This window comes from Citrobacter sp. C6_1, assembly GCF_014596835.2.
Taxonomy (GTDB): domain Bacteria; phylum Pseudomonadota; class Gammaproteobacteria; order Enterobacterales; family Enterobacteriaceae; genus Citrobacter; species Citrobacter pasteurii.
This window is the reverse complement of record NZ_CP115031.1, coordinates 1,264,678-1,726,050: the sequence shown is the minus strand read 5'-3', so window position 1 is coordinate 1,726,050 and position 461,373 is coordinate 1,264,678. Positions and strand designations below refer to the sequence as shown.

Sequence of the window (461,373 nt, the reverse complement as noted above, 5' to 3'; positions counted from 1 at the left end):
TTCGCTCACGGACCTTCATGCGCAGAACCCAGAAAGATTTGCCGTCATCATCTAATGCAATATTGAGACGCAACCCGGATAACGCAGGATCAAATGCGTATAACTGTTGGCGAAACGCATCAACGTTACTTTGCGGTACACTGATTTGTGCGTTAATGCCTTCCCGTGCAAGATATACGCGGCCAAACACATTCAGCGTAGTGAACAGTTGATACAGTGCATCACGCGTTTGCTGAGGATCAGCGATGGTGAAATATTTATAGAATGAAATCGTCGTGCGCGGCTCGGATTCCGCCAGCATTTTAGCTTTGAGCGCGTCATTCGAAATGCGGTTGTGTAACACTGGCATGGTGTACGTATCCTGCAATCAGTAAAAATGAAAAGCGGCCGGCATGATAAAGCAAACTTCGCCAATTTACATCCACACATTTTACGCTACATTTCATACTTCACGATAAAAATGCAACAACAATTGATGATTTAATCACCGTTCTCCCGTCGTAAATTTTAGATACGCGCAAAAAAATGCGACAATACAGGGAATTGGTCGTTAGAAGACAGGATAGACATGACGAATTTACCCAAGTTTTCGGCTGCGCTACTGCATCCGCGTTATTGGTTAACCTGGCTGGGAATTGGCATCCTTTGGTTAATCGTACAGTTACCCTACCCAGTGCTCTATAAATTGGGATGCGCATTAGGCCGTCTGGCGTTACGTTTGATGAAACGTCGGGCAAAGATTGTTTCCCGCAATCTGGAACTGTGCTTCCCGCAAATGAGCGAGCAGGAACGCCAGCAGATGATGGTAAAAAACTTTGAGTCTGTCGGTATGGGCGTAATGGAAACCGGCATGGCCTGGTTTTGGTCCGACAGGCGAATATCACGCTGGACTGAAGTTATCGGAATGGAGCATATCCGGGACGTTCAGGCACAAAAGCGTGGGATCCTGTTAGTTGGTCTGCACTTTTTGACCCTCGAGTTGGGTGCACGCCAGTTTGGCTTACAAGAGCCGGGAATTGGTGTGTATCGTCCTAACGACAATCCTCTGCTCGACTGGCTACAAACCTGGGGGCGTATGCGCTCCAATAAATCAATGCTCGATCGTAAAGACCTGAAAGGGATGATTAAAGCGTTGAAGAAAGGTGAAGTGGTCTGGTACGCGCCGGATCACGACTACGGCCCTCGCGCCAGCGTATTTGTGCCTTTGTTCGCCGTTGAACAGGCTGCGACGACGTCCGGAACATGGATGCTGTCACGAATGTCGAATGCCTGCCTGGTGCCATTTGTTCCCCGCCGCAAACCTGACGGTAAGGGGTATCAATTGATCATGCTGCCACCTGAGTGTTCACCACCGCTGGACAATGCTGAAACAACGGCGGCCTGGATGAATAAAATCGTTGAAAAATGCATTATGATGGCCCCCGAGCAATACATGTGGTTACATCGCCGCTTCAAGACACGCCCTGAAGGTTCCCCGTCTCTGTACTGAGTCTTTGTTGCAGTCCTGTGGCTGCAACAACTTCTCTCCCCTTTTAGGTTTAACTGCTATCCGCATTGCAGCAACTATCAACCAGGCGCATAATTAGCCTGCTTATTTATATTTACTCGATAGCGCAAACAGCGCATCACACTGCGGATCGCTATGTCACCCTCTGATGTCCCCATAAACTGGAAACGCAACCTTACCGTTGCCTGGCTGGGCTGTTTTTTAACCGGCGCAGCATTTAGCCTGGTCATGCCATTTTTACCCCTTTACGTCGAGAGTCTTGGCGTGACGGGTCACAGTGCCCTGAATATGTGGTCAGGGCTGGTATTCAGTATCACCTTCCTGTTTTCCGCGATTGCCTCACCTTTCTGGGGCGGACTGGCCGATCGTAAAGGCCGGAAAATCATGCTGTTACGCTCGGCGTTGGGCATGGCCATCGTCATGCTGCTGATGGGGCTGGCACAAAATATCTGGCAATTCTTGATCCTGCGCGCCCTGCTGGGTTTGCTCGGTGGATTTATTCCTAATGCCAACGCACTGATCGCAACCCAGGTGCCACGCAATAAAAGCGGCTGGGCGTTGGGGACACTTTCCACCGGCGGCGTCAGCGGTGCTTTACTTGGACCACTGGCGGGTGGGTTACTTGCCGATCAGTATGGTCTGCGCCCTGTATTTTTCATCACAGCCCTGGTGCTGTTGATCTGTTTTATTCTGACACTCTTTTTTATCCGTGAACACTTCCAGACAGTGAGCAAGAAAGAGATGTTGCACGTTCGCGAAGTTGTAACGTCGTTAAAGAATCCAAAGCTGGTGCTGAGCTTGTTTGTCACTACCCTGATAATTCAGGTTGCAACCGGCTCCATTGCGCCAATCCTGACGCTGTATGTACGGGAGCTTGCGGGTAATGTCGGCAATATCGCGTTTATCAGTGGGATGATTGCCTCTGTACCCGGTGTTGCGGCCTTAATCAGTGCACCAAAGCTCGGCAAATTGGGTGACAGGATTGGTCCGGAGAAGATCCTGATCGTTGCATTGGTTATCTCCGTACTGCTGCTGATCCCAATGTCATTCGTCCAGACACCCTGGCAGCTAGGCGTGCTGCGTTTTTTACTGGGTGCCGCTGATGGTGCATTGCTGCCTGCCGTACAGACCTTGCTGGTGTATAACTCAACCAACCAAATCGCCGGGCGTATTTTTAGTTACAACCAGTCGTTTCGTGATATCGGCAACGTTACAGGGCCGTTAATGGGAGCTGCTATATCGGCAAATTATGGCTTCCGTGCCGTCTTCTGCGTCACCGCTGGTGTTGTGTTATTTAACGCGATCTACTCATGGAACAGTCTGCGCCGCCGCCGGGGATCTCAGATCCTGGGATGATTTGGTGTATTCATTCTCAACGGGCCCCCAACATATCAATTGGATTAATGTAGGAGGATACGCAGAGTGAGCTCCGTGACAATTCTGATCGTACTGGCTACACACCTTTTTTAAACGTCATGACACTCAATAACGCTTAATATTATTCTAGCTGTTATAGTAAACTACTTTATTTCTACCTGAATTTTTCGCTTCATACAGCGCAGCATCAGCATATGATACGACTTTGTCAGCAGAATAATCATCAGATTTACTACAATATACACCGATGCTGATTGTCATTTTCTCTTTCAAGCCATATATATTGGGCACCGCTGTTTCAGTTTCAACATTTTTTCTTATTCTTTCCGCAACAAACATTACTTCAGCGTTATCTTTACACTTAATCAGGATCCCAAACTCTTCCCCACCAATTCTCGCAAAAATGTCTGAGTCTCTGATCGATTTATTGACAATATCAACAATGCTTTTTATAACGCGGTCGCCTTCCTGATGGCCATAAGTATCATTGATGCGTTTGAATTTATCTATATCCAGTATCATTATACAAACAGCACCTTTTACTAAAGATGATTTCAGTGCCTTATAGAATAACTTCCGGTTATATATCTTAGTCATCGCATCTTTTATTGCTGAATCCTTCTCTCTCTTAAGAATAATGAACATGTTGTACATTAATATAGATATGATACATAAGGTGCTGATAACTTCGATTCCCCTACTGACATACCAAATATACATACTATATTCATCCAGACTTAACAGAAGAACATTCGTCAGGATTGCAGAGCAACACAGTAACGCGATGCTTTTCCATAAGATACCATGCATTTTGGTTTTCACTGCCAGATACAACAAAACCATTCCCCATGCAATAATCAGTGAATATATATAGCCAATATGCCAGTGCACCGTTTTATTGTCAGCTTTGAGACTGGTAATTTCAATCGTGACATCAGCGTTATAACTGGACAAATTATGCGAAAGGGATGCAATTGCCAGCATAATCAACAAGGCTATAATTATGTAACATGGTTCTCTTTCTTTAGTCTCAATAACTGTGGAAGTCGCTTTATAAGATTTCAATGATACAAAAAACAATGCAATAAAACTAACTTGCCTAAAATAATAGAAGATAGCGATATCATTTGTGCGTTTTTCTATCAAAACGCTATCATTAATTAAATCCTGAACGATATATATAGTTTCTATAAAATAGATATCATTACTAAGAAATGCCATTCCTAGTATCATCAGGTATGTTAGATCTTTCCTGCAAAGGTATTGAAAAAGCATAAAAAGAAAAATTATGCCGTACAGAAAAAACAACCCAACGATGATTATCAAATATGTTGTTTGAGGTACACTCTGCACTTCTAGCTGATACTGAGAAAGACACATGCCAGCAATAAAATAGCTGACTAAGCAAGTAATGTAAAAGTTCATCAACCTGCTATTGTTTGAATTACTATTATCCATAACAGCCCTGACAAGAATCCTATTTCGCATTTTATATATTAAGTCATTACTTTTTGCAAATTAATAATTTATCATTTTTTAATAATGACAATCTTATTTATAACGCATGTTATTATTCATTAAATATTATGGATGCTCTCTTATACTTCGCTATATATATAATATAGTCACCACATGCTTAATGATTAACAATATCATTTATGGATATCTAACTTAAACAAACATCGATACTTTCAGACGTAATACTCACACGCGTCATTTTTATACTTACCCTTTAATTTCAACTAGTTAAAATAAAAAATTTTGTATGAATTATAATTGTTTCACCCGCCATAAAGTATGGTTTGCAGTCTATTTAATCACCCCGTTTAAACTATAACATCCTCACCCATGGTGCTCCTGTCATAACGGCTTGAGTTTAATACACTCCAACCGATTCTTAAAAACTTAAGGTTTGCTGTTCATGAATCGTATTGGCGGTAGGGTTCCCCCGTTTTTTTTGTTGTTCCAGGAAGCACCACAACCGTATGGTTATGGTAAGAAACACCCGATGCTTCAAGCCGTTGCATACCTGAAACTTCGCGATAAACGAATGCTTTGACAGTTCTCACCACACCACCTATATCTTTTTATTAAGCCAATCACCCATGCGATCAGGATGCGAATATGAATGCCTTATACCCCACCCTTGAAGAAGCCATTGATGCAGCCCGTGAAGAGTTTCTGGCTGAGAATTCAGGCCTTGAATCTGACGAAGCCAGTGTCCAGCAGCTGAACGTACAAAAGTACGTGCTACAGGATGGCGATATCATGTGGCAAGCTGAGTTTTTTGCCGACGAAGATGATGGCGAAGGCGAATGTTTGCCCATGCTGAGCGGTGAAGCGGCACAAAGCGTTTTTGATGGCGACTATGATGAGATTGATATTCGTCAGGAATGGCAGGAGGAAAATACGCTCCACGAATGGGATGAGGGTGAATTTCAACTGGAGCCTCCCCTTGACACAGAAGAAGGCCAGACCGCAGCCGATGAATGGGATGAACGATAGTTACTCGTAAGGCCCATGGTGTATATCGAGCGGTAATAGCAACGTATCAAACACCAGCGAAAACGGCAGATCCAGGAGGGTGACATAACGCCACGCAGAGTCCCGGACATCCCATTGCACGCCTGGATAGTATTGATTTCCGTGTCCTTGTCCGGGGATCGTCCGGCTAATAATGCTGCCGCATCCGCTCAGAAGAAAGACCATCATTCCCACAGCGAGTATTCGCACTGGATACCTCATGACTTTTATATTCAGTATAAAAAAATACCGGCTCCAGGCCGGTATTTTTACGTTTCACACGCTTATTTTTTCCTGAGCGCCAGTGGGTTCAGGGAGATCCCCTGATAATAATTAACCCATGAAGAATACTTATCTGGTGAATTCCAGACGCGATAATGTAAACGCGCCATAGTCACCGGATCGCTCAACAGAACCAGGCGGCGATCGCGATTCAGTTTCTCCGGCGTTTCATTCAGCGCCTGCTCGACATGACGATCACGTGCGATTTCAAGCACGTTACTCGCACGATGGCGCGCGGTAGCCATTGCCGTTGCCAGCGCGTTAAACGACGGGTTAAACACAGCGTGCATGAAACCGTCATCCAGCGAACGATTACGGTTCAGCTCCAGATAGTTATCCGTGTCCACCAGCACCTTCGGCGGAGAATACTCTTCCGGGATCAGGAACAGTTTCCAGCGTTTGGTACGTAACCCAACCGTTGAACGACTGGAAATGACGGAAACAAACGGCGACAGGATTAGTGAAAAGACAATCGGAGCCAGCCAGAACAGGAAACGCAGATCCAGCCAGGCCATCCCTACTGCCCACACCAGGCCCAGCAACAGCTGAGATCCGTGACGCATAAACGCCTCACCCCACGGAGTGGAGTCGTCATCGCGTTGCGGCGAATTCCACACCACTTCCCATCCGAGGAAGGCACTGACCACGAAAACGGTGTGGAACAGCATACGCACCGGCGCCAGCAGCACGGAGAACAGAACCTCCAGCAGCAGCGACAACGTGACGCGAATAAATCCACCGTACTCTTTCGTGCCTTTGCACCAGATAAGCAAAATACTCAGCAGCTTCGGCAGGAACAACAGCACCATCGTTGAGGCAAACAACGCGATAGCCAGCTCAGGACGCCACTGCGGCCAGACCGGGAACAACTGACGTGGTTGCAGGAAGTACTGCGGTTCCGTCAACGCATGGACCACCTGCAATGCGGTCGACAACGCGAGGAACATAAACCATAACGGTGCTGACAGATAGGACATCACACCGGTCAGGAACACCGCGCGATGAACCGGGTGCATCCCTTTAACCAGGAACAGACGGAAGTTCATCAGGTTACCGTGGCACCAGCGACGGTCACGCTTGAGCTCATCCAGCAGGTTCGGTGGCAGCTCTTCATAAGAGCCCGGCAGATCGTAAGCAATCCACACGCCCCAGCCCGCACGACGCATCAATGCCGCTTCCACGAAGTCATGGGAGAGGATCGATCCCGCAAACGAGCCTTCGCCTGGCAGCGGTGCAAGCGCACAGTGTTCAATGAACGGTTTCACACGAATAATCGCGTTATGACCCCAGTAGTGCGACTCACCCAACTGCCAGAAGTGAAGTCCGGCGGTAAACAGCGGACCATAAACGCGGGTAGCAAACTGCTGGCAGCGCGCGTACAGGGTGTCCATACCGGACGCTTTTGGCGAAGACTGGATAATCCCGGCATTCGGGTTCGCTTCCATCAGGCGTACCAGACCGGTCAGACAATCTCCGCTCATCACGGAATCAGCGTCCAGCACCACCATATAGCTGTACTGGTTGCCCCAGCGGCGGCAGAAGTCATCAATGTTACCGCTTTTACGCTTCACACGGCGACGACGACGACGGTAGAAAATCTGTCCTTCGCCCTGCACTTCGGCAATCAGCTCCATCCACGCCTTTTGTTCCGCAACGCAGATATCGGGATTGTAGCTGTCACTCAGAATGTAAACATCGAAATGCTCCGCATTCCCCGTGGCTTTAACCGACTCCCACGTAGCGCGCAGGCCCGCGAATACGCGGTCAACGTCCTCGTTACAGATAGGCATGATTAGCGCAGTGCGGTGCTCAGGATTCAGCGGCTCATCCCCTACCGTTGAGGCAGAGATACTGTACTTGTCACGCCCAATCAGCAACTGCAGGAAGCCCATCAGCGCGGTCCAGAAACCGGCTGATACCCAACAAAAAAGCACGGCAAACAGAATGAGGATACCGGTCTGCAGCACATAAGGCAGCAACTGCATAAAGGAAACCCACAGGTTCTGCCCCATCATATCTGCTGGATTAATGAATGCCCATCCCTGATAAGGAAGGATCGTTTTCATATACCAGGTCGCTACGACCGTTTGCGCCAGCGTTAAGATCAACAGCGTATAACGGCGGATCGTGCCGACGGTACGCCATTTCTGCTCACTTTCTTGTTCTTCTTTCGTCAAACGAGAAAGATAACGCGGTGTGACATCGCGCCCGCGCAGGCGATCCCAAAAACGGCCAACCGGGTTAGTACGCCAGGGATCGGGAAACATTGAAGTACGTGTCGCTTTCGGCATTGCCTGCAGCTGGTCACGCCCTTCATCATCCTTTATCAACTGATCTTTGGCCAGAGAGTCTGGCCAGGCTTGCTCAAGGCGAGCTTTTACAGACCCCTGCGGTGAGTCATCTTCGCGCGAGTAAGTACGGTGCTCGGCATCCAGCGCCTGATGAACGGCGCGAATGTCAGTTTTCGGCAGTGCCGCTTTTTCGATATCCGAAAGCGGCATTGCGTCAATATACTCAGTTGTCTTATTCATTGGCAGGTAACTGGTAGCTCCAGGTTTCACTCAACGGCTGATCGGCATTGGCCAACGCAGCACGCATTTCAGTGGTTTTCTTCGCATCTTTCACTTTCACGCGCAGCATCAAACGCCACCCTTTCGTAACCGGGTTGTAGCGCACGGTGCTTTCCACGATTTCACCGTTGTCACCAATGCTGGTTTGCGCGGTAATCGGGGTGTCCTGCGGCAGCTTTTTCATTTCGGTGCCGGTGAAATCCACCACAAACGCGATAGTGCCGTCAGGCTGACGAATGAGATTGGATTGTTTGACATCCCCTGTGGAACGGCGAGTCTGCTGCACCCAGGCATTTTCTGGCGCATGAAGCTTATCTTCATCACGCGTAAACGTCAGGGTGTACTTAAAGTTCATCTCTTTACCTGCTTCCGGCAGTTGATCCGGCGTCCAGTAGGCAACGATGTTATCGTTTGTTTCGTCGTTAGTAGGGATCTCAACTAATTCAATTTTGCCTTTACCCCAGTCGCCTTTTGGCGTGATCCAGGCACTTGGGCGCAGGTCATAACGGTCGTCGATATCTTCGAAACGGGAGAACTGACGTCCACGTTGCAACAGGCCGAATCCTTGCGGGTTTTCCATCGCAAAGCTGCTCACCGCGAGATGTTTCGGGTTATTCAGCGGACGCCAAATCCACTCGCCGTTACCTGCATGGATAGACAATCCGTTTGAGTCGTGCAGTTCCGGACGATAATTTGTCGTCGGAGATGGCTGGTTCGGGCCGAACAGGAACATACTGGTTAACGGAGCTACGCCCAGTTTGCCCACTTTATCGCGCAGATAGACTTTGGACTGAACATCCACAACCGTGTCACGGCCTGGAATAATCACAAAGCGATACGCCCCGGTTGCACGCGGGGAGTCAAGCAGGGCATAAATGGTTAAACGTTTGTCAGTCGGTTTTGGACGTTCGATCCAAAACTCACGGAAGCGGGGAAACTCTTCACCAGAAGGCAGTGCGGTATCTATCGCGAGACCGCGCGCAGACAGACCATAGACCTGGCCTGCACCAAGTACGCGGAAATAGCTGGCGCCGAGCATGCTGACGATTTCATCGTTTTTGTCTTTGCTGTTGAGCGGATACAGCACCTTAAACCCGGCGAACCCGAGATCTTTTACGGTGTCTTTATCGTGCTGCACATCGCCAAAATTAAAATAATCCGGGCTGTATTTGATTTTTTTTACCGCAGTCGCGGTAACTTCGTTGATCTTGACCGGCGTGTCGAAGTACATACCCTGGTGGTAGAATTCGAGCTTAAATGGGGTCTTGAGATTGCTCCAGTATGCTTTGTCGCGATTAAACTGGATCTGCTGATAATCCGCATATTTCATGTCGCGGAAAACGGAGGGCAAGTTACTTTTTGGCGCCTCGTAGCCTTTATCGGCTAAGGATTGAGCTTGCTTTGCAACATCATCAATACTGAACGCCCAGCTCGATGATGTATACAGCGTTAACATTACTGCTGCACCCAACCAACGCATTTTCATCATTTGTAGTTTATGTTTCATAATTAGTAAGCACTTCCCCCTTTGTGTGCTTATATTGATCCGATCCATTTTAATGGATAATCGGGTATTCCGACAACTGAATCCCTGTATTGTTCGTATGCTGGCTCATGGTTTAAGCAGGTTCGCCTGCCTGTTTTCACTTTGAGTGCTTATCCTGGAGACAGGTTGTTGGACTTCGTGTAGGGTTGCCTTCGAATGTAACCATAATTCGTCTTAGGGATAAGACGAAAAGTCTGAGAATACGTAACTGTCTATGAGCTCTGTATCTCCACCGCGTGAATATTTTCTGGATTCCATCCGTGCCTGGCTGATGTTGTTGGGGATTCCCTTCCATATCTCGCTGATCTACTCCACGCATACCTGGCATGTGAACAGCGTAGAACCGTCATGGATATTGACCCTGTTTAACGATTTCATACATGCATTTCGCATGCAGGTCTTCTTTGTTATTTCGGGTTATTTTTCATACATGCTGTTTTTGCGCTACCCCTTAAAGCGGTGGTGGAAAGTGCGTGTTGAACGCGTGGGGATCCCTATGCTGACCGCCATCCCACTACTCACGCTGCCGCAATTTATCATGCTGCAATATGTGAAAGGCAAAGCCGACAGTTGGCATACTCTTAGTGGATACGATAAATACAACGCGCTGGCATGGGAGCTGATTTCTCATCTGTGGTTTTTACTCGTCCTTGTCGTTTTAACAACCGTGAGTATGTGGGTGTTTAGCCAAATGAAACACCGGTTGACGAGCCCCGATGGCGTCAGCACTTCCACGATATCGATGACAAAACTGACGTTGATCTTTTTGTTGCTTGGCGTCGGATACGCCGCCGTCAGAAGAACAATTTTTATCGTCTACCCGTCTATTCTCAGCGATGGCATGTTTAATTTTATCGTCATGCAAACGCTGTTCTATGTGCCGTTCTTTATGCTCGGCGCGCTGGCGTTTATCAATCCGCAGCTGAAAGCACTGTTCACAACGCCCTCGCGCAGCTGCACGTTAGGCGCAGCATTCGCTTTTGTGGCTTATCTGCTCAATCAACGCTATGGAAACGGCGATGCCTGGATGTATGAAACCGAATACGTAATAACGATGGTGATGGGACTGTGGATGGTTAACGTCGTTTTCTCGCTCGGCCACCGTTTATTGAATTTCCAGTCAGCCCGCGTCACCTATTTTGTCAATGCATCACTGTTTATCTATCTGGTGCATCATCCGTTGACGCTGTTTTTCGGTGCCTATATCACACCTCACATTACATCAAATCTGCTGGGTTTTCTCTGTGGGCTGCTGTTTGTTGTCGGGATTGCGGTAATATTGTACGAAATCCACTTGCGGATACCGGTGCTGAAGTTCCTCTTTTCAGGGAAACCCATCGTTAAGCAGGATAAAAACAAGGCCATTGCCGGATAGCAGGCCTGTCATTGCATGGTTCAGAGCAGCCATTCAATCGGTAATACAGAGGCCAGCCTCACCAGACCCCGCTTCCAGAATCCTGTGGCGGGTTCTTTTTTCACTACCCGCTCACTGCTGCCAGGACAATCTACCCAGTTTATCCGGCCCCAGCGGTCCAGGCGTAATTGCCAGGCCACATCACGCTGGCTTTGCATAAAGCGTTTATGAATCAATGACGCCAGAACTTCACTCTCAATCACAAATCCCATTTCCGTATTGAGCAACGTTGAGCGCGGATCGAAATTAAGCGAGCCGATGAAAACTTTGCGGCCATCAATGCTGAAGGTTTTCGCATGCAGACTAGAGCCTGAATTGCCGGTCAACCCGCGATCGTGTACCACCGCACCGCGATCGCGGGTTGGTTTTAGCTCATACAGTTCTACACCATAGCGCAGCAATTTTTTCCGCCAGCGCGCATATCCTGCATGCACAATTGCCACATCATTCGCGGCCAGCGAGTTAGTTAAAATAGCAATCTTTACCCCTTTTCGAACCAGGCGCAGGAGCTGTGCGACTCCGGCACGTGTCGGCACAAAGTAAGCGGAAATTATATCAATACGCTCAGTGGGTGAGCCCATGACGTCAAACAAACGTTGCGGTAATAGCGAGTGACGCGGCGCTTTCCCCTCTCCTTTTGCCGGATCGTCACTGAGCAGGCGCGTTTTGGCCCAAATCAGCGACAGTGAACCCTGATCAAGATGCGTCATAAACTGGCTGGTCTCCAGTTTGTGCAAATAGCGTCGGGTAATATCGTCGTTATACCACGATTCAGGCAGTTCAATGCGTTGAGTCGTTTCTGGCTCAGACAACTCCAGGACTCTTTGTAACGTTGAAACTGACTGACATTGCCAGTATCGCTCAAAATCATCCGCAACCTCTTTCACCACCGGACCGATGGCCATCACGTCAAGATCGGAAAACAACGGTTCTTCACCCGCACCGAAATAGGCATCGCCGATATTACGCCCGCCAACCAGCGTCACTACACCGTCCGCGGTATAACTTTTATTGTGCATGCGGCGATTGAGCCGGGCGAAATCGGTTAAATACCCCAACGCGCGAAGGATGCGAAATGAGAAGGGATTAAACAGGCGGACTTCAATATTCGGATGGTTATCCAGCAGACGCAGCGTGTCATCAAGGCCCGGCGTGTTGTTATCATCCAACAGCAAGCGAACCCGTACCCCGCGTTTCGCCGCGGCCAGCAGAACAGAAAACAGCAGCAGCCCGGACATGTCGTTCTCCCAGATGTAATACTGCACATCCAGCGTTCGTTCCGCCATTTCTGTCAGCCGATAACGGGCTGCGAAAGCATCCAGACTGTCATCCAGTGCCAGAATGCCGCACTGGTTCGGATGGCTTGCGCACAATGGGGTAATGGCACGCTCAAGTCGCGTCATATCAGGCCGTGTTATCATCGCCTTGTTGGGTGAGTAATCTCTTGTATAACCCGGCATTTTCCTCATCAAAACACACGAAGTAGATTTGATCAGGTAGCGCACGGCGGGTGATAAATTTCAGCACCGTATTCACCGCTATCTCCGCCGCCGCCGCACGTGGATATCCGTAGGCTCCGGTGCTAATAGCCGGGAACGCAATGGATTGATAGCCATTGGCCAGTGCCAGTTGTAATGAATTGCGATAGGCCTCTTCAAGGCGTTCTGCTTCATGATGATCGCCGCCCTGCCAGACGGGCCCAACAGTGTGGATCACCGCTTTGGCGGGGAGATTTCCCGCCAGGGTAATAACCGCATGACCGGTTGGGCATTCGCCCTGTTGCTGTAATACCTGTTTGCAGGCCTCCAACAGCGCAGGTCCAGCGGCGCGATGAATCGCTCCATCAACGCCACCGCCGCCCAGCAACGAGGAGTTGGCCGCATTGACAATCACATCAACGGCGATTGCCGTAATGTCGCCCTGTAAAACATGAACACGCGATTGCATAAGTTCCCCCTGACAAAACACTCTCTGTTAAGTGTACAGCAGGGTTTTCTATGAAATCTCACTTTTTAACCATACAGGTGCATATCTACGCCAGAACGATTCATTTATATTCAATATTAAGAATCGCCAGATTTTTCTGTTCATTAAGGTACTGCATTCTCATACTGGCAATTTGCTGGAGGCTTTCAGGAGCCATCGCTATCTGTTGTGTGTTATAGCGACTACTCCGTAACTTACCATCACGTATACATGACACTTCAATCTGTTGTTGTTGCGAGTTCACTTCACAAGGCGATTCAACTATTGCGCCACGAAAATGGATAATCCCGCCAGGTGTGATTTGCTGCGCCGTTGCGGGGAACATAAAAAAAGAAGTAACACATAAACTGGTACTTAAAATACGTTTTAATAAGGTGCTCATAAGGGTTCCTCAATGATAAACCATCCTTGAGGGATCAAAGTGATCCTTCACCGCTGTGATTAACGACCAAATAAAAACGTTTTCACGTCTCTATATTCATAGAACAGCACCGCTTTCCCAGCCACACCCTTAAAGCAAATACAGCAAAAAATCATGAGCGATTGCTTGAATCAGGCCACTGCTGGGACAGATGCAATGACTGCCCATCCGAAACGGTAACGACAATGTTGACCGTATCTTCAGGTGAAATATTAAAGCTCAGTTTTGTTAATTCAATCGGCCGATTAGCAGGGATCGACAGGCTTGTTTTCTGTTGTGTTTGGCTTTGCCCCCCCGCCCCTTTACGTATGGCAAGAATTTGTACCTGGCACACGCAGGGTTGCGATAATGTCACCTGCGGAATAATGGTATACATCTCACCTTGCTGGGCTGTATTAAAAGTTATTTGATTTGAAAGCGCGGCAATGAGTAATAGCGTATGCATAATATGCTCCCGAAAAAAAACAGGGCTTTCGCCCTGTTTATTATCAGTTATAAAACTGAATTAGTGCTGGTTAGCTGTCGCATTGTTGCCATAACCAACCTGCTGAATCAGAACATTCGAGTCAGATGCAGTCTGATTAACCACCGCACCGTTACGACCACCGAACTGAGTTACACTGATGTCAGCATTTTTTGCATTCCACTGATTGATATCAGCGCTGTTCTGGAAGCCAGTCTGTTTCAGGCTAATGGTACTGTCATCAGCACCTTGCCCGACGGTAGCACCGTTACCATGTCCGTGTTGCGTGATGGTCACATCTGATTTACGTGCATCACTTTGCAGCGCATTCGCAACGTTACTTGACCCATATTGGTAAATACTCAATGAAGAGTCCGGGCCATAATTACTGCCACCGTGATGGTGACCATTGCTGTTCAATTGCGGAACAAGGCCTGCCAGAGCACTGCCAGAAACTACGATTGCTGCGAATGCTGCCACTTTTAAAAGTTTCATGGTAAAACCCCCATCGGATTGATTTAAACGTCGTTTACGGATTAGCGTTGAGTAACGCGAATTGCCATTTGCGACTGTCTCTGCACCACAACTGCTGTTTTTTGTGTACCGTACTGGGTAATATTTGCTTTATTACCAGAACCTTTCTGGATAATCATCGCTGTATTACCGTAAGAACTTTGTTTAATACTCGCATCATTAGAGCTGCCTGTTTGATCAATATATGCAAAATTATATGATCCTGTCTGATCTGTTCTCGCCCGGTTACCTGAACCTTCTTGCGAAATGACCGACAATAACTTGCTGCCCTCCTGGCGGGTATTTGCACTGTTAGCAGTGCCAACCTGACCAATAATGGCTGCCTGATTAAATGAAGACTTACTTAATTCATTTACCGCAAAGTTATATTCTGAATTAGCTAAATCATAACTGGTTGCGGATGCAATCCCAGGCACACCCAGTATTGTCAACATCATAAATAACAACTTGTTTTTCATGCTGTCACCCTGGACCTGGTCGTACATGAAGTTAAATTAATTACCACTCAAATTGTTGTTAACATGACTTACATTTGTTAACGCCACGTTACGATGAAGAGTATGTCCGTTGAAACATTTTAAATAACTCACCCGCGAGTGGTATTTTGATATCCAGATTCACACCAAAGTACTAATTAACAGTGAATAACACCGCTACAGGTATAGGTTTTATTTTTATTTCGCCATCAGGAATGAATTTCTATGCAGTCACTGAAAAAGTGCATTTTCCACGATTTCAGGGCTTCGCAGCACCGTGTCGCGATGGTCACCGATGCAAGTCGTGACAAAGGTCAGTTTTTTCCGCTTAAAATTGTCCAACGTAAAGTGGGACAAATAATTTAGAATTCATTAGAAATCTAAAACTCGCCAATCGTTAATTAAAACATTAAAAATCAATATGTTATTATAATTTGTATGATTTTTTAAATCTATGCAGTAACGGTAAAATGTACAACTTTCCTATCAAATCTAAACTCCAACAAAACCTAAAAATCACATTTTAATATATAATTTTACATTCTGTTACATGTTTAACACTTGCTTTAAGATTTGTAATAGCTAGATTGAAATCAGTTGAAGTCCATTTGTTTTAATATTTTCACCCCTTTGGGTCGATATTTTATTTCTACACAGCAGTGCAACATCTGTCAGTACTTCTGGTGCCTCTATTTTAGTAGAGACAGCTGTCAGGTGTGCGACTAAAAAGTGGAGTTTCATCATGTTTAATGAAGTCCATAGCATTCATGGTCATACATTATTGTTGATCACGAAACCTTCTTTGCAGGCAACTGCATTATTACAACATTTAAAACAATCACTGGCGCTAACCGGAAAACTACATAATATTCAACGTTCTCTGGATGATATTTCCTCTAGCTGCATTGTTTTACTGGATATGATGGAGGCAGATAAAAAACTGATCCATTACTGGCAAGATAATTTGAGCAGAAAAAACAACAATATAAAGACGTTATTGTTGAATACCCCTGATGACTACCCTTATCGGGATATCGAAAACTGGCCACATATCAATGGCGTGTTTTACGCAACTGAAGATGAACAGCGTGTTGTTAGCGGCTTGCAGGGTGTCTTACGCGGTGAATGTTACTTCACGCAAAAGCTTGCCAGTTATCTGATCACGCATTCTGGAAATTATCGTTATAACAGCACGGAATCGGCGCTGCTGACACACCGTGAAAAAGAAATACTTAATAAATTGCGTATCGGCGCCTCAAATATTGAAATCGCTCGCTCACTATTTATTAGTGAAAATACGGTAAAAACACATCTTTATAATCTTTTCAAAAAGATAGCTGTCAAAAATCGTACGCAGGCGGTCTCATGGGCCAATGATAACCTCAGGCGATAAAGCCATGAAACGCTATTTGACCTGGATTGTGGCAGCAAATTTATTCTTTGCTGCCGGGAATTTGCACGCGACTACAAGCGTAGAGGTGGAGGTTCCCGGACTGTTAACTGACCACACTGTCTCTTCAATCGGGCATGATTTTTATCGTGCATTTAGTGACAAGTGGGAAAGTGAGTACACAGGAAATTTAACTATCAATGAAAGACCCAGTGCGCGTTGGGGAAGTTGGATCACCATAACGGTCAATCAGGACGTTATCTTCCAGACTTTTTTATTCCCCACGAAAAGAGACTTCGACAAAATTGTCGTCTTCGCATTGGCACAAACTGAGGAAGCATTAAATCGCCGGCAAATAGATCAAACTCTATTAAGCACGAGCGATTTAGCGCGCGATGAATTCTAAAACATGATTTTGTCCGGAGGCTTTCATGCGTGTCAAACATGCAGTGGTTTTGCTCATGCTAATTTCACCATTAAGTTGGGCCGGAAACATGACGTTCCAGTTCCGAAACCCAAACTTTGGTGGCAACCCGAATAACGGGGCTTTTTTGTTGAACAGCGCTCAGGCGCAGAACTCCTATAAAGATCCGAGCTATAGCGATTACGGAATTGAAACACCGTCAGCGCTGGATAACTTTACTCAGGCGATTCAGTCACAAATTCTCGGCGGCCTGCTCACCAACATTAATACCGGTAAGCCGGGAAGAATGGTGACCAATGATTTTATCATTGATATCGCTAACCGGGACGGGCAGTTGCAATTGAATGTTACCGACAGGAAATCGGGAAAAACATCAACGATCGAAGTGTCGGGTTTACAAACACAGTCAACCGATTTCTAAGCTATAGCCACGAAAGGAAAAAATCATGCAGCGCTTACTTATAATGGTTGCAGTATTTTTACTCAGCGGATGCTTAACGTCCCCACCGCAAGAAGCCGCTAAACCGACATTAATGCCTCGCGCCCAAAGTTACAAAGACTTGACGCATCTCCCGATGCCTACGGGTAAAATCTTTGTATCGGTTTACAATATCCAGGATGAAACGGGTCAGTTTAAACCTTATCCGGCAAGTAACTTCTCCACTGCCGTACCGCAAAGTGCCACGGCAATGCTGGTTACCGCACTGAAAGATTCGCGTTGGTTCATCCCGCTGGAGCGTCAGGGATTACAGAACTTACTGAACGAACGGAAAATCATCCGTGCGGCACAGGAAAACGGCACGGTTGCCATTAACAACCGAATTCCGCTGCAATCATTAACCGCAGCTAACGTGATGGTGGAAGGTTCAATCATCGGCTATGAAAGCAACGTTAAATCAGGTGGTGTCGGCGCGCGTTATTTCGGTATTGGTGCCGATACGCAATATCAACTCGACCAGATAGCGGTAAACCTGCGCGTAGTTAACGTCAGTACCGGTGAGATCCTTTCTTCGGTCAACACCAGTAAAACCATCCTGTCTTATGAAGTGCAGGCAGGGGTATTCCGTTTCATTGACTACCAACGGCTTCTGGAAGGGGAAATTGGTTATACCTCTAACGAACCGGTCATGCTTTGCCTGATGTCAGCCATTGAAACTGGCGTTATCTTCCTGATAAATGACGGTATCGATCGCGGCTTGTGGGACTTGCAGGATAAGAAACAAGTTGATAACGACATTCTGGTTAAATATCGACATATGTCGGTACCTCCAGCGTCCTGATACTAAAGAGAGAATAAAAAGCGTGAGGGAACCCTCACGCTTTTTTTATTTACTGGTCAGCGTGGATGAAGCCGGGTTTTCGCGACGAGACGCCAGCCACAATCCGCTGTTTTTCATTGCATAGCCGAATACCAGACCCAGCGCCAGAGACGGCAGAACCAACTGCCAGTCGCCCTGTCCTGCAAATGTTGCGCATGCGCCAATAAACGTGCCCGGCACAAATGAAAGCAGCCATTGCTTTGCCTGGATACACATCATAAATGCGACAATTCCCGTTATGACATAGCCAAGGATGTCCATATGCGGGGCAAGTGCACTACCATTAATAATCACCAACGCCCACACCACACCGCTTAGCAGCGTACACGCCGAGATCCACAGCCCTTTCAGTCCACCTTGTGGGCAGGCAAAATAGGCTGTACAGCCCAGGAAGCCAGCCCAACTGAGTAAACCAAGAGAAACGGCCACCCATCCCCAGAGTCCGGAGAGAATGCCCGTTGTGATTGCAATAGAGAGAAGTATGTTCATGCCGCGCATCTTAGCAGAAAAACGGCATGGTAATGAGATCGTGCACACAATTTATGCAAGATGATAAATTGCGTTGCAGTATATAGTGACTTAGATCACATTTACTCGTCTGTATCTTCCTGCAATTCATCCCACATTGCGCTAATTGCATCGCGCGTCAGCGGCGCCATAGTTCGCCAGAAAGCGGTATTCGCATGCGCCTCAACTTTACCAAGGAACGTGTCGCACCAGGGAAGCAGGTAGTCAACAAACAAGGTTTCCAGTGCTTCACTCTCATCTTCTGCGGACTGGTCTTCAAGCCAGGATGCCGCCAGCAACAAGGTACCAATATGATCGGCTGGTGTATCCGCCAGCGGCATTCCACGCGCAGACAAGAATGCACGAACATCCGCTTCCTTCGCCCCTTCTACCCAGGCGCTACGATAAGGCGGCACTGAACACTCTTTCCCGACAAACAGCGCGTTGTAATCCGCAGCAAGCTGGGGCATATCACAGCTTTTCTGCAAACGGGCCAACAGCTCATCCTGTTCCAGTGGCCAGTTAGCAGACAGTTTACCTTCGCTAATCAAGGTAAACAGGGGAACCAGTAAAGGGTCCTGCGGTTGGCGGTAAAACAGCGAGCCCAGTACACGGCACAGGATAGAAAACTCGTTCATTGATATATTCCAGTTAGTAACAATTAAAGTTCAGCAAATTCCGCGATAGGCTCCATGCCCCGCGATTCCAGAAACGACAGCAAGCGTTTTGGTGAAACGTTCAGAATTCGGTCTTCCGGGAAGCCCACATCATCCAGAATCTTACGGCATTCACCGAACTCTCCCAACGTGAATGCGGTATGGGAATCTGAACCCAGGGCCACCCAGCCACCTGCATCACGTACTGCCGCAGCCACAGCGCGACAGTTATCTTCACTGCCCTTACGCGAATGCAAAAACGAGGAATTATTGATTTCCAGCGCGACCTGGTATTTTGCCGCCGCCTGTGCAATTGCGGTGATATCGACGGGATATTTGGGATTTCCAGGATGGCTGATAATATGCACATTGCCACTCGCCATCGTGGCGATCATCGCCTGAGTATTGGTCTCTTTATCGTGAGGGGCAAAAACCGGCTCATGGAAGCCCGCAATAATCAGATCGAGTGAGTCAAACATCGGCCCTGAGCAGTCGATTTCCCCTTCAATATTCTTGATGTTCGCTTCTATCCCTCGCAGGATCCCCACGCCGTTCACCACGCGCGGCCAAATACGCATGTTAATAAAATGCCAGTGGTGTGGCGCATCCGCCATGTCCGGTCCATGATCGGTGATGGCAAACAGCTTGATACCTTTTCGATGAGCTTCAGCGATGTAATCACTCAGGGTGCTGTAGGCGTGGGTGCTGGCAACGGTATGCATATGCAGGTCAACGGGATACATAACTCTCTCCTGTAGTCGTTTTCCGTCAAGGATAGCAGGTATCGCCGCCATTAATACCCTAAATAATTCGGGTTGTATTTAGTCGAAACCCGGCGCTGGCCGGGTTGACATTGTTATCAGTAACCCCGAACACGATCGACCTGACCGGTAACCGCTTTTCCACTTTCCAGGCTCAGGATTGTACGAGAAATATAATCCACCGCTTCCGCTGGGCGCGTTACCGCAGCAATGTGCGGCGTCATCGCCACACGCGGGTGTTTCCACAATGGGTTGTCTTCCGGTAGCGGTTCTCGGCTATAGACATCCAGCATAGCACCTTTCAGTTTTCCGCTATCCAGTGATGCCAGAAGATCGTCTTCATTGAGATGAACACCACGCGCCAGGTTCAGCACATAGGCTCCATCCTGTAATTGATTCAACAGTCCGGCATTAATAATGCCTACCGTTTCTGCCGTATTGGGCAGAAGATTAATCAGCACACGCGTCTGGCTTAAAAATGCACTCAACTCTTCCGTGCCCGCAAAACTTTCCACCCCAGGCCAGGATTTACGGGTACGACTCCAACAGCGCAGTGGGAATCCCCATGCCTGCAGGCTCTCTGCCACTTTAGCCCCTAATACACCGGCCCCCATGATGCCGATGGTAAATTCATCACGGGTATACTCTTGCAACGGCTGCCACTTCGCCTGGGATTTTAATGCCTGATAGTCATCAAAGCGGCGGAACCAGTGCAACACCTGACTCACTGCATACTCCTGCATTTGCAGACCCATACCGGTATCTTCCAGACGGAAAAGTGGAATCGAGGTATCCAGCATCTCCGGGTGTGCTTTAAGCTTACTGAGGATGGAGTCCACTCCGGCTCCCAATGCAAAGACAGCTTTTAACTTTCGCCCTGCCAGCATTTCAACCGGCGGATGCCAGACCAGCGCATAGTCGGCATGGGCATTATCACCTGCTTTCCACTCGCGAACGTTAGCACCAGGGATGGCTTTCGTCAGCGCCTTTACCCACCAGGCCGTATCAAATGTAGGGTGATAGAAAATTATTTCCATATTGTCTCCTGAACATTGTTATGCGGAACATTCTCGCACTTATTATCACCATTTTCCGAGGGAACATCAGATTAGCAAATTTCAGGGTGCTGGCAAAAAAAACAATTCCCGCTCATTTAAGCCCCATGTTGCTTGAAGTTTGTGTAAATGCACGTTTTTTTGAAAAAGTAGATTGACGCCGGGGCGGTATTTCCCCTACATTAGCGCCCGTTCCAGCAGTACAGGAACAACAATATGGTGAGGTGTCCGAGTGGCTGAAGGAGCACGCCTGGAAAGTGTGTATACGGCAACGTATCCGGGGTTCGAATCCCCGCCTCACCGCCATATTTTGAGAAGAGCTCGTACGCAAGTACGGGCTTTTTTTTGCCTGTTTCACAGCCTGGCGGGGATGAGAAGCCCGGAGCGGGGTTCGACAACTGGCACAGCCAGTTGGACAGACTGCGAATGCAGTGAGCAGGCTGCCCGAAGGGCGAGCAACGCGAGTCAATCCCCGCCTCACCGCCATATTTTGAGAAGAGCTCGTACGCAAGTACGGGCTTTTTTCGCCACTGACCCATACAGGCTATCCCCCCCTCAGAACCCGTCGATGGGTCTTCGCTTTCAGCAAGTTCCTACGCCATAAACGCATTCCTGACATACACTAGTTAAAACGATAAAAGTGAGGCAACAGGATGATAGCATTCCCGGCCAGCTTACTGATCCTGAATGGAAAAAGTGCTGATAACCTTCCCCTGCGTGACGCTATTGCTCAACTGCGCAATGAGAGTGTCGAAATCCATGTTCGCGTGACCTGGGAAAAAGGCGATGCGCAACGTTACGTTGATGAAGCGCTCCGCTTGGGCGTGGCAACGGTGATTGCCGGCGGTGGTGACGGTACCATCAACGAAGTATCCACTGCGCTGATCCACTGTCAGGGGGAGAATGTTCCGGCACTTGGGATTTTGCCATTGGGAACGGCAAATGATTTTGCTACCAGCGTTGGCATTCCTGAAGCGCTGGACAAGGCATTAAAGCTGGCTATTGCCGGGAACGCGGTAGAGATTGATATGGCGCAGGTCAACGATAAAACCTGCTTTATCAATATGGCGACCGGAGGGTTCGGTACGCGGATCACCAGCGAAACACCGGAGAAACTCAAAGCCGCCCTGGGCGGTGTGTCGTACTTTATTCACGGGTTAATGCGCATGGATACGCTGAAGCCAGACAGTTGCGAAATTCGCGGCGAAAACTTTCACTGGCAGGGGGATGCGCTGGTGATTGGTATTGGCAACGGGCGTCAGGCCGGTGGCGGACAGCAACTTTGCCCGACAGCGCTCATTAATGACGGTCTGCTGCAACTGCGAATCTTTACCGGAGAGGAGCTGATTCCGGCACTGCTATCGGCGATAACTCAGTCCGAAGACAATCCGAATATCATTGATGGCACATCATCATGGTTTGATATCCGTGCGCCACATGAAATTACCTTCAATCTGGATGGTGAACCGCTCAGCGGGCAAGAGTTTCATGTTGAAATCCTGCCTGCAGCCCTGCGCTGCAGGCTACCGCCGGGTTGCCCATTATTGCGCTAATCCGACGGCACTCTACTGACATCAGGCAATCGTGACTTTGTTATCCAGATAAACATCCTGGACGGCATTAATCAGCTTCACGCCGTCAGCCATGGTTTTCTTGAACGCTTTACGTCCAAGAATTAACCCCATCCCACCGGCACGCTTGTTAATCACCGCAGTACGCACCGCATCGCTGAGATCGGTTTCTCCGCCGGCCGCACCACCGGAGTTAATGAGTCCGGCGCGACCCATATAGCAATTCGCCAGTTGATAACGCACCAGGTCAATCGGGTTATCACTGGTCAGCTTGCTATAGACACGATCGTCGGTATAGCCGAAGTTAACCGCTTTATACCCGCCGTTGTTTTCCGCCATTTTCTGTTTAACGATATCCGCGCCGATAGTCGCCGCCAGATGGTTTGCCTGCCCGGTCAAATCAGCCGAAACATGATAATCCACACCGTCTTTCTTAAACGCAGAGTTGCGCAAATAGGCCCACAGTACCGTCACCATGCCCAGCTCATGGGCGCGCTCAAAGGCCGCAGAGATCTCTTCAATCTGGCGGCGCGACTCCTCTGAACCGAAATAAATGGTTGCCCCTACCGCTACCGCGCCCATATTGAACGCCTGTTCTACGCTGGCATACAGCGTCTGGTCGAACGTATTGGGGTAGCTCAGCGTTTCGTTGTGGTTAATCTTCACGAGGAACGGAATGCGGTGCGCGTAGCGACGGGAAACAGACGCCAGCACGCCATAGGTCGATGCCACGCAGTTACACCCTGCTTCGATAGCCAGCTCCACAATATTCTTAGGATCAAAATACAGCGGGTTAGCGGCAAACGATGCCCCAGCGGAGTGCTCCACGCCCTGGTCCACCGGTAGAATCGACAGATAACCGGTCCCGGCGAGCCGTCCGGTGTTGTACAGCGTCTGCATATTACGCAGCACGGCGGGTGGACGGTTATTGTCAACCATCACGCGGTCGACGTAATCATGTCCTGGCAGGTAAAGTTGGTCAGAAGGAATGGTCATACAACGATGCTGTAAAAGGTTGTCGGCATCTTTGCCAAGCAACTGCGCAATATCAGTCATAGCTATGCTCCCGTAAGTTCCGATTTGATCTCGGAAGTGGATTGTCCTGACCCGCCTGATGGCGGGCAGCAATAAGCCTGGTACTGACTGCGCATTTTTTCCATCTTTAGCGCACTTTTCAGCGATTTCCGCTGGCTCGATTCAGGCATCAAAAAATGATACAGCGGTCAAACTTAGACCACAAAGGTATTTAAAAGGTATTATCAAGTGGTACTATCCAGACGTACCTTACCTGTCATGAAGGATTTAAAGATGAAAACTACAGTTAAGCTGTCGTTCATGATGTTTGTGGAGTGGTTTATCTGGGGCGCCTGGTTTGTGCCGCTTTGGCTCTGGCTGAGTAAAAGCGGCTTTACTGCCGGTGAAATTGGCTGGTCTTATGCCTGCACCGCCATTGCCGCGATCCTCTCACCGATCTTCGTCGGTTCGATCACTGACCGCTTTTTCTCTGCGCAAAAAGTACTGGCAGTGCTGATGTTTCTCGGCGCGATTTTGATGTATTTTGCAGCGCAACAGACGACGTTCGGCGGATTCTTTCCGCTATTGCTGGCGTATTCACTCACCTATATGCCGACGATTGCACTAACCAACAGTATCGCCTTCGCCAACGTCCCGGATGTCGAACGTGATTTTCCACGCATTCGCGTAATGGGCACGATCGGCTGGATTGCATCCGGCCTGGCTTGTGGGTTCTTACCGCAAATGCTCGGCTATAACGACATTTCACCGACCAACATTCCACTGCTCATTACAGCCGCGAGTTCCGCGTTACTGGGTATCTTCGCTTTCTTTTTACCGGATACGCCGCCGAAAAGTACCGGCAAGATGGATTTCAAAGTCATGCTGGGTCTGGATGCCCTGATCCTGCTGCGTGATAAGAACTTCCTGGTCTTTTTCTTCTGCTCTTTTCTGTTTGCCATGCCGCTGGCGTTTTACTACATCTTCGCCAACGGGTACCTGACAGAAGTTGGGATGAAAAATGCGACCGGCTGGATGACGCTGGGCCAGTTCTCTGAAATTTTCTTTATGCTGGCACTGCCGTTCTTCACCAAACGCTTTGGCATTAAAAAGGTATTGCTGCTTGGTCTTATCACTGCCGCGATCCGCTACGGATTTTTTGTTTACGGCGGCGCGGAAGAATATTTCACCTACGCCCTGCTATTTCTCGGCATTCTGCTACATGGCGTTAGCTACGACTTCTACTACGTTACGGCCTACATCTATGTCGATAAAAAAGCGCCAGTGCACATGCGTACCGCTGCGCAGGGGTTAATCACTCTCTGCTGTCAGGGATTTGGCAGCCTGCTCGGCTACCGCCTGGGTGGGGTGATGATGGAAAAAATGTTTGCTTATAAAGAGCCGGTTAATGGACTCACCTTTAACTGGGCTGGCATGTGGGGATTTGGTGCGATCATGATCGCCGTTATCGCCGTGCTGTTTATGATTTTCTTTCGCGAGTCAGACAAAGAAATTACCGCCATTAAGGTGGACGACCGCGATATCGCATTGCAACAAGGGGAAATTAAATGAAAGCAGAACGTATTCTCGGTGCTCTTTATGGGCAGGCGTTAGGGGATGCGATGGGTATGCCGTCGGAACTGTGGCCAAGAACCCGGGTTAAAGCCCATTTCGGTTGGATCGACCGTTTTTTGCCAGGTCCGGCGGAAAATAATGCCGCCTGCTACTTTAACCAGGCGGAGTTTACTGATGACACGTCTATGGCGCTGTGTCTGGCAGATGCCCTTCTCGAGTGCAACGGAGAAATTGTTCCGGACGTTATTGGCCGCAATATCCTCGCCTGGGCTGAACGTTTTGATGCTTTCAATAAAAACGTGCTGGGTCCCACCTCAAAAATTGCGCTCAATGCCATCCGCGACGGTAAGCCCGTTGCTGAGCTGGAAAACAACGGTGTCACCAATGGAGCGGCTATGCGCGTGTCGCCGCTGGGATGCCTGCTGCCCGCCCACGATGTTGATGTGTTTGTTGATGATGTGGCATTGGCCTCCAGCCCGACGCATAAATCGGATCTGGCTATCGCCGGTGCGGTCGTGGTCGCATGGGCGGTATCACGCGCTATTGATGGCGGAAAATGGTCAGAGATTGTCGACGCACTGCCTGCCATTGCCCGGCATGCCCAACAAAAACGGATCACCACCTTTAGCGCATCACTCTCTGCACGCCTTGAACTGGCGCTGAAAATCGTCCGTAATGCCGACGGCATTGAGTCTGCCAGTGAACAGCTGTATCAGGTGGTCGGAGCCGGAACCAGTACTATTGAATCCGTGCCTTGCGCCATCGCGATGGTCGAACTGGCACAAACCGATCCTAACCGCTGCGCCATTCTGTGCGCGAACCTCGGCGGCGACACTGACACCATCGGAGCAATGGCAACCGCTATTTGTGGTGCGCTACACGGCGTAAGCGCGATTAATCCGACGTTAAAACAGGAGCTGGATGCGGTGAATAAGCTCGATTTCACCCGCTATGCCAGTGCGCTAGTGCGACTGCGCGAGCTACGGGAGGCGCTATGAGTGCTACGCGTCTGCAAACGCTTCTCCCACAGTTGCACAGCCAGCGACCGGTAACGGTAGTCGGTGCGGCGGTTATTGATGTGATTGCCGATGCGTATGCTCTTCCCTGGCGCGGCTGTGATATTGAACTCAAACAGCAAGGGGTGAACGTGGGCGGTTGTGCGCTCAACATCGCCGTGGCGCTTAAGCGTTTAGGTATCGACGCCAGTAATGCTTTACCGCTGGGTCAGGGCGTATGGGCCGATATTATCCGCAAGCGCATGGCGAAAGAAGGATTGCACAGCCTGATCGATAATGCCGAGGGCGATAACGGCTGGTGTCTGGCATTGGTCGAGCCGGACGGTGAACGCACATTTATGTCCTTTAGCGGCGTCGAAAATCAGTGGAATGCTGACTGGCTGGCACAGCTAACTATCCCGCGCCACAGCCTGCTTTATCTCTCGGGCTATCAGTTAGCCTCTGGATGCGGTGAACTGCTGGTGCAGTGGCTGGAAAGTCTGGATGAAGTGACGCCATTTATCGATTTTGGTCCACGCATCGGTGACATATCCGAGGCCTTGATGAACCGCATTATGGCCTGCCGCCCGCTGGTATCACTCAATCGCCAGGAGGCGGAAATTGCCGCCGAGCGGTTTGCATTAAGTTACGACATAGCGGGTTTTGGTGCCGCATGGCTGAAGCGCTTTGCCACACCCGTGGTGGTGCGTCACGATAAAGATGGGGCATGGTATTTTACTGAGCACACATCCGGTTGCGTACCCGCCTTTCCGACCACAGTCGTTGATACCATCGGTGCGGGAGACAGTCACGCAGGCGGCATGCTGGCTGGGCTGGCATCAGGTTGGTCGCTGGGCGATGCCGTCCTGCTTGGCAATGCGGTAGCATCCTGGGTGGTGGGTCACCGCGGTGGCGACTGCGCCCCCTCACGCGAGGCGTTACTCCTCGCACACAAAGACGTATAGGTCGCTTCGACAGTAACTGATACTGTATTCAATAGGCCGTTGCTGCTGATCAAGCGCTACCTGCTTGATCACCAGTACCGGCACTTTGCTGTCCATCTGGATATGCGACTGGAACTCGGCGTCCGGCATCCGCGCACTGACGCGTGAGCGTGTGCGCTGTGGAAAGATATGTTGGCTGCGGAAATAGTCGTACAGTGAAACGCCAATGGCATCTACGTCATGGATAAGATGCGCGGGTACCCATGATTCTTCAATAGACACAGCATCTTCATCAACATAGCGAATTCGCTTAAGCAAGAAGACCTCACTGCCGACAGCAATGGCCAACTGCTGAGCTACCTCTTCCGGGCAGGGCACCACACGTTTATTCACCCACAGCGTATCCGGCTTTTTACCGCGCAACACCACCTGTTGTGAAAAACCGCGCGCTTCTTTGAGCGAATACTCGAAGATGTTATTGATTTGCGTCCCGTAGCCACGCGCACGCGTCACCACCCCCTCTTCCTCCAGCGCCTGCATCGCTTTCCGCACCGTAATGCGTGAAACGCCAGTCAACTGGCTGAGATCGCGCTCGCCAGGCAGGATATTGCCATGCTCCAGGATCCCACTGCGCACAGCGTTCTTAACCGTTTGAGCGAATTTCATATACAGCGGCGTGTTGTCCGCCGCTGAAATACGTTCATTCAGTTGCGCGATAAGCTGGGTATGCGCTTGTTCCATTTATCTTTTTCCTGGCAGCCGTTTCTGCAGCCAGTATACCATTTCTGCTCATCACCACCACGCGTGGAAATGATGCACCGGACCAATCCCCTCGCCCACTTCCAGCGTATCCGCCTGCGCCAACGCCGCAGAGAGCCACAACTTAGCCTCCTGTACCGTATCAGCCCAGTTAACATGACGTGGACGCAGTGCCGCCAGCGCTGCCGACAGCGTACAACCGGTGCCATGGGTATTTTTGGTCATCACCCTTGGCGCGGTAAAACGCTGTTCGCCATCACGGGTAAAGAGCCAGTCAGGGCTTTGCTCATCATCAAGATGCCCTCCTTTCATTAATACCGCCTCACAGCCCAGCGCTCGCAGCGCCCGTCCCTGTTCTAACATTTCCTGCTCCGTTCGGGCATGCGATGCCCCGAGCAACGCCGCCGCCTCCGGTAGATTAGGGGTAATAATCGACACTTGCGGTAACAGACGGGTACGCAGCGTTTCAACCGCAGAGGCAGACAACAGCGGATCGCCGCTTTTTGCCAGCATTACCGTATCCAGTACGACGTTTTGTACCCGGTGACGCTGTAAACGTTCGGCAACGGCTTCGACAATGTCGGTTTCTGCCAGCATACCGATTTTGGTGGTATCGATGCGCACATCGCTGAACACCGAGTCCAGCTGTGCAGCAACAAAGTCAGGTTCAATGCGATACACCGACTGCACCCCGCGCGTATTTTGTGCCACCAACGCGGTAATAACTGAGCAGCCGTATGCGCCAAGCGCCGAGAAGGTTTTTAAATCGGCCTGAATACCCGCGCCACCGCTTGGATCGGTTCCGGCGATCGTTAATGCGTTAATCCGTTTCATGCTTGCTCCTGGGCGTTCAGGTTATAGAGAGCGTCGAGAAATGCCGGAACAAAACTTCCCGGTCCCGTCGATTGTTCAGTGGCGCGTTGTCCGGCTTGCTTCATCCAGCTACAGGCAGAAGCAACATTATTCAACCGGTCGCCCTCCAGGGCGCAACTGGCTGCGACTACCGCTGACAGTGCGCATCCGGTCCCCACTACCCGTGTCATCAGCGGATCGCCACCATGAATACTCACCGTCCGCTGACCATCTGTGACGAAATCCACTTCTCCGGTAACCGCGACAATGGTTCCAACCTGGCGTGCCAGTGTTTGTGCTGCCGGAATCGCAGCCAATGCGGTGTCGGTGGTATCCACCCCGCGCCCACCGGCGTTCATCCCGGCCAGGGCGAGTATTTCTGACGCGTTGCCACGAATTGCAGCCGGGCGCAGCGCAAGTATGTCCAGGCAAAAGCGACGACGAAAATCCAGTGCGCCAACGGCAACAGGATCCAGCGTCCAGGGGGTTTTCGCCTGCTGCGCCTGTTCGACCGCCGCGCGCATGGCAATGGCGCGGCTCTCGGTCAGCGTACCCACGTTAATCAGCAGCGCACTGGCGATAGCCGCAAACTGGCTGGCTTCTTCAGGTTCGATCACCATCGCGGGCGATGCGCCAAGTGCGAGTAACGTATTGGCGGTGAAGCTTTGCACAACCTCGTTGGTCATACAGTGCGTGAGTGGGGAAAGCGTTCTAAATTGCTGTAAGGTGTGAGCTGCAAGGGCGCGGCTGTGCCGGTCAGGCTGCATGATTCAACTCCTGTCCGCGTGAAGAAGGGACACGAGCAGTGTCAGACTTCCCTACGCTGGCATTATCCAGATCAGGTGGTACGGGTATTTCTCAGCCTTCACGCGGAAGGGCACCCCGAGTCATGTACTTCAAAATCAAAAACTTGCGATTAACGTTCCGTTAATCCCTAATCAGGATCATGCCAGCGGAAAGCCTAAGACACAACCCCTTTGCAATCGATGTTTTCGGCTAAAAACCATCATGTGTCCCAGTTTGTGTCCCAAAATGTATCCCACAGGCTTTTATAACTGTAGGTGAATTTCAGATACAAAAAAGGCCGGGTTACCCCAGCCTCATTTGGTTTTGATTTTTCGTTGTCGCTGTTCATTCAGGTAAAACTTCACGGCGCTGTCGAATCCGTAGGTTTGAATCCGGTCCAACAGGCTTGACCTGCTACACCCAAGCCTGCGTGCTAATGCAGACATGTTGATGATCGAATCATCGCCTTTACCGTCCAGAATCCACTGTATCAGCGGCATGTTGCCAGTACTAATCAAAGCTAATTTCATGTTGTTTATCTCCTTTCCTTTGCCTCGCCAGCAGCGGGGGCAATGCGCCCCCAAAATCCGCTGTATTACGCTGCGTCGTTCGTGAGTCTGGTCACAAAGTCTGGACGGTACACCACAGGCAAAATTGAGCTTTCCGCGAATAGCTCAACGTTCTTAAACTTGTCCTGCACACTCCAGATACGGAAATCAACTGGATCAGCAAAGGCCAGATCAAGATTTCGGCTGGTTGCAGTTGCTACATAACCGAAAGGCAATGCGATTTCAGAAGATAGCGGCTTGCTGAAGCGGGGAACCAGGAAGGATTCATCCGGGCCAATTCCATAAAGTGCCTGATCAGTGACTTCCACTACGCGAACATTCTCGATGATGAATGTTGAGAATGCCGGAAGCACTTCTTTGTTAAACAGCACATCGCGATCAAGCACACCAAACTGGACATTCTGACGGATATCAGGGTGATATTTGATGCCCCGATAGACGTTGCTACCAGTAAACAGGATAAAGCCGTCAAGCTGACCAGCCAGACCCCCCATACGCACTTTAGCAGCAGTCACAGCGTCATCCAGGCTGCGAAGCGGGTCACCGGAGCTAACGTTGGTTTTGATCGTTCCGGTCGCCTGTTGGTAACCAAATTCATCTTCCCACGAAATAATCGGTTGCTGGGTGTAAGTTGCTTCAACAGTATTTCGGAAAAGTGCGTCAGCGAAAATCTTTTCCCTGGTACGCATGTACTTATCATGCATTGCGAGAGCAGAAGCTGTCACAGCGTCCATCACAGACATTTGCAGGTCTGAACCTGGTTTGCGGTAAGGTTGCACATCTGCCGCTGTAATACGGTCCTGATAAGCGTAAAGCGGCGCTTCAATCAGGTGATTGCTGGCACTACGCTTGGGAATAGCTGACCACTCGGAACCATAACGATTGACAGAGCTTGCCACCTTCTGGGCAACTTCATCAATGATATCAAGGCTCACCTTTGGACTCATGGAAGTCTGGCGGTCACTGAAAACGTTAAGCGTTGAGAGCAGTGTGTTTTTTGCTTCCACGTTTACAAAAGTGTTGGTGTAATCAGCAAAGCTGAAATTGGTTGATAATCCCATTTGTTTTCTCCTTATTATTCTGCGTCCGGTGCGCTGGCACGGATTGCGCCCGTTTTAGTTAGTGCAGCAACAGCATTAGCGCCAGCGGTCGCGCCCATAACAGCAATGATGGTGTCCTGTTTGATGTACACACCGCGATCAGCAACGATGACATGAGCATCATCTGCCGCCCTGTGGTGGCTCAGAACCAGCAGGCAATCATCCCCAGAGACATATGTAGTCCCGGCACTGGTAATGCAGCTACCCGGCTGCACTTCTACTGCCAAATCGACAGTAATTGTCTTGCGGTCAAAGTTTGGATCGACTGCATACGCGATCACCGAATTGTAAGAACGTTCTGTTGTTCCCATTTTCATATAATTAACTCCCGTTAAATTTCACATAGCTATGTAAACAAAAGGCCAGCGCCTGCTTGAGCCATAAACGGCGACAGGGCCAGCCTTTCGAATAGGGTTTTAGCACCCGCTAATTGCGGGCAGGAATGAGGAAGTGGCAACGCTCCAAAGAATGGGCAAGGAGACCCAAAAACGCTGCCACCTGATGTTGTTTAGTGTCCAACGTGACAGCCCGACGAGGAGGACGGGACTTTGGCAAACCCCGATCCAGGACCGGAGAATTTTGGTGCAGATTAATCCTGCTTTTCTGAATACAACAAGCGGCTATGGCTTAACCTTCCCGTGAGAGGCGGCGTATTGGTTGTATTTAGAAAAGGGCCGCGTGGTGAACACCAAGGCCCGTTAGGGTGAACGTTACCGTTCATCTTGATTCCTGTTTCGGCATTTGAAACCGGAGAATCAAGACCAGACCACACAGCCGCTTTGATATAATAAGGAGAAGGAAAAACAATTGGCAGTAGTAATTCCCTATGTAACTATTTTATCATGAATAATTAACTTTCACAACAAAGACTCGACGATATTGTCGGAAAATCAGATGGTTACCGTTAAATCTGACAACGTTATTGGGGAACCCCAAGAATGAGGTTTGTGTTATAAACATTATTCTCTCGGATTTTTGCATCAATAAGACCTTTCACAGCCCCGTCATTGATATTGATGTCAACATCCTGATGAAGGCTGAGGTCTGCTGTCCCCGTAACACTGACAGGGATCGGCCCTCGCGTCACATCCGCAATTGTGGGGATTGAGAATGTTGGTTTAAGCAATGGTTGCGGTTGTTGGCCCTGATAGTTCAGACCTGGAAAATTCAACGCTAACCCGTCCCAGGCAGTGCCTGTGCCAATACTGTTAGGCGAAGAGCTGTCAAGCCACGGATAAATCTGCTTAAGGGTCTGGCCTACAGTGCGAGGGTCGAAGCCTATATTCTCTTTTACCCACTCGGCGGCGGCATTGCCTCCCTCGTCTACTGTGGTGTTGTAAACAGCATCCGGTAACGTAGCCCCTTTGCGTAACTCAGCACCAATGCTGTTGACCCAGGCTAAGATATTGGTGGTCAACTCACCTAACGACTGTCCAAGATGGTCAGCGATAGGGATCAGCCCCGTCATGCTCTGTCGTAGAGTGTCCGTGTTGGTAGCATATTGTCCCAGCCCCTCAACGAATGAGGCGCTGAAGTGGTCAGCGAGGCTGGTTTGTACTCGGTTGTACTCAGCACCTAATGCTGCCAGTTTGTCGAGATTGGCCTGCTGTGCATCGGACAGGGACCAGCCCTCAGAGGCCAGTTGCTGCATGCGGTCAATAACCCCCCGCCCTTCATCATCAAACACCCCGAGGAAGACGGAACCATCATTCACGGCTTCGGCCAGGTGACGAACCGCGTTATCAGTCCATTTGAAAGTCTTCTGCAACTGTTTCAGGTACAGTATGAATTCAGGAAAATTCATGGTCTGAATCTCGCCAATCACTTTCTGGGCGACCTTCTGGTTCCCGTTAGTGGATTTCAGCACGTTATTAATGATATCGGCAAACTCACCACCGCCAGAGAAAGTTACTTCACCTGTTTTTTTGTTGCGTTTGAAAGAGCCAGTATTCAGCAATTCTCCAGCTTTTTCTGTCGTATCCTTGTTCAGCTCAGCCAGTTTATCAGCGCTGAGCGAATAACCCGCCCTGCTCATAGATAAATCCTGGATAGCTGCGAACTCTAATTGCCCCAGACCATATTGCTCTAGTTTTTTAATATCACGAGAGCGCTCAAGGCTTCCCTGAAGCGTCTGACCAACACGAGCAACTCCCATGCTGCCAATCAATGTTGCTCCACCGACTGCACCTCCGGCAACAATCCCGCCACCAATACCACGTCGCCCTGTCAGCCCTTCTGCACGCACACGACCAGCACGAATGCCAGCGGCTTTCTGTTCTTTGGTGATACGCTGTTGCAGTCGAGCCTGCTTGCGTAATTCTGAGGTTATACGGGCCATTTCGAAGCGGGTTTCTTCTACCGTGTAGCGCTCTTCTTTCTGGGCTTTAAGTGCCTCTTTTGCTGCACTGATGGCTTTATAACGGGTTGCAACGTCAGCGCCGTTCACATTTGCCAGAGTCAGAGCGCTACGGCGCAAACTGTTGTAATAAGTCACCTCACGTTTGAGCGCTGTTTCTTTCTTTTCTTCAAGGGCAATACGGCGTTTCGCCGCTACAATATCATCGGAGATACGTTTATGGCCCCGATTCATAGCTGCTGTCTGTGCTGTTGCTAATCCCGGCTCTGGTACTGTGCCCCCCATATTGGGGTTATACATTACCGCACGACTGGCTACCGCTGCCCGAATCCTCTCACTAATACGGCTCAGACGGAGGTCCTGACGTGCACGGGCCTCATCCTGAGTCAGCGCCTGCTCTGCATTCTTCGCAGACAATGCCGCCATTTTTTTATTGTGGGCCAGTTCCTGATTGGCAATTTTTGCCTGCACTTGTGCCTGTTTTTGTTGCTCCGCAACCAGACGTTGTTGCTGCTTTATTCTGGTTGTATGGGCCTTTGCCGCTGCTAAAGCAGCCTTGCCTTCACTCTGGGCTGTGCGTTTCTTCGCCGCCTCCAGCGCTTTAGCGGGCTTCTCCTGGGCTGCTTTCAGGCTCTTAATGGCCTTGAGTGCCTTGCCGTAGGCAGTTTGGTCAACTTTAAACGTAATCTCGTTTACGGTCTTAGTCACTATAATGTTAGCCATTCTTGCCTCCTTTGGAGGTTTGACGCTTGGTCAAAACACTTTGTGCCATTAAACCCCCTGCGGTTTGATAATATGCCCATAACGTTCCGGATCATCAGCAACCAGTCTTCGACAAGCGACCTTTGCTCTTTCGAGCGCATCAGGATCGATATCATGAGGTTTGAAAACTCCAGCATCAGCCCCCAACATCTTGATAATTTTTGTTTTGTTGCTTTTTTTATCAGTCGCTTTATTAACTGGTGAGTTTGTAGGAGCTTTGAGTTGTTCCAACCCGTTATCGGGTTTGCCTTCGGCAAATCTCCCTCGGAGATATTCAGGATTTTTCCTAAGAAATTCAGAGGTGACGCTCTTCAGATTGTCCCGCGCTTTTTGGAGTTCGTATTCCTCCGGTGTCATATTTTTCATAGCGGCAAACAGAGCATTTTTAATGCTGTCCAGTGTCATTGTGGTGTCTCCAAAGCAAATTATGGAACAAGCCAATCCCGGACAACAGACAATGGGCGACCATTGCCAATACGGGGATCAGCGATAAGTATTCAAGATAGCGGCCTAATGCATCGCAGGGCGATTAACGGCAACCGTTAACCCGCTGGCGGGTGTCAGTGCAGGCGGGGCGCTTTCTGCTTGCGGTGTGCGTGACGGCTGAGCGTTTTTCTGTACTCAATAACCAACGGGGCAGTTTCCTCCGGAAAACGGGCCAAAATCTCAGCGTGTGGGATACCTTCATCAGACAGGTAGCGCACAACTGTAAACAGCGGCAATTGCAGATCAGCGCAGATTTTTTCGAGCATCGCGCCGGATTCGAAATACTGACGTATAGTGACCCCGGTTGTGCGCTGGCTGGTATGTTTCACTCTTCGGAAACGTGGATTCCAGGTCTTAGCTAATTCAGCAACAAATTCAGGATCGAGTCTGAGGATTAGGGCAACTCTGCCAGAAGTCATGCCGTGCACAAGAAGAGTCTTTGCGGTTTTAAGGATCGATTCATCCCTGCGTCGATTTTTGAAAAGACGCTTTAGTTTATCGCTTTTCACGGTTTGAAAGCCGTGATCTGTCTGGCTGTCACCAGCTACTTGCTCACACAATTCAATCCTCCATCATCAAAAAGGAATTGATTCCATTGAGAAATCTTCCTCTGAATAATCAGACACAGGTTCAGATTTTGAAAATCCAGATCGCTGTTCAGCTACAGGTGCGGCAGGTTTCACCACGCCAGACTCCAACACATCAGGCTTTTGTTCATTCTTACCGCTTTTAACTTTCTGATTTTTTGCGATGGTAACAACAGCCTCACCTTGCTGTGATTTTCCCGCATTAAGTTCAGTCAAAATGATGTCAGGATCTTTTACGGTATAGTCAGTGTAAGAAATTTCTTTGCTTCCAGGTTTGCGGAATAAGGTTGCAGTAATCCACCCCATTTTCACCAAAAGTTTGACCTTCTTCTGAACGGTTGAAAGGCCCATGCAACAGCAATCCGCAATGTACTGTTGGGAAGGACGGATCTCCCCTGTCGCCTTCTTCCACCCAAGCAGATGACTGTAGACAGCCATGATCTCAGGGCTGTTTTGTACACCATTAAAGCGCTTGATACGGGCGACAGGTATCGACCAGTAAGAAAAAGTGTCGATGGTAATCGGTTTGTCTTCATTCGGCTGCGGTAAAGATTCGTAGAGCTTATTTTCTGTTGTCTCGGCTATCATTAAATCCTCGCTGGTTTTCTGTTTTTTTATTCTTTTCAATGATTTTTGCCGCTGTTTGCAGCAATTCACTACACAGCTTAGCCATGGGCATATCGCGGTGGTTAGCCTCTTTCAGCAACGCACGATAGGTGTCATCCGGGAATGAAATATTCATGCGCTTTTTCTCCCTGTTGGGTTGTGTGGTTGCTCGTTGTTTAATTGCCCGTGTACTTTCCGAATGTGTTTCGCCAGGTTCTGGCACATATTCCGGATCATCTTTGGCACGGGAATCCCCTGGCGGTCTGATTCTTCACGTAAAATTGCATATGTTTCATCGTCTAGTGAAATTTTCATCTCAAAATTCCCTCCGAATGCATAAAAGTCATCGCTCCTGCTATCGCGGATGGCGATCAGGAGTAAGAAGCCGTGTTTGCGGCGATTTCGTTTGGTGGCGTTGCTGCCAACGGAGTAAAGCAGAGAATGGTTATTCGGTTGTGGTCAGTTCGGGAATGTCTTTTCCGGTAATGCCTTCGAGTTCACCGCCAGACTCAATCATCTTAAGCAGAAGGATCTGCTCATTCATCAGGCCGATGCCATGAGAGGCGTAATAAACACGCCAGGCAGAAAGAACAGGCTCTATGATTTCCATAACATCACGGCCTTTTGCCAACTCATGGCTGTAAGGCTTCAGGATATCCCGGATGATTTTTGCATTCTTAGCCTGCTGGCGCAGACTTTTGATGATATTCATAGCTTCACGAGTTGCCGGGTATAGTTTGTCTGCTTTCTTGGAGCCGCCAACGCGGGTTCTGAAACTGCGAAGATTTACTAACGAAGTGATTTTGTTGTCGATTGCAGAAACAATCTCTGAGGCGGTAGCGTTCGAAAAATTGAAAAGGACGGGCTTTGTCATCTAATCTCCTGTGTTGTTTTAATGTTTCCTTTTCTCAAGGTATGAATATATTATGTCATAAATCACACTTTTTGTCAAGTTTCTTGTTGCATCATAAATAAAAGTATGCTATGAACCATTTGAGCTAGGCCGCATAATTCCACAAAGCAACATACAATGTCATTAGCAATTTGTGCTGAACGTGAGAATTTGTATTGCATTCTTATTTTAGGTGGTAAATAATTCACGGTTGCATAAAGCCATACAATGCGTTCTAAGCGATTCTGGTCCGTAGGCAGTGCCTATGGGTTACCTCTACCGCTTAAACGTCGTGTAGCGTGTCTGATGCGCTCTGTGAGCCTCCTGTTATCTAGTCTTGATTGTCCGTTGTCAATCAACGGTCACAACAATCAAGATGAATCGGGGATTCACCGCATAGCGGCTTTGTGAAGTCTGAGGGGGAGCGCCGCCCACCAAGGGGAGTTACGTCGCGTTTCTAGCTCCTCTGCGCTGTGCTCGATCCACATAGGCGAACAGGTTCGCATTTCCCACACAGAGTGTGAACAGTCGAAGCTGTTCACGATGCCGTAGCCTTTGGGTTACCCGAATCCATGATTGGGATGACCACACACAGAAACAGGCTGTAAGCCTGTTGATGAGTTGGTTATCACAGAATGGTAATGAGGGTTAGGAGGTCACAAGATGCCGTGTCTGTTTACGTCATCGAAGTTGAGCTTCTTACCACACAGATATGTGTAAACAGGCGAAGCCAGTGAGCGGAGCGATACAAGGCCCGTATGGGTGAACCGTCGGTTCATGGCATCGCCACCAGATTACTGATATCACTCAATAAACACCACAACCAAGAATGACCAAGTCATTCCCTGCCCTTGACCTTAAATCTTTTAAAGATCTTATAGGTGTTTTTATTATTGATTTTATAATGCTCTTATACCACGTCTAATAGAAGACACCCTCCCCTCTAATAGAAGACACGCATCTTCCAGTAGAAGACACCCTCTCCTCTGACAGAAGACACCTTGCCATGTTCAACCACTCGGCTACGCACTAACCAAAACAGAAAGCAAGTGTTTTTATAAAGATCTTTTGATCTTAGATCTTTCAAGGATCTTTATTATTTAGGTCTTTATTATATCGTAGGTCAAATTTGTCACCCCTCCCCCTTCAAATTTGTCAGGGGTAGGCTACTTCTTGACCAGTTCATCTTTTGGGATGTGCGCCTCGCCAAGCTGTAAATAAATGCCGGAAAATTCAACTTTAATCGCTAGTATTTCGCCGTAAATGCAGCCTTGCGTCACTGGCTCGCCTGTGGGATGTGGTGAGCGATATGGTGTAAGGTATACAATGAAGCCAGTAGTGGCAGGGCCTCGGCAGTTCTGCCATTGATGGTGTGGCTAAACACAATCACCGATCCACCCTTCCATACCGAAAAAATAAATTTTCTTCGCAAAAACAACTCAAAACCCTCCATTTATAGGCCTGTGAGAGCCTCTCAGCGGGGCGCTGTGCTATCAGTGAGTCAGTGGAGATAACGCCGCTACAGGCTTCTGGTAAAGCATACGGGGCTATTGGTGGGACTGCTTGCGCTAGTGTGGGAAAAGGTACGAACGGTGACGGCCTGGCCGGGAGAAAATCGCCCGTTGGTGGATGATGTTGTGGACTGGTGACGGGTATGAGAACTCACCTCTAACTTACACAATATGAAAGTGTAAATTAGCAAGTCATTGATTTTTCTAGAATGTGTTGTGGATGAACATCAAAGAAGCGTCTACACGCTGTCTTATGCACCTTCTATGCAGGTTCTATGCATCTGTGTTGTGTTTGCAAAGAGTTACCTTGCGATATTTTGAAATAATGGTTCATTTTTATTGACACACTCTCAGCCACGCCTAACACATCAGCCTATGCGCTGAGATATTTTCCGACACTGGAACCTGAAGAGTAACCCCAACTTTTGTTTCAATACGGGCAGGAGTGGGTTAAATCACATATAAAAACCCCTTTACAATGATCATGTTATGATCAAAACTCACCTTGTAACTTACATAACGAGATAACAGCGAGGGACGAAATGAAGAGAGTCGAGCCAGTCAGAGACAAAGAGAAGATCGCCGAGGTTGAGTCTCTGCTACGTAAACACAATACAAGCCCGATTTACGGTGATTTGTGGGTATTCCTGAACCAGACAGCAGCGCGAGTTGGTGATGCCCTCAGGTTACGTTATGCCGATTTTAACCACATAGAAGGGAATGTGTTAAATCTGAAGGAGCAGAAAACTGGTAAGACGCGCTCTATCATGCTAACAGCGAAAGCGCTCGAACTTGTAGCACAGCGCCGTGCTGATAATCCTGGTCATGAATACTTATTTGAAGTGGACAGCAACCGAGCCAAGGGCAAACCAATCAGTCGTGTGACGGTCTCTGCCAAGTTTAAAGAGGCCGGGGATATGCTAAATCTTCGCATTGCCGCCCACAGCCCACGCAAGAACTTAGGCTATCACGCTCTGAAACGTGGTGTAAGCCTGCCAACACTCACTAAGCTGTACGGGCATTCATCGCAGGCAGTCACATTGGCGTATTGTGGGATTATGGAAAAAGATATCGAAGACGTATTCCAGACTATCGACTACTGATGACTGTTTACGATTTTGCTATGCAAATCGCAACGCGACTATTGAGACGACTACTTTGAAGAAAATTTTACTTTTTGTGCTGGTCCTGCTGCCGCTGGCGGCTCATGCAGGAAGAATAACCATGAGCAACCCAGAAGAACAGGAATTACAGGGAGGGAAACGGCTTTGCACTTATGAAAACAGTACTTATCTGTTTACGCTGGTAACTCGATCTCAGTCCTGCCAATACTCGAAGACGTTCGACACAGAGGATAACGAAAAGTGAGATGCAATATTTATCAATGTTACCAGTAACTTGAAGTCTTCATGCTCACTTCAAGTAGATTAGTTCTAAACTCAATCAAATTTTCATTTTTTTTCTCTATTATTGACATCCCCGCCAGGCCTTATAAGACGCGCCCTTAGCGATTCCTACCCTTTTGCAACCTCAATTCAACCTCAAAATCAACTCTTGTGCTGAAAAGAATCCCTATTAGAATATTGAACATATAGGGGAAATAACTTTAAACACCCCCTATATGTAGTGGCTACGTACAAAACGCAGCCACAAAAAACGGATTCACTGATGTGAATCCGTTCTATGAAGCATGACCAATAGTGAGTCGCCAAACTCCTATGAATCTCTGCCTTGCCTTCATTTCTGACGTTTTGATTGTGCCAGGCAAAGAGGACCATGTAAACCTTAAAATCGACGCTCGAAAGGATCATTGCATGAGTATTTGCAAACAATCACACCGTTACAACACGCTTTTCATTAGCTTACCACACGATCAAGGTGGTGAAGGTCGCCATAAATGTTGCGGATGCGCTTATGACCAAGGCTACCAAGCTGGTTTGACCCGAACAGGCCAATTATGGGTAGACTTAGCCGCCTTACCCGATAGTCAAGCGGGGACCGTTCGCCATAAAAGCCCTCAAGCAGCGTTTGCTGATGGCTACCGTGACGGGGTACGTGATTCCTACCGCCAGGTCGGCTAAAATATGAGCTGGTCACGAGGAGGGAGACCTCCTCGCGACCTGTAATTGAAACAGCATTTCAAAGCAAATATTCTTCTAAACATCTTAGAGCACAGCATAAGGTTAATAATGAAAAGGAAATTACAGGTTTTCGTATCCAGCACTTTTACTGACCTGATTGAGGAAAGACAAGCAGCGGTAAGCGCAATCCTTAAAGCTGGGCACATTCCCGCAGGCATGGAGTTGTTTACCGCTGCTGATCGATCACAAATGGATATAATAAAAAATTGGATCGATGAATCAGATGTGTATATGTTAATACTTGGTGGACGCTATGGTTCAATAGAACCGACGTCAGGAAAAAGCTACACAGAGTTAGAATATGACTATGCGGTTGAAAAAGGTAAGGCTTTGTTTGCAGTAGTAATCAAGGAAGAAGCACTAAAGCGAAAAGTTAAAGAGCACGGCACTGATTTTATAGAATTAAATGAGCCTAAATCTTTAGCTCAATTTAAAAGCAAAGTTCTATCCAACATTTCATCATTCTTTGAAGATGTGAAAGATATTAGATTATGTGTACATGAAAGCCTTACTGATTTTAACTCCAATAGGAGCCTAAAGGGTTGGATTTCTGCTGATGAAATTATCGACTCACGTGAACTTGCTGACGAAATAGCCAAACTCAGCGAAGAAAACAGAGAATTAAAAGAGGAAATTCAATCACTAAACCAAAAATTACAATCCAAAAATGCTATTCCCTCAAAGGGAAATTCACTTAAAGAAATCGTTGATACGCTTAGGTCAAAAAAAATTACTGTCCCCGCAAACGCATCTGGACAAAAAAAAGATGTCGAAATGGATCTTGCGTCGATACTTGTCGGCACGAGGAATTATATTATAAATGGTATTACAAATGCCTCTACTGTGAGCGATGGGGAAGTGTTTTTATATCAGCATGTATGCCCAATCCTCAAAATTTATGGATTAGTAGAGAATGAAAAAGTTGCAGGTGTTCGTTATCGTCGTTATGGAATTACAGAAAAAGGCCTCGATTTGTTAGCTTACATGGATAAAGAGAAAAATTAAATTTTATAATAAATAAGCCACAAACTTTGAATTTTATTGGAAGCCAGGTTTCCTCAACCTGGTTTAGATTCCCAGTTTAGGCCATCTATTACATAACAAACTGCGGAAAGTGGGAAAGTATGTAGATAGCGCTGGGTTATACCTGAACCGCTTTTCTCATGCCCTACGATCTGTTGCAGGTGCGCCAAGTTGCCAACCCAACCAGCTAAACAGGTTGATATCATTGTGTGCCGGAAGCTATGCACCAGTCGGCGCTGTCCATAATCATCAAGGTACGGAATACCAAGCTGATCACGGACATCAGCCAAAACCTTGCCGATTTTAGGCATGTTCTTACCCGACACAGGCGAGAAAATCTTCTCTTTCCATTGACGGTTAACGAAATCAAGGAAACCCCACTCGATTAGTTTTGGATGGATCACTACCTGTCTAGTCGCGTTCTCAGTTTTCCCCTGCCCTCCTTCCGCGATCAGGAGATAGTGCCGCTGGCTATCTTCATCAAATTTGATCTGTGATTTCTCCAGCTTTGCGATCTCCCCTCTTCTTGCTCCTGTATACGCCAACAACAGGGTGCTCCACTTCTGCCAGCCATCAGGCTGTTTTAGTGCCCAGCCCACAAATTTTCTCATTTCTGCTGCACTGTATGCTCCAAATCTCGCTTTCGACGGTGCGGCTACTACTCCATCAGTCGGAGACTTCTCCAAGATGTCTTTATTGTCGGTCAGGAAGGTTTTGAACAGCGATTTGTAAATCTTCAAATGCTTGTGGATAGACTCAGCACCCACCAAATTTTCAGACGGCACATCATCACACTCGATCAGTTGCTGAACCGTCATTGAACGGTAAGGCTGTACAACACGCTTAGGCAAGTTTTCAACAACCTCCATTACCTGTTTAATGTCTTGCTTGGTAATCGTGGTTACATCTTTAGATGCACCAAGGACAATAAACAGCACTTCCATAAAGCGTTCATTGGACTGTGAGATTGCCTTCGTCCAGTTTTGAGCTTTCTCCTTTTTGTACATATTCCACGCGCCAGCCAGCGTTAACACTTCTTTTGGTTCGGTCTGCTCTTCTCGCATTGTAACGATGGTTGAGGCGACCACCTCTCGATATTCCTGCACAGCCAGCGGTTGGTGTTTACTGAAGTTGTCATTAAGAAATTGCTGCATTAACCAGTTTTCGTTCTGTTGCTTTAGATGGCAACTGAATTCAGACAGGCGATCCGCAAACAAGCACGGGTTGATGCTTCCACGTTGAACCAGCGGAATTACAGGAAAAGCAAAAGACATCAGCAAATGTGCCTGGGCGTAGCTGTCAGTCTCCAGAGACTTGCGAAAATATCTATTACCCGGCAGGCGAAAGCGAACGTAATAAATCCCGTTGCGAGTGATGGTGTAACGTATGGTTTTGTGTCCCATTTCGTGAGCCTCAATGTGATCGGCTAAACAAAACGGTTCGAAAATCGCAGATAAGTCTTTGATTCTTATCTTGGATAATCGCCAGGACTACGCTGGCATTATCCAGATCAGGTGGTACGGGTATTTCTCAGCCTTCACCAGGAAGGGCACCCCGAGTCGTTTGGTTACATTTCTCTTAATTTTTGTCAGCTTAGGTTAAGTTGCTCGCCGATGCAAGTTTACCCGTGGTGACGTCACTTATACACGCTGTACCCCACCGAGTACCCCATTTTGTACCTCATACTAATTAAGGAATAGCTCCCAACTTCATTTTGAAACACCAATAGTTGCTCGATTTATTTGGAACCAAGAATCCAACATTGTAATGTTTAAAAACAACTGTATCTGATGGGGAAAATATACACCAGTATAGTTTGGAGAACTTTTTATATATAGCAAGGCAACGGATGTGATAAGTGCTTTATAAAAGCATTTATCTTTACTCTATTTCATTGACAGAAAATGAAACGAATTAATTCTATGTGCTACAATGTGTAGTGCAGAAAAAAACCTGTGTTAACAACAAAAAAAATAAAAGGTGGTTTATATGAAAATGAAAGAATATTATGAAGAGATTTCTCTATTAAAATTTAAAGAATTAGAAGATGAACATGATTATATGGTAGCCATAGGTGATTTCCTAACAGAGTTATCAAACATAGCCGATCATTGTGAAAGGAATAAGTCACAAATTAACAAAGAGCAGAACAAGCAATACAAACCCTCTTATCAACAGGCCACATCTCAATCATTAAATACCTCAGCCTGCTAATTTTTGCATAGAAGATAGCGAAGTGAAATTTACGATGCTTTCGAAAATAATTACGAAACTGACTGTAGCTTTTGAGGCGGTAAAACGGCTTATTTCACTTGTTTATACACATTCTCTTGCAGTTGTCGCAACTCAAAAATACTAATAACTAAAACAACGAAAGGCCAGACACTGGAATGGCTGACCTTTCTACATTAATCAATATGGAGCGTGTACAAATGATTAATCCCACACCTATTTATAATAAATTTAAGTATGTCTCCGCCCCTTGTGGTTCAGGTAAAACTACTGCTATATGCAATATAATCAATAACAGTACTGAAAAATATATTTTAGTACAGAACACTCAAGAACTTATTAAGCAGACAGCAAAGCAAATCAATAATTGCGAGTATATAATTACAGATACAGTACCAAAAGATGAAAGTGTTATTAGTTCAGTTATTAACTTTTTTTCATCTGGTAGTAATAAAACATTACTCATAACAGATAAAACGTTTTTCAAAATTCCTCCTGAATTGTTATCTGACTGTAATATTTATATTGACGACGTTACTAATTTTCACTCTTTTCAGAATATTAATGAGGGTGATACTAATATAAAAAATGCAATTCTTAATTCATTAATACACAATGTACTGACATTAGATGATAAAAATATGTATATTGCGGCAGAAAGAAAACCAGAAATACAAGGGGAAGTACTGAAGAATATTTTGAACCAGCTACCAGCAATTAACGAAAATGATATGTTCATCATGAATAATGAGTACTTTACCGATGCGAAAAAGGAACAGCTTAATATTACCGCATGGAAAGATCTCAGTAAGTACAAAGACGTATCAATCACCTTTCTCGGAGCTAATTTCGAAAATTCATTGATCTATAAAGGCAATAAAGAACTCTTTGAAAGTACTGAACTTGGAGGATTACTGACACGAAAAACAGCTCTCAAAGACAGATTAAAGGTTTATTACTTCTCAAAAAATCAAAAACTATCGAAGACATGGAAGACTAATAACCCTGATAAAGTACAAAAAATATACTCATTTATTGATGAGAAACTTGAGGGGCAGGATTTCTACTGGACGAAGAACAAAAGCGATTCTCAGAGCCTTAAGAACGGCACAGAGATAAGCCCGGATGCCAGAGGATTTAACCAGTACCAACACTTGCTCACGTGCGTCTGGCTCGCTTGTATGCGTCCCTCTGAAACAGAGGCTAAACAGTGCGAATTGTTCTTTGAGATTGACGGCGAGGCGATACATGTTGCGAGGGAGTACGAAAGTTTACACCAGTTCGTACTACGAGGAATTTCAAGGGATTTTGACAGTACTGAAACACAGAGTGTTTATGTTTTTGATGAATGGCAAGCCAGATCTCTTACAGATAATATTGAGTATATAGATATCGGTATTGATGATGATGAGCAGAGGCAGAGAGGCAGGCCACAAGGTTCAAAGAATAAGCAAAAGCGTTTCACCCTTAATGATAAGCACGCTAAGCGTTTTCGCCGCTGGAAAGGCCACAACCCAGGGCTTGAGTTAGAAGCGTTCAAGGTGTTTCTTGACAGTGGTGATACACCTCTCACTCCCGAAGAGCAAAAAGCTATGTGGAACAAATACGAAAAGGAAGTACAAAAAAGCAAAAGATGATGTCCATAACACCATCATAAAAATACATAAATGTCCGAAAAATAATACCTTAAAATATTATAGGTAATAAATTTCGGACATAACAACGAGCGAAAGCGAATTAACTACCTGAAAGTAGGAGCGGCGAAGCAAGCGAACTGTTTCGGGTAGTTAGTGAGAGTGCTCACGCAGTGAGTACTTGATAGCTATCCCATTGTTTACATAGATAAAACAATTAAACAGTACCCGCTTTGCGTGTACTGTTCGCTGGATTAGGTTCTACTGCTTCGTTCCTTTCAGTCACTGGCAGAGCGAACCAATCGCGTTTTTCTGTTCTGTCATTCAGTACATAACTGATTGCTATTTAATTACTTATTATACTACTGATTCCTTTGTGTACTTAGTGGGGGATCTGCGGTTTCAGTTACTGGAAAAGCACTATCAGTACTGACCAGAGCGAAGCGACCCCGATCCGATCTGTCCCCCTTCATGATGGTGTTTCGGACAAAACGCACAGGAAGCCCCTGAATGCGATGTTCATTACTGACACACATGAATGACCAAAACCCTACAAAACGCCGTAGCTACGCTTTAAGAGCGTTTGCGTGATGGTATCGCTAATACTCCCTGTATTGAAATCAGATACATAACCCCTTTCATGGATGACGAATCCTCTTGATCGATTTTACCTATTGATTTGTATTGAATTAATAGCTATTGATAGATTATAGCGATCAATAAGTTATTAATCGATCGTTTTTATCGATCAATTATTGATATGCGTGCTACTCTTGAGCACCTGAACACGGACGGCTTTAAGTCCGTACTTTTGACCTGAGAGAAGATAATGGGAGTGACAAAACAGTGAGAGTGGTACAACTGCTAATCTATAAATTTTGGGGGATTCCTTTTTAAGGGATCTACCTAAAGGCAAACGAATTATTGTCGATAATACAAATAGAACGAACCATCGATTTGGAAAATTATTAAAGGATAATTGCGGTGAGTAAATATTTAAAAATAGGAATTTATGGCATTTGGGGAGTGTTTTTATTCCTTGCGTCAATGGAGAAATTTGGTGATCTTTTCGCAGTCGGTACAGGCTTCTGGTCGGTAATCATGCTTTCCGTCGCTGGATTGTGCCAGCTACTGGCAAGTACTGCCGCGATAGGCTGGGCTGTTTTGGGTTATGGTACGCTTAAAGCGAAGTTCTTACCCTATAAACTCGTTAATAATTATACGGTTCCTGTAGTGATCATTGTGCTTGCATTCGTGGCAAGTTCTGCCCGATCCTCAAGCGATGAAGCCAGAGCACAAAAACTTGGTTTTAAAGATAGTAAAGAGTTTTCTATCGCTCGTGAAAATCACATTACAAATACTGATGACTACGCGAAATTTGTAGAAGAACAACGAGTTAAAGCGGCGGAAAAGAAGGTTCAAGATGCGTTAGTAGCAGCTGAGAAAGCTAATCAGGATATAGTAAAGAAATACATTTCAATATTTGATGAGGATAAAAGAGAACAAGCTAAAAAAACGATTAGCAGAGATTTAGAAGAAAATTCAGTATTAACAGAGTCAATACTTACTGAAATTAAATCCTACCCCAATAACTCAGTTGATAGAACAGTAGGACAACGCACATACTTAGATATTGGCGTTAGTATGAAAGAATACATGTCAGCTATCGAGCAATCTAATTGTAGGCAAAGGCTTAACAATTCTTTATTTCCTTTAAATGAATGGAACAAATCTCAATTTAATTTATTGAACGAAAGATTTAATGCTATGAGAAATGGAGTTGATATGGATAAGATTCAGCTTGGCAAAGAATTGCAATACGAAAGAGATAAAATCACCATGCAGTACTTTTATGAAAAAAATAAATATCAAAAATCATTTAATGAGTGTGTTTTCAGTCTGTTGTCTTCTATACCCAATCGTCTTTCAAGACCTGATGCCAGACCAGCTCCCGTAACTGATTATATTCCTGAAGGTATTAAATGCATGAGAAAACCCGAAGGAAATATAAAATCGTGTTATTAAGCCCATTTAAATATAATGTACTGTTCTTTAATAAGGAATTAAAGTGAAAAAGACTTCTGTTGCAATGCTGTTATTGTTGAGTACTTCCTTTCATTTACAGGCTGCTGTACCTGATGGAAAAACAGTAACCCCCTTTGCTATTGATAATGAGGTTATTTGTTTGAAAGAAATTCAGAAACAAATGACGCCTTTCCTTAAACAGTTTGAACAGGAAAACGGTGTTAAGTACAAATTCAATGTTAAATCTGGTTTATCGTACAAGGATACTGTAGGGCTACGGTTACAGATCAACCGTGTGGATTCGGGGTTGAATGACAGGGTCGCCGATCTTGATTACTACTGGCTACAGGAGCGGGGAAGTATGTGCCAGCCAGCGTATATGGTACTTGATCGTTCTTAGTGAATACGGTGTTAAACAAGGCCGTGAAAGCGGCCTTTCAGCACAAGAAATGCTCGCAGTATTACAGAAAAAGACTCATACTTCTCCAATAACATAAGATATTTTTATATCGCGATATGCACGAAGGATTAGATATGAACCGGAAGCAATTCATCCAGTCACTCGGGGCTACTTGCAATAACTGGACTTGGAGTTGGTCGTTTGTTAATCATGAAAAGAAAATGGTCATTTTTGGGTCATGGGATGTTGAGAGTGATCAAGAGAGGTCTGTTATTCTCCGGGAGCGTTGGGAGTACAACTCAAATAACAAAAGGCAACCGGGCTATACACAGGCATTGGAGCACATCCGCTTAGCTCATGAAGGCTATGAATTGTTCACCTTCAACATGGTTTTCTCTGAACATCCAGATAACCCTGAAGTCGCAGTAATCAAAGATTTTGAGCGAAAATTGAACAAGCGTTATCTACGAAAAGAAGGGGAAATATGGTACGCAGATTTTATGCCTAATCCATTCCCTGATGAAATCCCTTCAGGAGAGTGTTTTGTTGAAGGTGCGAAAACGCAGGTAACAGTCAACTACTACGAGCGTGATCCCAAAGCTCGCCATGCTTGCATCCAGCATCACGGCACAACCTGTAAATGTTGCGGGTTTGACTTTGAGAAGGTCTATGGTGAACATGGTCGAGGATTCATTCATGTGCACCACATAAAGCCCTTGCATACGATTGGTGAAAATTACGTTGTCGATCCAGTGACTGACATGATTCCCCTTTGCCCAAACTGCCACGCAATGGTTCATCGTGGTAGTGAAACACTGAAAGTTGAAGAACTGAAAAAGAAAATGAGATTCTGGAGTTAGTAATGGATTTATCGCAATTGAGTTGCGTTGAGTTGATGCAACTAAATCAACTGACACTTGACGAGCTGGAACGAAGAGATGTGATCAGAACTCGTAACAATCCTGTCTGTGAGTACACCGAATGGCTGGTTGCTGAGAAAATGCAGATGGAGTTAGCTCCTCCGAGCACTAAAGGGTACGATGCAACAACTTCAGAAGGTCGAAAAATACAGATTAAATCCAGGAAAAATAACCTCAGGAATAAATCATTAGTACTTGGAATTATCAGGAATTATGAACTTAATCAGTTCAATGAACTCATCGCCGTAATATACAATCATGATTTCTCAATTCGTTACGCTATTTCCATACCACATGAATTAGTGAAGGAATATGGATTTTATAATAAACATCAAAATGGCTATACTTTAAGAATAAGCAATTTATTACTAAAAGACCCACGCGTAACAGACCTCATTGAGTTTTTTGAACCAGACACAGCACGTTCAAGTAAAGAGAACACGGTAAAACCAGATTCAAACATTATCCGTGATGTACAAACAATAGGAATGCAGACTTTTATTGAATACTATCAATGTGTTGAAAGTGGAATGGATGCAACCAATCTTGTTAAGAAAATGGTGACTGAACATCCAGAATGGAAGGAAAGTACTGCAAGAACAAAGGCATCTTCAATGCGACGAGTATTTAAAAATGATAGTAACATTGAAGCACTTAAAATCATCTATGAGTCAAATCACTCAGCAATTACTGATGAGATTAAGAGTAAACTGAGTACACTTTGGAGTAAATGAACAAAGTTTGACTTATATTTTGACATAACAAGTGAATAAAACTGGATTTCCATGACGGATTCGTGCCGCACGTCAATCGCTTTTTCGTCCTCGCTAAAAGTACTGGCCTTTAGGTCGCAAAATAATTAAAAGCCAGGCCTCCCGATTTTTGGCAAAAAATCTAAAGGGATCGTTTACTCAGATAAAAGTACAGTTAGAATTTTTCTGCACGATTTAAAATCTCGCTCGTCTGATCAGGTTCAACCCCGCCGACCAAATGCTGTGTACTCAGAACTCAGTACTGAACTTTTCACTAACCCTACATTGACTAAAAAACGAACGATCGAAAATCTCTTTTGGGTACTCCCCAACGATACTCCGTTTTCCTGCATCGCCAAGTATCATTTAGATGTTTATTGCACTTAAATGATACTGTATCCTTCAGTTAATTCAAATGATACTTTCAGAGAGCGAGGGCAAGGAAATGATTTTTGGTTATGCTCGTGTTTCCGACCGGAGCCAGAATCTTGATCGCCAATTGGCAGTACTGGAACCTGTTTGCAATAAAATAGTGACAGAGAAAGAATCTGGCAAGTCCACCAGCGATAGACCTGAATTGTTGAATCTGCTTTCACACCTCCGCGAAGGTGACACTCTCGTCGCCCACAGCATTGACCGCCTGGCACGCAATACTCGCGATTTGCTGGAAATGATTGATAACCTGGTTGCTCGTGGGATCACTGTTCAGTTCCTTGCTAACTCAATGAGCTTTGATAACTCGCCACAATCACGCCTTATCCTAACCATGATGGGAGCCGTTGCAGAGTTTGAGCGAGGAATGATCGCTTCACGCCGCAACGAGGGGATCGCCCTTGCCAAAGAAGCCCGGAAGTACAAGGGCAAGCAAAAGAACCAAGAACTACATAAGAAAATTATTGATATGTTGCAGGCAGGGAAGAATACCCCTGATGAAATCGCGAAACTATGCGATTGCGGCAGGGCTACAGTATTTCGCGTAAAAAAAGAAATGCTCGCTGGTATTAGCGTCATTGAACGCTGATATAGTGGATGGAGGTAAAGAATAAAAGCTTACCATTTTGTAATGTTCGAATCCTCCCGATATCCTTGGTGAGGCTGTTAATAATGTGACATAACTGGCACTTTCTTAAAGGTGATTGCTCAGCCGAGCATCGGACTTGATATAAAATGAGACATCACCATCCGCCCTTACTGGATCGTCATACTCCATTTTTTAGCATACCTATCGCTATATAAATAATTTTTCGCACTGATTTTCTCGGTGAATTTCCCTCAAAAAAGATCTCTGTATTAGCTAATTTACTCGCTATGCATTGTTGCGGGAGAGAATATATAATTAACTCTATTATGAAGAGTCGAAATTCCAAAGATAGATATAGTTGATTATAAACCCACCCCATTTATGATAATGTCTTTTGTTTCCAGTAACTACTTTTTGGTATTTCCATAGAGGAAATAACTTATAAATTTACTTTAGCAATTTTAGATATATGACCTTTATCGTTCAAAAAAAAATGGATATATTCCAATTTAATTACTGTGAACGTGAAAGAAACCTACTCATAGTTTCCTGTATGGTCTGCGACTGAACACAATATTGACGTAGCAATCTCCTTCTATTGTCTAAACTGACCACATCAAAGCCTTTAGCTTTGATAGCTTCATCAATTGAATGAGAGAAGTCTTTGAAATTCAATACATTACTATAGTACATCATTACAAACTTAAGATCTTCAGATGAAAGAAACATAAATTTATCCAATAATGTCGTATAAACATCAGTCTTAATAGAATATGCAGATGTAATTATAAATTCGGCTTCATCCTCATTGATTTCATCAAGTTTAAAACATCTCTGATAATCTCTAAACTTGATGTACTCATCGCTCATAGGAAGCATTGAAATCATATTCCTTTGGGCTTCTGCACCTATTAAATATAGCAACCTATTATTCTGTTCTATTTGCGTTTTATATTCATGATAGTTCTGATAAAAAATACCAGAAATAAAAATTACAAGTGTTATTGTATTAGTCCATATCACAGAGGAATAAAGTAATCTCTTATTTTTCTTTGCCATTACAACTCTCTCTTTAACTATAATATAATGTCATTATAATTTTAACTTTATTAACATTCAACAAAAATCATTTGAATTATCATTTTAGAACGCACACTTAATATTATAATTAATTGAAGTCATGCCTACTTAGTTATTTTTATGGAATTCACATAACCTATTCACTTTGAACGCATCATGCCTGAAAAAGATTAATCCAATTACTAAAATGGATACTTTACAACATTTTCATTCTCATCAAGAAGAAAAAAGTGTTCGTTATTAGAAAAACATCTCTCATTTGAAGAATTCATAATCATTGTATTTAAATCGGCAATTTCTTTTTGCGTAGCATTATGGACTGGCATTAATTTCATTTCTTTACTTCCAAATAAAAATGTATTCTTATTCAAAGGTGCCAATATCATTGTTCCTTTAGTAGCTAACCCAAATACTTCACGTGTATTATGCGTTAAAAAAAGTGGGGCATCACTGGTGATAGTATTAATTCCATCTGGTGACTTAATAAGAGAATAATTAAACATAGGGAAATAGCCTGCGGCAATTTCAGTTTGTTTAAGTTCGTACTCTATGATGTCATCTATATTGTAGTTCGCTACAGAGACATCTAATTTAACTCCTCTTTGCGTAAGGTCTTTTTTCATTGACTCTATTATTTTTTGTTCTTGTTTTAAAGGTGTTTCGATATTATTTCTATGCTGTGGGGTTCTCAAAAATAAAGATGATAACAACCAGATTAAACCTTCATCTTTGGAGTTAATTTCTTTGACCATATCTATAGTCTCTAAAAACTCACCAATACGTGGTTCGACCGTATTACCATACCATTCTTCAATAAATAATGGTCGCGTATTCTCTTCTAATTTATAATAATTATTGCTTACACAGGCATCATTAGGATTTGTACCATGTTTGAACCCAGGCTTATTTTTTGGAAACGCCCAAAATAAAGATGTTCTTTTCCCCTCATTGGTAAATCCTTTCAAATAACACGCTGGTACATAATGGTGTTTCTTAGATTGACTCATACAACTGAACTCCTTGTATAATATTTTTACCGAAAGTTAGATTTATTTTAAAACACGATAAAATGCAGCTTATTCATGCTACATAGCTTAAATCCATCTAATCCCATCAATTACATAACAAATTGACGATAGAGGGAAGGTATGCAAATAGCGTTTTGTGATCCCTCCGCTTTTTTCATGACCTACCGTTTGTTGCAAATGCAAGATGTTAGTTACCCATCCAGACATCGCAGCAGAACAAACAGAATGGCGAATACTATGCAAAAGCCTCCGCTGTCCAAAATCGTCTAAGTACGAAATGCCAAGCTGATCACGCACATCAGCAAATTCTTTACCGATCTTAGTCATATTAGTACCTGCCACTTCTGAAAAAATCCGTTCTTTCCACTGGCGATCAACGTATTCCATGAAACCCCATTCGATCAGCTTGGTGTGGATTACTACTTGCCGGGTGGCATTTTCTGTTTTCCCCTGCCCTCCTTCTGCAAGAAGGAAGTAATATCGCTGGCTATCCTCATCAAATTTAATCTGTGATTTTTCCAGTTTTGCGATTTCGCCTCTTCTGGCTCCGGTGTATGCCAACAACAATGTAATCCACTTCAGCCAGCCATCTGGCTGCTTGTGTGCCCATTCTACAAACTTCTTCATCTCCGCCGAATTGTATGCACCAAATCTTGCTTTAGATGGTGCAGCCACTACACCATCAGTTGGTGACTTCATCAAAATTTCTTTGTTTTCTGTGAGAAAGGTCTTGAACAGCGATTTGTAGACTTTAAGATGCTTATGGATAGCCTCAACACCAACAAGCTCATCAGGTGGCACGTCATCACAATCTATCAACTGCTGAACATTCATCGAGCGATATGGTTGGACAACACGCTTAGGTAAATTCTCAACAACTTCCATCACCTGTCTAATGTCCTGTTTAGTGATCGCTGTTACATCCGTATTTTGCCCCAACACTACAAACAATACTTCAATGTAACGTTCATTTGCCATTGAGATCGATTTAGTCCAATTACGCCCCTTTTCGGCTTTGTACATAACCCAAGCATCAGAGAGAGTTAACACGTTTTCCGGCTCGGCTTGTGCCGATGGTCCCTCGATTTCAACGGGAAGAACAATCGGTAGGCTGGGTAACAATGGAACTTTCACAACCCTACGTTCTGACAAAATCAGGTTTGACACAAACTCATCAAGCATCGAGATCGGAGTTGCTAATGATTTAATAAAAGGAACATGTGGAGTGATGCGAACCATCAAAGCAGAGGCTTCGCGATAACTATCGGTAAGAAGAGATTTTTTAAACATCCTGCCATTTGAAAGCCGGATCTGTAGATAGTAGTTACCGTTTCGTTGAAACGTGTATGGTAGGGTTTTGTACCTCATAATTATGCTCTTTTTGTACCTTAGGTGCATTACACACGGACAAAAAGAAATGTAACCATATGAATACTAATCAGAATTTTGGCAACCTACGCTGGCATTATCCAGATCAGGTGGTACGGGTATTTCTCAGCCTTCACCAGGAAGGGCACCCCGAGTCGTTGAAACACAAATATGATATTCAGGTTTCGGCAACAGGATACTGCCTGCGCTTAACGATGTAAATTGGCGCGGAACAGGCTTTGACGGTGAAACCGCTGGTCACGGTTGCTAGATTTCTGTACTTTCATTTACACTTTTTACGAAATAACTGGCGTGATCACAAAAAAATGCTTGTCAGACATCCGGTATGCCAGGAATGATACACGACTGATTTTGACGACCCGAATAAGTAGAGAGGATGGGTATGAAGAATAAAATGTTGCTGGGTGCACTCCTGCTCGCGAGCAGCGTCGTCTGGGCCGCGCCGGCCGCAACAGCCGCCCCCACCGGTATCGATAAGTATGAGCTGAGCAGCTTTATTGCTGACTTCACCCACTTCAAACCCGGTGACAAGGTTCCACCACTGTATCTCACCGAAGAATACACCATTAAGCAGTGGAATCTGCGCAACCTGCCCGCGCCGACGCCAGGCACCCACTGGACCTACATGGGCGGCGCGTATGTGCTGGTCAATGATGCCGACGCTACTATCATTAAAGCCTATGACGGCGAGATTTTTTATCACCGGTGAAAAAGATAACGCGCTTTCAACTAAGTGAGAGCGCTTATTAAAAATTATAACCATCTAAAAGTATTAATAATATTCCACTACTACTTTCACAAGACTTCTTACACTTCCCGAATGAAAATCATCGCTATACACCACGTATTTTCCATATAAAACAAGGTCCATTTTTTGCTCAATCGAACTAATTTCATTAAAACTCAAAAGATTATAGCTCTTACTACTACCACTATCGAAATATATCTTGTTAGCGCCATCTAATGAAATCTCAAATCCGACATCACCCGCACCTGTAGCATTTCGCGCATCTTCGTTTTTAAGAATACTACCAACTGCATTGCTTGACTCAAAATGATATCGAAACGAATCAGATGACACCCCTGTAGTACACTTAAAAGCAACCTCACCGGCCGTCTTTTCTAACCTAAAGAAACTCTGCGGTGTACCTCTCAGGTCATTAATAGATATATCTGGCGCACTAAGCACTCCATCTAAAAATTTGCATGTTTTAATTATTAATTTCACATCAGGATTTATTTTAAAAACATACTTATGGCCTTTATTTGATGTAGCGCCAATACCTGTACTTTCTCTAGGTTCAAACCTAATTTCAAAACCATCGGACAAATTTGCAGCATTTATGGAGTTTTGATTATTAGCAGAAATAACATCAAACGTGAATTTTAGGTTTTGCTTGTTAATTTCATTTATATCTTGAGCTTTATAGTTCGTTTCATAAAAATTGATTTTATATTCTACAGTATTTGGTGAGCTAGGGTAGTTTGCTTTTAGATAAATAAATCGCCCTCCCCCAACATCATATTTAAAGTAAGGTGAAGTTGGGTATTTAATGTCAAAAGTTGTTTCAACGCCCCAACCAAATATATTCCTGCACATTGGTTTTTTCGTGAATCCAAAGTTTTGCAAAACAAGTTCATTTCCATTCATTGTCGAAATAGATAACACCTCGTTTCTTTCTACACTTTCGATTCCGCCATCAGGAATATAGCAATTGGCAATGGAGTTAAAACTAAAAAAAACAACAAGTAAAAAAAATAATCTCATGATTTATCCCTCACCGACAAATATAAACTTTACTTTCATCAATCGTTTTGCCGAAAGTGATTGAGCATGAAAGTCCCTGTTGTTTATCAATCGCCACGTTTATCTCCGGTGGCATTTCATTGGTACGGATAAAAAGCTGGCTTCCCTGACCGACCACACCAATATTGTGCCCGTGGATATCCTCAACTTCATAACCAAACGTCAGCGGTGAACCATCAGGGCGCTGCGCCCGGATATACCAAGGTTTACGTTGGTCGGTATCAAACGTTGCCAGCACAACCGCTCCCCGGTACGGCGCTGCGCTACGGCGATTACCTTGCAGGTCGGTTTCACTCTTGGCATTAGACACATCCAACGTCAAGTGGTTTTCACGATAAGGCGTTAAGCCGTCGTAGACCACCACGCCATTGCGGTTGGTGGTACGGTATTTCTGCCCATTCACATATGCCCCTTCCAGACCCGGCGCATGCATCACGGTAAACGTTTCTGATAGCCGATTGGCTAAATTCACGCCACCAGACCAGGCCACAAGGCCGCCTGAAATACTGCCGCCAGTTTGTGTATATTTAGACGACTGACTGTAGCTGCCGTTAAGCGTCGCGACCGGCGCATTCCACGTCAGATTACCGCCCGCCGTTGTTTCGCTGTTCTGACGTTGATGACTCAGATTCACCCCATAGTTAAACTGATCGCGACTGCCTGCCGTTCCGGAAAGCCCGGTATTGTTAGACGCAAAACCATCATCATCAAAGGTCGTGGAATTAGACACGTACAGATGTCGGCGCGGAGCGCTAATATCATCTCCCCAATCGAAAGGTATAGAGATAAAGACGTTAAAACGCTTATCTTCGTGGTGATCTTCGTCATAGGTCTGGCTGGCTGAAAAGGTGTAGCTAATTCGCTGCCAGCTATTGGAATAACTCACCTGGTAATCTTTACTGCTGCCGCCACGCCCCCAGTAATCGCGCCACAGGGTACTGAGCGAAAACGAACCCCAACCTTGCGGCAGAGACTGGCTGACGTTAGCCGAAAAACTGTTCTTACGACCAAAATCGTTTTGATAATAGTCCGCGATATCGTACACATCATTTTCATCACGATGATAGCTGTTTTTATTGTTTGCCCAGACGTGATCGTTAAACGTGCGATAGTCTTTGGAAGAGTAGCGATACGCCGCCAGGCCAAAACGGGTGGCGGTTTGTGCCAGATATTTGTTATAGGCAATTTGGTAGCTCTGCCCATCAAACACGTCACCATTGTCCTGTTTACTATGGGACTGGGTTGCATCGAGGGAAATTGCGCCAATGCGCGTATTCCAGCCGGTCCCCACAGTGAAAGCATTGTAGTTGTTCGCCAGCATGGAACCGCCGTACAGCGTTAACAGATTATTCAGCCCGTATTGATAGCTCATCTGCGCAAAATCGGTCTGGTTGCTGGCGCCTTCGATATGGCTACGTCCAGCGGCAAAATCATATTTTGAAACACCCGGTTGCAGCATGTTGGGCACCGCTGCATACGGTACCAGAAAAGTGGTTACTGAACCGTCAGCCTCTTTGATACTGACATCAAGATCTGAGCCGCCACCTGCCAATTGTAAATCGGCGATGGAAAACGGTCCTGGAGGAACCTCTTTTTGGTAAACCACAAAGCCGTTCTGCTCAATGGTGACCAGCGCGTTACTCTGTGCAATCCCCTGCACTAACGGCGTGAAATTTTGTTTAGAACTTGGCAACATCTGCATATCGCGATACAGCCGCACGCCACGAAAGCGCACCGCATCAAAAATATCTGATGAGGTATACATATCCCCGGCACGCAGCGTGCCCAGAATTTGCGGTATGCCACGTTCCAGATACAGGGTATTACTTTTCCATTCACCGCTGCTGTCATCGGTTTTGTTATAACTGGCATCGGAATGCAACTGCCAGCCCAGCAGATTTAACCCACTGGTAAAACGTGCATAGGTACTTTTACTGTTACCCGAATCCTTATAATCGCTGTAATACTGGCTGGCATAGTACGAGGTATAGAAGGCATTGATGCCACGATCCCAGTTTTCCGGAGGAACATAGCCATTCTCAAGCTCATCGACATACGCCTGCGGTACGCTGAGATCAAGACGAAACGTGCCGATATTCCAGGCGTAACTGCCCCCTTGCACCGCCTGCTTCAAGGTTGGGCATTCATTTTTCTTGTCCAAAGCTTGCGTGCTTATTCCCAGACGCGTTAATGCGTCACGGGATAAACAAGTGTCATCCGGATTATCCTTAACGGTTATTTCATACTTACCACGCCACTGCTTATTGACGTAGATATCAATATCATATTGGCCTGGCAGTGGTTGGTTATCATCGAGGCGAAAATTTGAGACCTTTTCGCCTTTCATACCGCCCATCATAAAGTGGGTGTCAAACGTCTCTTCTGCGGCCTGGGCGTCAATGCCAACCAACAACAGCAGTATTGCCGAAGCAAGCGGAGTCATCCTTAACATAATCGGCTCCTGTTATTTTAGGCTGACGTTATCGCTGATATAATTGCCGTGATCATCAATAATGGTCAATTTATACTGGCTGGCGTTGCTATTCTTCAATGCCACTTTTTCACTGGAGAGCGGAGCAAGCATAATACTTTCATTGTTGATTTTGACATTATTAGCTTTAACTTCTGTCACCGTGACCCAGTTAGCTGCATCATTTCTGATAGAATAACCATTACCACTGCGTGTTAACGACAGTTTATGGAAAGTATTTTTATTAACAGCCGCTATACCTTTAGGACGATAAAATAATTTAATACGATTCTGCATCGCGAACTTCAATACATTTTTCCCAGTGTTGTCAGGGTTATTTGGTGGAATATCCAGTACATTAAGATAAAACAAGCTTTCTTTGTTATTGGGCAACATATTCGGCATTTTTTTAATTTTCAACTGCTGACCAGAGTCCGCAGCTATCTTAGCCACCGGAGGAGTCAGCATAAATGGTACGTGAATTTTTTCCGGTGGCAATGAGCTGTCACCGTCATCAATCCATGACTGTACCAGTGCAGAGCGTTCACCCTGGTTCATCAATTGTACCAGGACTTCTTTCTTTTCTGCTGGGTAAATAACACGAGTGCCATAGATCACAATGCCAGCATGGACGGGTTGCACAGATACGATTAATAAAGCGCTTAGAATCCATTTCATGTTGCGTTCGTCCTTTAAAAAAACAGCCGGTGAACACACCGGCATAGAAATTTATTCTGCAGAAACGGAAATAGTTAAAACTGATGATATTTCCCCTGCAACAACGGGTGTTGCTGTATTTAATCTAGCGTACTGCGCTGAAAATCCCAGAGTATATTCCACCCCTGAAGAATCATCTTTAGTTGCGGTAATAATATCTTTGACATTAGTTTCCTGATCATTAGTAATCGACTTATTACCTAATTTCAATTTAACACCAACGCCCTTAGACGCATCAACTTCACCGTTTACTTCTTTTTTATTTTTAAGTACACCCTCTGTAGTAAATTCTCCATTAGAAATTCTTATTGTATTTAATTTTGTACCTGCGGGACATATTATTTTCATTGGTGTTGAATCAGATACTTCAGTACCAACAACTGCACCTGCAGACAATCCAGAAAAACGTGAAGCATCAATTTCCGGCAATGTGATAACACTTGAATTCATGTTGTCTGCAAAATGGCAAGAACTATTAATAATAGTACCTTCGATTGTTAACGTCCCTTCTTCCCCAGCAGCAAAAGCCCCGGCACTCATAAACACAGCAGACAGTACAGCAGCAGAAATAATTGAGCGTTTCATAATATCTTCCTTAATAAAGTAATTTCTATTTATTACCAGGGGTCGGCCCTTGAAATTAAATTCGCACAGCATAAACGTTACCGCAATGTAAACATGTTGTTTTTTTGATTTAAAACAAGTTACAAATAGCAATATAATTGCAACAAATGAATATCATAGATATTATTATCGACTTTAATAAATTAACGTAATTAATCGTTAGATATCATTATTCAGGCCAAAAAAAAGCCCCCATCTCTCATTAAAATGATGGGGGCCTACTATGCAGTACGCTTTTTTAATCGTAGCGATTTAATACTATCTGTCGCGAAGAATCCCCAGGAACAGCGACGATACGGGTCACAACGCCTTGTGCTGGAGCAGTCATCACATTGTTGATATCTGCACTATGCACAGTCTGACCACACCGCTGTTGCACAGTACTAGCCACGACATCAGTGCTACAGGTGGGTTCAACTATCTTGCCGGTAATGGTCAAGGTCGCGGTATCAGAAGCAAAAGCAGACGTGCTAATTCCATAAGCCAGTGTGATAATTCCCAAGAATAAACTAATTTTCATGTGTTCATTATTCCTGTAATGGGTCAGAAACAGCATGCAGGCTGCTTGTCCGTTGAATTATGAGATAACTTCCCTGCTAAAACCAATTGAAATTGTAGATTAATGAGATTGGTATGATCAATTTGAATGATGCATTAAGGGGAATCATTAGGAAAAGGACGCGGATTATAATGGCATGATGAATAATATTGGGCTGTTTGCTCACTCAATATATTCACCGCATCAATATATAATTGATACGGTGAATAAGTACAACACCTTTCGCATCAGAAAAAATTACACTGCACGGAAGGCAATCTCGCCTGGAATCACTTCACCCTGCCAGTAGAGCTGGGCGGCAACACGGCCGGCCAAATCGCGGTAAATCGCGGTGAATTCACTGTCAGGACGACTGATAACCGTCGGCATACCGCGGTCGAGATCTTCACGCAAGGAAATATGCAGCGGCATCTGTCCCAGCAGTTGGGTGTGATATTGCTCAGCCAGCTTTTGTGCGCCACCCGTGCCGAAAATCGGTTCATGATGACCGCAGTTGCTACAAATATGCATGCTCATATTTTCAACAATGCCCAGCACAGGTACTTCCACTTTTTCGAACATCACGATGCCTTTTTTCGCATCGATAAGCGCGATGTCCTGCGGCGTCGTGACCACTACCGCGCCCGTTACCGGAATGTTCTGCGCCAGCGTCAGCTGAATGTCACCGGTGCCCGGCGGCATATCCAGAACCAGATAATCAAGATCCGGCCATAAGGTCTCTTGCAGCATTTGTAACAACGCTTTGCTGGCCATTGGACCACGCCACACCATCGCATTGTCATCGGTTACCAGATACCCAATGGAATTGGTTGCCAGGCCATGGGACATAATCGGCGCCATATGGGTGCCGTCTGGCGAGGTTGGACGCTGATTTTCCGCACCGAGCATGGTCGGAATGGACGGGCCATAAATGTCAGCATCCAGGATGCCCACTTTCGCCCCTTCGGCTGCCAGCGCCAGCGCCAGGTTCACCGCAGTAGAGGATTTACCCACACCACCTTTGCCGGAACTCACGGCAATGATGTTTTTCACACCATTAATACCCGGCTGGTTTTTCACACGCTTCAGCGTCGCAATGTTATGCGACAGCTTCCAGTCAATAGCTTTAGCACCAGTAATACGCAGTAAATCGGCACTACATTGCTCTTTTAATGCCTCAAACGCGCTGTGCCAGACGAATGGCATGACCAGCTCAACGTGCAACGTGTCGTCCATCCAGGCGACATGATGCAACGCTTTCAGCGTCGTCAGATTATGCTTCAGGGTTGAATGCTGAAAATTCGCCAGCGTCCCGGCGACCATGGCGCGCAGGGTCTCTGGTGATTTGGCCTGGGATTGTGCGTTCATCCCGACTCCTTTTTGTTGTTCTGAAAGTACAATAGTCACCAGGTAGTTTACTCCAACCGCAACAATTATTCATTTACGGATAAATGCCCTTATCGCTTGGCGCAGTAATTACCATTTTGGTACTATCAAAGCCCTTTTCACTACAAAAGAAGTAATTGCCCACTATGACTCAAGTCGCGAAGAAAATTCTGGTAACGTGCGCGCTGCCGTACGCCAACGGCTCAATCCACCTCGGCCATATGCTGGAGCACATCCAGGCTGATGTCTGGGTCCGTTACCAGCGAATGCGCGGCCACCAGGTTAACTTCATCTGCGCGGACGACGCACACGGTACGCCAATCATGCTGAAAGCACAGCAGCTTGGGATCACGCCAGAGCAGATGATCGGTGAAATGAGTCAGGAGCATCAGACTGATTTTGCAGGTTTTGACATCAGCTATGACAACTACCACTCAACGCACAGCGAAGAGAACCGTGAGCTGTCTGAACTGATTTATACGCGCCTGAAGGAGAATGGTTTTATAAAGAACCGCACCATCTCCCAGCTCTACGATCCGGAAAAAGGCATGTTCCTGCCGGATCGTTTCGTTAAAGGCACCTGCCCGAAATGTAAGTCTCCGGACCAGTACGGCGATAACTGTGAAGTGTGCGGCGCAACCTACAGCCCGACCGAACTTATCGAGCCGAAATCCGTCGTTTCCGGTGCCACACCGGTAATGCGTGACTCCGAGCACTTTTTCTTTGACCTGCCGTCGTTCAGCGAAATGCTGCAGGCGTGGACGCGCAGCGGCGCGTTGCAGGAGCAAGTGGCGAACAAAATGCAGGAATGGTTTGAATCTGGCCTGCAGCAGTGGGATATCTCCCGCGACGCACCATACTTCGGCTTTGAAATCCCGAACGCACCGGGCAAATATTTCTACGTCTGGCTGGATGCGCCAATCGGCTACATGGGTTCCTTCAAGAACCTGTGCGACAAGCGCGGTGATACCACAAGCTTTGACGAATACTGGAAGAAAGACTCCGATGCTGAGCTGTATCACTTCATCGGTAAAGATATCGTCTACTTCCACAGCCTGTTCTGGCCTGCCATGCTCGAAGGCAGCAACTTCCGCAAACCGACTAACCTGTTCGTTCACGGGTATGTGACGGTGAACGGCGCGAAGATGTCCAAGTCTCGCGGTACCTTCATTAAAGCCAGCACCTGGCTGAAACACTTTGATGCCGACAGTTTGCGTTACTACTACACGGCGAAGCTTTCTTCGCGTATTGATGATATCGACCTGAACCTGGAAGATTTTGTCCAGCGCGTCAATGCTGATATCGTCAACAAAGTGGTCAACCTGGCGTCCCGTAACGCGGGCTTTATCAGTAAGCGTTTTGACGGCGTACTGGCGGCTGAACTGGCCGATCCGGCGCTGTACAAAACCTTTACCGACGCCGCAGCGGTGATTGGCGAAGCGTGGGAAAGCCGTGAATTCGGTAAAGCAATCCGCGAAATCATGGCGCTGGCCGATGTGGCTAACCGCTACGTTGACGAACAGGCTCCGTGGGTCGTGGCTAAACAGGAAGGCCGTGACGCCGACCTGCAGGCAATTTGCTCCATGGGTATTAACCTGTTCCGCGTCCTGATGACGTACCTGAAACCAGTACTGCCGACGCTTGCTGAACGTGTTGAGGCATTCCTGAACAGCGACCTGACCTGGGATGCCATTGAGCAACCGCTGCTCGGTCACAAGGTCAACACCTTTAAGGCGCTCTACAACCGTATCGACATGAAACAGGTTGAAGCGCTGGTGGAAGCGTCCAAAGAAGAAGTGAAAGCCGCAGCCGCACCGGTGACCGGCCCGCTGGCGGATGACCCTATCCAGGACACCATCACCTTTGACGATTTCGCCAAAATCGATCTGCGCGTGGCGCTGATTGAGAACGCCGAGTTCGTGGAAGGTTCCGACAAACTGCTGCGCCTGACGCTGGATCTCGGCGGTGAGAAGCGTAACGTCTTCTCCGGTATTCGCTCTGCTTACCCGGATCCGCAAGCCCTGATTGGCCGACAGACCATTATGGTGGCGAACCTGGCTCCGCGTAAGATGCGCTTCGGTATCTCTGAAGGGATGGTGATGGCAGCAGGCCCTGGCGGAAAAGACATCTTCCTGTTAAGCCCGGATGACGGTGCGAAACCTGGTCAGCAGGTGAAATAACAAAAAAGCCGGAGATTATCTCCGGCTTTTCTTTTGCTTTTACTCCGGCTGGCGGTTTCGCCTTACCCGGTCTTCAAATCCCGTAGACTTTGCAAGCACAGCGCCGCTGGGCAACCATCACGACTTCGCGTTATGTACTCGCGCAGTTAAACCGCGCAAGAAATAGCGCAAGAATTGATCGCCACATTCGCGATAGTTCTTATGGTCCGGTGCACGCATCATCGCGGTGATTTCCGGCATCGATACACGAAATTTCTGTTCGGTCATGATGGCCAGAATATCATCGGTTTTCAGTGAAAACGCGATACGCAGTTTTTTCAGCACCGTATTGTTGTTAACACGACGTTCAATCGCCAGTTCCGGCGCAGAATCATCTTTGCCACGCAGATGGTAGATAAGACCGTTCAGGAAACCAGAGAGGATGATATCCGGGCAGCGAACAAACCCGTCCTCATCTTCTTTTGTCATCCAGGTGTCGAAACCTGCAGAGGTGGATTCCATCTCAGCAAGCGCAAGAATGCGCACCATATCGTTATTATTCGCTTTCAGGGTGTAGCGCAGGCTACGAAGAATATCGTTACTTAGCATAGAGCCTTCAACTGTCGGTGATGCAATGGCGCGCAGTGTACCAGTTTTACAGGCCAATCGCCTCTTTTAGACTTTTGAGGTACCGACGGCTCACCGGGACAGTCAGTCCGTTACGTAAAATCAGCTCAGCCTGACCGTTATCTTCCAGACGGATCTCCTGCAAATGGGCCATGTTGACCAGGTATTGTCGGTGGCAACGCAGCAGCGGAGTACGGCTCTCCAGCGTTCTGAGCGTCAGCTCGGTGAATCCTTCTTTGCCATCGCTACTGGTCACATAAACGCCGCTCATACGACTGCTGACAAACGCCACATCATCCATTTGCAGCAGATAGATTCGGCTATGACCGCTACATGGAATGAATTTAAGCGCCTGCTGATGTTCCGGCAGTAACGACACATCCTGCTTTGTTCGCTCCTGACGTAAACGGATCAGCGTTTTCTCCAGCCGCGTTTCTTCAATCGGCTTAAGCAGATAATCAAAAGCATGTTCTTCAAAGGCTTTCACTGCATATTCGTCAAAAGCGGTGAGAAAAACGATATACGGGCGATGCTCGGGATCCAGCATACCCACCATTTCCAGCCCGCTGATACGCGGCATCTGGATATCGAGGAACAGCACATCCGGGCGCAGCTTATGCACTGCACCAATGGCCTCTACCGCATTCGAACACTCCCCGACTATCTCGATGTCGCTTTGCTCCTGTAACAGGATCCGCAGGTTCTCCCGCGCTAGCGGTTCATCATCGACAATCAGCACTTTGATCATGCCAGTTCCTCCAGGGGAAGTCGTAAAGTAATTCGGGTAAAGAGCTCAGGCTCACAGGCTACGCTGATGCCAAAATCATCGCCAAACCGTTCCCGCAGGCGTTTGTCCACCAGACTCATTCCAAGCCCGCTGGACTCAGTCGTGGGCTGATACAGTCCGGCATTATCTTCAATATCCAGCATCAGATACTGTCCTTCCTGGCGAGCAGTGATGGAGACTTCTCCGGTATCAAGTAGCTGGGAAGTGCCATGCTTAATCGCATTCTCGACTATCGGTTGCAGAGTAAACGCAGGCAATTGCTGATGCGCAAGCGCTTCCGGGACCGTTAACGTCACCTGCAGACGGGACTGGAATCGTGCCTTTTCAATTTGTAGATAGGCATTTACGTGTTCGATTTCATCAGCCAGCGTCACAATTTCCGACGGGCGTTTTAAATTCTTACGAAAGAAAGTCGAGAGATATTGCACCAGTTGGCTGGCCTGCTCGCTGTCACGACGGATCACGGCTTTAATCGTATTCAACGCGTTAAACAGAAAATGGGGATTAACCTGAGCGTGCAGAAGTTTGATTTCTGACTGCGTCAGCATCGCTTTTTGTCGCTCATATTGTCCGGCCAGGATTTGCGCGGAAAGCAACTGGGCGATCCCTTCTCCCAGCGTGCGGTTAATTGAGCTAAAGAGACGGTTTTTGGCTTCATACAGTTTAATCGTCCCCATCACCCGCTGGTTTTCACCCCGCAACGGGATCACCAGCGTCGACCCTAATTTGCATTGCGGATGCAGTGAACAGCGATAAGGCACTTCGTTACCGTCGGCATACACGACTTCTCCGGTTTCAATCGCCCGTTGGGTGTATGAAGAGGATATGGGCTTGCCTGGCAGATGGTGGTCATCACCAATGCCGGTAAACGCCAGCAACTTCTCGCGATCAGTAATCGCCACCGCACCGATATCCAGCTCTTCATACAGCACCTGAGCGACCTTCATGCTGTTAACCTCGTTAAATCCCTGTCGCAGAATCCCCTCCGTAGAGGCGGCAACTTTTAGCGCAGTGGCAGAAAACGCCGAGGTGTATTTTTCAAACATCGCGCGTTTGTCGAGCAGAATACGCATAAACAACGCAGCGCCAACGGTATTGGTCACCATCATCGGCGCGGCAATGTTACTGACCAGGTGCAAGGCATCCTCAAAGGGACGTGCAATCAGCAAAATGATCAGCATCTGCACCAGTTCGGCGACAAAGGTAATCGCGCCAGCCGTCAGCGGACTAAACACTTTATCAGTACGACCACGTCGGGTAAGTACACTGTGTACCAGTCCCCCAAGCAGGCCTTCCACGATGGTCGAAATCATACAACTGAGCGCCGTCATGCCCCCCATCGAATAGCGATGAAGACCGCCGGTCAGGCCAACCAGTCCCCCAACAACTGGACCGCCAAGCAGACCGCCCATCACCGCGCCGATGGCGCGAGTATTCGCAATGGAGTCTTCAATATGCAGCCCAAAGTAGGTGCCCATAATGCAAAAGATGGAGAAGGTGACGTAACACAGAAGTTTGTGCGGCAGTCGGATAGTGACCTGCATCAGCGGGATAAACAGACGCGTCTTGCTCATTAGCCACGCGATAACGAGAAACACGCACATCTGCTGAAGCAGCAGCAACACCAGATTAAACTCGTACATACCCGCCAACCACACATTTCTTAAAAGCGCGTAACATACATGGGCTGCGCGTAACTTTCTTTGAACTGTTGCAAAAAAACAGGAATTTGTGAGAACGATCACTCGAAAGCGCGAGTATGGCGACAATCTCACCCTTGCTCTGATCAAAAAACAGACAAAACTACCTGGTTCGCAAAAGAGCGTCTAAAGTAAAACTGGGACCTCGCGAGCAAGAGTGAGACAACGATGGCGCTTTACACGATAGGTGAAGTGGCTTTGCTTTGTGATATCAACCCTGTCACTTTACGTGCATGGCAGAGGCGTTACGGATTACTAAAACCTCAGCGTACAGACGGGGGGCATCGCCTGTTTAACGATGCGGACATTGACAGGATCCGTGAGATAAAACGCTGGATAAATAATGGCGTTCAGGTCAGTAAAGTTAAAATGTTACTCAGCAATGAGAACATTGATGTGCATAACGGCTGGCGTGAGCAGCAAGAAACGCTATTGAGCTATTTGCAACGTAACAATTTGCACAGCCTCAGGTTGTGGATCAAAGAGCGTGGTCAGGATTACCCTGCACAAACGCTCAATACACATTTGTTTATTCCCTTGCGCCGACGTCTGCAATGTCAGCAGCCCATTCTCCAGGCGCTATTGGGGATCCTTGACGGTGTACTCATCAATTATATTGCGATTTGTCTTGCTTCGGCGCGTAAAAAACAGGGTAAAGATGCCCTGGTAGTCGGCTGGAATATCCACGATACCACCCGTTTATGGCTGGAAGGCTGGGTCGCCAGCCAGCAAGGATGGCGTGTTGATATACTGGCCCACTCGCTCAATCAGCTACGGCCCGAGCTGTTTGAAGGGCGCACCCTGCTCGTCTGGTGTGGAGAGAACCAAACCCCTGCACAACACCAACAACTGGATGAATGGCGCGCGTTGGGTCATGATATTTATCCACTCGGTATTTAATATTTTATTAACAAACGTGTACAATCCTTGAATTCACATAAGGAGTACAAAATGAGCGCAGCTAAAATCGGTGTTATAACCCTCTTCCTGCTGATGGCTATCGGTGGTATCGGCGGCGTGATGCTGGCAGGTTATACCTTTATTTTACGTGCCGGGTAAGGTAGTACGCTAATCGCTCAAACCCGCGATCGACAATGACTGCGGCCAATGCGACCAGCAGCGCCCCCTGGATCACATAGGCGGTATTAAACCCGCTTAACCCGATGATAATCGGTGTTCCTAACGTATTCGCACCAACGGTAGAGGCAATCGTTGCGGTGCCAATATTAATAATCACTGACGTGCGAATCCCGGCCAGAATAACCGGTGCCGCGAGCGGAAGTTCGACTTTGCGTAGCCGCTGCCCATGACTCATGCCCATCCCGCCGGCGATATCTATTACGCTGGCAGAGATCCCTCCCAGCCCTGCCAGCGTTGCCTGTAAGATCGGTAACACCCCATACAGGATCAGCGCGATAATCGCAGGCTCCGGGCCAAAACCCATCACCGGTACGGCGATCGCCAGCACCGCAACCGGCGGAAAAGTTTGCCCCACCGCGGCAATCGTTTCGACCAAAGGTCTGAACTCTACTCCCCATGAACGGGTTACCGCTACACCTGCCCCAACCCCAATAATGACAGCAATCAGGCTTGAAATGCCCACCAGAGTGAAATGCGCCAGCGCCAGCGCCATAAAACTCTCTTGCTGATAAACAGGACGCGGCAATTGGGGAAACAACGCGCTGAACAGTGCCTGGCTGTGGGGCAATCCCACCAGCAACACCAGGAACAGCGCAATGAGCCACAGCAGAGGATCAAACAGATGTTTCACTGTGCGGTGTCTCCGAAAGCAGATCGTGAAAATGGAGCGTACCACGGGCCACGCCCTGGGCATTAACCACCGGCAACACATCACAGCCACGGGCGACAAAAACAGATAACGCATCACGTAACGTCATCTCATCCACTAACGGCTCACCGGCCAACTGTTCACCACGACGGGTAAAATCCCCCACTGTGCGCAGTGACAGCAGTCTTACACCCAGTTCACTGTGGCCAAAAAAGGTCCGCACGAAATCATTCACTGGTGCCGTCAACATCGACAGCGGCGTGCCCTGCTGCACCACCTTGCCCGCATCCATTAACACCAGGTGCTCCGCCAGTCTCAGCGCTTCATCGATATCATGCGTCACTAACACGATGGTACGACCCAACAGACGGTGGATACGGGTCATCTCCTGCTGTAGCGCACTGCGTGTTACCGGGTCCAGCGCGCCAAAAGGTTCGTCCATCAGCAGAACCTGAGGGTCAGCCGCCAGCGCGCGTGCCACACCGACCCGCTGCTGTTGGCCGCCGGAAAGCTGATGCGGATAGCGGTGACGCAAATCCGCTTCCAGCCCCAGCAACGCCATCAGTTCTTCTGTTCGGTCATCAATACGCGCACGTGACCACTTTTGCAGCTGTGGTACGGTGGCAATGTTCTGCGCGACAGTCCAATGTGGAAATAAGCCAATCGACTGGATGGCATAGCCCATACGTCGTCTTAATTCCAGCACCGGCAGGCTACGGATCTCTTCCCCGGCAAAACGGATCTGCCCACTATCATGCTCGACCAGCCGGTTGATCATTTTCAACGTGGTGGACTTCCCCGAACCGGAGGTCCCGATTAATACCGAAAAACTACCTTCGCCTAAATGCAGATTGAGATCGCTCACGGCCTGTTGCTGGTTATAGGTTTTATTGACATGGCTAAATTCAATCATCGTTTGTCACCTTCAGCAGTGCTAAGCCTAAATCAAACAGCGCATCAATCAGCACTGCCAGTACCACCACCGGAATCACGCCCAGTAGCACTAAATCAACGGCGCTACTGAGCAGTCCCTGAAAAACCAGCGCGCCAAATCCGCCAGCCCCAATCAATGCGGCAATGACCGCCATCCCCACCGTCTGTACCATCACCACCCGCAAACTGCGCAGGAAAACGGGTAGCGCTAACGGAAGTTGCACCGAAAGAAAACGCTGACATGGGCTCATCCCCATAGCCCGCGCACTTTCCAGCACATCGCGCGGAACCTGATTCAGCCCGGCCACCACGCCACGAACCAATGGCAATAAGGCATACAGCACCAGCGCAATCAGCGCAGGCGTCAGGCCCGTTCCCGCTACGCCGAGCGAGCTAAGCCACGGGAAATGCTTAACCAGTCCAGCAAGCGGCGCAATCAACAAACCAAACAACGCGACGGAGGGGATCGTCTGGATGATATTCAGCACAGCAAATATTGGCCCCTGACGCGAAGCAGAAAAAGTGCACCAGATGCCCAGCGGCACGCCAATACACAGCGCAGGCACCACAGTACCGAACAGAATAGTCAGGTGCTGCGCCAGAGCATCATCAAACACATCCTGGCGGTTAGCATATTCTTTGAGCAAAGAAAGATCGTTAAGGGTACCGGACAGCAGCAGCGCCACTGGCACAGTGACAATTTGCGCATGCAGTACCCAGCGCCACAGTGGCTGAGTGGTAATACGTCGAATGGCGTCACTGCCAGCCAGCAACAACACCCCTGACCCAAGCCAGAAACCGCTCCCCAGGCTGGTTCTGGCGACAGAAGTTCCTGTCTGAGCCAGATGCGTTGCCGCTTTCCCGGCCATAAACAACGCCGCTATCACCAGTAACTGGACAACAACCAGCGTCAAAACACTGCCGGATTTACCGGGTATGATGCATAAAACCACGAGCAGTAAAAGTGTCGCCGCCAGTCCCCACGCCATGTTGGGCCAGACCTCCCAGAGTTGACGACCTTCACCGGAAACCAGACGATTAGGGGCATAACTGATGAAAGGAAGCGCTGCCGCCGCGAAGGTGAGAAACACCAGCAGCAACAGCACCCGATTGATTGAGATTTTCGACAAAACACCCATCCGCTGCAAAGGCCGTTACTTCACCCATCCTTTTTGCTTCAGGTAATCTGCAGCAACTTTTTTCGCATCCAGTCCCTCCACGGCAATGCTGGCATTCAGCTGTTGCAGCGTTTTTTCATCCAGACTGGCAAAGACCGGCTGTAGCCATTCCCCCATTTGCGGGTAGTCCTTCAGCACCGATTCACGCACGACGGGCGCAGGCGCATAAATGGGCTGGACGCCTTTTGGATCGCTCAATGTTTGCAAACCGAGCGCCGCAACCGGGCCGTCGGTGCCGTAGGCCATCGCCGCATTGACCCCTGAAGTCTGCTGCGCCGCAGCTTTAATTGTCACCGCAGTATCGCCCCCTGCCAGTGACAACAATTGGTTCTGATTGAGCTTGAAGTCATACGCTTTTTCAAATGCGGGCAGCGCATCTGCACGTTCAATAAACTCAGCAGAGGCCGCCAGTTTGAACGTCCCCCCCTCTTTCAGGTAGCGGCCTAAATCCGCAAGAGAGACAAGTTTGTTTTTTTCAGCGATATCCTGACGTACTGCAATAGTCCAGGTATTGTTGGCGGGAGCAGGCGTTAGCCAAACCAGTTTATTTTGCTCAGCGTCCAGTTTTTTCACTTTCTCGAAACCTGCCTGCGCATTTTTCCAGGCGGGGTCGTTTTCATCTTTAAAAAAGAATGCGCCATTGCCGGTATATTCCGGATAAATATCCAGCTCACCGGAAGTGATGGCCCCACGCACCACGGGCGTAGTGCCCAGTTGTACTTTATTGACAGTTTTCACGCCGTGGCTTTCAAGCACCTGCAAAATAATATTGCCGAGCAGCGCCCCTTCGGTATCTATTTTTGAACCGACCGTGACGGGTGACGCGGCCTGTAAGGGCAAGCTTATCGTCGCTAACAGCGCCAGCGAACCCACCCATACCTTTGAGATTATCATGCTGCTCTCCTCATCCTTTTGCTGCCCTTTTCAGAGACTTGAGGAAAAAGCATAGTTGAAAAATCCAGTCTTAACCTGGCTATTGGGGGGTAACACTGAGAGTTATTAGCGGTAAGGCGAGAACAAAATAAAAAAAATCCGGCAAACCCAACGTGAATTTACCGGATGATAGGATTTCGCAGGCCTGATAAGCGTAGCGCTATCAGGCACTGTGCGTGGTTTATTCAGCCATTACAGCAGTTCAAACTCGCCCTGCTTCACTCTGGCGGAGTCTACGCCGATAAAGACGTTAAATTTGCCCGGCTCCGCATCGTATTTCATATGCTGGTTCCAGAACTTCAGCGCGTCAATATCAATGGGGAAGCTAACGGTCTGGGTTTCACCTGGCTTGAGGTTCACTTTCTCAAAACCTTTCAGCTGTTTTACCGGACGACTCATTGAGGCCGTCACATCCTGTAAATACATCTGAATGACTGTCGCGCCTTCACGCTTACCGGTGTTGGTTACCTGCACGCTGGCAGTCACTGTTCCGTCACGTTTCATTGTCGGTGCAGAGAGCTTCACATCAGACACGGTAAACGTGGTGTAGCTCAGACCATAGCCAAAGGGATACAACGGGCCATTCGCTTCATCAAAGTAGCGCGACGTATATTTGTTCGGCTTATCGGCGTTATACGGGCGACCAGTATTAAGATGGCTGTAATAGACCGGGATCTGCCCCACCGATCGTGGGAAAGACATCGGCAGCTTACCTGACGGGTTATAATCGCCAAACAGCACATCGGCAATGGCGTTACCGCCTTCGGTGCCGGCAAACCAGGTCTCGAGGATCGCATCAGCCTGCTGATCTTCTTTCACCAATGCCAGTGGACGACCGTTCATCAGCACCAGCACCAGCGGTTTACCGGTCGCTTTCAGCGCAGCAATCAGATCACGCTGGCTTTGCGGGATAGTGATATCGGTTCGACTAGAGGCTTCATGCGCCATCCCCTGCGCTTCACCCACTACCGCAACAACCACGTCAGACTGCTTCGCCGCATTAACGGCTTCATCAATCATTGCCTGCGGCGAGCGCGGGTCAACCTTCACCGCCTCTTCATACAGGTTGAGGAAATCGACAATGCCTTTGTCGTTGGTGATATTCGCCCCTTTGGCGTACACCACTTTACCCTGCTCGCCGAGGGCATTTTTAATCCCCGTCAGCACCGTTACCGACTGATCGGCAACACCGGCAGCGGACCAACTGCCCATCACATCACGCTTGCTGTCGGCCAATGGACCGACGACTGCCACGGTGGCGGATTTTTTCAGCGGCAATGTTTCCAGACGGTTTTTCAGCAGCACCAGGCTTTCTCGCGCCACTTCACGCGCCTCTTTGCGGTGCAAACGGCTTTCCGCGTTGGTGTCCTGTGGGTCAGATTCTTTGGCCCCCAGATGACTGTACGGGTCGTTAAACAGCCCCATATCATATTTCACGTTCAGCACGTGGCGCGCGGCATCGTCGAGTTCCGCCATCGTAACCTTACCCGACTTAATCAGTCCCGGTAGATACTTGCTGTAGTATTCATCGCTCATGCTCATGTTAATACCGGACGTGATCGCCACGCGCACAGCATCTTCGGGGTCGGACGCGGTTCCATGTTTAATCAATTCTTTAATTGCGCCGTGATCGGAAACCGTTATGCCTTTAAAGCCCCACTTATCGCGCAACACGTCTTTGAGCAGCCAGGCGTCAGAGGTGGCAGGCGTCCCATTCAGTGAGTTAAGCCCCACCATCACCGCACCGCTACCGGCATCCAGTCCGGCCTTGTAGGGCGGCATATAGTCGTTGAATAAACGCTGCGGACTCATATCCACAGTGTTGTACTCTTTTCCGCCCTCAACGGCGCCATAAGCAGCGAAGTGCTTGACGCTGGTCATCACTGAATACCTGTCGGCCGGGCTTTTCCCCTGCATCGCTTCCACCATGGTTTTGCCCATGATGGCAGTTAAATACGTATCTTCACCAAAACCTTCGGACGCACGGCCCCAACGCGGATCGCGGGAGACATCGACCATCGGCGCCCAGGTCATGTTCAGACCATCGTCTGCAGCTTCATACGCAGAAATCCGACCAACGGTTCTGACCGCATCAAGGTTAAAAGAGGATGCCAGGCCAAGGCTTATCGGAAACACGGTGCGTTGACCATGCAGCACGTCATAGGCGAAAAAGAGAGGGATTTTCAGGCGGCTAAGTTCCATGACCTGATCCTGCATCTTACGGATATCCTGGCGCGTGACGGTGTTAAAAATTGCCCCAACCTGCCCGTCTTTGATCATCTCGCGGATGGCTTCTTTCGGGTTATCAGGCCCGACGCTTATCAAGCGTAGTTGCCCAATTTTCTCATCCACAGTCATCTGTTTGAGTAAATCGGTCACAAACACATCCCGCGCTTCAGGCGTCAGTGGATGGTTACCAAACAAGGTGTCCGCCAGCGCTGGTTGCAACGCCAGGCCCACCGCGACACCTACAGAACATAGCCATTTCATGTTGATTCTCTCTTAATTTCTACCCGACGAGGCAGCGAAAATATAACAAAAACCGCAGCTTGCCGTAAGCCTAAACGGGAGTGGGGAAGAAAGCTAAGGATATTCTCTGAATTTTCAAAACCAGCATGAATCAGTGGGATACAACACAGAGACAATGCGAATGAGAAAGCGTATTGTCATACATAGCGCTATGCTTGTTCCTGATATTGAGTCCCACCACAAGGAGTGGAGAATGTCTTCCATTACAACAACTGATAATAAAGCGTTTCTGACTGAATTGACCCGACTGGTCGGCCATTCACACCTGCTCACCGAAGCGGCCAAAACTGCCCGTTATCGTAAAGGCTTTCGCTCGGGTCAGGGCGATGCGCTCGCCGTCGTTTTCCCTGGCTCGCTATTAGAACTGTGGCGTGTCCTCAACGCCTGCGTCTCGGCTGACAAAATAATTCTGATGCAAGCCGCCAATACCGGTCTGACCGAAGGCTCCACGCCTAGCGGCAATGATTACGATCGCGACATCGTCATCATCAGCACCCTGCGCCTCGATAAGCTGCACGTCATCGGCAACGGTGAACAGGTGCTGGCTTATCCCGGTACGACACTTTATTCGCTGGAAAAGGCGCTCAAACCTTTTGGCCGTGAACCGCATTCGGTGATCGGCTCTTCCTGTATCGGTGCTTCCGTGATCGGCGGTATCTGCAACAACTCTGGCGGCTCGCTGGTACAACGCGGTCCGGCATACACAGAAATGTCGCTGTTTGCGCGTATTGACGAACAAGGTAAATTGCAGTTGGTCAACCATCTGGGTATCGAGCTGGGTCAGACACCAGAGCAGATCCTGAGCAAACTTGATGACGAGCAGATCAAAGATGATGATGTCCAGCACGATGGGCGTCATGCACACGATCATGATTACATCACCCGCGTCAGAGATATTGAGGCCGATACGCCGGCACGCTATAACGCAGACCCTGAGCGTCTGTTTGAATCTTCTGGTTGCGCCGGAAAGCTTGCAGTGTTCGCCGTGCGCCTGGATACCTTTGAAGCAGAGAAAAACCAGCAGGTCTTTTATATCGGTACCAACCAGCCAGAAGTGCTGACGGAAATCCGTCGTCATATTCTGGCCAAATTTGAACATCTGCCGGTCGCGGGTGAATATATGCACCGCGATATCTATGACATCGCCGAAACCTATGGCAAAGATACGTTTCTGATGATCGACAAACTCGGCACTGACAAAATGCCGTTTTTCTTTACGCTGAAAGGCCGCACCGATGCGATGCTGGAAAAAGTGAAAATTTTCCGCCCACACTTTACCGACCGGGCAATGCAGAAGTTCGGCCATTTATTCCCCAGCCATTTACCGGCACGGATGAAAAGCTGGCGTGATAAATACGAACATCATCTGCTGTTAAAAATGGCCGGTGGCGGCGTAGCAGAAGCACAGAGCTGGCTGACTGAGTTTTTCAAAACCGCCGAAGGTGATTTCTTTGCCTGTACGCCGGAAGAAGGTAGCAAGGCATTTTTGCACCGCTTCGCAGCGGCGGGCGCGGCCATTCGATATCAGGCCGTCCATGCGGATGAAGTGGAAGATATTCTGGCGCTGGATATTGCGCTGCGTCGTAACGATACCGAATGGTATGAGCACCTGCCGCCGGAAATAGACAGCAAGCTGGTGCACAAACTCTATTACGGCCACTTTATGTGCTATGTCTTCCATCAGGATTACATCGTGAAGAAAGGTGTGGATGCTCACGAACTGAAAGAGCAAATGCTGGTGTTACTGCGTGAGCGCGGGGCACAATACCCTGCAGAACATAACGTGGGGCATCTGTATAAAGCACCAGAAACATTGACGCGTTTTTATCGCGAGAACGACCCGACCAACAGTATGAATCCAGGTATTGGCAAAACCAGTAAGCAGAAGTACTGGAAAGAATCGTAGGCCCGATAAGCGTAAGCGCCATCGGGCACGTTGCCGGGGGCGCTTCGCTTGCCCGGCCTACGGTTTAATCGTTTTGCGCCGTTTGCTCGCCCGTCGCTGTACCTGCCGCCGCCATCTGTGCGGCTTTTTGCTTTTTATAGCTCAGCGCCGCGGCCGGAACAGGCATCACCTTGCCGGTTTCGATCCAGGTGCGTAAACGACTGGCATCAGCAAAGTGGGTATATTTGCCAAAGGCATCCATGACCACCAGCGCTACCGGCTTGTTATTAATGACCGTACGCATCACCAGGCAGTGACCAGCGGCATTAGTAAACCCAGTTTTGGTGAGCTGAATGTTCCAGTTATCGCGGTATACCAGATGGTTGGTGTTACGGAACGGCAACGTATACGCCGGGTTGGCAAATGTCGCCATGTCTTCACGCGTCGTACTCAACTGACCAATCAGCGGATACTGCTTGCTGGCAATCAGCAGTTTAGTTAAATCACGCGCCGTCGAGACGTTATGAATCGATAACCCGGTCGGTTCCACAAAGCGCGTCTGGGTCATTCCCAACGACTTCGCCTTCGCATTCATCGCCTTGATAAATGCGTTATAACCGCCCGGATAGTGGTGCGCCAGGCTTGCCGCTGCGCGGTTTTCTGAGGACATCAGCGCCAGTAGCAGCATATTCTTACGACTGATCTCACTGTTCAGACGCACACGAGAGTAGATGCCTTTCATTTCCGGCGTCTGGCTGATATCAACTTTCAGTTTTTCATCCAGCGGCAGTCGTGCATCAAGCACCACCATCGCCGTCATTAATTTGGTAATCGACGCAATCGGACGCACGAGGTCCGGGTGGTTCGAATAGATAACTTTGTTGGTATTCAGATCAACAATCATCGCACTACCAGAAGCAATCTCAGGTTGAGATGCCGCTGCAGTAGTCGCCGTTTTCGCTACGGCTTGGGGTGCAAAAGGAACGGCCAGCACCAGGGCAAGACTTAATAATGAAACTCGGAATTTCAGCATGATGAGGTTTCTGATAATGGTTCACGCACGTCACAACGCACACCGCCTGAAATAAGGATTATCTCAGGCTAGCTCTGGCATCATAGCGATCCGGCAGGTTTGCCGCTACAGAAGAATCATCTCGAAATGCTGCGTTGCTGGCTTTTACGCCAACAACGCGGCACAGACAGGTTGTACACCTAGAACAATCGGTACCCGTAGCCCCACAGGATCACCGTAATCGCCAGCAGAACCTCCAGCACCAGCACGCCAATCGCCAGCGTTGAACTGGAAAAGCTCAGCCCTTCTTCTTTAGTGATATTCAGGAACGTTGGAATACCGAGATAGAGTAAATAGCCGGTGTAAAACAGCGCGATGGTTCCCACGAGCGCACACAGCCAGACCAGCGGATACAGCGCCACCAGCCCGCTTAAAAACAGCGGCGTGGCAACATATCCGGCAAAGACCATACAATGTGCCAGCGACGGGCGTCGCGAGTAATTACGCGCCATCCACCAGATAACTCTGCCCATGATAGCCACACCTGCCAGCATCACGCCGTAAAACAGAATTGCCATCGCAAATCCGGTAAACAGGGATAACTTCAGTATATTGCCGTCGCCAAAATTCCAGCCAATTTGCGTGGTGCCAATAAACGCACAAATCACCGGGATTGCCGCCATCAGCAGTACATGGTGGGTATAGTGATGCGAAACACTTTCGTTTTCGCTGTTGATCACGTGCATTTCACGATCGGGATGGGAAAACAGCCCCCAGACATGGTTCATACCGCCCCCTTCTTGTCAGCTCCGGACCTCAACACTTCAAGTATAATTCAGCTTTTGATTATTTTATGTACACATGAAAAATACCGATACGCTGAGTTGCTGCTTTTCCGGCATGAACAATTCACTGGGTGTATGCTATGGAGCGTGGAGGTCATACAACGTATGGATATAACGCATTATGTTGAGCAATACGGCTATGCGGCGCTGATTATTGGCAGCCTTGCCGAAGGCGAAACCATTACCTTGCTAGGCGGTGTTGCTGCGCACCAGGGAATTCTTAAATTTCCGCTGGTGGTGCTCTCCGTCGCATTGGGTGGGATGATTGGCGATCAATTACTCTTTTTACTTGGGCGTCGTTATGGCGGCAAAATCTTACGTCGTTTCTCGCGTCATCGGGCAAAAATCCACTACGCGCAGAAGATGATCCAACGGCGTCCCTACCTGTTTGTGGTCGGCACGCGCTTTATGTACGGTTTTCGCGTCATTGGCCCGTTGCTGATTGGGGCCAGCCACCTGCCACCGAAGATTTTCATCCCACTGAATATCCTGGGGGCGTTTGTCTGGGCATTGCTGTTTACCACGCTCGGCTATGTGGGCGGTGAAGTGATTGCCCCATGGTTGCATAGCCTCGACCAGCATATTAAACATGCGGTGTGGTTGGTTCTGGTTATCGGCGTTGTGGTGGCTGCCCGCTGGTGGATGAAACAGCGAAGTAAACGCAAAGAACATGCAAATTGACCCGACAGAGACTTCTGCCGGGTCAGACTATCAGGAGGCGCGGTAACCGCCGCCCAGTGCGCTGGTCAGCTGTATAGAAGCATCCAGCCACTGTCCCTGTAGAACCAGACCATTAAGCTGTTCGCGTAACGCCGGAATTTTGGCCTCGCTAACCCGGGAACCCGCAATGATACCGGCGCTATATCGTGCCTGCGCAAGCCCCACAACGCGCTGTGCGTCATGTTCAATTTGCTGCTGATGCTGGTTCTTCTGCGCCAGCGTTTCTACCTGTGATGCCGCACGAGCAACGTCATTCACCGCATCGACCACTGTCTTGTTGTAATTTGCCACCGTCAGGTTGCTCTGCGCTTTCGTGATATCGAGATTCGCATTCAGTCTGCCGCTATCAAAAATAGGCAGTGTCAGCCCAGCCGTCACCCCCATCTGCTGCGCGGAATGGCGGAATAAATCACTCAGATGCAGCGCATCCTGCTGTAAAAACGCCATCAGGTTAACGTCCGGATAGAATGCCGCTTTTGCCGCATCAATGCTGCTCAGCGATGACTCGATGTACCAGTGTGCGGCCTGTAAATCAGGGCGGCGGGCCAGCAGCGAATAACCAAGCTGGGACGGTAGCTGGCTTTCTACCGCTGGTAGCGTCGTCGCTTTAAGCTTCATGACGGAAGATTGCGAGTTGGTCAGTGCGCTCAGCCGCGCCTCTATCACCTTCATTTTGCCGCTGACATCGTTCAGCTGCTGCTCCGTTCTACTGGAGTCAATATCCGTTTCAACACCTTCGACAGAAGAGGTAATCCCGTTTTGATACAGTTGACGATCGACGGTGATGACGTTCTGCTGCTCGTTTTTAATCTGCGTCAGCACAGTTTTAAGCGCCGCCTGCGTCTGCCACTCCCAGTACAGACGCGATACGCCGCTCGCCAGTAACTGGCGAGTTTGCTCACGTTCAGCCTCACGCGCTTTCACCTCACCAATACGCGCCGCCACTTCAGCCCGGTTTTTACCCCACAGATCCAGGTTCCAGCCTGCGGTTAAACCAAAGGTTCCATTGGTGTACCACGGCCCGGTAGTGCCTGCCGCAGGATCGGTAATGGCAAACGGTCCCATTAAACCTTCTGCCGACATTCTTTGACGTTCAACGTCTGCGGAAAAATCAACTTCTGGACCATCCTGCGCCTCAACCGCTTTAGCCTGCGCTTCTGCCAGTTGAATGCGCTGTTCTGCTACCTGCATGTCTGGAGAATTCTTGAGGGTGCTGTCAATCAACGCATTCAGCTGTGGATCGTGATACGCCTTCCACCATTGGCTATCCGGCCAACCATTTTTTAATGCCGCAGGCAACGCGGAATCAACGTTCACAGCGGGCGTCTGCTGTGACAGCGATTGACGATTGTCATGCATGGGTGCACAACCAACCATCAAAATAAGCAGCGGCAAACATGCCGTTGCAACAAGAACAGAATTACGATTCATGGGAATATACAGGTTAGAAAAGATGCACAGAGAGTACGACTTACCACATTCTCTTTTTTAGTTACGCGTGGCAATACATCTTTTGAAATAAAATCACATGATTAAAAAACATATACATAACAAATTGTTCTGTAAAAATAATTCAACTGAGTTATAAAATACCGCGCAGTTTTCCTGGCCGCTTAATCACTATCAGCAGGAAGGCGAGCGCATCAGTAACTGGTTTGCTGAAGGCGTCAAAAAACAACATCGTAAGCTGGCAACCTGGATTAACGCCCTGGTTACCACCGGATTTGAGATTGTTTGTTTGGATTAATGGGGTCTATCGGCTGAACAAATTGCCGCCAACCCGGCGCTGGACGAAGAAAAAGAACGCCCGATGATATTTCTGCTCAGCGTACGTAAGCCTGTGTAATCCTGATGCCTGATGGCGCTGCGCTGATCAGGCCTACGAATTACGCGTCCGTTCCGTAGGCCGGATAAGGCGGGTACGCCGCCATCCGGCAATAAATCAGGCAGCACTTGTGATGGACTGAATCGCGCGTGCAATATCTGGTGAATTATTCAAAGCCCGAATTTCCTGAAACAGTTCTGTCGCTTCAACATATTCTTTACGAAGATAGCCCAGCCACTGTTTGATACGCGCCACATGATACAGCCCGGTATCACCCTGTTTTTCCAGTCGGGTATATTTTTGCAGTAACGTCACGACTTCAGGCCATGGCATACGTGGTTCGTTATATTTCACCACGCGACTCAAATTCGGAATATTAAGCGCACCACGCCCGATCATCACGGCATCGCAGCCGCTGATGGCCATACAGTCCTGTGCGCTTTGCCAGTCCCAGATCTCACCATTCGCGATAATCGGGATATTGAGACGCTGGCGAATCTCACCAATAGCCTGCCAGTTAATGTGCTCGGCCTTATAGCCCTGCTCTTTGGTTCGACCGTGCACCACCAACTCGCTGGCACCAGCCTGCTGGACGGCATCAGCGATTTCGAACTGCCTGTCACTGCTGTCCCAGCCCAGACGCACTTTTACCGTCACCGGTAAATGAGCCGGAACCGCATCACGCATGGCCTTCGCGCCACGGTAAATCAGCTCAGGGTCCTTCAGTAACGTTGCGCCGCCGCCGCTGCCGTTCACCAGCTTCGACGGACAGCCACAGTTTAGATCGACACCATACGAACCCAGCTCAACCGCGCGGGCTGCATTTTCTGCCAGCCACTGCGGATACTGCCCCAGCAGTTGTATACGCACAGGGGTACCAGATGTTGTGCGGCTGGCGTTAAGCAGTTCAGGGCAAATGCGGTGAAAGACTTTTACCGGTAGTAGTTGATCTACCACGCGAACAAATTCGGTGATACAGAGATCATAATCATTCACTTCAGTCAGCAGCTCGCGCACCAGTGAGTCGAGCACGCCTTCCATCGGCGCCAGTAAAACACGCATATTGTTACCCGCAAAAAAGAGAGGCGCTATGGTAACGTCTCTATGCAGGAGATTAAAGCGTCTCAGCGCCGGGCACAGATTTGGTTATGCTGATTAGGGGCATTGCCTGATGTTCCTGATATCTATTTCCACTATGCTTAGAATTCATGATGTGATCGGTAGCACGTTTTAAAGTTTAATTGTATGATGAATCAGTCTCGTCAAGGGTTTCAATTATGAGCAAGTCACTGAACATTATCTGGCAATATTTACGCGCATTCGTCCTCATTTATGCCTGCCTCTATGCAGGTATTTTTCTTGCATCACTGCTGCCTATAACGATTCCAGGCAGCATTATCGGCATGCTGATTCTGTTTGTATTGCTGGCATTACAGATCTTACCGGCAAAATGGGTAAACCCAGGTTGCTACGTACTGATTCGTTATATGGCCCTGCTGTTTGTCCCGATTGGCGTGGGGATCATGCAGTACTTTGACTTGCTACGCGCACAATTTGGTCCGGTCGTGGTGTCCTGCACCATCAGTACACTGGTCGTATTCCTGGTAGTGAGTTGGAGTTCGCACATTGTTCACGGCGAACGCAAAATCGTTGGCCAAAAAGGGTCTAAACAATGATGTCGTATATCTGGTGGTCGTTACCCCTCACCCTGGCGGTATTTTTTGCTGCACGTAAGCTGGCAGCGCGATTTAAAATGCCGCTATTGAACCCGTTGCTGGTCGCCATGGTGGTGATTATTCCCTTTCTGATGCTGACCGGTATCCCCTACGATCACTACTTCAAAGGCAGCGAGGTGCTGAACGATTTACTGCAACCTGCTGTCGTCGCTCTGGCCTATCCGTTATATGAACAGCTGCACCAAATCCGTGCCCGCTGGAAATCCATTATCGCCATCTGTTTTGCCGGCAGTGTCGTGGCCATGGTCACGGGCACATCCATTGCCCTGCTGATGGGGGCTTCACCAGAGATTGCCGCCTCTATTATGCCTAAATCCGTAACCACGCCTATCGCTATGGCTGTGGGTGGCAGTATTGGTGGTATTCCGGCAATCAGCGCAGTGTGCGTCATTTTTGTCGGTATCCTCGGTGCCGTATTTGGCCATACCCTGCTCAATGCAATGCGTATCCGTACTAAGGCGGCTCGTGGGCTGGCCATGGGCACCGCTTCGCACGCCCTGGGCACGGCACGCTGTGCAGAGCTGGACTACCAGGAAGGCGCGTTTAGCTCTCTGGCGCTGGTTATTTGCGGGATTATTACCTCATTGGTTGCCCCCTTCCTGTTCCCGGTTATCCTGGCAGTGGTTGGCTAATCAGCATTTTTAAGCTGTTTATTTGCGATGCGTTGCACATTTTTCATTTAAGTTTCATCAGTTGCATACACAATGAGATTTGGATCACATATAAAGCCCTATCAGGCCCGTAAACTATGGTTCCATTACATTGTTATGAGGCAACGCCATGCATCCACGTTTTCAAACTGCTTTTGCCCAACTCGCGGATAACTTGCAATCAGCCCTGGCCCCTATTCTGGCGGATGTACATTTCCCCGCCATGCTGACGGCTGAGCAGGTATCTTTGCTGAAACGCGAATCGGGACTGGACGAAGACGCGCTGGCATTCGCTCTGCTGCCTTTAGCTGCGGCCTGCGCGCGTACTCCGCTGTCCAACTTCAACGTCGGCGCAATCTCACGAGGTATCAGCGGAACCTGGTATTTCGGTGGGAATATGGAGTTTCTTGGTGCCACAATGCAGCAAACCGTTCACGCCGAGCAGAGCGCTATTAGCCATGCCTGGTTACGTGGCGAAAAAGGACTCGCCGCGATTACCGTCAACTACACCCCTTGCGGGCACTGCCGTCAGTTTATGAATGAGCTGAACAGCGGGCTGGATTTACGTATTCATCTGCCTGGGCGTGAACCACACGCACTACGCGACTATCTGCCGGACGCTTTTGGGCCAAAAGATCTCGACATCAAAACGCTGTTGATGGATGACCAGGATCACGGCTTCGCGCTGCAAGGCGATGCGCTGACCCAGGCGGCGATTGCCGCCGCCAACAGATGCCATATGCCGTACAGCAAATCCCCAAGCGGCGTGGCGCTGGAGTGTAAAGATGGTCAGATTTTCAGCGGCAGTTATGCTGAAAACGCCGCCTTCAATCCAACGCTGCCACCGTTGCAGGGTGCATTAAACCTGTTGAGTCTGAACGGTTACGACTATCCGGACATTCAACGTGCGGTGCTGGCAGAAAAAGCGGATGCGGCGCTTATCCAGTGGGACGCGACGTCTGCCACCCTGAACGCGCTGGGCTGCGATAATATCGAGCGCGCACTACTCGGTTAATGGTCTCAATAACGCCAGTTTGTAGGCCGGATAAGGTGTTTACACCGCCATCCGGCAATACACAGAATGCCTAAAATCCCTTCAATCAGACTGCTGTTTCTTGCGCTCCGTCGTTGGGTACAGTAGCCTGATTGAAATTCCATCCAAATAACGAGTTTTCTGCATGTTAAAGCGCGTGTTTTACAGCCTGTTAGTCTTGTTTGGCTTGCTGCTGTTGACTGTGCTTGGACTCGACAGGTGGATGAGCTGGAAGACGGCTCCCTACATCTACGACGAACTGCAGGATTTGCCCTACCGCCAGGTGGGTGTGGTTCTCGGTACAGCGAAGTATTACCGCACCGGCGTCATCAACCAGTATTACCGCTACCGCATTCAGGGTGCATTGAACGCCTATAACAGCGGAAAAGTAAACTATCTGCTGCTGAGCGGCGACAACGCGCAGCAAAGCTACAACGAACCGATGACGATGCGTAAAGACTTGATTGCCGCAGGCGTCGATCCGGCTGACATTGTGCTTGATTACGCCGGGTTTCGTACGCTCGACTCCATCGTGCGTACCCGCAAGGTATTTGATACCAACGATTTCATCATCATTACTCAGCGATTCCACTGTGAACGCGCCTTATTTATTGCGCTGCATATGGGGATTCAGGCCCAGTGCTATGCGGTACCTTCGCCAAAAGATATGCTCACCGTGCGGGTACGTGAATTTGGTGCCCGTTTTGGCGCACTCGCCGATCTCTACCTTTTCAAACGCGAACCGCGCTTTTTAGGCCCCCTGGTGCCAATTCCTGGTATGCATCAGGTACCGGACGATGCGCAGGGATATCCGGCAGTCACGCCTGAACAATTACTCGAATTACAAAAGAAACAAGGAAAATAAGCATGGATGTACAAACCCTTTTCGTCGTGTTGGCCTTTTTGCTCATTCCCGTGTTTTGTTTCCGTGAAGCCTGGAAAGGTTGGCGTACTGGCGCGGTAGATAAAATTAAGAAGAATGCGCGTGAGCCGGTTTATGCCTACCGGAATGAAGCCCCATTACAGTTCTGGTCTTATGTATTGGTTTATGCCGGATGCGGATGTTTATCTTTTGGTATGGTTATTTATTTAGTCTTTTATCGCTAAAGAGATTACCGTTATATTAGCATTTGAGAATAGCTAATATTATGATAATGGTTACTATTCCAGCATAAGGGATTAATGCTGCCTGTCAGCATTTCCTTCAAACTATCTTCTATTTGTGAATCCTTTCACAGAATACTCTTCCTGCAGTGCTTAGCCTTAAGAATAGCCTTTCATTTTTTATATTTTGTTATTAACGGTTTGCCTTAATTTACTCAAGCATTAAGGAAGAAAATATGCCACAACAAAATTATCTGGATGAGCTCACGTCGGCTTTTACCCCTTTATTAGCAATAAAAGAGGCTTCCCGCTGTTTATTATGTCACGATGCCCCTTGTAGTCAGGATTGCCCGGCGCAAACCGACCCCGGGAAATTTATTCGTTCCATTTATTTCCGCAATTTTAAAGGCGCGGCCGAAACTATCCGGGAAAATAATGCGCTCGGTGCGGTGTGCGCCCGGGTATGCCCAACCGAAAAATTATGCCAGCGCGGATGTACGCGTTCAGGAATTGATAAACCAATCGATATTGCGCGTCTGCAGCGCTTTATTACCGATTTTGAACAGCAGACGGCAATGAAAATCTATCAGCCCGCAACAAAAACGCAGGGCAAGGTCGCCATCATCGGTGCAGGCCCGGCCGGATTACAGGCCAGTGTAACGCTGAGTAATCTTGGCTATGACGTCACCCTCTTCGAAAAGCAGGCTCAGCCTGGTGGCTGGTTACGCTATGGTATTCCAGAGTTTCGTCTGCCGCAGACGGTTTTGGATCATGAGATTGCCCGTATTGTGGAAATGGGCGTGACCATCAGGTGCAATTGCGAAGTTGGCCATACTCTTTCCATTGAGCAACTCAAAGCGGAATATCGCGCGGTACTGATTACCGTAGGGATGTCTTACGGTTCAACGTTACCTCTGTTTGAGAGAGCGAATCACGTTGAAATTGCCGTCGATTTCCTGCAACGTGCCCGACAAGCCAGCGGCGATATTACCGTCGCAAAAAGTGCATTGATCATCGGCGGCGGCGACGTGGCGATGGATGTCGCCAGTACATTGAAGCTGTTGGGCTGCCCGTCAGTCACCTGTGTTGCGCGTGAAGAACTGGCTGATTTCCCGGCCAGCGACAAAGAATTCAACAGCACCCAGGCATTAGGGGTATCAATTATTGACGGTTTCACGCCGGTGGCGGTTAACGGAAATCGGGTTTCCTTTAAACACGTACACTTGCCAGGAGAACTCTCGCTTGAAGCCGAACACATTATTCTCGCCGTTGGCCAACATGCTCAGCTTGATAATTTCGCCGCGTTAAAGCCCCAGCGCAATCTTATCGATACGCAGAACTACCAAACCGCCGATCCTGTCCTGTTTGCTGCGGGCGATATTGTTGAGGGCGACAAAACGGTTGTTTACGCCGTGAAAACCGGAAAAGAAGCGGCTCAGGCCATTCATCACTATTTAGAGGGAGCTTGCTCATGTTAACGAAAGATCTTTCTATTACCTTTTGCGGCGTCAAATTTCCCAACCCGTTCTGCCTCTCTTCTTCTCCGGTAGGCAACTGTTATGAAATGTGCGCCAAAGCCTATGATAGCGGCTGGGGCGGCATTGTTTTTAAAACGATCGGGTTCTTTATTGCCAATGAAGTCTCCCCCCGCTTTGACCATCTGACCAAAGAAGATACCGGCTTTATTGGCTTCAAAAACATGGAGCAAATTGCCGAGCATCCGCTGGAGGAGAATCTGGCCGCAATACGCCGCCTGAAACAGGACTACCCGGACAAGGTTCTGATTGCGTCGATCATGGGGGAAAATGAACAACAATGGCAGGAACTGGCTCGCCTGGTTGAAGAAGCGGGTGCCGACATGATCGAGTGTAACTTCTCGTGCCCGCAAATGACCTCGCATGCTATGGGCAGCGATGTCGGGCAAAGCCCTGAGCTGGTTGAAAAATATTGTCGGGCAGTCAAACGCGGCTCTTCCCTGCCAATGCTGGCTAAAATGACACCGAATATTGGTGATATGTGTGAGGTGGCGCTGGCGGCAAAACGCGGAGGTGCGGACGGTATCGCGACCATCAATACGGTTAAATCCATCACTAATATCGACCTGAACCGGAAAATCGGGATGCCGGTCGTCAACGGTAAATCCAGTATCTCCGGCTACTCCGGCAAGGCCGTTAAACCTATTGCCCTGCGTTTTATCCAACAATTGCGCACGCACTCCGAACTGCACGATTTCCCAATTAGCGGCATCGGGGGAATTGAAACCTGGGAAGATGCCGCCGAATTTTTACTGTTAGGCGCTGCCACGCTGCAGGTGACCACCGGGATCATGCAGTATGGCTATCGGATTGTGGAGGACATGGCAAGCGGGCTGTCGCATTACCTCGCCGATCAAGGATTTGACTCGCTGGAGGAGATGGTCGGTCTCGCCAACGCCAATATCATCCCTGCAGAAGAACTTGATCGTAGCTACATCGTCTATCCGCATATCAATCTCGAAAAATGTGTGGGCTGTGGTCGCTGCTACATCTCCTGCTATGACGGTGGGCATCAGGCGATGGAGTGGAATGAGGAGACCCGTACACCACACTGCGACACGGAAAAATGTGTGGGATGCTTGTTGTGCGGCCACGTTTGCCCGGTAGCCTGTATCGATCTGGGTGAGGTGAAATTTAAACCCGGTGAGAAAGAACATGCGTTAACGTTGTAACGCTGACAAAAAAGCCCGGTGCAGATTGCGCTGTGCCGGGCTTTTTGCGTTATACGATCACTTCTTACGCGCGTACTTCAGGGAGTCCAGCGCGACCGCGAAGATGATGATGCCGCCCTTGATAATATACTGCCAGTAAGGGTTCACACCGATATAGGTCAGACCGTAGTTGATGACGGTGAAGATAATCACACCGGTCACCACGCCAAACACGGTACCTACCCCGCCGCTGAACGACACGCCGCCCACCACGCACGCCGCAATCGCATCCAGCTCATACATAAAGCCGAGGTTGTTGGTCGCCGAACCGATACGCCCGGCTTCGAGCAAACCACCAAAAGCATAGAACACGCCAGACAACGCATAGATAATCAGCAGGTTCAGCGCAACGTTTACCCCGGACACTTTCGCCGCCTCCGGGTTTCCACCGATAGCGAAAATGTTTTTACCGAAGCGGGTTTTGTTCCACAGAACCCATACAAAGGCCACGGCAATCAGCGCGTAGAAGGTAATGTAGGAGAGCCGGAAACTGCCCAGCGCAATAAAGCCCTGCGCAAAGGTTGAGAATCCGCTGTCAAAGCCTGATATCGGCGATGCGCCAACGAAGTCGTAGTACAGGGAGTTGATCCCGTAAACGATAATCATCGTACCGAGGGTGGTAATAAATGGCGTCACATTCAGGTAAGCAATGATGATACCGTTTACCAGACCGATGACAGCACCGATAACGCAGACAATCAACACGACCACAATAATTGGCATCGTCGCCATTTCTGGAAACACCTTGTTGGCATTCTCCATCGACTGCAGCAAGGTTGCCGCCACGACCGCCGCCAAACCAACCTGGCGCCCTGCTGACAGGTCGGTCCCTTGGGTAACAATCAGCCCGGCAACACCCAGTGCGATAATAATACGCACCGAGGATTGCGTCAGAATATTACTCAGGTTCAGTAAACTTAAGAAAGTGGGATCCTGGAAAATAATAATCGCCAGCAAAACCAAAAGAACAACGTAAATTCCGCCTTCTTTCAGGTAAGTAAGAAAACTTTTCTTATTTAACGCACTCATGAGGAGCCCCTAATCTTAAAGGTGCAAAGACGCAAGACGGAGGATTTCGTTTTGCGTTGTCGTTTTAGTGTCAACAATTCCGGCAACGAGACCATTACTCATCACCAGAATACGATCGGTAATACCCAATAGTTCCGGCATTTCAGAGGAAATAATAATAATCCCCTTATCCTTTTTCGCGAGTTCAGCAATCAACTGATAAATTTCAAATTTCGCGCCAACATCGATACCACGTGTAGGTTCATCCAGCATCAGAATTTCTGGCTGCGTTAATAACCAGCGGCCGATAACCACCTTTTGCTGATTACCACCGGACAGTGAACCGATTTGTGTACGATGGCCTGGCGTTTTCACCCTCATCGAGTCAATTACCCACTGGGTATCACTCTTCATACGGGAATTATCCAGCAGACCGACTTTATTTTTATAGTTTTGGATATTGGAGATTAACGAGTTAAAACCAATATCCAGATAGGCATAAATACCGGTTGAGCGACGCTCTTCGGTGACCAGCGCAAAACCATGATTGATGGCCTCATTTGCGCTGTGGTTATTAATTTTTTTGCCGTGTAGCGTAATCGTACCCGATGATTTCTCACGAATACCAAACAGCGTTTCAACGATATCAGTACGTTTAGCGCCGACCAGACCAGCAATCCCGAGAATTTCCCCTTTGTGCAAATCAAACGAGACATCACGAATTGACGGCTGACGCAGCGAGGTCAGGTTACGCACTTGCAGAATCACTTCACCGGGTTTGTTTTCTTTATCCGGAAAACGTTGGTTCAGTGAACGCCCTACCATCATGGCGATAATCTTATCCATATCCAGCCCTTCCAGCGGCTGGGTCGCAATCCACTGGCCATCGCGCAGCACGGTAATTTCATCACACAGTTGAAAGATTTCTTCCATTTTGTGAGAAATATACACAATACCGCATCCACGCTCTTTCAGCTTACGGATGATGGTAAACAGATGATTAACTTCTTTCTCGGTTAATGATGACGTTGGTTCATCCATGATGACGATTTTGGCGTCATAGGAGAACGCTTTCGCAATTTCAATCATCTGCATTTGTGAAACGGATAATGTGCCGACGCGCGCGCGTGGATCGATATCAATATCCAGCTCATCAAATATCGCTTTGGTATCGCGGTACATTTTTTCCTGATCGACAAACATACCTTTGGTGGGATAGCGTCCCAACCACATGTTGTCCATCACAGAACGTTGTAATACCAGGTTTAATTCCTGGTGTACCATCGAAATACCATTCTCAAGCGCTTCTTTAGCAGAATGAAAATCGATTTCTTTACCCTGAAATAGAATACTGCCGGAATCTTTTTGATAGATCCCAAAAAGACATTTTAATAATGTTGATTTCCCCGCGCCATTCTCCCCCATTAAGGCATGAATCGAATGTGGGCGGACTTTTAAATTAACATTATCAAGAGCCTTAACGCCGGGGAAGGACTTGTTGATGCCGGTCATTTCCAACAAGTATTCGCCTGACGACTGAGTATGTGTGCTGACCATAATTATACCTTGTTGGCCTTGCAGAGTGCGTTATTAAGGGCGCAATGAAATTGCGCCCACAGACGGAGTATTTACTTATTGGTAAACTCGGCCAGATTATCTTTATCGACACCTACGTACGGAACGCGAACAATCTTGTTCTCAATTTTCCAGTTGGTGCCATCTGCCGCACCTTTGCCATCAGCCAGGTTTTTCGCCAGATCAAAAGTGGCTTTCGCCTGGTTATTCGCATCGTTCAGCACGGTACCAGCCATAGCGCCAGATTTCACCAGCGCCAGTGCTTCAGGCAGGGCATCCACGCCAAATACCGGTACGCTGGTTTTATTGTGTGCCTTCAGCGCTTCAACTGCGCCCATTGCCATCGCATCGTTGTTGGCGATAACGACTTCGATTTTGTTCGCGTTCGGACCGGACATCCACGCATCCATCTTATCTTTCGCCTGGGCGGTATCCCACATTGCAGTATCTAACTGCAGTTGCTCAGTTTTAATGCCTTTGTCGTTCAGCTCTTTGATCACGTAGGTCGTACGTGCTTCGGCATCCGGGTGTCCCGGTTCGCCTTTCAGCAGAACAAACTGAATTTTGCCGTCTTTGTTCAGATCCCAGTTCGGGTTAGCGGCCCAGTGCTTGGCAATCAAATCACCCTGAATAATCCCGGACTCTTTAGAGTCAGTGCCGACATAATAGGCTTTGTCATAGCTGTCCAGCGCTTTACGGGAAGGCTCTTTGTTGAAGAACACAATCGGTACGTTCTGCCCGCGTGCTTTTTCAATGACCGTGCCTGCTGCTGCCGGGTCAACCAAGTTAATCGCCAGTGCTTTAACGCCTTTTGCCAGCAGCACATCAATCTGATCGTTCTGTTTGGACTGATCGTTTTGCGAGTCATTCATCAGCAGCTGTACATCCGGCGCCGCTTTGGCATCTTTTTCAATAGCCTTACGTACTACTGACATAAAGTTATCGTCATATTTATAGATAGTCACACCAATGCGGGTATCAGCAGCGTGCGCAGCCGCGCCGAATAACATGCTTGCCATTACAGCAGACAGGGTCAACACCTTCTTATTCATGGTATCTCCGGTTTTATTATGCAGGGTAGTGCTTGAGATAAATGCTCGGCAGGCAGAACGTTACTGAAGTGTTACTGAACGCCGAAGCTCACTTTTAAAAATATTTCTTCCGTGTCTGGCAACGCTCCAAAAACAGGCTTTAATTTTTGTTTAAGACGCCTATACCTCGATGAAAGTGATTATTCACCGTTACATAGTAGTTACAGCGCAGCAAACAGTGTCATCATAGCTATCGCATTGTTAAGATACTGTGAATTTACTCACATATTGAAAGCGGTTACATAGCCCGACATTATCAGTTAGTGATCGGTGCCGCATTCTGCCGCAAAGCCACAGAATGGCGCCGTACCAGCGTCGGCATAAAGCAATGTGTTGCGTCAGGATCCAGCGTTCCCGCCGCGCCTTGTAGCGCAAGCTCAGTGGCCATTTTTGCCATAGAAGCAATAGGATAGCGCACCGTTGTCAGTTGTGGGTCGGTGTAACGTGCGATAGGAATATCGTCGAAACCAATGATAGACAGATGTAATGGAATGGCGATGCCGTTGTCTTTTAGCGCCGTTAGCGCGCCAGCGGCCATATTGTCGTTGTACGCGAAGACTGCCGTAAGTTGCAGGTTACGTCCCAGCAGTTCCACCATTGCGGACTCTCCGCCCTGCATATCCGGTGAACCGGTACCTATCCAACTGTCGGCCGGGGTAACTCCCTGTTCTTTCATGGCACTTAGCCACCCCTCTTTACGCATGGCATCGTCCTCGATGCGGTGGCTTGACGCCAGATAACCGATACGTTGATGCCCATTATTCAGCAACATGCGGGTCGCCATTTTAGCCCCGCTGATGTTATCCAGACAGACGCAACGGTGGGCGTAACCCGGGACCAGGCGGTTGATCAGCACCATACCGGGGATCTGATCCATAAACTCGGCCAGCTCGCGATCGCTCAACGCTTTCGAGTGAACAATCAGTGCGTTACAACGCTGACGAATCAGCACCTCAATGGCATGACGCTCTTTTTCAGCTTCGTGGTAGCTGTTGCCAATCAGGACGTACTTCTGATGCTGCTGGGCAACCAGGTCCACGGCTTTGACCAGCGCGCCAAAAAATGCATCTGAAACATCCATCACCACAACGCCAATCGTCTCGCTCACCTGCGTCGCCAGCGCTTGCGCGTTGGCATTCGGTCGATAGCCCAACAGAGTGACTGCCTTCATTACCGCTTCACGCGTATCGGGACTCACCAGCGCGCTGTTGTTCAGTACGCGGGAAACAGTCGCGACAGAAACGCCAGACTGTCGTGCCACATCACGGATGGTTACCATATTCACTACCCTGTTTAAGATGCGGTTACCCGCAGACACCCCAGGCTGTGTATTTTGTCAGCACAACGACACGGACTGCGTGAGTGATGTCACAGGAATGAAAGCGCTTACATCCATTTTGTTAATGAATGTGACCCAGATCGTTATCTGGATGTTCGCGGTAATGATGTCCCTGACGCACGCAGGGTTAATTGACGCCATAGCCATTCTACCGGGCCTTGCCGGTAAAAATGCAACCAAATGACGGAGAAAAGCAGGTTTACAGCCCAGACCGGAATGACGAAATACAGCAACTCCAGCCGGTCGAATTTCATAAATAAGCCTGCCTGGTAAAACAGCGTGGTGCAAATTAAGGTTTGTAACAAATAGTTGGTTAGCGCCATGCGCCCCACGCAGGCGATGGCAATGACCCATTTTAAACGGCTAAGCTGCGGCCAGAAACCGAACATCAGCGCAGCGTAACCAATGGTCTGCAACGGCGCGCCCAGCTCTCGCGGAGCTTGTAACAGGAAAGCACACCAGCGGTAGGCCCAGTCCAGATGCCACTGAGCGATGACAGCAGGCAGGTTAATCGCCATCCCAATAATGACCAATAACGCGCCGGTACGTCGATAGTGTTGCAAACTGTACTGCCCTTTCAGCCAACCGCTGCGCATTAATGCTGCGCCGAGCAGCATCATCCCTGCCAGCTGCCAGCCGTACTGCGCACCCAACGCCAGCAAGCTATTGGACATCATATCCACGCGATTGCTGACCGCTTCCATTCCGCCGTTCACCTTCCAGTATTTTTCATACAGCAACGCAGAAGCATCTGGTGTCCAGGCGCGACTGGTCTCACTTCCGGAGATAAATCCCAGCAGCAGCAGTACGCCAACTCCCACCAGATAGAGCAACACGCCGGTATTAAACAGACTTTTGACCGAAGGGGCATCGCGAACCAGCCGCCAGCAAATCAGCCCAATCAGGCCATACGCCAGCAGGATATCGCCATCCCAGAACAGTAAACCGTGAATAAACCCCAGCAGAACCAGCAAAGTGAGTCGTGACTGGATCCAACGTTTGCCTCTCGGTAGCAGCATCTGCAGACCCGCGCCAAATAGCAGCGCAAACAGCGTGAGGAATTTTACCTGCGCAAAGAGATCGAGCAGCGCCCAGGTCCAGGCGTCGGATAAGGTGATGTTGCCATACCACGCGGGATTGAGGTATGCCGCCTTTGGCAGGCCAAAGGCGCTAATATTGAGAAGCAGGATGCCGAGGATGGCGACGCCACGAATAAAATCCAGCGTGACATTACGCTCCATGACCCCTGCCCTGATCAGTTGTGGTGACGCACGGCGCGCAGGAATTCCTGACGCGTATTCTGGCTGGACTTAAACAATCCGCCAAGCGAGGTAGTGGTGGTGGCGCTGGTCGCATCACGGATACCACGCGCTTTCACGCAGTAATGCACCGCATCAATCGACACTGCCACATTGTTCGTCCCGAGCAGCGTTTGCAGCGCGGTAAGAATTTGCTGGGTCAGCCGTTCCTGGACCTGCGGGCGCTGAGCGAAGAACTGTACAATGCGGTTAATCTTCGACAGACCGATGACCGAATCTTTCGGAATGTACGCCACCGTCGCCTTGCCATCGATAGTGACAAAGTGGTGCTCGCAGGTGCTGGTCAGCGTGATATCGCGAACCGTGACCATCTCATCAACCTTCATCTTATTTTCAATGACGGTGATTTTCGGGAAGTTGGCGTAATCCAGGCCGGAGAAAATCTCATCGACATACATTTTAGCGATGCGATGTGGCGTTTCCATCAGACTGTCATCGCTCAAATCAAGATTGAGCAATTGCATAATCTCGGTCATATGACCGGAGATCAGACGTTTGCGCGTTTCGTTATCCATCTCTTGCACGGGCGGGCGTAGTGGTGTTTCAAGACCACGCGCGACCAGCGCTTCATGAACCAGGGCCGCTTCTTTACTGAGTGATGACATTTCTTTTTCTCCTGCAGGTGGGGCGCCTCTGCCCTGCGTGGGGCAAAGTTTTTAGGCTGTGTCACAGCCAGAACATTGTGCGTGAGGCGGCGCACATAATCCAGTATTCACCGCGATAATTATTGAAATTGGTGCAGCCTTTTAGCACACAGATTTCATACGTCGTTCAACCGGGTGAATTCGAGTGTTAATGTAAAGTTATATAGATGATGAAGTATGTTTGCTCAATGCGGAAGTGAAAGTTACTCACAGTGCAATGAATAATCTGTATTATGGTGAGTTCGCAAACACATACAGGTTCAACACAACAAGGAGCCACGCATGGAAATGCTTGAAGAGCACCGCTGTTTTGAAGGCTGGCAGCAACGCTGGCGTCATGACTCCACCACGCTAAATTGCACCATGACCTTCAGTATTTTTCTTCCACCCCCCCGGGATAACACCCCGCCTCCGGTGCTGTACTGGCTGTCGGGTTTGACCTGCAATGATGAAAACTTCACCACTAAAGCCGGAGCACAACGCATCGCGGCTGAACTGGGCATCGTTTTGGTGATGCCTGATACCAGCCCGCGTGGGGAACAGGTCGCTAATGATGAAGGCTACGATTTAGGCCAGGGTGCCGGATTTTATCTCAATGCCACGCAACAACCGTGGGCAACGCATTTTCACATGTATGACTATCTGCGTGACGAACTGCCGGCACTCATTCAGTCACAGTTTAACGTCAGCGATCGCTGCGCCATCAGCGGACACTCTATGGGGGGGCATGGTGCACTGATCATGGCACTGAAAAACCCAGGCAAATACACCAGCGTTTCTGCCTTCGCCCCCATCGTCAATCCCTGTCGCGTACCGTGGGGTGAGAAAGCCTTTAGCGCCTACCTGGGTGAGGATAAATCACGATGGGCGGAATGGGACAGCTGTGCGCTGATGCTGGCCAGCAAACCCGAAGATGCGATCCCAACGCTGATTGATCAGGGGGATAGCGATCAGTTTCTCGCCGATCAGCTGCAGCCTGCAGTGCTGGCGGAAACAGCCCGTCAAACCGCATGGCCAATGACGTTACGCATTCAGCCTGGTTACGATCACAGCTATTACTTTATTGCGTCGTTTATTGAGGATCACCTGCGCTTCCATGCCCAGTATTTGCTGAAGTGATCACCAGTAAAGCGTCTTTTCTATTGCCGCGCTGTAACTCACCTCTTCGGATTGCGGCGCGGCCGCTTTACGATTTAAATCGGCCGCCTGTTGGCGGACCTGTAATCGTCCCGAATTGTCACCTCCCTCGTAGCCTTCGTTAAAATTGCGCATCTCAGACTCAAACAGAATCGCATCCAGATGGTGCAGTTTACTCAGTGCCCGCAACAGGGAATTAAGTGTATCCAGATTCAGGCCGCCGCCTTTTTCGATGCGTTTAATGGTCGCAATCCCCACCTGTGCACGGTCGGCAAGCTGCTGCTGCGTGAGCGCCAGAGAAATTCGCGTTTCCCTGATGCGAGCGCATAATGACAAGATGATTTCATCATTATTCATGGTGTGATATTTCATGCCGCCCTCCCGGTTTTTTGGGCTGAATTTTCCCCAGGCAGCCGTGATACGTTTCACGGTACTTCGCACTCATGTCTTTACCCGTTTCATACATCGCTGCAATCACCTCATCGAGCGAAACACATGGTTCACTGATGCGACTCATCGCCATCGTTGCGGCGTTAATCGCTTTTACTGACGAAATCGCATTTCGTTCGACACAAGGAATTTGCACCTGACCGCCAACCGGATCGCAGGTCAGTCCGAGATGGTGCTCCATGGCAATTTCTGCGGCACTTAACACCTGGCCGACGGAAGCGCCCATCAGCTCTGCTAATCCGGCTGCAGCCATCGAACTTGCCACGCCGATCTCTCCCTGACACCCGACCTCAGAACCTAAAATGGATGCGTTTTGCTTGAACAGTAGCGCGATGGCTCCCGCGGTGAGGAAAAAGCGGATAACCGACGCGTTATCCAGTTTGCAGACAAACTTATCGTACCAACTGAGAACCGCTGGAATGATACCGCTTGCTCCATTGGTCGGCGCGGTCACCACCCGTCCCCCGGCGGCGTTTTCCTCGCTGACGGCAATCGCAAACGCATTCACCCAGTTGATGTTGGTGAGAAAATCGTTAGCAGAGGGTCTGGTTGCCAGTGATTTATGCAAAGAGCAGGCCCGGCGCGGTACTTGATACGCGCCAGGCAGCAGCCCTTCAGTATGCAGACCACGTTGGACTGCCTGCTGCATCACCGCCCAAATCCGCGCAAAATAATCATGCAAAGCCGCCTGTGAATGCATCTGTAACTCATTTTTCATCATTAATGCCGCAACGGATAATCCATTGCGCTGGCACAGTTCCTGCAACTGAGTCGCATTTTGAAAAGCAAAAGGAAATACGTTTACTCGCGCTGACTTCGCGAGCGCAGGCTCACCCGGTTTACAAACCTGTCCGGAGCCAGTTGAAAACCATGTTTCTTCATACAACGTAAAATAATCATCCCTGGCGCGAAACGTCATCGCATAGGGATGGCCGGAATGTGGTTGTTGATTCGACTTAATAGCGACCGTCACGGCAACTGAAGGTGAAAGCGCCAAAGTGCCGTCCTGTTCAGCTCGTTTAATGGCTTCCATCTGCTGGCGTAAATCAACTTCATCCGGCTGATTGCCTAGCAACCCCAGATAAAGTGCAATATCAACGTTATGGCACTTGCGGCTTAATGAGAGCGCGCCATACAACTCGACCTCAATTTTTCGCGTCAGTGGCAAGATCTCCTGCTGCTTTAATTGTGAAATGAAGTTAAACGCGGCACGCATTGGCCCTACGGTTCTTGAACTGGAAGGTCCAATGACGACTTTAAAAATATCAACACAACTTTCCATTTTTATACCCATCCCTGTCAGTCACAACAGAATATACCGCCAGTGGCAACAGACCGTGACTTGTATATCAAAAACGATACCTTTCAGACTATGTTTATTTGTTGGTATAAAAAACAATACTATTTTATCTTTTTTTTAACCTTCACATCTGTGATAAAGCTGGATTCAATCGTCACTCTTCATTAATACAATAACCTCAGTTTACAGGAGTGACATTATGGCAATTATTTATTTCATCAGTTCAAAAGAGCCTGAAAAACTTCAGGCGTGGCTGTACGATACGGTTCTAAACACTAATCAATTTCAGTACACACTGGAAAACTTATATACCACCACTATTAATAAACCGTATCTGAAATTATCTCTACCCGATAAGATATTCACGGATGACATATATAGGAAACTGAGGACGACATCACTCATTCAGCAATTTGATTTCTTCCTAAAACCGCAAATCACTCCAACGAACGGTATCATTGCCTTTGACATGGATTCGACCTTTATTGAGGAAGAAGGTGTCGATGAGATCGCTCGGGCGCTGGGCATCACTGAACAGATCAGGGAACTGACACAGCAGGCGATGGAAGGAAAACTGGATTTCAATAGCAGCTTTACCCGTCGTATCGGTATGTTAAAAGGGACGCATATCGATGTAATTAATGGCGTATGCGATCGGATGACTGCCTCGCCAGGTATCACCACCATTTTGCCATTACTCAAACAGAAAGGGTTTAAAACAGCCATCATTTCTGGCGGATTAGATATTTTCACTCAACGATTACAGCAAAAATATCAGCTGGACTATGTATTTTCGAATACCGTAGAAGTCAGAAATCACGTGCTGACGGATAATATTTCCATGCCGATCATGAACGCAGAAAATAAACAAAAAACGCTAGCTACATTTGCCGACACGCTGCAGATCCCTCAGCAGAACATTATTGCCTGCGGTGATGGCGCTAACGATATCCCCATGCTTATGTATGCAGGCACGGGTATTGCCTGGAAAGCAAAACCAGCGGTCAGAGATTTAATCGCTAATCAGATTAATTTTCATGGATTCGAGTCGCTTCTGTTCTATATCGAAAATGAATTATAACCTCACGAGCACTGCCTGAAGGGAAACTCATATGAGCTTGAAATCATTTATTTTCAGCCAGGCTGACAAGCCGGTTGTAAAAGAAAAAAAAGAGATTGATCATACTTACAAAAAATTCCGTATAGAGATTATTACCTCCGTCTTTATCTCTTACGCCGTCTTTTATTTAACACGTAAAAACTTCTCAGCAGCCATGCCAGCCATGTTGTCAGATACCGCTCTGACCGCAGAAGATTTTGCCATCATGTCTTCACTGTTTTACATCCTGTATGGCTCAATGAAGTTTGTTGGCGGCATGCTGGTTGACAAAATCAATCCGAAAGCCATGACCGGCCCGGTGCTTATTGGCGTTGGGATCGTTAATATTCTGTTTGGTTTTTCCGACAGCGTTGCCGCGTTTTATGTGTTGTACAGCCTGAATGCTATCCTCCAGGGCACCAGTTTTCCGCCAATGGCAAAGATCATGGCATCCTGGTTTTCCAAGAATGAACGCGGACGTTGGTGGGCGGTCGTTGAAGCGGCGCATAATATTGGCGGCAGTCTCGCCCCACTGCTGACAAGTTTCGCGATTGTCTGGAGCGGTAGCTGGAAAATGGGTTTTTATGTACCGGGCGCGATCTCCTTGCTGATGGGAATCATTGCGCTCTGTACGATTAAAGACCGTCCCGGGACCTTAGGTTTGCCTAACGTTGGCGAATGGCGTAAGGATCCAACAGAGCTTGCCCAAGTGAAAGCCAGCCCGGTAAATCTCTCCTTTTGGCAGATTTTCGTTAAATATATCCTGATTAACCCGCTAGTGTGGATTATTATCGTTGGTGATATGTCCGTTTATATTGCCCGTACGATCCTCAACGACTGGCCGCAAATTTACTATTCTCAGATGCATGGCTGGAGTCTGATTAAAGCCAATTCCATTATCTCGTGGTTTGAAGCCGGTGGCCTCGCCGGTGGGTTACTGGCGGGTTACTTATCTGACTTTATGTTTAAAAGTAACCGCTGGATGACAGGTTTAATATTCGCATTAATGCTGTGCGTGTGTATTACCTTAATCCCACTGGTTCAGGATACCTCATATACCATTACGGCCATTCTCTTCACCATTATGGGTTTCGCCCTGTACGGCCCGCATATGCTTTTTGCCGTAGGTTGTCTGGATGTCACTCACAAAGATGCAGCGGGATCGATAACCGGTTTCCGGGGATATTCAGCTATGTCGGCGCCGCGTTAGCGGGTGTACCGGTGATCTTAGTGAAGAACAACTGGGAGTGGTCTGGTGTCTATTTGTATGCCGTGCTCGCAATCCTGTTAACCACCCTTTCACTGGCCTTGCTGGCTAAATTCCATCGGCTATAAGCCAGTTATGACATGGTAGCGGTGGTTTCGCCGCTACCATAAAGATGCGGTAGGTCCCGCCCTCTTCATTTCTCCATCTTTTCTTCACTTTTTCTCCTTTTTTATTTCATCGCTATCTCATTGACCCTAAAAGCTTTTTCTTGTTCTTTATATCAAACACAAATGATTTCTATTATCATTTGTGTTTACAAATATTCATACTTTTGTACAATCCCCCCGCTTCTTTACTGAAAAGAGTCCTTAAAAGACAAATACATACAATTGTCATGGCCTTTCACATGACACGCAGTTAGATTCATTTAAATGGAATGATACAAATGACTATACCTCACGTTAAGGCTGTAGCCGCCGCAGTATGCGTCGCGAGTCTCCCATCACTCGTCTATGCCGCCGACCAGGATACCGTGGTCGTCACCGCCACCGGGTTTGAGCAAAAAATTCAGGATGCCCCCGCCTCCATTTCGGTTATTACCAAGCAGCAGATCGAAGATAAAGCCTATCGCGATGTGACCGATGCACTGAAAGACGTCCCAGGTGTTGTTGTGACCGGCGGCGGTAGCAGCAGTGATATCAGCATCCGCGGTATGGCCTCACAATACACGCTGTTCCTGGTCAACGGTAAACGCATCAGTACGCGCGGCACACGCCCGAACAGCGACAACGCGGGTATTGAGCAAGGCTGGCTGCCGCCGCTGGAATCGATCGAGCGTATTGAAGTCATCCGCGGCCCGATGTCGTCTCTGTACGGCTCTGACGCTATGGGCGGCGTGATTAACGTGATCACCAAAAAAGTCTCGAATACTAAAGCCTGGACCGGCTCCCTGCATGGTGATGCCACCCTCCAGGAAGATCGGGACTCCGGTGACCTTTACCAGACCAATGCATACGCGTCCGGCCCCCTGATCGACGGGCTACTCGGCGCAAAAGTGACCGGGCTGTTCTCCCATCGCGGAGAAGATAAGATAGTCAATGGTTACAATGAACAACGCCTGCGCAACGGCGGACTCACCCTCAACTTCACCCCGGATGATAAAAATGACATCGACTTCGATGTCGCGCATGAACTACAGGATCGCAACAGCACTCCGGGCGAATCGATGGCGGCAGAAAACTGCCGTAACGGTGTTTGTAAGCCAAACAGCAAAAGCTACAACCGTTATGAACACACGACGTATTCATTAACCCACAGCGGTTATTACGACGATTTCAACAGCACCAGCTATGTTCAGCAGGAAGAGACCAAAAACCCTGGTCGTCAGATGAAATCCTACAATACGATCTTCAATAACCAGAACCAGGTCTTCCTCGGGGCGCACACCCTGACAGTTGGCGGGCAATACCGTTATGAAAAACTGCGCGATAACGGCAACCAACTGCAAGCAGCTGACGGTCTGAACAAGCTGACTCGCTGGAGTTGGGCATTGTTTGCCGAAGATGAATGGGCGGTTACCGATACTTTCACGCTGACCGGTGGTCTGCGTATGGATAAAGATGAAAACTACGGTGACAACTGGACGCCGCGCGGCTATGGCGTATGGCACCTGAGCGATCAGTGGACCTTAAAAGGGGGTGTTTCTGCGGGCTATCGTGCACCGGATCTGCGCCAGTCTTCTGCCAGTTGGGGACAGGTCACCGGTGGCGGTCGTCTGAACGGAATCATTGTCGGCAACCCGGATCTGAAACCAGAAAAAAGCCTGAGCGAAGAGATCGGTTTACTGTGGGATAACGGCAACGACCTCAATGCGGGTGTCACGCTGTTCAATACTGACTTCAAAAACAAAATCACCGAAGTTCGTCGCTGTAACAGCAGCGCCGATCCAGCTTGTACTATTGGCAACACTCATTACGACTTTGTCAGCGATCGGGTTAACGTTGATAAAGCCAATATGCGCGGCGTCGAATCCACCTTCGGTTGGAAGATGACCTCCGACATCAACTGGACAGCGAACTATACCTACACTGAATCTGAGCAGAAAAGCGGCCAGTTCTCGGGTCAGCCGTTAAACAAAATGCCGAAGCATATGTTCAACACCACGCTGGACTGGCAGGCGACCCAGGATCTCGGTTTCTGGAGCCGCCTGAATCTGCGTGGCAAAACATCAGAATACCTGAGCCGTACTTCCATGGCGCAAGGCACGCCGTCCTATACGCAGGTCGATATCGGTATGCGTTACTATGCGACCAAAGATGTACTGCTTACTGCTGGCGTGTATAACGTGCTGGATAAACAGATTGATTACGATACCTATGACACCGTGCTTGATGGTCGTCGCTACACTGTTGGCCTGACTTACAACTTCTAAGTCTGACGCAATAAAAAACCCCGGCACTCATCATGCCGGGGTTTTTTATTGCTTTTTTATACTGTTATTTCTTCACGCGACCCGGGAATTTCATTTCGCTGTAACGAACGAAACGGGTTCCTTTGGTCAGCTTATAGCCAAACCAGATGATCAGGAACAGCGGGATACCAATGTAGGTTGCCATTACGCCGCCCCAGTCAATGGTATCTTTCAGGAACGCTTCGTAGTTTTGCCCCAGGGTGATTATCAAGCACAGGACAAAGGCAAAGATCGGCCCCAGAGGGAAGAAGCCTGAACGATACGGCAGATCCTTAATATCATGGCCCTGCAACACGTAACCACGGCGGAAACGATAGTGGCTAATTGCAATTCCCAGCCAGGCGATAAAGCCCGTCATCCCGGAGGTGTTCAACAGCCACAGGTACACAGTCTGGTTACCAAACATGGATGTCAGGAAGCACAGACCTGCCACGACAGTCGTCGCATACAGCGCGTTACGCGGTACGCCGCCACGAGACAGTTTAGAGAAGATACGCGGCGCTTTACCGTCACATGCCAGGGTGTAGAGCATACGTGTTGATGCATACATCCCGGAGTTACCCGCCGACAGCACCGCCGTCAGGATAACGGCGTTCATCACCGCCGCCGCAGACAGCAGACCCGCGTGCTGGAATACCAGCGTGAACGGGCTGACGCTGATGTCTTTTACATCATTGCGCAGCAGGCTCGGATCGGTATACGGGATAATCAGGCTGATAATCAAAATCGCGAACACATAGAACAGCAGGATTCGCCAGAATACCTGGCGCACCGCGCGTGGAATGTTCTTCTCTGGATCTTCAGATTCGCCCGCGGCGATACCAATCAACTCGGTCCCCTGGAAGGAGAAGCCGACGATCATCGCCACACCAATCATGGCGGCAAAACCGCCAGCAAAGGGTGCATCACCTGTAGTCCAGTTACTCCAACCCACCGGTTGAGCACCTTTGAAGATACCGATAATCATCATTACGCCAACCACGATGAAGATAATCACAGTGGTGACTTTGATCAGTGAGAACCAATACTCCGCTTCGCCAAATCCACGTACCGAGATGTAGTTCAGCAGGAAGATAACGCCAAGGAACAGCGCACTCCAGATCCAACCAGGCGTATCCGGGAACCACCAGCTCATTACCAATTGTGCGGCCACCAGGTCCACGGCGATAGTCACCGCCCAGTTGTACCAGTAGTTCCAGCCGAGCGCGAAGCCAAAGCCTTCTTCTACATAGTTCTGACCGTAGGTAGAGAACGAACCGGAAACCGGCATGTAGGCAGCCAGCTCACCAAGACTGGTCATCAGGAAGTACACCATCAGGCCAATCAGAATATAGGAAAACAGCGCGCCGCCAGGACCCGCCGCAGAAATGGTTGCACCAGATGCAACGAAAAGACCCGTACCGATGGAACCACCAATAGCGATCATCGTCAGGTGACGCGCCTTCAGTTCACGGCGTAGCGTGGGCGCTTCTGTGGTTTTAGTTTCGGAAACCATGTGAAAATGCTATCCATCCAAAAAATGAGGCGCGATTGTAGCAGACGAAATGGCATTCTTCCGGCACAAATGCGCTGTTATAAGAGACCTTCATGACTGGCCGCGGATTATAAGTAAAGCAGAAAATGGGCAACGTATGACGATTGCCCTCAGTTGACGATGGGGTGTTCATTGCAGGTGCGACGCACCAGCGTCTTATTCAACCTGCTCTACCTGGTCGCTATAACGTAAAAAACGTAGCAGCGAGTTTGAAAGATGTTTTTGCCGATGATGGACGCGCCAAAGCGTGCGAACCAGACGTGGCAACGGCACCGGAACTTCGCTTAACGTTCCTGCCTGCAGTTGTTCTGCAATAACCCGACGCGACAAGCAACTGATCCCGAGACCATGGCGGACAGCATGTTTAATAGCCTCAGAGTTACCCAACTCCATTGCCATCTGAAATCTCGGTAGATGAGACAACAACAGGTAATCCACCAGCTCGCGAGTACCGGACCCACGTTCGCGCAGGATCCAGGGCGAAGCCGCAAGTTGCTCCAGCGTCACGGAGCCAGTGGTTAGCGGCGATGACGGCGCAGCAAATACCACCAGTTCATCTTCCAGCCACGGTTCAGAGATGATCTCCGTACTGTGACAGGGTCCTTCAATCAGCCCGATGTCGACCCGAAAATCCAGCACGGCATTGATAACATCCTGGCTGTTGCCCACGCTGAGTTCCAGCGGCAAATCGGGAAAATCCCGCCGGTAACCGGCAATCATGGCAGGTAAAATATAGTTGCCGATGGTGCTACTGGCATAGACGCGAATCGCGCCATTATCTTCACGAAAAAGCTGTTCGATTTCTGTCGTTTGCTCAAGCAAGGCCAACGCACGCGGATAGAGTAAGCGCCCGTGCTCATTGACGACCAGCCGCTTGCCGACGCGGTCAAACAATTGCACGCCAAGTTGCCCCTCTAAATCGGTAAGCGCAGCACTCACCGCTGACTGCGACAATGACAACATGACAGATGCCTGAGTCGTCGAGCCGCTTTTCAGTACCTCAGCAAACACTTCAAGTTGTCGCAGGGTGATATGCATAGTCGTTTTCCACCGGGTAGCCCGTGCTTACCACTTATAAAGATTAATTATAAATATATAATCAATTTTATTTTTAAGCCACTTCACCTTACAATTTTTGCCAAGAAATCATTCAAATTGTTCAGGAGGGGTTATGACTGAACTCGCCCTACAGAATCATCGTCGTACAGTGTGGCATTTTATTCCGGGGCTTGCCCTGAGCGCAGTTATCACCGGGGCCGCCTTATGGGGAGGTTCCATTCCCGCCGTCGCAGGTGCCGGGTTCAGCGCGCTCACCTTAGCCATCTTATTCGGGATGGTTATCGGCAACACCGTGTATCCACAAATCTGGAAAAGCTGTGACGGTGGTGTGCTGTTTGCTAAACAACATCTATTGCGTCTGGGGATTATCCTCTATGGTTTCCGCCTCACCTTCGCCCAAATAGCCGACGTTGGTGTCAGCGGTATCGTCATTGATGTCCTGACGCTCAGCAGCACCTTTATGCTGGCCTGCTTCCTCGGACAGAAAGTATTTGGTCTGGACCGCCACACCAGTTGGCTGATTGGCGCGGGGAGCAGCATTTGTGGTGCCGCCGCGGTATTAGCCACCGAGCCGGTGGTGAAAGCAGAAGCCAGTAAGGTCACGGTCGCCGTTGCTACCGTGGTTATCTTCGGAACCATTGCTATCTTCCTGTACCCGGCAATGTACCCGCTACTGGCGCACTGGTTTAGCCCGGAAACCTACGGGATTTATATTGGCTCCACGATGCATGAAGTCGCACAGGTTGTTGCTGCCGGGCATGCAATCACCCCGGAAGCTGAAAACGCAGCCGTCATTGCGAAAATGCTGCGCGTCATGATGCTGGCTCCGTTCCTCATCATCCTGGCAGCACGTGTTAAACAACTGTCTCCGGCGACCAGTGGAGAGAAAAGTAAAATCACTATTCCGTGGTTTGCCATCCTGTTTATTGTGGTCGCGATTTTTAACTCGTTCCACCTGCTGCCGCAGTCAGTGGTGAACATGCTGGTTACGCTGGACACCGTGCTGCTGGCAATGGCGATGGCCGCACTGGGGTTAACCACTCACGTGAGTGCGCTGAAAAAAGCCGGTGCAAAACCTCTGCTGATGGCACTGGTGCTGTTTGTCTGGCTGATTGTGGGCGGTGGCGCGATTAACGTTGCCATCCACGCGCTGATGGCATAAACGAGCACGACTCACCTCCATTAACCCGCTATACTTCCTCCTTTTGCATTTGAGTATGGCGGGTTTAATTTATGAAATATATTGGAGCGCACGTAAGCGCCGCTGGCGGTCTGGCTAACGCCGCTATTCGAGCCGCAGAAATCGAAGCGACCGCATTCGCCCTGTTCACCAAGAATCAGCGTCAGTGGCGTGCCGCGCCGCTGACCACCGAAATCATTGATGATTTCAAATCCGCCTGCGAGAAGTATCACTATACTTCCGCGCAAATCCTGCCTCACGACAGCTATCTGATAAACCTCGGTCATCCGGTCAGCGATGCGCTGGAAAAATCACGTGATGCATTTATCGATGAAATGCAGCGCTGCGAACAGCTTGGCTTATCCCTGCTGAACTTTCACCCGGGCAGCCATTTGATGCAGATCCCGGAAGATGAATGTCTGGCGCGCATTGCCGAATCGATCAATATCGCCCTCGCCCAGACCCAGGGCGTTACGGCGGTAATTGAAAATACCGCCGGACAGGGCAGCAACCTTGGCTTTAAGTTTGAGCACCTGGCCGCCATTATCGACGGCGTAGAAGATAAATCCCGTGTCGGCGTCTGTATTGATACCTGCCACGCCTTCGCGGCCGGTTACGATTTGCGTTCCGTTGAGGAATGCGAAAAGACGTTTGCGGAATTTGAACGTATTGTCGGTTTCAAATATCTGCGCGGTATGCACCTGAACGACGCCAAGAGCACGTTTGGCAGCCGCGTTGACCGTCACCACAGCTTAGGTGAAGGCAATATTGGCCACGACGCATTCCGATGGATTATGCAGGACAATCGTTTTGACGGCATTCCGCTGGTGCTGGAAACCATTAATCCAGATATCTGGGCAGAAGAGATTGCCTGGCTGAAAGCCCAGCAAACAGAAAAAGCGGTGGCCTAATCATGAACGACAGGGAAAAGCAGATCCTTAAGATCCTGCGCCGCAATCCGTTGATTCAGCAGAATGAAATCGCCGATATTTTGCAGATCAGCCGTTCACGCGTCGCTGCGCATATTATGGATTTAATGCGTAAAGGCATGATCAAAGGTAAAGGTTATATCCTTACCGAACAGGATTATTGCGTGGTTGTCGGAGCTATCAACATGGATATCCGGGGTGTTGCAGACATCCATTATCCTCAGGCCGCCTCGAACCCTGGCAGCATTCATTGCTCAGCAGGCGGTGTAGGGCGTAACATCGCCCACAACCTGGCGCTGCTGGGTCGCGACGTACATTTAATCTCCGCTGTTGGCAGCGATTTCTATGGCGAAACGCTGCTGGAACAGACCCGTCAGGCTGGTGTTAACGTTTCCAGTTGCATTCGTCTGCATGGACATAACACCTCCACCTATTTGTCGATCGCGAATCAGCAGGAAGAGACCGTACTGGCGATTAATGATACCCACATTCTGCAACAGCTAACGCCGCAGTTGCTGAACGGTTCACGGGATCTTATCCGCCATTCCGGCGTCGTGCTGGCGGATTGCAATCTGACAGCTGAAGCCATCGAGTGGGTATTTACTATTGCTGATGACATTCCGGTATTTATTGATACCGTTTCAGAGTTCAAAGCGGCAAAAATGAAGACCTGGTTTACACGTATTCATACGCTAAAACCCACGCAGAAAGAGCTGGGCATTTTATGGGGTAAGCCTGTCCAGTCGGATGCGGATCGCGTGCAGGCCGTCAACGACCTCCATCAGCAGGGAGTAAAACGCATCTTTGTGTGTCTGGAAGACGAATCCGTTTTTTGCAGCGAAAAGGACGGAGAGCAATTTTTACTGACATCGCCGAAGCATACGGTGATAGACAGTTTCGGCGCCGATGACGCATTTATGGCGGGATTGTTATACAGCTTTCTGGAAGGCAGTGAGTTCCGCGAAAGCGCGCAGTTTGCAATGGCCTGTGCAGCATTATCACGCGCCAGCGTCAGTATTAACAACCCAACGCTCTCCGCTGATAACGCACTGTATTTACTGCAAACAGCTTGAATGTCTGCCGGATAGCGCTACGCTTATCCGGCCTACACACTTTATTTTATGCCAGTCCGATAAAGAAACCGGCTATTGTAGCACTCATCAGGTTTGACAGCGTTGCCGCAGCCAGTGCTCTCATCCCAAGCTGTGCGATTTCCGGCGCACGCTGTGGCGCAATGGCTGAAAACGCACCGACGACAACACCAATCGAACCAAAGTTTGCAAAACCACACAGCGCAAACGAAATAATCGCAATAGTCTTCACATCCAACGTCCCACCCGTTTGCAGGTACGGAGAGAAATTGAGATAAGCGACAAACTCATTAATCGCCAGCTTCTGCCCGATCAGGCTACCTGCCAGCGTCGCATCGCTCCAGTCCACGCCCATAATCCACGCCAGCGGAGCCAGAATGTAGCCAAAAATGCCTTCCAGGGTCGCGTGACCGAAGCCAAACCAACCGCCAACGCCACCAATAATGCCGTTAATCAGCGCGATAATGGCGACAAATGCCATGACTACTGTCGCCACACCAGCGGCGATCTTCAGCCCGGTCATCGCCCCACTGGCCGCCGCTTCGATGATGCTTTTCGGTGGCGTTTCAGTAAATGACAGGTTTTCAAAGGTGACGCGAGATTCTTCCGTTGCCGGACTCAGCATACGCGCGAACAAAATACCGCCAGGAATTGCCATCAACGATGCCGCCAGCAAATAGTCGATCGGGACGCCCATTCCGGCGTAACCAATCATCATGGAGCCAGCAATCGAGGCCATTCCGCTACAAATAGCGGTAAACAGCTCATTGCGATTCAGGCGGTCAATAAACGGTTTCACGATTGCCGGGATCTCGTTTTGCCCGAGGAAAATCGTGGTTACTGCGACAAATGACTCGATCTTACTGATGTTCAACGCTTTCTGGAAAATACCGCCGAGGATGCGGATCAACAACCCCATCACGCCAATGTAGTAGAGCAGACTGATGAGTGCGGTCACAAAAATGATGGCCGGGAGCACCCGGAAGGCGAAGATAAACCCGGCCCCGTCAAACAGCACATCCATTTTTGGCCCAACGAGGGAGCCAAAGATAAATGCGCTACCCGCGTCACTATATGACATCACCTTGTGGACGCCGAGCGCGGCCTGTTCAACCAGCCATTTCCCCGGCGGGAAATACAACATGATACCGCCAATGGCGATTTGCAAAACCAACGCTGCGCCAACGGTACGCAGGCTAATCCGTTTTTTATTTACTGACAGCAGAAACGCGATGGCCAGTAATACCACCATACCCACAACACTTCTCATTATATCCATAATGAAATCCCTTCATGCCAGGAAACCCGGCGCTAACGCCAGGTTTTGGTAGGTTTGATATTCACGGGCGACCGCTTTCTGCCCGGAAATTTGGTCAGGCGAGGCGTTGGTATTCCTTCGCAATCTCGCAAGCCAGTACGGCGTTGTTGAACACCAACTGAATGTTAGATTTCAGACTGTCGCCTCCGGTCAGTTCCGCAACCCGTGCCAGAAGGAACGGCGTGCTATCTTTGCCCACAACGCCCTGCTCTTCAGCTTCCTTCACTGCCCGATCGATTGCCGCGTTAATTTTTTCCTCTGCCATGGCAAACTGTTCAGGGATGGGATTTGCGACAACCAGGCCGCCGTTCAGGCCGGTTTGCCATTTCACCGCCATCGCGCGGGCAATCTCTTTTGCGCTGTCCAGACGGATGCTGACCTCAAACGGACTGGTACGGCAGAAAAATGCCGGTAACGCTTGGGTTTGATAACCAATTAACGGCACACCAAAGGTTTCTAAATATTCAGTTGTTAAACCGAGATCCAGAATAGATTTCGCCCCGGCACAAATAACCGTGACATTGGTATGTGCCAGTTCTTGCAGGTCTGCGGAAATATCAAACGTATGTTCAGCCCCACGATGAACGCCACCAATTCCCCCGGTCGCAAATACTTTAATTCCCGCCAGCGCGGCAATAATCATGGTAGAAGCAACAGTCGTGGCCCCATTTTTCCCTGCCGCGACCACAAATGGTAAATCTCGGCGGCTAACTTTAGCCACGTTATGCCCTTCACGTCCTAAAAGTTCAATTTCATCTTTACTTAAACCTACTTTCATTATTCCGCCGATAATGGCAATAGTCGCAGGCACAGCACCATGTTTGCGAATAGTTTCTTCTACTTCAATCGCTGTCTGCGCATTTTGTGGAAATGGCATGCCATGGGAAATAATGGTTGACTCAAGTGCAACAATGGGTTTTTTACTGTTTAATGCTTCCTGAACTTCTGGAGATATTTGTAATAATTCAGAGGAAAGAGTTAATTCAGACATTCTGTGTTCTCCACTATTGAGCTAACATTCGCAACAGACAAATCAGGGTTATTGGTATATTCACAGGCCAGTGCCATAGATGAGCACCCCTGCGCAAATCGAACCGAATCAATAAAGGGCAGACCGTCGACCCAGCAGGAAGCCAGTCCCGCCATCATGGCATCACCAGCCCCCGTGACATTAATGACGTGAGTTTTAATGGGCAGCGACCAACCGCTACTCCCCGAGATATCACTGTAATAAACGCCGTCGCCGCCCATGCTGAGCACCAGCCGGTTTAGGCCGCGCTCATGAAACCACGTGGCAACTTTGCCAACATCTTCTCGCCCGGAAAGTGCAATCCCACTCAGGGTTTCAGCTTCAAGTCGATTAGGCTTTAAGGTGTGGATTTTGCAGAGCTGCTCGCGAATTTTAACGCACTTCCATGCCGATACCGGGTCAACAAACACCGGTACCTCACCCGCGTTTTCCAACACCCATGTCAGCGCGTCTTCACTGATATTACAGTCAGCGACAATGACTTTTGCTGCACGAATAAAATCACGATGTTGCGACAAAAAAGCCGCTGAAATGTGGTCAGTAATACTCATATCATTAATGGCAACCAGCATCTCACCGGTATTATCAAGCAGCGACAAATAACTTGATGTATTTTCTCCAGCAACAATCAGGCATTTTTCGACATGAACACCAGATTGATTAGTTTGCGCCAGCAGTGATTGTCCATAGAAATCGTTACCAACGGCAGTCAGTAACCATGAATCTTTCCCCAGCAGCGCCAAATTATGAGCGATATTGCGTCCCACGCCGCCTGGCGTAAATTTTATTTTCCCCGGATTCGAGTCCGCATAATTTAGAGAAGCATGCGAATACCCGGCCACATCCATATTGGCCGAGCCAATGGTTACTATGTATTCCTTTTCACGCATAGCACGTCCCCTGGCAATATAATTACCACTAATGAGTTCGTCAAAAATAACCTTTACCACAGCAAAGATTATTAGAGCACATGTTCACTATCAAACATATGTTCATGTTAGCCAGGTTTTTTGTAAAGTAAATCCATCAGCAAGATCTAAAGCAAATAGATATGAACAGAGTCACAATTTTTTATAGATACAGTTTGCAAGGAAGAGAAAAAATGAGAGGAAGAACACAAATTGAGCAAACTAAAAAAATAACCTCCGAATAACCGGAGACTTTACAGATGCGCCAGGCAGACTGGCGTGTATTAACTGAGCGAAACCAGATCCTCTGGCATATGGTTGTACAAAATCCGCCAGAAGTGCTCAGCCGTTTTATTCAGGCGGGTATCCATCCGGTAAATATAGGCCTGAATAGGCACCATCAGTTCCGGCGTCTGCAGACAAACCAGACGCTTGTCACGCAGTTCGTTTACGATAGTCCACACCGGCAGCCAGGCGATACCATGCCCATCTAGTGCCATATTTTTCAATAACTCACTCATCGAAGACATAAACAGCGTACGAGCAGAAATACCGCCCACTTCCGCCAGATGACGGTTTACCAATCTTCCCATGTAGGATGTACTGGTATAGTTCAGAATCGGCACCTGCGGCTGATAGATATCAAATAACGCCTCCCCCTGCGCGTCAGCTGCACAGACGGGATACAGCTCAGACTCAAAAACCTTCAAACCGCAGAATGGCGACTGCATTAAGTCTTCATCCCGAAAAGAGATAATAAAATCACTTTTCCCCTCGCGCAGAGTATTCACCGCCTGAACAACATCGATAGCTTCGACGTGCCAGACAAATTCTTCACCCCAGGCTGCCATTGAGTGCACTAATCTGGGCAACATCGTCAGCGACAGAGAATGTGCCGCCGCTATTTTGATATTGGGTACCCCAAGCAGGTTGTGCCCACTTAGCTCATCCAGATTGCATTCCAGCTGTTGCAGCAGACTACGGGTTTGCGAATGGAATAGCTTGCCCTCCTCCGTGAGTTGCAGTGGACTCGTCGTGCGATCAAAAAGCTGTACCCCCACGGCGGATTCGAGCGCTTTGATCCGCCGGCTAAATGCCGGTTGGGAGATGTTACGTTCCTCAGCCGCCTGGGAAAAATGACGGCACGCTTCCAGCGTCAGAAAGTCATATAACCATTTTGTCTCAATATTTTTCATGCGTATCACACGGATGTTTAAATATGCCAATTAACCTGTAGCATCATGCCTGAATATTTCCGCATATGATAATCCTCATCAACACCTGGTGATTCGTTTTTTGCATAAAGCCTTCGTTTTAAACATTAACAGGATCCTCTGCCCACTGGTTACGATCGCTTACCCACGCCGGATTGTCGGGTCTCTGGCTAAATACAGGACTACCGGGATTGTAGAAGAAACCACAATCATGCAGTTTTTGCATTGAACCCAACATTATTGCATTTCTCCTCGCGTCTCACTGCTGTTAAACATGATCAGCAGACACAATCCAGATCTGAATATTAATTATCGGTAAGTCGAGGTATATATCGTGAAAGGTTTAATTGGCGTACTGGGTGGTATGGGACCAGCTGCAACCGTCGATCTCTTTAATAAATTCGTCACATTTACCGCAGTACAACGTGACCAGGAACATATCCCATTAATTATATCCTCTATTCCTGACATTCCTGACCGAACCGACGCGTTAATGCATCATGGAAATTCCCCACTCCCGGCAATGCGCGATTATATGCATAAACTCGAAGATGCTGGCGCGGAGTGTATTGTGATCCCCTGTAATACCGCCCATTTTTGGTTTAAAGAATTAAAAGAGTGCTGTCACACAGAGCTGCTCAGCATTGTTGAAACAACCATCAGCGAGGTCAGGAACTGCGGAAAATCGCGTATCGGTTTACTTGCCACCAACGCCACGTTGTACATGGGTCTCTATCAAAAGGGCATAGAATCTCTTGGTTTAACCTGTGTCAGCCCTGACCCGGCCGGTCAGGAAAAGGTGATGGAAAGTATCTATTGCTTAAAAGCCGGTGATGTTAAGCGGGCGCAAACGCTGATGAATGAACAGGCAGAAGCACTCTTCTCACGCGGTGCACAGGTCATCGTGTTGGGATGCACTGAAGTTCCCGTCATTCTTGCTGAGGCAGTCAAAATGTCACCCGAAAAATATATTGATTCAACCGGTTCGTTGGTTCGCGCCGGTATTAAATGGTACGAGAAACGCGTTGGTAAAAATCATCTTTTAGCGCAGCAAAAATGAAATTCAGGTTAATTATCGCATCAAGCAAATACCTATATTAATAACGAATCACTCTCAGGCGGAGGCCATTATGATTTGGCTGGAAATTATCGTAGTGTTGGGCGCAATATTTTTTGGTATCCGCCTCGGCGGTATTGGTATTGGTTTATGTGGCGGGCTGGGGCTGGCTATTTTAACGCTGGGATTTGGGTTGCAAATTGGTTCGCCGCCCGTTGACGTGATTCTCATTATTATGACGGTGGTCGTGGCTGCCTCAGCACTACAGGCCGCAGGTGGTATGGATTATCTGGTACGCGTTGCCGGGAATTTTATGCGGCGTAACCCTAAATATATCAATATCATTGCGCCCATTATTACCTGGGCGATGACCATTATGGCGGGGACCGGATTTATTGTTTTTTCTACCCTACCGGTCATTGCCGAGGTAGCAAAAGAGTCCGGTATCCGCCCCTCACGCACGCTAGCAGGATCCGTCGTCGCCTCGCAGGTGGCAATATCCGGCTCGCCGATCAGCGCTGCGATGGCCGCAATGTTGACCATCATGGAAGGAAACGGCGTCAGCTTTATCCAGGTCATGGCGGTATGCCTGCCCGCCTCATTCGTTGCCGCAATGGTGGCCGCATTAATAGCTTCACGCCAGGGATGCGAGCTACAGGATGATGAAGTGTATCTGCAACGCCTGCAAAAAGGTCTGGTGCGTAAATATGAAAGCCAGAGTAGTACGACGCCGGGTGCTGTGCTTTCCGTTGCCTTGTTTATGCTGGCAACGGTCGTCATCGTCATCCTTGCCGCCTGCCCTCAGCTACGTCCGGGATTCGACGTCGGTAGTCCGATGAATACGCGGGATATTATTATTATCTGCATGTTATCTGCCGCTTGCCTGATGGTGGTGTTATGCAAAACATCAACAGATGCGATTGTTCTGACATCCACTTTTCGGGCAGGGATGAGTTCGTTGGCGGTGATTCTGGGGATTGTTACGTTGGGCACAACCTTCATTGACGCCCATTTAACAGGGATAAAGGATATCGCGGGTGACATTCTACGGGCTTATCCGATGCTGTTGGCACTGGTGCTGTTTGGGACCTGCGCACTGCTCTATTCGCAGGGAGCCACCACGCCGCTGATTATCCCGCTTGCCGTCGCGCTTGGTGTACCCACCTGGGCCATTCTGGCGTCCTATGTGGCAGTGACGGGGGTGTTTGTTCTACCCACATACCCCACTTCACTGGCGGCAATGGAGTTCGACACTACCGGGACAACGCGCGTGGGCAAGTATGTATTAAACCATCCGTTTATGTTGCCAGGACTTGGTGGGATCATCGCTGGCGTTGCCTTTGGTTTTATCATCGCGCCAATGATTGCCTGAACCGTTTTTCACATCTCCAGGCGGCGGTTAATGGATAAAAAAAGGGGCAGAGAAATCTCTGCCCCCGATGTCAGCATTAAATCATGCCGCTTTTGCCACAACATCTGCTTCCGGGCGCTTCAGCACCGCATAGGAGAGACCGGCTACCAGCGTGCCAGCAACAATCGCCAGCAGGTAACCAAGTACAGGGGTAATGGCGCCAGGGATCAACAGTACAAACAGTCCGCCGTGTGGCGCCATCAACTTCGCACCCACAGCCATTGAGATTGCTCCCGTCACCGCGCCACCGACGATACAGCATGGCAGAACACGCATCGGATCGCGTGCCGCGAACGGAATTGCACCTTCGGTGATAAAGCATAAACCCAGAACCAGCGCCGCTTTGCCACCTTCTTGTTGTGCTTTGTCGAACTTGCGACGCGCAACCAGCGTTGCCAGACCCAGCGCCAACGGTGGCACCATACCTGCCGCCATAATGGCTGCCATCGGTGCATAAGTTTGCGTACTCAGCAGACCCACCCCGAAAGCGTAGGCCGCTTTGTTCACTGGACCGCCCATGTCGGTACACATCATGCCGCCAAGAATAGCGCCAAGCAGAACCGCATTCGCCGTCCCCATGGTTTGCAGCCAGTGAGTCAGGCCTTCCAGAATACCCGCAACCGGTTTACCAATCAGGTAAATCATTGCCAGACCAACGACCAGGCTCGAAAGGAGCGGAATAATCAGAATCGGTTTCAGCGCTTCCATACTCTGTGGGAGTTTCAGCTTCGTGCTGATGAGCTTCGCCACATAACCGGCAAGGAAACCGGCGATAATCCCACCGATAAAGCCAGAACCGGTACTCACTGCCAGCATACCGCCGATAAGACCCGGCGTCAGACCAGGACGGTCAGCGATAGAAAACGCGATATAACCTGCCAGAACGGGCACCATCAGAGCAAAGGCTGAGCCCCCACCAATCTGCATCAGTGCTGCCGCCAGCGTACCCTGCTCTTTGAATGCTTCAATACCAAAGGCGAATGACAGCGCAATACACAGACCACCCGCCACCACCATCGGCAGCATGTAAGACACACCGGTCAACAGGTGACGATACGCGCCCGCACCCTCTTTTTTTCCTTCTGTAGCAGCAGTCTGATTCTTCCCGGCAGGCTGATACGGGGTCGCTTCATCCAGCGCTTTATCCAGTTCCTGCTTCGTTTTCTTCAGCGCCAGACCCGTAGACGTGCGATACATCGGTTTTCCAGCAAATTTCGCCAGATCAACCTCAATATCAGCCGCCACAATCACCAGATCAGCCTCGGCAACCTCTTCCGGCGTAATGGCATTACCTGCTCCTACTGAGCCACGGGTTTCCACTTTCACCCACCAGCCGCGTTTTTTCGCTTCGGTTTCAATAGCTTCAGCAGCCATAAACGTATGTGCGACGCCTGTCGGACAGGCTGTCACTGCCACCACACGTTTTGGACCATTGCTTGCTGCTGGCGTTGCCACAACCGGCGCACTATATGGCTGCGCATGACCTTTTGCTTCACTGAGAAAAAGCTCGGGATGCGCAACCGCACGACCGATGTCACCCAGCCAGACCTTTTTGCCGTTCAGCGAATTGTCGACAGGTAGCGTATCGCCCAGGACAATCGCCAGTTCTGCATCATTTGGATTGTCGATGATCTCCAGATGCGCTTTCTGTGCCGCCGCTCCAAGCAGGGTTTTCGCCATATAGGCGCGAGCCTGGCCGAGATTAGCGTCAATAATCAGCAGCGTTTTCATTATGCCTCTCCTGCTGTCAGTTAAACGGTTTTAAGTCGACACGCGCCATCATTGCGGCCAACTGAGGACGATCGGTAATACCCACATTGCTTTGGCTTACCGCCAGGGCGGCAACTGCCGTCGCCAGACGCAGGGTATGTTCGCTGGATTCACGCATCAGCAAGCCATAAATCAGACCGCCAACCATCGAATCCCCCGCACCTACAGTGCTGACCACCTCAACTGACGGTGGCTTAGCAATCCATTCACCCGAAGCGTTGACCCACAACGCGCCTTCCGCACCGAGTGAAATCACCACGTGCGCAATGCCTTGCTCACGCAGAGCATGTGCCGCATCAATAACATCTTTCATTTCTGGCAGCTTACGGCCAGCCCAGATTTCCAGTTCACGACGGTTTGGTTTCACCAGCCACGGAGCTGCCTTCAGGCCAGCGACCAGCGCTTCACGACTACTATCAAAGATAATGCATGGGCACTGACTGCGCAGGCGCGTCATCCAGTCAGTGAATGCTTCAGGGCTCACGCCGGTCGGCAAGCTGCCGCTGACACACACCATATCGAACTGACCCAGCCAGCTCAGTGAGTCATTCACAAAGCGTTCCCAGTCAGCCGGTGTGACTTCAAAACCAGAAAAATTGAAGTCAGAAACTTCACCATCTTTTTCAGTCAGCTTGACGTTAATTCGGGTACGCCCCTGCACCACCTGAAAACGGTTAGCGATGCCCAGCTCACTGAACAACTGCTGAAAACCATCCTGGTTGTCCTTACCCAGAAAGCCGCCAACCGTCACGTCAATCCCCAGGTCTTTAAGCACTTTTGCGACGTTAATCCCTTTTCCCGCCGCATGCAGACCGGTCGTTTTCACCAGATTGACTTCACCGCGTTCAATTTCCGGGCAAAAACCGACCAGATCGTAAGCCGGGTTCAGGGTGATAGTTGCAACACGTCTGCTCATTATGCGCCCTCCCCAAGACCTGCCGCGATGGCATCGCCAATGGCTTTCAGCGCCTGTTCAGCATCTTCACCCTGTGCGGTAAAGCGCAGGTGGTGTCCTTTTTTCACGCCCAATGCCACAACTTTCATCAAACTGCGTCCATTTGCCGGTTTTCCGGTTCCATCAAGATTTGTCACGGTTATTTCACTATTAAATTGTTTAATCGTATTCACCAGCATGGTGCCCGGACGGGCGTGTAAACCATGCTCATTACGCACTACAAACTCGGCACTCAGTACATCATCAGTTAATGCATCATCGCTGGTCAGCAGCGCCAACACCGTTGCAGCATCTGCCTTCAGCAAACGGTCAGCTTTATTGCTCAGCAACAGATCGCCAAGACGCTTCAGCACTGCAACGGGCTGGTCATCATTCATCGCGACAGTCACCAGCAGCGCAGCGGCTTCGCCCTGAACGTCAAATGCGCTTGCCGCACGACTGACCGCGACGGCGCTGCGCACATTGCCTTCAGCACAATCATTCAGCCAGATGCCCTGACCAAGATTCATTGGTTGCTCGTTAATCGCTCTGGCCACAAAGGTGGCATCTACTGCACCGGCTTCTTTCAGACGCGCGGCGTTCAGCGCCTGCAGCGTCACCAGCGAAGTGGCGACGACGTCCAATGACAGCGTTTCGTTATCAAGCTTCAGCTGTTCGCTCTGCTTTTCGCCCATCAGCAATGCACGTAATTCTTCTGCCGTGGTGGCAGATTTCAGCTGTTCTGCAACCGAGTCATCACTCAATACATGGGTCAGCTGACGCAACAACCCAAGGTGCTCATCTGAGCTGGCTGCAATGCCGATTGCCACATACGCAACCTGACCTTCGCCCCACGTCACACCCTGCGGAAACTGAAACACCTGCACCCCGGTTTTCAGCACCTGATCGCGTGTGTCTGTCGTACCGTGAGGAATGGCAATACCATTGCCGAGAAACGTCGATGTTTGTTGTTCGCGCGCCAGCATGCCATTGACATAGCCGTCCGCAACGTTGCCCGCTTGCACCAGGGCTGCGGCAACCTGGCGAATAGCCTCTTCTTTGTTCCCGGCCTGTTCGCCCGGGTGAATATCCTGAACAGATAACTGGAACATGATTCTCCTCTCCTGCTGAATTGAAACGATTCAGCTAACATGAGAAAAAAGGCGTCACCCGACTCCATTAGTTAAGGCAAGATGACGCTGAAACGTTTCAAGGAGTCTGGATCTTTCTGCTTCAGCACGCAAGTAAAGTTAACAATTAACTTGCTGAATTTAGATGTACCGCACATTTTCTCGGCGTTTCTTTGAAACAAGCTGACACAAAAACGTGTTCAGCTACTCAACTTCAGCATCGTCAGCATGTGGACTTCTCAGACTGAAATGACATTTTGATTTTCCATACCGATTTTGATTTAGTGCCCTGTTTATTTTCTGGCGAGCAGCGTAAACTCCGCCTCTCTTCACTCCACTGATAGCTAAACATGCATAACACCCCCGTAGCCGCCACACCCAAGGCGTTTGATTTAACGTCTTCGGCGTTCCTGCTTGTCGCTTTTCTCACGGGTATCGCCGGGGCATTACAGACACCCACGCTCAGCCTTTTTCTGACCAATGAGGTCCATGCTCGTCCGGGAATGGTGGGTTTCTTTTTTACCGGTAGCGCCGTCATCGGCATTTTGGTAAGCCAGTTTCTGGCCGGACGCTCTGACAAAAAAGGCGATCGTAAAAACCTGATCGTTTTTTGCTGTGTGCTGGGTATGCTGGCCTGCGTGTTGTTTGCCTGGAACCGTAACTATTTTATTTTGCTGTTTGTCGGCGTATTTCTCAGTAGCTTTGGCTCCACCGCCAACCCGCAAATGTTCGCGCTTGCTCGTGAACATGCCGATCGCACGGGCCGGGAAGCCGTCATGTTCAGCTCGATTTTACGTGCTCAGGTTTCACTGGCCTGGGTGATTGGCCCACCATTGGCCTACGCGCTGGCCATGGGGTTCAGCTTTACGGTGATGTATCTCAGCGCCGCGGTGGCATTTATTGTCTGCGGCGTGATGGTCTGGTTTTTCTTACCGTCAATGAACAAAAGCGTACCTCTCGCAACAGGGGCGGTTGAAGCTCCACGCCGTAATCGTCGTGATACGCTGCTGCTTTTTGCTATCTGCACATTAATGTGGGGCACCAACAGCCTCTATATCATTAATATGCCGCTGTTTATCATCAACGAACTGCATCTGCCTGAAAAACTCGCCGGTATCATGATGGGCACCGCAGCAGGACTGGAAATTCCAACCATGCTGATTGCGGGATATTTTGCCAAACGTCTGGGCAAACGTCTGTTGATGAGAATCGCCGCCATCGCCGGGTTCTTTTTTTATGCAGGCATGCTGTTGGCACATTCACCGGCGGTTTTGCTCGGCTTACAGTTGCTGAACGCGATTTACATCGGCATCCTCGGCGGGATTGGCATGCTTTATTTTCAGGATTTAATGCCGGGACAGGCGGGATCGGCCACAACGTTGTACACCAATACCATTCGCGTCGGCTGGATTATTGCCGGGTCGTTGGCGGGTATTGCCGCAGAAATCTGGAATTACCACGCCGTATTCTGGTTTGCGCTGGTAATGATCGTCGCGACGGTTGTGTGCCTGGTGCGCATCAAAGACGTTTAAGGCGCAGTCAACGCTTCCAGCTCAATAAGATACAGCATAGCCTGGTGTGTCGTTTTACCGCACATTTCCGCACTGGGTTGCAAACCGGCACACACTTTTGGGCGCAACGGAGACGCAAAAATTTTGCAACGCAGGGATTCATCTAACTGAACGCACGGCGTATTGGCGGGCTTGCCATCAGGCATGCCCGGGATCGGGCTGGAGATAGAAGGTGCGGTGCAACATGCGCCACAATCCGGACGGCATTCCATACAGTATTCTCTTTAGCATAACCATCGGATTGTGCGGGAAGCGCACAGTACCACCTTTTTTGCACCAGCAAAAGTGTGAATTCCGCTTGCCTGAATGCCCCGGCGCGAGTAGTTTGACGCGATATTTTAGACACTCCTCACTACAGGATTTTTTCGATGCCAAGAGCGAACGAAATTAAAAAAGGTATGGTACTGAACTACAACGGCAAGCTGCTGATTGTAAAAGATATCGATATTCAATCACCGTCCGCACGTGGTGCAGCTACGCTGTACAAAATGCGTTTTTCTGATGTCCGTACCGGTCTGAAAGTTGAAGAGCGCTTCAAAGGCGACGATATCGTGGATACCGTCACTCTGAGCCGCCGCGGGGTTGATTTCTCCTACGTTGATGGCAACGAATATGTCTTTATGGATAAAGAAGACTATACCCCGTATACCTTCACCAAAGACCAGATTGAAGAAGAGCTGCTGTTCATCCCGGAAGGCGGGATGCCGGACATGCAGGTACTGACCTGGGACGGCCAACTGCTGGCGCTTGAACTGCCTCAGACCGTAGACCTGGAAATCGTTGAAACCTCACCGGGCATTAAAGGTGCTTCAGCGAGTGCGCGTAACAAACCAGCAACCCTGAGCACCGGTCTGGTGATCCAGGTTCCTGAGTATCTGAGTGCGGGTGAGAAAATCCGCATTCATATCGAAGAACGCCGCTATATGGGACGCGCAGACTAATACCGCTGCCACACATTGACGATCAGGGACAGCACGAGCTGTCCCTTTGTCATTTTCAGCGTTGACTACTGAGATAAAAATCATCTATCAACAGTGATTCCAGATACTGCTCATCTTCCCGTATAAAACCCACAATTACGCTAACCGCCCGCGCATAAAATCCCTTCTCATCACGCTGCAGGCAGCTATCACGGAACAAGGGTGCCCAACACATAATGTGATGATGCAAAAAGTAATATTGTGCAGATAGCGTTTCCTCTTTGGCCACCATTCTCGCCATCAAAGCCAGCTGTATAGCGATATGATCGGAAGGCTCATTTTCCTGCGCAGCCAGCCCGTGTTCAACCAACAGTACATTCATTTGTCGACGTTCTTCGGCCGCTGTTGTGTGCGGATAATGTCCCGCATACGGAGAAACACCGCCAGGCGGCGCCAGCAGAAATAACGTTGCAAAATCTGCGGCCAGCTCCAGTTGTCGGCTTTCACGACGCAGAACCTGCGTCAGGCTACGCTCCAGTTTTTTGACATCCAGCGAAAGCCCGGGGATACCCGCCAGCGACGCAAGCCACTGTCGGGTATCCTCGCTTTCAAGACGGGCGAGTTGTTTCTGCTCCAGCTCACGAAACAGCAATTGTGAAAACCACTGGTAGACCGCGGCGCGTTGCTGGAAAATAAGGTTATGCAGCATTGTCCCCCTCCTCTTTCACTGTCTCCGGCCCACCAAATCCCGTGACCGGTGGAACATGTTGCTGATAGCGTTCGACATCCACCAGCACGGTATGCGCTGAAGGCCCTTGCGCCAGTTGAGACGTACCAATATCCGCGCTCAGAACATTAGGATCGCCATAGGTACATAGCGTCCCGACTTTCCCACCTTCCAGTGGGGAATACCATGCCCCTTCATGAATGCGGATCACGCCAGGGGTAAAATCAGGGCTAATCACCACTCCCGCCAGCACCTGACCGCGCGCGTTAAAGACCCGCGCAATATCCCCGGCTTTTAACCCCCGCGCGGCAGCATCTTGCTCGCTGATGTAAAGCGGTTCTCTTCCCGCTACCGCATACGTGCTGCGAAACGCATCACTTGAGCACAACTGGGAGTGCAGGCGTTTATCCGGGTGACAGGATTGCAGGTGTAGTGGATATTTATCTTTCCTGCCCTGATGGCTACGTTCAAACGGCTCCATCCACACCGGATGCCCGGGGCAATCGTCATACTGAAAACCGGCAATCGTTTTGCTGTAAATTTCAATCAGACCTGATGGTGTGCCCAGGGGATTAAGATCGGGCTGATCGCGAAATTCGCCATGACGCACCCACGGTTGTCCCGCGGGATATTCAACATACCCTTCACCTTTCCAGAACGTGTCAAAGTCTGGCAACGTAACACCGAGCGAGGCACCCGTTTTGACCCCTTCGTCATAGAGCGCTTGTACCCACTGCATTTCATCGCGGTTTTCCCGGTATACCGACTCCTTGTTAAAACGTTTACAGAGTCCGGCAAATACGTCGAAATCATGCCGCGCTTCATATTGCGGTTTGACGACCTGATGTAGCGCCATCAGTCCCTTATTTGAATGGGTGCCAAACTGCTCAATATCGTTGCGTTCAAAGCGTGTGGTAACAGGCAGGACGATATCGGCAAAACGACAGGATGCGGTCCATTGGTGATCTAACACCACCACGGTCTCCAGTTTCTTCCACGCCTCGATCATGCGGTTGCGATCCTGCTGGGCGTGGAACGGGTTAGCCGCGCTGAAGATCGCCATTTTGATGTCAGGGTAGATTAACGTCTCACCGTTAAACGCAATCTTTTTGCCCGGCTCCAGCAGGCAATCAACAATACGTGAGGTAGGAATATGCTCGGATACGCCGCGAAAATCTGGTTTATACTTCGCCTCTGGCGGATTGTTAATGCTCCCCAGACCAGAAAGTACCGGCCCGGCTGACGTCACCGTCCCTCCGCCGTTGTAGTGCCAGCCAAACCCCACACCGCCGCCCGGTAACCCGATTTGACCGACCATACTGGCCAGCACCACCAGCATCCAGGGATACTGTTCGCCGTGGTGCATACGCTGTACGCACCAACCGCCCATAAACTGCGTCCGGCCTTTCACCAGCAGCCGGGCAAAATCACGGATCTGATCCGCGGTCAGCCCACAGATTTCAGCAGCCCACTCGGCGTTTTTCGGCTGCTTGTCTGTATCTCCCATCAGGTAGGGTAAAAACTGCTCGAAGCCGACGGTGTAGTCGTTAATGAATGCCGTGTCGTACAGTTTTTCTTCATACAGGGTATGTGCGAGCGCCAGCAGTAACGCAACATCAGTCTGTGGTCGTAACGCCAGCTGTTCACACCCCAGAAAATTTTGCGATTTGCTCCGCACCGGATCAACGCTGATGACGCGCATTTTGCCCTGGGCGACGGCCTCTTTGATCTGCTGCCAGTAGCCAAACGCGTCGTGATCGGGAACCAGAAACTCGATCTGTAGATTCTTGATCGGATCGCAGCCCCACAGTACGATGGTATTGCTGTTCTCGATAACTAACGGCAGCGAGGTTTGCTGTTCATAGACTTCAAGCGAGCCAATAACATGCGGCAAAATCACCTGCGCTGCAGCCGCTGAATAGTCGCCTACGGTCGTCACATAGCTACCATGCAGGCCGAGCCCTCTGTCCATTGCACCGCCAGCCTTGTGGTATTTGCCCACCATTTGCCAATCCGCTAGCCCGGTAAAGACGCCGGATGAACCGTAGGTTTTTTGCACCCGCTCAAGTTCTTCATAAAACAGGTCCAGCGCCTGATCCCAGCTAACCCGCACAAAACGATTATCTCCCCGCTGGCTACGATCCGACTTCTCACGCTTGCGCAACCAGTCCAGTCGAACCATCGGATAGCGAACCCGTGAAGGGTTGTAGACGATTTCACGTACCGCATTGAGCATATCGCACGGGTATTTGTCATATTTGAACGGGCGCGTTTCCGTCCACTCGCCGTTAACCACTTTGGCTTCAAAAGCACCATAGTGTGAGCCGGACTGGATCCATTGTTCGGGGTTTTCCCCCGCCGCCCATACTTTTGATATCAGTGGATTAGGCGCCAGCGCACTGGCAGCGCCAACCGCCAGCATTCCGGTCAGAAAACGACGACGGGACGGATTAAAATCATGAATATCCATATCTTATCCTTATTATTTGTTGGGTTCAGACACATCGCTGGCGTGGGTCTGGAGGTATTTCAACAAAGTACGTTCTTCCACCGGATTGAGTCGATAATACGTCGACATCGCTTTCAGTCCGGCAATCCAGCCATTGGCGGTGTATCGGGTAGCCGGCGGCGTGCTGTGACAGGCGCTACACGTCGATTGCAGCATCTGATCTGAGTACTCCCACACCGGAGTAATGCTATCGATGAGTCCCTGCGCGGAGGTCCATGCGGTCACGCTCACCTGCTGCCATTCCTGATGCGAACCTGGGTCAGTCTGGGTTTGCAGGACTTTGACGTTTTCCAGCAGTGAAGCATCCAGAACCGCGGAGAATATGCGTTTGCCCATATACTGGGTGAGCACCCGCCCACGCCCCTTGCTTTCACGCCAGCCTGTTACTTCCAACTGGACGTTGCTCCCCTCTTTTTGCAGCACCTTGACCTGGGTCGCCGGAAATAACAGCGCTTTCCCTGCTGGTGCCCCTGCCGTGGCTGTCAGTGTTTTTTCGCTTAACGAAAACAGCGTCGTCGCAGTTGATAGTTTTTCTGCCTGCTGTTGTAGCTGCTTGTAGCGATCGCGAAAACCACTGCTCATGTCCGGTTTGTGGTGCGCGATCCCTTTGTGACAGTCAATGCAGTTGCTGTCCTTCGCCGCTGCCGCCGTCATTTGCGCCGCGGCATTGGCGGATTGTTTTCCATGATCCATCGCTTCATAGCTGTGACACGATTTACAGGCTGCCGAGTTGTTGGCGCTCATCCGCGCCCACTCTCTCTGGGCGAGCTCAGCCCGTTTAGCATTGAACTTTTCCGGGGTATCAATAGAAGGTGAGATAAAGGTGTGGTAGAGATCGTTAAGGGCTTCGGTTTTACGCATCAACGTCGGGACGACTCCCGGGGGAATGTGGCAATCCTTACACTCCGCTCGCACGCCAGAGGCATTACGAAAATGCACGCTGGTTTTATACTCATCTCCTGATGTGCGCATCGAGTGGCACGATAAACAAAACTCCGTAGTGCTGGTGTAATGGACTCCTTGCCATGTTCCCCAAATAACAATGGCCATTACGACTGCGCCACCTAACGCCCACCAAAGCGCGTTCTTTTTTATCCACGACATACCTGCCTCCATTTTTTTAATAGCGTCACGCTAAGGGATATTAAAAAGCAAAAATAGAGACAGCGATTTCAGATTATAGGAACAGCCTTAACTCTATGAGGCGTGTCAAAATAGCAATATGTTGAAACGTGTAATATGCCGTTATTGTTTAAACAAGGAAATTCCTCATGCTGACGCTGTCTCTCAACAGGGAAAGTCGCACCCCGCTACAATTGCAGATCTTTCAATTCTACTTTCAGGCAATTCAGCAAGGCGATTTGCTTTGCGGGGATAAACTGCCCTCTATCCGCGAGCAGGCGCAGACGTTAAACGTGGCCAAAATCACGGTGGTGATGGCGTATGAAAAACTGATGGCGGCCGGTTTTATTAAGAGCAGGCAGGGTATCGGCTATGAGGTCACATTTACGGCACCTATGCGTAGTCCCCCGGCACACGTGCCATCTGTGGAAGGCTCACCACCGATAAAGCCTAAGCCCGCCGGTGTTTCTACCGATGTTTACGCTGAAATGGGGCGTGAGTGCTATTGCCGGGTGGGCGTCCCTGACCCCAATGCGTTTCCCTGGTCAAGCTGGCGTAAATGGAATAATGCCCCCAGCGTACTTAAAGAGCAGTTACTGACCCGGTACCATTCACCAAATGGATTATTTTCATTGCGTGAGCAAATTGTCAGATACCTTAATTTATCCCGTGGCATTAATACCAGCGCACAAAATATCATCATTACTGATGGAATTCAGGAAGGATTATCACTGCTCAGTCAAATATTCATTATTCATCATGCACTAAGCCAGAATAAAAAATGTCACGTGGTCGCCGAATCACCTTGTTATTCTGGCGCATGGCATCTGTTTAATTATTATGGTGCCGATATTACGTCTATTGCCGTGGATAATCACGGGCTGTGCACCGATAATTTACCCGAAGTTGAAACCCAGCTTTGTTATGTGACACCCGCTCATCAGTATCCCATGGGCAGTGTTCTGTCACTTGAACGACGTAAGTCATTACTCACGTGGGCACAGCGAGTGGGTGCCTGGATTATTGAAGACGATTACGACGCCGTATTTACGTATGGCGAGAATCCCCTTCCGGCACTGAAAGCCATGGATTACCACAACCGGGTTATCTACATGGGGACCTTCTCAAAAACGCTGGGACCGGGGGCACGTCTCGGTTACCTCGTTTGCCCTGATGAACTGCTGCCCGCCATTCAAAATATGAAAGCGCTGAACAACAATGGTAGCCAGTGGTTATTGCAGCAGTTTTTAGCCGAGTTAATGCAAAACCAGGTGTTTTATACCCATCTCGGCAAGCTAGCCTGCAACTACGCAGCACGCCTCGCATTACTGCGTGATGGCTTATCAACCCTGTTCCCTGAAGGAAAGATCGATGGTGCCACGGCAGGGTTACATCTCTCATTGCGCCTTAACTGGTCGCCTGACGTCATCGCAAAACTACGTCAGCGCTGTCTGCGGGCAGGGGTACGCTTTGATACATTACAGGAAATTGAAAACGGCTCAGAAACAGCCTGGCGGCAAAAAAATTCCGATGCGGTGATGTTCTTTGGTTTTGGCGGGCTGCAGGTGCCGCACCTCAGAAAGGTATTAAACGTACTGGAACAGGAAAGGTGTGCGTTATTACAGCAATAACAACGCACCTGAGTATTGCCAGAGGACGGGACAAGCGCCATCCGGCAATTTATCGCCTGGTGTTGAGCGAATTACAGCAGATCGCGGAACTGCGTTTTTTTCAGCGCCAGCTCCACGCCGCGAACTTCTGCCAGCCCTTTCAGGCGACCAATCGCGGAGTAGCCCGGATTCGTTTTCTTGTGCAGATCATCAAGCATCTGATGCCCATGATCCGGGCGCATTGGGATCGGACGCAAATCACCCACTTTCTTACGGCGTTGCTCTTCACTCAAAATGGCTGCCACCACCGATACCATATCCACATCGCCCTGCAAGTGTGCGCCTTCGTGGAAGGTTTTCGGGTTTTCTTCACGGCAGGTTGAACGCAAGTGTGTGAAGTGAATACGATCGCCAAAGGTCTCAATCATTTTTACCAGATCGTTATCGGCGCGCACGCCGTACGAACCGGTACACATAGTGAAACCGTTATTGATACTATCAACTGTTTCTTTCAGCCATTGCATATCTTCAATGGTCGACACGATACGTGGCAGACCGAGGATTGGCCGTGGCGGATCGTCAGGATGCACTGCCAGACGTACGCCAACTTCCTCAGCAACAGGCACAATCGCCCGCAGGAATACCGCCATATTATTGCGCAGATCGTCTTTGCTGATGCCGTCATATTCAGCAAGACGCGCGCGGAACTGATCCAGCGTATATCCCTCTTCGGCACCAGGCAGGCCAGCGATAATGTTGCGGGTCAGCTTTTCAATGTCGGCAGCGGTCATTGCATTGAAGTAATCCAACGCCTGACGCTGCTCTTCAGCGGTGTAATCGGCTTCTGCACCCGGACGTTGCAGAATGTGCAATTCAAAAGCCGCGAACGCAATCTGGTCAAAACGCAGTGCTTTGGATCCATCCGGTAACTGATATTCAAGGTCGGTACGCGTCCAGTCGAGGATCGGCATGAAGTTGTAGCACACAGTATCAATACCGCAGGTCGCCAGGTTACGAATACTTTGCTGGTAGTTTGCAATCCACGTCTGATATTGGCCGGATTGTGTTTTGATATCTTCGTGGACGGGGATGCTTTCCACCACCGACCAGGTCAGCCCTTTTTCGGCCAGAATCGCCTGGCGCTTTTGAATTTCTTCTACGGGCCACACTTCACCGTTTGGAATGTGGTGCAAGGCGGTCACAACACCCGTTGCGCCAGCCTGCCGCACATCATCAAGCGATACTGGATCGTTTGGTCCGTACCAACGCCAGGTTTGTTCCATTGCTTCACCTCACAAGTTGTTATACCAAATTAACCGACTTTTATGACGACTACCATACAGGCATCCGCTATACGATCAACACATCGCCCATCATTGATTGATCCAGCTCACATTACCCGGATAAATGAGGCACACCAATTCAATTTGTTGTCATATAACTTTATACTGCCATTGTTAATTAATGGTTAATCAGGTGTATTTAATGAAGACTATTGCCTCAGCGTCTCTTGCGGAAAATGTCGTGATGCCTCAGTACGATCGCCAACAGCTAAAAACGCGGATCGTACATTTTGGTTTCGGTGCATTTCATCGTGCCCATCAGGCGTTATTGACCGACCGGGTGCTAAATTCGCAGGGCGGAGACTGGGGAATTTGTGAGATCAGCCTGTTCAGCGGCGACCGGTTGATGAGCCAGCTACGCGAACAGGATCATTTATTTACCGTGCTGGAAAAAGGTGCGGCCGGCAACCAGCCGATTATCGTCGGAGCCGTCAACGAGTGCCTGAATGCAAAGCTGGATTCACTGGCGGCTATTATCGAAAAATTTTGCGAGCCTCAGGTCGCGATTGTCTCGTTAACCATTACGGAAAAAGGCTACTGTATTGATCCTGCCACGGGGTCACTCGATATCGCTAACCCGCGCATTATTCACGATCTGCAAGTACCGCATGAACCCCATTCTGCACCGGGTATTATTGTTGAGGCACTACACCGCCGACGTCAACGTGGGCTGCAACCGTTTACCGTCCTCTCCTGTGATAACATCCCGGACAACGGTCATGTGGTAAAAAACGCCGTACTGGGAATGGCGGAGAAACGCTCACCTGAACTGGCTAACTGGATTCGAGAGCACGTCAGTTTCCCGGGAACCATGGTAGACCGGATTGTCCCGGCAGCGACTGAAGAATCACTGGATGAAATTGCCCGCGAATTAGGCGTGGCAGACCCTTGCGCAATCAGCTGCGAGCCGTTTATTCAGTGGGTCATTGAAGACCATTTTGTCAGCGGCCGTCCGCAATGGGAAATGGCCGGTGTACAGATGGTTGATGACGTTTTGCCGTGGGAGCAAATGAAACTGCGGATGCTGAACGGTAGCCATTCGTTTCTCGCTTACCTCGGTTATCTGGCGGGATTCCAGCATATCAGCGACTGTATGCAGGACAGCGCATTTCGCGAAGCGGCTCATCGCCTGATGCTCAGCGAACAAGCCCCGACGCTGCGCATCACCAACGTTGATTTAGACCAGTATGCCGACAGCCTGCTGGAACGCTTTGCCAATCCGGCGCTGAAACATAAAACCTGGCAAATCGCGATGGATGGCAGCCAAAAATTACCCCAACGTATGCTGGACGGGATTCGCGTTCATTTAGCACGCCAAAGCGAGTGGCCGCTGCTGGCGCTCGGCATTGCGGGCTGGATGCGCTACGTAAGCGGGATTGATGATTCAGGTGAAATTATCGATATTCGTGACCCGATGAGTGACAAAATCCGCACTATCGTCGAACAGAGTACGGAATCAGAACGCGTCAGCGCGCTGCTTTCACTGCACGAAATCTTTGCCACTGACCTCGCACAGAACCCACGCTTCGTCGATACCGTAGAAAGAGCCTGGCAACGTATCGCCCAATACGGTGCACATCAGGCGGTCATCGAGACGTTAAAAAGTTAACGATTTCTGTCATTAAACAGGACGAAGTTCGTCTTCGTCCTCTCTGCGCTTCTCTTTTCCCCCGTTTTTCGCCAGGATTGTTAAAAGCCATCACGGTAATTTATGAATCTGGAGTAAACGTGACTAAAACCAATCTCATCACGGGTTTTCTTGGCAGTGGCAAAACCACATCTATTCTTCATCTATTGGCCAACAAAGATCCCGCAGAGAAGTGGGCCGTTCTGGTCAATGAGTTTGGCGAAGTGGGTATCGACGGCGCGCTGCTCGCCGACAGCGGCGCAATGCTCAAAGAGATCCCCGGCGGCTGTATGTGCTGCGTTAATGGTTTGCCCATGCAGGTTGGTCTCAATACGCTGTTACGTCAGGGAAAACCGGATCGACTGCTGATTGAGCCCACCGGTCTCGGGCATCCCAAACAAATTCTGGATTTACTCACCGCGCCGGTTTACGAACCGTGGATCGACTTGCGCGCAACGATCTGTATCCTTGATCCGCGCCTGTTGCTGAATGAAAAAAGCGTCACGAATGAGAATTTCCGCGATCAGTTGGCCTCTGCCGATATTATCGTTGCCAATAAATCCGATCGTGCCACGACAGAAAGCGAAACTGCTCTGCAAACCTGGTGGCAGCACTACGGCGGTAACCGCCAGTTAGTTTATGCCGATCATGGACAGATCGACGGACACTTACTGGATTTGCCCCGACTGAATCTGACGGAGCTTCCCTCCAGTGCGGCACATACTCACCAGCATGCTGATAAAAAAGGGCTGGCAGCACTAAGCCTGCCTGCGCAGCAACGCTGGCGTCGCAGTCTGAACAGCGGTCAGGGGCATCAGGCCTGCGGCTGGATTTTTGACGCTGACACGGTGTTCGATACCATCGGCCTGCTGGAATGGTCACGTCTCGCCCCTGTCGGCCGCGTGAAGGGAGTGATGCGTATTAAAGAGGGGCTGGTGCGTATCAATCGTCAGGGTGAGGACTGGCATATTGAGACCCAAAACGTCGCCCCTCCAGATAGCCGCATTGAACTCATCTCCGATACCGAGACCGACTGGAATGCATTACAGAGTGCATTGTTGAGGCTTCGTTTAGACGCTGGCGCGTAAGGTTGCCTCCGTTTTATGGCAATGGTAGACGACGATGAAAACCCGATACCCACTAATACTCCTGCTTAATATTGCTGGTCTGGCGCTGTTTTTGTCCTGGTACCTTCCACACGGTCATGGGCTCTGGTTTTCTCTTGATTCGGGCATCTTCCACTTCTTCAATCATAAGCTGGTTGAGAGCCCGCTGTTCCTGTGGATTGTCGCGGTCACCAATAACCGGGCATTTGACGGCTGTTCATTATTGGCGATGGGCGCATTAATGCTGAGTTTTTGGTTAAAAGAAACGCAGGAAGGTCGTCGTCGTATTGTGGCGATTGGGCTGGTGATGCTGCTTACAGCGGTGATATTAAACCAACTGGGCCAGGCGCTTATTCCGGTTAAGCGCGCCAGCCCCACCCTCACGTTCGATAATATTAATCGCGTCAGCGAGCTGCTGCATATTTCAACAAAAGATGCGTCCAGAGACAGTTTTCCTGGCGATCACGGTATGATGCTGCTTATTTTTTCCGCATTTATGCTACGTTATTTCGGAAAAGTCGCAGGAATAATCGGCCTTATTATCACTGTGGTTTTTGCCTTTCCACGCGTAATGATCGGCGCACATTGGCTCACAGATATCGTGGTAGGTTCAATGACCGTCGTATTGATTGGCTTGCCCTGGTGGTTAATGACGCCATTAAGCGACCGCCTGGTTACGCTGTTTATTCATTATCTTCCCGGCAAAAATAAACAATTTTTAAACAAATAACGCAAAGTAATTAACATCATCAGGAATGCTTCTGATTTCCTGATGATATCTGCCAGGAAATTATCCTTCTGACTGTCATTCTCCTGTCATATTATTCCTGTTTAAAATGAATGAATTGCGTGTTTTTCACTCTATCTGTTCTTAATTTAGCCAATGCAGTTTATTCACTTTCTGTATCACTTTTTCTTATAAGAAATCACATAAAATCACTCGCAATGACCGGAGCGATCGGGTAATCTCAGACTCGTTTTGCCTCGCAGGATAATTGTTCACTATAAGAATAAATTTGTGCGTTCTGCCACAGATTTGACCTTAAAGAATTGTCTCATCATGCGTTGGTAATTAGTCTCGTCACGTTTGGCATTTTTTATAACGATATTTATCGTTAAGGACTTCAAGGGAAAACAAACAAAATGGTCAAATCTCAACCGATTTTGAGATATATCTTGCGGGGGATACCCGCGATAGCAGTTGCGGTTCTGCTTTCTGCATGTAGCACATCGAACACCGCGAAGAATATGCATTCTGAGACGCATGCTGTGGGTAATGGAGATAACTCTTCACTGCAAGCCTCTCAGGATGAATTTGAAAGTATGGTACGTAATATCGATGTTAAATCACGTATTATGGATCAATACGCTGACTGGAAAGGCGTGCGTTACCGCCTTGGCGGCAGCACTAAAAAAGGCATTGATTGCTCAAGCTTCGTACAGCGTACATTCCGCGAGCAATTTGGTTTAGAGCTTCCGCGCTCAACCTACGAGCAACAGGAAACGGGCAAATCCGTTTCGCGCACTAATCTGCGCACAGGCGATCTGGTTCTGTTCCGTGCGGGTTCCACCGGCCGTCACGTCGGTATCTATATCGGCAATAACCAGTTTGTACATGCCTCGACCAGCAGTGGCGTTATCATTTCCAGCATGAACGAGCCTTACTGGAAAAAACGTTACAACGAAGCTCGCCGGGTCCTGAGCCGCAGTTAATTTCGTTTGGCAGCTATCCCTTGGCTATCCTGATGAGACTTATCAAAAGCACTGCTTCGGCAGTGCTTTTTGCGTTGCGCTATATTTAAGAAAAATCTCACCATACGAATCAATCCAGGTTATAGTTTTACAGATCAAGCAGTTTAATAATAAGCAAATACCCCAGGTAAACATAAGGAACTATGTTCAGACGTCCCTCATCTTCCAGTCGAAATGTCCTTTTTACCTGTATTTTTACGGGGGTAGTCGTCGCGGTACTTGTCAGCACCCTGCAGTTTGTTGCCACCTGGCACAAACGAGATGTTAAGTACGAAACGCTTCTTTCCGATATCGATTCTTACATCAGCAGTTACCTCTCAGACCTCAAAAGCACAACAGATTCCCTGCAGCCGCTGGTCTCATACAATTGCCAACAAGTTGCCGCCAGGCTGACCGCCAGCGCAGCGTTTAACCTCAATGTACGCGCTTTTTTATTGGTAAAAGATGGTATTGCTTTCTGCTCCTCCGCAACTGGCGCGATGGACTCGCCTATTCTGTCGCTGGTTCCGAAGCTGGATCTCAAGCAAAATATCGATGTGGAATTACTGTCCGGTACCCCGATGATGCCGGACAATCCAGCGATCATGATTTGGCAGCGGAATCCTTCATTTAAGAATAGTGGCGTGTTTTCCTCACTGAATATCAATCTGGCGCCTTACCTGCTCTATACCGCCCGAGAAGATGATTTTGACGGTCTTGCAATTATTGTTGGTGATACCGCTATCACGACATTTTCATCCCAACTGATGGACGTTTCCGCGCTTCCGGAAACCACCTGGCGCCAGACAACGCTGAAAGGGATCCCGATGAAGATCCGGCTATACGCGCAAGAGTGGACGTACACTGACGTCTGGTATGCCGTCATGTTGGGATGTATGGCCGGGATCATGACCGGGTTGCTTTTGTGGTACTACAACTACGCCGTTCGTTTACGCCCGGGAAAGGATATTCTCAACGCTATCAAGCACGATCAGTTTTATGTGGTCTACCAACCGGTCGTTGAAATGCAGACGCTGGAAGTAAAAGGCGTAGAAGTATTGTTACGCTGGCGCCACCCGACAACAGGTGAGATCCCGCCAGATGCGTTTATTCACTACGCTGAATCACAGCAAATGATCGTGCCGCTGACGCAGCATCTGTTCAAACTGGTGGCCCGTGATGCCCCCGCATTAAAAAAAGTGTTACCGCAAGGCGCAAAGCTCGGGCTCAACATCGCCCCAACGCACCTGCATGGTGAGAGCTTTAAAGACGATATTCAGCGCCTGAACGCCTCCCTGCCACCACACCATTTCCAGGTTGTACTCGAAATCACCGAACGCGATATGCTCAATCAGCATGAAGCATCAAAGTTATTTGAATGGCTACACGCTGCCGGATTCGAAATTGCCATTGATGATTTCGGCACCGGCCATAGCGCACTCATTTATCTGGAACGCTTTACCGTTGACTATCTGAAAATCGACCGAGGATTTATCAACGCTATTGGGACAGAAACGCTAACGTCTCCGGTACTGGATGCGGTGTTGACACTGTCTAAGCGTCTTAATATGCTGACGGTTGCCGAAGGGGTAGAAACGCCTGAGCAAGCCCGATGGCTGCGCGATCGCGGGGTTCATTTCTTCCAGGGATACTGGATCAGTCGCCCATTAGTGCTTGATGATTTTGTACGTTGGATGGCGCAATCCGATAAGCCAACGTGGTGATCGCACCAGGCGATTTATATATTTTCATTCGCCATCCCAACCGCTATTTCTCAGGCAAGAAGCCTGTCGGGTTGTGACAGGACAAGGAAACCTCTGTGATATGATTCCTCGCGTACTGCTTCTGTTTATCGCCCTTATCGGGTTTAACGTTCATGCCCAATCCATCAAAGAAAGCTACGCCTTTGCCGTGTTGGGCGACCCCAAGTACGCGTTTAATTTTAATCACTTTGATTATGTTAACCCCGCGGCCCCTAAAGGCGGGCAGCTCACCCTCTCTGCCCTTGGTACCTTCGACAACTTCAACCGCTACTCGATGCGCGGCAACCCTGGCGCACGCACCGAAACGCTCTACGATACGCTGTTTACCACCTCGGATGACGAACCCGGCAGCTACTACCCGCTCATCGCTGACAGAGCGCGTTACGCCGATGATTACTCGTGGGTAGAAATCGCGATTAATCCGCGGGCCCGTTTTCACGATGGTTCACCCATTACCGCACGCGATGTCGAATTCACCTTCCATAAATTTATGACCGAAGGCGTACCGCAGTTTCGTCTGGTCTACAAAGGAACAACGGTAAAGGCAATTGCCCCGTTAACAGTGCGAATTGAACTCGCCAAACCGGGTAAAGAGGATATGCTCAGCCTGTTTTCCTTACCCGTTATGCCCGAAAAGTACTGGAAAGATCACAAGCTCAGCGACCCCTTGTCATCTCCACCACTTGCCAGCGGCCCTTATCGCATCAGTCAATGGAAAATGGGCCAGTACATTGTTTATTCGCGCGTTAAAGATTATTGGGCGGCAAACCTGCCCGTCAATCGCGGGCGCTGGAACTTTGATACCCTCCGCTACGATTACTATTTAGATGATAACGTCGCTTTTGAAGCATTTAAGGCTGGAGCGTTCGACCTGCGACTTGAAAACGATGCAAAAAATTGGGCAACCCGTTATACCGGTAAGAATTTCGCCAATCATTACATTGTCAAAGACCAACAAAAGAATGAGTCCGCGCAGGACACTCGATGGTTAGCCTTTAATATTCAACGTCCAATGTTTAGTGACCGACGTGTACGGGAAGCGATTACGCTGGCCTTCGATTTCGAATGGATGAATAAGGCCCTGTTTTATAATGCCTGGAGTCGGACAAACAGCTATTTCCAGAACACCGAGTATGCAGCCAGAGGTTATCCCGATGCGGATGAACTGGTGATCCTCGCGCCATTGAAAAAAGAGCTGCCACCGGAAGTCTTCAGTCAAATCTATCAACCACCGATGTCGGAAGGCGATGGCTACGATCGTGAAAACCTGTTGAAAGCCGATACGTTACTCCAACAGGCGGGATGGATACTAAAAGGGCAACAACGGATAAATATCACCAGCGGTAAACCGCTGACCTTCGAGTTATTACTCCCGGCAGGCAGCAACAGCCAGTGGGTATTGCCATTCCAGCACAACCTGCAACGGTTAGGTATTACGATGAATATCCGCCAGGTCGATAACTCGCAAATCACTAACCGTTTGCGCAGCCGTGACTATGACATGATGCCCAGGCTCTATCGCGCAATGCCGTGGCCAAGCTCAGACCTGCAAATTCTGTGGGCCTCTGAATATATAGACTCCAGCTATAACGCGCCCGGTGTGCAAAGCCCGGTCATTGATAAACTGATTAGCCAGATCATTGCCGCACAAGGGAATAAAGCCAAACTGATCCCGTTGGGGCGGGCACTGGACCGGGTATTAACCTGGAACTACTACATGTTGCCGATGTGGTACATGGCAGAAGATCGTATCGCCTGGTGGGATAAGTTTTCGCATCCGGCTATCCGCCCGATTTATACCATTGGCATCGACAACTGGTGGTATGACGTCAACAAAGCGGCGAAACTGCCCGCAGCCAGACGGCAGGGAGAATAAATGGGTGCTTATCTGATTCGACGTCTGCTGCTGGTGATCCCCACGCTCTGGGCCATCATTACTATCAACTTTTTTATCGTACAGATAGCACCTGGCGGTCCTGTTGAGCAGGCCGTCGCCGCCATTGAGTTCGGACAAAGCGGTGCGTTGCCCGGTGCGGGCAGCGAAGGTGTTCGCGCCAGCCACGCGCAAACCGGCGTTGGGAATATCAGCGACAGTAACTACCGTGGCGGTCGGGGCCTTGACCCGGAGGTTATTGCGGAAATTACCCGTCGCTACGGATTCGATAAACCCATTCATGAACGCTATTTCAAGATGCTCTGGGACTATATCCGTTTTGATTTTGGCGACAGTCTGTTCCGCAGCGCCTCTGTTCTTACGCTAATCAAAGACAGCCTCCCGGTGTCCGTTACCCTGGGGCTGTGGAGTACGCTTATCATCTATCTGGTGTCGATACCGCTTGGGATCCGCAAAGCGGTTCACAATGGCAGCCGGTTTGATGTCTGGAGCAGCGCATTTATTATTATTGGCTATGCCATTCCGGCCTTTCTGTTTGCCATTTTGCTGATCGTTTTTTTTGCCGGGGGCAGCTATTACGACCTGTTCCCGCTACGTGGGCTCGTGTCCGCTAACTTTGACGCCCTGCCATGGTATCAAAAAATTACCGATTATCTGTGGCACATTACTCTGCCAGTGCTGGCAACCGTGGTGGGTGGGTTCGCCGCGCTGACCATGCTGACTAAAAACTCATTTCTGGATGAGGTACGTAAGCAATATGTCGTTACTGCGCGTGCCAAAGGCGTTAGTGAGAAAAATATTCTATGGAAGCATGTGTTCCGCAATGCCATGTTGCTGGTAATCGCAGGATTTCCCGCCACATTTATCAGTATGTTTTTCACCGGTTCACTGCTGATTGAAGTGATGTTTTCACTTAATGGTCTGGGATTACTGGGGTATGAATCTACCGTATCGCGCGACTACCCGGTGATGTTCGGCACACTCTACATCTTCACCCTGATCGGCCTGTTGCTCAATATCCTCAGTGATATCAGCTATACGTTGGTCGATCCTCGTATTGATTTTGAGGGACGCTAATGTCGCGATTAAGCCCCGTCAATCAGGCCCGCTGGGCGCGTTTTCGTCATAACCGCCGCGGCTACTGGTCATTATGGATTTTTTTGGTGTTGTTTGGCCTGAGCATGTGTTCCGAGCTGATCGCTAATGATAAGCCGCTGTTGGTACGCTATGACGACAGCTGGTATTTCCCTCTGGTTAAAAACTACAGTGAGAGCGATTTCGGCGGCCCGTTAGCAACAAAGGCTGATTATCAGGATCCGTGGCTGCAACACCGTCTGGAGAGCCGGGGTTGGATACTATGGGCCCCCATCCGGTTCGGCGCTACCAGCATCAACTTTGCCACCGATAAGCCCTTCCCCTCTCCCCCCTCTGCGCAAAACTGGCTGGGTACTGACGCAAATGGTGGTGACGTGCTGGCGCGTATCCTTTACGGCACCCGCATCTCAATTCTGTTTGGCTTGATGCTGACCCTGTGTTCCAGCGTCATGGGGGTGATGGCCGGCGCGCTACAGGGCTATTATGGCGGTAAGGTAGACCTGTGGGGACAACGGTTCATCGAAGTGTGGTCCGGTATGCCAACGCTGTTTCTGATTATTTTGCTATCCAGCGTCGTTCAACCTAACTTCTGGTGGCTATTAGCTATCACCGTGCTGTTTGGCTGGATGAGCCTGGTTGGCGTGGTACGCGCGGAATTTCTGCGCACCCGAAACTTTGATTACATTCGCGCAGCGCAAGCGCTCGGGGTTAGCGATCGCAGTATTATTCTGCGCCATATGCTACCGAATGCGATGGTTGCCGCCCTGACCTTTTTACCGTTTATTTTATGCGCCTCGATAACGACCCTTACCTCGCTGGATTTTCTTGGGTTTGGCTTACCGCTTGGCTCGCCATCGCTGGGAGAACTCCTGTTACAGGGTAAAAACAACCTGCAGGCGCCGTGGCTTGGCATCACCGCGTTCATCTCCGTTGCCCTGCTATTATCGCTACTGATCTTTATTGGTGAAGCGGTACGCGACGCATTTGATCCCAATAAGGCGATTTAAGATGACACAACCTCTGTTAGCTATTGAGAATTTATCAGTCGGTTTTCGTCAACAAGATAGCGTACGCACTGTAGTCAATACACTCTCTTTGCGCGTTGATGCCGGGCAAACGCTGGCGCTGGTGGGTGAATCCGGTTCAGGTAAAAGCGTCACCGCGCTTTCGGTGTTGCGTCTGTTACCCACGCCGCCCGCGGTGTACCTCTCCGGTGATATCCGCTTTCACGGTGCATCATTACTTCACGCTAACGAGCAGACGCTTCGCGGTGTACGGGGAAATAAAATCGCCATGATTTTCCAGGAACCAATGGTGTCGTTGAACCCATTGCATAACCTTGAAAAACAGCTCTATGAAGTCCTGTCTTTGCATAGGGGAATGCGTCGGGAAGCCGCACGGGCAGAAATTCTGACCTGTCTGGATCGTGTAGGCATTCGCCATGCAGCGAAACGCCTTACAGATTATCCGCACCAGCTTTCCGGCGGTGAGCGCCAGCGCGTAATGATTGCTATGGCGCTGTTAACCCGCCCGGAGCTGCTAATTGCCGACGAACCCACAACCGCGCTGGATGTCTCTGTGCAGGCGCAAATTTTGCAACTGCTGCGGGAGTTGCAGCGTGAGCTGAACATGGGATTGCTGTTTATCACTCATAATCTCAGCATCGTGAGAAAGCTGGCCGATTCCATTGCCGTCATGCAGAACGGTCAATGCGTTGAACAAAACCGTGCCGAGCCACTGCTTGCCGCGCCAACCCATTCCTACACACAGAAACTGTTAAATAGCGAACCCTCCGGCGATCCAGTCCCTTTACCCGCCGGACAGCCGCCATTACTGGAAGTGAATGGGCTCAGGGTCGCCTTTCCTGTACGCAAAGGTATCCTCAAGCGCGTGGTGGATCATAACGTGGTGGTTAACAACGTCAGTTTTACCCTCAGACCCGGTGAAACTCTGGGACTGGTGGGCGAATCAGGATCCGGGAAAAGTACCACCGGTCTGGCGTTGCTGCGATTAATCACATCACAAGGCAGTATTGTGTTCGATGGTCTGGCGCTGCATACCTTAAATCGTCGCCAACTGTTGCCAATACGCCACCGCATTCAGGTGGTCTTTCAGGATCCCAACTCTTCACTGAATCCGCGTTTGAGCGTATTACAAATTATTGAAGAGGGATTGCGCGTTCACCAGCCAACGCTTTCCGCTGAACAGCGTGAAGCGCAGGTAAAAGCAGTGATGGCTGAAGTCGGACTCGATAGCGAAACCCGCCATCGTTATCCTGCAGAGTTTTCCGGTGGTCAACGCCAGCGCATAGCCATTGCCAGGGCATTGATTCTGAAACCCTCGCTGATCATTCTGGATGAGCCGACATCCTCGCTCGACAGAACCGTACAGGCGCAAATCCTCACGCTGTTAAAGTCCTTACAGGAAAAGCATCGCCTGGCTTATATTTTTATCAGCCATGATTTACACGTTGTACGTGCGCTATGCCATCAGGTAATTGTGTTGCGGCAGGGAGAAGTCGTGGAACAGGGGCAATGCGAGCACGTATTTAACGCGCCACAACGGGCCTATACGCGTCAGTTGCTCGCGCTAAGCTGACGCTCAAAACGGATTGTTGTTTGAAAACGGTTCTGCGATGGCCACGCCGAAATTTTTCAGCCTGCAGGTCGCGGCAAACTCATCCTGGCGATTCACAAACAGGCACGGTTCCCCTTCACATTCCAGTACGGAACAAGGAACTTCAATATCGCTAAGTGCCTGGCTGAGTTTATGCATGACTGACCACGCACTGTCACCATCAGGGCTAAGCAATTTGAGGGCCACCAGGCTGTTCTCATTGCTCTGACCGTTGTGCGGAATCGGTTCAACCTTTGAACCTGCGAAACCCACCGACCAACGATAGCACTGCGGCAGACGATGAACGATTGAGAGTTGTAATGTCATCACTTTCTTTCCCTGGAAGCACAATCACTTCACAATTATTTTACATCAATATTAACACATCATTGACAATACGTCTTTAGACAGTTGGTAAACGTTTACACCCAGTCTTTATGCCGCTTTCCGAATCCACTATTTAAATTTATTCAACGGTTCAGGCATGTTTCCGCGCTATATGTACTCGTTTCTGCGATCTAACTCAACCTTTTTAACTACAATGATGTGACTTTTTACATAAATTGATTTTACATAAAATAAACATAAGCGGGGAAAATGATAGATTTGCGGTTGATATACATCAACTCCGGAGGCCTTATGCCCCCCAGGTTGTGTAATAGATCACCGTTTTTTGGCGCGACTGGCGTAGAGATAGAAGAGAATTGAGCTGGTGGCGCAAAATGCAATCGACCAAATCATTGGCCAGGCTGAGTTAAAGGTTGCCAGAGATAACAGCGCCCCAACAATCGCGCCGATGCCAAAACGAAACGTCCCCGCCAACGATGAGGCCGTCCCGGCCATGTGTGGAAACTCATCCAGAATGACCGCCATCGCATTTGATGACACCATCGACACACAGCCTACAAACGCCGCAACACCGACAACCAGTGCCCAGAATCCAATCCCGAATAGCGCGCTGAATACCATCCAGCCCGCCATCACAAACTGGATCCACAGGCCAGTACGGAACATATTTAGTGCACCAACCCGCCGAACAAAGCGGCTGTTGATGATGGTCATCACGAACAGGAACACAATATTCAGCGCGAAGTAATAGCCGAAATTCTGCGGTGAAACGTGGTTGATCTCAATGTAGACAAAAGGTCCGGCGCTCAGGAATGAGAACATCCCGGCAAAGCTGAACCCACTGGCCAGCATGTAACTCAGGACGCGCTTGTGGCGAAACAGCGAGGCAAAGTTGCCCAGAGTAGTACGCAAGCGAAACGGCTGACGACGCTCAACGGGCAAGGTCTCTTTGATCAGCGTAAGGATCATCACCGACGCCAGAATAGCCGCCACGGCGAGGATCCAAAAGATGTAGTGCCAGCTCAGCCACACCAACACCCAGCCACCGATAATCGGCGCCATTAATGGCGCAATTGTCGTCACCAGCATGACGAATGACATCATGCGCGAAAACTCTTCTTTCGGATAGATATCACGCATCAGGGCGTTGATAACCACGCTCGCCGCCGCGGCCGCCAGGCCGTGGAAGAAACGCATCACGATCAGTTGATCGATGGTTTGCGCCAGCGCGCAGGCCACTGCCGCCGCCGCAAACACCAGCGTCCCGCCCAGTATCACCGGTTTACGCCCGATGCTGTCGGCCATCGGACCATAGATCAACTGCCCCACCGCGAACCCCAGAATATAGGTACTGAGGGTCATTTGCGCGCTACCTGCTGGCACACCAAACTGTTCAGAGATAACTGGCAGCGCCGGAAGATACATATCAATCGACAACGGCATCAACATGGCTAACAAGCCAAGGATAAAGACAATGGCAATTGACGAGTTCTGCCGGGTGGTCACATTTAGCTCCTGAAATTAACGCGGGGTTAAGTTAACGCTGGCGATTTCTTCTTCGGTCAAAAGACGGTATTCACCCGGTGCCAGATCATCATCAAGCCTGATGTCACCAATCCGTTCGCGGTGCAGTTCCACAACGTGGTTACCCACGGCGGCAAACATACGTTTAACCTGATGATAGCGCCCTTCGCTGATGGTCAAGCGCACCTGAGTTGGCGTAATGACTTCCAGCACGGCCGGTTTGGTCAGGTCTTTCTCATTATGCAACTGTACACCATGGGCAAACTGTTCAGCGGTATCATCTGCCACCGGCGATTCCAGCGTCACCAGATAGGTTTTCTCACAATGGTGGCGTGGCGAAGTGATCCGATGCGACCACTGTCCGTCATCGGTCATCAGCACCAGTCCGGTGGTGTCGATATCCAGACGCCCTGCCGCATGCAGTTTGTGCGCGACAGGCTCATCAAGAAAATAGAGCACCGTCGGGTGATCCGGGTCATCCGTGGAGCAAACATAGCCCTGAGGCTTATTCAGCATAAAATAGCGTGGGCCAGTCTGTTGAACCAGAGAATTGCCGTCATATTCAACGTCATGTTCTGGCAGCAGCTTAAAAGCGCTATTTCTGACGATTTCGCCGTCGACGGTAACACGGTTACCACGGATCTCACGCCCGGCAATAGCGCGGCTGACGCCGAGTTGCTGAGCGATAAATTTATCAAGTCGCATGAGTGTGATTTTGCCTGTAACAATACGGAAATCGGGCGTTATGCCCGAAAAGTGGAGCCGTTTTCCGCTCAGTATAACGAGCTAACAACTTCCCTCAAGGGAAAAAGATTCGTGGCATACTATACGCGAGACTGTTACATATTGTGAGCCCATGATTTTTACTCTTCGTCCTTACCAAAAAGAAGCCGTGGATGCCACGCTCAACCATTTTCGCCATCACCGCACTCCGGCAGTTATCGTCCTCCCCACAGGCGCAGGCAAAAGCCTGGTGATTGCTGAACTGGCGCGGGTTGCACGTGGGCGCGTATTGGTGCTGGCGCACGTCAAAGAGCTGGTCGCGCAAAATCATGCCAAGTACTGCGCTCTGGGGCTGGAAGCCGATATTTATGCGGCAGGTCTGAAGCGTAAAGAGAGCCACGGGAAAGTGGTATTTGGCAGCGTACAGTCGGTGGCGCGTAATCTGGATGCCTTTCAGGGAGAATTCTCCCTGCTTATCGTCGATGAATGCCATCGCATTGGCGATGATGAAGAGAGTCAGTATCAGCAAATCCTCACTCACCTGACCAACGTAAATCCCCACTTACGACTGCTCGGGCTTACCGCCACGCCTTTTCGTTTGGGCAAAGGCTGGATTTATCATTTCCATTATCACGGAATGGTACGCGGCGATGAAAAAGCGTTATTTCGCGATTGCATTTATGAATTGCCGCTGCGCTACATGATTAAGCACGGTTATCTGACGCCGCCGGAACGCCTCGATATGCCGGTCGTACAATATGATTTCAGCCGCCTGCAGGCGCAGAGTAATGGCCTGTTCAGTGAAGCCGACCTTAATAAGGAGCTGAAAAAACAACAACGCATAACACCGCATATCATCAGTCAGATTGTCGAGTTTGCTCAGACGCGCAAAGGGGTAATGATTTTCGCCGCTACCGTTGAGCACGCCAAAGAGATTGTCGGCCTGCTGCCCGCTGATGATGCCGCGCTTATCACCGGAGAGACACCGGGATCGGAACGTGATGTATTAATCGAAGACTTCAAAGCGCAGCGCTTTCGCTATCTGGTGAATGTGTCGGTCCTGACCACTGGCTTCGATGCCCCGCACGTCGACCTTATCGCCATTCTGCGCCCGACCGAGTCAGTTAGCCTTTACCAACAAATTGTCGGTCGTGGGTTGCGCCTGGCGCCGGGGAAAACCGACTGTCTGATCCTCGATTACGCTGGCAACCCGCACGATCTGTACGCCCCGGAAGTGGGTGCGCCGAAAGGAAAAAGTGACAACGTTCCGGTACAGGTGTTCTGTCCTGCCTGCGGCTTTGCCAACACCTTCTGGGGCAAAACAACGGCCGACGGCACGCTGATTGAGCACTTTGGCCGCCGCTGTCAGGGATGGTTTGAAGATGATGACGGCCATCGCGAACAGTGCGATTTTCGTTTCCGTTTTAAAAACTGCCCGCAGTGCAACGCGGAAAATGACATCGCCGCCCGCCGCTGCCGCGAGTGCGACACAGTACTGGTTGACCCGGATGACATGCTGAAAGCCGCGCTCAGGCTTAAAGATGCGCTGGTTCTGCGCTGCAGCGGGATGGCGCTACAAAATGGTCAGGATGAAAAAGGCGAATGGCTAAAAATTACCTATTACGATGAAGATGGCGCCGACGTCAGCGAACGCTTTCGCCTGCATACTCCCGCGCAGCGTACAGCCTTCGAGCAACTGTTTATTCGCCCGCACACCCGAACGCCTGGCATTCCCTTACGCTGGATAACCGCCGCTGATATCCTCGCCCAGCAGGCACTGTTACGTCATCCTGATTTCGTGGTGGCGCGCATGAAAGGTCAGTACTGGCAGGTGCGTGAAAAGGTCTTTGATTACGAAGGTCGTTTCCGGCGGGCACATGAATTACGCGGTTAATCGTACTTTTGATTGATGTACCAGCCGTTTGAGTATAGAATCTCGCCCGCTTTTGCATACGCAAAGCAGATCACTTACCTGTTGCTGGGTCGCCTGTAGCAGGAATTATTAAAGAGAGATTTAAATGTTTACTATCAACGCTGAAGTACGTAAAGAGCAGGGTAAGGGTGCGAGCCGCCGCCTGCGTGCCGCTAACAAGTTCCCGGCAATCATCTACGGTGGCGCAGAAGCCCCGGTTGCTATCGAACTGGATCACGATGCAGTTATGAACATGCAAGCTAAAGCTGAATTCTACAGCGAAGTTCTGACCATCGTTGTTGACGGTAAAGAAGTTAAAGTTAAAGCTCAGGCTGTACAGCGTCACCCGTTCAAGCCGAAGCTGTCTCACATCGACTTCGTTCGCGCGTAATCGCAAACAAGTTGAAGAAAAACCCCGCCAAGGCGGGGTTTTTTTATGGGATTTTGTAATCGATACTGATGGTTCTCGTCGACCGGATAAGGCGTTTACGCTCTCACCCGGCAAACGGTTTTATTTCCCGCCCGACGTGCGACGCTGCAGCTGGTCACGCAGGTTCGGTGGCGTACCTTTGATGGTCAAAGTATCTGTAGCCGGATCCCAGAAAATACGTTCACCCAGTAGCATGGCGTCGAAGTTGATGGTTAACCCACCGCCGCTGCCGGCAAATTTGGTTAACTGACGCAGCGTACTGCGATCCGCAGGGAAGCTCTCTTCCAGCTCGTAACCTTTATCAGCGGTAAATTCGCTGAAGCTAACTTCACTGACGCCGGAAAGCTCTTTGGACAGCGACTCCAGCTCGATCTCTTCACCGGCTTGTAGCTGTTCATTGCAGTAGCTGTACACCTGCTGACGCACGTTCTGGCGTTCAGCTTTATCGAGCTGCGCCTCGGCAGTAAAGTCATCGACCGCCTGCAGCAGGCCACGGTTTTGCGCTTTGGCATTCAGACCTTCGCTGGCGCCGAGGAAATCCATAAAGAAATCGGCAACTTTACGCCCGACCCGCCCTTTCAGGAACGTCAAATAGCGCGTGGACTCCGGGTTGGTTTCCCACTCGGTTAAATCAATACGCGCGACGATATCCGCATGATTGATATCCAGATAGTGCGTCGGGTTGATATCCAGATTTTCATTGACGCGCATGCTGCTTAAATTGTTCAGCACGGCGACCAGCAGATACTCTACCGCCAGATAACGGTAATGGCAGAACAGGACAATACCGCCGTCAGCAAAAGGATATTTCGCCAGCTCGTCCCGCAAACGCCCGGTCGCAGCACGACTAAAAGCCAGAAAATCCTCTTCACCCTGGCGCTGTAAGCGCAGCGTTTGCGCCAGCTCGCTCTCTTCGCTAAACAGGCCATAGGCTTTATTCTTGGCGCTATACACCCGGTGCAACTCAGCCATCATCTCGACAACCGTCGCTGTCGGTTCCAGTAATGAATCGCGCAAGACCAGCTCAAGATTCTGCTCGTCACGTTTGATAAGCTGGTGCAGGGCAATCTGGTTGATATCCAGACTCATGATAAACTCTCCTTTTAGACCGGGCGGTATTCAACCACCTGCCGGGCAGTGACGCAATAGAAGATAAAAAAGCAGAAAAAAAACTGTCTCTACGGTAATATGTTGCCCTTTCATGAACAGACTGATTTCGATTTATGCCACAAATTTCCCGCTATAGTGACGAACACGTTGAACAATTACTGAATGAGATGCTCAACGTACTGGAAAAACATAAGGCACCAACCGATCTTTCCCTGATGGTTTTGGGAAATATGGTGACTAACCTTATCAATACAAGCATCGCACCGGCCCAGCGCCAGGCGATTGCGAACTCTTTTGCCCGCGCATTGCAGTCTTCGGTAAACGACGACCAAGCGCACTAAGAGCCTGCTCCGGGGAAACGAACAACAGTTTATGGTAACTCATCGTCAGCGCTACCGTGAGAAAGTCTCCCAGATGGTTAGCTGGGGGCACTGGTTTGCCTTGTTCAACATTCTGTTGGCCATGGTACTCGGTAGCCGTTACCTGTTTGTCGCCGACTGGCCGACAACGCTTGCAGGGCGTGTTTATTCTTACCTGAGCGTTGTCGGGCATTTTAGCTTCCTGGTGTTTGCCACCTATCTGCTAATCCTGTTTCCTCTGACGTTTATCGTCATGTCCCAGAGGCTGATGCGATTCTTATCAGCGATTCTGGCGACAGCAGGCATGACGCTGTTGTTGATCGACAGCGAAGTGTTCACCCGCTTCCACCTGCATCTCAACCCCATCGTCTGGGAGCTGGTCATTAACCCTGACCAGAATGAAGCGGCCCGCGACTGGCAACTGATGTTTATCAGCGTGCCAATCATTCTGCTAATCGAAATGCTGTTTGCGACCTGGAGCTGGCAGAAACTGCGCAGCCTGACGCGTCGCCGCCATTTTGCCAAACCGTTAGCCGCATTCTTCTTCATTTGCTTTATCGCCTCGCACGTGATGTATATCTGGGCAGATGCCAATTTCTATCGCCCGGTTACCATGCAGCGCGCAAACCTGCCGCTCTCCTATCCGATGACGGCGCGTAAGTTCCTGGAAAAACATGGTCTGCTGGATGCGCAAGAGTATCAGCGTCGCCTGATCGAACAGGGGAATCCGGAAGCAGTTTCCGTGCAGTACCCGCTTAGCGAACTGCGCTATCGCGATATGGGCACCGGCCAGAACGTCCTGCTGATCACCGTTGACGGTCTGAACTACTCGCGCTTTGAACAGCAGATGCCTGCACTGGCAGAATTTGCCGGGCAGAACATCTCCTTTACGCGTCACATGAGCTCCGGCAACACCACGGATAACGGTATTTTCGGCCTGTTCTACGGCGTCTCACCAAGCTACATGGATGGCATTTTATCGACCCGAACGCCTGCGGCGCTGATTTCCGCGCTGAACCAGCAGGGTTATCAGTTAGGGCTATTCTCCTCGGATGGCTTTACCAGCCCGCTTTATCGCCAGGCGCTACTGTCAGATTTCTCGATGCCAAGCGTACAAACGCAATCTGACGAACAAACCGCAAGCCAGTGGATTAACTGGCTGGGACGCTACGCGCAAGAAGATAACCGCTGGTTCTCGTGGGTCTCCTTTAACGGGACGAACCTTGATGACAGCAACCAGAAGAATTTTGCCAAACGCTACGCCAGCGCGGCGCAAGATGTGGATGCCAACATCAACCGTATTCTCAGCGCACTGCGTGATTCCGGGAAGCTGAACAATACGGTGGTCATTATTACCGCAGGTCGGGGCGTGCCGCTGACGCAGGAAGAGAATAACTTTGCCTGGTCACGTGGCCATCTACAGGTGCCTCTGGTTATTCACTGGCCGGGAACACCTGCGCAGCGTATTAATAGTCTGACCGATCATACTGACCTGATGACAACACTGATGCAGCGCCTGCTCCACGTCAGTACCCCAGCAAGCGAGTACTCACAGGGTCAGGATTTGTTTAATGCAACACGCCGCCATTACTGGGTCACGGCAGCTGACAGCAGCACCATGGCCATTACCACACCAGAGATGACGCTGGTGCTTAATAACAACGGTAATTACCAGACCTATAATTTACGCGGCGAGAAAATTAAAGATCAGAAACCGCAGCTAAGTTTGCTGCTGCAAGTGCTGACGGATGAGAAACGATTTATCGCTAACTGATTAATTATAAATCAGTTAGCAGTCCATCCTCTTGCATTCGTGGTGGAAAGCAGTAGTATTAGCAGCCATAAGTGTCGGCACGTAGCGCAGCCTGGTAGCGCACCGTCATGGGGTGTCGGGGGTCGGAGGTTCAAATCCTCTCGTGCCGACCAAAATTCCCCAAAAAAACCAACCTTCTACGGTTGGTTTTTTTATGCCTGAGATTTAGCAATCCCTATTATTACCCCGGCCTTCAGCACAGGTTTTACTACTTACCCATGCACAAATTGGGGTAAAATTTATCCTCTCATCAGCGTATTGAATCTGGACGATTGATGCGCTGAAAACAATAATGATACTAATAAAAACTCAGGAGAATAGTATGCCTGAAGCAACGCCTTTTCGGGTGCTGATTGTTGATGACCACCCACTCATGCGGCGAGGAATCAGTCAATTACTGCAGCTGGATAGCGCATTTGACGTAGTTGCCGAAGCCGGCGACGGTGCGAGCGCTATCGATTTGGCAAACCGTCTGGACATTGATGTGATCCTGCTCGATCTCAATATGAAAGGCATGAGCGGACTGGACACCCTGAATGCGCTGCGCCGGGATGGCGTCACAGCGCAAATTATTATTCTTACCGTTTCGGATGCCGCCAGCGATGTGTATGCCTTAATTGATGCCGGCGCGGATGGCTATTTACTTAAAGACAGCGATCCTGAAGTCCTGCTGGAAGCCATTCGCGCTGGCGCAAAAGGAGGTAAAGCCTTTAGCCAACGCGTCAGCGATTATCTGCGGGAACGGGAACTGTTTGGCGCCGAGGAAGATCCGTTCAGCGTACTCACCGAACGCGAGCTGGACGTGTTACATGAACTGGCTCAGGGATTATCGAATAAACAGATTGCATCCGTACTGAATATTTCCGAGCAAACGGTGAAAGTGCATATCCGCAACCTGTTGCGAAAACTTAACGTCCGCTCTCGCGTTGCCGCCACCATCCTGTTTTTACAAACACGCGGCATGCAGTAATCAGATATTGCCCGATGGCGCTACGCTTATCGGGCCTACAAGTCACGTGCATCAGTAGGCCGGATAAGACGCTTTGCGTCGCCATCCGGCATCTTCCACTCTTACTTCTCCTGCGGCGTTAGCTGCTCCATCGCCTGTTTGATGCTGCGCTCAATTACCGCCCGACGGGTATCATTGGCGGGCAATAATTTCAGCATCATCTCCCACGCCGCAACCGCCTCGCCGAAGCGTTGCTGTTCGAAAGCATTAAACGCGTACATGCTGAGAATCCGCACGTTGGCATGTTCGCCGCGCACCAACTGGCGTAGCAGCTCCCCTCCCCGACGGTTATCATCTGGATCGGAAGAACGGGTCAGCGCTTCCGCGTAGCCCAGCGCGGCATCGCTGTTTTTCGGATCCAGTCGGTAGGCATTGGCATACGCTTCAGTCGCCGTACTGGCATTACCGAGAACCATGCCTACGCGCCCAAGCATGATCCAGCCTTCAACGTTCCCGGCATCGGTTTGCAGCCGAGTGCGTAATCCCAACGCCAGACGCGCCATATCCTCTTCATTCAGCGGTTCAGCCTTTGGATCTAACGCCCGCTCCAGCAACGCCGGAGCCTGTGCAGTCGCCTGCTGCCAGACCTTAACCTGCTTATAACTGCCGGTTTGGTAATAGCTCACCGCACCCACCACCAGCGCCACGATAACGCCGGGTATAAAGAGTCCTAATCCACCGCGTTTGCCGTCGGGGGTAATATCATCAGGAAATTCTTCCTGCTTCACCCGGACACGTCGGCGTGAACGGGCAAAAATAATCCAACCCCCCAGACCAATTGCCACAACGGGCATCACCCACAGCAGCACGGTCAGCGGCGTCAACGGCGGATCGTAAGTCACGAAGTTGCCGTAGCGCGCCACCATGTAATCGACAATTTCTTTCTGGCTTTTTCCTTCCTGCATCAGTTCGTAAACCTTCTGACGCAGATCGGTGGCAATCATTGAGTTAGAGTCAGCAATGCTGTTGTTCTGACATTTAGGACAACGCAGTTGTTCGGTAAGCTGGCGGAACTGCTGCTCCTGCGCTTCGTCCTTAAACTGCATCACGTCGATAGTCGCCAGAGCGGATCCCGAGATAACCAGCATCAGCAGGCCCAGTAAAAATCTCATTGCGCAGCCTCCTTACTGTACTTGTCCCATAACGGTTTGATCTCGCTTGCCCACACCCTGGCGTTTAAATCACCAGCATGGCGGTAGCGAATAATGCCTTTCCCGTCGATCAGGAACGTTTCCGGCGCGCCGTACACCCCAAGATCCAGACCAAGCATCCCGTCGCCGTCAAACAGGCTCAGCGCATATGGATTGCCCAGCTCTTTCAGCCAGACAATGGCTTTCTGACGATCGTCTTTATAGTTCAACCCAACGACCCGCACGCCTTGTGCCGACAGCTGGTTCAGATACTGGTGCTCAGCGCGACAGGTCGGACACCAGGTCGCCCAGACGTTCAGCAATACCGGTTTGCCCTGCGTCAGCACATCGGCCTGATAATGCTGGCCCGGATTTTCCAGCGATTCGAGGCGGAATGTTGGAACGGGTTTGCCAATCAGCGCCGATTCCAGATTCGTCGGGTCGTCCCCCTGCGCGTTACGCGCTAACTGCCACAGCAGCGCCGCCGCAATGATGAGAAAAATAATAAACGGGATTAACAGTGCGTTGCGCTTCATACAGCCTCCGACGCGTTTTTTTGCACCGCAGCGCGAGGACGCATGCGCTGGCGATAGCGTGGATCAAACAGGCAGAACAACCCGCCCAGCGCCATCAGCAACCCTCCGGCCCAAATCCAGCGAATAAACGGTTTATAGTACAGACGCACTGCCCACGCGCCGTTGTCCAGCTCTTCACCTAATGCCGCGTACAGGTCACGCGTCAGTCCGCCATCGATCGCCGCTTCGGTCATCATTGAACTGGTGCTGTTGTAAAAGCGTTTTTCCGCATGCAGCGTTGCTTCCGGCTTGCCGTCACGGGTAACACCAATCACGGCCACGCCCCCCCGGTAGTTAGGTCCGGTAATATCTTTTACTTCGCGGAAAGTGAACTGATAATCATGGATGCTGACGCTATCGCCCGCCTTCATGCGCACATCACGTTCAACGCTGTAGTTCTGGCTAAAGGCAATACCGACGATGGTAACAGCCAGTCCTACGTGACCTGAAACCATGCCCCAGTAGCTCGGCGTCAACTTCGTGCCGCGCGAAATACGCAGGAACGCTTCGGACATCGCCAGCACAAAAATCCAGCACGCCATCGCCATACCCACGACGGTCATCGCCGCAACGCGATCCTCAAACAGCCACGGTAGCAGCACGGACAGTACCAGCGTGGTAACAAACGCGACAATCAGTAGCGTTTTCAGCTTACGCGGTCGGTCACGTCCCCAGCGCACCAGTGGCCCAATCCCCAGCAATAGCGCAAACGGCGCCATCAGCCAGGTAAACATAGTGTTGAAGAACGGCTCGCCAATCGAAATACTGCCCAGTCCCAGCTGTTTGTGCACCAATGGCAGCAGCGTACCCAACAGCACCACCAGCATCGCAGCAATCAGCAGCACGTTATTACCCAGCAACAGCGATTCACGCGACCACAGCGCGTTATTCACCCGCGAGCGAACCTTGTGACCGCGCACTGCAAACAGCAGCAGGGAACCACCGATAACCAGTACCATAAAGGCAAGAATGAACATCCCGCGTGACGGGTCAGAGGCGAAAGCGTGCACCGAAACCAGTACCCCCGAACGCACCAGGAACGTCCCCAGTAAACAGAGCGAGAAGGCACAGATTGACAGCAGTAACGTCCAGGCTTTAAAGCTGGCGCGTTGTTCGGTCACTGACAGCGAGTGCATCAGCGCAGTCCCCACCAGCCACGGCATAAACGATGCGTTCTCTACCGGATCCCAGAACCACCAACCGCCCCAGCCCAGTTCGTAGTATGCCCAGGCAGAACCGAGCACAATACCCAGCGTCAGAAACACCCACGCCGCCAGCGTCCACGGACGCGAAAAACGGGCGAAGGTGCTGTCCAGTCGGCCGCTCATCAACGCGGAAATGGCAAAGGCAAACGCCACGGAGAAACCGACATAACCCATGTACAGCAACGGCGGATGGAAGATCAGCCCCGGATCCTGCAACAGCGGATTCAGGTCGCGGCCTTCAATAGGAAAATCTGGCAACGTGCGGGCAAACGGATTGGAAGTAAACAGGATAAACAGCAGGAAGCCAACGCTGACCATGCCCATCACCGCCAGTACGCGGGCGACGATATCCAGCGGCATCCGCTGGCTGAACAGCGCCACCGCGAACGTCCAGCCGCTCATCAGCAACACCCACAGCAACAATGAGCCTTCATGCGCGCCCCATGTCGCGGCGACGCGATACCAGACCGGAAGCTGGGTATTGGAGTTGCTGGCGACATAGATCACGGTAAAGTCATTGACCACAAATGCGTTTACCAGCACCAGAAACGCACCCATCACACAGATAAACAACACCCAGGCAAAGGGGCGCGCAGAGGCCATCATCCGGACATCGCCACGCGCTACGCCCCACAGCGGATAGACCGACAGCAGTAATGCAACGCCAAGCGCAAGACACAACAGCCCATTGCCAATTTCAGGCATCATGACGTTTTATCCTTATAAACACTTTCCGGGCGACGGTGGTTCTCCTGCATCGCTTTTTCGACTTCCGGCGGGGTGTAATTTTCATCATGTTTGGCCAGAACCTCTTTGGCCTGCACATGATTCCCCTGATCCAGCTCTCCCTGAACAACGACGCCCTGCCCTTCACGGAACAGGTCCGGCAGGATACCTTCATAAGTCACATCCACCACGCCTTCGGCGTCATAGATGCTGAAGTTAACTTTCAGCGACTGCGGGTCGCGCTTCACACTACCCGGCATAACCATTCCGCCAACGCGCAGGCGTTGACCGACTTCCGGCATCTGCTGAGTTTCACGCTTGCCGTAGAGTATTTCTCCCGGCGTATAGAACAAATCGATATTGGAACGCAGCGCATAGAGCACCAACGTGATGGTCAAAGCCAGACCCGCCAGCACCGCACAGGCTACCCATAGCCGATTTTTACGTCGAATATTCACGCCGCCTCCCGTTGCACTTGCGCTGCACGCATGCGGGCTTCCCGCGCCCGTTGTTGCGCCACCCCGCGCAAAATCGCGCGATGCTGTAGTGCAGAATGCAGCACCAGCACCACCAACGGAATTACGCTCATGGCCACAGCCAGCCAGACATATAAGGCGTAACCGCCCATCGCGAAAAAATCACTCCATGATGCAAATGCAGGGGTCATTGGCGGCCTCTTTTTAAGATCAGTTCGCTCACCCACGGGCGGCGTTTTTCCATCATCAAAATCAGGTTACGCATGCGCATCAGCGCCAGCGTGACAAACAGGAGCAGATAGCCGACGATCGCCAGACGCAGCGGCGCGCGCATTGCCGGATCAATACTTTGCTGCATGCGGGTCGACCCCTGGTGCAACGTGTTCCACCACTCGACCGAGTAGTGAATAATCGGTAAGTTGACCACGCCAATTAGCACCAGAATGCCGGCAGCGCGCCCCGCCAGACGGCGGTCATCAAAGGCATGCCACAGCGCAATGGCACCAACGTAGAGAAACAGCAGCACCAGTTCAGAGGTGAGACGGGCATCCCAGACCCACCAAGTTCCCCACATCGGTTTGCCCCATGCGGAACCCGTCACCAGCGCAATAAAGGTGAACACTGCACCAATGGGCGCCATCGCAGCCAGCGCCAGATTAGCCATTTTCATCTGCCAGACCAGGCCGATAAATGCGGCAACCGCCATTGATGCGTAAATGCCCATCGACCAGATTGCCGCCGGGACATGCAGATAGATGATGCGATAGCTCTGCCCCTGCTGATAATCCGCTGGCGCGAAGCCAAATCCCCAAACCCATCCTGTTACCAGTACCACTGCGCTGGCAATCGCCAGCCATGGAATAAACCAGCCACAGACCTGATAGAGACGTGGGGGCATCGCCAGTTGATGAAGTGTTTTCCACATAGTTCAGTCACCAGACTCAGTAAATTAGTAAATGTCCGTTTTACCGGAGGGCGGCTTCGCCTTGTCCGGCCTACAAGTCATATCTGCGCTATTGCACGCTGATACGTAACGCTGCAGCCGTGGCAAACGGGCTTAGCGTGGCACTACCTACCAGCAACGCGCCCAGAATCGCCATGTACCCCTCAACGGGTAAGTGCATGGAAGCTGCATCCATCGCGGCGGTCGCAAAAATCAACAATGGAATGGTTAACGGGAGTACCAGCACGCTCAACAGCACACCACCGCGCTTTAAACCCACCGTCAACCCCACGCCCGGTGCGCCGAGAAAACCCAGCGTCGGCGTTCCAAGCAGCAACGTCAGCGCCATAATTTGCCAACCATACATATCCATACCCAGCAGCAATGCCACCAGCGGCGAGAGGATCAGCAGCGGCAAACCGGTCACAACCCAGTGCGCCATCACCTTCGCCAACACCACTGCCGGTAGCGGCAATGGCAGCAGCATCAATTGTTCGAGGCTGCCATCCTGCAAGTCATCCCGGAATAAACGTTCCAGCGCCAGTAATGAGGCCAGCAATGCGGCAACCCAGATAATGCCCGGTGCAATACGCGCCAGCAGCTGCGGCTCCGGCCCAATGCTGAGCGGGAACAGTGTTATGACGATCAGGAAGAACCATAACGGATTGGCGATCTCTGCACTATGACGGAACGCAACCCGCAGTTCTAAACGGAAGATTTGCCACATCATTGCGTTGCCCTCTCGCTGGTCAGCGCAATACGTCGCACTTTATCGGTCTCAACACCCAGAGGCTGGTGCGTGGTAAGGATCACAATACCACCCTGCTCTGCATGCTGTGCCATGCGCTGAGTCAGTCGCTCAACGCCGTGCACATCAATTGCCGTAAAGGGTTCATCGAGGATCCACAGTCGCGCGCGGGTCAGCCAGAGGCGGGCCAGTGCCACGCGCCGCTGTTGTCCGGCGGAGAGTTGGTTAACCGGAATATCTTCATATCCGGCAAGCCCTGCCTGCGCCAGCGCCGCCAGACAATCGCCATCGTGATGGAAAAACCGTAGATTCTCCAACGCCGAAAGCCGGGTTTTTATCCCCGGCTGATGTCCGATCCACAGTAGTTCCTGATGGTAACTGTCCCGCACCTGGTGCAGCGATTTCCCTTGCCAGCAAACCTCTCCGGCATCAGGACGAGCCAGCCCGGTAAGCAACCGCAGCAGGGTGGTTTTCCCTGCGCCATTACTCCCGGTAATTTGTACCCATTCACCTGCATTGACGCGAAATGACAGATCGCTAAACAGAATTCTGTCATCTCGCTCGCAGAGCAGTTCTCTGGCCTCAAGCATCCTGATTATTTACATCCTGTTAAAAGCCCGGTTTGACTTCGCGCATATCTGGCAGTTTGTGTGCTATCCCTTTATGACAGTCAATACAGGTTTGCCCTTCTTTCACGGCCTGGTCATGCATTTTAGCCGCTACGCCTTTCTGGGCGGTTAAATCCATAAACTCGAAGTTGTGACAGTTCCGACACTCTTGCGAATTATTGTCTTTCATACGCCGCCATTCATTTTGCGCCATCGATAAACGGTGGTCTTCAAATTTTTGCGGTGTATCTATCAACCCCAGTGCTTTCGCGTACAGCTCCTTGCTGGCCTTGATTTTGCGGATCATTTTCGGCCCCCACTCATGAGGGACGTGGCAATCAGGGCAAGTCGCGCGCACACCGCTGCGGTTGTTGTAGTGTACGGTTTCCATGTATTCCTGGTATACCGTGTTGCGCATTTCGTGACAGCTAATGCAGAACTCTTCAGTATTGGCCTTTTCCATACCGGTATTAAAACCGCCCCAGAAAATAATGCCGCCCACAAAGCCGATTAACAACAGCGTGCCGAGCGCCAGACGGCTGGGGCGACGCCACCATTGCCAGACGCGCTTAATCCAGCCTGGTTTACGGTTAGAATTTTCCATAATGACCTCTTATTTCCCGTAACCTTTCGAGGGGGTGAAGGTATTTTCAACAATCGGCGCAGCGTCAGCCTGCGGAACGTGACATTGCAGGCAGAAATAACGACGCGGCGCGACTTCAGCCAGTACCTTGCCGTTGCTGTCCATAAAGTGCGTCGGGCTGATGCGCGGCGCACCGGTGGTGCGATAGCTTTCCACACCGTGGCATTGCAGGCAGCGGTTAGTGTTAGTCGTCACCTGATACCCTTCAACGCTGTGCGGAACCATCGGCGGCTGATTCACATAATTCAGCGGCATACGCTCCTGCTCTTTCGGCATGCGAATTGCCCCTTCCTGTGTCCCTGAGACTTCCGGTGACTGGCTCAGATCCACTCCGTTTGCAGCCCAAACGGCCCCACTGACTAGCAAGGCCAGCGCGGCGGTCCATTGACTCAGCGCTTTAATCAGGTCATGGCTTTTCATTGTTTCGCTCCCGAACTCCATCGCATTTACACTTCATCCTTTAAGCTGCCTCTTTGTTAGCTGCGCTCCGAAACCCCAGTCACATAGTTACTATGCTCCTGGGGAATTTCTCGCTTGCCGCCGCGATGCATCTCAAATGATTTTGTGTATCGTTATTGTAAAAACATCCTCAGAACAGACATCCACACAGCGACCGCAGGCCATGCAATCGCGACTGGTTACCTGCACCGGACTTTGCTCATCCAGCACCGGCGCACGTAGCACATGCGGTTCCGGGCAAACATGAAAACAATCCATACAGCGGTTACATCTGTTACGTTCTTTTGCCGAGACGGTTAATGCACCTTTACTGCCCACTATGCTATACAGCGCACCCAGTGGGCAGAGATGCCCGCACCAGCCATGCTCAACAACCAGTAAATCAAATAAAAACAGCGCGAGGATCAGCAACGCTCCGCTACCGAATCCCATTACCAGACTACGTCCCAGCAGAGAGACCGGGTTTATCCACTCCCACAGCAGCGTACCGGTCAGCGCAGAACCGACCAGAATGACCACCAGCAGGACGTACCGTATATAGCGCGGCAGGGTCGCGGACTGATTCAGGTCAAACCTTCTGCGCAGCCAACTGGCTAAATCGGTAACCGGGTTCATTGGGCAAACCCAACTGCAAAACAGTCGCTTACCTGCCAGGGCATACAGCACCGTGATGATGGCGGCGCCTGTTAACGCGACTGTTGCTGGCAGGTGCCCGCTGGCCAGGCTTTGCAGGGTAATGAGTGGATCGGTTAACGGAATGGTATCCAGCAACAGGCTACTGCTGTAATTACCATGCAGGATCCACACGCCCAGCCACGGACCGCTGAGGAACATCGCCAGGATCAAAAACTGACTCAGACGACGCAGCACCAGCCAGCGATGGCTCCGCCACCACCCTTTTTTCGCCTGCGCTTCACGCCCGGCATCACGTTTACGATTTGCCATTGTTCCCCTCCAGCCAACCGAAGCGGTAATGGTGTCCTAACTCCCCTTTCGCCAGCGACAGCGGCAGCACTTTTATTGCAGGCTGCTCCAGTACGCAGACTTTTTCGCATTTCCCACAGCCGGTACAGGCATCGCTGTGCACGGTCGGAATAAACCTCGCGTGCTTGCCGGTACGCATGTTGCGGTCCAGCTCCAGGGTGATAGCCTCATCGATTTTCGGGCACTCGCGATAGCAAACGTCGCAGCGTAACCCCTGATAGTTGAGGCAGTTTTCGTGATCCAGCAGTACCGCCAGTCCCATGCGTGAATCGTCAATAGACTCAATCTCCCTGTCCAACGCGCCGCTGGGGCAGACTTTGGCGCACGGAATGTCTTCACACATCTCGCAGGGGATGTCGCGAGCGACAAAATAGGGTGTTCCGGCCGCCAGCCCGGAGGCCAACGTTGCCAATTTCAGCGTGTCGTATGGGCAAGCCTGGACGCACTGGCCACAGCGCACGCAGGCGCTGGCAAATGCGTCCTCACTCAGAGCCCCAGGCGGGCGCAGCCGCACGCCGGTTGCTCGTGCGGTTTGCTGTTGCAACCCCAGCGCCACGCCAACGACGGCCAGCCCGCCTGCTGCGCGAACCATATCGCGCAGGAAGCGGCGGCGGCCATTTTGGGGTTTTGCTGACCGGGTCATAACGCGTTACACCTTCGCCAGTTTCACAGCGCACTTCTTGAAATCCGTCTCTTTAGAGAGCGGATCCGTCGCATCCAGCGTCAGGTTGTTCACCAACTGTGCGGCGTCGAAGAACGGCATGTACACCAGCCCCTGCGGCGGACGGTTGCGGCCGCGTGTTTCAACAATCGAAATCACTTCACCACGACGGGATACCACTTTGACCTTGTCGCCACGGCGCAGATCGCGCGCTTTCGCGTCCAGCGGATGGATAAACAGCACCGCCTCCGGGAACGCACGGTGCAGTTCCGGCACGCGGCGCGTCATGCTGCCGGTGTGCCAGTGTTCCAGCACGCGACCGGTGGAGAGCCACAGGTCATATTCTTTATCCGGCGCTTCAGCAGCAGGCTCAAACGGCAGCGCGAAGATGACCGCTTTGCCGTCCGGTTTGCCGTAGAACTTGTAGCTTTCTCCAACCTTCACGTACGGATCGTTGCCTTCGCTGTAGCGCCACTGAGTCTCCTTACCGTCGACCACCGGCCAGCGTAACCCGCGCGCCTTGTGGTAATCATCAAACGGTGCAAGATCGTGTCCGTGTCCGCGACCAAACCAGGCATACTCTTCGAACAGACCTTTTTGCAGGTAGAAACCGAGTTCGCGAGATTCATCGTTCAGTTGATCTTCAGCCAGTTCGCTGACCGGGAATTTCGTTACCGCTGGCGTGGCGAACAGCACGTCATACAACGTCTTACCGCGCAGCTCGGGTTTCTTCGCCAGCAGTTCCTCCGGCCACACTTCTTCCGTTTTGAATCGGCGGGCAAACTGCACCATCTGCCACAGATCAGATTTCGCTTCACCCGGTGCTTTAATCTGCTGACGCCAGAACTGAGTACGGCGCTCGGCGTTACCGTAAGCCCCTTCTTTCTCTACCCACATCGCTGTTGGCAGGATCAGGTCGGCCGCCAGAGCACTGACCGTCGGGTACGGATCGGAAACGATGATAAAGTTGCGCGGATCGCGCCAGCCAGGCATACGCTCTTCGTTGATGTTCGGCCCAGCCTGCATGTTGTTGTTACACATCACCCAGTAGACATTGAGCTTGCCATCTTTCAGTGCGCGGTCCTGCGCCACAGCATGCAGACCGATTTTCGCCGGAATTGTCCCCGCCGGAATGTTCCAGTGTTTTTCGCAGATATCGCGGTGTTTCTCGTTCGTCACCACCATGTCCGCAGGCAGACGGTGAGAGAAGGTCCCGACTTCACGCGCGGTACCACAAGCGGAAGGCTGACCCGTCAGCGAGAATGGGCCGCAGCCTGGTTGAGAAATTTTACCGGTCAGCAGGTGCAGGTTATAGACCAGGTTGTTAGCCCATACGCCACGGGTATGCTGGTTAAAGCCCATCGTCCAGTAGGAGATGACTTTTTTCTTCGGATCGGCATACAGCTGCGCCAACTGTTCCAGTTGATCTTTTGGTACGCCGGTCATTTCGGCGGTTTTGTCCAGTGTATACTCGGCAACGAAGGCTTTGTAGTCCTCAAAGCTCATCGGTTCAGAGGCATCGGAACCTGGATTTTTCGCCGCTTTTTCCAGCGGATGGGTAGGACGCAGACCGTAGCCGATATCCGTCGCCCCTTTACGCAGATTAACGTGCTTGCTAAAGAAGTCCTGGTTTATCGCATTGTTTTGAATGATATAGTTTGCGATGTAGTTGAGGATCACCAGGTCGCTTTGCGGCGTAAAGACGATGCCGTTATCCGCCAGCTCAAAGCTACGATGCTGGAAGGTAGAGAGAACGGCGACGTTGACGTTAGGATCGGACAGACGACGGTTGGTAATACGCGACCACAGGATCGGGTGCATTTCCGCCATATTTGCGCCCCACAGGACGAAAGCATCCGCATGCTCGATATCGTCATAACAGCCCATCGGCTCATCCATCCCAAAGGTACGCATAAAGCCCACAACGGCTGACGCCATGCAGTGACGCGCGTTCGGATCGATGTTGTTCGAGCGGAAACCGGCTTTGAACAGTTTTGCGGCAGCGTAGCCTTCCCAGATGGTCCACTGACCGGAGCCAAACATACCAATAGCGTCTGGCCCTTTCTCTTTCAGAGAGGCTTTAAATTTCTCTTCCATCACATCAAAGGCCTGATCCCAGCTAATCGGGGTGAATTCGCCTTCTTTGTGATATTTGCCGTCTTTCATGCGCAGCATCGGCTGCGTTAAACGGTCTTTTCCGTACATGATTTTCGGCAGGAAGTAACCTTTGATGCAGTTAAGCCCACGGTTAACCGGCGCATCCGGGTCACCCTGACATGCCACAACACGCCCTTGTTGAGTGCCTACCAATACGCCACAACCGGTACCGCAAAAACGGCACGGGGCTTTATCCCATTTGATGGCTTCTTGCTGACCGACTACCGCACGGGCTACGCCCGGCACGCTTAACCCGGCAGCCGCCGCAGCGGCCGCAACGGCGTTAGCTTTCATAAAGCTACGACGACTGAGTTTCATGGTGTTTCCTCACCTTGCTCATCCTGCTGGTGATAAACCAGCGACACCGCCAGCACGCCCGCAACGTTGCGCACTGACTCAATTGTTTTCATTAGCGTTTCACTATGCTCAGCTTCTACCACCACAATCAGCTGACCGCTTTCCACATCGCTGAGAGCAACTTCGCAACCCGGAAACGGACGTAACTGCGTGGCGATATCGCTGATGTACTGACTTTTGGCCTGAACGACCAGGCTGCAGACCTGCCAGTTAGTGTCCATGGTTGTACTCCGCATTAATGGCTGATACCGGACAGATAGCGACACACGCGCCGCATCCGTTACATGCCTGGTTGTCGAGCTGTGGCTGATAAATACCGGACAGCGTGGGACGAAAGGTAATGGCCATGGGTTCACAGCTATCCTGACAGCGATGGCATTCAACGGACTGATGCGCGAGACAGTTGTCACCGATCGAAAAATTCAGATCCCATGCCCTGGTGTGGCGCGGAAGAAAAAGTGATTCGGGACAGGCTTCTGCGCAGGCATAGCAAAAGCTGCACTCGCCATGTTTGAAATTTACGCTCGGGTAACCACCCTGGCCTCGCTGCAGGATGTCGGTTTCACACGCCTGGATGCAGGCGTCACAACGGAGGCAATGAGCCAGAAAGTGAGAGTCTTCCTTGCTCCACGGCGGACGAATCCCATTGCTGGCTTTACGCCAACTGCCTGTCAACATGCCTCGACGGGATAAATCAACCATGACATTGTCCTTCCATAATGACGCTCTCCCTGAGCGGGTTGAACGACAATAAAAAACGCACTATTTATGAGTAGTTATTTTTAGCCGTAAGATATTTCAGGATGTGTTTGAGGTGCATACCCCAATTGGGGTAAATGCTGTTGCCGGATCAAAAGAGTGTTGAGTTGGCGGGAAAAAGTGCGCTTTTGTTCACATTTCAATGAGTTATATAATCAATTATATAACGAAAAAATTAAACAGAGAATAATCTCATTATTCAGATAATTCATGGTGTTTATAGCTACATAAATTATAAACCTTCAATTAATACACTTAAAATATAAGTAAATTTAGATTAATGGACGATATGAATATGCTACCCTGCCCTTGATACGTTCATAAGACAGAAGAAAGGAAATACTGTGAACAATAAGATGAAGACAATTGTCCCTGCCGTACTCCTTGCCGCCTTCGCCAGCACCTCTGTGTGGGCGACAACCACCGATGCCAGCGCTCAGCCGCTGGAAAAAGTCGCCCCTTATCCTAAAGCGGACAAGGGAATGAAGCGTCAGGTTATTCAGCTTACTCCTGAGAAAGATGAATCTACTCTCAAAGTAGAACTGCTGATCGGACAAACGCTGGAAGTTGACTGCAACCAACACCGCCTGGGCGGAGACCTGGACAGCAAAACGCTGGAAGGTTGGGGATATGACTACTATGTCTTTGACAAAGTTACGTCTCCGGTCTCAACCATGATGGCTTGCCCGGACGGTAAGAAAGAGAAGAAATTCATCACCGCGTATCTGGGTGATGACGGTATGCTGCGTTACAACAGCAAGTTGCCGATTGTGGTCTACACCCCGGAAAACGTGGAGGTGAAATACCGCATCTGGAAAGCAGAAGATAAGATTCAGGACGCCGTCGTGCGATAAGTGAGAATGTGCCGGATGGCGGCGTAGCGCCTCATCCGGCATTTTATTTACAGCGCGATATCCGCCACGGCTTTCTGCTCAGGTTGCGGTTGTGCCTGAGGTTTCAGCTGTGGTTTCGGCGCTTCATCAGCGACCTGCGGCTTATCATATTTCAGCCCCAGAACGTCACTGGTGTACTGCAGCTCTTGTTCCGTAGCCTCAACGTTACCGTTCAGCTTCGTGCCATAAGACGGAATAATCGTTTTCAGCTTCGCCTGCCACTCAGGGCTGGCTACTTTATCTTTAAACACTTTTTCCATCAGATGCAGCATGATCGGCGCCGCGGTTGACGCTCCCGGAGAAGCCCCCAGCAGTGCAGCAATGGTTCCCTCTTTATCGCTGACCACTTCGGTTCCCAGACGCAGAACGCCGCCCTTCTCAGCATCGCTTTTGATGATCTGCACGCGCTGACCCGCTTGCCACAAACGCCAGTCTTCTTTCTTCGCCTCTGGATAGTACTCCTGCAGAGCAGCAAAACGATCGTCGTCGCTGAGCATCACCTGGCTTACCAGATATTTCACCAGATCGAAGTTATCCAGACCAACATTCACCATCGGCATAAAGTTCGACGTGGTGGTAGAACTGAGCAGATCCCACAATGAACCATTTTTCAGGAACTTGGTGGAGAAGGTCGCGAACGGCCCAAACAGCACCACGCGTTTACCATCGAGGATACGGGTATCGATGTGCGGCACGGACATCGGCGGCGCGCCGACTGATGCCTGACCATACACTTTCGCCAGATGGCGATTTACCACGTCCGGATTGTCCGCAACCAGGAACTGCCCACCAACCGGGAATCCGGCATAGCCTTTCGCTTCCGGAATGTCGGTTTCCTGCAGCAGTTTCAGTGCTGCACCACCGGCACCAATGAAGACAAACTTCGCCTTAATATCGTGTTCCGCTTCGTTGTTTTTCAGATCGGCAACCGTGACGGTCCAGCTATTATCCGCGTTACGCTTAAAGCCGCGAACTTCGGTGTTCAGTTGCAGAGCAAAATTAGATTTTTTCTGCAACGATGCAATCAGCTGGCGCGTAATTTCACCGTAGTTCACGTCAGTACCGATCTCGGTACGCGTTGCCGCAACTTTCTGTTTCGGATCGCGACCTTCCATAACCAGAGGCGCCCATTCTTTAATCTGCGCGTGATCTTCAGAGTAGCGCATACCGCGGAACAGGGTGCTTTGCTGGAGTGCCGTGTAACGGGCACGCAGGAAATTCACGTTCTCGTCGCCCCAGACAAAGCTCATATGGGGAACAGTGGTGATAAACGAGCGGGGTTCATGCATCACGCCGTTGTTGACCTGATACGCCCAGAACTGGCGGGAAATCTGGAAGGCTTCGTTAATGTCGACTGCCTTTTCAATACTGATGCTACCGTCAGCCTTTTTAGGCGTGTAGTTCAGTTCCATCAGTGCGGAGTGGCCTGTTCCGGCGTTGTTCCAGCCGTTTGAACTCTCCTGAGCAACGCCATCCAGTCGCTCTACCATGGTCATTGACCATTGCGGCTCCAGCTCCTGCAAATAGGTTCCCAGTGTGGCGCTCATAATGCCGCCGCCAATCAACAGTACATCCGTTTCCTGCTCTTCCGCCGCTTTCGCTTTTGCTGCCATTGAGACAACATTCAGCCCTAGGGCCATGGTGAAGAGCATGGCAGTCACTTTTTTCATAATGTTAATGCCTTACTTTTAGTATCGCTTTTTGCTTTTTATGCAGGTGAAAATCGAGCGGCATCAACGGTAACACTTAAGTAAAAATAATTAAATATTGTTTATAAATTATATTTAAATTTTAAAAATGTTATTGATACGTTGATTCTTTATGTGGTTATTGACAATCATTTCTGGAAACCTCCCCGTCAGACGGGTACTATGCTGCGCTTTGCTATTCACTGCACGGATGCCTGTCGGTCTGCTGTCATCAGGCCTTTTCTGACCTGAGAGTAACTATGTCTGCAACACACTCTTCCCCTGCCGCGATGGCAGAACACACCACCCGCATCGTGTTACGCCAACCCCACCTGCTGGTTCGTGAAACGCTGGCTGGTGTGGTAACCGCCCTGGCGCTGATCCCGGAAGTGATTTCGTTTTCAGTTATCGCCGGCGTGGACCCTAAGATCAGCCTGATAGCCTCGGTAGTACTGTGCCTGGCGATGTCCTTTTTAGGTGGGCGTCCGGCAATGGTTACCGCCGCTGCAGGATCGGTTGCATTAGTCATTGGCCCGATGGTGCATCAACACGGCGTGCAGTACATCCTGCCTGCGGTAGTGCTGGCCGGGATTATTCAGATCCTGTTTGGTGTGTCAGGAATGGCACGTTTGATGCGGTTCATCCCCACGGCTGTGATGACCGGTTTCGTCAACGCGCTGGGTATTTTGATTTTCTTTGCTCAGGTCCCGCACTTCTGGGGGAAAAGCCCGTTAATCTGGGGGCTGTTCGTCCTGACGCTGCTGATTATGCTGTGGGTTCCGCGGTTTATCAAAGCCATCCCCGCGCCGCTTATCGCCATTGTGCTGCTGACGGTGTTCACTGTCGCCAGCGGGCAACTGTTACCGACCGTCGGTGACGAAGGTTCAATGAGCGGCGGTCTGCCGGGCTTGACGCAGTTACTCGTACCACTCAACCTGCAAACGTTAGCCATTATCTGGCCCTACGCGCTGAGCATCGCTTTTGTTGGATTGATGGAATCGCTATTAACTGCCCGACTGGTTGACGACCTGACGGTCACCCCGTCGAATAAAAACCGCGAAAGCACCGGACTGGGCGTAGCCAATATCCTGACCGGTTTTTATGGCGGCATCGCCGGATGCGCGATGATCGGTCAAACGATTGTCAACATTGAGATGGGGAAAGCCCGCAGCCGTGTTTCCACGTTTGCCGCCGGGCTGGTCTTGCTGCTGCTCGTCACCGCACTCAGCGAGGTGATGGCAAAGATACCGATGTCAGTACTGGCGGGAATTATGGTGATTGTGGCGGTAAAAACGTTTAGCTGGCACAGCATCCGCCCCACGACGCTGACCAACATGCCGGTCGCCGAAACGCTGGCAATGTTGGCTACCGTCGCCGCGACAGTCTCTACCGGCAACCTGGCGATTGGCGTGGTTGCCGGCGTGATCACGATGTTGATACTGCCGCGCATCGTCAGAGGGAAACGGGCGTCTACATCAAAAACAGCGTCGCCAGACCCAGAAAAATAAAGAATCCGCCGGTGTCGGTGATAGCGGTAATCATGACGCTGGAGCCGACCGCCGGATCGCGCCCCAGCTTGACCATCGTCATCGGAATGATAACGCCCATTAGCGCCGCCATCAGCAGATTGAGCATCATCGCCAGGGTCATCACGCCGCCCAGCGCCATATCATCGTACAGCCACCAGGTGATGCCGCCCATGATTCCGCCCCAGACAAGGCCGTTGATCAGCGCCACCCCCATTTCACGCAGGATCAGAAACGTCAGGTTGCCAGGCTGAATATTCTGCAACGCCAGCGCCCGGACGATCATGGTGATGGTCTGATTACCCGTATTACCACCAATCCCTGCCACAATGGGCATCAGCGAGGCCAGCGCCACCAGTTGTGAAATGGTGTGCTCGAAACCGTCGATTACCCGCGAGGCGATAAAGGCGGTACAGAGATTAATTGCCAGCCACGCCCAACGGGTTTTTACCGCTTTGGTGACCGGAGCGAATACGTCCTCTTCGGCACTTAAGCCCCCCATTCGACGCAGATCGGTATCGGTTTCTTCATAAACCACGTCGACGATCTCATCGACGGTTAAGCGTCCCATCAGCTTGCCGGAAGGGTCAACCACCGCAGCACTGACCAGGTTGTCACGTTCAAACGTACGCGCAGCGTTCTCGGCGATATCTTCCGGAGAAAATGTCAGCGGATCATCCTCCATCACTTCGCTGACTTTGCGCTGCACGTCATTGAGCAGAATACAGGTTAGCGTCAGTTCACCCACCAGAACTTTATTGCGATCGGTTACGAAGAGTTTATCGGTGTTCTCCGGCATTTTTCCCAGCCGCCGCAAGTACCGCTGCACCACTTCCAGCGTCACGTCCGGACGAACGGTGATGACTTCGAACTCCATAATCGCACCAACGCGATTCTTCTCGTAGTGCAGCACCTGACGTACGCGCGCCCGCTCTTCAGCAGGCAATGATGCCAGCAGTCGACCGGTAAGGTTACGGGGTAAATGCTGTACCAGATAAATCTGTTCGTCGATGTCGAGATATTGCAGCGCATCCAGTAGCTCGCGGTCGCTCATCTCGTCGATCAGGTCATCCCACACATTTTCTGATGCTTCAAGCAGGACGTTGCCGCGTTTTTCACTTTCGACCAGTCGCCACAGGGCGTGACGCTCTTCGGAGGGCAGTGCTTCAAGGGTATCGGCCAGATCGGGTGGCGGCAGATGCGCCACCAGTGCCCCTACCTCAGCAATATCGTCGGCTAACGTACCGACGTCATATTGCTCAGCCAGGGTAAGCTTACCCAATAATGTTGAAATAATGGCTTTATCAGTGGTCAGTAGCCAGATAAGACGAGCACGTTCCTCGTCACGTAGCCTGGCGCTGTTTTTGTTTATTACGGACATTAATCATAAATCCATGATATGAAATACCATCAATCATGATGCCGAATTATGTAAATAACAATAAACGATGCCGCCGGATGAATAAAAAACCGGCGGCTTACGGAGATCAGGCGGTACGGGCTACCGCATCACGCGAGGCGGCGTCGCGCTCATCACCCAGCAGCTCGGTTAGCTGGCCGTTGCGCATCTCGAGCAGCCTGTCGGCATGGATAAAGTAGTGATCGTCATGACTAATGGCGAAAATGGTTTTGCCCATCTCCTGCATCAGCGGCAACAATACCTGGTAGAATTCACGCCGGAAATGCGGATCCTGATCGGCGCCCCATTCATCCAGCAGAATAATGTCGCGCTCCTCCGCTAAAGCCAGCAACAGCGCCACACGCTTTTTCTGCCCTTTCGACAGCTTCAGGTTGAGAATGCGCCCGTCGTTCAGCTCCAGCTTGTGCACCATTTGCAGATGTTCCAGCCACTTTGCTACCAGCACCGGAGAAGCCTCTCTGCCTTCGGGTCCCAGCAATTTGTCAAACAGCCAGACGTCGGTAAACACCGCAGAGAACAGCTTGCGGTAGTCCTCCGGTTTTTCGACAGCAACCGCCTTGCCATCCAGTAAAATCTCACCAGACTGCGGCTGGTACAACCCGGTCAGCAACATCGCCAGCGTGGATTTACCGCTGCCGTTACCACCAATCAGGAAGATCAGTTCACCACGACGAATGGTCAGATTCACTGGCCCAACGGAGAACGTATTATCCTGATAGTGGAAAACCACGTCGCGTAACTCCAGCGTTTGCCAGTTCGGAAATGCGGTTGGCCGCGGGAATTCTGCCTTGAAGGGGGCCAGGGAGAACTTATTCAGCTTGTTGAACGCCACCTGCGCAGTCAGCAGCGTTGGCAGCGCGCCGACGGCAGAGAGCAGCGGCGTGCGCAGGAATAGCAACGTCAGCGAATAGGTTGCCGCCACGGCGGTATCCGCCCAGCCCAGACTGTTGGCCATCCAGAATACCAGGCCAATGGCTCCCAGCATCATAATATTCGACCAGTTGACCGCGCTCAGGTGGAAGGTATCAGCACGAATAATATGGTGGCGGTATTCTTTGGCATCCGGGACGTACAGCTGGTTAAAGATATGCTCAGCACGTTCTCGGTTGAGCGTCAGCTCTTTGCGCCCTTCCAGCACCGACTGGTAGTCGTTGTACAGCTTGTCTTCGGTTTCACGCAGGGTCGCCATGTGTTTATACACCCGCGCCACCAGCACAAATCCGCCCCAGATAGTGATTGCCATCCAGATTGCCGTCACCAGCAGCATTTTCGTCGACAGCATCGCCAGATACGCCGCCGACCCGACGGTCAAAATAATCCCCTGCACCAGTTCAGGCAGGCGGACAAAGGCAATGGTAATGTTACGGATATCGCTGGTTAAACCGGCCAGTAACGAGGCGCTACCGATTTGCTCGATACGCTCGACGTGGGTGTCCAGAATACGTTTGATAAATTCGCTACGCAGACGGTAGACAAAGTGGTGTCCCAGCGTGGTGAGCGCCAGCTGTGAACCGAGGGTGACGACCATCAGTAACAGCAGCAGGCCAAGAAACTCCGGGAGCACCATCAGCGTGGTGTCGACCGTTTCAATCAGGCGCTGATTAATAAACGCAATCAGCCCAATCCCCAGCGCGGCACTGACAAGGCTGAGCGCCATGACGCTGATAAATGGCCAGCGATACTGCCGCCAGACAAGAAGTAAAAGTTCCATGCAAACAACCCGGACAAGTAATAACAGCCCGCAGTTTAAACATCTCTTCGCTGACAGCAATAATAATTCTTATTTTTATTCTTTTTTACCTGCTTGGCGAAACGTCAGGTTATAACGACAATCTCCCGTCAATGGATGATACCCCGTCTTAAGCGGCTGGACGCCGTGATAAAACAGCCGCGAGTTTCCCCCCCATACCACCACATCACCATGCTCCAGCAATACTCGCTTTAAGGGATCGTTGCGCCGTAAGCCGCCAAACTGAAAAATCGCCGGCAGGCCCAGCGATACCGAAACGATAGGCGCTCGCAGGTCAGGCTCATCTTTATCCTGATGTAAAGACAGTTTTGCCCCCGGCGTATAGCGATTAATAAGGCAAGCATCCGGTTGAAAATCAGGATAGCCTGCGGCCGTTGCCGCCTGTTGGCACTGCTCAGCAAAGACCTCGGGTAATGGCGGCCAGTGAGCGCCAGTTAATGGATCGACCGGTGAATAGAGGTAGCCATGTTGATCCGTTGTCCAGCCCAGATGGCCGCAATTCGTCATGGCTACCGACATCGTATAACCGCCAGGGGTGACCATCTGGCGAAACGGCGACTGTCTGGCTGTCGCCGCGATTGCCCGCAGTAAAGCGGGGGCGGATTCAAATGCAAAACGCCGCAAAATCACCGCACCTGACGCCAGCGGCTCGTGCCAGGGTTTCTCATCTGCAAAGAGATCGAGCATTATGTTTCCTCACGGGTGGCTTCACGTTGCAACAGTTGCGCCTTGCGTGTTATTCCCCAACGATAGCCAGAAAGCGCACCATCGCCGCGAATTACGCGGTGACACGGGATCACAATGGCCAGTTTGTTCGCCGCACAGGCGCTGGCTACGGCACGCACCGCCTTCGGCTTACCGATAGTGCTGGCCAGTTGCTGATAACTCACCGTCTCACCACAAGGGATTGCCCGCAGCGCTTGCCATACCTGCTGCTGAAAGGCGGTTCCCTGAATATCCAGCGGCAGTGACAGTGCAGTATTGCGCGTGTTAATCACGGCGATCACTTCACGCACATGTTGTTGAAACTCCGCATCGGCGGGCTCGTCACGTGCCGTCGGAAACAGTTCCTGCAATTCTGCTATCAGCGTAGCATCGTCGTCGCCCAGCAAGATCGCGCAGATACCTCGTTCACTTTCCGCTACCAGGCAGCGACCCAGAGCGCAATCTGCGAGGGTATAGCGCACAGAAACATTACCGCCGCCTTTACGAAATTGCCTGGCGGTCATGCCTAACGCCTGATCCGCTTTGCGGTAATAGCTGCTGCTGTCGGGGAATCCGGCGTCAAGAATCGCCTGCGTTACCGGTGCGCCTTTTGCCAGCGCGTCACGCAGGCGACGGGCACGCCACGACTGTTGCCAGGCTTTGGGGGTCATCCCAGTGGTTGCTTTGAACAGGCGATGCAGGTGAAACGGGCTCATCGCAACATGCTGCGCAAGAGCCTCCAGTGTGAGGGGGGACTCTCGCTCCAGCAACTGACAGGCGTGGGCTATTTTGCCCAGCCGCTGCTGTTGCGCGCTATCTTTGTCCGGCTGGCAACGTTTGCAGGGACGAAACCCTGCCGCCTGTGCCTGCTCTGCATCCGCGAAGAAACTGACATTTTTACGCAGCGCATGTTTTGCCCGACAGGACGGTCGACAGAAAATGCCGGTAGTCTGAACAGCAAAAACAAACTGACCGTCAGCATCCGCGTCACGGTCCAGCACAGACTGCCAGCGTTCATCATCAGTTATATGTAAGAGATTTGTCATGATGGACTCCTTTGTTAAGCATAGCGCTTAGCCTCAGTGTGTCCGCATTGTGGGTTATAAAAACCCGCAATCTTGCTTTTTAATTTTTTTCGCTGACCAGGAAGCTTTTAAATTGCGGCGACATCCAGGTTTTAAACCCTTCGCCTTCTTTAACAATCATATACACCGCCAACCCTTCGCGACGCACGACCTCTTTGGCTTTTTGCGGGCCAAGCACCATTAGCCCGGTATCCCAACCGTCAGCCTCCAGCGCCGTAGGTGCAATCACCGTCACAGAGACCAGATTGTGTTCGATCGGACGGCCGGTTTGCGGATCGATAACATGGGACAGACGTTTTCCGTCCAGTTCGTAATAGTTGCGATAGCTACCGGAGGTGCTGATGCCATGTCCATTGATATCGACAATCGCCTGGACCGCGTTTTCACGATCGGTCGGTTTCTGTATTGCCACACGCCACGGTTGCCCCTCGGCATTCATTCCACGGCTGCTCAGAGCACCACCAACAGAAACCAGATAGCGGGCGATCCCTTCCTGTTCCATCAATCGCGCCAGATGATCAGCCGCATACCCTTCCCCCACGGTGGAGAGATCAACGTACAGCGCCGGCAGATCTTTCTGCAAATAATTCTGGTGCGCCTCATTAACAACCTTCAGATGTGAAAGCCCGGTTTGCGCTTTTGCCGCATCAATTCTTGCCTGTACAGGAGTATGCAGCGGTTGCTGCTGTGGACCAAAGCCCCACAGGTTCACCAACGGACCGACGGTGATGTCCATCGCGCCGTCGGTTTTTGCGCCAATACGTAACGCCGATGTCACAATATCCGCCAGCGCATCATTCACCGGCCACGGTGACAGGCTTTTTGACAGGTTAAAACGCATCAGCGCAGAATCGTTCTTATAGGTAGAAAGCAGTTGATCATCAGCATCGAGCTGAGTCTGGATCTTCGCCTGCAACTCTCCGGCACGTTTGGCATCCACGCCAACCACACTGACCCGCCAGAAAGTGCCCATTGTTTTGCCTTCCAGGACTGTCGCGGTTGATGGCGCGGTCTGGGTTGATTTCGGAGCCTCATCGCACCCGACAAAAAAGAGTGTTACAGCCACGAGCGCTGCACGATAAAAAATCATATCCATACGTGATTACCCTTATGAAAACGGGCGCAAGAGTACACCAAAAAAGAGTGTTTGTACGTCAGAAAAACGGCATTAAAAAAGGCCCCGTAGGGCCTTTGATAGAAATAGATACAGATTAGAACTGGTAAACCAGACCCAGTGCTACGATATCATCGGTAGAGATACCTGCATTACGGGTGAACTGGTTGTCATCCAACAGGTTGATTTTGTAATCAACATAGGTAGACATGTTTTTGTTGAAGTAGTAGGTCGCGCCAACATCAACATATTTCAGGATATCCTGGTCGCCATAGCCGTTGTCCAGATCTTTACCTTTGGACTGCAGGTAAGCCACGGACGGACGCAGACCGAAGTCGAACTGGTACTGCGCAACAGCTTCAACGTTCTGTGCTTTGTTAGCCCAGCCCAGTTTACCTGCACGCGTTGCGTTGTAGGTCTGGGTGTACTGTGCTGCCAGGTACACATTGTTCGCGTCGTATTTCAGACCGCCGGTGTAGGTTTCAGCACGATCGCCGGTACCGAAGTTCAGCTTGTTCTGCTCATCAGTACGTTTGGAGCTGGTGACCGCGGTACCCAGGGAGAAGCCTTCGCCGATATCATAAGTGATAGATCCGCCAACGCCGTCACCGTTCTGATTCAGTGCGTCACGACCGTTGCCAGTCACGCCGGTCATGCCTTCACCTTCCGGACTACCGTTTTTACCCTGGTACTGCAGGGCAAAGTTCAGACCATCAACCAGACCGAAGAAATCAGTGTTACGGTAGGTTGCAAAGCCGTTACCACGCTGCTGCATGAAGTTGTCAGAACCGTAGGTATCGCCGCCGAATTCCGGCAGAACGTCGGTCCAGGACGTGACGTCATACACCACGCCGTAGTTACGACCGTAGTCGAAAGAACCTGCATCAGCGAATTTCAGACCGGCAAACGCGACACGCGTCCAGGCATTGTTTTCGTTTTCAGAGGAGTTACCCATGATCTGGTATTCCCACTGGCCGTAACCGGTCAGTTGGTCGTTAACCTGGGTTTCACCTTTGAAGCCGATACGCATATAGGTCTGATCACCATCTTTAGTAGAGTCATCAGAGAAATAGTGCAGACCGTCGACTTTACCGTACAGATCTAATTTGTTGCCGTCTTTGTTGTAAATTTCAGCCGCATTTGCTGCGCCTGCTACCAGCAGAGCCGGTACCAGGAGGGACAGTACTTTAACTTTCATGTTATTAACCCTCTGTTATATGCCTTTATTGCTTTTTTATGCCACTGCTCACTGGCTAACCCTCATTAACCAGTCGGCAACTTCATTCTCCGCAAAAATACAGAATAATCCAACACGAATATGATACTAATACTTTAAAGATGTTTCATTTATCGATGTAGATGTTTCAAAATATTAACAAAAGGGAACTTTTTTTAATTAATAAAATGGTGATAATAAGCACGAATAGTCAAGAATCATTACAAAATATATATAAATCAATAAATTACGCAAAACACAACCATAGCACTGAATGATAAAACAAAATCTTCACTCACAACTAAAATAGACTCGCTATCATCATTAACTTTATTTATTACCGTCATTCATTTATGAATGTCTGTTTACCCCTATTTCAGCCGAATGCTCTGCGTTCGGTTTTTTTTTACCCTTCTTTACACAAACATCACCGTTCTGTGCTACCAATGAAAAACTATAACGACTATTAACTATCTCACCTGTTCACCATCACATATAAATCAGGTAAATAATTTCTTGTTATTTAATGCTAAATCTGTAGGTTTCATACCTCTATTTGTACTGATAGTGACCGGCTGTACACGTTTGCATTGCCTGCCTGGCAACGATACACAGCAATAAAAAACGCAGCTCAGCAGATGTTGCGTAAGTATGGCAATTCATACATTACCCTTTATACTGCCCCTTCATCTTTAGCGTAGTTTTAACAGGTCATAAACACGAATGAGTCAGTCTGACACAACGGCTTCTACCCGATTCTCCCTGCTTCCGGGAAGTATTACCCGTTTCTTCTTATTACTCATCGTTGTGCTGTTGGTGATGATGGGCGTGATGGTCCAGAGCGCGGTCAACACCTGGCTAAAAGATAAGAGCTATCAGATTGTCGATATCACCCACGCAATTCATAAAAGGGTGGATACCTGGCGATACGTGACCTGGCAAATCTATGACAATATTGCAGCGACAACCAACTCATCGACTGCCGACGGGTTACAGGAAACCCGACTCAAGCAAGATGTCTACTATCTTGAAAAACCCCGTAGAAAGACCGAGGCGCTGATTTTCGGCTCGCATGATAGTTCTACGCTGGAGATGACCCAACGCATCTCCACCTATCTGGATACGCTGTGGGGCGCGGAAAATGTTCCGTGGTCAATGTATTACCTAAATGGTCAGGACAATAGCCTGATCCTTATCTCAACGTTGCCGCTGAAAGATCTCACCTCCGGCTTTAAAGAATCGACAATTGGCAATATTGTCGATTCGCGCCGCGCTGAAATGTTACAACAGGCCAATGCGCTCGATGAGCGTGAAAGCTTCTCATCCCTTCGCCGACTGGTCTGGCAAAACGGCCATTACTTCACGTTACGCACAACCTTTAATCAGCCAGGGCATCTGGCAACCGTGGTCGCGTTTGACCTGCCGATTAATGATTTGATCCCGCCGGGCATGCAGTTGGACAGTTTTCACCTGGAGCCTGATGCCACGTCTACGGCTGAGCATCTCAGTGAAAAAGAGTCGCCTGACAGCGTCAGCATCAACTTTAACAATAGCAAGATTGAGATCTCCTCAGCGCTAAATTCAACGGATATGCGACTGGTCTGGCAGGTTCCCTTTGGTTCATTACTGCTTGATACGCTGCAAAGCATTCTGCTGCCGCTGTTACTGAACATCGCTCTGCTGGCGCTGGCGCTGTTTGGCTATACCACTTTCCGCCACCTCCCTGCCCGCTCAAACGAAGTGGTGCCAAACCTTGCCGCAAATAATGAACTCCGGGTGCTTCGTGCAATCAATGAAGAAATTGTTTCACTGCTGCCGCTGGGGTTATTGGTTCACGACCAGGAATCCAACCGCACAGTTATCAGCAATAAAATTGCCGACCACCTGCTGCCACATTTAAATCTGCAAAATATCACCAGCATGGCGGAGCAGCATCAGGGGGTCATCCAGGCCACAATCAATAATGAATTGTATGAGATCAGGCTGTTCCGCAGCCAGATCTCAGCCCGCACGCAGATCTTTATCATTCGCGACCAGGACCGCGAAGTGCTGGTTAATAAAAAGCTGAAACAAGCGCAGCGACTGTATGAGAAAAACCAACAGGCTCGCGCCGCCTTTATGCAAAACATTGGTCGCGCACTGAAAGATCCTGCCAAAACGCTGGCCATCAATGCTGCCGCACTCAATACGCCCGACAGCCACAAACTGGCAAACCAGGCAGACGTTCTGGTACGTATGGTCGATGAGATTCAGTTGGCCAGTATTCTGGAAAGCGATGACTGGAAAAGTGAATCAACGCTGTTTTCCGTGCAGGCGTTAATTGACGACGTGGTACCTGAAGTGCTACCCGCCATCAAGCGTAAAGGGTTACAGCTGCTGATTAAAAATCACCTGAGCGCCAATGATGAGCGCCGCGGCGACCGCGATGCCCTACGTCGTATTTTGCTGCTGCTAATCCAATATGCCGTGACCACAACGCAGATTGGCAAAATTACGCTGGACGTCGACCAGGATGAGTCGGAGGCAGAGCGTCTGACCCTCCGTATTCTGGATACCGGGGAAGGCGTCGCGCTGAATGAAATTGATAACCTGCACTTTCCGTTCAGTAATGACACGCAGAGCGATCGATATGGCAAAGCGAATCCACTCACGTTCTGGTTGTGCGATCAGCTAGCGCGCAAACTGGGTGGACATCTGAATATTAAAGCGCGGGAAGAACTTGGAACGCGTTATATCGTCCATGTTAAGATGCCGCTGCATGACCAACATGCTGATAATGAAGAACGGCTGTTGGATGACGTCTGTGTGATGGTTGACGTCACCTCAAATGACGTACGCAGCATTGTATTGCGTCAGCTGGAAAACTGGGGAGCAACCTGCATCACGCCCGATGAGCGACTGAATAGTCAAGAATATGATCTCTTTATCACTGATAATCCGTCTAATCTTACTGCCTCGGGCTTGCTTTTAAGCGATGATGAGTCTGGCGTGCGAAAAATTGGCCCCGGTCAGCTGCGCGTCAACTTTAATATGAGCAATACTATGCAGGAAGCTGTTCTGGAGCTAATAGAAGAACAACTGGCGCAAGAAGAGATCCAGGAACTCCCCCTCGGCGGTGATGAAAACGCCGAACTTCATGCCAGTGGTTACTATGCACTCTTTGTAGACACAGTACCGGATGATGTTAAGAGGTTGTATACTGAGGCAGCAACCAGCGATTTCGCTGCGTTAGCCCAAACAGCCCATCGCCTGAAAGGAGTGTTTGCCATGCTTAATCTGGTACCCGGCAAGCAGTTATGTGAAGCGCTGGAACATCTTATTCAAGAGAAAGATGCTCCAGGTATAGAAAAGTACATCAGCGACATTGACGTTTACGTCAAGAGCTTGCTGTAGCAAGGTAGCCCAATACATGAACACTATGAACGTAATTATTGCCGATGACCATCCGATTGTACTGTTCGGTATTCGTAAATCACTTGAACAAATCGAGTGGGTGAACGTTGTCGGCGAATTTGAAGACTCCACTGCACTGATCAACAATTTGCCTAAATTAGATGCTCATGTGTTGATTACCGATCTCTCAATGCCGGGAGATAAATATGGTGATGGGATCACGTTAATTAAATATATCAAACGCCATTTCCCGAGCCTGTCGATCATCGTTTTGACCATGAACAACAACCCGGCCATCCTGAGCGCGGTACTGGATCTCGACATTGAAGGGATCGTGCTGAAACAAGGTGCGCCAACTGACCTGCCTAAGGCGCTGGCGGCGCTGCAAAAAGGTAAGAAATTCACCCCGGAAAGCGTCTCTCGCCTGCTGGAAAAAATCAGCGCCAGCGGTTATGGCGACAAACGCCTGTCACCGAAAGAAAGTGAAGTTCTGCGCCTGTTTGCCGAAGGTTTCCTGGTGACTGAAATCGCTAAAAAGCTCAATCGCAGTATTAAAACCATCAGTAGCCAGAAAAAATCTGCAATGATGAAACTCGGCGTGGAAAACGATATCGCCCTGCTGAATTATCTGTCATCTGTGACGTTAAGCCCGTCAGACAAAGAGTAATTCGGTTTCATATCATCTGCCTGATGGCACCGCGTTTATCTGGCCTACGAACAATACAGCGTTGTGTATGTTCTGTAGGCCGGATAAAGCACACAGCGCTACCCTTCCTCTTTTATCCCCGCGTTTTTCTCACGCGATCCGCATAGACCGTTAGCGTCTGCTTCAGCACGTCTAACGTTACTGGCTTGGATAAGCAACTGTCCATTCCCGACTCCAGACAACGCTGCTTCTCTTCCGCCAGAGCATTGGCCGTCACACCGATCACCGGCAGCGTTAACCCCAGTTGGCGAATGCGCTGCGTCAAACGATAGCCATCCATATTCGGCATGTTGACGTCACTCAGCACGATATCAATATGGTTTTTACTCAACACATTGAGCGCGTCCACACCGTCGTTGGCGGTTTTACACTGATACCCCAACGATCCCAACTGATCGGCCAGTAAACGACGGTTAATCGGATGATCGTCAACCACCAGAATCATCATGTCATCGTTTGTGGCTCCCACTTTGTCCGGAGCTGGCAACGCGGTGGAAAGCTCTTCACTGCCCAGTTCAACGCTGTAGATATGCGCCAGCAGCGCTGGCAACTCGTGCGGTGATGCCACACTGTGCACCCACTCGCCAGGCGTTCTTTCCAGCGGAATACCAATGTGGCGACGACAGAAAATCACCGTGGCTCGTCCCTGCCACGCCTGATCCAACACATCATCAGCAATCAATACATCATTTGCATCAGGTTGCTGCCCCTCATAACGCAGCACCGTCATCCCGGTACGCGTGAGGCTGGATTCGATAAAGTGATAGAGTGACGCGTTTCGCACCGCCAGCCAGCAGCGGGTACTGGCAAGACCGTCCACACTTTTATTCTGTGGATACTGAGCACCATACAGCGGTATCCGCAGCGTAAACTGGCTCCCCATCCCCGGTTCAGAATCAACGGAAATATCCCCGTCCATCATGCTGATCAGTTTTTCACAGATAGCCAGACCCAACCCGGTCCCCTGGAAATTACGCTGCACACCCGTCCCCACCTGGAAGAAGGGATCGAACAGACGAACGACTTCTTTGGCCGGGATCCCCACGCCAGTATCACGCACACGAATGCTGAGGTAGTCGCCGCTGCACTGAACATGCAACACAATACAGCCGGTATCAGTGAATTTAATCGCATTACTCAACAGGTTAGAAATGACCTGCTGTAAGCGCATCGGATCGCCATTTAATGCCACTGGCACATCCGGTTCAATGAAACAGTACAATCCCAGTTGCTTGCGTACCACCAGCGGCAGATAGTTGGCCGTAATATGGCTCATCACTTCCCGCGGTGAAAATTCACGCGGTTCAATCTTCAACTGTTCGGATTCAATTTTCGAGAAATCGAGAATATCACTGATAATCTTCAATAACAGGCTGGAGGAGTTATTCATCGCCGTCACCAGGCGATCCACTCCGCTGGGCAGTTCTTTCGTTTGCAGCAGGTCAAGGTTGCCGATAATGCCATACAGGGGCGTGCGTAATTCATGACTCACCGTCGCAAGGAACATTGATTTTGACTGGCTGGCCTGTTCCGCCGCCTGCGCCATCTCCTGTAACGACTCTTCCATTTTCACACGAGCACTCACATCGACCAGGACGCATATCGCTACGTTCTCATTGCGATAACGTGAATGCACAAAGCTGATTTGCAGATTGGTATTATTGCTGGTCAACACATCGACGAAATTAACCTGCTGGCCGCAGATAATTTGCGTCAACCGTTGCCTGTCTTCATGCGTCAGCATGTTGAGATAGGTATGCGCCAGCTCGTTGCTCAGAATATTAATGCCATCAATTGTGCGCAGAATACAAATACCGACCGGTGCAGAAGCCACAATTTTACGGTTAAACTGTTCATGCTCTTCCAGGCGCTGGGCATCGCTTTCCGCTGGAATAAAAATACGCCGCTCATACATGCGCGTCAGCATAAACAACGCTGCACCTACCAGCACATTCAGCAGAACCGCATTCAGGATCATCATGCGTATCCGCTCCAGCACCAGATCGACCGGCACGGAGTACACAATACTGAGCGATGATGGCGGCAGGTTTTTCTTCAACACCAGATTACGAAAGCCCGGCGTGTAGCCAAACCACGAGCGCTCCTGCATCCAGCGCGGTTCAGACTGAATATTGCCTTCAGGACCGGTGAGTGAAATCAGCGCATGACCATTTTCATCAAGGATTGTCACCCCCATCGGCAAACTGCCCGGCGTGAAGAAGTTCTCCATACGAATCGGCTGTTCCACACCCAGCAACGCCTGCAGACGATTGGCAAGATAGACCGGCGTCAGTGCATAAAAATACCCCACCCCCGGACGCGGTCCCTGGCTTATCCAGAACAGGTTATTGCCGTTTTCTTCCTGCGGTGCATTGCGATACTTAATGATGCGCTCATGCAGCGCTTTCAGCGCCTCGTCACGTTCGACAGGCATATCCCGCAGACCAAAATTGGCCATACAGAGGTTATCGCTGCCGATCAGGAACACACGGTTCAAATCATAAGCCGCTGAGAAATTGTCGCGCCAGTAGCGCATAAACCACGCCAATGACTCCAACGAGCCACGCCAGGCATTACCCATCACCGCACAGTCGGAATCAGCAAACAGCGGTTCAAAATTCGGCACCACGGTTTTATCATCCCGTGCCCGCAATGACATCACGCCGTTTTCTGCCGTTAATCGGTTTTCAGCAATGTATTTCAGCTCTTTTATTACGTCAGAAGTACGCTGAATGTAGCGTTGGGCCTGATCGGAGCTGAGATTAAACTCCTGACGGATCTCAGACTCTCGCTGGTGCAGCGCATTCACAATGTAGAACACCGAAGCAAAAGCAATCAGACACCAGACCAGTAAGGCCAGCGCTCTGAACAGGTAGCGTGAGACTTTTAGAGTTGAATGAACGGAAGCAAGGTATTTCAAAGGGGCGAAGCTCCGCCTCAGGGTATCAATAGAGTGTGGTTAAGGTAGCGGTAAATGTCTTTTGTCGCAATGCCAATAAAAAAGGGCCGGATTTCTCCGACCCTTCTCATCACAACTTAATTACTCTTCTGCGTCATCTGCCGCATCATCGTCGCTCTCAGCTTCAGGAGCGATATCCTCGTCCCCTTCCGCAGCGCTGCCGTCGATGGAGTCGAGCTCTTCATCATCAACCGGTTCAGCAACACGTTGCAGGCCGACTACGTTTTCATCTTCCGCCGTGCGGATGAGGATCACGCCCTGGGTGTTACGCCCTACCACGCTGATTTCCGACACGCGTGTACGCACCAGCGTACCGGCATCGGTGATCATCATGATCTGGTCGGTATCCTCAACCTGCACTGCGCCCACAACGGAACCGTTGCGTTCGGTGACTTTGATGGAGATAACGCCCTGCGTCGCACGAGACTTCGTCGGATACTCTTCCGCTGCGGTACGCTTACCGTAGCCGTTCTGCGTCACGGTCAGGATGGCACCTTCACCGCGCGGAACAATCAGAGAAACAACTTTATCTTCCCCGGCCAGCTTGATACCACGTACACCGGTCGCGGTACGCCCCATCGCACGAACGGCGTCTTCTTTGAAGCGCACCACTTTACCGGCAGCAGAGAACAGCATGACTTCATCGGAACCGGACGTCAGGTCAACGCCAATCAGTTCGTCGCCTTCGTTCAGATTAACCGCAATGATACCGGCTGAACGCGGACGGCTGAACTCGGTCAGCGCCGTTTTCTTCACGGTACCGCTGGCGGTCGCCATAAAGACGTTCACGCCCTCTTCGTACTCGCGTACTGGCAGAATCGCGGTGATACGTTCGTTGGCTTCCAGCGGCAGCAGGTTGACGATTGGACGTCCACGCGCGCCACGGCTCGCTTCCGGTAGCTGATAAACCTTCATCCAGTACAAACGACCACGGCTGGAGAAGCAGAGGATCGTGTCATGGGTGTTGGCCACCAGCAGGCGGTCGATAAAGTCTTCTTCTTTAATGCGTGCTGCTGATTTACCTTTCCCGCCACGACGCTGTGCTTCGTAGTCGGTTAACGGCTGATATTTCACGTAGCCCTGATGAGACAAGGTCACGACAACATCTTCCTGGCTAATCAGATCTTCGATGTTGATGTCAGCGCTGTTCGCGGTGATTTCGGTACGACGTGCGTCGCCGAACTGCTCACGAACCAGCTCCATCTCTTCACGGATAACTTCCATCAGACGATCGGCACTGCCCAGAATGTGCAGCAGTTCAGCGATCTGCTCCAGCAGCTCTTTGTATTCGTCGAGCAGTTTTTCATGCTCAAGGCCGGTCAGTTTCTGCAGACGCAGATCCAGAATCGCCTGGGCCTGCTGTTCAGTCAGATAGTACTGACCGTCACGCACGCCAAATTCTGGCTCCAGCCACTCAGGACGCGCGGCATCATCACCGGCACGTTCCAGCATGGCAGAGACGTTACCCAGTTCCCAGGAACGAGCAACCAGCGCCGCTTTCGCTTCAGCTGGGGTCGGTGCACGACGGATCAGTTCGATGATCGGATCGATGTTGGCAAGAGCAATCGCCAGCGCTTCGAGGATGTGTGCACGGTCGCGGGCTTTACGCAGTTCAAAAATAGTACGGCGGGTAACCACTTCACGACGGTGACGAACAAATGCAGCGATAATCTCTTTCAGGTTCATGATCTTCGGCTGACCATGGTGCAGCGCAACCATGTTGATACCGAAAGAAACCTGCAGTTGGGTCTGGGAGTAGAGGTTGTTCAGCACCACTTCCCCGACCGCATCGCGTTTGACTTCAATCACGATGCGCATCCCGTCTTTGTCAGACTCGTCACGCAGCGCGCTGATGCCTTCAACGCGTTTGTCTTTTACCAGCTCGGCGATTTTCTCGATCAGGCGTGCTTTGTTCACCTGATACGGAATTTCATGCACGATGATGGTTTCACGGCCAGTTTTCGCGTCAGCTTCAACTTCTGCACGTGCGCGAATGTATACCTTGCCGCGACCGGTACGGTAAGCTTCTTCGATACCACGACGACCATTGATGATCGCTGCGGTCGGGAAGTCCGGACCCGGAATATGTTCCATCAGCCCTTCAATGCTGATGTTTTCATCGTCAATATATGCCAGACAGCCGTTGATCACTTCCGTCAGGTTGTGCGGCGGAATATTGGTTGCCATACCTACCGCGATACCGGACGAACCGTTCACCAGCAGGTTAGGAATTTTGGTTGGCATAACGTCTGGAATGCGTTCAGTGCCGTCGTAGTTATCGACGAAATCAACCGTTTCTTTTTCCAGGTCAGCCATCAGCTCGTGGGCGATTTTCGACATACGGATTTCCGTATAACGCATCGCAGCTGCGGAGTCGCCATCGACAGAACCAAAGTTACCCTGACCATCCACCAGCATGTAACGCAAGGAGAATGGCTGCGCCATACGAACAATGGTGTCGTAAACGGCGGTATCACCATGAGGGTGGTATTTACCGATTACGTCACCAACGACACGGGCAGATTTTTTATAGGCTTTATTCCAGTCGTTGCCCAATACGTTCATGGCGTAAAGTACGCGACGGTGTACCGGCTTCAGGCCATCTCGGACGTCCGGCAGCGCACGGCCAACAATGACCGACATCGCATAATCCAGATAGGAGCTCTTCAGCTCTTCCTCAATGTTGACCGGTGTAATTTCTCTCGCAAGGTCGCTCATCTAACCGCTATCCCTCTACTGTATCCCGGATTCAAAGGTCGCAAATTATAACACATACGTGAAGATTCAGGTAAATGGATTCCCCCAGACAGAGGCTTTATTCATCCCGTCAGGCTGATATACTCGTTTGCATCGCAAATTTAGGAGTAGAAGCCCCAATGAATGCCGAAAAACCCCCGGTAACTCACAACGTTGACCATGAAGAAATTGCCAAATTTGAAGCAGTCGCGTCGCGCTGGTGGGATCTTGAGGGTGAATTTAAGCCTCTGCACCGCATAAACCCGCTGCGTCTGGGCTATATCGCCGAACGGTCAGGTGGTCTGTTTGGTAAAAAGGTACTCGACGTCGGCTGCGGCGGCGGGATTCTGGCAGAAAGCATGGCGCGTGAAGGCGCAACGGTCACCGGCCTGGATATGGGGTTTGAACCCTTACAGGTGGCAAAACTGCATGCGCTGGAAAGTGGCATTCATGTTGAGTATGTGCAGGAGACTGTCGAAGAACACGCCGAGAAATATGCGCACCAGTATGACGTCGTCACCTGTATGGAAATGCTGGAACACGTACCAGACCCGCAGTCGGTGGTCAGAGCCTGCGCCAGACTGGTCAAACCCGGCGGCGAAGTATTTTTCTCCACGCTCAACCGTAACGGTAAATCCTGGTTGATGGCCGTGGTCGGCGCGGAATATATTCTGCGCATGGTGCCTAAAGGTACGCACGATGTGAAAAAATTTATTAAGCCGGCTGAATTGTTACAGTGGGTTGACCAGACTGTGCTGAAAGAGCGTCACATGACTGGTCTGCATTACAACCCCATTACCAACACCTTCAAACTGGGCCCCGGCGTGGATGTGAACTATATGGTGCATACCACCGCCAAAAGCGAATAAGCCGGCGCTCATGGCCTGATGACGCTCGATTGTAGGCCGGATAAAGCGCACCAGCGCCGCCATCCGGCACGACTCCGGGCTTTAACGCCTGATGGCGCTTCGCTTATCAGCCTACGTGATTACGCATCGCCTACTGATCCTGAGTAGGCGCCTTAGGGCAATATTTGTGCCAGATCATAAGAACTTTCTTTGCCTTAGATGAAGAAATCAGCACTCGATCAAATTTTCTATTTTTTTTCTCAATTATTGACATCCCCGCCAGGCCTTATAAGACGCGCACTTAGCGATTCTTACCCTTTTGCAACCTCAATTTAACCTCAAAATCAACTCTTGTGCTGAAAAGAATCCCTACTAGAATACTCACCATATAGCGTCTATTTTATCAAACAACCCCTACATATAGTATTTATCCACAGACTTAGTCACAACATGACTCTGTGGATAATATGGGGGATATTTTTTCTTTCACGGACAGGTAAAAAACCACATGAATCAGAGTCTGCTGGTGACAAAGCGTGATGGTAGTACAGAGCGCATCAATCTCGACAAAATCCATCGAGTTCTGGATTGGGCGGCAGAAGGACTGAATAACGTATCGATTTCACAGGTCGAGTTGCGCTCCCACATTCAGTTTTATGACGGTATCAAGACTTCCGATATCCATGAAACAATCATCAAAGCAGCTGCAGACCTGATCTCCCGCGACGCGCCGGATTATCAGTACCTGGCTGCTCGCCTGGCAATTTTCCACCTGCGTAAAAAAGCCTACGGCGAGTTTGAGCCGCCAAAACTGTTCGACCATGTGGTGAAAATGGTTGAAATGGGCAAATACGATAATCATCTGCTGGAAGACTACACGGAAGAAGAGTTCAAGCAGATGGACTCGTTCATCGTGCACGATCGTGATATGACCTTCTCTTATGCTGCGGTGAAGCAGTTAGAGGGCAAATATCTGGTGCAAAACCGTGTGACCGGTGAGATTTATGAAAGCGCACAGTTCCTCTACATTCTGGTCGCTGCCTGCCTGTTTTCTAACTACCCGCGTGAAACCCGTCTGGAATACGTTAAACGTTTCTACGACGCCGTTTCTACGTTTAAAATTTCGCTGCCAACCCCCATCATGTCCGGCGTGCGCACCCCAACCCGTCAGTTCAGTTCCTGTGTACTGATCGAGTGCGGCGACAGCCTGGATTCAATCAACGCCACGTCCAGCGCGATTGTGAAATACGTTTCTCAGCGTGCCGGTATCGGCATTAACGCCGGTCGCATCCGTGCGCTGGGTAGCCCGATTCGCGGCGGTGAAGCGTTCCACACTGGCTGTATTCCGTTCTACAAGCATTTCCAGACTGCGGTGAAATCCTGCTCTCAGGGTGGCGTACGCGGCGGTGCAGCCACGCTGTTCTACCCAATGTGGCACCTGGAAGTTGAAAGCCTGCTGGTGCTGAAAAACAACCGTGGCGTAGAAGGCAACCGCGTCCGTCACATGGACTACGGCGTACAAATCAACAAGCTGATGTATACCCGCCTGCTGAAAGGTGGTGACATCACGCTGTTCAGCCCGTCCGATGTTCCGGGCCTGTACGACGCATTCTTCGCCGATCAGGACGAGTTTGAACGCCTGTACACAAAATATGAAAACGACGACAGCATCCGCAAACAGCGCGTGAAAGCGGTTGAGCTGTTCTCGCTGATGATGCAGGAACGTGCCTCTACTGGTCGCATTTACATTCAGAACGTTGACCACTGCAACACCCACAGCCCGTTTGATCCGGCTGTCGCACCGGTACGCCAGTCCAACCTGTGTCTGGAAATCGCACTGCCGACCAAACCGTTGACCGATGTGAACGACGAGAACGGTGAAATCGCGCTGTGTACGTTGTCCGCATTCAACCTTGGTGCTATCGACAGCCTGGACGAACTGGAAGAGCTGGCCGTACTGGCGGTACGTGCGTTGGATGCGCTGCTCGATTACCAGGATTATCCGATTCCGGCCGCCAAACGCGGTGCGATGGGGCGTCGTACGCTGGGTATTGGCGTAATCAACTACGCCTACTGGCTGGCGAAAAACGGTAAGCGTTACTCTGACGGCAGCGCGAATAACCTGACCCACAAAACCTTTGAAGCCATTCAGTATTACCTGCTGAAAGCCTCTAACGAGCTGGCAAAAGAGCAAGGCGCATGCCCATGGTTCAACGAAACCACCTATGCGCAGGGTATTTTGCCGATCGATACTTATAAGAAAGATCTGGATGCCATTGCCAACGAGCCGTTGCACCTGGACTGGGAGCAACTGCGTGAGTCCATTAAGACCCACGGTCTGCGTAACTCCACGCTGTCCGCGCTGATGCCGTCGGAGACCTCTTCACAGATCTCCAACGCCACCAACGGTATTGAACCACCGCGCGGTTACGTGAGCATCAAAGCATCGAAAGATGGAATTCTGCGTCAGGTCGTGCCGGACTACGAACACCTGCACGACGCATATGAACTGCTGTGGGAAATGCCGAACAACGACGGCTACCTGCAGCTGGTAGGTATCATGCAGAAATTTATCGATCAGTCGATTTCTGCCAACACCAACTACGATCCGTCGCGCTTCCCGTCCGGAAAAGTACCGATGCAGCAGTTGCTGAAAGACCTGCTCACCGCCTACAAATTTGGTGTCAAAACGCTGTATTATCAGAACACCCGTGACGGTGCGGAAGATTCTCAGGACGATTTGGTGCCATCCATTCAGGATGATGGCTGCGAAAGCGGCGCATGTAAGATCTGATGAATGATGCCGGGTGGCGCTACGCTTACCCGGCCTACGATTGCACGGTTTGTAGGCCGGACAAGGTGCTTGCACCGCCTCCGGCACTCATCCCACAAAGGATTCACATCAATGGCATACACCACTTTTTCACAGACGAAAAATGACCAGCTTCTGGAACCGATGTTTTTCGGCCAGCCGGTGAACGTCGCCCGCTACGATCAGCAAAAATATGACATCTTCGAAAAACTGATCGAAAAGCAGCTCTCTTTCTTCTGGCGTCCGGAAGAAGTCGACGTTTCACGTGACCGCATTGACTTCCAGGCACTGCCGGAACATGAAAAACATATTTTTATCAGCAACCTGAAGTATCAGACGCTGCTGGACTCTATTCAGGGACGTAGCCCGAACGTGGCGCTACTGCCGCTGATTTCTATCCCTGAGCTGGAAACCTGGGTGGAAACGTGGGCATTTTCCGAAACTATCCACTCCCGCTCTTACACCCACATCATTCGTAACATCGTGAACGATCCCGCGGTGGTGTTCGACGATATCGTCACCAACGAACAGATCCAGAAACGCGCGGAAGGCATTTCCAGCTACTACGATGAGTTGATCGAGATGACCAGCTACTGGCATCTGCTGGGCGAAGGCACGCATACGGTCAATGGTAAAACGGTTGTCGTCAACCTACGTGAACTGAAGAAAAAACTGTATCTGTGCCTGATGAGCGTTAACGCGCTGGAAGCGATTCGCTTCTACGTCAGCTTTGCCTGCTCTTTCGCTTTTGCGGAACGCGAACTGATGGAAGGCAATGCAAAAATCATTCGTCTGATTGCCCGTGATGAAGCCCTGCATCTGACCGGCACCCAGCATATGCTGAACCTGCTGCGCAGCGGCGTGGACGATCCGGAAATGGCGGAAATCGCCGAAGAGTGTAAACAAGAGTGCTATGACCTGTTTGTACAGGCCGCGCTGCAGGAAAAAGAGTGGGCGGATTATCTGTTCCGTGACGGCTCGATGATCGGCCTGAATAAAGACATTCTGTGCCAGTACGTTGAGTACATCACCAACATCCGTATGCAGGCTGTTGGCCTTGACTTGCCATTCCAGACACGCTCGAACCCGATCCCGTGGATCAATACCTGGCTGGTATCCGATAACGTCCAGGTTGCACCGCAGGAAGTCGAAGTCAGCTCTTACCTGGTCGGCCAAATCGACGCCGAAGTTGATACCGACGACCTGAGTAATTTCCAGCTCTGATGGGCCGCGTTACTCTGCGCATCTCTGGCACACAACTGCTGTGCCAGGATGAACACCCTTCCCTGCTCGCCGCGCTCGAATCGCACAACGTTGAAGTCGAGTATCAGTGCCGTGCAGGTTACTGCGGTTCCTGCCGTACCCGCCTGGTGGCGGGACAGGTTGACTGGATTGCCGAACCTCTGGCCTTTATTCAGCCGGGTGAGATATTGCCCTGCTGTTGCCGGGCAAACGGGGATATTGAAATAGAGCTGTAACGCAAGGCGGGAAAAAAATTGTTACTGGCAAAAGAGCCGCCGATAGACGGCAGCCCTTTATTTCTCCTGCAGGCATGTAGGAAAACGTTGACAGCAGACGGCCTTATCTAGCAGTTAATCACGTTTCGTCCAATAATGCCTGTGACCGGAGGTGCATCACAGGCCTTATGCCATTACTCTTTATTCAGGAATTTCACTGCTTTGTCGGGGAAGTCGGTGAACAGCCCGTCAACACCCGCTTTGTTATAAAGAATGTCATACAGCTGGTTTACGTCAGTGGTGTAATCCGGCAGTTGATCGGCGCGAACGGTATAAGGATGCACCACCATCTTATTCTGATGTGCGTCCTGCACCATGCCAGTTAACGAGATATTGCCCTTCTTCGACTTCTCATCAATCAGCATGTGGTAGTCCGGCCCAATGCCGTCCGCATACGCCGCCACCTGCTTCATGGCACCCGGTTTGAACATCCAGTCGTAGTTGTAATTCACCCAACTGCCGTCCGGCTTTTTCTCCTGAGTTTCATTCCAGTCTGTATATGCAATCAACTGTACCAGATTGAGATCCATCCCCATCTTCGGTTCCAGTTCATTCTTAATGCGCTTTAACTCTGCGACATCAAAACACTGCAGATAGACCTTGTCGTTCTTGTCGGTGTACCCGTACTTTTTCAGCACTTCCAGCGTCTTAGCGGCGATATCCTTCCCTTCCTGGTGATGGAACCACGGCGCTTTCATTTCCGGGTAAATACCGATATTTTTACCGGTTGAATGATTTAATCCCTGAACAAATTCAATTTCTTCTTCGAAAGTGTGCACACGGAAATCAGATTTACCCATCGGGAAACGCCCTGGATATGTCTGTACCTTTTTGCCATTTTCGATATCGAAACCTTCGGTAAATTTCAGCGATTTGATCTCATCCAGCGTAAAGTCGATGGCATAGTAACGCCCATCTTTACGCGCACGATCCGGGAAGCGCTCAGCAACATCGGTGACGCGGTCAAGATAGTGGTCATGCAGGACAACCAGATGATCATCCTTAGTCATCACCAAATCCTGCTCCAGAAAATCCGCGCCCTGAGCATAAGCCATCGCTTTCGCAGGCAGCGTATGCTCCGGTAAATATCCGCTGGCGCCACGGTGCGCAATGACAATTTTATCTGCGGCAACCGCCGCACTGCTCACAACCATACCTGCCAGCATCAGCGCCACGCTGAGACTTTTCAATGTGGTTTTCATCTATTAGCCCCCGTTACGCTTGAGCAGCATCTCTTCGTGATGGCGTTTTTCACCAATCATGACGACTACCAACAGAATAACCGCCAGCACGCTACCGCCAATCATCACCATAAAGCCGCCGTCCCAGCCGAAGAAGTCAACGGTGTAACCGACAATGGCGCTCGCAGCCACAGAACCACCGAGATAACCGAACAGTCCGGTGAAGCCTGCCGCCGTCCCCGCCGCTTTTTTCGGTGCCAGTTCCAGCGCATGCAGACCGATCAACATGACCGGGCCGTAGATCAGGAAGCCGATGATAATCATACAAGCCATATCCACGTTCGGATTGCCTGCCGGGTTCATCCAGTAAACGACCGTCGCGATGGTGACCAGCGTCATAAAGAACACGCCGGTGGCGCCACGGTTACCGCGGAAGACTTTATCCGACATCCAGCCGCACAGCAGCGTCCCCGGGATACCGGCATACTCGTACAGGAAGTAAGCCCAGGACGATTTATCCAGTGCAAAATGCTTCACTTCTTTCAGATAGGTCGGTGACCAGTCCAGGATACCGTAACGCAGCAGATAGACGAACACGTTGGCGATAGCGATATACCACAACAGTTTGTTCGGCAGTACGTATTGCATGAAGATCTGCTTCGCAGTCAGCTCTTCTTCCGCTTTTTCATTGTAATCATCCGGATAGTCGTTCTTGTACTCTTCGATAGGCGGCAGGCCACAGGATTGCGGCGTATCACGCATCATCGCAAAGGCAAACAGCGCGACGACGATCGCACCGAAAGCAGGCATGTACAGCGCCGCTTTCCAGTCGTTAAACCAGGCCATACCCAGCAGGAACAGCAGCGGAGGCAGACCGCCACCCACGTTATGCGCACAGTTCCAAACGGAAACGATGCCGCCACGCTCTTTCTGCGACCACCAGTGCACCATGGTACGACCACACGGCGGCCACCCCATCCCCTGGAACCATCCGCAGAGGAACAGCAACACAAACATTACCGCGATGCTCGATGTCGCCCACGGCACAAAGCCCATAAACAACATCACTGCCGCAGCCAGTATCAGACCCGCTGGCAGGAAAACGCGCGGATTCGAGCGATCCGAAACGGACCCCATGATGAATTTCGAAAATCCGTAAGCAATGGAGATACCGGACAACGCAAAACCCAGATCGCCACGCGAGAACCCCTGCTCAACCAGATACGGCATCGCAAGGGCAAAGTTCTTACGTACCAGATAGTACGCGGCATAACCAAAAAATATCCCCAGAAAAATCTGCCAACGTAATCGACGATATGTCGGATCGATCTCCGCTGCAGGTAAACGCGCCGTGTGTGACGCTGGTTTAAAAATGCTCAACATAGTGTAGCCTCCGTGGCCGTCTTTCATTCGAAGTAAACACTGCAGTTCGTCATTACTACCCTACCGCTCCCAGTGTGGCCGCGATGTTAAGGAAAGATACATAACAAAAATGTGAAACGCAGCACATATTGTTACAGATTTATGACAAATGTTCATAAAGGCGCACGGAATCACGTTTCATTTTCGAATTATGAGCGATTATGCGCGAAATCAAACAATCCATGTTTTTTATGTGGCTAAATGATAAAAAACGAACTGTGAGGAAAAACAATGAAAACTCGCGACTCGCAAACAAGTGACGTGATTATCATTGGTGGAGGAGCAACAGGTGCAGGGATCGCACGCGACTGTGCCCTGCGCGGATTGCGCGTCATCTTAGTAGAACGCCACGATATCGCGACAGGCGCGACGGGCCGTAACCACGGCCTGCTGCACAGCGGAGCACGTTACGCCGTTACTGACGCTGAATCTGCCCGCGAATGCATTAGCGAAAACCAAATTCTGAAACGTATCGCCCGCCATTGTGTTGAGCCGACGGACGGTCTGTTTATTACGCTGCCGGAAGATGAACTCTCTTTCCAGGCCACTTTTATACGTGCCTGTGAAGATGCAGGCATCCGCGCAGAAGCGATTGACCCTCATCAGGCACGTATTATCGAACCTTCCGTGAATCCACAGCTGATTGGTGCGGTAAAAGTGCCGGACGGCACGGTTGATCCTTTCCGCTTAACCGCCGCCAACATGCTGGATGCACGAGAGCACGGTGCGATTATCTTAACAGCCCATGAAGTGACAGGACTGATTCGCGAAGGCGCGACGGTTTGCGGCGTTAACGTGCGCAATCATCTGACGGGCGAAATGCAGTCCCTGCATGCACCGGTTGTCGTCAACGCCGCCGGGATCTGGGGTCAACGCATTGCAGAATATGCCGATCTGAGCATCCGTATGTTCCCGGCCAAAGGTTCGTTGCTGATTATGGATCATCGCATTAACCAGCATGTCATCAACCGCTGCCGTAAACCGTCTGACGCCGATATTCTGGTGCCAGGCGATACCATCTCATTGATCGGTACCACCTCGCAGCACATTGATTACGATGATATCGACAGCAACCGCGTCACCGCAGAAGAAGTCGACATTCTGCTGCGTGAAGGCGAGAAACTGGCGCCGATTATGGCGAAAACGCGCATTTTACGCGCCTACTCCGGCGTACGTCCGCTGGTGGCCAGCGACGACGATCCCACCGGTCGTAACGTCAGCCGTGGGATTGTACTGTTCGATCACGCAGAGCGTGACGGACTGGAAGGGTTTATCACCATTACCGGCGGCAAACTGATGACCTACCGCCTGATGGCGGAATGGGCCACCGATGCTGTTTGCCGTAAGCTGGGCAATACCCAGCCTTGCACAACCGCAGACACCGCGTTGCCTGGCTCACAGGAATCTACCGAGCATACGCTTAAACGCGTTATTTCGTTACCTGCGCCGCTACGCGGTTCGGCTGTCTATCGCCATGGGGATCGTACCCCAGCGTGGCTGAGCGAAGGCCGTCAACATCGCAGCCTGGTCTGTGAATGCGAAGCGGTCACCGCAGGCGAAGTGCAATACGCCGTCGAGAATCTAACCGTCAACAGTCTGCTCGATTTACGTCGCCGTACCCGCGTCGGAATGGGGACCTGCCAGGGCGAATTGTGTGCCTGTCGTGCTGCAGGTTTGCTGCAACGTTTTAATGTCACTACCGCAGCACAATCCATTACTCAGCTTTCCGACTTCCTCAACGAACGCTGGAAAGGTGTGCAGCCTATCGCCTGGGGAGATGCACTGCGCGAAAGCGAATTCACTCGCTGGGTTTATCAAGGGTTGTGTGGTCTGGAAAAGGAGCACCAGGATGAAATTTGATACCGTCATTATCGGCGGCGGCCTCGCTGGACTGCTATGCGGCCTGCAACTGCAAAAAAGCGGACTGCGCTGCACGATTGTTACCCGCGGCCAAAGCGCTCTGCACTTTTCCTCCGGCTCACTGGATTTGCTCAGCAACCTGCCTGATGGTCAGCCGGTAACCGACATTGAAGCGGGGTTGAATGCGCTGCGTACTCAGGCACCAGGTCATCCTTATAGCACCATCGGCACGCAGACCGTACTGGCACTGGCGCAGCAGGCGCAGGATCTGTTGGAAGAGTGCGGAACACATTTGCACGGTAAGGTTCATCAGGCTCATCAACGTGTAACACCGTTGGGAACCCTGCGTTCAACCTGGCTTAGTTCAGCAGAGGTGCCGGTCTGGCCGTTATCAGCGCAACGTGTCTGTGTGGTGGGAATTAGCGGCTTACTGGATTTCCAGGCGCACCTTGCCGCGGCCTCACTGCGCCAGCGTAACCTCAGCGTCGAAACGGCTGAAATCGATTTGCCAGAACTGGATGTCCTGCGTGATAACCCAACCGAGTTTCGCGCCGTCAACATTGCTCGTCTGTTAGATAACGAAGATAAATGGTCGCTGCTCTATGACGCCCTGCTGCCAATCGCAAAAACCTGCGACATGATAATTATGCCAGCCTGTTTCGGCCTGGCTGACGATCGGCTCTGGAAGTGGCTCAACGACCGCCTGCCCTGCTCACTGATGTTATTACCAACTTTACCGCCGTCAGTGCTGGGCATGCGCCTGCATAACAAATTGCAGCGCCAGTTTGTACGCCAGGGTGGGGTGTGGATGCCAGGTGATGAAGTGAAAAAAATCACCTGTCAGGATAGCGTTGTCAGCGAAATCTGGACCCGCAACCATGCCGATATTCCTTTGCGGCCACGTTTCGCCGTGCTCGCCAGCGGCAGTTTCTTTAGCAGCGGACTGGTTGCCACGCGCGAAGCCGTTCATGAGCCGATTCTCGGTCTGGATGTGCACCAAACCGCCACACGTGCGCAGTGGTATCAGCGTGACGTCTTTGATCCACAACCGTGGCAACAGTTTGGCGTAACCACCGATGCTGAACTGCGTCCATCGCTTGCAGGAAAAACAGTAGAGAATATGTTTGCCATCGGATCGGTACTTGGCGGTTTTGACTCTATCGCCCAGGGTTGCGGAGGCGGAGTGTGCGCAGTGAGCGCTTTACACGCCGCACATCATATTGCGAAACGTGCAGGAGGCCAGCAATGAGCGACACACGTTTTGAAAGTTGTATCAAATGCACAGTGTGCACCACTGCCTGCCCGGTAAGCCGTGTCAACCCTGGTTACCCTGGCCCTAAACAAGCCGGCCCTGACGGTGAACGTCTGCGTTTGAAAGATGGTGCGTTATATGACGATGCGCTGAAATATTGCATCAACTGCAAACGCTGTGAAGTGGCCTGCCCTTCGGATGTCAAAATTGGCGATATCATTCAACGCGCGCGTGCCAAATACGACACGACGCGTCCGTCGATACGTAACTTTGTCTTAAGCCATACCGATTTGATGGGCAGTGTTTCTACGCCGTTCGCACCCATCGTGAACACCGCGACTTCACTGAAACCGGTGCGCCAGCTTCTTGATTATGCACTAAAAATCGATCATCGCCGTACGCTGCCAAAGTACTCCTTCGGTACCTTCCGCCGCTGGTATCGCAGCATAGCCGCACAGCAGGTGCAGTATCAGGATCAAGTCGCATTTTTCCACGGTTGCTTTGTGAACTACAACCATCCGCAACTCGGTAAAGATCTGATAAAAGTGCTGAACGCGATGGGTACCGGCGTACAACTGCTGAGTAAAGAGAAATGCTGTGGCGTACCACTGATCGCCAACGGTTTCACCGATAAAGCCCGTAAGCAGGCGGTAAGTAATGTGGCTTCACTGCGAGAAGCGATTGACGGAAAAGGCATCCCGGTTATTGCCACCTCTTCAACCTGTACCTTTGCGCTACGTGATGAATACCCTGAAGTGCTGGATGTCGACAACTCAGGTCTGCGCGACCATATTGAACTGGCTACACGCTGGCTGTGGCGCAAGCTGGACGAAGGGAAAACGTTGCCGCTGAAAACGCTGCCGCTAAAAGTGGTCTATCACACACCATGTCATATGGAGAAAATGGGCTGGACGCTCTACACGCTGGAACTGCTGCGACAAATTCCTGGACTTGAACTGACAGTGCTGGATTCACAATGCTGCGGCATTGCCGGAACTTACGGATTCAAAAAGGAAAACTATCCGACGTCACAGTCAATTGGCGCACCGCTATTCCGCCAGATTGAAGAAAGCGGCGCGGATATCGTCGTGACCGACTGTGAAACGTGTAAATGGCAGATTGAGATGTCGACAAGTAAGCGTTGCGAACATCCTATTACCCTGCTCGCCAAAGCGTTGGGGTAACTCAGTTGCCCGGTGGTGTTTGCTACCGGGCATTTTTGCGCATCCAGTTCCGCTTATTTGAATACGTTGCAGTCGGGCGTATTTATCTCTGATTCACCCACGCAAAGAATCAATTTCTCATATGCAGCGCTTGTGAAAAGTGGATACCGTCACGCCATCTTCTCTTTCTGGTGACGGACTACCATGGCTATACCCACCACATCCACACCGCATGATGCGGTTTTTAAAAAGATAATTTCTTATCCTGAGATGGCCCGGGATTTTCTGGAGATTCACCTCCCCGTCACATTACGTGAGATATGCAATTTGCAAACGCTGAAGCTGGAGTCCACCAGTTTTATCGAACAGGATCTCCGCGCGTACTACTCCGACGTATTGTGGTCGCTAAAAACCCACGAAGGTGATGGCTATATCTATTGTGTCATCGAACATCAGAGTACAGCTGTGCAGCACATGGCATTCCGCCTGATGCGCTATGCCACCGCTGCGATGCAGCACCATCTTGATGTCGGGAATAAAACGCTGCCGCTGGTGATCCCCATGTTGTTTTATCACGGTCAACAAAGCCCCTATCCCTGGTCACTCAACTGGCTGGATGAATTTGACAACCCACAACTGGCGCGACAACTTTATTCGGAAGCTTTTCCGCTGGTCGACATTACCGTGATTCCTGACGATGAAATCGCGCAACATCGGCGTGTTGCGTTGCTTGAGTTGATGCAAAAACATATCCGCGATCGCGATTTGATGGGATTAGTGGACCGACTGGTCTCGTTATTAGTTACAAGCACCGCTAATGACAGCCAGCTACAGACGCTATTTAATTATCTGCTACGGTACGGCGACGTTTCTCACGTCAACGAATTTATCCATAAAGTTGCCGAACGTTCCCCTCATAACAAGGAGAGGCTGATGACAATCGCAGAGAGACTCAGACAAGAAGGCCACCACGATGGGCTGCAACAAGGGTTACAACAAGGATTGGAACAAGGAGTACAAAAAGGTATGCAAGAAGAAGCAACAAGGATCGCTCGCATGATGCTGGAACAAGGGATTGATCGTGATTTGGTTCAGTTAATTACCGGGTTATTGCCAGACGATGTCACCGCGTGAGTCAGACAGGGAAGGTTTGTAACCTTCCCTGCCACTAATCAAACCGTCAGGGATTCTACCACGTCTATCCAGCCGTGTTCCCCGGCGATATCCTGACCATTTAGCCAACGCCGCAGCATATTAAGCGCCATCATTGCGCAAACTTCCTGACGAACAGCCAAACTATAGCGATTTGCATTGAGTCGCACCCGCAAGGCATGCGTGCCGTCAGGTGTTGCCAGTGCGAAGTTAATATGTTCGTTTTCGAAACCCGATACCGCCAGCGCCAGTTCGGCATAATGGTTGCCGCGTCGCTCGGTTATCCAGTGAGCCGTTTGCGCCAGCGTTTCTTCCTGAGATGGCACTACCTCGCTCGCTAACAACGGGGCACTGGCGCGAGACAGCTGCAGAGCAATTAAGCCTCCGGTAAATTGCTCGCTCAGCGTCAGACTGTACTGGCGCTCCTGGAGCTTACGGGCAATTTGCACAGGTAACCCTTCGGTACCTTCAAAAATCATATTCTGGCCGGCAACACGTTTCACCTCTGGCCATAGCGCCAGCATCGCTTCACGTTGGGAATCGGGTCCGGTTAACTTCAGCTCGATAATCGGCATCGACGAGCGATACCCCATTGTCACCCCGGGCGGTAAAACCAAAGAGTCCAGGCTCTGCGCCAGATCGCTTTCAGAACGACCAAAAGTCGTTAAGCGCAGGCATAGCGGGGGTTGAGAGAGAGAAAAACGTTCGCGCAGGCGCGGCAGGATCTCATGTTCAACCATGACTTTAAATTCTGACGGCACACCCGGCGTAAAGAACATCAGGCAGCGATTAAGCTTTACGGCGAACCCGCAGGCAGTTCCGACCGGATTATTAATGAACTCCGCGCTGGCCGGAAGCTCAGCCTGTTTGCGATTGCTCGGTGCCATGACGCGTCCCCGCTCACGGAAAAAACGCGCCATTTCGGCCAGCCACGCTTCATGCAGTACCAGCCCTTCACCTTTTGCCGTTGCCGCCGCCAGTGCGCTCAAATCATCGCTGGTCGGCCCTAAGCCGCCATTGACGATCAGTACATCAGCATGTTCGCTACGCTCACGCAGAATAGCGACCAAATCGTTCAGATTGTCGCCAACCGTATTGCGGCGTGTTAACGGTAATCCCTGATTAAAGAAAAAATCTGCCAGCCAAGCGGCATTGGTGTCGACGATTTGTCCGTGCAACACTTCATCCCCGGTGGATAGCATCTCCACGTTTAACATCGTGTTCTCCTGCTTTTATGATGAAAACACTATAACGCATGGAGGGGGGAAGGCGCGACTGAAGGCCGCGCCGGAAAAATCAGAAACTCGCGTTAACCCCAACGTACGGGCCATCCGCAATCGCGTTATCGCGGTTGCCGTCTTTGCCCGCCAGATTCAGGTAACGATAACCGGCTTCGATGCTCAGCGGACGCATAATGGTCAGGCGCGCACCGGCATTCGCCTCTTCATAGCTGTCGATCCCGCTGGAGAGTGAATCCGGGGAGTAGTAGTATTCACCAAACAGACGGATGCTGTCGCCAATCGGCCACTGCAAACCGCCACCGACCGCCGCAGCGTAACCCTCATCACCATCATTCGGGTTAGTATAAATGCCTTTACCACCAACCGTTGCCAGCAGTGGACCGAGTGGAATATTCAGACCCAGCCCCAGACCAGCCGCATCGCCGTCGTCATCGTTATGCATCCAGTTGCCGCTAACGGCAAGACCCGTGGTTTCAGTGCCCATACCGAAGCCAAGGTTGGTGTAATCTTCGCCCGCCTGGCCGCTAATGCTAATTGCGCTCGCCGACGCAGAAACAAACAGCATTCCGGCAAAACCCAACAGTAAACTTTTTTTCATTTTCTATCCTTTCCAGCAAGAATCAAAACATAGCCCCAAAACCGAGGGATTGTACTGCCAGATGGCGAGGAATCAATGAGCTAAAAAAGCGATGCAATACCATATTGTAACTAAATACTACTCAGAAAATTTAGATAAGGTTAAATTTTTGTATGAAATCTATCGCTGAGCGTCTCTGAATGCCATTTTCAACAACTATCAATTTTTCCCCAGCCACACGGGCTTAATCGTCGATGAAGCGTTTTTTCTTCAACCTGCAAAAGGTAAGATAGGTGGATGATGGAATTCTCAATCTCCCCTGGAAGGACTTGACCTATGCGCCAAAGAACAATTGTTTGCCCATTAATTCAAAACGATGGCTGCTATTTACTGTGTAAAATGGCTGACGACCGCGGCGTGTTTCCCGGTCAGTGGGCGCTATCTGGCGGGGGTGTTGAGCCGGGTGAGCGCATCGAAGAGGCTTTGCGTCGGGAAGTGAGGGAAGAGCTGGGTGAACAACTGGTATTATCAGAAATTACTCCGTGGACCTTCAGCGATGATATTCGCACCAAAACCTATGCCGATGGCAGTCAGGAAGAGATTTATATGATTTATCTCATCTTCGATTGTGTGGCAACTAATCGTGAAGTGAACATTAACGAAGAGTTTCAGGACTTCGCATGGGTTAAAGCGGAAGATCTTGGCACCTACGACTTAAATATCGCCACGCGTAACACGTTGACCTTGAAAGGGTTACTGTAAATCCCACGAATTTAAACGTAATATAAACAATGTTCACATTAGCGGTATTGTTCTCAACATTCAGCAACAGAGACCAATGCCGCCATAACGGCTAAAAACACTTTATATTCAAACAAATAAATCACTTCTCCCTGTTTTTATCTTTATACCACAAACCTTAAACTCTTAAGGATAAATTAACCTTCGGCCATTAACCTTTATAACCTGATGAAATAATTAACGACGCCCCTGTTTAGTCCTAAAAATAAAACTTCGGTAGCGTTAAATGGCTTGAAGGAATAATGATGTCTGACTTTTTGCCTTTCTCTCGCCCGGCAATAGGTGCTGCAGAGCTTGCCGCGGTGAAAGCGGTGCTGGACTCTGGATGGATAACCACTGGCCCGAAAAATCAACAGTTGGAAGAAGCCTTCTGCCAGCTGACGGGAAATCAACACGCCGTCGCCGTCTGTTCCGCCACTGCAGGTATGCACATCACGCTAATGGCGCTGAACATAGGTGCAGGCGATGAGGTCATTACGCCGTCAATGACGTGGGTTTCTACCCTCAATATGATTGTCCTGCTGGGCGCAACACCCGTGATGATCGATATTGACCGCGATACGCTGATGGTCACACCGGAGCAAATTGAAGCCGCTATCACGCCACGCACCAAGGCCATTATTCCCGTACATTACGCTGGCGCCCCAGCCGATCTTGATGCCATTTACGCCATCGGTGAACGCTATGGAATCCCTGTCATTGAAGACGCAGCGCACGCCGTCGGAACGTTATACAAGGGTCGTCATGTCGGTGCTCGTGGTACCGCAATCTTTTCCTTTCACGCTATCAAGAATGTGACCTGTGCCGAGGGTGGACTGATTGTTACTGACGACAGCCAACTCGCTCAACGGCTTCGCAGCCTGAAATTTCACGGCCTGGGTGTAGATGCGTATGACCGTCAAACCTATGGTCGCGCGCCGCAAGCTGAAGTTCTCGCACCGGGATACAAGTACAACCTGACTGACATCAACGCCGCCATCGCTCTGGTGCAGTTGAACAAACTGGATCGCCTGAACGCACGCCGTGCGCGAATTGCGCAGCAGTATCAACAGGCGCTGGCCGATACGCCGTTTCAACCGCTCGCCCTGCCTCAGTGGTCGTATGTGCACGCCTGGCATTTGTTCATCATTCGCGTGGATGAAGCCCGCTGTGGGCTAAGCAGAGATGCTCTGATGGAAGCACTAAAGGCCAGAAATATTGGCACAGGCCTGCATTTTCGCGCGGCCCACACGCAGAAATATTATCGCGAACGTTTCACCGATCTTTCTCTGCCTAATACCGAATGGAATAGCGCACGCATTTGTTCACTGCCGCTATTTCCCGACATGACCGACGATGACACACAACGCGTCATTACGGCACTTCGCCAGATTGCAGGACAATAAGCATGTTTGAAGCCTCACCGATTAGTAAAGTCTCGGTGGTCATTCCCGTTTTTAACGAACAGGAAAGCCTGCCAGAATTAATCAGGCGCACCAGCGCCGCCTGCGAAAAACTGGATACTGAATATGAAATCCTGCTCATTGATGACGGTAGCAGTGACAATTCGGCTCAACTGATGATGGACGCCTCCCAGGCACCGAACAGCCATATTGTCTCTATTCTGTTGAATCGAAACTATGGGCAACACTCGGCGATTATGGCCGGTTTCAGCCACGTCACTGGCGACCTGATCATCACGTTGGATGCTGATTTACAAAACCCACCAGAGGAGATCACGCGGCTGGTTGCCACGGCAAAAGAAGGCTTCGATGTCGTCGGTACGGTGCGTCAGAACCGCCAGGACAGCCGCTTTCGTAAGACCGCCTCACGGATGATCAACCATCTGATTCAGCGCACGACCGGTAAAGCCATGGGCGATTATGGCTGCATGCTCCGCGCTTATCGCCGTCACATCGTCGATGCCATGTTGCATTGCCAGGAGCGCAGCACCTTTATTCCGATCCTGGCTAACATCTTTGCCCGCCGCGCCACGGAAATCCCGGTACACCATGCCGAGCGTGAATTTGGCGACTCTAAGTACAGTTTCATGCGTCTGATAAACCTGATGTATGACCTGGTAACCTGCCTGACCACCACGCCATTGCGTATGTTGAGCCTGCTGGGCAGCATCATTGCCGCCACAGGGTTTACCCTGTCAGTCCTGCTTGTTGTTCTTCGCCTGACGCTCGGCCCGCAGTGGGCTGCAGAAGGTGTGTTTATGCTGTTTGCCGTGCTGTTTACCTTTATCGGCGCGCAATTCATTGGCATGGGATTACTCGGCGAATATATCGGTCGCATCTATAACGATGTCCGCGCACGCCCTCGCTATTTTGTTCAACACGTTATCCGTCCACAAACCACGCAGTCAACTGAGGAAAACCGCGCATGAAAGCCGTCGTATTTGCTTATCACGATATGGGTTGTCAGGGAGTCCAGGCCCTGTTGGATGCGGGTTATGACATCGCTGCTATTTTTACGCACGCTGATAACCCAGGTGAAAAAGCGTTTTTTGGCTCAGTTTCCCGCCTCGCTGCCAGCGCAGGTATTCCGGTGTACGCTCCGGACGAGGTCAATCATCCGCTGTGGATCGAGCGGATCGGGCAGCTCGCCCCCGATATGATCTTCTCATTCTACTATCGCCATTTACTCAGCGATGAGATCCTGCGTCTTGCGCCTGCGGGTGCCTTTAATCTGCACGGCTCATTACTGCCCAAATATCGTGGCCGTGCACCGCTGAACTGGGTATTAGTCAATGGCGAAACCGAAACAGGCGTGACGCTTCATCGCATGGTCAAGCGCGCAGATGCCGGTGCCATCGTCGCCCAACAGCGCATAACCATTTCCCCCGATGACGTAGCGTTAACCCTGCACCATAAATTATGCCAGTCTGCCCGCGAGGTACTGGCGCAGGCGCTGCCAGCCATCAAAGCCGGTGATTTTCAGGAGTACCCACAACAGGAAGCCGACGCCACCTGTTTTGGTCGCCGCACGCCGGAAGACAGTTTCCTCGACTGGAACAATCCCTGCGCACAACTGCATAACATGGTTCGCGCCGTGTCCGATCCATGGCCGGGTGCATTTAGCTATGCCGGTACGCAAAAATTCACCATCTGGTCATCGCGCCAGAGTGCAAATACATCTGCAGCGCTGCCGGGAACGGTTATCTCCGTATCACCCTTGCTGATTGCCTGTGCCGATGGCGCACTCGAAATCATTACCGGGCAAGCGGGTGATGGCATTACTATGCAGGGCTCACAGCTGGCACAAGTTTTGGGTCTGGTTGCGGGTTCTCGCCTCAACAGCCAGCCCGTTTCCGCCAGCAAACGTCGTACCCGCGTTTTGATCCTTGGCGTTAACGGTTTCATTGGCAACCACCTGACCGAACGCCTGCTACGCGAAGATAACTACGAAATCTACGGGCTTGATATTGGCAGCGATGCGATTGAGCGTTTTCTGCAACACCCACGATTCCATTTTGTGGAAGGTGATATCAGCATTCACTCCGAATGGATTGAATATCATGTGAAAAAATGCGACGTTGTGCTGCCACTGGTCGCCATTGCCACGCCGATCGAATATACCCGCAACCCGCTGCGCGTCTTCGAACTCGATTTTGAAGAAAATCTGAAAATTATTCGTTACTGTGTCAAATACCGCAAACGCATCATTTTCCCGTCAACATCTGAAGTCTACGGTATGTGTACCGATAAAGACTTCGATGAAGACAGCTCCAACCTGATCGTCGGCCCGGTTAATAAACCGCGCTGGATCTACTCGGTCTCTAAACAACTGCTGGATCGCGTCATTTGGGCATTCGGTGAAAAAGAAGGGCTACGTTTCACCTTATTCCGTCCGTTTAACTGGATGGGACCGCGTCTGGACAGCCTGAACGCCGCACGTATCGGCAGCTCACGCGCCATTACCCAACTGATCCTGAATCTGGTGGAAGGCTCCCCCATCAAGCTGATTGAAGGCGGCAAGCAGAAGCGTTGCTTTACCGACATTCGTGACGGTATCGAAGCTCTGTTCCGTATCATTGAAAACGAAGGCGGGCGCTGTGACGGCGAGATCATCAATATCGGTAACCCGGATAACGAAGCAAGTATTCAGGAACTGGCTGAAATGCTCCTTTCCTGCTTCGAAAAACATCCATTGCGCCAACACTTCCCGCCGTTTGCTGGTTTCCGCGACGTTGAGAGTAGCAGCTACTATGGCAAAGGCTACCAGGACGTTGAGCACCGCAAACCCAGTATTCGTAACGCCAAACGTTGCCTGAACTGGGAACCAACAATCGAGATGCAAGAAACGGTTGAAGAGACGCTGGACTTCTTCTTACGCAGTGTGGACATCACGGAACACACATTATGACCAAAGTGGGCTTGCGCATAGATGTCGATACATTCAGAGGGACACGCGAAGGCGTGCCCCGCCTGCTGGAGACATTGAACCGGCATAACGTTCGGGCAAGTTTCTTTTTTAGCGTCGGGCCCGACAACATGGGACGCCATCTCTGGCGTCTGGTGAAGCCGCAATTTTTGTGGAAGATGCTGCGCTCAAACGCAGCCTCACTCTACGGGTGGGACATTTTACTGGCCGGCACCGCCTGGCCTGGAAAAGAAATTGGCCTGGCCAATGCGGCCATCATTTCGCAAGCTGCCCGGTATCACGAAACAGGCTTACACGCCTGGGATCATCATGCCTGGCAATCACGAAGTGGCAATTGGAACGATAAACAGCTGATTGATGATATTTCGCGAGGCATTAATGCGCTCGAAACAATCATCGGCCAACCGGTTACCTGCTCTGCCGTTGCTGGTTGGCGTGCCGACTCACGCGTCGTCGATGCGAAAGAAACATTCCATCTGCGCTATAACAGCGATTGCAGGGGAACATCGTTATTCCGTCCTGTACTTGAAACTGGAGAAATGGGGACGCCACAAATTCCGGTCACGCTACCGACATGGGATGAAGTAGTTGGTCAGGAGGTGCAGGCAGCGGACTTCAACGACTATATTCTCTCCTGCATTCAGAGGGACAAAGGCACCCCGGTCTACACGATTCACGCAGAGGTGGAAGGCATTGCTTTTCATCAGAATTTTGACGAGCTGCTGACTCGCGCTGCCGACATGGGAATTATATTTTGCCCGCTCGGCGACCTGTTACCTGACAATGTCAGTTCGCTGCCGACAGGGCAGATCGTGCGTGGAAAAATACCCGGCAGAGAGGGATGGCTCGGCTGCCAACAACCGGTGAGTGCGACACAATGAAACCTGCTGCCCGCTACACTCTGGCCTGTATCGCGTTTATTGCGCTGTATTTTATTCTCCCCATCAACAGCCGCCTGCTCTGGCAGCCTGATGAAACGCGCTATGCTGAAATCAGCCGGGAAATGCTGACGTCTGGCGACTGGATCGTGCCGCACTTTTTAGGGCTGCGTTATTTTGAAAAACCCATTGCCGGATACTGGTTAAACAGCATCGGACAATGGTTGTTTGGCGCTAATAATTTTGGCGTCAGAGCGGGGGCCATTTTTGCCACCTTACTGACGGCACTCCTGGTCGCCCGGCTTGCCATGCGGTTATGGCAAGACAAGCGTACCGCCATTCTCTCTTCAGTTATCTTTTTAACGTTTTTCTCGGTTTACAGCATCGGCACCTACGCGGTACTTGATCCCATTATCGCGCTGTGGCTAATGGCAGGCATGTGCTGTTTTTGGGAGGGAATGCAGGCCACCACCAGAACACGTAAAGTTGTCGCCTTTTTGCTGTTAGGATTCACCTGCGGCATGGGCGTGATGACCAAGGGTTTTCTGGCGCTTGCCGTTCCTGTGCTCAGCGTACTGCCGTGGGTTTTCATGCAAAAGCGTTGGAAAGATCTCATTATCTACGGTCTACTGGCAGTGGTCGGCTGCGTGGTAATTGTGCTGCCATGGGGAGTTGCGATAGCCCAGCGTGAACCGGATTTCTGGCATTACTTCTTCTGGGTTGAACATATTCAACGCTTCGCACAGGATGATGCCCAACACAAGGCTCCCATCTGGTACTACATTCCGGTATTCGTGGCTGGCGCATTACCGTGGCTCGGGCTGCTCCCCGGCGCGCTGCGTACGGGCTGGCGTGAGCGGGATGTTCCGCGCAGCGCACAGTACCTGTTAAGCTGGATTGTCATGCCAATCCTGTTTTTCAGCATCGCCAAAGGAAAACTACCGACCTATATTCTCTCCTGCTTCGCGCCGCTGGCGATATTAACGGCGCGTTTCGGCCTGCAGGCCGCGGAAAAAGGCTCAGCCGCGCTGCGCGTAAATGGCTGGATCAACGTGCTGTTCGGTGTGTCCGGCATTGTCGCCACGATTATCGTGTCCACGCTCGGACCGTTGAAGACACCGGTCTGGTCGCATATCGAAACGTATAAAGTGTTTTGCTCATGGGGTATTTTTATCACCTGGACGCTATTTGGCTGGTATACGCTTAACAACCGTGAAAAAAACTGGAAATTAGCAGCGCTCTGCCCGCTGGGGCTGGCGCTGTTGTTCGGCTTCTCAGTACCTGACCGGGTAATGGAATCCAAACAGCCGCAGTTTTTTGTCGAGATGACCAAAGAGTCGCTGGAGTCGAGCCGTTATATTTTCACCGACAGTGTTGGCGTTGCTGCTGGCCTGGCCTGGAGCCTGAAACGCGATGACATCAACATGTACGGGCAAACAGGTGAGTTAAAATACGGCCTTAATTATCCGGATGCCCAGGGACGCTTCGTCAGCCGGGATGACTTTGCCGGCTGGTTGGCGCAACATCGTCAGGAAGGGATCATTACGCTCGTGCTGTCAATTTCGAAGGATGAGGATATTAATCAGCTTGCCATTCCCCCCGCTGACTATATCGACAATCAGGGGCGCCTGGTCTTGATTCAGTACAGGCCTAAATGATCTGGCTAACCTTAGTCCTTGCCAGCCTGCTCAGCGTCTGTGGACAATTGTGTCAGAAGCAGGCCACCCGCCCGGTACCCGCTCACGCGCGAACACGCTATATCGCGCAGTGGATTGGTCTGGCGCTGGCCTGTCTGGGACTGGCCATGCTGCTCTGGCTGGCAGTATTGCAGAATATTCCCGTCGGTATCGCCTACCCAATGCTAAGCCTGAACTTTGTATGGGTCACGCTGGCGGCATGGAAAATCTGGCGCGAACCTGTCACAACGCGTCACTGGCTGGGGGTTGGGCTACTCATCACAGGCATATTTATTCTTGGGAGCGCGGTGTAATGGGCATCTTTTGGGGGCTGTGTAGCGTGATTATTACGTCGGTTGCTCAGCTAAGTCTGGGCTACGCGATGGATAATCTGCCGCCCATGCTGCAACCGCTGGCGTTTATTTCCGCCGTTTTTTCAACCAGCAACAACGCACTCGCCTTATATGGCGGGCTGGTAGGTTATTTACTGTCAGTGATGTGCTGGCATAAAGCCCTGCATCAGCTCGCGCTGAGCAAAGCCTATGCCTTGCTCAGCCTCAGCTATGTGCTGGTGTGGATCGCATCAATGATTTTACCGGGCTGGCAAGGAACCTTTTCAATAAAAGCCCTGGTGGGTGTGCTGTGTATTATGGCGGGGTTAATGACCATATTCTTACCTGTCCGCCAACACACACCCTGAGATCATTTATCGTCAGACAGTTGTCGCAGACGCTCCCATTCTTCGCAGAGATACTGTCTGGCATCAATGATTTTAATCACTCGCGATGTGTCACGGTTAATACAATACTGGGCATCTTTTAGCGGTGACAGGAGATCGCCAGCTTTTACACGCTCGCTGGCTTGCGCTTCAGCCAGCATTTTCAACGAACCACCGGTATCACAAAGTACAATATAGAGCCTCCCTGCTTTTTGGTTACAGCAAGATTTCTTCACATGCCATTCCATAGCGCACCTTTTGCTATTGATTTTCACACCAGGTTACACTTCAGCAGATAAACAAAACCGCAATGGCCTGGGAATGGCAAAAGTGAGAAATGTAATCAATGTTTTCCTAATGTTAATACTGAAGCACTTACCCAATCCGACAGCGCACGACGAGAGATTTTGATTCCTCCGGCTTTGAGTTCGGGTGGCAATGTCAGCCAGCATACCGGTTGTTGAAAGCGAGCTAGCTTGTCTTTAACCCACTCTGCCAGATTGGTGTCCCCAGCGTTGGCGTCATACTCAACGACCGCAACGGGGCGGCTGCCAAACTCTTCATCTTCTATTGGAACAATAAAAGCTTGCAGAACATGGGGATGCGATACAATAACGCGCTCCACCTCTTCCGGTTGGATCCCTTCTCCGCCACTAAAAAACAGGTTGTCCATCCGTCCGACAAGGGTTAACTTGCCATCATGCACGATGCCGCGATCGCGGGTGGCAAACCAGCCTTGCGCATTAACCAGTGGATAAAGCTGTCCGTTGCGCCAGTACCCTTGCGCCATGCTGGCGGCACGAAGCCAGACTTCATCATCAACAATCCTGACTTCTCTGCCTGGTAGTGCAGAGCCGACATCCGCCTTACCATCGGCTTCTTTCGCACACACCGTGGAGGCAAATTCCGTCAACCCGTAACCGCACCAGCAACGAATACCCTGCTCACGCGCTTGTTCAGTCAATTCAACAGGAATCGCTGCACCGCCCAGCAACACGGCCTTTAGCGATACCGGTGTGTTATTGACCAACAGTCGCCAAAGCTGCGTGGGAACCAGCGAAGCATGGGTACACCCCGTCAGCATTTGCTCTAACGGTTGCTTATCGCGCACGGTCATACGCGCGCCCGCAAACAGCCAGCGCCACATAATCCCCTGGCCGGAAACGTGAAATAACGGTAGCGAGAGCAGCCAGTCATCGTCTTCGCCAAATGGCATCAGTGACAGCACCCCCTGCGCACTCGCCAAATGCGCCTGACAGGTATGTACCGCTGCTTTCGGCACTCCGGTTGAGCCGGAAGTTAATGTCATTGTGCTCAAGCGCTGAGGCAACCAGACGGCAGCATGCTCGCCAGACTGTTCCAGCATCCGCAGCGGTGCCAACCCCGGGAGCGGGCTTTCGCCTTCCAGATCCAGCGCAAAACGCAGCGTCAGATCCGGGATTAACATATCCAGCAACGGCTGTGGTAACTGCGGGTTCACAGGTAATATTCGTGCTCCGCACTGCAACAATGCCAGCCATGCCAGCAGCGGACGGGGATGATTCCAGGCGCGGAGCAATATGCCATCGCCCTCTTCCACCCCCTGAGCCGCAAAGCCGCTTGCCAGACGATCGACCCGCGCACAGAGATCGCCCCAGCGTAACACCTCATCGTTGAGGCGTAAGGCTGGCGCGTCCGCACGAACCTGTCGCCAGTGACGCCACGGCCAGTCAGCAAATTGCACCAGGCCTGATATGCTTACGCTATCGGGCATTTCCTGCTGGATCATAGCAGGCGTTCCAGCGCATCGACCTCAATGCATGGCAACGTACTGCCAGGCCACGCGCGTACCTGCTGACACTGCATCAGGTTGAGCGTATCCAGACCAGGGATAGTCTGTGGCGTCAACCAGGCAGCAATGCGTGCCAACTGGGTTAAGCCCAGGCTCGATTCGATAGAGGAGCTGATCACGGCGGTGAGACCGAGCGCGTGTGCGGCTGCAACCTGCTCACGCACCTTGTCGAGGCTACCCGTCAGCGTAGGCTTGATAACGACTGCCTTCACGCCCTCTTCGGCCATAAAGGTGAAATCGGCTTCACGCAGACTTTCATCCCAGGCAATGGCAATCCCTGTTTCACGCGAGAACGCACGGGAATCATCACGGGTTTTACACGGCTCTTCGAGGAAGGCAATGCGCCCGCGATACTCAGGATTGACATATTTCGCAAACTGCTGGGCTTTCAGCGGCGTCCAGGCACGATTGGCATCAAGCCGCAGGTGCAGTTCCGGGATCGCCTCCAGCAACAGGTTGACGACCATACCGTCGCGAACAGCTTCATACAGACCGACTTTTACCTTCGCAACTTTCTCGCCAGGCATGTCTGCCAGTTGCAGCACCAGATCGTCAGGATCACCTGTACACAACGGCGCAGCACGATAGTCCGCCGCCTCAGGCAACGTACCCGCAAGCTCGGCCAGCGCACAGCTAACACCAAATGCAACGGCAGGCAGCTGTGGTGAGGATGAATCCCCCTGCAGCCAACCGTTAACCCAGGCCAGCAGCGCAGTTTGCGCCTCTTCCCAGGTTTCCTGGCTGAAGCCCGGAAGCGGGGAGATTTCTCCCCACCCTTCACGCTCATCGTCACGAAGACATACGTATAACCCGTCACGCGTTTTTAACCGCCTGTCGCGCAGAATCACCCCCGCGTCCATGGGGATCTGCCAGCGGTATACCTGCGCGCTACGCATTACGGATTCCGTTTGAATTTGCTGAAATCAGGCTGACGTTTCTGGTTAAAGGCGTTACGGCCTTCCTGACCTTCTTCCGTCATGTAGAACAGCATAGTGGCGTTACCTGCCAGCTCCTGCAGACCCGCCTGGCCATCGCAGTCGGCATTCAGTGCAGCTTTCAGGCAGCGCAGCGCCATCGGGCTGTTTTGCAGCATTTCACGACACCAGCGCACAGTTTCTTTTTCCAGATCGACCAGCGGAACCACGGTATTGACCAGGCCCATATCCAGCGCCTGTTTTGCATCGTATTGACGGCACAGGAACCAGATTTCACGCGCTTTTTTCTGACCTACGATACGCGCCATGTAGGACGCGCCCCACCCGCCGTCGAAGGAACCGACTTTCGGGCCAGTCTGACCAAAGATGGCGTTTTCAGCCGCAATGGTCAGGTCGCACATCATGTGCAGCACATGACCACCGCCGATGGAATACCCTGCCACCATCGCGACAACCGGTTTCGGGCATGTGCGGATCTGGCGCTGGAAGTCCAGAACGTTCAGATGATGCACGCCGGAGTCATCCTGGTATCCGCCGTAATCGCCACGTACTTTCTGATCGCCACCCGCACAGAACGCTTTGTCGCCCGCACCGGTCAGAATAATCACGCCGATATTGTCGTCATAGCGTGCATCCGCCAGCGCCTGAATCATCTCTTTGACGGTAACAGGACGGAAAGCATTGCGTACCTGCGGACGATTAATGGTGATTTTTGCAATACCGTCGGTGGATTTCTCATAGAGAATGTCGGTGTAGTCTTCAGAGCAGTCGAGCCATTCTACTGGTGCGTAAAGCATTGTTTCATCAGGATAGATCATAAAATGTCCTATAGTCAGCGACGCAGAATCTGAGCCAGACAGTCCACCACGCCAACGGGATTGTCCCGATGCGCGTTGTGTCCGGCGTTACGAATCACATGGTTCGGCACGGATATTTCCGCCGCCAGAGTGCGGAATTTATCGTCACGTTCACCACATAAATAATAAAACGGAAATGTGCACGTAGTGAGTTGCGCACGTAAATCAGGTTGTATGGCCAGCGAAGTGGCTTCCAGCATTGCCGCCAACGTTTCACCTTTATTCTGGCAGCGTAAAGCGACCAGCGCCGCTCTTTGCGCGACATTCAGCGAGGAAAAGACCGGCTGTTGATACCAGTCATTAAACACCTCGCGCAGCGGCTCAGTGCGAAAACGCGCGGCCCAGCGGCCATCGGAGAGACGACGCTGAATGCGCTCATCTTCGTGTTGTAAGCCAGGGTGCCCACCTTCAACAACCAGACCGCAGAGTCCCGGCATCCCCTGACAGGCCGCCATCATTGCAACTCTGCCGCCAAGGGAATATCCCACCAGCCAGTAGTTAAGTATGTTGTAACTAAGCAGCGTGTTACGCAACAAATCGCTGACGTCATCGAATCCGTTCACGCTGATATCAGCAGAACCGCCGTGGCCAGGCAGGTCGATATACAACCGCGAATAGTCCGGGAATGCTTCACCTACCGTCTGCCATTCCCGGCGATCACCGGAAAATCCGTGCAGGAAAACCAGCCAGGGGGAATCCACATGACCCGTGTTCGCCTGCGCGTGCAGGATCATAGATGACTTACCTGCGCCAGCAGTTGCTGCAGGGTTTGCGCCCCGTCAGTTTCATTCACTACCAGCTCAATCACCGTAGCCACCGGGGTACGCCAGGCGTTCGTCAGCGCGCTCTCCAGTTGCGCCCAGTTCTCCGGGCGGTGATATTTGAGGTCAAACATAGCCGCGGCATGCTCAAAATGGACGTTCTGCGGCATCAGGTAGAACCGTTCACGTTCGCCTGGCGGGGTTGGCAGCAGGGAGAAAATCTGTCCGCCGTTATTATTCACCACAATCAGGACAAACGGCGCGGAAACCTGACGCAAAAGCGCCAGCGCATTCAGGTCATACAGCGCGGATAAATCGCCAACAATAGCCAGCGTCGATTTTGCACTGGCACGCTGTACGCCTGCCGCCGTTGACAGCAGGCCGTCAATACCGCTCGCACCGCGATTGCTGTAAACCGGGAAACCTGCCGGAAGCTGAGACAGTGCGTCAATCAGCCGTACAACCAGGCTGTTCCCCACGAACAACTGTCCCTGCTCTGGCAGATACTCGCGAATACGGTGCGCCAGCTGTGCTTCGCCAAACGTGTCACGGCGGGCTTCTACCGCCTGCCATGCCTGTTGCGCCAGCCGTGGGATCTCCACACACCAGGGCTGGCGTTTCTCCGCCGGATGCAGCTCCAGCCAGTCGCCTACTTTTGCCACCAGCCGGCGCCCACGATGGTGAGCCGGATCGAGGCGGCCTTCGATATTGTCGACAATCCAGAATTCCTGTGGGTCGCAATTGGCCTGCCATTGCAGCAGTCGTTTACCGGTCAGACTACTGCCGAGCTGCACCACAATCTGCGCCTGCTCTAATTCAGCTATCGCTTTCGCGTTCCCCAGCCACAGATCGGCGCAGGGCAACGGCTGTCCGGTTTGCGACAGCACATCACCAATGAGTGGCCAGCCTAACGTCTGCGCCCAGAGCGCAACTTTCTTGCCCTCTTCGGCGCTCATGCGCCCGGCAAGTACTACACCACGTTTTTGCCGCCAGAAAAACCAGTCGCGTTGTTTATCACTTTCCAGTCGACGCGCTGCGCCCAACCAGGGTTTATCATCCTGCCACCAGTCACCAAGACGCTGCTGCCAGGCCAGACCCGTTTCGTCCATCTCGCCATATAAGGGTTCTGCAAACGGACAGTTTATATGAACCGCCCCGCTATGCAGCGCGGCTAAGGCGTTATCGATGGCAGACACCAGCCAGCTTGCCGGAATGTCCTGCGTCGGACGCGGTAAAGAGAGCGTTTGCGACGGATGCGAGGCAAACATGCCGGCCTGACGAATAGCCTGGTTAGCGCCACAGTCAATAAGCTCAGGCGGTCTGTCAGCGGTAAGCAAAATCAGTTTTTCACCGGTCAGCCCGGCTTCAATCAGCGCCGGATACAAATTCGCTACCGCCGTACCAGAGGTGACAATAACGGCAACAGGTTGCCTACTGACTTTCGCCAGACCTAAGGCGAGATGCCCCAGTCCGCGCTCGTCAAAATGGGTATGATGGATAAAAGCGGGATTTTCCGCTGCCGCTAAAGTCAACGGCGTCGAACGAGAGCCAGGGGCAATGCAAACATGCCTGACGCCGTGGCGAGTGAGAGCTTCCAGAATGACCGCCGCCCAGCGTCGGTTAAATGCGCTTACTGACATGAGATTGTCCGGTATCAATATTGCGACACAGTATAAAGAATCGAATAAATGGATTTTTGATATGAGTCGGGAATATACACGAAATCATTATCCTTCTATCGATAATAAAGTACGTAACCCTGCCGCTTTATTATCTATTTCTTGCCATTCTTGCTCAGGTTCTGAACCGCGCACGATCCCCGCCCCGGCATACAGGCGTACGACATTTGCGCTAATTTTCGCTGAACGTAATGACACGCAAAACTCGCTCTGACGCAGTGAAAGATAACCCGCAGAACCGGCATACCACTCGCGTTCAAAGGGTTCATTATGTTGGATAAATTCACGCGCCAGCTCGCGTGGAATACCCGCTACGGCCGCAGTAGGCTGTAGCTGTACCAGACAGAGCGTATCATCCGCCTGATTGAGCGCAGTCCAGATACAGCGGCGCAGATGCTGTACTTTGCGCAGTCTAAGTACCTGTGGCGGCAGGACATCGAGGGTTTGCGTACAGTTCTGCAGCCGTTGGCAAATATCTTCCACCACCAACATGTTCTCACGCTGATTTTTATCGTCCTTCATCAGCCATTCACCCAACTGCCAGGCACGATGATCGTCAGGGTGATTGGCAACGGTTCCGGCCAGCGCCTCAGTGCGCAGTGCCGTGTCACGCCGCCTGTACAGGCGTTCAGGGGATGAGCCAAGAAAAGCAGATCCGGCGGAAAACGCCATATAGAAGTGGTAACAGTTGAGATTTAAACGACGACTGGAGGCCATAACCGCCGCGGCATTAACCGGCTGAGAAAACTGTAAATCGGTCGCCCGCGCCAGCACCACTTTGTCGAGTTCTTCCTCAGCAATGGTCTGCGTGGCAAGCTCAATAAGGCGAACCCAACCATCTTTATCCGGCCAGTGCTGCTCTCCCGTCAAAATCAGACGCAATGCGGGAAGCGGTTTTACCTGTGCAAGTGTTGAAATAAACGCAGCGGCCTGCGCGGCATCTTCACGCAACGACACGTCGCTATACAGGTGTAGTCGTAAGGTAGCAACCCCGGCGCAGCGTCGCCATTCCAGTCGCGGCAGCAATAAATTACCGCGCTGCGGCTCAAACGCATTCAGACCCCAGACGCGCAGTTCGGGGTAATTATCATGTTGGCGTAAAAACCGTTGAGCAGATTCCAGTGAGGAGAATGTCGCAACTGCGCCCAGCACAGCTGCTTCTTCATCGCCGTTACGTTGCTGCCAGTAAAACTGAGGCCAGACGGGCTGGCTGGCCAGCCATCCTAAAGCGTCAAAAGCATCGTTCAGTGGGAAAGGTATGTCGTAAATACGAATGCCAGGTGCTGCCGGTATCTCTTGCGACAAAATGCGCATCAGACTTTCCAGCGCAGTAGTGATTGAATGCACGCGGACCTCTCCCTGTTAAAAACCTCTCATTATACGGGGTACTGAGCAGAAAAAGCAGTACCCCCGTATAGGGGGTGCGATAACAGCGCTATATTTATCGCCGTGCCAGCAATAATCCCATCACTAAACCGACTGTCGCCCCCACGCCGATCCCACGCCAGGGTTTTTCGTGTACATAGTCATCTGCCCGGCAAACAGCCTGCTTTGCACGATAATAGTAACTGTCAGAGGCGTGACTAACGCGATTTCTCACCTCTTCTAACGCCTGCTCAGCCCGCGCTTTCAACTCAAGGTACTTCTGGTCGGCAGGATCGCCGGAAGAACGTAACACTTCTTCCAGCGTTTCACTCAACAATTCCAGATCGTCATCAATACGTGATTCGTAAGAATGAAAAGACATTTTATTCTCCCTTTCTATTGACGTATCCGCTAACTATAGACGACAGGTGCTGTTTACGCTTGATGCCCCTCACGCGCCATGCCGATGTGTGGAATACCGTCTTCGTCATAGATCTCCGTGACGGGAACAAAACCAAATCTCGCATAGAACGATTGCAGATGCGCCTGAGCCCCCAGGTATAACGCCTTATGCGGCCAATGCTGCGCACAGGATGCCAGCGTTTGCATCATTAACTGCTGCCCCAATTTTTCGCCGCGTAGCGCTTCGCTTACAATCACCCGGCCAATTACTACCGGCTCCAGATCATCGTCACTTTTCAGAATCCTCGCATACGCCACCAGTTCATCATTATGCCATCCCAGAATGTGACGGTTCTCGCCGACTAAGTCGTCGCCATCCACGTCCTGATACGGACATTGTTGCTCAACAACGAATACTGCGCAGCGAAGCTGAAGAATGGCATACAGCTCCTGAACACTCAGCTTTGCATGATGGAGATCTTGCCAGTGGATCATTGTCTGCCCCTTTGTTGTGATAACCTGAACACCCTGCCTCATTGATGGCGAAAAGTGTAACGTAAAGATGGAATTACTATTTTTAGGTACGTCTGCGGGAGTTCCCACACGTTCTCGCAATGTAACGGCAATATTACTGAATCTGCAACACCCGACTCAGGCAGGTTTGTGGCTTTTTGATTGCGGCGAAGGGACGCAGCATCAAATGCTTAGCTCCCCGTTCAACCCAGGCAAACTTGATCGTATTTTTATCAGTCATCTGCATGGCGATCACCTGTTTGGTTTACCGGGGCTGCTGTGCAGTCGTTCAATGGCCGGAAACGTCCAGCCGTTGACGCTTTATGGGCCGAAAGGATTACGGGAATTTACCGAAACAGCCCTGCGACTGAGCGGTTCCTGGACCGATTATCCACTGGAAATTGTGGAAATCACCGCCGGTGATGTTGTGGATGACGGCCTGCGCAAAGTGACCGCGTTTCGACTGGAACATCCGCTGGAGTGCTACGGTTTTCGTGTTGAAGAACACGACAAGCCGGGGGCGCTTAATGCCAGCGCCCTGAAGGCGGCAGGCGTTAAAGCGGGCCCGTGGTTCCAGGATTTGAAAGCCGGGAAAACCATCGTGCTGGAGGATGGTCGCGCGATTAACGGCGCCGATTTTCTCTCCCCGGCAACCCGAGGAAAATCCGTGGCAATTTTCGGTGATACCGGGCCCTGTGCGAGCGCTATCGAACTGGCAAAAGGGGTGGACGTGATGGTACATGAAACCACGCTGGACGCCTCAATGGAGGAAAAAGCCAACAGCCGCGGGCATAGCTCCACCCGGCAGGCCGCACAGCTGGCACTGGACGCCGGTGTGGGCATACTCATCATGACCCACGTCAGCTCACGCTACGATGCAAAAGGCTGCCAGCGGTTACTTGAAGAGTGCAGAGCGATTTTTCCAGACACGGAACTGGCTCACGATTTCGCCATTTTCACCGTTTAGCGCTTTATTTTTCCGCCTCAATGCCGATAACAGTGGAAAGGCTGGCTTTCACACTGAGGACAGGATGAACAATTTTCAGAAAGATATTGATGACAGGACCAATTTAACCTTGTCGAACCGCTTTGAGCTGCTGCTGTTTCGCCTTGGCAAATCCGTTGAGGAGCAGAAATCAGAGCTGTTTGGCATCAACGTATTCAAACTGCGTGAAATCGTACCGATGCCGACCTTCACGCGTCCGGCAGGCATGAAGGCACCGCTTTTAGGGATGGTTAACATTCGCGATCAGGTGATACCGGTGATTGACCTGCCTGCCGTCGCAGGCTGTAAGCCAGAGACCGGACTCAACATCCTGTTGATCACAGAGTACGCCCGCAGCGTCCAGGCGTTTGCGGTGGAGTCAGTAGAGAACATTATGCGCCTCGACTGGCAACAGGTGCATACCGCCGAGAAAGCCGTCAATGGCCGCTACATTACCAGTATCGCCTGTCTGGACGACAACAAAGAGACCAACAACCTGGCGCTGGTGCTCGACGTTGAGCAAATTCTGTACGACATCGTACCGTCGAACCACGATCTGCGCGCAACTGATCTGAAAACCAATAAGTTCAACATCACGCCAGGTGCGGTGGCGATAGTGGCAGATGACTCCAAAGTGGCTCGCGCGATGCTGGAAAAAGGTCTCAACGCCATGGAGATCCCACACCTGATGCATGTGACGGGCCAGGATGCGTGGGAAAAAATTCAACAGCTATCTGAAGAAGCGGAAGCGGAAGGTAAGCCAATCAGCGAAAAGATTGCCCTGGTGCTCACCGACCTGGAAATGCCGGAGATGGACGGTTTTACGCTGACCCGTAAGATAAAAACCGACGAACGCCTGAAGAAGATCCCGGTCGTGATTCACTCCTCGCTTTCCGGTAGCGCTAATGAAGATCACGTCCGCCGGGTTAAGGCCGATGGTTATGTGGCCAAATTCGAAGTCAATGAGCTTTCTTCAGTAATCCAGGAAGTGATGGATCGCACAGCGAAAGGCATCAGCGGTCCACTGGTGAGCAGGCAGCTTTTGAACTAACTATCTTTCACGCATAAAAAAACCCGCCGAGGCGGGTTTTTTCGTTATTGCATTTAGCCTTACATCAGCGGAGCCGCTAACTGCACGATGCTGATCAGCGGTTGCGGGTAGATACCCAGCACCAGTACCAGCAGGGCAGAAATCAGCACCACGATACCGCCCGCGCTGTACTGCCAGTTGGATGGCGCATCGCGGTTCAGTTGCTGCGGTGCGCTCAGGTACAGGCTCACGGCAACGCGCAGGTAGTAGTACAAACCAATCGCCGAACCGACCACCACAGCGGCAACCAGCCACCACAGGTTAGCCTGCACACCGACCGCCAGTACGTAGAACTTACCGATAAAGCCCAGCGTCATCGGGATACCCGCCAGAGACAGCATCATCACCGTCATCACCGCCGCGAGGATCGGACGATGCCAGAACAGACCACGGTAAGAGAACAGAGAATCTGCATCCGGACCACGGTACGGGCTGGACATCAGGCTGACCACACCGAACGCGCCAAGGCTGCTGAACAGATAACCGGCCAGGTAAACGCCAACTGCTTCCATCGACATCTCGCCGCTCTGCAGAGCAATCAGTGCCACCAGCAGGTAACCGAGGTGAGAGATGGAAGAGTAACCGAGCAGACGTTTGATATTGGTCTGGCTCAGCGCCATCAGGTTACCGAAGATGATGGACGCAAAGGCAATCACACCGAGCACGATACGAACCGCTTCGCTGTCGCCAACCGGCGCGTACAGGAACAGACGCATTACCACGCCGAAGATAGCGATTTTGCTCGCCGTCGCCAGGAAGGTGGAAACCGGAGCAGGAGCGCCCTGGTAGACGTCTGGCGTCCACAGATGGAACGGAACCAGTGAAAGTTTGAAGCCGAGGCCAACAATCATCAGACCAAAGCCCGCCAGCAGCAGCGGTTCGCTCAGCATGCCGTCACCGAGGCTCTTACCAAGCGCAATGAACGACAGGTTGCCGGACTGCGCGTACACCAGCGCCATACCGAACAGCAGGAAGGAAGACGCGGCGGCAGACAGGATGGTGTATTTGATACTGGCTTCCAGCGAACGCTTCTGACGGAACGCATAACCGACCAGGCCAAACAGCGGCAGAGAGATCAGTTCGATACCGAGGAACAGCGCCGCCAGATGATTAGCATTGGCGAGCAGAATTCCACCCAGCGCGGCAATCAGCACCAGCAGGTAGAATTCTTCCCGGTTGTCGTCGTAGCCTTCCAGCCACGGGTAAGCAAAGGTACAGGTGGCAAGGCTCGCCAGCAGCACCAGCCCGGTGTAGAGCATAGCGAAACCGTCAACCCGCATCAGCGGGGTGACGTCCATGGCGCCCGCCTGGCCAACAAACCAGAGCGAAACCAGCGCGGCGTTAAGCCCAATGACCGACAGCGTGGCATTGAGGAAGTGATTGCGTCGCCACGCAATGGAGAGCATCACAACCACCACCGTCAAGCCGACGATCAGCAGCGGTAGCAGCGCAATCAGGTGTTGTGGAGTTATTGTCATGGCGATTTACGGCCTTGTAGTAGTAACGGAATTAACAAACCACTGCTGGATGTTGCTCATCGCAGAATGCGAGGTATCCAGAATCGGCTGCGGATAGAAGCCAAGCAGTACCAGAAGCACAACCAGCAACAGGATGATAAACAGCTCACGCAGCGACATCCCTGGCAGTTCAACACTGGCAATCTGGCTTTTCGCCTTACCAAAGTAAGCGCGATGCAGCATCGCCAGCGAGTATACAGAAGCAAACACCAGACCAAAGGTTGAGATCACCGTAATGACCGGAACCACCTGGTAGCTGCCGAACAGAATCATAAATTCGCCAACGAAGTTACCTGTACCCGGCATACCCAGCGTACACACTGCGAAGAACATCGACAGCGCTGGCAACCATTTCATTTTGCCCCACAGGCCGCCCATCATACGCATATCACGCGTGTGCAGACGTTCGTACAGCTGACCACACAGAATGAACAGACCGGCTGCGGACAGACCGTGCGCAATCATCTGGATAACAGCACCCTGGTACGCCAGCTGGCTGCCAGTGTAGATAGCAATCAGTACGAAGCCCATGTGCGATACGGAAGTGTAGGCAATCAGACGTTTGATATCGTACTGATTAAAGGCCATCCACGCGCCGTAGAAGATGCCGATTACGCCAAGCCACATAGCGATAGGTGCAAACTCCGCCGACGCGTTCGGGAACAGCGGCAGAGAGAAACGCAGCAGACCGTAGGCCGCGGTTTTCAGCAGAATCCCCGCCAGGTCAACGGAACCAGCGGTCGGTGCCTGGGAGTGCGCATCCGGCAACCAGCCGTGCAGCGGAACCACCGGCATTTTCACCGCAAAAGCGATGAAGAAGCCCAGCATCAGCAGGTATTCCACGCCGTGGGACATCGGGGTATTCAGCAGTTCTTCATAGTTGAAGGTCCACACGCCGGTCGCTTTATAGTGCACAAACACCAGCGCCAGGATGGCAATCAACATCACCAGACCACTCGCCTGGGTATAAATGAAGAACTTGGTTGCCGCCGTGATACGCGTTTTACCGTCAGAGGCTTTATGCCCCCAAAGTGCTATCAGGAAGTACATCGGCACCAGCATCATTTCCCAGAAGAAGAAGAACAGGAACATGTCGATGGCAAGGAACACGCCGATAACGCCGCCTAAGATCCACATCAGGTTCAGGTGGAAGAAGCCCTGGTATTTTTCGATTTCATTCCAGGAGCAGAGTACCGCCAGAACACCGAGCAGACCGGTCAGCACCACCATCAGCAGCGATAAACCGTCGATGGCTAAGTGAATAGAGATGCCGAAACGCGGGATCCACGGCAGGATAAACTCAGACTGCCACTGCGGAATGCCAGCGGATTGCGTCAGTGAATAGCCGCCCTGCAACCACAGTTGCAGGCCAAGCGCCAGCGTCAGTCCCATGGTAATCAGCGCGATCCAACGCGGCACCTTCACGCCAAAGCGCTCGGTCTGCCAGCACAGGAAGCCACCGATAAAGGGGATTAATATCAACCAGGGTAATAACATAGCTAAGTATGTCCCTTATATTTACTCCTGCTCAGGCTATCTCACTCGTCAGCCCAAATCCCGGCAGTGCTCGCAATCCTCACGTACTTCAGTACGCTCCGGTTGCTCTGCGCTGGCGGTATTCGGTCTGACTTCGCCGATGACGCCTGTACTTCAGGAACAGATTTTCAACGAATTCTAAAAATTATTTTGGGTTTGTAGGCCGGATAAGCGCAGCGCCATCCGGCAGTTGTTCATCCAGCCAACAAACTCAACGCAGTACCATCAACAGTGCCAGCACAACAACGGCGCCGATGCTCATTGATGCCACATACCAACGCAGATAGCCGTTCTCGCTTAACAGCAGGCCTTTACCTGCAAAGCGGGACAGGATCGCCGGAATGTTCATCATTGCGTTCAGCGGATCGCGTTTCAGCAGCCATGCAATGCCAAGGAACGGCTTGACGAACACTTTGTCGTACAGCCAGTCGAAGCCCCAGGCGTTATACCACCAGGTACCCAGCAGACGGCCTGGCGCACTGTTGGCAATCGATGTCACAAGCTGGCGTTTACCCAGCCACAGCCATGCTGCGATCAAGATACCCGCAATCGCGACGATACCGGAGGTAATTTCCAGCGTCATAACGCGACCATGCTCAAGCTCGGTCGTCGAAGGCAGTACACCATGAAGCGGCGGCACAATCAGCGCGCCAACGAAGGTGGACAGGATCATCAGCACAATCAGCGGCAGATGATGGGTAATCCCCTTCCCGGCGTGAGCGTGAATTTGTTCTTTACCGTGGAACACGATGAAAATCATACGGAAGGTATACAGAGAGGTCATAAACGCACCGACCAGACCTGCAACCATCAGATTGATATGACCGTTCGCCATTGCACCGGCCAGAATCTCATCCTTACTGAAGAAACCAGCGGTAATCAGCGGCAGAGCCGACAACGCTGCGCCACCAATCAGGAAGCAGAGATACACCAGCGGAATAGACTTACGCAGGCCGCCCATCTTGAAGATGTTCTGTTCGTGGTGGCAGGCCAGGATAACCGAGCCGGATGCCAGGAACAGCAGCGCTTTAAAGAAGGCGTGCGTCATCAGGTGGAAAATCGCCGCATCCCACGCCTGTACACCGAGAGCCAGGAACATATAACCAATCTGGCTCATGGTGGAGTACGCAAGAACGCGTTTGATGTCGGTCTGTACCAGCGCAGCAAAACCCGCCAGCACCAGAGTGATAGCCCCGATAATCCCCACCAGGTGCAGGATTTCTGGGGTCATCAGGAACAGGCCGTGGGTACGTGCAATCAGGTAGACACCGGCGGTAACCATCGTTGCAGCGTGGATCAGCGCAGAGACGGGCGTTGGGCCTGCCATCGCATCAGCAAGCCATGTTTGCAACGGCAGCTGCGCGGATTTACCGACCGCACCACCCAGCAGCATCAGGGTTGCCCACATCAGCATGTTGTTGCCGTCTGCAAAGTGCGCAGGTGCCAGTTCCACCATCTCGCGGAAGTTCAGCGTACCCAGCTCGTTGTAGAGAATGAACAGTGCGAAGGCGAGGAACACGTCACCGACACGGGTCACCACGAAAGCTTTCATTGCCGCTGCGCCATTCTTCGGATCGGTGTAATAGAAACCGATCAGTAAGTAAGAGCACAGACCCACGCCTTCCCAGCCGAGGTACATCAGCAGCAGGTTATCCGCCAGTACCAGAACCACCATGCTGGCGATAAACAGGTTAGTGTAGGCGAAGAAGCGGGAGTAACCCTCTTCCCCGCGCATATACCAGGAAGCGAACATGTGGATCAGGAAGCCGACACCGGTTACCACGGAGAGCATGGTCAGCGACAAGCCGTCCAGCACCAGGTTGAAACCGATGTTGAAATCACCGACGGACATCCACGTCCACAGCGGCTGGCTGTAGGCCTGCTGGCCATTAGCAAAGAAGTCAACGCCAACAAACGCAGTAACCAGCGCCGCCAGGCCAATCGACCCGACACCCACGGTCGCGGACAGATTTTCTGACCAACGGCCGCGGGAGAACGCCAGTAATACAAAGCCAATAAATGGCAGAATAATGGTTAAGGCAAGCATGTTCATCCACGCATCTCACTTACTGAATCGATGTTCAGGTTCTGGCGACGGCGATGAAGTTGCAACAACAGCGCAAGTCCAATGCTCGCTTCCGCAGCCGCAAGGCTGATGGCGAGAATGTACATCACCTGACCATCGGTCTGGCCCCAGTAGCTTCCGGCGACCACAAAGGCCAGCGCAGAGGCGTTAATCATGATTTCCAGCCCGATCAGCATAAACAGCAGATTGCGGCGGATAACCAGACCGGTCAAACCCAGGACGAATAAAATCGCAGCGAGGATCAGTCCATGTTGTAAGGGGATCATGCGTGCTCCTCCGTTTTTCTTTTCGCGCGGTCATCGGTGCGATTGCTCAGCACTTCACCTGAACGCTCTTCGCGCCCCACGTGGAAGGCCACAACCAGACCCGCCAGCAGCAGCATCGAAGCCAGTTCAACCGCCAGTACATACGGTCCGAACAGGGAAATACCGACTGCTTTCGCGCTAATTGGCGTCCCGTCGATGCCCTGATCGTTTACGCCCAGAATGGCGTAAACAATGACCACCAGCATGATGGCCGACAGAATCGCCGGTCCAATCCACACCTGAGGTTTCAGCCACTGGCGTTCCTGTTCAATTTCAGAACCACCGAGGTTGAGCATCATTACCACGAATACGAACAGCACCATGATGGCGCCCGCGTAGACGATAATTTCCAGCGCACCCGCGAAGTAAGCGCCTAACGAGAAGAACACCCCGGAAATCGCCAGCAGCGAAATAATCAGATACAACAGTGCGTGTACCGGATTGGTGTGGGTGATCACCCGCAAGGTTGCGAGAATGGCTATCAGGCCACAGATATAAAAAGCGAACTCCATTGCCCCTCTCCTTACGGTAACAGGCTCTTGACGTCGATAGGCTTGGCTTCGTTCTCTGCTTCGCCCTTATCTTTGCCGTCGATTGCCATACCTGCCATCCGGTAGAAGTTATATTCCGGGTATTTGCCCGGACCGGAGATCAGCAGATCCTCTTTCTCGTAAACCAGGTCCTGGCGCTTGTACTCACCCAGCTCGAAATCTGGAGTCAGCTGAATAGCCGTTGTCGGACAGGCTTCTTCACACAGGCCGCAGAAAATGCAGCGTGAGAAGTTAATGCGGAAAAACTCCGGATACCAGCGGCCATCTTTGGTCTCTGCTTTTTGCAAAGAGATACAGCCTACCGGACACGCTACCGCACACAGGTTACAGGCAACGCAGCGTTCTTCACCGTCAGGATCACGAGTCAGAACGATACGACCACGAAAACGGGGCGGTAGATAGACCGGCTCTTCCGGGTACATCTGCGTTTCGCGTTTCGCGAACGCATGCAGGCCGATCATCCAGATACTGCGTACCTGGGTGCCGAAGCCTACTAACAATTCTTTTAAGGTCATGGTCTTTGTGTCCCTTATTGCGCCTGCCAGAGAATGACAGCCGCCGTTACCAGCAAGTTGACGAGCGTCAGCGGCAGACAGACTTTCCAGCCGAAGGACATTACCTGGTCATAACGAGGACGCGGTAACGACGCACGAATCAAAATGAACATCATCATGAAGAACGCGGTTTTCAGCGCGAACCAGACGAATGGCGGTAAGAACGGGCCATGCCAGCCACCGAAGAACAGGGTAACCATCAGCGCGGAAATGGTGACGATACCGATGTACTCACCCACGAAGAACAGACCGAATTTCATACCGGAATATTCAATGTGGTAACCGTCGGCCAGTTCCTGCTCGGCTTCTGGCTGGTCAAACGGGTGACGGTGACACACCGCCACGCCCGCGATGGCAAAGGTGACAAAACCAAAGAACTGCGGAATAACGTTCCAGATATCAGCCTGGTTATTGACGATGTCGGTCATGTTAAATGAACCGGCCTGCGCCACCACGCCCATCAGGGAAAGTCCGAGGAACACTTCGTAGCTCAGGGTCTGCGCAGACGCACGCATCGCACCGAGTAGCGAGTATTTGTTGTTACTCGACCAACCGGCGAACAGCACCGCGTAGACCGCGAGGCCTGCCATCATCAGGAAGAACAGGATCCCGATGTTCAGGTCAGCAACGACCCAGTTCGGACTCACCGGTACAATGGCGAAAGCCAGCAGCAGCGAGGTGAAGGCGATCATCGGTGCCAGGGTAAAGATGACGCGATCCGAGAATTTCGGGATCCAGTCTTCTTTAAAGAACATCTTGATCATGTCCGCAACCAGCTGGAGCGAACCGCCCCAGCCAACACGGTTCGGTCCGTAACGGTTCTGGAACAGACCCAGCAGACGGCGTTCGCCAAAGCTCATGAATGCCCCGCAGGTGACCACCACCAGCAGGATCACCACCGCTTTGAGGATACTCAGCAGGATCTCAATCAGATCGGGTGTAATCCAACTCATTGTTGTGCCTCCTGCAGATCCTCAAGACGCGCACCTGCCAGAACCGGCGCGATGCCAGGCATGCCCATCGGCAAACCAACCTGCCCTGCCGTTAATCCTTCAGCGATTTCAACCGGCAGCGTGACCGTGTTGCCATCGTAGCTGAAAGAAACGCGCGTACCGGCATTAACACCCAACTTCGCGGCATCTGCCGGGTTGAGCTTGATGTACGGCTGCGGCATACGGGTCTGGAAGACCGGCGCACGCTGGGACATTTCGTCACTACCAAACAGATGATAGTAAGGCGCGATACGCCACTGACCTTCCTGAGCCTGGAAACTCGCCGGAACGGTAGTGAAGTAATCCATACCATCCGCAGAAGCTTCGATCAGACGCACGCCCGGATCGCCATGACGCAGTTTACCGCCCACTTCATCCTGGAACTTGTTCCACGCCTGTGGGGAGTTCCAGCCCGGAGCCCAGGCAAACGGAATTTGTGAACGCGGCGCAGACGGCTGGTTGTTGCCTTCCATCGAGAAGGCGAACATGGTGTCTTTGTCCTGCGGTTGACGTGGTTCGTGTACGCTGATGTTGGCGCGCATTGCGGTACGCCCACTGTAGCGATGCGGTTCACGCGCCAGCTTCTGTCCACGGATACGGAAGCTTGCGTCCGGCGCGGCATCTTTAATACCCGCCAGTTGCGGCAGCTTCTCAACGACCGCGTCGATAACGTGGTCGAGCTGCGTCCAGTCCACTTCACGGCTCTGCACGGTGCTGTGCAGCGAGTGCAGCCAGCGCCAGCTTTCCAGCATGATGGTGTTGCTGTCGTAGTACGACGGGTCATAGACCTGGAAGAAGCGCTGGGCGCGACCTTCGTTGTTAATCACCGTACCATCGCTTTCGGCGAAGCTTGCGGCGGAAAGCACCAGATGGGCGTTTTCCATAATCGCGGTGCGCTGATGGTCAACAACCAGTACCAGCGGCGCTTTCGCCAGCGCGGCATCAACGCGGGCGGCTGAAGCATGGCGATGCAAGTCATTTTCCAGCACCACAACGGCGTCAGCGCGACCTGTTTCCAGTTCAGTCAGCGCATCGTCGAGGGAACCACCGCCCATCATGCCGAGGCCCATGCTGTTGACCGAGCGAGCAATCATGGTGATGCCGACGTCTGCGCCACGACCCTTCAGCGCCTTCGCCACGTTGGCAGCAGCCTGAATCACCTCGGCGCTACCGGCATTGGTACCGGAAATAATCAGTGGTTTCTTCGCCCCGGCCAGGGCCTGAACGATAACGTCAATTTTGTTCTGCAGGTCACGGTCGATGCCGTCAACCGCTGGTGCGTTGTTATCCAGCGCATGGGCGATAGCGAAACCTAAACGCGCCTGATCTTCAACCGGTGCACGGTAGGTCCATGCCGCGATGTCGTCCAGACGGGTGTTATCGACGTTAGTGACAAACAGCGGGTGCTTGGCGCGCTGGCCGATGTTAAGGATGGCCGCGATCTGCCAGTCGGCCACTTTCTGCGCCGCCGCCATTTCGCGAGCTTTACCTTTCACCGCCTGGCGCACCGCCAGCGCAACGCGCGCACCGGTCTGGGTCACATCTTCACCCAGCACCAGGACTGCATCGTAAGATTCGATTTCACGCAGCGCCGGGGTATGAATACCACCGTCACGCAGCACGCTCAGCGCCAGTTGCAGGCGTTCCTGCTCACCCTGGGCGATACCGGTATAGAAGTTATCCGCACCGACCAGTTCACGCAGCGCGAAGTTGCTCTCAACGCTGGCGCGTGGGGAACCGATACCGATCACTTTCTTCGACTGACGCAGAATGTCAGCCGCGCCCTGCATCGCCTGTTCGGCGTTGAGGGTGATCAGGTCATCGCCACGGCGCTGTACCGGCTGACGCGGACGGTCTTTCAGGTTCACGTAACCATAGCCAAAACGACCACGGTCGCAGAGGAAGTAGTGGTTAACGGTACCGTTGTAGCGGTTTTCGATACGACGCAGTTCGCCATAACGCTCACCCGGGCTGGTGTTACAGCCAATGGAACACTGCTGGCAGATGCTCGGCGCAAACTGCATATCCCATTTACGGTTATAACGCTCGGAGTGCGTTTTGTCGGTAAACACGCCGGTCGGACAAATTTCTACCAGGTTACCGGAAAATTCGCTCTCGAGCGTACCGTCTTCCGGACGACCAAAATAGACGTTGTCATGTGCGCCATAGACGCCCAGATCCGTGCCATCGGCGTAATCTTTGTAGTAACGCACGCAGCGATAGCAGGCGATGCAGCGGTTCATTTCGTGGGAGATGAACGGCCCCAGGTCCTGGTTGCGGTGTGTACGCTTCGTGAAGCGGTAGCGACGGAAGCTATGACCGGTCATGACGGTCATATCCTGAAGGTGGCAGTTACCGCCCTCTTCGCAGACCGGGCAGTCGTGCGGGTGGTTGGTCATCAACCACTCGACGACACTTTCGCGGAACTGCTTCGCTTCTTCGTCATCAATCGAAATAAAGGTGCCTTCGGTGGCCGGTGTCATACAAGACATCACCAGGCGACCACGCGTGTCTTCCGCGTTCTGATATTGCTTCACCGCACACTGGCGGCAAGCACCGACGCTGCCCAGCGCCGGGTGCCAGCAAAAGTACGGAATATCAAGGCCGAGAGACAGACAAGCTTCCAGCAGGTTGTCCGCTCCGTTGACCTCATATTCTTTGCCGTCTACATGAATCGTAGCCATAGTCAGCATGCTTCCAGTTGGCTCGGTCAGTGACCAAGCGTTAATCGAATTTCTTATCGCGACACAGGGCTAACCCTGCTATTACCAGCGCTCTTTCAGCAGGTTCGGCTGAATACCACCAATAGCGTGGGTATTGCTGAAGGTCTGCTTGATGCCAGCTTCGAATTCTTCGCGGAAATATTTAATGGCGCTCTGCAGCGGTTCCACCGCGCCCGGTGCGTGCGCACAGAAGGTTTTACCCGGGCCGAGGAAACGACACAGTTGCTCAAGTGTCTCGATATCCCCAGGCTGGCCTTCGCCACGCTCCAGCGCGCGCAGAATTTTCACACTCCACGGCAGACCGTCACGGCACGGCGTACACCAGCCGCAGGACTCGCGGGCAAAGAACTCTTCCAGGTTACGCACCAGCCCAACCATGCCAATCTCGTGGTCGACGGCCATCGCCAGCGCGGTACCCAGACGGCTACCCGCTTTACCGATGCTTTCGAATTCCATCGGCAGGTCGAGGTGTGCTTCAGTCAGGAAGTCAGTCCCCGCGCCGCCAGGCTGCCAGGCTTTGAACTTCAGGCCATCGCGCATGCCGCCCGCGTAATCTTCGAGGATCTCACGCGCGGTAGTGCCAAATGGCAGCTCCCACAGTCCCGGATTCTTCACGCGACCAGAGAAGCCCATCAGTTTGGTGCCTGCGTCTTTGCTCTTCGAAATGTTCTGGTACCACTCCACGCCGTTTGCGAGGATAGCCGGTACGTTACACAGGGTTTCGACGTTGTTAACGCAGGTCGGTTTACCCCATGCGCCAGAGCTTGCCGGGAACGGCGGCTTGGAACGCGGGTTAGCACGGCGACCTTCGAGGGAGTTAATCAGCGCAGTTTCTTCACCACAGATGTAACGCCCTGCCCCGGTGTGTACGAACAGTTCGAAATCGAAACCGGTGCCCATGATGTTTTTACCAAGCAGACCGGCTTCGGTCGCTTCGGCAATCGCGCGGCGCAGATGCACAGCCGCTTCGATATACTCACCGCGCAGGAAGATGTAACCACGGTACGCTTTCAGCGCAAACGCGGAGATCAACATACCTTCCACCAGCAGGTGCGGCAGCTGTTCCATCAACAGGCGGTCTTTATAGGTGCCCGGCTCCATTTCATCAGCGTTACACAGCAGGTAACGGATGTTCATGGATTCGTCTTTCGGCATCAGGCTCCACTTCAGACCGGTGGAAAAGCCCGCGCCGCCGCGCCCTTTCAGGCCAGCGTCTTTTACCTGGTTGACGATTTCATCCGGTGACAGCCCGGTCAGGGCCTTACGCGCACCTTCATAACCGTTCTTGCTACGGTATTCGTCCAGCCAGACTGGCTGTTTGTCATCACGCAGACGCCAGGTCAGCGGATGTGTTTCGGGAGTACGGATAATGTCTTTCATTTATACCGCTCCAGCAGTTCGGGAATGCCTTCCGGGGTCAGGTGAGCATGAGTATCTTCATCGATCATCATGTTCGGCCCCTTGTCGCAGTTCCCCAGGCAACAGGTCGGCAGCAGCGTAAAGCGACCGTCAAAGGTCGTCTGCCCCGGCTTGATGTTGAGTTTTTTCTCAAGCGCAGCCTGGATCCCCTGGTAGCCATTGATATGGCACACGACGCTGTCGCAATAGCGGATCACGTGGCGACCGACCGGCTGGCGGAAGATCTGGCTGTAGAATGTCGCAACACCCTCGACGTCGCTTGCCGGGATCCCCAGCACATCAGCGATCGCATAGATCGCCCCATCCGGCACCCAGCCACGCTGCTTCTGAACGATTTTCAGCGCTTCAATGGACGCCGCACGTGGGTCTTCGTAGTGGTGCTTCTCGTGCTCAATCGCTTCACGCTCAGCCGCACTCAGCTCAAAAGCCTCGGTTTGTGGTTGTTGATTCTCGTGCATAATTAGCGGTCCACATCTGACATAACAAAATCGATACTACCCAGATGGACGATCAGGTCGGACACCAGGCTGCCACGTACCGCTACCGGGATCTGCTGCAGATGCGCATAGCTCGGGGTACGGATACGGGTACGATAACTCATGGTGCTGCCATCGCTGGTCAGGTAGTAACTGTTGATACCCTTGGTTGCTTCCACCATCTGGAAGGACTCGTTCGCCGGCATAACCGGGCCCCACGAAACCTGCAGGAAGTGGGTGATCAGGGTTTCGATATGTTGCAGCGTGCGCTCTTTCGGCGGCGGCGTGGTCAGCGGATGATCCGCTTTGAACGGGCCTTCCGGCATGTTGTTGAGGCACTGCTCAAGGATGCGCAGACTCTGGCGCAGCTCTTCAACTTTCAGCATCACGCGGGTATAGCAGTCGGAAACGCCGCCGCCAACCGGGACTTCAAAGTCAAAGTTTTCGTAGCCAGAGTACGGACGTGATTTACGCACATCAAAATCAATACCCGTCGCACGCAGCGCAGCACCGGTACAACCCCAGTCCAGCGCTTCTTTCTTACCGTAAGCGGCAACACCCTGCGAACGGCCTTTCAGGATGGTGTTGCGCAGTGCGGCTTTCTCGTAGGAATCCAGACGTTTCGGCATCCAGTCAAGGAAATCACGCAGCAGTTTGTCCCAACCGCGCGGCAGATCGTGTGCCACACCGCCGATACGGAACCAGGCCGGGTGCATACGGAAACCGGTGATCGCTTCGACGACGTCATAGATTTTCTGACGGTCGGTAAAGGCGAAGAATACCGGGGTCATTGCGCCGACGTCCTGAATGAACGTGGAGATGTACAGCAGATGACTGTTGATACGGAACAATTCAGACAGCATGACGCGAATCACGTTGACGCGATCCGGCGTGGTGATGCCTGCCAGTTTCTCAACCGCAAGTACGTAAGGCATTTCGTTAACGCAGCCGCCGAGGTACTCGATACGGTCGGTGTACGGAATGTAGCTGTGCCAGGACTGACGTTCGCCCATCTTTTCAGCGCCACGGTGGTGGTAGCCGATGTCAGGTACGCAGTCGACGATTTCTTCGCCATCAAGCTGCAGCACAATACGGAACGCACCGTGGGAAGACGGGTGGTTAGGACCGAGGTTGAGGAACATGAAGTCCTCATTTTCGGTGCTACGCTTCATACCCCAATCTTCAGGTTTGAAGGTCAGCGCTTCCATTTCCAGATCCTGTTTGGCTTTAGTCAGCTCAAACGGGTCGAATTCAGTCGCACGCGCCGGGTAGTCCTTACGCAGCGGATGGCCTTCCCAGGTATGCGGCATCAGCAGACGCGTCAGGTGCGGATGACCTTCGATGTCGATGCCAAACATTTCCCAGGTTTCACGCTCATACCAGTTGGCGTTCGGGAACAGTTTGGTGAAAGTCGGTACGCGCAGATCGTTTTCAGACAAAGCCACCTTGAGCATGATATCGCGATTGCGTTCAATGGAGATCAGGTGATAGAAAACGGAAAAATCCGCGGCGGGTAACCCTTCGCGGTGCGTACGCAGACGTTCGTCCATGCCGTGTAAGTCAAACAGCATGACGTAAGGTTTCGGCAGTCTCTTTAAGAAATCGCCAACTTCCAGTAATTGTTCACGCTTGACCCAAACAACGGGTACCCCGGTGCGAGTCGCCTGAACGGTAAAGGCATCCGGCCCAAAACGGTTGCGCAGTTCGCCAATGACCGGGTCATCAAGGTGATCCCGTGTTTGCCATACGGCGTCTTGCGCGGTTAAGTCGGTCATATTGTTCACCATTGCAAATGGTCCGTGGTGGTCGGCAGTGCTTCGCGCTATTTATGTAGTGGTAAGCGAAGGAAGTGCTGCTGCCGACAGGCGCAAATTAAATCTCGTCTGGTGTACGAAGATTCGTTACAGCAATACGTTCGCCGCGTTTACGCTCGCGTTCTGACTGCATATTGGCGCGATAAACGCCCTGATCGCCAACCACCCAGGAGAGCGGACGGCGTTCTTTGCCAATGGAATCTTGCAGCAGCATCAGAGCCTGCATATACGCTTCCGGACGCGGCGGGCATCCCGGGATGTACACATCGACCGGAATGAATTTGTCAACGCCCTGCACTACCGAGTAGATATCGTACATACCGCCGGAGTTGGCACAGGCGCCCATGGAAATAACCCATTTCGGTTCCAGCATCTGATCATAGAGACGCTGAATAACCGGCGCCATTTTGGTAAAGCAGGTTCCGGCTACGACCATCAGGTCAGCCTGACGCGGCGATGCACGCAGAACTTCCGCACCAAAACGGGCTACATCGTGCACGGCGGTAAACGAGGTCACCATCTCTACGTAGCAGCAGGACAGGCCAAAGTTATATGGCCAAATTGAGTTTTTACGGCCCCAGTTAACCATGTCATGCAGTTTGCCCATGAACACGTTTTTGTTAACTTCTTGCTCCAGGGGGTCGGTTACGATCTCCTGTTTTTGCAGGGGGTAACGGTCGTTCTCACCGTTAGGATCTATGCGGGTGAGCGTATAATCCATCTTAATGCCTCGCGGTTAGCGTTGACGATTAGCGATACTGTTCGTTTCCGGGTTCATACGCTCGCGGCGTGAACGCGCGGGCGTCCAGTCCAGCGCGCCAATACGCACCAGATAAACCAGACCTGCCAGTAACACAAAAATAAAAATTGCAGCTTCCACAAAGCCAATCCAGCCGCTTTCACGGATAGAAGTTGACCATGCGAACAGATACAGCGCTTCAACGTCGAAGATAACGAAGAACATGGCTACCAGATAAAACTTGGCAGACAGGCGCAAGCGGGCGGTGCCGACCGAGTCGATACCTGATTCAAACGGCACGTTTTTAGATCTCGCGCGTGCGCGACCACCTAAAAACCAACCGCCGACGAGCATCAGGCAGCACAGGCCAATGGCGACAATAAGAAAGATAGCGAATGCCCAGTGATGAGCGATGACTTCAGTGGATGTTGACATACTCATTGCTTACTCATCAAAAGTAGCGCCAAATTCTCTGCTCTTTTCGGCAGATGAACGCCACATCGATTCATGGGGAGGAATAAAAAAAACCTTACAATCACTGTGAAAAATCATTTTAGACAGCCAATTGATGGGGTTTTTTACTCCTTTCTATAACCTTTTGTCAACTTTAACAAAAGTTTCCTCACATTATTTTACACCGTTCCAACTTCATTAACATAAAGTGCTCTTTAGACCAATTTCGATCGCATCATCAGTCATTTTTAATGTTGTTGAATCGTGTCCGTTGTGAAGTAAAAAAGATAATACACGTCTATTTTGACAGGAATTCGCACAGATGCCTCCCCCTAAATGGGAGTATTTTCTTGATCTGTGACACGCTTTTGTTAATTCACCATAAAAAACAGCAACAATTTCTCTAGTTTTTTAACATGAAAATGCAGAGCGCCTCGAGTGATTATTTTTTGCACTATTTGTAGGTGTTTTTTTTACCTACTGATTTTGTTAAGTTTTGGTATACAAAATGACATCTCCGGCCATTATTTGCATAAAAAAAGAGCCGATGGATGTTTTTTCATCACCAGCGACTCATTTTTGCACTTACATTTTATAACGATTATTTATGGTACATCACTCGAAGTCGCCCTCAACAATCAGCGAATCGTCTCCCCCTTCAGGGGTAAACTGGTTGTATTGCCAGGGATTTTGATAGGTCTGCATCGACTTAAAGATCACCTGAGCCAGCTCATTTTGTGAGGCAGGGTCGCAGCACAGCAAGTACTCTGTTTCCGGCAATGGTGGCAATCCGTCCGCCGCGCCCAGTACGCGTAAATCAGGGCTCATCATTTCTACAGGACGGGCAGTCACGCCCAACCCCGCCTTCACTGCCGCACGCACAGCCGCTAATGTTGAAGCAACATAGGCCAGACGCCACGGGATCTGTGCAGCGTTCAGCGTTGCCAGTACCATATCGCGGAACGGACTCGGATCGTCCAGCAGCACCAGCGGCACCGGCTCACCTTTTTGTAAAATATATTCGGCCGCACAATACCAGTGCGTAGGTGAGGTACGCAGATTCAGACACTCAAAATCGCCTGGCCGGTTGGTTGTCACCACCAGATCAACGTCTTGTGACTTCAGCATATCCACCATGTAGGCGTTGCGTTTCACTCTGACATCCAGCGCAAGCTTCGGATAAACCGAACTTATCCGGTTCAGCAGAAAAGGAAGGATGGTATCCGCTGACTCATCAGAAGCGCCAATAGTTAACACTCCCTGAAGATTGTTAAACATCAATGATGAGCATGCCTCATCATTAAAACGCAATATTTTTCTGGCGTAACCCAGCAACTGAATCCCATGCTCGGTCAGTAGTTTGTTACGTCCATGGCGCGCGAACAACTCTTTCCCCACCAGTTGTTCGAGGCGTTGCATTTGCTGACTCACCGCAGACTGAGTGCGACATACCGCAGCTGCCGCAGCCGCGAAGGTATTCAGATCGGCAACAGCAACGAAGGTTCTCAGCAGATCGAGATCGAGGTTAATTATCGGACGATTTGCATTTATCATAATTTTTCACTTACTCGCGGGTCATACCGGGTTAATGCTGTGCATTCAGAAACAAACAACTCCATTTGTAATGGACCTCCCTCGCAGTTTCACCAGGTGTAACCGGGTGAAAATAAGGATGTATTTGCTTTAACAAACGAAACAATTTCTCTTCAGCGCTATTTAATACCCATAGCACTCATCGGAATATAGCAACGAGAAAGAGTCATTTTTTAGCTATTGGATGATTCTGACTAATGGAAAACATGTAAATTTTGTAAATTTAAAAAATAGTTAACAAACACTAATTTACACATTAAAAACTAACTTTTCAGTATGTTAGAAAATCTTAACTAACATTAGAATTATCGCAAAACACAAGTTTCGCACCATTTCATGGGACTTATCTTAACCTAAAACCACTATATTTATAAGTGTTATCGCGAATTAATCGAAGCAAAAAGGTGTTAACTCAGACTGGCTGTTTTCGTATTATTAACGCGTTCAATAAATACTGTTTAAATATTAAATAATAATTAATTAAGAATGCCACCATTCATTAATTATACTTAACAATAGATTCACACCGCGTCGTTGTCAGATCAGGCCGATAACAGTTAGTCAGGCTCAAACCTCAGTATTTTCGAATTGCGCAATACAGCAGATACTGCCGACCGCGCACCGCTTTGCACATCTCACTATTTTTAGCCAAACAAATCACCATATCCAAGTCGCCATTACAAAACATATAACCACAAAAAACAAAATAACAAGATTATAATTCTATATTAATTTCATTATTTAGTTATTACCAGTTAATTATAACCTCGCAACTTTCAAAATCTTCTACTAAAGACCCTTCAAAACTCACCGTCGGGGGAGTACATTGTTCTGTGCTGACTTCCACGGCAGGGAGTGGCATTCACAGCTAAAAAGGTCAAGATTCATGTCCCCCATTGAAAAATCCAGCAAATTAGAAAATGTCTGTTATGACATTCGTGGCCCGGTTCTGAAGGAAGCAAAGCGCCTGGAAGAAGAAGGCAATAAAGTTCTCAAACTCAACATCGGCAACCCTGCGCCATTCGGGTTTGAAGCACCAGATGAAATTCTGGTCGATGTGATCCGCAATTTGCCCACCGCACAAGGGTATTGCGATTCAAAAGGTCTTTATTCAGCCCGCAAAGCGATCATGCAGCATTACCAGGCCCGCGGGATGCGCGATGTTACCGTGGAGGACATTTATATCGGTAACGGCGTTTCTGAATTAATCGTTCAGGCGATGCAGGCGTTGCTGAACAGTGGGGACGAAATGCTGGTTCCTGCACCCGATTACCCGCTGTGGACAGCGGCAGTATCGCTCTCTGGCGGTAATGCCGTGCACTACCTGTGTGATGAATCGTCAGACTGGTTCCCGGACCTTGATGATATTCGGGCAAAAATCACCCCGCGCACACGTGGGATCGTCATCATCAATCCAAACAATCCTACCGGTGCCGTTTACTCTAAAGAGCTGCTGATGGAGATTGTTGAGATTGCTCGCCAGAACAACCTCATTATCTTTGCTGACGAGATTTATGACAAAATTCTCTATGATGATGCCGAGCATCACTCAATTGCGGCAATGGCCCCGGATCTGCTGACTATTACCTTCAACGGCCTGTCAAAAACTTACCGTGTTGCGGGGTTCCGCCAGGGCTGGATGGTACTGAACGGACCGAAGAAACATGCCAAAGGGTATATTGAAGGTCTTGAAATGCTGGCCTCCATGCGTTTGTGCGCCAACGTTCCAGCGCAACACGCCATTCAAACCGCGCTGGGTGGATACCAGAGCATCAGCGAATTTATCATGCCAGGCGGACGTTTGTATGAACAACGCAACCGGGCCTGGGAATTACTTAATGATATTCCGGGCGTTTCCTGTGTGAAACCGCGCGGCGCGCTGTATATGTTCCCGAAAATTGATGCCAAACGCTTCAATATTCATGATGACCAGAAAATGGTTCTGGACTTTCTGCTACAGGAAAAAGTGCTGCTGGTTCAGGGTACGGCATTCAACTGGCCGTGGCCGGATCATTTCCGTATCGTCACGCTGCCGCGTATTGACGATATCGAAATGTCGCTGAGTAAATTCGAGCGCTTCCTGTCAGGCTATCACCAGCTGTAATAACGTAGAGTGCTACCGAGATTTGCATCCGGTAGCACTCTCTGCGCAAAATACCTTTACTGAAGTCACTGAGTAAGGGTCGTTATGAAGCAGAGTCATTTTTTTGCCCACCTATCTCGTCTGAAACTCATTAACCGCTGGCCGCTGATGCGCAACGTGCGCACCGAAAACGTGTCTGAACACAGTCTGCAGGTCGCCATGGTTGCTCATGCGCTGGCCGCGATCAAAAACCGTAAATTTGGCGGTCAGGTTAATGCTGAACGTATTGCCCTGCTGGCGATGTATCACGATGCCTCCGAAGTGCTGACCGGCGATCTCCCTACCCCGGTGAAATATTTCAACTCGCAGATTGCTCAGGAATATAAAGCGATAGAGAAAATTGCCCAGCAAAAGCTGGTCGATATGGTTCCCGATGAGCTGCGCGATATTTTTGCGCCGTTAATTGATGAGCACGCCAGCAGCGATGAAGAGAGAGCGATTGTGAAGCAGGCCGATGCCCTGTGCGCCTATCTGAAATGTCTGGAAGAGCTTTCAGCCGGTAACAACGAATTTCTGCTTGCAAAAACACGGCTGGAAAAAACGCTGGAGTCACGGCGTAGTGAAGAGATGGACTATTTTTTAGCGATCTTTGTCCCAAGCTTCCATCTTTCACTGGATGAAATTAGTCAGGATTCACCGCTTTAAACGATTTTGCCGGATGGCGGCTAACGCCTTATCCGGCCTACAGGTAGCGTGATATCCGTAGGCCTGATAAGCGCAGCGCCATCAGGCGTTTACTGCGGTGGTCAAAACGGGAACAACATAGGGATCATCACCACACACACCGCCATCACGATCACCGTAAATGGCACACCAATTTTCACGAAGTCGCTAAAGCTATAGTTACCCGGCCCCAATACCAGCGTGTTGACGGGTGATGAGACTGGCGTCATAAAGGCTGCAGATGCGGCCATCGCAATGACCATTGCAAAAGGATAGGGCGAAACCCCCATCGACTTCGCAGCCGCTAACGCAATCGGCGCCATCAGCACCGCTGTTGCAGTATTCGAGATAAATAAGCCAATGGTCGCACACAGGACAAACAGACAACCCAGCATCATGTACGGGCCATATCCCCCACCGACGTCCATGAGTCCTTTTACCACCAGATCGACACCGCCGGTCTTTTGTAAAGCCAGTGCGAAAGGCATCATCCCGACGATCAAGATAATGCTTGGCCAGTGGATCGCCTTATAGGCGCTCTCTGCATCAATACACCGGAATTTCCCCATCAGCAGGCAGGCGATAATTGCGGCCACCGTATTGGGTATTTCATCGGTGAGCATCAGGGCGACCATCAGCACCAGGCAGAAAATCGCGTGCGGTGCCTGGCTGTGTGCCGGAGACGCTTCACTGACTTCGACCGGCATGTTCAACACCACAAAGTCGCGGCCTTTTTTACCCAGCGATGTGATAAGTTTCCAGTTACCCACGACCAGAATGATATCGCCCATCAGCAACGGTTCATCCACCACCGCACCGTCCATCGCCGAACCATCACGCTTCACTCCGACGACGTTCAGGCCGTAACGCGTACGAAACGCGATTTCCCGTACCGTTTTACCGATTAATTCTGATTCCGGGATCAACGAAATCTCAGCCATCCCCACATCAAGCGCCTGTTCGGAAAAATACTCGCCGCGCAACACCATCGGCTCCAGCAATTGTTCACTGCAGAATTCGCGCAGATCGACATCAGCCGCGGACATATCAATCAGCAATACATCACGGGCGCGAAACTCAGAAACCCCGTTTACGTCAACTATCACACGACGAAAGCGACGCCAGCGCTCAACACCAATCACGTTCGCCCCGTAGCGCTCGCGTAGCTTCAGGTCGTCAAGACGCTGGCCAATCATCGGCGAGCCGGGACGAATAGCCAGGCGGCGGGCACGCCCCGTCAGACGATACTCTTTGATAAGATCGCGAAAGGTCCGGCGTTTCCAGCCATCCCCCTGTTGCCCCGAGTCCTCACCCTTGAGCATAAAACGCATCAGCAGCATGTAAATGATGCCGAGCACCAGAACAACCAGCCCCAACGGAGTCACGCTGAAAAAACTGAAGCCGTTAAGTCCCTCGCGCAGTAACTCACTGTTGACGACCAGGTTCGGTGGTGTCGCCACCAGCGTCATCATACCGCTGATAAGCCCCGCGAAGCTAAGCGGCATCATCAGGCGTGAGGGAGAGGTTTGCATGCGCATAGATACGCTTAAAACAACAGGAATAAAAATCGCGACTACACCGGTGGAACTCATAAAGGCACCGAGTCCGGCAACGGTAATCATCAGCAAAACCAGCATTTTGACTTCACTACTGCCGGCCACCTTCACCAGCCAGGCACCCATTACCGTCGCCACCCCGGTACGCACCAGGCCGTCGCCGATAATGAACAAAGCCGCTATCAAAATAACGTTAGGATCGCTGAATCCGGAAAAGGCTTCTGTGATGCTCAATGTTCCACTCAGAACAAAGGCAATAATGACCAGCAAAGCGATCGCGTCCATACGCACTCTGCCAGTTGCAAACAAGACGACGGCAATCGCCAGCAATGAGAGAACCCATATCAATTCACCGTTCACAACATATCCTTGTTAAATGAGAGGGATGAGTCGATTCTGCCATAAAAAAGCCCCAACAATCTGGGGCTAAATCATGATCAGGTATTTCTTACAACGACCACATTTCCGTTAGGTTGTTTGGTCACAGAAATATGTTCCAGACTGGTCAGCGAAAAATCGACCTCGTCCAGACGCGGCGTGTCCGCAGGCGCATTGACCGCGATCACATGACACCCAGCCGCCAGTCCTGAAAGCACCCCGGCGGGCGCATCTTCCACTACCGCACACTCCTGTGGCGCAAGCCCCAGAAGCTGAGCGCCTAGCAGATAAGCGTCTGGTTCTGGTTTCCCTCTTTTTACCCGCTCAGCGGTGACAAACACTTCTGGAGCGGGAAGCCCCGCGACACGATGGCGCGCCCGTGCGACCGGCATCGATCCGGAGGTCACAATCGCCCATGGAATGCCAGCTTTATTGAGGTGATTGAGTAAATCAACCGCCCCCGGCAGCGCGGTGATCCCTGCGGTTTCCGTCGCTTCGATCTGCTCCAGGCGGGTGAACTCCGCGGCGATCTCGGCCTCAGACTTACCCACCATAAAGTGTCTCAGAGAGGTAATGGCCTGCTTGCCATGAATAAAACCGAGCACCTCGGCGTGATCGAGGCCAAAACGATCGGCCCAGTTGCACCACGCGCGTTCTACTGCGGGTAAGGAATCGACCAGCGTTCCATCCAGATCAAACAGAAAACCTTTGCACTGCACGCTCGCCCCCTCAGGCATTAATGATTTGGTTAATTTCATTCGCGCTCAGATGATACTGGCGCGGGCAAGAGTGCCAGACGTTCAACATACGCTGATATTTTTCCCACATCGGAGTCTGGGCGTTGAAGCCATGCGTACCCGCATCAAAGTGGGTATAGCGACCTTCCACATTGACCATAAAGCGAACATACCCGAGGAAACGGGCTTCCGTTGCGGCGTCAAAACCGAGGAACGTCACGCGGCGCTCATCAATAGCCTGCGCATCCTTAAGATTAGTCCAGGACACATGTAATGCGTGATACATCTCCATAATATCGATAATCGTACGACAGGTTTCTTCCGTCAGCTCACCAAACTCACGATCCAGCTCGCGCATCTGCAAGCCGTAACCGCGTTCAATAATCGTCTGCAAACGACGATAACGCTCGGCGTTAGTGGGATCGAGCATAGTCATCATTTTGTACTGATTAGACAAAATCAGACGTTGAGCGTTGGTCATTTCCATTTGGGACTCCTGTATCACTACTACTGCGATGAAAAAAAAGAAGGCATCTTGTGCCTTCTTTTATATGCGTAATCAGGGGTCAATTACAAATCATCGAGGAAAGTTTTATCCAGTTGTTTGAAGGCACGCTTAAGCGTGTCAGCCAGCGCCTGGTAATCCGGCTTTCCTTCAACCGGAGAGAGCGCCTGTCCGGCTTCCTGCAATTTACCCCGAACTTCGTAGAACCAGTTGAGTATTGAAGGCGGCAGCGGCGTCACGGAACGTTTACCCAGCCACCACATACCCTGCATCGGCAGGCTGAGCGCAAACAGCGCAGTCGCCACGGCCGGTCCCAACTGCCCCCCTAGCGCAATTTGCCAGCATAAGGTGAAGACGGCGATGGGCGGCATAAAACGGATGGCGTAACGCGTCATACGGATCACGCGGTTCTCTACAAACACGGGCGCGAGGCGCTTTTCCATTGGCCACGTCTTAGCGTAGTGCTGCCCCCGGCGAAACAAGCTAAAAAAATTGACGGAACGATTATCCGGTGTCGACATGGCGGTTACCTCAACTTCACATATAAAAATTAAAAAATTTGCGCAAAACAACAACTACAAAGGACATCGTTCAAAACATTTTGTCTTTGACACCCACATTCAGGTATCCTGTGCCGGCCTGTAAGGCCTTTAGTCCAAAATCATTGAGTCGTCAAATTGACACATAGTATGCCATTGGCTGAAAAATACGCAAAATGACATAGACTCAAAGGTATTTATTCCATCGTGCCCAAAAAGACCCTGGCGCATGATGTTAATCATAAACGTCGGTGTCATCATGCGCTACGCTCTATGACTTCCTGACGTTTTTTTAGCCACGTATCATAAATAGGTACTTCCATGTCGAGTAAGTTAGTACTGGTTCTGAACTGCGGTAGCTCCTCACTGAAATTTGCCATCATCGATGCAGTAAACGGTGAAGAATACCTTTCTGGTTTAGCCGAATGTTTCCATCTCCCAGAAGCACGTATCAAATGGAAAATGGATGGCGGTAAACAAGAAGCGGCTTTAGGTGCAGGCGCCGCTCACAGTGAAGCGCTGAATTTTATCGTTAATACTATTCTGGCACAAAAACCAGAACTGTCTGCTCAGCTGACTGCGATTGGTCACCGTGTTGTTCACGGCGGCGAAAAATACACCGGCTCTGTGGTTATCGACGATTCCGTTATTCAGGGTATCAAAGATGCAGCCTCTTTTGCACCGCTGCACAACCCTGCACACCTGATCGGTATCGCAGAAGCGCTGAAATCCTTCCCGCATCTGAAAGACAAAAACGTGGCCGTATTCGACACCGCGTTCCATCAGACTATGCCGGAAGAATCTTACCTCTATGCTCTGCCGTACAGCCTGTACAAAGAACACGGTGTACGTCGTTACGGCGCACACGGTACCAGCCACTTCTTCGTCACGCAGGAAGCGGCTAAAGTGCTGAACAAACCGGTTGATGAGCTGAACATCATCACTTGCCACCTGGGCAACGGCGGTTCTGTATCTGCTATCCGTAACGGTAAATGTGTTGATACCTCCATGGGTCTGACCCCGCTGGAAGGTCTGGTGATGGGTACGCGTTCCGGTGACATCGACCCGGCGATCATCTTCCACCTGCACGACACCCTGGGCATGAGCGTTGACCAGATCAACAAAATGCTGACTAAAGAGTCTGGCCTGCTGGGTCTGACCGAAGTCACCAGCGACTGCCGTTATGTTGAAGATAACTATGCGACTAAAGAAGACGCTAAACGTGCAATGGACGTTTACTGCCACCGTCTGGCGAAATATATCGGTTCTTACACTGCGCTGATGGATGGTCGTCTGGATGCCGTTGTCTTCACCGGTGGTATCGGTGAAAACGCCGCGATGGTTCGTGAACTGTCTCTGGGCAAACTGGGCGTTCTGGGCTTTGAAGTTGACCATGAACGTAACCTGGCCGCACGTTTCGGCAAATCTGGTTTCATCAACAAAGAAGGTACCCGTCCTGCGGTGGTTATCCCAACCAACGAAGAACTGGTTATCGCGCAAGACGCGAGCCGTCTGACCGCCTGATTTCACACCGCCAGCCTAGCTGGCGGTGCTGTTTTGTAACCCGCCTGAAACGGGCGGTAACGAAAGAGGATAAACCGTGTCCCGTATTATTATGCTGATCCCTACCGGAACCAGCGTCGGTCTGACCAGCGTCAGCCTTGGCGTGATCCGCGCAATGGAACGCAAAGGCGTTCGTCTGAGCGTCTTCAAGCCGATCGCTCAACCGCGTGCCGGTGGCGATGCGCCAGACCAGACTACCAGCATCGTGCGTGCTAACTCTTCTCTGCCAGCCGCTGAGCCGCTGAAGATGAGCCACGTTGAATCTCTGCTGTCCAGCAATCAGAAAGATGTGCTGATGGAAGAGATCATCGCGAACTACCACGCGAACACTAAAGACGCTGAAGTTGTACTGGTTGAAGGCCTGGTCCCAACCCGTAAACATCAGTTCGCGCAGTCTCTGAACTACGAAATCGCGAAAACGCTGAACGCGGAAATCGTCTTCGTTATGTCTCAGGGTACCGATACACCGGAACAGCTGAACGAGCGTATTGAACTGACTCGCAGCAGCTTCGGCGGCGCGAAAAACACCAACATCACTGGCGTAATCGTTAATAAACTGAACGCACCGGTTGATGAGCAGGGCCGTACTCGCCCGGATCTGTCTGAAATTTTCGACGACTCTTCCAAAGCGAAAGTGATCAAAGTTGATCCGGCTAAACTGCAGGAATCCAGCCCGCTGCCGGTTCTGGGCGCGGTGCCATGGAGCTTCGATCTGATCGCCACCCGTGCAATCGATATGGCGCGTCACCTGAACGCCACCATCGTAAACGAAGGCGATATCAATACCCGCCGCGTGAAGTCTGTGACTTTCTGCGCACGCAGCATTCCGCACATGCTGGAACACTTCCGCGCAGGTTCCCTGCTGGTGACTTCCGCTGACCGTCCGGACGTGCTGGTTGCTGCATGCCTGGCAGCGATGAACGGCGTAGAAATTGGCGCCCTGCTGCTGACCGGCGGCTACGAAATGGACGCGCGCATTACCAAACTGTGCGAACGTGCATTCGAAACCGGCCTGCCGGTATTCATGGTAAACACCAACACCTGGCAGACCTCTCTGAGCCTGCAGAGCTTCAACCTGGAAGTTCCGGTTGACGACCACGAGCGTATCGAAAAAGTTCAGGAATACGTTGCTAACTTCATCAACGCTGACTGGATTGAATCTCTGACCGCAACGTCTGAGCGCAGCCGCCGTCTGTCTCCACCAGCGTTCCGTTATCAGTTGACCGAGCTAGCGCGTAAAGCGGGCAAACGCGTTGTTCTGCCAGAAGGCGACGAACCGCGTACCGTTAAAGCTGCGGCTATCTGTGCTGAACGTGGTATCGCAACCTGCGTACTGTTGGGTAACCCGGATGAGATCACCCGCGTTGCGGCCTCTCAGGGCGTTGAACTGGGCGCTGGCGTAGAAATCGTTGACCCGGATGTGGTTCGCGAAAGCTATGTTGCTCGCCTGGTCGAACTGCGTAAAAACAAAGGTATGACCGAAACCGTTGCCCGCGAACAGCTGGAAGACAACGTGGTTCTCGGTACCCTGATGCTGGAACAGGACGACGTTGACGGCCTGGTTTCTGGTGCAGTTCACACCACCGCGAATACCATTCGTCCGCCGCTGCAGCTGATCAAAACTGCACCGGGCAGTTCACTGGTATCTTCCGTGTTCTTCATGCTGCTGCCGGATCAGGTTTACGTCTACGGCGACTGCGCGATCAACCCGGATCCAACCGCAGAGCAGCTGGCAGAGATCGCGATTCAGTCCGCTGATTCCGCAACGGCTTTCGGTATCGAACCGCGCGTAGCAATGCTCTCCTACTCCACCGGTACTTCTGGTGCAGGTAGCGACGTAGAGAAAGTTCGCGAAGCGACTCGTCTGGCGCAGGAAAAACGTCCTGACCTGATGATCGACGGTCCGCTGCAGTATGACGCCGCCGTTATGGCTGACGTAGCAAAATCTAAAGCGCCGAACTCTCCGGTTGCCGGCCGCGCTACCGTGTTCATCTTCCCGGATCTGAACACCGGTAACACCACCTACAAAGCGGTACAGCGTTCTGCCGACCTGATCTCCATCGGGCCGATGCTGCAGGGTATGCGCAAGCCGGTGAACGACCTGTCTCGTGGCGCGCTGGTAGACGATATCGTCTACACCATCGCTCTGACCGCGATCCAGTCTTCCCAGCAGCAGTAATTTGCTGCGTGTGCCGGATACTTTATCCGGCAACACATCCTGCTTATCAAACCGGAAATAGCTAATATTTCCGGTTTTTTTATATCTGTTTTTCCCGTTTGCATAATCTGAAACATTTGCCAGGATGCGCTGCATCAATGAATAACTATTCTCCTGTTTGCATACTTACTCTCTTTTGCATTGCAACAGGGATAGTCTTTCATGTCAGCAGTAACAGAAACACGGCCAGCCAAAAAGTGGGCTATGCCCGACACGCTGGTGATTATTTTTTTCGTCGCCATTTTAACCAGCCTGGCAACCTGGGTTGTTCCCGTCGGGATGTTCGACAGCCAGGAAGTACAGTATCAGGTTGATGGGCAAACCAAGACTCGTAAGGTCGTTGATCCCCACTCTTTCCGTATTCTGACCAATGAAGCCGGTGAAGAGCAGTATCACCCGGTTAAGTTCTTTACCACCGGTGATGAAAGTCCTGGTCTGATGAACTTCCCGTTCGAAGGCTTAACCTCCGGCTCCAAATTTGGCACCGCTGTCGGCATCATCATGTTTATGCTGGTCATTGGCGGTGCATTCGGCATCGTAATGCGCACCGGAACCATTGATAACGGCATCCTGGCGCTCATCCGCCATACCCGGGGTAACGAAGTCTTATTTATCCCGGTGCTGTTTATTCTCTTCTCATTGGGTGGTGCGGTATTTGGCATGGGGGAAGAGGCTGTCGCCTTTGCGATAATCATCGCACCGCTGATGGTACGCTTAGGTTACGACAGCATTACTACCGTGCTGGTGACCTACATTGCCACCCAAATCGGTTTTGCCAGTTCGTGGATGAATCCGTTCTGCGTGGTTGTCGCACAGGGCATTGCGGGCGTTCCGGTGCTCTCCGGCTCCGGTTTGCGTATCGTGGTGTGGGTCGTTGCCACGATGATTGGCCTGACCTTCACGCTGGCCTACGCGGCACGCATCAAAAAGAATCCGCTGCTTTCGCGCGTGCATGAATCAGACCGTTTCTTCCGCGAACAGCAAGATGAGGTCATTGAGCGCCGCTTCACGCTCGGCGACTGGCTGGTACTGATGGTGCTGACGGGCGTGATCGTGTGGGTCATTTGGGGCGTTATCGTTCACGCATGGTTTATTCCTGAGATTGCCAGCCAATTCTTCACTATGGGTTTGCTGATAGGCATTATCGGCGTCGTCTTTCGGCTCAACGGCATGACGGTCAACATCATGGCGTCCTCATTTACTGAGGGGGCGCGCATGATGATTGCCCCTGCCCTGCTGGTTGGTTTTGCCAAGGGGATATTGCTGCTGGTAGGCAATGGTGAGTCGGGCGATGCCAGCGTGCTGAATACCCTGCTGCACAGCATCGCCAACGGCATTAGCGGTCTGGATAACGCCATTGCGGCGTGGTTTATGCTGCTGTTCCAGGCGGTGTTTAACTTCTTCGTTACGTCCGGCTCCGGTCAGGCTGCGTTGACCATGCCGCTGCTGGCACCGTTGGGCGATCTGGTTGGCGTAAACCGCCAGGTCACTGTTCTGGCTTTCCAGTTTGGTGACGGATTCAGCCATATTATCTATCCTACGTCGGCATCACTGATGGCGACATTAGGCGTTTGCCGGGTCGATTTCCGCAACTGGCTGAAGGTGGGAGCAACCTTGCTGGGACTGCTGTTTATTATGTCCAGCGTGGTGGTGATTGGCGCGCAGATAATGGGATACCATTAAGAATAGATTGCCCGGCCTACACGATTTCTTGACGCTGTAGGCCGGATGAGCCGATTTTATTCAGCTTCTTCCTGCTTTTCGGCTTTCGCCCCTTCATTCTTGGCGTTGCGTGTCATCCACAGCGCCAGGGCTTTCAGTGAGTCCGGTGTAAATTCATCACAGCGCGCGGTGATTTCTTCCGGCGTCAGCCAGCACACTTCACTAATCTCTTCTTCCTGCAGCGCAAACGGTCCGTGGGAAACACAGCTAAACAGCCCCCCCCAGACGCGACAGTTCTGGTCTTCAAAATAAAACTGACCATGCTCGGCAAACGGGACACCGGCAATGCCCAATTCTTCTTCCGCTTCACGACGCGCGGAGTCCAGAAGCTGCTCATCAGCCTGCACAACCCCCCCCGCGGTAGCATCCAGCATACCGGGCATAAAGTCCTTTGTCTCAGTGCGACGCTGAACCAAAATTTTACCCATACCATCGTGTACAACGATATACGTTGCACGGTGGCGCAAGCATTGTGCCCGCATTTGTTCCCGGCTGGATTGTGCGATGACTTCATTGTCTTCATTCACAATATCCACCCATTCAGTACTTGCCAAACGACGCTGTTCCACCATCAGGAAACCTTCTTTTTTCTAGCGCTCTTACGGCGCGTTTACGTTTGTGGGGTAACTTACGGATTAATCTCGACCTGTGCAATAACACTTTGATCATTGAGTGCCATCACGCTGAGAACATTATCATCCAGAATCCCGTAACTTGCCGTAAATCCCCCTTTCGGGATGCTTACCGAACCGGGGTTAAACTGGTAGATATTCCCACGTCGCTCAGCCACCGGCAGATGCGTATGCCCATAAACCAGCACATCACCGGCGTTTAGCGCTGGTAAGTTATCCGGACCAAAAAGATGTCCGTGCGTCAGAAAGAGTCGCTGGCTGTCAGTCAGAATTTGCTGCCACGGCGCGGTTATTGGAAAATGCAGGAGCATCTGATCCACTTCGCTGTCGCAATTACCGCGTACTGCAATTATCCTCGACGCCTGCTCATTCAAACGCTCGGCGACCTGCGCTGGCGCGTAGCCCTCTGGCAGCGCATTACGCGGCCCATGATTCAATACATCGCCCAGTATCACCAGCCATTGCGCACCGCTTTGGGCAAACCGTTCAAGTACGCATTCTGTAGCCGGCAACGAACCATGAATGTCCGATGCGAACATCAGTTTCATCACACACCCCTCGTTGAAAAATACCTTTCAATGATACTGGATTACGCCCCTACTTTCAGCAGGAACGCTTCGCTGAAAGCGCGATAAAACGTTGTACCGAAGCGCGCTGCCACTGGAAGGTGGCATACTCCGCGAGCTGTTCTGGTACATCATCGCCATTCAGAACCAGGCGATTAAGCATTAGCGCTAAATCGCTGTCTGCGATACACCATTCACCAAACAAATTCTGCTTACCGTGCGCCAGTAAACTGCCCGCTGTAGCAAACAATTTTTCCGCACTGGCCCTTCCAGCTTTCGTCAACGGACCTTTCTGCACGCCAGCAAAAACCACATCCGTCGAACGCTCTTCCCGGATAGGCATCAGATCGCTACGGAGCCAGGCCTGAACCTGGCGGGCGCGAGCCCGTTTTTGTAGATCGTGCGGGTAAATGCGCTCCCATTGCGGCGGAGCGAAACGCTCTTCCAGAAATTCGGCAATCGCCGAAGATTCACTCAGTTCAAAACCGTCAATGTCCAGAACCGGTACGCGCCGCGTCAGCGCATAGCCTTGCCATGAAGGTTGCAAGTGTTCGCCACTATTGAGGTCGACAGTTTTCAGCGTAAAAGGTAGCCCTTTCTCTTGCAGAGCGACATAAACAGACAGCACATAAGGGGAGAAAAAGTTGGCATCTGACCACAGCGTAATTGCAGGTTTGCTCATAATGTCCTCTGAGGTGTATTGGCTTGCTTTCAAAATATAGAGTCTTCCTCTCACTGTCACTTGATGAAAACTCACGCACGTCGACAGCTTCTATACTTGTAGTGACCCGGTTCATGACAAAACGGACGCTGAAAATGATCGACCTCTACTACACCCCATCGCCAAACGGGCACAAAATCACGCTGTTTCTCGAAGAGGCGCAGTTAAAATACCGTCTGATTCATGTAGATATCAGCAGAGGTAGCCAGTTCCGCCCTGACTTTTTGCTAATTTCACCGAATAATAAAATCCCGGCCATCATCGACTGCGCCCCGGTGGATGGCGGAAAACCCATTAGCCTGTTTGAGTCTGGCGAGATTTTACTCTACCTGGCGGAAAAGAGCGGAAAGCTACTCAGCGGCGAATTACGCGAGCGCCACACCACGCTGCAGTGGCTCTTCTGGCAGGTTAGCGGACTTGGGCCAATGCTGGGACAAAATCATCACTTCAGCCACTTCGCACCGCAGACGATTCCCTACGCCATTGAACGGTATCAGGTGGAAACCCAGCGACTGTACAACGTCATGAATAAACGCCTGGAAATATCACCCTGGCTGGGTGGCGATCATTACAGCATTGCCGACATTGCCTGCTGGCCGTGGATTAATCTCCACCAGCGCCAGCGTATCGACCTCGACAACTATCCGGCGGTCAATAACTGGTATGAACGTATCCGTACTCGTCCCGCAACAGAACGGGCGATGCAGCAAGCACAAAGCGAGAAAAGTTAACGCGATTCAGTTCTCGTGTATCATGAAAAGGTTCATACATGGAGGAAACCTGCAATGTCACAACCTGACGCAATTATTCGTATAAAAAACCTTCGTCTGCGCACTTTTATCGGCATCAAAGAAGAGGAGATCCTTAACCGACAGGATATCGTCATCAATATTGCCATTCACTATCCAGCAGACAAAGCCCGGACCAGTGAAGATATCAACGACGCGCTGAATTATCGCACCATCACCAAGAGCATCATTTCGCACGTTGAGAGTAACCGCTTCTCATTGTTGGAAAAATTAACGCAAGATGTGCTCGATATCGCACGCGAACATCACTGGGTCACTTATGCTGAAGTGGAGATCGATAAACTTCACGCATTGCGTTACGCCGACTCCGTTTCCATGACATTGAGCTGGCAGCGCTAAATGTAACCCGGGAGGCGACATGCAGATTCTGATTACCGGCGGTACTGGCCTGATTGGACGTCATTTGATCCCCTGCCTGCTGGAACTGGGGCATCAGATTACCGTAGTGACACGTACTCCTGATAAGGCTCGTCAGATTCTGGGCTCCCGGGTCACGCTATGGAAAGGGCTGGAAGAGCAGCAAAACCTTGATGGCATTGATGCTGTCATCAACCTTGCCGGAGAGCCTATCGCTGACAAACGCTGGAGCGCTGAGCAAAAAGAGCGTTTGTGCCAGAGCCGCTGGGGGATTACGCAGAAACTGGTCGATTTAATCAAGGTCAGCGACACGCCGCCTGCCTTACTCATCTCCGGTTCCGCTACGGGATACTACGGCGATTTGGGCGAGGTTGTAGTCACGGAAGAAGAGCCGCCGCATAATGAATTCACCCATAAGTTGTGCGCCCGGTGGGAACAGATCGCCAGCGCTGCGCAAGGCGACAGAACGCGCGTATGTTTGCTGCGTACTGGCGTTGTATTGGCCTCTACAGGCGGGATCCTCGCAAAGATGGTTCCACCGTTTCGTCTGGGGCTTGGCGGTCCTATCGGCAATGGGCGTCAATACCTGGCCTGGATCCATGTTGACGATATGGTCAACGGGATTATCTGGCTGCTGGATAACGATCTGCGCGGTCCCTTCAATATGGTTTCGCCATACCCGGTTCGCAATGAACAGTTTGCCCATGCGCTGGGTCATGCCCTAAACCGCCCGGCAATCCTGCGCGTTCCGGCGGCCGCTATGCGACTGCTGATGGGCGAATCCTCGGTGCTGGTTCTCGGGGGGCAGCGCGCGTTGCCCAAGCGACTGGAGGCGGCCGGTTTTGCATTTCGTTGGTACGATTTGGAAGAAGCGCTGGCCGATGTCATCAGATAATGTCTGATATCCCTTCACTGTTGCCATTGTGGTGGTATGGTTAAAAAACCGAATACCACAATGGCGACGTTATGGCGATAATATCAACACCCCGACTTACCCTCTCTTTGTACCAACTCGCTGACTGGCCTTTTTTCCAGCGGCTACGAGAAAATCCAGACATCATGCGTTTCATGGGCGATATCGCCCCAACCAAAGATACTCGCCTGCTCTTCGCCAGACGCCTTTCCGCTCGACATACCTTTGTTATCCGGGAGCACAACAACACGGTGCAACTGGGCGATATTGGCTTACAGATAAGCCATCTTTATCCTCAGGAAGCTGATATTGGCTATGCCATCACGCCGCGGGCGCAGGGAAAAGGTATTGCCAGCGAAGCCGTACGTGCCGTGTGTGATTATGCTTTTCAACAGGCTGGCGTAACGGCGATAAATGCCTATGTATTAGCCGGGAATACCGGGTCGATACGCGTTCTGGAAAAAACAGGATTTATACGCACTCAGGTGCTTGAAAAAGCCTATGAAGTGAACGGTATAGCGCATGATGACTGGGTTTATCGTCTGGAGTACAGCGCGTGAAAGCGGTAGGCCCGGAAAGCGTGGCGCCTCCGGGCAACTAAATTACTTCAGTGATCCTTTAAGGAACTGCTGTAAACGCGGGCTTTGTGGGTTCCCAAACACCTGCTCCGGATTGCCCTCTTCTTCGATTTTTCCCTGATGCAGGAAAATAACGTGTGAGGAAACGTGGCGGGCAAACCCCATTTCATGCGTCACGACCACCATGGTTTTCCCTTCCTCAGCCAGCTGTTGCATGATGCGCAGCACTTCGCCCACCAACTCCGGATCAAGCGCCGAGGTTGGCTCATCAAACAGTAAAACCTCCGGCTCCATCGCCAGCGCACGGGCAATTGACACACGCTGCTGCTGACCACCGGACAGGTGCACCGGATATTTACCCTGCGCACGCTCATCAATACCCACTTTAGCCAGATACTTCACCGCACGCTCGCGGGCTTCATGCTTGCTCAGCCCCAGCACCTGAATCGGCGCTTCCATGACGTTTTCCAGCACCGTCATGTGACTCCACAGGTTGAAGTGCTGAAAAACCATCGTCAGCCTCGTACGTAACAGACGCAGCTGATTTTTATCTGCAACCTTCAACTGACCGTCTTTGTCGCGCACCAGGCCAATATTCTGGCCGCTAACCACAATCGTTCCAGCGCTCGGCTTTTCCAGAAAGTTTATGCAGCGCAGGAAGGTACTTTTACCCGAACCTGACGAACCAATAATGCTGATAACATCACCCGCGTTGGCCTGCAGCGATACCCCTTTCAGCACTTCATGTTCGCCGTAGTGCTTATGTAAATCGATAACGTTTAATTTATTTTCAGACATCGTGTTACTCGAATCATTTAGAGGATACATGCTGCAACCAGCGTTTTTCCGCTTTACGGAACAGGCTAATCAGGACATACGAAATAATCAAATACAGAACAGCGGCAATACCGAAGGCGGTAAACGGCTGATACGTTGCCGAGTTGATATCGCGGGCGATCTTCAACAAATCAGGCACCGTGGCGGTAAATGCCAGCGCCGTGGAGTGCAGCATTAAAATCACTTCATTGCTGTATGCCGGCAGCGCAATACGCAGCGCGGAAGGTAAAATAATGCATCGATACAGTTTAAACGACGAGAAACCGTAAGCCCGCGCGGCTTCAATCTCACCATGGGGTACGGAACGAATAGCCCCGGCGAAAATCTCCGTGGTATAGGCGCAGGTATTCAGCGTCAATGCCAGCACGGTACAATTCAGCCCGCTGCGGAAAAACGCGTTGAGGAAATCGGTTCCTTTCACGATCTCCAGCGTATACATCCCGGAATAAAACACCAGCAGTTGAACGTACAGCGGCGTGCCACGAAAAATATAGGTAAACAGCCAGATGGGAAACTGGATAAATTTATTATTGGAAACGCGACCAATCGCCAAAAACAGCGCCAGTATCCCGCCCATCACCACCGACGAAATCAGCAACCACAATGTGATCGCCACGCCGGTGTAGCGATAGCCGTCGGTCCACAGCAGGGACTTCCAGTACTCCTGAATAATCTCAATCACAGGTCAGCCCTCTTCACACCCACGGAGTAGCGGCGCTCAAGGTACAGCAGCACACCATTAGACACAGTGGTAAACACCAGATAGATGACCCCGCACACCACGGCAAAATAGAACGGCTCCCAGGTACTCTTCCCGGCAAGCTGAGTGGCTTTCACTACGTCTTCAAGTCCGAGCAACGACACCAGCGCCGTGGCCTTCAGAATCACCTGCCAGTTATTGCCAATCCCCGGCAAGGCAAAACGCATCATTGCCGGAAACATAATGCGACGAAATATTTGTGAGCTGGTAAAGCCAAATGCCGTCGCGGCCTCAATATGACCTTTCGGTACCGCCATAAACGCACCACGGAACGTTTCGGTAAAATAGGCCCCGTAGATAAATCCAAGCGTAATAATCCCTGCGACCATCGGATCGATATCAATCTGGCCGATACCGATTGCATCGGTAATGGTATTCAGCGCGATTTGTAACCCGTAGAAGATGAGCAGCATTAAGACCAGATCGGGAACCCCGCGGATCAGCGTGGTGTACCCTTCGAAAATAAGCTCCATTGCCCGGTTTTGCGAAAGCTTCGCTGCCGCGCCGACAAGGCCTATCAGGACCGCCAGCACTACCGAGCTGAGAGCCAGCTCCAGCGTAACAATCGCGCCCTGTAAAATAACACCTGAAAAGCCATACAACATGCTGCCTGTCCTGTCGTGTGTGGTGGAGTAATAAGCCTCTTTTGATTTCAGACTAACCGTTAAATGCCGGATGGCGGCTTTGCCTTATCCGGCCTACAAAATCACCGTAGGCCTGATAAGCGCAGCGCCATCAAGCATAAATTCAACGCGTCAAAAATCTACGGGCTTTATCAGCACCTGCGGTGATTAACCGCCGTAAACATCAAAATCGAAATACTTTTTCGCCAGCTTCTCGTAAGTACCGTCAGCACGCATCTCTGCAAATGCTTTATTCAGTGCTTCACGCAGTTCGTTATCGTCCTTGCGCAGCCCCATACCGGTACCGACGCCAAACAGTTTCTCGTCTTTAACTGACGGGCCGCCGAATTTGTAATCTTTACCTACTGGCTGCTTCAGGAAGCCTTCGCTGGCCGCGACTTCATCCTGGAATGCGGCGTCAATACGCCCGGCAGTCAGGTCAGAATAGATATTGTCTTGCCCCTGATAAGAGACGATTTCAATGCCTTTTGGCGCCCAATGTTCGTTGCCGAACGTTTCCTGAGTCGTGCCCTGTAGCACACCGACACGTTTACCTTTCAGAGACTCAATGGTCGGCTGAATAGCGGAATCTTTAGCAACCACCAGACGAGAGTCGGCTGCATAAAGCTTGTCGGTAAAGGCAATCTCTTGCTGACGTTTTTCAGTAATGGAAAGCGACGACATGATGGCATCGATCTTCTTCGCTTTTAACGAAGGGATCAGCGCATCCAACGGGTTTTCCACGAAGGTACATTGTGTATTGATGCGTTTGCAGAGTTCTTTAGCCAGATCGATATCAAAACCGACCAATTCACCCTGCGCATTTTTCGATTCGAACGGCGCATAAGTAGGATCGGTACCGATACGAATTTTTTGCGGGATGGCTGCAAATGCTGCGGTAGCACTGGAGAAAGCCAGAACCAGAGAAAGAGACAACACCAGTTTTTTCATAACTATCCTCAACAGACTGTCTTTTATAGGGGATCTTTACAGGACCAGGTGCAGTTATCGTGCCATTAATCAGGCCGACAAGGCAAAGCATTCTACCCTGTCGGCGGTATTTATTTGCATGAAAAGCGCTTAAGTATGCAATCATACCTATTAAAGCCACGATAAAAGCACCAAAACAGTGCACTGAAATCATTATGCACCGTAATGGTTAACCCCTATGGTGCAGTCAATTCCCCGCTGCGACGTATTAATCGCCGTAGACATTGAAGTTAAAATACTTACTCGCCATTTTGTCGTAGGTGCCATCTTTACGCAGTTCGCCCAACGCTTTATCAAACGCCGCTTTCAGCTCGACATCGTCTTTGCGTAAGCCAATCCCGGTTCCGTCGCCAAAGTATTTTTTATCTTTTACCGAAGGACCTGCAAAGTCGTAGTCCTTACCGGCAGGCTGCTTCAGGAAGCCTTCGCTGGCCGCGACTTCATCCTGCAATGCCGCATCCAGACGGCCCGCCGTCAGGTCAGAATAGATCAGATCCTGGTTCGCATAAGCCACCACATCCACGCCTTTGCTACGCCAGTTGTCATTGGCATAGGCTTCCTGCGTCGAACCTTGCAGTACGCCAACATGTTTACCCTTGAGTGAATCCAGGGTCGGTTGAATTGGGGAGCCTTTCGCCGCGATCAGACGTGAGTCTGCTGCGTAAAGTTTGTCTGAGAACGCAATCTCTTGCTGACGCTTCTCGGTGATAGAAAGCGAGGAGATAATGGCATCAATTTTTTTCGCTTTCAGCGACGGGATCAGCGCATCAAAGTCGCTGGCAACCCAGGTACATTTGATCTGCATGCGCTTACACATCTCATTTCCCAGATCGATATCAAAACCGACAAAATCGCCTTTGGCATCTTTAGAGGAAAAAGGTGCGTACGTGGTGTCCGTACCGATACGAACTGTCTGCGGAAGTGCTGCGTAGCTGGCCGCGGTGGCACAGAGTCCTACCAGCAAAGACAAAGCAAGAACCGTCTTCTTCATACATAACCCTCAAGTGGCGTAATTTTATTATGTTTTACGTTGTGTTGTGTGTTTGCAGACTTTTTCATGCAGGTCTTATGCCATTTTCGCATCGATGAGGATATTCGACGTTAAATATGTTAATAAAACGTTGCAATATTGTCCTGATTTTGAAGATAGCAGGTCTGACGGTTGAACCGCAGCGTTTCGTTGCGTTTTAACGAATTAAATGTTGAGGATATGATCGCGGTTACAAAATTGCCCTGAAACAGGGCAACGAATGTTTATTTGCACGTTGATGGAACGACTTATGCGCCCTGCCAGCGAGTGAACAGATCCTGCGGAAGGGTGATATCAAACTGGTCAAGTACGCGATTAACCGTTTGATTAATCACATCATCAAGCGTCTGTGGCCGATGATAGAAGGCGGGAACGGGTGGCATAATCACCGCGCCAATTTCTGCCGCCTGCGTCATCAGACGCAAGTGTCCGAGATGCAGCGGCGTTTCGCGCACGCACAGCACCAGCGGGCGGCGTTCTTTCAACACCACATCTGCCGCACGGGTAAGCAACCCATCGGTGTAGCTGTGAACAATACCTGAAAGCGTTTTAATTGAGCATGGCAGGATAACCATTCCCGCCGTCTGGAAAGAGCCAGATGAAATACTGGCGGCAATATCACGCGTATCGTGTGTCACATTCGCCAGCGCCTGCACATCGCGCACGGAGAGATCCGTTTCCAGCGCCAGCGTCTGCCGGGCCGCGGCACTCATCACCAGATGGGTTTCCACATCGGTAACGTCACGCAAAACCTGCAGCAGGCGCACGCCGTAAATTGCCCCGCTTGCGCCGCTAATCCCTACAATGAGTCGTTTCATTTTATCTTTCCATCACTTGATGGGCTAACTGTGCCGTATTTCTTTACCACAGACAACCTGGAATCACCCACCTCTTCAGTCCGCAAAGCAGGTTTGAGCACAAACCATGAAATCAGAATACAAACCATAAAGGCCAGTTCTACCAGCATAATCACGCCCCCTTTTTCACTGAACCAGGTTCCCACCATAATGGCAACGTTAGTGACGATAACAAACCTGGCTATCCAGGGAAAAAACAGTGAACGATAGCGCAGTAAATCAGGGGAATACTTCCCGTCATTCACAGCCTTGCGAAACCGATACTGACACCAGCCAATGGTTATCCATGCCAGACAGCCCACCTGCCCGGTACTGGCAATCAACAAAATATAGAATTTCTGTGCAGGAATATATCGGGTCAGCATCGATACCAGAGCCAGAATCACCGTTATCAGAATAGCGTAAACAGGCACGCCGCTGGCGTTAGTCCTGGCGAAAAAACGAGGAGCGAAACGGTCGCCAGACATTGACCATAGCATGCGTGAACTGGCATAGATTGCGGAATTCGCTGCTGACACAGCAGCAGAGAAGATGACTAGCGTCATCAGTAAATCTGCGCCAGGCATACCGACACGTGAGAATACCCACACGAAGGGGCTCGTTCCATCAGGTATCTTTCCCTGCGGATAAACCAGCGCCAGAACGGCAATCGCCAGACCGTAAAACAGAATAATACGCAGACCGATACCCAGAATCACCCTGGGTAAGACGATGTGTGGCGACTCCGTTTCGCCTGCCGCATTGCCAACCAGCTCAACGCCCTGGAACGAATAGATGACGATTGTCATACAAACCAGAATTTGCTCCCATCCGTGAGGAAACCACAACCCTGCACTTTTTAACGTTGGATGCCAGCTCGTGTCTCCTGACAGCGAGAAGATCATTACCCCGCCCGCCGCGATAAAAAGCACTATCGCGAAAACCTTTATCGCAGATAACCAGTATTCACATTCGCCGAAACTTTTCGCCGAACAGAGATTGATAAGCATTAGCACGACAAGAATGATAAGGCAGAAGAAGTGGACGGGAATAACGGGGAAAAATTGATGGGCAATGAAGCCCGCGGCAGTCAGATCCGCCGCCAGGGAAAACACCCAACTCAGCCAATACAGCCAGCCAATGGTATAGCTCCAGATGGGATTGGGCAGGAACATCAACGCATAATGTTGAAAAGAGCCCGAGTGGGGAAATGCGCAGGACAGTTCGCCAAGGCACATCATGGTAGCCAGCATAATCGCGCCAGCAAACAAATAAGCCAGCAATGTTCCCGCTGGCCCAACACTATTCAGCGGTTCGGCAATGCCGATAAACAAACCCGTGCCAATGGTCCCGCCGAGCGACATCATCAGCAAATGGCGCTTTTTAAGGTTTCGTCGTAGCCCATTTTCGGGTTCGGCGGGGGATTGCGCTTGCAGGGTACTCATGGTCACTCCCTGTCTCAGAAAGGGTCAGAGACGCCGCCACAGACGCATCACTGTGGCGGCAGTGGCTTAACGAATAAACCGCGTGGCAACGCCCTTCGTCTGACAGGCCATCAGAAGCCCTGTGTAGTCGAGTTCAAAGCGGATGACATCCCCGACTTTCAGCGGCTGCTCGCATGCTTCAATATCCACCAGCGTATGATCGCTGGTCTGTCCCAGGATGGTGATATTGTCGTCGCAGGGCACGCAGTTATCGGAAGGGACGTCCTGTCGACCAAACGCCAACAACGCCCGCTTGCGAGTACCATGATCAACAAAGGTTTTTGTTTGCAGGAAGGCGTCTACACCAAGCTCTCCAACGGGTATTGTCGGCTTGCTGTTCAGCTCAATAATCTCTGCCTCAAGGACATACATATCGGAACAGGCTTTTTCCACCGGCTTTGCAGAGTGATGAAATTCGTTCAGATACTTCATCTCGACATATTCAATGCCGAACTCATGTAGCCCCCCGATCCGCAGGTGGTTTAACCCCTTAGGCCAAATGCCTTTATCCAGTAAATGGTAGCTGGTGCAATTACCGGCAGAGAGTCGGCGAACTGCCACACCGCTGTCCTGCTCGACTCGTGCGGCCAGTGCCAGAAAATCTTCACCATTTTTCACCGTCGGCAGGACGGTGCCATAGCAGTTGAAGTTGGTTCCCAGACCATACAGTTCCAGGCAAGGCAATTCCTGAATGAGTCGGATGGTGCTGAGAATGTGTGAATACTCGGTGAACCAGATACCTTCGCGTAAATCCCCCATATCAACCATCAGCAATACCTGATGCGTTTTCCCCTGGCGTTGGGCTTCCTGCGATAATGCCTGCAAAATGATGGGTTCGCTGTTCAGACTGATATCGGCATAGCGGATAACATCTTCAATCTCACTCAGACAAGGACTGCGGAGCAGACAGGTTGTACAGCCGATTTCACGGATTTTTTTCAGGTTATAGGTCCGCGATTCTGCAATCACCTTAATGCCGCCATCAAATACCGCCTGTGCGGTTTCAACACAACCATCAAAAACTTTATTGACAGCCATGACCTCAATCCCACTGCTGGCTAACAGCGCTTTTTCCGTTCGTGCATTTTCTTCCAGCTTGCGTAAATTGATTTCCAGGATTGGCATATACATTTTATTTCCCTCCTGCCACGCTCAGACGAGCATTACGTTTCTGGGCCCGGTGATAGATACATTCAGCAACGATAACGGCCAGCAACGCGCCACCGACGATCTTGCCGGCGTACTGGAAATAGCCTCCCATATCAATTTGTGAAGGCGGGATAAACAGCAGCGCGACAGCAAAAGCGATGGAGATAAATCCAAGTGCAGGCAGTACGGCAGGTAAGATTTTCCCTGGGATTTTGAAGCTTCTTGGCGTATCCGGTTGCGTCTGACGCAAACGCCAGAATGCCGGGAACATCACCAGATAAGGAATGAAATAGGTGATGGTCGTCAGGGCAGTCAACATCCAGTACGCCGCGGCGACACTCGGGGAAATAAAGGTTGAGAAACACAGTACCGTGACGATTATTGCCTGCACGATCAGCGCAAAGGCTGGCGTTTTCCAGACCGGATGCAACCGGGCAATTTTATCCCCTAACAGATTATCCTCACGTGAGGCTTCCTGAAGCATGTAGATAGGACCTACCAGCCAGGAATTGATCTGACCTAACGCGCCAAAAAACATACAGATTGCCATTACCGGGATCAGCCAGGGCATATGTAACGTATCCGCCGCGGCATGCATGGCCTGCATCACGCCCGCCACAATATCGGTTTTTCCCGCAGGCAACAGGGTGTTCAGCGCCCAGGTACCGACCATATAAATCCCAACAATAACGGCTGCAGAAACCGCCATCGCGCGCGGGAAATCACGTTGCGGATTGCGCGTACGTCCGGCAATCATCGGCGCGACTTCCAGCCCGGCGAAAGCAAACATCATGCTCGACAGAAAGACGATAGTATCCCAATGGCTCAGATCGGGAACCCAGTTCGCCGCCGTCGCATAATCGGTTTGCATCTCATGCCCGGTCGCCAACCACACAATAGCCAGGATAATCAAAATGGCGGATGGAATGAACACGCCGCACCAGGCGCTGACGCTGTTAATAATTTTGGTCCACTCCATGCCGCGAATATTCATTAGCGTCAGCAACCAAAAAATCACCGCCGAACCAATACCAATAAAGGCTTTATTCTCCGCGAGGCCCCCGCCTATCATGTAACCCAACGCCGTAAAACCGAACTGCAGCATCAAGGGGAAAAACAACACGCAGGAAAAGAGGAAGCACACCACCACTATCCACGCGATACGTTTCCCAAACGCCTCTTTAATCCAGACGAATATCCCACCATCTTTCGGCCATCCGGTCGACAGCTCGCCGCACACCATCGCCAGCGGAAAGAACAGACAGAATGCAGCTATCACCCACAGCAACATTGCTGAAGCGCCGTAGGGCGCGACATTGGGTATTTGCCGCAAACTCAGAATGGCAATGACATTCATAAAGACAATGTCTTTGATGCCAAGTAAGCCAGAACTATTGTTACTCATGGCCATCTCCTGTTATGCACTCAGGGGCATCACTGCCCTCTTCGAATCACCTGACTCACGGACTCCAGCCGATGCCGGAGTCCACAAATGAGATTTAATAAATGTCGTACTTGACCATGTCTTCGTAACTGTCTTCCCGACGGATTAAGCGGTCTTTACCCTCTTTGTCTATCATCACAACAGCTGAGCGTGGGCGGTTGTTATAGACGGTTTGGCTTTCGATGGTATAAGCGCCTGCATCCAGAAACGCGACGATATCGCCGATTTGCGTGTTCTGCGGCATCAGGAATTCTTCCCCCTTCACCCCCATATGGAAGTAATCGCCGCCATCACACAGTGGTCCGGCGAGTTTGATCCACGCATCGTGCGAATCAGTCATTCTGGAGGCGTTGTAGACGTAGAAGAACCAGTCAAAATGCTGGCTGTCTGACAGCACGCTGTATCCGGCATCAACAAATTTCCATTCAACATGGCATTCGACATTGCCGTTCAGGTCGTAGTTTGTTTTACGTTTTTCACAGGCAACTTCGGTTAACAGGACAGCAGCCGAGCCGGTCACTTTACGCCCAGGCTCAATGCAGATCTCCACATCCGTACGCCATTTATGAACTTCACGAATAACCGCATCAGCAAAGTCCTGCGCCGTTATCCCGGCATACATGTTGTCTTTCAGCGGATCGCCATTCTCTTCGTCATATTTGTAGGGTACTGGAATACCGCCGCCTACATTGATGAGATCAAATTTAATGCCCAGAACCTCTTCCAGACGCCGGGATTCATCCACCAGTACTTTGGTCGCTTTGGCAAAAGGTTCCGATTCCGGCACCTGGTCACCCACATGCATGTGCAATCCGCGCAGATGAACATAAGGCATTTCCAGGATCCGCCGACAGGTTTCTTCCGCTTGCTCCAGATCCAGTCCCGATTTAGCGTGAAAGGCCGTCACCAGCTCTGCGTGCGTCGCAGAAGGAACGTTTGGTTCCACGCGAACACAGACATTGGCGACTTTCTTCAATTTACGGGAGATCGCGTCGATATGATCCAGTTCATACAGGCTGTCAACGTTGATCAGGTACAGATCGTTGGCAATGGCATATTCCAGATCTGCAGGTTTTTTCACTACGCCGTTAAAAACGATCTGATCGCCACGAAAGCCAATTTCCAGACATTTACGCACTTCGTACTGTGAATTTGCCTCTGCACAAATTCCTGCGTCACGAATGGCCTGAAGAACGCCCATTACTGAACAGGTTTTAGAAGCAAAAAAGGTTTTGGTGTTTTGGTGGGCAGCGAACGCCTGCTGGATTTCGTTGATATTACGAATGATCTCTGACTCAGAGAACACATAAAACGGGGTTGGATACTTGCGTGCTAACGCATCCAGATCCACGCCATCAAAACACAAGTGCCCCTCTTTTTGTTGGAAACGGCGATCGTTCTCTATCACCTGCTCACGTACCCGGTTGTAGTTTTGAATAATCGAATCAGTCATAACATCCTCTGCTTATTTTCATTGTAAGAGTCCACATTCTTTTAATGGATATATAGCAACAGGCATGCCATGTTTTTATTGATTAAAAATCAACTAGTTATAAATAATCGCGAATTATATTTTTTGTCATTTAGCGAGTTATTCATCACAACGACGAAAATTCGTCATATTTATAATGATGCAGCGAAAAACAGGAAAAGAAGGAATCTGGCTATGGCTTCAACCAACGAAGAGCTGGCTGCGGCACTTAAAATGTTCTCCCGCTTCTTCGACCTCATCCATCAACCCCTGGCGGTGATCAATGAACGTGGCGAGTATGTCTACTACAACCAGGAAAGCGCGGATCTGGATGGATACAGCATTGAGCAGGCATTGGGAAAACATATGCTGGATGTCTATCCGAGCATGAAAGAGACGCAAAGCACCATGCTTTCATCATTGAAAAAGGGCGTGGAGTATATCGGTCACTACCAGATTTACTATAACGCACGCGGCCAGGCGGTGGATTATCAACATACCACCGCCCCACTCTGGTCAAGCGATGGCAGCATGATTGGCGTGATTGAGATTGGCAGAAATATGTCCGGCGTCAGGCGACTGCAGGAGCAGGTTGTTGAACTTAACCATCTACTCTATGCCGATCGCCATGAAAAACACCACGCTATCATCACTGAGAATGCGGAAATGCTGCACAACATTGCGAAGGCAAAACGCCTGGCAGCCAGCAATATTCCCGTGACCATCGTTGGAGAAACAGGAACCGGTAAAGAGCTTTTTTCTCGCCTCATTCATCAATGCAGTAAACGCGCTGATAAGCCTTTCATTGCCCTGAACTGTGGCGCACTCCCGCCGACACTCATTGAAAGTACACTTTTCGGTACTGTCCGCGGTGCGTACACCGGAGCAGAAAATAGTCAGGGGTATCTGGAACTGGCCAACGGAGGAACGCTCTTTCTGGATGAACTAAACGCGATGCCCATTGAGATGCAAAGTAAGCTCCTGCGTTTTCTCCAGGATAAAACGTTCTGGCGGCTGGGCGGTCAACAGCAGATCCATTCTGATGTACGTATCGTTGCAGCAATGAATGAAACGCCCGCACGGCTGATCCAAACAGGTAAACTACGCGCAGATCTGTTTTATCGTCTGAATGTGGGCATGCTCACCCTTCCGCCTTTACGCAAACGTCCGGAAGATATTGCGCTACTGGCTAATTATTTCATCGATAAATACCGTAATGATGTGCCGCAAGATATTCATGGATTGAGCGAAGCCGCACGCATTGCCTTGCTTCATCATACCTGGCCCGGCAATGTCAGGATGCTGGAAAATGCCATCGTGCGCAGCATGATTATGCAGGAAAACGACGGAATGCTAAAAAAGATTGTCTTCGAAGAGGAGGAATTAAGCTTAGGCGTTACGGATATCCCAACCGTTGTCAGCCGCCCAGTAAGCGCGGAGTCGGAGGGAGATGGATCCCTCGACGTGCAGGTAGCCAGGTTCGAAAAAAGCCTGATTGAAACGGCACTAAATACCTGTCAGGGAAATATTGCCGCTGCGGCACGCAGTCTCAATATTTCCCGAACGACGCTGCAATACAAGGTACAGAAATACGCCATTCGCTTCGGCGTGGTTAGTGACTGATGAAAGCCAGCGACATTTTGCCGCTGGCGATATCATTAACCTTCGTTGTGCATCTCAAGGTTTTCCGCTTCGTTCTGGCGCAAAATCGCTTTGGCGTCGTCATTACGCAGGGAGTCGAGGAAATCGAGATACTGCTGGTCGACGTCTTTAGTGACGTATACGCCGTTAAACACTGAACATTCAAACTGCTGAATATCCGGGTTCTCAGCGCGGACGGCTTCAATCAGATCGTTCAGATCCTGGAAGATAAGACCATCTGCGCCAATTATCTGGCGAATCTCGTCCACTTCGCGACCATGAGCAATCAGTTCCGTCGCCGTAGGCATATCGATACCATAAACGTTCGGGAAGCGAATTTCCGGGGCAGCAGAGGCCAGATACACCTTCTTCGCTCCGGCTTCACGCGCCATCTCGATAATCTGTTCTGAGGTGGTACCGCGCACGATAGAATCATCCACCAGCAGCACGTTTTTATCACGAAATTCCGCACGGTTGGCGTTCAGCTTGCGGCGCACGGATTTACGGCGCAGCTGCTGGCCTGGCATGATAAAGGTACGGCCCACGTAGCGGTTTTTCACAAAACCCTGACGGTACGGCTTACCGAGAATACGGGCAATTTCCAGCGCGATATCACAGGAGGTTTCCGGAATCGGGATCACCACGTCGATGTCCAGATCTTCCCACTCACGAGCAATTTTTTCGCCAAGCTTGGTACCCATGTTTACACGGGCGCTATAGACGGAAATCTTGTCGATAAAGGAGTCAGGACGTGCGAAGTAAACGTATTCAAACAGGCACGGATTGCTGACCGGGTTATCGGCACACTGGCGGGTAAACAACTGACCTTTTTCGGTGATATAAACCGCTTCGCCAGGGGCAACGTCGCGCAGGAATTCAAAGCCCAGCGTATCCAGCGCTACGCTCTCAGAGGCCACCATGTATTCGGTACGACCATCGCCAATATCACGTTTACCCAGCACCAGCGGGCGGATGCCGTTAGGGTCGCGGAAGGCAACCATACCGTGACCGATAATCATCGCCACGCAGGCATAGGCGCCGCGGATCTGGCGGTTGGTTGCGGCAATAGCGGCAAAAATATTGTCGGCTTCCAGCGGATAGTGGCGGAAATTATCCAGCTCGCTGGCGAAAATATTCAGCAGAATTTCAGAATCTGAAGTGGTATTGATGTGGCGGCGCTTTTCTTCGAACAGCTTTTTACGCAGCTCATGCGCGTTGGTCAGGTTGCCGTTGTGGGCAAGCGTGATGCCATACGGTGAGTTGACGTAGAAAGGTTGGGCCTCAGAGGCGCTGGAGCTGCCAGCCGTTGGGTAACGCACATGACCAATGCCCATGTTGCCCTGCAAACGCTGCATGTGGCGCGCTTCAAAAATGTCGCTCACCATTCCGTTCGCTTTACGCAAGCGGAAGCAGTTGTTGGCATCAATGGTGATGATGCCAGCGGCATCCTGGCCACGATGCTGGAGCACCGTTAACGCGTCATAAATCGACTGGTTTACCGGCATAACACCGGCGATACCGACAATACCGCACATACGTCTTTTCCTCGTTCAGCAACAACCCAAAGTTTATACTTTGGGCAAGAAACTTGACGAGCTTTGCAGATAGTCAAAGAACCATCTGATGATGAAACTGAACTGCGGGATCAGCTGCGACTTACTCCAGTCTTCACTTTTCGACAGACCGGTAAACGTATCGAGAAAGAACAGTATGGCGGCGACGATCAGCGCCCCTCTCAGGGCACCGAAGCAGATCCCCAACACCCTGTCAGTACCCGACAGGCCTGTTTTCTCCACCAGCTGGCCTATCACGAAGTTAACGATAGCGCCGACGATAAGTGTCGCGATAAACAGTATCGCGATAGCAATCCCATTCCGAACCAGTTCGTCTTCAAAGCCCGTAAACCAGACAGACAGGTAAGTGTAGTAATGGCTGGCGACAAAGAAAGCACAACCCCAAGTCACCAACGATAATGCTTCACGTACAAAGCCACGGATCAGGCTAACCAGACAGGAAAAACCAATCACCGCGATAATGGCGTAATCAATCCAGACCATAAGTGTCCCACGATTTTACGCCCTGTCGTCCTGTTCGGGGCGCATTCTAACAGAAAAAGAAAACGTTTGCGTAGGGATTTCCTTTCCACGCGTAAATAAAAATGGCGCTGAAAAAATCTTCAACGCCATACGGTTTTATGCCTCTTCGGACACTGCCGGACAGCGGTGTTTACCGTATCCGGCCTACATGAGCCCCCCCTTTAATTAGGGGTATATCCCATCACAACCCCACTCAGACCGGAGATTTTTTGCAGTTCTCCCAGCGAGTTTTTCAGCTTATCTCTGGACGCATCAGGCCCAACGAGAATGCGGGTTATTTTACCCTGTACCGGCGTTGACGGGGAAGTATATACCCGGAAGCCCGCACCACGTAACTTACCGACGATCTCATTGACCTTATCCGCATTTTTCAACGCACCAAGCTGCACAACGTAGGCTTTCCCGGTTGGTGCCGGCGCGTCTTCGACGACCGGTTTCGGTGCTGGAGCCGGTGCAGGCGCTGGCGTCGGAGCAACGGCAACAGGCTGCGGCTTCGGTTTGGGCTTCGGCTGCTCTACAGGCGCTGGAACAGGATCTATCTCCGCGCTGTTTGCCGTCGTCAAACGTGACGGATCCAACGAAGGCGCGGCAGCATCTCCCGCACGAACCTCTTCTGCCGCCCCTTCCGGCGGCTGGGTCGGCAGCGCCTGCGTTGCCGCAGGCATCATGTCTGGTTCATCGCGATCGCCGGGTTTCGGCACCAGAGGGATCGCCGCAAACTCATCCTGATAATGCTTTTTCTGCCCGTCAAGCAGCCCGGGGAGCACAATCACCCCCAGCGCGACCAGCACAATTGTGCCGACTAATCGATTCTGAAACTTACTCGCCACCGCTTCTCCCCACGTCTATTACTTCCATGACATGTGCGACAGTGTGAAACGATCCACACACCAACACGGTATCTTCAGGCTTCGCCTCAGCCAGTGCCGCAGACCATGCCTGCGCCACGCTGTCGTAGGCGTCACCTTTGCCCAGGTGCTCCAGCAATTGTTCTGCCGTTGCGCCACGCGGCCCCTCCAGGGGCGCACAGTACCAGAGGTCAACCACGCTTTTTAACCAGGCTAACGTACCGGCAATATCTTTATCATGTAGCATACCGATAACCGCAAGTACACGCCCGCTTTTCACTAACTTTTTCAGACGTCCGGTCAGATACTCCGCCGCATGCGGGTTATGGGCAACATCGAAAATAACGCGCGGCGACTCGCTCACAATCTGGAAGCGCCCCGGTAAAATCGCGTGTTCGATGCCGTCACGAATGGCCTGCTCGCTGACATTCAGCCCGCTTGCGCGCAGTGCGGCCAGTGCGGTAGCGGCGTTAGGTTGGGGAACCTGCGGCAACGGCAGATGCGTCAGCGTACCTTCACCGTCCGTAAAGGACCAGTCACTGTCGGTAACCGCATAGCGCCAGTCCACGCCACAGCGCTGCAAAATCGCCCCGGTCTCTTGTGCCACATCGGCAATGGTGTAAGGCATCTCCGGTTCGCCGACGATAGCTGGTTTTTCTGCACGGAAGATCCCTGCTTTCTCACGACCAATGCTTTCGCGATCCGGGCCCAGCCAGTCAGTATGATCCAGCGCAATGCTGGTGACCACCGCGACATCGGCATCGACGATATTGGTGGCGTCAAGACGCCCGCCCAGTCCCACTTCCAGAATCACCACATCAAGCTGCGCCTGTTTAAACAGCCATAATGCTGACAGCGTGCCGTATTCAAAGTAGGTCAGGGAAATATCACCACGCGCCGCTTCAATCTCAGCAAATGAGGCGGTATGCGCAGATTCCGGCAACTCCCCCCCCTGCACGCGGACACGTTCCGTGTAGCGCACCAGATGGGGAGAACTGTATACACCGACTTTATATCCTGCTGCGGTCAACACAGATTCCAGCGTACGGCAGGTCGTGCCTTTTCCGTTGGTTCCCGCGACGGTGAAAACAAACGGCGCAGGTTTTAATACGCCCAGTTTTTGCGCCACCAGACTCACGCGTTCAAGACCTAAATCAATGGTTTTACTGTGCAGGTTTTCCAGATAAGAAAGCCACGAGGCCAGGGGCGACGTGGCTTGGGGAATACGTTTATTGTCCATGTTGCCTGTAGATTCGTTATGTTGAGAAAAGCAAAAAGGCAGCGCCAACCGGCCTGCCCTTTTGTACTCGTCATCATTCAAGTTGCAGGTGTGTTGGCTGCGCTCGCTCACCCGAATCAATTAGCAGCGTAAACTCATCGGGATGAATTCTCTTGCCACTGGCCTGCAACCCGAAATCCATAGAGTAAACTATCAGACCTCTGATTCCTGATCAGCTGCCGGAGGCACCACCTCGCCTTCACGCGGCTCATCCGGATTCGGCGCAGGAAGATTCATCAGCTTCGCCAGAACGCTTGCCAGTTTCAGACGCATTTCCGGACGGCGGACGATCATATCGATAGCGCCTTTTTCAATCAGGAACTCGCTGCGCTGGAATCCCGGCGGCAGTTTCTCACGTACGGTCTGCTCGATCACACGCGGCCCCGCAAAGCCAATCAGTGCTTTCGGTTCGGCAATGTTGAGATCGCCCAGCATCGCGAAGCTTGCGGAAACACCGCCCATCGTTGGGTCAGTCAGTACAGAAATATACGGTAAACCGCGTTCCTGCATTTTCGCCAGCGCGGCAGAGGTTTTCGCCATCTGCATCAGAGACATCAACGCTTCCTGCATACGCGCTCCGCCAGAAGCGGAGAAGCAGATCAGCGGACAGTTATCTTCCAGCGCCTGTTCAACGGCACGGACAAAACGCGCGCCGACCACAGAGCCCATGGAGCCGCCCATAAACGCGAACTCGAATGCCGCAGCAACGACCGGCATACCATGCAGTGTGCCTTTCATTACCACCAGCGCATCTTTCTCGCCGGTTTCTTTCTGCGCAGAGGCCAGTCTGTCTTTGTATTTTTTGGAATCACGAAACTTCAGCACATCTTTCGGCTCAAGCTCGCTACCCAGTTCCACAAGAGAACCTTCATCTAACAGGCTATGCAGGCGATTACGCGCCGACATGCGCATGTGATGGTCACACTTCGGACAGACCTCAAGATTACGTTCCAGCTCAGCACGGTATAAAACCTGACCGCAGCTATCACACTTGGTCCACACCCCTTCAGGAATGCTTGCCTTGCGGGTGGGAGTAATGTTGCTTTTAATTCGTTCAATCCAGCTCATTGGTGACCTTTCTGCCTGAACCCTAGTCAGCTTTGTTATAAGGGGCGCATAATGCCATTTTTGCCCCTAACAGACCATGAATGTTGCACATTAAAACATAACAGCCCGAAACTTTGGATAAAAAAGTGGTCGAACCGCTGAGTTACTTTCTATTTTGCAGCCCGTGACGCAGCACGCTTATGGCGAATCACTTCAATCACTCCCGGCAATACGGAAAGAATGATAATCGCCACAATCAATAATTTCAGGTTTTCCTGAACGATCGGCAGATCGCCGAACAGGTAGCCTGCGTAGGTGAATAACAATACCCACAGCAGAGCGCCGACGACGTTATACATCGCAAAATGACGGTAGGACATGTGTCCCATCCCGGCAACAAACGGCGCAAATGTACGCACGATAGGCACGAAACGCGCAAGAATAATGGTTTTACCGCCATGACGCTCATAGAACGCATGGGTTTTATCCAGATAGCTGCGGCGAAAGATTTTGGAATTGGGGTTGCTGAACAGCTTCTCGCCAAACAATCGCCCGATGGTGTAATTCACCGCATCGCCCACAATCGCCGCCACTATCATTAACGCCACCATCAGATGGACATTAAGATCGTTCGTTGGCAGCGCAGAAAGCGCACCAGCAACAAACAGCAGCGAATCTCCTGGCAGGAACGGCGTGACCACCAGTCCCGTTTCACAGAACAGAATCAAAAACAGAATAGCGTATACCCAGATACCGTATTCCGCGACCAGCTCCGCCAGGTGCACATCAATGTGCAGGATAAAATCGATGAGGAAGTAAATCAGATCCATAATTTTGCCTTTATACGACTCAAATTAGTCCGCCAGAAATAGCGGGCCCATTGGCGGTTTTGGCAGGTCGAACCGATCCGGGTAATCTACTGCAACCAGATACAGTCCTTCCGCTTTCGCCGTTGCCGCTGCCAGCGTTCTGTCCTTCGCCGCTAACAGTTCTGCTATCCAGCTCTCCGGCTGGTTGTGGGTGCCTACTTCCATCAGGCTGCCGACAATATTCCTGACCATATGATGTACAAAGGCATTCGCTTTAATATCCACCACCACATACGCACCGAAACGTTCGACGTTAATGTGCATCACGTTACGCCACGGTGTGCGCGACTGACACTGCACCGCCCGAAACGAGGTAAAATCATTTTCGCCAATCAGACACTGGGCCGCACGATGCATACGCTCAGCGTCCAGCGGCTCATAGTAATGGGTTACCCCTTTACCTAAAACCGCAGGGCGCAACCGATGATTGTAGATGATGTAGCGATAACGGCGAGCCGTGGCGCTGAATCGGGCGTGAAAATCATCGGGTACAGCTTTCACCCAACGTACGGCGATGTCACCAGGTAAATTCGCATTTACCCCCAATGTCCAGGCCGCATCTTTACGCTGGGCAGTCGTTTCAAAGTGCACAACCTGCCCTGTGCCATGAACGCCCGCATCCGTGCGTCCCGCACAAAAGACATTAATGCGTTCATTCGCCACCTGAGAGAGCGCTTTTTCCAGTTTTTCCTGAACACTACGCACTTCGTTCTGGCGCTGCCAGCCATAATATTTGCTGCCGTCGTACTCGATGCCCAGCGCAATTTTATGGGTTGACGGCTGTTGCAGGTCAGACATTAGTACAGGTACTCCTGCACCAGTTTTTCCGCAATTTTCACCGCCATCAATGCCCCGCCAAAGCGTACGTTGTCTGCCACTGACCAGAACTGAACCTGCTCCGGCATGCCGTAATCGTTATGCACGCAGCCAATGGAAAGGTGCGGAGAGCCTGACGCATCGCCAACCTGAGTCGGGAAATCGGTCTCTTCTGACAACACCACATCTTCACCGCGTGAAAACGCGTCACGTGCTTCTTCCGCCGCCAACGGACGCAGGGCTTCAAAATTCACCATCTGTGCATGACCGTAGAATACCGGTGACTGCACGATGCTGGCTGAAATTAACAGGCCATCATCCTGCATAATTTTACGGACTTCATCGACGATACGACGTTCTTCGCGCACACTGCCTTCGCGATCGGGCAACAGCGGTAGCATATTGAACGCCAGTTGGCGGCCAAAGAAGTCATCCTCGTCAATCGGCATGCCATTAAGCAATTTCGCACTCTGTCCGGCCAGTGCGTCTACGGCTTTTTTACCGTGAGCGGAAGCCGAGATAATGTTGGTTACCGTAATACGTGAGAGGCCACCGTCATCGATCAGCGGTTTCAGCGCGGAAAGCAGTTGACTGGTCAGGCTGTTTGGCACCGCGATAACGTTACGATTGCGGTAATCCGCCAGTACAAATGGGTTAACGTCCGGGACGACCAGCGGAACGTCAGGCTCGAGCGCAAACAGACCACTGCTGTCAATCACCAGACAACCGGCATTGGTTGCTTCTTCCGCCCATGCGGCAGTGGCTTCAACGCCCGCGACAAAAAATGCCAGTTGAGCCTGGGTCCAGTCAAAGTCAGCAACATCCTGGACAATGACCGATTTACCGTTAAAACGCAGGTGTTCACCGGCGCTTTCATTGCGTGCCAGCGCATAGATTTCACCGACCGGGAACTGGCGTTCAGCCAGCGTATCGAGCAGGGCTTCGCCTACGGCGCCCGTTGCGCCCAGAATGGCAATATTCCAGCCTTCAGACATGGTGATTTACTCCAGAAATACATAAGCGTCCCTGTCGTATTATTCGACAGGGAGCATTAAGAAGACATTAATGTGCCGGATGATGAACGGCGTTAAAACCCAGCTTACACAGCAGGGCTGCGGCAGCAGCATCGTCACACATTACGTATAAAGACGACCATTCGCGACGTTCAAGATAATTCTTGCGCAGTTTATCAAATTCACCCGGAATTCCAGCAACTTTGCGCAGCGGCGCATCATCGCGGCGCACATCATACACTAAATGAACCAGCCTTTTCAGTGTTGGCTGATCTAACGGGCCATGCAGGGTGATACGACCAAATTCCGGCGCGGGCAACAGGGTACTGAGCGCAACGTGCTGCTCGTGACCAATAAACTTACTATAGGCCTCAAAGACCTGCGTGGTGCCACGCGCTTTCCCTTCCAGGGTATACCCGGCAATGTGCGCCGTGCCAATATCGGCTTTCTTCAGCAACGCCACGTTGAGATCCGGCTCTCCTTCCCAGACATCCAGCACAACGCTCAGCGGCTGCCCGGCATTCAATCGGTTCAGCAATGCCGTATTATCCACGACCGGCCCGCGGCAGGCATTAATCAGAATGGTGCCCGGTTTCAGGCGGCTAATCAGCGCCTCATCGGCCAGGTGCAACGTTTTGTAGGATCCGTCTTTAAACAACGGCGTGTGGAAGGTCAACACGTCTGCTTGCTCAACCAGATCCTCCAGCGCGCGGAAATCGCCCTCGTCACCGCGATCGGCACGCGGCGGATCGCACAGCAAGGTGCGGATCCCTAATGCTTCCAGGCGCGCCTGTAAACGCCCCCCCACATTACCTACGCCAACAATACCGACCGTACGGTCACGTAAGGTAAAACCGTCGCGCTCAGCCAGCATCAGCAGCGCAGAGAAGACATATTCCACTACCGCAATCGCATTGCAGCCGGGAGCAGCAGAAAAACCAATGCCTGACTGCGCAAGCCAGGCATCATCCACATGATCAGTGCCTGCCGTTGCCGTACCAACAAACTTTACCGGTTTTCCACTGAGTAGCGATGCGTTTACTTTCGTCACCGAACGCACCATTAGAGCATCCGCATCATCCAGTTCTGTGACGGGAATCGGGCGACCGGGAACCGCTTTGACCTCCCCCAAACGACTGAACAGTTCGCGGGCATAGGGCATATTTTCATCAACGAGGATTTTCACGTCTTTCGCACCTGTTTGAGAACGAGAGTTAACCGGGCAAGTGTGCCATAATCTCGCCGCCAGGCATACTGCGAGACCTGGTTAGCACAGATTTAAGGAACAGAGATGATGCAGCCCATTTCAGGTACGCCCGCCCGCCCTCCCGGCGAAGGCCAAAATGCCCCTTCCGCTGCGGGTGAACAACCGTTATCCACGCAACAACGTACCGTACTGGAACGACTGATTACCCGTTTGATTTCGCTTACCCAACAGCAAAGCGCTGAGGTGTGGGCCGGAATGAAGCACGATCTGGGCGTCAAAAGTGATACGCCATTGCAGTCACGTCACTTTCCTGCCGCGGAGCAAAACCTGAACCAGCGACTGGAGGTTGCTCAGCAAAATCATGCCAATCGTCAGGTGCTGTCACAGCTCACGGAATTACTGAGTCAGGGAAATAACCGCCAGGCGGTGAGTGATTTTATCCGTCAGCAGTTTGGGCAAACGGCGCTCAGCCAGCTCACGCCAGAGCAGTTGAAGAACGTGCTCACGCTGTTGCAGCAGGGGCAGCTTTCGATACCGCAACCGCAGCAACGGCCGGCCACCGACCGTCCGCTATTACCTGCAGAGCACAATACGCTGAACCAGTTGGTGACTAAACTGGCGGCGGCTACCGGAGAATCCGGCAAGATGATCTGGCAGTCGATGCTGGAGCTGTCTGGTGTAAAAAGCGGCGAGCTGATCCCCGCCAAACAGTTTACGCATCTGGTGACATGGCTGCAGGCGCGTCAGACCCTCAGTCAGCAAAATGCGCCGACGCTGCAAACGTTGCAGGCGGCGCTAAAACAGCCGCTGGAGCCAAATGAGCTAACGGTCATAAAAGAGTATGCGCAGCAAACGTACCAGATCCAGCCACAAACGATCCTGACAGCGGTACAAGTGCAGGACTTGCTGAATCAAATCTTCCTGCGCCGCGTGGAACGTGACCGGGAGCAGGAATTAAACGATCCGCGTCATCTTCAACCCATTTTCAGCCCGTTCGCACCGGTGATTGAAACGGTAAAAACACTGTCGGCACGACCGGGGCTGATGTTTGTCGCCTTGCTGATCGCATTAGCCCTGTTCTGGTTGCTTGCTTAACCTTTCCGCAGAGTCAGCAGCGTCACGAAAATGCCCACCACCGCGGAAATCGCCCCGGCAAGGAATACCGAGGAGTAACCGTATGCAGTGGCCAGAACCCCGGCGACAGGGCCGCTTATGCCGTAGGAGATATCCTGAAATGCGGCGTAACCGCCTAGCGCCGTACCACGAACCTGGGCAGGCACTCGCTTCACCACCTCCACGCCCAGCGCCGGGAAGATCAGCGAACACCCGGCCCCGGTTAATGCCGCTCCCAGCAACGCAATCCAGGCAGAGGGAGCCTGCCACAGCAAAATCAGACCCGCGGTTTCAACCAGCAACGAAACAACAGCAACCTTCACACCGCCAAACCTGTCCGGCATCCAGCCAAACAGAATGCGCATCAGCACAAATGCCCCGCCAAATGCGGTCAGAGTGAAACCCGCCATCGTCCAGCCGTTGCTGACAAAATAGAGCGAAATAAAGGTACCGATTACCGCAAAGCCCACGCCCTGCAGCGCCAGGCCCAGACCCGGTTTCCAGATAAGCCCTACCACACTCCATAACGAAGGGCGTTCTCCTGCATGTGCAGGCACTTTGCGCACGGTGCCATTGAATGCCCATGCCAGCAGCGGTAATACCATCGTGGTTCCTGCCAGCGCCGCAAAGCCAAAGTGGCTGTGGATCAGAAGCCCCAGCGGCGCCCCCGCGGCCAGCGCGCCGTAAATCGCCATTCCGTTCCACGACATAACCTTACCGGAACGCGTTGGCCCAACCAGCCCCAGCCCCCAGGTCAGCGTTCCGGTGAGCAACTGGCTTTCGCCAAAACCAAGGATCAAACGCCCGACAATCAACAACGCAAACTTCACCGGAACGGAAACGGGCAATAGCGCGGCTAACAGCCACGCCGCGCCCGCCAGCGCACAGGCAAACATCCCCTGTAGCGCCGAACGTTTAGCACCATATTGATCGGCTAAGCGCCCGGCGTAGCCGCGCGTTAATACCGTTGCCAGAAACTGTACGCCTACGGCGATACCGACCATGGTGTTGCCATAGCCCAGCTCCTGATGCACAAACAGAGGAATGACGGGCAGAGGTAAACCGACCGTCATATAGGTCAGGAAAACCGCAAAAGCGATACGAAACAGCGAAAAATTCGCCGAAGATGTTTTTTCTTGTTGGGTTACAACTGTCATGCGTTACTCCAAAATGCAGAGTAAGGCGAGGAATGTCCACGCCCCCTCTACCTGACTATCAGGATTAAGGTGCGTTGGATAACGTTAAACGCTTACGCATTATCAAGAGGATAATGTTGAAGCTGGAGTCTGCCTGCGAGTGGCCCTGGCTGTCAACTGTGAAAGCATAGCAGTGCGTTTCAAAGCGATGACTTCTCTACGAACAAAAAGGGAAATACCGCATCAATGCCTTTCGCTCTGAATCGCCCGGTTACCTGTTCACGCTGCTGCGGCGTCAGGAGCAGGAACATCATATCCCAAATCTCTTTGGGTCCTGCTTCCTGCACGATGTTGCGATCTGATGCTTCTGTTTTCTCATTTTCATTCAGATACGAGCGTACATACAGTGGGAACACAGAAATATGAAATTCCTCGGCCTTAGATTTCGCACGCTTACGCTTAACGCCCTCTTTCCCTGCACTGTAGGTATTTAAGCGCAGGCGTACAGCGGGTGCGCTTCCAGGAAACCCCGGTAATTCAAGACACTCCTTTACCGTGAACCACTCTTTTACCATCAGTTTCTTTCCTTTCTGCTGATGAAATAAAAATATTTTTTCTTTTTCGCGAAATTTCAAATTAATTCTGGCAATATTCCTACGACAAAAAAGAAAGTAACGTTCTTTTGTCTTTCTAATTTTCAACCTGAAAAATATCGGTGCCGATAACACATCTTCTTAGGATTACAGAATGGAACAAAAAAGCCAAGACTGGCATCGTGCAGATATTAAAAGTGCACTGGAAAAAAGAGGCATTACACTAAGAGAGTTGTCACGTGCGGCGGGTTTATCTCCTGACTCGCTGCGTAATGTATTTACCCGCAGTTGGCCCCGGGCAGAACAGCTCATCGCACAGGCGCTGGAAACCACGCCGGACGTAATTTGGCCGTCACGCTATCTCTCAAAATCAGCCAAAAAAGCCGTTACAAAGAATAATCACCAATTATAAATACATTATCCATAATTTACACAGCAGATTAATTAATATCTCAATCAAATATATTTACGATATTAATAGCACTATCGGCTATTTCCATCAGATTAAATCCTGTTAAAGCAATACACGAACTTATTACATATTCCATTAACAGGAGTCATGATGAGCTGGAATAAAACAACAGCAGTTAATCACGCTAAATCACACGCGGGTTCACATTCTCAAGGACGCTGCGCGGAATTTACCCGCAAAGCCATTCAGGCTGGAGGTATCACTCTTGGGAATACCTATCATGCTAAAGATTATGGCCCCATGCTAAAAAATGCCGGTTTCAGCCCCATCGGCACATTTGAACAACCCCGGGAAGGAGATGTCGTCATTATTCAGCCTTATGAAGGAGGAAACCCAAGCGGGCATATGGCGATATTTGACGGTCAGGCGTGGTACTCCGATTTTAGACAACGTGATATGTGGGCGGGGCCTGGCTATCGGGCGGCAAAACCGTCATACACTATTTACAGGAAACCGTAATGAAAGCGTTCTCGTTGATTGCTGTGGTTTTGTTACTTTGTGGCTGTTCTTCATCCCACCGTGACAGCACTCAGGATGTTCAACAATTCTATCTCGCGTGGATGTCCGCATACACACAAGATCGGGATACGTCCGCGCTCATGCAACGCTATGTAGCGAAAGACGTTATCAATCGTCTGGCGCTGATTGCTAGTCTTTACGAGCAGGAAATACTGGATTCTGACTACTTTATGTACGTGCAGGATTACGACCCAGAATGGATCCCGCTGCTACGGGTTGGAGCGGCTCAACCCTTTCTCGGTGGCGAAAAGGTGGAAGTACAATTAGGTGGGCCGACAGGCGAAACCCCCATGCTGCTGGAAGTGTATACGCGTTGGGAAGACAGGCGCTGGAAAATTTATCGCGTTCGCAATATTAGCGATCATTATGAACAGCCCATCTACAGTGCCGGGGATATTACCCGTGCGAAAGCATGGTCTGCGGAGATCTCACCGGAGTACGAAAAGATGAATAAGTAAAAAAGGGAGCCTGACGGCTCCCTTTCGTGTGCTGCATGAGCCGAGACTTATGCTTTCAGCTTACGCATAACCAGCGTGGCGTTGGTGCCGCCAAAACCGAAGCTGTTAGACATAACAGTCGTCAACGCTTGCTCGGTCGGTTTAGTCACGATATTCAGACCTGCAGCCTGCTCGTCCAGCTCTTCAATGTTGATGCTTGGCGCGATAAAACCGTGTTCCAGCATCAGCAGAGAGTAGATAGCTTCCTGAACGCCAGCCGCACCCAGTGAGTGACCGGTCATGGCTTTGGTTGCAGAAATGGCCGGGCTGTTATCGCCAAAGACTTCGCGGATTGCGCCCAGTTCCTTCACGTCGCCTACCGGAGTAGAAGTACCGTGGGAGTTCAGGTAGTCAATCGGGGTATCAACACCGTGCATCGCCATCTGCATGCAGCGAACTGCACCTTCACCTGACGGAGCAACCATGTCTGCGCCATCAGACGTTGCGCCGTAACCGACGATTTCCGCATAGATGTGCGCGCCACGAGCCAGAGCGTGTTCCAGTTCTTCGACAACAACCATACCGCCGCCGCCTGCGATAACAAAACCGTCACGGTGTGCATCATAAGTACGGGAAGCTTGAGACGGGTTGTCGTTATATTTGGTAGACAGCGCGCCCATTGCGTCGAACTCGCACGCCATTTCCCAGCACAACTCTTCGCCGCCGCCTGCAAAAACGATGTCCTGCTTGCCCAACTGAATTTGTTCAACAGCGTTGCCGATACAGTGTGCAGAAGTTGCACAGGCAGAGCTGATGGAGTAGTTGACGCCGTGGATTTTGAACGGTGTCGCGAGGCAGGCAGAAACGCCGGATGCCATCGCTTTGGTGACCACATACGGGCCAACCGCTTTCAGACCGCGCGGGCTGCGCATTGCGTCAGCGCCGAATACCTGAAAACGCGGGGAGCCGCCGCCGGAACCTGCAATCAGGCCAACGCGCGGATTGTTCTGGTAATCTTCTGCAGCCAGGCCGGCATCAGCCACTGCCTGCTCCATAGAAAGGAAAGCATAGATGGATGCGTCGCTCATAAAGCGCACTACTTTGCGGTCAATGAGGCCAGTGGTATCCAGTTTTACGTTGCCCCAAACGTGGCTACGCATGCCGGAGTCCTTCAGCTCCTGAGAGAAAGTGATCCCTGAACGTCCTTCACGCAGAGATGCCAGGACTTCCTGCTGGTTATTACCGATGCTGGAAACGATGCCCAAGCCAGTAATCACTGCACGTTTCATTCAATACCTCTGTAAGTCGCACTATTTTAAAGTTTCGAGTGGCACAATAGCGTACACTTGTACGCCGAACAAGTCCGATCAGCCATTTAATGTGGAAATTTGCGCAGCCAGGCACTCCTCGTTAAGATCGGGGCACAGCCTGCCAGACGAGTAACTTACGTGAAACAATACGCAATACAACCTGCCAACCTTGAATTCAACGCTGAGGGTACACCTGTTTCCCGAGATTTTGACGATGTCTATTTTTCCAATGATAACGGGCTGGAAGAGACACGTTACGTCTTCCTTGGCGGCAACCACCTCGCCGAACGTTTTCCTGTGCACCCACGCCCGGTGTTCGTGGTGGCAGAAAGTGGCTTTGGCACCGGACTTAACTTCCTCACGCTCTGGCAGGCATTCGCCGCCTTTCGCGCTACCCACCCTGAAGCTATCCTGGAAAGATTACATTTCATCAGTTTTGAAAAATTTCCGCTGACGCGTGAGGATCTGACATTAGCGCATCAGCGCTGGCCGGAACTGGCGTCGTGGGCAGAGCAACTCCAGGCACAGTGGCCACTGCCGCTGGCGGGTTGCCATCGTCTACTGCTTGATGAGGGGCGGGTTACTCTGGATCTGTGGTTCGGCGACATCAACGAACTCACCGATAAGCTGGACGAGTCCCTGAACCAACAGGTTGATGCCTGGTTCCTGGACGGCTTCGCCCCGGCAAAAAATCCGGATATGTGGACGCCAACACTCTTTAACGCCATGGCCAGACTGGCCCGACCAGGTGGTACGCTGGCAACTTTCACTTCGGCTGGTTTTGTACGCCGGGGATTGCAGGAAGCCGGATTTACAATGCAGAAGTGCAAAGGTTTTGGTCGTAAACGTGAAATGCTGTGTGGCGTGATGGAACAGACGATGACGCCCCCTTCATCAGCCCCGTGGTTTTTGCGTACAGGAACGGAGAAACGTGAAGCGGCCATTATTGGCGGTGGTATTGCCAGTGCATTACTGTCTCTGGCGCTACTGCGTAGAGGCTGGCAGGTCACGCTCTACTGCGCTGACGATAAACCTGCGCAGGGTGCTTCCGGCAATCGTCAGGGCGCACTCTATCCGTTGCTCAGTAAACATGATGTGGCGATTACGCTTTTCTTCCCTACCGCATTTACCTTTGCTCGTCGCCTGTACGACGCACTACCCGTTAATTTTGCCCATGACTGGTGTGGCGTAACACAGCTCGCCTGGGATGAGAAAAGCCAGCAGAAAATCAGCCAAATGCTATCACTTGAACTCCCCAGGGCGCTCGCCGTCGGGGTAGACGCAGATCAAATTTTGCAAACAACAGGCGTAGCAACCGAATGTGATGGCATCCAGTACCCGGCCGGCGGATGGCTGTGTCCGGCACAGCTTACCACTGCCGTTCTTGACTATGCGACAACGCTTGGGTTACGTACCCACTACCAACACACACTGACCTCACTTGCTCATCAAACCGCCAGCTGGCAGCTGCAGTTCGCCAGTGGAAAAACGGCAACACATGAGGTCGTGGTTCTGGCAAATGGGCATTGTATTCACCGTTTTGAACAGACTCAGTCACTACCGGTGTATTCCGTTGGCGGTCAGGTAAGTCACATTCCCACGACGCCTTCGCTTTCCGCACTACGTCAGGTTCTGTGCTACGACGGCTACCTTACCCCGCAAAACCCGGAAAATCAGCAGCACTGTATTGGCGCCAGCTATCATCGGGGTTCTGAAGAGACGTCGTTCCGTCATGATGACCAGCGACAAAACCGTCAACGTTTGATCGACTGCTTGCCGGCTGCGGCATGGGCAAAAGAAGTGAATGTCAGTGATAATGCTGCCCGTTGCGGCGTCCGTTGTGCCACGCGCGATCATTTACCGATGGTCGGTAATGTGCCGGACTATAACACCACACTCGATCAGTATGCCCGGCTTGCAGAAGACAAAGAGCATGCTTTAAGCGCACCGGTATACCCGGATTTGTTCATGTTGGGCGCGCTAGGGTCACGTGGGCTATGTTCTGCCCCGCTATGTGCAGAAATTCTGGCCGCGCAAATGAGCGATGAACCTATTCCCATGGATGCCAGCACGCTGGCGGCGCTGAATCCGAATCGTCTGTGGGTACGGAAGTTATTGAAGGGTAAAACGGTGAAATAAAAGGATGGGGGGTCATCCGATCATTGCCTGATGGCGCTACGCTTATCAGGCCTACAAACACCCGCCCACGTGGGCCGGATAAGACACCTCCGTGTCGCCATCCGGCACAATCTCCTGCAATTATTATTTTGTCGCCTTCTGGAACAAAGTGTCCCACATCTCTTTCACTAACGCCTGGTCACGCGGCGAGAGTTCGCCCGCGCTGATGGCTTTCTCCAGACTGCTGGTCACATTGGCGTACAATGCCTCAGCGGAATGGTCCTCACCACCGTCCAGTTCAGCAACGGCCAGCGTCAGGTGCCCACGCAAATAACCACTGGCAAACAACTCATCATCGCTGGCGTGCTCTACCATATCGTCGATTAATGCCAGAATGCGTGATTCAAACTCCGCGATCATCTTCTTTCCTCATTGTAAACGTGGCATAGGCGTCAGTTGAGCGCTTCGGGCCACGGGAATTGTTCCGCCTTAAGTTCAGGCGTGTGATAATAATTCTGTAGTGCGTTAATGAAACGCGCCGGGCGTTCGGGGATCCCCTTATCCAGATACTCCATCACCTGGGCATGAACACGGCGCTGGAATACCACGCGATCCGGTTCAAAGTCCCCTTCCAGGTTGTCGCAACTGACGTTAAACGGGTAGCCCGCCGCCATGCAAAACAGCCAGTCAAACGCCTGCGGCTTCACTTCCACATCTTCAAACTGGCATTGCGTCTTCGCGTCGCGCCCATCGGGGCAGTACCAGTAACCGAAATCGACCAGCTCACGACGCGCCTTACCGGCGATGCACCAGTGTGAGATTTCGTGTAACGCGCTGGCGTAATAACCATGCGCAAAAACGATACGGTGATACGGTAATTCCGCATCAGCAGGAAGATAGATCGGTTCGTCGTCGCCTTTAATCAGACGGGTATTAAATTCATCGGCAAAACAGCCGTTAAAAATCTCAATTAACTGTTCGTAGTGATGGGTATTATTCATTAGTTCATCCCCAGCCAGTGGAGAATCTCCTGTCCATGATTATCATAAAGTAGCTTGGCACTCATCACGGCGGAGACGATGACAATCATTGGCCGAATGAGTTTTTGTCCTTTGCTGAGCACCAGCCGTGAGCCCATCCGTGCGCCAATAAACTGGCCAATGAGCATCACAAATCCGGTCGCCCAAATCACTTTGCCGCCGAGAGCAAACAACAGCAGCCCACCGATATTCGAAGTGGCATTTAATACTTTGGCGTGGGCCGTCGATTTCGCCAGGTTATAGCCACACAGCATGACAAAGGCCAGCGCGTAGAACGACCCCGCCGCCGGGCCAAAAAAGCCATCGTAAAAGCCGACGCAGCCCCCGGCCACCAGCGCGAAAGGCAATCCGTGCAGTCGACGCTGCCGATCTTCTTCGCCCACTTTCGGCATTAACAGAAAGTAAAGGCCAATACAGATAACCAGTACTGGCAGGATCTGGCGCAAAATGTCTGACTGCACGTGCTGAACCAATAGCGCGCCGCTCATTGATCCGACAAACGTCATGAAGATATTGAGCTTCTGATCCGCCAGATTAACCACTCCCCGGCGAATGAAATAGAGGGAGGAAGAGATAGACCCCCCGCAGGCCTGCAATTTATTGGTGGCCAGAGCTTGCTCAGGTGGCATCCCGGCCGCCATCAATGCCGGGATGGTGAGTAAACCACCGCCTCCGGCCAGAGAATCAATAAAACCTGCCAGCATCGCCACAAAAAAAAGCACACCTAACAGCAGTGGCGTCACCATAAACAGAGAGGCAAAATGATCCATTAGAGTACATGCTCGTCCAGTAGCGCCTGGCAGGAAGGCGGCAACGGCGGCGGTGTCTTCTTCTCAGGCTTGGTGGTTCCAGGTTTTGGAGGTTCGAACCAGCTTTGCAGCTCTGCGCCACAGCCGTCACCCGGTGGCGGTAACGGTTGATCTTCGCACTCAAGGCTATCAGCAGGACAACGTAACCGGACGTGCATATGCGCACGGTGCTGGAACCACGGCCGCACTTTACGCAACCAGTCCCTGTCGGTCCCTGCATCCAGACAAAGTTGTTGCTTAATCGCCGGATTCACGAAAATACGCGTTACTTCATTATCTTTTGCCGCCAGCCTTACCAGGCTGAAAATCTCCGGTTTCCACAGTGATGGCACAACACGTTTGCCGTCCTGTGAGACCAGATCTAACGCCTGCGGCCGCAGCAGTTGTGACTGGGTCCAGCGCGTTTTCGGCAGTTGCAGGAAAATATCCACATCCAGTCCCGTCTGGTGGCTGGCGTGACCGCCATTGAATCGCCCACCGGCTGGCATGCCCATATCACCAATTAACACCGTGCCCAGCCCCAAATTATTGGCCTGATTACTCAGACGCTGGATAAACATCACCAGATCCGGATGACCAAAGTAACGACGCTGATCGGTGCGCATCACCTGATAGTGTTCTGACTGTACAGGCAGCGTATCTGCGCCAACAATACAGCCATTGGAAAACGCGCCGATAGACTGCGCGCTGCCTGTAACCGGATGGGTAATTTTCTGCCAGGGCGTCGCCGCCAGACAGGCGGTACTGGCAAACAGAGCCAGCGCCGCAAGTGCCGTTTTTTTCATTTTTACCAGCGTGGAATATCGGTCTTCACATCCGCATTTTGCGCCCGCTGACGCAACAGGTGATCCATCAACACGATCGCCAGCATTGCTTCGGCGATCGGCACTGCGCGGATCCCAACACACGGATCGTGACGACCTTTCGTGATCATGTCGACTTCTTCACCAAAGCGATTAATGGTGCGACCAGGAACGGTAATACTGGACGTCGGTTTCAGCGCCATATGCGCAACAATTTGTTGCCCACTGCTGATCCCCCCCAGAATGCCGCCCGCATGGTTACTCTGGAAACCTTCTTTGGTGATTTCATCGCGGTTCTGACTGCCGCGCAGCGCTACAACGTCAAATCCGTCGCCAATCTCAACGCCCTTAACGGCGTTAATGCTCATCAGCGCATGGGCGATGTCGGCATCCAGACGATCGAATACAGGTTCGCCGAGACCCGCAGGTACTCCGCTTGCAACAACGGTCACTTTTGCCCCGATGGAGTCGCCCTCTTTCTTCAGCCCGCGCATCAGTTCGTCCAGCGCTTCGAGTTTATCCGGGTCCGGACAAAAGAACGGGTTAAGTTCCACCTGGGACCAGTCTTTAATCTCCAGCGGAATATCACCCATCTGCGTCAGACAGCCGCGAATTTCAACGCCGAATTTTTCCGCCAGATATTTTTTGGCAATCGCGCCAGCCGCAACGCGCATCGCCGTTTCACGCGCGGATGAACGTCCGCCGCCACGGTAGTCGCGCAGGCCATATTTCTGCTCATAGGTATAGTCAGCGTGTCCTGGACGGAAAACATCCTTGATGGCGCCATAATCCTGTGAACGTTGATCGGTATTTTCGATCAGCAGGCCAATACTCGTACCGGTAGTGACGCCCTCGAACACGCCGGAGAGGATCTTCACCTGATCCGGCTCACGGCGCTGCGTAGTGTAACGTGAAGTACCAGGACGACGTCTGTCGAGATCGTGCTGCAGGTCAGCTTCTGTCAGAGAAATGCCCGGCGGAACACCATCGACAATACAACCGAGCGCCAGCCCGTGTGATTCGCCGAAAGTGGTTACGCGAAAGAGTTGCCCAATTGTGTTTCCTGCCATCACGGCTCCGTTATGCGTGTTGTGTATGTGCGTGCGCGTGTAGTTAGTCTTTATAAATGCTGAAGTGCTCACGAGCAGCAACTAACTGCTCTTTGGTCAGCATGAATACACCGTCTCCACCATTGTCGAATTCCAGCCAGGTAAACGGCACATCAGGGTATTGCTCTATCAGATGTACCATGCTGTTTCCGACTTCACAAATCAGAATACCGTTATCTGACAGGTAGTCCGGGGCGTTACCCAAAATGCGGCGAGTCAGCTTCAGTCCATCACTACCGGATGCCAGACCCAGTTCAGGCTCATGACGGTATTCATTCGGCAGGTCCGACATGTCTTCCGCATCAACATACGGCGGGTTAGTGACAATCAGGTCATACTGGATTTTCACCAGATCGCGGAACAGGTCGGAACGGATTGGCGTGACGTGATGAATCAGGCCGTGCTCTTCAATATTGTGTTCGGTCACCGCCAGCGCGTCAGTGGAGATATCCACCGCATCAACTTCGGCTTCCGGGAAGGCATACGCGCAGGCGATAGCAATACAGCCGCTGCCGGTGCACATATCGAGGATATGCTGCGGCTGCTCATTAATCAGGCCCGCAAAGCGGTTATTGATAAGCTCGCCAATCGGTGAACGCGGAACCAGCACGCGCTCATCAACATAGAATTCATGCCCGCAGAACCAGGCTTTGTTGGTCAGGTAAGCCACCGGAATACGCTCGTTGACGCGGCGAATCACGCGTTCAACAATACGATGGCGCTCGCTGGAGGTCAGACGCGCAGTGCGCATATCTTCTGGGATATCCAGCGGCAAATAAAGCGACGGCAGCACCAGCTGTACGGCCTCGTCCCATGGGTTATCCGTGCCATGCCCATACCAGATATTCGCCGCGCTAAAACGGCTGACCGCCCAACGCAACATGTCCTGAATGGTATGCAGTTCACTCACGGCTTCATCGACGAAAATTTTATCCACGTATTTCTCCAGGGCATGCTCGCATTAAATTCGGCGGCTAGTTTGCCACGAAGACGGCGATAAATCAGCATTCACGCGGAGCCTGAGCGCGAAAATTGCGTTTTAAGCGATCGGATGCCCGTCGAGTCGGGTTAAACTAAGGGAAAATAAAAGATGAGACACTCGAATGAAAAAGAAAACATCGCTCAGCGAGGAGGATCAGACGCTGTTTCGCCAGCTGATGACCGGCACCCGGCAAATTAAGCAGGACACTATTGTTCATCGGCCGCCACGTAAAAAAATTGCCGAGGTTCCGGTTAAAAGACTGCTACAGGAGCAGGCTGATGCCAGCCACTATTTCTCGGATGAGTTTCAGCCGCTGCTGAATACGGACGGCCCGGTAAGATACCTGCGTGCCGACGTCAGCCATTTCGAACTGAAGAAAATGCGCCGTGGTGATTACTCCCCGGAGCTGTTTCTCGATCTGCATGGGCTGACCCAGCAGCAGGCCAAACAGGAGTTAGGCGCGCTGATTGCCGCCTGTCGTCGTGAGCATGTGTTTTGCGCCTGCGTAATGCATGGCCACGGGAAGCATATTCTTAAGCAGCAAACACCGCTCTGGCTGGCACAACATCCGCATGTGATGGCCTTCCATCAGGCACCGAAAGAGTACGGTGGCGATGCCGCGCTGCTGGTACTGATCGAAGTGGAAGAGTGGTTGCCGCCTGAACTCCCCTGATGCAGGAAACAGAAAGAGCCGCATTTGCGGCTCTTTGATTTTCCGGATGGCAGCTGTGCCTTATCCGATACCAACCTTTTCAAATCGCTTTTGCCATTTTCAGGTTACACGGGCTCATCTGCCAGTTAAAAGTACCCTTCCCGCTCTCATCAAGCGTTACGCTGGCAATCGCTGATGTGGTAAACATCGGCGGTGTTTCACCTGGGCAAAGCTCAGACACCAGATACCCCACTAAAGGCAAGTGAGAGATAACCAGTGCCGTGGCGATACCTTCATTGGCCAGAGCCTGTAAATAGGCACTGACCAGACCGACATCGCCGCAGGGAGTCAGCTCCGGCAAAACATCCACACCGGCTGGCAGGTTCATACACTCTCCCACCACGTCCAGCGTCTGTTCGGCTCGTAGGAACGGGCTCACCAGAACACGTTCGATATCCACTTTTTGACCTTTAAGCCAGTTCGCCATCAGGCGAGATTCGTCACAACCACAAGAGGTTAAAGGACGAACCGAATCACTGGCGGCATCGAGGGCCGCGTCGCCGTGACGCATGATAAAAACTTGCATATTGCACCGCTTTTGTTAACCAGAATCACCAACACCTTTATTCACAGCCCCTATTGACCGTGGTAACGATGTGGTGGCCGGCATTGTGCCTTATCCATTCACCGAATGAAACGCTGTTTTTTACCTCAACGGCGTAAGTATAGTCAATCTCTGTTTACATTTTGAGCGCGACCCATACATTCAGTGCGGATTCATCCTACCTTTGACCTCATGAATTCAGGTCAGTTTCCCCGATATCCCAGAATCTTTCACCACGTTCCGCCATCTGCAATAACTGTTCACACGGTGTAAACCGTGAACCATATTGCGTGGACAGTCGTTGCAGAACCGCAACCACTTCACCCGCACCGAGAGAATCCATATACCGGAACGGGCCGCCGAGGAATGGCGGAAAACCAATACCAAATACAGCGCCGATATCACCATCACGTGCGCTGCGGACGACCTGCTCACCAAAACAGCGTGCTGCTTCGTTAAGCATTAACATGACACACCGCTCTGCAATTTGCTGGGCTGCGAGTTGGCCCTGACCCTGGACGCCAATAAGCGTATAAATTGCGGGGTCGACCTGTTTTTTGCTTTTACGCCCTTTCGCGCCATAAAGATAGAAACCCCGACCATTTTTTCTGCCTTTGCGATCGTCATTCAAAATTGAAGCAACAACATTTGCAGGCGCGCTAAAACGTTCTCCATAGGCGGCCTCAAGCACTGGTATAATTTTAGTGCCCGTATCAATTCCGACCTCATCCAAAAGTTGGATTGGCCCTACCGGAAAACCAAACTTAACCAGCGCGGCATCAATCGTGTCGACACGTTCGCCTTCAGTCAGCATGCGAATCGCTTCGTTGATGTAAGGCGCTAAAATACGGTTAACGTAAAAACCAGCCTTATCCTGGACAACAATCGGCGTTTTGCCTTGTTTTTTCGCTAACTTAACGGTTGTGGCAATCGTCTGCTCAGAGGTTGTTGCATGCGGAATCACTTCCACAAGTGGCATTTTTTCTACCGGGCTAAAGAAGTGCAGACCAATTACCTGTTCAGGTCTGGCTGCGTTCGCCGCAATATCGCCAATTGGCAAAGACGAGGTGTTAGACGCAAAAATGGTATGAGTGGCACAGTTCTGCTCAATTTCTGCCACCATCTGTTGTTTTAATGACAGATCTTCGAATACCGCTTCAATAATCAGATCGCGATGAGCAAAACCGCGATAATCGGTGGTTCCCGAAATCAGCGCCAGCTGTTTATCACGCTCGCTCGCTTTAATATGACGGCGGCGAACCTTCGTTTCAAGCTGCTCCCAGCTGTACTTCAGCGCGTGGTTGATTCCCTTAGCGTTAATATCTTTGATGCGCACCGGCAAGCCACCTTTACAGGCCGTGACGTAAGCAATACCGCCGCCCATCAGGCCACCGCCCAAAATACCGACGCTATTCAGCGGGCCGGGCTTCGCTTCGCTACCGGGATCTTTTTTCACGTCGGTGTTGGCAAAAAAGATGTTCCGTAGCGCCTTAGACTGCGAAGTCATCGCCAGCTCGCCAAACGCGCGGGCTTCCGCCTCATAGCCGCTGCTGCTGCCCTGCGCGAGACCGGTTTCGATGACCTCAAGAATACGATCCGTCGCAGGGTAGTTGCCCAGCGTTTTTTGCGCCGTCTTTTTACTGACCATACGAAACAGCAGCGCACGTCCCAGCGGCCCCGCCAACACGCGTTCACGTACGGGCAGAACCCGGTGCGCCGAACTGTCTTTTTTGGCCAGTTCTACAGCCGCTTCCAGCAAAATGGCCTGTGGTACTACTTCATCCACCAACCCCACTTTTAGCGCCTGTTTTGCCCGGAGCTGTTTTCCTGTCAGGATCATATCCAGTGCAGTACTGACACCAATAAGGCGGGGCAATCGCTGGGTGCCACCGGAACCGGGAAGCAGGCCTAACTGCACTTCCGGTAAACCCAGCACGGTTTTAGCATCATCGGTACAAATACGGTTGTGGCACGCCAGTGCCATTTCCAGGCCACCGCCCAGACAGGCACCATGAATAGCGGCAACAACCGGGATCGGCAATGCATTAATTTCCGCCATGATCTGCTGCCCCTGACGGGCCAGCGTTTCAGCTTCCTGTGCGCTGCGACAACTACCAATCATGTTGATATCCGCCCCGGCGATAAAGTTATCGGGTTTCGCCGAAATAAACACCACGCCGCGCAATGCTTTGTTGTCGCGAATTTGTTTCAGAATGGCCCGAACCTGGGAAGCGAACTCCGCTTTCAGGGTATTCATTTTCTCGCCGGGCACATCAATGGAGACAACGGCGACGTTATCCAGACGCACGTTGAGCGTAAAAGCCGATGTCATTTCCATTATTCTGCCTCCAGAACCATTGCCGCACCCAGACCACCCGCCGCACAGGCTGTCACTAAACCAAACCCACCGCCACGACGGCGTAGTTCATGGAGGGTTTGAGTGATCATGCGTGCACCGGTGGCGGCGAATGGGTGCCCATAGGCAATTGAGCCACCCAGCACGTTAAATTTACTGTCATCGACTTCGCCAGTGGCGTGGGAGCGCCCAAGCACTTCGCGGGCAAAACGCTCGCTGCCCAGCAACTGGAGGTTCGCCAGCGTTTGTGCGGCAAAGGCTTCATGCATATCAATAAGCGTTAAATCCGCCATGGTTAACCCTGCGCGCTCCAGGGCAAGCGGTGTCGACCACGCCGGCCCCAGCAGCATGTCCTGCCAGACATCGATGCCGGTGAAGGCAAAACTACGCAGGTATCCCAGCGGCACCAGCCCCAGTTCTTTCGCGCGCGACTCCGTCATCATAATCACGGCGGCTGCGCCATCCGTCAGCGGGGTGCTGTTGGCCGCGGTAACGGTACCGTGTTTTCTGTCAAATGCCGGACGCAGTTTGGCGTAATCCGCCAGCGTAGAGTTACCACGAATATTGTTATCTTCTGAAAAAGGATCTTTAAAGGGGGGGATGTAGGTCGTCATCACCTCATCTGCCAGTTTTCCTTCAGCCCACGCCTGAGCTGCTCGCTGATGAGAACGGTGCGCCAGCGCATCCTGCTGCTCACGCGTGATGCCATAAGTTTTAGCCATTTGCTCGGCGGTATCTCCCATGCGTAAACCGGTGGAATATTCAGCCACTGCAGGTGGCACAGGCATCAGGTCGCGCAAGCGTAGCCGGGCAAAGAGCTTCAGACGTTGCCCGGTTGTGCGGGCTTTATTGACATCCACCAGTACTCGCGCCAGCTTTTTGCTGACGCCAATAGGCAGAACGGAAGAGGAGTCTGCGCCACCGGCAATCCCAGCTCGAATAGTACCGACCATCAGGCTTTCAGCGACATTCGCCACGGCCTGAAAGCTGGTTGCACAAGCCCGGCTTACGCTGTAAGCATCTGTATGCACATTCATCCCGGTTCCCAGAACGATTTCCCGGGCAATGTTGGGGGCTTCCGGCATTTGCACCACCTGGCCAAAAACCAGCTGTTCAATCACATCAGCAGGTATTTCGCTGCGGGCCAGCAATTCACCAACAACCATTTTTCCCAAATCAACGGCGGGAATGCCATGAAACGCGGTAGCCTGACGAGCAAATGGCGTACGCAATCCGCTCACGATGGCGATACGGTCGCCCTGGCGGGTAACCAGCGGTAAAGCCTGACTCATAACACTCCCCTGTAAAAAATAATAATAAGTGGTCTGACCTGATCACAGTCTTAACCAATTTTTTACATTTAGCCAAGCGGGGAGAAAAGAAAGTGAGAGCTATGACACAGTGAATAGTCACTGACTGTTACGAAAATGCCCTTGCCACCAGGTGGCAAGGGCATGAGCAGAAGGGATTAACGCAGGCCCAGCTGGAAAATCAGCGTTTCAGCTTCACAGGCAAAAACAAAATCGATATCCAGACGCACACCCTCTGACTCTTCAGTGAAAGTCGGGGTGATTTTGCAAGGTTCAGATTCCACGCTACGTGCCTTCTCAGTCAGAGCGGCCAGCGTTTCTTCTGCCTCTGCGCGATTCGCGAACACGCGGCTGTAGGAAGCGGTGCAATCGGAGTTGTCCATGATGGTGCCAACATCCATACAGCAGCAAACCGGGGTTTCATCAGCACTGCATTTACTCATTGTAGATTTCCTCTGTATTCGCACCCGAGGTGCCAGATAAACGATAGGGACATTTTACGCTCCCATTATTCGCCTCTCCAGTCGTTAATTGTGCGAAATGAGATAAGTGACAGAAATCACACTTAAAAATGATCTAAAACAAAAATCGCCCAAACAGGTGAGTGCGTACACCCGCAATTTTGCCAGCTGGATCGCGTTTCTTAGATCAGAATTGAAAATATTTATAAACATACTTGCAACATTCTGGCTGGTCAGACCTATACTCTCGCCACTGGTCTGATTTCTATGTGGTACCTCAGACCCTACACTTCGCGCTCCTGTTACGGCATGTAACATAGTTTGTATAAAAATAAATCTATGAGGTTATGGTCATGAGCCAGAAAACCCTGTTTACAAAGTCTGCTCTCGCAGTCGCAGTGGCAATTATCTCCACACAGGCCTGGTCTGCAGGCTTTCAGTTAAACGAATTTTCTTCCTCTGGCCTTGGCCGGGCATATTCGGGTGAAGGCGCTATTGCAGATGATGCTGGTAACGCCAGTCGTAACCCTGCGTTGATCATGATGTTTGATCGCCCTACTTTCTCTGCGGGTGCGATTTTCGTTGACCCGGATGTCGATATTTCCGGGCGTTCGCGCATTGGTAATGACGCCAGCCAGGATAATATCGCCCCAACCGCCTGGATACCGAACGTGCACTTTGTTGCCCCGATTAACGATCAGTTTGGTTGGGGGGCGTCAGTTACCTCTAATTATGGTCTGGCAACGGAGTTTAACAATAATTATGCAGCCGGCTCGATGGGCGGAAAAACCGATCTGGAAACGCTGAACTTAAACCTGAGCGGCGCCTACCGTCTGAATAATCATTTTAGCTTCGGCCTCGGTTTTAACGCCGTCTATGCCAAAGCGAAGCTTGAGCGTTATGCAGGCGATCTGCCGCAGCAGATCGTTGCAGGCTCTGGTGGCCGGGTTCCTCCCGCACTGGCCGCACAATACCCGGCAGATACGCAGATTGCGCGCCTGAAGGGTGACGAATGGGGCTTCGGCTGGAACGCCGGTATTCTTTATGAAGTGGATAAAGATAACCGTTACGGTTTCACCTACCGTTCGGAAGTAAAAGTTGACTTCGACGGTGATTACCGCAGCAGCCTGCCATCAATGGACCGTATTCCTGCGCAGTTGCGCCCGGTGTTCGCTAGCCTGCCTGCTGGCACTAACGGCAACACAATCGACGGATCACTTGATCTGAATCTGCCAGAAATGTGGGAGTTCTCAGGTTATAACCGCGTTGCGCCACAGTGGGCGGTTCACTACAGCATGGCATATACCAGTTGGAGTCAGTTCCAGGAGCTTAAAGCGAAAGGCAGCAACGGCCAGACGCTGTTCTATAAAGAAGAAGGTTTCAAAGACTCTTACCGCATCGCGCTGGGTACTACCTACTACTACGATGATACCTGGACATTCCGTACCGGTATCGCCTTCGATGATAGCCCGGTTCCAGCTAACCGCCGTTCCATCTCTATTCCGGATCAGGATCGCTTCTGGCTGAGTGCGGGTACAACCTACGCGTTTAATAAAGATGCTTCATTGGATGTCGGCATTTCTTATATGCACGGTCAGAAAGTGAAATTCGAAGAAGGCCCATACTCCTTCGAATCAGAAGGGAAAGCCTGGCTGTACGGTATGAACCTGAACTACGCATTCTGATTTTCATCAAACGTAAAAAAGGTGAGCTTTTTAGCTCACCTTTTTATTTGCTTCAATTCCTTACTCAGAATCGATCTCTTTTAACTCATCCTGAATATCTTTTGCGTTCGGGTTTTCTTCTGGTTTGAGTTTACCGCCATTCGCAATAAAGTCATGGCGCTGGAAGTAAGCTTCACGCACCATGATGTAAGGATCTGAGGATTGACGCAGCAGACCGTCAGAATCGAGCAGTTGCGCACGCGTTTCAATTCCTTCAACCGTCCATTTACCTATCGACAACGGCCAGGTTAACCAGGACAGAACCGGATACAGCGTATCCACCATATCGCCGCCATCATCACGCAGCGTGAAGCTGCCGTAGAACGGAAGCTGCATATATGGACCGTAACCGACATCATAATGGCCTAATGTGCTGCCGAAGCGGTGTGGTTCAACACGCTGCAACTTCGGATTCGCCATCCCCGCCACATCAATAAACCCGCCCATACCTAACAAGGTGTTGAGGAAGAAACGGGTAAAATGCACCATCCCCTGATAGGGATCGCCTTGCAGGAAATAGTTAACCATGACAGCCGGTTCTTCAAGGTTGCCAGTAAAGTTGCTCAAACCATTACGGGCCGGCTGCGGAACATAATCACGCCAGGCTACAGCCACCGGGCGAACAACGTATGGATCCAACACATTAAAGTTGAAGTTGTACATGGTGCGGTTGAACCCTTCAAATGGGTCCGAACGCCCCTGCTGTTCAGTACCGGAGCTCGCACACCCCACCAAAAGTGTGGTTCCCAGCGCAAGCGCCGACAGGCGAAGCTTCATAAGTGTCTCCCTGTGTATTATGGCTATCGCTGATTGCCATCCATGACGGAACGATGATGTATCCGCCTGATTAGATGTGAGCGATTGTAACAGCACGTCAATCGATGTCTATATGCCCTAACTTACTGATTTGATCATAGCCTGGTAATACAGACACAGTGATGGTTCATTTTAACGAAGCCAATAAAAACATGCGTTACCATTTTTGCGATTTCAGACTTTATCCACCAGCCTTCAAATAAAAACCGCTACGCTTTAGCAATACGTGCTTATTCAGGATCCTGGTATGAATGACATCGAAAAAGAGAAGATTGATCGCCACAGCGACGAGCTCCAGGTGGAAAGCGAAGAAAAGCGGAGCGGAAAAAAGATAGAGCTCAATGAGGACAGGCTCCCCTCACGTGCAATGGCGATCCACGAGCATATCCGCCAGGACGGAGAAAAAGAGATGGAACGTGACGCGATGGCGCTATTGTGGTCAGCCATCGCTGCCGGACTGTCAATGGGTGCATCGTTGCTGGCAAAGGGAATTTTTCACGTACAACTGGAGGGTGTTCCCGGCGGATTTTTGCTGGAGAATCTTGGTTATACCTTCGGCTTTATTATTGTGATTATGGCCCGCCAACAGCTCTTTACGGAAAATACCGTCACCGCCGTCTTACCCGTTATGCAAAACCCTACCCTCGGCAATTTTGGTCTGTTGATGCGTCTGTGGAGCGTAGTACTACTGGGTAATATTCTCGGCACCGGAATTGCGGCATGGGCGTTTGAATACATGCCGATTTTTGATGAGGCGACCCGCGACGCTTTCGTCAAAATAGGCATGGATGTTATGAAAAATAGCCCGACGGAGATGTTTGCCAATGCCATTGTCTCCGGCTGGTTGATTGCCACAATGGTCTGGATGTTTCCCGCCGCCGGAGCCGCAAAGATTGTCGTCATTGTCCTGATGACCTGGCTGATTGCCTTAGGCGATACCACACATATCGTCGTGGGTTCAGTTGAAATTCTCTATCTGGTCTTTACTGGCACACTGCACTGGGGCGACTTTTTCTGGCCTTTTGCCTTGCCGACACTGGCCGGGAATATCTGTGGCGGGACGTTTATCTTTGCGCTGATGAGCCACGCGCAGATCCGCAACGATATGAGCAATAAACGCAAGGAAGAAGCCCGGTTGCAAGCAAAGCGGGAAGCACAACCGCAGAAAAACCAGAAAAAACAGACCTGAGTGGCGACTGTTTGAGCAGTCAGGCAGCCTGAGACTTACCGTTGGGAGTAAAAAACGCTATACTCGTGCCGCTTCGTCCCCTTAGTTAAATGGATATAACGAGCCCCTCCTAAGGGCTAGTTGCAGGTTCGATTCCTGCAGGGGACACCATCACATCTATAACGCAACGCTCTGTTTTATTTCACCATCACGGTACTTGCCATAGCCCCACACCGTTTCTCCCCCGGCGTTTAGCGCCTGAGCATTTCGCGGTACCAGACAGGAGCAAGATCGGTTTGGCAAACCCCGTATTCTGGCATCCCGTTGGACGTTAAGGTTATAATCCTGACAACGATTTTATTGGATCAGATGCAAAAATGACAAAACTCACCCTACAAGAACAGATGCTGAAAGCTGGCTTAGTTTCCAGCAAAAAAATGGCGAAAGTGCAGAGAACGGCGAAAAAATCACGCGTTCAGGCCCGTGAAGCCAGAGAAGCGGTTGAAGAGAATAAAAAAGCACAAATTGAACGGGATAAGCAGTTAAGCGATCAACAGAAACAAGCGACGCTGTCGAAAGAATACAAAGCGCAGATTAAGCAGCTTATTGAAATGAACAAAATCACCATTTCCAAAGGTGATATTGGGTATAACTTCACCGATAATAATCTGATTAAAAAAATCTACGTGGATAAGGTGACACAGGCGCAATTGATTAAAGGACGTCTGGCTATTGCCCGGCTGACTGCAGAAAGCGACCGTGACAGCGAATATGCTATTATCCCGGCCGTCGTTGCCGATAAAATTGCACAGCGCGACGACAGCTACATCGTCTTAAATTGCGAGCTGAGTCAGGAAGCGAAAGACGAAGACGATCCGTATGCTGACTTCGTCGTACCTGACGATTTAATGTGGTAAGCGAAAAATGCCGGATAATAAGTCCGGCATTTTTTCTAATAATGAGGTGACGACTCAGATGTTCATTCAATTACCCTTATCATAACCGCACCTCATCTCTCTAGAACTTATAATGCTCTTTACTTAGCCCGTATTTTCTCATCCGCAAATACAGTTTTTTACGCGGAATTTGCAGATATTCTGCCACTTCATTAATACGCCCTTGATGAATATTTAGCGCTTCGGTAATGATTTGCCGCTCATACTCTTCAACCCGGCGATCCAACGGTGTCGGTCCCGGCATGTGCAACTGCGGATTAGCGGTCTCCGCCAATGGCAGCAACCCAACGGCAAAAAGCTCTGCGGCGTTTGCCAGCTCTCGCACATTACTTAACCACACACGACGTCGCATGCCTTTTAGCAATTCCCCGTCGACCTCCGGAATGGGGTGGTTCAGACGCAGACAGGCTTTTTGCAGGTAATGGCGAAATAGCGGTTCAATATCGTCCGGGCGCATGGATAGAGGCTGGCAGGCGATTTGTGTCATGGCGAAACAGTAATAGAGTTCGGCCACGATCTGGTTTGTTGCCGCCAGCTCCACCAGCGATGTCGTGCCAACACCAATTAACCGAAAAGGACGCCGCTCCTGACTTTGCAGGTGAACCAAATGGTGCTGCTGCTCGCGCGTCAGACACGCTATATGGCTTAATACCAGCGTCCCACCTTGCGCTTGAGCAATCAGCTCATCGAGCTGAGCCGTGTTCCCGGCGGTGAGTTCTGCGCGGATAAACGGCCCCTGGGCGCTACGTCCCAGCTGATGCAAATAACGGGCTCCCGTCATACGTCCCGTCCCGGGTTCCCCATAAAACCAGACGGCAAGATCCGTTTCTGCCAGTTGCTGCAGCCGTTGACGGTACTGATTTATCCAGTCGCTGTAGCCAACCAGTTCAACCTGCAGCTTTTGCTGGCAGTAATGACGACGGGCAATCACAGATTTTCGCTGCTGCAACGCCTGTGCAACCAGCAACAGCAGCTTACCGGGATCGACCGGTTTTTGCAGAAAATCCCATGCCCCTTTTTTCACCGCATCCACCGCCATCGGCACATCACCATGTCCGGTAATCAGCAGGATCGGCAGCTGGCTATCATCCTGATGAAAAAGAGCCATCAGTTCGATACCGTTACAGCCAGGCATACACACGTCACTCAGGACGATACCGGGCCAGTCAGCCTGTAGCCAATTTCGGGCATCGTAGGGGTTATTGCACGCGCATACCCGATAGCCTGCCTGCTCAAGCAACAAGGTGTAAGCATCAAGGACATCGGTATCATCATCAATCAGCAGAACAGAATATTCATCACTCAACATCTTCTACATCCGTCAGGTTGAATTGCAGTACCACGCAGGCATTGCGCCCCAGCGTCGACGCCAGGCGTAGCTCGCCGTTCATCTGCGTCATTAATGAGACACAAATTGATAGCCCAATACCGAGACCAACATCCTTACTGGTGGTAAACGGTTTTAATAGCGACGGTAGCAGCGCACCAGGCCAGCCGGGGCCATTATCGCTGACAAATACACACACCGTGCTGCCCTCAACCTGCCAGTGAACGTCAATCTTCGCGGCAACCGGGCAGGCATCCAGCGCATTTGCCAGTATGTTTACCAGAACTTGCTGAATTCTCACCTCATCGCCCGTAACCCACACGCGCTCAATTGGCAGCGAAAGCGTACCCTGCTGCGGTTTATGCCGCATAGCCAATAGTTCCCAGGCCGCGCTGAAGGTCTGCCGTAAATCGACCGGATGCAGCGGTGCCCCTGGCTCGGCTCGGCGTGCAAACTGTCGCAATGAGCGGATAATGGCATCGATACGGGTAATGAGTCCTTCGGCTTTGGTTAACGTGCTTCTGGCCTGCGCCAACTGCTCTTGTTCAATTGCTCTGCCCGCAGTAAACAGATACATCGACAACGCATTCAGTGGTTGATTGATTTCGTGGGCCAGCGTGGTCATGGTCTGTCCGACCACCGCCAATTTCGCCGTCTGAATCAATTCGCCCTGGGTCGCTCGCAGATCGGCCTCAATCTCCTTACGCTCTGCCACTTCCTGTTCAAGCTGACTTTTTTGCGTATTGAGCTGACCCAGCGTATGGCGCAGTAACCCTGCAATGCGCCCTAGCTCATCACGACCATAAACCGGGATCGAGGCATCGGTTCTGCCAAGACCAATTTGCACCACGGCCTGGTTGAGCGCGGTAAAACGCTTCACCAACCGTGAACGGATAAAGTAGTGGTTGAGTCCCCAGGCAAGAAGCAGCGCCAACAGCGTCGCCAGCAGAATAAGCCCACCGCTGACGCGAACAATCTGCTCCAGTCGCTGGTTAAACATCTGCATTTGTTGATGGCTACTTCCCAACTGAGCCTCAAGCAACGTTCGGAAACGTCCAAGTGTAGCTTCTCTGGCATGGCTGGCATCAACCAGCGCTTTTTGCGCCGCGACATAATCACGCATCGTATCGGGCATTTTGTTTTTCATCATCCCGATTTCCAGCAATTCGTCGATGGTTTGTCGCAACGTGATAGTACTGGGCCAGTCGTCCAGGGTGCGGATATTTTCATCCGCCGTTTTCTTCAGATTTTCCAGATAGCGAATATGATTCTCGACCAGCATGCCGTCGTCGCTACCTGACTTCAGTTCATTCAACCTGTCGCGTAAATCATCGACAATCTGGTTTTCAATTCTTGCCAGCGTGTACACCTGTTGCTGCTCATTCTGCACCTCCCTGGCGCGTTTCAGGTACAACGCCGCGTCGCCATTTTTCGCTTCAATTTGATCCAACAACGTTCCCTGCTGCCAGGTGAAATCCTGCACCAGAGAGTTCAGTTCGGTCGTGAAATCATCATGTAACCAGTCGATTCGCGCGGAAAGTTCGCTGACTTTTTCGCGTACCAGGAACATGTTGTAGAGCACCCGGTCCAGCTCGGTCATCAATGCCCGACTATCCTGCAAAATCACCGCCAGCTGTTGTTGTTCCGCGGGTTGCAATCCCCGGCTCAGCAGTTCAATTTTGTCCAGATGTTCTATGATCTGATTGCGCAATTGCAGCCGTACGGTCGTATTGGGGGCAAGCAGGAATTCATTAAGCTGATCGACAACCAGATTAAGATTCCCTTCAATCAAAAAAGCGGAATGCACGCGCGGGAAATAGTCATCGAGCGAATAGCGGATTTGCGAGCTTTGCTCATGCCAGGAATACAAACTGACACAGCTCACGCTCAGCGTCAGTAAAGCCCCCGTCAGAAAAGCCCCCCGCAAACTGCTGCTGATGCTGAGCTGACGAAGACGTTGCCATAGCGAACCGCCTTTCATTGTAGTTCTTCCAGTTTTGATATCGCCAGCCGCTGGTTTTTAAGAAACCAGAGTTGCCACTCCATCATTTGCTGTTCAGCAAAACTTTTGTTATCGAATTGAGCAAGCCAGGCTTCATCTTCGCTGCTCCTGGCGTCGATTGGGACCTGGGTTAACAGCGCTCTGATTTCGGGTAACGGGTGTTTCAGACGAGCTTCCGCACTGTACAGCGCTCGCCAGGCATCCTTAAGCTGCGCGAGGCGGAAACTGATGGCCGTATCAAACATTCGCTGGACCAGCTGTTGACGCTTCAGGATCAGACGGTAATTAAGCGGTGGCTGTTTCATCAAAATGGCCTGTTGGGCTGCACGCGGGTTATCTGCTGCCAGCGACGTTACCGGATATTTACCGGTATTCGCATCTGCAAGGATCCGCTGCCCTTCCGGGCTCAATAAATAGCGGATAAAACGTTGTGCTTCATTGGCACGCGGGCTGTTTTTCAGCACGGCTACGTAGGTCGGCGAGACCGCAGAGTGTGGAAAGTAATTAAAGGTCAGATTGGGGTCATTGAGCAGCAGATTGGCATAGTTATCAATAACCGGTCCCGCAACGCCCAATCCGCTCTTAATTTTGTCCGCAACACCAAAGCTGCGTGATGAAATGGTCACCAGGTTCCCGGCACTGGCCAGCAATGTCGCCCAACCTTCTTGCCATCCTTTTTGTTGCAGCAATGATTCAACCATCAGGTGATTGGTATCGGAGCGCGATGGGCTACTCATCAGCAGGGCATTTTGATATTTAGGATGCGTTAAATCCCCCCAGTCCGTCGGTGGAGGCAGATGTCGCGCCGTCAGTGCTGAACGATTAATCAGTAGACCAAATCCCGAGATCGCCACGGCTACAGACGTCGACCGTATTGACTCAGGCACCAGACGCTGGCTTTCCGGCAATGCATTATCAAAAGGAGCAAGTTTCTGATGCTCCTGAAGATGCTGCAGTAGCATCGGCGAAGAGGTCAAAATCAGGTCAACGTTTTCCGCATTCGCGGTATCGAGCAGTTGTTCGAGAGAAGAACTGGTGCGGTTTAGCGTGCGGATCATCACTGACCCCGGCTCCGTTTGCCAGCGCTGAATAATCCAGGCCGTTGCCCCCGGGGAAAACGTCGTCGCCATCACCAGTTCCTTCCCCTGTGCCAGACAGGTCGCCGACAGCGACATAAAACACAGTGAGAGCGCCAACAAACTACCCCGACAGAAAAGTCTGTTTGTGATCCTGCTCATAAATACCAACATCTTCAAAAAATAATATTGAGACAAAATTTACCCGTTTATCGCGACACATGGAAAAGATAAAACTGCTATCAAAATAACCAGACGGAATACGATAACAGAGATAAAGAATACCTGAAAATGTCGTTTGAATTTGTTAATACCCGCACATGCTGATGATAAAAACGCATTAAGAATAATAGCTCTGGCCTCACCATAATTCAAAAGAGTCAAAGTCAGCCCCATTTTCAGCAAATTGAGTCAATAGTGACACATTTCTTCAATTTGAATTTCTTAGCCATCTATTTCACTCTTCTCTGCGAAAAATCCTGATATTCACATCAATATAAATTTAGGTGATGATATGTTATCAATATTTAAGACAGGGCCATCGGCAAATAAAGTCCCGGAAGAGAAAATTCAGGAGACTTATGGTCGATACCGCATTCAGGCGTTACTTAGCGTATTTCTTGGCTATCTTGCGTATTATATTGTACGTAATAACTTCACCCTCTCTACCCCGTACCTGAAAGAACATCTGGATCTCAGCGCAACACAGATTGGTTTACTCAGCAGTTGTATGCTAATTGCCTATGGGATCAGTAAAGGCATCATGAGCAGCCTGGCAGACAAAGCCAGCCCGAAAGTCTTTATGGCTTGCGGCCTGATCCTGTGCGCTATCGTCAACGTTGGCTTAGGGTTCAGCACCGGATTCTGGATTTTTGCCGCACTGGTGGTCTTCAACGGACTATTCCAGGGGATGGGCGTCGGTCCCTCGTTTATTACCATCGCCAACTGGTTCCCACGCAAAGAGCGCGGACGCGTTGGCGCATTCTGGAATATCTCACACAACGTCGGCGGCGGTATTGTCGCCCCTATTGTTGGCGCCGCTTTTGCAATTCTCGGCAGCGAACACTGGCAAAGCGCCAGCTATATCGTCCCAGCCTGTGTTGCGGTGCTGTTTGCTTTTATTGTTCTGATGTTGGGGAAAGGCTCACCGCGCGAAGAAGGCTTGCCTGCTCTGGAACAGATGATGCCGGAAGAAAAAGTCGTGTTGAATGCCCGGCACGTAACCCAGGCGCCGGAAAACATGAGCGCCTTTCAAATTTTTTGCACCTACGTGCTGCGTAACAAAAATGCCTGGTATGTTTCATTGGTAGATGTTTTTGTCTATATGGTGCGTTTTGGCATGATCAGTTGGTTACCGATTTATTTGTTAACTGAAAAACATTTCTCGAAAGAACAAATGAGTGTGGCGTTCCTGTTTTTCGAATGGGCCGCAATTCCTTCCACACTGCTGGCGGGCTGGTTGACCGATAAACTGTTTAAAGGTCGTCGCATGCCGTTGGCCATGATTTGTATGGCGCTGATCTTCGTCTGCCTGATCGGTTACTGGAAAAGTGAATCCCTGCTGATGGTCACTATTTTTGCCGCCATCGTCGGGTGCCTGATCTATGTGCCCCAGTTCCTGGCGTCTGTTCAGACCATGGAAATCGTCCCCAGCTTTGCCGTCGGTTCGGCGGTCGGATTACGCGGTTTTATGAGCTACATTTTTGGTGCATCGCTGGGAACCAGTCTGTTTGGTGTCATGGTCGATAAAATGGGATGGCATGGCGGTTTCTATCTGCTGATGGGCGGGATTGTCTGCTGCATACTGTTCTGCTATCTGTCCCACCGCGGAGCGCTGGAACTCGAACAACAACGAAAAAATGCCCAACAACAGGACACGGAGCTGCAGCTTGCTGATGCCAGGTAATCGGCTTTAGAGAGAAAAAAGTGCCAGCGATGCTGGCACTTTAGTTTGTCCAGATGGAAGCCAGAAAATCAGTCAATGTGGTACACAATTGCGTTTTCCGTTATGAACCTGTGATTTAATTCTTATTGTCCCCTACCATAAAGCGAATGATCAATCCGCATGCCGGGGCAAGAAAAAGAAACAGTCCCGTTACCATTTCGTTTCCGTCAGTCAACCGTATGGTAAAGAAATAAATTAATGCCGTAAGGATAGCCATGCCGAAAAAAGAACTAATTGACGCGGCAGCGCCCATTACCTGCCAAATATAGCAACTAACGCACAGAATGCTCAATGCGAGGAAAGTCCAAAAATAGAACATAGCGTTACCTCCTGTCTGCCGTAAAAATCGACGTAAGTCCTTACACTTCCTTGATTTTATAGTCTAAGACAATTCCTATCCGTTCGCAATTCAAGCAACATTTTCGCTACAATAACTGTTCATCTTCTGAACTGCACATTCTCCGTTGACCTTTATTTAATCGTCATAAAAACAACAAATTATCTATAAGTCTATTCTTGCTTTTTATCGACCAAAAAACATTTACGAAACTTGAGGAATTATTTCTGGATGACATTAATCTTCGGGTGTACATTGAGCGTCCGATCATTCATACCCCTCGTGGTTTGTCCTGACTCAGTTTTACACTCTTTACAGGAACCATTGTCGCTAATAGTGACCTAACTGTTCAGTGTCAGAGAGTAACGCTGTAGGCAAAGAATCTTCGCGATACATTATTTTCGTACCAACAACAGGTGCTTATGTTCCCCCAATGTAAATTTTCACGCGCGTTTTTGCATCCGCGCTACTGGCTCACATGGTTCGGTGTCGGTGTGCTCTGGTTACTGGTGCAGCTCCCTTATCCTGTTTTATGTTTTCTGGGCACCCGTACAGGTACGCTGGCGCGCCCATTTTTAAAGCGCCGGGAATCCATTGCCCATAAAAATCTCGAACTCTGTTTCCCGAATCTGTCACAAGAAGAAAGAAACAAACTGGTCGACGAGAACTTCCGCTCACTCGGCATGGCACTGCTTGAAACCGGTATGGCCTGGTTCTGGCCAGATCGCCGGGTGCGCAAATGGTTTGATGTTGAAGGTCTGGACAACCTGCAACGCGCTCAGGCACATAACCGTGGCGTAATGGTAGTCGGCGTGCATTTTATGTCGCTGGAACTGGGGGGCCGCGTGATGGGTCTTTGCCAGCCAATGATGGCAACCTACCGCCCGCACAACAACAAATTAATGGAGTGGATACAAACCCGCGGCCGTATGCGCTCGAACAAAGCCATGATCGGCAGAAATAATCTGCGCGGCATTGTCGGCGCACTGAAAAAAGGGGAAGCCGTATGGTTTGCACCCGATCAGGATTATGGCCGTAAAGGCAGTTCATTTGCGCCATTCTTCGCCGTCAAAGATGTTGCGACAACCAACGGCACCTACGTGCTGTCACGCTTGTCGGGGGCGAAAATGCTGACCGTCACCATGGTGAGAAAATCTGATAACTCCGGCTACCGTCTGTTTATCACGCCAGAAATGGAAGGTTACCCGGAAGATGAAAACCAGGCCGCGGCCTATATGAACAAAATTATTGAGAAAGAGATCATGCGGGCACCCGAGCAGTATCTCTGGATCCATCGTCGTTTCAAAACCCGCCCGATGGGTGAAGCCTCGCTATATGTCTAAAAAGAAAGGCCGAATGGCCTTTCTTTATTTCTGCGCTTGAATTACTTAACCCCCCACTTGTTCTGTAGTTCAGTCATTCGTTCGCTATATTCTCTGCCAAGGCAGGCGGGTTTATCCTGCTCTTTCCAGCATTCATTACGTCCTTTGATCCAACCTCGTTGCACTGCTTTTAGCGTCGGGTCATTTTTCGATTTAGCCAGCGCCTGTTTGTAGACCTCGTTCAATCGTAAATCCATTGCGGAGAGCGATGGGCTCAGACAGATAATCTCTTCCATGCTTCCCTTTTCCACTGCAGAACAGGAGAATGATGGGCCAGCATGAGTCGATTTTTTCGCCACAGAGAAATCAACATTATCTTCAGGCTGACAAATCCCATGCTTGCGGTTTGGGCCAGCCCAGGACACTTCCGGGTTTCCGTCATCTTTTCTGGAAATTGAGACGGTATTTTTACCGCTCTTTGCCTCCCAGTAATTTTCATTGAAGGTCTTAATGGTCGCTTTTGTGCCATTAATCCATACATTGCCTTTACCATCACTATTCACACCACCAATACTTGCGCAACTGAAATTGAACGCTTGTGGTGCAGCCGCCATCGACGCCAATGGCGCAAGAACAAGTGCTAACATCATTAATCTGGTCATTTTTAACCTTTTCATTATCAAATTCCGCGAGGAAATTAACCGCATTAACCTCAAGGTAATATGAGAATTCTCTGAGTAACAGCCACGTCGCTCAATAGCAATTTATTACCGTCGGAAATTAAACTGTCGCCGAATCACGACACTTGTAAGTTACTAAAATTAAATAAAAAAACGCCTCTTGTTTCACCTCATTTTTAGGCGTACATTAGCGCCGTCTGGAGCATTAAAGCTCAGAATTCTGGGGTGATGCAGCCAAGCAAACGCGGGGTATTCTCCCTTTCGTTTATGCTCGCATCAGCTCTCTGTCAGGTAAGCATATGTTCATTTAGGCGTACTCATCGTATGCGGAGAGATGAAAAGTGAAATATTTCTTTATGGGCATTTCTTTTATGGTCATCGTGTGGGCCGGTACTTTTGCCCTGATGATCTAAATTGAAAGATGCAGCAAAAAAACAGGAGCCATTTGGCTCCTGTTTGCATGTGTGAAGTGAAGGTTTTGTTAGTCGGTACTTTCAGTGGCTGATTTCGGGCTGGCCGGCAGTAAACCATCTGCGCGGAACATGGCTTTGATTCCGCGGATTGCCTGGCGGGTACGGTCGCGGTTCTCAATCAACGCAAAACGCACGTGTGTATCACCATAGTCCCCAAAGCCAATCCCCGGAGAAACACAGACCTTCGCCTCATTCAGCAATTTTTTGGCAAATTCAAGCGACCCCATTGCGGCGTACTGCTCCGGAATTTTTGCCCACACGTACATCGACGCTTTTGGCATTTCAACCATCCAGCCCGCTTCATGCAGCCCCTTGACCAGCACATCGCGACGGCGTTTATATTGCTCCGCAATATCTCGCACGCACTGCTGATCGCCTTCCAGCGCTGCAATAGCGGCTACCTGCAGCGGTGTAAACGTTCCGTAATCGTGATAGCTCTTAATGCGCGCCAGTGCGTTTACCAGCGTTTTATTGCCAACCATAAAGCCAATGCGCCACCCCGCCATGTTATAGCTTTTCGACAAGGTGAAAAATTCAACGGCAACATCACGGGCACCCGGCACCTGCATAATCGATGGCGCTTTCCAGCCATCGTAGACAATATCGGCATAGGCCAGGTCATGAACCACCAGCACGTCGTAGCGTTTAGCCAGTGCGACGACCTTTTCGAAAAACGCCAGCTCGACACACTGTGCCGTCGGGTTGGACGGGAAGCCTAAGATCATCATCTTCGGTTTCGGGTAGCTTTCGCGAATCGCACGCTCCAGTTCATTAAAGAAGTCGACCCCTTCCACCAGCGGCACGGAACGCACCTGTGCACCGGCGATAACGGCACCATAAATATGGATGGGGTAACTGGGATTCGGCACCAGGACCGTGTCGCCGTGATCCAATGTCGCCAACATCAGGTGAGCCAGCCCCTCTTTGGAGCCAATCGTTACAATCGCTTCGGATTCAGGATCGATCTCGACGTCATAGCGTTCCTGATACCAGCGAGAAATCGCCCGACGTAAACGAGGAATACCGCGCGACGTTGAATAACCGTGGGTATCCGGGCGCTGCGCCACGGTACACAGTTTTTCGACAATGTGAGGAGGCGTGGCACCATCCGGATTCCCCATGCTGAAATCGATAATATCTTCGCCGCGCCGACGCGCAGCCATCTTCAGTTCAGCGGTAATGTTAAAAACGTAAGGGGGAAGACGATCAATACGCGTAAAACGACGTTCAGGGCGGGAATCAGCCATAATATCCTCAGATGTACGTTAGCGCCCGGACCGTCCGAGCGACGCTACCACGATGGTGGCACGTTTAGAAAATAGCCTGATTAATTTCCTTCTGTCGAGAGGTACAGCAAAATATTTTTTATCGGCATAAAAGAGGAACAACGTTTCTAAAACGGGAAATTCATGAATATCCACTCCTTATAAAATCACCAATTTTTAACATTTTGTTGTTAAATACATTACGTTGAAGTTCGCCTTCTCTGGAGATGTATTGTAAATACAACAATCATGCAACAATCCCCTTTTAATATTGTGGTTTTTCCTCATTAGCCCATGCTGACAGGGATGCTGGTCATCCTGCCTCGGGTTACCTATCATAGAGGTTTAACCCCTTCGCAAGAGTCACCTGTGCACGAAATATTCAATATGCTGCTGGCGGTCTTTGATCGGGCAGCGCTGATGCTTTTTTGTCTGTTTTTCCTGATTCGTATCCGCCTGTTCCGCGAACTGTTGCACAAGTCAGCTCACTCGGTGAAAGAGCTGCTCGCCGTTACTGCCATTTTCTCCATGTTTGCCCTGTTCAGCACCTGGTCTGGTGTACCGGTAGAAGGCTCACTGGTGAACGTGCGAATTATCGCCGTGATGTCAGGAGGAATTCTGTTCGGCCCATGGGTCGGTATCATTACCGGACTCATCGCGGGCACACACCGTTATCTGATTGATATTGGGGGTGTTACCGCCCTTCCCTGTTTTATTACCAGTATCCTTGCTGGCTGTATTGCGGGTTGGATCAACCGAAAAATCCCTAAGGCGCAACACTGGCGCGCCGGTATTTTAGGCGGGATGCTGTGCGAGTCATTGACCATGATTCTGGTGGTCGCCTGGGCCCCCACTACCGAACTGGGGCTGGATATTGTCTCGAAAATCGGTATCCCAATGATCCTTGGCAGCGTCTGTATCGGCTTTATCGTCATGCTGGTACAAAGCGTGGAAGGAGAGAAAGAAGCCAGTGCGGCAAAACAGGCTAAACTGGCGCTGGATATCGCTAACAAAACCCTGCCGCTTTTTCGTCAGGTCAATAGCGAGTCGCTACGCCAGGTGTGCGAAATTATTCGCCATGATATTCATGCCGATGCCGTCGCGATCACCAATACCCAGCACGTTCTGGCCTATGTCGGCGTTGGCGAACTGAACTACCGCGATAACGATGATTTCGTTAGCCCTACCACCCAGCAGGCGATAAATTACGGAAAAATCATCATAAAGAACAATGATGAAGCACATCGCACGCCGGAAATACACTCCATGCTGGTAATACCGTTGTGGGAAAAAGGTGTGGTCACCGGTACGCTGAAAATCTACTACTGCCATGCCCACCAGATCACCTCTTCATTACAAGAAATGGCTATCGGTCTGTCACAAATTATCTCGACTCAGCTTGAGGTTTCCCGCGCCGAGCAGCTACGTGAAATGGCAAATAAGGCAGAGTTGCGGGCACTACAAAGTAAAATAAATCCCCATTTCCTGTTTAATGCGTTAAACGCGATCTCATCGTCAGTGCGGCTAAACCCGGACACTGCACGCCAGCTCATTTTTAATTTATCTCGCTATCTTCGCTATAATATTGAATTAAAAGATGATGAGCAGATCGATATCAAGAAAGAGCTGTATCAAATTAAGGATTACATTGCCATTGAGCAGGCCCGTTTTGGCGATAAATTGACGGTTATTTATGATATTGATGAAGAGGTCAGCTGTTTTATTCCCAGCCTGCTGATTCAGCCATTGGTTGAAAATGCCATCGTCCATGGGATCCAACCCTGCAAAGGGAAAGGTGTGGTCACTATCAGCGTGGCGGAATGTGGTAATCGGGTACGCATTGCCGTCAGAGATACCGGTCATGGTATCGATCCGAAAGTCATTGAACGCGTTGAGTCCAATGAAATGCCGGGCAATAAAATTGGCCTGTTGAATGTGCATCACCGCGTTAAACTCCTGTACGGCGAAGGGCTACATATCCGCCGTCTTGAGCCTGGCACAGAGATTGCCTTTTACGTGCCAAACCAGCACTCACCTGCAGCAGCCCCGGCCACATTATTGCTTTAACCAGGAGTTAAGTTGTGAAAGTCATCATTGTTGAAGATGAATTCCTGGCCCAACAGGAACTTAGCTGGCTGATAAAAGAGCACAGCCAGATGGAGATTGTCGGCACATTTGACGACGGTCTGGATGTACTTAAATACCTGCAGCACAACCGCGTTGACGCTATTTTTCTGGATATTAATATTCCGTCACTGGATGGTGTGCTGCTGGCGCAAAACATCAGTCAGTTCGCGCATAAACCCTTTATTGTGTTTATTACTGCCTGGAAAGAACACGCTGTTGAAGCCTTTGAACTGGAAGCGTTTGACTACATTCTGAAACCGTACCAGGAATCACGGATTGTCGGCATGTTGCAAAAACTGGAGGCGGCCTGGCAGCAGCAGCAAACAGGAACCCCCCTTACCAGCCAGGTGACGCGTGAAAACGATACGATCAACCTGATCAAAGACGAGCGGATCATCGTTACGCCAATCAACGATATTTACTACGCTGAAGCCCATGAAAAGATGACCTTCGTCTACACGCGACGCGAATCGTATGTCATGCCGATGAACATCACCGAATTTTGCAGTAAACTGCCTGCCTCACATTTTTTCCGCTGCCACCGCTCATTCTGCGTAAACCTGAACAAAATCCGCGAGATCGAACCATGGTTTAACAACACCTATATTTTACGATTAAAAGATCTGGAATTTGAAATCCCGGTTAGCCGGAGTAAAGTGAAAGAGTTCAGACAGTTAATGCATTTATAGCGCAGAGAAAGAGCGATGAAAGAGCCAGGCCTACCCGCAGACCAACAGTTTTTCGCCGATCTGTTCAGCGGCCTGGTATTAAACCCGCAGCGCCTGGGGCGCGTATGGTTCGCGACCCAGCCCACCACGCTACCAGGCGGTAGTTTATGTATTGATCTTCCACGCCTCGATATCGTTTTGCGTGGCGAATACAGCAATCGGCTGGAAACCAAGCAGCATAGTCTGCCAGAAGGCGACATGCTGTTTATCCCGGCGAAAGCGGCAAATCTACCCGGCAGCGACAAGCCCGTGATGCTGCTGAGCCTGGTGTTTTCTCCGGCCTGGCTGGGGCTCTCATTTTACGATAACCGAACCGCATCGCTGTTGCGCCCGCTGCGCCGCATTGAGTTACCGCATCCGCAGCGCGGCGAAGGTGAGGCGATGCTGACCGCATTAACGCATTTAAGCCGCTCTCCTCAGGCTCAGGATATCATTCAGCCGTTGGTGCTTAGTCTGCTGCATCTGTGTCGTAGCGTGGTGAATACGCGCCCTGAGACAGAGCGCCCGCGCACTGAATTTCTCTATCACAGTATGTGTAATTGGGTACAGGATAACTATGCCCAACCGCTGACCCGGGAAAGCGTAGCGCAGTTTTTTAATATCACCCCCAATCACCTGTCAAAAGTGTTTGCCCAGCACGGCACTATGGGGTTTGTCGAGTATCTGCGGTGGGTCAGAATGGCGAAAGCGCGCATCATCTTACAGAAATACCATCTGTCTATTAGCGAGGTCGCGCAGCGGTGTGGGTATCAGGACAGTGATTATTTCTGCCGCCTGTTCCGGCGTCAGTTTGGTCTGACGCCGGGAGAGTACGGCGCACGTTTTCAGTCTGCACGTTGATTGAGACAGCATCAACGGGTTTAATACCCCACAGGCTTACTCAATAAAGTGAATATACGATGAAAAACAGACGTGCACTCTCCCTGATGTGTTTTCAGATGCTGGAATCAGGTGCGGATCGTCGGACCGTGAAAAAGGCTCTCACCACCCACCGTGTAAAGGGACGCGAAGCGGTGGTGCTGCTCTGCAAACAAGAGATGACGTTGTTGAGGGCCGGGAAACTACCGTTGTCTGATTGATAATTTCCCTTCTGACCCTCTTATCCACTCTTGCTGTCAAACTTAAAACGTCAGTTCCGCCTCCAGCAGCGCCAGAATACTGTCAGCATTTTCAGCGGCAAACAGCGACTGGCGGAACTGCTTGTTCACCAGCTTGCGCGCCAGCTGTGAGAAGACCTTCACGTGGTTAATGCCTTCATCGGCACCCAGCGTCAGCATGATCACCAGTTCCACGTCCCCCATCTCAGACTGCCAGTCAACAGGCTGCAGAAGCCGGGCAATGCTGATGCTGGAGTGGCTGATCCACTGGGATTTGGTGTGCGGGATAGCCACGCCAAAGCCGACGGCGGTGGTGACGATCTCTTCGCGCTGCCAGACATCTTCTTCCAGCTCAAACGGATGTTCAGTCCGCCCATTAACGCCAAGATTGCCGCACAGAAACTGAATCACCTGCTCTTTGTTGGTCAGTGGCTCGCCAACGAAAATATTCTCCAGCGCCAGCAGCGGACGCACATCTTTCTGCGGCGCAAACAGGTTGAGCAGATCTTCTATCTCCTGAGCGCTACGACACTCGCAGGCGCGCATGGCAAGTTCACGGCATGCGTGACTGTCCAGTTGACGAAGCTGACTTTTCACCGCCGGAATACGCGGACTGCTCATGCTCAGCTCGTCGAGTCCTAAACCCAGCAGCAGCGGTAAATAGCGACCTTCCCCGCCCAGTTCCCCACAAATGCCCACCCATTTACCGCGTTCGTGCGCCACGCGGACAATCTGCTGCAACATACGCAGAAACGACGGCGTAATCGGGTTGTACAGCGGCGAAACGCGCGGATTATTACGATCGACGGCGTACAGATACTGGGTCATATCGTTTGAGCCAATACTGAAGAAATCCACCTCATCGCAGAAATGGTCGATGATGTAACACACCGACGGCACTTCAACCATAATCCCCAGCGGGATAGTTGAGGCATTGCGTAAACCGTCGGTGTTTAGCTCAACCATCGCCTTCTGCAGTTCGCTTTTTACCCACAAAATCTGGTCGAGACTGTGTACCATCGGGATCATCAGTTGCGCATTACCGAAGGTCGCCGCACGTAAAATGGCGCGTAACTGCGTGCGAAACAGTCCGGCAAACTCCGGATAAATCCGCACCGCACGATAGCCCAGGAACGGGTTTTCTTCCTGCGGAATATTGAGATAGCGAATGTTCTTATCGCCGCCGATATCCATGGTGCGAAAGATAACCGGCTTGTCCCCCGCGGCTAATAAGACCTGCTGATAGGCTTCAAACTGTTCCTGCTCATCAGGCGCGCTGTCGCGGTCCATAAACAGCATTTCAGTACGAAACAGGCCAATCCCTTCCGCGCCATTGGCAAACGCTCCCGGCGCTTCCAGCGCGGTACCGATATTCGCCGCAACGTCAATACGCTGATTATCTTTGGTCAGCGCGGGCTGGGCGGCATCAAGCGCCTGCTGCCGCTGGCATTCATCGGCCAGCCTCTGCGCAATCGCGTAATAGCCGCGAACCGCATCATCCGGATTGATGGCCAGAACCCCACAGCGGGCATCCAGCACCGCCTGCTGTCCAGCATACCGGCTGATAGCTTCCAGCGGCAAGCCGCTAAGCACCGGAATAGCCGACGCGCGAGCGAGGATCAGGGTATGCGAGGTGCGCCCTGTTTTCTCGAGGATCATGCCAGACAGATGTTGCAAATCGAGGCTTAAAAACTGGCTGGGCGTCAAGTCCTCAGCAACCAGAATCGTCGATTTATTCAGCACCAGCGCATTACGCGGTCGTCTTTCAGGCCAGGTGATGTGCAGCAGCTGTTCGCTGATATCACGAATATCGCTGACGCGCTCGCGCAGATAATCGCTACCGGAGGCCGACAGCTTGTCGCACACCTGTTCCATATTGGCGATAATCGCCGTGCCTAGCCCCAGATGGTGCTCCAGCATTAAGCGGCGAATATTCCCGGCAAACTCGTCGTCCTGAATCAGAGACAGATGCGCGCTAAGGATGGCTTTACTCTGTCCATCGCGCTCGCGCAGCTGCTGATTGAGCTGTTCGGCAAGCGTCGCCAGACTGTGCTCCAGCCGGGTATTATCTTCCGCACTCGCCTCAATCGCGCGATAGCTTTCCAGATTATCGCTCTGCCACAGCGTGAGCTGACCTGCCCCCACGCCGCCTGCCAGCACGGTGCCATAAAGAAGGTCTGGGTTGAGGCGAATCAACGAACGCGGCAACGGATGCGCCGCCAGTTCCGCCTGCGTCGGCTGAACGCTGTCGCTGTCAATAAACCGGTGCTGGAGATACTCCTCCAGCGCTCGCCGGGCCTGTTCTTCATCACGACCGCTAATAGTCAGGCTACAGCTGTCGTTAAACAGCGTCCCGGTACCGATCAGCGCCAGCGAGCTTTTCGCATCCGCCCTCGCATTCTGGCGATGGTTAATCAATATCACCTCACTTTGCCACTGGCTGCACTGCTCTTTCAGCTCCCACGCAGGGCGCGCATGCAGGCCATTGGGTAACGGGCAAAGAAATTGAATCGTTAGCATAACAACTCCTGATTAGCGCGAAATCAGCACCTGAAATCCGTCAGATGAGCCACGGTTTCGCACGTAAGATGTGAAATAAGAGCCGACAATAACTGCTGCGTCTGAATGATGTCACGACAGTCGGCAATCGACGCCGCGCAGTGCCCATGACGCGTAGCGGGTCCCATAACAACCGTTGGGATCCCTGTGCCGCTGACGTGCACCGCCCCACCGTCGGTGCCGCCATTACTGAACATATCGAGCTGCAGGGAAATGCCCGCGTCAGCGGCCACGCTTTCAACCCAAGCCGTCAGCTTTGGCGGTGCAATCAGCGATTTATCACTTAACACCAGCATCGGACCTTTACCGAGCTGCCGATGGTTGGCCGTACCATAATCAAAGTTTTTGGCCCAGCAGGCGGTATCCAGCACGATCGCCACATCCGGCGCGACCGCGCGTGCTGCCGTTTGTCCTCCGCGCAGCCCCACTTCTTCGCTGGAGCTGGCTACCAGCCAAACCTCACAAGGGAGAGTGGCGTCATGCCATTCGCGCAGCAGCGCCACCAGCAAATAACATCCAAGCCGGTCATCAAAGGCTTTGCCCATCACTCGTTGGTGCGGCAAAACCTGAAAGGTGGTATCAAAGGTGACGCGATCGCCCGGGCGCACACCGGCCTGAAGCACCTCTTCATAAGAGCGCGCGCCAATGTCCACCCGCAGCGCGCCGACCTCGTTGCCGTTACGCTCTCCGTCAAGCAGACCGGGGATTTTGCTCTCTTCGCGGGTGGTGATCCGCACCGGCTGCAGTTGTCTGGCCGCCATGCGCACATTTCCCACCGGTAAGACATCAATCGCCCCTTCGCTGGAAATACTGCGCACGATAAATCCCACTTCATCCATGTGCGCGCAAATCATTACCTTCGGACCGGTTGATTCATTCAGACGGATCAGCACCGATCCCAGACCATCAAAGCGCACTTCTTTGTGCAGACGATCCGCTTCCTCAAGCAAGATCTGCCGCACATCCTGTTCTGCAGAGGCGATCGCATCCGCCTCGCTCAGCGCCTTCAGTAGCGATAAGTCCATTACGCCTCTCCCGTGTGTAACAATGTTTTCGCCATGGTGTAGAGCACCTCGCCGCCGTCTGGCGTCACCAGCACCACATCCTCAATCCGCACGCCGCCCTGCCCCGGCAGATAAATACCCGGCTCAACGGTGAGCAGCATGCCAGCCGCCAGAGGAGTCGCGTCAGAGGGAGAAAAACGGGGATTTTCATGCACCTCAATGCCGATTGCGTGTCCGGTATTGTGGCCGAAATTATCGCCGTAGCCTGCCTGCTCAATCACCCGGCGAGCAGCCTCGTCCACTTCATGACAGCGCCGCCCGGGTCGAATTGCCGCCACCGCCGCACGCTGCGCCGCCAACACAATCTGATACACGGCAGACAGAGGGCTCTCTTCCGCGGGGTGGCTGGCGTCCGGGATGCGAAAGGTTCGCGTCATATCCGAACAATAGCCCTGATACTGTGCGCCAAAATCCAGCGTGATGAACTCACCCGCCTCGACACGCTTGTCGCTGGCTTTGCCGTGCGGCAGCGCACCGCGCCAGCCGCTGGCGACAATGGTGTCAAAAGACGCTTTTTCCGCGCCGAGCGTACGCATATACCACTCCAGTTCGGCGGCGATTTCGCGCTCACTGAGACCGGGTTGAATAAAGCGGCGAATATGTTCAGCGCTAAGGTCGGCAATTCGGCAGGCCTCGCGAATGCAGGCTATCTCCTGCACCGTTTTCACCTGCCGGAGCACATCCGGTACGGCGCTCACCAACCGGGCACACAGTTTGCCTGACCAGGCTTGCGCCGTTGCCCAGCTAACCTGCTCGCCTTCGAACCCTATCGTTTGCAGCTTTTCGTCGGCAATGATGTGATTTACCTGCGAATACAGCGTCTGCGTTCCATCGAGCCGATGGATCTGATAGCCACGCGTGCGCGTTGAAACATCCGTGTAGTAACGGGAATCAACCAGGATGTGCGCGCTGTTATGGCTGATAAACACATACCCGGAACTGCTGGAGATCCCCATATACGACTGTTTATTCTGCCGCGATGACAGCAGCATCGCGTCGAGGTGTTGCACCGTTAGCCAGTCACGCAGCGAGGCAAGTAAGCTCATGGTCACAATCCTTTTAATCAGAGGCTTTCAATCAGCAATTTGCCTTTGCGATACATCATGTTACGTAGGAACACCACCATCAGAGCCGTAATCACCGCGCCTAACAGGATCCCCGCCATATAGACGCCGAGGTTAGTCACCAGCGGCCATGCCCAGATAGCCGATTCCGGGAACCACTGCACCGCCCCCAGCCAGACGGCAGCCGTCGATCCGACAATGGCGCCAACCATATACGAAGGAATTGCCGTGATGGGGCTTTCCAGCGCAAACGGGATCGCCCCTTCGCTGATGCCCATGAACGCGAGGAACATTGCTGTTTTTCCCTGCGGGTAGAGCTGTGCGCTGAACAGGCGTTTGCCGGTTAAGCGACGGTCAATAAGCGTGGCCAGCCCGAGGCCAATCGGGGGGATCACTATCGCAATCGAGCGTGCGGTGACCGGCAGAACATGATCGGTGGTAAAGCTAAAGGCGACGAATCCTGCTGCCTTATTGATAGGACCGCCGAGGTCAATCGCCGTTGCTGCGGAAATACCCATTGCATACATCAGCGTGCCTTTCTCCCCGGCCGCCGTTAGCAGAGTACGAATTCCGCCGTTAATCCAGCCGCCAAACGGCGTTATCACGTAATACATCGCCAGCATGACGAAAATGGCGGAAAGAATGGGCAGTAAAAAGGTGGTTTTGAACGCCAACAGGAAATCAGGTAGCTGGATTTTTTGGTTCATCCACTTCACCAGATACCCGGCGACAATCGAGATAATCAGCGCGCCAATAAAGGTTGACGGAACGGGAGCACTGGTTGCCCATTGCAGCGTCGCTGGGTCAAAATTCAGTATCTGCGTGGGCTGGGTGGACATCAGACCACCGATGAACCCCGCCGGAAATGCCAGCTTGCCGCCGATAGAGTTGGCGACGAACGCGGCAAACATCGGGATAGCAAAGCCAAACAGCACGCCGCCAAAAGATTGCGACAGCCAGGCAAATTTCAGTAATGAGAGATTAAAACCGGTGAATTTTCCGCTGTTCAGCGCATCCATGATGCCGGTGTCAGCAGGTATATCGAGCCAGCTATAAGCGATCAGTTGCGAGAAGGCGAGAATGACCCCGCCCATAATTAACGTCGGCACCATGCGTGAAATACCCGACATCACATGTTGCGGAAGTTCGCCCCAGAAGCTATTGCGGGAGGCCGGTGGATTTTTTATTGCCGCTGCCGCACCAGATGCGCCAGGCACAACGGTTGCACTGCGTTTTTTAATGGCCATACGTGATTCCCTGTCGATGATTATTGTTGTTCAGCGGCAACCATCTCTTCGATCTCTTTAATGATGCCAGCCGCATTTTTTATCGCGTCCTGTAACGTAATTTCGTAGACGTCACGCGACTCGAAACGCTCGTTATCTTCCGGGGTGACGGCGACAGAATGGATGATTAACGTCGCCTCCGCGATATCCTGCGCCGTCAGACGATTTTGAATTCCGTCCGCGCCCTGGGTTTCAATTTTCACTTCATAACCCGCTTCAACCGCCGCTTCTTCCAGCGCCTGAGCCGCCATAAAGGTGTGGGCCAGGCCCATCGGACATGCACAAACAGCAATCAGTTTTTTGCTCATATTAATTCCCTCGTAATAGTTAACGAGTGAAATTATGGTCTGAGGAAAGGAACAACCGTTACCAGAGAAATGATGCTTTTACTGGACAAATAATCCCGCAATCAGGAAGTGTGACGAAAGTCGGAAAGGCGGGCAGCAGGCATAAAAAAACCGCGTGATATACGCGGTTTTGCAGATTTTTTGCGATACAATTACAAAATATGCCCCAGTGTCTGGCGCATATGTGCGCCGGAACCCAGCAGACCTGGATTATCATGCACAATCAGATATACCGGGATATCCTGCACATAGGCTTTAAAACGCCCTTTATCCTCAAAACCACCGCGAAAACCCGACGCTTTAAAGAATTCCAGGAAGCGCGGCACTATGCCTCCGGCAATGTACACCCCGCCAAACGTCCCCAGCGTTAATGCCAGATCGCCGCCAAACCGCCCCATGATGACGCAGAACAGCGACAGTGCACGACGACAGTCAATACAAGAATCGGCCAGGGCGCGTTCCGTAATGTCTTTCGGTTGCAGATTTTCCGGCAAACGTCCGTCGGATTTCACAATCGCGCGATACAGATTTACCAGCCCAGGACCGGACAGCACGCGCTCCGCCGAAACGTGACCAATCTCAGCCCGCAGCACTTCCAGGATAATCGCTTCTTCCTCGCTGTTCGGCGCAAAATCTACATGCCCCCCCTCGCCTGGCAGGCTCACCCAGCGTTTATCCACATGTACCAGATGCGCCACGCCGAGACCGGTGCCTGCGCCATAGACCGCAATGGGTTTGCCCTCGACAGGCTCAGCGCCGCCAAACTGGATCAAATGCTCTTTTTTCAGCATTGGGATTGCCATTGATACGGCTGTGAAATCATTGATAATTTCCAGATGGCTAAAGCCCAGATTCTTTTTCATCTCGGCAATAGAGAATGCCCAGGTATGGTTGGTCATGGCCACCCAGTCGCCGGTTATTGGACAGGCAATGGCGATACAGCCATCTTTGACGCTAACGCTATGCTCATCCAGGTATACGCGCACAACGGCCTCAAGGCTTGGGTAATCCAGTCCTGAATAGGTTTTCGCCTGCGAAATCTCGCCACTGGCAATATCGCACAGAGCAAGACGCGCATTGGTGCCGCCAACATCACCTACTAAAGCATATTTTGTCATTCTTTCACGGCTCCGCTAAAGTCAGAATAAATCTTTGCCACACTGTAAATTCATGGGGGCATAACAACAACGCCCTGAAGGCTGATGCCCGTGGAATATCGATCCAGGTCACAGAATTACTTTATCGTTTCAGCACCTTTTGCAGCGATGCTGTTAGGCAGGCTGTGCAAACTACGTCTATGACACTGTATTAAGGAATAGAAAATGCTCCATCCGCGAGCCAGAACAATGCTCTTGCTATCAATGCCTGCGCTGCTGATTGGTGTAGCGTCCAGTCTGGTGCTGATTGCTGTGATGAAAGTTGCTTCCGTTTTACAGCAATTTTTGTGGGAACGTCTGCCCATAAGCATCGGTATTGCCCAGGATTCTCCATTCTGGATTATTGCTATGCTCACGCTTACCGGGGGCATGGTCGGGCTCATCATCCGCTACAGTCATGGTCATGCTGGCCCTGACCCAGCCTGCGAACTCTTAATCGGTATGCCCGTCTCGACGTCTGCGTTGCCAGGACTGCTGGCCGCCCTGATTGTTGGCCTCGCGGGTGGCGTCAGTTTGGGTCCAGAGCACCCCATCATGACCGTTAACATTGCGCTGGCAGTGGCGATTGGTAGCCGCATGTTTCCGCGAATTGCAAAGCTGGACTGGACCATCCTCGCCTCTGCTGGCACCATCGGGGCGCTATTTGGTACCCCGGTTGCCGCTGCGCTGGTCTTTTCGCAAACGCTGAACAGCTCCAACGATGCCCCCCTATGGGATCGTCTGTTCGCACCGTTAATGGCCGCCGCGGCAGGTTCACTCACCACCAGCCTGTTCTTTCATCCCCACTTTTCATTGCCTATCGCGCACTATACGCAGATGCATCTGGTCGATATCTTCAGCGGCGCGGTCGTTGCTGCCATTGCTATCGCGGCGGGGATGGTGGCCGTATGGTGCCTGCCTCGTTTGCACCATCTGATGCATCGCCTGAAACACCCGGTGCTGATCCTCGGCGTTGGGGGCTTTATCCTCGGTATTCTGGGTGTTATCGGGGGACCACTAACCCTGTTTAAGGGCCTGGATGAGATGCAACAAATGGCATTTAGCCAGACGCTGGGAGCCTCGGACTATTTCATGCTGGCGGTGATAAAGCTGGCAGCGCTGGTCGTGGCTGCAGCGAGTGGTTTTCGCGGTGGGCGGATTTTCCCCGCGGTATTCGTTGGCGTCGCGCTGGGGCTGATGCTGCACGCCCATGTCGAAGCCGTTCCTGCCGCGATTACGGTCTCCTGCGCCATTCTGGGATTGGTACTGGTCGTCACTCGTGATGCATGGCTGAGCCTGTTTATGGCGGCAGTGGTGGTGCCGGACACCACCCTACTACCGCTGTTGTGCATCGTTATGCTTCCGGCCTGGCTGCTATTAGCCGGAAAACCAATGATGATTGCTGACCGTCCCGATAAGTAGCTATCCCCCATTGCGGGATTCCAGCGCACGGGTCACCGTGCGCAAGAGTTCTGGAAGGTCAACCTTCGGCAACACCACTTCTATCAACGAGAGGCGTTGCGGTTTTGCCAGACGAGCCAGAACCTCTTCCAGTTGGACAGCCTGCTTCACGCGCCAGCATTCCGCCTGACATTCACGACTTAACGCCTGTGGCACCAGCGTCCAGCTCCATCCGGCTATATCATTGTATCGTTGGTTCGCACCATGAATGGCACGTTCCACGGTATAACCGTCATTATTGAGCAGTAAAATAACTGGAGTTTGCCCGTCTCTCAGCATGGTTCCCAATTCCTGAATGGTGAGCTGTGCCGCACCATCGCCAATAATCAGGATCACCCTACGGTGCGGGAAGGCTGTTTGCGCCCCGAATGCAGCAGGCAAAGCGTAACCGATTGACCCCCACAGCGGCTGGACCAGTACCTCCGCCCCGGCAGGAAGTGACAGCGCAGCTGCGCCAAATGCTGCGGTGCCCTGATCGACAAGAATAATGTCGTTGGGGGCCAGATACTGTTGCATCGTATGCCAGAAATTTTCCTGCGTCAGAGGGCCTTTCTCAACCTGCAGACGCCCGGCATAAGGACGTTCAGGCGGCAGTGAAAACGACATTTCCAGGCACAGTTCCCGTAGCGTAGTAACCGCTTGTTCCATAGGGATGTTAAACCAGCTTCCCCCAACCCGCGACGCATGGGGTTGAACCTCAATAGTTCGCTCGAGAGGCAAGTTTTGCGTAAACCCGGCGGTCAGCGTGTCAACAAACCGGGTGCCGACGCAAATAATCGTACCGGCATCCTCTATCGCCTGGCGCACATAATCACTGCTCGCCCCCGCACTGTATGTGCCCACAAACGCAGGATGTCGTTCGTCAAACAATCCTTTGCCCATCAACAGCGTGGCATGAGCCATCGGCGTTTCCATCATCCAGCGTTGTAAAACGGGCTGTAAGCCAAAGCGTAGCGCGAGAAAATCGGCTAATAGCGACACGCGCGAACTGTCCAGCAACTGCTCACGCGCATGATAGCGAAACGCAGCAGCTACACTACTTTCCGGCTCGCTCAAGGGAACAATGAGTATGTCACTCGGTGGTGTAGCAGGTTGCTTCGCAACATCAGCAGGTAGCATCAGGTAACCCGGTCGTCTTTCGGTTAACATCGCCTGCAACACGCGGTCAATTTCATAGCAGGCATTTTGTTCATCCAGCACTGCACTGGCGACCGTCACTGACTGTTGCATACGGTAGAAATGCTGAAAGTCACCGTCGCCGAGGGTGTGATGCATTAACTCGCCACGACGCTGAGCGCTGCGACATGGGGCCCCGACAATATGCAGGACAGGAACGTATTCCGCGTAACTTCCTGCAATACCATTAATTGCGCTTAACTCGCCCACACCAAAAGTGGTAAGCAGCGCTCCCGCTCCGGCTACCCGGGCATAGCCATCCGCGGCATACGCTGCATTCAATTCATTCGCACACCCGACCCAACGCACGCTTGAGTGGTCAATGACGTGGTCAAGAAACTGCAAATTGTAATCGCCCGGCACACCAAACAGATGGTCAATGCCACAGCCTGCCAGCCTGTCCAGCAGATAATCAGCAACGGAATACGGGGTTTGCATGACAGCTATCCTTCTGACGGTAACCTCATGTTGAGTATCGAAGAACTGCGATGACTGTCCAGGAATGTCGCTGCGAAGGAGGTGGAAAGCAGGATGTACAGTTTTGGCGATTTAAATTTCCTTGAAGAATCGATTGTGTAACCGTATACACTGAAAGACACATATGTTCTGGAAGGAGGCGACATGGTTTATCAGGCTAACGAAAATCGCTATCACACAATGGAATACCGCCGCTGCGGTCAGAGTGGGCTCAAACTACCGATTGTCTCTCTGGGCCTGTGGCACAATTTTGGTGATACCACTCAGGTCGAAAACAGCCGGGCCTTATTACAGCACGCCTTCGATCTGGGGATCAGCCATTTTGATCTGGCGAATAATTACGGCCCGCCGCCGGGTTCGGCTGAACGCAACTTCGGTCGCATCCTGCAGGAAGATTTTTTATCGTACCGGGATGAACTGATAATCTCGACCAAAGCGGGCTATACCATGTGGGAAGGTCCCTACGGTGATTGGGGATCGCGCAAGTACCTGATTGCCAGCCTCGATCAAAGCCTGAAACATATGGGGCTGGAGTATGTTGATATCTTCTATCATCACCGCCCCGATCCCCAAACACCGCTCAGAGAGACCATGAACGCGCTGGATCATATTGTGCGTCAGGGGAAAGCGTTGTACGTAGGACTCTCTAACTATCCGACTGATCTCGCCAGGCAGGCGATCGAAATACTCGATGATTTAGGGACGCCATGTCTCATCCACCAGCCGAAATATTCTATGTTTGAGCGCGAGGTTGAGAGGGGCCTGCTATCACTCTTGCAGGAAAAAGGGGTTGGCAGTATCGCCTTTTCCCCACTGGCTGGCGGGCAATTAACTGACCGTTATCTGAACGGTATTCCGGCGGATTCGCGGGCAGCGAGCGCCAGTCGTTTTCTCAACCCAGACCAGATCACCCCACAAAAACTGGAAAAAGTCCGTGCCCTTAATGCGCTGGCCGGGCGCCGGGGACAAAAACTGTCCCAGATGGCGTTAGCCTGGGTTCTCCGCGATGATAAGGTGACGTCAGTACTGATTGGCGCCAGCAAACCTGCGCAAATTGAAGATGCCGTTGGCATGCTGGCAAACCGTCATTTCTCTCCCGAAGAGTGTGCGGAGATCGACGCCATCCTGGGTTGATGGAAATAAAGACACATTTATTAACAAAAAGTGCGCTCTCTGACGATTTAAGAGTTAAGGCGATGAAACGGGGCTTTACTGCCCCGTAATATTGCGTTAACAGGCCGGCTACGGCTCGATCGTGAAGGAGAGAAAGAATGTTCAGGTCACTGATTCTGGCGGCTGTGTTATTGGCTTTTGCACCGCTGGCCGCAAACGCTGGCGAAATCACCCTGCTGCCGTCAATTAAATTACAAATTGGCGATCGCGATAACTACGGCAACTACTGGGACGGTGGGCGCTGGCGTGACCGGGATTACTGGCACCATAATTATGAATGGCGTAAAAATCGTTGGTGGCGTCATGACAACGGCTATCATCGCGGCTGGGATAAGCGCAAAGCTTATGAGCGTGGCTATCGTGAAGGCTGGAACGATCGCGATGACCATCGCGGGCGTGGACGTGGCCACGGGCACCGCCATTAATGTAACAAATCCCCATCATGCGGGGAGTACTGTTCACACGAATCATCGAGTTACTCAGGGCCTGTGTCTATACCCAGGCCCTTTTTGCATTACGCTTCGCCAATCGCCAGATGACGAGCAGTCACATCCGCTCCCCCCTGTTTTCCCGTAAATTTCCTGTTCATTTCACAAATTCGCAAAATCGGAAAAAAAAATTCCGATTTATCGTGTTTTTTTTGAACTTTGCGCGATAAATATTAACATTAATTTAATACTATAAAACCTGGGGTGAGCGCTAATGAAAAAACAAGAAAGACAAAAGGCCATTCGGGTTAAGTTAGTAACCGATAAAAAGGTTTATGTTAGCGAATTAGCAAAGGAATTGTCTGTCACAACTCGCACGATCCGTAATGACTTAAATGAATTAAGTCAGAATAGTCTTTTCTCGTTATTCCATGGTGGTGCACAATTAAAAAGCGCACCTGATGAATCATTATTTGAGCAGTCTTTCACCAACACAATATTGAATGGGTTCAAAAGCCACAAAGAAATTACATCGATTTCTGCTCATGCCAGGCAAAACAGCTATATTGATGATAGCATTTACATACTTGGTTCATTTAATATAGATATTGTTTCTGAAACGACGACATTTCCTCAGATTGGCCAGACTATCCGGGCGTCTGCAACCCGTTTTTATGCCGGAGGAAAAGGCACAAACCAGGCCGTTGCCGCGGCTAAAATCAATAATAATGTTCATCTTACCGTTAAGTTAGGAGCCGATGAGTTTTCAAAAAAAGCCAAAAGATATTTAACCAATACTGAAATTTCTTCTTTTTCTTTTTTTGAAAATGAAATGTCATCCACGGGCATTGCGATGGTATGGGTTTCAGGTGCCACGGGTGACAATATGATCAGTATCGATCTTGGAGCCAATGAAACATTTACCCAGGAAGATATTCTATTGGATATTGATACCATCCGTAATTGCAAAGTTTTTTTAACTCAGTTGGAGAATAATTTTCCGATCACACGCTTCGCTATCATGCAGGCAAAACTGGGAAAATCGCTGGTTGTCCTGAACCCGGCGCCTTATGTTTCAGAGATCAAAGAAATATTGCATTTAATTGACATTATTACGCCGAACAAAATTGAAGCTGAGGCGTTATCTGGTATCAACATTGTTGATATCTATTCGGCCAAAAATGCCGCCAGGAGCATTTATGTGCAAGGCGCAAAATGCGTCATTATCACGTTAGGTAGCGACGGTTGTCTGATCTTTGATGGCACAGTTTTCACTCATATTCCTGCCTATAAATCAGCCGTTGTCGATACCAGTGGAGCAGGCGATGCCTTTACCGGGGCACTGGCTGCATGCATTGCAAACGGTAAAGGACTCATCAATGCGGCGCAGTACGCTTCTGCGTTTGCCTCGTTGAAAGTTGAACGTAAAGGTGCATCAAACATGCCCAACAATTCACTCGTTTATCATCGTATGCAGTAGCTGTTTAGAGCATCATTCAGCCCCCTACACCTATAGGATAATTTCATGAAAAATAAAATGTTTTATCGTGTTATCGGTGCCACAGTCGGTTTAGCGCTTTCCGCCACTTTCACCGCCCCCGCTTTTGCCGCCGATACTCAGACGCATAAACCTAAAGTCGCGCTGGTGATGAAGTCACTGGCAAATGAGTTTTTCCTGACCATGGAAAACGGAGCAAAAGAGTATCAGAAAAAAAATGCCGACAAGTTTGATTTGATTTCTAACGGCATCAAAAACGAGACAGATACGGCAAATCAAATCCAGATCGTTGAACAAATGATTGTCTCGAAAGCCGATGCGATTATCATTGCGCCATCAGACTCGAAAGCCCTTGTACCGGTCATTAAGAAGGCAATTGATGCAGGTATTATTGTCATCAATATTGATAACAAATTTGATGACGGTGTACTTAAAGATAAAAATCTGAATATTCCTTTTGTTGGCCCAGATAACCAAAAAGGTGCAAAAGAAATTGGCGATTATTTAGCGAAACATCTTAAGGCCGGCGATCAGGTTGGCATTATTGAAGGCATCCCTACCTCCAGCAACTCTCAGCAACGTACTCTGGGCTTCCAAAATGCAATGGCGCAGGGCGGCATGAAAGTCGTTTCTGTTCAATCTGGCCAGTGGGAAATTAACAACGCCAATGCGGTCGCGGCGGCAATGTTAAGTGAGTATCCTGATATCAAAGCACTGTTAGCCGATAACGATAATATGGCATTAGGTGCCGTTTCCGCCATCCGCTCTGCCGGGAAAAAAGGACAGGTTCTGGTTGTCGGGTATGACAATATCGAAGCGATTAAGCCTATGTTAAATGACGGCCGCGTTTTAGCAACTGCGGACCAATTTGCCTCTCAACAAGCTGTATTTGGTATTGATGCCGCCCTTGATGCCTTAAAAAATGGCAAAAAACAGAGTGAGCTCTCCAGCAACGTAGAAACGCCAATAAAACTGATCGTCAAACAATAAGCGGAAAACAGTGCGCCGCTGTGGTACTGCCATCAGTTGAGTATCAGAGCGGCTTACCGGATAAGGCCAGAATATGAAAAGTGGGCAAGAAATCCTCTCAATACAGGGGGTAGGTAAAACCTACAGTGAACCTGTTCTGGTGGATGTGACGCTAGCATTATATCCAGGAAAAGTCCTGGCCCTGACGGGAGAAAACGGTGCCGGGAAAAGTACGTTATCAAAAATTATTGGCGGGTTAACCAACGCAACGACCGGGAAAATGGTTTATCAGGGGCAGCCTTACGCACCTGCGAGCCGAAAAGAGGCGGAAAAGCTGGGTGTTCGCATGGTTATGCAAGAACTCAATTTACTGCCTACGTTGTCGGTTGCAGAAAACTTATTTCTCGAACAACTTCCGCATCGATTCGGCTGGATCGATCGAAAAAAGCTAGCAGAAATGGCCCGTCCGGTGATGGCAATGGTTGGGCTGCAATCAGTCGATCCAAATACGCTGGTGGGCGAATTGGGTATTGGTCACCAACAGATGATCGAAATCGCCAGAAACCTGATTGGTGAAAGCCGGGTACTGATTCTGGATGAACCGACGGCCATGCTCAGTAGCCGTGAGGTCGAACTGCTGTTTAAACAAATAGCGCTCTTCAAAGCCCGAGGCGTTTCAATCATTTATATTTCTCACCGGCTGGATGAGCTTGCGATGATTGCTGATGACATCGCGGTGCTACGTGATGGTCATTTGGTTTGCGTGGACGATATTAAACGCTATACCCGCGATCAACTTGTTTCGTTGATGGTCGGCCGCGATTTAGAAAGTTCATTTGATTTAAGTGGACGCCAGGCAGGTCAACCCATTCTGAAAGTGGAAAATTTTAAGCGTGGGAAAATCATTCGGGACACGTCGTTTACCTTGCACAGTGGCGAAGTGCTCGGCATTAGTGGCCTTGTTGGCTCTGGCAGAACAGAGCTGCTACGCGCTATTTTTGGCGCAGACAAAATAGACAGTGGCACATTACTGATTGGTACTCCACTTAAACCGGTGGTGATCCGTTCGCCTGCACAGGCTATCCGACACGGTATTGCATTAGTCACGGAGGATCGTAAAGGTGAAGGGCTTCTGTTACCACAGTCGGTTGCCGCAAATATCTCGTTGGGTAACAGCGACAAAATTAGCCATTTGTCGGTCGTTAACACATTGAGTGAAACCACATTAGCGAATAAACACATTAAAAGTTTAGGCGTTCGTACAACGAACACTTCACAGGCCGTGGAAAGCCTGTCAGGTGGTAATCAGCAGAAAGTTCTCATTAGCCGGTGGCTGGAACGAGACTGTGAAGTCGTCTTATTTGATGAGCCGACTCGCGGTATTGATGTGGGTGCCAAGCAAGATATTTATCAATTGCTGAATACGTTAACAGCTAAGGGAAAAGGCGTTGTTGTCGTTTCCAGTGACCTACGTGAACTGATGCTGGTTTGCGATCGTATTGCGGTCATTTCCGATGGCAAGTTAGTGAACACATTTACACGTGATAACTGGAGCCAGGATCGCATTTTAGCGGCTGCATTTTCAGCCTATCAGCATTCAGAAGAGACTGTCAGCGAGTAGCCGGGGATAAAAAATGAAAAACAATTTTGCGACAAAACAAACGGCAGCAGAGAAAAGAAATACACCGACGTCATGGAAAGGGCTAAGTAGCTATATCGGGTTGCTCGGGGCGTTAGCCGCAATGATCGTCCTATTTTCATGCCTCAGTTCTCATTTCTGGAGCATGAACACTTTCAGCACTATTGCGAATCAGATCCCCGATTTAATCGTCATGTCGGTGGGGATGACATTTATCTTAATCATTGCCGGCATCGATCTTTCCGTTGGATCGTTGCTGGCGCTTGCTGCTGCAGTCGTCAGCGTCACCTATTTAAATTTTCATTGGACGCCCTGGCTGGCCGCGCTTTCAGGCGTAGCACTCGCCACATTTGTTGGGGCGCTAACGGGCCTGATTACCGTTGCCTGGCGTATCCCGGCGTTTATCGTCTCACTGGGCGTACTGGAAATGGCCCGCGGAGCAGCGTATCAGTTAACTGACTCGCGGACCGCGTATCTCGGTTCTATTTATGATTATTTAGCCGACCCCATTCTCTTTGGCGTCTCCCCATCTTTTATTATCGCGATCGTTGTCATTGTTGCCGGGCATCTGGTGCTGACGCGAACCGTATTTGGCCGCCATTTGATCGGTATTGGCACCAATGAAGAAGCCGTTCGATTATCAGGTATAAATCCAGGTCCTTATAAGATCGCAGTCTTTGCCTTGATGGGGGGATTATCCGGTCTGGCGTCGCTGTTTCAGGTTGCCCGCCTTGAAGCCGCAGACCCCAATAGCGGCGTTGGCATGGAACTACAGGTGATTGCCGCAGTTGTGATTGGTGGCACGAGCCTGATGGGAGGACGTGGCTCTATTATCTGTACGTTTCTTGGCGCGTTGATTATTTCCGTTCTGGCTGCGGGACTGGCGCAAGTTGGCGCGAGCGAACCGACAAAACGTTTTATAACAGGAGCCGTGATAATCGTTGCAGTGGTACTTGATACATACCGTAGCCACTTAAATAAAAAATAATCATGAGGGTTACCCGGTTTGACCGGGTAACCACAACAGATGAAAGCCTTGCTACAATCCGAGCGCGGTCCCGACCAGCAGCCAGATATTCAGTGCCACGACCAGCACCACAATCACCCAACCAACCTGTTTCACCCAACGGCTATTAACTAAATCCCCCATCAGTTGGCTGTTGCTGGTAAAAATCAGTAGCGGTACCAGCGCCAGGGCGATACCAAAGCTGAGTAATACCTGACTCATCACCAGTATCCGGGTGGGATCAAGCCCCATTAAAATCACAATAAATGACGGCATCATGGTGACGCTACGGCGCACCCAGAGCGGGATATGAAAGCGGATAAACCCTTGCATAACCACCTGCCCCGCCAGCGTACCAACCACGGTAGAGGAAAGCCCGGCCGCCACCAGGCTTAAACCAAACACGGTTGCAGCAGCATGACTCAGCAGCGGTTCAAGCGTCAGATAGGCCTGGTCCAGGTCTGCGATACCGGTATGCCCGCTAAAGTGAAACGCGGCTGCTGCGGTCGCCATCATTGCCAGATTCACAAATCCGGCAATCGTCATAGCGATAGCCACATCCCATTTCGTCGCTGCGTAACGCTGCTGGCGCGTACCACCGTGCAAATGCTGGGTTAAGGAGGAGTGCAGATAAATGACGTGCGGCATGATGGTGGCACCAAGCACACCGGCCGCCAGGAACACCGCTTCAGAATTGGGCAGGCTCGGTATAACCATCCCTTTGCTAAGCTGCGCAAGGTTCGGTTGGGAAAAAATCAGCTCGACAATATATGCCGCTGCCACGAACAACAACAAACCGCCGATCACTTTTTCCAGGGGTTTCTGTCCGCGACGCTGCAGCATCAGAATTAAAAATGTCGCAATACCAGTGAGCACAGCCCCCTGCAGCAGCGAAACGCCAAGGATGAGTTTAAAGCCAATCGCAGCGCCAATAAATTCTGCAAGATCGGTCGCCATCGCAATAATTTCGGCCTGTACCCAGTAAAACCAAACTACTGGACGAGGATAGTGATCACGGATCTGTTCCGCCAGGTTTTTGCCGGTGGCAATACCAAGCTTGGCCGACAGCACCTGAATCAGCATCGCCATCAGGTTTGCCCAGACCACTACCCACAACAGTTTGTAGCCAAAGCTAGCCCCTGCCTGAATATTCGTAGCAAAGTTACCGGGATCGATATATCCGATTGCCGCGATGAACGCAGGTCCCATTAATGCGAGCTTCAACTTGCGCGCTGCCCGTCCACTGCTACTCTCAACGCGATCGTTAGTCATTTTAGTGCCTCAGAAACATAGCCTTTGCTATGTTTCAAGCTACGCTTATTGAGAATGATTATCAAATTCATTTTAATGGGTGAAGTTGATTTCTCTGATAGCGTTTGTCTATGGAACGGTAAGAAATTTAGAAATGCCGCTAAGATGTTTGATTATTGTTATGAGATTAGCACAGTGACATAACTTTTCACTTCCATACTAAACATAACGGAAGTGTATCACCGATCACTAATTTTGAATCTCGTCACAGGTCCTTATTATAGTGTGTGTTTGATCTCGTTTTCTTTACTGTTGTTACATAGAATGTGCACGAAAACTAAATCTGCCTCAAATTTGGAGCAAATATGGATCGTGTCCTTCACTTTGTCCTGGCCCTTGCCGTGGTTGCGGTACTCGCACTGCTGGTAAGCAGTGACCGTAAAAAAATCCGCATTCGTTATGTTATTCAATTGCTTGTTATCGAAGTGTTACTGGCATGGTTCTTCCTGAACTCTGATGTCGGCCTGGGCTTTGTAAGAGGCTTCTCCGAGATGTTTGAGAAACTGCTCGGATTCGCTAATGAAGGGACTAACTTTGTCTTCGGCAGCATGAACGATAAAGGCCTGGCATTCTTCTTCCTGAAAGTGCTGTGCCCTATCGTCTTTATCTCCGCCCTGATCGGTATTCTTCAGCATATCCGTGTGCTGCCGGTTATCATCCGCGCAATTGGCTTCCTGCTTTCCAAAGTGAACGGTATGGGCAAGCTGGAATCCTTCAACGCCGTCAGCTCTCTGATCCTGGGTCAGTCCGAGAACTTTATCGCCTATAAAGATATCCTCGGTAAAATGTCTCGCAACCGCATGTACACCATGGCAGCAACGGCGATGTCTACCGTTTCCATGTCTATCGTCGGCGCGTACATGACCATGCTGGAGCCGAAGTACGTTGTTGCGGCGCTGGTTCTGAACATGTTCAGCACCTTTATCGTTCTGTCACTGATCAACCCTTATACCGTTGATGCCAGCGAAGAAAATATTCAGATGTCCAATCTGCACGAAGGTCAGAGCTTCTTCGAAATGTTGGGTGAATACATTCTGGCAGGTTTCAAAGTTGCGATTATCGTTGCTGCAATGCTGATTGGTTTCATCGCGCTGATCGCTGCCCTGAACGCCCTGTTCGCTACCGTTACCGGTTGGTTTGGCTACAGCATTTCCTTCCAGGGCATCCTGGGTTACATCTTCTACCCGATTGCGTGGGTGATGGGTGTGCCGTCCAGCGAAGCGCTGCAGGTGGGCAGTATCATGGCAACCAAACTGGTTTCCAACGAATTCGTCGCAATGATGGACCTGCAGAAAATCGCCGCTACGCTCTCTCCGCGTGCTGAAGGCATTATCTCTGTGTTCCTGGTTTCCTTCGCGAACTTCTCTTCCATCGGTATCATTGCAGGTGCAATTAAAGGCCTGAACGAAGAGCAAGGTAACGTGGTTTCCCGCTTTGGTCTGAAACTGGTATACGGTTCTACGCTGGTCAGCGTACTGTCTGCTTCCATTGCAGCACTGGTGCTGTAAGACGACATCAATACAGCCGTTACCAAACCGGGGAGATTCTCCCCGGTTTTTTTATGTCTGTTATCCAGCAATCTAAGCAAATAAACGAGAAACGCAGGCAGGAACCAAATGCAAAAAACCCCCGCTTTTCAGCGAGGGTTTCAATTTTGGTGGAGCTAAGCGGGATCGAACCGCTGACCTCTTGCATGCCATGCAAGCGCTCTCCCAGCTGAGCTATAGCCCCACGATGCGTTTACGTACCAAATTCATTGGGATTAAATTTGGTGGAGCTAAGCGGGATCGAACCGCTGACCTCTTGCATGCCATGCAAGCGCTCTCCCAGCTGAGCTATAGCCCCGTCACGTAAAGCTTGTCGAGTTGACGGGCGGCATCATATGAATTCCCTTCGCGTGTGTCAACGGCAAAATTAACTCATAGAATTCAATCGCTGAAAAAGCAGGCAAATGAAGAACATTGCGCAACAACTCGCATTCAGTAGTTAAACGCGTCACGGTTTCTACTAAAATGGTGCTATAAAATGAGCCACTAATTAACCCCACGACCATTCAGGGAATCGTTATGTTCAAGGAACGGATGACGCCAGAAGAACTTGCTAATCTGACCGGATACAGCCGACAGACCATCAATAAATGGGTGCGCAAGGAAGGTTGGGCTACCTCACCCAAACCCGGTGTTCAGGGCGGTAAAGCCCGTCTGGTTCACGTTACCGAACAAGTTCGTGAATACATTCGCAGCGCTGAGCGTTCAGCGGAAGGCTTATCAGATAATTTATCTTTATCCGGTGACACCTCCATCGAAGCTCTACTGATAAGGCTCGCCAAAGAAATGACGCCATCAGAACAGAAAATGTTTACGTCGCTGATCCTACGTGAAGGCATTACGGGTTTGTTACAACGCTTAGGGATTCGCGACAACAAATAATATGAAAAAATTACGCAGTAAAATGACCACCGAAGAGCTGGCTGAATGCCTCGGGGTCGCCAAACAAACCGTCAATCGTTGGATCAGAGAGCAAAACTGGACAACCGAAAAGTTTCCCGGTGTTAAAGGTGGTCGCGCAAGGCTTATTCATATTGATGCCGGCGTCCGAGAGTTTCTTCTCAATATTCCAGCTTTTCGCAAGGTGCCGGAATTTTATCAGGCAGAAGAACCGCTTGCCGAGTATACACACGTGGTTCGCAGTCACGCCTGCCGTCAGATAATCAGCGCACTGGATAACATGTCGCCAACAGAACAGGAAAAGCTGGCGATGTATATATCGCGCGAAGGTATTCGCACTTTCCTGACCCGTCTGGGCATTGATGAGTCTGAATAAATGCCAAAAAAAACGGCAGGGTATGCGCCTGCCGTTTTATCATATCTTAACCCGTCTTACTGCTGACTTTCACGCTCAGCAATGAACGCGAGCGCCTTGTTAATACGTTCAATGCTGCGAGATTTACCAATCGCATGCACAGTAACGTCTAACGCCGGAGACTGACCCGCACCGGTTACGGCTACGCGCAGCGGCATCCCGACTTTACCCATCCCCACTTCCAGCTCATCTGCGGTTGCCTGAATCGCGTGGTGCACGTTTTCTGCCGTCCACTCGCTAATCGCAGCCAGTTTGTCGCGAACCACTTCCAGCGGCTGACGCGCAACCGGACGCAGGTGTTTTTTCGCGGCGTCAGCATCGAACTCAGCAAAGTCTTCGTAGAAGTAGCGGCAGCTCTGCGCCATCTCTTTCAGCGTTTTGCAGCGCTCACCCAGCAGCTTGACCAGCTCTGACAGCTGCGGCCCAACGCGGGTATCAATATTTTCCTGCTCAATGTGCCATTGCAGATGCGTCGCCACATATTCTGGCGCCAGCGCATTAATGTAGTGATGGTTCAGCCACTGCAGTTTTTCAGTGTTGAACGCACTCGCAGACTTGCTCACCGCCCCCAGAGAGAACAGTTTGATCATCTCTTCACGGGTGAAGATCTCCTGATCGCCGCTGGACCAACCCAGACGTACCAGATAGTTCAGCAGCGCTTCCGGCAGGTAGCCGTCGTCGCGATACTGCATAACGCTGACCGCACCGTGACGTTTGGAGAGTTTTTTGCCGTCGTCGCCGTTGATCATCGATACGTGAGCATAAACCGGGACCGGTGCGTTCAACGCTTTCAGGATGTTGATCTGACGCGGGGTGTTGTTGATATGGTCTTCACCACGAATAACGTGGGTGATTTCCATATCCCAGTCATCAACAACGACACAGAAGTTGTAGGTCGGGGAACCGTCGGTACGGCGGATGATCAGGTCGTCCAGCTCCTGGTTGCTGAATTCGATCGGCCCACGGATCTGGTCATCAAAAATAACGGAACCGTCCTGTGGGTTGGCAAAACGCACCACGCAAGGTTCATCAGCAGCGTGATGTTCGTGGCCGTGACGGCAGCGCCCGTCGTAACGCGGTTTCTCGCCATTGGCCATCTGCTCTTCGCGCAGCGCGTCCAGACGCTCTTTGGAGCAGTAGCATTTATACGCGGTACCCGCTTCCAGCATCTCATCAATCACCGCATTGTAGCGATCAAAACGTTTGGTCTGAAAGTATGGGCCTTCATCCCATTCCAGATTCAGCCAGTTCATGCCATCCATAATGGCTTCAATAGCTTCCGGAGTGGAGCGTTCGAGATCGGTGTCTTCAATACGCAGCACAAACTCACCGCCATGGTTGCGTGCAAAAAGCCAGGAATAAAGAGCAGTACGCGCACCGCCGACGTGCAGGTAGCCTGTCGGGCTTGGCGCGAAGCGAGTTTTGATTTTCATGAAATGGCCTTACGTTTATAAAGATGCCGACAACCGGCAAATCCTGGGAAGATTATCAGGCTGGTATTCTATCACCGTGGTCTGATTCCTCAATGTTGTTCAGGCTGGAACATCACGCTTTGCCATTTTCGTATACAAATCATGCGGCATGGATTGTTTTGCGATCGTTTTGCTTAAATTTACGACGAACGAACAATTTCTTTAGAAAATGCGTTGACTCATTTTCAACTCTCCCTATAATGCGACTCCACACAGCGGGGGTGATTAGCTCAGCTGGGAGAGCACCTCCCTTACAAGGAGGGGGTCGGCGGTTCGAACCCGTCATCACCCACCAACTACTTTATGTAGTCTCCGCCGTGTAGAGTAAGAAATTGAGAAGTGGGTGATTAGCTCAGCTGGGAGAGCACCTCCCTTACAAGGAGGGGGTCGGCGGTTCGATCCCGTCATCACCCACCACTTTCTCGCCAGCTGGATTTCTTACAATAAAATTGAAGTACCGAAGTGGGTGATTAGCTCAGCTGGGAGAGCACCTCCCTTACAAGGAGGGGGTCGGCGGTTCGATCCCGTCATCACCCACCACTTCGGGTCGTTAGCTCAGTTGGTAGAGCAGTTGACTTTTAATCAATTGGTCGCAGGTTCGAATCCTGCACGACCCACCAATGTAAAAAAGCGCCCTAAAGGCGCTTTTTTGCTATCTGCAATTTGTAAGATTCGAACCTGCCGCAGGTTCGGTGTTGAGCGCAGCGAAACAACGGAGCCGTTTACGGCGACGGCCCGAGGGGCGAGCAAAGCGAGTCATCCTGCACGACCCACCAATGCAAAAAAGGGCGCTGGCGGCGCTTTTTTGCTATCTGCGATTTATACAAATCATGTTGTTAATGCTGTAACCAGTCTATTCAACGCCGGTGTAGCCTGCTGCTGCTCATAGACAATATACAAATCTGCCGGAATACGTTCCTCTAATGGCCGGAATACCACGCCAGGCCAGTTCATTTGCGCATAACCATCAGCCATCAGCGTAATGCCAATCCCCATACTGATCATCGCCAGCACCGTCTGCGGTTCGACCACTTCACGTGCTATCATCGGTGAAAATCCAGCCTGCTGACAAATTCGCTGTAAAAAAGCCCAATCTGAATGCACGGAAGGTAATGTGACAAAATATTCATTGCGCAGCGCCGCCAGTGGCACAGCCTGACATGCAGCCAGGTGATGCTCTTGTGGCACTGCGACTAAAAATGACGATTCGTGCAAACGCAGGCTGGCAAACCCCTCGGAGGGTTCAATCGCCATTCGCCAAATCCCGGCATCAAGTTCCCGACGCTCTAACAGCGCCATCTGCATACCTGGAGATTTCTCGCGAAACAGTACCTCAACATTGGGGTTTGCTTTCAAAAAATGGTGCATTGCAGGGCGCATTCTGCCCCACAGCGCCGTACCGACTACGCCGAGTTCAATGCGCCCAGCTTCACCGCGACCAATCTGCTCCACCCGCGCCAGCGCTTGATTTGCACTGGCCAGCAAACGGCGCGACTCCTCCATCAAAACTTTCCCCGCATGGGTTAACGCCACGCTGCGAGAATGGCGAATAAAAAGCAATGTACCCAGTTGGTTTTCCAGTTCCTTAATGTGAACACTAAGCGGTGGCTGAGACATATTCAGACGCGCTGCAGCGCGCCCAAAATGGAGTTCTTCCGCTACGGCAAGAAAATAACGTAACAACTTAAGGTCTGTTCGATATACACGTTCTATGGTTAAGCACTCCGCAGCGGTGATAAGGATCCATCACGTTATCATGGCATAAAGTACTTCACCACCAGATAACCTATATACATAAATACAATTGATAATATTCCCGGTAATACATTTGGAGCAGGAATAGGTAATCGTAATAATGTAAAAATGGCCCCAATGCCAAAACCAACACCCGAAGAGAAAAATATTTCTTTCACGCACTATCCTTTATAATTTAAAGCAGCCCTGACAACCAGAGCTGCTAATCCTTTTTAATGTGCAACCGCACGATTCGCTATTTTATCCGGGTCATGTTTGTATTTAAACCCGAAGAAAAATAGCACAGCGAGAAATAATGCATACCCCGCAAATACCAGCCAGATAGTTTGCCAATCCTTGACGCCATCGACAGAAAAATAGTCCACCGCCATCCCGCTCAGGATCGACCCCACCCAGGCTCCCACGCCATTAACCATGGTCATAAACAGCCCCTGAGCGCTGGCGCGAATGCTGGAGTCCACTTCCTGCTCGACAAACACTGACCCCGAGATATTGAAAAAGTCAAATGCACAACCGTAGACAATCATCGACATAAGCAGCAGGATGAAACCGATTGGTGACGGGTCGCCAAAAGCAAAGAAACCAAAGCGCAGCGTCCATGCCAGCATGCTCATCAGCATCACCGTTTTAATACCAAACCGCTTCAGGAAGAACGGGATGGTAAGAATAAATCCGACCTCAGCCATTTGCGAAACGGACAGTAAAATAGACGGATATTTCACCACAAAGCTGTTGGCAAACTCAGGGTTACGGGCAAAATCATGTAAGAACGGATTGCCAAAGACGTTGGTGATTTGCAATACCGCGCCCAGCATCATGGCAAAGAGAAAGAAAATGGCCATACGCGGATTTTTAAATAATACAAACGCATCCAGCCCGAGTTTACTGGCAAGCGTTGCAGTGGCTTTTTTCTCTGCTACCGGAATTTTTGGTAACGTCAACGCATAACCCGCCAGCACTAACGAGGCCCCGGAGGCAATATAAAGTTGCAGGTTACTCAGCTCAAGATGCAGCAGACTGACCGACCACATAGCAATGATAAAGCCTATCGTGCCAAACACGCGGATGGGGGGAAAACGAGTCACCGGGTCAAGACCCGCCTGCGCGAGGCAGGAGTAAGAGACGCTATTGGATAAGGCAATGGTTGGCATAAAGGCCATCGCATTGATAAGCATCACCCAAAACATCATATCGGCGTCGGTGACCGAGGCGGAGTAGAAAAGTACGCCAGCACAAACCAAATGGCAGAGCATATAAGCGCGCTCCGCTCTGAGCCATTTATCAGCAATAATCCCCATAATACCGGGCATAATAATCGCCGCGATACCTTTGGAGCTATACACCATACCAACGTCTGCACCGGTAAAACTCAGGGTATTAATCATGTAAGATCCGAGGGTCGTCAGCCAACTTCCCCAGATAAAATATTGCAAAAAGGACATTACCTTTAAGCGAGAAGTGATGCTCATCATCGTTTCCTTATCGCATCAATAGACCTCATCTCCGAGGTCTTTTATGTTGTTTTTATCAGGCAATTTTGCGCAGAAAGCCGCAAATAAGATTGATAAAGTTCTGTCGCGAAAGTTCCGCCGCAGCCAGCGTTTGCGCATGGGAGAGTTTTACATCGCCCAGTCCTTCCGCCAGGTTGGTAATCGCGGATACGGCAACGACTTTAAGACCGCAATGACGAGCAGTTATCACTTCCGGCACAACGGACATCCCTACCACGTCGCCACCAATAATCTGCATCATGCGAATTTCTGCCGCCGTTTCAAAATTTGGCCCCGGATAAGAGACAAATACGCCTTCGCTCAGCGGGAAACCTTCTTCTGCGGCAACGGTTTGCAGGATTGCACGATAGTCAGCATCATAGGCATTCGCCAGCGAAAAGAATCGCTCGCCAAAACGATCATCATTCGCACCTACCATCGGCGTACCTGGCATGGTGTTGATATGATCGTGTAACGCCACCAGACTCCCCGGACCGACTTCTGGACGCAAAGACCCCGCCGCATTGGTGCAGAACAGCACTCCACAACCCAGCAATTTTAAAGTACGAATCGCGTCGGTCATGATGGTCATACCCCGGCCTTCATAGAAATGACCACGACCTTTCATGCAGGCAACAGGCACACCGGCCAGATGACCGAGCACCAGCTCTCCTGCGTGTCCGTGGACGGTGCTGACAGGAAAGCCAGGTAGTTTTTCATAGGAAATGGCGACCGCATTCTCAATTTGCTCCGCCAGCGCACCAAGCCCGGAACCTAAAATAAACGCCACCCGAGGGGTAAAACCCGGTTTGTACGCGCGAATAATATCAACACAATACTCAGGATTATGAGAAAAGAGAGCGTGAGGCATAAATATCCTTTTTCTATCAGGTTAAATTTGACTCCTTTTTATAACGACGTTCACACCATGCTGACCAATACACTTTTCGTACCTTATCAATAGTCATTCGATATCGGTGGATTTAGATCCATCCTGTATTAATACCCGGACAAAACAGTATTGGTGGTTGTTTGTTTTCCGCATTAACAATATGCCGATTTTATTCTTATAAATTACTCACTTGTTCGTTAAACCATTAATAAAAATCGGCATAGGAAAATATGCGATGAAAAAACAGCTTCTCACTCTGGCACTCTCTTCTTTACTCATTATTCCCGCACTATCCCATGCGGAATTTAAAGGCGGATTCGCCGATATTGGCCTGCATTACCTCGACTGGACCTCAGAGACTACAGAAAAAACCAGTAAAAAATCACACAAAGATGATTTTGGTTATCTGGAACTTGAAGGCGGTGCAAACTTTAGCTGGGGGGAAATGTACGGATTCTTCGACTGGGAGAATTTCTACAATGCTCGTCACGCAAAACCCGGTAGCGAACAACGCTACACCTTCAAAAATACCAACCGTATCTATCTGGGGGATACGGGGCTAAACCTCTATCTCCATGCCTACGGAACTTACGGCTCACCGAATCGCGCTAACTTTCATGATGATATGTTTCTCTATGGTTTGGGCTATAACTTCACAGGTAACGGCTACTGGTTTAAACCCTTCTTTGCCAAGCGCTATACCGACCAGACCTATTACACAGGGGATAACGGTTATGTGATGGGTTGGGTGGCTGGATATAGCTTCTTGCTGGGCAGTGAGAAATTCAGTGTGACGAACTGGAATGAGTACGAATTTGATCGCGATGCAACCTACGCCGCAGGTAATGGTGGTAAAGACGGCATTAATGGCGCGGTCGCATTCTGGTGGAACGCCACCCCGCATCTGACCGCCGGCATTCAATACCGCTACGCCGATAATAAACTGGGGGAATCCTTCTTGCAGGACGGTATTATTTACTCCATCAAATACCTGTTTTAACGCATTACATCAGCCAGATAGTTAGATTTGATACAACGGATCGCGGGCACGACCAGCGGTTAATTCACTGGCCTGCATGCGCACCACGTCCCACAGCGCCTGAGCAGCGGTTGATAAAGAGCGGTTCTTACGTCGAGCCAGCATCAGTTGTCGTTCCACAACCGGCGTCAGGCGCTTAACCTGCAAGTGGCTACCCTGCGGTAAGGGGAGCGCCAGTGCGGGTAACACGCTGATGCCAATCCCCGCTTCAACCATCGGGAACAGCGTGGCGGGATGACCAATCTCCTGAACAATATTGGCATCAATGGAAAAATGGGCCAACGCTGCATCGATCAGCGGTCGGCTACCGGAGGCATAATCCTGCAAAACCAGGCGCTCATGCTGCAGATCCTGCCAGTTAATCCATTCCCGATGAGCGAGCGGGTGATCCTGACGACACAACAACAAAAACGGCTCCGATAGCACCGCTTCACACTGCAGATCGGTCACGGCTCCCGGGTCAATCACAATGCCAAAATCCACCTCTCCCTGACGAATACTCTCCAGTACCCATTGTTGTGGCCTGTCGTGCAGGACAAAATCGATTGCCGGATAAAGCTGGTTGCTCTGCGCAATACACTGCGGAATGAGATGCGCGGAAATCGTCTGGCTGGCAGCCACACGCACCGTACCGGTTAACTGCGTACCAACCTGACCGGCTTCACGCAGCGTACCGTGCAGTTCATCCAGAATGCGTTCCAGCCGTGCCGCCAGTTGCTGTCCGGCTTCCGTCAGTACCACCTCGCGCGTTGTACGATCCAGTAACCGGACCCCCGTCTGCCCTTCCAGCTCTTTTACACTATGACTAACCGCCGACTGGCTTAAGCCGATGATATCCCCCGCCCGGCTAAAACTTTTGGCCTGAGCGACGGTGACAAAGATGCGTAATTGGCGCAAAGAATAATTCATCGATTCGATTCATATATAGATGCAATAAATCAATTTTATTTCTCAAATGGAAAAACGCAAAATGTGAGTACCGAATTTCAGGAGCTTTTATGAAACTTTTTCGTATCCTTGATCCGTTCACGATTACGCTGATTACCGTCGTTTTGCTGGCGTCATTTTTCCCGGCCGAGGGCGGCTTTGTTCCTTTCTTTGAAGGACTAACCACCGCCGCTATTGCGCTGCTCTTTTTTATGCACGGCGCAAAGCTCTCGCGTGAGGCAATTATTGCCGGCGGTAGCCACTGGCGTTTACATCTGTGGGTCATGTGCAGCACCTTTGTGGTCTTCCCCGTGCTGGGCGTCCTGTTTGCCTGGTGGGCACCGGTCAACGTTGATCCGATGCTCTACACGGGTTTCTTGTACCTGTGCATTTTGCCTGCCACGGTGCAATCGGCAATTGCCTTTACGTCACTGGCGGGCGGTAACGTTGCCGCCGCCGTGTGCTCCGCTTCGGCCTCCAGCCTGTTGGGTATTTTCCTCTCGCCGCTGTTGGTCGGACTGGTGATGAATATGCATGGTGCAGAGGGCAGCCTGGAGCAGGTAGGGAAAATCATGCTGCAACTGCTGCTGCCGTTCGTACTCGGGCATCTTTCACGTCCATGGATTGGCGACTGGGTATCGCGCCATAAAAAATGGATCGCCAAAACGGACCAGTCATCCATTCTGCTGGTGGTTTACTCCGCTTTCAGTGAGGCGGTCGTGAACGGGATCTGGCACAAAGTTGGGGTCGGTTCACTGCTGTTTATTGTGATTGTGAGCCTTGTATTACTGGCCATCGTAATTGGTATCAACGTCTTTGTTGCGCGCAAATGCGGCTTCAACACAGCCGATGAAATTACCATTGTCTTCTGTGGGTCGAAAAAGAGCCTGGCGAACGGGATCCCCATGGCCAATATTCTGTTCCCGACTTCGGTGATTGGTATGATGGTGCTGCCGTTGATGATCTTCCATCAAATTCAGCTGATGGTCTGTGCGGTTCTGGCGCGTCGTTATAAGCGCCAGACGGACGCATTACAGGCGGCGCAGCAGAATACCCGCGCCGCGAAGGCTTAAAGCGGGCGTTTCAGGGGCTGTACCAACTGTGTCAGCCCCTCGGTTTTAATCAGCAGCGTGATTTGCATTAGCTCACCCAGTTTGCCCGGTGGAAATTCATCTTTACGGGCAAACCACAGCAGATACTCTTCCGGCACGTCAATCAGCCGACGCCCCTTATATTTTCCAAAAGGCATCACGGTATTGGCGATTTCAACCAGCTGCTCTTTTTCCATCTCAAGCACCCAGCAAGCGGATCATTTCAGCTTCGTCGATCACGGCAATGCCCAACTCCTGCGCTTTTGCCAGTTTAGAGCCCGCCGCTTCCCCCGCAATCACCAGATCGGTTTTCTTCGACACGCTCCCCGCCACTTTCGCACCCAGCTCGATCAGACGCGCTTTGGCATCATCGCGCGACATCAGACTCAGGCTACCGGTCAGCACAATCGTTTTACCGGCAAACGGGCTGTCGATTTCTTCAGCGTTGATAACCACCGGCGCTGGCCAGTGAATACCCTGCGCCAGTAACTGAACGATCACCTCGCGGTTGCTCTCTTCGGCAAAGAAGTTAAACACGTGAGTGGCCACTACAATGCCCACATCCGGTACTTTTTGCAGCTCTTCAATGGAAGCCGCTTCCAGCGCATCCAGCGTACCGAAGTATGCAGCCAGACCTGCAGCCGTCGCTTCGCCGACTTCACGAATACCCAGCGCGTAGAGGAAACGGGCAAACGTGGTCTCTTTCGCTTTTTCTAGCGCATTCACTACGTTTTGCGCCGACTTCGGCCCCATTCGATCAAGGCCGGTCAGCTTACCTGCAGTCAACGTGAACAGATCCGCTGGTGTGTGCACGTACTCTTTCTCGACCAGTTGATCGATAATTTTGTCGCCCATCCCGTCAACGTCCAGCGCACGACGGGAAACGAAGTGTTTGAGCGACTCTTTACGCTGCGCACCACAGATTAAACCGCCAGTGCAGCGAGTAACGGCTTCGCCTTCCACGCGTTCAACGTCAGAGTTACACACCGGACAATGAGTGGGGAACTCGATTTCACACGTATCTTCCGGGCGTTCGGAAAGTACAACGTTCACCACCTGCGGGATGACATCACCCGCACGGCGAATAACGACTTTGTCGCCAATCCGCAAACCCAGCCGCTCGATTTCGTCAGCGTTATGCAGCGTTGCGTTACTAACAAGCACGCCAGCCACCTGCACCGGCTCAAGGCGGGCGACGGGCGTAATCGCGCCGGTACGACCGACCTGAAACTCAACGTCACGAACAAAAGTCATCTGTTCCTGCGCCGGGAACTTAAAGGCTACCGCCCAGCGCGGTGCGCGGGCAACAAAGCCCAGTTGCTCCTGCAGCGCCATGGAGTTGACTTTGACAACCACGCCGTCAATATCGAATCCCAGCGTCGGTCGGTCTTCTTCAACCTTATGATAGTAAGCAAGTACTTCCTCCGGAGAGTCGCAAAGCGCCACTCTGTCGCTCACCGGCAGCCCCCACGCTTTAAATTGCAGCAGGCGACCCAGATGGGTATCAGGCAACTCGCCGCCTTCCAGTACGCCGACGCCATAGCAGAAGAAAGTAAGCGGTCGCTTCGCTGTAATACGTGGATCGAGCTGACGCAGTGACCCGGCCGCCGCGTTACGCGGGTTAGCAAACACTTTGTTGCCAGTGCGGCGTGCTTCTTCGTTGATTTTTTCAAACCCGGCCTGTGGCATAAACACTTCGCCGCGCACTTCCAGGCGAGCCGGAATATTATCTCCGCGCAGCTTCAGCGGAATGGCACGAATAGTGCGGACGTTCGAAGTGATGTCTTCGCCGGTGGTGCCGTCACCGCGCGTCGCGGCGCTGACGAACATACCGTTTTCATACAGGATACTGACCGCCAGGCCGTCCAGCTTAAGCTCGCAGCACCAGGTCAGTTTATCCGTGCTCTTCAGTCTGTCCTGAACGCGCTTGTTAAAAGCAAGGAAGCTCTCTTCGTCAAAAACGTTGTCCAACGACAGCATCGGCACTTCATGGCGAATCTGGCTGAACGCCGCCAGCGGCTCGGCACCTACGCGCTGGGTGGGTGAATCGGGCGTGACAAGTTCAGGATGCTGCACTTCCAGTTCACGCAGTTCACGCATCAGGCGGTCATACTCCGCGTCCGGCAGTTCCGGGGCATCTAAAACATGATACAGATATTCATGATGGCGAAGCGTCGCTCGCAGTTCATTCAGTTGTTGTTCTATAGATTGCATATCACACCATCAATGATAAAAAACCCCCGACAGGCGGGGGTTCAGAAAGGAGAGGTCACGCCAGAGGAAAATCAGGCGTGAGATTCTTTAACTTCGCGGATGCGGTCCTGATACTCGCGCAGTTTCTGCGGCGTCATCATACGACGTTGATCGTCGAGCACCACACCGCCCACTTCATCGGCAATGTGCTGTGCGGACTGCAGCATCAGCTTGAAGTTTTGCAACTCGTCGCCATAGGACGGAACCTGCATAAAGATAGTGACGCCCGGCGTGCTGAAATCGCCGGTCATCTCAGGGTCAAACGTCCCTGGGTTAACCATATTGGCAAGACTGAACAGCGACGGGCCACTACCATCCGGGCTGAGATGACGATGGAAAATGTTCATATCGCCAAATTTAAAACCAGCCTGCTGAATGCTGTTGAGCAACACTTCACCGTTGAGCTCGCTGCCATGATGCGCCGCAACGTTCATAATGATGACCGCTTCTTTACGCTGCGGTTTTTCAGCAACGGGCGCTTCTTCAACAACCGGTTCAGGCTGCGGTTGATGTTCAACGGCAGGCTCTGCGGGCTGGAAGGTCTGTGGCGCAGATTGCGGTGCTTGCTGCACGGGCTGCTGAACCTGCGGGGCGACGGGCTGATGTTGCATCGGCTGCTGCGCAGGTTGCTGCTGAACAGGCTGATGTTGCACTGGCTGCTGCGGTTGTACGGGCTGCTGCGGCTGCTGAACATGCTGCGGCGGTACCGGCGCTTGTGCAGGCTGCTGCGCGTGTTGACGCGGCTGAGCAGACGCATAAGGCGGCTGGTACTGGTGTTGCGGCGACTGAGGAGGAACACCATGTTCCTGCACGTTACCGGGAGCATGATTCACACGATGCACGCGGACTTCGCCCACGCCTTCGTCTTCCTCGACGTTGTCGTCGTAGGAGTCCTCGTCATCACGTTTAGACTTCATGCGTTTCAGTGGGCGATCGCGGAATATAGAAGACCGCTCTTTACGGCTAGTCCAAAAACCATGTACCAGTAAAGCGATTATGGCGATCGCGCCAACAATGATTAATATCAGACGCAAATCCTGCATCATTATATTCTCTGTTGTTCTAACACCTTGCCACCACGGCAAACATTTACTCACTAAGAGTATTTGTCGATTACGCCAAGTGCAAGTGTACTCTTGGCTTTCACAGCATAAAGATGAACAAAATTGTGCTTTTTGCTGTTTTTTCGAACATTTCCGAACAGCTTAACGCTCAACAACCCGGTAAGATACGCAAAGTTTACCAGAGCTTATATAACAAGGAGTATGTCCTGACCATGGTTTCATCATCTGCAGTTGTACCTCGCAGCGGTTTTTACTACTTTTCTCAGGGATGGAAACTCATCACTCAACCGGGAATTCGTCGCTTTGTTATCCTGCCTTTACTGGTGAATATTCTGCTGATGGGCGGCGCATTCTGGTGGCTGTTTACGCAACTGGACAGTTGGATCCCCGCGCTGATGAGCCACGTCCCGAACTGGCTACAGTGGCTTAGCTATTTGCTCTGGCCGATTGTCACGATCTCCGTGCTACTGGTGTTTGGCTACCTGTTCTCTACCATCGCCAACTGGATTGCCGCACCGTTTAACGGCTTATTGGCAGAACAACTCGAAGCCCGCCTGACAGGCGCGACGCCGCCTGACACTGGCGTTCTTGGCATCATGAAAGACGTGCCGCGTATTATGAAGCGCGAATGGCAAAAGCTGGCGTGGTATCTTCCGCGCGCCTTTGTGTTACTGCTCCTCTATTTTATCCCCGGCGTGGGGCAGACCGTCGCACCTGTACTGTGGTTCCTGTTCAGCGCGTGGATGCTGGCTATTCAATATTGTGATTATCCGTTCGACAACCACAAAGTGCCCTTTAAAGAGATGCGTATCGCCCTGCGCACACGCAAAGTCACCAACATGCAGTTCGGTGCGCTAACCAGTCTGTTTACGATGATCCCGGTGCTCAATCTGTTCATCATGCCAGTCGCGGTTTGTGGTGCCACGGCGATGTGGGTAGACTGCTACCGTGCTAAACACGCGTTATGGAAGTAATGCAAAAATGTGTAAAACAGGGGGGGCTTATGCCGTCCCTTATTCCATACTGACGTCGAATATTTCCTTTCTGAATATAGATATGCTAAATCCTTACTTCCCCATACTTTCTCAACAGGTATGCTGAAGCGGTATCCCAATTTCATACAGTTAAGGACAGGCCATGAGTAAGATTTTTGAAGACAACTCGCTGACTATCGGTCATACGCCGCTGGTTCGACTGAACCGTATCGGTAACGGACGCATTCTGGCGAAGGTGGAGTCACGTAACCCGAGCTTCAGCGTCAAATGCCGTATCGGTGCCAATATGATTTGGGATGCCGAAAAACGTGGTGTACTGAAGCCGGGCGTTGAGTTGGTCGAACCGACCAGCGGTAACACCGGGATCGCGCTGGCCTACGTTGCTGCCGCCCGTGGTTACAAACTCACCCTGACGATGCCTGAAACTATGAGCATTGAGCGTCGCAAGTTGCTGAAGGCATTGGGTGCAAACCTGGTGCTGACCGAAGGCGCGAAAGGCATGAAGGGCGCGATTCAAAAGGCAGAAGAGATTGTTGCCAGCGACCCAGAAAAATTCCTGCTGCTGCAGCAGTTCAGCAACCCGGCTAACCCGGAAATCCACGAGAAAACCACCGGCCCGGAAATCTGGGAAGATACCGATGGTCAGGTTGATGTGTTTATCTCAGGCGTAGGTACCGGCGGTACGCTGACCGGGGTGACCCGCTACATTAAAGGAACCAAGGGCAAAACGGACCTCATCACCGTTGCCGTTGAGCCGACAGATTCTCCGGTTATAGCCCAGGCGCTGGCGGGCGAAGAGCTGAAACCGGGTCCGCACAAAATTCAGGGCATTGGCGCAGGCTTCATTCCTGGTAACCTTGACCTGAAGCTTATCGATAAAGTGGTTGCCATCACCAATGATGAAGCGATTTCCACGGCGCGCCGCCTGATGGAAGAAGAAGGTATTCTGGCAGGTATCTCTTCAGGTGCTGCGGTTGCTGCCGCGCTTAAGCTCCAGGAAGATGAATCCTTTACCAATAAGAATATAGTGGTTATTCTACCGTCATCGGGTGAGCGTTATCTGAGCACAGCACTGTTTGCCGATCTCTTCACTGAGAAAGAACTGCAACAGTAATGCCAGCATGTTAAAAACGCGTAAAAAAGCACCCTTTTGGGTGCTTTTTTGTGGCCTGCTTCAAAGTTTCAATCCACCTGGCATTGATTCAACCCGTCGGAACTGGTATTTAACCAAACTAATTATTTTGATGCGCGAAATTAATCGTTACAGGAAAAGCGCTAGCTGAATCGATTTTATGATTTGGTTCAACTCTTCCTTTCGCGGCATAATGTTTAATGACGAACGAAACGTCAGCGGCAAGAAGTTGCCAGCAACGGATTGCACCGAACTCCTTTTGTGTCGCGTCCTGTTTACGTCGGCGCTAACAATACAGGCTAAAGTTGAACCGCCAGGCTAGACTTTAGTTCCACAACACTAAACCTATAAGTTGGGGAAATATAATGTTCCAGCAAGAAGTTACCATTACCGCTCCGAACGGTCTGCATACTCGCCCTGCTGCTCAATTTGTTAAAGAAGCAAAAGGCTTTACATCTGAAATCACTGTGACTTCCAACGGCAAAAGCGCTAGCGCAAAAAGCCTGTTTAAGCTGCAGACTCTGGGCCTGACTCAGGGCACCGTTGTTACCCTTTCCGCAGAAGGCGAAGACGAGCAGAAAGCAGTTGAGCATCTGGTTAAACTGATGGCTGAACTCGAGTAAGTTCAACGAGTTCTTTTAAATATCAGTCACAAGTAAGGTAGGGTTATGATTTCAGGCATTTTAGCATCCCCGGGTATCGCTTTCGGCAAGGCACTGCTGCTGAAAGAAGACGAAATCGTCATTGACCGGAAAAAAATTTCTGCCGACAAGGTTGATCAGGAAGTTGAACGTTTTCTGAGCGGTCGTGCCAAGGCATCTGCGCAACTGGAAGCGATCAAAACCAAAGCTGGTGAAACATTCGGTGAAGAAAAAGAAGCCATCTTTGAAGGGCATATCATGCTGCTCGAAGATGAGGAGCTGGAGCAGGAAATCATAGCCCTGATTAAAGATAAGCACATGACGGCTGACGCAGCTGCACATGAGATTATCGAAGGTCAGGCCACAGCCCTGGAAGAGCTGGATGATGAATACCTGAAAGAACGTGCGGCTGACGTACGTGACATCGGTAAACGCCTGCTGCGTAACATCCTGGGTCTGGCAATTATCGACCTGAGCGCTATCCAGGAAGAAGTTATCCTGGTTGCCGCTGACTTGACCCCGTCAGAAACCGCACAGCTGAACCTCGAAAAGGTGCTGGGTTTCATTACTGACGCAGGTGGACGTACCTCTCATACCTCAATTATGGCGCGTTCTTTGGAACTGCCTGCCATCGTCGGTACCGGTAGCGTCACCTCTCAGGTGAAAAACGACGACTATCTGATTCTGGATGCCGTAAACAATCAGGTTTACGTCAACCCAACTAACGACGTTATCGAACAACTGCGTGCCGTTCAGGAGCAGGTTGCTACCGAGAAAGCGGAACTCGCTAAGCTGAAAGATCTGCCGGCTATCACGCTGGACGGTCACCAGGTTGAAGTGTGTGCCAACATCGGTACCGTTCGTGACGTTGAAGGCGCTGAGCGTAATGGCGCTGAAGGCGTAGGTCTGTATCGCACCGAATTCCTGTTCATGGACCGTGAATCGCTGCCGACTGAAGAAGAACAGTTTGCTGCGTATAAAGCCGTGGCTGAAGCCTGTGGCTCTCAGGCGGTCATCGTCCGTACCATGGACATCGGCGGCGATAAAGAGCTGCCGTACATGAACTTCCCGAAAGAAGAGAACCCGTTCCTGGGCTGGCGTGCCGTACGTATCGCCATGGATCGTAAAGAGATCCTGCGTGACCAGGTTCGCGCTATCCTGCGTGCCTCTGCTTTCGGCAAACTGCGCATCATGTTCCCAATGATCATCTCTGTTGAAGAAGTGCGCGCACTGCGCAAAGAGATCGAAATCTACAAACAGGAACTGCGCGACGAAGGTAAAGCATTTGACGAAAGCATTGAGATTGGCGTGATGGTGGAAACACCGGCTGCGGCAACAATTGCGCGTCACTTAGCCAAAGAAGTTGATTTCTTTAGTATCGGCACCAATGATTTAACGCAGTACACCCTGGCAGTTGACCGTGGTAATGATATGATTTCACACCTTTACCAACCAATGTCGCCATCTGTGCTGACGCTGATCAAGCAAGTTATTGATGCTTCTCATGCTGAAGGCAAATGGACTGGCATGTGTGGTGAGCTTGCAGGCGACGAACGTGCTACACTTCTGTTGCTGGGGATGGGTCTGGACGAATTCTCTATGAGCGCCATTTCTATCCCGCGCATTAAGAAGATTATCCGTAACACGAACTTCGAAGATGCGAAGGTGTTAGCAGAGCAGGCTCTTGCTCAACCGACAACGGACGAGTTAATGACGCTGGTTAACAAGTTCATTGAAGAAAAAACAATCTGCTAATCCACGAGATGCGGCCCAATTTACTGCTTAGGAGAAGATCATGGGTTTGTTCGATAAACTGAAATCTCTGGTTTCTGATGATAAGAAAGACACCGGAACTATTGAGATTGTTGCTCCGCTCTCTGGCGAGATCGTCAACATCGAAGACGTGCCGGATGTAGTTTTTGCTGAAAAGATCGTTGGTGATGGCATTGCTATCAAACCAACCGGTAACAAAATGGTTGCCCCTGTAGATGGCACCATCGGCAAAATCTTTGAAACCAACCACGCTTTCTCTATCGAATCCGACAGCGGCATTGAGCTGTTTGTTCACTTCGGTATTGATACCGTTGAACTAAAAGGCGAAGGCTTTAAGCGTATCGCTGAAGAAGGTCAGCGCGTGAAAGTGGGCGACCCGGTTATTGAATTCGATCTGCCGCTGCTGGAAGAAAAAGCCAAGTCTACCCTGACTCCGGTTGTTATCTCCAACATGGACGAAATCAAAGAACTGATCAAACTGTCCGGTAGCGTGACCGTGGGTGAAACCCCGGTTATCCGCATCAAGAAGTAATTCTTGCGTAGGCCGGATAAGGCGTTTACGCCGCCATCCGGCAATCAGGCAATACCTTGCCGGATGGCGCTACGCTTATCCGGCCTACAAAGAATCTCGTATCGTAGGCCGGATAAGCGTAGCGCCATCCGCCATTAAATGTGCGCGGTCATCGGTCGATAATACGCCTCACGCATCAGGATTTTCATGCCCTCCGGCCCGCTCTCCAGCATCCGCCGTTCCGAATCCGCCACCAACAACTCACAGTCGTAACCACCTGCAATACCAAACATGGCTCGCGCCACGCAGATATCTTCCAGCGCCGTTGTCCCGCTGGTGTCAAAATGTCCAACCATACGCCCATTCTGGCGAACCACCAGCCGGTAACTCTTCATCGCGCCTCCCCTGCCGGTGGCAGAATTAACTCATCACAACCGCACTGGTTGGTCCACGTCATCACTTCCAGCACGCGCTGTGCAGCATCGTGCGTGGCAGCAGTAAGTGGTTTTCCCAACACGATACCGCTCACCAGTTCAGCGCAGAACAGATCGCCGGTCCCCTTCAGGTCTGTTTTCACCCGCGGATGGGCTAGCACCTCAACCGTTTCAGCTGTCACGACGGCAACCTGAATGACCGCCTCGGTTTCTCCCGGTGCGCTGGTGATTACCACCCATTTCAGCGTATCGGTGAGCAGCGATTTGGCTGCCGATATCGCTTCATCCAGCGTGCGACAAGGTTTACCGCTCAATATCTGCAGCTCAAACACGTTTGGCGTCAGTCCCTGTGCCAGCGGTAGCAGATGCTTGCGATACGCCTGCGGTATTTCGGCCTTTACGTACATGCCGCTGTCCGTATCGCCAATCACCGGATCGACCAGAATACACAGATCCGGGTGGGTAGCCCGAACGGTCTCCAGCCACTGTGCCAGCAGAGCGATTTGTTCCGCACTGCCCATATACCCCGTGGTCACCGCTTTTAACTCACGTAACGCATCGCGTTCATTTAAGGCGCGAAGATAGCCGCTAAACCAGTCGGCCGGGATAACACCACCATAAAAGGTCTCATAATGCGGTGTATTGCTGAACAGTACCGTTGGGATCGCAGTGACGCGTAATCCCTGCGCTTTGATGGCTGGGACGGCGATACTGTTGCCTACGCTGCCATACACCACCTGTGACTGGACGGCGACGATATCGGTTTGTAACGCCCGATGCTTGTCGTCGAAGAGCACTGACTGAATATCACTCCCCTGCTCCATAAATCTCTCCTCTCGCTGGACAGCGGGCTATCGCCTCACTATTATCGTCATATGCTAAAATTCATTTTGTCATAGGTCAATAATGATCGACGGAAAAACCGCTAACGAAATTTTTGACAGTATTCGTCAACATGTCGCTACAGGCACGTTGGCAGCAGGAGAAACGTTGCCGCCGGTGCGTGAACTAGCAACAGCATTGAACGTTAACCGTAATACTGTCGCGGCGGCTTATAAACGCCTTGTCACCTCCGGACTGGCGCAGAGCCTCGGACGCAATGGCACAGTGATCAAAGAAATATCTGCCCCCGTTGCGCTGGAAGGTGGCAATCCGGATACCGCGCTCGTCGATCTTTCCGGCGGTAATCCAGCGCCTTCGCGTCTTCCAGACCTCAGCCGTTATTTCGTGCAAATAAATAAGAATCCGCGTTTATACGGCGATGCCGCCGTATCACCCGGTCTTAAAGCGTGGGCCGCGCAATGGATGCAGGACGCAATGCCAGGCAAGGGAGAAATCGATATCACCAGCGGCGCTATTGACGCCATTGAACGTCTGCTATGCGCCCATTTACTGCCTGGCGATAGCGTTGTCGTAGAAGATCCGTGCTTTTTGAGCAGCATCAATATGCTGCGGTATGCCGGATTCTCAGCAAATCCTGTCAACGTTGACCACGAAGGCATGCAGCCAGAGATGCTGGAAATTGCGCTACAAAAAGGTGCGCGGGCGGTGATTATGACGCCGCGCGCCCATAACCCGACGGGATGCAGCCTGAGCGCATCCCGCGCGGCGCAATTGCAGGAAATCCTGGCCCGTTATCCGCAAACGCTGGTTATTGTCGACGACCACTTTGCGCTGCTGTCCGCTTGCCGCTGGTATCCGGTGATAGCAAAAGAAACCACCCACTGGGCCGTCATCCGTTCGATGTCTAAAACATTAGGCCCGGACTTACGCCTTGCCATCGTTGCCAGCGATCCGGTTACTTCAGCAAAACTGCGGTTGCGACTCAACTCCGGCAGTCAGTGGGTCAGCCATCTGCTTCAGGATTTAGCCTGCGCCTGCCTGAGCGACGAAGAATATCAACATAAGCTGGTGCAGACTCAGCAGTTTTACGCAACACAGCAGCAAAAACTGACCACCGCTCTCAGAGGATATGGCATTGATCTGCCCGTCGCTGATGGTCTGAATCTGTGGCTGCCTCTGTCGCACCACAGTCAATCACTTGCTTTTGCCCTGGCAAAATCCGGTTGGCTGGTACGCGAAGGTGAGGTGTTTGGTGTGAATACACCATCGCACGGTCTGCGCATTACGCTGTCGACCTTAAACGACAGCGATATTTATAAGCTGGCGGCTGATATTCATCAGGCGCAAAAGCGCTAACAGGAGAGAAAAAGTGCGAGTTCATTTTGTTATTCATGAGTCTTTTGAATCTGCTGGCGCGTATCTGCCGTGGGCAGAACAACGTGGCTATACCATCAGTTGGTCACAGGTTTACGCCGGAGAATCGGTTCCCGCCAATGCCGATGGCTTCGATATGCTGGTCGTCTTTGGCGGTCCGCAGTCTCCACGCACCACGCTGGCAGAGTGCCCGTATTTTGACTCTCAGGCTGAACAGCACCTGATCAATCAGGCGATTTCAGCACGCAAAATTGTGGTGGGGATCTGTTTGGGGTCGCAGTTAATCGGTGAAGCGCTGGGTGCGAAAGTATGCCAGAGCCCGGAAAAAGAGATTGGCCACTACCCGATCGCTCTGACCGAAGCAGGCCAACAGCATCCGTTGTTCAGCCATTTTGGTTCACCGCTTACCGTCGGTCACTGGCACAACGATATGCCGGGATTAACCGATCAGGCGACAATTCTTGCCGCCAGCGAGGGCTGCCCGCGACAAATCGTACAATACGGTAATTTCGTTTATGGTTTTCAGTGTCATATGGAATTTACCGCCGAAGCAATCGAGGGGCTGATTCAGCATTCAGAACAAGAGTTAGCAGAGGCCAAAGGAAAACGTTTTATCCGCTCTGTCGCTGAAATGCGCGAATGGGATTACCAGCAGATGAATGAAAAACTGTGGCAGTTCCTGGATAAACTGGTAGAGAACCGTAACGATTCATCATTGAAGGCCGGATAAAACACGTAACGTCTTATCCGGTGATCGTGTCGTATGTTTGCCTGATGGCGCTACGCTTATCAGGCAAACAAATTAGATCCCTGCGCCCTGGTTAAAGTGCTCCTCGCCAAAAACGCCGGTCGAAAGGTAGCGATCGCCGCGATCGCAGATGATCGCCACCACCACGGCTCCAGGTGTAGCACGTGCCACGCGTAACGCCCCCGCCACCGCGCCGCCAGAGCTGACACCGCAGAAAATGCCTTCACGAACGGCCAGCTCACGCATAGTGTTTTCCGCATCGTTCTGATGAATATCCAGCACTTCATCCACCAGCGAGGCGTTAAAAATGCCTGGCATATACTCCGCTGGCCAGCGGCGAATTCCCGGAATACTGCTGCCCTCTTCCGGCTGCAGACCCACGATTGTGACCGATTTTTCCTGTTCACGCAGAAAACGCGACACGCCGGTAATGGTGCCTGTTGTTCCCATACTGGAAACGAAATGGGTAACGCGGCCTGACGTCTGCTGCCAGATTTCCGGGCCGGTTGTGGTGTAATGCGCGTATGGGTTATCCGGGTTGTTGAACTGGTCCAGAAGTTTTCCTTCGCCGCGTTGCGCCATTTCCAGAGCTAAATCACGCGCTCCTTCCATCCCCTGCTCTTTGGTCACCAGAACCAGTTCAGCCCCGTAGGCACGCATCGCCGCACGGCGTTCCTGACTCATGTTGTCCGGCATTAACAGCTTCATGCGATAGCCTTTCAGCGCGGCGATCATCGCCAGCGCAATCCCGGTGTTGCCGCTGGTTGCCTCGATCAGCACATCACCCGGCTGAATTTCTCCACGCTTTTCCGCTTCGACGATCATCGACAGCGCGGCGCGGTCTTTCACCGAACCCGCAGGATTATTGCCTTCCAGCTTGACCCAAATTTCACTGCCGTTATCCGGCGTCAGACGTTGTAATTTCACCAGAGGCGTATTGCCAATCGTTTGTTCTAATGTGTTCATGAGTGCTGTCCAATAAAAAGCCGGGTGGCGCTGCGCTTACCCGGCCTACAAAATCACGGCATATGCGGTAGGCCCGGTAAGCATAGCGCCACCGGGCGATAAACCTGCAAATTAACCTATCAGGCAGATTCCGCCAGAGCAAGCTCCGCTTCGCGCGTTTCAATGCGCTGTTCGCCGTTATACAGACGTGCATTTTGCAGCCCAACAAACAGGCGCTCACCGCGACTCGGGGGATTATCGCCCTGCATTACTACCGTCAGCGGTTCGTTATACCACCCCAGCGGCTGCACAACTAATTGGGTGTAGTGACCTTTCGGACTGGCTTCCAGTACCTGAACAGGCAGCGGTGAATCCAGGCTGGTACGGCGGCTGACGTCCACTTCCCACGGACGCAGGAACAGATCCACCGGTCCCTGATAGCTTGGCGTATAGCCCAGCGGCCAGCGGTGTGCGCCGACGTGGAATTGTCCACCGCGAATCGTCCCTTGCAGTCGGTTAACCTCACCCATAAACTCCAGCACAAAGCGGGTAGTCGGTTCGCGCCATACCTGATCGGGCGCATCGGCCTGTTCGATATGGCCCTGGCTCATCACCACCACGCGGTCTGCGACTTCTGTCGCTTCTTCCTGATCGTGAGTAACAAACACGCTGGTGAACTTCAGCTCTTCATGCAACTGACGCAGCCAGCGACGCAACTCTTTACGTACCTGAGCATCGAGCGCGCCAAACGGCTCATCGAGCAGCAGGATCTGCGGTTCCACCGCTAACGCTCGTGCCAGCGCCACGCGCTGTTTTTGCCCACCGGAAAGTTGCGCCGGAAAGCGATCCGCCAGATGGGCAAGCTGCACCATCTCCAGCAATTTGGTGACTTTCGCTTTGATGGTCACCGCATTTGGACGCTCGCGACGCGGTAACACCGTCAGGCCAAAGGCGATGTTGTCGAAAACGGTCATATGGCGAAACAGCGCGTAGTGCTGAAATACGAAGCCAACTTTACGATCACGCGCATGTAAGCGACTGACGTCAGTACCATGAAAGCGAATATGCCCGCTGGACTGATGTTCCAGCCCGGCAATAATGCGCAGCAGCGTGGTTTTGCCCGAGCCAGATGGCCCCAGCAACGCGACCATCTGACCTGAAGGAATATCCAGCGAGATATCGTTCAGCACCTGGGTGCGACCAAAAGACTTCTTAATATTGGCAATCTCAATGCTCATGATTTTCCTCCTGCTGCGCGCGTTTCTCCTGGTTCTCCAGACGCCATTGCAACATGCTCTTCAAAAACAGGGTAATAATCGCCATCAGCGTTAACAGCGCCGCGGCGGTAAAGGAGCCGACCGTGTTGTAGTCTTGCTCCAGTAATTCAATTTGTAGCGGCAGAGACAAGGTTTCGCCGCGAATCGAGCCGGAAACCACCGACACCGCGCCAAATTCGCCAATCGCACGGGCATTAGTCAGCACCACGCCGTACAGCAACGCCCAACGAATATTCGGCAGCGTCACACGGCGGAACATCTGCCAGCCGGATGCGCCAAGCAGAACCGCCGCTTCGTCTTCGTTACTGCCCTGACTCAACATCACCGGCACCAGTTCGCGCACCACAAACGGACAGGTCACGAACACCGTGACCAGCACCATTCCCGGCCAGGCAAACATAATTTGCAGATTGTGTTCATCCAGCCATCCACCCAGCGGACCGTTAGAGCCGTAAAACAGCAGATACACCAGGCCGGCGACCACCGGCGAGACGGCAAACGGAATATCCAGTAAGGTCAGCAACAGCTGGCGTCCGGGGAAGTTAAAACGGGTCACCAGCCACGCCAGCAGCACACCAAACACCAGGTTCACCGGCACCGCAATCAGCGCAATCAGCACCGTCAACCAGATAGCGTGAAGCATGTCCGGGTCGGCCAGGTTCTGTAATACCGGCATTAATCCCTTGCTGAACGCCTGCACGAAGATGTAAATCATCGGCACCAGCAAAATAAACGCGGACACCAGCATACCGATGCCGATCAGAAACCATTTCCCCCAGTTAATGCGGGGCGCGCCATAGTGTTTCAATTGGGTAATCTCTGCCATCAGTGACCTACCACGCGTCGACCAAAGCGACTTTGCAGGGTGTTAATTGAAAACAGCAGCAACAGCGACGCCCCGAGGATCACAGAGGCAATCGCACTGGCAGCCGGATAGTCAAACTCCTGCAAGCGAACAAAAATCATCAGCGAGGTGACTTCCGTTTTCCATGCAATGTTGCCGGCGATAAAGATAACGGCACCAAACTCACCGAGGCTGCGGGTAAACGAAAGCGCAACCCCCGCCACCAGCGCGGGAGACAGCTCCGGTAACACCACTTTACGAAAGCTCTGCCAGCGCGTGGCACCGAGCGTTTCCGCCGCTTCTTCATATTCCGGGCCTAACTCTTCCAGCACCGGCTGCACAGTTCGCACCACAAACGGAATACTGGTAAACGCCATCGCCACCGCGATACCGAGCCAGGTGTAAGTCACCTTAATATCCAGCTTCGCCAGCCACTCGCCGTAGAAACCGTTGACCGAAAACAGCGACGCCAGCGTCAGACCCGCCACCGCCGTAGGCAGCGCGAATGGCAGATCCATCAGCGCATCCAGCAGCGTCCGACCCGGAAAACGATAGCGGGTTAAGATCCACGCCATCAGCAGGCCAAACACGCCGTTAAAAATCGATGCCACAAACGCCGACAGCAGCGTCACTTTATACGCCGCCACCACCTGCGGGTTGGTAATCACATCCCAGTATTGCGCCCAGCTCATTTGCGCCAGTTGCATCACCAGCGCGCTAAGCGGCAGCAGCAATATCAGGCAGACAAACAGTAGGCTGGTGCCCAGGCTTAAGGTGAAGCCGGGCAACACGCGTCGGGAAGAAACAGCAAACATTTACTTGCGCCCCGCCGCCAACAGCTTGTCCAGCTCACCACCGCTGACAAAGTGTGTCTTCATCACTTCAGGCCAGGAGCCGAACTTGTCTTCTACGCGGAACAATTCAGTCTGCGGGAATTTATCTTGCTGTTTGTCCATCACCTGCGGGTTATTCACGCGGTAGTAGAAATCGGTAATGATGGTTTGCGCCTGCGGGCTGTACAGCCAGTTCAGATACGCTTTAGCCGCTTTTTCAGTCCCGTTGGCCTGCACGTTTTTATCTACCCAGGCTACCGGGAATTCGGCGAGGATATTGGTTTTCGGGATAACCACTTCAAAACCCTGCGCTTCATACTGTTTGCGAATGTTGTTCACTTCTGATTCGAAGCTGATCAGCACATCGCCCAGGCCGCGCTCTGCAAAGGTGGTGGTAGCACCGCGGCCGCCGGTATCAAACACTTCGACGTTTTTCAGAAACTGGGTCATGAACTGTTCAGTTTTGGCTTTATCGCCACCGTCAGCTTTATCCGCAGCACCCCACGCCGCCAGATAGGTATAGCGCGCGTTACCGGAGGTTTTTGGGTTCGGGAAAATCAGTTTCACATCAGAACGCACAAGGTCATTCCAGTCATGAATATTCTTCGGGTTCCCCTTACGCACCAGGAAGCCCATGGTGGAATAGAACGGCGAGCTGTTATTCGGCAGACGACTTTGCCAGTCGGCCGGGATCAGCTTGCCTTTGTCATGCAGGATCTGCACATCGGTGACCTGGTTATAGGTCACCACATCGGCTTTCAGCCCTTGCAGAATCGCCAGTGCCTGTTTTGATGACCCGGCATGAGATTGTTTAATCGTCAGTTTGTCACCGCCGTTATCCTTCGCCCATTGCTGTTCAAACGGCGGATTAAGGGCGGCAAACAGCTCGCGAGACACATCGTATGAACTGTTCAACAGTTCTGTTGCCTGCGCCTGACCCACCAGCAACAATATTGCAGCCAGCGTCAGGGTTCTTTTTTTCAGTAAGTTAACGGCCATTGCGCACCCTTATAAATTTAATGACTTTCTTATGGTCATCATATTTATAACCGGCACTAAAGGAGTAACGGTTTTATATACCGTTTGATGATTTGAAAGTTGAAAAGAGAATAAGGGGAAACCCCTCCCCAGGTTCACCGGGGAGGAGACAGGCATCAATCAGATGCCGACGCTGATGCTTTCAGGCAGGGTGCTGCCGCCATCAATCACGTTTTGCGTGCCAGTTAAATAGCTGGACTCATCCGACGCGAGGAACGCCGCCAGTTCACCCACTTCAAGCGGACAGGCCAGACGACGCATCGGGATCGCTTTCGCCATGTCGACTAATACGGATTCAGGATCGTCCGGGTTAGACTGACGCGCGATATTCTCTGCCATCGGCGTACGAACGTAGCCTGGGCAAATGGCATTTACGCGAATGCCGGACTGCGCGTATTCAACCGCCAGGGACTTGGTTAAGCCGATAATAGCGGCTTTCGACAGCGCATACGCCGTTTCGCCCGGGTCGGCTACCATATCGCCTGTTACCGATGACATCATCACGATGCGCCCGTCTTTGCGCGCAATCATCTCCGGCAGAACGGCCTTCGTCACGTTCCAGACGCCTTTAATGTTGACATCAATGTGGAAGTCGCGATCTTCATCGCTCATTTCAAGGAAGTTGCCAAGGCGACATACGCCTGCATTGTTGACCAGAATGTCGATTTTGCCTTCAATTTTCTTCGCGCGTTTTACCGCTTCCGTGACCGACGCAAAATCTCTGACGTCTGCGTGAACCGCTGTGCAGCGATGCCCGCGCCCAGCCAGTTCATCCGCCAGCTTTTCAATCTCATCGGAGATATCCAGCAGGATTAAGTTCGCGCCATGGCGGGCAAACGTTCTGGCGATCCCCTCGCCAATACCCTGAGATGCGCCCGTAATCAATGCTGTTTTGCCCGTGAGTTTTCCCATTTCAATATTCTCCTTTTGAATATGAAGCCTTCACTTCATTCACGCAGAAGATACAGCATTAACAAATTCATGCTGAGGAATAGCTCACTAAATCAGGTTAATTTCAGGTAAAAAAAATCCCCGTCGGGGCGGGGATTTTCAATTTCATGACAGATAAGAACGCGGTAGGCCTGGTAAGCGTGAGCGCAACCAGGCAACACTGGGGTTACAGCGCCATCAGTCGATCCAGCGACGGTGCAAAGTAATAGCCACCGGTGACCGGTTTGGTGAAGCGCAGCATTGCATCACGTTTGCCGTCGGTATCGCCAAACATGCTCAGCAACTGTTGTTCAATGTTGTGCAGACGGGCGCAGTAGGCGCAGAAATAGAGACCATGCGTGCCGCTGGCAGTGCCGTATGGCAGGCTCTGGCGCACAATTTTCAGCCCTTTACCGTCTTCTTTGAGGTCAACACGGCTCAGGTGGGATGTTACCGGACGATCGTCACCATCGATCTCTTCGTTGGCTTCCTTGGTGCGGCCAATCATCATTTCCTGGTCATGGATGCTCATGCGATTAAGCTGCTTCAGGTTATGTTCCCAACGCTGCACAAACACATAGCTGCCACCGGCATCCACACCATCTTTGATAACGGCGACTTCACGGCGCGTTTCTTCGCCTGCCGGGTTTTCCGTACCGTCAACAAAGCCGCTGAGGTCACGCTCTTCGACCCAACGGAAACCGTGGATTTCTTCTTTGACTTCAATACAGTCGCCAAATGCTTCCATTGCCGCCTGCGCAACGGAGAAATTCACGTCATGACGCAAAGAGAGAATATGGATCAACACGTCATATTGGGTTGCTGGTGCCAGACCTTTACCATAAGGGATAAAGTCTTTTAACTCTTCAGCACCGACGCCGCCGCTCAATGCACGCCAGGTGTTGTTGCCAAAAGCGACAACCGCGCCCAGATGCGCATCCGGGAACTTAGCTTCAAAGGTCGCCAGCTTATCGGCGAAGGTTTTGCTGGCCGCACGCAGGGCCTCAACGTCGCCTTTAACATTGGCTTCAATCCAAATCGCCGCACGGCAATGTTCTGGCAAAATGCCACTCTGAACCTGAGACATTGTTCCTCCTGAAAAAAAGATGCCACGACATCGTGGCATTGATGGGCGTTATTCTACCTGTTTTTTTAGTCCGTCGATTTGTTCAGACGCAAATTAACGCCGCCAGATAATTTTGCTTACTTTCCACGCTTTCAGCGTGTCGTCAGACGGCATTATATCCTCGGGCCCGCTCCATTCACCGGAAAAAATATAGCTAATATGTTGACTTCCTTCAGCTTTACACTCAACGCCCGCGCTGTCATCGCCGGTTGCCTTTTGGCAATTACCGAAAGCTTTAGTGTAAAGGTCGCTAAACGGTGTACCGATTTCGACACCCGCGACTGACGAAATATCGTGGTCTAACACATCAATACGACTAATGGTTCCCTGGCTGCCATTGATGACTATCGCCAGCTTGTCGTTTTTCAGCGCTTCATAGAAGCGCACCACATTTCCGTTATCAGTCTTCATCCCGCTACGCAGGCGGTAATCACCGTCCAGCGCATCAGCAATGGCTTTTTCATCCAGCGGTGTCGCGCCCGTTAACGCTCCGACGCCCTGCTCTGTGACCTGCGTTGAAGAACCAAACCAGTTCCACGGATTGGCGGCAGACCAGTTCACCGAGGACAACGTTGAACACCCGGTCAGTAGCAGCGGCATCGCGCATAAAGTCAAACGCAGTGATTTCATTTCACTTCCTTCCTTATTTATCAACGTTGCTTGGAGTCCGGTTTCCCCAAAAAGTGCCGTTATTCTTTCTCAAGGGAAAAACAGGCACGCAAACGTTGATTGGTTAACAGCCAGACCAGTGCGACGATATCCGCCACCAGCAGCGCCAGCCCGACACCGTTGAGCGGATCGCCTGCCAGCCACATCACCGGCTGCCAGCACAGCAGCACCAGTTGAGCGAGAATCAATAATCCGCGCAGCCTGTGCCACAAAACGGGGAACGCAAAACGCCGCCCGCTGAGTAAAAACGCCAGTACGGCGGGAACGCCGGGGAGCAAACCCAGCCAGAATGCGTCATGATCGGGATAAAACAGGTTCAGCAACGTGTTGCCCTGCTCGCGCGAAGATCCCGCAATCACAAACAGCACCCAGGTGCGCGCCTGCAGCAGCAGTACGCACCAGAACAGAAATGGCAGACGCAGGCACCCGTGAACGTCATAGTCGGCCGGATGGAACTCAGTACTCTTCATCTTCAATCAAACGCTTGCCCAGATTGAGTACATCCGCATGTTCATAGCCCAGACGTTCATACATACCCAGCACCACGTCGTTATCTTCCCGCACCATAATTTGAATCTTCGGACAACCGCGGGCAATGAGCTTTTTCTCCAGTCGGTTAAGCAGCGCATTAGCGATGCCGCGACCGCGAAACTCAGGGTGCACGCCGAGATAATAGGCCGAACCGCGATGTCCGTCGTAGCCGCCCATCACTGTGCCGACAACTTCACCGTTCACTTCTGCGACCAGAAACAAGCTGACGTCATGATTGACTTTGCGTTCAATGTCCATTTCCGGGTCATTCCATGGACGCAGCAAATCACAGCGCTCCCAGAGGGTGATCACCTCTTCGAAATCTTCCTGGCGAAAAACGCGTATTTCCATGGTATTGGTTACCTTTTCAGGACGTTAAAAAGCGATTATGGCGCGAACCACTGATTTAGCCAATATCTGACGCGAAGCGGCGGAAAAAATGGCATAATACGGAATTGTCACGTATTGAAATGAAAAGTAAAACAATTCTTATCCCGATCCGTCGCAACGGACAACGCGATACGATATAACGTTTAGAACCTTTTTTTACAACTCAGGCCGTATGAGCACTTTTAAACCACTAAAAACACTCACATCGCGCCGCCAGGTGTTGAAAGCCGGGCTGGCCGCCCTGACGCTGTCAGGCATGTCGCAAGCCATCGCTAAAGAAGAAGCGCTTAAGACCAGCAATGGGCACAGCAAACCGAAAGCGAAAAAAGCCGGCGCTAAGCGCGTAGTTGTCCTCGATCCGGGTCACGGCGGGATTGATACCGGCGCAATTGGTCGCAACGGTTCGAAGGAGAAGCACGTGGTGCTGGCGATTGCCAAAAACGTGCGCTCGATTCTACGCAACCAGGGCATTGATGCGCGCCTGACCCGCTCCGGCGATACGTTTATTCCGCTGTACGATCGCGTCGAGATAGCCCACAAGCATGGCGCCGATCTGTTTATGTCAATTCACGCCGACGGCTTCACCAATCCGAGTGCGGCAGGGGCATCGGTCTTTGCGCTGTCTAATCGCGGCGCCAGTAGCGCCATGGCGAAATATCTGTCCGATCGTGAAAACCGGGCCGATGAAGTGGCCGGAAAGAAGACCACTGATAAAGACCATTTGCTGCAGCAGGTACTGTTCGATCTGGTGCAAACCGACACCATTAAAAACAGCCTGACCTTAGGGTCGCATATTCTCAAAAAGATTAAGCCGGTACACCGTCTGCACAGTCGTAGCACTGAACAGGCCGCCTTCGTGGTGCTAAAATCACCTTCGATTCCGTCGGTACTGGTCGAAACCTCGTTCATTACCAATCCGGAAGAAGAGCGACTGCTCGGCACGACGGCATTTCGTCAAAAAATCGCTACCGCTATCGCCAATGGCATCATTAGCTATTTCCACTGGTTTGATAACCAGAAAGCACACTCGAAGAAACGTTAATCATGAAGCCCGATGTACAGCGCGTAAAACAGTTCCTGCTCAGCCTGCAGGATGATATTTGTCAGCAGTTATCCGCCGTAGATGGCGCCGGGTTCGTTGAAGATAACTGGCAGCGCGAAGCGGGCGGCGGCGGGCGCAGCCGGGTGCTGCGTAACGGTGGTATTTTCGAGCAAGCGGGCGTCAACTTCTCCCACGTCTACGGCGATGCAATGCCGGCCTCGGCTACCGCCCATCGCCCGGAGCTTGCCGGGCGCAGTTTTGAGGCCATGGGCGTCTCGCTGGTGGTGCATCCGCAGAATCCTTACATTCCGACCAGCCATGCCAACGTGCGTTTTTTTATCGCGGAAAAACCGGACGCCGAGCCGGTGTGGTGGTTTGGCGGCGGCTTTGACTTAACACCCTACTACGGCTTTGATGAGGATGCGGTGCACTGGCACCGCACGGCGCGTGATCTGTGCCAGCCGTTCGGTGATGACGTGTACCCGCGTTACAAAAAATGGTGCGATGACTACTTCTTTCTCAAGCACCGTAACGAGCAGCGCGGCATCGGCGGGCTGTTTTTCGATGACTTAAATACGCCGGATTTCGATCACTGCTTCGCCTTTATGCAGGCGGTTGGCGCAGGCTACACCGACGCATATCTGCCGATCGTCGAACGCCGCAAAGCGATGATATGGGGTGAGCGCGAGCGTAACTTCCAGCTTTATCGCCGTGGGCGCTACGTGGAGTTCAACCTGGTGTGGGATCGCGGCACGCTGTTTGGCTTACAAACCGGCGGGCGCACGGAATCGATTTTGATGTCGATGCCGCCGCTGGTGCGTTGGGAATATGATTACCACCCGGATGACGGCAGCCCGGAAGCCGCCCTTAGCGAGTTTATTCAGGTGCGCGACTGGGTGTAATGGCCTGATGGCGGAACAATTCGTAGGCCGGATAAGACGCAAGGCGTCGCCATCCGGCAGCGCAGCAACCACAATTGCCTGATGGCGGCGAACGCCTTATCAGGCCTACTCAAGCTATACCATCACGCCCACTGACGCATGCGCTGATGCAGCGTCAGCGACGGTTTCTCCGCAAACAACTGCTGGTAGTCGGTCGCAAACTGCCCTAAATGCCAGAATCCCCACTGCATGGCAGCGTCTTTCACCGTGGTACTTTGCGACCACGGGCTTATCAGCTCGCGACGCACGGCGTTCAGGCGAATGCGTTTTAACCAGGCATTCGGTCCAATGCCGAGGATTGCGTGAAAAGCGTTTTGCAACGTCCGGCGGCTGACGTGCAGCTGGTTACACAGGTCGAGCACGGTCAGCGGTTCTGACATATTTTCCAGCACGTATTCGCGCGCCCGCGACAGCAGGCGGCGATAGCTCTGATGGCTGATGCTCTCAGCCGTGATTATCGGCTGCGCTTCCTCCAGCATGGTGCCCATCGCCAGCAGCAGGTTATCGCCCAACACTTTGCGCACCGCAGGCTGATGAAGATTCGCCGGATTTTCGCTGAACGTTGCCAGCGCCTGCTGCACAAAGCCCCAAAGGGCGGCTTTATGTTGTTCTTTCACCTCCAGCGCCGACTGGTTGCGCAGCATATGCAGCACCCTTTCCGGGTTATGCAGGAAGTTAGCCTGACGAGCAATCGCCTCTTCCGAAATAACGACACCCAGAATGGTGTAATCGTCCGGCGTACTCAGTTCAAACTCTGTCCCACCTGGACGGGTAGCGATTTCAGCGCTACCCAGACACTGGGTACCAATAAATCCCTGTTCGCCGCGGGTGGCCGGAATACCAAACCAGAACGAGTTCGGCCAGACCAGACACGACTGACGCAGCGCCAGACCGGTGTATTCACGGAACACCTGAATATCGTCGAGCAGGATTTCCGTGAACTCGCCATGAAATTTTCCCGGATGCAATTGGTCGTAGATCTGCTGCCAGGCGGTAATCGTCAGCGCATGCTCATACACATCCGTTGTTCGCCGCTGGTGAACGTTGTCCACCTCCACTTTCGGCGTAAGTTTAACGTCTTCGGGTAATGCTTCATGATAAAGATGGTGCAGGTTTGCAGTACGGGTCTTTTTCATGATCTTTTAAGCCGGAAGCTTCAACGAAGCCCCCGGCCCTCCGACAGGTTAATTTTTTAAGCGATAGCGACTACTGCGTTTACGCAACGCTCCGTCAGAAAAGAGCTGTTCCAGCGCCTTTCTGGCTTCATCAAGTGACCAGCCAAAGTGGGCAGCCACTTCCCCTGCCGTCACTCCTTGACGGACCGATGTTAACAGCGCCAGCAATTCATCAGAGGATTCAGATGACACAGATGCTTCCTGCGTCTTCTCTGGGGCCTCATCTGACTTCACTTCAGGCTTCTGCTCTGGTTTCTTCGGTTCTGGTTTCTTCGGCTGGCGCGTAAAACCGCCGATCAGCCACTGGGTGTCATCATCCGGCCGCCCTATCTCCTTGCGGCTGACAACACGTCCTGTACGCGCTGCGGCTGCGCTTCCGGCATCCAGCGCTGCACGACACGCGGCCAGATCGCCTTCCACCACCAGAGTCAGCCTGCCAGGATCCAACACCTGGTGACTGAGCAGACGCACGTTCGCGGCTTTCAGCATGGCATCCGCCGCGTCTACGGCAGCCACCATGCCATCCACTTCCAGTAATCCCAGTGCATTGATCATTGCAACCTCTCTTACGCGCGCTGGACAGGATTACGGGCAATATCCAGAACAGCATCAGCGAAAGCATTACAGGCAGCTTTACAGGCAGCCTGGCTACCGGTTAAAAACGCCGCTGAGTAGTTGGTTTCTGACGGCGGCGGCACATAGGTGACAATCTGTACATCGGCAGATTTAAGCGCAGCATCAATACCAAATGTTGCTTCCAGCGGCGGTGCCACCAGATACGCCATCGGATCGCCAAGTCGGCATCCTGCGGTCGCCGAGAGATACGAACCAGTACGCGAAACCACGTGCGCAAGGAAGGCGGTATCTTCTGCGTCATTGGCCCACTGGAACGCCGCGCCGCTTTCGATATTGGCGACCATGGCGTCCAGGCCGGCGCGAACTTCGGCCGGGTTCGGCCCGCCGAGCATGATCAGCACTTCGCCCGAGGTTGGAGAGGGACTGTGCGCCGCGCCGGCATACAGCGAGCGGCCATAAACCACTTCCACCATCGCCTGTTTTGTCGCTTCGTCTGCGGCAATATACGCCACGTCATCAGAATCTGCTGTGATGAGTCCGAGACTACGTATATGTGGCGGTAATTTAAGTTCACGGGCAAAACCGTCATTTACCGAGGCAATCACGCGCATTGCGGTGACTGAAGGTCTAATCAAATCTAATGCTGGCATGATGCCTCCTTAACGGGTCATATTGATGCCGGACGCTTTTTGCTCCAGCATGCGCTTGGCCAAATCCACAATCACCGCCGCCGCTTCAACCGGTGGCGTACCGCCCTGGTGAATATTGGAGATACAGGTACGATCAGCTTCAACGGTCGTCGCCACGCGTGGCGAATAGACGGCATAGCAGGACAGACTTTCCGACTGGCCGAGGCCCGGACGTTCCCCAACCAGCAGGATCACTGCTTTCGCGCCGAGCAGTTCACCGATCTGATCTTCGATTTTCACGCGGCCATAGCGAACAAAGAACGGTGTCCCGACTTTTAATCCGGCCTGTTTTAAGCCTGACAACAGCGGCGGCAGGATCTCTTCGTAGTTAGCGGTGATGGCGTCGGTAGACAGACCATCAGAGATAATCACCTGCACATCCGGGTTCATTACACACTGTGATTTCAGCGCTTCAATGGCTTCTGCGCTCAGACGACGCCCCATGTCCGGGCGCGTCAGATACAGATTTTTGTCGCTGATTTCTGAGCGTACTTCCAGCAAGCCTTGCGCTTTCACCCACTCTTCCGGTACTTCTTTCAACACTGTATCTTTTGAACGCGAGTGGTCAGCCAGGAAGCGCAGCAGCGCCTGAGTGCGCGGACGCGGACCGGCACGACCGGTACATACACGCGCGGCGGTGCTGCGGCGCAACTCGGTCAGCACTTCTGCGCGATGCGGGTTCTCAACGCCAATCCACGCTTTCGCTTCGGCTGAACCTAAGTCCATCGCACAGCTTTCACCCGTTGGTGCGGCGCACTGCGTAGTGCTGCATTTCGTTTCTGGTGACGGCGCTTGAGCCTGCGGCTGTGACTCCCCCATTGACGCCATTACACTGCGTACAATTTCTTCAATCTGTTTTTGATCCATCGTATGTCATCCCCGCGTCATCAGAAGAACAGTGACGGATCGCCCGCCCGTTTGGTCAGGCGACCGTTTGCCATAATGCCCATGGTTTCCAGCCAGCGTTCAAACTCCGGTGACGGACGCAGGTTCAGCAACTGGCGCACGGTCGCGGTGTCGTGGAAGGCGGTGGTCTGGTAGTTGAGCATGATGTCGTCACCGAGCGGCATGCCCATGATGTAGTTGCAGCCAGCGGTGGCGAGCAGAATCATCAGGTTTTCGTTGAGGTTCTGGTCAGCATCAGCATGGTTGGTGTAACAGCAGTCGCAGCCCATTGAGATGCCGCTCAGCTTGCCCATGAAGTGATCTTCTAAGCCTGCGCGAATAATCTGACGGTCGTTGTAGAGATATTCCGGCCCGATAAAGCCCACCACGGTGTTCACCAGGAACGGATCGTAGTGACGCGCCAGCCCGTAGTTACGTGCTTCCATCGTCACCTGATCGGCGCCGAAGTTAGCGCCAGCGGAGAGCGCAGACCCTTGCCCGGTTTCAAAGTACAGGCAGTTTTCCCCGGCGATACGATTGAACTCCGCGCCCACTGCACGCGCCTCATCCAGCATCGCCAGCTCAACGCCAAACTCTTTTAAGCCTTTCTCACTGCCGCAGATACTCTGGAAAATCAGCCCGCCCGGCGCACCGCGACGAATTGCTTCGATCTGGGTGGTGACGTGCGCCAGTACGCAGCCCTGGGTCGGAATATTGAACTTGTCGATAACGCCATACACGGTATCGAGCACGCGGCTTAAGTTCTCCACGTCATCCGTTACCGGGTTAACGCCGATCACCGCATCACCTGCACCGAAGGACAACCCTTCGTAGATTTGCGCGGCAATACTCTGCACGTCGTCACGGGTATCGTTCGGCTGCAAACGGCAGCTGAAGGTGCCCGGCAAGCCAATGGTGGTGTTGGCTTTTTTGATCACCGGCATTTTTTTGCCACCGTAGATCAGATCCGCGTTGGAGCAAATTTTAGCCACGCCTGCGACCACTTCTGACGTTAACCCTTTGCGCATAAACGCAATGTCATCGACAGAGGTTTCATCACTCAACACGTACTCGCGCAGCTCACTGATGCTCCAGTTTTTGATGCGGTTATAGGCCGTTTCGTTGACGTCATCCTGAATCAGACGCGTGACGCAGTCCTCTTCATAGGAAATCACCGGGTTATTGCGAATATCCGCCACCGTCATTTCCGACAACACCTGTTTGGCCGCCACGCGCTCCTGCGAACTGGTTGCAGCTACCCCTGCCAGCACATCCCCCGAACGCAGTTCGTTGGCTTTTGCCAGCACCTCTTTTACATCCTTAAACTGATAAACATTGCCGAACAATGTGGTCTTTAGTTTCATAAGTCGTTCCCTCAGGAAGGAAATGCGAGTGATTTCACCGTCACCGGCACAACCGATCCGCCAAAAAGAGGCGTACCAATGTCGATATAGTCCCCCGCCCGGACAACCACCTCATCGATGACCGCCAGCGGGTGTTGCTGTAACTGTGGGCGTAACAGCATGCCCAGGGCTTTACCAAAATCCTGCTCGGCTACCACCAGCAGGGGATGCGGATTCGGATAGCGCGCGACAAAGGCCAGCAGCGCATCAATCACCGTTAACAGCGCGGCGTAGCGCACCGGTAACGAACCTGGCAGCGCCAGCACGTAGGCGTCGGTTTTCGGGTCAAGGTCGAGCTGCAGCAGCGCCTGCTGCCAGGCCGCCACCAGATCAGCCTCATCAACCGGAATCGCCACCGGCAGATTGCGCAGCGGAAGCGCCACACCCTCCAGCCAGATAGTGCTGCCCGAAAGCGACAGCGTATGCGCCCCGGCGCCAATCACCGTGGCGCGCACGGTTTGCGCCGGAAACTGCACGTTCATCTCACGCAGGCGCGGATGTTCATGCAGCGCCGTTGCTAACAGCGGCCCAATGTCGGAAAAACAGAACGGATCGGCAGGTTGGTTGCGGTAGCACTCACCCACCCCGCCGGACAACGTAATCACTTCAGGCTTCACGCCAACGGGCAGCAGACCGGTTTGCATCAGCGCCTGCGCCAGCGGTGAAAGCGTGCCGTCAATCACCTCCACAATCAGCGCCGCCATCCGTCGCGCCACCTGAACAAGCTGCGCCGCATTGAGAGTTCGGGCATCAGTGCCTGGACCAAATACGTCATCAACAATCATTTGTCCTGGCTGATGCGCGTGAACCACGCGCCCCTGGCCGTCCGTTTCCAGTAGCCGTCCGCCGACGTTCAGACAGGCCGAGCCGCTGACTTTTCCCGCGTCGAACAGCACGTAGTTCGACGTCCCCCCGCCGATGTCGATATTCAGTACACGGCACAACTTCTGCTCTGACAGAGTCTGGGCACCCGCACCATGACCAGCAATCACCGATTCCAGATGTGGGCCAGCGCTTGCCACCACGAAGTCGCCCAGCGACTGGGAGAGCGTCATCACCGCCGGACGAGCATTGCGGGTTTTGGCGCTTTCTCCGGTAATGATGATCGCGCCGGAATCGACGCTCTCTGGCGCAATCCCTGCCGCCTGATACTGGGCGAGGATCAGTGCTTTCAGTTCGGCCTCTTTCAACCCGCCCTGCTTATCAACGGGGGTAAAGAACACCGGGCTTTGCCAGCTAATTTCGCGTTTGATGAATTCGTAGCGCGGCACCTGCGACACTGCCGCACGGTTAACCAGCTCAAGGCGCGAGAAGATCACCTGAGTAGTTGTGGTGCCGATATCGATACCGACGCTCAGTAGCTGGCGAGTGTTCACGATTGCGCCTCCGGATTGGTTTCTGCTGGTGCCGGAACATCTTCGTCTTTCGGTACTAACAGCATAGCCACGCCAATCGCCGTCACGCCGCCGATCAGCTTGCCGACAATCATCGGGAAGATCATGGCGTTCATGTTGGCAGCGGCGAAGCCTAAGTGGTCACCCAGAGCGAAGGCCGCTGAGACCGCGAACGCGCAGTTGATCACTTTGCCGCGGGTATCCATGTTTTTCATCATGCCGAACATTGGGATGTTGTTGGCAAGCGTTGCCACCATACCCGCAGCCGCAATGTTATTAACTTTCAACAGGTTGCCGACACTCATCAGCGGTTTTTCAAACCAGCGGGTCAGCAGCAGCACCATCGGGTAGGCACCCAGCAGCACACAGGAGATAGAACCGATAACTTCGATGGCGCGCATCACTTCACCCGGCTTATCGCCTGGCGCCATGAAAATAGGATCAAGACCCGGGATCAGCTCCCAGCCGAGCAGGAATTTAATCACCGCAGCCGCCAGACCGAGGGTGATCAGCGCTACCAGGAACTTGGCGAAGATCTGGAAGCCGTTGATCATTTTTTCCGGGATGAATTTCAGTCCCAGCGCCACCAACACGGCCACGATCAGCACCGGGATCATGTTCATCAGGATCAACGCAAAGGTGAACTCCACTGGCTGACCGTTGATTTCCACGCCGGAGTACATCGCGACCAGACCACCCGCAATACAGCCAATCGGAATGGTGACGATACCGGCCAGCACGCCCAGCGCCAGATAACGACGGTCAGACGGTTCAATAATTCCCAGCGCAACCGGAATGGAGAACACCAGCGTCGGTCCCATCATCGCGCCGAGGATCAGGCCAGAGTACAGCCATGCCGCAACGTCGCCGCCCGCCAGTTCTTTCGCCAGGAAGAAGCCGCCCATATCGCACGCCAGCAGCGTTCCGGCAAACATCGACGGGTTCGCGCCCAACATTTCGTACAGCGGAATAATCACCGGCCCGAGCACATGCGCAAGTACCGGCGCCAGCGCGGTCATACCGACCATCGCCAGGCCCAGCGCGCCCATTGCCATAAAGCCTTCTTCAAACTGACCGCCCGATCCCTCAATGCTCTTACCGAACTTACCGAGGAAGCGCGCCGAACCGCCGAACTGCGACAGGATCCTGTCCACGGCGGCAATCAGCATAAAGAACATCATGATGTACATGATGATTTCGTTAATTCCCATAGCCCCTACTCCCTGTCATTTGTGATTTGTAGGCCGGATAAGACGTTTACGTCGCCTCCGGCATTAACGCCGTGTTATTGCCGGATGGCGGTGCGAGCACCTTATCCGGCCTACAGGCATTACCCGGCAGCCGCGTACAGGTCGATAATCTGTGCCTGCGTGGCGGTGCGTGGGTTACTGCGAATACAAATATCCTCCAGCGCGGCGTGTGCCCATGCGCTGTAATGCTCGGGTTTTGCCCCAACGTCAGAGAGGCGTTTGGTCTGGCCCACTTCGCTAATCAGCTCGCTGACGGCGTTGATGGCATCACGATCGTCCGACTTCTTGTTGGTTAACGCCCTGCCGATATGGCTGAAACGCTCACGACACACCATGCGGTTGAATCCCATTACCGTGGGCAGCAGCATGGCGTTAGCCTGTCCGTGCGGGATATGCAGCGTCGCACCCGGTTGGTGCGCCATCGCGTGACACAGGCCCAGCCCCGCGCTGGAAAACGCCATTCCCGCCATGCAGGACGCCAGTAACATGCTTTCCCGCGCCGCCAGATCATGGCCGTATCCGACGGCCTTCGGCAGCGATTTACCAATCATCGCAATCGCGCCAATCGCCAGGCTGTCGGTAAACGGCGTCGCGTTCAGCGCGCTGTACGCTTCAACGGCATGGGTCAGCGCGTCAATACCAGTCATTGCCGTCACGTGCGCGGGAACGCCCTCCGTTACAGCGGCATCCAGAATGGCGACGTCCGGCATCAGGGTTGCATGCGCCAGCACTTTTTTAAGTCCGGTGGCGGCGTCGATAATCACCGTAACGTTGGTGGTTTCTGACCCGGTTCCGGCGGTGGTTGGCACGGCAATCAGCGGCAGACGCGGGCGCAGCACGCTGTGCTCCGTCATGTCAGCCAGCGTTTGCGTCGGGTTGGTCACCAGCAGCGCCACTGCTTTAGCGGCATCCAGTACAGAGCCGCCGCCAAAGGCCACCACGCCGTCACATTTTGATTCGCGCAGTTGCGCGACCGCCGCGCAGACGTCCGTAATACACGGCTCGCCGACCGGACATGGCCACAGCGTCATTGCCACGCCTTTCATCGCCAGGCTACGTTCCAGAGCGGCGGTCATCCCCGCCTGATGCAGGAAGCTGTCAACCATGACGAACATATGCGTCAGTCCGCGCGTTTGCGCTTCCTGTCCGCAGGTGCTGAGCGCTCCCAGTCCGCATAATGTGACCGGTGGAACGCTGAACGTTTTTACGCGTTGCAGATTCAGGGCATCGAATGCCTGAAAGAGCGCGGTCTGCAATTCAGCTTGCATAGATTCCTTCCGCTTTTACTTTTCCGCTATTGGCAATCGCCAGCGGGGTCATAAACAGACTGTGCTGCGGTAAATGCACCTGCAGCTCCGGGAAACGCTTACGAAAAAGCTCATCAACACCCGGCTGCATACAGGACCCACCGGCCAGCCATAAATCCGTAATCCCTTGTCCGGCAATATGATGGGCGACGATTTCCGCCATCTTTTCGTAAACCGGCTTAACCACCGGCCAGATTTCTTTGCCATTGCTGCGTTTGAACTGCTCGGCTTCTTCCAGTTGAATACGACGGTTCCCGGCGAGCGTCAGGGAAATGTGGTGCCCACCGGTCGCTTCGTCAGCGGAGTAAGTCACTTTGCCCTTTTTCACAATGGCGATACCGGTCGTACCACCGCCGATATCGACGACTCCGGCGTTATCAAGCGCCAGCAGATCCGCCACGGCGGTTGGCTCATCCAGCACATGGCTCACCTCAAGCCCGGCGGACTCCAGCACGTTGATGGAGATACGCGGATCAGTGCCCGGCGGGAATGAGGTAGCCGCATGAGTAAAGCGGCAACCCAGTTGTTGCTCGAGCGTATCGAGATGGCGACGAACAATGGTCACAGCACCGAAGAAATCCCAGACGATGCCATCACGCACGACGTCAGCCCAGTCCAGACAAACCGCAACCGGCTGCCCATCACTGTCGACAACCATCGACACTACATCACAGGTTCCCAAATCAACGCCCAGCCACAGCGGTGAATCGCTTACGGCAGGCGTCTGGTTACACAGCGATGCCGCTTTTTGCAGTCTTGGTGTGAGCCACAGTTGTTCGTCATGCGCCATCTCTTTCACTCCTTATACGATGCGAAACGCATCCACCAGCACACAGCGACGCAGGCGTACAAACGTGCGCGCACTGGTCACCCCTTCCCCGGTTGGCGTGGTAATGGTCATGGTCGTCCAGCCTTCGCCGCCAAGCCCAAGACCGGCAATGCACGGTCCGTTCTTGACGAAAATGCTGGTGTCGATGGCGTTAGCCATACGGTTCATGTTGTCGATGTTGCGTGAGTGCATCGCCGCCGTATGGTGACAACCACCTTCGAGCGTAACGGCCAGCGCAATGGCTTCGTCAACGTTAGCCACCCGCACCACCGGCAGCACCGGCATCATCAGTTCAGTCACAGCAAACGGATGCGTGGCGGAGGTTTCGACGAACAACAAGCGGGTTTGCTCCGGAACGTTCAGGCCGATCGCCGCGGCGATTTTTGCCGCATCGCGCCCGACCCAGTCACGGCTGACCGTGCCTTTACCACGCTCATCGACATTTTTCAGCAGTACCGGTTGTAGCTGTTCAGCCTGGGCGGTCGTCAGTTTGACCGCGTGCTGGCCCTCCATCAGACGCATCAGTTCATCAGCAACGCTATCCACGACGATCAGCACTTTTTCATCGGCACAGATAATGTTGTTATCAAACGACGCGCCTTTGACGATGGACTGCGCGGCGCGAGTCAGATCGGCCGTTTCATCCACCACCACCGGCGGGTTACCGGCACCTGCGGCAATCAGACGCTTGTTGGTATGCTTACGCGCAGACTCCACCACCGCTTCACCACCGGTGACGACCAGCAGTCCGATGCCCGGGTACTTGAACAAACGCTGGGCGGTTTCGATATCCGGGTTAGCAACGGTAACCAGCAGGTTCGCCGGACCACCTGCGGCGACTACCGCCTGGTTAAGCAGGCCGATCGCGCGCTGAGAAACGCCTTTTGCTGCCGGATGCGGCGCAAAGACGACGCTGTTACCCGCGGCAATCAGGCTGATGGCGTTGTTAATGACGGTCGCCGCCGGGTTGGTGGACGGCGTTACCGAAGCCACCACGCCCCACGGTGCGTTTTCAATCAGCGTCAGGCCGTTATCGCCGGTCAATACCTGTGGAGACAGGCATTCCACACCCGGTGTGCCGCGAGCCTGCGCCACGTTTTTGGCAAATTTATCTTCAACGCGTCCCATGCCGGTTTCACTGACGGCAAATTCCGCTAATTCTCTGGCGTGTTTTTCACCCGCTTCACGAATGGCGTGAATGGCCAGTTGGCGCATAGCAACGCTTTTCAGCCCCTGCTGAGCCACTTTTGCTGCCGCCACTGCGTCATCCAGGGAGGCAAAGACGCCCATTTCTTGAACGGCACTGACGGGTTGACTGCTGTCTTTCATTTTCAGCAGCACCGCTTTCACGACCTGTTCAATATCCTGTTGATTCATGATTTTCTGCCTTATTTGTGAAATACCACTTTCCCACCTGCCACCACTTCATCGACGATGCCAATCACGCACAGATCGACAGGCGATGAGTCGTTATGGTGCGCCTGGCGGGCTGAGCTTCCACTGACCAGCAGCACCCACTCTCCGGTTCCCGCCCCGATGCTGTCTATCGCAACAGCGCACTGCCCGTCGGGATTTCCCTGGGCATCAATCATTTCCACCATCAGTAACTTGTCGTGCGCGAGCCCCTGATGGCGAACGGTACAAACAATTTGTCCTGTGACGATTGCCAGTTTCATACCCGCCTCCGTGGCATATTTCAGGTAAAACCTCCCCCTACCCTCCGCAGAAGGTAATGTGAAAAGGAGAGAGGGTGACGCCAGCTTTCTCTCAACGATCCAGTGGCGTCACATGGACGACTTACATATCGTTGCTGTCGCCTTTGAAGCTGATCGGGAACACTTCTTCCAGATCGCCATGCGGACGCGGGATAACGTGTACAGAAACCAGTTCACCGATACGCTGCGCGGCAGCAGCGCCGGCATCCGTAGCCGCTTTGCAGGCTGCCACGTCACCACGAACCATGGCAGTACACAGGCCGCCACCGATTTGCTTCACGCCAACCAGTTTCACGCGCGCCGCTTTAACCATCGCGTCAGAAGCCTCAATCAGTGCAACCAGGCCCCGGGTTTCAATCATTCCTAATGCTTCCATTGTGCTTTCCTCTTAATCAAAGGGGTCCAGAACGGGACCGTTCATTCAACCAGTGTTTGCGAGACGCTTTCACGGCTCACGTCAGTCTGGCGCGGCACAGCTGCCACCAACGCCAGTTCGATAATTTCCTGTACGCTACAGCCGCGAGAGAGGTCGTGAAGCGGTGCGGCAAGTCCCTGAATCAAGGGACCAACGGCACGATAACCTCCCAAACGCTGGGCGATTTTATAACCAATATTGCCTGCCTCCAGCGATGGGAAAACCATCACATTGGCATTGCCCTTTAACGGACTGGCGGGCGCTTTTTGCGCAGCGACATCCGGCACAAAGGCAGCATCAAACTGCAGTTCCCCATCCACGGTGAGCTGTGGGGCACGCTCACGAACGATCTCCGTAGCCTGCTGCACGTTAGCGACATTGGGATGACGAGCACTGCCGTTGCTGGAAAACGACAGCATGGCCACGCGCGGCTCTTCACCTGTGATCGCCTTCCAGGTTTCAGCGCTGGCGATGGCGATGTCCGCCAGCTGTGCCGCGGTGGGCTGCGGCACAACGCTACAGTCTGCAAATCCTAATGACGGCCCGAGATACTGCGGCAGCATCAGGAAAATTGATGACAGCGTTTTGCAGCCAGGCTGTAATCCAATAATGCGCAATCCTGCACGCAGTACGTTTGCCGTTGACGACAGGTTGCCCGCAATACATACATCGGCTTTACCCGCACTGACCATCGCGGCGGCAAACATCAGCGGATCGTTGAGCTTCTCGCGCGCATCCGGCGGCGTTTTTTCGCCCGCGCGAGCCAGCCAGCGTAGGGCAAACTCTTCACGCATCTGTACATTGCTTTGTGGATCAATAACCTGAATACCGTCCATGGCTACGCGATGGCTGAGCGCAAACTGGCGTAGCGCAAACGGGCTGGCGACGAGAATCGGGCGCGCCAGACCGTGCTGGTGCAGGTAATTAGCGGCTTTCAGCACCCGTACATCCAGCGCATCCGGGAACACCACCCGAGCCGGCTTTTGTTTAGCGAGTTGGCGAGCACGTTCAATGATCATGACTTCTCCCCCAGTCGCTGTTGGATTTGGCTGACGCTTAGCGGATGCTTCGCCACGCTCAGAATCATCATTACGTAAACCGTGCTTGAAAGACGGTTGAGCGCCTGCAGAATGTCCGGTCGCAAGACTTCAAAACTGCGGGTGATAAACACCTGAGCGGCCACCGTTTCCGTTTCGCGGACTTTAGTGCGCAGCAGATTGAGCAACGCGCAATCACGTCCATGGCTGGCTTCCGGCACCAGATGATCGTGGTCCAGGTAACGCAGCGGCTGATGCGAGAGCCGGTGTAAATCTTCGTCGCTCAAGCCAACAATAGCTTGTGCGGCCAGCGGTTCGTCCACAGCATCAGCACGCATAATGTTGCCCAGGCGCGAGCGAATATCCGCCAGCCACGGCTGCCAGGGTTCCGCCAGTTCAATTTGTAACCACACGGCCAGACCAATGGTGCTGTCCAGCGCGGCGCGAAATCCAAGTCTGGGGTCACTTTTGGCGACCATTTTGTCCGCCGTCAGATGCGTCAGCGTGTCAGGTTTCTTCGCCACCGGTTGATGACACAGTTCACAGGTCGCCTGCGGATGTGTATCGCTGCTGGTTAAACCATGCACCGGCTGCGGCTGCTGTTCCTCGTCGTCAACAAACAAGCTTCCCTGCTCGTCGATATACTTAATGCGCAGACGACGGCTTTCCAGCAACTCCCGGGCAGACGGCGTCAGGCGGGCATCAGCGGGGAGATGAATTTCAGCCCCTTCGCTGAGCGTATGATTCGCTCTGAGCCATGCTTCGGTAATGAAATCCTTCATACATCCGCCTTAGCAGGACTGCCAGTTCGCAGGCCAGGCCACATACAGGAACTTCACTGTTGATGGCGTACCAAATTCGATGCTGGAGCCTTTCGGGATAAACATCACGTCCCCGGCTTTGGCAATCATGGTTTCGCCTTCATGGCGAACGTGTAGCTCGCCTTCCAGAATCATGTCGATTTCGTCGTAGTTCAGCGTCCATGGGAAAAAGGCGTTATCCCACTGCATAAACCCGGCGGCCATGCTGCTACCGTCCTGGTCGGTCACCAGATCGGTTAAGCCGACGCAGTGCGGTTGCGCGCCATCAAAACGGCCAAACTTCACGCTGCTGCCGTCGATGACTTTCACACCGCCTTTGCCGGTCACCGAGTTAAAACTCGGCTGCATTCCGCCCTGCTCCAGCGACTGCTTTTCCTTCATCACTTTGTCCATCAGCTGCGCGACCAGGCTTTCGGTAAACTGTCCTTCCGGCAGTTGTGCAATGATGGTTTCGCGAATACGCTGGCTTTCCGTCTTGCCGTCATCCATCGCAGCAGGCGCTGCGGTTGTGCCCGACATAGTGGCCGGAGCGGATTCATCGCATTCAGTGATAGTGACGCCGAGCAGCGCCGCAACTTCGCGCGCCTCCGGGGTGATGATGCTGGCGCGCAGAACAACCGATATGTCCTGTTCGCCGCGTGCGTGGGCCGCACGAATATCGTTAGCTGTGATGAGTTTTTTCACCTGCCCTTTCCTCCTTTTGGCTGAGCTCAGTCAGATAATCCACCAGGTGCTGCACACTGCTTGGGTCGTGGCTATTGAGCTCAAAAATCGGCTCCTGAAACCCTATCCCGCGAAGTAATTGTCGCGTTGCGGCGACATCGGCATCCGGCACATCCGTTTTGCTGATAACGGCGATTTGTCGTTTACTGGCGCCGATATCCAACAGCCCGGCAGGTAAGCGACTTTCTAGATCATTTGCCGCATGTATATAAATCAACGTATCGACATCCTGCAGCGTGGTAATTAAGGCGTGATACCAGCGCGGATGGCTAAAATATTCTCCTGGCGTATCGATATCGCCGTTTTCATTAAACTCCACGGCCTGTGTTTTTCTGGCGAGGGAGTAATTCCCCTGTAGCGCATTAAAGAGCGTTGTTTTCCCCGCCCCTACCGTGCCGACAAACGCAATACGTTTCATCGCCGCCTCTGATTAACTTTTTGTCAGGTTGCACAACGTGAAATTTAATAACCGGCCCAGACCGCTCACCGTCTGTAATAACGCTTCTTCAACCGCGCCTACCGAGCCGTAGATCACCAGCGCGCCGCTGAATCTATCGAGAAAGCCGATGTGTACATCCGCCGCTTTCATCGCTAAGTCACCGGCAATCATCGCGGTTTCACCTGGCGTCAGCGTCATAATGCCGATGGCGCCCGCTTCGGGAACGCCGATCTTTTTCGCCAGTTCCTCACCGGGGTGCGCAATGAGATGCGCCAGCGTGACCTGTTTCCCCGGCACAAATTCCTGAATAATGCGTTCTTTTTCCATTGCTCACCGCCTCCGCTAAAACTGCCCTCATCGTGGCAATTTTTTGTCAGAGTAAATAACAAAATTCGGCAACCAGGTTTAAAAGGTGAAGTGGATCACTAAGAAAAGAGAAATAAAAAGGCGCGGGAGAAACCCGCGCCGGAATTAATTAAAGTGAAATTACAGCGGCTGAGTCTGTGCTTCTACAACCGCCAGCGCCACCATATTCACGATACGACGAACAGAGGCGATCGGCGTTAATACGTGAACCGGTTTCGCTACGCCCATCAGCACCGGGCCGACCGTTACGCCTTCGGAACTTGAAACGCGGAGTAAGTTGTAACTAATACGCGCGGCTTCCATATTCGGCATCACCAGAATATTGGCGGAGCCTTTCAGCGGGCTGTCCGGCATCCGATCATTACGAATACTTTCCACCAGCGCGGCGTCACCGTGCATTTCACCGTCAATCATCAGTTCTGGCGCACGCGCCTTAATCAGCGCCAGCGCTTCACGCATTTTGCTGGCCGACGGGCAGTTAGATGAGCCAAAATTGGAGTGCGACAGCAGCGCCACCTTCGGTTCGATACCAAAGCGACGCACGGTCTCTGCCGCCATAATGGCGATTTCAGCCAGTTGATCCGGCGTCGGGTCGTCGTTGACGTAGGTATCGGCGATAAAGGTATTACCGCTTGGCAGCAGCAGCGCGTTCATTGCCCCTGCCGTATGGACGCCTTCACGGTGACCAAATACCGCGTTCACCACGCTGAAATGCTCATGGTAGTCGCCGATCGTACCGCAGATCATCGCATCCGCTTCACCGCGCTGCACCATGATCGCGCCGATCACCGTGGTATTAGCAATCACCGCCCGCTGCGCCTGCTCCTGGGTGATCCCACGGCGCTTCATGATCTGGTAATACTCACTCCAGTACTCTTTAAAGCGCGGATCGGATTCATTGTTGACTATTTCAAAATCAACGCCCGCTTTGATCTGCAGACCCAGTTTCTGGATGCGCATCTCGATCACGCTCGGACGACCAATCAGGATCGGCTTCGCCAGACCTAAAGTGATCAATTCCTGGGTAGCGTGCAGCACGCGCGCCTCTTCCCCTTCCGTCAACACCACGCGCTTCGGCGCTTTGCGTGCCAGCGAGAAAATCGGCTTCATGAACAGGTTAGTTTTGTAGACGAACTCACTCAGCTTATCGATGTAAGCATCAAAGTCGGCAATCGGGCGCGTCGCCACGCCAGAGTCCATCGCCGCCTTCGCCACCGCAGGCGCAATTTTGACAATCAGGCGCGGGTCGAACGGCTTAGGAATAATGTATTCCGGGCCAAAGCTCAGGTCCTGATCGCCATAGGCAGAGGCCACAACTTCGCTCTGCTCGGCATGCGCCAGCTCCGCAATGGCATGTACCGCAGCCAGCTTCATCTCTTCGTTGATGGCGGTTGCACCGACGTCCAGCGCGCCGCGGAAGATGAACGGGAAGCACAGTACGTTATTAACCTGGTTAGGATAGTCGGAGCGGCCGGTACAGATGATGGCGTCGGGACGCACCTCTTTTGCCAGCGGCGGCAGGATTTCCGGTTCCGGGTTCGCCAGCGCCAGGATCATCGGCGCACGCGCCATTTTCTTGACCATTTCCTGGGTCAGCACTTTCGGGCCGGAGCAACCGAGGAAAATGTCTGCGCCATCAATCACGTCGTCCAGCGTGCGCTTACCGTCATCCACCACCGCGTAGGCCGCTTTGGTTTCGGCCATATTCGGTTCACGATCTTTATAAATCACGCCTTTGGAGTCGCAGACCACAATGTTGTGTTTCTGCATCCCCAACGCCACCAGCAGGTTCATACAGGCAATCGCCGCTGCGCCTGCGCCGGACACCACCATGCGCACATCAGAGATATTTTTCTCCACCACCCGCAGACCGTTAAGAATTGCGGCGGTACTGATGATTGCCGTGCCGTGCTGATCGTCGTGGAAAACCGGAATATTCATGCGCTCACGCAGCTTTTGCTCAATGTAGAAGCATTCCGGCGCTTTGATATCTTCGAGGTTGATGCCGCCAAACGTCGGCTCAAGAGCCGCGACTACGTTGATAAATTTATCCGGATCGAGTTCATCAACTTCGATGTCAAACACGTCAATCCCGGCGAATTTCTTAAACAGAACGCCTTTCCCTTCCATCACCGGCTTGCCAGCCAGCGCGCCAATGTTGCCCAGCCCCAGCACCGCCGTACCGTTGGAAATAACCGCAACCAGATTACCGCGCGCGGTGTATTTGTAGGCTGCCAGCGGGTCTTTTTCAATTTCCAGACACGGAGCTGCAACACCGGGTGAATAGGCCAGCGCAAGGTCACGTTGAGTGGCAAGCGGTTTGGTCGGAGAAACCTGAATTTTACCTGGTACTGGAAATTCGTGGAAATCGAGGGCGCTTTGTTTTAACTGGTCATCCATCTTGTTGTTCCTTTCACGTATCGATCAAAAAAGTGTCGCAGGTAACCCTTCTATTGAGCCGCACATTATCACCTCTGTCAGCGGCGCAAACTTTGAAGGCCCCCAAACTCTCACTACTCAAAGAAAGAATTTGTTATCAATTTATAACAACCATGTTACCTGCTTAAGCCAGCAATACCATGCCTGTCTGCTATGCTTTTTGCTGACAACGCCTGCAAATTCTCCAAAAGTGTGAATTAACACACGCTCTAACGCTTTACTTTTCAAGGAGTATTTCCTATGACCCGTAAAGAGCTTGCCAATGCCATTCGTGCGCTGAGTATGGATGCCGTCCAAAAAGCCAACTCAGGCCATCCCGGCGCACCGATGGGGATGGCTGATATCGCCGAAGTGCTGTGGAACGATTTTCTCCGCCATAATCCGAGCGATCCTCACTGGTACGATCGCGATCGGTTTGTTTTGTCCAACGGCCATGCCTCAATGCTGCTTTACAGCCTGCTGCATCTTTCCGGCTATGACCTGCCGCTGGAAGAATTAAAGAACTTCCGCCAGCTGCATTCAAAAACGCCCGGCCACCCGGAGCTTGGCTACACGCCGGGCGTGGAAACCACCACCGGGCCGCTGGGCCAGGGTTTAGCCAACGCTGTCGGAATGGCGATTGCCGAACGCACACTGGCGGCGCAGTTTAACCAGCCGGACCATGAGATTGTCGACCACTTCACCTGGGTTTTTATGGGCGACGGTTGTCTGATGGAGGGGATTTCCCACGAAGTCTGTTCGCTGGCGGGCACGCTGGGGCTTGGCAAACTCATCGGCTTCTACGATCACAACGGCATCTCAATTGATGGCGAAACCGACGGCTGGTTTACCGACGATACTGCGAAACGCTTCGAGGCCTATCACTGGCATGTGATACACGACATTGACGGTCATGATCCTGAAGCGGTGAAAAAAGCGATTCAGGAAGCGCAAAGCGTTACCGACAAGCCGTCGCTGATTATCTGCCGCACGGTGATAGGTTTTGGATCGCCGAATAAAGCCGGGAAAGAGGAAGCGCACGGTGCGCCGTTAGGTGAAGAAGAAGTGGCGCTGGCCCGACAGAAACTGGGCTGGCATCATCCTGCTTTTGAGATCCCCAAAGAGATTTATCGGGCGTGGGACGCGCGTGAGAAAGGCGAAAAAGCGCAACAGGGCTGGAATGAGAAATTCGCGGCGTATCGACAAGCGCATCCGGAACTGGCGGCAGAGTTTACCCGCCGGATGAGCGGAGAACTGCCGGAAGCATGGGAAGAAACGACCCAGAAATATATTACCAACCTGCAGGCCAACCCGGCCAAAATCGCCACCCGTAAGGCCTCGCAAAATACCCTGAACGCCTACGGGCCGATACTGCCCGAACTGCTTGGCGGTTCTGCGGATCTGGCGCCCAGCAACCTGACCATCTGGAAAGGATCAACGTCCCTGAAAGACGACCCGGCAGGCAACTATATTCACTACGGCGTGCGTGAATTTGGCATGACCGCCATTGCCAACGGTATCGCCCACCACGGTGGCTTCGTGCCGTACACCGCAACATTCCTGATGTTTGTCGAATACGCCCGTAACGCCGCGCGCATGGCGGCGCTGATGAAGGCCCGACAAATCATGGTCTATACCCACGACTCGATTGGTCTGGGAGAAGATGGTCCCACGCACCAGGCCGTCGAACAGCTCGCCAGCCTGCGACTGACGCCGAATTTCAGCACCTGGCGTCCGTGCGATCAGGTTGAGGCGGCGGTGGGTTGGAAGCTGGCAGTAGAGCGGCATAACGGCCCTACGGCGCTGATCCTCTCCAGGCAGAATCTGGCGCAGATTGAACGCACGCCTGAGCAGGTAAAAGAGATTGCTCGCGGCGGCTACGTGCTGAAAGACGGCGGCGGTAAGCCGGATGTGATCCTGATTGCCACCGGGTCAGAAATGGAAATCACGCTGCTGGCGGCGGAAAAACTGACGGGGGAAGGTCGTAACGTCCGCGTAGTCTCCTTACCTTCAACGGATATTTTCGACGCTCAGGATGAGGCGTACCGGGAATCAGTCCTGCCAGCAAACGTCAGCGCGCGGGTGGCGGTCGAAGCGGGCATTGCCGACTACTGGTACAAATACGTCGGGCTGAAAGGCGCAATTGTCGGTATGACCGGCTACGGGGAATCCGCCCCTGCAGACAAGCTGTTCCCGTTCTTCGGCTTTACGGTGGAGAACATCGTCAATAAAGCGCATAAGGTGCTGAACGCCTGATGGCGACGCTCACGCGTCTTATCAGGCCTACGACATCTATCACCATCAGGCCGTATAAGGCGCAGTCGCATCCGGCATTAAATTAACGCGTGATCCACAGCGTGGGCCAGGCATCTGGCCCATGCCAGTTATCGCAGCTTGGCTCCTGGGCATAACGCACCAGACGAAAACGCTGGCCGTCAAACCGCCAGCGTGTCTGGATCCCGCAGTCCGATAAACCTCGCCCTTTGGCGAGAGTGACCAACTCCCGCGACTTCTCGTCAAACGTAGCGTTGGTCAGCTCCATGTCGGTACTGTCAGCATCGGTTTTAAATGGCAGGCTCAGACGTACAGCGCGAGAGGTAAACGGTGTGGCGCGAGAAACAATCCATGCCAGATCGATAGTGTTATACGCCCCGGCCTCACAACCGATCATCAGCAGCGCTTTATCATCCGTTAAGGCCGTGACGCGTATCTCGCGACGCATCGGATCGATCGAGCAGCGAATACCGTTGATCCGCCAGTTTCCGTAGTCCAGCAGTTCACTGCGCTCTTGCTGCGTGAGAGGCGTTGGCGTTGGGTTAATGACAGCCACGCCTTTTAAAGCGGGAGCCGGCGGTACGCTGAGCGGTGGCTCGTCGCCTTTTTCGATCCATGCGGTTTCGTTACCGACCCGTTTTTGCTGGGCGTCGATAAACAATAGCGCAGCTTTTAGCCCAACCAGTGACAGGGTTTGCGTCCCTTTTTGCAGGGTTATCGCCTTCGCATCCTGTACAGTCTGTAAAAATGCACTGATGGTGGCCGGATCATCGGTCATCAGTTGCCAGAGGGTAATACGCCAGTGTTCACCGGCCAGTGGGAGTGGCGCGCCGTCCAGCAGCAAGCGCGGCGCAATATCAGCCTCTTTGACATCAGGAGAATCCATACCGCCAAGTTCAATACGCAACACAGCATCGGTATGCGCCCCGGCACTGCGGCTCAGGGTCATCACCAGACCGTGATGATCTCCGGTATTGCGCGCTACGCAAAAATTTTGATTGTTGCAGGTCACCTGCCAATCAGAAAATGCCTGCTGCGCAGGCGCCGCCCACAGCAAGCGGGCCGGTAGCAGGCCGAGCAGGAACACGAAAATAATGCGATAGCGCATGGACGGTACAACCCCAAAATCAAAACACACAGCCCAGGCGGTATCTTCCTTGCGCGACTGATGAGGCTCAATAAGAATCGTCGGATTGGCCTGTATCTTTGTAAAGAAATATAAACCCTGACCGCTAATCCATAAGATGCGACGATTGCAGGTAGTTAAGTAATAGCACCGTTTTCCCGTCGCGAATCTCGCCCGTTTTGATCATCGATAGTGCCTGTTCAAAAGGCAATTCCAGTACTTCAATATCCTCATCTTCAATACCGCCACCCGCATTTGCCCGTTGGCTGTCACTGTATTGTGCGATAAAAAAATGGATAAGCTCCGTTACGCCCCCCGGCGACATGTATAACTCAAACAGTTTACGCACCTCGCCCACTTCAAAGCCAGTTTCTTCAATGGCCTCTTTGCGAATGCAAACTTCCGGCTCATCGTTGTCCAGCAACCCGGCGCAGGCTTCAATCAGTTGTCCACTTTCATTGCCGTTGACCCAGGTCGCAATACGAAACTGACGGGTCAGCACGACGGTTTTCTTCTCCGGATTATACAACAGGATAGTGGCACCGTTGCCGCGATCGTAAACCTCGCGTTTGTGACGAATCACCTCACCGTTGCTACGGGTCAGATCATAGGTGATGTTGCGCAGGATGAAGTAGTTATCGGAGAGGACTTTATCTTTGATGAGGGTGATTTTTTGTGACATACCGGCTCCACAGCAAGAAGTGAGAAATAATACTACGCCGTGAAACCGGGTTTGTCCTGGAGCAATGTAGGCCTGATAAGCAAAGCGCCATCAGGCATTCATGCGGCACATTGCCGGATGGCAACGCTAACGCGTTTTATCCGGCCTACTCGATTGAGCTCAGGCTAGTGAGATTTGGCTGATTTTACGCCCAGCCAGTCAACGATCCCCTGTGCGGCATGTCGCCCTTCCGCCATCGCCGTGACCACCAGGTCCGCACCACGAACCGCATCGCCACCGGCAAAGATTTTCGGGTTGCTGGTTTGATAACGGTATGCGCTTTCAACATCGGCGGCAATACGCCCCCAGTTATCGACCTTAACACCATGCTTCTCAAGCCACGGCATGCCGTGCGGATGAAAACCAAACGCCATGATCACCGCATCTGCTGGCATGACAAACTCACTCCCGGCGATGGGGACCGGGCGACGACGCCCCTGCGCATCAGGCTCACCGAGTTGGGTTCGTAAGAAACGCACGCCGCTGACGCGACCATCGGCATTCAGCACCAGCTCCACCGGCTGGACGTTAAACTCGAAGTTGGCCCCCTCTTCCCGGGCATTCTTGACCTCTTTTTTCGAACCCGGCATGTTGGCTTCATCACGACGATAGGCGCAGGTCACCTGGCTTGCACCGTGGCGCAGCGCGGTACGTACACAATCCATTGCCGTATCGCCTCCGCCGAGGACGACCACGTTCAGCCCGGCAGTGTCGATAAACGGCTCGTCAGGCAACTCATCCAGCCCCATCACCTGTTTGGTATTGGCAATCAGGAACGGCAGCGCGTCATACACGCCAGGCGCATCTTCATTTGGCAGATCCGCCTTCATCGAGCGATAAGTTCCGACCCCCACAAACACGGCATCGTAGTCCTCGAGTAACGCGGTCAGCGCAACGTCCTTGCCGACCTCACAGTTCAGCTCGAAATGAATACCCATGGCGCTGAAGATTTCACGGCGACGCGTCAGCAGCGATTTATCCAGTTTGAAGGCCGGAATGCCGAACGTCAGCAAACCGCCGATTTCAGGATGGCGATCGTACACGGTAGCACTGATACCGCTGCGCGCCAGCACATCGGCGCAGGCCAGGCCCGCCGGGCCCGCGCCGATGATGGCAACACGTTTGCCCACTTTCTGCACATGGCTTAGGTCGGGTCGCCATCCTTTGCTCAGCGCACGGTCAGAAATATAACGTTCAATATTGCCGATAGTCACCGCGCCATGTTCGTTCCGCACCGTGCAGGCCCCTTCGCACAGTCGGTCCTGCGGGCACACGCGCCCGGTCACTTCCGGCAAGCAGTTGGTCTGGTGAGAAAGCTCAACCGCCGCGTCAATATTCCCGGCTTTGACCAGTTCAATCCACTGCGGAATATGGTTATGCAGTGGACAGGTCCATTCGCAAATACTGTGGTCTCCGCATTTCAGGCAGCGGGACGCTTCCCGTTTCGCCTGCACTGTGCGAAACGGCAGATAGATCTCTTCAAAACTGGTTTTACGCGCCTCAATCGGCAGTTTATCCGGCTCGCCACGCGCAGGCGTCGCCTGCATTTGTTCACGTTTGGTGGTGACATGTGGCACGAAATCGGTAGCGCTGGCATGCCAGGGCTGGCTTTCCAGACTGGCGGTACGCAACCTGCGCGCTTTTGACAGGCCGGTAAGCGAATTTTCCGTCACCAGTTGTAGCGCCTGCGCCGGACAGTTCTCTACGCAGGCCGGTCCCTGTTCACGTCCCTGACACAAATCGCATTTGTGCGCGGTCGCTTTGACCTTTCCTTTAGCGACGGGCGTGAGTACGATCTGCATGGTGCCGAAAGGACAGGCCACAACGCACGATTTACAGCCAATGCACTTTTGCGGGTTAACCTGGACGCTGTCATTTTCATGGCTGATTGCCCCGTTCGGGCAACTTCGGGCGCAGGGCGCATCTTCACAGTGATGGCAGGTCACCGCGCTGCGCTGCTGCTGATGCTTGATGACGGTAATTCGGGGCTGAAAATGCCGTTGGCTCAGGACATGCTGTTCGCCATTGTGAGCCATGACGCAGGCGACCTCACAGGCGTGGCATCCCAGGCACTGCTGGCTATTGACCATAACAAAACGATTCATGGCTTCCTTCTTTTTTGGTTGCAAAAACCTTATTCTTTATATGAGTGTTGTTATTAACCGACACGGAAGGAAGCGGCAATGTTCATTTGCCCAGGAAGCACAACTATTTATCCAGAACCTGTGGCAGATCAATTTATTTCATCGCATATGAAATTGTGTTTCAGTTACCATTCAGTTTCATGGCGTTTTATTAACATTTATCAAATACACCGTATCGTTCACGCTGTTTTAAGGCGCGACGTGTATTGTGTGAGGATGCACAAGTGACGGTAAAGCGTCCGGTCTCGGCCAGTCTGGCTAAAGCTTTTTTCTACATAGTGTTGCTGTCGATTCTCTCAACGGGTATTGCGCTGCTCACGCTGACCAGCAGCTTGCGGGATGCTGAAGCCATCAACGTTGCGGGCTCATTGCGCATGCAAAGCTACCGTTTGGGGTACGATCTGCAAAGCCAAAGCCCACAGCTCAACGCTCACCGCCAGCTTTTCCAGCAGGCGTTAAACTCACCCGCATTGCAAAATCTGAACGCGTGGTATGTTCCGCAAGCGGTAAAAAGCCGCTATGGACATCTGCATGCCAACTGGCTGGAAATGAACGCCCGTCTGATCGATGGCGATTTAAAATGGTACCAGGCCAATATCAATAGTTATGTCGATCAAATCGATCTCTTCGTACTGGCACTGCAGCATTATGCCGAACGCAAAGTGATGTTAGTTTTCGGTATTTCGCTGGCAGGCGGGATCGGCATATTCACTCTCGTCTTCTTTACCTTGCGGCGTATTCGCCAGCAGGTGGTACGCCCACTGAATAAGCTGGTGATGGCCAGCCAGCACATTGAACACGGTCAGTTTGATATCCCGTCGCTGGATACCGGTTTACCCAATGAACTAGGGTTGCTGGGCAAGACCTTTAGCCAGATGTCGAGTGAGTTGCATAAGCTTTATCGCTCGCTGGAAGCCTCCGTTGCGGAGAAAACGCACGATCTCCACGAAGCTAATCGTCGCCTGGAGGTGCTGTATCAGTGTTCTCAGGCGCTGAATACCAGCCAAATTGACGTGTACTGCTTCCGCCACATTTTACAGATTGTCCGCGAACATGACGCCGCATATTTCCTGGAACTGACCGTCGGCGATAACTGGCGTATCAGCGAAGGGACGAAAAGCCCCGATCTGCCGATGCAGATCCTGCCGGTCACGATGCAGGAGACCGTTTACGGTGAACTGCACTGGCAAAGCCCGAATGTGAATGCTTCCACCCCGCTGCTCAACAGCGTTTCCTCAATGCTGGGACGCGGGTTGTACTTCAATCAGGCGCAAAAACATTTTCAGCAGTTGTTGTTAATGGAGGAGCGGGCGACGATTGCGCGCGAGCTGCACGACTCGCTGGCGCAGGTGCTCTCTTATTTGCGCATTCAGCTCACTCTACTGAAGCGCTCGATCCCGGAAGATAACGCCCCGGCACAAAGTATTATGGCCGATTTTTCTCAGGCGCTGAACGATGCCTACCGTCAGTTGCGCGAACTGCTCACCACCTTCCGCCTGACCTTACAGCAGGCCGATCTGCCCTCAGCTTTGCATGAAATGCTGGAAACGCTGCAAAATCAGACGTCGGCTAAACTGACGCTCGACTGCCGGTTACCTACGCTGGCGCTGGACGCGCAAATGCAGGTGCATCTGTTACAGATCGTCCGTGAAGCGGTGCTGAATGCCATTAAGCATGCCAATGCCAGCGAAATTGCCGTCAGCTGCGTCACCGCGCCGGATGGTAATCATACCGTGTATATCCGTGATAACGGTGTCGGTATCGGTGAGCCTCATGAGCCTACGGGGCACTACGGTCTGAATATCATGCGTGAGCGTGCAGAGAGACTCAGCGGCACGTTGACCTTCTCGCAACCCTCCGGAGGAGGCACGCTGGTGAGCATCAGTTTTCGTTCGGCAGAGACCGACAGCGGGCTAACGTAAAGAACCGCAAAGCGCCGTTGGGTCTGACTCCAGGCCTGACGGCGTTGGCACAAAAGGTACGCTGTAAACGGGCATGATAATTTACATTATCTTCTTTTTTTCTCCACGTTTGCCCCGTACCTTGCCGCTACAGTGAAGCAAGTCATACGCATAAATATACGCAGAAACACGAGGTCCCCTTTTAATGGCGAATTTTTTCATCGATCGCCCCATTTTTGCCTGGGTGTTAGCTATCCTGTTGTGCCTGACAGGAGCCCTGGCTATTTTTTCGCTGCCCGTTGAGCAATATCCCGACCTGGCGCCACCCAACGTGCGGGTAACCGCAAACTATCCTGGCGCATCTGCACAAACGCTGGAAAATACCGTTACCCAGGTTATCGAGCAGAACATGACCGGTCTCGATAATCTGATGTATATGTCATCCCAAAGCAGCGGGACGGGCCAGGCGACGGTGACGCTGAGCTTTGTCGCCGGAACCGATCCTGACGAAGCCGTCCAGCAGGTGCAAAACCAGCTGCAATCGGCAATGCGTAAACTGCCGCAGGCGGTACAGGATCAGGGGGTCACGGTGCGAAAAACCGGGGATACCAATATTCTGACCATCGCCTTCGTCTCCACCGATGGCTCAATGGATAAGCAGGACATCGCCGATTATGTGGCGAGTAATATTCAGGACCCGCTTAGCCGTATTAACGGTGTAGGGGATATTGATGCTTACGGTTCACAGTACTCGATGCGTATCTGGCTCGATCCGGCCAAACTCAACAGCTTCCAGATGACCGCCAAAGACGTGACCGATGCTATCGAGTCACAAAATGCGCAGATAGCCGTCGGACAGCTTGGCGGTACGCCTTCGGTGGACAAACAGGCGCTAAATGCGACGATCAACGCCCAGTCCCTGCTGCAGACCCCGGATGAATTCCGTGCGATTACACTTCGCGTCAACCAGGACGGTTCAGAAGTTAAACTGGGCGACGTCGCCACGGTTGAAATGGGTGCAGAAAAGTATGACTACCTCAGCCGTTTTAACGGTAACCCGGCTTCCGGCCTGGGAGTGAAACTGGCCTCCGGCGCCAATGAAATGGCAACGGCAGAGCTGGTGCTTAACCGTCTTGACGAACTGTCACAGTATTTCCCGCACGGGCTGGAATACAAGGTCGCGTATGAAACCACCTCCTTTGTTAAAGCCTCAATTATCGACGTGGTGAAAACGCTGCTGGAAGCCATCGCGCTGGTATTCCTCGTGATGTACCTGTTCCTGCAAAACTTCCGCGCCACGCTTATCCCGACCATCGCCGTCCCGGTGGTGTTAATGGGCACCTTCTCCGTGCTTTACGCCTTTGGCTACAGCGTTAACACCTTAACAATGTTTGCGATGGTGCTGGCAATCGGTCTGCTGGTCGATGACGCCATTGTGGTGGTGGAAAACGTCGAGCGCATTATGAGTGAGGAAGGGCTCACGCCGCGTCAGGCAACGCGGAAATCGATGGGGCAAATTCAGGGCGCGCTGGTCGGTATCGCTATGGTACTGTCGGCGGTGTTTATTCCGATGGCCTTCTTCGGCGGCACGACAGGGGCTATTTACCGCCAGTTTTCAATTACCATCGTCTCCGCGATGGTGCTGTCCGTTCTGGTGGCGATGATCCTCACCCCCGCCCTGTGCGCCACCTTGCTCAAACCCCTGCATAAGGGTGAACATCACGGACAAACGGGTTTCTTCGGCTGGTTTAACCGGATGTTTAATCGCAACGCCGAGCGCTACGAAAAAGGCGTCGCCAAAATTTTGCACCGTAGTCTGCGCTGGATCCTGATCTACGGCCTGCTGCTCGGCGGTATGGTGTTCCTGTTCCTGCGCCTGCCCACCTCCTTCCTGCCGCTGGAAGATCGCGGCATGTTTACCACCTCGGTACAGTTGCCCAGCGGCTCCACGCAGCAGCAAACGTTGAAGGTGGTGCAGGAAGTGGAGAAGTATTACTTCACCCATGAGAAAGACAACATTATGTCGGTCTTTTCCACGGTCGGTTCCGGCCCGGGCGGGAACGGTCAAAACGTAGCGCGTATGTTTGTCCGCTTAAAAGACTGGGATGAGCGCGACACTACCACCGGAACCTCTTTCGCTATCATCGAACGTGCGACTAAAGCCTTTAATAAGATTAAAGAGGCCCGCGTCTTCGCCAGCAGTCCTCCGGCGATTAGCGGCCTCGGAAGCTCTGCCGGTTTCGATATGGAACTGCAGGATCACGCTGGTGCCGGTCATGACGCGTTAATGGCCGCGCGCGACAAGCTGATTGAGCTGGCCGGGAAGGACGCATCCCTGACCCGCGTTCGTCATAACGGTCTGGACGACAGTCCGCAGTTGCAAATTGATATCGATCAGCGCAAAGCCCAGGCGCTGGGTGTTTCCATTGACGATATCAACGACACATTGCAAACGGCCTGGGGCTCCAGTTACGTTAATGACTTTATGGACCGGGGTCGCGTGAAGAAGGTCTACGTGCAGGCGGCGGCAAAATATCGCATGCTCCCTGACGATATCAACCTGTGGTACGTCCGCAACAATAGCGGCGGCATGGTGCCTTTCTCTGCCTTTGCCACGTCGCGTTGGGAGACCGGTTCACCGCGTCTGGAACGCTATAACGGCTACTCCGCCGTCGAGATCGTCGGTGAAGCCGCGCCCGGCGTCAGTACTGGTACGGCAATGGACGTGATGGAGTCGCTGGTTCGCCAGTTACCAACCGGGTTTGGCCTTGAATGGACGGCGATGTCTTATCAGGAACGGCTGTCGGGATCTCAGGCTCCTGCCCTGTACGCTATTTCACTGCTGGTGGTGTTCCTTTGTCTGGCTGCGCTGTACGAGAGCTGGTCGGTTCCCTTCTCCGTTATGCTGGTCGTACCGCTGGGGGTCATTGGCGCGCTGCTCGCCACCTGGATGCGTGGTCTGGAAAACGATGTGTATTTCCAGGTCGGGTTACTCACCGTTATCGGGCTGTCGGCAAAGAACGCGATATTGATTGTTGAATTCGCCAATGAGATGAACGAGAAAGGACACGATCTGCTCAACGCCACGCTGCATGCCTGTCGCCAGCGCTTGCGTCCGATTCTGATGACCTCGCTGGCGTTTATCTTCGGGGTCCTGCCGATGACCATCAGCAGTGGCGCGGGCTCCGGCGGTCAACATGCGGTGGGGACTGGCGTTATGGGCGGGATGATTTCAGCCACTATCCTGGCGATTTACTTCGTGCCCCTGTTCTTTGTGCTGGTACGCAGACGCTTCCCGTTGAAACCACGCCCGGAATAACCGGGCACAAAAAAGGCGACTTACGTTGAGTCGCCTTTTTTTATCCTTTGCAGGATATGAATTTCTTCCAGAAAATTATTTACGAAGCATCACTTCGATAAAGTCTTTCCAGTTCCCCAGTTCACGTTCAATCATAACAACCTCTCTTATTATTATGAGCATTCTACAAAATCATCATCATCAAAAAAAGAACATTTAACCGATGGTTGTGATTACATCCTCCCGTGTTCGGGGTTTATGTAATCATGCGCCATACCCATAAATTTTATGTGACTTACTGCAATATTTTGAAATATTCATACACTATCTACTACTTTGCTAATTCTGATTGAAAAACAGGCTGATGCAAACAGGTCAATTCTGAAATACCGATCGACGTGAAATTTTGGAACTTTCAGGAATCATTATTCACCGTTGTTCAACAATGTTATATTTTTCTATAACGAATGAATGACAATATGTATTATCAGAAACACGAGAATACAAGAATAAGTATTCAAAATACGTCAATAAGGATTCACATGATCACCCTCTACGGCATTAAGAATTGCGATACAATTAAAAAGGCCCGACGCTGGCTGGAAGAAAATGGGGTCGACTACCGCTTTCATGATTATCGCGTCGATGGTCTGGACAACACGCTATTACACACTTTTATCAGCGAGTTAGGTTGGGAGGCGCTGCTCAATACGCGTGGCACGACCTGGCGTAAACTGGATGAATCCACTCGCAGTCAAATCACCGATGCGACTTCCGCCGCCGCGTTGATGATTGAAATGCCTGCAATTATCAAACGCCCATTGCTCTGCGCGCCGGGTAAGCCTATGCTGCTTGGTTTCAGTGAATCCAGTTATACTCTGTTTTTTAATGAGGTGTAATCTATGTCGTGCCCGGTTATTGAGCTGACACAGCAGCTTATTCGCCGTCCTTCTCTGAGCCCGGATGATGCCGGGTGCCAGGCGTTGATGATCGAACGTCTGCGCGCGGTAGGTTTTACCGTTGAGCGTATGGATTTTGGTGACACACAGAATTTTTGGGCATGGCGCGGTACAGGTGAGACCCTGGCATTTGCCGGTCACACTGACGTAGTGCCCGCAGGCGATGTTGATCGCTGGATCAATCCGCCGTTTGAACCGACCATTCGCGATGGCATGTTGTTCGGGCGTGGCGCTGCCGATATGAAAGGCTCGCTGGCAGCGATGGTCGTGGCCGCAGAGCGTTTTGTCGCCCAGCATCCAAACCATCAGGGCCGTCTGGCGTTTTTGATAACCTCTGACGAAGAAGCCAGCGCCAAAAACGGCACCGTGAAGGTGGTTGAAGCGCTGATGGCGCGTAACGAACGACTGGATTATTGCCTGGTCGGCGAACCGTCCAGCACCGAAATCGTTGGCGACGTGGTCAAGAATGGACGTCGTGGTTCACTGACCTGCAACCTGACCATTCACGGTGTGCAGGGCCACGTAGCCTACCCACATCTGGCCGATAATCCGGTACACCGGGCAGCGCCAATGCTCAACGAACTGGTGGCGATTGAGTGGGACCAGGGGAACGAATTCTTCCCGGCGACCAGCATGCAGATTGCCAATATTCAGGCTGGCACTGGCAGCAACAACGTTATCCCCGGCGAACTGTTTATCCAGTTCAACTTCCGTTTCAGCACAGAGCTGACCGATGAGATGATTAAAGCACGGGTTCACGCGCTGCTGGAAAAACATCAGTTGCGTTATACCGTCGACTGGTGGCTTTCCGGTCAGCCGTTCCTGACCGAACGCGGTAAACTGGTGGATGCAGTAGTGAACGCCATTGAGCACTATAATGAGATTAAACCGCAGTTACTGACTACAGGCGGGACGTCCGACGGGCGCTTTATTGCCCGCATGGGGGCACAGGTCGTCGAGCTTGGGCCGGTCAACGCCACCATTCATAAAATAAATGAATGTGTTAATGCCGCCGACCTGCAGCTGCTTGCCCGTATGTATCAACGTATCATGGAGCAACTCGTCGCCTGATGAGTACTCCTGCAAGAGGAAAAATGCATGGACTGGCTAGCAAAATATTGGTGGATTTTAGTGTTGGTGTTTTTGGTAGGCGTGTTGCTTAACGTTATCAAAGATCTCAAGCGCGTCGATCCAAAGAAATATCTGGCCAACAAGCCGGAGCTTCCCCCGCATCGCGACTTTAACGATAAATGGGACGATGATGACGATTGGCCGAACAAGGATCAACCGAAGAAATAATTTCCAGGCCAATAAGTCCCGTAGGCCCGGTAAGCGTTAGCGCCACCGGGCATTAAGTGCCGGATGGCAACGCTTCGCGTTTTATCCGGCCTAAGGTTATCAATCAGATCATCTCAATCACATCATCATCGTGAGGTGTACCACCGCTCAGCGCTTCATCGAAGTAGTGCTTCGGTACGGTAAAACGCAGATGATCGAGCGCAAACTGCATGCTGCGTTCATCAATGGCGTGCCCCAGGTTTTCGACGATATCCAGCGTCACATCCCCACCCGCAGCAATTAATGCTTCCTGCGCGGCAACGGCATGGGAGAGTTCTATCACCCGGTCTTCACCACCGTGAATCAAATGCACCGTCGTTGCGGTAGTTGCAACCTGCGGTAAGGTGGCATAGCGACCATTGAAGGCAATGACCCGCGATGCCAGCCCCGGCTCGGCTTTGATGCTCTCAAGCGACATAATCGAACCCTGAGAAAAGCCAATCAGCGCGGTAGCCTGCGGTGAAACGCCGCTTTGTTTTTGCCAGTAGCGAACGGTTTCGATAAACACCGGCATAATCGCGTCAATACGCGCCTGGCGGTTCTCTTCCGTTACGCCCTGTACCGAAAACCACTGACGTCCGGAAGTCGTACCGTAAGGCTCTGCCCCGCCAATGCTGACGATTAGCGCATCCGGAAACAGCGGCGCAAACCAGGAGCCAATTTCGCCCATGGCAACCGGGTTATCGCCGACGCCATGAAACAGCAACAATAGCTGTTGAGCGGGTTTATCGGGACTTTGAACAACAAAATGGTCATGTTTCATGGCGATCTCCTTAACTGATGAGAATCATTCTACGCCGCTTAACCGCAATGACCATGCCAGGAAATTGAAGAAGTTAGTGAAAAAATTGCCATTGCATAATGCGATTATGTAGCCGCTGTTCACGCTCAGCATCCAACTGATTTAAGGCCTGTGCCGCTTCAGCGCGCTGAACGACCAGCAGTGCTTTACGACCTGAGACCTTCAGCTGTTGGCACAATTCGGCATCGCTGCGTTTAGCCTGTATACGTCCGCGCAATGCCGGAAGGGGTAACTCGCTGTACTCAAGCAGACGGCTCAGACAGCCCAGTGATGTTAATAGTGGTCGATGCGCGAAGGCAAACCCAGCCAGCTCATCCCAGTCATCCTCATTAAGCGTAGTCTCTTTCAACGGGGTAAGCGGGATGCGCTCATCGATCCACTGCGCCAGGATTTCCGCATCCCGGCGCAAACGCTGATGCTCTCGCCCGGCGAGGCGCTTTCCCGCTTCGCTGATGGGTAGCAACGCCATGGCGGTATAACAACCGCTGCTGGCTTCGCGATGGTTGCCCATCCGCACCAGCACAAAACCACAGCGTTGCCAGAAACGCCAAAGTTCAGCCGTATAACCAAAACTGACGGACAGATAGTCACACTGCGTGCAATAGCGCCGGGCCTGCATAATCAGCTGTTGCCCAATACCTTCCCGTTGTCGCGCGGGGTGAACCGCAATTCGACTGACCCGTCGCCCGACGAGCGTCGCCGCCAGGGGGTCACCGCCGTGCGCCGCCAGCGACTGCGCAACAAGATTACCTCTGGGTCGGCGATATCCGGCCCAGACGGCCTGGCTTAATTCTGCGGATAATCCCCCTTCATCGACCAGCCAGACGGCTCCCGCGACCGAATCAACAGCCGAAGCCTGCAGAAAATGCTGCCCCGGGGCGTCCATCATGCGTCGCAGATCCAGCGGTGAGGTACGGTAATGCGCCCCGGAAAGCAGCTGATATACCGCTAACGGCAGCGCCGGGTTTGTATGCCAGGCGTGTTGCTCAAACGCCGGGAAGTGCAACCCCCCCGATGGGGCATGCGTAAACGTTTCGTCATCAAACACCAGCGCATCGCTGACAATTTTCTCCAGCGGACATCCCTGCGCCCAGCGCACGGGCTGTTGCAACTCATAGCGTCGCAAATTGGGAAAGCGGGCGCAGAATTTCAGCAAAAACCCTCTGCCGGTTCCTTCATAGCCCTGAACGGTTGTCGTTAACAGCGTGCGGGGAAAACGCGCCACCAGTTGCAGCAGCAGCGGCGCGGGTATCGCGGCGGCTTCATCAACAACGAGCCAGTCAGCCGTTTCAGCACTGGCTAACAGCGCGTCCGGCGCCATAAAGCAGTAGCGTTCCCCAGCAAATTGCGCCAGTACATCGGTTGCCACTTTCGCCGGAGCGGTAACGATAGCCGTCCCCGTCATACGAGAAATCAACTGCCCGGCCAGCGCGGATTTGCCCCGACCCCGTGCGGCCGTCACCGCAACCACACCGGGAGGCATAGCCAGCAAATGATTTAATATCATCGCCTGTTCTGGTTGGGGTTCGCCGGTTGCCGCGAGCCAGGCTGCGCGAGCAGGAAAGTGCGGACAGGAAACCGGCTGATGCTGCTGCCAGTGTAGAGCCTGTCTATCGAGGGAAATCACCCGTTTGAGGTGTTCAACAAAGTGCGGTGTAGGAATGGGTTCTGCACAGTCGCTCCAGCGCAGTGAGTCTGCATCAGGATGCGTGTGCCAGGTATGCCACGACGGAGTCAGCAACACCAGCCAGCTCCCGGCGATCAGCGTACCGCTTAAGGCGGCAAACGCCGCAGCGTCAAATCCCTGCCCGGCGTCGAAAACCGCATGATGAAACTCGCGCCCCAGTAACGTTTGCAGCGCCTGTGGCGTACAGTTCGGTTCAGCAGGGGCATGCGCCCCTACCCACAACCAGTCGCCGGGTAATATGTCGCGTAGTGCTAACGCCTGCCCCTGACACCAGTTCTCCTCGCCGCTAATAATCAGCAGACGACGGATCCCCTCGCGAGCCATCTGTTCGGTTAACGCGCTCAGTGCTGTGTTATCAGACATCCCTGCCCCAGTATCTTAAATGCCTTTACCAAACGTATTACATTGTCCCGGATCGCCGCTGTCAAAGCCGCGCTTGAACCAGGTAAAACGCTGTTCAGAAGTACCGTGGGTAAAGCTGTCTGGTACAACGCGCCCTTGCCCTTGCTGCTGCAGGCGATCATCGCCAATGGCCTGAGCGGCGTTCAGCGCTTCTTCCAGGTCACCGGACTCCAGCACGCCCTGCTGCTGCATACTGTGTCCCCAGACGCCGGCAAAGCAGTCCGCCTGCAGTTCCATACGCACGGAAAGACGATTTACCTCAGCCTGTGAGGCATTCTGCTGCATCTGGCGAACTTTCGGTTCAATACCCAGCAGTTTCTGCACATGGTGACCCACTTCATGGGCGATAACATAACCCTGAGCAAAATCACCATCGGCACCCAGTTTGTTTTTCATGTCATCATAGAATGAGAGGTCGATATATACCGTGCCATCTGCCGGGCAATAAAACGGTCCCATCACGGACTGGCCCGCGCCGCAGCCGGTTCGCGTTGCTCCGCGATACATCACCAGCTTCGGTTGTTGGTAGGTCCGCCCCATTTTTTCAAACTGCTGCCCCCAGGTATCTTCCGTGGTGGCCAGAATCACCGAGGTAAATTTTGCCGCTTCATCATCATTGGGGCTGATGGAGTGTGATGATTGCTGTTGGGAAACAGGCTGACCGGTCATTAATCCGGTGAGATCCACGCCATAATAACCTGCGACAAGCACGACAATCAGCAGGATGATGCCGCCTTTACCACTGGGCAAACGAAAACCAGGGCCGCCCATAGAGGGGCCACCGCCGGAGCTGTTTCGTCTGTCTTCCACATTGTCACTTTCACGACGCCCTTGCCAGCGCATAATCACCTCAACTTTTTATTCATTATGATGATGATCGTAGGCGGTTCGGAACAGGATTACCATAAGAAACAGTAATCAAAATCAGCGGGATTGATGAGCCGGAGAGCGATCGCCGGCTCAGAGGGAGGATTAGTCTAACTTCACACCCAGACGATGCGCGACGGCCTCATAGGCTTCGATCAGGCCGCCAAGGCTCTGGCGGAAGCGATCTTTGTCCATTTTATCCAGCGTTTCTTTGTCCCACAGACGGCTGCCGTCCGGTGAGAATTCATCACCCAGCACCACTTCACCTTTATACAAACCAAACTCAAGTTTGAAGTCGACCAGAATCAGACCTGCGTCATCAAACATTTTTTTCAGCACGTCGTTAGCTTTGTAGGTCAGCTCTTTCATACGCGCCAGATTCTCTTTGCTCACCCAACCAAAGGTTTCGCAATAGGAATCGTTAATCATTGGATCGTGCATAGCATCGTTTTTCAGGAACAGATCAAACAGCGGCGGATTCAGTTCAATACCTTCCTCAACGCCTAAACGCTTAACCAGTGAGCCTGCCGCGCGGTTACGTACCACACATTCAACCGGTACCATCTCCAGTTTTTTCACCAGACATTCGGTATCAGAAAGCAGTCGCTCCATCTGGGTAGGAATGCCCGCTTCTTGCAGTTTAGTCATAATGAAATGGTTGAACTTGTTGTTCACCATGCCTTTACGGTCAAACTGTTCAATGCGCGCGCCATCCCCTGCTGACGTATCATTGCGGAATTCGAGCACCAACAGGTCCGGGTTTTCCGTGCTGTATACGGTCTTCGCTTTACCACGATACAACTCAGCTTGCTTTTGCATCTTTATTACTCCTGGGTGTGAATTAACGATAAATATTGCGTTTTTCTGCCGACGCACACGTTTGCGTATCATATCAGAAAAAAAGGGCTGGAGTTATCCAGCCCTTTTTTTTTACTTACTGAACGCTGCCTGGAAGACGGCGACCAGCGCGTCGTTCTGGCTTTGCGTCAGGGTATGCCCCTTCGGATCGATAAACTGCAAACTACTGCGGTTGTCTAAATCACCGACCTGCAGTTTGTAGTCGCCGGATACCAGGCCCGGATCGCTTGCGCCCAGCTCCTGCCAGTTACTGTCTGACAGTGGTTTGTAAGTCACAGCGATGCTGCCCTGAGAACGGGTGCTGTCGGTCACTTTCATGCCCACTTTTTCCAGCGCTGCCGGCAGACGCTGCCATACCACGTTGAACGGTCCACGTACCACCAGCATCGGTAAACCGGTGTCATCGGCGGCGCTCTGAACGTCCATAGTCGCGGCAGAACGGTTCTGCGCGGCATTCGCGGCGTCAGTGGCGTTCTTATCCAGACCAGCAGAGATAACGTTCATCATCTCAGCGCTGTAACGCTGCATTGATGCCGCATCGGCTACCGGTTTACCCGCCTGCTCGAGGTTAATCAGCTTCACCGTCACCGCCTGCTGATAGCCCTGCGGTTTAACCGAGATTTGATAACGTCCACGGTACTGTTCGTCTTCATCCAGACGGTTCCAGTCAACCCAATCGGTGGTCAGCGTCTGGCTGGCATCATCACGTTTCGCGATGGTGTAGTTTTTAGACTGAACAACGCTCACGACCTGCGGCCACAGCGTGTTGCCACGACCATTTTCGACCAACAATGTCGCTGTATCGCCCGCGATCTGAGTACGGGCGCCAGTAACTAATGCTAACGGCTGAGCCGGTGGGCGAATATCCAACGTTTTACCCACGGCACCGCTGCCGTTGGTTACCGGGATGTTATAATCACCCGACATAACCGGTAGAATCATCCCAGCTGGCGCGTGAAGCTCAGCAAGCGGTGCGGCCTCCAGATAGGATTCATCACCGCTCACCTGGCGCTTATAGCGCGAGTCAGAACTACAGGCCGCGAGCAACATAACAAGCGAAACACCCGCAACCTTGGCCAGGCGCGACTTTTGTACTGAGTAAGCCATCAAATCTCCCTAAACTTTACAGCAAACCGGCATGCTTAAGCGCCGCTTTGACGATATCACGAGCATTGTCCGTGATTGGCGTCATCGGCAAACGTAGCGTATCGGTCGCCACAAGTCCCAACTCCTTACATGCCCATTTCACTGGGATAGGATTGGGTTCGACAAATAGTTTGTTGTGTAACGGCATCAGACGTTGGTTGATCACCCGCGCCTCGGCAAAATGCCCTTCTGCCGCCAGTTTGCACATTTCGGCCATATCACGTGCCGCAACGTTAGCCGTTACGGAAATCACGCCATGACCACCAAGCTGCATGAAGTCCAGTCCGGTCGCATCATCACCGCTAAGCAGAATAAAATCGTCTGAAACCAGCTCTTTGATCTGGTGAACACGACTTAAGTTCCCTGTGGCCTCTTTGATAGCGACAATATTTTTTACCTTCGCCAGGCGACCCACGGTTTCCGGCAGCATATCGCAGCCAGTACGGGACGGCACATTATACAGAATTTGCGGCAGGTCAGTATGTTCCGCGATGGCTTTGAAATGCTGGAACAAACCTTCCTGAGTTGGGCGGTTGTAATAAGGCGTCACCGTCAGGCAGCCGACAACACCGCTGTCGTTAAAACGCTGCGTCAGACTAATGCCTTCTGCGGTCGCATTGGCGCCCGTTCCGGCAATAACCGGAATACGCCCATCGGCCAGCTCCAGCGTCATCATTACCACATCGCCATGTTCATCATGACTCAGGGTAGCGGACTCACCGGTGGTGCCAACCGAAACGATCGCCGAGGTGCCACTGGCGACATGATAATCAATCAGTTTTTTCAGGCTCGACCGGCAGACTTTACCTTTCTCATCCATCGGCGTAATAAGCGCGACAATACTTCCCGTGAACATGGGCCATCCTCTGTGCAAACAAGTGTCTCAATGGTACGTTTGGTACGACAATAAAAGCAAGCGACCATAGCCCTTCTGATTGTTGTATGCATGTTTTTTTTATGCTTTCCTTATGATTACCTCACCGCTCAAAGGAAGAACAGGTTTGACATCGCCATCGCAACACTATCTGGTCATTACTGCGCTGGGTGCTGACCGCCCGGGAATTGTGAACACTATCACCCGTCATGTCAGCAGTTGTGGCTGTAATATCGAAGACAGCCGACTGGCCATGCTGGGTGACGAGTTTACGTTTATCATGCTGTTATCCGGAACCTGGAATGCCATCACCCTGATTGAATCAACCTTGCCTTTGAAAGGCGCAGAGCTGGATTTATTGATTGTGATGAAGCGTACGACCGCGCGTCCCCGCCCGGCGATGCCCGCCACGGTATGGGTACAGGTCGATGTCCCCGACTCGCCTCATTTGATTGAGCGCTTTACCGCCCTGTTTGACAGCCACCAAATGAATATTGCGGAACTGGTTTCGCGCACACAGCCGGCTGAAAACGGCAAGGCTGCACAGTTGTTTATTCAAATTACCGCACATAGTCCTGCGTCACATGATTCGGCAAATATTGAGGATGCGTTTAAAGCACTCTGTACAGAACTCAATGCGCAAGGCAGTATTAACGTCGTCAATTACTCACAGCATGATGAACAGGATGGAGTTAAGTAATGAACCCACTGAAAGCCGGTGATATCGCACCGAAATTTAGCTTGCCGGATCAAGACGGAGAACAAGTAAATTTAACCGACTTCCAGGGACAGCGTGTTCTGGTTTATTTCTACCCGAAAGCCATGACGCCCGGCTGTACTGTACAGGCCTGTGGCTTGCGCGATAACATGGATCAGTTAAAAAAAGCCGGTGTTGAAGTGCTGGGTATAAGCACCGATAAACCAGAAAAGCTTTCCCGATTTGCGGAGAAAGAAGTGCTTAACTTCACGCTCCTGTCTGATGAAGATCATCAGGTTTGCGAGCAGTTTGGCGTCTGGGGTGAAAAGTCATTTATGGGTAAGACCTACGATGGCATCCACCGCATCAGCTTCCTGATTAATGCCGAAGGCAAAATTGAACATGTGTTTGATGATTTCAAAACCAGTAATCACCACGACGTGGTACTGAACTGGCTGAAAGAGAACGCCTGATTTACGTTTTGCTGGAAAAAGCCTGATGGCGCTTCGCTTATCAGGCCTGGGCAGTTTATTAATATTGCGAAACTTGTAGGCCGGGTAAGGCGTAGCCGCCACCCGGCATAAACATGAATCTGTACTTTTTCAGGCTGACATCCGCATAAGCGTTTATTCAAACGTCCCTTTTACGCAGGCTTTCTTCTCTCTGACCACAGCTTTTCCCTTCGCCCACAGGTGATTAACCTCCAGCGCATCGTTAAGCACCAGAATGTCCGCATCGCATCCCGCCGCCAGACGCCCCTTATGTTCGAGCCCCAAAAATTCTGCGACCGTACGCGTCAGCGGACACAGCGCCTGTTCCAGCGGCACAGCATGCACCTTCACTAACTGGCGCACCGTTTCAGCCAGAGATTCAAACCCTGCGACACCAATGCCGGTGAGATTACCAAACGTATCAAATTCCGGCTGACTTCCGTTGCCGTCCGAACTCAGGGTAATGCGTGACAATGGCACATTCTGGCGCAGCGCCGTGGCAATGGCCATGGCCGGATCGACTGGCTCATCAATGCTGCTGGTAATATCGATATAACCGCCCTGGCGGGCATACTCCAGCGCCGCCTGGAACAACGGTTGTGCACGGTTAACGTGTGTCGGCAACAGTTTGGTAATCGGGACATCACAGCACTCGAGGATGTTGTACAACGGCTCCAGCATGCGCGGGCTGTCACCCATGTGGAAAACGCTGATCCCCGGCTTGCGCCCTAACAATCCACCAACCCGCGACTGCGCCGCCATGTTCGCCAGCGCCGAGGTGTCCGGGGCAGAGGAACGATGGTCCGAAACCGCACATTTCACGCCAATAACTTTATCGATCAGCGCCACGTCGCGATCGATACTGCCGGTGATGGTCGGAGATGGCAGAGAATAGGCCCCGGTCAGCATCCATGCGCTGATGCCTTCAAACTCCAGCGCACGTGTTTTCGCCAGCAACGACTCAGGATGACGGGTAATCCCGTCCGTTCCCAATAATCCCACGACGGAAGTGATACCGGCTTCAACCAGTCGCGACAAGCGCACTTCAGGCGTACGGGTATGTGGCCCTGCCTCTCCGCCGCCGCCAATCAGATGGACGTGCTGATCGATAAACCCCGGGCACACAATCGCACCGTCAAGATGGATGCACTCGCAGCCGGGGAAGTCTTCAGGAGAAATCGACGGCGCGATGGCAACAATTGTACTGCCAGACACCAGAATATCCTGGCGGCCTAAATCTTCCGGCGCGTACACGTGTCCCTGCTGGAACAACGTCAAATTAAGAATGGAACAGTTCATAACCTTCCTTGTCAGGCAATTACCTGCATAACCCAAATAGAGAGCAGCGCATTAATAACGCATACCGCAATAATCAGCGGGTAATAACGAGGATGGCCCCCCGCAGTCCCCAGACAGCGTCCCACATTTTGCACCGGATTGCCCATCAGGTAGATAGCCGGCAGCAATACAGTCGCATCATGTCCCGAAAGCGTACCAGCAACAACCAGACTGGCACAAACGCCGACGCCGCCTCCCATACTCATCACCGCCGCCAGCAGCACGGTGGCAGATTCCCCCGGTAGCCCCCACAGCGCCATCACCGGTTCGCACACCCGCCCGACAATCTCGAGCAATCCCGTCACCTTCAGCGCCTGAATAATCACAAACGCCATCACCACGTTTGGTAACAGGCTGGTTGTAGCAATAGTAAACCCGCGCCGTGCGCCATCGATAAACATATCCATGACGTTTTTACGTACCTGCGTTGTCATCTCAGACCTCCTGCTGCAGACGGCGGTTTTCAAGCTGCGCAATCCACAAACGCAGCAGATTCGCCCCCACAAATTTGAAGACAAGGATCACCGCCAGCGGCGTAATCACCGGCACGGTAACCATCGTAAACAGCGCAGCACCCGAGGAAAAATAGTTGGTAATACACGCGCTGCCGCTGGTTTGCCAGCAGGCAAATATGGCGCGTTCCTGTTCAGTAATAATGCCCTCTTCCGCCATCTCTTTGGTCATCCCTGCTGCAGCATCGGTATTTTGCAAATTCGCAATCAGCGCCAGCGAACAAACACCCGGAATACCGAGTAACGGGCGCAGGACCGGCGTCATCAACTGTTGCGCCGCGCGCAAACCGCCCAGCCCTTCAGTGACGGAGATTATCCCGAGAGAAAGAATGACGGAAGGTGCCAGCTCAAGCGCGAATAAGAAGCCGTCTTTGGCCCCCATCCCTCCAGAGCCGCGAAAAGAGACCGCCGTATCGCCTGCGGCATTAATCGACCCAAACGCGCCGTTGAGGACGGTGAAGTCAAAAACTCGCCACCATTCGGTACTTTTCGCAAACATGCCGGAAAAAAGAATAATCGTAATAAAAAAAGCGAGATAACCGCCCCATCCCGCCTTTTGCTGCGTGTGTGTGTTGTGACCCATGTTGTTCTCCTGTTGGCCTTATTCCTTGCGTGACGAAAAAACATCACGAGGGCCAAATTAAAGACAAACACGGAGAAAAACGATACCGGAGGAAATTATTCAGAAAGTGAGGATAGAGGTCAGACAAGTTCAGTTCCGACGGCATGGCGCCATCGGAACTGATGGATTAGCGATCGTCAACCGTCTGACCATCCGGCCAGGCATGCACCACGGCTTTGATTAGCGTCGCCAGCGGAATGGCAAAGAATACCCCCCAGAATCCCCACAGACCGCCGAAAATAACAACCGACAGAATAATCACCAGTGGGTGCAGGTTTACGGCTTCGGAGAAGAGTACGGGAACCAGCAGATTGCCGTCCAACGCCTGGATTATCAGGTACACGGCGAAACAGCTCCAGAACTCCGTTCCGAGTCCAAACTGAAACAACGCCACACCAACAACCGGAATCGTTACCACAAACGCGCCGATGTACGGGATTAGCACAGAGAACCCCACCAGCACCGCCAGCAGCAGAGAGTAGTTAAGGCCAAACATCAGGAAGCCTAGCCAGGTTGCAACACCGACCACCACCATCTCCAGTACTTTACCGCGGATATAGTTGGTGATTTGCTGGTTCATTTCTTTCCAGACTTGTCCTGCCAGTCCACGATTTCGCGGCAGCACCCGGCGCACAGCATTCAACATCTGGCTCTTATCCTTCACCAAAAAGAATACCATCAGTGGGACAAGCACCAGATACACCGCCAGCGTCAGTAAACCGACCAGTGAAGCCAGCGAATATTTCACCACCGAATCGCCCATGGTGAGCATTCGCGAGCGCATATTCTCCGCCATCGCATCAATGATGCCCGCATCCATCAGCGCCGGATAACGTCGCGGTAAGGTAGCGGCAAAGTCAGACAACTTGTTGAGCATGCCAGGCATATCGCGGATCAGATAGATGCCTTGCTGCCATGCGACCGGCATTACCACAAACGCCATCAGCAGTAAAATGCCGACAAACACCACCAGCACAATTGACGTCGCCCAACGCCGCGAGCAACCGATATTTTCCAGCCGGGCGGTAGGCCATTCCAGCAGATAAGCCAGCACAATCGCGACCAGCAGCGGCGCTAACAGACCACTAAAGAAGAACAGGATGCCAAAACCGGCAACCAGAATAATCAGCAAGGCAATAGCCTCAGGGTCGCTAAAGCGGCGGCGATACCATTGCGTCAACATTTCGAGCATAAAACCTTCCCTGAACCTCAATAGCGGGATTGCGATCCCGAATTGTATCGAAATGTCACAAAAAAGACTTCGCTTTTTATGGCTGATTACGCAAAGTGAAAAGACATTTTTCCTGGGTGTTCATCGTCAGGTTTCGCAGTTACACTCGCTAAGCTTGCGGAGTGTGAACGATACTTCACGGCATTGGTCAAATGGCTATCTCAAAAAAGAATACAGGACAGAGGTTATGTTCAGGCAGTTGAAAAAAAACCTGGTTGCTACCCTCATTGCTGCACTGACCGTCGGTCAGGTTGCGCCCGCATTTGCTGATACTGCGGACACCCTGCCTGATATGGGAACGTCGGCAGGCAGTACGCTTTCTATTGGACAAGAAATGCAGATGGGCGATTATTACGTTCGCCAGCTGCGCGGTAGTGCGCCGTTAATTAACGATCCGTTGCTGACCCAATACATTAATGCTCTGGGGATGCGCCTGGTTTCGCATGCAGATTCGGTAAAAACGCCCTTCACTTTCTTTTTAATTAACAACGATGAAATAAACGCCTTCGCTTTTTTTGGCGGCAACGTTGTATTGCACTCCGCACTGTTCCGCTATTCCGATAACGAAAGCCAACTGGCGTCGGTAATGGCGCACGAAATTTCTCACGTCACGCAGCGCCACCTGGCGCGCGCGATGGAAGATCAGAAACGTAGCGCACCGCTGACATGGGTTGGCGCATTAGGCTCGATTTTATTAGCGATGGCCAGCCCGCAGGCAGGGATGGCGGCGCTAACCGGTACGCTGGCGGGTACGCGCCAGGGAATGATTAGCTTTACACAGCAGAACGAACAGGAAGCAGATCGCATCGGTATTCAGGTGCTGCAACGTTCGGGATTCGATCCCCAGGCCATGCCGACGTTCCTCGAAAAACTGCTCGATCAGGCCCGTTACTCTTCGCGTCCGCCGGAAATTTTGCTGACTCACCCCCTGCCTGAAAGCCGCCTGTCGGATGCCCGTAACCGCGCCAACCAGATGCGCCCGGTCGTAGTACAATCTTCAGAAGATTTCTATTTGGCCAAAGCGCGCACCCTGGGCATGTACAATTCAGGCCGCAACCAGTTAACCAGCGATCTACTGGATAACTGGTCGAAAGGTAACGTGCGCGAACAGCGCGCTGCGCAGTATGGCCGGGCGCTGCAAGCGATGGAAGCCAGCAAATACGACGAAGCACGTAAAGCGCTACAGCCGCTGCTCGCGGCAGATCCGAATAATGCATGGTATCTCGACCTGGCAACAGATATCGATCTCGGCCAGAAGAAAACCAGCGATGCCATTAATCGCCTGAAAAACGCCCGTGACCTGCGTACCAATCCGGTACTGCAGCTCAACCTGGCGAATGCCTATTTACAGGGCGGACAAGCCAAAGAGGCGGCAACCATCCTGAATCGCTATACGTTTAATCATAAAGATGACACCAACGGCTGGGATCTGTTAGCCCAAACGGAAGCCAATCTGAATAACCGCGATCAGGAACTGGCGGCGCGCGCGGAAGGGTATGCCCTCGCCGGACGTCTTGATCAGGCGATCTCGATGCTCAGCAACGCCAGTGCTCAGGTGAAACTAGGCAGCCAGCAGCAGGCCAGATACGATGCCCGTATCGACCAACTGCGCCAACTGCAAGAGCGCTTTAAACCGTACACCAAGATGTAATTATCGAACCCTTGCCGGATGGCGACGCTGTAGCGTCTTATCCGGCCTACATCAGACGCGATTGTAGGCCGGATAAGGCCTTTAGGCCGCCATCCGGCAGTATTGTTATGCAAGGAGAAGTCATGTCAGACGCGATTAAAATCTACCATAACCCACGCTGCTCCAAGAGCCGTGAAACGCTGGAATTACTGAAGTCCAACGGCGTGGACCCGGAAGTGGTGTTGTATCTGGAAACGCCGGCTGATGCAGCAACCCTGCGTGAACTTCTGCAGATGCTGGGTATGTCCAGCGCGCGTGAGCTAATGCGCCAGAAAGAAGATCTCTATAAGTCGCTTAACCTGGCGGACAAAAATCTGAGCGAAGATGCGCTGATTCAGGCAATGGTAGAAAACCCAAAACTGATGGAGCGCCCGATTGTGGTAGCGAAAAGTCAGGCACGGATTGGTCGCCCACCTGAGCAAGTGCTGGAAATTATTGGTTAACCTTAAGACTGCCGCAGTTTTTCGGCTGCGGCACTTACAGCTTCAGTATCTCTTTTACGAACGGAATGGTCAGCTTACGCTGGGCGGTGATCGATGCGTGATCAAGCTGATCCAACGTCATAAACAGCGTACGCATTTCCCGATCCAGACGCTTAAGCAGAAAGCGGCCCACATCTTCCGGCAGTTCAAATCCGCGAAGTCTGGCGCGTAATTGCAACGCCTGCAGCTTATCTTCATCGGAAAGTGGTTGCAGCTTGTAGATTTGCCCCCAGTCCAGACGCGAAGCGAGATCTGGCAATCCCAGATTCAGCTGTCTTGGTGGACGATCGCCGGTGATCAGCAGGCGTGTTTTCCCCGACTCCAGGATACGGTTGTAGAGATCAAAGATCGCCATTTCCCACAGCGAATCACCGGCCACACATTCGATGTTGTCGATGCATACCAGCGATAAATGCTCCATCCCGTCGAGCACCTCGGGGACGAACCAGGTACGTTTGTCGAGCGGCACGTAGCCTACCGCATCGCCGCGCGCGGACAGTTCCGCACAGGCTGCATGCAGCAAATGACTACGGCCAGCGCCTTCACGCGACCAGAGATAAATATACCCGCTATGTTCCTGACGCAGCACGTTTTGCAGTGCAGCCAGTAAAGAGGAGTTATCCCCCGGCCAGAAACTTGCGAAAGTTTCGTCATCAGGAAGATAAAGTGGCAAAGAGAGCTGTGCCGGTGTGTTCAGAGATACCTCAACCCAGGATTTCATAAAATCGCGTTGAGTTTAACACAGAAATGCGTCGCGATAGAACCGGGCAGCATTGCTACCCGGTCAGAGACTTAGTGTTGCGGGCTGTCAGCATCTTCAGCATCGAGGACAACTTCTTCCGGGCGCAGCAGGCTGATCACTTTGAAAATCAGGCTCAGACAGACACCCACAATGGTCGCCAGCGCCATGCCTTTCAGCTCAGCAGCACCGATGTGAACTTTCGCGCCGCTGACGCCGATGATCAAAATGACCGAGGTCAGGATCAGGTTCTGTGCTTTGTTATAGTCAACTTTTGACTCGATCAACACGCGAATACCGGAAGCGCCAATCACGCCGTACAACAGCAGAGATACACCGCCCATGACCGGCAGTGGAATGATTTGGATCGCCGCCGCCAGTTTACCGACGCAGGAGAGCAGAATGGCGAAAATCGCCGCGCCGCCAATAACCCAGGTACTGTAAACGCGGGTAATCGCCATAACGCCGATGTTCTCGCCGTACGTGGTGTTCGGCGTAGAACCGAAGAAGCCGGAGATCACCGTCGACAGACCGTTAGCAAACATAGATCGATGCAGGCCAGGATCGCGAATCAAATCTTTTTTCACGATATTCGCCGTTACCACCAGGTGCCCGACGTGTTCAGCAATAACCACCAGCGCCGCAGGCAGAATGGTCAGAATAGCGACCCATTCAAAGCGCGGCGTGTAAAACGTTGGCAGAGCAAACCAGTGAGCCTGCGCTATCGGCGTGGTGTCCACAACGCCCATCACGAAGGAGAGCGCGTACCCAGCCAGCACCCCAATCAAAATCGGGATAATCGCCATAAAGCCACGGAACAGTACGGAACCAAATACCGTCACCGCCAGCGTCACCATTGAGATGATGATGGTTGTTGAGTCTGGCGCTTGTCCTTCAGCAGGCAGTAATCCCGCCATACCCGCAGCGACACCCGCCAGCTCCAGACCGATGACGGCAACGATTGCGCCCATCGCCGCAGGCGGGAACATGACATCCAGCCAACCAGTACCGGCCTTCTTAACGATGAACGAAACCAGGCAGAACAGGATGCCACACATAATGAAACCGCCCAGCGCCACTTCATATCCTAGCGGCAGCAGCAGCAGAACCGGGGAGATAAACGCAAAGCTTGAACCGAGGTAAGCCGGAATTTTACCTTTACAAATAAAGAGATACAGTAACGTACCAATGCCGTTAAACAGCAGAACGGTAGCTGGGTTGATATGAAACAGGACTGGCACCAGTACCGTTGCGCCAAACATGGCGAACAGGTGCTGCAAACTAAGCGGGATTGTCTGTAAAAGCGGCGGTCTTTCACTCACCCCGATAGCACGGCGCGTCATAGTGTTTTCCTCTGAGTGTTGTTTGTTATTAGCGATTGGGTTGTTTTATTCAAAAAAAAGCCGACTCTTAAAGTCGGCTTCTTTTTATTTATTCATTTACTTGGTACCAAAAATCTTATCGCCGGCATCGCCGAGCCCAGGAATAATGTATCCGTGCTCGTTCAGTCCCTGATCGATGGAGGCGGTGTACAGCTCGACATCCGGGTGCGCTTTTTCCAGCGCCGCGATACCTTCCGGCGCGGCAACCAGTACCAGTACTTTAATGCTGCTGCAGCCTGCTTTTTTCAGCAGGTCGATGGTAGCGATAACGGAACCGCCGGTTGCCAGCATCGGGTCAACGATCAGCGCCATACGCTCATCAATGTTAGAGACCAGCTTCTGGAAGTACGGAACCGGCTCCAGCGTCTCTTCATTGCGGTACATACCCACCACACTGATACGCGCGCTCGGAACGTTTTCCAGTACGCCTTCCATCATGCCCAGGCCCGCACGCAGGATTGGCACAACGGTGATTTTTTTGCCTTTGATTTGGTCAACTTCAACCGGACCGTTCCAGCCTTCGATGGTCACCTTTTCGGTTTCCAGACCAGCGGTTGCTTCATAAGTCAGCAGACTGCCAACTTCCGAGGCGAGTTCACGAAAGCGTTTAGTGCTGATGTCGTTTTCACGCATCAGTCCCAGCTTGTGTTTGACGAGTGGGTGTTTGACTTCCACGATCTTCATACTCTTCTCCTTTCCTCAGACGAGTGGCAACCACAAAAAAATCGCCGGATTATACCGCTTTTCGTCTCTGGCGCAACACTGGATACGCTTGATATGGATCAACCAAAATCGTTTGCGTCCGGATGATGAGTATAAAACAAGCCCCGCTATAAGTGCGGGGCTTGTTATCAATGCTATGAATTTTATAGGTTTTCAGCATTAGTTTGGATGACGTTTCGATACCAGGAAAAAGATTTCTTCGGCGAGCGTGCTAATGTCCCACTCCCGTCATTATTTTTATCAACATAGATAAAGCCGTAGCGTTTTTTCATCTCCCCCGTCCCGGCCGAGACTAAATCAATACAGCCCCACGGGGTATAGCCCATCAGATCCACGCCATCTTCCACCACCGCTTTTTTCATTTCGCGGATATGCGCGGCCATATAGTCAATACGATAGGAATCATCCACCGAGCCGTCGGCCTGCTGCACGTCAATCGCACCAAAGCCGTTTTCTACAATAAACAGCGGCAACTGATAATGGTCCCAGAACCAGTTCAGCGAATAGCGCAGACCGACGGGATCAATCTGCCAGCCCCAGTCCGATTTCTGCACGTACGGGTTAGAAACCAGACTTTTCGACTCGTCGTAATCCAGCTGTGGGTTGTCCGCCGTTGCCTGGGTCGCGAAAGACATATAATAGCTAAAGCCGATGTAATCAACGCAGCCCTCGGTCAGCGCCTGACGGTCTTCCTCGGTGATATCCAGTTCAAAGCCACGACGGGCAAAGTAATTGAGAAGATGCTGCGGGTATTTGCCGCGCACGTGTACGTCAGTGAACCAGTAGCGGCGATGCATGGCGTTCATCGCCATCATCATATCGTTCGGCACACAGGTCAGCGGATAAATTGGGCACATCGCAATCATGCAGCCAATTTGCAGCGTCGGGTTAATCTCGCGTGCGGCCTTTACTGCCAGCGCGCTGGCTACCAGCTCATAGTGCGCCGCCTGGTACATGACCGGTTCGCGATCTTCACCGGGCAGGTATTTCAGACCAGAGTTAGTAAAGAGCGCGAAGTCTTCGTGATAATTTGCCTGATTGTTAATCTCATTAAACGTCATCCAGTACTTCACTTTGTGCTGATAACGAGTGAAAACCACCCGGGCAAAACGGACAAAAAAATCGATCAGCTTACGGTTGCGCCAGCCGCCATATTCCGTCACCAGATGGTAGGGCATCTCGAAGTGCGACAACGTAATCACCGGCTCAATGCCATATTTCAGGCATTCGTCGAACAGATCATCATAGAACTGCAGGCCAGCTTCATTAGGTTGCGCGTCGTCGCCTAAAGGGAAAATCCGCGTCCAGGCAATGGAAGTGCGAAAACATTTAAACCCCATTTCAGCAAACAGCTTGATGTCGTCTTTATAGCGATGATAAAAATCGATGGCATCGTGGTTAGGATAGTTTTTACCGGCAATCACACCGTCAGTAATTTCACGCGCTACGCCGTGTGCCCCCGCCGTCATGACATCGGCAACGCTAATACCTTTACCGCCCTCCCGCCAGCCACCTTCCAGTTGATGAGCGGCGACAGCTCCACCCCACATGAAATCTGCTTTAAATCCTGACATCCCCTTCCCCTATCGTGATGAGTCTGCGCAAAACACTCTCAGTGAGGTTCGTAACAGAAAACAGAAACCGGTTTCAGTACGATACTGTGCATTCGGCTGGCAGGTTTCAAGCACAAGACTGTACCCGGTTTCATTTTCGTGGCGCAGTTCAAACAAATAGATAAATGATTGTAAAATGCTGAAAAAATCAGCAGATAAAACTTGATGCAGAGCAGGCTCGCAAACGTTTGCTTTCCCTGTTAGAATTGCGCCGAATTTAACTTTTACTGCAAGTAAACATGTGGGGAAGCAGGCAGTGACCGATAAAACCTCTCTTAGCTACAAAGATGCCGGTGTTGATATTGATGCAGGTAATGCTCTGGTTGATCGAATCAAAGGCGTAGTAAAGAAAACGCGTCGTCCGGAAGTTATGGGTGGTCTGGGTGGCTTCGGTGCGCTGTGCGCATTGCCGCAAAAATATCGTGAACCGGTATTGGTTTCCGGCACTGATGGCGTTGGCACAAAACTGCGTCTGGCGATGGATCTGAAACGCCACGACACTATCGGCATTGACCTCGTCGCAATGTGCGTCAACGACCTCGTGGTTCAGGGCGCTGAGCCGCTGTTCTTCCTCGACTACTATGCAACCGGCAAACTGGATGTGGACACCGCAGCCAGCGTCATTAACGGGATTGCCGAAGGCTGCCTGCAGTCTGGCTGCGCGCTGGTTGGCGGAGAAACGGCAGAAATGCCGGGGATGTACCACGGCGAAGATTACGACGTGGCAGGCTTCTGCGTTGGCGTCGTCGAAAAATCAGAGATTATCGACGGTTCTAAAGTGGCTGACGGCGACGTACTGATTGCGCTCGGCTCCAGTGGTCCGCACTCCAACGGTTACTCTCTGGTGCGTAAAATCGTTGGAGTCAGCGGTTGTGACCCGGAAACCACCGAGCTTGAAGGCAAGTCGCTGGCCGATCACTTGCTGGCTCCGACCCGCATTTACGTAAAATCCATTCTGGAACTGATCGAGAAGGTTGATGTGCATGCCATCGCGCACCTGACTGGCGGCGGCTTCTGGGAAAATATTCCACGCGTTCTGCCGGACAACACGCAGGCCGTGATCGACGAATCTTCATGGCAGTGGCCAGCCGTCTTCAACTGGCTACAAACGGCGGGTAACGTCAGCCAGCATGAAATGTATCGCACCTTTAACTGCGGCGTAGGCATGGTTATCGCCCTGCCAGCTCCGGAAGTGGACAAAGCCCTGGCTTTGCTCAATGAGAAAGGTGAAAACGCATGGAAAATCGGTATCATCAAAGCTTCTGATTCCGAACAGCGTGTGGTCATTGAATGAAAAACATTGTGGTGCTCATTTCCGGCAACGGAAGCAATTTGCAGGCGATGATCGACGCCTGCGAACAGAAAAAAATCAATGGCACCCTACGTGCAGTATTCAGTAACAAGGCCGATGCGTTCGGCCTTGAGCGTGCACGCGAAGCGAATATTCCGGCGCACTCGCTGGAAGCCGCCCAGTTTGCCAGTCGCGAAGCCTTCGACCGCCAGCTGATTCAGGAAATTGACGCTTATTCACCTGATGTCGTGGTGCTGGCCGGTTATATGCGCATCCTCAGCCCGGCGTTTGTCGCGCACTATTCTGAGCGATTGCTGAATATCCACCCGTCTTTATTGCCGAAGTATCCAGGCCTGCATACGCACCGCCAGGTGCTGGAAAATGGCGATGAAGAACATGGAACCTCCGTCCACTTCGTCACCGATGAACTGGACGGTGGGCCGGTTATTCTCCAGGCTAAGGTTCCGGTATTTGAAGGCGACAGCGAAGATGATGTCACGGCACGGGTTCAGGCCCAGGAACATACCATTTACCCGCTGGTGGTAAGCTGGTTTACCGATGGTCGCCTGAAGATGCGTGATAACGCAGCATGGCTGGACGGCGTTCGTCTGCCGCCACAAGGCTACGCCGCCGACGAATAATAAAATCCGACCTGTAAACCGGATCTCACCCTCCGGTCTACAGGCATAAATACCTTTTCCGGTTAACATCTCCGGTATTCATCTACGCTCCCCCTTTCTCTTTGCTATCAGACGGTTTATTGTCATATTTTTCTGGCACAGTTGGACATCTGAGAGCAATGCTCGCCATAATAAATCGGTAGTGTCCCGTGAATGAAACGGAGTAAAAGTGGTAATGGGTCAGGAAAAGCTATACATCGAGAAAGAACTCAGTTGGTTAGCGTTCAACGAACGCGTACTCCAGGAAGCTGCTGATAAATCAAACCCGTTGATCGAACGGATGCGTTTCTTAGGCATCTATTCCAACAACCTCGACGAATTTTACAAGGTTCGCTTTGCCGAACTGAAGCGCCGAATCATTATTAGCGAAGAACAGGGTTCAAACTCTCACTCCCGCCACCTTTTAGGCAAAATCCAGGCTCGCGTATTAAAAGCCGATCAGGAATTTGACGGCCTGTACAACGAGTTGCTGCTGGAGATGGCGCGCAACCAGATTTTCCTCATCAACGAACGTCAGCTATCGGCCAATCAACAGAGCTGGTTACGCCATTACTTCAAGCAATATCTTCGCCAGCACATTACGCCGATCCTGATTAACCGCGAGACGGATTTAGTTCAGTTCCTGAAAGACGACTACACCTATCTGGCGGTGGAAATTATCCGCGGCGATACAATCCGCTACGCGCTGCTGGAAATCCCTTCTGATAAGGTTCCCCGTTTTGTGAACCTGCCGCCGGAAACCCCGCGGCGTCGCAAACCGATGATCCTGCTGGACAACATCTTACGTTACTGCCTTGACGACATTTTCAAAGGGTTCTTTGATTACGATGCGCTGAACGCCTATTCGATGAAAATGACCCGTGACGCCGAATACGATTTGGTGCACGAGATGGAATCGAGCCTGATGGAGCTGATGTCATCCAGCCTGAAACAGCGTCTGACCGCAGAGCCTGTACGCTTCGTCTATCAGCGCGACATGCCCAATGCGCTGGTTGAGGTACTGCGTGAAAAACTGACAATTTCTCGCTACGATTCGATTGTGCCCGGCGGGCGTTATCATAACTTCAAAGACTTTATTAACTTTCCCAACGTTGGCAAAGCTAACCTGGTGAACAAACCCCTGCCGCGTCTGCGCCATATCTGGTTCGATAAAGAGAAGTTCCGTAACGGCTTTGATGCAATCCGCGAGCGCGATGTACTGCTGTATTACCCGTATCACACCTTTGAGCACGTTCTTGAACTGTTGCGTCAGGCTTCTTTCGACCCGAGCGTGCTGGCGATAAAGATCAACATCTACCGTGTGGCAAAAGACTCGCGCATCATCGACGCAATGATCCATGCCGCGCATAACGGTAAAAAAGTCACCGTAGTGGTGGAATTGCAGGCGCGCTTTGATGAAGAAGCCAACATTCACTGGGCCAAGCGTTTGACTGAAGCGGGCGTTCACGTCATCTTCTCCGCGCCGGGCCTGAAAATTCACGCCAAACTGTTCCTTATCTCGCGTAAAGAAGGTGATGAAGTCGTGCGCTATGCGCATATCGGGACGGGCAACTTCAACGAAAAAACAGCGCGCCTGTACACCGACTACTCGTTGCTGACCGCTGATTCGCGTATCACCAACGAGGTTCGTCGGGTGTTTAACTTCATCGAAAACCCGTATCGTCCGGTGACGTTCGATTATCTGCTGGTTTCTCCGCAGAACTCACGCCGTCTGCTGTACGCGATGATCGACAAAGAGATCGCCAATGCGCAGCAAGGGCAGCCTTCCGGTATCACGCTAAAACTGAACAACCTGGTCGATAAGGGCCTGGTTGATCGTCTCTATGCGGCCTCAAGCTCAGGCGTACCGGTTAATTTGTTGATTCGCGGTATGTGTTCTCTGATCCCAAATCTGGAAGGTATCAGCGACAACATTCGCGTGATAAGCATTGTCGACCGCTACCTTGAACACGACCGGGTTTATATTTTCGAAAACGGTGGCGATAAGCAGGTATACCTCTCCTCCGCAGACTGGATGACCCGCAATATCGACTATCGCATCGAAGTCGCCACCCCGCTGCTTGACCCTCGCCTCAAACAGCGCGTGCTGGATATTATCGATATCCTGTTCAGCGACACGGTGAAGGCTCGCTTCATCGATAAAGAACTCAGTAATCGCTACGTACCGCGCGGAAACCGCCGCAAAGTTCAGTCACAATTGGCGATTTACGACTACATCAAATCACTCGAGCAACCTGACTAACGCTATGCCAATACACGACAAGACTCCACGACCGCAGGAATTTGCTGCGGTCGACCTTGGTTCAAACAGTTTCCATATGGTCATTGCCCGCGTGGTTGATGGCGCAATGCAGATTATCGGACGACTGAAACAACGCGTTCATCTGGCGGATGGCCTCGGCGAAGATAACAAGCTGAGCGAAGAGGCAATGGAGCGCGGATTAAGCTGCCTGTCCCTGTTCGCCGAACGTCTGCAGGGCTTTCCCCCGTCAAGCGTATGCATCGTGGGAACCCATACTTTGCGTCAGGCGCTGAATGCGACCGATTTTCTCAAGCGAGCGGAAAAAGTCATTCCCTACCCGATTGAGATTATCTCCGGTAACGAAGAAGCCCGACTGATTTTTATGGGCGTGGAACACACTCAGCCGGAAAAAGGCCGCAAGCTGGTTATCGATATCGGCGGCGGTTCAACAGAACTGGTGATCGGCGAAGATTTCGAACCCAAGCTGGTCGAAAGCCGCCGTATGGGCTGCGTCAGTTTTGCCCAGATGTATTTCCCGGGCGGTGTCATCAGCCGGGAAAACTTTCAGCGTGCCCGCATGGCGGCAGCGCAAAAGCTCGAAACCTTAACGTGGCAGTTTCGCATTCAGGGCTGGAATGTCGCAATGGGCGCGTCAGGCACGATTAAAGCGGCACACGAAGTGCTGCTGGAGATGGGTGAAAAAGACGGTTTTATCACCCCTGAACGCCTGGACAAACTGACATCTGAAGTGCTGAAGCATGCCTCATTTGATGCGCTCAGCCTGCCGGGGCTGTCAGAAGAGCGAAAAGCGGTATTTGTTCCCGGGCTCGCGATTCTGTGCGGCGTGTTTGACGCGCTGGCGATCCGCGAACTTCGCCTTTCTGATGGCGCGCTACGCGAAGGCGTGCTGTATGAGATGGAAGGACGTTTTCGCCACCAGGACGTTCGCAGTCGTACCGCCAGCAGTCTGGCGAATCAGTACAACATCGACAGCGAACAGGCCCGGCGCGTGCTGGAAACAACGATGCAAATGTACGACCAGTGGCATACGCAGCAGCCAAAACTGGCCAATCCTCAACTGGAAGCATTACTGCGCTGGGCAGCAATGCTGCATGAGGTTGGGCTGAATATCAACCACAGTGGCTTACATCGCCACTCTGCTTATATCTTACAAAACAGCGATTTACCGGGGTTTAATCAGGAACAACAACTGATGATGGCAACATTAGTTCGTTATCATCGCAAAGCGGTGAAACTGGATGACCTGCCTCGCTTTACGTTGTTCAAGAAAAAACAGTTTCTGCCGTTAATTCAGCTATTGCGCCTGGGCGTACTGCTGAATAATCAGCGCCAGGCGACCACCACGCCACCAACCCTGACTCTGATAACTGATGACAACCACTGGACCTTACGCTTCCCGCATGACTGGTTTAGCCAAAATGCGCTGGTGCTGCTCGATCTGGAAAAAGAGCAGCAATACTGGGAGGGCGTAACCGGCTGGCGTCTCAAAATTGAAGAAGAAAGCTCACCCGATATCGCCGCATAAACTCTCAGCAGGTGCCAGTTCAGCTGGCACCTGTTCTTCCAGCGTTTCATGCAATGGCAGGGGTTTACCAATCAAATATCCCTGCATGTAGTCAATCCCCAGCGAAATTACCGCACTGCGTATTTCTTCAGTTTCGACATACTCCGCAACCACCTGCATTCTTTTCATCCGCGCCAGGTGGCAAATAGAGGCCACAATTTGGTAGTCGAGGCTGTTCGAAACGATATTGCGAATAAAGCTGCCGTCAATTTTCAGGATATCGGCACTCACATTCTTCAGTCGCGCATAGCTGGCGTATCCGGTGCCAAAATCATCAATCGCAATCTGACAGCCCATAGATTGCAGTTGCAGTAACGTTGCCTGTGCCTGTTCCGCATTGGTTAAGGCGTTGCTTTCCGTAACTTCAAAAATCAACTGCCACGCTTCAACCTTGTACTTAACCAGTAGCTGGTTGATGTCATGTGGAAGTCGGGCGCGACATATCGACGTAGGTGATAAGTTAATGGCAAACCGACGGGCAGGCATTTTTTCCCGATTCTGCGCCATAAACTTCAGCGTATTTTCAATCACCCACAGATCGATGCTGGACGACAAGCCAAACTCATGCGCGATCGGCAAGAAGCAATCAGGAGGGATGGTTTCACCGTCATCTCCTGCAAGGCGCAGCAGGATTTCATGATAAACGTCGCCGCGTACGCCAGAAATCGGCTGCGCCATCAGGAAAAAGCGATTGTGCTCCAGCGCCTGCTGTAGACGATTCATCATCGCCACTTTATCTTTCAGATCCCGCTGCAAGTGCATTACGCCTCGGCGCTGCAAGTTCTCTGGCGCATTAGTCGCCAGGGAAAGCTCGGCAATGGTGCTTAACTCCCCCAGTAACAGATAGATATGGTTAACAGGAGAACGGACATAGCAAAAACTGATCCCCACCTGCGGCTGTAAAGGCATGCCATCCCAAATAAAACGGAACTGTTTGATATGCCTGTCCAGGGCTTCAATGCGCTCCTGATGCGACTCGGTGTTAAAACGCAAAACTAAGTCATTACCCGATAACTGATAGACATGCTCATCCTGTTCCAACAGTGGCGTTATCCACTGTGAGAGTTTTTGCTTGTACTGGATACGCAGCATAATGCCGTAATTTTTTACCAGTAGTCCCATGCCCGGAACACGCAAAAAGCAGAGCACTGACCATGGCGTTTTTTTCAAATCCCGGTTCAATGCGCGCAAATTCGGCAGATGCACCATCGGATCAAAGTATGCCAGGCGATGGTTGCGCCGGGTAACAAAGCGTTGGCGCGTTGCCAGTACGGCAATGAAGTTCACGATGAAGGAAAAAACCAGGTAACTCGACGAGGTAATGGCAAGCTGTGTGTCATAACTCGAATACCAGGGCATATAGCGCTGATAATAATGGATTGCGATAATCAGTACGACAGACCATATCAGCGAAATAAATCTAAAACCGTATCGCATTGCTCCCCATAACATGGCAGGGAGCAATAACGACAAGGTATAATTTGTGCTAAATATTGAGCTGTGCTCATCTAGTGGTAGACACAACAATGTCATTATTGTGGTCAAAACAATCAGCCAGACCGCAAACTCTATTTTGGTAACTTTGGCGTCAAACTGTTGCTTTAATTGAGAAAAATAGCCTCTGATATGCAACGGATTACGAATCGTTCGAATAATGAAGTAGCACAGTGGAACCCCAACCAGATTCCCGGTCAGCATGGCCTGATAGTTGATCAACGTGCCAGTATTAAAGGGCATAACCCCCACCATAACGGATTTGCTCTCATAGACGCCGACAAACGCGGCAAACTGGAAGAGTATCAGAAACAGGGTTGCCGGACAGAAGACCTGCCAAAACATGCGCTGAAACATCAGGCGAGAGTCACCGTGAGATACGTTGTTCCGCCGGGGAGCAAATACTTTATACCCTCCCCAACTCAGCACTATCGTAACAATAAAGTGCGTAATAATTGACAGCGTTTCAAATAACCCAACCTGTGGATATTTGTAGCAGATAATGGAAATGATAATTCCCGGCAATGCCGCCCAGCTAAAAAATAGCATCAGGCTAATCATCAACGCCAAAGGCATGTAGAAAAGAATTACGGTCCCAGTACTAATATGGGCATAGGTATTGGCAGCGCTCAATATAGGCAACAGCAAAGATGGTAAGATGAGAGGTAACGCCCACCATCTATCTCTCATACCAATATAATTTTTATTGAGTTTCATAGATGCTCAGTAGAATCCCGCACATCCTGCAGGGGGTATTCAGACAGGCATCCCACCTGACTCTAAAACGGTAAAGTTAAATACATCACTATGCCTCATCGATTTTAGTTGTCAGCAAAAGGTGACGTTTGACATATATCAAAAAAAAAGCCCCTCATTAATCAATTATTACTCTTTTCATTGTTTTTTATCGTTATTTCATTATTAATGCAAATAATAATATTAATATTCATAACATATGAGGATGAAACAACTGAAGCAATTTTACATAATGAAAAATTGACCATTTCCTCACAGTATGCCTTAATGTGAGTATCGCCCTCAGTTGGGTACACTACAAGGAACCTTTTGTGAGCCAGGTTACCAGCCTACGCAAACGACACCGATTTAATAGTCGCATGATCCGGATCGTACTGCTTATCAGTTTTCTCTTCTTCTTCGGACGCTTCGTCTACTCCGCCATTGGTGCGTGGCACCACCACCAGAACAAAAAAGAATCTCAGCAGATCACCCAGCCGCAACAGGCATCTCCTGCTCAAACCGACGTGCGCTGATCGCTCGCGCCTGTGATATCTCAGCATTAAGATTCCTTACCGGATGGCTAAGTGCCAGACATTTAACCATCCGGTAAGGGATTTGAGTGATGAAACATTATGCAGTCTTACCCACCACACGCACTGAATTATCGGATAACAGACTGCGTTTTTCGCACAAATGCACAATCTTTTAATCCCACTTCACCGCACTATTCGCGCTGATTTTCACATTTCGATTTATTGGGTATAAAAAAGACACACTGTGTTCAAATAGACGTCAATTAATATCGTCAGAAAATATCACAGGCGAAAGTATTAACATTACGTATGGAATTAAATATTTATTTGAATTGTTACCATTTTAAATTCTACAGGGTAATACCATGAGTGGTTTTTCATTATTTCCGAAAATACGAAGCGGTGTTGAATGGATCTCCGGGCATAGCGACGCGGTTATTCAGTTTGGCTGGAATATTGTTGCCGCCGTGATTTTACTGTTTGTCGGTAAATTTATCGCTCGCCTGCTCTCCCGTGGACTGGAAAAGTTACTGTTAAAACGTAAAGTCGACAGAACCATCATTCAATTTTTCACTGCGCTGGTACGTTACATTACCCTCGCCTTTGCCGTGGTAGCCGCATTAGGGCGCGTGGGTATTGAAACATCATCTATTATTGCCGTCATTGGCGCTGCTGGGTTGGCCATTGGCCTTGCGCTACAAGGGTCACTCTCCAACTTTGCCGCTGGCGTACTATTGGTCTCCCTGCGTCCTTTTCGCGCCGGAGAGGTGGTACAGATTGGGGCAGTCACCGGAACGGTGGAAAAGGTGCATATTTTCTCCACCACCCTGCTCACCGCCGACAGCAAAGAAGTGGTCATTCCAAACGGTAAGATCATCGCTGACAATATCATTAACTATTCCCGCCACCCTTTCCGCCGTATCGATCTGGTGATTGGCGTGGGCTATCAGAGCCGGATAGCTGACGTTAAGCGCGTGATTAACCATATTATCGGGCAAGATACCCGCATCGATAAGCAACGTGGGGTGACCGTTCGTCTGGGTGAACTGGGCGCTTCAGCATTGAATTTTTACGTCCGCGTATGGGTACCCAACATCGAATACTGGAATACCTATTACGATCTGTTGGAAAACATTAAAGAAGCCCTGGACGCCAACCATATTGCCCTGCCGTATCCGCAGATGGATATCCGCGTGGAGAACGTGTCATCCCAATCTCACCCCCAGCTACAGTTAGTTGATTAATAGGCTGTACTTCGGTGTGAGCGCAATAAAAAACCCTCTGTTAAAGAGGGTTTGACATATTACCGTTTCAAAAACCACTAACGGAGAGAGATATTATTCCCACTCAATGGTAGCTGGCGGCTTACCGCTGATGTCATACACCACGCGGGAAATACCGTTCACTTCGTTGATGATGCGGTTAGAGACGCGGCCCAGGAAGTCATACGGCAGATGCGCCCAGTGGGCGGTCATAAAGTCGATGGTCTCAACAGCACGCAGGGAAACAACCCAGTCGTATTTACGGCCATCGCCCATGACGCCAACGGAACGTACCGGCAGGAACACGGTGAACGCCTGACTGACTTTGTTGTACAGGTCAGCTTTGTGCAGTTCTTCGATGAAGATAGCATCTGCACGACGCAACAAATCGCAGTACTCTTTCTTCACTTCGCCCAGTACGCGCACGCCCAGACCCGGCCCCGGGAACGGGTGACGGTACAGCATGTCGTACGGCAGACCCAGCTCCAGACCAATCTTACGCACTTCGTCTTTGAACAGCTCACGCAGCGGTTCAACCAGACCCATCTTCATCTCTTTCGGCAGGCCGCCCACGTTGTGGTGAGATTTGATAACGTGTGCTTTACCGGTGGCGGAAGCCGCGGATTCAATCACGTCCGGATAGATAGTGCCCTGCGCCAGCCATTTAACGTCTTCCAGTTTCAGTGCTTCTTCATCGAACACTTCAACGAACACACGACCGATGATTTTACGTTTGGCTTCCGGATCGCTCTCGCCTTTCAGCGCATCCAGGAAACGCTGCTCGCCTTCAACATGAACAATATTCAGACCGAAGTGGTCACCAAACATATCCATCACCTGCTGAGCTTCATTCAGGCGCAGCAGACCGTTGTCAACGAACACACAGGTCAGATTTTTGCCGATCGCACGGTGCAACAGCATCGCGGTGACGGAGGAGTCAACGCCACCGGACAGACCGAGGATCACTTTATCGTCGCCAACCTGCTCACGGATACGTGCAACAGCGTCGTCGATGATTTTTTCCGGCGTCCACAGCGCTTCACACTGGCAGATGTCACGCACAAAGCGCTCCAGCATACGCATGCCCTGACGGGTGTGGGTCACTTCCGGGTGGAACTGTACGCCGTAGAAGCGTTTTTCTTCGTGCGCCATAATGGCGAACGGGCAGCTGTCGGTGCTGGCGACAGTGACGAAACCTTCAGGAATGGCGGTCACTTTGTCACCGTGGCTCATCCATACGTCCAGCAGCGGTTTGCCGTCGGCGGTCAGGGAGTCTTCAATACCACGCACCAGCGCGCTGTCAGTCTGAACCTCTACCTGCGCATAGCCGAATTCACGTTCGTTAGACCCTTCAACGTGGCCACCGAGCTGCATTGCCATGGTCTGCATGCCGTAGCAGACGCCGAACACCGGCACACCGGCATTGAAAACGTATTCTGGCGCACGCGGGCTGTTTTCTTCAGTGGTGCTTTCCGGACCACCGGAAAGAATGATACCGCTTGGGTTGAATTCGCGAATTTGTGCTTCCGTAACATCCCATGCCCACAGTTCACAGTAGACGCCCAGTTCACGTACGCGACGTGCAACCAGCTGAGTATACTGCGATCCGAAATCGAGGATGAGAATGCGATGTTTATGAATATTGTCTGTCATTGACGCTAATTCCGAGGCAAGTGAAACAAATTCGCCCGGCATAGAGCCGGGCGCGGAAACTTATCAGGAGCCCATGCGGTAGTTAGGGGACTCTTTGGTGATGGTCACATCGTGAACGTGACTTTCCTGGATACCCGCACCGCTGATACGGACAAATTCAGCCTGAGTACGCAGCGCGTCGATAGTACCACAGCCGGTCAGCCCCATACAGGAGCGCAGGCCGCCCATCTGCTGGTGAATGATCTCTTTCAGGCGGCCTTTATACGCTACGCGGCCTTCAATACCTTCCGGGACCAGTTTGTCGGCGGCGTTATCGCTCTGGAAGTAACGGTCGGAGGAGCCTTTGGACATCGCACCCAGAGAGCCCATACCGCGGTATGATTTGTAAGAACGACCCTGGTACAGTTCGATTTCGCCCGGGGATTCTTCGGTACCCGCCAGCATGGAGCCCACCATGACTGCAGCAGCACCGGCAGCGATTGCTTTCGCGATGTCGCCAGAGAAACGAATACCGCCATCGGCGATAACCGGAATACCGGTGCCTTCCAGCGCTTCAACGGCGTCAGAAACAGCGGTGATCTGCGGAACGCCCACACCGGTAACGATACGGGTGGTACAGATGGAGCCAGGGCCGATACCCACTTTAACAGCGCTGCAGCCGGCTTCAGCCAGAGCGCGAGCGCCAGCGCCCGTTGCGACGTTACCACCGATGATCTGCAGATCCGGATATTTAGCGCGAGTTTCACGAATACGCTGCAATACGCCTTCAGAGTGACCGTGAGAGGAGTCAATCAGCAGTACATCAACGCCCGCGGCAACCAGCGCGTCAACGCGCTCTTCGTTACCAGCACCCGCGCCGACAGCAGCACCAACGCGCAGACGACCATGCTCGTCTTTACAGGCGTTAGGTTTACGTTCTGCTTTCTGAAAATCCTTAACCGTGATCATGCCGAGAAGATGGAAGCTGTCATCAACGACCAGCGCTTTCTCAACACGTTTTTCGTGCATTTTTGCAAACACAACATCACGCGCTTCGCCTTCGCGTACAGTTACCAGACGCTCTTTCGGCGTCATATAAACGCTAACCGGTTGGCTGAGGTCGGTAACAAAGCGTACGTCACGACCGGTGATGATACCGACCAGTTCGTTGTCTTCCGTTACAACCGGATAGCCTGCAAAGCCATTACGCTCGGTCAGTTCTTTCACTTCACGCAGCGTGGTGGTGGGCAGTACGGTCTGCGGATCGGTCACCACGCCAGATTCGTGTTTTTTCACACGTTTAACTTCTTCGGCCTGGCGCTCGATGGACATGTTTTTGTGGATAAAACCGATGCCGCCTTCCTGAGCCAGGGCAATTGCCAGGCGAGCTTCCGTCACGGTGTCCATAGCCGCAGAGAGCATAGGAATGTTCAGGCGAATGGTTTTCGTCAACTGGGTGCTGAGATCAGCAGTATTCGGCAGAACGGTAGAATGAGCGGGAACGAGGAGGACGTCGTCAAACGTCAGGGCTTCTTTAGCGATACGTAGCATGGGCAATATCTCACCTGGGAGGTTATTAAATATTGCCGCGGCATTATACAGAGCGTAACCGATTGCATCCACACTTTTTTGCAAAAAAACCTTGCGCTCCTCTGTGAGCATGTTACTTTCGATTGAATAACCTGCTGATTTAGAATTTGATCCCGCTCACATGTTATCCTCTCAAACCACCTCAATTTTTACCGTAAGCCGCCTGAATCAGACGGTTCGTCTGCTGCTTGAGCAGGAAATGGGACACGTGTGGATCAGCGGCGAAATTTCGAATTTCACCCAGCCCTCTTCAGGCCACTGGTATTTCACGCTTAAAGATGACACCGCCCAGGTACGTTGCGCGATGTTCCGCAACAGTAACCGCCGGGTGACCTTCCGCCCGCAGCATGGACAGCAGGTGCTGGTACGCGCCAACATTACGCTGTACGAGCCGCGCGGCGACTACCAGATAATCGTCGAGAGCATGCAGCCTGCGGGCGAAGGATTGTTGCAGCAAAAATATGAACAGCTGAAAGCCAAATTACAGGCTGAAGGTTTGTTCGATCAGCAATACAAACAACCGTTGCCCTCACCGGCCCATTGCGTCGGGGTGATCACCTCGAAAACCGGGGCTGCGCTGCACGATATCCTCCATGTTCTGAAACGTCGTGACCCTTCCCTGCCCGTGATAATTTACCCAACCGCCGTGCAGGGTGATGATGCGCCGGGGCAGATTGTTCATGCCATTGAACTGGCTAACGCACGTCTGGAGTGCGATGTTTTAATCGTCGGGCGTGGTGGTGGATCGCTGGAGGATTTATGGAGCTTTAACGACGAACGCGTGGCGCGGGCAATATTTAACAGTGCCATTCCGGTCGTTAGCGCCGTTGGCCATGAAACCGATGTCACTATTGCTGACTTCGTCGGCGACTTGCGCGCGCCTACGCCGTCTGCGGCGGCGGAAATTGTCAGCCGCAATCAACAGGAGCTGTTACGCCAGATTCACTCTGTGCAGCAGCGTCTGGGTATGGCGATGGATTACTACATCGCGAACCGCAACCGCCGTTTCACTCAGATGTTCCACCGTCTGCAACAGCAGCACCCTCAGTTGCGTCTGGCCCGTCAGCAAACAGTGCTGGAGCGGCTGCGGCAGAGAATGAACTTCGCACTTGAGAATAAGATTAAGCAAGCCAACCAGCGCCAACAGCGCGGAAGTCAACGCCTGAACCAACAAAACCCACAGTCGCGCATTTATCGGGCGCAAACCCGTATTCAGCAACTGGAATATCGTCTGGCGGAGAATATCCGCGCGCGTTTAAGCGAGCAGCGAGAACGCTTTGGTAATGTGGTGACGCATCTTGAAGCCGTAAGTCCGCTTTCCACGCTGGCGCGCGGCTATAGCGTCACTACCGCGACGGACGGCAAAGTGCTGAAGCAGACCAAACAGGTGAAGGCCGGTGATGTGCTCACGACCCGACTGTCAGATGGTTGGGTAGAGAGTGAAGTGAAAGGCGTAACGGCGGCAAAGAAAACGCGTAAGAAAAAGCCGGATTAAACCGGCGCAAACTCCACGCGTTTCTTCGAAATCAACCCATGGCCATTCTGACAGAAGTAATCCACCGCTCCGCAGGCTTTTAATACCTGGAGCGGTTGATGGCACTCCGGACAGCGCGCTTCTAACGGAATATCTTTTTTGCAGTTTTCACAGTGCGCCACACCGTTTTGCAGTTCCAGTTCTGCGTGACAATCCGGGCAGTTCATTGACATGGTGACTCCTCTAAAGGGCATTCAGCTCTGCATTAATTTTACCACGATACGCTTAGTGTGGGCCACGCAGCTGTTGCTGCAAGGTGAGTAATCGTTCAACCTCCTCCAGTCTGCGCTGCGTTGTGCACCTCACCTCCTGTGGGTTGCGTTCAAACAGACTTTGCGCCCCCAGAATATGTTCCGCCAGACAATGGGCATAAATCGTACCGGGAAGCCTCCAGCGACGCACAGCATCACCGTCAATCACTTCAAGCACATCCTCGGCCCCGCGCCGGTCATGGCTGATGATACGACCATCGCTCAGATACAGGCGCAAACCTTTTTGACCGCCAGTTGGACCCGCGTATTTATTCAGCCAGATATCCAGCGGTATACTGCTAATCTGCCCCTGAAGATGAGCTTCACCCTCTGCCGTAGTCAGGTCACCGCGGGAGATATCACGCCCCAGGCGGTCTTTAGCCCGCTTCACCTGCAAAGTCATACTGTCATTGCCGCCCAGGCAACGTACCGTTTCACGCAACATTGCCAGCACGTGCGTACCGATATCCAGAATCACGCCATCCGGGTGGCGCAGCTCGCGCGCATCCGGCTCACCGGTGGCAAAGTTAAGCGCTATAGGCTCCCCTGCGGCGTTAAAACCGCTTGGCTCCTGCAAGAAACCTTCGATTTTAACAATGTCCGAAAAGTGGGAAACCAGTGTCGGTTGTGGGTTATCGCCCTGCCACTGCGCCCCGAGCTTCCCCAATGCCAGCTGCATTGCGCCATTACGCGCCATCCAATGGTCTAGCGCCAGTACGCGATCAGCGACGCCGGGTTGAACCAGCAGCATTTTCAGTTTTTCAATTTGGGAAAGCGTGGCGACAATCGGTTTTTCGACCACGATACGTGCGATGGGAGCGGCCAGCGCCTGTTCCAGCACCTCAAGATGGTGCAGGGATGCGGTGGTGATAAACAGGGTATCAAGCGGTGTTGCCAGAAGTTCAGCGAGCGATGCGCAGCGTGTCACATCTGCAGGCTGTTTTGCGGGTTGCACATCAAATCCCACACAGCGGAATGAATCACCGAACATATGACGTAATGCGGGCAAGTATGCCGTTTCAACCACCGCGCCAAGCCCCACAAACCCTAACAACATACTTTTACCTCGTTGATTGAATTGCCGGAGCAGAATGCCCGCCCCGGCAATGTCGAGGTGTTATCAGGCGCTGGTAACCGGTTTAGTCTGCGCATTCTCCAGCATACGGCGTACCGGAACAATGAGGACTACCAATACCGCAGCACAGATTATCAACGCGATAGAACAACGCGCAAACAGATCCGGCAGCATATCAAGCTGGTTGGCCTTCACATGACCACCAATCAGACCCGCGGCCAGGTTACCCAGCGCACTGGCGCAGAACCACAGGCCCATCATCTGCCCACGCATTCTTTCCGGTGCCAACAGCGTCATCGTCGCCAGACCAATCGGACTCAGACACAGTTCGCCAAGCGTCAGCATCAGGATGCTTCCCACCAGCCAGAAAGGCGAAACGCCTGCACCACCATTATTCAGCACGTTTTGCGCTGCCAGCATCATCAGGCCAAAACCCGCTGCGGCACACAGAATACCGATAACAAATTTAGTAATACTGCTCGGGCGAATGTTCATGCTGGCAAGCTTCGGCCACGCCCAGCTAAAGACCGGGGCCAGCAGGATGATAAACAGCGCGTTAATCGACTGGAACCAGACTGCCGGGATTTCAAAACCGCCGATCATACGATTAGTGTAGTCGTTAGCGAACAGGTTAAACGACGTTGGTTTTTGCTCAAATGCCGACCAGAAGAAGGCAGCGGAAACCAGCAGAATAAAGCAGACCAACAGTCTGGCGCGCTCTTTACGGTTCAGCCCTGCAAAGACAAACAGGTAGATGAAGTAGAGGGCTACGGATGCCGCAATCACATACACCAACACGCTGGCTACCGCGACCGGGTTAATCACAATCACACCTTGAGCAATCAGGGTAACAATGACTGCCACACCTACCGCCAGCGCCAACAACCACGTGCCTACGCCCTTTCTTTTGACTACCGGGCTGTTCCAGGTCGAGTCCAGACCGACTTCGCTGTCGTAGCGTTTCATCGCCGGAACAGCAAATACGCGGAAGATAATCAACGCGACCAGCATCCCGATGCCACCGATTCCAAAACCCCAATGCCAGCCATGAGATTTAATCAGCCACCCGGAGATCAACGGAGCAATGAAGGAGCCCATATTGATACCCATGTAGAACAGCGAGAAACCGCCATCACGACGCGCATCGCCTTTTTTATACAGCGTACCCACCATCACCGAGATACAGGTCTTAAACAGACCAGAGCCGAGCACGATAAACATCAGGCCGATAAAGAACAGGTTGTCACCCATGATGGCCGAGAGCGCAATCGACAGGTGACCAAGCGCAATCAGGATGGAGCCATACCATACCGCTTTTTGTTGGCCGAGCCAGTTATCCGCCAGCCACCCACCCGGCAACGCAGCAAGATACATCGTACCAGCAAAGATACCGACAATCGCCGACGCATTTTCACGCGCCAGCCCCATGCCGCCGTCATAAACGGTAGCCGCCATAAACAGGATCAGTAACGGGCGAATGCCATAAAACGAGAAACGCTCCCACATCTCTGTGAAGAACAATGAGCCGAGCGGATAAGGATGACCGAAGAAAGTTCGGCTTTCTTTTTGATTAACAGAGGATTGCATAATTCTCCCGAAAAGATATGTCGTGTGCTTGTAAACACCGTGATGTACGCCGGCCAGGTACGTAGCTGGTCGATTTTTTACATACGGCGAAGAGTTATTTAACCATTTGATAACCTGACAGTAGTTTTGTCTAGTACCAACCGGGTGACTTTAAGATGAAAATTCGACAATTGTCTACTTTCTTAGATTTAAACTTGGTAAAAAGCGAATAGTCATTGACAGCAAACAGACAGGTACAGGCGAAAAAAAGCCCGCGATTTACGCGGGCCTCTATCGCCATCAGCAAACTTACTTGCTTTTTTTGATGTGCTTAATCAAACGCTTACGCTTACGCATCTGAGTTGGTGTCAGTGTATTACGTTTGTTGGCAAACGGGTTTTCCCCTTCTTTGAACTGAATACGGATTGGTGTACCCATGACTTCCAGTGATTTGCGGAAGTAGTTCATCAGATAGCGCTTGTATGAATCCGGCAGGTCTTTCACCTGGTTACCATGAATCACCACAATCGGTGGGTTATAACCACCGGCGTGTGCATACTTAAGCTTCACACGGCGACCACGTACCAGCGGCGGCTGATGATCTTCTGCCGCCATGGTCATGATGCGAGTCAGCATCGCGGTGCTGACGCGGCGGGTCGAGCTGTCATACGCTTCGCGCACGGATTCGAACAGGTTACCTACACCGCTGCCGTGCAGCGCAGAGATAAAGTGAACGCGGGCAAAGTCGATAAAGCCCAGACGGAAGTCCAGTGTCTCTTTTACCTGTTCTTTCACTTCCTGTGTCAGGCCGTCCCATTTGTTGACGACGATAACAAGTGAGCGCCCACTATTGAGGATAAAGCCCAACAGCGAGAGGTCCTGATCGGAGATCCCTTCGCGTGCGTCAATCACCAGCATCACCACGTTGGCATCTTCAATTGCCTGCAACGTTTTGATTACGGAAAATTTTTCTACCGCTTCGGTAATTTTACCGCGCTTGCGCACGCCTGCGGTATCGATGAGCACATATTCGCGTTCATCACGCTGCATTGGGATATAAATACTGTCACGCGTGGTCCCCGGCATGTCGTAAACCACCACACGATCTTCGCCAAGAATACGGTTAGTAAGCGTGGACTTACCTACGTTCGGACGACCAACAATCGCCAGTTTGATCGGCAGATCCTGCGGGTTGAAGTCGTCTTCAGGCTCTTCTTCGCCATTTTCTTTGGCTTCAAGTTGCGCCCAATATTCCGCGTCTTCGTCCACTTCTTCCTGCGGAGCGACGTCATCCATCCACGGCAGCAGAACATGCTCCAACAGGCTGAGAACGCCACGACCATGGGACGCCGCGATGGGGTAAATTTCGCCCAGCCCCAGCGAGTAAAAATCAACAACCGCCTGATCCGGATCGAGTCCGTCAGTTTTGTTGGCAACGAGGAAGGTTGGTTTCTGGCGCGCACGCAGATGCTTGGCAATGGCTTCATCTGCCGGCATCAGACCAGCACGCGCATCCACCATGAACAGCACAACGTCCGCTTCTTCGATAGCCAGCAACGACTGCTCAGCCATACGGGTTTCAACACCGTCTTCGGTGCCATCAATACCGCCAGTATCAATGCAGATAAACTCGCGGCCTTCAATTTCCGCACGACCGTACTTACGGTCACGAGTCAGACCCGGGAAATCCGCAACCAGCGCATCTCGGGTGCGAGTTAGACGGTTAAATAACGTGGATTTGCCAACGTTAGGGCGCCCGACAAGCGCGACCACAGGTACCATGTTTAAAGCCTCATTTAAAAAATCATCAGACAACGGACGCTATTTTTGCGCCATTGTTAAAAACAGTAAAACGGCCCCTGCACCAGGAGCCGTTTTTCAAAGCGAGCGGCCGCGACGATTAACGCGTAATGGAGTACAGCGTACCGTCTTTCGCCTGGATCAGCAGTTTACCATCAGCAGAGACCGGCTCGGTCAGGAAACCTGAGCTGTCGACTTTCTGCTGAGCGACAAAGCGACCATCTTCAACGTTAATCCAGTGCAGGTAGCCTTCGCTATCGCCTACGACCAGGTTGCCGTTATACAGAGCCGGAGACGTCAGCAGACGGTGCAGCAGATCGCTTTGCGTCCACAGCGTCACGCCGCCGTCGGTAGTCAGCGCCAGCACACGGTCATTCTGATCAACCAGATAGATACGATTACCATCAACGATGAAATCATTCACCGAGCCCAGTTCACGTTTCCACATGATCTGGCCGCTGCGCAGATCCAGCGCCGTCAGGTTACCATTATAAGCCAGTGCGTAAACTACACCATTGACGATAACCGGCGTGGTATCGACATCACTCAGACGATCGATTTCGGTTGGGCCAGTGGCCTGAGAAATACGCTGCTGCCAAATCATCTGGCCCTGCTGCATCAGTACGGCACTTACGCGACCATTATCGCCACCCACAATAGCTGCGCCAAAGGCCGTCGCCGGAGCGGATTCACCACGTAAGGAAAGTGATGGCATGTCGAGGTTCACGGTCCATTTGATGGCGCCGTCAGCTTCGTTCAATGCCTGCAACTGGCCGTTGCTGGTGTGGATCAACACCATGCCATCGCTAACAACCGGACGAGACAGCGCTTCGCCGGCAACTTTCGTTTGCCATGCGGTGGTCCCGTCGCTGGTGTTAAGCGCATAAACCTGTGCTTTTTCGCTGCCAATATAAACATGGCCGCCCGACACGGTTACACCGCCAGAAAGCTGAGCAGATGCACGGGAGAACCAACCGTCTTTCTCACCCAGATTAACAGACCAGACTTCTTTGCCGTCGTCTGCGTTCAGCGCTTTCACCACACCGGCGCGAGAGGCTGCATAGACCACGTTATCCGCCAGCGCAGGATGAAGGTTGGAGTAGAAATCACCAATACCGTTACCTACAGAAGTGCTCCAGGCAGTAGACGGAGTAAACTGGTTTTCAACCACCGGTAACGGGGACATCTTAACGACATCTTCTTCGCCACTAAACAGTGAACAGCCGCTCAATAGGGTAACGGAAAGCAGCCCTGGCAGAAGTAATTTACGCAATTGCATCGGGTCCCTCTCAGATGGACAAATTATTGATTTTCATCTGCATCATTTCGCTCAGAGCAGGAGAGGCATCGCTTTTCACGCCCGCTTCCCATGCGCTACGCGCACCTTGTTTATCGCCTTTGCTCAGCAACGCTTCACCACGCAGATCGGCCACAATTGCCGCCCACCCTTCACCTTTAATGGTATCGAGTGTTTTCAGCGCGGTATCAGCCTGCTTAAGCTGAACCTGAACACGAGCAAGACGCAGATTAAGCACCGCTTTGAGATTCTCATCGCTGGTGGCGGCCAGACCTTGTTGTAACTGGGCCGCGGCTTTCTCTAGTTCGTTTTGGTCAACAAACTGCTGTGCCAGTTCCATTGACGCTAATGCGCCATAGGTGTTTTTGTTTTCCGCGGCAAATTTCTCTGCAGCAGGAATGCTATCAGGCTTACCTGCGCTAACCGCAGTCACCGTATTTTGATATGCCAGAGAAGCAGAGCGTGCGGACTCCGTCTGATGACTGGTCCAGTAACGCCAGCCGACCAGCGCGCCAACCCCTAAAATTACCCCAACAACCAGCGCTTTGCCGTTTTCAGCAAAGAAGCGTTTTACCGCATCAACCTGGTCGTGTTCGTTCTCGTAAATTTCCACGCTGTCCTTCTCCTTAGCCCAGTAGAGTGCGCAAATGCGCGGCAACGCTATCCTGCGCTACTGCCGTTTGCTCACCAGAGCGCAAATCCTTCACTACAACAGTACCGTCAGCCACTTCGGACTCACCCAGTACCAGTGCAACGCGGGCGCCCCACTTATCGGCGCGAGCAAACTGTTTCTTAAAGTTGCCGCCACCGTGGTTAGTCATCAGTTTCACACCAGGAACTTCATCGCGCAGACGTTCTGCAAGCCGCATTGCCGCCGACTGCGTGTCCGCCCCTGAAGCAACCAGGTATATATCGACAACAGGGGAGGCAATAAATTCCGAATTAACTGCCTGAACTAACAAAACAAGTCGTTCCAGGCCCATAGCAAAGCCTACAGCCGGCGTTGCGCGGCCGCCAAGTTGCTCTACCAGACCGTCATAACGACCACCTGCACACACGGTACCCTGTGAGCCCAGGCTGGTGGTGACCCACTCAAATACGGTGCGGTTGTAGTAATCAAGACCACGAACCAGACGCTGATTGACGGTGTAGGCAATACCTGCGGATTCCAGCAGTTTGCACAAACCCGCAAAATGCTCGCGCGAGTCGTCATCCAGATAGTCGCCCAGCGCAGGCGCGTCGTTGAGCAGCGCCTGTACTTCCGGGTTTTTGGAGTCGAGCACGCGCAGCGGGTTGGTGTACATGCGGCGCTTACAGTCTTCGTCCAGTTTATCTTTATACTGTTCCAGATAAGCCACCAGCGCATCACGGTAGTTCGCACGAGCTTCCAGCGACCCAATGGAGTTCAGCTCAAGTCTGACATGCTGGGAAATACCCAGCGCACGCCACCAGCGGGCGGTCAGCAGAATGAGTTCAGCATCAATATCCGGGCCTTGCAGGCCAAAAACTTCGCAACCCAACTGATGGAATTGACGATAGCGTCCTTTTTGCGGACGTTCGTGGCGGAACATCGGCCCGATATACCACAGACGCTGTTCCTGATTGTACAGGAGACCATGTTCGATGCCGGCGCGTACGCAGCCCGCAGTCCCCTCAGGACGCAACGTCAGGCTGTCGCCATTGCGGTCCTCAAAGGTATACATCTCTTTTTCAACCACGTCGGTGACTTCACCGATCGCGCGTTTGAATAACGGGGTCTGCTCTACAATCGGCAAGCGGATTTCACTGTAACCATAGCTGCCGAGCACGTTTTTGAGAGTGCCTTCAATGCGCTGCCAGATGGCGGTTTCGCCAGGCAGATAATCGTTCATGCCGCGAATGGCTTGAATGTTTTTTGCCACGTTTATTCTCTTTATGAATATAAAAATGAACCCTCAGCGCTAACCCGAACAATGCGGGCGCCATGCGGGTTCAATCATACACGGGAAGCATGCCGCTTCCCATCACGTTGTTATTTTTCAAGCTGCTGCACGTCGATACGACGCGCTTCGTCCAGAATACTTGCTTTAGCACGAATGCGGGCTTCAAGCTGCGTAATCATGTCGTCGTTATCGAGTCTGTCCTTACGCACGCCGTCTTCATACAGACCGCTTTTCTTGTTACCGCCCGTCACGCCCAGCGTAGAAACCAGCGCTTCACCAGGGCCGTTTACCACGCAGCCGATGATCGATACATCCATTGGCGTAATGATATCTTCCAGGCGTTGCTCCAGCGCGTTCACTGTACCGATAACGTCAAACTCCTGACGCGAGCAGGTTGGGCAAGCGATAAAGTTGATCCCGCGCGCACGAATGCGCAGTGATTTCAGAATATCAAAGCCCACTTTGATCTCTTCCACCGGATCCGCCGCCAGAGAAACACGCAGCGTATCGCCGATCCCTTCAGATAACAGCAGGCCGAGGCCGATCGCGGACTTCACGGAACCACTACGCAGGCCACCGGCTTCGGTGATCCCCAGATGCAGCGGCTGATCGATCTGTTTCGCCAGCAGGCGATAAGATTCCACGGCGAGGAAAACGTCAGACGCTTTCACGCTGACTTTGAACTGTTCGAAGTTCAGTCGATCGAGATGATCCACATGGCGCATCGCAGATTCCAGCAGCGCCTGCGGCGTCGGCTCACCGTATTTTTCCTGCAGATCTTTTTCCAGCGATCCGGCATTGACGCCGATGCGGATAGGAATATTTTTATCACGAGCGCAATCCACCACCATGCGAATACGCTCTTCATTACCGATATTACCTGGGTTGATACGCAGGCAATCAACGCCGTATTCCGCCACCTTCAGCGCGATACGATAGTCGAAGTGAATATCAGCAACCAGCGGGACGTTAACCTGCTGTTTGATAAGCTTGAACGCTTCTGCGGCATCCATTGTCGGTACAGAGACACGAACAATGTCTGCGCCTACGCGTTCCAGCGCTTTAATCTGATTAACCGTTGCTTCCACATCCGTGGTACGCGTATTGGTCATCGACTGTACGGCGATGGGCGCGCCATCGCCGATCGGCACGTTCCCAACGTAAATGCGTGTCGATTTTCTACGTTGAATTGGAGCCTGGTTATGCATTAAAAAATCTCCCGCATTGCCGTCTGTTACTGAGCCGTTGATTGTTCGGCATTAACGGTCAGACGCGCAACCTGGTTAGTTCTGATAAAACGACTTAGATCGACAGGTTTACCCTGGAACTGAATCTGCACTGCCGCCGGAGCGCCAATTTTCAGTTTATATGGCGCCTGACCGACCAGATTCAGATTGCCATCTTTACGCTGCATCCCGCTGAACAGTTTCTTGCCGGTCGCATCGGTGACTTCCAGCCAGCAGTCGGCAGTAAAGTTCATCACCAGCGCGTTAGGATCGCCAGCCGGTGTCGTGACGCCAGCCTGGTCAGTCGGCAGCGGTGCTGCAGCGGCCGGTGCGGTTGCGGTATCAACGTTAGCCTGAGAAGGCGCCACAACGGCGTTCTGTTGCGCATCAGCAGCCGGAGCCTGAGTCGCGGCGGCATTTTGTTGCGCTGGCGCTGCATCCGTTACCGCGCCATTGTCAGCAGCCGACGTGGTATCCGGGCTTGCTGCAGCGCTGGTATCTAACGGTACATTCTGCGCACCCTCTTTACCGGCATTCAACTCAGCGGAGGATTGATCGGCCATGGTGGTGATCTCTTCCTGCTGCGCCTTATGGTTCTGCCACCACCAGGCGCCTGTCAGTCCGACAACGACAAACAGTACCAGCCAGGTAAAGGTCATTAACCAGCCATCGCGTTTCTTACGACGCTTACCGAGCGAAAAGCTCTGCATCGGTGCGACTTTGGCAGGACGAATCGGAGCCTGTTTTTCCAACCCTGGCAACAGTTCTTCTTCAGGAATATGCACCAGACGCGCATAAGAACGGATATACCCGCGCAGAAATGTTGAAGCGAGATCGGCTGGCGCCTTATCTTCTTCAATATCGCGTACCGTGGAAACCTTCAGGCAGAGTCGTTCCGCGACCACCTGCTGGCTGAATCCGAGTTGTTCACGGGCATTGCGCAGACGAACGCCGGTGGAGAGTGCTTCATTTTTGTCGTGCGTGGCTTCAGTATTCATTCGCTACAGCTGCGTAAATTTGGGTTCTGATGCCGGCGAGCCACAATGCTCACCCACACCGCGAAACATCTGGTCAGTTAACCTTCGTCAGACAGTATAAAACGGTCAGACTATCAATGACAAAACAGCGTAAACCTGAGGGCTAAACGCTTGTTGAACCGCTACATACTGCCTTAAAGTCGACTAAAACGCACCGTTATTATTGCTCAGACGACTACAACAAAGGACCTTATGTAACTTACATTGCACTACGGTACATTATTTATACCGTAGTGCATTCGGCATCAAACGGTTTTGATATCGATAGCATCGCCTTGCATACGCTTGCGCAGAGTACGCTTAGTACGGTCAATAACGTCGCCCGCCAGCTGACCACAGGCTGCATCGATGTCATCGCCACGTGTTTTGCGCACGATGGTGGTGAAACCATAGCTCATCAGCACTTTGGAGAAACGATCGATACGGCTGTTAGAACTACGGCCATACGGCGCGCCCGGGAACGGGTTCCACGGGATCAGGTTGATCTTACACGGCGTATCTTTCAGCAGTTCAGCAAGCTGATGAGCATGCTCAGTGCCATCGTTGATGTGATCCAACATCACATACTCGATGGTTACACGACCCTGATTCGCATTGGATTTCTCCAGATAGCGGCGCACAGCCCCGAGGAACGTTTCGATATTGTACTTCTTGTTGATAGGCACAATTTCGTCACGAATTTCATCATTTGGCGCATGCAGAGAAATCGCCAGTGCGACATCAATCATATCGCCCAGTTTATCCAGCGCAGGGACAACGCCTGAGGTGGAGAGCGTAACGCGACGCTTGGACAGCCCGAACCCAAAGTCATCCAGCATGATTTCCATCGCCGGCACCACGTTGGTCAGGTTGAGCAGTGGCTCACCCATCCCCATCATCACCACGTTGGTGATAGGACGCACGCCCGTTGCTTTCACCGCGCCGACGATTTTCGCCGCACGCCAGACCTGACCAATGATTTCCGACACCCGCAGGTTACGGTTAAAGCCCTGCTGCGCCGTAGAGCAGAATTTACACTCTAATGCGCAACCGACCTGTGAAGAAACACACAAGGTGGCACGATCGTCTTCCGGGATATACACGGTTTCGACACGCTGATCGCCAACCGCGATGGCCCATTTGATCGTACCGTCAGAGGAACGCTGCTCTTCCACCACTTCCGGGGCGCGAATTTCAGCCACTTCTTTCAGCTTGTTACGCAGAACCTTATTGATGTCAGTCATGTCATCAAAGTTGTCGCTGCAATAGTGGTACATCCACTTCATGACCTGATCGGCACGAAACGGTTTTTCGCCCATTTCTTTGAAGAATTCGCGCATTTGCTGACGGTTCAGATCCAGCAGGTTAATTTTTCCATTTTTATTTGGAACCGCAGGAATGACGACTTCAGAGGTGTTAACTAATTCAGACATAATTTTTTCCGGCCTCGTTGTTACACGTTGTGGCCCGTGGAGGGTTAAAAAGAAACGCCCCGGCAAGCGATCTGCTCTTCCGGGGCGTTGCATTGTACAAAGTCTGGCGCAGGGATGCCACGTTTGCACGAAGCATTAGCGAAAATAATATGTAAAGAAAGAACGTAGGCTTGATAAGACGCCTCGCGTCGCCATCAGGCAAAGCAGTGCCGGATGCGCTAAACGCTTATCCGGCCTACAGGACGAGCTTTATTAGCGAGTGCGCGGGCAAACCTCGCCTTCACCAAAGAAATAGGCGATTTCACGCGCCGCAGACTCAACGGAGTCAGAACCATGGGTGCCGTTCTCAGTAAAGCTGTCAGCATAATCTGCGCGCAGAGTACCAGCCAGCGCATTTGCCGGGTTGGTTGCACCCAGCAGATCGCGATGGCGCTGTACGGCATTTTCGCTTTCCAGAACAGAAACAACGATTGGACCAGAGGTCATGAATTCAACCAGACCGTCAAAGAACGGCTTGCCATCATGCTCGGCGTAGAAGCCGCGCGCCTGCTCAACGGTCAGGTGCAGCATTTTAGTACCAACAATTTTGAACCCTGCAGCTTCAAAGCGCGCAAAGATGCTCCCAATAACGTTTTTTGCCACCGCGTTTGGTTTGATGATGGAAAAAGTACGTTCAATAGTCATGATTACCTCTGAAAAAGATGTTTTGTTGTGGTTTACCTGGCGCGGATTATAAAGAGCATCCCGGCAATTGACTATTGACGAAGATAACATTTCTTTAAAATAAGATGAATTTTAGCAACAAACAGTGACCAACTGGTCTACTGCAACGAAAATCTCACCGTCGCCACCTGTCCGGCGTCATCCATCACCAACAGTTGATAATCTCCTTTGGTCGCCAACTGTAGCGTCAAACGGCGTCCGCGTTCATCCAGCCGTTCACCGTTAAGAAACCACCAGCGATCGCCTGTCCCGCCGCTGGTTTGTACCGGCAATAAGGCCTGCGCAGAACCGGGTAAACGCTTCACAATCGCGCCATCGCGAACGCCTGTCAACTGCAACGGCAGGGAAGCAACCTGTCCCAGCGGCGGACACGTGGCAGAAACCGGCGGTAGCCTTGCCCCACGGCGCTCTGACTCCGGTAACCATGGCTCCAGCGGCAAAGGCCAGACGATTAACGTTTGCTCGTGCGCCTGTGGGCAATCCGCCGCCACACGTTTGCCTTCATCGTCCAGCCAGATGGGGAAACGAATGCCACTCACGCCTTCCTGTTCGGGCAATAACAACGTTGGCGGCTGGCTACCGTCCAGTAGCCAGGTCGCTAAGCGGCGACGGCAGTTGCCGTCTCCGTCTGGCAAAAATTGCCCGCCAGGCCAGCACACTACGCCCCGACTGACCGACTCTGGTCGCGGGTCTTCCGGCTGATTTGTCCCGCGAGAGAGCAAAAGATTGTTGACCTGATTGAGCAACGGCACAGCGCTGGCAAAACCAAACTGCCCCACCACCGGCGTACCGTCGGGCCTGCCGGTCCAGATGCCAATCACATAACGGGCGTTAACGCCAATCGCCCACGCGTCGCGATAGCCATAGCTGGTACCCGTTTTCCATGCCAATGGCACCACGCGGCTCAGCGCGTTATCCGGCAGCGGCTGTGCTTCGTCAGCCATAATGCGGCGAATAATCCACGCCGCACCTGCTGACATCAACGGACGCTCCAGCAGCGGGTCGTCTGGCTGCAGGCGCAGTTTTCCCGCGTTCCCCTGGCGGGCAAAGGCGCTGTACGCCGCCGCCATATCTTCAAGTCTCGCCCCCGCGCCGCCCAAAATCAGCGACAGATTCGGCGCGGCTCCTGCGGGTAAGTACAACGGCAAGCCCACATTACGTAATTTTGCGGCAAAACGCTTCGGGCCATAGGCTTCGAGTACCTGCACGGCGGGTAAATTCAGCGAACGCACCAGCGCTTCGCTCATACTCACCGGGCCATGAAAACCACTGTCAAAATTCCCTGGTCGATAATCCCCGGTGCGACGCGGTACATCTTGCAACAATGAAGCCGGATGGATGAGTCCGTCATCCAGCGCCAGACCATAGATGAACGGCTTCAGCACCGAGCCCGGCGAACGAATCGCATTCACCATATCCACATGACCAAAGCGGGAGTCGTCATTCATATCTACCGAGCCGACCCAGCCACGCACGCTCATGTCGGTGTGATCGACCACAATCATCGCCAGCGAACTGCGCGCAGGTAAGCGCCCCTTCCAGTTTTGCGCCAGCTCTTCCAGCTGGCGCTGCAATCCGGCGTCAAGGGTGGTCACGATTTTATCGCTCCGGCTTTTTCCCAGCATCATGCGCGAGAATAACGGCGCGAGCTGCGGCATTTGTCGGGGCGCCAGCCAGACCGGTTCTTCGCGTGATTCCTGCACTTGTCTGGCTGGCCAAATACCCTGCGTTGCCATGCGTTCGAGCACTTTATTTCGCGCGGCTTCGGCGCGATCCGGCCAACGATCCGGGCGCAGGCGACTCGGTGCCTGCGGCAGCACGGCCAGCAGCGCGGCATCGGAATAACTCAATTGCGCGGGTGATTTCCCAAGATAGGCCCAGCTTGCGGCTCCCACCCCTTGCAGCGTACCGCCGAACGGCGCGCGGTTAAGATACAGCGTCAGGATGTCGCGCTTGGAGAGATGCCATTCCAGCTGCAATGCGCGCCAGAGTTGGCGGAATTTGCCGCCGAAGGTGCGCGGATGGGGATCGAGCAATCGTGCGACCTGCATGGTGAGCGTGCTACCGCCCGAAACCACGCGCCCGGAGGAGAGATCCTGCCATGCCGCACGCAGTACTGAAAAAGGATTAACGCCAGGATGTTTCCAGAACCAGCGGTCTTCGTAGTTAATTAACGCCTCAAGGTACCGGGGGGACACTTCATCAATTGTCACCGGATAGCGCCAGATGCCATCCGCGTCGGCGAAGCGCCAGAGCGGCGTACCATCATAGGCCACCACGACACGCGCCGGATCGACTTCGTGCAGCGGCAGCGGCCAGATTTTATCTGCCGCCCAAACCGCCGCCGTAAGCAATAACGTAGCGGCTGCCAGCCAGAGCCAGCAGCCGTGTTTACCCAACCCACGCATCATTTACGGTCTGACAATCAACAGTCCCTCTGTCGCACCGGTCGCGCGCCACTGCGGAACGTACATTGACTCCACCTGCGGCACAGGAACCTGATACGTTCCCGGCGTTACCGCCCGCGCCAGATACACCAGCGTCACCGGCTGTCCTTCGTTGACCGCCACCGCGGCGACAAAGCGATCGTCGCGGAACTCAACGTGCTGGATATTCGCCTGCTGCATCTGATTGAGCAGATTAGCCACCTCGCTGCCGCTGTCCTGCAGGCTGGCGCTGCCGTTGGCCAGATTCTGGTTTTCCAGTTCCAGGCCCGCTGGCAGTAAGTCGACCACCAGCGCATCCGGTACGTTCTGGCTGGCTTTCACCTCCAGCCAGACCAGCACCAGTTCGCCGCTGCGCAGAGAATCCAGCGATTTGCTGTTCCCGTCGAGCCCCAGGATCTGACGCTCAATATGCAGAACGTTGCTGACAGGCGTTGGCGAGGTTTGCGGGTAACCGCTCACATCCAGACGCAACCACAGAGGCAGATTACCGGTATTGGTCACGCTCAGCGTAGACAGCGCGTCGGCATCCAGATTACGCGTCTGTGATTTCTCTGCGGCTAACGGCTGTTCAGAGAGTGACGTTTGCGCCTGCCACGAGCCAGGTAAATCCTGTAACGTACGCGCGGCAAGGAACAGCGCATTATTTTCCTGGGTAGAGAGCCAGCGCTGCCCAAAGGCCTGTTCTGACAAGGTGTTCAGCAGCGTATTCTGTACCTCAGGTTTAAGTTTGTTTTCTTCCAGCAAGGCCAGCATCAACGCGTTGTCGCGCAGCTGGCTGCCGTAATCCGCCATCCACTGCTGCGCATCGCGGCGTGGCGTATTCAACGCCAGGGTCAACGCCTGTTCACTACGGTTAGCATCGCCCATATTTTTCAGCGCAATACCCAGTTGCAATAGCGGTAAACCCGAAGCGGCCTGTGCACGATGATCCCAGATCTCACGCAGCGCGCCGAGCGGGGCTTTCTGCTGACGAGCCAGTACCAGCGCGGCGTAGGCCTGGACGGCAAATCGGCTCGCTGATGCGTCGTCGGTATAACGAATCGACATCATGCCCGGATCCTGCAAGTAGCGCAGAAGTCGCTCGTTGCCCCGGTTAATGACCTCTGCCGGCACGCTGTAGCCCTGTTCATTCGCCCGAACGAGGAAATCCATCACATACGCGGTCAGCCAGTACTCTTCCGCTCCGTTCTTATCCCACAGCGCAAACCCACCGTTGTCACGCTGCATTTGCAGTAAACGAGAGATACCAATCTCTACTGCCGCACGGCGTTTTTCATCACTGTCGCCCGCGATACCTAACGCCTTCAGCTGCGCGGCGTTGGTGTATAAAGACGGGAACAACCCGCTCGCCGTTTGCTCAAGGCAACCGTAAGGATAAGCTTTCAGTTCACGGATGTAGCGCGCCAGATTCAGCGGCGGTTTACCGCTGAACAGCAGTTGTCCCTGCATTGTCGCTGGGGAGAAATTCGTCAGTTCTTCACCCGGAAGCTGCCAGGTTGCGCCCGGCTGAAGCGCGACCCCGGTGTTAACGGTTTGCGCCGGGAACGCCGGACGCACACCAATCTTCCACTGCTTATGCTGAACAGGCAGCATTTCGCCCGGTAACGTCAGACCGCTAATCTGCGCCTGAATTTCGCCATCGCCAAAGCCCTCCCGCGCACGCACCGGAATAAACAACGTAGTCCGTACGCCAGGCGCCAGATTTACCGGCGCGGGATCTTGTCCCATCAGCTCCAGTAAACCGCTGGCTACGAGCTTAATGTCCAGCGTTTGCGGTTTGTCAGTCAGGTTGGTCACATCCAGCGTCAGGCGCGACGTATCTCCCCCTGCCAGAAAGCGCGGCATATTCAGTTCAGCAATCACCGGCGCGGCGACAATCACTTTGCTTTCGCTGCTGCCATAGTCATCCGCAGTCCAGGCTTGCGCCATGACCCGCAGCTCGCCGTTGAAATCACCAATCGGTAATGTCACCGTACCTTCGCCTTGCTCGTTAAGTATGACCGGCAACGCCTGTTGCGCCACGATGTTAACGTGATTGACTGGAGGCTTGCCGCCGCGTTTTAACTCATCGCCATCACCACCAAAGCGCAATGCCGCCAGACGCCCCTGACCTTCGATTACCTGGCCGTAAATATCATAAATATCCGCGCCATAGCGTTTTTGCCCGAAAAACGCCTGCCACGGATCCGGCGTGACGTAATCCGTAATATTCAGGACCCCGCTGTCAACGGCAGAGACCAGTACATTAACCTGTTTTGGCACGTCACCATTTTTAACGCTGGCTTTAATCTTGACGGTCAACGGCTGATTGGGCCGTATTTTCGCCGGACTTTCCAGCGCCAGCCCCAGACGACGGTTTTCATCACCTAACGGTAAATGCAGTAACCCGACCGCCCGTTTTGGCGTTGCTGAGCGGGATTTATCGCCAGGGCGTATCACTAAAGCGCTGAGATACAGGTCATGGCGGTTCCAGCTTTTATCGACCGGGATGGAGAGATCAAGACCCGCCGTCGGCACGTCGATCTCTTGCCACCACAGCGGACCTTCGCTGGATTCAACCATCGCATAGCCTTTGCCGGCGGCGGGTGCAGCAATGTGCAGCTTCATGGTATCGCCAGGACGATAGCTGGGTTTATCCAGTTTCAGGGTCACGCGATCGGGACGTACTGACCCGCTGCCGTCGCTGTTATCCTGCCAGCTATAACCGGCCCAGAAGCGCACGCTGCTCACCGCATCATTCGGTGCTTTCACTTCCAGGCGATAGGCGCCCCACTCAACCGGGAAACTGACTTTACCGGTTTCATCGGCCTTAAGATCCAGGGTCTGCTCACCCTCCACCAGATCTTTTTGATCAAACTGAGACTGCCAGCCCTCGCCCTCAGACCAGTTCCAGTAGTAATCACGGCGTTCACGGATCAAACGCACCTGCAATCCGGATACTGCTTTTTTCTCGCCTTGCGCGTCGGCATACACGATATCGAACGCGGCATTGCTGTTTTCATCGACGATGGGCTGATTCACGGTGGTATCGGTGCGGTAGTCATAAACGGCTTTTGCCGCAAACTGCGGACGAATACCCGGCAGCGTATCCGCAGGCCAGATGGCTTGTTCAACCCGACGCGTCACCGGACGGCCGCCCGACTCCAGCAGGCTGGCTTGCAGAATGACCTGTAACGGGGAATGCGTCTCCTGCCACTGGCTGTTGGTGGTCACTTCGCCGCGACCGTGGTCATCCAGCGTGAGCTGAACTTCATCGAGGCTGCGGGAAAGGTTTTCTTCGGCGATATTCCCAAACTGGAAGCCCGGCAATGCCTGAACCGCATCCCGCAATGGACGCAGATAAAGCTGTCCTTGCAGCGCATTGCCGTTGGCGGGCGCGCCGTACAGGTAGTAGCCCACCACCGAGAACTTCACTTCATCAGTTGGTGCCACTGGCCTCTTGTTTGCGGTGAGATTGAGCGCCATTCGCTCCGGCATAAAGTCTTCGACGTGGAAATCCCACATCCGCGACTGGTTATCACCGGTATTAACCCGAATATGCCACATGCCGGTTGGCGCGCTGCTGTCCAGCGGCCAGCTAAAGCGGTACAAGCCGTTTTCCGGTTGGCTAACTACCGAGCGTAAAACCTGTCCGTCGGGTTTCACGACCTCCAGCTTCACCGGCTGGTCGGGCAACGTTTTACCATCGCTGTCGCGCAGTAATCCGTTGAGGATCACCGTTTCGCCAGGACGATAGAGATCGCGTGGGCCGAACATAAAGAACTGTTTGCTGTATCCCGGCGCGCCAGCGATATCAAATTCAGCCAGATCCAACGCCGGGAGCTTCAGATCCAGCAGCGTGGTTTGCCCGTCTTTGCGGGCCAGCAATAAGGCGGCGTCTTTATCCGTCTCGAGCTTCACGTGCCCCTGAGCGTCGCTGGTCGCCTGTGCCAGCGTCTGTCCTTTTTCATTGAGTAAGGTGACATCAATCCCCTGCTGCGCGGCGCCGTTTTCCAGACTCTGCGTAAAGACATCCAGTTGATTATGGTAACGGTGTGCAGACACACCAATATCGCTGAGCGTGAACAACGTCGCGGCATTGCTGTAGTTGTAATGTCCGGCCTGATTCATCACCGCCACGTACACGCCCGCCTGCTGCAGCGGCTTGATATCGCTCAGCGGCAGCAGCAGTTTCTCGCGGGTATTGCGCGCAGGATTGAGGTCAAAGCGCCCGGTATACACCAGTTCCGCCATTTTCAGCAGATTGTCGGACTCCCAGTTAGACAACGAATTGCGGTATTCCCACTGGCTGACAAACGCTCCGAGCGACTCAGGCTTCACGCGAAAGAAGTTCACATCCACGCTATTGACGTTAAGAGCCATCACCGGCAGCCCTTCAATCACTTTTCCCGGCAGCAGCGAGCCGCGACTGGCGAAGCCTACGCTTGGCTGGACGTCGCGGGTGGTAATATTTTTTTCATAGTCGATAGCGAACGTCGCTTTATTCAGTGCCAATAAATCACGCTCAATGGTCACCACCAGCTCGCGGTTAGGTTCGAGGTGGCGTAAGCGTAGCTCTTTCAGATTTGGCGCCAGCTCCCAGGCCCCATCCACTTTGCCGCTTTTTTTATCGACAACATGCAGTACGCGAGAAAAATCTTGTTCAGGATCGAGAGGAATAGAAAAAGTCAGCACCAGCGTCGCCGCACCATCCAACTGGACTTCTGAAGCATCCAGCAGCGTCAACGGCTTGCCCTGGCTTTGCTGCATCAGCTTTTGTAATTGCCCCGGATCTTTTGCCGGCGTGGTCTGTGGGGCGGGCGTATCATTTTTTGCCGCCACCGACGGCTTATCGTTATTATCGCACCCCGCCAGCGCCAACATCAGCATACAGGCCACTACGCGTAAATGTTTCATTTTTCATCCCTGGCCTGAGTGGCCCGTTAGCTACGTAGAACAACTATTATGCGTCAGATTTCAACAGGTGGAAGTCAGTAATAGGATGTTGTTGTCTGAATTTTCGTGATTAATGTGGGTCCACCTGACAAATCAGCCTCTTTTACTTGTCGCTTTACGGTAAACAGCCGACAATTCGCCGAAACCTGGTAAAAATGGAGATGCCTATGACCACCGCCTTCTTTGTCGCTGCCGACTGGCTTATCGAACACATTGACGATCCGGAAATACAAATTCTTGATGCCCGGATGGCTCCTCCAGGACAGGAAGATCGCGATGTTGGCGAGGAGTATCGCGCGAGCCATATTCCTGGTGCAGTCTTTTTTGATATTGAAGCGCTTTCCGACCATACCTCGTCATTGCCACACATGATGCCGCGCCCGGAAGCCTTTGCCGTAGCTATGCGCGAGCTGGGGGTTCATCAGGATAAGCATCTGGTTGTCTACGATGATGGCAACCTGTTTTCTGCCCCGCGTGCCTGGTGGATGTTGCGCGCATTTGGCGTGGAAAATGTCTCCATTCTGGCAGGCGGTTTTGCGAGCTGGCAGCGTGATGCGTTACCGTTGCAGAAAGGGAACGTTGATTTGCCCGAAGGCGAGTTTGACGCCGCGTTTACGCCAGAGGCCGTAGTGCGGGTGACCGATGTCCTGCTGGCCAGCCATGAAAAAACCGCACAGATTGTCGATGCACGACCGGCTGCGCGTTTTAACGCCGAAGTTGACGAGCCGAGGCCAGGCCTGAAGCGTGGTCATGTGCCCGGTGCGCTGAACGTACCGTGGACAGAGTTGGTTCGTGACGGTGAATTAAAAACCACCGATGAGCTGGATGCTATCTTCTTCAGCCACGGCGTGAGTTTTGACCGCCCTATTATCGCCAGTTGCGGCTCCGGCGTAACGGCTGCCGTGGTGGTGCTCGCACTTGCCACGCTGGGCGTTTCCAACGTCGCGTTGTATGACGGCGCATGGAGCGAATGGGGAGCGCGCAACGATTTACCGGTAGAACCCGCTGAGACTAAATAAAATCTGATTTACACCTCTTTTTCGCCCACAAAAAAACCGCTCATTGAGCGGTTTTTTTGTGCCAGTCCGGTTCGCGGCCTTCCCAGCAGGCTGTGTTGCCATAGCAACGCAGGCGCACCTCAGTAGCTAAATATTCCGGTTTAATAGAATAAAAGTCAAGTTAATTAACAGGGAAACTATTCAACATTTAATGTATTATTCTGAGCGGCCCTTTCCGCTGTCTCGCAAACAGGCACTGGCTTTAGGGAAGGTCATTGTATGGCCGTATACGCAGGTGCACCTCAGCGCTTGCTATCACGGCATGATCGCCAGTGGTGCTGTCGTGATGCGGTCTTCGCATGGACCGCGCAATGAAGATACGGTACTTCTGTATCGTGCTTGTTGTATCTGGAACGTTGTGTCTTCACGGGGATCGGAGTTACTCAGGTAATTCTGTACGCGTGACGCTCAGCGCCCAGGGCAAGTAAGCCAGGTAGCCGCCCTATGGGGCGGCTTTCCTTTACTCAGATAATCCTGTTCTGTTTGAAATCCCGCAGGAATCCGCCCCAGCGACGCTCGTAGAAAGGCGCGATGTGTTCGGTAATAAAGTGGCTGACCCCTTTCTCACCTTTCACCACCTGGCAGATATCAATCGGTTCATCGCCCGGTAACGTGTCCGTTGCAACACTCCCCGTGGCATGAATAATCTCTTCAATATCGCCATCGGCTTCAATTCCAATCAGCAGGTTGGGTTGGGCATCCGGACTTTCTTTGATCGAGCAGAGAAATGCGCGTTTTACCGGCTTAATGGTTTTAAACAGCGTAGTCAGCGAGTCAATCATCTGCGCCGGAGGTTCAGCGACTTCAGAGAGGATCAACGATTCACCGCCTTCCAGTACTTCCTGGGTGCTGAGCGGATTCCCCTCTTCTCCCATCAGCAGGCTGATTTCACGCGGCATAAATTCTTTGCCGGTCGGCAGTTTCGCGTTGAGAAACAGCGTTTCGCCGAGCGTCATTTCAAACAATGTACGCACCGGCATGACGACAAATGCCTGCTCATCTTCAACCGCCTGCTGCAGGGCTTCCAGGGAGGTAAAGAACGGGATCACGGTGGTGCCGTCTTCCTTTTCCCAGTGCTGAAGGTCGAGGGCGCTGTCTTCAACCACCGCCTCGCCTTCTGCGGCAGTACCCGGCACCCAGACGGTAGACTCCAGTAAAGTACGGAAAAATGCCGGGCGATGCGCAGGCTCTGTCGCCGCTTGCTCCAGCAGGGTTTCTAATTCGTTTTTCGTTTCGGACATAGAGATCACAAATTATGAATATATGAGTTGTAGGCCTGATAAGACGCACCGCGTCGCCATCAGGCACAATGCCGGGTGGCACTTCGCTTACCCGGCCTACAAAAACACCTTTCAGGCAGTCAACAGATTCGCGATAGTACGCACACCTAAACCGGTTGCGCCCGCAGACCACTGCTCAACTGGCGCTTTGCGATAGGTTGCAGAGCAGTCAATATGCAGCCAGCCCTGCTGATAGTTTTCCACGAAATGGGACAGGAAGCCCGCCGCGGTGCTGGCACCCGCCGGATAGGCCGCGCTGCCGGTATTATTCAGCTCGGCAAAGTTAGACGGCAACTGGCTACGGTGGAACTCTGCCAGCGGCAGACGCCAGAACGGTTCGTTTTCTTGCGCCGCACTTGCCAGCAGACGGGCAGCCAGTTGATCGTCAAAGCTAAACAGCGCGTGGTAATCGTTGCCCAGCGCCGTTTTTGCCGCGCCGGTCAGCGTGGCGGCATCAATAATCAGTTCCGGTTTCTGCGCGCTGGCGTCGATCAGGCCATCAGCCAGCACCAGACGCCCTTCGGCATCGGTATTCATTACTTCAACCTTTTTACCATTGCGATAGTGAATAATATCGCCGAGCTTAAAGGCGTTGCCGCTGATCAGGTTATCCGCGCAGCACAGATACAGCTTCACGCGCTTGTTCAGACCACGGGTGATGGCGAACGCCAGCGCGCCGGTGACCGTTGCCGCACCGCCCATATCAGACTTCATTGAGTCCATAAATGCGCTTTGCTTGATGCTGTATCCGCCGGAGTCAAAGGTAATTCCCTTGCCAACCAGACAGGCATAAACCGAGGCTTCTTTATCGCCAGTTGGATTGTAATCCAGCGCCAGCAGCACCGGAGGACGTTCGGAGCCACGACCTACGGTATGCAATCCCATGTAGTTCTGCTCGCGCAGATCTTCGCCTTTAGTGATGCGGTAAGAGACGTTATCGCAGGCAACAGAGCACAGCAGGTCTACTGCGCGTTGCGCCAGCTGTTCCGGGCCCAGCTCTTCTGCCGGGGCGTTAATGGTATCGCGCACCCAGTCAATAATTTTCAGACGGTTATCCAGCTCTTTGCGCTGTGCCTCATCCAGAGCAGCCCACTCAACTTTGCGGGTGCCTTTTGGTCCTTTGTAGCCCTGCCAGAACGCCCAGCTACGTTCGGTATCCCAGCCTTCACCATCCAGTTGGACATGTTTAATACCCAGACCGTCAATTTTACGCGCAGCGCGCTGGATAAGGCCGAGGTCATCTTTTCCGTTCAGGTGCAGGGTAATGCCATCATTATTAATGCTGTATGTCGCCTTTTCACCCCAGCGGGCATCGGCAGGTTGCGTGGAAAGCGTAATTTTCATGGCTTCTGTCATTGTATTTATCCTTATTTTCGCGCATACAGGAAAACGGGCCACCCGTGGGCAGCCCGTTGACTTATTCGGCTTCGTCCAGCCAGACCAGCAAAATGGCCTCAAGGATTTTTTCGTTCGATGCCTGTGGATCATCATCGAACTCTTCCAGGTCACAGATCCACTGGTGCAGATCGGTGAAACGAACGGTCTTGGGGTCGAGATCGGGGAACGCGTCGTACAACGCCTCGCCGATTTCGCGGCTATCGGTCCACTTCAGTCCCATACTACCCTCTGTTAATGCTCACGCGCATGATTGATTGTGTAACGTGGGATTTCGACCACTAAATCGTCCTCGGTGACGCGCGCCTGACAGCTTAAACGGCTCTCCGGCTCCAGTCCCCAGGCTTTATCCAGCATGTCGTCTTCTTCTTCTGTGCTTTCCGGCAAAGAATCAAAACCTTCACGTACGATGCAGTGGCAGGTTGTGCAGGCACAGGATTTTTCACAGGCGTGTTCAATCTCGATACCGTTACGCAGGGCAACGTCAAGAATGGTTTCGCCGGTCTCAGCTTCCAGAACTGCACCATCGGGACAGAGATCCTGATGAGGCAAAATAACAATCTTTGGCATATTAAACCTCGTCCACGGAATGGCCTTTCAGCGCGCTACGGACGGACTTGTCCATGCGGCGAGCGGCGAACTCCTGGGTTTGTTTGTCTACGTTTTTAATGGCTTGTTCTATCGCGTCAACATCGTCACCCTGTGCAACCTCGCTCAAGTGCGCGGCTGCGGTGTCGATAGCCTGACGTTCTGCGGCGCTTAACAGCGCGGCATCAGCGTTCAGCGCACCGGATAAACTTTCCAGTACGCGTGCCGCTTCGACTTTCTGTTCTGCCAGCATACGGGCTTTAACGTCCTGCTCGGCAAAACTCATCGAATCCTGAATCATGGAGGCGATTTCACTGTCGGTCAGACCGTAGGACGGTTTAACCTGAATTGAGGACTCAACGCCGGTGGATTTTTCCATCGCGGTGACGCTCAGCAGGCCATCGGCGTCCACCTGGAAGGTCACGCGGATATGCGCGCCGCCAGCTGGCAATGCTGGGATGCCGCGCAGCGCAAAACGCGCCAGTGAACGGCAGTCCTGCACCAGCTCACGTTCACCCTGCATCACGTGAATGGACATCGCGGTTTGGCCATCTTTAAAGGTGGTAAAATCCTGCGCGCGCGCCACCGGAATCGTGGTGTTACGCGGGATCACTTTCTCCACCAGACCGCCCATCGTTTCAAGGCCGAGCGACAGCGGGATAACGTCCAGCAGCAGCATTTCGCTGTCCGGTTTGTTCCCGACCAGAATATCCGCCTGGATTGCCGCTCCGATAGCCACCACTTTATCCGGGTCGATAGAAGTCAGTGGCGTACGGCCAAAAAATTCACCGACGCGTTCACGCACCAATGGCACGCGCGTTGAACCACCGACCATCACCACTTCCAGCACATCCTGCGGCTCCACGCCCGCATCTTTCAGCGCGCGACGGCAGGCCAGCAGCGTACGCTTGACCAGTGCGGAAATGAGTTCATTAAAGGTTTCACGGGTGATTTCACCCTGCCATCCCGCCACGTTAACCGTCACAGAATCGGCATCGCTGAGCGCGATTTTCGCGGCAATCGCGGCATCCAGCAGTTCGCGCTGTACGCGGTTATCGCTACGATCGGTCACGCCAGCCTGCTGGCGAATATAATCGGCCAGCAGATGGTCAAAATCGTCGCCGCCGAGCGCGGAATCACCGCCGGTCGCCAGCACTTCAAACACGCCGCGGCTCAGGCGCAGAATAGAAATATCAAAAGTACCGCCGCCAAGATCGTAGACCGCAATCACGCCTTCCTGACCGGAGTCCAGACCATAGGCAATCGCAGCTGCGGTCGGTTCGTTCAACAGACGCAATACGTGAAGGCCCGCCAGACGCGCGGCATCTTTGGTCCCCTGACGCTGTGCATCGTCAAAGTAAGCCGGAACGGTGATTACCACGCCGTCCAGTTCGCCGGACAGTGATTCGGTCGCCCGCGCGGCCAGCGCTTTCAGAATATCCGCGGAGACGCGCACCGGATTAAGCAATCCGGCAGCGGTTTCAATCATCGGCAAGCCGTTTTCGCTTGCCTGGAACGTATATGGCAGATGCGGGTAACGCGCCTGGATATCCGCCAGAGAGCGGCCCATCATGCGTTTTACCGAACTGACGGTGTTTGCCGTATCCAGCGCAGCATTGGCGCGGGCATCGTAACCGACAGAATAACCCTGCTGCTGATAGTGAACCACTGACGGCAACAGGTGGCGACCTTCATGGTCTGCCAACGTTTCGGCCTGGCCGCTGCGTACGGTCGCAACCAGGGAGTTGGTGGTGCCTAAATCGATACCTACCGCCAGACGACGCTGGTGCGGCGCGGCGCTCAGACCAGGCTCACTAATTTGTAATAAGGCCATTTTCGCTTCCGGAAATTAAAAATCGAGCAGTTTTTCTTCGAGTTGTTCTGCACTGCTTCGCAGTTTATCGAGAAAACGCAGCTTACGCACGGTATCTGCCGCTGCGTCCCACGTCTCGCTATCCAGCTGTTCCACCATCAGTTGATGACGAACGTTATACATTTCGCTGACGCGCTGCATAAACGCATCTAAACGTTGACTGTCTTTTGCCTGTTCAATTTCGTCCAGCTCTTCCCGCAGCTCCAGTTGTTCCATCAGGAACGCGGTATCGCGCACCGTGTGCTGCTCGCTGCGGATATCAAAGCCGTGTAAAGACAATAAGTATTCGGCGCGCATCAAAGGATGACGCAGCGTTTGCCAGGCCTGGTTGATCGTGGCGGACTGCGAAACCGCAGCAAGTTGTTCCGCCTGGGAACCGCTGGCAAATTTATCAGGATGATACTGACGTTGTAGATCCTGAAAACGGAGGCTCAGCGCCTGAGTATCGAGCTGATAACGGGCCGGTAAGCCAAAGAGGGTGAAGTAGTCCATAACATTCTCAGGGTAGCCTGTTAGAACAAACCCCACACGTAGCAAAGCCACGGTGGGGTTTTCGGGTGACGCGCGTTACACGTGGAAGCTTTCGCCGCATCCACATTCGTCTTTCACGTTCGGGTTAGTGAACTTAAACCCTTCGTTCAGACCTTCTTTGACGAAGTCTAACTGCGTACCGTCGAGGAATTGCAGGCTCTTACCGTCGACCACAACTTTAACGCCTTTGTCTTCAAACACGGTATCTTCAGCCGCCGGCTCGTCAACAAATTCCAGTACATAGGCCATACCTGAGCAGCCGGAGGTTCTCACGCCCAGACGCAGACCAAACCCTTTACCGCGGTTTGCCAGGAAGGTATTTACACGCGCTGCTGCACTGTCGCTTAAGGTAATCGACATAATAAAACCTCAACTCTTAATTATTTTGCTTCACGTTTGCTTTTGTAATCCGCAATCGCGGCTTTAATCGCGTCTTCAGCCAGAATAGAGCAGTGAATTTTCACCGGTGGCAGTTCAAGCTCGTCGGCGATATCGGTGTTTTTAATCGCCTGTGCTTCGTCCAGAGATTTCCCTTTTACCCATTCGGTAACCAGAGAGCTGGAAGCAATAGCGGAACCGCAGCCGTAAGTCTTGAAACGCGCGTCTTCAATGATACCTTCATTGTTGACTTTAATCTGCAACTTCATCACGTCGCCACAGGCTGGTGCACCCACCATGCCGCTGCCCACGTTCTCGTCGCTGTTGTCAAAAGAGCCCACGTTACGTGGATTCTCGTAATGATCGATTACTTTTTCGCTGTAAGCCATGATGAATTCTCCTTATCGATACCGATTAGTGATGTGACCATTCAATGCTGTTCAGATCCACGCCCTGTTTGAACATTTCCCACAGTGGAGAAAGGTCACGCAGACGGCCGATGGAGTTGCGAACCAGATTGATGGTGTAGTCAATCTCTTCTTCGGTAGTGAAACGACCTAAAGAGAAACGAATTGAGCTGTGTGCCAGCTCGTCGGTCATTCCCAGCGCACGCAGCACGTAGGATGGCTCCAGGCTTGCAGAAGTACATGCAGAACCGGAGGATACAGCCAGATCTTTCAGCGCCATAATCAGCGATTCGCCTTCAACATAGTTGAAGCTAACGTTGAGAATATTCGGTGCGCCCTGCTCGAGATCGCCGTTAAGATACACTTCTTCCATATCTTTCACGCCGTCCCACAGACGGTTACGCAGGCTGCGCAGGCGCGCCATCTCGGTTTCCATCTCTTCTTTGGCGATGCGATATGCTTCACCCATCCCAACGATCTGGTGCACAGGCAGCGTACCGGAACGCATGCCGCGCTCGTGACCGCCGCCGTGCATCTGGGCTTCAATACGAATACGCGGTTTACGACGCACGTACAGCGCACCGATGCCTTTCGGGCCATAGATTTTGTGACCGGAGAAGGACATCAGGTCAACTTTCAGTTGGCTCAGATCGATAGGCAGTTTGCCCACGCTCTGGGTCGCATCAACGTGATAGATGATGCCGCGCGCACGGCACATTTCGCCGATAGTCGCGATATCCTGCACCACGCCGATTTCGTTATTCACGTGCATGATGGAGACGAGGATGGTGTCGTCACGCATTGCCGCTTCAAGTTCTTTCAGGTCGATAATGCCGTTACGCTGCGGGGCGAGGTAGGTAACCTCAAACCCTTCGCGCTCCAGCTGACGACAGGTGTCCAGCACGGCTTTGTGTTCGGTTTTGCTGGTGATGATGTGCTTGCCTTTTTTCTGATAAAAGTTGGCTGCACCTTTAATCGCCAGGTTATCGGATTCAGTCGCACCGGAGGTAAAGACGATTTCACGCGGGTCGGCACCCACAAGATCGGCAATCTGGTTACGGGCGATATCTACCGCCTCTTCAGCATGCCAGCCGAAACGGTGTGAACGAGACGCTGGGTTACCAAAGTTTCCGTCCAGGGTCAGACACTGCATCATTTTCTCGGCAACACGCGGGTCCACCGGCGTGGTTGCGGAGTAGTCGAGATAGATCGGTAATTTCATTGCTCTATAAACTCCGTACATCGCTTCAATGCAAGGAATCAGGCAACCGGCTGGATGTACGACCGAGTTAACGGGGCGTCTAACACCCCGGCCTGATTCTAATATCTTATTATCTTTGCCCTAAATAGTTCGTGTTGCAGCAAGGCGACAAACTTGAGAGTGCCCAGGAGCTTACATCAAGTAAGTGACTGGGGCGAGCAAGTGTGGCCAACGCAGTTGCGGCACGAAATATAACGGGCAAATTATGCGCGTAACTTAACGTCGATCGCGTCTTGTGCACGATTAGTGCGTGGAGCGTCATGCGTGTGCTGGCGACCAGACACATCCAGGACTTCCTGATTATTCACCAGTTCACCCAACGTAATGTTGTTGAGGAAACCGGTCAGACGATCGCTCAGATCGCGCCAAAGCGCGTGGGTCAGGCATTTATCGCCGCCCTGACAACCGCCTTTGCCCTGGCAACGGGTCGCATCTACAGACTCGTCCACAGCGCTGATGACTTCACCTACTGCGATGCTGCCGGCATCTTTACCCAGCAGATACCCGCCGCCTGGTCCACGTACGCTGGAAACCAGACCGTTTTTACGCAAACGGGAAAACAGCTGCTCCAGATATGACAGGGAAATGCCCTGACGTTCAGAAATATCAGCCAACGGTACCGGGCCCGTTTCGGAGTTGAGCGCAACGTCCAACATTGCGGTCACGGCATAACGCCCTTTTGATGTCAGTCTCATGTCTTACTTAGCCTCAAACTCGCCCCTGCCCGGGGTTTTTTATTGTAAAATGGGGGTATTGCATAGCAGGGGCAAGTCTGACATTCCCGACTAAATCAGTCAACTATTTACTTGACTAATTTAGTCAGGTATTTGACGTTCCGTGCGGTATTCGTTTGCCGGATGCGCTTCGCTTATCCGGCCTACAGGCCGCACGATTCGTAGGCCGGATAAGCGAAGCGCATCCGGCATTAGTACAGTTACTTGCTTTTATTCTGTTGCTCAATTGAAGCTAAAATTCCGCGCAAAATGTTCAGCTCCTGGCTCTCAGGACGCGCACGCGTAAACAGACGGCGCAGCTTGTTCATCACCTGTCCCGGATGCCCTTCACGGATAAAACCGGTCGACAGCAGCGTTTGTTCCAGATGACCGTAAAAACGCTCTAAATCATCGACCAGCGGGTACTCAGCTTCTTCGTATTCTGCGGTCTTCTCGCTTTCCTGCGTTGCCAGCCAGGCCATGCGCACTTCATAAGAGATGACCTGCACCGCCATCGCCAGGTTCAGCGAACTGTATTCCGGGTTCGCAGCAATAGCGACGTGGTAATGGCACTTCTGCAGTTCTTCATTCGTCAGACCAACGCGTTCACGACCAAACACCAGCGCTACGGGCGAATTCGTCGCTTCAGAGACGCTTTTTAAACCGCATTCACGCGGATCCAGCATCGGCCACGGCAGCGTACGGGAGCGCGCGCTGGTGCCTACCACCAGGCTGCAACCCGCCAGCGCTTCATCGAGAGTATCGACGATTTGCGCGCTGCCGATCACATCGCTGGCACCTGCCGCCAGAGCGATGGCCTGGGAATCCGGTTTAACCAGTGGATTTACCAACCACAGATTGGTTAAACCCATGGTTTTCATTGCGCGGGCTACAGAGCCCATGTTGCCAGTGTGAGAGGTTTCCACCAGCACAATTCGAATATTTTGCAGCATTGTATTTCTTCGGCTAAAGATTATTCGGGCATATTATCATAAAACGAAGACATATTCCGAACTCGCTGCTATACTCTGCGCCGTTTTCCCGTTCTTTAACATCCAGTGAGAGAGACCGATGCATCCGATGCTGACCATCGCCGTGCGCGCAGCGCGCAAGGCGGGTAATGTAATTGCCAAACACTACGAAACCCCAGACTCTGTAGAAACCAGCCAGAAAGGCAGCAATGATTTCGTGACTAACGTCGATAAAGCCGCCGAAGCGATTATTATCGAAACTATTCGCAAATCTTACCCGCAGCACACCATCATCACCGAAGAAAGCGGTGAGCACGCTGGTGAAGATCAGGATGTTCAATGGGTTATCGATCCACTGGATGGCACTACCAACTTCGTAAAACGTCTGCCGCACTTCGCGGTATCTATCGCAGTACGCATTAAAGGCCGTACTGAAGTCGCCGTTGTTTACGATCCAATGCGTAACGAACTGTTCACCGCAACTCGCGGCCAGGGCGCACAGCTGAACGGCTACCGTCTGCGTGGCAGCACCGCCCGCGATCTGGACGGCACCATCATCGCCACCGGTTTCCCGTTCAAAGCGAAGCAGCACGCCGCTTCTTACATGAAAATTCTTGGCAAAATGTTTACCGAGTGCGCTGACTTCCGCCGCACAGGTTCTGCTGCGCTGGATCTGGCTTACGTTGCCGCGGCGCGCGTTGACGGTTACTTCGAAATTGGTCTGAAACCTTGGGATTTCGCCGCAGGCGAGCTGATTGCGCGTGAAGCTGGCGCACTGGTTTGCGACTTCACCGGTGGTCATAACTACCTGGCGACTGGCAACATCGTTGCAGGTAACCCGCGCGTTGTTAAAGCCATGTTGGCTAACATGCGTGACGAACTGAGCGATGCGCTGAAGCGTTAATCATTTGATGCCGGATGGCGGCTTGCGCCTTATCCGGCCTACCTGGGGAGTTCCCCGTAGGCCTGATCAGCGAAGCGCCATCAGGCATTCATCCGACAACAGTGCTAAAACGGTCTTATCCCTCGCCCTACCGGCACCGCGCTCATCCACATCACTACCGCAGCAGCAATCAGCACCGCCCCACCGGCTAATGCCAGCGTGATCCATCCGATTTGCCGCCACAGCACCGGCGCTTTGTGTCCGCTAATTCTCACCGCCAGCGAGCGAAAACAGTGTACCAGCAGAGCCAGTGACGTAATCGTCAAAGAGGTTCCTGCTGCCATCGCCAGCGCCGACGCCATGCCCCAGCTAAAAACGCCAACCACTTTACTGAACAGCAGCACCATAATTGCGCCAGAGCAGGGACGCATGCCCATAGAGAGAATAATCATCAACCGGGCGCGCCAGTCATCGCCGCTTTGCAGTTGTTCCGGGTTGGGCAAGTGCTGATGCCCGCAGCCGCAGCCCTCGTGATGCACATGGTGCGGCGTAAAGGCGGTGAATTTCGGGCGCATCAGCAGCTGGCGCAATTTCTTCAGCGCACGGACACACAATAAAACGCCCAACATGCCAACCAGCGCATAGCTGGCTTTCTCCAGCCAGAAACTGCTCATATGCAGCTGTCGGGCAGGCAGTTGCAGCACCGTGAGGACTACAACCACCAGTCCTATTGCCACCAGCCCCTGCAATAGGGAAGACGCCAGCGTCAGCCCAATGCTCGACTTGAGCTTCGACGGATGCGTCGCAAGCCAGGTCGTGATGACGATTTTGCCGTGCCCCGGCCCCAATGCGTGCAATACCCCATATATAAAGCTAAACAACAGCAGAGATCCGCCCGCACGTGTGGGGTTCGCGGCAACCGCTTTCAGCAACCCGCTCATCTGCTGGTTAACGTCGCGCTGCCAGACGACACTGTGCATCATTACCTGAGGCCAGGCCTGCCACAACCACAGCCCCCCGCCTGTCGCCAGCAACAAAAAGACCGCCAGTGGCCATAGCGTGAGCCAACGGCGTCTGGCTGCGCGTTGTTGATAAACTACTGACATTGCAGCGTCACCGTCTGTGCAAACTGTTTACCCAACTCCATATCCTCCGGCGGTGCGTCTTCTTTATCCAGCGACTGCGCAAAGCTCAACATGTGTTCATTCGGCGTCGGCGTATGCATTGAAATATGGCATTGCTGGCTTATGGTCTGCGAAAGCCGGGCGTCGCTGTCTTTGTCATAGCTCATATCGACGTAGTAGGTCGGATCGAAGGTTGAAATAGTATATTTTTGACCGCTCAGTGGTTGAGCTTCGGCCAGCGGCAGAACGAACGTCAGCACCGCCTGGTGTTCTTCACGCGCCATGCCATATTCCGTCGGTCTGTTTTTAAACTTTACCTTTTTCCCTTCGTGCCACACTTCGGTGAAATAGTGCTGCCCGAGAACGTTGGCCATCACTTCCGCCGCCAGTTTTTTCCAAACTTCATCGCCAGGTTTAGCATTCCCCGCGTCGTAAAGCAGATCCGCCGACGTGATTTCATCCATCGTCCAGCGCATTTTTAGCGCGACGAACCGATCATTCTCGCTCACGACTTCGGTTTTCAGATGAATAAAGCTGTGGGGATGCGCACCTGCGCCAAAGGACAGAACAGCGAGAAACAACGTCATAATGATACGTTTAACGCCTTGCATGAGTTCTCCACGATAAAAATCAACACCGCCACAAATAATGATGCCGTATTTGGCGCAAGTATGCCGAGGATACCATTGAACGAAAAAATGTTGAGCACCGTTTTCCGGTATCGATTCAGTTCTCAATTTAGACAATTTATTGTTCATCAATGCCAGAGCAAATCCCTTTTTATCGCTAGAACTTAAGTCAAATGAAAATAAAATGTTAAATATTAGTTTCATTTTAATGATTTTTTAACTTTTAATTCATTCAACTCATTATAAATCCGCTCAAATTTAACCATTATTTAACCATTTATTTTCCATAAATTAACATTACCGGGCATAGATCACATTCATCAAACTTGTGATTCATTCCCTCTTCCATTCGTTGTTAACTTCACGCCGTGACATGTCCTGCCCCCTACGAAAGGTACAACTATGAAATTCAAACTCGCATTACTCAGTGCAACCCTGGTTTCTGCATGCATGTTGTCCGGCACGTCCTTTGCGGCGGAAAAATATGAAATTGCTGTGGTTGCCAAAGTCACCGGTATTCCGTGGTTTAACCGCATGGAAACCGGTGTTAACGAAGCAGCAAAAAAACTGGATGTGAACGCTTACCAGACCGGTCCGTCTACGCCGGATCCGGCACAGCAGGTCAAAGTCATTGAGGATCTGATCGCCAAAAACGTCAACGCGATCATCGTGGTACCAAACGATGCCAAGGTTCTTGAGCCAGTACTGAAAAAGGCGCGCGAGAAAGGCATTGTGGTTCTGACGCACGAATCCCCGGACGAGCAAATCGGTCAGTGGGATATCGAAACCATCGACAGTGAAAAATACGCACAGGCCAACGTTGATGAGCTGGCAAAAAACATGGGCGGCAAAGGGGGTTATGCCATCTATGTCGGTTCGCTGACGGTGCCACTGCATAACGCGTGGGCGGATTATGCAATCAAGTACCAGAAAGAAAAATATCCGGAAATGTTCGAGGTCACTTCACGTCTGCCGGTTGCGGAAAGCATCGATAAATCCTACGCCACGACGCTGGATCTGATGAAAACCTATCCGCAGATGAAGGGGATTATCGGTTTCGGCTCGCTGGGTCCAATCGGTGCGGGTCAGGCTGTACAGAAAAAACGCGCCAAAGATAAAATTGCCGTTGTCGGGATCGCCATGCCAGCACAAGCTGCGCCTTACCTGATGCGCGGTGATATCAAAAAAGCGCTGCTGTGGGATCCAAAAGATGCGGGCTATGCGCTGGTAACGGTTGCCGATCAGCTGTTGCAGGGCAAAGAAGTCAATGCCGATCTGAGTATCGACGGTTTAGGGAAAGCCGATATCGACACGGAGAAGAAAGTGATCCGCTTTAACAAGATCCTCGAAGTCACCAAAGACAACGCACAGTCACTCGGTTTCTAAGGCTTTTGCCAACACCAGGGAAACCATAACGCCGACCGTCTGGTCGGCGCTATCCACCAAACTAACACTCAGCGTCCGTCAGGACGCTCGCAGGGGTATTGTCCATGACAGACACCACCGCATTTATCACTCTTGAGAATATCAGCAAACAATTCCCGGGCGTGCTGGCGCTGGATAACGTGAATCTGACGCTGAGAAAAGGCGAAGTTCACTGTCTGGCGGGTCAAAACGGCTGTGGTAAAAGCACCATTATTAAAGTGATCTCCGGGGTATATCACCCGGAAAAAGGCGCGCAGATTTTACTCGATGGCAAACTGTTCCATCACCTGACGCCGCAGCTTTCGTCCCACTACGGCATTCAGGTTATCTACCAGGACCTGTCGCTGTTTCCTAACTTTAGCGTCGCAGAAAATATTGCGGTTAACCGCTACCTTCCCGGCGGCGATATCTGGGTGCGTCGCGGTTCCATGAAACAGCAGGCGCTGGCCGCCATGAAGCGTATTGGTGTGAACATCGATCCCGATAAAAAAGTTGAAAAACTCTCGATTGCCGACCGACAGCTGGTCGCTATTTGTCGGGCGATTGCCGCCGACGCGCGCCTGGTCATTATGGATGAACCCACCGCCTCGCTGACCCGTCAGGAGGTCAATGGCCTGCTGAAGGTGGTTAACGAACTGAAAGCGGCCGGCATTTGCGTAGTGTTTGTCAGCCATCGTCTGGATGAAGTAATGGAAGTGGCAGACCGTATCAGCGTGATGCGCGACGGCAAACTGGTGGGCACATATCCTGCCAGCGAACTGGACAGTCACGAGCTGGCTTTCCTGATGACCGGACAACGCTTCCACTACAGCCCGCTGCCGGAGAAATCATTCGACGATCGAGAGCCCCTGCTGGAACTGCGCAACCTCAGCCGCAGAGGCAAATACCAGAACATTAATCTGTCGCTGCATGGCGGCGAGATTGTCTCGATTGTCGGCCTGCTGGGCGCCGGGCGCACCGAGCTTTGCCTGAGCCTGTTCGGCATGACCCACCCGGAAAGCGGCGAGATGCGTATTAACGGTCAGCCGGTCACGCTGCGTAATAACCACGACGCCATTAAGCACGGGATCGGCTACGTCTCAGAAGATCGCCTGACGCAGGGGCTGATCATGGAGCAATCGATCTACGACAACACCATCGTCACGGTCTTTGATCAACTGCATACCGGCAGCGGCCTGCTCAATCATCATAAAGCGCAAAAGCTGGTCGCCGATTTAATCCGCGAGCTCAATATCAAGGTGTCCGATCCTCATCTCCCGGTCAAAACGCTTTCCGGCGGGAATGCCCAGCGTATCGCCATTGCCAAATGGGTGGCGACGAATCCCCGCATTCTGATCCTCGACTCGCCTACGGTAGGCGTGGATATCGCCAACAAAGAGGGTATTTACCAGATCGCCCGCGATCTGGCGGAACAGGGGATGGCGGTGCTGATGATTTGCGATGAAATTCCGGAAGCGTATTACAACAGCCACCGCGTGCTGGTGATGCGTCGCGGCAGGCTGGTGGCGGAATTTAATCCTCATCACTGCCGTGAAGAGGAGATTGCTGAAGTGGTCGAGGTAATCAATGAATAAGATGC

At 51.7% G+C, this 461,373-nt stretch carries 418 protein-coding genes, 9 tRNA genes, 1 other RNA gene, 4 pseudogenes and 3 riboswitches (2 of these 435 cut by a window edge); of the genes and pseudogenes, 163 read left to right on the top strand and 269 right to left on the bottom strand.

Translation table 11 applies throughout. The features are described 5' to 3' along the window. Nucleotides 1-349 carry the start of a rhodanese-related sulfurtransferase gene (locus tag IB196_RS08285; protein WP_040230660.1) on the bottom strand. It extends 704 nt beyond the left edge of the window, so 349 of the gene's 1,053 nt are visible here — the first part of the coding sequence; the start codon lies at nucleotides 347-349; the stop codon falls past the left edge of the window. A 219-nt stretch (nucleotides 350-568) separates the two neighbouring features. Here IB196_RS08285 and IB196_RS08280 point away from each other — a divergent pair, with 219 nt between their 5' ends. Beyond that, a complete protein-coding gene (locus IB196_RS08280) occupies nucleotides 569-1,489 on the top strand; it encodes a Kdo(2)-lipid IV(A) acyltransferase (protein ID WP_005129093.1) in 921 nt (306 codons plus the stop codon). 153 nt (nucleotides 1,490-1,642) lie between these two features. After that, on the top strand, nucleotides 1,643-2,863 hold the full coding sequence (gene mdtG, locus IB196_RS08275) for a multidrug efflux MFS transporter MdtG (protein ID WP_188232080.1): 1,221 nt from the start codon (nucleotides 1,643-1,645) through the stop codon (nucleotides 2,861-2,863). A gap of 147 nt (nucleotides 2,864-3,010) precedes the next feature. Here mdtG and IB196_RS08270 read toward each other — a convergent pair whose 3' ends face one another. Next, complete coding sequence (locus tag IB196_RS08270; protein WP_223240154.1) at nucleotides 3,011-4,309, bottom strand: sensor domain-containing diguanylate cyclase; 1,299 nt, start codon at nucleotides 4,307-4,309, stop codon at nucleotides 3,011-3,013. A gap of 699 nt (nucleotides 4,310-5,008) precedes the next feature. On the opposite strand from IB196_RS08270, the gene IB196_RS08265 reads away from it, so the two are divergent. Continuing rightward, the gene (locus IB196_RS08265) at nucleotides 5,009-5,389 is read left to right on the top strand and encodes a MysB family protein (RefSeq protein ID WP_005129101.1); all 381 of its coding nucleotides are present in this window, start codon (nucleotides 5,009-5,011) and stop codon (nucleotides 5,387-5,389) included. Here the strand turns inward: IB196_RS08265 and IB196_RS08260 are convergent, their stop codons facing one another. From IB196_RS08260 to mdoG, 3 genes are all read right to left on the bottom strand, one after another. Next, nucleotides 5,390-5,617, bottom strand: a complete 228-nt coding sequence (locus tag IB196_RS08260; protein ID WP_040230759.1) for a YceK/YidQ family lipoprotein — start codon at nucleotides 5,615-5,617, stop codon at nucleotides 5,390-5,392. 74 nt (nucleotides 5,618-5,691) lie between these two features. After that, the gene (mdoH, locus tag IB196_RS08255; RefSeq protein WP_040230656.1) at nucleotides 5,692-8,220 is read right to left on the bottom strand and encodes a glucans biosynthesis glucosyltransferase MdoH; all 2,529 of its coding nucleotides are present in this window, start codon (nucleotides 8,218-8,220) and stop codon (nucleotides 5,692-5,694) included. Continuing rightward, nucleotides 8,213-9,748: a glucans biosynthesis protein MdoG gene (gene mdoG, locus IB196_RS08250; protein WP_086523802.1), complete on the bottom strand. Its 1,536-nt coding sequence runs from the start codon at nucleotides 9,746-9,748 to the stop codon at nucleotides 8,213-8,215. The genes mdoH and mdoG overlap by 8 nt, the downstream gene beginning before the upstream one ends. A gap of 271 nt (nucleotides 9,749-10,019) precedes the next feature. On the opposite strand from mdoG, the gene mdoC reads away from it, so the two are divergent. Further along, on the top strand, nucleotides 10,020-11,180 hold the full coding sequence (gene mdoC, locus IB196_RS08245; protein ID WP_005129107.1) for a glucans biosynthesis protein MdoC: 1,161 nt from the start codon (nucleotides 10,020-10,022) through the stop codon (nucleotides 11,178-11,180). 20 nt (nucleotides 11,181-11,200) lie between these two features. Here mdoC and IB196_RS08240 read toward each other — a convergent pair whose 3' ends face one another. From IB196_RS08240 to csgB, 6 genes are all read right to left on the bottom strand, one after another. After that, a complete protein-coding gene (locus tag IB196_RS08240; protein ID WP_149691499.1) occupies nucleotides 11,201-12,688 on the bottom strand; it encodes a phospholipase D family protein in 1,488 nt (495 codons plus the stop codon). Beyond that, complete coding sequence (ymdB, locus tag IB196_RS08235; protein ID WP_005129111.1) at nucleotides 12,624-13,166, bottom strand: O-acetyl-ADP-ribose deacetylase; 543 nt, start codon at nucleotides 13,164-13,166, stop codon at nucleotides 12,624-12,626. Before ymdB ends, IB196_RS08240 begins: the two co-directional genes overlap by 65 nt. Before the next feature lie 100 nt (nucleotides 13,167-13,266). Next, the gene (locus IB196_RS08230; protein WP_005129119.1) at nucleotides 13,267-13,587 is read right to left on the bottom strand and encodes a type 1 fimbrial protein; all 321 of its coding nucleotides are present in this window, start codon (nucleotides 13,585-13,587) and stop codon (nucleotides 13,267-13,269) included. Between the two features lie 151 nt (nucleotides 13,588-13,738). After that, the gene (csgC, locus tag IB196_RS08225) at nucleotides 13,739-14,071 is read right to left on the bottom strand and encodes a curli assembly chaperone CsgC (protein WP_005129120.1); all 333 of its coding nucleotides are present in this window, start codon (nucleotides 14,069-14,071) and stop codon (nucleotides 13,739-13,741) included. A 60-nt stretch (nucleotides 14,072-14,131) separates the two neighbouring features. Next, nucleotides 14,132-14,584 (bottom strand): curli major subunit CsgA, encoded by a 453-nt coding sequence (gene csgA, locus IB196_RS08220; RefSeq protein ID WP_005129121.1) that lies wholly within the window; start codon nucleotides 14,582-14,584, stop codon nucleotides 14,132-14,134. A 41-nt stretch (nucleotides 14,585-14,625) separates the two neighbouring features. Then, on the bottom strand, nucleotides 14,626-15,081 hold the full coding sequence (csgB, locus tag IB196_RS08215) for a curli minor subunit CsgB (protein WP_005129122.1): 456 nt from the start codon (nucleotides 15,079-15,081) through the stop codon (nucleotides 14,626-14,628). Nucleotides 15,082-15,841: 760 nt separating this feature from the next. Here csgB and csgD point away from each other — a divergent pair. The 4 genes from csgD to csgG are packed head-to-tail and all read left to right on the top strand — an operon-like array spanning nucleotide 15,842 to nucleotide 18,193. Then, a complete protein-coding gene (csgD, locus tag IB196_RS08210) occupies nucleotides 15,842-16,492 on the top strand; it encodes a biofilm master transcriptional regulator CsgD (protein WP_005129125.1) in 651 nt (216 codons plus the stop codon). A gap of 4 nt (nucleotides 16,493-16,496) precedes the next feature. Further along, nucleotides 16,497-16,895, top strand: coding sequence for a curli production assembly/transport protein CsgE (csgE, locus tag IB196_RS08205; RefSeq protein WP_040230652.1), 399 nt, complete (start codon nucleotides 16,497-16,499; stop codon nucleotides 16,893-16,895). 25 nt (nucleotides 16,896-16,920) lie between these two features. Beyond that, nucleotides 16,921-17,334, top strand: a complete 414-nt coding sequence (gene csgF, locus IB196_RS08200; RefSeq protein WP_005129126.1) for a curli production assembly/transport protein CsgF — start codon at nucleotides 16,921-16,923, stop codon at nucleotides 17,332-17,334. Between the two features lie 25 nt (nucleotides 17,335-17,359). Beyond that, nucleotides 17,360-18,193: a curli production assembly/transport protein CsgG gene (gene csgG / locus IB196_RS08195; protein ID WP_188232079.1), complete on the top strand. Its 834-nt coding sequence runs from the start codon at nucleotides 17,360-17,362 to the stop codon at nucleotides 18,191-18,193. Nucleotides 18,194-18,238: 45 nt separating this feature from the next. On the opposite strand, the gene IB196_RS08190 is transcribed toward csgG, so the two are convergent. The 4 genes from IB196_RS08190 to ghrA all read right to left on the bottom strand — a co-directional run bounded on the left by IB196_RS08190 (nucleotide 18,239) and on the right by ghrA (nucleotide 21,193). Next, nucleotides 18,239-18,721, bottom strand: coding sequence for a DUF1097 domain-containing protein (locus tag IB196_RS08190; protein ID WP_005129130.1), 483 nt, complete (start codon nucleotides 18,719-18,721; stop codon nucleotides 18,239-18,241). Nucleotides 18,722-18,822: 101 nt separating this feature from the next. After that, on the bottom strand, nucleotides 18,823-19,377 hold the full coding sequence (locus IB196_RS08185; protein ID WP_005129133.1) for a molecular chaperone: 555 nt from the start codon (nucleotides 19,375-19,377) through the stop codon (nucleotides 18,823-18,825). Nucleotides 19,378-19,400: 23 nt separating this feature from the next. Further along, nucleotides 19,401-20,138, bottom strand: coding sequence for a phosphatase (locus IB196_RS08180; RefSeq protein WP_005129135.1), 738 nt, complete (start codon nucleotides 20,136-20,138; stop codon nucleotides 19,401-19,403). A 116-nt stretch (nucleotides 20,139-20,254) separates the two neighbouring features. After that, complete coding sequence (gene ghrA, locus IB196_RS08175) at nucleotides 20,255-21,193, bottom strand: glyoxylate/hydroxypyruvate reductase GhrA (protein WP_040230648.1); 939 nt, start codon at nucleotides 21,191-21,193, stop codon at nucleotides 20,255-20,257. 236 nt (nucleotides 21,194-21,429) lie between these two features. Between ghrA and IB196_RS08170 the strand changes: the two genes are divergently transcribed. Beyond that, nucleotides 21,430-21,517: transfer RNA gene (locus IB196_RS08170), tRNA-Ser, on the top strand. 347 nt (nucleotides 21,518-21,864) lie between these two features. Continuing rightward, complete coding sequence (gene yegS / locus IB196_RS08165; protein ID WP_005129138.1) at nucleotides 21,865-22,764, top strand: lipid kinase YegS; 900 nt, start codon at nucleotides 21,865-21,867, stop codon at nucleotides 22,762-22,764. Nucleotides 22,765-22,785: 21 nt separating this feature from the next. Here yegS and fbaB read toward each other — a convergent pair whose 3' ends face one another. Then, nucleotides 22,786-23,838 (bottom strand): class I fructose-bisphosphate aldolase, encoded by a 1,053-nt coding sequence (gene fbaB, locus IB196_RS08160; protein ID WP_005129139.1) that lies wholly within the window; start codon nucleotides 23,836-23,838, stop codon nucleotides 22,786-22,788. Between the two features lie 252 nt (nucleotides 23,839-24,090). Here fbaB and IB196_RS08155 point away from each other — a divergent pair, with 252 nt between their 5' ends. The 3 genes from IB196_RS08155 to IB196_RS08145 are packed head-to-tail and all read left to right on the top strand — an operon-like array spanning nucleotide 24,091 to nucleotide 27,331. Beyond that, nucleotides 24,091-25,368 (top strand): nucleoside permease, encoded by a 1,278-nt coding sequence (locus IB196_RS08155; protein ID WP_040230645.1) that lies wholly within the window; start codon nucleotides 24,091-24,093, stop codon nucleotides 25,366-25,368. Continuing rightward, the gene (locus tag IB196_RS08150; RefSeq protein WP_005129149.1) at nucleotides 25,365-26,369 is read left to right on the top strand and encodes an ADP-ribosylglycohydrolase family protein; all 1,005 of its coding nucleotides are present in this window, start codon (nucleotides 25,365-25,367) and stop codon (nucleotides 26,367-26,369) included. Before IB196_RS08155 ends, IB196_RS08150 begins: the two co-directional genes overlap by 4 nt. Next, on the top strand, nucleotides 26,366-27,331 hold the full coding sequence (locus IB196_RS08145; protein WP_149691497.1) for a PfkB family carbohydrate kinase: 966 nt from the start codon (nucleotides 26,366-26,368) through the stop codon (nucleotides 27,329-27,331). Before IB196_RS08150 ends, IB196_RS08145 begins: the two co-directional genes overlap by 4 nt. Here IB196_RS08145 and IB196_RS08140 read toward each other — a convergent pair. From IB196_RS08140 to IB196_RS08085, 12 genes are all read right to left on the bottom strand, one after another. Then, a complete protein-coding gene (locus IB196_RS08140) occupies nucleotides 27,305-28,051 on the bottom strand; it encodes a GntR family transcriptional regulator (protein ID WP_005129153.1) in 747 nt (248 codons plus the stop codon). The genes IB196_RS08145 and IB196_RS08140 overlap by 27 nt on opposite strands. A gap of 51 nt (nucleotides 28,052-28,102) precedes the next feature. Further along, nucleotides 28,103-28,903 carry a bifunctional hydroxymethylpyrimidine kinase/phosphomethylpyrimidine kinase gene (gene thiD, locus IB196_RS08135; RefSeq protein WP_040230642.1) on the bottom strand — a complete coding sequence of 267 codons (801 nt, stop codon included), beginning with the start codon at nucleotides 28,901-28,903 and terminating at the stop codon, nucleotides 28,103-28,105. Continuing rightward, on the bottom strand, nucleotides 28,900-29,688 hold the full coding sequence (gene thiM, locus IB196_RS08130; RefSeq protein ID WP_040230640.1) for a hydroxyethylthiazole kinase: 789 nt from the start codon (nucleotides 29,686-29,688) through the stop codon (nucleotides 28,900-28,902). Before thiM ends, thiD begins: the two co-directional genes overlap by 4 nt. A gap of 31 nt (nucleotides 29,689-29,719) precedes the next feature. Continuing rightward, a riboswitch (TPP riboswitch) is annotated at nucleotides 29,720-29,816 on the bottom strand. 205 nt (nucleotides 29,817-30,021) lie between these two features. Then, the gene (locus IB196_RS08125) at nucleotides 30,022-30,237 is read right to left on the bottom strand and encodes a hypothetical protein (RefSeq protein ID WP_188232078.1); all 216 of its coding nucleotides are present in this window, start codon (nucleotides 30,235-30,237) and stop codon (nucleotides 30,022-30,024) included. 65 nt (nucleotides 30,238-30,302) lie between these two features. After that, entirely contained in the window at nucleotides 30,303-31,337 is a 1,035-nt protein-coding gene (locus IB196_RS08120) for a major capsid protein (protein ID WP_188232077.1), read from the bottom strand. Nucleotides 31,338-31,351: 14 nt separating this feature from the next. Next, nucleotides 31,352-31,693: a hypothetical protein gene (locus IB196_RS08115; RefSeq protein WP_188232076.1), complete on the bottom strand. Its 342-nt coding sequence runs from the start codon at nucleotides 31,691-31,693 to the stop codon at nucleotides 31,352-31,354. A gap of 602 nt (nucleotides 31,694-32,295) precedes the next feature. Then, a complete protein-coding gene (locus IB196_RS08110; protein ID WP_188232075.1) occupies nucleotides 32,296-34,455 on the bottom strand; it encodes a chemotaxis protein in 2,160 nt (719 codons plus the stop codon). A 48-nt stretch (nucleotides 34,456-34,503) separates the two neighbouring features. Further along, the gene (locus tag IB196_RS08105) at nucleotides 34,504-34,899 is read right to left on the bottom strand and encodes a hypothetical protein (RefSeq protein WP_049015327.1); all 396 of its coding nucleotides are present in this window, start codon (nucleotides 34,897-34,899) and stop codon (nucleotides 34,504-34,506) included. Between the two features lie 155 nt (nucleotides 34,900-35,054). Continuing rightward, on the bottom strand, nucleotides 35,055-35,540 hold the full coding sequence (locus IB196_RS08100; RefSeq protein ID WP_188232074.1) for a hypothetical protein: 486 nt from the start codon (nucleotides 35,538-35,540) through the stop codon (nucleotides 35,055-35,057). 15 nt (nucleotides 35,541-35,555) lie between these two features. Beyond that, a complete protein-coding gene (locus tag IB196_RS08095; RefSeq protein WP_188232073.1) occupies nucleotides 35,556-36,155 on the bottom strand; it encodes a hypothetical protein in 600 nt (199 codons plus the stop codon). Next, the gene (locus tag IB196_RS08090; protein WP_188232072.1) at nucleotides 36,130-36,309 is read right to left on the bottom strand and encodes a hypothetical protein; all 180 of its coding nucleotides are present in this window, start codon (nucleotides 36,307-36,309) and stop codon (nucleotides 36,130-36,132) included. The genes IB196_RS08095 and IB196_RS08090 overlap by 26 nt, the downstream gene beginning before the upstream one ends. A gap of 309 nt (nucleotides 36,310-36,618) precedes the next feature. Next, nucleotides 36,619-37,047, bottom strand: coding sequence for a hypothetical protein (locus IB196_RS08085; RefSeq protein WP_188232071.1), 429 nt, complete (start codon nucleotides 37,045-37,047; stop codon nucleotides 36,619-36,621). A 2,071-nt stretch (nucleotides 37,048-39,118) separates the two neighbouring features. On the opposite strand from IB196_RS08085, the gene IB196_RS08080 reads away from it, so the two are divergent. The 3 genes from IB196_RS08080 to IB196_RS08070 all read left to right on the top strand — a co-directional run bounded on the left by IB196_RS08080 (nucleotide 39,119) and on the right by IB196_RS08070 (nucleotide 41,722). Beyond that, nucleotides 39,119-39,679, top strand: coding sequence for a tyrosine-type recombinase/integrase (locus IB196_RS08080; protein WP_188232070.1), 561 nt, complete (start codon nucleotides 39,119-39,121; stop codon nucleotides 39,677-39,679). A 55-nt stretch (nucleotides 39,680-39,734) separates the two neighbouring features. After that, a complete protein-coding gene (locus IB196_RS08075; protein ID WP_223236913.1) occupies nucleotides 39,735-39,944 on the top strand; it encodes a hypothetical protein in 210 nt (69 codons plus the stop codon). Nucleotides 39,945-40,765: 821 nt separating this feature from the next. Further along, on the top strand, nucleotides 40,766-41,722 hold the full coding sequence (locus IB196_RS08070; protein WP_172774032.1) for a DUF4062 domain-containing protein: 957 nt from the start codon (nucleotides 40,766-40,768) through the stop codon (nucleotides 41,720-41,722). Between the two features lie 53 nt (nucleotides 41,723-41,775). Here the strand turns inward: IB196_RS08070 and IB196_RS08065 are convergent, their stop codons facing one another. After that, nucleotides 41,776-43,143 carry an integrase gene (locus IB196_RS08065; protein ID WP_188232069.1) on the bottom strand — a complete coding sequence of 456 codons (1,368 nt, stop codon included), beginning with the start codon at nucleotides 43,141-43,143 and terminating at the stop codon, nucleotides 41,776-41,778. A gap of 67 nt (nucleotides 43,144-43,210) precedes the next feature. Then, a riboswitch (TPP riboswitch) is annotated at nucleotides 43,211-43,307 on the bottom strand. A gap of 422 nt (nucleotides 43,308-43,729) precedes the next feature. Here IB196_RS08065 and IB196_RS08060 point away from each other — a divergent pair. The 7 genes from IB196_RS08060 to IB196_RS08030 all read left to right on the top strand — a co-directional run bounded on the left by IB196_RS08060 (nucleotide 43,730) and on the right by IB196_RS08030 (nucleotide 50,724). Next, a complete protein-coding gene (locus IB196_RS08060) occupies nucleotides 43,730-43,954 on the top strand; it encodes a hypothetical protein (protein ID WP_114680514.1) in 225 nt (74 codons plus the stop codon). Nucleotides 43,955-44,172: 218 nt separating this feature from the next. After that, the gene (locus IB196_RS08055; protein ID WP_139935914.1) at nucleotides 44,173-45,609 is read left to right on the top strand and encodes a DEAD/DEAH box helicase family protein; all 1,437 of its coding nucleotides are present in this window, start codon (nucleotides 44,173-44,175) and stop codon (nucleotides 45,607-45,609) included. Nucleotides 45,610-46,590: 981 nt separating this feature from the next. After that, nucleotides 46,591-47,631 (top strand): hypothetical protein, encoded by a 1,041-nt coding sequence (locus tag IB196_RS08050; protein ID WP_151235709.1) that lies wholly within the window; start codon nucleotides 46,591-46,593, stop codon nucleotides 47,629-47,631. A 43-nt stretch (nucleotides 47,632-47,674) separates the two neighbouring features. Further along, complete coding sequence (locus tag IB196_RS08045) at nucleotides 47,675-48,031, top strand: hypothetical protein (RefSeq protein WP_114680515.1); 357 nt, start codon at nucleotides 47,675-47,677, stop codon at nucleotides 48,029-48,031. Between the two features lie 134 nt (nucleotides 48,032-48,165). Continuing rightward, the gene (locus IB196_RS08040; protein WP_032181891.1) at nucleotides 48,166-48,891 is read left to right on the top strand and encodes an HNH endonuclease; all 726 of its coding nucleotides are present in this window, start codon (nucleotides 48,166-48,168) and stop codon (nucleotides 48,889-48,891) included. Between the two features lie 2 nt (nucleotides 48,892-48,893). Beyond that, a complete protein-coding gene (locus tag IB196_RS08035) occupies nucleotides 48,894-49,685 on the top strand; it encodes a hypothetical protein (RefSeq protein ID WP_053069295.1) in 792 nt (263 codons plus the stop codon). A 463-nt stretch (nucleotides 49,686-50,148) separates the two neighbouring features. Then, complete coding sequence (locus IB196_RS08030) at nucleotides 50,149-50,724, top strand: recombinase family protein (protein WP_114680517.1); 576 nt, start codon at nucleotides 50,149-50,151, stop codon at nucleotides 50,722-50,724. Nucleotides 50,725-51,237: 513 nt separating this feature from the next. Here the strand turns inward: IB196_RS08030 and IB196_RS08025 are convergent. From IB196_RS08025 to IB196_RS08015, 3 genes are all read right to left on the bottom strand, one after another. After that, on the bottom strand, nucleotides 51,238-51,783 hold the full coding sequence (locus tag IB196_RS08025) for a hypothetical protein (protein WP_114680518.1): 546 nt from the start codon (nucleotides 51,781-51,783) through the stop codon (nucleotides 51,238-51,240). Between the two features lie 203 nt (nucleotides 51,784-51,986). Beyond that, the gene (locus IB196_RS08020; RefSeq protein ID WP_114680519.1) at nucleotides 51,987-52,811 is read right to left on the bottom strand and encodes a DUF4238 domain-containing protein; all 825 of its coding nucleotides are present in this window, start codon (nucleotides 52,809-52,811) and stop codon (nucleotides 51,987-51,989) included. A gap of 87 nt (nucleotides 52,812-52,898) precedes the next feature. Further along, nucleotides 52,899-54,200 (bottom strand): tyrosine-type recombinase/integrase, encoded by a 1,302-nt coding sequence (locus IB196_RS08015; RefSeq protein ID WP_139935565.1) that lies wholly within the window; start codon nucleotides 54,198-54,200, stop codon nucleotides 52,899-52,901. Between the two features lie 67 nt (nucleotides 54,201-54,267). Beyond that, nucleotides 54,268-54,363, bottom strand: a riboswitch (TPP riboswitch). Between the two features lie 234 nt (nucleotides 54,364-54,597). On the opposite strand from IB196_RS08015, the gene IB196_RS08010 reads away from it, so the two are divergent. Further along, nucleotides 54,598-54,930 (top strand): RcnB family protein, encoded by a 333-nt coding sequence (locus tag IB196_RS08010; protein ID WP_005129161.1) that lies wholly within the window; start codon nucleotides 54,598-54,600, stop codon nucleotides 54,928-54,930. Between the two features lie 63 nt (nucleotides 54,931-54,993). Here IB196_RS08010 and IB196_RS08005 read toward each other — a convergent pair whose 3' ends face one another. The 6 genes from IB196_RS08005 to apbC all read right to left on the bottom strand — a co-directional run bounded on the left by IB196_RS08005 (nucleotide 54,994) and on the right by apbC (nucleotide 61,745). Then, nucleotides 54,994-55,989, bottom strand: coding sequence for a hypothetical protein (locus IB196_RS08005; protein ID WP_188232068.1), 996 nt, complete (start codon nucleotides 55,987-55,989; stop codon nucleotides 54,994-54,996). Between the two features lie 10 nt (nucleotides 55,990-55,999). Then, the gene (locus tag IB196_RS08000; protein ID WP_188232067.1) at nucleotides 56,000-58,480 is read right to left on the bottom strand and encodes a fimbrial biogenesis outer membrane usher protein; all 2,481 of its coding nucleotides are present in this window, start codon (nucleotides 58,478-58,480) and stop codon (nucleotides 56,000-56,002) included. 12 nt (nucleotides 58,481-58,492) lie between these two features. Beyond that, a complete protein-coding gene (locus IB196_RS07995; protein WP_149691491.1) occupies nucleotides 58,493-59,176 on the bottom strand; it encodes a fimbria/pilus periplasmic chaperone in 684 nt (227 codons plus the stop codon). Nucleotides 59,177-59,227: 51 nt separating this feature from the next. Continuing rightward, on the bottom strand, nucleotides 59,228-59,800 hold the full coding sequence (locus IB196_RS07990) for a fimbrial protein (protein WP_188232066.1): 573 nt from the start codon (nucleotides 59,798-59,800) through the stop codon (nucleotides 59,228-59,230). Nucleotides 59,801-60,077: 277 nt separating this feature from the next. Next, complete coding sequence (locus tag IB196_RS07985; RefSeq protein ID WP_188232065.1) at nucleotides 60,078-60,359, bottom strand: DUF2574 family protein; 282 nt, start codon at nucleotides 60,357-60,359, stop codon at nucleotides 60,078-60,080. A gap of 276 nt (nucleotides 60,360-60,635) precedes the next feature. Continuing rightward, entirely contained in the window at nucleotides 60,636-61,745 is a 1,110-nt protein-coding gene (gene apbC, locus IB196_RS07980) for an iron-sulfur cluster carrier protein ApbC (RefSeq protein WP_040230634.1), read from the bottom strand. 164 nt (nucleotides 61,746-61,909) lie between these two features. On the opposite strand from apbC, the gene metG reads away from it, so the two are divergent. Next, nucleotides 61,910-63,943, top strand: coding sequence for a methionine--tRNA ligase (metG, locus tag IB196_RS07975; protein ID WP_188232064.1), 2,034 nt, complete (start codon nucleotides 61,910-61,912; stop codon nucleotides 63,941-63,943). Nucleotides 63,944-64,060: 117 nt separating this feature from the next. On the opposite strand, the gene IB196_RS07970 is transcribed toward metG, so the two are convergent. Genes IB196_RS07970 through IB196_RS07960 form a run of 3 tightly spaced genes read right to left on the bottom strand, consistent with a single transcriptional unit; the run spans nucleotide 64,061 to nucleotide 66,979 of the window. Next, nucleotides 64,061-64,531: a DUF1456 family protein gene (locus IB196_RS07970; protein ID WP_005129173.1), complete on the bottom strand. Its 471-nt coding sequence runs from the start codon at nucleotides 64,529-64,531 to the stop codon at nucleotides 64,061-64,063. 46 nt (nucleotides 64,532-64,577) lie between these two features. Further along, the gene (gene btsR / locus IB196_RS07965; protein WP_005129174.1) at nucleotides 64,578-65,297 is read right to left on the bottom strand and encodes a two-component system response regulator BtsR; all 720 of its coding nucleotides are present in this window, start codon (nucleotides 65,295-65,297) and stop codon (nucleotides 64,578-64,580) included. After that, a complete protein-coding gene (locus tag IB196_RS07960; RefSeq protein WP_005129175.1) occupies nucleotides 65,294-66,979 on the bottom strand; it encodes a sensor histidine kinase in 1,686 nt (561 codons plus the stop codon). The genes btsR and IB196_RS07960 overlap by 4 nt, the downstream gene beginning before the upstream one ends. A 225-nt stretch (nucleotides 66,980-67,204) precedes the next feature. On the opposite strand from IB196_RS07960, the gene mlrA reads away from it, so the two are divergent. Further along, nucleotides 67,205-67,936, top strand: a complete 732-nt coding sequence (gene mlrA, locus IB196_RS07955; protein ID WP_005129176.1) for an HTH-type transcriptional regulator MlrA — start codon at nucleotides 67,205-67,207, stop codon at nucleotides 67,934-67,936. 51 nt (nucleotides 67,937-67,987) lie between these two features. Beyond that, nucleotides 67,988-68,095, top strand: coding sequence for a protein YohO (locus IB196_RS07950; protein ID WP_003027354.1), 108 nt, complete (start codon nucleotides 67,988-67,990; stop codon nucleotides 68,093-68,095). On the opposite strand, the gene IB196_RS07945 is transcribed toward IB196_RS07950, so the two are convergent. The 5 genes from IB196_RS07945 to bglX all read right to left on the bottom strand — a co-directional run bounded on the left by IB196_RS07945 (nucleotide 68,076) and on the right by bglX (nucleotide 74,359). Further along, nucleotides 68,076-68,807, bottom strand: a complete 732-nt coding sequence (locus IB196_RS07945) for an ABC transporter permease (protein ID WP_005129178.1) — start codon at nucleotides 68,805-68,807, stop codon at nucleotides 68,076-68,078. The two genes, IB196_RS07950 and IB196_RS07945, sit on opposite strands and share 20 nt — an antisense overlap. Next, the gene (locus IB196_RS07940; protein ID WP_005129180.1) at nucleotides 68,791-69,738 is read right to left on the bottom strand and encodes an ABC transporter ATP-binding protein; all 948 of its coding nucleotides are present in this window, start codon (nucleotides 69,736-69,738) and stop codon (nucleotides 68,791-68,793) included. The genes IB196_RS07945 and IB196_RS07940 overlap by 17 nt, the downstream gene beginning before the upstream one ends. Further along, nucleotides 69,731-70,897: an ABC transporter permease gene (locus IB196_RS07935; protein ID WP_040230632.1), complete on the bottom strand. Its 1,167-nt coding sequence runs from the start codon at nucleotides 70,895-70,897 to the stop codon at nucleotides 69,731-69,733. The genes IB196_RS07940 and IB196_RS07935 overlap by 8 nt, the downstream gene beginning before the upstream one ends. 15 nt (nucleotides 70,898-70,912) lie before the next feature. After that, complete coding sequence (locus IB196_RS07930; protein WP_155021326.1) at nucleotides 70,913-71,830, bottom strand: ABC transporter substrate-binding protein; 918 nt, start codon at nucleotides 71,828-71,830, stop codon at nucleotides 70,913-70,915. A gap of 231 nt (nucleotides 71,831-72,061) precedes the next feature. Further along, nucleotides 72,062-74,359: a beta-glucosidase BglX gene (bglX, locus tag IB196_RS07925; RefSeq protein ID WP_005129186.1), complete on the bottom strand. Its 2,298-nt coding sequence runs from the start codon at nucleotides 74,357-74,359 to the stop codon at nucleotides 72,062-72,064. Between the two features lie 232 nt (nucleotides 74,360-74,591). On the opposite strand from bglX, the gene dld reads away from it, so the two are divergent. After that, nucleotides 74,592-76,304: a D-lactate dehydrogenase gene (dld, locus tag IB196_RS07920; RefSeq protein ID WP_005129187.1), complete on the top strand. Its 1,713-nt coding sequence runs from the start codon at nucleotides 74,592-74,594 to the stop codon at nucleotides 76,302-76,304. 64 nt (nucleotides 76,305-76,368) lie between these two features. On the opposite strand, the gene pbpG is transcribed toward dld, so the two are convergent. Next, complete coding sequence (pbpG, locus tag IB196_RS07915; protein WP_040230629.1) at nucleotides 76,369-77,316, bottom strand: D-alanyl-D-alanine endopeptidase; 948 nt, start codon at nucleotides 77,314-77,316, stop codon at nucleotides 76,369-76,371. 179 nt (nucleotides 77,317-77,495) lie between these two features. After that, nucleotides 77,496-78,083, bottom strand: a complete 588-nt coding sequence (locus IB196_RS07910) for a Yip1 family protein (RefSeq protein WP_005129189.1) — start codon at nucleotides 78,081-78,083, stop codon at nucleotides 77,496-77,498. A 162-nt stretch (nucleotides 78,084-78,245) separates the two neighbouring features. On the opposite strand from IB196_RS07910, the gene IB196_RS07905 reads away from it, so the two are divergent. After that, on the top strand, nucleotides 78,246-78,821 hold the full coding sequence (locus IB196_RS07905) for a DedA family protein (RefSeq protein ID WP_005129190.1): 576 nt from the start codon (nucleotides 78,246-78,248) through the stop codon (nucleotides 78,819-78,821). A gap of 30 nt (nucleotides 78,822-78,851) precedes the next feature. Here the strand turns inward: IB196_RS07905 and mdtQ are convergent, their stop codons facing one another. Next, nucleotides 78,852-80,291 (bottom strand): multidrug resistance outer membrane protein MdtQ, encoded by a 1,440-nt coding sequence (gene mdtQ, locus IB196_RS07900; RefSeq protein ID WP_188232063.1) that lies wholly within the window; start codon nucleotides 80,289-80,291, stop codon nucleotides 78,852-78,854. Nucleotides 80,292-80,463: 172 nt separating this feature from the next. Between mdtQ and IB196_RS07895 the strand changes: the two are divergent. Then, nucleotides 80,464-80,706, top strand: a pseudogene (locus IB196_RS07895) (SAM-dependent methyltransferase); the annotation flags it as partial. Between the two features lie 96 nt (nucleotides 80,707-80,802). On the opposite strand, the gene dusC reads toward IB196_RS07895, so the two are convergent. Next, the gene (gene dusC, locus IB196_RS07890; RefSeq protein ID WP_005129193.1) at nucleotides 80,803-81,747 is read right to left on the bottom strand and encodes a tRNA dihydrouridine(16) synthase DusC; all 945 of its coding nucleotides are present in this window, start codon (nucleotides 81,745-81,747) and stop codon (nucleotides 80,803-80,805) included. Nucleotides 81,748-81,962: 215 nt separating this feature from the next. On the opposite strand from dusC, the gene IB196_RS07885 reads away from it, so the two are divergent. From IB196_RS07885 to preA, 7 genes are all read left to right on the top strand, one after another. Beyond that, the gene (locus tag IB196_RS07885) at nucleotides 81,963-82,361 is read left to right on the top strand and encodes a CidA/LrgA family protein (RefSeq protein ID WP_005129194.1); all 399 of its coding nucleotides are present in this window, start codon (nucleotides 81,963-81,965) and stop codon (nucleotides 82,359-82,361) included. Continuing rightward, the gene (locus IB196_RS07880) at nucleotides 82,358-83,053 is read left to right on the top strand and encodes a CidB/LrgB family autolysis modulator (protein ID WP_005129195.1); all 696 of its coding nucleotides are present in this window, start codon (nucleotides 82,358-82,360) and stop codon (nucleotides 83,051-83,053) included. The genes IB196_RS07885 and IB196_RS07880 overlap by 4 nt, the downstream gene beginning before the upstream one ends. A gap of 148 nt (nucleotides 83,054-83,201) precedes the next feature. Beyond that, entirely contained in the window at nucleotides 83,202-84,086 is an 885-nt protein-coding gene (cdd, locus tag IB196_RS07875; protein WP_182290236.1) for a cytidine deaminase, read from the top strand. Nucleotides 84,087-84,249: 163 nt separating this feature from the next. After that, nucleotides 84,250-84,969, top strand: coding sequence for an outer membrane permeability protein SanA (sanA, locus tag IB196_RS07870; protein WP_005129198.1), 720 nt, complete (start codon nucleotides 84,250-84,252; stop codon nucleotides 84,967-84,969). 2 nt (nucleotides 84,970-84,971) lie between these two features. Further along, nucleotides 84,972-85,211: a DUF2542 family protein gene (locus IB196_RS07865; protein WP_005129200.1), complete on the top strand. Its 240-nt coding sequence runs from the start codon at nucleotides 84,972-84,974 to the stop codon at nucleotides 85,209-85,211. 233 nt (nucleotides 85,212-85,444) lie between these two features. Next, nucleotides 85,445-86,686 carry an NAD(P)-dependent oxidoreductase gene (locus tag IB196_RS07860; protein WP_188232062.1) on the top strand — a complete coding sequence of 414 codons (1,242 nt, stop codon included), beginning with the start codon at nucleotides 85,445-85,447 and terminating at the stop codon, nucleotides 86,684-86,686. Further along, a complete protein-coding gene (gene preA / locus IB196_RS07855; protein ID WP_040230622.1) occupies nucleotides 86,680-87,915 on the top strand; it encodes an NAD-dependent dihydropyrimidine dehydrogenase subunit PreA in 1,236 nt (411 codons plus the stop codon). Before IB196_RS07860 ends, preA begins: the two co-directional genes overlap by 7 nt. A 57-nt stretch (nucleotides 87,916-87,972) precedes the next feature. Here preA and mglC read toward each other — a convergent pair whose 3' ends face one another. The 6 genes from mglC to folE all read right to left on the bottom strand — a co-directional run bounded on the left by mglC (nucleotide 87,973) and on the right by folE (nucleotide 94,891). Beyond that, nucleotides 87,973-88,983, bottom strand: coding sequence for a galactose/methyl galactoside ABC transporter permease MglC (gene mglC, locus IB196_RS07850; protein WP_005129205.1), 1,011 nt, complete (start codon nucleotides 88,981-88,983; stop codon nucleotides 87,973-87,975). A 15-nt stretch (nucleotides 88,984-88,998) separates the two neighbouring features. Then, complete coding sequence (mglA, locus tag IB196_RS07845; RefSeq protein ID WP_005129207.1) at nucleotides 88,999-90,519, bottom strand: galactose/methyl galactoside ABC transporter ATP-binding protein MglA; 1,521 nt, start codon at nucleotides 90,517-90,519, stop codon at nucleotides 88,999-89,001. A 71-nt stretch (nucleotides 90,520-90,590) separates the two neighbouring features. Beyond that, a complete protein-coding gene (mglB, locus tag IB196_RS07840) occupies nucleotides 90,591-91,589 on the bottom strand; it encodes a galactose/glucose ABC transporter substrate-binding protein MglB (protein WP_003027399.1) in 999 nt (332 codons plus the stop codon). Between the two features lie 295 nt (nucleotides 91,590-91,884). Further along, nucleotides 91,885-92,907 (bottom strand): HTH-type transcriptional regulator GalS, encoded by a 1,023-nt coding sequence (gene galS, locus IB196_RS07835; RefSeq protein WP_005129208.1) that lies wholly within the window; start codon nucleotides 92,905-92,907, stop codon nucleotides 91,885-91,887. A gap of 143 nt (nucleotides 92,908-93,050) precedes the next feature. After that, the gene (gene yeiB, locus IB196_RS07830) at nucleotides 93,051-94,208 is read right to left on the bottom strand and encodes a DUF418 domain-containing protein YeiB (protein ID WP_005129209.1); all 1,158 of its coding nucleotides are present in this window, start codon (nucleotides 94,206-94,208) and stop codon (nucleotides 93,051-93,053) included. Nucleotides 94,209-94,222: 14 nt separating this feature from the next. Continuing rightward, a complete protein-coding gene (gene folE / locus IB196_RS07825; RefSeq protein ID WP_003027410.1) occupies nucleotides 94,223-94,891 on the bottom strand; it encodes a GTP cyclohydrolase I FolE in 669 nt (222 codons plus the stop codon). Nucleotides 94,892-95,212: 321 nt separating this feature from the next. Here folE and fghA point away from each other — a divergent pair, with 321 nt between their 5' ends. Next, a complete protein-coding gene (gene fghA / locus IB196_RS07820) occupies nucleotides 95,213-96,049 on the top strand; it encodes an S-formylglutathione hydrolase (RefSeq protein ID WP_040230618.1) in 837 nt (278 codons plus the stop codon). Here the strand turns inward: fghA and IB196_RS07815 are convergent, their stop codons facing one another. Continuing rightward, complete coding sequence (locus IB196_RS07815; RefSeq protein WP_188232061.1) at nucleotides 96,050-96,439, bottom strand: helix-turn-helix domain-containing protein; 390 nt, start codon at nucleotides 96,437-96,439, stop codon at nucleotides 96,050-96,052. It lies immediately after the preceding gene. Beyond that, a complete protein-coding gene (locus IB196_RS07810; RefSeq protein WP_072041422.1) occupies nucleotides 96,417-97,799 on the bottom strand; it encodes an L-serine ammonia-lyase in 1,383 nt (460 codons plus the stop codon). The genes IB196_RS07815 and IB196_RS07810 overlap by 23 nt, the downstream gene beginning before the upstream one ends. Nucleotides 97,800-98,016: 217 nt before the next feature. On the opposite strand from IB196_RS07810, the gene serB reads away from it, so the two are divergent. From serB to IB196_RS07795, 3 genes and pseudogenes are all read left to right on the top strand, one after another. Continuing rightward, nucleotides 98,017-98,898: a phosphoserine phosphatase SerB gene (gene serB, locus IB196_RS07805; RefSeq protein WP_188232060.1), complete on the top strand. Its 882-nt coding sequence runs from the start codon at nucleotides 98,017-98,019 to the stop codon at nucleotides 98,896-98,898. 31 nt (nucleotides 98,899-98,929) lie between these two features. Next, a pseudogene (locus IB196_RS07800) lies at nucleotides 98,930-100,251 on the top strand (MFS transporter). 317 nt (nucleotides 100,252-100,568) lie between these two features. Further along, a complete protein-coding gene (locus tag IB196_RS07795) occupies nucleotides 100,569-102,554 on the top strand; it encodes a ligand-gated channel protein (RefSeq protein ID WP_040230614.1) in 1,986 nt (661 codons plus the stop codon). Nucleotides 102,555-102,618: 64 nt separating this feature from the next. On the opposite strand, the gene lysP is transcribed toward IB196_RS07795, so the two are convergent. Both lysP and yieE read right to left on the bottom strand, forming a co-directional pair. Further along, entirely contained in the window at nucleotides 102,619-104,088 is a 1,470-nt protein-coding gene (gene lysP, locus IB196_RS07790) for a lysine-specific permease (protein WP_005129223.1), read from the bottom strand. 195 nt (nucleotides 104,089-104,283) lie between these two features. After that, nucleotides 104,284-105,165, bottom strand: a complete 882-nt coding sequence (gene yieE, locus IB196_RS07785) for a DNA-binding transcriptional regulator YeiE (protein WP_040230613.1) — start codon at nucleotides 105,163-105,165, stop codon at nucleotides 104,284-104,286. 133 nt (nucleotides 105,166-105,298) lie between these two features. Here yieE and IB196_RS07780 point away from each other — a divergent pair, with 133 nt between their 5' ends. From IB196_RS07780 to IB196_RS07770, 3 genes are all read left to right on the top strand, one after another. Beyond that, nucleotides 105,299-106,348 carry a YeiH family protein gene (locus IB196_RS07780; RefSeq protein WP_005129225.1) on the top strand — a complete coding sequence of 350 codons (1,050 nt, stop codon included), beginning with the start codon at nucleotides 105,299-105,301 and terminating at the stop codon, nucleotides 106,346-106,348. Nucleotides 106,349-106,419: 71 nt separating this feature from the next. Then, nucleotides 106,420-107,277: a deoxyribonuclease IV gene (nfo, locus tag IB196_RS07775; protein WP_005129226.1), complete on the top strand. Its 858-nt coding sequence runs from the start codon at nucleotides 106,420-106,422 to the stop codon at nucleotides 107,275-107,277. 2 nt (nucleotides 107,278-107,279) lie between these two features. Beyond that, nucleotides 107,280-108,368, top strand: a complete 1,089-nt coding sequence (locus IB196_RS07770; RefSeq protein WP_005129227.1) for a sugar kinase — start codon at nucleotides 107,280-107,282, stop codon at nucleotides 108,366-108,368. A 46-nt stretch (nucleotides 108,369-108,414) separates the two neighbouring features. Here IB196_RS07770 and IB196_RS07765 read toward each other — a convergent pair whose 3' ends face one another. The 4 genes from IB196_RS07765 to hypT form a co-directional block, all read right to left on the bottom strand. Beyond that, nucleotides 108,415-109,665 (bottom strand): NupC/NupG family nucleoside CNT transporter, encoded by a 1,251-nt coding sequence (locus tag IB196_RS07765; protein WP_040230612.1) that lies wholly within the window; start codon nucleotides 109,663-109,665, stop codon nucleotides 108,415-108,417. A gap of 94 nt (nucleotides 109,666-109,759) precedes the next feature. Continuing rightward, the gene (locus IB196_RS07760) at nucleotides 109,760-110,695 is read right to left on the bottom strand and encodes a pseudouridine-5'-phosphate glycosidase (protein ID WP_188232059.1); all 936 of its coding nucleotides are present in this window, start codon (nucleotides 110,693-110,695) and stop codon (nucleotides 109,760-109,762) included. After that, entirely contained in the window at nucleotides 110,683-111,624 is a 942-nt protein-coding gene (locus IB196_RS07755) for a pseudouridine kinase (protein ID WP_188232098.1), read from the bottom strand. The genes IB196_RS07760 and IB196_RS07755 overlap by 13 nt, the downstream gene beginning before the upstream one ends. Before the next feature lie 302 nt (nucleotides 111,625-111,926). Beyond that, nucleotides 111,927-112,838: a hypochlorite stress DNA-binding transcriptional regulator HypT gene (gene hypT / locus IB196_RS07750; RefSeq protein WP_149691483.1), complete on the bottom strand. Its 912-nt coding sequence runs from the start codon at nucleotides 112,836-112,838 to the stop codon at nucleotides 111,927-111,929. A gap of 352 nt (nucleotides 112,839-113,190) precedes the next feature. Between hypT and IB196_RS07745 the strand changes: the two genes are divergently transcribed. Both IB196_RS07745 and IB196_RS07740 read left to right on the top strand, forming a co-directional pair. After that, a complete protein-coding gene (locus IB196_RS07745; protein ID WP_005129244.1) occupies nucleotides 113,191-113,916 on the top strand; it encodes an amino acid racemase in 726 nt (241 codons plus the stop codon). A 70-nt stretch (nucleotides 113,917-113,986) separates the two neighbouring features. After that, nucleotides 113,987-115,285 carry an anaerobic C4-dicarboxylate transporter gene (locus IB196_RS07740; RefSeq protein ID WP_040230609.1) on the top strand — a complete coding sequence of 433 codons (1,299 nt, stop codon included), beginning with the start codon at nucleotides 113,987-113,989 and terminating at the stop codon, nucleotides 115,283-115,285. A gap of 81 nt (nucleotides 115,286-115,366) precedes the next feature. Here the strand turns inward: IB196_RS07740 and fruA are convergent, their stop codons facing one another. From fruA to fruB, 3 genes are read right to left on the bottom strand one after another with little or no spacing between them, the layout of a single operon-like run. Further along, nucleotides 115,367-117,055, bottom strand: a complete 1,689-nt coding sequence (gene fruA, locus IB196_RS07735) for a PTS fructose transporter subunit IIBC (RefSeq protein ID WP_149691482.1) — start codon at nucleotides 117,053-117,055, stop codon at nucleotides 115,367-115,369. Between the two features lie 16 nt (nucleotides 117,056-117,071). Continuing rightward, nucleotides 117,072-118,010 (bottom strand): 1-phosphofructokinase, encoded by a 939-nt coding sequence (gene fruK / locus IB196_RS07730; RefSeq protein ID WP_003027446.1) that lies wholly within the window; start codon nucleotides 118,008-118,010, stop codon nucleotides 117,072-117,074. Continuing rightward, the gene (gene fruB, locus IB196_RS07725; protein ID WP_005129247.1) at nucleotides 118,010-119,140 is read right to left on the bottom strand and encodes a fused PTS fructose transporter subunit IIA/HPr protein; all 1,131 of its coding nucleotides are present in this window, start codon (nucleotides 119,138-119,140) and stop codon (nucleotides 118,010-118,012) included. The genes fruK and fruB overlap by 1 nt, the downstream gene beginning before the upstream one ends. A gap of 368 nt (nucleotides 119,141-119,508) precedes the next feature. On the opposite strand from fruB, the gene setB reads away from it, so the two are divergent. Further along, entirely contained in the window at nucleotides 119,509-120,690 is a 1,182-nt protein-coding gene (gene setB, locus IB196_RS07720) for a sugar efflux transporter SetB (protein ID WP_188232058.1), read from the top strand. Here the strand turns inward: setB and IB196_RS07715 are convergent. Then, nucleotides 120,687-120,941: a YkgJ family cysteine cluster protein gene (locus tag IB196_RS07715; protein WP_005129254.1), complete on the bottom strand. Its 255-nt coding sequence runs from the start codon at nucleotides 120,939-120,941 to the stop codon at nucleotides 120,687-120,689. The genes setB and IB196_RS07715 overlap by 4 nt on opposite strands. A gap of 156 nt (nucleotides 120,942-121,097) precedes the next feature. Between IB196_RS07715 and yeiP the strand changes: the two genes are divergently transcribed. Further along, entirely contained in the window at nucleotides 121,098-121,670 is a 573-nt protein-coding gene (yeiP, locus tag IB196_RS07710; protein WP_005129255.1) for an elongation factor P-like protein YeiP, read from the top strand. A 55-nt stretch (nucleotides 121,671-121,725) separates the two neighbouring features. Here yeiP and torD read toward each other — a convergent pair whose 3' ends face one another. Genes torD through torC form a run of 3 tightly spaced genes read right to left on the bottom strand, consistent with a single transcriptional unit; the run spans nucleotide 121,726 to nucleotide 125,989 of the window. Beyond that, entirely contained in the window at nucleotides 121,726-122,358 is a 633-nt protein-coding gene (gene torD, locus IB196_RS07705) for a molecular chaperone TorD (RefSeq protein WP_005129256.1), read from the bottom strand. Continuing rightward, nucleotides 122,348-124,846: a trimethylamine-N-oxide reductase TorA gene (torA, locus tag IB196_RS07700; RefSeq protein ID WP_005129258.1), complete on the bottom strand. Its 2,499-nt coding sequence runs from the start codon at nucleotides 124,844-124,846 to the stop codon at nucleotides 122,348-122,350. The genes torD and torA overlap by 11 nt, the downstream gene beginning before the upstream one ends. 12 nt (nucleotides 124,847-124,858) lie before the next feature. Beyond that, on the bottom strand, nucleotides 124,859-125,989 hold the full coding sequence (torC, locus tag IB196_RS07695) for a pentaheme c-type cytochrome TorC (RefSeq protein WP_005129259.1): 1,131 nt from the start codon (nucleotides 125,987-125,989) through the stop codon (nucleotides 124,859-124,861). A 167-nt stretch (nucleotides 125,990-126,156) separates the two neighbouring features. Here torC and IB196_RS07690 point away from each other — a divergent pair, with 167 nt between their 5' ends. Further along, nucleotides 126,157-127,638, top strand: coding sequence for a PLP-dependent aminotransferase family protein (locus tag IB196_RS07690; protein WP_005129261.1), 1,482 nt, complete (start codon nucleotides 126,157-126,159; stop codon nucleotides 127,636-127,638). A gap of 71 nt (nucleotides 127,639-127,709) precedes the next feature. Here the strand turns inward: IB196_RS07690 and uxuA are convergent, their stop codons facing one another. Beyond that, a complete protein-coding gene (gene uxuA / locus IB196_RS07685) occupies nucleotides 127,710-128,900 on the bottom strand; it encodes a mannonate dehydratase (protein WP_005129262.1) in 1,191 nt (396 codons plus the stop codon). Between the two features lie 202 nt (nucleotides 128,901-129,102). Between uxuA and IB196_RS07680 the strand changes: the two genes are divergently transcribed. From IB196_RS07680 to yejF, 9 genes are all read left to right on the top strand, one after another. Then, nucleotides 129,103-130,569 (top strand): mannitol dehydrogenase family protein, encoded by a 1,467-nt coding sequence (locus tag IB196_RS07680; protein WP_040230601.1) that lies wholly within the window; start codon nucleotides 129,103-129,105, stop codon nucleotides 130,567-130,569. A gap of 119 nt (nucleotides 130,570-130,688) precedes the next feature. Beyond that, nucleotides 130,689-131,675, top strand: a complete 987-nt coding sequence (locus IB196_RS07675; protein ID WP_188232057.1) for a GTP-binding protein — start codon at nucleotides 130,689-130,691, stop codon at nucleotides 131,673-131,675. 34 nt (nucleotides 131,676-131,709) lie between these two features. Continuing rightward, nucleotides 131,710-132,423, top strand: a complete 714-nt coding sequence (locus IB196_RS07670; protein ID WP_005129267.1) for a phosphatase PAP2 family protein — start codon at nucleotides 131,710-131,712, stop codon at nucleotides 132,421-132,423. 413 nt (nucleotides 132,424-132,836) lie between these two features. After that, nucleotides 132,837-133,406, top strand: coding sequence for a bifunctional murein DD-endopeptidase/murein LD-carboxypeptidase (gene mepS / locus IB196_RS07665; protein WP_040230600.1), 570 nt, complete (start codon nucleotides 132,837-132,839; stop codon nucleotides 133,404-133,406). Between the two features lie 182 nt (nucleotides 133,407-133,588). Then, nucleotides 133,589-135,148, top strand: a complete 1,560-nt coding sequence (locus IB196_RS07660) for a cyclic di-GMP phosphodiesterase (protein WP_149691479.1) — start codon at nucleotides 133,589-133,591, stop codon at nucleotides 135,146-135,148. Nucleotides 135,149-135,248: 100 nt separating this feature from the next. Then, nucleotides 135,249-137,063, top strand: coding sequence for an extracellular solute-binding protein (locus IB196_RS07655; RefSeq protein WP_155021340.1), 1,815 nt, complete (start codon nucleotides 135,249-135,251; stop codon nucleotides 137,061-137,063). Then, nucleotides 137,064-138,158 carry a microcin C ABC transporter permease YejB gene (locus IB196_RS07650; protein ID WP_040230596.1) on the top strand — a complete coding sequence of 365 codons (1,095 nt, stop codon included), beginning with the start codon at nucleotides 137,064-137,066 and terminating at the stop codon, nucleotides 138,156-138,158. Further along, complete coding sequence (locus IB196_RS07645; RefSeq protein WP_005129278.1) at nucleotides 138,158-139,183, top strand: ABC transporter permease; 1,026 nt, start codon at nucleotides 138,158-138,160, stop codon at nucleotides 139,181-139,183. The genes IB196_RS07650 and IB196_RS07645 overlap by 1 nt, the downstream gene beginning before the upstream one ends. A 1-nt stretch (nucleotide 139,184) precedes the next feature. Beyond that, a complete protein-coding gene (gene yejF, locus IB196_RS07640; protein WP_149691477.1) occupies nucleotides 139,185-140,774 on the top strand; it encodes a microcin C ABC transporter ATP-binding protein YejF in 1,590 nt (529 codons plus the stop codon). A gap of 3 nt (nucleotides 140,775-140,777) precedes the next feature. Here the strand turns inward: yejF and IB196_RS07635 are convergent, their stop codons facing one another. The 3 genes from IB196_RS07635 to rsuA form a co-directional block, all read right to left on the bottom strand. After that, nucleotides 140,778-141,122, bottom strand: a complete 345-nt coding sequence (locus tag IB196_RS07635) for a YejG family protein (protein WP_087051313.1) — start codon at nucleotides 141,120-141,122, stop codon at nucleotides 140,778-140,780. A gap of 333 nt (nucleotides 141,123-141,455) precedes the next feature. Then, entirely contained in the window at nucleotides 141,456-142,646 is a 1,191-nt protein-coding gene (locus IB196_RS07630; protein ID WP_040230595.1) for a Bcr/CflA family multidrug efflux MFS transporter, read from the bottom strand. Between the two features lie 15 nt (nucleotides 142,647-142,661). Further along, nucleotides 142,662-143,369 (bottom strand): 16S rRNA pseudouridine(516) synthase RsuA, encoded by a 708-nt coding sequence (gene rsuA, locus IB196_RS07625; protein ID WP_005129288.1) that lies wholly within the window; start codon nucleotides 143,367-143,369, stop codon nucleotides 142,662-142,664. A gap of 151 nt (nucleotides 143,370-143,520) precedes the next feature. On the opposite strand from rsuA, the gene IB196_RS07620 reads away from it, so the two are divergent. Together IB196_RS07620 and rplY are read left to right on the top strand one after the other, a co-directional pair. Continuing rightward, nucleotides 143,521-145,281: a DEAD/DEAH box helicase gene (locus tag IB196_RS07620; RefSeq protein ID WP_188232056.1), complete on the top strand. Its 1,761-nt coding sequence runs from the start codon at nucleotides 143,521-143,523 to the stop codon at nucleotides 145,279-145,281. Nucleotides 145,282-145,405: 124 nt separating this feature from the next. Beyond that, nucleotides 145,406-145,690 carry a 50S ribosomal protein L25 gene (rplY, locus tag IB196_RS07615; protein WP_005129291.1) on the top strand — a complete coding sequence of 95 codons (285 nt, stop codon included), beginning with the start codon at nucleotides 145,406-145,408 and terminating at the stop codon, nucleotides 145,688-145,690. A 120-nt stretch (nucleotides 145,691-145,810) separates the two neighbouring features. Here rplY and yejK read toward each other — a convergent pair whose 3' ends face one another. Continuing rightward, complete coding sequence (gene yejK, locus IB196_RS07610; protein ID WP_005129293.1) at nucleotides 145,811-146,818, bottom strand: nucleoid-associated protein YejK; 1,008 nt, start codon at nucleotides 146,816-146,818, stop codon at nucleotides 145,811-145,813. Nucleotides 146,819-146,952: 134 nt separating this feature from the next. Between yejK and IB196_RS07605 the strand changes: the two genes are divergently transcribed. The 4 genes from IB196_RS07605 to narP all read left to right on the top strand — a co-directional run bounded on the left by IB196_RS07605 (nucleotide 146,953) and on the right by narP (nucleotide 149,981). Then, nucleotides 146,953-147,180 (top strand): YejL family protein, encoded by a 228-nt coding sequence (locus IB196_RS07605; RefSeq protein ID WP_003027506.1) that lies wholly within the window; start codon nucleotides 146,953-146,955, stop codon nucleotides 147,178-147,180. Nucleotides 147,181-147,211: 31 nt separating this feature from the next. Then, nucleotides 147,212-148,972 carry an LPS biosynthesis-modulating metalloenzyme YejM gene (gene yejM / locus IB196_RS07600; protein ID WP_005129294.1) on the top strand — a complete coding sequence of 587 codons (1,761 nt, stop codon included), beginning with the start codon at nucleotides 147,212-147,214 and terminating at the stop codon, nucleotides 148,970-148,972. Between the two features lie 75 nt (nucleotides 148,973-149,047). Continuing rightward, nucleotides 149,048-149,124 (top strand) — tRNA-Pro (locus IB196_RS07595). Between the two features lie 209 nt (nucleotides 149,125-149,333). After that, on the top strand, nucleotides 149,334-149,981 hold the full coding sequence (gene narP, locus IB196_RS07590; RefSeq protein ID WP_040230593.1) for a nitrate/nitrite response regulator protein NarP: 648 nt from the start codon (nucleotides 149,334-149,336) through the stop codon (nucleotides 149,979-149,981). Between the two features lie 101 nt (nucleotides 149,982-150,082). Here the strand turns inward: narP and IB196_RS07585 are convergent, their stop codons facing one another. From IB196_RS07585 to napF, 15 genes are all read right to left on the bottom strand, one after another. Beyond that, a complete protein-coding gene (locus IB196_RS07585) occupies nucleotides 150,083-151,132 on the bottom strand; it encodes a cytochrome c-type biogenesis protein CcmH (protein WP_040230591.1) in 1,050 nt (349 codons plus the stop codon). Then, nucleotides 151,129-151,686, bottom strand: a complete 558-nt coding sequence (gene dsbE, locus IB196_RS07580) for a thiol:disulfide interchange protein DsbE (protein ID WP_040230589.1) — start codon at nucleotides 151,684-151,686, stop codon at nucleotides 151,129-151,131. Before dsbE ends, IB196_RS07585 begins: the two co-directional genes overlap by 4 nt. Next, on the bottom strand, nucleotides 151,683-153,638 hold the full coding sequence (locus IB196_RS07575) for a heme lyase CcmF/NrfE family subunit (protein ID WP_188232055.1): 1,956 nt from the start codon (nucleotides 153,636-153,638) through the stop codon (nucleotides 151,683-151,685). Before IB196_RS07575 ends, dsbE begins: the two co-directional genes overlap by 4 nt. Next, nucleotides 153,635-154,114 (bottom strand): cytochrome c maturation protein CcmE, encoded by a 480-nt coding sequence (ccmE, locus tag IB196_RS07570; protein WP_188232054.1) that lies wholly within the window; start codon nucleotides 154,112-154,114, stop codon nucleotides 153,635-153,637. The genes IB196_RS07575 and ccmE overlap by 4 nt, the downstream gene beginning before the upstream one ends. Next, nucleotides 154,111-154,323 carry a heme exporter protein CcmD gene (gene ccmD / locus IB196_RS07565; RefSeq protein WP_020996676.1) on the bottom strand — a complete coding sequence of 71 codons (213 nt, stop codon included), beginning with the start codon at nucleotides 154,321-154,323 and terminating at the stop codon, nucleotides 154,111-154,113. The genes ccmE and ccmD overlap by 4 nt, the downstream gene beginning before the upstream one ends. Then, complete coding sequence (locus IB196_RS07560) at nucleotides 154,320-155,057, bottom strand: heme ABC transporter permease (protein ID WP_040230584.1); 738 nt, start codon at nucleotides 155,055-155,057, stop codon at nucleotides 154,320-154,322. Before IB196_RS07560 ends, ccmD begins: the two co-directional genes overlap by 4 nt. 88 nt (nucleotides 155,058-155,145) lie before the next feature. Further along, nucleotides 155,146-155,805, bottom strand: coding sequence for a heme exporter protein CcmB (gene ccmB, locus IB196_RS07555; RefSeq protein ID WP_005129323.1), 660 nt, complete (start codon nucleotides 155,803-155,805; stop codon nucleotides 155,146-155,148). After that, nucleotides 155,802-156,419, bottom strand: coding sequence for a cytochrome c biogenesis heme-transporting ATPase CcmA (gene ccmA / locus IB196_RS07550; RefSeq protein ID WP_223196016.1), 618 nt, complete (start codon nucleotides 156,417-156,419; stop codon nucleotides 155,802-155,804). Before ccmA ends, ccmB begins: the two co-directional genes overlap by 4 nt. Nucleotides 156,420-156,432: 13 nt before the next feature. Continuing rightward, nucleotides 156,433-157,035, bottom strand: a complete 603-nt coding sequence (gene napC, locus IB196_RS07545) for a cytochrome c-type protein NapC (RefSeq protein ID WP_005129332.1) — start codon at nucleotides 157,033-157,035, stop codon at nucleotides 156,433-156,435. A 9-nt stretch (nucleotides 157,036-157,044) separates the two neighbouring features. Next, on the bottom strand, nucleotides 157,045-157,494 hold the full coding sequence (gene napB, locus IB196_RS07540; RefSeq protein ID WP_005129333.1) for a nitrate reductase cytochrome c-type subunit: 450 nt from the start codon (nucleotides 157,492-157,494) through the stop codon (nucleotides 157,045-157,047). 132 nt (nucleotides 157,495-157,626) lie between these two features. Then, entirely contained in the window at nucleotides 157,627-158,478 is an 852-nt protein-coding gene (gene napH, locus IB196_RS07535) for a quinol dehydrogenase ferredoxin subunit NapH (RefSeq protein WP_005129335.1), read from the bottom strand. Continuing rightward, nucleotides 158,465-159,160: a ferredoxin-type protein NapG gene (napG, locus tag IB196_RS07530; RefSeq protein WP_005129337.1), complete on the bottom strand. Its 696-nt coding sequence runs from the start codon at nucleotides 159,158-159,160 to the stop codon at nucleotides 158,465-158,467. Before napG ends, napH begins: the two co-directional genes overlap by 14 nt. A 6-nt stretch (nucleotides 159,161-159,166) precedes the next feature. Further along, on the bottom strand, nucleotides 159,167-161,653 hold the full coding sequence (gene napA / locus IB196_RS07525; protein ID WP_005129339.1) for a nitrate reductase catalytic subunit NapA: 2,487 nt from the start codon (nucleotides 161,651-161,653) through the stop codon (nucleotides 159,167-159,169). Continuing rightward, nucleotides 161,650-161,913: a chaperone NapD gene (gene napD, locus IB196_RS07520; protein ID WP_040230578.1), complete on the bottom strand. Its 264-nt coding sequence runs from the start codon at nucleotides 161,911-161,913 to the stop codon at nucleotides 161,650-161,652. The genes napA and napD overlap by 4 nt, the downstream gene beginning before the upstream one ends. Further along, nucleotides 161,903-162,394, bottom strand: a complete 492-nt coding sequence (gene napF, locus IB196_RS07515; protein ID WP_040230577.1) for a ferredoxin-type protein NapF — start codon at nucleotides 162,392-162,394, stop codon at nucleotides 161,903-161,905. Before napF ends, napD begins: the two co-directional genes overlap by 11 nt. A gap of 413 nt (nucleotides 162,395-162,807) precedes the next feature. Between napF and eco the strand changes: the two genes are divergently transcribed. Next, nucleotides 162,808-163,305 carry a serine protease inhibitor ecotin gene (gene eco / locus IB196_RS07510; protein ID WP_188232097.1) on the top strand — a complete coding sequence of 166 codons (498 nt, stop codon included), beginning with the start codon at nucleotides 162,808-162,810 and terminating at the stop codon, nucleotides 163,303-163,305. Between the two features lie 47 nt (nucleotides 163,306-163,352). Here eco and mqo read toward each other — a convergent pair whose 3' ends face one another. Next, nucleotides 163,353-165,014 (bottom strand): malate dehydrogenase (quinone), encoded by a 1,662-nt coding sequence (gene mqo / locus IB196_RS07505; protein ID WP_040230576.1) that lies wholly within the window; start codon nucleotides 165,012-165,014, stop codon nucleotides 163,353-163,355. A gap of 278 nt (nucleotides 165,015-165,292) precedes the next feature. Here mqo and IB196_RS07500 point away from each other — a divergent pair, with 278 nt between their 5' ends. After that, nucleotides 165,293-166,540, top strand: coding sequence for a SulP family inorganic anion transporter (locus tag IB196_RS07500; RefSeq protein ID WP_188232053.1), 1,248 nt, complete (start codon nucleotides 165,293-165,295; stop codon nucleotides 166,538-166,540). Here IB196_RS07500 and mgtE read toward each other — a convergent pair. The 6 genes and pseudogenes from mgtE to IB196_RS07470 form a co-directional block, all read right to left on the bottom strand. Further along, a complete protein-coding gene (gene mgtE, locus IB196_RS07495; RefSeq protein ID WP_005129351.1) occupies nucleotides 166,503-167,939 on the bottom strand; it encodes a magnesium transporter in 1,437 nt (478 codons plus the stop codon). The genes IB196_RS07500 and mgtE overlap by 38 nt on opposite strands. A gap of 106 nt (nucleotides 167,940-168,045) precedes the next feature. Further along, on the bottom strand, nucleotides 168,046-169,689 hold the full coding sequence (locus IB196_RS07490; RefSeq protein WP_188232052.1) for a multidrug ABC transporter permease/ATP-binding protein: 1,644 nt from the start codon (nucleotides 169,687-169,689) through the stop codon (nucleotides 168,046-168,048). Nucleotides 169,690-169,724: 35 nt separating this feature from the next. After that, nucleotides 169,725-170,415 (bottom strand): annotated as a pseudogene (gene alkB / locus IB196_RS07485) (DNA oxidative demethylase AlkB). Further along, nucleotides 170,415-171,479, bottom strand: coding sequence for a bifunctional DNA-binding transcriptional regulator/O6-methylguanine-DNA methyltransferase Ada (gene ada, locus IB196_RS07480; RefSeq protein WP_005129364.1), 1,065 nt, complete (start codon nucleotides 171,477-171,479; stop codon nucleotides 170,415-170,417). The pseudogene alkB and the gene ada overlap by 1 nt, the downstream one beginning before the upstream one ends. A gap of 79 nt (nucleotides 171,480-171,558) precedes the next feature. Beyond that, complete coding sequence (apbE, locus tag IB196_RS07475; RefSeq protein ID WP_188232051.1) at nucleotides 171,559-172,614, bottom strand: FAD:protein FMN transferase ApbE; 1,056 nt, start codon at nucleotides 172,612-172,614, stop codon at nucleotides 171,559-171,561. Between the two features lie 115 nt (nucleotides 172,615-172,729). Next, nucleotides 172,730-173,830, bottom strand: coding sequence for a porin OmpC (locus IB196_RS07470; protein ID WP_005129375.1), 1,101 nt, complete (start codon nucleotides 173,828-173,830; stop codon nucleotides 172,730-172,732). A gap of 741 nt (nucleotides 173,831-174,571) precedes the next feature. Between IB196_RS07470 and rcsD the strand changes: the two genes are divergently transcribed. After that, nucleotides 174,572-177,241: a phosphotransferase RcsD gene (gene rcsD / locus IB196_RS07465; RefSeq protein WP_188232050.1), complete on the top strand. Its 2,670-nt coding sequence runs from the start codon at nucleotides 174,572-174,574 to the stop codon at nucleotides 177,239-177,241. 16 nt (nucleotides 177,242-177,257) lie between these two features. Next, nucleotides 177,258-177,908, top strand: a complete 651-nt coding sequence (rcsB, locus tag IB196_RS07460) for a response regulator transcription factor RcsB (protein ID WP_003027592.1) — start codon at nucleotides 177,258-177,260, stop codon at nucleotides 177,906-177,908. Nucleotides 177,909-178,020: 112 nt separating this feature from the next. Here the strand turns inward: rcsB and rcsC are convergent, their stop codons facing one another. Together rcsC and gyrA are read right to left on the bottom strand one after the other, a co-directional pair. Next, the gene (rcsC, locus tag IB196_RS07455) at nucleotides 178,021-180,867 is read right to left on the bottom strand and encodes a two-component system sensor histidine kinase RcsC (protein ID WP_005129385.1); all 2,847 of its coding nucleotides are present in this window, start codon (nucleotides 180,865-180,867) and stop codon (nucleotides 178,021-178,023) included. Nucleotides 180,868-180,987: 120 nt separating this feature from the next. Then, a complete protein-coding gene (gene gyrA / locus IB196_RS07450) occupies nucleotides 180,988-183,624 on the bottom strand; it encodes a DNA topoisomerase (ATP-hydrolyzing) subunit A (RefSeq protein WP_188232049.1) in 2,637 nt (878 codons plus the stop codon). Between the two features lie 158 nt (nucleotides 183,625-183,782). On the opposite strand from gyrA, the gene ubiG reads away from it, so the two are divergent. The 5 genes and pseudogenes from ubiG to IB196_RS07425 form a co-directional block, all read left to right on the top strand. Further along, the gene (gene ubiG / locus IB196_RS07445; protein WP_005129389.1) at nucleotides 183,783-184,511 is read left to right on the top strand and encodes a bifunctional 2-polyprenyl-6-hydroxyphenol methylase/3-demethylubiquinol 3-O-methyltransferase UbiG; all 729 of its coding nucleotides are present in this window, start codon (nucleotides 183,783-183,785) and stop codon (nucleotides 184,509-184,511) included. A gap of 487 nt (nucleotides 184,512-184,998) precedes the next feature. Continuing rightward, nucleotides 184,999-187,284, top strand: a complete 2,286-nt coding sequence (gene nrdA, locus IB196_RS07440) for a class 1a ribonucleoside-diphosphate reductase subunit alpha (RefSeq protein ID WP_005129392.1) — start codon at nucleotides 184,999-185,001, stop codon at nucleotides 187,282-187,284. A 111-nt stretch (nucleotides 187,285-187,395) separates the two neighbouring features. Continuing rightward, entirely contained in the window at nucleotides 187,396-188,526 is a 1,131-nt protein-coding gene (gene nrdB / locus IB196_RS07435) for a class Ia ribonucleoside-diphosphate reductase subunit beta (RefSeq protein ID WP_003834668.1), read from the top strand. Next, entirely contained in the window at nucleotides 188,526-188,780 is a 255-nt protein-coding gene (gene yfaE, locus IB196_RS07430) for a class I ribonucleotide reductase maintenance protein YfaE (protein WP_005129393.1), read from the top strand. The genes nrdB and yfaE overlap by 1 nt, the downstream gene beginning before the upstream one ends. Nucleotides 188,781-188,801: 21 nt before the next feature. After that, nucleotides 188,802-188,891: pseudogene (locus IB196_RS07425) on the top strand (hypothetical protein); the annotation flags it as partial. Between the two features lie 62 nt (nucleotides 188,892-188,953). Here the strand turns inward: IB196_RS07425 and glpQ are convergent. Next, the gene (glpQ, locus tag IB196_RS07420; RefSeq protein WP_188232048.1) at nucleotides 188,954-190,021 is read right to left on the bottom strand and encodes a glycerophosphodiester phosphodiesterase; all 1,068 of its coding nucleotides are present in this window, start codon (nucleotides 190,019-190,021) and stop codon (nucleotides 188,954-188,956) included. Nucleotides 190,022-190,024: 3 nt separating this feature from the next. After that, entirely contained in the window at nucleotides 190,025-191,383 is a 1,359-nt protein-coding gene (gene glpT / locus IB196_RS07415) for a glycerol-3-phosphate transporter (RefSeq protein ID WP_155021353.1), read from the bottom strand. A gap of 270 nt (nucleotides 191,384-191,653) precedes the next feature. Here glpT and glpA point away from each other — a divergent pair, with 270 nt between their 5' ends. The 4 genes from glpA to IB196_RS07395 all read left to right on the top strand — a co-directional run bounded on the left by glpA (nucleotide 191,654) and on the right by IB196_RS07395 (nucleotide 196,831). Further along, nucleotides 191,654-193,282: an anaerobic glycerol-3-phosphate dehydrogenase subunit A gene (gene glpA, locus IB196_RS07410; protein ID WP_005129398.1), complete on the top strand. Its 1,629-nt coding sequence runs from the start codon at nucleotides 191,654-191,656 to the stop codon at nucleotides 193,280-193,282. Continuing rightward, entirely contained in the window at nucleotides 193,272-194,531 is a 1,260-nt protein-coding gene (gene glpB / locus IB196_RS07405) for a glycerol-3-phosphate dehydrogenase subunit GlpB (protein WP_188232047.1), read from the top strand. Before glpA ends, glpB begins: the two co-directional genes overlap by 11 nt. Then, on the top strand, nucleotides 194,528-195,718 hold the full coding sequence (glpC, locus tag IB196_RS07400; protein WP_188235314.1) for an anaerobic glycerol-3-phosphate dehydrogenase subunit GlpC: 1,191 nt from the start codon (nucleotides 194,528-194,530) through the stop codon (nucleotides 195,716-195,718). The genes glpB and glpC overlap by 4 nt, the downstream gene beginning before the upstream one ends. A gap of 183 nt (nucleotides 195,719-195,901) precedes the next feature. After that, nucleotides 195,902-196,831 (top strand): Rpn family recombination-promoting nuclease/putative transposase, encoded by a 930-nt coding sequence (locus tag IB196_RS07395; RefSeq protein ID WP_005129410.1) that lies wholly within the window; start codon nucleotides 195,902-195,904, stop codon nucleotides 196,829-196,831. Between the two features lie 38 nt (nucleotides 196,832-196,869). Here the strand turns inward: IB196_RS07395 and IB196_RS07390 are convergent, their stop codons facing one another. Both IB196_RS07390 and IB196_RS07385 read right to left on the bottom strand, forming a co-directional pair. After that, entirely contained in the window at nucleotides 196,870-198,066 is a 1,197-nt protein-coding gene (locus IB196_RS07390; RefSeq protein ID WP_149691466.1) for a nicotinamide mononucleotide deamidase-related protein YfaY, read from the bottom strand. Nucleotides 198,067-198,145: 79 nt separating this feature from the next. Further along, complete coding sequence (locus IB196_RS07385) at nucleotides 198,146-198,688, bottom strand: YfaZ family outer membrane protein (protein ID WP_040230118.1); 543 nt, start codon at nucleotides 198,686-198,688, stop codon at nucleotides 198,146-198,148. A gap of 315 nt (nucleotides 198,689-199,003) precedes the next feature. Between IB196_RS07385 and nudI the strand changes: the two genes are divergently transcribed. The 8 genes from nudI to arnF all read left to right on the top strand — a co-directional run bounded on the left by nudI (nucleotide 199,004) and on the right by arnF (nucleotide 207,090). Then, the gene (nudI, locus tag IB196_RS07380; RefSeq protein WP_005129417.1) at nucleotides 199,004-199,429 is read left to right on the top strand and encodes a nucleoside triphosphatase NudI; all 426 of its coding nucleotides are present in this window, start codon (nucleotides 199,004-199,006) and stop codon (nucleotides 199,427-199,429) included. Between the two features lie 284 nt (nucleotides 199,430-199,713). Then, complete coding sequence (gene arnB / locus IB196_RS07375; RefSeq protein WP_188232096.1) at nucleotides 199,714-200,853, top strand: UDP-4-amino-4-deoxy-L-arabinose aminotransferase; 1,140 nt, start codon at nucleotides 199,714-199,716, stop codon at nucleotides 200,851-200,853. A 2-nt stretch (nucleotides 200,854-200,855) separates the two neighbouring features. After that, nucleotides 200,856-201,839, top strand: a complete 984-nt coding sequence (arnC, locus tag IB196_RS07370) for an undecaprenyl-phosphate 4-deoxy-4-formamido-L-arabinose transferase (protein ID WP_188232045.1) — start codon at nucleotides 200,856-200,858, stop codon at nucleotides 201,837-201,839. Beyond that, complete coding sequence (gene arnA, locus IB196_RS07365) at nucleotides 201,836-203,818, top strand: bifunctional UDP-4-amino-4-deoxy-L-arabinose formyltransferase/UDP-glucuronic acid oxidase ArnA (RefSeq protein WP_188232044.1); 1,983 nt, start codon at nucleotides 201,836-201,838, stop codon at nucleotides 203,816-203,818. Before arnC ends, arnA begins: the two co-directional genes overlap by 4 nt. Beyond that, nucleotides 203,815-204,717, top strand: coding sequence for a 4-deoxy-4-formamido-L-arabinose-phosphoundecaprenol deformylase (gene arnD, locus IB196_RS07360; protein ID WP_040230121.1), 903 nt, complete (start codon nucleotides 203,815-203,817; stop codon nucleotides 204,715-204,717). The genes arnA and arnD overlap by 4 nt, the downstream gene beginning before the upstream one ends. Then, complete coding sequence (arnT, locus tag IB196_RS07355) at nucleotides 204,714-206,372, top strand: lipid IV(A) 4-amino-4-deoxy-L-arabinosyltransferase (RefSeq protein WP_040230122.1); 1,659 nt, start codon at nucleotides 204,714-204,716, stop codon at nucleotides 206,370-206,372. The genes arnD and arnT overlap by 4 nt, the downstream gene beginning before the upstream one ends. Further along, nucleotides 206,369-206,704, top strand: coding sequence for a 4-amino-4-deoxy-L-arabinose-phosphoundecaprenol flippase subunit ArnE (gene arnE, locus IB196_RS07350; RefSeq protein WP_040230124.1), 336 nt, complete (start codon nucleotides 206,369-206,371; stop codon nucleotides 206,702-206,704). Before arnT ends, arnE begins: the two co-directional genes overlap by 4 nt. Further along, nucleotides 206,704-207,090, top strand: a complete 387-nt coding sequence (gene arnF / locus IB196_RS07345; protein WP_005129433.1) for a 4-amino-4-deoxy-L-arabinose-phosphoundecaprenol flippase subunit ArnF — start codon at nucleotides 206,704-206,706, stop codon at nucleotides 207,088-207,090. The genes arnE and arnF overlap by 1 nt, the downstream gene beginning before the upstream one ends. Before the next feature lie 2 nt (nucleotides 207,091-207,092). Here arnF and pmrD read toward each other — a convergent pair whose 3' ends face one another. The 9 genes from pmrD to IB196_RS07300 all read right to left on the bottom strand — a co-directional run bounded on the left by pmrD (nucleotide 207,093) and on the right by IB196_RS07300 (nucleotide 215,433). Next, on the bottom strand, nucleotides 207,093-207,356 hold the full coding sequence (gene pmrD / locus IB196_RS07340) for a signal transduction protein PmrD (RefSeq protein ID WP_005129436.1): 264 nt from the start codon (nucleotides 207,354-207,356) through the stop codon (nucleotides 207,093-207,095). 95 nt (nucleotides 207,357-207,451) lie between these two features. Next, a complete protein-coding gene (menE, locus tag IB196_RS07335; protein ID WP_040230127.1) occupies nucleotides 207,452-208,876 on the bottom strand; it encodes an o-succinylbenzoate--CoA ligase in 1,425 nt (474 codons plus the stop codon). Next, nucleotides 208,873-209,835, bottom strand: a complete 963-nt coding sequence (menC, locus tag IB196_RS07330; protein ID WP_188232043.1) for an o-succinylbenzoate synthase — start codon at nucleotides 209,833-209,835, stop codon at nucleotides 208,873-208,875. The genes menE and menC overlap by 4 nt, the downstream gene beginning before the upstream one ends. Then, nucleotides 209,835-210,692 (bottom strand): 1,4-dihydroxy-2-naphthoyl-CoA synthase, encoded by an 858-nt coding sequence (menB, locus tag IB196_RS07325; RefSeq protein WP_155021364.1) that lies wholly within the window; start codon nucleotides 210,690-210,692, stop codon nucleotides 209,835-209,837. The genes menC and menB overlap by 1 nt, the downstream gene beginning before the upstream one ends. A 14-nt stretch (nucleotides 210,693-210,706) precedes the next feature. Next, nucleotides 210,707-211,465 carry a 2-succinyl-6-hydroxy-2,4-cyclohexadiene-1-carboxylate synthase gene (menH, locus tag IB196_RS07320; protein ID WP_155021365.1) on the bottom strand — a complete coding sequence of 253 codons (759 nt, stop codon included), beginning with the start codon at nucleotides 211,463-211,465 and terminating at the stop codon, nucleotides 210,707-210,709. After that, a complete protein-coding gene (gene menD, locus IB196_RS07315) occupies nucleotides 211,462-213,132 on the bottom strand; it encodes a 2-succinyl-5-enolpyruvyl-6-hydroxy-3-cyclohexene-1-carboxylic-acid synthase (RefSeq protein ID WP_188232042.1) in 1,671 nt (556 codons plus the stop codon). The genes menH and menD overlap by 4 nt, the downstream gene beginning before the upstream one ends. Before the next feature lie 87 nt (nucleotides 213,133-213,219). After that, nucleotides 213,220-214,518 (bottom strand): isochorismate synthase MenF, encoded by a 1,299-nt coding sequence (gene menF / locus IB196_RS07310; RefSeq protein WP_188232041.1) that lies wholly within the window; start codon nucleotides 214,516-214,518, stop codon nucleotides 213,220-213,222. A gap of 94 nt (nucleotides 214,519-214,612) precedes the next feature. After that, nucleotides 214,613-214,918 (bottom strand): stress response protein ElaB, encoded by a 306-nt coding sequence (gene elaB, locus IB196_RS07305; RefSeq protein ID WP_005129450.1) that lies wholly within the window; start codon nucleotides 214,916-214,918, stop codon nucleotides 214,613-214,615. 53 nt (nucleotides 214,919-214,971) lie between these two features. Beyond that, a complete protein-coding gene (locus IB196_RS07300) occupies nucleotides 214,972-215,433 on the bottom strand; it encodes a GNAT family N-acetyltransferase (protein WP_005129453.1) in 462 nt (153 codons plus the stop codon). A 67-nt stretch (nucleotides 215,434-215,500) separates the two neighbouring features. Here IB196_RS07300 and rbn point away from each other — a divergent pair, with 67 nt between their 5' ends. Both rbn and IB196_RS07290 read left to right on the top strand, forming a co-directional pair. Continuing rightward, a complete protein-coding gene (rbn, locus tag IB196_RS07295; RefSeq protein ID WP_188232040.1) occupies nucleotides 215,501-216,418 on the top strand; it encodes a ribonuclease BN in 918 nt (305 codons plus the stop codon). A 64-nt stretch (nucleotides 216,419-216,482) separates the two neighbouring features. Next, entirely contained in the window at nucleotides 216,483-217,487 is a 1,005-nt protein-coding gene (locus IB196_RS07290) for a chemotaxis protein (protein ID WP_005129463.1), read from the top strand. Between the two features lie 59 nt (nucleotides 217,488-217,546). On the opposite strand, the gene nuoN is transcribed toward IB196_RS07290, so the two are convergent. The 14 genes from nuoN to lrhA all read right to left on the bottom strand — a co-directional run bounded on the left by nuoN (nucleotide 217,547) and on the right by lrhA (nucleotide 234,245). Then, nucleotides 217,547-219,004 carry an NADH-quinone oxidoreductase subunit NuoN gene (gene nuoN / locus IB196_RS07285; protein ID WP_005129464.1) on the bottom strand — a complete coding sequence of 486 codons (1,458 nt, stop codon included), beginning with the start codon at nucleotides 219,002-219,004 and terminating at the stop codon, nucleotides 217,547-217,549. Between the two features lie 6 nt (nucleotides 219,005-219,010). Beyond that, on the bottom strand, nucleotides 219,011-220,540 hold the full coding sequence (nuoM, locus tag IB196_RS07280) for an NADH-quinone oxidoreductase subunit M (protein WP_005129465.1): 1,530 nt from the start codon (nucleotides 220,538-220,540) through the stop codon (nucleotides 219,011-219,013). Nucleotides 220,541-220,790: 250 nt separating this feature from the next. Then, on the bottom strand, nucleotides 220,791-222,632 hold the full coding sequence (gene nuoL / locus IB196_RS07275; protein WP_005129466.1) for an NADH-quinone oxidoreductase subunit L: 1,842 nt from the start codon (nucleotides 222,630-222,632) through the stop codon (nucleotides 220,791-220,793). Then, nucleotides 222,629-222,931 (bottom strand): NADH-quinone oxidoreductase subunit NuoK, encoded by a 303-nt coding sequence (nuoK, locus tag IB196_RS07270; protein ID WP_000612644.1) that lies wholly within the window; start codon nucleotides 222,929-222,931, stop codon nucleotides 222,629-222,631. The genes nuoL and nuoK overlap by 4 nt, the downstream gene beginning before the upstream one ends. Then, nucleotides 222,928-223,482: an NADH-quinone oxidoreductase subunit J gene (nuoJ, locus tag IB196_RS07265; RefSeq protein ID WP_003028059.1), complete on the bottom strand. Its 555-nt coding sequence runs from the start codon at nucleotides 223,480-223,482 to the stop codon at nucleotides 222,928-222,930. Before nuoJ ends, nuoK begins: the two co-directional genes overlap by 4 nt. Before the next feature lie 11 nt (nucleotides 223,483-223,493). Next, nucleotides 223,494-224,036 (bottom strand): NADH-quinone oxidoreductase subunit NuoI, encoded by a 543-nt coding sequence (nuoI, locus tag IB196_RS07260; protein ID WP_005129470.1) that lies wholly within the window; start codon nucleotides 224,034-224,036, stop codon nucleotides 223,494-223,496. 14 nt (nucleotides 224,037-224,050) lie between these two features. Further along, entirely contained in the window at nucleotides 224,051-225,028 is a 978-nt protein-coding gene (gene nuoH / locus IB196_RS07255) for an NADH-quinone oxidoreductase subunit NuoH (protein WP_003028063.1), read from the bottom strand. Continuing rightward, on the bottom strand, nucleotides 225,025-227,751 hold the full coding sequence (nuoG, locus tag IB196_RS07250; RefSeq protein ID WP_005129471.1) for an NADH-quinone oxidoreductase subunit NuoG: 2,727 nt from the start codon (nucleotides 227,749-227,751) through the stop codon (nucleotides 225,025-225,027). The genes nuoH and nuoG overlap by 4 nt, the downstream gene beginning before the upstream one ends. 81 nt (nucleotides 227,752-227,832) lie before the next feature. Next, nucleotides 227,833-229,170: an NADH-quinone oxidoreductase subunit NuoF gene (gene nuoF, locus IB196_RS07245; RefSeq protein WP_005129472.1), complete on the bottom strand. Its 1,338-nt coding sequence runs from the start codon at nucleotides 229,168-229,170 to the stop codon at nucleotides 227,833-227,835. Continuing rightward, entirely contained in the window at nucleotides 229,167-229,667 is a 501-nt protein-coding gene (gene nuoE, locus IB196_RS07240) for an NADH-quinone oxidoreductase subunit NuoE (protein ID WP_003028069.1), read from the bottom strand. Before nuoE ends, nuoF begins: the two co-directional genes overlap by 4 nt. 2 nt (nucleotides 229,668-229,669) lie before the next feature. Then, nucleotides 229,670-231,472: an NADH-quinone oxidoreductase subunit C/D gene (gene nuoC, locus IB196_RS07235; protein WP_082031705.1), complete on the bottom strand. Its 1,803-nt coding sequence runs from the start codon at nucleotides 231,470-231,472 to the stop codon at nucleotides 229,670-229,672. An 85-nt stretch (nucleotides 231,473-231,557) separates the two neighbouring features. Continuing rightward, nucleotides 231,558-232,220: an NADH-quinone oxidoreductase subunit NuoB gene (nuoB, locus tag IB196_RS07230; protein WP_003028075.1), complete on the bottom strand. Its 663-nt coding sequence runs from the start codon at nucleotides 232,218-232,220 to the stop codon at nucleotides 231,558-231,560. 15 nt (nucleotides 232,221-232,235) lie between these two features. Then, complete coding sequence (gene nuoA, locus IB196_RS07225; RefSeq protein WP_040230134.1) at nucleotides 232,236-232,679, bottom strand: NADH-quinone oxidoreductase subunit NuoA; 444 nt, start codon at nucleotides 232,677-232,679, stop codon at nucleotides 232,236-232,238. A 627-nt stretch (nucleotides 232,680-233,306) separates the two neighbouring features. Beyond that, a complete protein-coding gene (gene lrhA, locus IB196_RS07220) occupies nucleotides 233,307-234,245 on the bottom strand; it encodes a transcriptional regulator LrhA (RefSeq protein WP_005129482.1) in 939 nt (312 codons plus the stop codon). Nucleotides 234,246-235,170: 925 nt separating this feature from the next. Here lrhA and alaA point away from each other — a divergent pair. Further along, complete coding sequence (gene alaA / locus IB196_RS07215) at nucleotides 235,171-236,388, top strand: alanine transaminase AlaA (RefSeq protein ID WP_005129483.1); 1,218 nt, start codon at nucleotides 235,171-235,173, stop codon at nucleotides 236,386-236,388. A gap of 84 nt (nucleotides 236,389-236,472) precedes the next feature. Beyond that, a complete protein-coding gene (gene yfbR, locus IB196_RS07210) occupies nucleotides 236,473-237,072 on the top strand; it encodes a 5'-deoxynucleotidase (RefSeq protein ID WP_005129485.1) in 600 nt (199 codons plus the stop codon). 101 nt (nucleotides 237,073-237,173) lie between these two features. Here the strand turns inward: yfbR and IB196_RS07205 are convergent, their stop codons facing one another. From IB196_RS07205 to yfbV, 4 genes are all read right to left on the bottom strand, one after another. Next, nucleotides 237,174-239,006 carry an SLC13 family permease gene (locus IB196_RS07205; protein WP_005129486.1) on the bottom strand — a complete coding sequence of 611 codons (1,833 nt, stop codon included), beginning with the start codon at nucleotides 239,004-239,006 and terminating at the stop codon, nucleotides 237,174-237,176. 77 nt (nucleotides 239,007-239,083) lie between these two features. After that, complete coding sequence (locus IB196_RS07200) at nucleotides 239,084-239,761, bottom strand: sugar phosphatase (protein WP_087051296.1); 678 nt, start codon at nucleotides 239,759-239,761, stop codon at nucleotides 239,084-239,086. Further along, the gene (locus IB196_RS07195; protein WP_003028086.1) at nucleotides 239,754-240,248 is read right to left on the bottom strand and encodes a YfbU family protein; all 495 of its coding nucleotides are present in this window, start codon (nucleotides 240,246-240,248) and stop codon (nucleotides 239,754-239,756) included. The genes IB196_RS07200 and IB196_RS07195 overlap by 8 nt, the downstream gene beginning before the upstream one ends. 83 nt (nucleotides 240,249-240,331) lie before the next feature. Further along, a complete protein-coding gene (gene yfbV, locus IB196_RS07190; RefSeq protein WP_003028087.1) occupies nucleotides 240,332-240,787 on the bottom strand; it encodes a terminus macrodomain insulation protein YfbV in 456 nt (151 codons plus the stop codon). A 339-nt stretch (nucleotides 240,788-241,126) separates the two neighbouring features. Here yfbV and ackA point away from each other — a divergent pair, with 339 nt between their 5' ends. From ackA to yfcC, 3 genes are all read left to right on the top strand, one after another. After that, the gene (gene ackA / locus IB196_RS07185; protein WP_005129491.1) at nucleotides 241,127-242,329 is read left to right on the top strand and encodes an acetate kinase; all 1,203 of its coding nucleotides are present in this window, start codon (nucleotides 241,127-241,129) and stop codon (nucleotides 242,327-242,329) included. A 76-nt stretch (nucleotides 242,330-242,405) separates the two neighbouring features. Beyond that, nucleotides 242,406-244,547 carry a phosphate acetyltransferase gene (gene pta / locus IB196_RS07180; RefSeq protein WP_005129493.1) on the top strand — a complete coding sequence of 714 codons (2,142 nt, stop codon included), beginning with the start codon at nucleotides 242,406-242,408 and terminating at the stop codon, nucleotides 244,545-244,547. A gap of 201 nt (nucleotides 244,548-244,748) precedes the next feature. Further along, complete coding sequence (gene yfcC, locus IB196_RS07175; RefSeq protein ID WP_040230135.1) at nucleotides 244,749-246,269, top strand: putative basic amino acid antiporter YfcC; 1,521 nt, start codon at nucleotides 244,749-244,751, stop codon at nucleotides 246,267-246,269. A gap of 56 nt (nucleotides 246,270-246,325) precedes the next feature. On the opposite strand, the gene yfcD is transcribed toward yfcC, so the two are convergent. From yfcD to yfcF, 3 genes are read right to left on the bottom strand one after another with little or no spacing between them, the layout of a single operon-like run. Further along, the gene (gene yfcD / locus IB196_RS07170; RefSeq protein ID WP_040230136.1) at nucleotides 246,326-246,880 is read right to left on the bottom strand and encodes an NUDIX hydrolase YfcD; all 555 of its coding nucleotides are present in this window, start codon (nucleotides 246,878-246,880) and stop codon (nucleotides 246,326-246,328) included. A gap of 56 nt (nucleotides 246,881-246,936) precedes the next feature. Further along, entirely contained in the window at nucleotides 246,937-247,488 is a 552-nt protein-coding gene (gene yfcE / locus IB196_RS07165) for a phosphodiesterase (RefSeq protein ID WP_188232039.1), read from the bottom strand. 55 nt (nucleotides 247,489-247,543) lie between these two features. After that, nucleotides 247,544-248,188 carry a glutathione transferase gene (gene yfcF, locus IB196_RS07160; protein WP_005129502.1) on the bottom strand — a complete coding sequence of 215 codons (645 nt, stop codon included), beginning with the start codon at nucleotides 248,186-248,188 and terminating at the stop codon, nucleotides 247,544-247,546. 134 nt (nucleotides 248,189-248,322) lie between these two features. On the opposite strand from yfcF, the gene yfcG reads away from it, so the two are divergent. From yfcG to IB196_RS07140, 4 genes are all read left to right on the top strand, one after another. Further along, nucleotides 248,323-248,958 (top strand): GSH-dependent disulfide bond oxidoreductase, encoded by a 636-nt coding sequence (yfcG, locus tag IB196_RS07155; protein WP_005129504.1) that lies wholly within the window; start codon nucleotides 248,323-248,325, stop codon nucleotides 248,956-248,958. Between the two features lie 54 nt (nucleotides 248,959-249,012). Then, nucleotides 249,013-249,375, top strand: a complete 363-nt coding sequence (folX, locus tag IB196_RS07150; protein WP_005129505.1) for a dihydroneopterin triphosphate 2'-epimerase — start codon at nucleotides 249,013-249,015, stop codon at nucleotides 249,373-249,375. Nucleotides 249,376-249,394: 19 nt separating this feature from the next. Then, on the top strand, nucleotides 249,395-250,288 hold the full coding sequence (locus IB196_RS07145) for a TIGR01777 family oxidoreductase (RefSeq protein ID WP_188232038.1): 894 nt from the start codon (nucleotides 249,395-249,397) through the stop codon (nucleotides 250,286-250,288). A 71-nt stretch (nucleotides 250,289-250,359) separates the two neighbouring features. Then, on the top strand, nucleotides 250,360-250,866 hold the full coding sequence (locus tag IB196_RS07140) for a GNAT family N-acetyltransferase (protein WP_188232037.1): 507 nt from the start codon (nucleotides 250,360-250,362) through the stop codon (nucleotides 250,864-250,866). Between the two features lie 42 nt (nucleotides 250,867-250,908). On the opposite strand, the gene hisP is transcribed toward IB196_RS07140, so the two are convergent. The 10 genes from hisP to IB196_RS07090 all read right to left on the bottom strand — a co-directional run bounded on the left by hisP (nucleotide 250,909) and on the right by IB196_RS07090 (nucleotide 261,490). Continuing rightward, nucleotides 250,909-251,682 (bottom strand): histidine ABC transporter ATP-binding protein HisP, encoded by a 774-nt coding sequence (hisP, locus tag IB196_RS07135; protein ID WP_005129511.1) that lies wholly within the window; start codon nucleotides 251,680-251,682, stop codon nucleotides 250,909-250,911. Nucleotides 251,683-251,695: 13 nt separating this feature from the next. After that, nucleotides 251,696-252,403, bottom strand: a complete 708-nt coding sequence (hisM, locus tag IB196_RS07130; protein ID WP_005129513.1) for a histidine ABC transporter permease HisM — start codon at nucleotides 252,401-252,403, stop codon at nucleotides 251,696-251,698. Then, nucleotides 252,400-253,086 carry a histidine ABC transporter permease HisQ gene (locus IB196_RS07125; protein ID WP_005120213.1) on the bottom strand — a complete coding sequence of 229 codons (687 nt, stop codon included), beginning with the start codon at nucleotides 253,084-253,086 and terminating at the stop codon, nucleotides 252,400-252,402. Before IB196_RS07125 ends, hisM begins: the two co-directional genes overlap by 4 nt. A gap of 186 nt (nucleotides 253,087-253,272) precedes the next feature. Beyond that, nucleotides 253,273-254,055, bottom strand: coding sequence for a histidine ABC transporter substrate-binding protein HisJ (gene hisJ, locus IB196_RS07120; RefSeq protein WP_003028120.1), 783 nt, complete (start codon nucleotides 254,053-254,055; stop codon nucleotides 253,273-253,275). Between the two features lie 247 nt (nucleotides 254,056-254,302). After that, nucleotides 254,303-255,085 carry a lysine/arginine/ornithine ABC transporter substrate-binding protein ArgT gene (gene argT / locus IB196_RS07115; RefSeq protein WP_040231361.1) on the bottom strand — a complete coding sequence of 261 codons (783 nt, stop codon included), beginning with the start codon at nucleotides 255,083-255,085 and terminating at the stop codon, nucleotides 254,303-254,305. A gap of 287 nt (nucleotides 255,086-255,372) precedes the next feature. After that, entirely contained in the window at nucleotides 255,373-255,942 is a 570-nt protein-coding gene (locus IB196_RS07110) for a UbiX family flavin prenyltransferase (RefSeq protein WP_005120208.1), read from the bottom strand. Further along, complete coding sequence (locus tag IB196_RS07105; RefSeq protein ID WP_188232036.1) at nucleotides 255,939-257,405, bottom strand: amino acid permease; 1,467 nt, start codon at nucleotides 257,403-257,405, stop codon at nucleotides 255,939-255,941. Before IB196_RS07105 ends, IB196_RS07110 begins: the two co-directional genes overlap by 4 nt. A 66-nt stretch (nucleotides 257,406-257,471) precedes the next feature. Beyond that, on the bottom strand, nucleotides 257,472-258,575 hold the full coding sequence (locus IB196_RS07100; protein ID WP_005120206.1) for an alanine/ornithine racemase family PLP-dependent enzyme: 1,104 nt from the start codon (nucleotides 258,573-258,575) through the stop codon (nucleotides 257,472-257,474). A gap of 1 nt (nucleotide 258,576) precedes the next feature. Beyond that, nucleotides 258,577-259,998 carry an APC family permease gene (locus IB196_RS07095; RefSeq protein WP_040231362.1) on the bottom strand — a complete coding sequence of 474 codons (1,422 nt, stop codon included), beginning with the start codon at nucleotides 259,996-259,998 and terminating at the stop codon, nucleotides 258,577-258,579. 94 nt (nucleotides 259,999-260,092) lie between these two features. Then, the gene (locus IB196_RS07090; protein WP_005129673.1) at nucleotides 260,093-261,490 is read right to left on the bottom strand and encodes an alanine racemase; all 1,398 of its coding nucleotides are present in this window, start codon (nucleotides 261,488-261,490) and stop codon (nucleotides 260,093-260,095) included. 213 nt (nucleotides 261,491-261,703) lie between these two features. Here IB196_RS07090 and IB196_RS07085 point away from each other — a divergent pair, with 213 nt between their 5' ends. Next, nucleotides 261,704-263,131 (top strand): sigma-54-dependent Fis family transcriptional regulator, encoded by a 1,428-nt coding sequence (locus IB196_RS07085; protein WP_005129674.1) that lies wholly within the window; start codon nucleotides 261,704-261,706, stop codon nucleotides 263,129-263,131. A 35-nt stretch (nucleotides 263,132-263,166) separates the two neighbouring features. On the opposite strand, the gene purF is transcribed toward IB196_RS07085, so the two are convergent. The 9 genes from purF to pdxB form a co-directional block, all read right to left on the bottom strand. Continuing rightward, nucleotides 263,167-264,684, bottom strand: a complete 1,518-nt coding sequence (gene purF, locus IB196_RS07080; RefSeq protein ID WP_005129677.1) for an amidophosphoribosyltransferase — start codon at nucleotides 264,682-264,684, stop codon at nucleotides 263,167-263,169. A gap of 33 nt (nucleotides 264,685-264,717) precedes the next feature. Beyond that, on the bottom strand, nucleotides 264,718-265,206 hold the full coding sequence (gene cvpA / locus IB196_RS07075) for a colicin V production protein (protein ID WP_005129678.1): 489 nt from the start codon (nucleotides 265,204-265,206) through the stop codon (nucleotides 264,718-264,720). A 200-nt stretch (nucleotides 265,207-265,406) separates the two neighbouring features. Then, nucleotides 265,407-266,075, bottom strand: coding sequence for a cell division protein DedD (dedD, locus tag IB196_RS07070; protein WP_188232035.1), 669 nt, complete (start codon nucleotides 266,073-266,075; stop codon nucleotides 265,407-265,409). Continuing rightward, nucleotides 266,065-267,333 carry a bifunctional tetrahydrofolate synthase/dihydrofolate synthase gene (gene folC / locus IB196_RS07065; protein WP_188232034.1) on the bottom strand — a complete coding sequence of 423 codons (1,269 nt, stop codon included), beginning with the start codon at nucleotides 267,331-267,333 and terminating at the stop codon, nucleotides 266,065-266,067. Before folC ends, dedD begins: the two co-directional genes overlap by 11 nt. Nucleotides 267,334-267,525: 192 nt before the next feature. Continuing rightward, on the bottom strand, nucleotides 267,526-268,440 hold the full coding sequence (accD, locus tag IB196_RS07060; protein ID WP_005129681.1) for an acetyl-CoA carboxylase, carboxyltransferase subunit beta: 915 nt from the start codon (nucleotides 268,438-268,440) through the stop codon (nucleotides 267,526-267,528). Nucleotides 268,441-268,589: 149 nt separating this feature from the next. After that, nucleotides 268,590-269,249 (bottom strand): DedA family protein, encoded by a 660-nt coding sequence (locus IB196_RS07055; RefSeq protein ID WP_040231369.1) that lies wholly within the window; start codon nucleotides 269,247-269,249, stop codon nucleotides 268,590-268,592. Between the two features lie 24 nt (nucleotides 269,250-269,273). After that, nucleotides 269,274-270,086 carry a tRNA pseudouridine(38-40) synthase TruA gene (truA, locus tag IB196_RS07050; protein ID WP_005129692.1) on the bottom strand — a complete coding sequence of 271 codons (813 nt, stop codon included), beginning with the start codon at nucleotides 270,084-270,086 and terminating at the stop codon, nucleotides 269,274-269,276. After that, a complete protein-coding gene (locus IB196_RS07045; protein ID WP_188232033.1) occupies nucleotides 270,086-271,099 on the bottom strand; it encodes an aspartate-semialdehyde dehydrogenase in 1,014 nt (337 codons plus the stop codon). The genes truA and IB196_RS07045 overlap by 1 nt, the downstream gene beginning before the upstream one ends. Nucleotides 271,100-271,166: 67 nt before the next feature. Beyond that, nucleotides 271,167-272,303, bottom strand: a complete 1,137-nt coding sequence (gene pdxB, locus IB196_RS07040; RefSeq protein ID WP_149691453.1) for a 4-phosphoerythronate dehydrogenase PdxB — start codon at nucleotides 272,301-272,303, stop codon at nucleotides 271,167-271,169. Between the two features lie 108 nt (nucleotides 272,304-272,411). Between pdxB and flk the strand changes: the two genes are divergently transcribed. Next, nucleotides 272,412-273,419 (top strand): flagella biosynthesis regulator Flk, encoded by a 1,008-nt coding sequence (flk, locus tag IB196_RS07035; RefSeq protein WP_040231473.1) that lies wholly within the window; start codon nucleotides 272,412-272,414, stop codon nucleotides 273,417-273,419. Here flk and IB196_RS07030 read toward each other — a convergent pair. Beyond that, a complete protein-coding gene (locus tag IB196_RS07030; protein ID WP_149691452.1) occupies nucleotides 273,416-274,594 on the bottom strand; it encodes an MFS transporter in 1,179 nt (392 codons plus the stop codon). The genes flk and IB196_RS07030 overlap by 4 nt on opposite strands. A gap of 179 nt (nucleotides 274,595-274,773) precedes the next feature. Beyond that, entirely contained in the window at nucleotides 274,774-275,148 is a 375-nt protein-coding gene (locus IB196_RS07025) for a bacteriophage protein (RefSeq protein ID WP_040231475.1), read from the bottom strand. 172 nt (nucleotides 275,149-275,320) lie between these two features. Between IB196_RS07025 and IB196_RS07020 the strand changes: the two genes are divergently transcribed. From IB196_RS07020 to IB196_RS07010, 3 genes are all read left to right on the top strand, one after another. After that, nucleotides 275,321-275,578, top strand: coding sequence for a helix-turn-helix domain-containing protein (locus tag IB196_RS07020; protein WP_005129710.1), 258 nt, complete (start codon nucleotides 275,321-275,323; stop codon nucleotides 275,576-275,578). 150 nt (nucleotides 275,579-275,728) lie between these two features. Beyond that, a complete protein-coding gene (locus IB196_RS07015) occupies nucleotides 275,729-276,097 on the top strand; it encodes an NlpC/P60 family protein (protein ID WP_040231374.1) in 369 nt (122 codons plus the stop codon). Continuing rightward, nucleotides 276,097-276,615, top strand: coding sequence for a YbjP/YqhG family protein (locus tag IB196_RS07010; protein ID WP_005129713.1), 519 nt, complete (start codon nucleotides 276,097-276,099; stop codon nucleotides 276,613-276,615). Before IB196_RS07015 ends, IB196_RS07010 begins: the two co-directional genes overlap by 1 nt. Nucleotides 276,616-276,662: 47 nt before the next feature. On the opposite strand, the gene fabB is transcribed toward IB196_RS07010, so the two are convergent. After that, nucleotides 276,663-277,883 carry a beta-ketoacyl-ACP synthase I gene (gene fabB / locus IB196_RS07005; RefSeq protein ID WP_005129715.1) on the bottom strand — a complete coding sequence of 407 codons (1,221 nt, stop codon included), beginning with the start codon at nucleotides 277,881-277,883 and terminating at the stop codon, nucleotides 276,663-276,665. Between the two features lie 159 nt (nucleotides 277,884-278,042). Between fabB and mnmC the strand changes: the two genes are divergently transcribed. After that, entirely contained in the window at nucleotides 278,043-280,043 is a 2,001-nt protein-coding gene (gene mnmC / locus IB196_RS07000; RefSeq protein ID WP_040231375.1) for a bifunctional tRNA (5-methylaminomethyl-2-thiouridine)(34)-methyltransferase MnmD/FAD-dependent 5-carboxymethylaminomethyl-2-thiouridine(34) oxidoreductase MnmC, read from the top strand. A 123-nt stretch (nucleotides 280,044-280,166) separates the two neighbouring features. Here the strand turns inward: mnmC and IB196_RS06995 are convergent, their stop codons facing one another. The 6 genes from IB196_RS06995 to prmB are packed head-to-tail and all read right to left on the bottom strand — an operon-like array spanning nucleotide 280,167 to nucleotide 284,720. After that, nucleotides 280,167-280,442, bottom strand: a complete 276-nt coding sequence (locus IB196_RS06995) for a YfcL family protein (protein WP_005129722.1) — start codon at nucleotides 280,440-280,442, stop codon at nucleotides 280,167-280,169. A gap of 32 nt (nucleotides 280,443-280,474) precedes the next feature. Further along, the gene (locus tag IB196_RS06990; protein WP_005129723.1) at nucleotides 280,475-281,023 is read right to left on the bottom strand and encodes an elongation factor P hydroxylase; all 549 of its coding nucleotides are present in this window, start codon (nucleotides 281,021-281,023) and stop codon (nucleotides 280,475-280,477) included. Next, a complete protein-coding gene (locus IB196_RS06985; protein ID WP_188232032.1) occupies nucleotides 281,023-281,832 on the bottom strand; it encodes a sulfite exporter TauE/SafE family protein in 810 nt (269 codons plus the stop codon). Before IB196_RS06985 ends, IB196_RS06990 begins: the two co-directional genes overlap by 1 nt. Further along, nucleotides 281,832-282,656, bottom strand: coding sequence for a penicillin-insensitive murein endopeptidase (mepA, locus tag IB196_RS06980; RefSeq protein WP_188232031.1), 825 nt, complete (start codon nucleotides 282,654-282,656; stop codon nucleotides 281,832-281,834). Before mepA ends, IB196_RS06985 begins: the two co-directional genes overlap by 1 nt. 2 nt (nucleotides 282,657-282,658) lie before the next feature. Further along, nucleotides 282,659-283,744, bottom strand: coding sequence for a chorismate synthase (gene aroC / locus IB196_RS06975; protein WP_188232030.1), 1,086 nt, complete (start codon nucleotides 283,742-283,744; stop codon nucleotides 282,659-282,661). 43 nt (nucleotides 283,745-283,787) lie between these two features. Further along, a complete protein-coding gene (prmB, locus tag IB196_RS06970; RefSeq protein ID WP_005129736.1) occupies nucleotides 283,788-284,720 on the bottom strand; it encodes a 50S ribosomal protein L3 N(5)-glutamine methyltransferase in 933 nt (310 codons plus the stop codon). Between the two features lie 166 nt (nucleotides 284,721-284,886). On the opposite strand from prmB, the gene smrB reads away from it, so the two are divergent. Then, entirely contained in the window at nucleotides 284,887-285,438 is a 552-nt protein-coding gene (gene smrB / locus IB196_RS06965; protein ID WP_040231380.1) for an endonuclease SmrB, read from the top strand. Between the two features lie 79 nt (nucleotides 285,439-285,517). Here the strand turns inward: smrB and sixA are convergent, their stop codons facing one another. From sixA to IB196_RS06945, 4 genes are all read right to left on the bottom strand, one after another. Further along, nucleotides 285,518-286,003: a phosphohistidine phosphatase SixA gene (gene sixA / locus IB196_RS06960; protein WP_040231381.1), complete on the bottom strand. Its 486-nt coding sequence runs from the start codon at nucleotides 286,001-286,003 to the stop codon at nucleotides 285,518-285,520. Between the two features lie 208 nt (nucleotides 286,004-286,211). Beyond that, the gene (gene fadJ / locus IB196_RS06955) at nucleotides 286,212-288,359 is read right to left on the bottom strand and encodes a fatty acid oxidation complex subunit alpha FadJ (RefSeq protein WP_188232029.1); all 2,148 of its coding nucleotides are present in this window, start codon (nucleotides 288,357-288,359) and stop codon (nucleotides 286,212-286,214) included. Beyond that, nucleotides 288,359-289,669: an acetyl-CoA C-acyltransferase FadI gene (gene fadI / locus IB196_RS06950; RefSeq protein WP_040231385.1), complete on the bottom strand. Its 1,311-nt coding sequence runs from the start codon at nucleotides 289,667-289,669 to the stop codon at nucleotides 288,359-288,361. Before fadI ends, fadJ begins: the two co-directional genes overlap by 1 nt. A gap of 176 nt (nucleotides 289,670-289,845) precedes the next feature. Next, on the bottom strand, nucleotides 289,846-290,130 hold the full coding sequence (locus tag IB196_RS06945) for a YfcZ/YiiS family protein (protein ID WP_005129756.1): 285 nt from the start codon (nucleotides 290,128-290,130) through the stop codon (nucleotides 289,846-289,848). 371 nt (nucleotides 290,131-290,501) lie between these two features. On the opposite strand from IB196_RS06945, the gene fadL reads away from it, so the two are divergent. Further along, nucleotides 290,502-291,833: a long-chain fatty acid transporter FadL gene (gene fadL, locus IB196_RS06940; RefSeq protein WP_005129763.1), complete on the top strand. Its 1,332-nt coding sequence runs from the start codon at nucleotides 290,502-290,504 to the stop codon at nucleotides 291,831-291,833. A 60-nt stretch (nucleotides 291,834-291,893) separates the two neighbouring features. Here fadL and mlaA read toward each other — a convergent pair whose 3' ends face one another. Next, a complete protein-coding gene (gene mlaA / locus IB196_RS06935) occupies nucleotides 291,894-292,649 on the bottom strand; it encodes a phospholipid-binding lipoprotein MlaA (RefSeq protein WP_005129765.1) in 756 nt (251 codons plus the stop codon). Nucleotides 292,650-292,935: 286 nt separating this feature from the next. On the opposite strand from mlaA, the gene IB196_RS06930 reads away from it, so the two are divergent. From IB196_RS06930 to IB196_RS06920, 3 genes are all read left to right on the top strand, one after another. After that, nucleotides 292,936-293,877 carry a formate/nitrite transporter family protein gene (locus tag IB196_RS06930; protein WP_005129767.1) on the top strand — a complete coding sequence of 314 codons (942 nt, stop codon included), beginning with the start codon at nucleotides 292,936-292,938 and terminating at the stop codon, nucleotides 293,875-293,877. A 75-nt stretch (nucleotides 293,878-293,952) separates the two neighbouring features. Continuing rightward, nucleotides 293,953-294,027, top strand: a tRNA-Arg gene (locus IB196_RS06925). 206 nt (nucleotides 294,028-294,233) lie between these two features. Further along, nucleotides 294,234-294,773, top strand: coding sequence for a DUF2058 domain-containing protein (locus tag IB196_RS06920; RefSeq protein WP_040231426.1), 540 nt, complete (start codon nucleotides 294,234-294,236; stop codon nucleotides 294,771-294,773). Between the two features lie 100 nt (nucleotides 294,774-294,873). On the opposite strand, the gene pgtA is transcribed toward IB196_RS06920, so the two are convergent. Genes pgtA through pgtC form a run of 3 tightly spaced genes read right to left on the bottom strand, consistent with a single transcriptional unit; the run spans nucleotide 294,874 to nucleotide 299,316 of the window. Continuing rightward, on the bottom strand, nucleotides 294,874-296,121 hold the full coding sequence (gene pgtA, locus IB196_RS06915; protein WP_182290152.1) for a two-component system response regulator PgtA: 1,248 nt from the start codon (nucleotides 296,119-296,121) through the stop codon (nucleotides 294,874-294,876). Continuing rightward, nucleotides 296,111-298,120, bottom strand: a complete 2,010-nt coding sequence (gene pgtB, locus IB196_RS06910; protein WP_040231429.1) for a two-component system sensor histidine kinase PgtB — start codon at nucleotides 298,118-298,120, stop codon at nucleotides 296,111-296,113. Before pgtB ends, pgtA begins: the two co-directional genes overlap by 11 nt. Further along, nucleotides 298,117-299,316, bottom strand: a complete 1,200-nt coding sequence (gene pgtC, locus IB196_RS06905) for a phosphoglycerate transport regulator PgtC (RefSeq protein WP_137378438.1) — start codon at nucleotides 299,314-299,316, stop codon at nucleotides 298,117-298,119. Before pgtC ends, pgtB begins: the two co-directional genes overlap by 4 nt. Nucleotides 299,317-299,731: 415 nt before the next feature. On the opposite strand from pgtC, the gene pgtP reads away from it, so the two are divergent. Next, complete coding sequence (pgtP, locus tag IB196_RS06900) at nucleotides 299,732-301,123, top strand: phosphoglycerate transporter PgtP (RefSeq protein ID WP_040231431.1); 1,392 nt, start codon at nucleotides 299,732-299,734, stop codon at nucleotides 301,121-301,123. 115 nt (nucleotides 301,124-301,238) lie between these two features. On the opposite strand, the gene IB196_RS06895 is transcribed toward pgtP, so the two are convergent. After that, entirely contained in the window at nucleotides 301,239-301,481 is a 243-nt protein-coding gene (locus tag IB196_RS06895) for a YfdY family protein (RefSeq protein ID WP_005129778.1), read from the bottom strand. Nucleotides 301,482-301,921: 440 nt separating this feature from the next. On the opposite strand from IB196_RS06895, the gene lpxP reads away from it, so the two are divergent. Then, nucleotides 301,922-302,842, top strand: coding sequence for a kdo(2)-lipid IV(A) palmitoleoyltransferase (lpxP, locus tag IB196_RS06890; RefSeq protein WP_005129779.1), 921 nt, complete (start codon nucleotides 301,922-301,924; stop codon nucleotides 302,840-302,842). Nucleotides 302,843-302,883: 41 nt separating this feature from the next. Here lpxP and IB196_RS06885 read toward each other — a convergent pair whose 3' ends face one another. Next, complete coding sequence (locus tag IB196_RS06885; RefSeq protein ID WP_188232028.1) at nucleotides 302,884-303,498, bottom strand: lysozyme inhibitor LprI family protein; 615 nt, start codon at nucleotides 303,496-303,498, stop codon at nucleotides 302,884-302,886. Nucleotides 303,499-303,842: 344 nt separating this feature from the next. Between IB196_RS06885 and ypdK the strand changes: the two genes are divergently transcribed. Then, nucleotides 303,843-303,914 (top strand): membrane protein YpdK, encoded by a 72-nt coding sequence (ypdK, locus tag IB196_RS06880; protein ID WP_010723117.1) that lies wholly within the window; start codon nucleotides 303,843-303,845, stop codon nucleotides 303,912-303,914. 68 nt (nucleotides 303,915-303,982) lie between these two features. Here the strand turns inward: ypdK and alaC are convergent, their stop codons facing one another. Then, entirely contained in the window at nucleotides 303,983-305,221 is a 1,239-nt protein-coding gene (gene alaC, locus IB196_RS06875) for an alanine transaminase (RefSeq protein ID WP_005129786.1), read from the bottom strand. 387 nt (nucleotides 305,222-305,608) lie between these two features. On the opposite strand from alaC, the gene IB196_RS06870 reads away from it, so the two are divergent. Genes IB196_RS06870 through IB196_RS06855 form a run of 4 tightly spaced genes read left to right on the top strand, consistent with a single transcriptional unit; the run spans nucleotide 305,609 to nucleotide 309,173 of the window. Then, a complete protein-coding gene (locus tag IB196_RS06870) occupies nucleotides 305,609-307,306 on the top strand; it encodes a sensor histidine kinase (protein ID WP_086523807.1) in 1,698 nt (565 codons plus the stop codon). A 14-nt stretch (nucleotides 307,307-307,320) separates the two neighbouring features. Continuing rightward, the gene (ypdB, locus tag IB196_RS06865) at nucleotides 307,321-308,055 is read left to right on the top strand and encodes a two-component system response regulator YpdB (protein ID WP_149691443.1); all 735 of its coding nucleotides are present in this window, start codon (nucleotides 307,321-307,323) and stop codon (nucleotides 308,053-308,055) included. A gap of 15 nt (nucleotides 308,056-308,070) precedes the next feature. Beyond that, nucleotides 308,071-308,934, top strand: a complete 864-nt coding sequence (locus IB196_RS06860; protein ID WP_040231435.1) for an AraC family transcriptional regulator — start codon at nucleotides 308,071-308,073, stop codon at nucleotides 308,932-308,934. Between the two features lie 59 nt (nucleotides 308,935-308,993). Then, complete coding sequence (locus IB196_RS06855) at nucleotides 308,994-309,173, top strand: hypothetical protein (RefSeq protein ID WP_040231437.1); 180 nt, start codon at nucleotides 308,994-308,996, stop codon at nucleotides 309,171-309,173. A gap of 42 nt (nucleotides 309,174-309,215) precedes the next feature. Here IB196_RS06855 and ptsP read toward each other — a convergent pair whose 3' ends face one another. The 6 genes from ptsP to glk form a co-directional block, all read right to left on the bottom strand. Further along, complete coding sequence (gene ptsP / locus IB196_RS06850) at nucleotides 309,216-311,711, bottom strand: phosphoenolpyruvate--protein phosphotransferase (protein WP_188232027.1); 2,496 nt, start codon at nucleotides 311,709-311,711, stop codon at nucleotides 309,216-309,218. A 23-nt stretch (nucleotides 311,712-311,734) separates the two neighbouring features. Further along, complete coding sequence (gene ypdE / locus IB196_RS06845; RefSeq protein WP_040231440.1) at nucleotides 311,735-312,775, bottom strand: aminopeptidase; 1,041 nt, start codon at nucleotides 312,773-312,775, stop codon at nucleotides 311,735-311,737. Further along, nucleotides 312,775-313,860 carry an aminopeptidase gene (ypdF, locus tag IB196_RS06840; protein ID WP_188232026.1) on the bottom strand — a complete coding sequence of 362 codons (1,086 nt, stop codon included), beginning with the start codon at nucleotides 313,858-313,860 and terminating at the stop codon, nucleotides 312,775-312,777. Before ypdF ends, ypdE begins: the two co-directional genes overlap by 1 nt. Nucleotides 313,861-313,877: 17 nt before the next feature. After that, nucleotides 313,878-315,125 carry a PTS fructose transporter subunit IIC gene (locus IB196_RS06835; RefSeq protein WP_003834874.1) on the bottom strand — a complete coding sequence of 416 codons (1,248 nt, stop codon included), beginning with the start codon at nucleotides 315,123-315,125 and terminating at the stop codon, nucleotides 313,878-313,880. A gap of 20 nt (nucleotides 315,126-315,145) precedes the next feature. Further along, on the bottom strand, nucleotides 315,146-315,472 hold the full coding sequence (locus IB196_RS06830; RefSeq protein WP_003028254.1) for a fructose PTS transporter subunit IIB: 327 nt from the start codon (nucleotides 315,470-315,472) through the stop codon (nucleotides 315,146-315,148). 191 nt (nucleotides 315,473-315,663) lie between these two features. Then, nucleotides 315,664-316,629 (bottom strand): glucokinase, encoded by a 966-nt coding sequence (gene glk / locus IB196_RS06825; RefSeq protein ID WP_040231443.1) that lies wholly within the window; start codon nucleotides 316,627-316,629, stop codon nucleotides 315,664-315,666. 204 nt (nucleotides 316,630-316,833) lie between these two features. Between glk and IB196_RS06820 the strand changes: the two genes are divergently transcribed. Next, the gene (locus tag IB196_RS06820) at nucleotides 316,834-318,069 is read left to right on the top strand and encodes an ion channel protein (protein WP_188232025.1); all 1,236 of its coding nucleotides are present in this window, start codon (nucleotides 316,834-316,836) and stop codon (nucleotides 318,067-318,069) included. Here IB196_RS06820 and IB196_RS06815 read toward each other — a convergent pair whose 3' ends face one another. Further along, nucleotides 318,070-319,722: a thiamine pyrophosphate-binding protein gene (locus IB196_RS06815; protein WP_188232024.1), complete on the bottom strand. Its 1,653-nt coding sequence runs from the start codon at nucleotides 319,720-319,722 to the stop codon at nucleotides 318,070-318,072. A gap of 183 nt (nucleotides 319,723-319,905) precedes the next feature. Between IB196_RS06815 and mgrA the strand changes: the two genes are divergently transcribed. From mgrA to IB196_RS06785, 6 genes are all read left to right on the top strand, one after another. After that, the gene (mgrA, locus tag IB196_RS06810) at nucleotides 319,906-320,895 is read left to right on the top strand and encodes an L-glyceraldehyde 3-phosphate reductase (RefSeq protein ID WP_005122373.1); all 990 of its coding nucleotides are present in this window, start codon (nucleotides 319,906-319,908) and stop codon (nucleotides 320,893-320,895) included. 137 nt (nucleotides 320,896-321,032) lie between these two features. Further along, nucleotides 321,033-321,359: a DUF2502 domain-containing protein YpeC gene (gene ypeC / locus IB196_RS06805; RefSeq protein WP_005122377.1), complete on the top strand. Its 327-nt coding sequence runs from the start codon at nucleotides 321,033-321,035 to the stop codon at nucleotides 321,357-321,359. A gap of 277 nt (nucleotides 321,360-321,636) precedes the next feature. After that, on the top strand, nucleotides 321,637-322,842 hold the full coding sequence (locus IB196_RS06800) for a PfkB family carbohydrate kinase (protein ID WP_040231447.1): 1,206 nt from the start codon (nucleotides 321,637-321,639) through the stop codon (nucleotides 322,840-322,842). A gap of 45 nt (nucleotides 322,843-322,887) precedes the next feature. Further along, nucleotides 322,888-323,850: a sugar ABC transporter substrate-binding protein gene (locus IB196_RS06795; RefSeq protein ID WP_149691438.1), complete on the top strand. Its 963-nt coding sequence runs from the start codon at nucleotides 322,888-322,890 to the stop codon at nucleotides 323,848-323,850. Between the two features lie 73 nt (nucleotides 323,851-323,923). Further along, complete coding sequence (locus IB196_RS06790; protein ID WP_005130000.1) at nucleotides 323,924-325,450, top strand: sugar ABC transporter ATP-binding protein; 1,527 nt, start codon at nucleotides 323,924-323,926, stop codon at nucleotides 325,448-325,450. Nucleotides 325,451-325,463: 13 nt separating this feature from the next. Continuing rightward, entirely contained in the window at nucleotides 325,464-326,456 is a 993-nt protein-coding gene (locus tag IB196_RS06785) for an ABC transporter permease (protein WP_040231452.1), read from the top strand. Between the two features lie 51 nt (nucleotides 326,457-326,507). Here IB196_RS06785 and IB196_RS06780 read toward each other — a convergent pair whose 3' ends face one another. After that, a complete protein-coding gene (locus IB196_RS06780) occupies nucleotides 326,508-327,746 on the bottom strand; it encodes an Nramp family divalent metal transporter (protein ID WP_005130002.1) in 1,239 nt (412 codons plus the stop codon). Nucleotides 327,747-328,090: 344 nt separating this feature from the next. Between IB196_RS06780 and nupC the strand changes: the two genes are divergently transcribed. Beyond that, entirely contained in the window at nucleotides 328,091-329,293 is a 1,203-nt protein-coding gene (nupC, locus tag IB196_RS06775) for a nucleoside permease NupC (RefSeq protein WP_040231453.1), read from the top strand. Between the two features lie 147 nt (nucleotides 329,294-329,440). On the opposite strand, the gene IB196_RS06770 is transcribed toward nupC, so the two are convergent. Then, nucleotides 329,441-329,516 (bottom strand) — tRNA-Ala (locus IB196_RS06770). A 38-nt stretch (nucleotides 329,517-329,554) separates the two neighbouring features. After that, nucleotides 329,555-329,630 (bottom strand) — tRNA-Ala (locus IB196_RS06765). 221 nt (nucleotides 329,631-329,851) lie between these two features. On the opposite strand from IB196_RS06765, the gene IB196_RS06760 reads away from it, so the two are divergent. Then, a complete protein-coding gene (locus tag IB196_RS06760; RefSeq protein ID WP_003028277.1) occupies nucleotides 329,852-330,214 on the top strand; it encodes a YfeC-like transcriptional regulator in 363 nt (120 codons plus the stop codon). A 1-nt stretch (nucleotide 330,215) separates the two neighbouring features. Continuing rightward, nucleotides 330,216-330,608 carry a YfeC-like transcriptional regulator gene (locus IB196_RS06755; protein WP_005130008.1) on the top strand — a complete coding sequence of 131 codons (393 nt, stop codon included), beginning with the start codon at nucleotides 330,216-330,218 and terminating at the stop codon, nucleotides 330,606-330,608. 56 nt (nucleotides 330,609-330,664) lie between these two features. Here IB196_RS06755 and gltX read toward each other — a convergent pair whose 3' ends face one another. Beyond that, nucleotides 330,665-332,080: a glutamate--tRNA ligase gene (gene gltX, locus IB196_RS06750; RefSeq protein WP_005130009.1), complete on the bottom strand. Its 1,416-nt coding sequence runs from the start codon at nucleotides 332,078-332,080 to the stop codon at nucleotides 330,665-330,667. A 258-nt stretch (nucleotides 332,081-332,338) separates the two neighbouring features. Here gltX and IB196_RS06745 point away from each other — a divergent pair. From IB196_RS06745 to IB196_RS06725, 5 genes are all read left to right on the top strand, one after another. Continuing rightward, nucleotides 332,339-332,414: transfer RNA gene (locus tag IB196_RS06745), tRNA-Val, on the top strand. 46 nt (nucleotides 332,415-332,460) lie between these two features. Continuing rightward, nucleotides 332,461-332,536 (top strand) — tRNA-Val (locus IB196_RS06740). A 47-nt stretch (nucleotides 332,537-332,583) separates the two neighbouring features. Next, nucleotides 332,584-332,659: transfer RNA gene (locus IB196_RS06735), tRNA-Val, on the top strand. Nucleotides 332,660-332,663: 4 nt separating this feature from the next. After that, nucleotides 332,664-332,739, top strand: a tRNA-Lys gene (locus tag IB196_RS06730). A 29-nt stretch (nucleotides 332,740-332,768) separates the two neighbouring features. After that, nucleotides 332,769-332,895, top strand: a non-coding RNA gene (locus IB196_RS06725) — RtT sRNA. 52 nt (nucleotides 332,896-332,947) lie between these two features. Here IB196_RS06725 and IB196_RS06720 read toward each other — a convergent pair. Genes IB196_RS06720 through xapA form a run of 4 tightly spaced genes read right to left on the bottom strand, consistent with a single transcriptional unit; the run spans nucleotide 332,948 to nucleotide 336,235 of the window. Next, nucleotides 332,948-333,832 (bottom strand): LysR family transcriptional regulator, encoded by an 885-nt coding sequence (locus IB196_RS06720; RefSeq protein ID WP_040231456.1) that lies wholly within the window; start codon nucleotides 333,830-333,832, stop codon nucleotides 332,948-332,950. 41 nt (nucleotides 333,833-333,873) lie between these two features. Beyond that, nucleotides 333,874-334,032: a DUF1427 family protein gene (locus IB196_RS06715; protein ID WP_005121292.1), complete on the bottom strand. Its 159-nt coding sequence runs from the start codon at nucleotides 334,030-334,032 to the stop codon at nucleotides 333,874-333,876. 54 nt (nucleotides 334,033-334,086) lie between these two features. Continuing rightward, complete coding sequence (locus IB196_RS06710; protein ID WP_149692259.1) at nucleotides 334,087-335,343, bottom strand: nucleoside permease; 1,257 nt, start codon at nucleotides 335,341-335,343, stop codon at nucleotides 334,087-334,089. Nucleotides 335,344-335,401: 58 nt separating this feature from the next. Further along, nucleotides 335,402-336,235, bottom strand: coding sequence for a xanthosine phosphorylase (xapA, locus tag IB196_RS06705; RefSeq protein WP_188232130.1), 834 nt, complete (start codon nucleotides 336,233-336,235; stop codon nucleotides 335,402-335,404). Between the two features lie 256 nt (nucleotides 336,236-336,491). On the opposite strand from xapA, the gene IB196_RS06700 reads away from it, so the two are divergent. Continuing rightward, nucleotides 336,492-337,256: an outer membrane protein OmpK gene (locus IB196_RS06700; protein ID WP_005121288.1), complete on the top strand. Its 765-nt coding sequence runs from the start codon at nucleotides 336,492-336,494 to the stop codon at nucleotides 337,254-337,256. Between the two features lie 21 nt (nucleotides 337,257-337,277). On the opposite strand, the gene IB196_RS06695 is transcribed toward IB196_RS06700, so the two are convergent. Then, on the bottom strand, nucleotides 337,278-338,204 hold the full coding sequence (locus IB196_RS06695; protein WP_149692257.1) for a LysR family transcriptional regulator: 927 nt from the start codon (nucleotides 338,202-338,204) through the stop codon (nucleotides 337,278-337,280). Between the two features lie 89 nt (nucleotides 338,205-338,293). Between IB196_RS06695 and IB196_RS06690 the strand changes: the two genes are divergently transcribed. Then, nucleotides 338,294-339,295 (top strand): bile acid:sodium symporter family protein, encoded by a 1,002-nt coding sequence (locus IB196_RS06690; protein WP_005121286.1) that lies wholly within the window; start codon nucleotides 338,294-338,296, stop codon nucleotides 339,293-339,295. Here the strand turns inward: IB196_RS06690 and IB196_RS06685 are convergent. The 3 genes from IB196_RS06685 to zipA all read right to left on the bottom strand — a co-directional run bounded on the left by IB196_RS06685 (nucleotide 339,292) and on the right by zipA (nucleotide 342,612). Continuing rightward, complete coding sequence (locus tag IB196_RS06685) at nucleotides 339,292-339,510, bottom strand: DUF3820 family protein (RefSeq protein ID WP_003038102.1); 219 nt, start codon at nucleotides 339,508-339,510, stop codon at nucleotides 339,292-339,294. The two genes, IB196_RS06690 and IB196_RS06685, sit on opposite strands and share 4 nt — an antisense overlap. 1 nt (nucleotide 339,511) lies before the next feature. Continuing rightward, nucleotides 339,512-341,527 (bottom strand): NAD-dependent DNA ligase LigA, encoded by a 2,016-nt coding sequence (ligA, locus tag IB196_RS06680; RefSeq protein WP_040231460.1) that lies wholly within the window; start codon nucleotides 341,525-341,527, stop codon nucleotides 339,512-339,514. Between the two features lie 71 nt (nucleotides 341,528-341,598). After that, complete coding sequence (zipA, locus tag IB196_RS06675; protein WP_188232131.1) at nucleotides 341,599-342,612, bottom strand: cell division protein ZipA; 1,014 nt, start codon at nucleotides 342,610-342,612, stop codon at nucleotides 341,599-341,601. 230 nt (nucleotides 342,613-342,842) lie between these two features. On the opposite strand from zipA, the gene cysZ reads away from it, so the two are divergent. From cysZ to crr, 5 genes are all read left to right on the top strand, one after another. Then, nucleotides 342,843-343,604, top strand: coding sequence for a sulfate transporter CysZ (gene cysZ / locus IB196_RS06670; protein ID WP_086523404.1), 762 nt, complete (start codon nucleotides 342,843-342,845; stop codon nucleotides 343,602-343,604). A 163-nt stretch (nucleotides 343,605-343,767) separates the two neighbouring features. Next, nucleotides 343,768-344,739 carry a cysteine synthase A gene (gene cysK / locus IB196_RS06665; RefSeq protein ID WP_005121957.1) on the top strand — a complete coding sequence of 324 codons (972 nt, stop codon included), beginning with the start codon at nucleotides 343,768-343,770 and terminating at the stop codon, nucleotides 344,737-344,739. Between the two features lie 383 nt (nucleotides 344,740-345,122). After that, on the top strand, nucleotides 345,123-345,380 hold the full coding sequence (ptsH, locus tag IB196_RS06660; RefSeq protein WP_002913505.1) for a phosphocarrier protein Hpr: 258 nt from the start codon (nucleotides 345,123-345,125) through the stop codon (nucleotides 345,378-345,380). Nucleotides 345,381-345,425: 45 nt separating this feature from the next. Further along, nucleotides 345,426-347,153 (top strand): phosphoenolpyruvate-protein phosphotransferase PtsI, encoded by a 1,728-nt coding sequence (ptsI, locus tag IB196_RS06655; RefSeq protein WP_005121951.1) that lies wholly within the window; start codon nucleotides 345,426-345,428, stop codon nucleotides 347,151-347,153. A 40-nt stretch (nucleotides 347,154-347,193) separates the two neighbouring features. Beyond that, nucleotides 347,194-347,703 carry a PTS glucose transporter subunit IIA gene (gene crr, locus IB196_RS06650; protein WP_000522253.1) on the top strand — a complete coding sequence of 170 codons (510 nt, stop codon included), beginning with the start codon at nucleotides 347,194-347,196 and terminating at the stop codon, nucleotides 347,701-347,703. A 134-nt stretch (nucleotides 347,704-347,837) separates the two neighbouring features. On the opposite strand, the gene IB196_RS06645 is transcribed toward crr, so the two are convergent. Together IB196_RS06645 and pdxK are read right to left on the bottom strand one after the other, a co-directional pair. After that, nucleotides 347,838-348,077 carry a hypothetical protein gene (locus IB196_RS06645; protein WP_005121950.1) on the bottom strand — a complete coding sequence of 80 codons (240 nt, stop codon included), beginning with the start codon at nucleotides 348,075-348,077 and terminating at the stop codon, nucleotides 347,838-347,840. Continuing rightward, nucleotides 348,074-348,940 (bottom strand): pyridoxine/pyridoxal/pyridoxamine kinase, encoded by an 867-nt coding sequence (gene pdxK, locus IB196_RS06640; protein ID WP_188232132.1) that lies wholly within the window; start codon nucleotides 348,938-348,940, stop codon nucleotides 348,074-348,076. Before pdxK ends, IB196_RS06645 begins: the two co-directional genes overlap by 4 nt. An 82-nt stretch (nucleotides 348,941-349,022) precedes the next feature. On the opposite strand from pdxK, the gene ptsJ reads away from it, so the two are divergent. Further along, nucleotides 349,023-350,315: a transcriptional regulator PtsJ gene (gene ptsJ, locus IB196_RS06635; protein ID WP_188232133.1), complete on the top strand. Its 1,293-nt coding sequence runs from the start codon at nucleotides 349,023-349,025 to the stop codon at nucleotides 350,313-350,315. A gap of 13 nt (nucleotides 350,316-350,328) precedes the next feature. Beyond that, entirely contained in the window at nucleotides 350,329-351,063 is a 735-nt protein-coding gene (locus IB196_RS06630; RefSeq protein ID WP_040233515.1) for a type 1 glutamine amidotransferase, read from the top strand. A gap of 72 nt (nucleotides 351,064-351,135) precedes the next feature. On the opposite strand, the gene cysM is transcribed toward IB196_RS06630, so the two are convergent. The 10 genes from cysM to IB196_RS06580 all read right to left on the bottom strand — a co-directional run bounded on the left by cysM (nucleotide 351,136) and on the right by IB196_RS06580 (nucleotide 359,625). Then, nucleotides 351,136-352,047 carry a cysteine synthase CysM gene (gene cysM, locus IB196_RS06625; protein WP_040233513.1) on the bottom strand — a complete coding sequence of 304 codons (912 nt, stop codon included), beginning with the start codon at nucleotides 352,045-352,047 and terminating at the stop codon, nucleotides 351,136-351,138. A 119-nt stretch (nucleotides 352,048-352,166) separates the two neighbouring features. Continuing rightward, nucleotides 352,167-353,264, bottom strand: a complete 1,098-nt coding sequence (gene cysA, locus IB196_RS06620) for a sulfate/thiosulfate ABC transporter ATP-binding protein CysA (RefSeq protein ID WP_188232134.1) — start codon at nucleotides 353,262-353,264, stop codon at nucleotides 352,167-352,169. Next, nucleotides 353,254-354,129, bottom strand: coding sequence for a sulfate/thiosulfate ABC transporter permease CysW (cysW, locus tag IB196_RS06615; protein WP_121584874.1), 876 nt, complete (start codon nucleotides 354,127-354,129; stop codon nucleotides 353,254-353,256). Before cysW ends, cysA begins: the two co-directional genes overlap by 11 nt. Then, nucleotides 354,129-354,962, bottom strand: a complete 834-nt coding sequence (gene cysT / locus IB196_RS06610; protein WP_003038061.1) for a sulfate/thiosulfate ABC transporter permease CysT — start codon at nucleotides 354,960-354,962, stop codon at nucleotides 354,129-354,131. Before cysT ends, cysW begins: the two co-directional genes overlap by 1 nt. Next, nucleotides 354,963-355,979, bottom strand: a complete 1,017-nt coding sequence (cysP, locus tag IB196_RS06605; protein WP_149692252.1) for a thiosulfate/sulfate ABC transporter substrate-binding protein CysP — start codon at nucleotides 355,977-355,979, stop codon at nucleotides 354,963-354,965. 159 nt (nucleotides 355,980-356,138) lie between these two features. Then, nucleotides 356,139-356,930 carry an SDR family oxidoreductase UcpA gene (gene ucpA, locus IB196_RS06600; RefSeq protein WP_005121934.1) on the bottom strand — a complete coding sequence of 264 codons (792 nt, stop codon included), beginning with the start codon at nucleotides 356,928-356,930 and terminating at the stop codon, nucleotides 356,139-356,141. A gap of 205 nt (nucleotides 356,931-357,135) precedes the next feature. After that, a complete protein-coding gene (gene yfeX, locus IB196_RS06595) occupies nucleotides 357,136-358,035 on the bottom strand; it encodes a porphyrinogen peroxidase (protein WP_003838547.1) in 900 nt (299 codons plus the stop codon). A gap of 93 nt (nucleotides 358,036-358,128) precedes the next feature. Beyond that, a complete protein-coding gene (locus IB196_RS06590) occupies nucleotides 358,129-358,704 on the bottom strand; it encodes an RpoE-regulated lipoprotein (RefSeq protein WP_188232135.1) in 576 nt (191 codons plus the stop codon). A gap of 59 nt (nucleotides 358,705-358,763) precedes the next feature. Continuing rightward, nucleotides 358,764-359,213, bottom strand: coding sequence for a DUF2919 domain-containing protein (locus IB196_RS06585; RefSeq protein ID WP_182290142.1), 450 nt, complete (start codon nucleotides 359,211-359,213; stop codon nucleotides 358,764-358,766). Then, complete coding sequence (locus IB196_RS06580; RefSeq protein WP_149692249.1) at nucleotides 359,200-359,625, bottom strand: GNAT family acetyltransferase; 426 nt, start codon at nucleotides 359,623-359,625, stop codon at nucleotides 359,200-359,202. Before IB196_RS06580 ends, IB196_RS06585 begins: the two co-directional genes overlap by 14 nt. Before the next feature lie 211 nt (nucleotides 359,626-359,836). On the opposite strand from IB196_RS06580, the gene amiA reads away from it, so the two are divergent. Together amiA and hemF are read left to right on the top strand one after the other, a co-directional pair. Further along, the gene (gene amiA / locus IB196_RS06575; RefSeq protein ID WP_005121924.1) at nucleotides 359,837-360,706 is read left to right on the top strand and encodes an N-acetylmuramoyl-L-alanine amidase AmiA; all 870 of its coding nucleotides are present in this window, start codon (nucleotides 359,837-359,839) and stop codon (nucleotides 360,704-360,706) included. A 2-nt stretch (nucleotides 360,707-360,708) separates the two neighbouring features. Further along, nucleotides 360,709-361,608, top strand: coding sequence for an oxygen-dependent coproporphyrinogen oxidase (gene hemF, locus IB196_RS06570; protein ID WP_149692248.1), 900 nt, complete (start codon nucleotides 360,709-360,711; stop codon nucleotides 361,606-361,608). A 122-nt stretch (nucleotides 361,609-361,730) separates the two neighbouring features. Here hemF and eutR read toward each other — a convergent pair whose 3' ends face one another. From eutR to maeB, 18 genes are all read right to left on the bottom strand, one after another. Then, nucleotides 361,731-362,783, bottom strand: coding sequence for an HTH-type transcriptional regulator EutR (gene eutR, locus IB196_RS06565; protein WP_005121920.1), 1,053 nt, complete (start codon nucleotides 362,781-362,783; stop codon nucleotides 361,731-361,733). A gap of 48 nt (nucleotides 362,784-362,831) precedes the next feature. Continuing rightward, the gene (locus IB196_RS06560; protein WP_005121919.1) at nucleotides 362,832-363,377 is read right to left on the bottom strand and encodes an ethanolamine utilization microcompartment protein EutK; all 546 of its coding nucleotides are present in this window, start codon (nucleotides 363,375-363,377) and stop codon (nucleotides 362,832-362,834) included. Between the two features lie 11 nt (nucleotides 363,378-363,388). Further along, entirely contained in the window at nucleotides 363,389-364,048 is a 660-nt protein-coding gene (gene eutL, locus IB196_RS06555; RefSeq protein WP_040233508.1) for an ethanolamine utilization microcompartment protein EutL, read from the bottom strand. 9 nt (nucleotides 364,049-364,057) lie between these two features. Beyond that, nucleotides 364,058-364,954 carry an ethanolamine ammonia-lyase subunit EutC gene (gene eutC, locus IB196_RS06550; RefSeq protein ID WP_005121916.1) on the bottom strand — a complete coding sequence of 299 codons (897 nt, stop codon included), beginning with the start codon at nucleotides 364,952-364,954 and terminating at the stop codon, nucleotides 364,058-364,060. Between the two features lie 20 nt (nucleotides 364,955-364,974). Continuing rightward, nucleotides 364,975-366,336 carry an ethanolamine ammonia-lyase subunit alpha gene (gene eutB / locus IB196_RS06545; protein WP_005121914.1) on the bottom strand — a complete coding sequence of 454 codons (1,362 nt, stop codon included), beginning with the start codon at nucleotides 366,334-366,336 and terminating at the stop codon, nucleotides 364,975-364,977. Between the two features lie 11 nt (nucleotides 366,337-366,347). Continuing rightward, on the bottom strand, nucleotides 366,348-367,751 hold the full coding sequence (gene eutA / locus IB196_RS06540) for an ethanolamine ammonia-lyase reactivating factor EutA (RefSeq protein ID WP_005121913.1): 1,404 nt from the start codon (nucleotides 367,749-367,751) through the stop codon (nucleotides 366,348-366,350). After that, nucleotides 367,748-368,980, bottom strand: a complete 1,233-nt coding sequence (gene eutH / locus IB196_RS06535) for an ethanolamine utilization protein EutH (protein WP_003038023.1) — start codon at nucleotides 368,978-368,980, stop codon at nucleotides 367,748-367,750. Before eutH ends, eutA begins: the two co-directional genes overlap by 4 nt. Nucleotides 368,981-369,099: 119 nt before the next feature. Next, a complete protein-coding gene (gene eutG / locus IB196_RS06530) occupies nucleotides 369,100-370,287 on the bottom strand; it encodes an ethanolamine utilization ethanol dehydrogenase EutG (protein ID WP_005121912.1) in 1,188 nt (395 codons plus the stop codon). Further along, entirely contained in the window at nucleotides 370,277-371,116 is an 840-nt protein-coding gene (gene eutJ, locus IB196_RS06525; protein WP_149692247.1) for an ethanolamine utilization protein EutJ, read from the bottom strand. The genes eutG and eutJ overlap by 11 nt, the downstream gene beginning before the upstream one ends. Nucleotides 371,117-371,128: 12 nt before the next feature. Further along, nucleotides 371,129-372,532: an aldehyde dehydrogenase family protein gene (locus tag IB196_RS06520; protein WP_005121910.1), complete on the bottom strand. Its 1,404-nt coding sequence runs from the start codon at nucleotides 372,530-372,532 to the stop codon at nucleotides 371,129-371,131. 11 nt (nucleotides 372,533-372,543) lie between these two features. Further along, nucleotides 372,544-372,831, bottom strand: coding sequence for an ethanolamine utilization microcompartment protein EutN (gene eutN, locus IB196_RS06515; RefSeq protein ID WP_005121909.1), 288 nt, complete (start codon nucleotides 372,829-372,831; stop codon nucleotides 372,544-372,546). 121 nt (nucleotides 372,832-372,952) lie between these two features. Continuing rightward, nucleotides 372,953-373,246, bottom strand: coding sequence for an ethanolamine utilization microcompartment protein EutM (gene eutM / locus IB196_RS06510; RefSeq protein WP_005121908.1), 294 nt, complete (start codon nucleotides 373,244-373,246; stop codon nucleotides 372,953-372,955). A 41-nt stretch (nucleotides 373,247-373,287) separates the two neighbouring features. Further along, on the bottom strand, nucleotides 373,288-374,304 hold the full coding sequence (gene pta, locus IB196_RS06505; RefSeq protein ID WP_005121907.1) for a phosphate acetyltransferase: 1,017 nt from the start codon (nucleotides 374,302-374,304) through the stop codon (nucleotides 373,288-373,290). After that, nucleotides 374,301-375,104, bottom strand: a complete 804-nt coding sequence (gene eutT, locus IB196_RS06500; protein ID WP_005121906.1) for an ethanolamine utilization cob(I)yrinic acid a,c-diamide adenosyltransferase EutT — start codon at nucleotides 375,102-375,104, stop codon at nucleotides 374,301-374,303. The genes pta (IB196_RS06505) and eutT overlap by 4 nt, the downstream gene beginning before the upstream one ends. Before the next feature lie 9 nt (nucleotides 375,105-375,113). Continuing rightward, nucleotides 375,114-375,827, bottom strand: coding sequence for an ethanolamine utilization acetate kinase EutQ (gene eutQ / locus IB196_RS06495; protein WP_188232136.1), 714 nt, complete (start codon nucleotides 375,825-375,827; stop codon nucleotides 375,114-375,116). Continuing rightward, nucleotides 375,805-376,284 (bottom strand): ethanolamine utilization acetate kinase EutP, encoded by a 480-nt coding sequence (eutP, locus tag IB196_RS06490; RefSeq protein ID WP_005121904.1) that lies wholly within the window; start codon nucleotides 376,282-376,284, stop codon nucleotides 375,805-375,807. The genes eutQ and eutP overlap by 23 nt, the downstream gene beginning before the upstream one ends. A 12-nt stretch (nucleotides 376,285-376,296) precedes the next feature. After that, on the bottom strand, nucleotides 376,297-376,632 hold the full coding sequence (eutS, locus tag IB196_RS06485) for an ethanolamine utilization microcompartment protein EutS (protein ID WP_003037995.1): 336 nt from the start codon (nucleotides 376,630-376,632) through the stop codon (nucleotides 376,297-376,299). 159 nt (nucleotides 376,633-376,791) lie between these two features. Continuing rightward, on the bottom strand, nucleotides 376,792-379,071 hold the full coding sequence (gene maeB / locus IB196_RS06480; RefSeq protein ID WP_005121903.1) for an NADP-dependent oxaloacetate-decarboxylating malate dehydrogenase: 2,280 nt from the start codon (nucleotides 379,069-379,071) through the stop codon (nucleotides 376,792-376,794). A gap of 279 nt (nucleotides 379,072-379,350) precedes the next feature. On the opposite strand from maeB, the gene tkt reads away from it, so the two are divergent. Continuing rightward, entirely contained in the window at nucleotides 379,351-381,345 is a 1,995-nt protein-coding gene (gene tkt / locus IB196_RS06475) for a transketolase (protein ID WP_188232137.1), read from the top strand. Nucleotides 381,346-381,427: 82 nt separating this feature from the next. Here the strand turns inward: tkt and IB196_RS06470 are convergent, their stop codons facing one another. The 3 genes from IB196_RS06470 to aegA all read right to left on the bottom strand — a co-directional run bounded on the left by IB196_RS06470 (nucleotide 381,428) and on the right by aegA (nucleotide 385,315). Further along, the gene (locus tag IB196_RS06470) at nucleotides 381,428-382,471 is read right to left on the bottom strand and encodes a DUF1176 domain-containing protein (RefSeq protein WP_188232138.1); all 1,044 of its coding nucleotides are present in this window, start codon (nucleotides 382,469-382,471) and stop codon (nucleotides 381,428-381,430) included. A 124-nt stretch (nucleotides 382,472-382,595) separates the two neighbouring features. Beyond that, nucleotides 382,596-383,171 (bottom strand): GDP-mannose pyrophosphatase NudK, encoded by a 576-nt coding sequence (gene nudK, locus IB196_RS06465; RefSeq protein WP_005121900.1) that lies wholly within the window; start codon nucleotides 383,169-383,171, stop codon nucleotides 382,596-382,598. A 164-nt stretch (nucleotides 383,172-383,335) separates the two neighbouring features. After that, nucleotides 383,336-385,315: a formate-dependent uric acid utilization protein AegA gene (gene aegA / locus IB196_RS06460; RefSeq protein WP_155021404.1), complete on the bottom strand. Its 1,980-nt coding sequence runs from the start codon at nucleotides 385,313-385,315 to the stop codon at nucleotides 383,336-383,338. A gap of 263 nt (nucleotides 385,316-385,578) precedes the next feature. Here aegA and narQ point away from each other — a divergent pair, with 263 nt between their 5' ends. Further along, nucleotides 385,579-387,276 carry a nitrate/nitrite two-component system sensor histidine kinase NarQ gene (narQ, locus tag IB196_RS06455; protein ID WP_005121896.1) on the top strand — a complete coding sequence of 566 codons (1,698 nt, stop codon included), beginning with the start codon at nucleotides 385,579-385,581 and terminating at the stop codon, nucleotides 387,274-387,276. Between the two features lie 184 nt (nucleotides 387,277-387,460). Next, nucleotides 387,461-390,574, top strand: coding sequence for a multidrug efflux RND transporter permease AcrD (gene acrD, locus IB196_RS06450; RefSeq protein WP_005121895.1), 3,114 nt, complete (start codon nucleotides 387,461-387,463; stop codon nucleotides 390,572-390,574). A 75-nt stretch (nucleotides 390,575-390,649) separates the two neighbouring features. Here the strand turns inward: acrD and ypfM are convergent, their stop codons facing one another. After that, nucleotides 390,650-390,709 carry a protein YpfM gene (gene ypfM / locus IB196_RS06445; protein WP_001386977.1) on the bottom strand — a complete coding sequence of 20 codons (60 nt, stop codon included), beginning with the start codon at nucleotides 390,707-390,709 and terminating at the stop codon, nucleotides 390,650-390,652. Between the two features lie 386 nt (nucleotides 390,710-391,095). On the opposite strand from ypfM, the gene IB196_RS06440 reads away from it, so the two are divergent. Genes IB196_RS06440 through IB196_RS06430 form a run of 3 tightly spaced genes read left to right on the top strand, consistent with a single transcriptional unit; the run spans nucleotide 391,096 to nucleotide 392,811 of the window. Beyond that, nucleotides 391,096-391,452, top strand: coding sequence for an ArsC family reductase (locus IB196_RS06440; protein ID WP_040233499.1), 357 nt, complete (start codon nucleotides 391,096-391,098; stop codon nucleotides 391,450-391,452). Nucleotides 391,453-391,455: 3 nt separating this feature from the next. Next, nucleotides 391,456-392,583, top strand: a complete 1,128-nt coding sequence (dapE, locus tag IB196_RS06435; protein WP_005121892.1) for a succinyl-diaminopimelate desuccinylase — start codon at nucleotides 391,456-391,458, stop codon at nucleotides 392,581-392,583. A 27-nt stretch (nucleotides 392,584-392,610) separates the two neighbouring features. Beyond that, nucleotides 392,611-392,811: a membrane protein gene (locus tag IB196_RS06430; protein WP_003037974.1), complete on the top strand. Its 201-nt coding sequence runs from the start codon at nucleotides 392,611-392,613 to the stop codon at nucleotides 392,809-392,811. A 103-nt stretch (nucleotides 392,812-392,914) separates the two neighbouring features. Here the strand turns inward: IB196_RS06430 and ypfH are convergent, their stop codons facing one another. The 6 genes from ypfH to dapA form a co-directional block, all read right to left on the bottom strand. Then, the gene (ypfH, locus tag IB196_RS06425; RefSeq protein WP_188232139.1) at nucleotides 392,915-393,613 is read right to left on the bottom strand and encodes an esterase; all 699 of its coding nucleotides are present in this window, start codon (nucleotides 393,611-393,613) and stop codon (nucleotides 392,915-392,917) included. Nucleotides 393,614-393,686: 73 nt separating this feature from the next. Then, nucleotides 393,687-395,702 carry a GNAT family N-acetyltransferase gene (locus IB196_RS06420; protein WP_188232140.1) on the bottom strand — a complete coding sequence of 672 codons (2,016 nt, stop codon included), beginning with the start codon at nucleotides 395,700-395,702 and terminating at the stop codon, nucleotides 393,687-393,689. 15 nt (nucleotides 395,703-395,717) lie between these two features. Beyond that, nucleotides 395,718-396,584 carry a neutral zinc metallopeptidase gene (locus IB196_RS06415; RefSeq protein ID WP_005121887.1) on the bottom strand — a complete coding sequence of 289 codons (867 nt, stop codon included), beginning with the start codon at nucleotides 396,582-396,584 and terminating at the stop codon, nucleotides 395,718-395,720. A 129-nt stretch (nucleotides 396,585-396,713) separates the two neighbouring features. Continuing rightward, on the bottom strand, nucleotides 396,714-397,427 hold the full coding sequence (purC, locus tag IB196_RS06410; RefSeq protein WP_003835086.1) for a phosphoribosylaminoimidazolesuccinocarboxamide synthase: 714 nt from the start codon (nucleotides 397,425-397,427) through the stop codon (nucleotides 396,714-396,716). Between the two features lie 111 nt (nucleotides 397,428-397,538). Then, complete coding sequence (gene bamC, locus IB196_RS06405) at nucleotides 397,539-398,573, bottom strand: outer membrane protein assembly factor BamC (RefSeq protein WP_149692243.1); 1,035 nt, start codon at nucleotides 398,571-398,573, stop codon at nucleotides 397,539-397,541. Between the two features lie 16 nt (nucleotides 398,574-398,589). Next, nucleotides 398,590-399,468 (bottom strand): 4-hydroxy-tetrahydrodipicolinate synthase, encoded by an 879-nt coding sequence (gene dapA / locus IB196_RS06400; RefSeq protein ID WP_005121885.1) that lies wholly within the window; start codon nucleotides 399,466-399,468, stop codon nucleotides 398,590-398,592. A 145-nt stretch (nucleotides 399,469-399,613) separates the two neighbouring features. On the opposite strand from dapA, the gene IB196_RS06395 reads away from it, so the two are divergent. Continuing rightward, the gene (locus IB196_RS06395) at nucleotides 399,614-400,186 is read left to right on the top strand and encodes a glycine cleavage system transcriptional repressor (protein WP_005121884.1); all 573 of its coding nucleotides are present in this window, start codon (nucleotides 399,614-399,616) and stop codon (nucleotides 400,184-400,186) included. Beyond that, nucleotides 400,186-400,656: a thioredoxin-dependent thiol peroxidase gene (gene bcp, locus IB196_RS06390; protein ID WP_005121883.1), complete on the top strand. Its 471-nt coding sequence runs from the start codon at nucleotides 400,186-400,188 to the stop codon at nucleotides 400,654-400,656. Before IB196_RS06395 ends, bcp begins: the two co-directional genes overlap by 1 nt. 153 nt (nucleotides 400,657-400,809) lie before the next feature. Here the strand turns inward: bcp and iadA are convergent, their stop codons facing one another. The 4 genes from iadA to IB196_RS06370 form a co-directional block, all read right to left on the bottom strand. Then, entirely contained in the window at nucleotides 400,810-401,973 is a 1,164-nt protein-coding gene (gene iadA / locus IB196_RS06385; protein ID WP_040233493.1) for a beta-aspartyl-peptidase, read from the bottom strand. Nucleotides 401,974-401,984: 11 nt separating this feature from the next. Then, nucleotides 401,985-402,446: a YjiG family protein gene (locus tag IB196_RS06380; RefSeq protein ID WP_188232141.1), complete on the bottom strand. Its 462-nt coding sequence runs from the start codon at nucleotides 402,444-402,446 to the stop codon at nucleotides 401,985-401,987. Nucleotide 402,447: 1 nt separating this feature from the next. Beyond that, complete coding sequence (locus IB196_RS06375; RefSeq protein ID WP_040233492.1) at nucleotides 402,448-403,107, bottom strand: nucleoside recognition domain-containing protein; 660 nt, start codon at nucleotides 403,105-403,107, stop codon at nucleotides 402,448-402,450. Between the two features lie 166 nt (nucleotides 403,108-403,273). Beyond that, a complete protein-coding gene (locus IB196_RS06370; RefSeq protein WP_005121878.1) occupies nucleotides 403,274-404,338 on the bottom strand; it encodes an AI-2E family transporter in 1,065 nt (354 codons plus the stop codon). A 226-nt stretch (nucleotides 404,339-404,564) separates the two neighbouring features. On the opposite strand from IB196_RS06370, the gene bepA reads away from it, so the two are divergent. Next, the gene (gene bepA / locus IB196_RS06365; protein ID WP_040233490.1) at nucleotides 404,565-406,028 is read left to right on the top strand and encodes a beta-barrel assembly-enhancing protease; all 1,464 of its coding nucleotides are present in this window, start codon (nucleotides 404,565-404,567) and stop codon (nucleotides 406,026-406,028) included. A 122-nt stretch (nucleotides 406,029-406,150) separates the two neighbouring features. Beyond that, nucleotides 406,151-406,510 carry an arsenate reductase (glutaredoxin) gene (arsC, locus tag IB196_RS06360; protein ID WP_005121875.1) on the top strand — a complete coding sequence of 120 codons (360 nt, stop codon included), beginning with the start codon at nucleotides 406,151-406,153 and terminating at the stop codon, nucleotides 406,508-406,510. Nucleotides 406,511-406,544: 34 nt separating this feature from the next. Here arsC and IB196_RS06355 read toward each other — a convergent pair whose 3' ends face one another. From IB196_RS06355 to IB196_RS06340, 4 genes are all read right to left on the bottom strand, one after another. Beyond that, the gene (locus tag IB196_RS06355) at nucleotides 406,545-407,246 is read right to left on the bottom strand and encodes a DnaA inactivator Hda (protein WP_211924219.1); all 702 of its coding nucleotides are present in this window, start codon (nucleotides 407,244-407,246) and stop codon (nucleotides 406,545-406,547) included. Between the two features lie 95 nt (nucleotides 407,247-407,341). Beyond that, nucleotides 407,342-408,631 carry a uracil permease gene (gene uraA / locus IB196_RS06350; RefSeq protein WP_005121873.1) on the bottom strand — a complete coding sequence of 430 codons (1,290 nt, stop codon included), beginning with the start codon at nucleotides 408,629-408,631 and terminating at the stop codon, nucleotides 407,342-407,344. A 96-nt stretch (nucleotides 408,632-408,727) separates the two neighbouring features. Continuing rightward, nucleotides 408,728-409,354 carry a uracil phosphoribosyltransferase gene (gene upp / locus IB196_RS06345; RefSeq protein ID WP_003037929.1) on the bottom strand — a complete coding sequence of 209 codons (627 nt, stop codon included), beginning with the start codon at nucleotides 409,352-409,354 and terminating at the stop codon, nucleotides 408,728-408,730. A 182-nt stretch (nucleotides 409,355-409,536) separates the two neighbouring features. Continuing rightward, nucleotides 409,537-410,967 (bottom strand): 6-phospho-beta-glucosidase, encoded by a 1,431-nt coding sequence (locus tag IB196_RS06340; protein WP_188232142.1) that lies wholly within the window; start codon nucleotides 410,965-410,967, stop codon nucleotides 409,537-409,539. Between the two features lie 295 nt (nucleotides 410,968-411,262). On the opposite strand from IB196_RS06340, the gene purM reads away from it, so the two are divergent. The 4 genes from purM to ppx all read left to right on the top strand — a co-directional run bounded on the left by purM (nucleotide 411,263) and on the right by ppx (nucleotide 416,765). Further along, on the top strand, nucleotides 411,263-412,300 hold the full coding sequence (purM, locus tag IB196_RS06335; RefSeq protein WP_005121869.1) for a phosphoribosylformylglycinamidine cyclo-ligase: 1,038 nt from the start codon (nucleotides 411,263-411,265) through the stop codon (nucleotides 412,298-412,300). Next, complete coding sequence (purN, locus tag IB196_RS06330) at nucleotides 412,297-412,938, top strand: phosphoribosylglycinamide formyltransferase (protein ID WP_040233482.1); 642 nt, start codon at nucleotides 412,297-412,299, stop codon at nucleotides 412,936-412,938. The genes purM and purN overlap by 4 nt, the downstream gene beginning before the upstream one ends. Nucleotides 412,939-413,152: 214 nt before the next feature. Then, nucleotides 413,153-415,219, top strand: a complete 2,067-nt coding sequence (gene ppk1 / locus IB196_RS06325; protein WP_005121867.1) for a polyphosphate kinase 1 — start codon at nucleotides 413,153-413,155, stop codon at nucleotides 415,217-415,219. A 4-nt stretch (nucleotides 415,220-415,223) separates the two neighbouring features. Continuing rightward, nucleotides 415,224-416,765, top strand: coding sequence for an exopolyphosphatase (ppx, locus tag IB196_RS06320; protein ID WP_040233481.1), 1,542 nt, complete (start codon nucleotides 415,224-415,226; stop codon nucleotides 416,763-416,765). Here ppx and IB196_RS06315 read toward each other — a convergent pair. Beyond that, nucleotides 416,745-419,015 (bottom strand): sensor domain-containing phosphodiesterase, encoded by a 2,271-nt coding sequence (locus IB196_RS06315; RefSeq protein WP_188232143.1) that lies wholly within the window; start codon nucleotides 419,013-419,015, stop codon nucleotides 416,745-416,747. The two genes, ppx and IB196_RS06315, sit on opposite strands and share 21 nt — an antisense overlap. A gap of 350 nt (nucleotides 419,016-419,365) precedes the next feature. On the opposite strand from IB196_RS06315, the gene IB196_RS06310 reads away from it, so the two are divergent. Both IB196_RS06310 and mscS read left to right on the top strand, forming a co-directional pair. Next, the gene (locus tag IB196_RS06310) at nucleotides 419,366-419,569 is read left to right on the top strand and encodes a YfgG family protein (protein ID WP_072033354.1); all 204 of its coding nucleotides are present in this window, start codon (nucleotides 419,366-419,368) and stop codon (nucleotides 419,567-419,569) included. A 365-nt stretch (nucleotides 419,570-419,934) separates the two neighbouring features. Next, complete coding sequence (mscS, locus tag IB196_RS06305; RefSeq protein ID WP_005120442.1) at nucleotides 419,935-420,813, top strand: small-conductance mechanosensitive channel MscS; 879 nt, start codon at nucleotides 419,935-419,937, stop codon at nucleotides 420,811-420,813. 93 nt (nucleotides 420,814-420,906) lie between these two features. Here the strand turns inward: mscS and guaA are convergent, their stop codons facing one another. Both guaA and guaB read right to left on the bottom strand, forming a co-directional pair. Beyond that, nucleotides 420,907-422,484, bottom strand: coding sequence for a glutamine-hydrolyzing GMP synthase (guaA, locus tag IB196_RS06300; protein WP_005120440.1), 1,578 nt, complete (start codon nucleotides 422,482-422,484; stop codon nucleotides 420,907-420,909). A 63-nt stretch (nucleotides 422,485-422,547) separates the two neighbouring features. Continuing rightward, a complete protein-coding gene (gene guaB, locus IB196_RS06295) occupies nucleotides 422,548-424,014 on the bottom strand; it encodes an IMP dehydrogenase (protein WP_040233522.1) in 1,467 nt (488 codons plus the stop codon). Nucleotides 424,015-424,174: 160 nt separating this feature from the next. Between guaB and xseA the strand changes: the two genes are divergently transcribed. Further along, nucleotides 424,175-425,548, top strand: a complete 1,374-nt coding sequence (gene xseA / locus IB196_RS06290) for an exodeoxyribonuclease VII large subunit (protein ID WP_005120437.1) — start codon at nucleotides 424,175-424,177, stop codon at nucleotides 425,546-425,548. Here xseA and IB196_RS06285 read toward each other — a convergent pair. The 13 genes from IB196_RS06285 to IB196_RS06225 all read right to left on the bottom strand — a co-directional run bounded on the left by IB196_RS06285 (nucleotide 425,545) and on the right by IB196_RS06225 (nucleotide 445,239). Further along, complete coding sequence (locus tag IB196_RS06285) at nucleotides 425,545-425,760, bottom strand: zinc ribbon domain-containing protein (RefSeq protein WP_005120435.1); 216 nt, start codon at nucleotides 425,758-425,760, stop codon at nucleotides 425,545-425,547. The two genes, xseA and IB196_RS06285, sit on opposite strands and share 4 nt — an antisense overlap. 52 nt (nucleotides 425,761-425,812) lie before the next feature. Continuing rightward, complete coding sequence (locus IB196_RS06280) at nucleotides 425,813-426,895, bottom strand: Gfo/Idh/MocA family oxidoreductase (RefSeq protein WP_005120434.1); 1,083 nt, start codon at nucleotides 426,893-426,895, stop codon at nucleotides 425,813-425,815. 63 nt (nucleotides 426,896-426,958) lie between these two features. Further along, on the bottom strand, nucleotides 426,959-428,500 hold the full coding sequence (locus tag IB196_RS06275) for a peptide MFS transporter (protein ID WP_005120432.1): 1,542 nt from the start codon (nucleotides 428,498-428,500) through the stop codon (nucleotides 426,959-426,961). Between the two features lie 288 nt (nucleotides 428,501-428,788). After that, nucleotides 428,789-430,261, bottom strand: a complete 1,473-nt coding sequence (gene der / locus IB196_RS06270; RefSeq protein ID WP_005120431.1) for a ribosome biogenesis GTPase Der — start codon at nucleotides 430,259-430,261, stop codon at nucleotides 428,789-428,791. 118 nt (nucleotides 430,262-430,379) lie between these two features. Continuing rightward, nucleotides 430,380-431,558, bottom strand: coding sequence for an outer membrane protein assembly factor BamB (bamB, locus tag IB196_RS06265; protein WP_005120430.1), 1,179 nt, complete (start codon nucleotides 431,556-431,558; stop codon nucleotides 430,380-430,382). Between the two features lie 10 nt (nucleotides 431,559-431,568). Continuing rightward, nucleotides 431,569-432,189, bottom strand: a complete 621-nt coding sequence (locus tag IB196_RS06260; protein ID WP_005120429.1) for a YfgM family protein — start codon at nucleotides 432,187-432,189, stop codon at nucleotides 431,569-431,571. A gap of 13 nt (nucleotides 432,190-432,202) precedes the next feature. After that, nucleotides 432,203-433,477, bottom strand: a complete 1,275-nt coding sequence (hisS, locus tag IB196_RS06255) for a histidine--tRNA ligase (RefSeq protein ID WP_005120428.1) — start codon at nucleotides 433,475-433,477, stop codon at nucleotides 432,203-432,205. Between the two features lie 110 nt (nucleotides 433,478-433,587). Then, the gene (ispG, locus tag IB196_RS06250; protein ID WP_188232144.1) at nucleotides 433,588-434,706 is read right to left on the bottom strand and encodes a flavodoxin-dependent (E)-4-hydroxy-3-methylbut-2-enyl-diphosphate synthase; all 1,119 of its coding nucleotides are present in this window, start codon (nucleotides 434,704-434,706) and stop codon (nucleotides 433,588-433,590) included. Between the two features lie 26 nt (nucleotides 434,707-434,732). Then, entirely contained in the window at nucleotides 434,733-435,722 is a 990-nt protein-coding gene (gene rodZ, locus IB196_RS06245; protein WP_005120425.1) for a cytoskeleton protein RodZ, read from the bottom strand. A 284-nt stretch (nucleotides 435,723-436,006) separates the two neighbouring features. Beyond that, the gene (locus tag IB196_RS06240) at nucleotides 436,007-437,173 is read right to left on the bottom strand and encodes a bifunctional tRNA (adenosine(37)-C2)-methyltransferase TrmG/ribosomal RNA large subunit methyltransferase RlmN (protein WP_003037713.1); all 1,167 of its coding nucleotides are present in this window, start codon (nucleotides 437,171-437,173) and stop codon (nucleotides 436,007-436,009) included. Nucleotides 437,174-437,425: 252 nt separating this feature from the next. Continuing rightward, the gene (gene ndk / locus IB196_RS06235) at nucleotides 437,426-437,857 is read right to left on the bottom strand and encodes a nucleoside-diphosphate kinase (protein WP_181617591.1); all 432 of its coding nucleotides are present in this window, start codon (nucleotides 437,855-437,857) and stop codon (nucleotides 437,426-437,428) included. Between the two features lie 137 nt (nucleotides 437,858-437,994). Continuing rightward, nucleotides 437,995-440,307, bottom strand: coding sequence for a peptidoglycan glycosyltransferase PbpC (pbpC, locus tag IB196_RS06230; protein ID WP_188232145.1), 2,313 nt, complete (start codon nucleotides 440,305-440,307; stop codon nucleotides 437,995-437,997). Then, nucleotides 440,308-445,239 (bottom strand): alpha-2-macroglobulin, encoded by a 4,932-nt coding sequence (locus IB196_RS06225; RefSeq protein WP_188232146.1) that lies wholly within the window; start codon nucleotides 445,237-445,239, stop codon nucleotides 440,308-440,310. A 206-nt stretch (nucleotides 445,240-445,445) separates the two neighbouring features. Between IB196_RS06225 and sseA the strand changes: the two genes are divergently transcribed. After that, a complete protein-coding gene (gene sseA, locus IB196_RS06220) occupies nucleotides 445,446-446,297 on the top strand; it encodes a 3-mercaptopyruvate sulfurtransferase (RefSeq protein ID WP_155021416.1) in 852 nt (283 codons plus the stop codon). A gap of 338 nt (nucleotides 446,298-446,635) precedes the next feature. After that, nucleotides 446,636-446,764 (top strand): small toxic inner membrane protein TimP, encoded by a 129-nt coding sequence (gene timP, locus IB196_RS06215; protein WP_342446913.1) that lies wholly within the window; start codon nucleotides 446,636-446,638, stop codon nucleotides 446,762-446,764. Nucleotides 446,765-446,800: 36 nt separating this feature from the next. Here the strand turns inward: timP and sseB are convergent, their stop codons facing one another. From sseB to trmJ, 11 genes are all read right to left on the bottom strand, one after another. Further along, nucleotides 446,801-447,577: an enhanced serine sensitivity protein SseB gene (sseB, locus tag IB196_RS06210; RefSeq protein ID WP_005120414.1), complete on the bottom strand. Its 777-nt coding sequence runs from the start codon at nucleotides 447,575-447,577 to the stop codon at nucleotides 446,801-446,803. 111 nt (nucleotides 447,578-447,688) lie between these two features. After that, the gene (gene pepB / locus IB196_RS06205) at nucleotides 447,689-448,972 is read right to left on the bottom strand and encodes an aminopeptidase PepB (RefSeq protein WP_040233462.1); all 1,284 of its coding nucleotides are present in this window, start codon (nucleotides 448,970-448,972) and stop codon (nucleotides 447,689-447,691) included. Nucleotides 448,973-449,033: 61 nt separating this feature from the next. Beyond that, nucleotides 449,034-449,234 (bottom strand): Fe-S cluster assembly protein IscX, encoded by a 201-nt coding sequence (gene iscX, locus IB196_RS06200; RefSeq protein WP_003037694.1) that lies wholly within the window; start codon nucleotides 449,232-449,234, stop codon nucleotides 449,034-449,036. A gap of 11 nt (nucleotides 449,235-449,245) precedes the next feature. Further along, nucleotides 449,246-449,581, bottom strand: a complete 336-nt coding sequence (gene fdx, locus IB196_RS06195; protein ID WP_003037690.1) for an ISC system 2Fe-2S type ferredoxin — start codon at nucleotides 449,579-449,581, stop codon at nucleotides 449,246-449,248. Nucleotide 449,582: 1 nt separating this feature from the next. Then, nucleotides 449,583-451,433 carry a Fe-S protein assembly chaperone HscA gene (gene hscA / locus IB196_RS06190; RefSeq protein ID WP_005120411.1) on the bottom strand — a complete coding sequence of 617 codons (1,851 nt, stop codon included), beginning with the start codon at nucleotides 451,431-451,433 and terminating at the stop codon, nucleotides 449,583-449,585. Between the two features lie 15 nt (nucleotides 451,434-451,448). Then, entirely contained in the window at nucleotides 451,449-451,964 is a 516-nt protein-coding gene (hscB, locus tag IB196_RS06185; RefSeq protein WP_003838436.1) for a co-chaperone HscB, read from the bottom strand. 75 nt (nucleotides 451,965-452,039) lie between these two features. Continuing rightward, a complete protein-coding gene (gene iscA, locus IB196_RS06180; protein ID WP_003037681.1) occupies nucleotides 452,040-452,363 on the bottom strand; it encodes an iron-sulfur cluster assembly protein IscA in 324 nt (107 codons plus the stop codon). A 20-nt stretch (nucleotides 452,364-452,383) separates the two neighbouring features. Then, entirely contained in the window at nucleotides 452,384-452,770 is a 387-nt protein-coding gene (iscU, locus tag IB196_RS06175; RefSeq protein WP_002913991.1) for a Fe-S cluster assembly scaffold IscU, read from the bottom strand. Between the two features lie 25 nt (nucleotides 452,771-452,795). Further along, a complete protein-coding gene (gene iscS / locus IB196_RS06170) occupies nucleotides 452,796-454,010 on the bottom strand; it encodes a cysteine desulfurase (protein WP_151217660.1) in 1,215 nt (404 codons plus the stop codon). A gap of 242 nt (nucleotides 454,011-454,252) precedes the next feature. Further along, the gene (gene iscR, locus IB196_RS06165) at nucleotides 454,253-454,744 is read right to left on the bottom strand and encodes a Fe-S cluster assembly transcriptional regulator IscR (protein ID WP_003037674.1); all 492 of its coding nucleotides are present in this window, start codon (nucleotides 454,742-454,744) and stop codon (nucleotides 454,253-454,255) included. A gap of 239 nt (nucleotides 454,745-454,983) precedes the next feature. Continuing rightward, nucleotides 454,984-455,715, bottom strand: coding sequence for a tRNA (cytosine(32)/uridine(32)-2'-O)-methyltransferase TrmJ (trmJ, locus tag IB196_RS06160; protein WP_149692233.1), 732 nt, complete (start codon nucleotides 455,713-455,715; stop codon nucleotides 454,984-454,986). Between the two features lie 118 nt (nucleotides 455,716-455,833). Between trmJ and suhB the strand changes: the two genes are divergently transcribed. Continuing rightward, nucleotides 455,834-456,637, top strand: a complete 804-nt coding sequence (gene suhB / locus IB196_RS06155; RefSeq protein ID WP_003037670.1) for an inositol-1-monophosphatase — start codon at nucleotides 455,834-455,836, stop codon at nucleotides 456,635-456,637. Between the two features lie 104 nt (nucleotides 456,638-456,741). Here suhB and IB196_RS06150 read toward each other — a convergent pair whose 3' ends face one another. Both IB196_RS06150 and IB196_RS06145 read right to left on the bottom strand, forming a co-directional pair. Then, complete coding sequence (locus IB196_RS06150) at nucleotides 456,742-457,722, bottom strand: nickel/cobalt transporter (RefSeq protein WP_188232147.1); 981 nt, start codon at nucleotides 457,720-457,722, stop codon at nucleotides 456,742-456,744. After that, nucleotides 457,713-458,351 carry a DUF1007 family protein gene (locus IB196_RS06145; RefSeq protein WP_188232148.1) on the bottom strand — a complete coding sequence of 213 codons (639 nt, stop codon included), beginning with the start codon at nucleotides 458,349-458,351 and terminating at the stop codon, nucleotides 457,713-457,715. The genes IB196_RS06150 and IB196_RS06145 overlap by 10 nt, the downstream gene beginning before the upstream one ends. A gap of 420 nt (nucleotides 458,352-458,771) precedes the next feature. On the opposite strand from IB196_RS06145, the gene IB196_RS06140 reads away from it, so the two are divergent. The 3 genes from IB196_RS06140 to IB196_RS06130 all read left to right on the top strand — a co-directional run. Next, on the top strand, nucleotides 458,772-459,755 hold the full coding sequence (locus tag IB196_RS06140; protein WP_032949791.1) for an autoinducer 2 ABC transporter substrate-binding protein: 984 nt from the start codon (nucleotides 458,772-458,774) through the stop codon (nucleotides 459,753-459,755). 104 nt (nucleotides 459,756-459,859) lie between these two features. After that, a complete protein-coding gene (locus IB196_RS06135) occupies nucleotides 459,860-461,368 on the top strand; it encodes a sugar ABC transporter ATP-binding protein (protein ID WP_040233452.1) in 1,509 nt (502 codons plus the stop codon). Next, a protein-coding gene (locus IB196_RS06130; RefSeq protein ID WP_040233450.1) for an ABC transporter permease crosses the window boundary here: on the top strand, nucleotides 461,361-461,373 show its 5' end (the start). Its footprint extends 977 nt past the window's final position; only the first 13 of its 990 coding nucleotides appear in the window; it begins with the start codon at nucleotides 461,361-461,363; its stop codon lies off the right edge, out of view. Before IB196_RS06135 ends, IB196_RS06130 begins: the two co-directional genes overlap by 8 nt.

Coding starts and splice junctions, on each gene's coding strand:
- IB196_RS08280 (WP_005129093.1), top strand. CDS start 569: ATGACGAATTTACCCAAGTTTTCGGCTGCGCTACTGCATCCGCGTTAT.
- mdtG (WP_188232080.1), top strand. CDS start 1,643: ATGTCACCCTCTGATGTCCCCATAAACTGGAAACGCAACCTTACCGTT.
- IB196_RS08270 (WP_223240154.1), bottom strand. CDS start 4,309: ATGAACTTTTACATTACTTGCTTAGTCAGCTATTTTATTGCTGGCATG.
- IB196_RS08265 (WP_005129101.1), top strand. CDS start 5,009: ATGAATGCCTTATACCCCACCCTTGAAGAAGCCATTGATGCAGCCCGT.
- mdoH (WP_040230656.1), bottom strand. CDS start 8,220: ATGAATAAGACAACTGAGTATATTGACGCAATGCCGCTTTCGGATATC.
- mdoG (WP_086523802.1), bottom strand. CDS start 9,748: ATGATGAAAATGCGTTGGTTGGGTGCAGCAGTAATGTTAACGCTGTAT.
- mdoC (WP_005129107.1), top strand. CDS start 10,020: ATGAGCTCTGTATCTCCACCGCGTGAATATTTTCTGGATTCCATCCGT.
- IB196_RS08240 (WP_149691499.1), bottom strand. CDS start 12,688: ATGAGGAAAATGCCGGGTTATACAAGAGATTACTCACCCAACAAGGCG.
- ymdB (WP_005129111.1), bottom strand. CDS start 13,166: ATGCAATCGCGTGTTCATGTTTTACAGGGCGACATTACGGCAATCGCC.
- IB196_RS08230 (WP_005129119.1), bottom strand. CDS start 13,587: ATGAGCACCTTATTAAAACGTATTTTAAGTACCAGTTTATGTGTTACT.
- csgC (WP_005129120.1), bottom strand. CDS start 14,071: ATGCATACGCTATTACTCATTGCCGCGCTTTCAAATCAAATAACTTTT.
- csgA (WP_005129121.1), bottom strand. CDS start 14,584: ATGAAACTTTTAAAAGTGGCAGCATTCGCAGCAATCGTAGTTTCTGGC.
- csgB (WP_005129122.1), bottom strand. CDS start 15,081: ATGAAAAACAAGTTGTTATTTATGATGTTGACAATACTGGGTGTGCCT.
- csgD (WP_005129125.1), top strand. CDS start 15,842: ATGTTTAATGAAGTCCATAGCATTCATGGTCATACATTATTGTTGATC.
- csgE (WP_040230652.1), top strand. CDS start 16,497: ATGAAACGCTATTTGACCTGGATTGTGGCAGCAAATTTATTCTTTGCT.
- csgF (WP_005129126.1), top strand. CDS start 16,921: ATGCGTGTCAAACATGCAGTGGTTTTGCTCATGCTAATTTCACCATTA.
- csgG (WP_188232079.1), top strand. CDS start 17,360: ATGCAGCGCTTACTTATAATGGTTGCAGTATTTTTACTCAGCGGATGC.
- IB196_RS08190 (WP_005129130.1), bottom strand. CDS start 18,721: ATGAACATACTTCTCTCTATTGCAATCACAACGGGCATTCTCTCCGGA.
- IB196_RS08185 (WP_005129133.1), bottom strand. CDS start 19,377: ATGAACGAGTTTTCTATCCTGTGCCGTGTACTGGGCTCGCTGTTTTAC.
- IB196_RS08180 (WP_005129135.1), bottom strand. CDS start 20,138: ATGTATCCCGTTGACCTGCATATGCATACCGTTGCCAGCACCCACGCC.
- ghrA (WP_040230648.1), bottom strand. CDS start 21,193: ATGGAAATAATTTTCTATCACCCTACATTTGATACGGCCTGGTGGGTA.
- yegS (WP_005129138.1), top strand. CDS start 21,865: ATGATAGCATTCCCGGCCAGCTTACTGATCCTGAATGGAAAAAGTGCT.
- fbaB (WP_005129139.1), bottom strand. CDS start 23,838: ATGACTGATATTGCGCAGTTGCTTGGCAAAGATGCCGACAACCTTTTA.
- IB196_RS08155 (WP_040230645.1), top strand. CDS start 24,091: ATGAAAACTACAGTTAAGCTGTCGTTCATGATGTTTGTGGAGTGGTTT.
- IB196_RS08150 (WP_005129149.1), top strand. CDS start 25,365: ATGAAAGCAGAACGTATTCTCGGTGCTCTTTATGGGCAGGCGTTAGGG.
- IB196_RS08145 (WP_149691497.1), top strand. CDS start 26,366: ATGAGTGCTACGCGTCTGCAAACGCTTCTCCCACAGTTGCACAGCCAG.
- IB196_RS08140 (WP_005129153.1), bottom strand. CDS start 28,051: ATGGAACAAGCGCATACCCAGCTTATCGCGCAACTGAATGAACGTATT.
- thiD (WP_040230642.1), bottom strand. CDS start 28,903: ATGAAACGGATTAACGCATTAACGATCGCCGGAACCGATCCAAGCGGT.
- thiM (WP_040230640.1), bottom strand. CDS start 29,688: ATGCAGCCTGACCGGCACAGCCGCGCCCTTGCAGCTCACACCTTACAG.
- IB196_RS08125 (WP_188232078.1), bottom strand. CDS start 30,237: ATGAAATTAGCTTTGATTAGTACTGGCAACATGCCGCTGATACAGTGG.
- IB196_RS08120 (WP_188232077.1), bottom strand. CDS start 31,337: ATGGGATTATCAACCAATTTCAGCTTTGCTGATTACACCAACACTTTT.
- IB196_RS08115 (WP_188232076.1), bottom strand. CDS start 31,693: ATGAAAATGGGAACAACAGAACGTTCTTACAATTCGGTGATCGCGTAT.
- IB196_RS08110 (WP_188232075.1), bottom strand. CDS start 34,455: ATGGCTAACATTATAGTGACTAAGACCGTAAACGAGATTACGTTTAAA.
- IB196_RS08105 (WP_049015327.1), bottom strand. CDS start 34,899: ATGACACTGGACAGCATTAAAAATGCTCTGTTTGCCGCTATGAAAAAT.
- IB196_RS08095 (WP_188232073.1), bottom strand. CDS start 36,155: ATGATAGCCGAGACAACAGAAAATAAGCTCTACGAATCTTTACCGCAG.
- IB196_RS08090 (WP_188232072.1), bottom strand. CDS start 36,309: ATGAATATTTCATTCCCGGATGACACCTATCGTGCGTTGCTGAAAGAG.
- IB196_RS08085 (WP_188232071.1), bottom strand. CDS start 37,047: ATGACAAAGCCCGTCCTTTTCAATTTTTCGAACGCTACCGCCTCAGAG.
- IB196_RS08080 (WP_188232070.1), top strand. CDS start 39,119: ATGAAGAGAGTCGAGCCAGTCAGAGACAAAGAGAAGATCGCCGAGGTT.
- IB196_RS08070 (WP_172774032.1), top strand. CDS start 40,766: ATGAAAAGGAAATTACAGGTTTTCGTATCCAGCACTTTTACTGACCTG.
- IB196_RS08065 (WP_188232069.1), bottom strand. CDS start 43,143: ATGGGACACAAAACCATACGTTACACCATCACTCGCAACGGGATTTAT.
- IB196_RS08060 (WP_114680514.1), top strand. CDS start 43,730: ATGAAAATGAAAGAATATTATGAAGAGATTTCTCTATTAAAATTTAAA.
- IB196_RS08055 (WP_139935914.1), top strand. CDS start 44,173: ATGATTAATCCCACACCTATTTATAATAAATTTAAGTATGTCTCCGCC.
- IB196_RS08040 (WP_032181891.1), top strand. CDS start 48,166: ATGAACCGGAAGCAATTCATCCAGTCACTCGGGGCTACTTGCAATAAC.
- IB196_RS08035 (WP_053069295.1), top strand. CDS start 48,894: ATGGATTTATCGCAATTGAGTTGCGTTGAGTTGATGCAACTAAATCAA.
- IB196_RS08030 (WP_114680517.1), top strand. CDS start 50,149: ATGATTTTTGGTTATGCTCGTGTTTCCGACCGGAGCCAGAATCTTGAT.
- IB196_RS08025 (WP_114680518.1), bottom strand. CDS start 51,783: ATGGCAAAGAAAAATAAGAGATTACTTTATTCCTCTGTGATATGGACT.
- IB196_RS08020 (WP_114680519.1), bottom strand. CDS start 52,811: ATGAGTCAATCTAAGAAACACCATTATGTACCAGCGTGTTATTTGAAA.
- IB196_RS08015 (WP_139935565.1), bottom strand. CDS start 54,200: ATGAGGTACAAAACCCTACCATACACGTTTCAACGAAACGGTAACTAC.
- IB196_RS08010 (WP_005129161.1), top strand. CDS start 54,598: ATGGGTATGAAGAATAAAATGTTGCTGGGTGCACTCCTGCTCGCGAGC.
- IB196_RS08005 (WP_188232068.1), bottom strand. CDS start 55,989: ATGAGATTATTTTTTTTACTTGTTGTTTTTTTTAGTTTTAACTCCATT.
- IB196_RS08000 (WP_188232067.1), bottom strand. CDS start 58,480: ATGTTAAGGATGACTCCGCTTGCTTCGGCAATACTGCTGTTGTTGGTT.
- IB196_RS07995 (WP_149691491.1), bottom strand. CDS start 59,176: ATGAAATGGATTCTAAGCGCTTTATTAATCGTATCTGTGCAACCCGTC.
- IB196_RS07990 (WP_188232066.1), bottom strand. CDS start 59,800: ATGAAACGCTCAATTATTTCTGCTGCTGTACTGTCTGCTGTGTTTATG.
- IB196_RS07985 (WP_188232065.1), bottom strand. CDS start 60,359: ATGAAAATTAGTTTATTCTTGGGAATTATCACACTGGCTTATGGAATT.
- apbC (WP_040230634.1), bottom strand. CDS start 61,745: ATGAACGCACAATCCCAGGCCAAATCACCAGAGACCCTGCGCGCCATG.
- metG (WP_188232064.1), top strand. CDS start 61,910: ATGACTCAAGTCGCGAAGAAAATTCTGGTAACGTGCGCGCTGCCGTAC.
- IB196_RS07970 (WP_005129173.1), bottom strand. CDS start 64,531: ATGCTAAGTAACGATATTCTTCGTAGCCTGCGCTACACCCTGAAAGCG.
- btsR (WP_005129174.1), bottom strand. CDS start 65,297: ATGATCAAAGTGCTGATTGTCGATGATGAACCGCTAGCGCGGGAGAAC.
- IB196_RS07960 (WP_005129175.1), bottom strand. CDS start 66,979: ATGTACGAGTTTAATCTGGTGTTGCTGCTGCTTCAGCAGATGTGCGTG.
- mlrA (WP_005129176.1), top strand. CDS start 67,205: ATGGCGCTTTACACGATAGGTGAAGTGGCTTTGCTTTGTGATATCAAC.
- IB196_RS07950 (WP_003027354.1), top strand. CDS start 67,988: ATGAGCGCAGCTAAAATCGGTGTTATAACCCTCTTCCTGCTGATGGCT.
- IB196_RS07940 (WP_005129180.1), bottom strand. CDS start 69,738: ATGATTGAATTTAGCCATGTCAATAAAACCTATAACCAGCAACAGGCC.
- IB196_RS07935 (WP_040230632.1), bottom strand. CDS start 70,897: ATGGGTGTTTTGTCGAAAATCTCAATCAATCGGGTGCTGTTGCTGCTG.
- IB196_RS07930 (WP_155021326.1), bottom strand. CDS start 71,830: ATGATAATCTCAAAGGTATGGGTGGGTTCGCTGGCGCTGTTAGCGACG.
- bglX (WP_005129186.1), bottom strand. CDS start 74,359: ATGAAATGGCTATGTTCTGTAGGTGTCGCGGTGGGCCTGGCGTTGCAA.
- dld (WP_005129187.1), top strand. CDS start 74,592: ATGTCTTCCATTACAACAACTGATAATAAAGCGTTTCTGACTGAATTG.
- pbpG (WP_040230629.1), bottom strand. CDS start 77,316: ATGCTGAAATTCCGAGTTTCATTATTAAGTCTTGCCCTGGTGCTGGCC.
- IB196_RS07910 (WP_005129189.1), bottom strand. CDS start 78,083: ATGAACCATGTCTGGGGGCTGTTTTCCCATCCCGATCGTGAAATGCAC.
- IB196_RS07905 (WP_005129190.1), top strand. CDS start 78,246: ATGGATATAACGCATTATGTTGAGCAATACGGCTATGCGGCGCTGATT.
- mdtQ (WP_188232063.1), bottom strand. CDS start 80,291: ATGAATCGTAATTCTGTTCTTGTTGCAACGGCATGTTTGCCGCTGCTT.
- dusC (WP_005129193.1), bottom strand. CDS start 81,747: ATGCGTGTTTTACTGGCGCCGATGGAAGGCGTGCTCGACTCACTGGTG.
- IB196_RS07885 (WP_005129194.1), top strand. CDS start 81,963: ATGAGCAAGTCACTGAACATTATCTGGCAATATTTACGCGCATTCGTC.
- IB196_RS07880 (WP_005129195.1), top strand. CDS start 82,358: ATGATGTCGTATATCTGGTGGTCGTTACCCCTCACCCTGGCGGTATTT.
- cdd (WP_182290236.1), top strand. CDS start 83,202: ATGCATCCACGTTTTCAAACTGCTTTTGCCCAACTCGCGGATAACTTG.
- sanA (WP_005129198.1), top strand. CDS start 84,250: ATGTTAAAGCGCGTGTTTTACAGCCTGTTAGTCTTGTTTGGCTTGCTG.
- IB196_RS07865 (WP_005129200.1), top strand. CDS start 84,972: ATGGATGTACAAACCCTTTTCGTCGTGTTGGCCTTTTTGCTCATTCCC.
- IB196_RS07860 (WP_188232062.1), top strand. CDS start 85,445: ATGCCACAACAAAATTATCTGGATGAGCTCACGTCGGCTTTTACCCCT.
- preA (WP_040230622.1), top strand. CDS start 86,680: ATGTTAACGAAAGATCTTTCTATTACCTTTTGCGGCGTCAAATTTCCC.
- mglC (WP_005129205.1), bottom strand. CDS start 88,983: ATGAGTGCGTTAAATAAGAAAAGTTTTCTTACTTACCTGAAAGAAGGC.
- mglA (WP_005129207.1), bottom strand. CDS start 90,519: ATGGTCAGCACACATACTCAGTCGTCAGGCGAATACTTGTTGGAAATG.
- mglB (WP_003027399.1), bottom strand. CDS start 91,589: ATGAATAAGAAGGTGTTGACCCTGTCTGCTGTAATGGCAAGCATGTTA.
- galS (WP_005129208.1), bottom strand. CDS start 92,907: ATGGTAACCATCCGTGATGTGGCACGACAGTCTGGCGTTTCTGTCGCG.
- yeiB (WP_005129209.1), bottom strand. CDS start 94,208: ATGGAGCGTAATGTCACGCTGGATTTTATTCGTGGCGTCGCCATCCTC.
- folE (WP_003027410.1), bottom strand. CDS start 94,891: ATGTCATCACTCAGTAAAGAAGCGGCCCTGGTTCATGAAGCGCTGGTC.
- fghA (WP_040230618.1), top strand. CDS start 95,213: ATGGAAATGCTTGAAGAGCACCGCTGTTTTGAAGGCTGGCAGCAACGC.
- IB196_RS07815 (WP_188232061.1), bottom strand. CDS start 96,439: ATGAAATATCACACCATGAATAATGATGAAATCATCTTGTCATTATGC.
- IB196_RS07810 (WP_072041422.1), bottom strand. CDS start 97,799: ATGGAAAGTTGTGTTGATATTTTTAAAGTCGTCATTGGACCTTCCAGT.
- serB (WP_188232060.1), top strand. CDS start 98,017: ATGGCAATTATTTATTTCATCAGTTCAAAAGAGCCTGAAAAACTTCAG.
- IB196_RS07795 (WP_040230614.1), top strand. CDS start 100,569: ATGACTATACCTCACGTTAAGGCTGTAGCCGCCGCAGTATGCGTCGCG.
- lysP (WP_005129223.1), bottom strand. CDS start 104,088: ATGGTTTCCGAAACTAAAACCACAGAAGCGCCCACGCTACGCCGTGAA.
- yieE (WP_040230613.1), bottom strand. CDS start 105,165: ATGCATATCACCCTGCGACAACTTGAAGTGTTTGCTGAGGTACTGAAA.
- IB196_RS07780 (WP_005129225.1), top strand. CDS start 105,299: ATGACTGAACTCGCCCTACAGAATCATCGTCGTACAGTGTGGCATTTT.
- nfo (WP_005129226.1), top strand. CDS start 106,420: ATGAAATATATTGGAGCGCACGTAAGCGCCGCTGGCGGTCTGGCTAAC.
- IB196_RS07770 (WP_005129227.1), top strand. CDS start 107,280: ATGAACGACAGGGAAAAGCAGATCCTTAAGATCCTGCGCCGCAATCCG.
- IB196_RS07765 (WP_040230612.1), bottom strand. CDS start 109,665: ATGGATATAATGAGAAGTGTTGTGGGTATGGTGGTATTACTGGCCATC.
- IB196_RS07760 (WP_188232059.1), bottom strand. CDS start 110,695: ATGTCTGAATTAACTCTTTCCTCTGAATTATTACAAATATCTCCAGAA.
- IB196_RS07755 (WP_188232098.1), bottom strand. CDS start 111,624: ATGCGTGAAAAGGAATACATAGTAACCATTGGCTCGGCCAATATGGAT.
- hypT (WP_149691483.1), bottom strand. CDS start 112,838: ATGAAAAATATTGAGACAAAATGGTTATATGACTTTCTGACGCTGGAA.
- IB196_RS07740 (WP_040230609.1), top strand. CDS start 113,987: ATGATTTGGCTGGAAATTATCGTAGTGTTGGGCGCAATATTTTTTGGT.
- fruA (WP_149691482.1), bottom strand. CDS start 117,055: ATGAAAACGCTGCTGATTATTGACGCTAATCTCGGCCAGGCTCGCGCC.
- fruK (WP_003027446.1), bottom strand. CDS start 118,010: ATGAGCAGACGTGTTGCAACTATCACCCTGAACCCGGCTTACGATCTG.
- fruB (WP_005129247.1), bottom strand. CDS start 119,140: ATGTTCCAGTTATCTGTTCAGGATATTCACCCGGGCGAACAGGCCGGG.
- setB (WP_188232058.1), top strand. CDS start 119,509: ATGCATAACACCCCCGTAGCCGCCACACCCAAGGCGTTTGATTTAACG.
- IB196_RS07715 (WP_005129254.1), bottom strand. CDS start 120,941: ATGGAATGCCGTCCGGATTGTGGCGCATGTTGCACCGCACCTTCTATC.
- yeiP (WP_005129255.1), top strand. CDS start 121,098: ATGCCAAGAGCGAACGAAATTAAAAAAGGTATGGTACTGAACTACAAC.
- torD (WP_005129256.1), bottom strand. CDS start 122,358: ATGCTGCATAACCTTATTTTCCAGCAACGCGCCGCGGTCTACCAGTGG.
- torA (WP_005129258.1), bottom strand. CDS start 124,846: ATGGATATTCATGATTTTAATCCGTCCCGTCGTCGTTTTCTGACCGGA.
- torC (WP_005129259.1), bottom strand. CDS start 125,989: ATGTCGTGGATAAAAAAGAACGCGCTTTGGTGGGCGTTAGGTGGCGCA.
- IB196_RS07690 (WP_005129261.1), top strand. CDS start 126,157: ATGCTGACGCTGTCTCTCAACAGGGAAAGTCGCACCCCGCTACAATTG.
- uxuA (WP_005129262.1), bottom strand. CDS start 128,900: ATGGAACAAACCTGGCGTTGGTACGGACCAAACGATCCAGTATCGCTT.
- IB196_RS07680 (WP_040230601.1), top strand. CDS start 129,103: ATGAAGACTATTGCCTCAGCGTCTCTTGCGGAAAATGTCGTGATGCCT.
- IB196_RS07670 (WP_005129267.1), top strand. CDS start 131,710: ATGAAAACCCGATACCCACTAATACTCCTGCTTAATATTGCTGGTCTG.
- mepS (WP_040230600.1), top strand. CDS start 132,837: ATGGTCAAATCTCAACCGATTTTGAGATATATCTTGCGGGGGATACCC.
- IB196_RS07660 (WP_149691479.1), top strand. CDS start 133,589: ATGTTCAGACGTCCCTCATCTTCCAGTCGAAATGTCCTTTTTACCTGT.
- IB196_RS07655 (WP_155021340.1), top strand. CDS start 135,249: ATGATTCCTCGCGTACTGCTTCTGTTTATCGCCCTTATCGGGTTTAAC.
- IB196_RS07650 (WP_040230596.1), top strand. CDS start 137,064: ATGGGTGCTTATCTGATTCGACGTCTGCTGCTGGTGATCCCCACGCTC.
- IB196_RS07645 (WP_005129278.1), top strand. CDS start 138,158: ATGTCGCGATTAAGCCCCGTCAATCAGGCCCGCTGGGCGCGTTTTCGT.
- yejF (WP_149691477.1), top strand. CDS start 139,185: ATGACACAACCTCTGTTAGCTATTGAGAATTTATCAGTCGGTTTTCGT.
- rsuA (WP_005129288.1), bottom strand. CDS start 143,369: ATGCGACTTGATAAATTTATCGCTCAGCAACTCGGCGTCAGCCGCGCT.
- IB196_RS07620 (WP_188232056.1), top strand. CDS start 143,521: ATGATTTTTACTCTTCGTCCTTACCAAAAAGAAGCCGTGGATGCCACG.
- rplY (WP_005129291.1), top strand. CDS start 145,406: ATGTTTACTATCAACGCTGAAGTACGTAAAGAGCAGGGTAAGGGTGCG.
- yejK (WP_005129293.1), bottom strand. CDS start 146,818: ATGAGTCTGGATATCAACCAGATTGCCCTGCACCAGCTTATCAAACGT.
- IB196_RS07605 (WP_003027506.1), top strand. CDS start 146,953: ATGCCACAAATTTCCCGCTATAGTGACGAACACGTTGAACAATTACTG.
- yejM (WP_005129294.1), top strand. CDS start 147,212: ATGGTAACTCATCGTCAGCGCTACCGTGAGAAAGTCTCCCAGATGGTT.
- narP (WP_040230593.1), top strand. CDS start 149,334: ATGCCTGAAGCAACGCCTTTTCGGGTGCTGATTGTTGATGACCACCCA.
- IB196_RS07585 (WP_040230591.1), bottom strand. CDS start 151,132: ATGAGATTTTTACTGGGCCTGCTGATGCTGGTTATCTCGGGATCCGCT.
- dsbE (WP_040230589.1), bottom strand. CDS start 151,686: ATGAAGCGCAACGCACTGTTAATCCCGTTTATTATTTTTCTCATCATT.
- IB196_RS07575 (WP_188232055.1), bottom strand. CDS start 153,638: ATGATGCCTGAAATTGGCAATGGGCTGTTGTGTCTTGCGCTTGGCGTT.
- ccmD (WP_020996676.1), bottom strand. CDS start 154,323: ATGACCCCTGCATTTGCATCATGGAGTGATTTTTTCGCGATGGGCGGT.
- IB196_RS07560 (WP_040230584.1), bottom strand. CDS start 155,057: ATGTGGAAAACACTTCATCAACTGGCGATGCCCCCACGTCTCTATCAG.
- ccmB (WP_005129323.1), bottom strand. CDS start 155,805: ATGATGTGGCAAATCTTCCGTTTAGAACTGCGGGTTGCGTTCCGTCAT.
- napC (WP_005129332.1), bottom strand. CDS start 157,035: ATGGAAAATTCTAACCGTAAACCAGGCTGGATTAAGCGCGTCTGGCAA.
- napB (WP_005129333.1), bottom strand. CDS start 157,494: ATGAAAAGCCATGACCTGATTAAAGCGCTGAGTCAATGGACCGCCGCG.
- napH (WP_005129335.1), bottom strand. CDS start 158,478: ATGGCAAATCGTAAACGTGATGCCGGGCGTGAAGCGCAGGCGAAAAAA.
- napG (WP_005129337.1), bottom strand. CDS start 159,160: ATGACCCGGTCAGCAAAACCCCAAAATGGCCGCCGCCGCTTCCTGCGC.
- napA (WP_005129339.1), bottom strand. CDS start 161,653: ATGAAACTCAGTCGTCGTAGCTTTATGAAAGCTAACGCCGTTGCGGCC.
- napD (WP_040230578.1), bottom strand. CDS start 161,913: ATGGACACTAACTGGCAGGTCTGCAGCCTGGTCGTTCAGGCCAAAAGT.
- napF (WP_040230577.1), bottom strand. CDS start 162,394: ATGGTTGATTTATCCCGTCGAGGCATGTTGACAGGCAGTTGGCGTAAA.
- eco (WP_188232097.1), top strand. CDS start 162,808: ATGAAGACAATTGTCCCTGCCGTACTCCTTGCCGCCTTCGCCAGCACC.
- mqo (WP_040230576.1), bottom strand. CDS start 165,014: ATGAAAAAAGTGACTGCCATGCTCTTCACCATGGCCCTAGGGCTGAAT.
- IB196_RS07500 (WP_188232053.1), top strand. CDS start 165,293: ATGTCTGCAACACACTCTTCCCCTGCCGCGATGGCAGAACACACCACC.
- mgtE (WP_005129351.1), bottom strand. CDS start 167,939: ATGTCCGTAATAAACAAAAACAGCGCCAGGCTACGTGACGAGGAACGT.
- IB196_RS07490 (WP_188232052.1), bottom strand. CDS start 169,689: ATGGAACTTTTACTTCTTGTCTGGCGGCAGTATCGCTGGCCATTTATC.
- ada (WP_005129364.1), bottom strand. CDS start 171,479: ATGACAAATCTCTTACATATAACTGATGATGAACGCTGGCAGTCTGTG.
- apbE (WP_188232051.1), bottom strand. CDS start 172,614: ATGGATATGATTTTTTATCGTGCAGCGCTCGTGGCTGTAACACTCTTT.
- IB196_RS07470 (WP_005129375.1), bottom strand. CDS start 173,830: ATGAAAGTTAAAGTACTGTCCCTCCTGGTACCGGCTCTGCTGGTAGCA.
- rcsD (WP_188232050.1), top strand. CDS start 174,572: ATGAGTCAGTCTGACACAACGGCTTCTACCCGATTCTCCCTGCTTCCG.
- rcsB (WP_003027592.1), top strand. CDS start 177,258: ATGAACACTATGAACGTAATTATTGCCGATGACCATCCGATTGTACTG.
- gyrA (WP_188232049.1), bottom strand. CDS start 183,624: ATGAGCGACCTTGCGAGAGAAATTACACCGGTCAACATTGAGGAAGAG.
- ubiG (WP_005129389.1), top strand. CDS start 183,783: ATGAATGCCGAAAAACCCCCGGTAACTCACAACGTTGACCATGAAGAA.
- nrdA (WP_005129392.1), top strand. CDS start 184,999: ATGAATCAGAGTCTGCTGGTGACAAAGCGTGATGGTAGTACAGAGCGC.
- nrdB (WP_003834668.1), top strand. CDS start 187,396: ATGGCATACACCACTTTTTCACAGACGAAAAATGACCAGCTTCTGGAA.
- yfaE (WP_005129393.1), top strand. CDS start 188,526: ATGGGCCGCGTTACTCTGCGCATCTCTGGCACACAACTGCTGTGCCAG.
- glpQ (WP_188232048.1), bottom strand. CDS start 190,021: ATGAAAACCACATTGAAAAGTCTCAGCGTGGCGCTGATGCTGGCAGGT.
- glpT (WP_155021353.1), bottom strand. CDS start 191,383: ATGTTGAGCATTTTTAAACCAGCGTCACACACGGCGCGTTTACCTGCA.
- glpA (WP_005129398.1), top strand. CDS start 191,654: ATGAAAACTCGCGACTCGCAAACAAGTGACGTGATTATCATTGGTGGA.
- glpB (WP_188232047.1), top strand. CDS start 193,272: ATGAAATTTGATACCGTCATTATCGGCGGCGGCCTCGCTGGACTGCTA.
- glpC (WP_188235314.1), top strand. CDS start 194,528: ATGAGCGACACACGTTTTGAAAGTTGTATCAAATGCACAGTGTGCACC.
- IB196_RS07395 (WP_005129410.1), top strand. CDS start 195,902: ATGGCTATACCCACCACATCCACACCGCATGATGCGGTTTTTAAAAAG.
- IB196_RS07390 (WP_149691466.1), bottom strand. CDS start 198,066: ATGTTAAACGTGGAGATGCTATCCACCGGGGATGAAGTGTTGCACGGA.
- IB196_RS07385 (WP_040230118.1), bottom strand. CDS start 198,688: ATGAAAAAAAGTTTACTGTTGGGTTTTGCCGGAATGCTGTTTGTTTCT.
- nudI (WP_005129417.1), top strand. CDS start 199,004: ATGCGCCAAAGAACAATTGTTTGCCCATTAATTCAAAACGATGGCTGC.
- arnB (WP_188232096.1), top strand. CDS start 199,714: ATGTCTGACTTTTTGCCTTTCTCTCGCCCGGCAATAGGTGCTGCAGAG.
- arnC (WP_188232045.1), top strand. CDS start 200,856: ATGTTTGAAGCCTCACCGATTAGTAAAGTCTCGGTGGTCATTCCCGTT.
- arnA (WP_188232044.1), top strand. CDS start 201,836: ATGAAAGCCGTCGTATTTGCTTATCACGATATGGGTTGTCAGGGAGTC.
- arnD (WP_040230121.1), top strand. CDS start 203,815: ATGACCAAAGTGGGCTTGCGCATAGATGTCGATACATTCAGAGGGACA.
- arnT (WP_040230122.1), top strand. CDS start 204,714: ATGAAACCTGCTGCCCGCTACACTCTGGCCTGTATCGCGTTTATTGCG.
- arnE (WP_040230124.1), top strand. CDS start 206,369: ATGATCTGGCTAACCTTAGTCCTTGCCAGCCTGCTCAGCGTCTGTGGA.
- arnF (WP_005129433.1), top strand. CDS start 206,704: ATGGGCATCTTTTGGGGGCTGTGTAGCGTGATTATTACGTCGGTTGCT.
- pmrD (WP_005129436.1), bottom strand. CDS start 207,356: ATGGAATGGCATGTGAAGAAATCTTGCTGTAACCAAAAAGCAGGGAGG.
- menE (WP_040230127.1), bottom strand. CDS start 208,876: ATGATCCAGCAGGAAATGCCCGATAGCGTAAGCATATCAGGCCTGGTG.
- menC (WP_188232043.1), bottom strand. CDS start 209,835: ATGCGTAGCGCGCAGGTATACCGCTGGCAGATCCCCATGGACGCGGGG.
- menB (WP_155021364.1), bottom strand. CDS start 210,692: ATGATCTATCCTGATGAAACAATGCTTTACGCACCAGTAGAATGGCTC.
- menH (WP_155021365.1), bottom strand. CDS start 211,465: ATGATCCTGCACGCGCAGGCGAACACGGGTCATGTGGATTCCCCCTGG.
- menD (WP_188232042.1), bottom strand. CDS start 213,132: ATGTCAGTAAGCGCATTTAACCGACGCTGGGCGGCGGTCATTCTGGAA.
- elaB (WP_005129450.1), bottom strand. CDS start 214,918: ATGTCTTTTCATTCTTACGAATCACGTATTGATGACGATCTGGAATTG.
- IB196_RS07300 (WP_005129453.1), bottom strand. CDS start 215,433: ATGATCCACTGGCAAGATCTCCATCATGCAAAGCTGAGTGTTCAGGAG.
- rbn (WP_188232040.1), top strand. CDS start 215,501: ATGGAATTACTATTTTTAGGTACGTCTGCGGGAGTTCCCACACGTTCT.
- IB196_RS07290 (WP_005129463.1), top strand. CDS start 216,483: ATGAACAATTTTCAGAAAGATATTGATGACAGGACCAATTTAACCTTG.
- nuoN (WP_005129464.1), bottom strand. CDS start 219,004: ATGACAATAACTCCACAACACCTGATTGCGCTGCTACCGCTGCTGATC.
- nuoM (WP_005129465.1), bottom strand. CDS start 220,540: ATGTTATTACCCTGGTTGATATTAATCCCCTTTATCGGTGGCTTCCTG.
- nuoL (WP_005129466.1), bottom strand. CDS start 222,632: ATGAACATGCTTGCCTTAACCATTATTCTGCCATTTATTGGCTTTGTA.
- nuoK (WP_000612644.1), bottom strand. CDS start 222,931: ATGATCCCCTTACAACATGGACTGATCCTCGCTGCGATTTTATTCGTC.
- nuoJ (WP_003028059.1), bottom strand. CDS start 223,482: ATGGAGTTCGCTTTTTATATCTGTGGCCTGATAGCCATTCTCGCAACC.
- nuoI (WP_005129470.1), bottom strand. CDS start 224,036: ATGACCTTAAAAGAATTGTTAGTAGGCTTCGGCACCCAGGTACGCAGT.
- nuoH (WP_003028063.1), bottom strand. CDS start 225,028: ATGAGTTGGATTACACCCGATCTGATTGAGATCCTGCTGAGTATCCTC.
- nuoG (WP_005129471.1), bottom strand. CDS start 227,751: ATGGCTACGATTCATGTAGACGGCAAAGAATATGAGGTCAACGGAGCG.
- nuoF (WP_005129472.1), bottom strand. CDS start 229,170: ATGAAAGACATTATCCGTACTCCCGAAACACATCCGCTGACCTGGCGT.
- nuoE (WP_003028069.1), bottom strand. CDS start 229,667: ATGCACGAGAATCAACAACCACAAACCGAGGCTTTTGAGCTGAGTGCG.
- nuoC (WP_082031705.1), bottom strand. CDS start 231,472: ATGGTGAACAATATGACCGACTTAACCGCGCAAGACGCCGTATGGCAA.
- nuoB (WP_003028075.1), bottom strand. CDS start 232,220: ATGGATTATACGCTCACCCGCATAGATCCTAACGGTGAGAACGACCGT.
- nuoA (WP_040230134.1), bottom strand. CDS start 232,679: ATGAGTATGTCAACATCCACTGAAGTCATCGCTCATCACTGGGCATTC.
- lrhA (WP_005129482.1), bottom strand. CDS start 234,245: ATGATAAATGCAAATCGTCCGATAATTAACCTCGATCTCGATCTGCTG.
- alaA (WP_005129483.1), top strand. CDS start 235,171: ATGTCCCCCATTGAAAAATCCAGCAAATTAGAAAATGTCTGTTATGAC.
- yfbR (WP_005129485.1), top strand. CDS start 236,473: ATGAAGCAGAGTCATTTTTTTGCCCACCTATCTCGTCTGAAACTCATT.
- IB196_RS07200 (WP_087051296.1), bottom strand. CDS start 239,761: ATGCCTGAGGGGGCGAGCGTGCAGTGCAAAGGTTTTCTGTTTGATCTG.
- IB196_RS07195 (WP_003028086.1), bottom strand. CDS start 240,248: ATGGAAATGACCAACGCTCAACGTCTGATTTTGTCTAATCAGTACAAA.
- yfbV (WP_003028087.1), bottom strand. CDS start 240,787: ATGTCGACACCGGATAATCGTTCCGTCAATTTTTTTAGCTTGTTTCGC.
- ackA (WP_005129491.1), top strand. CDS start 241,127: ATGTCGAGTAAGTTAGTACTGGTTCTGAACTGCGGTAGCTCCTCACTG.
- yfcC (WP_040230135.1), top strand. CDS start 244,749: ATGTCAGCAGTAACAGAAACACGGCCAGCCAAAAAGTGGGCTATGCCC.
- yfcD (WP_040230136.1), bottom strand. CDS start 246,880: ATGGTGGAACAGCGTCGTTTGGCAAGTACTGAATGGGTGGATATTGTG.
- yfcE (WP_188232039.1), bottom strand. CDS start 247,488: ATGAAACTGATGTTCGCATCGGACATTCATGGTTCGTTGCCGGCTACA.
- yfcF (WP_005129502.1), bottom strand. CDS start 248,188: ATGAGCAAACCTGCAATTACGCTGTGGTCAGATGCCAACTTTTTCTCC.
- yfcG (WP_005129504.1), top strand. CDS start 248,323: ATGATCGACCTCTACTACACCCCATCGCCAAACGGGCACAAAATCACG.
- folX (WP_005129505.1), top strand. CDS start 249,013: ATGTCACAACCTGACGCAATTATTCGTATAAAAAACCTTCGTCTGCGC.
- IB196_RS07145 (WP_188232038.1), top strand. CDS start 249,395: ATGCAGATTCTGATTACCGGCGGTACTGGCCTGATTGGACGTCATTTG.
- IB196_RS07140 (WP_188232037.1), top strand. CDS start 250,360: ATGGCGATAATATCAACACCCCGACTTACCCTCTCTTTGTACCAACTC.
- hisP (WP_005129511.1), bottom strand. CDS start 251,682: ATGTCTGAAAATAAATTAAACGTTATCGATTTACATAAGCACTACGGC.
- IB196_RS07125 (WP_005120213.1), bottom strand. CDS start 253,086: ATGTTGTATGGCTTTTCAGGTGTTATTTTACAGGGCGCGATTGTTACG.
- hisJ (WP_003028120.1), bottom strand. CDS start 254,055: ATGAAAAAACTGGTGTTGTCTCTTTCTCTGGTTCTGGCTTTCTCCAGT.
- argT (WP_040231361.1), bottom strand. CDS start 255,085: ATGAAGAAGACGGTTCTTGCTTTGTCTTTGCTGGTAGGACTCTGTGCC.
- IB196_RS07110 (WP_005120208.1), bottom strand. CDS start 255,942: ATGAAACGACTCATTGTAGGGATTAGCGGCGCAAGCGGGGCAATTTAC.
- IB196_RS07105 (WP_188232036.1), bottom strand. CDS start 257,405: ATGAGTACCCTGCAAGCGCAATCCCCCGCCGAACCCGAAAATGGGCTA.
- IB196_RS07100 (WP_005120206.1), bottom strand. CDS start 258,575: ATGTATATGCCAATCCTGGAAATCAATTTACGCAAGCTGGAAGAAAAT.
- IB196_RS07095 (WP_040231362.1), bottom strand. CDS start 259,998: ATGAGTAACAATAGTTCTGGCTTACTTGGCATCAAAGACATTGTCTTT.
- IB196_RS07090 (WP_005129673.1), bottom strand. CDS start 261,490: ATGACTGATTCGATTATTCAAAACTACAACCGGGTACGTGAGCAGGTG.
- IB196_RS07085 (WP_005129674.1), top strand. CDS start 261,704: ATGGCTTCAACCAACGAAGAGCTGGCTGCGGCACTTAAAATGTTCTCC.
- purF (WP_005129677.1), bottom strand. CDS start 264,684: ATGTGCGGTATTGTCGGTATCGCCGGTGTTATGCCGGTAAACCAGTCG.
- cvpA (WP_005129678.1), bottom strand. CDS start 265,206: ATGGTCTGGATTGATTACGCCATTATCGCGGTGATTGGTTTTTCCTGT.
- folC (WP_188232034.1), bottom strand. CDS start 267,333: ATGGACAATAAACGTATTCCCCAAGCCACGTCGCCCCTGGCCTCGTGG.
- accD (WP_005129681.1), bottom strand. CDS start 268,440: ATGAGCTGGATTGAACGAATTAAAAGCAACATTACTCCCACCCGCAAG.
- IB196_RS07055 (WP_040231369.1), bottom strand. CDS start 269,249: ATGGATCTGATTTACTTCCTCATCGATTTTATCCTGCACATTGATGTG.
- truA (WP_005129692.1), bottom strand. CDS start 270,086: ATGTCTGACCTGCAACAGCCGTCAACCCATAAAATTGCGCTGGGCATC.
- IB196_RS07045 (WP_188232033.1), bottom strand. CDS start 271,099: ATGTCTGAAGGCTGGAATATTGCCATTCTGGGCGCAACGGGCGCCGTA.
- flk (WP_040231473.1), top strand. CDS start 272,412: ATGCAGCCCATTTCAGGTACGCCCGCCCGCCCTCCCGGCGAAGGCCAA.
- IB196_RS07030 (WP_149691452.1), bottom strand. CDS start 274,594: ATGACAGTTGTAACCCAACAAGAAAAAACATCTTCGGCGAATTTTTCG.
- IB196_RS07025 (WP_040231475.1), bottom strand. CDS start 275,148: ATGGTAAAAGAGTGGTTCACGGTAAAGGAGTGTCTTGAATTACCGGGG.
- IB196_RS07020 (WP_005129710.1), top strand. CDS start 275,321: ATGGAACAAAAAAGCCAAGACTGGCATCGTGCAGATATTAAAAGTGCA.
- IB196_RS07015 (WP_040231374.1), top strand. CDS start 275,729: ATGAGCTGGAATAAAACAACAGCAGTTAATCACGCTAAATCACACGCG.
- IB196_RS07010 (WP_005129713.1), top strand. CDS start 276,097: ATGAAAGCGTTCTCGTTGATTGCTGTGGTTTTGTTACTTTGTGGCTGT.
- fabB (WP_005129715.1), bottom strand. CDS start 277,883: ATGAAACGTGCAGTGATTACTGGCTTGGGCATCGTTTCCAGCATCGGT.
- IB196_RS06995 (WP_005129722.1), bottom strand. CDS start 280,442: ATGATCGCGGAGTTTGAATCACGCATTCTGGCATTAATCGACGATATG.
- IB196_RS06990 (WP_005129723.1), bottom strand. CDS start 281,023: ATGAATAATACCCATCACTACGAACAGTTAATTGAGATTTTTAACGGC.
- IB196_RS06985 (WP_188232032.1), bottom strand. CDS start 281,832: ATGGATCATTTTGCCTCTCTGTTTATGGTGACGCCACTGCTGTTAGGT.
- mepA (WP_188232031.1), bottom strand. CDS start 282,656: ATGAAAAAAACGGCACTTGCGGCGCTGGCTCTGTTTGCCAGTACCGCC.
- aroC (WP_188232030.1), bottom strand. CDS start 283,744: ATGGCAGGAAACACAATTGGGCAACTCTTTCGCGTAACCACTTTCGGC.
- smrB (WP_040231380.1), top strand. CDS start 284,887: ATGAAAAAGAAAACATCGCTCAGCGAGGAGGATCAGACGCTGTTTCGC.
- sixA (WP_040231381.1), bottom strand. CDS start 286,003: ATGCAAGTTTTTATCATGCGTCACGGCGACGCGGCCCTCGATGCCGCC.
- fadJ (WP_188232029.1), bottom strand. CDS start 288,359: ATGGAAATGACATCGGCTTTTACGCTCAACGTGCGTCTGGATAACGTC.
- fadI (WP_040231385.1), bottom strand. CDS start 289,669: ATGAGTCAGGCTTTACCGCTGGTTACCCGCCAGGGCGACCGTATCGCC.
- IB196_RS06945 (WP_005129756.1), bottom strand. CDS start 290,130: ATGAGTAAATGCAGTGCTGATGAAACCCCGGTTTGCTGCTGTATGGAT.
- fadL (WP_005129763.1), top strand. CDS start 290,502: ATGAGCCAGAAAACCCTGTTTACAAAGTCTGCTCTCGCAGTCGCAGTG.
- mlaA (WP_005129765.1), bottom strand. CDS start 292,649: ATGAAGCTTCGCCTGTCGGCGCTTGCGCTGGGAACCACACTTTTGGTG.
- IB196_RS06930 (WP_005129767.1), top strand. CDS start 292,936: ATGAATGACATCGAAAAAGAGAAGATTGATCGCCACAGCGACGAGCTC.
- IB196_RS06920 (WP_040231426.1), top strand. CDS start 294,234: ATGACAAAACTCACCCTACAAGAACAGATGCTGAAAGCTGGCTTAGTT.
- pgtA (WP_182290152.1), bottom strand. CDS start 296,121: ATGTTGAGTGATGAATATTCTGTTCTGCTGATTGATGATGATACCGAT.
- pgtB (WP_040231429.1), bottom strand. CDS start 298,120: ATGAAAGGCGGTTCGCTATGGCAACGTCTTCGTCAGCTCAGCATCAGC.
- pgtC (WP_137378438.1), bottom strand. CDS start 299,316: ATGTCGCTGTCGGCGACCTGTCTGGCACAGGGGAAGGAACTGGTGATG.
- pgtP (WP_040231431.1), top strand. CDS start 299,732: ATGTTATCAATATTTAAGACAGGGCCATCGGCAAATAAAGTCCCGGAA.
- IB196_RS06895 (WP_005129778.1), bottom strand. CDS start 301,481: ATGTTCTATTTTTGGACTTTCCTCGCATTGAGCATTCTGTGCGTTAGT.
- lpxP (WP_005129779.1), top strand. CDS start 301,922: ATGTTCCCCCAATGTAAATTTTCACGCGCGTTTTTGCATCCGCGCTAC.
- IB196_RS06885 (WP_188232028.1), bottom strand. CDS start 303,498: ATGAAAAGGTTAAAAATGACCAGATTAATGATGTTAGCACTTGTTCTT.
- alaC (WP_005129786.1), bottom strand. CDS start 305,221: ATGGCTGATTCCCGCCCTGAACGTCGTTTTACGCGTATTGATCGTCTT.
- IB196_RS06860 (WP_040231435.1), top strand. CDS start 308,071: ATGAAAGAGCCAGGCCTACCCGCAGACCAACAGTTTTTCGCCGATCTG.
- IB196_RS06855 (WP_040231437.1), top strand. CDS start 308,994: ATGAAAAACAGACGTGCACTCTCCCTGATGTGTTTTCAGATGCTGGAA.
- ptsP (WP_188232027.1), bottom strand. CDS start 311,711: ATGCTAACGATTCAATTTCTTTGCCCGTTACCCAATGGCCTGCATGCG.
- ypdE (WP_040231440.1), bottom strand. CDS start 312,775: ATGGACTTATCGCTACTGAAGGCGCTGAGCGAGGCGGATGCGATCGCC.
- ypdF (WP_188232026.1), bottom strand. CDS start 313,860: ATGAGCTTACTTGCCTCGCTGCGTGACTGGCTAACGGTGCAACACCTC.
- IB196_RS06835 (WP_003834874.1), bottom strand. CDS start 315,125: ATGGCCATTAAAAAACGCAGTGCAACCGTTGTGCCTGGCGCATCTGGT.
- IB196_RS06830 (WP_003028254.1), bottom strand. CDS start 315,472: ATGAGCAAAAAACTGATTGCTGTTTGTGCATGTCCGATGGGCCTGGCC.
- glk (WP_040231443.1), bottom strand. CDS start 316,629: ATGACAAAATATGCTTTAGTAGGTGATGTTGGCGGCACCAATGCGCGT.
- IB196_RS06820 (WP_188232025.1), top strand. CDS start 316,834: ATGCTCCATCCGCGAGCCAGAACAATGCTCTTGCTATCAATGCCTGCG.
- IB196_RS06815 (WP_188232024.1), bottom strand. CDS start 319,722: ATGCAAACCCCGTATTCCGTTGCTGATTATCTGCTGGACAGGCTGGCA.
- mgrA (WP_005122373.1), top strand. CDS start 319,906: ATGGTTTATCAGGCTAACGAAAATCGCTATCACACAATGGAATACCGC.
- ypeC (WP_005122377.1), top strand. CDS start 321,033: ATGTTCAGGTCACTGATTCTGGCGGCTGTGTTATTGGCTTTTGCACCG.
- IB196_RS06800 (WP_040231447.1), top strand. CDS start 321,637: ATGAAAAAACAAGAAAGACAAAAGGCCATTCGGGTTAAGTTAGTAACC.
- IB196_RS06795 (WP_149691438.1), top strand. CDS start 322,888: ATGAAAAATAAAATGTTTTATCGTGTTATCGGTGCCACAGTCGGTTTA.
- IB196_RS06790 (WP_005130000.1), top strand. CDS start 323,924: ATGAAAAGTGGGCAAGAAATCCTCTCAATACAGGGGGTAGGTAAAACC.
- IB196_RS06785 (WP_040231452.1), top strand. CDS start 325,464: ATGAAAAACAATTTTGCGACAAAACAAACGGCAGCAGAGAAAAGAAAT.
- IB196_RS06780 (WP_005130002.1), bottom strand. CDS start 327,746: ATGACTAACGATCGCGTTGAGAGTAGCAGTGGACGGGCAGCGCGCAAG.
- nupC (WP_040231453.1), top strand. CDS start 328,091: ATGGATCGTGTCCTTCACTTTGTCCTGGCCCTTGCCGTGGTTGCGGTA.
- IB196_RS06760 (WP_003028277.1), top strand. CDS start 329,852: ATGTTCAAGGAACGGATGACGCCAGAAGAACTTGCTAATCTGACCGGA.
- IB196_RS06755 (WP_005130008.1), top strand. CDS start 330,216: ATGAAAAAATTACGCAGTAAAATGACCACCGAAGAGCTGGCTGAATGC.
- gltX (WP_005130009.1), bottom strand. CDS start 332,080: ATGAAAATCAAAACTCGCTTCGCGCCAAGCCCGACAGGCTACCTGCAC.
- IB196_RS06710 (WP_149692259.1), bottom strand. CDS start 335,343: ATGAGCATCACTTCTCGCTTAAAGGTAATGTCCTTTTTGCAATATTTT.
- xapA (WP_188232130.1), bottom strand. CDS start 336,235: ATGCCTCACGCTCTCTTTTCTCATAATCCTGAGTATTGTGTTGATATT.
- IB196_RS06700 (WP_005121288.1), top strand. CDS start 336,492: ATGAAAAAACAGCTTCTCACTCTGGCACTCTCTTCTTTACTCATTATT.
- IB196_RS06695 (WP_149692257.1), bottom strand. CDS start 338,204: ATGAATTATTCTTTGCGCCAATTACGCATCTTTGTCACCGTCGCTCAG.
- IB196_RS06690 (WP_005121286.1), top strand. CDS start 338,294: ATGAAACTTTTTCGTATCCTTGATCCGTTCACGATTACGCTGATTACC.
- IB196_RS06685 (WP_003038102.1), bottom strand. CDS start 339,510: ATGGAAAAAGAGCAGCTGGTTGAAATCGCCAATACCGTGATGCCTTTT.
- ligA (WP_040231460.1), bottom strand. CDS start 341,527: ATGCAATCTATAGAACAACAACTGAATGAACTGCGAGCGACGCTTCGC.
- zipA (WP_188232131.1), bottom strand. CDS start 342,612: ATGATGCAGGATTTGCGTCTGATATTAATCATTGTTGGCGCGATCGCC.
- cysZ (WP_086523404.1), top strand. CDS start 342,843: ATGGTTTCATCATCTGCAGTTGTACCTCGCAGCGGTTTTTACTACTTT.
- cysK (WP_005121957.1), top strand. CDS start 343,768: ATGAGTAAGATTTTTGAAGACAACTCGCTGACTATCGGTCATACGCCG.
- ptsH (WP_002913505.1), top strand. CDS start 345,123: ATGTTCCAGCAAGAAGTTACCATTACCGCTCCGAACGGTCTGCATACT.
- ptsI (WP_005121951.1), top strand. CDS start 345,426: ATGATTTCAGGCATTTTAGCATCCCCGGGTATCGCTTTCGGCAAGGCA.
- crr (WP_000522253.1), top strand. CDS start 347,194: ATGGGTTTGTTCGATAAACTGAAATCTCTGGTTTCTGATGATAAGAAA.
- IB196_RS06645 (WP_005121950.1), bottom strand. CDS start 348,077: ATGAAGAGTTACCGGCTGGTGGTTCGCCAGAATGGGCGTATGGTTGGA.
- pdxK (WP_188232132.1), bottom strand. CDS start 348,940: ATGGAGCAGGGGAGTGATATTCAGTCAGTGCTCTTCGACGACAAGCAT.
- ptsJ (WP_188232133.1), top strand. CDS start 349,023: ATGATCGACGGAAAAACCGCTAACGAAATTTTTGACAGTATTCGTCAA.
- cysM (WP_040233513.1), bottom strand. CDS start 352,047: ATGAACACATTAGAACAAACGATTGGCAATACGCCTCTGGTGAAATTA.
- cysA (WP_188232134.1), bottom strand. CDS start 353,264: ATGAGCATTGAGATTGCCAATATTAAGAAGTCTTTTGGTCGCACCCAG.
- cysW (WP_121584874.1), bottom strand. CDS start 354,129: ATGGCAGAGATTACCCAATTGAAACACTATGGCGCGCCCCGCATTAAC.
- cysT (WP_003038061.1), bottom strand. CDS start 354,962: ATGTTTGCTGTTTCTTCCCGACGCGTGTTGCCCGGCTTCACCTTAAGC.
- cysP (WP_149692252.1), bottom strand. CDS start 355,979: ATGGCCGTTAACTTACTGAAAAAAAGAACCCTGACGCTGGCTGCAATA.
- ucpA (WP_005121934.1), bottom strand. CDS start 356,930: ATGGGAAAACTCACGGGCAAAACAGCATTGATTACGGGCGCATCTCAG.
- yfeX (WP_003838547.1), bottom strand. CDS start 358,035: ATGTCTCAGGTTCAGAGTGGCATTTTGCCAGAACATTGCCGTGCGGCG.
- IB196_RS06590 (WP_188232135.1), bottom strand. CDS start 358,704: ATGAAATCACTGCGTTTGACTTTATGCGCGATGCCGCTGCTACTGACC.
- IB196_RS06585 (WP_182290142.1), bottom strand. CDS start 359,213: ATGAAGAGTACTGAGTTCCATCCGGCCGACTATGACGTTCACGGGTGC.
- IB196_RS06580 (WP_149692249.1), bottom strand. CDS start 359,625: ATGGAAATACGCGTTTTTCGCCAGGAAGATTTCGAAGAGGTGATCACC.
- amiA (WP_005121924.1), top strand. CDS start 359,837: ATGAGCACTTTTAAACCACTAAAAACACTCACATCGCGCCGCCAGGTG.
- hemF (WP_149692248.1), top strand. CDS start 360,709: ATGAAGCCCGATGTACAGCGCGTAAAACAGTTCCTGCTCAGCCTGCAG.
- eutR (WP_005121920.1), bottom strand. CDS start 362,783: ATGAAAAAGACCCGTACTGCAAACCTGCACCATCTTTATCATGAAGCA.
- IB196_RS06560 (WP_005121919.1), bottom strand. CDS start 363,377: ATGATCAATGCACTGGGATTACTGGAAGTGGATGGCATGGTGGCTGCC.
- eutL (WP_040233508.1), bottom strand. CDS start 364,048: ATGCCAGCATTAGATTTGATTAGACCTTCAGTCACCGCAATGCGCGTG.
- eutC (WP_005121916.1), bottom strand. CDS start 364,954: ATGGATCAAAAACAGATTGAAGAAATTGTACGCAGTGTAATGGCGTCA.
- eutB (WP_005121914.1), bottom strand. CDS start 366,336: ATGAAACTAAAGACCACATTGTTCGGCAATGTTTATCAGTTTAAGGAT.
- eutH (WP_003038023.1), bottom strand. CDS start 368,980: ATGGGAATTAACGAAATCATCATGTACATCATGATGTTCTTTATGCTG.
- eutG (WP_005121912.1), bottom strand. CDS start 370,287: ATGCAAGCTGAATTGCAGACCGCGCTCTTTCAGGCATTCGATGCCCTG.
- eutJ (WP_149692247.1), bottom strand. CDS start 371,116: ATGGCGCATGACGAACAACTGTGGCTCACACCAAGACTGCAAAAAGCG.
- IB196_RS06520 (WP_005121910.1), bottom strand. CDS start 372,532: ATGAATCAACAGGATATTGAACAGGTCGTGAAAGCGGTGCTGCTGAAA.
- eutN (WP_005121909.1), bottom strand. CDS start 372,831: ATGAAACTGGCAATCGTCACAGGACAAATTGTTTGTACCGTTCGCCAT.
- eutM (WP_005121908.1), bottom strand. CDS start 373,246: ATGGAAGCATTAGGAATGATTGAAACCCGGGGCCTGGTTGCACTGATT.
- pta (WP_005121907.1), bottom strand. CDS start 374,304: ATGATCATTGAACGTGCTCGCCAACTCGCTAAACAAAAGCCGGCTCGG.
- eutT (WP_005121906.1), bottom strand. CDS start 375,104: ATGAAGGATTTCATTACCGAAGCATGGCTCAGAGCGAATCATACGCTC.
- eutP (WP_005121904.1), bottom strand. CDS start 376,284: ATGAAACGTATTGCGTTTGTCGGCACGGTAGGGGCGGGGAAAACAACG.
- eutS (WP_003037995.1), bottom strand. CDS start 376,632: ATGGAAAAAGAACGCATTATTCAGGAATTTGTGCCGGGGAAACAGGTC.
- maeB (WP_005121903.1), bottom strand. CDS start 379,071: ATGGATGACCAGTTAAAACAAAGCGCCCTCGATTTCCACGAATTTCCA.
- tkt (WP_188232137.1), top strand. CDS start 379,351: ATGACCCGTAAAGAGCTTGCCAATGCCATTCGTGCGCTGAGTATGGAT.
- IB196_RS06470 (WP_188232138.1), bottom strand. CDS start 382,471: ATGCGCTATCGCATTATTTTCGTGTTCCTGCTCGGCCTGCTACCGGCC.
- nudK (WP_005121900.1), bottom strand. CDS start 383,171: ATGTCACAAAAAATCACCCTCATCAAAGATAAAGTCCTCTCCGATAAC.
- aegA (WP_155021404.1), bottom strand. CDS start 385,315: ATGAATCGTTTTGTTATGGTCAATAGCCAGCAGTGCCTGGGATGCCAC.
- acrD (WP_005121895.1), top strand. CDS start 387,461: ATGGCGAATTTTTTCATCGATCGCCCCATTTTTGCCTGGGTGTTAGCT.
- IB196_RS06440 (WP_040233499.1), top strand. CDS start 391,096: ATGATCACCCTCTACGGCATTAAGAATTGCGATACAATTAAAAAGGCC.
- dapE (WP_005121892.1), top strand. CDS start 391,456: ATGTCGTGCCCGGTTATTGAGCTGACACAGCAGCTTATTCGCCGTCCT.
- IB196_RS06430 (WP_003037974.1), top strand. CDS start 392,611: ATGGACTGGCTAGCAAAATATTGGTGGATTTTAGTGTTGGTGTTTTTG.
- ypfH (WP_188232139.1), bottom strand. CDS start 393,613: ATGAAACATGACCATTTTGTTGTTCAAAGTCCCGATAAACCCGCTCAA.
- IB196_RS06420 (WP_188232140.1), bottom strand. CDS start 395,702: ATGTCTGATAACACAGCACTGAGCGCGTTAACCGAACAGATGGCTCGC.
- IB196_RS06415 (WP_005121887.1), bottom strand. CDS start 396,584: ATGCGCTGGCAAGGGCGTCGTGAAAGTGACAATGTGGAAGACAGACGA.
- purC (WP_003835086.1), bottom strand. CDS start 397,427: ATGCAAAAGCAAGCTGAGTTGTATCGTGGTAAAGCGAAGACCGTATAC.
- bamC (WP_149692243.1), bottom strand. CDS start 398,573: ATGGCTTACTCAGTACAAAAGTCGCGCCTGGCCAAGGTTGCGGGTGTT.
- dapA (WP_005121885.1), bottom strand. CDS start 399,468: ATGTTCACGGGAAGTATTGTCGCGCTTATTACGCCGATGGATGAGAAA.
- bcp (WP_005121883.1), top strand. CDS start 400,186: ATGAACCCACTGAAAGCCGGTGATATCGCACCGAAATTTAGCTTGCCG.
- iadA (WP_040233493.1), bottom strand. CDS start 401,973: ATGAACTGTTCCATTCTTAATTTGACGTTGTTCCAGCAGGGACACGTG.
- IB196_RS06380 (WP_188232141.1), bottom strand. CDS start 402,446: ATGACAACGCAGGTACGTAAAAACGTCATGGATATGTTTATCGATGGC.
- IB196_RS06375 (WP_040233492.1), bottom strand. CDS start 403,107: ATGGGTCACAACACACACACGCAGCAAAAGGCGGGATGGGGCGGTTAT.
- IB196_RS06370 (WP_005121878.1), bottom strand. CDS start 404,338: ATGCTCGAAATGTTGACGCAATGGTATCGCCGCCGCTTTAGCGACCCT.
- bepA (WP_040233490.1), top strand. CDS start 404,565: ATGTTCAGGCAGTTGAAAAAAAACCTGGTTGCTACCCTCATTGCTGCA.
- arsC (WP_005121875.1), top strand. CDS start 406,151: ATGTCAGACGCGATTAAAATCTACCATAACCCACGCTGCTCCAAGAGC.
- uraA (WP_005121873.1), bottom strand. CDS start 408,631: ATGACGCGCCGTGCTATCGGGGTGAGTGAAAGACCGCCGCTTTTACAG.
- upp (WP_003037929.1), bottom strand. CDS start 409,354: ATGAAGATCGTGGAAGTCAAACACCCACTCGTCAAACACAAGCTGGGA.
- IB196_RS06340 (WP_188232142.1), bottom strand. CDS start 410,967: ATGTCAGGATTTAAAGCAGATTTCATGTGGGGTGGAGCTGTCGCCGCT.
- purN (WP_040233482.1), top strand. CDS start 412,297: ATGAAAAACATTGTGGTGCTCATTTCCGGCAACGGAAGCAATTTGCAG.
- ppk1 (WP_005121867.1), top strand. CDS start 413,153: ATGGGTCAGGAAAAGCTATACATCGAGAAAGAACTCAGTTGGTTAGCG.
- ppx (WP_040233481.1), top strand. CDS start 415,224: ATGCCAATACACGACAAGACTCCACGACCGCAGGAATTTGCTGCGGTC.
- IB196_RS06315 (WP_188232143.1), bottom strand. CDS start 419,015: ATGAAACTCAATAAAAATTATATTGGTATGAGAGATAGATGGTGGGCG.
- mscS (WP_005120442.1), top strand. CDS start 419,935: ATGAGTGGTTTTTCATTATTTCCGAAAATACGAAGCGGTGTTGAATGG.
- guaA (WP_005120440.1), bottom strand. CDS start 422,484: ATGACAGACAATATTCATAAACATCGCATTCTCATCCTCGATTTCGGA.
- guaB (WP_040233522.1), bottom strand. CDS start 424,014: ATGCTACGTATCGCTAAAGAAGCCCTGACGTTTGACGACGTCCTCCTC.
- xseA (WP_005120437.1), top strand. CDS start 424,175: ATGTTATCCTCTCAAACCACCTCAATTTTTACCGTAAGCCGCCTGAAT.
- IB196_RS06285 (WP_005120435.1), bottom strand. CDS start 425,760: ATGTCAATGAACTGCCCGGATTGTCACGCAGAACTGGAACTGCAAAAC.
- IB196_RS06280 (WP_005120434.1), bottom strand. CDS start 426,895: ATGTTGTTAGGGTTTGTGGGGCTTGGCGCGGTGGTTGAAACGGCATAC.
- IB196_RS06275 (WP_005120432.1), bottom strand. CDS start 428,500: ATGCAATCCTCTGTTAATCAAAAAGAAAGCCGAACTTTCTTCGGTCAT.
- der (WP_005120431.1), bottom strand. CDS start 430,261: ATGGTACCTGTGGTCGCGCTTGTCGGGCGCCCTAACGTTGGCAAATCC.
- bamB (WP_005120430.1), bottom strand. CDS start 431,558: ATGCAATTGCGTAAATTACTTCTGCCAGGGCTGCTTTCCGTTACCCTA.
- ispG (WP_188232144.1), bottom strand. CDS start 434,706: ATGCATAACCAGGCTCCAATTCAACGTAGAAAATCGACACGCATTTAC.
- rodZ (WP_005120425.1), bottom strand. CDS start 435,722: ATGAATACTGAAGCCACGCACGACAAAAATGAAGCACTCTCCACCGGC.
- IB196_RS06240 (WP_003037713.1), bottom strand. CDS start 437,173: ATGTCTGAATTAGTTAACACCTCTGAAGTCGTCATTCCTGCGGTTCCA.
- ndk (WP_181617591.1), bottom strand. CDS start 437,857: ATGACTATTGAACGTACTTTTTCCATCATCAAACCAAACGCGGTGGCA.
- pbpC (WP_188232145.1), bottom strand. CDS start 440,307: ATGATGCGTGGGTTGGGTAAACACGGCTGCTGGCTCTGGCTGGCAGCC.
- IB196_RS06225 (WP_188232146.1), bottom strand. CDS start 445,239: ATGAAACATTTACGCGTAGTGGCCTGTATGCTGATGTTGGCGCTGGCG.
- sseA (WP_155021416.1), top strand. CDS start 445,446: ATGACCACCGCCTTCTTTGTCGCTGCCGACTGGCTTATCGAACACATT.
- timP (WP_342446913.1), top strand. CDS start 446,636: ATGGACCGCGCAATGAAGATACGGTACTTCTGTATCGTGCTTGTTGTA.
- sseB (WP_005120414.1), bottom strand. CDS start 447,577: ATGTCCGAAACGAAAAACGAATTAGAAACCCTGCTGGAGCAAGCGGCG.
- pepB (WP_040233462.1), bottom strand. CDS start 448,972: ATGACAGAAGCCATGAAAATTACGCTTTCCACGCAACCTGCCGATGCC.
- iscX (WP_003037694.1), bottom strand. CDS start 449,234: ATGGGACTGAAGTGGACCGATAGCCGCGAAATCGGCGAGGCGTTGTAC.
- fdx (WP_003037690.1), bottom strand. CDS start 449,581: ATGCCAAAGATTGTTATTTTGCCTCATCAGGATCTCTGTCCCGATGGT.
- hscA (WP_005120411.1), bottom strand. CDS start 451,433: ATGGCCTTATTACAAATTAGTGAGCCTGGTCTGAGCGCCGCGCCGCAC.
- hscB (WP_003838436.1), bottom strand. CDS start 451,964: ATGGACTACTTCACCCTCTTTGGCTTACCGGCCCGTTATCAGCTCGAT.
- iscA (WP_003037681.1), bottom strand. CDS start 452,363: ATGTCGATTACCTTAAGCGACAGTGCAGCAGCGCGTGTAAATACCTTC.
- iscU (WP_002913991.1), bottom strand. CDS start 452,770: ATGGCTTACAGCGAAAAAGTAATCGATCATTACGAGAATCCACGTAAC.
- iscS (WP_151217660.1), bottom strand. CDS start 454,010: ATGAAATTACCGATCTATCTCGACTACTCCGCAACCACGCCGGTGGAC.
- iscR (WP_003037674.1), bottom strand. CDS start 454,744: ATGAGACTGACATCAAAAGGGCGTTATGCCGTGACCGCAATGTTGGAC.
- trmJ (WP_149692233.1), bottom strand. CDS start 455,715: ATGCTGCAAAATATTCGAATTGTGCTGGTGGAAACCTCTCACACTGGC.
- suhB (WP_003037670.1), top strand. CDS start 455,834: ATGCATCCGATGCTGACCATCGCCGTGCGCGCAGCGCGCAAGGCGGGT.
- IB196_RS06150 (WP_188232147.1), bottom strand. CDS start 457,722: ATGTCAGTAGTTTATCAACAACGCGCAGCCAGACGCCGTTGGCTCACG.
- IB196_RS06145 (WP_188232148.1), bottom strand. CDS start 458,351: ATGCAAGGCGTTAAACGTATCATTATGACGTTGTTTCTCGCTGTTCTG.
- IB196_RS06140 (WP_032949791.1), top strand. CDS start 458,772: ATGAAATTCAAACTCGCATTACTCAGTGCAACCCTGGTTTCTGCATGC.
- IB196_RS06135 (WP_040233452.1), top strand. CDS start 459,860: ATGACAGACACCACCGCATTTATCACTCTTGAGAATATCAGCAAACAA.